This is a genomic window from Shewanella psychromarinicola (genome assembly GCF_003855155.1).
Taxonomy (GTDB): domain Bacteria; phylum Pseudomonadota; class Gammaproteobacteria; order Enterobacterales; family Shewanellaceae; genus Shewanella; species Shewanella psychromarinicola.
Window position 1 is genome coordinate 4,210,018 of the sequence record NZ_CP034073.1, and the last position, 461,373, is coordinate 4,671,390.

Here is a 461,373-nt window from a genome sequence, read left to right on the forward strand (position 1 = left end):
AAATGCCCTAAAAGTGGCAAACTGGTTGGCCTCTCGCCCAGAAGTGGATCACGTGCGTCACCCTGCGTTTGATACTTGTCCTGGCCACGCGTTTTTTAAGCGCGACTTTAGTGGTGGCAATGGCCTATTCTCATTTGTGCTAAAACAAGGCGACTTAGCGTCAGTGACTGCTTTTGTTGAAAATATGGACCATTTTAAAATGGGCTTTTCATGGGGCGGTTTCGAAAGCTTAATTTTAGGCATATTCGGCATTAACAAGATTCGCACCGCCACCCAATGGGATAGTAGCAAACCCTTGATAAGACTGCATATTGGGCTAGAAGATGCCGACGACTTGATTGCCGATTTAGACGCTGCATTTGACCGCTATAATGCAGTAATTAATCTGTAGCTTAAGTTTCGAGATAATAGTTTTGGGATGATAGCGTCGAGATAATAGCGTCGAGATAATAAGCGCTTATCAAACAGTCTATTATCCTGCTAACCTACTGTATTGATAGTGTATTGATAGTGTATAAATAACGACAACAATATCTTATGGAATGTGGGTGTTAAAGGAATTAAATGAATTTTATCAAATTAGTACTATTTAGTCTGTGTATTAGCATTGGCTACTATGCGTTGACTATATTGGCAATAGGCCAGTCCGCTGCCGGCAACTTATTATGGTGGTTAAATAGCAGTCAATATCCTACCGCAATGCACTTAGCGCAAAACTTTGTTGGCATTGGCCTAGCCGCGTTAATTCCAACCTTTGTGGTGCGCAGCTATGAGCCTGCAAGACAATGGATTGCCATCACAATTATGATTGTAGCCACGATGTTTTTGCACGGCAATAGCCATTACATGCCATGGGATCCTATGGGCATTGTAAGATTTGTTAACAACACACTGTTTTATGGTGATATCGGCGCCAAAGCATTGTTTTTCTATATCTTACTGCTGCCTATATTGTGGTTGTTATTGCTTAAGCGTATGGCGCGGATCTAGCCTCTGCCGAGTCAATACACAGTAACTAGCTGTAGCCGGTAAGTATGATCATTACTCTAGAGCCCTGAGTCGTTGCGATTCTGGGCTTTTTTATTGTCGGTTATCGATTGTTGATTGTTGATTGTCTGTATCGGGCTAAAAAAAACAGAATGACAATGTTTGCGCGCAATCGCTATAATTAGGTGTCAAAAACCTCTCACCCAATCACAGAACCAATCTCTGAACCCAATGTATAAGCAATAGCGACTCAACAGAACATGGTCATCATCAAGTGAAATATAATCCCCTCAGCTCGGTCTATTAAGCACCCAATAGTCATTTAGCCGAAGTGAATCAGTATGTGCAGTTCACCCAAAACCAATCTAGCTGCTGCTACGCCAAAAGTGCCCTTTCGCAGCTTTATGGCCAGCATGACATTAGCGCAGAGACAACATTTTGCACAAGTCGCTAACCGCGCCGATGACCGACGTCAAATAAGAGAAGATAGACTAAAAGGTCAACACAATATGCCAGAGGCTAAACCTGTAAACGTGACCGGACATAACAACAACTCATTCATCAATAAGTTGATTCACTTTTGTCAGCAACACTTAGTGGTGTGACGGCAAGCTTGCCGAGCTTTTTTTTGATGAAGATAGGATAAAAAAGATAAAGGAAGGGTGAAAATAAAGTTTTACTACATTACTCCTCTAATACTGAAATAAATATCCGCTCAGCATTCCACAGCTCGATTATTTTGCGCGTCTTCTTGGCATTCCAAAAACATTTACCAAATACAATAATCCCAGCGCCTTCCAGTTGCCTTGGTTCGGATATGTTAAAGTGGGATAATATTGTTGATTTATATTTAGACAAAGGTATGCCTACATCGTTGCAATCAGATGGGTTTAACCAATCAAGCTCTTTGTCTAGATGGGAAATGGTGCCCCAGTACATTTTAGGTTTAGCCTGTTTTACGCTGTCACTGGGTTCGGCATCGGCAAAGTTAACAAACAAATTTTTGGCTTTGAATGTATAACCAACATCAAGCTCAATCAAGGTACTAGACTGGGCTAAATCGCTACCCCGCATTAGGCTGTTGAGTATTTTCTCTAAGCCTAACCTCTTGATATTACTTTTCGGTTTTTCTTCAGCGTCTATTCGACTGCTAATGTCAGGCTTAGGATTTACTTTAGGATTAAGTACTGAGGCAGTGGTTTGCTCAGCGGTGCTTTTATTATAGGTGCTTAGCTTGTCTTTAGCTTTTTTGATCGACTTTGATAATAGGAAATCAATACTAATTACATCAGCGCCCGCAATAATTTGATTCACTTCAAGACTATGGCTAACTTCCCGCTCCCGCTGCGTTGATGGCGAGCCTTCATCGCATCCTACAATATGATATCGAGAACCAAAACACGCCGCTTTACCGTCTGAGCTTCTCTTACGATAATACGCTTTGCCTTTGCACTCAGGGCATTCTAAAAATTGCCTAAATTGTTCAATGTCAGTTTCAGGTAACGCCTGAAATTTCAAAATTGAGAAAGTGTGCCTTTCACCACCATAAGTACAAACTGCATCAATCATTTAATATCCACATTTCCTGTAATAAACTATCTATAAAAACTAGCTATAAAAAAACCTTTAAGCCCAACTGAACCATACCAAGTTATGAATAAAATGACTACTTTGCAATAGCGCTAACCGCTGTCGACAGACATGATCAATTAAATCACTTTTAAACGCGTTTTTTTGGAAATAAACGAGTTTAAACTAACCTTTTAACGTGATGATTTGTATTGGGAAAGCATGCCAATCTGATATGTACTAACCCTGTCAGTAACAGCAGATGAAATGTCATTACTTTTGTCAGTTTTGGGAAAAAGAGAGGCCTTTATGACTATCAGATTAAGGGCTGGAAATAAAGTCTACCCTGACCCTGAGGGATCCCCACGAATTTAACAGCATGTTTGTGGATCCTTGATTAAATCTTATAGCATCTTGATCCCTGTTAGCCAGTGAGACTTCAGCAGCTTCAAATGCCTATCTCTGTAGGCTCTTATTCCTATAAATTAGTTTGATAAAACATTACGATGTTTGATCGAATTCGCTTGGTATTACCTATGCTTATCAGCCGCTTTGACTGCCAATCCTAGCAAATACAACATAAATTGAAATAGACAGGCGATGAGTAGTAGAACGCTTAGTTTATGCATAATCCTTGAGCCACTCTCATTCATTTTTAGTGGGTGGCAGACTGCCAGCATGTGGGCAAAGACTTACCAGCGCTACAATATCTATCGCGCTAACTTTATCGCGGCGTACTTCCCGACAAAAAACATCATTAGTAATGTCGATGGACAAGTCAGCTTTGAGTATCAAGACATCAAACTAAGTCTACAAAAATACGCACGTTACCTACCACTGACTTTCTATGGTTAGTGCTCCAACCTACTTTACCTAAGGGATTACGACGAGTGCGGGACTATTGTTACAAACAGTGGATGGTTCAGAGGTATCGCCAAGAAGCTCAGGTTACAGATACAGCTTATGTTGGCGATTGCTGGTGCGACATTTCCAATATTGACCGAGGTAAAGCGCAGATTAGCGACACGCAGTTGTCCATGTTGCCATCAATCTATGCGCTTTATGGGCATACAAAACGACCAACACAGTTAATACCCATCACCTAACACTGAAAATGATGGCTTAGGAAATGACTTAACGGATACTAAGGATAAATTAGCTCAATACACTGATCTTTATATTCTTTAAATGATTAGCAATAGTGCTAAGGGGACGTGCTGGCTCAAGAAAAAAAGCCCAATAACTGTCACTTCAAACAGAACGTAATCTCGATCTGTTATTTACTTAATAAAGAGTAACATCGCAAGTGTTCGGGCTTGTTCAACACTTGCGATAAGGACACGGCTTCGCGCGGCCTATCCTTATTTGTATGAATCATTAATATAGTGGATAACTACATAAGATTGGCCACTTAACTACACGCCTCAAATTTACAGTGTAATATTGCTATAAAAGTGTAACTTTTTATTCAATTATACCTCTAGCCTTGAGTAAGGCCGTTTTGAAGTCATCCACCTGATCTTTTGCTAGCCCTGGAATCATTTCATCTTTTGGGCTGTTGCGCATTTTTAAGTGATAGATGAGAACATCATCCGTTAGTTTTTCGATAGCATCTTTATATCCAGCTTCTTTGGATAGTTTAATAATGAATTGCATTAAGCTCAGATCCGAATCTTTTTGCCATTCAGGATGCATTAACTCGATAAGTTCATCAACACGGTGACACTTCATAAGACTCTCCGTTTTTAATTCATTATCTAAAGTATCAAATTTCGAGAAAAACACCTAGGAAAGGTTTTGTAATAAATAACGACAGCCTATTAACAATTATGTTCTTGCTATTTATTGTTTAATAGCTTGTTCTGCAAGGATTAATAGACCAATAAGTAAATACATAGCCATATATGGCCATGTTTCAAATAGGAAACCAACGGCTGTTCCCTCTTGGAACTCCCAGCCGCACCGCAACATTTTCAAACAGCGAAAACGTCGCCACGGGGATTTATTAGCTTTTGACTTCATCTGTAACCGTCTTCGGCCTTATTCGAAAATGCTAACACTTCCGATGGTACATCCTGTACCGCGAAAGCTAGCGGGCATCTGATAGACGGGATGTCTGAATGCCTTGAAGCACATGGATGTGCGGGAAAGGCCATGGCCAGCTCACGCTATTTTCTTCAACGGCCTCAAGTTCAGAGTTGAGTTTCACCATTTTCAAGTAAGGCTAACTCGTTGTTGGACGTGCGACCTGAGGTCGTATGAAGCGCTGTTCACCGCGATAAGAGTGAACCATCTGTATCACCAGGTGCCCCTAAGACTCTGAATAAAGCAGCGAGTCTGACAATGTAACGATATTCGGCTTTTGCCGAATGGGAACAGAATCGTGAGAGGATGTTCTTCCTGATAACCACAAATCGGGTAAGTGCTAGGGTGTCAGTATGATGAACGTAAGTGAATCCATGTAAGGTGCGTTATACGAGAAACAGCGGAAGTGGTTTATACGCTGTGGCCAAAATGGCAATGAGAGTTGGAAAGAAATTGTCCAGTATTCTTTCGTGATCGATACGCTCTCCGCACTATAGTGGGCATCTAACCTGACGTTGCGTGACATACGGAACAGGGTAAGCCTGTATTGCTCCCTTTGGGAAAGTGGTCTGCGAAGACTGCCGATAGTAATGCAGGTAAAGGAGGCTAGAAAAAGCAAATGCCGCATTGTAATGATATGGATACAGGTTGTTATCTGGCGCGAAAGCGAGCTGACTTCTAGCTGGTCTCCCGTTGCAAGATGATTTGAAGAACTTTATTCAAGGAGAAACGCAAATGATGGCTTCAAACGAAGTTAGTGCCTCTTCTGACAGCACTCAATGGCAATCCATTAACTGGAAGGCTGTTAAGCAACATGTATTAAAGCTTCAAATGCGCATTGCAAAAGCAACCCGAGAAGGTAAACACGGTAAGTCGAAAGCATTGCAGTGGATACTCACCCACTCTACATCAGCAAAATTGCTTGCTGTTAAAAGAGTTTCTCAAAATAAAGGCAGCAAAACACCAGGAATTGACGGCATCATTTGGAACACTGATGCTCGTTGTATGACTGCGGTGAATCAACTGAGTCGAAAAGGCTATCATGCCAAACCGCTCAGGCGTATCTACATCCCCAAGAAAAACGGCAAACTCAGACCTTTAGGCATACCCTGCATGATAGATAGAGCGCAGCAAGCGCTTCATCTTCTCGCTTTGGAGCCTATTTCGGAAACGGTAGCCGACCTCAATAGCTATGGCTTTCGACCTAATCGAAGCGCAGCAGATGCAATTGCACAGTGCTTCAAATGTTTATGTATGAAGCGCTCTAGCCAATGGGTTCTTGAGGGTGACATCAAAGCCTGTTTCGATAAGATTGGTCATCAATGGCTTATCGACAACATTCAATTAGATAAACGAATGCTGAAACAATGGCTTGGATGTGGTTATATTGATAAAGGATTGTTCTATAAAACAGCTGAAGGAACACCACAAGGTGGGATAATCTCCCCAACGCTGATGTTGCTCACGCTGGCTGGGTTAGAACAGTTGGTTAAGTCTATTGCCTGTAAAACAGGGAATAGAGTCAACTTTATCGGATACGCAGACGATTTTGTCATCACAGGTTCTTCGCAAGAAGTCCTAGTTAATGAAATCAAGCCGCAACTCATTGGCTTTCTACAGGAAAGGGGCTTAACACTCTCTGATGAGAAAACACACATTACTCATATCAATGATGGTTTTGACTTTCTGGGATTCAATATCAGGAAGTACAAAGGCAAACTGCTCATTAAACCGAGCAAGAGCAACGTTCTATTATTTTTGAGCAATCTACGTGAATTCATCAGAAAACATCCCACAATACCTGTTAATGATTTAATCAAAATATTGAATCCGAAACTGAGAGGATGGGCGAACTATTATCGCCACAGTGTTGCAAAGCAAGTTTTCGGTTATGTAGGCCATCAACTTTTCTGGCTTTTATGGCGATGGGCGGTAAGGCGTCACCCCACGAAAAGCAAAGACTGGGTACGTCGAAAATACTACATGAATCGCATAGGTGGGTGGCAATTCCACGGCTGGCAGAAGATTGCCAACATGGACTGCCATTTTAATCTGGTTCAGATAGCTCAAACGCCGATAAAAAGACATGTGAAAATCAGGAGTGCAGCGACGCCTTACGACCCAGAATATGAAGTTTACTTAGGTAAGCGCAAGCGGGTAAAGGAAAGCAGAAACTCTTGGTTTGATCCTGTCTTGGCTGCTATATAGGGTGCTGGGTAACAGAACACGCCTTAGTGGAGGCTTGAGCCGTATGCAGTGAAAGTTGCATGTACGGTTCTTAGGAGGGCGGTACTTGGTAACAAGTGCCGCCTATCCGACAAAAGCTTCTTAGAGTTAATGTTCAAAACTCTATCGTTCACATTACGGTAAGTATGGCTAAGTTGCAAAATACCAGGAAGACAGTTGTGGTTAGCCTCTAATTAAGTAGCCAGCTTAACTAGACCACTTGTATGTTGAATCTTTGGATGATTTAACAAATTAGCACTCGATGGCCAATCCATCAGTAATATGGTCGATTTAAAAGAGCAGAAAAGCTTGATATCAATCAAGTGGAAGATGGTTTTGTGGGATTAAGTAATTGTTGCTTAGGCACACAACCAGCGTTGGCAGTTGGCTACGCCTTGTCGTCGTTTTCGGTCTAAATGTTCGCAATATTCTGTTAATGCAGGCAAAGCCCCTACCGCACCTTTGAATAATACCCCAAACTCTGTGGTGATTTTTAACCAGTTTTCAGCAGGAATATTCAGTCTATTAAGAATAGCTTGGCTACTTGCACAAATGGCACCCCGTTTATCCTCTCGAATAATTCGCCCGGTATCTTCCACCAACACAATATAGTCTTTAACACTGAACATCAGGCCTTTAGGCATGTTTAAACGCTCATTCCCCACAAAAGGCAATAACTCTGCTGGTTGTTCACCTTTTATTGCTGAGTTAATTCGGCGTTGAATGCTGGTGTAGTTTGAGGCTTCTGGTGTGGTGGCCATTTTGGCTCTAATAGGGTTTAAATCAACATAAGCCATACAGCTCAGAACGGCTGCTTCGCCGAGTAACGCCTGGGATTTAAAGCGCCCTTCCCAGAAGCGACCTGTACACTTATCTTCTTTATTGGCCATTCTAGCAATTGGCTCACTTAAAGAACGCATAAACCAACTGATATCAATTAAGCGTTTACGGTATTCAGTAATGCATTCATTAACCGTTTGAAGTTCAAATGAGTTAAGGTCTTCTTCTTTTAAGTATTTGTGCGTGAGTAACGTACCTTTAAAGCCTTTGTGCCATTGAGTGAGCACGTCTTTATCTGACCACTGTTTTACTTTGTCAGCATCGATTTTCAACACTACATGCAAATGGTTACTCATCACGACATAAGCACAGATATCAATAGCAAAGATGGTCGCTAACTCAAGAATGCGTGAATCAACCCACTCACGCCGATGCTCAAAGTTCTCACCAGTGGATTTATCAAAACCACATAAAAATGCCTTACGCACCACACGCGAACAACAGTGATAGTAAGGCGTATCTTCTAAACTCACGAGGGTTTGTCTTGGTCTGGCCATCTTCAAGTACCGTTTTTAAAAAGGTAAATAAAGCCTAGCTCACTGTTGAATATTTCGCCAATTAGAGTGGGTGGCCATATTTAACCACTGCCTAAATGGTCGCGCAGTACGTGCTGGAACGGTGATTGATTACCTAAGCTGCCCACATGGGCTTTCATCTTAATGGTGTGGTCACCAATGTAGGTTTTATCTACCGTACTGCTTAAGGTCACTTCACGCTCAAAACTGCCCACATAATACGTGGTCGATACCACACTACCACTTTGCTGTTTAACCTGTTTATAGCGGTTACCATTCGCATCGTAACTGAATGTACTTTTTACATTATTGCGGTCAACCGTTAACGGCTTGTTTTGGTCGTTATAGGTTAACGTTACGCCATCACCCGTGAGCCGGTTACCGTTATTGTCATAGGTAAAGGTTTTTGTACCACCACGGATAAACTGCCTAATGGCGTTAGGGCCTGCATTACCGCCAGCACCTTTGCCTACAATACCGTAAAGATACTGACTGCCGTAATCGCCTTTAACAAGGATATTACCTGCGGCGTCATAATCATAATTAACCGCAGCATAGGAGATACCTTTGTACGTTTTAGTTGAGTCATCAACCCGCATGAGCTCGTCATAGTTGTAGCTTTCTTTGAACTGGGTAATCACATTGTGTTGAAAGGCTAAGTTACCCATCCCATCATAATCATAATTTAAGTATTGCACCCCGATAGAGTCAACAATCTTGGGTGTCTTAATTATTATTTTATAATTTAAGTATTGCACCCCGATAGAGTCAACAATCTTGGGTGTCTTAATTATTATTTTGCACCTTTGGAGTGCTTAAAGGCGTTTGTGGTCCTTGCTACCCCTACCGGAAAGGATTGCAAAATAAAATAAGCAAAAACCTGCAACAATGACACTCATAGCACCTTTAGGAATTACTTCAGTTATTAGGAGAAGCAAAGGTGCTGTCGCGCCCAAATAACACAGCAGATAATAAGACTTTTTACCCTTGAATTTGGGTAGTATAAACCTAAGAGCTACTGCGGCAATAATCATCATTAGAAGTATCATATTTTCTCCTTTAGTTTTGCTTGAGCTTCATAAGCGTATCGGCCACTGTCGCCGTTGCTGTTGCAGCTTCCACAGTTAAGGCTGTAGTGGTTGCCTGTCTAAATGATGCCTCAGTCAGGGTTGGGTCTTTTCTCATTAGATGCCTCATGGGTTGCCCTAGCTCGTGAATCTTTGGTGCTGCCCTCATCAGCCCAACAGCCGACGTACCTATATCCAAACCGGCATTGATTAACGTGCCAGTGGTTTTACTTCCTGTAGCTCTTTGAAGTAGATTTTCTGATACAGACTGCTTGCCTGATAGCCCTGAGTATATATTGTCCCCACCTTTTGCTGCTATTACAGCACCCCCTGCACAAGCCAACCCTCCGCTTACATAGCAAATAGCACCGCCAAGAAAAACCTGACCTGCTCCACCTACGGTTTGACCTGTCCTCAATAAAACATTACCCCCCTCATCAGCGATGAAGTTAATTAACATTTCATTATCTTTGTATAAATCTGATGACTTAATCGTTTCGGTAGCTGAATTTAAGAAGCTGTTGAAACCATCTTCCGCTGAGGAGATGAGGGATTGATTTACATTGGTACTACTATTTCCTTTATGCAGGTTAACTGCCCCAGACACCTTACCAACTTGCGCGGTACCGCCACCATTACCGTCGAATGATATGGAAAAGTTCTTCTCGCCATTTGAAACTGAAGTTAATTTATAAGTTTCCCCATCAGCTGTCACATAGAGATTCCCACTTTCATCTTTCTCAAGCTTCTCAAACGCCTTACCTGATATAACCTCGTCTAATTCTTCAGATCTATACCCAGTCGGGTCAACCCCGCTCATCGGGTTATTCAAAATATACGAATACGGGTTAGCGCTTTGACTATTCTCTGGGAACTGCAAAAACGGGTCAACACTTAAAAAACGACCGATGTTAAAATCGTAAATCCGCCCGTTCATGTGAATGAGCTCTTGGTCAATCAAATGCTCATGGTCTGTGTAGCCCTTAGTGACACCTTGCCAATTAGTACCAGATAGTAACGCATTACCTGATGCAATGTCTCTTGGACGACCAAATACATCATAACCACGGTGCTGTAATACTGCTCCGGTTTTAGCATCCATCAAGGTATCAACACTGCCTAAATGGTCGCGCAGTACATGCTGGAACGGTGATTGATTACCTAAGCTGCCCACATGGGCTTTCATCTTAATGGTGTGGTCACCAATGTAGGTTTTATCTACCGTACTGCTTAGGGTCACTTCACGCTCAAAACTGCCCACATAATACGTGGTCGATACCACACTACCGCTTTGCTGTTTAACCTGTTTATAGCGATTACCATTCGCATCGTAACTGAATGTGCTTTTTACATTATTGCGGTCAACCGTTAACGGCTTGTTTTGGTCGTTATAGGTTAACGTTACGCCATCACCCGTGAGCCTGTTACCGTTATTGTCATAGGTAAAGGTTTTTGTACCACCACGGATAAACTGCCTAATGGCGTTAGGGCCTGCATTACCGCCAGCACCTTTGCCTACAATACCGTAAAGATACTGACTGCCGTAATCGCCTTTAACAAGGATATTACCTGCGGCGTCATAATCATAATTAACCGCAGCATAGGAGATACCTTTGTACGTTTTAGTTGAGTCATCAACCCGCATGAGCTCGTCATAGTTGTAGCTTTCTTTGAACTGGGTAATCACATTATGTTGAAAGGCTAAATTACCCATTCCATCATAATCATAATTTAAGTATTGCACCCCGATAGTACTGCACCCAGCAGAAGAACTGGTACAGATACTCGTCGGTGAACCGGCCAAATTACGGCTAAACTGTTGAACATAATGGTTACTGAACGTTTGTTGATTAATACTACCAAAGGCGCTGTACTCATCGATTATGCGCAGTGATTGCTCGGAACCATCAGTAAAACGTTGGTAGTCTTCGATTAAATAACCATTGTCGTCAAAACGATAAGCTACATGCTCGCCGCTAGGATACTGCATGGCTTTGATACGGCCAAATTGCGAGTCATAGGCATATTTTTCAGTGAAGCTTAAGCTACCAATAGCCGTAAGTGTTTGCTTAATGCGCCCAGCGGTATCATAGCTATGGGTTTGAATATGCCCATCGACTTTTGCTTGGTATAACTTACCGCTACCCACAACGTTATCATATACCCAACTTCTGGCTTGTTGCCCAGCCTGACTCGTTTGACGACCGGCTTTGTCATAGCTAAATGTGGTGGTGATATTGCGCGCATCTTTTTGGGTTATAAGCTCGCCATATTGATTATAAGTAAAGCTCCATATTCCCATGTTCGGGTCGTTAAACCATGCCTTGCTGCCTAAATCATCATAGCGGGCGGTTATTTGACTGCCCAGCACATCTTGGATTAATACAGGCAAACCTGCGGCATTATAGGCAAAATAGCTTTTATTACCTTTTGCATCTGTAGTGCTTAATAACTGGCCGAGGCTGTTATAGCTGCGACTCATCGACGCATTCAACCCACCTGTGACACGAATGTTTGTCGTTATACCGTCTAGGTAGTCATATTCTGACTGGTAGCTGACCATGCCGTCATTGTAAATCTTACGTGCGGGCCGCCCTAACGCATCATAACCTTGAAATTGTGTCGTATTTTGGGTGCCGTAATCCTCTGTTGGCTTAGTTTCACTAACAATATTCCCTCTTGCGTCATACGCGGTTTCGCTAGTGATTTCGCCTTCAAAACCATCTGATACCTGCTTTACAGGACGACCAAGGCTGTCTAAATAGGTAACGGCTTGTGGTTGACCATCAGCTTGCATGGTTTGCTTATAGGCATAGTTACCCGTTTCCCATTGTAGAGAAAGATAACTTGTGGGTTGAATAACAATATTGCCTTTGGTGACAGATGAGCTTTGCGGTACGCCAATAAAGTTAACTTGATTAGCTGTAGTCACCCCATTCATATCGACAGATGTCAGCATCTGACCGGTTAGTGGGTCATAGGTATTGGTTGTCACGGCAACGCCCGGCCATTGGGCATTAAAGGTTTTATAGACAAAATAACCATCATTAGTCATGGCGACTTGATTGTATCTATCACCCACACTCACTTTGCTTGCATTACCGTACTGGTCATAGTCGCTAAAAGTCGTAGTGGTGGCAACCCCTTTTAAAGTACCGGTGCCTTCAATTATGCTGCTGATCAACTCTTGTGTATTATCGTTATAAATGTGCGTCGTTTTTTGGCTTGTCGCTGTATTAGCAGGGTTTAAAATTACACTTTCATGAGCTACTGTATAGGCAACCGACTGGTTGGTTTCTGAGGCTGTAGGCATAGACCAACCCGCTAAATCGGTATAATCCTGTGTACTGCTTTTGTTATGTTCTATGGTGCTATCAACCGTTGTAGTTGACGATAACGTCGTTTGACAAAAACGGTTTTTTTCTTGCGAGTTTTTCACCGTCGTCACAATGGTGTTTGGGTCAATAGATTTCGTTACGCTCGTTGTATTTTTAGGATAGAAACACCAACTTTTGCCACCATTTTTATTAACAATTCCATTGAGATATTCCAATTCACTAGGGACAAGTTCAAATTTGTCATCACGTTTGTCAACTTGATATTCACTTAGTATATTTTGTTGACCGTCCTTAACGGTTTTTTTCAACACAGTCCCTGACCAAGGGAAGGTTTGTGAGAACATGGTTTCAGTCGTTAATGTATGCAGATTTTGAGCATCAGTATTGGTTTCAATAATGTCACTAAAACCCTGAAAACCTCGACCAGCTAAATGGAAGCGAGCATTTTTATAACTGTATTCCGTTTTGTTAACCCCATTTAAACCATTATCTTCTTTTAATGTAACAACAACTCGCATGGTATTAGTGAAATTTACGTAAGGATATTCGGTCGTCTCAGGCTGAGGGTAAATATTTTTAAGTTGCGTATAATCAAGCTGTAATTTTTCACCCATTCCCGTTTTGATACTCTTCACTACCGTGTCTTGAGTATTCACATGCGCAAACAGGGCAAATCCGACGGGATAAGAGCTAGGTTTACCGCCTTGTTTGGAGCCGTAAAACCAGGTGCGTTTTGTGGCGTCTGACTCAAATCCCATTCCTGAGATAAAATCAACTCTGCCGTCACCCGTTAAATCGATAGGGGACAGCGTAGCCAACGCACCATAAATAGGTAACTGGACATCAGTAAAAGATTTGCCATCAGGATTGGTGAGCAACACATTCCAATACCAGACATCATGGTCATAGAATTTAGGTGCATTTCCCCCATCAACGGCTCCACATGATTCATTAGAAGTCCAATTCCAACACTCATAGAGGTATTTTTTGCGAGAGTAATCAGGGTATAAAATATCTTGGCGACCATCGCCATTATAATCAATAAATTGAATGAAATTTTCGTGTACATAACCAGCAGAACCACCATAAGTTGGGTCCTTAGCAAAACTGCCGTTGCCGCCACTAAATGCAAGCTCTTTTATACCTGTATTTAGAGGTGCTTCAAATAAACCATTGCCTTTATTGAAAATGATATAGCGGGTGTAAAAGCTGTCGGTGCTGTTCACCTTATGCAACGTCAAGATATCGCTGAGTCCATCACCGTTTAAGTCCACCCACCGACTCGGTCTTGTGCGATGAACGATATCAACGTTGACGTTAAAAGTGATATTTTTCTCAATAAATGAGACCGTATTTGAGTCTGGGTTAAACCCAACCTTGTACCATTTTAATGACTTGTGAAATTGGCTTGGCGCCAAATCAACAACACCATCGCCATCCACATCCATCGGAATAAGCGGTTCTTTGGCCTCGGCAGTGAAAGTGCCTTTTTCGACAAAATCTGAACCTGAATCGCTGCGTAAATAGGCTTTGTAGGTGATAATATTATTACCTGAGCCAGTTTGCTTGTTGGTCGCCAGTAAAATATCTTTACGCCCATCGCCATTAATGTCGACGGCATGGCTTGTACAATATTTATCCCCAATGTCACGATAAATCGTGGCATAACAAGTCGCACTAACCCCTGATGTATACGAGCTTTTAAGGCTGCCATCAGCGTTAAAACTGCTAAAAACAAGCTTAGATGCACTATTGGTATAAACAAAATCGTCTGCACCATCTAAATCATAATCGATAGTGCCGCTTATGACATTTATGCTTTCTTCATTTGAACTAGGTAAATCATCACCATTCAAATCACCTGCCCATTGGCGGCTGCTAATGTCAGGCAAATCTTGATAAGTAATCTTATTTCCTGTGCGAGATAGATATATACCGTCTAATGGGACCGATAAATCGGTCACGCCGTCACCATCATAGTCAGCATCCTGCTTTACTTTTAATCCGATTGTATAATTATCTATAATATTGGCTAATGCATGATTAGTTTGTAAATTATGCTTATATTGACGGTAAAACCAACCAAACTCGGTTGTTAAACAATCGTTATTGCCTGTATCGCAATACTGTAAATTATCTAATATCGCTGCATCATTTAAAGAGGTAGTCGGGGTTTGATAATTCAATCTCCAAGTTGCTTTCTCTTGCCCTTCAATGTTCATTGAAATGCTCATCAACTGCCTGTCATTAACACTATAACCTCCCCATTGATAACTTTTAGAGCTAGGTATTTTTTTGTAATCAAAGTGAATATTTCGAGTCCCTAAAACACCTTCATAACCAGTGTAGAAAATATCAAGAAGATAGCGATTACCTGCAGAGGCTTCATCGTATTGATAACTAATTTCATTGCTGTGAGTATCGCGGGTGGTATCTTGCAGCCAAGTAGAAGCAAGGTTTAATCCTACGGGGACAATACGACTGTTACTTGATTGACCCAATAAATGTTGAGTACCATTCACTTCAGAAGCAACAAAGTAAACACTGCTGCTATTTAGTCCGCCACCTAATTGTTGCACAATAACAGAACCATCGCGCTCGGTTTGATAATAGGTGCCAGAGGTGCCGTATTGCCCAACAGAACCGCCATTAGTCGGAGATACTGCCACTAAGCGACTACCGTTGTAACAAATTTTATCGTCTACACTAAAAGTGCTATTAATCGTTGAGTCATCTAGATCATAAATATTAGAACAGCGGGAAATGCTAGAATTGGCTGATAAACTCCAGCCCATGCCGGCAATTCCTTCACCAGATTGACTGTTGTAGTTTAGCGATAAGCTAGGTTGAACGCCCTTACGACCTGGAGCAATAGTCAAAGGCACTGAATAAGAAAATGCACCGCCATCAACGCCGGCATTACCTTTTATTTCACCCACTAAGTCGCTTTGCTCTGGTGATACGGGACTGTTCGCTGCATCAGATATCTCATTAATATCAACTAACGCTACAGAAAGGACATTGAATGACGCTGTGCTTATCGATGAATATTGATTGGTTGAACTCTTAGCTCTAACGTTGACCTGATGTATTCCAATTGCCTGCATTCCAAAATCATAGTTGTAGGGTGAGCTTGTGTCGGGATACCAAGCGGAGTTATCTATTGAAAACTCTACTGCACTAATATCGCTATCATTATCAGATGCACTTGCCGTTACAAATAAAGATTGTGATTCATATAAGTCAGGAATTGGCGTTAAGCTGACAATAGGAAGATCATCGACGGCATTGACTGTCACAACGAATGCAACAGTACTGCTTAAACTGCCATCGGATACGGTAATACTAATAGTCGATTTTCCAGCTTGGTTCGCCACGGGTGTCACACTCACCGTACGGTTGGCACCACTGCCGCCCAATATCACATTGGCGGTCGGAACGAGTGCCGTATTGCTTGAACTGCGACTCACTGACAACGAACCTGCGGCCGTTTCAGCATCACCTATGGTAAAGGCAATAATGCCCGTATTGCTGTCTTCATTGATACTGCGGTTGCTGATATTGCTAATGGTGGGGGCGTCATTCACCGCATTGACTGTCACAACAAATGTGCGGGTGTAACTTAAACTGCCATCGGATACGGTAATAGTGATCGTTGCGCTACCGGATTGGTTCGCCGCGGGTATCACATTCACCGTTCGGTTGGCACCACTGCCGCCCGACCTATATGGATATTGGTAATGTCATTATGATGTCGGGAAAATCATTGACCATGTGCTTCAAGGCATCCTACCTATCAGAGTCAGGCTAGCTTCCGCGGTACAGATTGTTCATTAGCATCTGACCCATATGGATATGGGAAATATCATTATGATGTAAGGAACAGCGTTGACCATGCCGCCACAACGTTAGTGGCCGTAGGCCATAGCGTTAAACAACCCGTGGACTCGGTTAACACGATGACCGAATAAACGCTAAGCGGCAATCTATCGGCAACAAAAAGCTCACAAGGTGTTAAATCAAACTCTAAACAGCCCTTTTTTGGATTTAATCATTGTTTTCTCACCTGAATGAGCATTAGATATACAGAGGTTGTATTTGAAGGAAGAAATCATTGAATGAAAAATATTATTTGCGACATTGATGGTGTATTACTGCACGACAACAAGCTCATTCCCGGAAGTGACAAGTTTATTCACCGTGTGCTTGAACAAGGCAACCCGCTGGTCATCCTCACCAATTATCCGGTCCAAACCGGTAAAGACTTACAAAACCGTCTCGGCGCGGCAGGCATTAATGTGCCAGAAAGTTGCTTTTACACTTCAGCTATGGCCACTGCCGACTTTCTTAAACACCAAACCGGCAATAAAGCCTTTGTGATTGGCGAAGGTGCACTTACCCATGAGTTGTACAACGCAGGTTTCACCATAACCGATATTAACCCAGATTTTGTTATTGTCGGTGAAACCCGCGCTTACAACTGGGACATGATCCATAAAGCATCTCGCTTTGTTGCTGGCGGCGCACGCTTTATTGCCACCAATCCAGATACTCATGGCGCAGACTTTAGCCCTGCATGTGGCGCGTTATGCGCAGCGATTGAACGTATCACAGGTAAAATGCCATTTTATGTGGGTAAACCAAGCTCGTGGATTATTCGCTCAGCCTTGAATCATATTCAGGGGCACTCTGAAAACACCGTAATTATTGGCGACAACATGCAAACCGATATTCTCGCAGGCTTTCAAGCAGGACTTGAAACCATTTTGGTCACCAGTGGCGTGAGCCAAATGATTGATATTGACAAAGAACCTTTTAGACCTAATCACGTGTTTGCATGCGCGGCCGATATTGATGTCGTTTAATCGATATCTTTACTGAGTGACAGTTTGATTGTCTCGCCATTAAATTAATGCTCGATACTGATACGCGATACACTATTTTATCGCAAGGTAAACCCTTTAATATAGAATAGTACTCATATGATTGCGGGAGTAAAACGTCCAATATCGCTTAAGCACTATTGATTCACGTCAACAAGATCAAATAGTTAATAAGATAAGTGTCAACGACACAATTTACATTAGGTAACACAATTCCAAGCCAGCGACCTTGTTTTCAGGCACTGGCTTGCCCCATTATGCTTGTCTGAAATAACAATAAATAATAATAACAGGACATAGCATGAAACGATTGTTGCCTTTTTGCGCCATTGCCTTGCTGACAGCATGCAATAGTGACGATGCTAAACACGCTTCGACCGAACAAATTGCCCCAGCTAAAGTCACTGCTGTGACGTTTAATGAACAACGCTTTAGAACCGACATCGAAACATTATCGTCTGATAAGTTTGAAGGTCGGGCGCCCACCACCCAAGGTGAAAAACTTACCCTAGAATATTTATCCGCTGCCTTCACTCAAATGGGGCTTAAAGGCGCCTATAACGGCAGTTTTCTGCAACCAGTTCCAATGGTAAGCTACACCGCCAGCGAGCAACAACGAATTAATTTAGCTGGCATGGACATGCAGTATCGCCAAGATATTGTGCTAGGCAGTCGTCATGATAACCACCAAGTCAGTATTAAAGATGCGCCATTAGTGTTCGTCGGTTACGGTATTAATGCACCAGAATACGGCTGGAATGATTACCAAGACCTCGACATGAAAGGCAAAATTGCCATCATTTTAGTTAATGATCCAGGCTTTGCTCATCCTCAAGGGGCGAAGTTTAATGGTAAGGCGATGACTTACTATGGCCGTTGGACTTATAAGTTTGAAGAAGCCAGTCGCCAAGGAGCATTGGGCGCTATCATTATCCATGAGACTGAACCCGCTTCCTATCCCTGGTCGGTAGTCGAAAATAGCTGGATTGGAGCTCAACAAGACTTAGTCCTTAGCCAAGCAGAACAAGATCAACGGGTTCAAGTTGAAGGATGGTTAACCCTAGACAGTGCAACTGCCTTGTTTGACAAAGCCGGTCTATCATTAACATCGTTAATGGATCGCGCGGCCAACAGTTCACTCAATGTCAATTTAGCCCAAACTGCCAGCATTGAATTTGCTAACAAAACAGAGTATGCCGACAGTTATAATGTGGTTGCGACGTTAGCCGGCAGCACTCAGGCCAATCAGCATATTCTATTCACGGCCCACTGGGATCATCTCGGTAAAGATGACACCAAAGACGGTGACCAAATTTATAATGGCGCATTAGATAATTCCTCTGGCACTGCGGGTATTTTAGAAATTGCCCGCCAGTTTGCGCAGCAAGCCGAACAAGGTCATGGCTTAGCCCGCTCATTAACCTTTATTGCCACTACGGGTGAAGAACAAGGCTTATTAGGCTCTCGTTACTATGCTGCTAATCCTATTTATCCCATTGATAAAACGGTCGCTGTTTTTAACCTAGACAGCACCAATGTGTATGGCAAAACCAAAGACTACACCATAGTTGGCAAAGGTCAGTCTGAGTTAGAAAACTATTTAGACCGCGCTGCAGCTAAACAGGATCGGATTAGCAAGGGCGAACTTAACCCAGCATCAGGCGGATTTTTCCGTTCAGACCACTTCAGTTTTGCCAAATTAGGTGTACCGGCAGTATTTGCCGGTGGGGGTAACGAACCGCTTGATGAAGCAACAGCACAATACAAAACTGCAATGCTGGTGAAAATGAAAGGCTGCTATCATAACGTCTGCGACGATTATCGTCCTGAATGGGACTTATCCGGATCATTACAAGATTTAGGCGTGTATTACCAAGCCGCAGCTGAGCTAGGTAATAATCAAGATTGGCCAGGATACTTTGCCGGTTCTGAATTTAATCAATTACGTCCTGCAGATTAATACAACACCACCCTATTCCGTCCCCCAAAACAAGGATTGGCCCATCATGTATTTGATGGGCTTTTTTTATTGGTATTTGGTGCTATTAGCATTTATGTCATTAGTCTTTGAGTTAATCCTCTGGATAAACGGTACTCACACTTTACTCAATTCATTTAGCGCTTCGATGGCTAAAGCCGCCTTTTCTGTTTGCACAAAAATATGGTCATGATAATACGCGGCAATAACATTAGCGCTAATGCCTTTTTCGGTGAGTTTATTGGCCACTGCAGCCGTTAAACCGACGGCATCAAGGCTAGAGTGTACCGTTAAGGTAATGCCTTTAAATACTGATTCAAATGACAAACCGCCCTCAATAGCAGCCGCTTTGGTTAATACTAATGTCAGCCCTTCAGATTCGCGAAACGTCGCCAGTGGCGATAAAGTTTGGTAATCACCATATTGCCCCTGCACTGAGCAAAAAACATATTCGTCATCTAATAATACCGGTGATATCGATGCGAGTAGTGCCGTTAAATTTGTTTCACCTACCATTCTTTTTTCCTTAAATATTTTTCCGTTATAAAGCGATTTTATGAATCAAGGTATTCTTTTGCAAATAAAAAGGGGCTGCCTGACTAAAATGTCGCCTAACTTAAATGCAGCTTATGCCACCCAGCTACAACATAAGTGACCAAGGTAACCCTATCCAGTCTTAATATACTTAACAAGTTAAGCCTTGCTTGGTTGGCTATCACCGAGTGAACTGGAGCCCCAATATCGCGCATAAATAATCCTATTAAGCTTGGATATGGCTAACCAACAGCACAAAACGACTATTCAACCTTCTTTTTGCTCAAATAACGATCAGACGCACTGCCTTAGTGCAATTATCGTTTTAGTTGTATTTGATTATGAAATATCAAAATAAATCATCATAATCGCAGTAAAAATAAAGATATCTCATAAAAATAGAGGTTATTATTGATAATATTTAAATAAAAAGATATTTCGAAGAGATAAAATCATTAAAACAACCAATTTTATGATGTTATCTTAAAAAACAAACTTGGCAGTTAACCAAAATGCTGGCAAAGTAGTGGCAGAAAAAGATTAGCCAACGCTGCTGGAGCCGTATTATGTGTTCAATATTTTCGATTTTAGATATCAAAACTGATGCAAGCCAACTTCGTCATGTGGCCTTAGAAATGTCAAAATTACTGCGTCACCGCGGTCCAGATTGGTCTGGTATTTATGCTGATGAACATGCCATTTTAGCTCATGAACGTTTATCCATTGTTGACGTTGACCACGGAGCGCAACCGCTTATCAGCACTGATGGCAACTTAGTCTTAGCCGTAAACGGTGAAATTTATAACCACAAGCAATTAAAAGCTCAGCTTGGTGACAAATACCAATATAAAACTAACTCAGATTGTGAAGTGATTTTGTCACTTTACCAAGAATACGGTTGTGACTTTTTAGACAAACTGAACGGCATCTTTGCATTTGTACTGTACGACAAAGCCAAAGGCACTTACTTAATCGGCCGCGATCATATGGGTATAATCCCACTTTACACTGGCTTCGATGCATCGGGTAACTTCTATGTTGCCTCTGAAATGAAAGCATTAATGCCGGTATGTAAAACCGTTGCTGAGTTTTACCCTGGACAGTATTTATATTCTGCCGACGGTAAACCAACCCAGTATTATCAACGTGATTGGCGCGATTTTGATGCGGTTAAAGACAACCCAGCAAGCATTGAAGAGTTGCGTGAAGCATTAGAAGCCGCAGTAAAACGCCAATTAATGTCAGATGTACCTTACGGGGTATTATTGTCTGGTGGGTTAGATTCATCCGTGATCTCTGCCATTACCCAAACTTACGCCAAACATCGTATTGAAAACGACGGCGAAACTGGCGCATGGTGGCCACAGCTGCATTCATTTGCCGTAGGGTTAGCGGAATCTCCTGACTTAGTTGCCGCACAAAAAGTGGCTGACGCCATTGGCACCATTCATCATCCTATTGTCTATACCTTCCAAGAAGGCTTAGATGCGATTAAAGAAGTGATTTATCATCTCGAAACTTACGATGTCACCACTATTCGAGCAGCAACGCCAATGTATTTAATGGCGCGTAAAATTAAAGCCATGGGCATTAAAATGGTGCTGTCTGGCGAAGGTGCTGACGAGTTATTCGGTGGTTATCTGTATTTCCACAAAGCGCCTAACGCGCAAGCATTTCATGAAGAGTTAGTTCGTAAGCTAGATAAACTGCACTTATTTGACTGCTTGCGTGCCAACAAATCCATGGCGGCATGGGGACTTGAAGCTCGGGTGCCTTTCTTAGATAAAGAATTTATCGACGTGGCAATGCGCATTAATCCAGAAGCCAAAATGTCTAAAGATGGCCGCATCGAGAAGCATATTTTACGTCAGGCATTTGAGGATAAATTGCCAAAAGAAGTAGTATGGCGTCAAAAAGAGCAGTTCAGTGATGGCGTAGGTTACTCTTGGATTGATGGTCTAAAAGCACACGCAGCAGAAAACGTCGGCGACGTGCAATATGCTAACGCAAAGTTCCGTTTCCCATACAACACGCCAGAGTCAAAAGAAGCCTATTTTTACCGCAGCTTCTTTGAAGAGTTTTTCCCATTAGCCAGCGCAGCTGAAACAGTGCCCGGAGGAAAAACAGTGGCTTGTTCAACCCCTGAAGCACTATTGTGGGATGCAAGTTTGCAAGGACTTAACGACCCATCAGGCCGCGCAGTTAAAAACGTTCACGCTAGCGCATATTAATTTTTCCTCGATAGCTAAACACCACCCTATTGGGTGGTGTTTTTGTTTGCCTCCATCTTGTAAGATAATGACAACAGCGTCCAGAGGCATAATGCTTAGCGTATTAATTGAGCAACAATAAGGTTTCCCATGACAGATATCAGTATTTTCAATCTTGAAATGACCGACCCTAGTCAATTAAAGCCTAAAAATGATCCCAACGGATTAACCCTGGTTGAGGTAAAAATAAAACAATATCAATTTAATCGGTTTCTATATCAATTTGTCGGTGCAGGGTGGCAATGGACAGATAAACTGACCTTGACCGATAGCCAGTGGCAAGAATATAGCGAAGCGGACAATTTACATTTGTTTGTGGCCTATAAAGATGGCGCACCAGCGGGTTACGTTGAATTGCAGCAGCAAGAAGAAGCGACTGTAGAGATTATGTATTTTGGCTTAGGCGAACGCTTTATCGGTAAAGGATTTGGCGGCTATTTACTGACCCAAGCCATTGAGCAAGCTTGGTTGTTACCCAACACCCGCCGAGTTTGGGTACATACTTGCTCGTTAGATCACCCCAGCGCATTACAAAACTATCAAGCACGCGGATTCAGTTTATTTAGAACTGATACCGAACCAAGAATGAACCCAAACTCTGCGTAGCGAAAAAAGGTCATGGATAACTGTCGTACTAACGGTTTTTACACGCGATACTGCGTTGTTGTAATATTTCAAGTAACGCGCTTTTTTGTTGCTCGTTCATTGAGTGCCAAGCCAGAATTTCGTCGAGCGAGCGATGACACCCTAAACAGACATCCTGTGCATCTAAACAACATTGCCTCACGCAAGGTGAGGCAATTTGATTAACGTTACTCTGACCATACGCCATATTCATTACCATTGGTGTCAGAAAAATGAAAACGTCTACCCCCAGGAAAACTGAATACGGCTTTGGTTATCTGTCCACCAGCCTGAATAATTTGGGCTGCGGTCGCGCCTAAATCTTGGCTATAGAGCACAATTAACGGGCTGCCTTTAGCTAAGGTAAATTGACACTCAGCTCGATAAAAACCACCATCAATTCCGACCTTCAAAAAGCAGCTGTATTCAGGACCATAGTCTTGAAACTGCCAACCAAAAACCTGAGTAAAAAAGGCTTTGGTTGCAATGATGTCTTTCACGGGTATTTCTAAATAATTAATACTATGATGTTGACTCATGCTCACCTCTATTACTCAGGGCTAAAACTAAGAACTAATGCTAAGAACTAAGACTAATAACTATTACTAGGTACAATCACTCAGTACTCATATTAATACTATCACTCATATCCAGTACTCATACGATAGCGCAATACTATGGCTTACGGCATTAATATGATGATTGATTCGATAGCTAGATTATAGCTGTCGCCCTATTGTTGCACCAATGCCGCAACGGCACCAATAACACCGCCAAACACACCACCCCATACAACTAACCAACCTAAATGGGTTTTAATCATATCTTGGATGATTTGTTTAACTAATTCAGGCGTAAGTTCGTTTAAACGCTGTTCGACAATATTGGCCACCTTCGCTTGCATATCAGCGATGATATTTGGCTTTTCAAGTTCATTGACTAAAATCGCATTAAACTCTTCACTTTGAGCCAGTTCAACTAAAGACAGTTTCATTTTTTCAATAAAAGGCTCTTTTAGTGGGATCAACGCCTCTGTGCCACCAAACATTGCTATCATGGCACCAAATGATGACTTTTCGATGGTCGACACCAATGCATCGAATGACGGCGCCAAATCAATTTGTTCAATCACAGGTGTTAAATCAATACTGCTGGCACTGCTGGTTGTCAAAAAGCGATCGATATTCTCTTGGGTAAAAAATTGTTTCATCATTAAATGTTTAATGCCCAATTTAAACTCTTCGAAACGCGATGGAACCACTCCAGAGCCATACAAACCGGGGACCTTTTCAAACAACATATGGATCGCCAACCAATTTGTTAACGCACCCGATAATGCAAATAATCCTATCGTCAGCACAATCTGTTGTTCTAACACATACCCGACCAGCATAAGAATGGCCGCAATAAGGTTGGTTAATACACTCTTATTCAATCTCTGTTCCTTAACATCTACGATGAAAAAATAATAAAAAAACCTCAGTTATTTTACCAGAAAAATAACTGAGGTCTAAAATAACTAACGCTTATATTTTGATAGTTTGAGCCAGCAAGGTCAAACAGCCGTCAATCGAGTTCACATTGGTGATTTATGCTAAGAACCAACTGATTCCGACTCAACAATGCCCTCTATATCGTGGCGATTAATTAATAATACCCCGGTACTTTGCGCCAATGCTTGTGCTTTTTGATACATCTGACTGATAATATCAAGCTGCTGATCCTGTGGTGAGACAAACACATCCTCTAAATACCACACAGGCGCCAGTCGTAATGAAGAAAACGACGGATACAGTTGAATAAAACCCATCATTTTATCTTCTTTGAACGACACAAAAATCATCGAATCATTTTCAGCCAAGCGATGTTTCAAAAAAGCATGGCAGGCACGATAGTCTGAGGCTTGGTGTAATTGCTGCCGATATTGATCAAATAGCAGGCTCAGCGGTTCTAAATCTATGCTCGAAGCAAGACGAATTTGCATTTGTCATCCTTGAAAATTGAGGTTAAATCCGCGCATGGATACTGCAGATATTATGCTAAATAAATGATGCCATCACGCCATAAGGGCCAAGGATAACATCCCGCTATAACGACTTAACACTCCTAGTTAAAGTCAGATACGAAAATAAGTTAACAATAAGATAAAATAAAACCTATTAATTACATAAACTTAAATATAACGCTACCATCAATAAACCTAAATGTAAATTAATCAGTTTTGCGGCCAAAATAATGATTTGCAAAGATAGTTTTTTTGCTAAAATAGGTACCTGTTACCATTGTTTTTATCAAGACTACTTCATATGACCCCGTTTTTAGCTCAGTTGCGCTCAGCGGTTAAACCGCGCTCTCGTATTCAAAAATTAACCCTTTATGGATTAACAATTTACCTATTGTCTTGCGCTGTACTCGGTGGATTAATTCCGTATATTGCCAAACAACAAGCACCAGAGATATTAGCCGAGCAATTAGGTAGAGACGTTAGTCTACAAGACATTAGTATCAATCCTTTTACGCTAGAACTAACGGTATCGGGTTTGGTTATCAATGAAGCTAATAGTCAGCAAACCTTTGCATCACTAGCCACGCTGTATGGCAACATTCAATTGTGGCAATCCATCACATCTTGGACATTAGTGATTGAAGATATCCGTCTAGCACAACCCACTATCCGAGTGTCGCTTACTCAAACCGATGATCAACAGGTTGTATTTAACTTTAGTGATATTATCAAGCGCCTAGGTAAAGACACTCAATCAACACCAGCCAATACTGCACCGACAAGTCTACCGGCGATAAACATCGGTAAAATTGAGCTGCTACAAGGTGTGTTCACCTTAGATGACAACGTCACCGATACTCATATCAACTACCCAAATATCAATCTGTCATTGACACAATTTAGCAGCTTGAGTACCGCGTTAGAGGATAAACAAGACCAGGTTAATCGCTATAATCTGAGCATAGAAGATCAATTTAACGGCTCGGTGGCACTGCAAGGACAATTTCAATTATCGCCATTAGCAATACAAGGTGATCTCGACGCTGCTGGCGTTGATTTATCTCGTTATTGGACTTTTGTTGATCAACTGTTTGCGATTAACTTATCTGAAGGCATGCTCAGCGTAAACGGCCAGTACACTGTGACGTTACAAGATAAAAACTTAGCCCCAATAAGCCACATTAATGTCACCAAAGCGCAGATAGTGATTAACCGTTTTAAAGCGCTACATCAGCAAGATGAAAAAATCGCCATTGATGTGTTAGCGTTAAAAAATATCAATGTAGATAGCCAGAAAAAACTTGTTAGCATTGATGAGTTTCATACTGAAAATGGTAAAATCAAACTCAACATCACCCCTAAAGGAGCTGATTTAGTCGCGTTACTGTTACCTCAAAATACTCAACTTCTCGACGATGCTGCTTCGAGCCAAACTGATACTAATGACACCACAGATACCACAGAGGTTGCAAATGTCTCAAATATCACTGACGCCAGCATAGAGGCAGAGTCTGACATAACCACTGAACAAGTCACCCAAACACCTGACGCTATTGTGACCCAAGCACCGCAAACAAACGCAGGTTCACCCCGCCCGTCACAAACTGAAATGACAAGCCAAAATGTTGATCCTAATACTGCTGATAAGGTTGATTCTCCATGGTTAGTCAATTTACATAAAATCACTGTGGCACAGTACCAAGTAGACCTTGGGGAAGGCATTGCCAGTGATAACATCATCCTTTGGCAACTCGGTCCCATTGATGTCTCAACCGGCTTGGTAAAATCTGATTTATCCACCCCTATTGATTACCAATTCTCGACTGGCATCAATGCGCAAAGCCTATTAACGTCGACAGGGCAAGTCGATGCATTAGCACAAACGATTAATGCTGATATCGATTTTAGTAATATGTTGCTGTCACGCTTGCAACCCTATATCGCACCATACATTAATATCACAGTAGAAGACGGGGTATTTTCCACTAAAGGTAATTTACATGCCGATGCTAAAGATACCCTCACCTACACAGGCAGCGCTAACATCAACCAGCTGCACATTAACGATAATGTGCTAAATAAACCATTGCTGACATGGGAAACCATGGACATCAACCAGTTATCGTTTGATCGCCAACAAGCTATCATTGACATCGATGAAATAAACTTCGATAAACTCTTTAGTCGCATCATTATTTCACCCGATCGCGGCACTAATATCAGCCAGCTGATCCACACAAAAAAAGCCACAACCGATCCCGTGGAGATAAAGCAAGCTGTTGATAGCGTTGATCCGAGCAAATTGATAGTCGATCAGCGCAAAGCTGATGCCTCAACACTGAATTCATCAGCAGGCAGTGAACCGCCAATGACAGATTCACCGCAAATGCAATTCAACATTAATAAAATAGGCATTAAAGACAGCTCAGCTTTTTTTGCGGATAACTCATTAACACCTAATTTTGCTTCAGGCATAGAAATGCTCAATGGCCAAATTAGCCATCTTTCATCGAAACCACAGACCACGGCATCGGTTGATTTGGTGGGTAAAATCGATAGATATGCTCCGGTGACGTTAAAAGGTGAGATAAATCCGTTACTCGACCAACCGTATCTTGATCTTAACTTGAATTTTGACAACGTAGAGTTAACCTCGGTCAATCCCTATTCAAGTACTTATGCTGGCTATTACATAGATAAAGGCCAATTGTCATTAGACCTAAACTACCAACTTAAAAACACTGCATTAGTTGGCAGTAATCACGTCGTCATTGATCAACTTAAACTGGGCAAACCCAGCAATAGCAGTTTAGCAACCAGTCTACCGGTGACGTTGGCGGTGGCATTATTGCAAGATCGCCACGGTGTGATTGATTTGGGCGTTGATGTCTCAGGGGACCTTGATTCTCCCAACTTCAGCTTTGGAAGCATAATCGTGAATGCTTTGGGTAATATTATTACCAAAGCCGTGACCTCACCCTTTTCATTCTTAGCAGGCCTTGTGGATGGTGATGAGGAAATGGATAAAATCAGTTTTGATTACGGACTCAGCAGTCTTTCACTTAAACAAAAAAATACCCTCGACAAACTGGCTAAAGCATTAATAGACAGACCGCTGCTGAATCTCAATATTAAAGGCAGTATTGACTTAATTAACGATAAACAAGCGTTAGCTGAAATCAAACTGCATAAACAACTGGCTATAACAGCAGGGATAAAATTTAACGCGTTACCAAAAAGTTTATCTGCCAGCCAGTTCCCTGCAACAGGGCCATCAGCTGATGCACTGTATCAATTAGTTGAGCAAGAATTGTCGCAGCCACCATTAGCGATAAAACAATCTTTACAACAAGAAACTCCAGAGCTGACAGAAGTAGAGCTCGTTACTCGCTGGCACATTGGCTTATACAATATGCTTAAAAACCACCAGCAGATCACTACAGATGAATTTGGCCAATTAGCACAACAGCGGGCCAGCGCAGTTAAAGCGTATTTAATTGATCAAGCAGGCATTGATGCGGGAAAAGTTTTTGTACTAGAAAGCCGCATCAACACCGTAGAAGATGCCGCTGAAGCATTGCTTGAACTACAAGTAAATTAACCCGTCATAGCTATTAACGGCTCTCGACATCGGGTAGACTGCGCATACATTGTAAACGAGGAATAACAGGCGTTTGCAATCATGCCGTATCATTAATATTGTTAAGATTGAGGTTTTATATGTTTATCGTTCGCTGGATTTTAGGTCGAATTATTTTGTTGTTAAATTTTGTGTTTGCTCCTAAAAAGCGCCAACGTCCGCAAGATCAACAAGTCATTGTCGATCAACAGACTCAATCGCTGGCATTGTATCAATACGCCGCCTGCCCTTTTTGTGTCAAAGTTCGTCGTGAAATGCGTCGTCAAAACTTAACCATTAACTTAGTTGATGCCAAACAAGATGAGCACAAAAGCGTGCTAACCGAGCAAGGTGGCAAACTCAAAGTCCCTTGTCTACGTATCGAGCAAGATGGCAAAACCCAATGGCTATATGAATCAAAAGCCATTATGAGCTACCTCAACGAGCGTTTTGCGTAAACCACAATTCGTATTATTTCGCCACAGTTTAGCTTAATGCTGTGGCTAACAGATTGCTGTATATATTCTTTTGTTTTTTAGACCATTGTTGTATCAATAAATGGTTGATAATTATCTTCTGCAGCTTTTTCCAGATATCATTTAGGATAAAAAACTGATGAGGTTATGTGTGTCAAAAATCGGCTTAATCATTTGTAGCGCCATACTTCTAAGCGCCTGTAGCACCAGCGAACCAGACCCAATGGACTATGTTGGCCAGTTTCGCGACGCATTCAGCACGCAAATTAAAGGTAAAGGGATTAAGTTATTTGTCTATAAAGCCAAATTAGCTACCGCCCTTGATCGTAGCATTCCCGGTGATGCTCCTCGAGATAGAGTCATTCGCCGCAGTAAACAAGATGCCCAAAGCTATCAAATAGAACTACGTAAAGCTGAAAATCGCCTAGAACTGTGGCATCAACAAATCGATCTTGGCCTTAAAAAAACCATCGAAATGAACGGTTATTGTAAAGCCGGATTTATCGAATTAAGTCGTTATGTTGAAACTGAACGCGGTGAAATTCGTGGCGAATGTAACGATGGTGCTACCGCTGAAGATATCAAAAAATTCGGGGTTTAATGAGTAAACCCCGTTCGGGATACTAAACGGTTGTTAATCAGGTAAAATATTCTGATATTTACCGCTTTATCTCATCTTTTAACCCGAGTTGAGGTAATTTAGCTGATGATGTTTTACCTGACTTGAAAGACTAATACTGTCGCTGACGGATAAAACACTATATCCAGCTAAGCAATTAAGCTAAAATAGCATCCAAATTTTCTCGTGATGTTGCCGTTGGCTCTAAGACCAGTGTCATCACGCTTTGATAAGCTGTTTATCATCAAAAATGATATCAATAGCTTGTCGTTTACAAAGTAAGAAATCAGATGAATAGAAAGCAAGAGATGATCAAAAAGCTGGCTAAACGTGCCAAGGCTCGCCAAAACAAAGTGGTGCCGTCTAACCCTAGCAGCAAGGCTGTTGAGCGTTATATCTCTAAAGCTGAACGCGAAAAAATTGCGGTAACAGAAGCCGCAGAACAAGCCGCAGCAACAGAGACCAGCAACACTGAAACTGATAAAGACTAACGCCGCCTCACAAGGGTGTTAGTGACAAAAAGCCCCTATTATGTTGGCCTTAGCCAATATAATAGGGGCTTTTTATTGCCTGTTAAATAGGTATTCATGATGTGTTAAATGCTGATTAGATCAATTAGTTTTATCGGCGCTCGTTTTGTCAGTATTGGTTTCGTCAGCAATAGTGTCATCGGCATTATCTTGTTGCGCAAATTGCTTACAAAAGGGCTCTTCATCCAATTGGGCCATCTGAGTGCGTCCTGGCATAGGTGATGGTGCTGCAACCATATCAATGTTTATCGCATCGTCTTCTAACAGTTGTTGGTTGGCACCAGCCGGCAACAAACCTTGGCGACTAATTTTGTCGACTAATCGGTATGCACAGAAAATACCTATCACACCGAAGATAATCGCTCCAATAACCTGGCCAATTAATACCCCAAACACGCCGCCCCACTGCGCGCCAAAATAGACAAAGGGTATGGTGCCGACGGTTGCTTTACCGACGTTAAAAAAGGTGGAATATTTGGCCTTACCTAAATTATTAAATGAGGCGTTGGCAATAAACAGAATTCCCGAAAAGATAAAGAACACGGCAATGTACTGACAGAAAAATAAAATAAGCTCTGCCGCATCACCTTTCATAGCAAAGCTGCTAATAATGACATTGCGTAATAGATACAGTCCAAGTGACATCACCAGCACATAAACCACACAAAATTGAATCGCTTTGGTCAAACTCAATCTAACTCGCTCAATTTCATTGGCACCAAAGTTTTGCCCCACAATCGGTCCAACGGCCCCCGACAGTGCAAAAATCATCCCAAACGATACGGGGATCAAACGACCTAATACAGCCCAACCAGCCACATAGCTATCACCAAAATCGGCGATAGCTCGCGTTACCACCGCATTACCAATGGGGGTTGCCACATTGGTCAGCATTGCCGGTGCGGCAATTGAAAAAATAGTCCCGAGGTCTTGTTTAAACTCATCAAGCGAAAACCGACCTAACAGTTTATGTTTTATCACTACGCCGCGGGCGGAGATAATAAACACAACAATACGAGCCAATACCGAAGCCGCGGCCGCGCCTTCTATCCCCATTGATAAGGAAAAAATGAAGATAGGATCTAATATGGCATTTACACCACCACCGGCGAGCGTCGACATCATCGACAATTTGGCATCGCCCACCGCGCGTAATGCACCGCCAAGTGCCATTGCTAAGCAAATAAACGGTAATGATGGCACCAGAATATATAAATAGCTTTGCGCTAATTCCGCCGTGCGCCCTGTTGCACCCACCAAGGCTAACAGTTCTGGAATAAACGCAATCACTACCGCAGCCACCAGCACACTGGTGATTAACGTCACGATGGCACTGTTTAAAAACAATCGTTTAGCTAACTTAATATTTTTAGCACCCACTGCTTTTGACACTAATGCACCCAGAGCAATAGATAAGCCGATGCCTATTGATGTGGTAAAAAAAGAAATCGTGCTGGCATAACCTGCCGCAGCGGCAAGTTCAACTTCGCCGAGCAGACTTAAAAAGAAAATATCGAGTAAGTCGACCACAAACAGTGCCGAAATCCCTACTGCAGCAGTAGAGCTCATCACTAGGATATGGCGTAAAATCGAACCCTCAACAAATTTAGCAGTGGTCATTAGTATCCTTGAGTGTAAATATATATAAGCAAACCCAAGCTCGCTTTATGGCCGATAACCCTAGAGTTTTTCCAGTTCGCTACCACAATGATTACAATATTCAGCATCGTTATCGTGGCCTTTCTTGCCACAATTACTGCATTTACGTAAATCACGGGTTCTGACCATTTCATGTGTAATTTCAGCGGTTAAAATGCCTGTTGGAATGGCAATAATCGAATAACCAATGAGCATAGTCAGTGCCGCAATCGCCTGACCTAATGGTGTTTGTGGCGTAATGTCTCCATAACCAACCGTGGTAATGGTCACCACGGTCCAATACATGGACTGAGGTATTGAAGTAAAGCCATTATTTGGGCCTTCGACTACATACATAATCACACTTAATACCATGATAATCAGGCTTACTGCGAAAAAAAACATAAACACTTTTCGACTCGACTGCATCATGGCTTTGAGTAATATATGACCATCTCTTAAATATCGAAGTAACTTTAATACCCTAAACACACGAAATAAACGCAGTACCCTTAGCGCTAACGCCACATTGGCACCTGGGAAAATCAAGTCTAAATAACTGGGTAAAATGGACACTAAATCCACTACACCAAAAAAGCTGCGTGCATAGTGTAACCGATTAAGCGAACAATAGATCCTTAATATGTACTCAACGGTAAAGATTACCGTAAAGGTCCATTCAGCAATTTGAATATAGTCACCGTACGGCGAATTAACTCGTTCTATCGTATCGATAAAAATTAATAACACACTCAGTACAATACAGACCATAAGGGCAATATCGAAGCGTTTTCCTGCTAAGGTTTCGGTACCAAAAATCACACTTCTAAGGTATTGTTTCAGTGGGCTGTCGGGTTTTTCTTCGGTATTCATCTTAATATTCACTGTCTTGGGCAATAAATTGCAAATAAACTTGGTTAACTAATATCAATTAACCCTTGTAGTCGTTAAAATCTAACATTGACTGTCGGATGTTAACATTCGAAATAAGGTCATTTTACAATAAAAATTAAAAAGGTCATTGGTTTACGGAGTTTTCATGCGCGCGTTGTACATATTATTTATAGCCTTAATTTTCTGCCCGTTATTAGCGCTTGCTTCGACAAGCCAAACAACAGCAAAAGTGGATTTAGTTGTGGTCAATAAATCCGAATCTCGTTTATCTGTGATGCGTGACGGAAAAGTGGTTAAAAGTTACCTCATTGCCATGGGCGATGTGCCCAGTGGTCATAAGCTTAAAGAAGGTGATCAACGCACTCCACAAGGCCGTTACGTTTTAGATTATAAAAAATCTGATAGTGCATTTTATAAATCGATTCATATTTCGTATCCCAATGAAGAAGATAAATTAAGGGCTGACGCATTAGGGATCCGAGCCGGTGGCATGATCATGATCCACGGTGAAAACCCTCGTTCAACGTTGCCGCCAAAAGAAGCACAAAAGTACAACTGGACCAATGGTTGCATTGCCGTCACCAACAAAGAAATGGATGAATTATGGCAAATGATTGATGCCGGTACACCGATTGAAATATGGCCATAGGCTGATTTAATCTCAACCATACCATTTTTGCTTTGTTTTTTGGGTCACAAAATGAATTACCAACACCTACAACATACTTGGGTCGACTTTGGTCAGCGCATTACGGCATTTATTGATCAGTTAGGCCTAGAGAACTTATCACTATACTGCGATCATGCCGCCTTACGAGTGAACGACAACCACATGGCGCAGTTATTAGCTGATGAATTTAGCCAACATGGCAAAATAATCTCCAATAATATCATTAACGGTCGGCCTATTTTAATCATTAAATTAACCGAGCCATTAGTTATTGGCGCAATGCACATTCAATGTGTTGAACTGCCCTTCCCATCCGACAAAGCTTATCCAGTTGAAGGCTGGGAACATGTCGAGTTAGTGTTTCCGTCACAGGCACAAACCTGTGATGAACTAGTCGCAGAGCTTATCGAAAAAGTGCCACAACTGGCTGATATTATTGCGAGTAATGATTCAGAAAACAGTGACATTAAGGTAAAGCAAAGTTCGCCAAAAGGCGATAAAGAGCGCTTAGCCAACCCAACCATAGCGTTTAAGGCCAATGGCATTTGCGTTAAAGTACACCCGCACGATATTCAAAAGATTGTTGAAAGTGAACAAGCCTGCTAAGCATAGTACTAATAACGCTTTATCTGGAAACGGCAGCACTTCCGTTGATACGATCCGTCAATATATTCAAGAGCAAGGTTAGTTTATCGATTCATCCCCGCGACTTCGCTTCGCTCTGATCACGAGGTTTTCTCTACAGATTAGATAAAACAAGCCAAACATCGATATGCCAATGCCATAACTGAGTTTGGCTTGTTTAGATCAATGACAAGAAAATAAGTAAGCAACGAACAACAGCCAACGGTGTTGTTCGTTTGATCAACTTGATACATGCTTATTTCTTAGCCGTTAATAAAAATACCGCAAACTCTCCTTGTGACTTGTGCACTACACTAGCATCAACGACTTCAACCTCTCGAAAACAAGCTTGCTTTGCTGCAAGAGCAATCGCATCTCGGTCAAAACCGAAATGGTAGACACTAGTATCTTCTGTATGGAAACTTCCATCTTCCTTGTCAAGATCAGATATAGCGATTATTCCGCCATCATTTAGCAGAGAATAGAACTTAACGAACATTGCCCCAATATCTTTCACATGATGCATTGTCATTGAAGATATAATGCCATCAAATTTATCTGTGATATCTGTAGATTCTAAATCAATGGCCAATATATCAATTTCACAACTAAGACTGACTCGCTTCTTTTCAAGCTGATCATTCATCGATTTTGAAATGTCAATAGCAGTAATTTTTCGTACAGACGGCGCAATGCGCTCAAGTAGCAATCCGGTACCTGAGCCAAAATCCATTAAGTGCATTTGTCGATCAAGGCTTACATTTTTAATGACAGCATTGGCAATGTTTTCGACATTTGAAACTCTATTATCATCGCTATCGAAAATAACTGCTTTATGCTCGAAAAAATCTCTACTCATCTTTGCTTCCTACTTCGGTAAAACGTTGAGCTCAGCCGCGATGTTGGCTACTGGATTGTTGAGGTTATCTAGACTTGTTATCGCCAATGAAGAGCGAATATATTCGTGTGATATTGAATGTCTCAGAATGATTTCGAATGTCTATAAACTAATAACATCTTTTGAATCGTTTACAGGCTCGCATTAGCATGATGTCATTGCGTTTAAAGATAACTCGCTAGTCTTTTTACTAACGAGTTTACGTAATGACGCTATGGCGCAGCAAATCCTTTTGATGCCGCCAACAATCTTGGCCATGTTTTGAGTACTACATTGGTTCACAGCCCTACGTTCAAGCTCGTTTAGGTCTTCACCTTTTACTGAGCACTGCTTACCAAATACAAACATTTATCATGGCGTTGTCGGTTTAGGCTTTAATGGCATCAGCGACTAACTTCATAGTTGACTGAAGTGAACCTGTTGCACAGATAAATAAGCCATGATGACAGAATACGCCATCTGGGATCTGTGCCACTTTTGAAAACGCTTCATCACTCAAACCAGCCCATGATGTTGGAAAATCTTTACGGTTAGAGAATTCTCCAGGAGCTGATGGAACGGTGCGGGCGTACCATTTTTCACCATTTGGAAATATTGCATAAAGTATCGTTTCATTTCCATTGCTGTTAAACAGGTGTTCTATCCACTTACAATCTTCAGGCACAATGATATATGAACGTTTTTCATTGTGAGCCACGTTAAGAGCAAGTTCCACCCCTTCCCGACTATCAATCCAGTGCTTGGCTTGTGCGATGGCAGTCTGAAGCATTAAACGAGCGCGCACTACTTCGCCCTCAAAAACGTCGTCTGTTTTAGAGTGGTCCTGAGGGTTCATCATAGAAATTGACCCCGATAGTGAGATTTCGCGCACATCAGAAAAGTCTTCAATATGATGTGTTAATGTCACTCCATTATCAATTGCATCAAACTGTCTAATCAAACGTCGACTAATCCTATCGGCAATATCAGGACAGCCACAAATCTCAGTACCATAATGAGACCAAATAAGGCCGATAGATGACATTTTTAAACCATCATCGTATGTCGGACCGTTCTTAAAATGGTGGTCATATACCTTTTCATCGTGATTGTAGTAACCACCAACATCAACGAGGTAATCGCATTTTGCCCATACTTTGGGGTCACGTGAGCGATGTATTTCATACTCCGGATGCAACATCGACAACGCCGCAATGGCAAAAACATCATCGGCATGAAATGCCCCGCTGTGTGTTCCAAATATCTTCATCAAAATAATATATCCATTTACGTTATCACCAAAGCGCGCATTATTTATACGATACTTCAGTTAAGTGTTCGAAATTATAACGTTTCACTCATCAACAAGAAAACCCATTTCTGTAAAGAAAAAGTTTGTGCCGTATAGAAAGAGTAAAATCTATTTACGAAAAAATACTGCTTTGAACACAATCATTCATTCTGCTTCGTATACATCGCTTTTTTTATATCGGCTTTTACCAGATTGGCAGCAACAATCTAGCGTTGATACTATGGCTCCTTTGATGCAAGGGCATTTAAAAAGATAGTTTATTATCCATCAATCAAGCCCCGTTGTGGCGGTGTGCTATCTTCAGGTAAAAGCGACTTAGAAACCTACCATGCTAACATGCACATAAACAAAAATGACAAAGCCGCCTATCCTACAAAGGCAATAGAGTAAAAAGGAAATAGGTTCATTTGGCTATTTGGACTTGGAAACATAGCTAAATGTGAATAGCATAATAGTCATCCGCATTTCCCTTTGTTGACAAACCATCAAAAAAGTCAATTGTGTGAATTTTTTAGGGAGCTTATATAATACATGATCCGCGAATATTTACGTTTTATAAGCCACAGCTGGCCAATTCTCATTTTTGGCGTGATGACCGTTTTCATGGGCAACTTCGGTCAGTCGTTTTTCATTAGCTGGTTCGGAGACAGCTTTAAAGAAAGTCTTGGTCTATCAGCCACAAGCTATGGAACCGCCTACTCTATGGCAACACTTGCCAGTGGCCTACTTATCATGTGGATTGGTGGGAGTATTGACAAAGTCTCGTTAGAAAAGTTTATCCTATTCTGCACAATTGGACTTTCTCTGGCAGCGCTTACGCTCTGGCAGACCAATAACCTAACAACGCTTGTTGTCGGACTTTTTCTCCTGCGTTTTTTTGGTCAGGGACTTTTTCCACACACCGCCATAACCACAATGATGAAAAGGTTTTCTTTGAATCGTGGCAAAGGTGTAAGTGTAGCAACCACAGGGGTTCCCTTAGGTGAAATCATACTGCCTTCCATTGCAGTATTTTTTATTGCACAATTCGGGTGGCAACAAAGTTGGTTGATCATAGCAGTATCAGTCCCCTTACTTTATCTTCCTCTGGCACTTTTTCTTATTAAACGTGCGAGAAATCAAAAATATGCCGAACATGATCCAACTTTAGACTGTGAACCTTCTAAACCACTCAAAGAGGATGGATCGAGAAGAACATTACTTGCCGATTATCGTTTTTGGTTGGTACTACCCACAGTCCTTGCCGCACCATTCATCGTGACAGGAATATTTATTCATCAGGGATTTTTTCTTCCTCAGATGGGCTGGACACCCATGCTTTTTGCCAATTGCTTCGTCTTTTATGGGATTGCCCATTGGCTTTCATCAATGTATACGGGCGCATTGGTTGACAGATTCAGCGGGAGACAATTGTTAAAATATTACCCAATCCCAATGCTCATGGCTTTGTTGTTGGCCTCGCAACTAACAGGCAACTGGGTTGCTTACGCGCTACTTATTTTACTCGGCATCGCCATGGGCTCCGGTAGCCCAATCATTAATGCGCTTTGGGCTGAAGTCTATGGCACCAAGTATCTTGGGAGAATACGCGCACTCATGGTCTCTCTTGGTGTGATATCGACCTCGATTTCTCCGATTTTATTTGGTTATCTCATTGATAATGGGATCACAGGCTCTCAGCTTTTTTTCTGGCTCGCCGTGTACATATTACTGGCAATGTTTTTCGCTTTTTTTTCATACTCTCACGAGAAGAAACTGAAAATTTAATTATGTAACCAACAAATAGACACCAAAAACAGTAATCACAGCCCTACAATTGCCTAATGGAAACATGCTCTTTATGAAGAAAAAATGGCCACTACCTTAAAATTATTTTCACCCTAGTTCTATCTCGCGTTGTGCCACTTTGCGTATATGGACTCCACGAGTGTTAAACATAATGAATTAATGGCCATAGGGACTTATTCACTGCAAAATTCTATTAAGTGCGTGAACCATCCCACCTCGGATCAGCATTCCAATGTCAGTCCCTCCTGAGACATCATCTGTTGGATAGAGTCGCGTTGAAGCATGGCTTGCATGTGGCGGCGTAGGTTTGGCCAGTCTTGCGCTCGACTGCCATAGCGGCTGCTCCAGTAGGCCACCATAAACAAATGAAAGTCGGCGCCGCTTAGTCTGTCACCTAGAAGCCATGGGCCTTTATTGCCCAGATCATCGTTGAGGATGCTCCAGCAGCGGCTCAGGTCCTGGGTTGCTTTATCCACCACAGAGGGCAAATCGGTATCGCCAGTGACGTAGTGCTCCGGGTGGGCCCAGCGGTTAGCCGCTTCCTGCAAGGTGTTCGACATCCAAGTGAGGTATTGGTAATAATGCCCTCGTTGCGGCGAATGCAGTGCGGGGGCCAAACCGGCATTCGGGTGCTGGTCAAGCAGGTACATCAGAATCGCCGCCGATTCATAAATGATTTCGCCCCGGTGCTGTAATGTGGGCACCTTGCCGTTCGGGTTGATCGCCAGGTACTCCGGTGTACGTTGCATTCGTTTAGCCAAATCGATCTCGATCAACTCGTAGGCCACGCCCAACTCTTCCAGTACGGCGTGAGTGGCCATGTTGGCCCCACCGCGATCCCAATACAGTGTGTAAATAATATGTCTCCTGTTGTGCAACGAAATTAACCAACTATACCACTGGGAGGCGGTTTTTATACTTCACCTTGCCGTTGGCCACCGATAATCCTCTGCCTACATCGACAGTGACTGCATCTGAGAATAAAAAACGAAGACGCTTAATGCCCCGGGGCGCCTTAAAATAGCCTCTTTTGTTGGCCTTTACTTAACGACGCGCCAAAGCACCAATTGAGACAAGTATTGACGTCAAGCAATAGCCGATGGCTAGTGGGTTTAATGGAGGGCTGCATTCCCTTTTACCTAAAAAACATAAGCCACTAATTTTTATATTATTTTTTTATTATTTTTTGTCTAAAAAATTGACTTAATGTCGCTATGGTACAGCAGATCATTGCGATGCCAGCAACACTCTTAAGTCATCATTGTTGTGTCATTTCCATCTCAAATGTAATGGCTCTGACTTAAGCTAACCGTTACCCGTTTTTAAAATGGTGACCTTCAATTTAGCTTTTAGCTAAATTCTTATCAGCCCCAACCTATTTCCCATTAAGTAATGTTTCATTGCCGGTGAGCCGCGGCACATTTTCCCAAATGAATTCGATCTTTTTTTGTAGGTTTCGATCCATTTGTCTAGATAGGTTTCTTGCAACGCAGTTAATAATATGGCGGGAGATGCATTTAATTTGATGATTTAATCGCTTATTAAAAAGACGAGCAAACGGTAGGTCCATTCCATTATTGGTGCATATTCTTATGAGTTAAGGCTAACGAGTGCAATCCATACTCAAGGTAAATTGAGCGATACAATGCTTAAGCATAAGAGATCAGTGGTGGCATTGGACAAGCCAGAACATCGGCAAAAGCCCGTAATAATTCAACCTCAACCGGATCTATCTTTTGATCGCGCATGATGCAAACGGCACAGGCGTGCAATAACATCGGTTTGGCCATAGGAGTTAACTTTTCCAGTTTTTGTAGCGCTGTGTCCAGATCTGATAGCTTGACTGCATTTTCGTTAACTAATTTGAGCTCGCTCATTCCCAATGCTTCTACCGCGGTGATAAAAACGTCCTCTCTGACAACCTGTTCTTGCTGACCGGCATAGGTCAACACGGATAGCAGCAATGCAATTTCGGGCTTAAGTTGCTCGCTATCTACGCTAGCCAGTAGGCTGCGCGGATGTTTGAAGAAGTGAGCATCCAGATGAATGAACAGAATTTTACGTAAGGTCCACTCCTTTAAGACAAGTTTAAAATCCATGTCAATCAGAGCATCCATATTGACTCTGAAAATCTGGTACTGAGACAGTGATAACTGTTTGAGAGCTGGGATGGCAATATCAATTAATGGAAGCCGAGAGCCAGCCTCTAACCTATCTATTTCAGACAGCAGTTTACGGGTAAAAACGGCAACATTTGCGTCGGCATATTGGTGTAAATAAGCTAATTGTTTAAGCCGAATTTGCTGATCCTTATCCAATAGCAGGGCATAAACAACGGCCCGAGCCCCATAGGGTTCGCGAGCAGCATCCTTGATGACAGTGGGTAACTGCGCAATTAACGCCCGAACATAATCGACCGTTTCCCGCGTAGGATTGCCTATTTGACTAATACTATTGGCAAGATCAACTATGGACGCCCCGGCAGCAATTGTGCTCATTTTTTTCGCCAATTCTGGCTGAGCCTTGGATACTTTTCCATCGCCAGATTGCACACTTTGGTCTATTTCGAGCTTGTCGACAGTGGCAAATTTGCCATCCCAATGGGGATCAATGTGCAAGATACGCTTTGCCAGTGGTGGATGGGTAGCGGACAACGTTTGCATCAAACCTGAAACGCCTTGAGCAAAAAAAGCATGGCTGATTTCAGCTGCCCCGGGATCCTCTATCAAAGATCCAAACTCTAGCCCGCCGATGCGTTTCAATGCACCCGCAATGCCTTCTGGGTTACGGGTAAACTGAACCGCTGAGGCATCTGCTAGGTATTCTCTTTGTCGACTCACGGCCGCTTTTATTAAGCCGCCAAAAAAAGTCCCGGCAAAGCCGATGACAATGAGCCCAATCGCCAGTGCTAATATTCCTGCGGCCCCTTTACCATTGTCCCGTCCACGCCGAGAACGAGAAGTGGAATACAGTAAGTGGTAACCAATAATACCGAGGATCAGTATCCCGTTAAGAACACCGATCAAGCGGATATTTAGGCGCATATCACCGTTAAAAATATGGCTAAACTCATGAGCGATGACACCTTGAAGTTGATCGCGACTGAGGTGATCAATCGCTCCTTGAGTCACGCCAATAACGGCATCTTTGGGGGAGAAACCGGCGGCGAATGCATTGATACCGTTCTCGTCAGCCAACAAATATACCGGTGGTGCTGGCGTACCAGAAGCGATAGCCATTTCCTCTACCACATTTAATAATTTTCGTTGATTCAGAACCGTGGTATTTTGTGCGATTAATTGCCCTCCTAGCCCTTCGGCAACAACCTTGCCACCAGCCGACAAAGCCATGATTTTATAAAGACTGCCTCCCAAGACCACCAGAACGACTGCCGAACTGATAGTGGCAAAAGTGCGCCAATCCATTTGCTGCCAAAAAGACTGACCCGCTGACATTTGCTCGTTGTCGATAAAACCAAACGCCAACATAACCAGCAGATTAACCATCACGATCAGGATGATCACCGCCAAGCTAAACAGCAAAATCAGCTGAAAAGTGTTTTTACGTGCTCGGTCCTGGGATTCAAAAAAATTCATGTTGCATACCTAGGAAAATGACTAAAATGAGACTTTGGGTGCCGCCTGGATGGCCACAGTATCTTCAAACTCCAACAATGTTGCATCTTGCCCATGACCAAATCGCGCCGCAAAAAACACCTGAGGAAAAGTTTGTTTATAAGTATTATAAGCCATCACCTGATCGTTAAAGGCCTGCCTGGAAAAAGAGACCTTATTTTCCGTGGAGATAAGTTCCTCACTTAACTGCAGCATATTCTGATTGGCCTTAAGATCCGGATAGGCCTCCATCACCATGTTAAAGTTCATCATGGCCTCCCCCAGTTTACTTTCAGCGCCACTCAGTCCTTTTATGGCATCAGTGTTACTGGGATCGGCCGCCGCCTTTGACAACATATTCTGCGCCGTATTACGTGCCTCTACCACGGCTTCCAAGGTTTGCCGTTCATGTTTGATATAACCCTTGGCGGTCTCGACAAGATTAGGTATCAAGTCATATCGACGTTTTAATTGCACCTCGATCTGTGCGAAGGCATTTTTGTAGCGATTTTTCAGCGTAACCAGTTTATTAAATACCCCGGTCACATAAAAAAACACCAGTGCCACCAGAACCAGAATAACTATCAATGTGATTGACATATTTTTCACCTTTATCCAAATATTTACGCATCCTTTCGATGCTATTAGTGTTATGTACGCGTTGTAATTGAATTCATAAACACCAGGCTCATCTAAAAGCTTGTGCCAAATGGGCTATCACTAAAACCGAAATGAAAGACTCGAGTAACATTCAGACAATAGCCAAACCCATACATTAAGCACCTAATTACTAACATAAATCATCCAGTCTCAACAGTCGATAGGCATAGGCTGTCATTGTACAGCGACCTTTTCTAGCCTTGCTAGCCACTAACCCAAGCCATTCTTATAATCAATAACATAGCCTCTTTCAGCATTCATTACGATAGCCTTTAATTATACCAGTGCATAAATTAAGTACATTGCTCAGAAGAGTGAGCCCTAAGTAGTGAAAGGTATATGAAAATGAAGAAATTGGCTGATTTCAACAAGCAAAACATGCGTGATACCAATCAAGCTGAAAATGACTTGCAAGTAATTGCAAAGGTTAGGCTTTAACCACAATACCAACATTGGCGGTTTGCGGCATCTGACACCATTTTAGAAATATCTACAGTATTCGGTTTATGTGGGTAACGAACCGACAGCACCTTTGGGTAAATGACCAAAGCTGTTGGTAATGTTAAGTCCGTTCTTCGTAGGGATGTTGAGTCTGTCTTGAATGTGTTGGCTGCTTAAGCCAATCGAACCACTTTTTCTCCACGGATAATTCGGTCAGTACCTTCTACCAGCACACTCTAGTCTTTAACGCTGAAATAAGACCGTCCACGGGATAACTCACAACGTCGACTCACCGTGGCTTTGTTGGCAGCATCATAGTACCACTAGCTTAATGATGAATAAAACATACTGTAAATGCGTCCAAATATTCGGCCTTTCTGTAAAAAAAAATCGGCTCTTTGGCCATAATGAGAACGGCGCCTCTACGACTTAATCATCGATTGGAACTGGACTGATCCCAAAACCTTAACAAGCTGATCATTTATTACCTAAGCGAGGTGTCGTTCGCCGGACTGATACCTATGTCATACTCCAATATATATGTACTGACCTATAATTTCGAGTAAAAAACCTATTTTTCAATAATTTACATAGTTAACCCTGATAGAAAGACATTGAGAAAGTATGAGTTAACGTAACAGTAAGTATGAATGATTATCTCAAACTTCATACTTTAATTCATATTGTGTTAATCAGTATTATGGCTAACATTATTGCAACACTTTCATCTGTACCTATCTCAGGTAATCGATGTAAAAGTAATCTGTAATCTAATGTAATGGGGACATTAATATGAATGTAAATGGGAGGAATATGCTTTTTTTTGTAAAATATACAACCGCATTCCTCGTTTTACACTTCTCTTACAGCCTAACAACTACACAGGCCAACGAATCACTGACTCTGGCACTTTCAGGTGTTATTGAAGATAGGTGTGTAATAGCAATACCCACCAGCTCCACTTTCGATTTTAGCCAGCAGTTAGTCCACTCCACAACGATAGCAATTGACTGCAATCAAGCGATGTTGGTTGCCCTACGCTCAGAGAATGGTGGGCTTAAGCTAAGCCAAGCGGAGGCTGAAAATGATGTGGTTGCGGCCTATGATATTGAGCTAAAAATAGAATCTATTCAGTTTAGATTAACGGCTAATAGTATTGATATTCAACAAGAACGGCGATTTAGTGCTGGCGAGGATATTCCGTTTGCGACTTCAGCAAGCTTAGATATTACACTGCCTGAGGCACTGGTACATGCCGGAAAATACAGCGATACCCTGCATATTGAGGTTTATCCCAATTTTACTCAGCAGGGTATTTAATGAGATTTTCTCCCCAATGGAGAAAAGTTGCCGACCAGTTGGCAAGAACTGGTCGGCTAGTAAAAAACCAATCTGAAATATTACAAGGAGTTTTACCATGAGAAAGATTACTTTAGTTGCAGCATCTTTAACAGCACTTTTCGCAAGTACAGCAAATGCCGGTGATGTTCAGTTAGTCGGTTATGTGCCCGCGGTTTGTGAGGTTTCAGGTCTAAATACCCAATTAAGAGATTTTGGTAACGTCTCGGGATCTGCCAATGCAGCAAATATTGGATTAACTGTTGAATGTAATGATGCTGACGGTGCAACGATACAAATGATCAGTGCTGAAGGTGGCCTTGAGTCAGATGATGCAGAGGATCAATCGCTTCCATATACCGCCACTTTGGCAATTGGTGCTTATCCAGATTTAGTTCTTAATGCGCCAGGCGGTGTTGGAACTAATGGTGCCAACGTCGATGCTTCATATTCAGCTACTGGATTGCTCGGTGGCGCTGCTGGTGTATTGTCGTTTATGACACCTGGTGGGGCAACTTGGTCTGGTGGTTATTCAGATACCTTAACAGTACAAATTGATGCGGCAAACTAATTTAGGTTAAGTAAATAAAACATGAGGGAGTATTACTCTCTCATGTTTCATTATCTTTTTGGGAAGTGACAGATGATAAAAAATAATAAAAAAATATCATGCCTATTAGCGCTGGCATGCCTTATTGGTGCCCTTGGTGTAACTAAGGTATATGCCTATAAAGTTCAGCCTATGGTGGCCGAAATGGAGCCTGTTGGCAGAAATGCCCAATTAACCTTGCGGGTTGAAAATAACGACAGCGAACCACTTACACTTGAAATGGTACCGCTTAAGGTGCTAATTAACAGTTCAGGCAATATTGAATATATTCCAGCTGATGATGATTTATTAATTATTCCGGTTACAACAGTATTGCAAGCTGGGCGTTCACAAGCTGTGATGGTGCGTTATTTAGGCGAACCTGATATTTCCCAGTCGCAAGCGTACAGCATAGGTTTTCGACAATTGCCCGTTACCGTGTCAGGGCAGAGTGCCACAAAATTGAGTCTAGCGGTCAATTTTAATACTTTGGTCAATGTAGTGCCGGCCAATGCTAAAGCCATTCTGGCCGTCGAAAATATCAGTTTTAAAGATAATAATTGGCAGGTAACGATTAATAATTCAGGTAACCGTTATGTGCGTCTTAGTAATACTCAATGGCGTGTCAGCGATGGTGTAAAGTCACTGCAGTTAACTAAAGAACAGCTTTCCGAATTAGTCTCCGGCAGTTTGATTTTACCGAACTCCTCTCGTACCTTAACCATGCAGCCAATTGAAACCTTGAGTATGGACAAACTTAATATTGAAATTGAAATGGTGAAATAGCGATTTTGATTTTATGGGATATCTATTATTGTAGTGGTGATGCTTAACGCTTGTTTAGACAATAGAATAACCTTAGCGTTACAGGGAGTTGTATGCACAGAAATTCACTAGGCTTGCATGCCGTGGTTGGTTGTTGCTTTATATTTACGCTTACACTGTCAATGGCAAAGGCTGTATATGGGATGGAAATATCTCCCATGGTTACCGCGCTTTCTATTGATAGCCGGCCTAATTATCAGCAAATTTTAATTAAAAATAATTCTAATGTTACATTGCCGGTTGAAATCGATGTTAATCGGATCCAGTTTAATCCGTTCGCCGTTGGTTCCAGTTATACCGTTGTACCTGAAACAACCCCTGATTTATTAGTATTCCCTCCCGCCATCGTGTTGGCCCCCGGGGCGGTGCAGTCGGTTCGCGTACAGTGGTTAGGACAAAAATCCCTGCCTGAGTCCCAAAGTTATTTTATTCGTTTTAGCCAACCTCAGTTGTCAGACGACAATACCAACAAGAGTGGGGTTAAGATCTTCGTCCATTTTAACGCGGCAGTACATGTGTCAGCCATTGGTATGAAGCCTCTGCTAGTGATAAAGCGCAATTCGATAACCCAGCAAGCTGCCAACGGCGAAAAGGAAAATCCCTCTCAAGATAAACAGGCAAAGGCCTCGGCTTTATTGCAATTCAGCATTGACAACCAAGGAGGAAAGTACGCCGATCTAAATGACTATCGCTTGATTATTACCCGGGTCGACGGTACCGAACTTACTATACAAGGGGAGGCGTTGGTCGCCGAGCAAACTAATACATTTTTCCCACCCAATTCGAAGCGCAATCTGTCTATTCACCTTGATAGGCCTTTATCCGTAGGATTTAGTTTAGCTCTAACCCCCATAGAGCGAGAACCCTAATGGCCAGGTTATGTAAACTATTGCTATTACTGAGCTTGTTGCCGCTTTCAGGTTTGGCGAACGAGGAGATAAAGTTAAACCCCACTGGGCGAGACATTCGTTTGCAGTGCCTATTGCGATTGCAAGATAGTGCGATTGGTGACGTCGAATTAATTATCACCGCAGATCAAAATATTGAACTCCCTGCAAAATCAACCTTGGCCTTACTTGCGGATACTATAGTGCCGGAAGTCCTCGAGGCATTAGCTGGGTACCAACATGATGATGTATTAAACCAAGCCGATTTTTCTCAGGTGGGGCTTAATTTGACTTTTGATATGTCGAGTTTAGAGCTGATCATGCAAGCTCCCATTGAGGCGCTTAAAGTAAGCGGTTTATCGTTTGCAGCTAAAAAAAATACCCGGCGTTATATCGACGCTTCAACGTTAAGCGGATATACCAACCTTTACTTATCGTCATCAAATACGGAAAATATAAGTGAAGAAAGTCAAGGTTTCACCGATTTCAACCATCTTATTGAGGCGGGGCTTAATTACCGCCATGCCTTATTAGAGTATGAAGCTGTCTATAATAAATTAGATGGTAAGTCAGGGGTGTATTCTCGCCAAGGTACTCGGCTTAATATTGACTTCCCCAACCAAGGTACTCGTATGGTGTTGGGGGATTTTTATAGCCGTCCCAGCGGTTTTCAAAATGGGGTCGATTTTCTTGGATTCGGAGTTTCTCGTGACTTTTCGCTTATTCCAACCCGTAATGTGAGGCCAACCGCTGCACGTCAATTTACCTTAGAGCGTACTTCCGAAGTCGATGTCCTGATTGATGGCGTGGTGGTCAAAAGACTAAGTTTAGGGGCGGGCTCCTATAATCTCGAGGATATTCCATTAGCAGAGGGGGTAAGTGATGTCGAGTTGCTGATAACCGATCGCAATGGTCGCCAAGAGCGAATTAACTTTAGTATCGCTACGGGTATGGACTTATTAAAACCCGGTGAATTTGAATATGCATTTAGCTCGGGAGTGAGTAGCGAATTAGTTGCAGATAAACTCAAATATGATAACGATGCATTTATTGTCGGTGGTATGTTTGAGTATGGCGTGTCGCCATCTCTGACCCTCGGCGTTAACCTGCAGGCGGCACAAGAGTTATATCAGCTAGGGCAGCGCAGTTTATTTGCTACGCCATTAGGTATTTTTGATTTAAATGTCGCTTATAGCCATCAAGATGTTGTCGGTGAAGGCGTGGCTGCCAGCCTAGGTTTCGATGTTGATTTTGCTGATGATCCTAATAACACTCAGCTCAGTTTCTTTCATGAGTATTTTTCGCAGTCATTTAGTCGAGTTGATGATTTCTTTTCGCAACAAAATATTTCTGCAATTAATCCAATAAACTTAATGCCTACGCTCAATATTAACAGGAACTTCTTTACCGGGCGTTATAGTCAATCGATCACCCAGGCTTTGCGTGTCAGTCTGACCGTTAACTATGTTGATTCATATCAGGAACAAGGTGACTATTGGACAATCAGCCCTGCACTCTCCGGCGATTTATTTGATACTCCTGCCAGTTGGAGTATTAGATTAACCCACAAAGATCGCCAGGATGATGCTAATGAATTTAATGCATTATTTACCTTAAGTTGGCCATTTGGGGGATATTCTCGCGTAATCAGCAGCTATAGTAGTGATATGGAAGATTTGCAAACTGAATATAGTTACCTTAAAGGCATAGGTAAAACGGGTGGCGTCAATATGTTTATTGGTGGTCAGCGCACGAGTGATACCGATGCCAACCTTGAAGCCGGTATAGATTACTCTGCAAATCGATATAATCTTAACCTACAGCATACTAGTCGCGTTAATGATTTAAGTAATAATGAGAGCAGCCATTTCAGCCGCGCAGAACTGGCTTCAGCATTGGTATTTTCTGGTGCAAACGTTGCGATTAGTCGTCCGGTTGGCGATAGCTTTGCCATTATACAACCCTACTCTAATCTGGCTAATAATCGCATTGATGTAGATATTTCAGATGAAGGTTCAAGGGTTTATACCGATGGGTTAGGCGCCATGGTTGTGCCAGATCTACCGGCTTATAGTGAGCAACTTATTTCCTATGAGGTGACTGATTTACCCCCTGGCTACGATTTAGGTGATGGGGTATTTGCGCTTAACCCAGGTTATAAACAAGGTTATTCGCTTAAGGTAGGGTCTGATGCCATTATCACAGCTATGGGCTCCTTATTTGATAAACAAACCGGTGAGCCTATTAGTTTATTAGCCGGACAAGCAATATCGCAAACGGATGAAAATTTTGAGGCTTTAGATTTTTTCACTAACCGCAGCGGTCGCTTTGCCATTAGTGGCCTTAAGCCTGGTAGTTACTTACTTAAGTTAAATAGCAAAAACGTACGAACATATCAGCTAGTCATAAGCGATGATAGCAAGGCTTTATTACGCTTAGGTAATCTTTATGTTGATTAACGCAGGGTGTATAGAGCACCAATATATCTGGAGTCCATATGACACTAACTAACCTTATCGAAGTGATCATGCCAAGGCTGAAACTGGCTTGCTGCGTGACGGCCATGTTTCTTGCTTCCTGTATTTATTCTGCTAGTGCTTTTGCGGCTTGTGAAGCAAGGGTACAAAGTGTCAGTTTAATGAGTTCAGGCGCACAAAATCAATATGATGTCTTTACCACAAGTCCATTTGGGTTAATGCAATACTACGAGGTGAAAGTGAGTTTTAGTGATCCTAACGAAGATTGTGCCTTAAGTTTAATGATTTCGACTATCGAGCAAGGCTATCAACTCTCGGGGCAAAGCGGAAATTCATTGACATTTTCCCCCTATCTTCAAACGTCAGGCAGTTTTATTCAAAATAGACACTGGTTTGCCGAGGTATCACCACAACAGTCCATTTTTCGATTTCAATTACGTTTCCCTGCGCAGCAATTTGGTTCAGAAGGAGACTATACCAATCAATTACTCGTGCAGCTTATTCCAAATCCTGAACAGTCTACAACTGTATTAGATGAACGTAATCAATTGATCTCTGCACGCATTCCTCCTGTTGCAAGCATCAGTTTCTATGGATTATCGCAACGACTTTATCCATTAGACCTTGGTCGCCTGACAACAGGAAAAAGGCTGAATATCGATCCTAATTTATTTATTCGAAGTACTGCTGGCTATGAAATTAGTTTCCGTTCAGATAATCAAGGTAAGCTTAGGCATCAAAGTAAACAAGAGCGTTGGGATATCGATTACATATTTAGTGTGGCTGACAGTGTCATTGATTTTACGGTAACGGGCAATCAGCTGGTTGTTAATGCGCCACAGAACCATAATGGGCAGAGGATACCTATGACTATCCAAATTGGTGAAACAGAAAATCGACCAGGGGGAATCTATGAAGATGAAATTCATATTGATATCAGTGCATCTGGTCTGGGAAGTTTTTAGTTTTGGTCGCTGTTAATGTTAGTTTAACCTAGTTTTTTATTTAAAATAAAAAATGCGACCATGATCAGTAAAAAGATCCCAGCTTAACACTTCAGTGAGGTTATTTATTGTCGTATCTTTGCAATTTTTTAAATGCAGATGGGTTATCCTTTGCCCAATTCGCTGCCTGGGTACGATTTTTAACTTCCGTTTTCTTAAATACTTTATAAAGATGTGATTTGACCGTGTGCTCACTCACAAATAGTGCATTGGCAATATCAATGTTGGATTTACATTCAGTCACTAATCTAAGTACATCGCACTCACGGCGAGTGAGGGAGACCATAGGTTGTTCAGGATGTATATCTTCTTTTCGGTAGTGTTGCAGTAACTGGCACATCATAGTTCTTGGTAACCAATATTCACCGGCGAGAATTTTTCGCATCCCCTGTAGCAATAAAACCAGTGAAGATGATTGTGGAAAAATACCGCAACAATTTGGCCAATCGAGTAAGTCTTGTTTATCGAATTTTTTAGAAGTATTGAGTAAAACGATATGCACTTGAGAAAGATTCGTATCAAACTGGATTTGCCAACAACGATCGTCAATATTGGGTAGGTTAGCCACATCAACAAGTAATAATGGATTTAATGCTCTATCGAGGTTCTCCAGTTCCATTTCATTACTAATAAATCGGGTCTCACAATCTAGACTCGTCTTTAAAAGATCAGCAAAGGCTCTACTCTGAATGGTCAACTTCGTGACTAAAACCAATGTAAGTTTAAGCATAATGAATAATTTCCTTATAACACAGTTGTGGTGCACACATCGCAGTATTTTACTGTTAGCACATACACTGGACTTTAAGCATTTAAATATTCCAGAACTGACCACAAACCATTGTTTATATTATTATTTAACACTCAACCTCGACAGATATTTGCCGTGATAAATGTTATCCCTCCATAAACCTTCTGTTGATTAATTTCCTAGTAGCGATTTAATAGCCACTCAAACCAAGATTGCATTACTTTGGCCATTTATAGCTGGGATAATTGCATTTTAAACCGCCGCTGAGCGACACGGTCGATATCACGCTTTATCGGCAAACTCAGCAGGCTCTCCCAGATCAACCCCTCGACTAAAAGTGGCTGACGCGTAACAACTTTTTTCGGTATCCTATCACTTTTAAATTCATTGAATAACAGTTCAATTTGCCAGCGACTAGGGTAAAGCTTGATCACTTCTTGGCGACTAAACTTATTGTGCGGAAGTTAGTCATCCACCATAGATAACACTTTTATTTCTTAAGCAAAAATAATTCCATGCGACGTTGGTATCATCGCCAGTTAACATCAATCTCCGGACGCTGTGTTAGCGTTCCACAGCGTGGGTATATTCAACCGATTATCATCAATAAATTGTCTTGGCTGTTGTCTTGCAATGATAATTCCCATGACTATTGTGCTTGTAATTAGTTTCACCCCCGCTAAATCTACTTATTCCAATAGTTTTTTATCCTAGCGCTAGAGATCGTGTCTATGTACGCTAGCAAAAAAATGACACGTTTCTAGAAAAGAATAGCACATTCCCTAAGATTGAGCCTTTTTAGTAAATCATCCTTAGAATCCAATAAAAACCATCGCACTTTGTATGAGACTTGCCAGCACTTAACATGTTAAATGAAAATGAGGAATATCATCACCTCACATTATCGAGCAACTCTACTCCTTGCTGACCAAGCTTAACAAATTAGCCAAGCTATTACTTTAATCAATAACATAGCCTCTTTCAGCATTTATTGCGATACATTTTAGGACTATTCAGGTACTCAATTGGGGGGCTTTTTCAATAGCGTGAGCTCTAGATAATTAACATTACATAATGAATTCTGAGCAATGTTTCAGGTTTACATCAGAAAAGCGGCCTGCTTACTCACGGTTATTACCATAAGGAGTCTCGTCTAGCTCACTATCATGTGTCTTGGTCTAGCCATGATTCATTACCGCCAAGCAAGTAAGGGTGACCAAAGACTAGGCGGCCAGTGATCAGGTCTTTATTAGACTCTTGAGAGGACACTACCTTGAACGTGTCATTTTGACACGTGGGTGTTATTAAGACACCTTTTAGAGTTGTTAATATGACAACGACTAAACTTTAATTTAAATAATTACCCAATTAATCAGTTACTTAACTAGTTGGCATGCAGTCTGCATTAAAATATTTAACTTTATGAATTTGTAACTTTTCAATTTAATACAGGTGTAAATATGACAATTCACATTAAAAATAATATCGACTGGGTTGGCCAACGTGATTGGGAAATATTGGATTTTCATGGCACTGAATATAAAACAACCAAAGGGACGAGTTATAACAGTTACCTTATCCGTGAGCAAAAAAATGTCTTAATCGATACCGTTGATCATCGCTTCAGCCTGCAGTTTATTCAAAATCTTGAGATGGAAATTGACCTAGATAAGATTGATTACATTGTTATTAATCATGCTGAAGAAGATCATTCAGGCGCGTTAGCGGCTCTGATGGCTAAAATCCCTAATACCCCGATTTACTGTACCGAAAATGCTATCGATTCCATTACTGGCTTACATCATCATCCAGAGTGGCATTTCAATATTGTCAAAACCGGCGACACGCTAGATATCGGTAACGGCAAGCAGTTGGTGTTTATTGAAACGCCTATGCTGCATTGGCCAGACAGTATGATGACCTATCTAACCGAGGATGCCGTATTGTTTAGTAACGATGCATTCGGTCAACATTACTGCGATGAGCATCTGTTTAACGATGAGGTTGATCAGATTGAATTGATGGACCAATGTTTACGTTATTACTCCAATATTTTAACTCCGTTTAGCTCACTGGTTACCGCTAAAATTAACGAGGTGCTGAGCTTTAATCTGCCAGTTGATATTATTGCCACCGCCCATGGCGTAGTGTGGCGCGATGACCCTACCCAGATTATTCATCAATATCTGCAATGGGCAGATAATTATCAGGAAGACAGGATCACTATTTTTTATGATTCAATGTCTAATAATACCCGCATGATGGCTGATGCCATTGCTCAGGGGATCCACGATGTTGATCCTGGGGTGTCAGTTAAAGTCTTTAATGTGGCCCGCCATGATAAAAATGACATCTTAGCCAATGTGTTCCGCTCTAAAGGCATATTAGTGGGTTCATCTACCATGAATAATGTGATGATGCCGAAAGTCGCTGGGATGCTAGAAGAGATCACCGGCCTGCGTTTTAAAGATAAAAAAGCCGGTGCCTTTGGCAGCTACGGTTGGAACGGCGGTGCGGTCGATCGTATTCACACCCGTCTTACCGATGCCGGATTTGATACGATTGTGGGCCTAAAAGCAAAATGGCGACCTGATGGTAAAGCCATGCGCGAATGCCGCGACCATGGGCGACAGATTGCCAAAAACTGGGCATGGCATGATCTTAGTAATGTTAAATCCATTTCACCAGCATCCCTAGCCAAAAACAATCAAGCCACTGCCACCGCTAAGCCAGCAACTAAGTCTCGGGAAAGTAAACCTGAATGCGGGGCTGCTTCGGCAATTGATGATTCACAAAATATGTTATGCACTGTGTGTAACTGGGTTTATGAGCCAGTATTGGGCGAACCTAATCAAGATGTTGAACCAGGAACACCGTGGAGCGAAGTACCAGATGTCTTTCTCTGTCCAGATTGCGGCCTTGGCAAAGAGGTATTTATCCCTATTGAAGCAAGGAAAGTATCATGAGTGCACCCATCATCATTATTGGTAGCGGCTTTGGCTCATATCAGTTAATCAAAACCATTAGGCGCACAGATCAGCACATACCTATAACTGTTTTTACCCTCGATGAGGGCCACGATTATAATAAGCCTGATTTGAGCCATGTATTTAGTAATCAACAAAGCAGTGCGGATTTAATTCGCCTCAGTGCGCAGGAATTTGCCTCTGAGAATAATATTACTCTGCATGCTTTTACTCAGGTTGACTGCATTGATAGCGATCAACAGGCGGTATTTGTTAAAGGTGTCGCCTACCCTTACACAAAATTGGTGCTGGCAACGGGGGCAAAAACATTTGTTCCACCGATGCTTGGTAATGCAACCGACAAGGTGATCACCTTAAATAGTTTGCGCGAGTTTGAAACTGCGCAGCTGCAGCTACAGAATGCGCAGCGGATTTTAGTGATTGGCGCCGGCATTATCGGTACTGAAATAGCAATGGATCTTAACCGTTGCGGTAAAAGCGTAGTAGTTGTAGATCCAAGCAACGGCCTTATGGCAACGATGCTGCCAGATATAGTCGCCAGTGTATTACAAAAGAAGATGACCGAAACAGGTGTTGAATTTGAGTTTGGCCGCACCATTAGCTCCTTAAACCAAACCGGATCAGGAATTTGTGCCACACTCAGCTCGGGTAAAACACATATTGTTGATTGTGTCATTTCAGCGGCGGGGTTAAAGGCTAATGTGGGTTTAGCTCAAAAGTCGGGATTCAAGGTCAACAACGGCTTGGTGGTTAATCAGCAGCTGCAAACCTCAGTTAATAATGTGTATGCCTTGGGAGACTGCGCCGAGATAAACGGCAAGGTGATGTCCTACCTGCAGCCGATTATGTTAAGCGCCAATGCGTTAGCGAAAACCTTATTAGGCCAACCGACAGATTTGAAACTGCCTGCTATGCTGGTCAAAGTTAAAACGCCGCAAATGCCTATCCAATTAGGCGGTAATACCGTCATAGATGTTGCATCCTGGCAGGTTGATATTGATGCTTTAGGTTGCTCAGTAAAAGCGTATAACGAGCAAAAAGAGATCATCGGCTTTGTGGTAACAGAAGGACACATGAAAAACACCTTTCCACTGCTGAGAGCCTTGCCAGCTAATCTTTAGTATTTAGTATTTAGTATTTAGTATTTAAACCAGTAGGCTCAACTAAGCCTGCTAATGTATCAATTTAGGAGAGAATGATGTCTCATCAACGTATTCCAGCAAACTGGACCATTCAACGCTCTACCCCATTTTTCACCACTAAAAATGTGCCTGATGCGCTACTTAACCACCACAATACCGCTGAAGGTGTCTTCGGCCAATTATGTGTGATGGAAGGTGTAGTCACGTATTTTGGTTTTGCAGACAGCGAAGCGACTGAGCCAGAAGTGAAAGTAGTGATTAATGCTGGCCAGTTTGCCACCAGCCCGCCAGAGTACTGGCACCGCATTGAATTAAGCCCTGATGCACAATTCAATATTAATTTTTGGTCCGATAAGGATAAAACTGGTCAAGCTATGTTTAATAAGAAGTAATAAGATAAATTACCCCGCGACTTCGCTTCGCTCTGATCACGGGGTTTTCTCTACAGATTAGATAAAGCAGTGACACAACACTTTTTTACTCGAAAAACGACTTAAAGATAAGATTCAGATGTACCAAAATGAAGAGAATAGCAGGGAGAGCATAATGTAATATTATGCTCTTACCGTGATAACGTGAGCAAAAAATGACACACCATGGGTAAACTTTGTAGGCGTTCCCTATTGAGATTTAAACGTGAACGATTTAAAACGCTGTGTTTTCTACATTCGAATTTTTAATTTTACTTAATTTTTATTAATACGTTAATAATTTAACCATAGTGAGCACTGTTCGCAAAAAAACCAAAAAACCAAAAAACCAAAATCACCATAAGCTATGTGGTTTAACTTTCGCCTAATCTAAACTGTGCCAACAAAGGATGATGATCCGATGTTTGGGTGGTGATCACCCTTGCAGACTCTAACGTCAGTCCCCGGAAATAAAGGTGGTCAATGGGGTAGCCCATCACAGTTGTTCGGGTGTCTTCTGCTGGTGTTACCTCTTTCAACCCTAATGCCTTTGTCGTCTGAGCTAGCATGGACAATCTAGCGGAGCGCCATGTATTTAAATCACCACCGAAAATGATTGGGCCTTTGTGGGCTCTCAATGCCGGTAACAGCTGCTGTAACTGCTCAGTGTAACTATCTAGAGCGTATTCAAAGTTAATACTGTGTAGATTTGCCACTAGCAAGGTTTCACCATTGGACAAGGGGAAGTAACTTAACAGACTCGACTTGGGAAATTGAATTAGGGGTTCGGCCGTCAAATATCCACAACTTTGACTCGCTGCAACTTCAGACATATTCATTACACCAAGCGGTATATCACCTTGACGAAAGGCTTGTACCATCGCCAATTGCTGCTGGTTTTGTTGGCGCCACTGTTGAAAATTGTCAGATAACTTAACCTCTTGCAGCAACAATAATTGATTCTGCTTGGCCAGTTGGCTTAACAGCGTTTGCCAGCCTGCATTTTGCTGTTTATAGATATTCCAGCTCGCGACAGCCAGTTGACCATCCATATCCAAATTGGCTTTAGGTATGGCATCAACACATTGAGCAGCAAACGACTCTTGCTCACTATTAATCACCTGAGGTTTAGTCGCAAACTGAATAAACAATGGCACAACCACTACTGTCGTCATTATTAATATGACGATAACAAGACTCCCCCATCGAGCAAGCCCTAGCAGCTTGTGCTTTGGTTGCAATCTTGGTATTGATGTTGGCTTTGAGCGAAAAATGCCGATTGACGATACCTCTATTCATTTTACGGGTGATGTTTGAACGTTATGCTTGAGCTTGGTTAACACCCGTTTGATTAAGACTAGCACCTTTATAATAAAACAAACTGTTTGATATACCCAGCCGTACAGATGGTAGATGGTAGATGGTAGATCAAATAGTTTGAAACCTGATATGATAAATATATCTTTTTCTGCATGATTGATCCACTGGCTTGCTATGGTTGAGCTTTACAAAGTATTAACGTTAATCAGCGTGTTAGCCTATTGGCTGATCATTGCCGGGATCACCACTCGTATTGTCTATAAACGGCGCTCTGTGGGCGTATCCTTAGCTTGGATGATGCTAATCTATGTGGTCCCCATCATAGGCATTGTGCTTTATTTTCTCGTTGGCGAGCTGAACCTTGGTAAGAAGCGCGCAGCCAGAGCCAAAGAAATGTATATCCCCTATCGGAAATGGCTTAGCCGGCTTTTCACTACCCAGCAATATCGTCCGCAAAATTTAAATGATTACACCATTACCATAAGCCAATTATGCGAAAAACGCCTCGGGATCCCGACATTATCCAATAATCAACTCACGCTTAAATCATCACCCGACACAATTTTAACTACCCTGATCCAAGATATCCAACAAGCACAGACGTCGGTTCATGTAGAGTTCTATATTTGGCATCCCGGCGGACTTGCTGACCAAGTTGCCCAAGTCCTTATCCAAGCCGCTCAACGTGATGTGGCAGTAAAAATCTTATTAGATGCAGCAGGAAGCCGAACATTTTTTAACAGCAAGTGGCCAAAATTGATGCGCGATGCAGGCATAATTATTATTTCGGCGCTATCCGTTTCTCTTGTACGTATGTTATTCCGCCGGCTCGACATCCGACTTCACCGTAAAATAGTCGTGATAGACAACCAAATCGGTTATACCGGTTCAATGAATCTCATTGATCCCAAGTTTTTTAATCAAAGTGCCGGAGTGGGTGAGTGGATAGATGTTATGGTCAGGATCACCGGCTCCAATGTGCCAGTGCTTAATTGTATTTTCGCGTGGGATTGGGAAACCGAAACCGACCAAAGAATGTTACCTGAGCCTCCAAAATGTTATCCCCATGAAGATAAAGCATCCGACATGGTTCAAGTCATCCCTTCTGGACCTGGCATGCCTGAGGACATGATCCAGCAGGTTTTATTGCTGAGTATCTATCAAGCGAAACACAGCATCACCATCACCAGCCCTTATTTTGTGCCCAGTGAAAACCTACTCTTTGCGTTGACTGCTGCATCCTTGCGTGGTGTGCAGGTTAATTTAATCATACCCGACAAAAACGACTCACTGATGGTGGAATGGGCAAGCAGGCCTTTCTTTGGTGAATTACTTAATGCGGGCGTAAATATTCATCGTTTTGCTGGCGGCTTACTGCACACAAAATCAGTCGTAATTGATCTGCACCATAGTCTAATCGGTACTGTTAACCTTGATATGCGCAGCCTGTGGCTTAACTTCGAAGTCACTCTTTCTGTAGACAATGTAGAATTTACTCAGTCCCTCAGTCAAGTCCAACATCAATATATGGCTAACTCGATAAAAATGGATGCTCGTCAGTGGCGCAAAAGACCTTTGATCAAACGATTAGTGGAACAGTTTTTTTACTTATTCAGCCCACTGCTTTAACGATAAAACAAGCAATGCGGCTTACTCGAGGCCGCATTGCCAGTTCTAGCTTTCAACAATAGTAACTTAACAAATATCACCCGTATCAATCACAGGTTTAACGACTGCTGCACCGATAATGAGCAATATTAAAAAGGGCACTGCATGGCACAAAATCATCGGGTACTTGGCAACTAAAGCCCTTGTTGGGATGAAAAAGTAAGGGTCCACTTTACCTAATAACTTATAGGCAGGCATCAATATTGGCTTAAACCAAGTTTGAAAATAATAGCCACTAACAGCCACTATCTGTACTTCAATAAGTAATAACAATAAATCAAGCCCAACAGCATCAACAAGCACAGCTAAAGACACTAACTCTGGGTTAAGTAACAAGACACAGATAACCGATATTGTGAATATCTTCCAAATCCAATTTTTGATGTTCATAAATCTTCCATGATTAAGCAAATTAAAACTTAAAATGTAAAATGTAAATCAATACTTTAAATGCAAATCAATATTTTAAATGTAGTCTACCACCCCTAAAATTACCGGCTGACTCGCTAGCTAAACATAAGTGCAAATTATTGTATTGATTTAATTTTATGCTATTTGAATCGCTGATTAACAAGTTGCTACATTGCACTGAATACTATGTCACCATAATAAGATTCGGCTTGTTTGCCGCTATTATCGGTATCGGTCATAATCGCGATAATGTCTATGTATTTATACGCTTTCTGGTTCGCTTGCTCACTGCCTTTATCACCAAAAATATCAATCAAGTCTTGGTATACATTGCGTTTTTCTTGATACCACTGACCCTTTTGCGCTTCTTTTCCTCGAACAGACATCATTTTGACACTTGAGCCAGCAAACGCATTATCCCAAACCAAGTCTTTATCTTGATTACTCGACCAAACATAGTTTAATGATTTGGTTTTCCACACCATAAAACCACCATCGATAACCACGTAAATTCGAGCGACAAAGTCATCGCCTTTTTTACTGCGCTCATCTAACTGCAGCAGCGTTTTTTCGACTAACCAACTCCAGTTTAGGTAAGGCGTTGCAGTAAGATCAATTTGCTGTTCTAACACTAACCCTGATGCGGCATTATGACTGAGTGCTTTTAGCGCCAAGCGCCCTTTATATTCATCTATGGTGTAAATTGATTCACCTGAGAATTCTTTGGGTTCCCAGCTATCAATCCCCTTGTCACTCAATGAGGTCAGGTTAGTAGCAGCGGTCACATTCAAGCAAACGATTATGCTAAAAAGTAAAATAGTCCATCGAAGCATGTGGTCCTCCTATCACTACACTAAGTGGTATAACGCCGAACACTGATACATTTATCAGTGAGTTTGATCTAAGTCATAATGATAACTAAAGACGACCAAGTCACATTTATAATCAATAACATAGTCTCTTTCAGCATCCATTGCGATAGTCTTTGTTTATTCAGGCACATACATAGAGCTCATTTCTCAGTAAATTGAGCCCTAGATAATTAACCATGACCACTATGGCTGAAGTAAACCAACAAAAGAGGCCGATTTACTCATACACATATTCATATTCAGAACAATACTCATAAGGCGTGTTGTCATGGTTATGCTATAGCAGTTTGCGTTTTTGAGTACTTATACCCAAGCCACTTCAACATGCTCTTTTCAGCGCTCCCGAAGGATAACTGGACAAGACAGTGATTGAAGAGACTGTATCGCAAGAGCCTAGATCGCTACGCTGCTAGGACGCTGCGCGGCGAGATCCTATAAAATCTTAGCAGCGAAGCTGTCGCTAGCCCTGATATGACAAGCCAAGGGCCTAGGTGCCAGACCGCTCTATCCGTGAGCGCAGCGACCCTAGAACCTAGCAGACCGAAGGCTGCCCTATTCCTAGCACCTTGAACTCGGTCTCTTCTGGACATACACAACCCTGCATTTCGAGGTCGTTTGGGTATATGTTAGCTTGCTATAGCTTTTTAATAAGGCCAACAACAAATAACAAGATGACAGCACCCGCCGTTGCGGTAATAATTGAACCCAGTAGCCCTCCCATAGAAATGCCTAGTAAACTAAATACAAACCCCCCGACCACTGCCCCTACAATACCGACTACGATATTACCGAGTAGACCAAAGCCCATCCCTTTCATTAACGTCCCAGCCAACCAGCCGGCTAATGCGCCAATGGCTAACGTAATCAATAAGCCTGTTATATCCATAATTCACTCCTGTTAATAACCCATGTTGATATTTTTTTACAATCTAACACTTCCAACACAGAGGCAGCGTTACTGAGTCCCTGAGTTAACTTATTGACCACCTCTTTTACCTGAAGTCGCAGGCTATGGCGGCAACGTCAGTTTTGAAGGCTTATTCCTTGGCATAGGTGCTCCATCACACCATCAGCCGAATGGATAAATGACGTTTAAAAATTTATCCTCTATTGTCCAGCGATCAAATACTATGATCCACTCTCAGCTACGACCTTCACGCCCCCCTTATATTGGAAAAGCAAAGAGGAAGAATTTTTCTCGCTTTGTGTCATTTTTACGCTTAACCAAGTCACCCATTTTCATTTTATAAAAAAGCTTACTGAACAAGACCAAAGTGACACATTTCTATTGAGTATTGTAGATACCCCTCCATCATCGCATCAACTTTAGCAGTATCAATTAGCATTTAACAGTCCCCAAAAACTTGCTATGTGGCTGGTGATGAACAAAGTCATAGGATCATCAAGCCTGTTCCCCTGGTGGTTAATTGTTAGAGTATCAGAATAACTGGGGCAACAGCCTGGAATAGGCTTTTCTAGGGAGATATTTGATCAAAAAAACCAAGCTAAACAACTCTGATTACAAGCAGTGTCATGTCCCTGTGTCGATTATGTCTAATAATTCCAGTGAATAATTCAGTGTGCACTACACTTAGTTGACCTTTTAGCTAATCTTTGACCAAAAGTTAAAGTAAGTAAGTATAAGGGATAGCAATATGTCAGACACTTTTACGAAAGGTATGGCTCGAAATATATACTATGGCGGCAGTGTGTTTTTTCTACTATTGTTTGCCGGCCTCGCTATGCATACCACCAGAGAAATGCCCAAATCTGATCATCGAGAGAACCTCACCCAAGCCGTTGTAAACGGTAAAGCCGTATGGGAAGACAACAACTGTATTGGTTGCCATACACTCATTGGTGAAGGCGCTTATTATGCGCCAGAGTTGGGAAATGTTTTTTATCGCCGCGGTGGCGGTGATCTCGATGCATTTAAAGGCTTTATGCAAGGTTGGATGAAAATTCAACCTCTCGGTATCCCTGGACGTCGACAAATGCCTCAATTTAACTTAACGGAACAACAGGTTAACGATTTGGCAGAGTTCTTGAAATTCACCGCTGAAATAGATGTTAACAGCTGGCCACCGAACATTGAGGGTTAAGCAATGAGCACTTTAAAATTTCAATCTCAATCAGTTGCGACACCTTACTTTATATTTGCGCTTATTTTGTTTACCGGACAAATTCTATTTGGCTTGGTGATGGGCTTGCAATATGTCGTAGGAGATTTTCTCGCGGGGATCATTCCCTTTAACGTTGCTCGAATGGTGCATACTAACTTACTCATCGTTTGGCTATTATTTGGCTTTATGGGTGCCGCTTATTTCCTTGTTCCCGAAGAGTCTGAAACCGAATTGTATAGCCCTAAACTCGCTATCCTGCTTTTCTGGGTATTTGCAGTTGCTGCCACACTCACAGTGTTGGGTTATTTGTTGGTGCCCTATTCAAGATTGGCTGAGATCACGGGAAATGAGTATTTCCCGACGATGGGGCGGGAGTTCTTAGAGCAGCCCACAATTACTAAAATTGGCATTGTTATCGTCTGTCTCGGTTTTCTGTTCAATATCGGCATGACCATGTTGCGCGGCCGAAAAACGGTGATAAACATGGTACTGCTCACCGGGCTAATTGGTCTGGCTGTCTTTTTCCTGTTTTCTTTCTACAATCCGTCCAACATTGCTATGGATAAATTCTATTGGTGGTTTGTGGTCCACCTCTGGGTGGAAGGCGTGTGGGAATTAATTATGGGTGCGATCCTCGCCTTTATACTGATCAAGATCACTGGTGTTGACCGGGAAATTATTGAGAAATGGCTGTATGTAATTGTGGCGATGGCATTGATCTCCGGACTACTGGGAACTGGGCATCACTTTTTTTGGTTAGCCACCCCAGAATACTGGCAATGGGTGGGTTCGGTATTCTCCGCGTTAGAACCTTTACCTTTCTTTGCCATGGTGCTGTATGCATTCAACATGGTCAATAACCGCCGCCGAGAACATCCAAACAAAGCCGCCACGCTGTGGGCGTTAGGAACGGCAGTGATGGCATTTCTGGGCGCTGGTGTGTGGGGATTTTTACATACATTGGCACCGGTTAATTTCTACACTCACGGTACCCAAATCACTGCGGCACATGCCCATATGGCGTTTTACGGTGCCTATGCAATGATAGTACTCACCATTATTTCCTATGCTATGCCGAAGTTACGCGGTATCGGCGAAGCATCGAGTAAAAAAGCGCAAGTACTTGAAATGTGGGGATTCTGGCTAATGACGGTTGCCATGGTCTTCATTACGCTGTTCTTAACTGGAGCTGGGGTATTGCAGGTCTGGTTACAACGTCTACCTGAAGGCGGCGAAGCACTCAGCTTTATGGAAACCCAAGATAAATTATCAATTTTCTATTGGGCACGAGAAGCGACGGGGGTCATATTTTTGATCGGCTTAATAACCTATATGTGTAACTTTATTGTCGATAGAAAGGTCGCTAAATAGCGAACTGAACAATGGACTGCTTTAATCGAATAGAGTTATCGCGGAGTCGTTATTGCCGCTAGTTCCCCCCTATTTTTATCACCATGGAGGCACATAAACTAAAATGGAAGAATGGGTGGGAAGTATTTGGCATAAGTTCATTGTGCAAAAGAGCAACACTGAATTTGATCATGCCCGAGTTCAATTTGATGATATCAAGAAATCCGTTGGGGTGATTTTTCGCGCACTAGGAGGCTCACCGACAAAACGCGTCGAAGCCGCAGTGCCGCGTGATTATTATGCTCATAGAAATTTTATCGATAAAATTTCTGGCGCCAAACAACAAGTCAGCCTTGCTTGGCAAGACGAAACCAGCCTTCGTCTGCCGCAATCCATCGCTATTTTTGATACACCACAACTCAATAAAGAACTCTACCTCTGGCTTGCTGCCCTTGCCCCGCATTACCCAGAGCAGTTCACCCACTGGGCCAGAGACAATCAAGCTGTCGTAGCCAAAGTACTCAATAAATGCCCCGCTCTAAGGCCTCGTTATCAACGACTGGTGACAGCAATACTCAAGCAACGAGTTCCTGTTGAAGCATTGCCTAAATCCTTACAACCGCTCGAACGGGCAGTGATCCAAGCAATAACCCACCCTGGATCTATTATTGAATTTCCGGTTGCACACTATGCACCTCAAGCCATTTATATCTGGTTGTACCCCAATGAGAACGTCAAAGATAACCCCTTTAGCGCGGCAGATATTGATTGCCAAGAAGAGCAAGGTTCATCCGCGGCAACTAAGCAGCAAAGCGTACAGGCTAGAAAAAAATCACAGCGAATAGAAGAAGATGACACCAAAGACAGTCTGATGGTTTTTCGCTTAGAAAACTTGTTCTCGTGGAGCGAGTTTTCTAGGGTGAATCGCGCAGAGGACGACACCGAAGACGATGATGCCCAAAGAGTGGCTGAAGACCTTGATATTATTACGGTGGCAAAGGGCTCAAAGCAAAAAACCGCCAAGCTTAAAATAGATCTCGACTTACCTTCTGCAATTGAGGATGACTTGCCCTTAGGGAAAGGCATTACGCTGCCAGAGTGGAATTACAAATCGAATCAACTGGTGGCTGAGCGTTGTCTATTACAACCTATGTTGCCCCGCGACAGTAAGCCGCAGCCATTGCCGCGGTCATTAGACTCAGCTGCCAAAAAGATCCGCCAACAATTCCAGCAACTGCAAAGTATTAAAAACTGGCAAAAATCTCAGCCGAGCGGAGATGAAATTGATTTAACCGCTTGGTTGGATTTCCATATTGAAAGTCAGACCTCTATGGCGCAAGAAACTGGACTCTACGTTAGGTTTCAGAACTGCCAGCGTGACATAAGCTGCTTGTTACTCTCGGATCTGTCTATGTCGACAGATGCCTACATCAATAACCAACTTAGGGTCATTGATGTCATCAAGGACAGCATGCTGCTATTCAGTGAAGCTTTGGCGGCTGTGGGCGATCCATTTGCGCTGTATGGTTTCTCATCGGTAAAGCGCCATCACGTTAGGTTTACACTATTAAAGAACTTTGCCGAACCCTACAATGATCATATACGTGGCAGGATCCTAAGTTTGCGGCCAGGCTTTTATACCCGAATGGGTGCCGCCATCCGCCAAGCGAGCAATATTTTGGCGGAACAAACACACCACCGAAAGTTGCTGCTTATTTTGACTGATGGCAAGCCGAATGATATCGATAATTACGAAGGTCGATATGGCATTGAAGATACCAAGCAAGCGATTATCGCTGCCCGCCGCCTTGGACTCATTCCATTTTGTATCACCATAGATCAAAAGGCTGACCAATACCTGCCTTATATTTTTGGCCATAATGGCTTCAGCGTTATCTTTGACCCAAGCCAGTTACCGACAAAATTGCCACACTTATATCATCAGCTCACCCAATCTTCTTACTAGACTTTATTAAGCAAAGGAGACCTAAATGATTGAAAAAGTTCCCTGTTTGTATTGCCAGACTGAAAATACACTTGATAGTAAAACGGCGAGGTATTTGACCGACCCCGTTCCTGTCTGTTGCCACTGTGGTATGGCTTTACCAAAAGCGCACCCTAGTAGCCGTGTCTATAAAACCAGAGTTTTTTTATGGGCCTTTGTATTCATTGCGTTATTTTGCTTACTGATGATCATTTATTTACCCAGATAACCGCAGGCAGGTATGTAAACATGAAACTAAATAAATACGATCAAAAACAAATAAAACAAGCGTCTGCAATCGCCTTGTGGTCTCTGCTCAATCTCACCTTTTTACCCCTGCTATCGTTTATCGTGCTGCTTAGCAAAATCAATCAATTTGCTTCCGACTCGTTTTCCGCTTATCACCTCAATTTTGCCATCAAGCTTAATTTAGCCGCTGCAACGGCATTAATACTGGTAAGTGCACTGATGATTTTATTTGGAGGCTTCAATTCGGGCATGACTTGGGTATTTGTGATTACCTATTTTATTTCTGTGCATGCCTTCTTTATTTTGATTGCGGTATGGATGTTAGTGCGGGCGTGGGCGGGTAATAAAATGGGCTACAAACAAGTTTAGTTGTTCATGTTATGGCGAAAAGACATCAATAAGTAATGCAAATATTATTAAATAACTTATTAAAAACTCATTAATCATATGGTTAATTATATTAATATGAGATTCAAGAGTGAACCACTGGGCACTCAAAATAAATAGTAAATCAATCCAATACCTATCGGGAGCAAGGTAACATAAGCCCGTAATAAGTTGCGCCACAATGCTGGCGCCGGTTTCAATTCCATATAGACATCAACAATCAGTAGTCCCTTTATCAAGGTCACCAGCAGAATGCTAGCTAACACAATATCTTCTACACCTTGCAACCAGGCATTACTTGCGCCCAGCGCAACACTGCCCACATAAGCAGAAGCGGCAGTCAGGATAATCAGATAGAGATATACCCGAAGAATGAGACCTTGATGATTGTTCATATTTTGCAGCCTCACATTAGCCTAGTTATGATTAGTTATGATTAATTAATGACGTACAACAGCGGGAAAATAATGATCCACACGAGGTCTACCATATGCCAATAGCAAGCTCCTGACTCAAAACCCGAAAGGCTCTTACCCTGATAGGCTCCTCTTGTTGTTTTGTATGCCATGGAGCCCAAGATAATCATTCCGAGAATGACGTGCATAAAGTGGAATGCTGTGATAAAAAAATACAAGGTAAAATAGGTATTGGTCGACAAACCAAATCCTTGTTGGATCAGCTCGTTATACTCCCATGACTTCACCGCTAAATAGACTCCCGCCGTGAGTAACGCACCGCCCAATAGCGCCGCAGCATAATCTTGGCGTGAATGCTTTACCGCATTTAAGCTGAGGGCGACCAAACAACTACTGGAAATTAACGCAATGGTGTTAATCCCACCGGCGACGGGATGCAGGTAGGTTTGTCCCTGTTGAAACATATCGGGATACAGCTGCCGTGTTACTGCAAAACCAATAATAAAAATAGCGAATACCGTTAGCTCTGCCAAAATGAAAAACCACATTGCCAAATCACCCGGCAAATGTGGCCGCTGGCTTGATGTCACACCCGCGACATCACCGGTTGGTACCTGATTGGATCCGGTATTGACCATATTATGACTTTTCATCTGCAAGGGCATTAACAATCAAAATACAGTCGAGCGACATCCATGAGCGCTTCAACGGTACTGAGATCATCAGACAATGGCTCCGCAAGGCAACTGCGACACGCGGCCAGTGGCGACATACCACTGGATATCATTCGCGCCGCATAAATTAATAAGCGCGTAGAAGCCACTTCATCTAAGTCACAGTCCAGTCTGCGCAGTGACCCGGCCAATTCAATCAACTTACCCGCTAAATCTTGATCTATTTGACATTCCGTCATCAGTATTTGGATCTCGAGCTGAGGATTTGGATAGCCAAGCCGCAATGCGACAAAGCGCTGCCGAGTACTCGCCTTCATTCCTTTAAGAATATTTTGATAACCAGGGTTATAGGACACCACCAGCATAAAACCTTGTGCTGCAGCGAGTTCTTCTCCGGTTCGTTCGATCGGTAATATGCGACGATCATCGGCAAGTGGGTGCAATACCACTGTGGTATCTTTACGTGCCTCGACGATTTCATCGAGATAACAAATACCGCCTTCTCTCACCGCCCTCGTTAACGGTCCGTCTTGCCAATAGGTACCCTTTGGACCAATCAAATGACGTCCCACTAAATCCGCGGCAGTTAAGTCATCATGACATGCCACAGTGTATAAAGGTCTGCCTAGTTTCTCCGCCATATAAGCCACAAAGCGCGTTTTACCACAGCCCGTAGGCCCTTTAATTAACAATGGCAGTTGATGAGAAAACGCGTACTCGAACAGTTGTATTTCGTTGTCTTGCTGCTGATAAAATATCTGTTCATTAATAGCAATTGCAGTGGTAGTTGATAAGGTCATATGGGTCCCTAGTATTCGACACTACTCGAAAAGAAAGCTATTTAAATATAGCATTTATTAACATTTTGGCTGAAAAACTCCCATCGCTGTTGGTTAATAACAAAGTTGATTCATAATAAAGTCGTCACCATAATCAAGGATGGGAAGAAAATAAGATAAGCTCGCATCAATAATCGCAAGTATCGATGGGCATGACGCAATTCCATAAAATGATCGATGATCATTAATCCCTTACACATCACGGTCAATGCAACCAAGATGCTAACCAGCGCTGAAGAGTTAAATTTTTCACCCAAAAACGTATTAAATAGCGTTATTCCAATCAACGCCCACCAGCAATACTCCATTTTTCCAAAAGATTTCATCATGGCCTACCTTAGAACATACAAGAGTGGAAAAATAAGGATCCACATCAAATCAATCATGTGCCAGTACATGGCTAATGCTTCTAGACCTGAATGTTGTTTCGCTGAATAGGCTCCTCTACGCACACGAAAAATCACCCATAAAACCGCGCATGCAGCCCAACCCACATGGAGGAAATGATTAAAAGTCATATAGTAATAAACAGTAAAAAACTCACTGCTACTGGTTCGAAAACCCTGCTGATGATTCCAATAGAATTCGCCGGATTTCACCAATAGGTACAAGCAACCACAAGCCAGAGTGAGCCACAGATAGACTTCACACTTGGCTCGATTGTCTAACCGAATATTGATCATGGCTTTTGCAATGAAGTAACTGCTTGAAAGTAATATCAATGTGTTTGTTACCCCCGCGAGGGTACTTACACTTTGGGGGCCTTGAGAAAAAGCTTCTGGGTAATGGTATTTGGCAATAAAATAAGCGACGAAAAAAATACCAAATTCAGTGAGTTCAGATAGGATCCCCACCCATATCGGAATATTACCGGGGATTCGACCAGCCCGCAGCTCACTCCAGGAACTAGGGAAAATGCCCAAAGGTGCTTTGGGGGGCTCACTATTCATCGGGTAATGATCATCATAAGCCCTTTTGGCCAATGGTTGTCGGTTTACCTAAGTTTAGTTCAATAATACACAACAGGCGTGAAATCCCTTTTCTTGACAGGGCTTACCCAAGACATAAATATAATCTAGCCATATAGCATGTTGTTAATGACAGGACAACGATTGGGGCAGTTAAACGACATCCTGATAGTGACGAAAATAAAGGCCTAAAAATGGTCGCTTAATTAACCAATCGGCGCAATAAATGTTAAAAACACCCTTTAACCTGTCCAGTAGCGATGATGAGCTTTCGCCAATCGCAGCCTGAATGGCATATGACATCGATAGATAATTTCATTTTAGAGCTAAATCACGTAAACTATGCGCTGTTTTTTAAGTCTCTTTTTTAGGTAAATCATGATCCGTTTAAACCAAGTACAATTGCCTCTCGACCATAATGAAGATGCGCTGCAAGATGTGGTATTGCAAAAGCTATCTATCTCCGCGGAGCAGCTGGTTGACATACATGTGTTTAAACGTGGCTACGATGCCCGTAAAAAGAATTTAATTTGGTTAATTTATACATTGGATGTGACATTAACCAATGTAGACGAAGTGGCGTTATTGGCGTCGCTTGTTGATGATCACAACATCCGTGTTTCACCAGATACCGATTATAAGTATGTTGCTTGTGCTCCAGAAGGGTTAACGGAGCGCCCATTGGTGATAGGTATGGGACCATGTGGCTTGTTTGTCGGACTTATATTGGCGCAAATGGGTTTTAAGCCCATTATTTTAGAGCGCGGTAAATCAGTGCACGAACGCGCTAAAGATACCTTCCGTTTTTGGCGTACCAGTGAGCTAAACACCGAATCCAATGTGCAATTTGGTGAAGGTGGTGCGGGCACATTCTCTGATGGTAAGTTATACAGTCAAGTCAAAGACCCTGGTTTTAAAGGCTTAAAAGTAAAACAAGAATTTGTTGCCGCGGGCGCACCGGCTGAAATCATTTATGTCAGCAAACCACACATTGGTACCTTTAAACTGGTGACTATGGTGGAGAAAATGCGTAGTGAGATCATCCGATTAGGCGGTGAAGTTCGCTTTGAAACCCGTGTCGATGAAATCAATATTAGCGACCGTCAGGTGACGGGTGTCACACTTAGAAATGGCGAAGTCCTGCATTCTACACATGTCATTGCTGCGATTGGCCACAGTGCCCGTGATACATTCCAAATGTTGCATGATAAAGGCGTGTATATGCAGGCGCAGTCATTTTCGATTGGTTTTCGTATTGAACACAAACAAGACATGATAGATAAAGACCGCTTTGGCAGTAACGCGGGCCACCCAATGTTAGGTGCTGCAGATTACAAGTTGGTCCATCATTGTAAAAGTGGTCGCAGTGTGTACAGCTTTTGTATGTGCCCTGGTGGTGTGGTTGTGGCGGCAACGTCAGAAGAGCATGCGGTAGTCACTAACGGTATGAGCCAATATTCGCGAAGTGAACGTAATGCTAACAGTGCCATTGTGGTGGGGATAGACCCAAGTGATTTTGATAACGATCCACTGCAAGGGATCGCGCTGCAACGTAAATTGGAACGCAATGCCTATGTTATGGGCGGCAGTAATTATGATGCACCTGCGCAAATGGTAGGCGACTTTTTAGCCGCGGGGGTGGGTAAACCGTTTGAAAATGTTGAGCCATCTTATAAACCCAATGTAAAAATGACTGATTTAAGCGATGCATTACCCCAATTCGCCATCGATGCGATCCGCGAAGCCATTCCCGCATTCGGTAAGAAAATTCGAGGTTTTGACAGTAAAGATGCCATGTTAACGGGCGTTGAAACGCGTACCTCTTCACCAGTGCAAATTAAACGTGGCGCAGATTATCAAAGTCTTAATACCAAAGGTTTGTACCCTGCAGGTGAAGGTGCCGGTTATGCAGGCGGCATTTTATCGGCGGGTATCGACGGCATCAGTATTGCCGAAGCCGTTGCATTAGACATGCTAAAACAGATAGCCAACCGTTAATGTCGTCTTAAATTAACAGCGCAACAACGCCACATATGGATAATCGCTTAATTGCCACTGCCGCAAGTGCTGAAATGTCCGCGCAGATTTAATGTTAATATCACTGGAAAACTCCCGCGTTTTGGCCCCGCCCCGCGAGTGATTTTCCTGTTGATGTTCCAGTTGATGTTATGTTTGTTTATGGCTGCCATCACACATTGGCTGAGTTCTTGTTGATTTACAGCCACAAAAGAACACTTTATCAGACTCTTTGGCAGTAAATTTTACTGGTGTAAATTCAGAACCTTTATGAGAACCATCACAAAAAGGCTGTTTTTTGCTTTCCCCACATGAACACCAAAAATAATTTTTACCCGCTTCTACCTCGACTGCATAGGGGGTATCTGAAGCACGTATTGGTTTACTCATAATATATTCTCCATAACTAGCTAATAAACATAACAGCGAAACTAACAACTAAACTATAGAACGAAACTAAGCCACCCATTCTTATAATCAACAACATAGCTGCTTTCATCATTCATTGCGATAGCCTTTGATTATTCCAGCACATAAATTAGCAACATTGCTAATAAGATTGAGCCGTATGACCTGGTCAACTGTAATCGAAATAATCCCGATAACCTCAATGTAGATCCATGCTTAAACATCTTCAGTTGTAGTCTTATTCTCATTATATTGACCATAAACCTTAACCGTCCCATTTCACTCTTCTGACAACACCAGCGACCTAGTGGCTCAGTCTCTTTGTGTTCTTACTATATGCATGACATTGCGATCGGCACCCTGACTTGACTGAGCTTTGTACGTCGGCAGCTATTGGCTGGGAAAACGTCTCATGCGAACAAATGAATGTGACACCCACGATTACTGTTAGTCAAATTTTACTTGTTGTTAAGCAGTCCGATCGATTGGGTGATTGACACCATCGCCGGTGACCACGTTACCTAAATCAAATGGATTGACGCCGTCTAAACAGCCAATGTTAAAGCCATATTCGCTCGGGTTTGAGCGTCGTTGATGATGAGTATAGATACCACAGTGAGAACAGAAGAAGTGTTTCGCGGTGTTGGTATTAAATTGATATAGCTTAAGCACATCTTGGCCTTTTACCACTCGAATTCCATCGAGTTTAACCGAAGCAACAATGGCACCTTTTCTACGACAAATTGAACAATCACAGCGTCTCGGGTTTTCGATGCCGTTTGGTAAAGTGAGTTCAAGTTCAACCGCACCACAATGACATATCGCTTTGTGTTTCAGTTCAATGTTGGTATTGCCAACTCGTTTGATCATGCCAAGACCCTTTGTGCTTTATAATGTAACCATTGACTCGTGCTATCTATGTCGTTAACTCGAGGTAACATTAAAATATCACCAGAGTGGTTCATTTAAACCGAAAATCGCGCCCGCTATAGTTCAAAAAATGTAAACATAAACAAACTCTTCCAACTTAATCGCATTACCGGAACGATAAAATATAAGCTAAAAACTATTTTGCCGCTTTCTCCGCTGCCAACACACTGGCCATTGACGGCACTATTGACACTGGATCTAGGCGCATTTGGAACCAATTTAAGCGCCAATCTAAATGCGGACCTGTAACGCGACCGGTTGCACCAATTTCAGCAACTTTATCGCCCTGCACAACTTTGTCACCGACGGTTAAATACAATTTACTTAAGTGCAAAAATGTTGAATTAATCCCATAACCGTGATCGATAATCACAGTGCCACCAGAATAGAACATATCAGGCTCGGCTAAGGTAATAACGCCGTCTGCTGGCGCGACGACGACCGTGCCTGTTGGACGTGCAACATCAACACCAAAATGTGGGTTACCGGGAACGTCGTTATATACCCGTTGGCTGCCATAAACGCCTGAAATTCTGCCCGTAACTGGCCAAATAAAGGGCTGCATAAATGCCTGTTGCTGACTGAATAAGCCTCTGGCGGCGCGAGTCTGTTTGGCATCTTTAGCCGCCCTTTTTTGGGCGACAGGATCGGGTTTCATTATTTTTTGGCTAATGCCAGTGACCCGATCAATTTTGTACTGCCTCGCGGCAATTTTTAGCGGTTTAATTTCGGTTAATCCGTCTGGGTAAATGACTTTAAACACTTGCTCTGCTTTCGCGTCTCTATCAAACCCAATGGCAAATTGACCATTTGGGGTGATTTTTACCGGTTGGCCATTAAGTAAAATTTTACTGCCTGCTGGCACGGCGCCACGCACTAGTGCACCTTGTTCAAACTGACCTTGAAACGTCACCGCTGCAGCAGCGTTAGTACTGAGTCCGCATAGACTGATCACCAGCATTGCGGCCGTTGAAATCGATTGTAAAAGTGTCTTTTTTAATAACATAATCGAAATGTATTCCTTGTTAATTGCGACAAAAAACATAAAAAAAGGGCTACCGTATGGCAGCCCATTAATAATACTTGATTAACCTCTTACTGCAATGGCTCCTTTGCCAATACCTTCGAAAGCGATGACTTTAAAATGACTTTCGGGCTCTTTACTCGACAATGTTTTAGCCATGTATTCAGCCAATAACTCGACGGTGGTGTCATGGGGAATTAAGTCACAACAATGCTTAGGTATCGCTAATTGAAAATCACCTTGAGGGGCAACATAGTGAAAACCAAAATGCGTTTCGTCGCTGACTTTCGTTTGCTTAGACAAATGAAGTGTTTTGATAGACACTAAGTCTTCTTCGGTGCCAAGGTAAATATCTTGCCAACGTTCAGCCCAATAGTGGTCCCATTTAGGTGTCGCGATGCCATTTTCAAATACCGTTACCGGGCTCCGATGACCATGAGCAATACGCTGACAATTACCGTCATGTTTACGTAGACCATGACTGTAATGATAAAACGGTGTATCAAGTGCTTCGTGGCGTAATGTCAGGCTGATACCTTGGACATTTTCAGGCAACACTTCACGTAAGGCTTTTTTCAAAAAGTCATTAACACTTTCATAGTCGATAACTTCGGTTGGGATCAGTGCAAAAGCTTGTGATGGACACGCCAGGTGGATATCACCTTTTTGGCTGCTAAAGTCCATCCATACTCGGTCGCCCTTTTGCTGCCAGCGCACTTCGCTGCAAGCAGTAGGGATTAACAAACGATGATCGGCAACATCATCGATGGTGTTTTTGATGGTACGCTTGACTTTGGCAAAGTCGAGCACCATATTTTGCTCATCTAAGCCGCCATCTAATAGCACATCGACAATCCAGCTTTCACCTACCATGCCGCGAATGGGGCAAAGATAAGAAAAATCAATAACAGTTAAATCTTTTACAAACAGTTGCATTAATGCTCCTAGGCAGAAAAACAGTCCACCTCAGTATAAATGTATTCCAAATAGCACATGCCAGTGGAAGCACTATCTTACCTGATCCACCTTGGTCCGACTATCAACTCTTAGTCTACAACCAATTGCGCTAATACCAATAGTTAAATACCGATAGTTAAATACCGATGCTCTACTGCCGATCGTCTAAATCAATGTCTCGTCAGTGTGTTCGATGTCAAAATGAGACCCAAATGAGATCAAAATGAGACCGCATTGATACCACATTGATACCGCGAATTATTTCAATGCCATGTCAAACAAAAGCGAAGCGATGAGCGAGCAAATATCCTTGTAGATATAATAAATAAAAGTAAGTCGACTCAATAATATTTAATAACCAGATGACTACCGAAGAAGCGGAAAGTGGAGCGTTAATGATCTCAGTTAAGCATTTGCTAAACCGAGATAACTGATGAATAAGGCGTTGTAGCGCACAGATAGTACCAAGTGATGATAGCTCTTAACGGACCAACATAAATAGCACCAGTAAACTAAGCGTCATAAGTGAAGGCATACCACTGTTGCTTGTCAAAGCCCACCGCTATGGGCATGGCGGATAGAGATGTTCGAAAAAACGGGGCAGATTGAGGGCGTTTTATGTCGACAATACCAGGCCGTTTATCAATAAGGTGAGCAGCTAACAAGCTATATTCATCATAGCCAAACGGACTTACCACACGCTCTGCATGCCTCGAGCCAGCCACATGCGCTGGTATTATTTACCAGCTCATTCCACCTTATAGCCTACCCCATAAATTGAATGTAATAGTTCTTTTTGTTGACTAGCTTGGGCCAACTTATGTCGTAGATTTTTGACATGACTATCTATGGTACGCGAGCTGACAATACGATCGTCAACATAGCAAACTTGCATTAGGCTGTCGCGAGAGTGCACTACACCGGGTCTTTTTAGCAAAGTGTGCAGTAATCTAAATTCAACCGGTGTTAATTCAATCTCTTGTTGGTCGACCTGACATTTAAAACGTTCGATGTTGATCTGCAGATATTTATAACGAATAATCTGTTCACTTTGACTGCCATGGGTATTTTCAACTCGTCTTAAAATCGTTTTGACCCGAGCGACGACTTCCCTAGCCGAAAATGGTTTACACACATAATCGTCTGCTCCAATATCTAAGCCCATTAAGCGGTCAATTTCATCTACCCGCGCCGTTAACATTAATACTGGCAGCATTGAAAATTGCCTCAACTCACGGCAAATGGTTAAACCGTCTTTATAGGGCAACATCAGATCTAAAATCATAAAGTCAATTTGTTGAGACTTAACCGTTTCAATCACTTCACGACCATCGTGTTGTACCAAGGTGTTAAAACCTTCAAGGGCTAAAAAGTCAACTAAAATCTGCGCTATTTTAGGCTCGTCCTCCACCACTAATATGGTTAATGGTTGTTGATGAACATGTCCACTCATAATGATTCCCTGTGCATAGGTAATAGTACTTCAATACAAAGTCCACCCTGTGGTGATGGGATGGCCTTAATGGTGCCATCATGCGCTTCGACAATATTCTTACAGATGGTTAAACCAAGACCTGCACCACTACCACGGCGTGTGCGGGCACTGTCTTGGCGATATAATGGCTCAAACAGGTGTTCACACTCTTCAATGCTGGCACTGGGCTTGGTGTCATTAATAGTTAATCTCATCGTTTTATTTTGTTGTGATAATCGCACATCAATTACCCCTGGACTGTCTGTGTAAGCCATAGAATTCATTAATAAATTAATAAATAGCTGTTCAAGACGAAGCATATCGGCAGATAAATACACCTCAGGCTGGAGCTTACTTTGTAGCGTTAGGCCTTTATCTTGTAGGCTGGTAGCCATACTATTAAGCGTGCTGTGTAGTGATTCACTGACGTTCACCCGCTGGAAATGATAACGTAATCCACCAACATCAGATAAAGATAGTTCATACAAATCATCGACTAAGTGCTTCATACGCAGCACTTCTTGTTCAAGTGAGATTAACTGAATGTGATTAAATGTTCTGATCCCCGCTTTAATCGCATCAATTTCACCGCATAAAATACTCAAAGGGGTACGCAATTCGTGCGAAATGTCCGCTAACCAACGATTTTTGGCACTACGATTTTTAGATAATGTCAGCGCCAGATGATCAATATTGGCCATTAGTTGGCCTAATTCATCGGTGCGCTGAGGCGATAAACGTTGATCATAATTACCCTGAGATAAATATGACACGCCCAGCATAACTTGCTTTACCGGAATAAGCAGAAAACGAGATAACCACCAAGCAATCGCACTCGCAAGCAGTAAACACAATAAACCAATTCCCATACTGGTCCAGCGTTGTTGCTGAGAAAATGCCGTAGCCGAAGAAGATTCAATGTCTCTAATAGGGCTGCTGTATAAATAACCGACGACCTGATCATCAAATATTAGCGGTAAGCTAATGAGAACGTCCGCATGGTCAATGTCGGCGCCGACGATAAATTGTTGCGCTGCTGAATATAACCCTGTCGGTGGACCAGAAGGTGGTGAAGCAAACGGAGGCCGTCGTCTAGGAGGACCTAATTGTGATCCCGGTCCCAGAGGAGGATTATCACCAATCGGTTTTGGGGGGGGCATTGCGCTGCCGTCTGGACGATATTTTTGTGGACGTGGCGCATGAAGCGCAATGGCTTGTGTTAATGCTTTTTGATTAATAGACTTCCACACTCGTGTAGATTGTTGCTCTGTCATTACTGATGGATCAGTTTGTGATACCGGATTAGCCGCATAAAGTGCCAATAGTTCATTCGATAAATACTGTAAACGCTCTTGTTCTAATCCGTTGATGTAGTCTAAAAAACCTTGGTCAAAACTCCACCTCGCTAATGATAACGTGGCGATAAGTACAATACTGGTAAGGCCAACGAAGGCTAAGAAAAGCTTTTGAGATATTTTCATAAAAGACATTATAACCAGCTATATACGCACAAACTAGTCGCGATAAATAACTGATAAAAATCTCCTCCAATTCTGCACAATTACTCCACATTGTTAGGTTATATTGCCATGAGTTACCTAACCAAGGAGTGTCACCATGACTCTTAAGCCAATCAGTATTGGTCTACTTAGCTTTATGTTATTAGTATCTGTCGGTGCTAATGCTAACCCACATGATAGAAAACCACCTAAAGAAGCTGTTGAAGCGTGTGCTAACAGTGCTGAAAATGATCAGGTTAGTTTTGACACCCCCCGTGGCGACACCCTTGAAGCAAGCTGTCAAATTATCGATGGCGAGCTTGTCGCTGTACCCGCCAATGGTCCTGACGATATGAAACAACCGCCAAAACAACGCAAATAACACTCGTGTGGTTAAGGGGTATTCTTGCCTAAAATAATTAATAATCAATGCTTAAGGAGTAAATATGCAAGTGACTAGTGGTAACAATTCGATGCAAATGACATCGGCCGAGAACACCCAAAGACCTCCGCGTCCTGATGGTCCGCCACCACCAAAAGGCGGTGTACCGCCTGGGTTAGATACAGCGGTGTCGACCTTGTCTGATGATCAACAGCAATTAACAACTGACATGTTGTCATCATTGACCGACGAGCAACAAGAGTCGTTGAAGTCTATGTTGGATGAATTAAAACCACTTACAGAAGGCTTATCTGACGAGGACATCGGCAGTATTTTCTTTGAGGCGTTGAGCAGTATTTATAATGGTGATAACACCGAAACGGCTAACAGTAATTCAACCTCTGTGAACGTAGATATTTACGCTTAATACAGTACTAAAAAGTCGTAATGGTGATATAAAAGCAGCTTACATATTGTGTAAGCTGCTATTTTATTTACTTTAAGTTAATTTCAGTGGGCAGGTTAATGCTGTTACGGATCATAGGTAAAAACTCGTTAAGATCTTGTGGCAATTGCGGTTTGCTGTACAAATATCCTTGAGCAAAATCACAGCCATTGAGCCGCAGAAAATCTGCTTGATCGACGGTTTCGACTCCTTCAGCAATAATCTGCAAATTCAGTGCATGCCCAAGTGCAATAACAGCCTTTGCAATGACGGTGTTATTAGCATCATGAGGGATATCACGCACAAACGACTGATCGATTTTCAACGTATCAATCGGTAACTTTTTCAGATAATTGAGTGAAGAATAACCGGTACCAAAGTCATCGATGCTCAAGGCAATTCCCATAGCACCTAATAATTTCAAATCATGAATAATCGCATCGGGATCGATCATCATACAAGACTCGGTTACTTCTAATTCCAAATGTTTGGCAGGTAATCCGGTTTCTAATAAAATGGAGCGCACTTTATCGACAAAATCATTTCTTTGCAGCTGTAAGCTAGCCACATTAACTGAAATACGCTCAAACATTTTACCTTGAGTTAGCCATTCAACCCCTTGCAGGCAGGCTGCCTTTAATACCCATAAACCAATATCCCAAATCAAGCCAATCTTCTCAGCTAATGGAATAAACTCTGCCGGAGAAATATTGCCAAAGACAGGGTCATGCCAACGAATTAGCGCTTCAAAGCCACTGGGTGTCAGATCAGACAGTTTCAACTTCGGCTGATAAACTAAATAAAAATCTTCATTCACCAGCGCTTGGTGCAATGCTGTTTGCAGTTTTAATTGCGCCACAGCCTGTTTGGTCATTGACTCAGTATAAAAGGCATAATTGTTTCGCCCATCTAATTTTGCACGGTGCATTGCTGCATCAGCATTACGCAATAAGCTGTCATGATCATCACCATCACTTGGATATATCGCCACCCCCATACTGGCAGTAAGACGTACAGATTGGGAATTATCGAGAATAAATGGCTGTTCAAACACACTTCGAATACGGTCTACCGAAGAAGTAACAGAATCAGTGCCCGTGATGCTAGGCAACATAACCACAAACTCATCGCCACTTAAGCGTGCTAATGCGTCAAAATCAGATAATGCATAAGATAAACGATTGGCCAATTCAACTAAAACTTCATCGCCAATAACATGACCTAAACTGTCATTAATGTGCTTAAAAAAATCGATATCTAAAAACACAATAGCCAACTGTTTTTTGGCCCTGTGAGAGTGATTAACCTCTTGCTCTAGCAGTGACATAAATTGCATCCGATTAGGCAATTGTGTCAGGGGGTCAAAATAAGCTAAGTTTTTGAGTTTTTCTTCATTTTGTTTCTGTGCTGAAATATCGGCAAACACTGCAACGTAATACTGAATGATATTTTGTTTATCAAATACCGCACTGATGGTAATAGCTTGCGGAAAAATAGCCCCATATTTACGACGATTCCAAATTTCACCATGCCATTTACCTTGAACAAGCAAGGTATTCCACAAACGTTCAAAGAAGCTTTTTGGGTGACGTCCCGAACTGAGTATTCTAGGGTTTTGACCTATTACCTCTTCACGGCTATAACCGGTGATATCAGTAAACGCTTGGTTAATTTCAGTAATATTACCATCACGGTCAGTTATAACGACTCCCTCGACCGCATTTTGAAACACGTTTGCAGCTAACGTTAACTGTTCTTCTGCCTCTTTATGTTTGGCTATATTACGAGTCATGCCGATGACACCGACCAAATGGCCTTGGGCATTAAGGATCGGAGCCTTGATGGTTTCGAGCCACACTTTGTTAAAATTAATGTCGAATTCTTCGCATTCAGAAACCACTACCGTTGCGCCGTTATTAATGGCTAATTTATCGCCCTCAATAAATTCTTCGGCGGTGCGTTGGTCAAAAAGATCAACGTCAGTTTTACCGACAATTTGTTCTTTAGATTTTCGCCAAGCTCGTTCAACACTTTTATTACAGGCAACATATTGCCCGCTAGCATCCTTAACCCAAACATGTTCATCAAAAGCATCAATAAAAGACTGTAAATCAACACCTGGGGACACTGACTCTGTGATATTTAAATCAACGGTTAAGGAGCTTATATAATAGCGAATGGCATTAGTTAACATATCCGCTATGCGCGCTTGCATCGCAGATAAAGGTTGAAATAAAGTCGCCTGAGTCGGTTCGATGTTATTGGCACTAAAGCTGATCACACCGATGATATGACCTTGAGGTGAACGAATAAGCTGATGATAAACACTAGTGTGTTGGCCTACTTCTTTTACGCTATTAGGGGGTGTTGCTTTAAGATGTTGTAACACGCTAGCGTTATGTTGTCGCTGAGTCATTTCATCAATATTTTGACTTGTACAAATAGCTTCAATACTGTTATCAGAATTGACATGGTAAAACATGATTGTAAGACGAAACTCGGCAGAAATATCATTTATTTCTAGCTGCCATTCTCTTAATTGCGCTGGAGAAATAGCTTTTTTCAGCATACCACCTTCCTGAATAGTGCTTATTGAGTAAGCTTTGATAAGCCAAATCTTATGGGTACTATTATGAGTATTCTTATTAGCATTAGTGCCAAGTCAGATTATATCAGAATCGGCCTTATTAGCTGTAATTAAACAACCAATGCAATCGATTCGAGCGATTAATACTATAAGGACACTATAATTACCTGATTAACAACTCAGATTCAATCATAATATTACACAAAAACAAAAAAGGAGCCAAAAGACTCCTTTGTGGGATTCGTTACCGTCAGTGCGACGGTAAACTCCTGAATGCTAGCTATTTTTTAAAGCAGCAATGCGCTTTTCTAATGGCGGATGGCTCATCAATAACTCAGCCATTGAACGTTTGCCATTGATACCAAAGGCTGACATTTGTGCTGGCATAGCGCCAGATTCAGGCCCTTGACGTAAACGTTCTAATGCGGCAATCATTTTATTTTTGCCTGCTAAACGCGCGGCGCCTTCATCAGCCTTAAACTCACGAATACGTGAAAAGTAAGCTACGATAATCGATGCCAAAATACCGAATAGCATATCAAGTACAAATACTACAGCCATGTAGGCGAACATACCTAGGCCTTGACCTTCTTCGTCATTACTGGAAACAAAATTATTAATAATGCCAGCAACGACACGTGCTGCAAAAATAACAAAAGTATTCACCACACCTTGAATTAAGGTTAAGGTCACCATGTCACCGTTGGCCACGTGGCTCACTTCATGAGCGAGAACGCCTTCAATTTCGTCTTGGGTCATGCCATAAAGCAAACCAGAACTCACAGCAACTAAGGCGTTATTTTTACTTGGACCCGTTGCAAATGCGTTCATCTCTGGTGACTGGTAAATTGCCACTTCAGGCATCTTAATTCCAGATTTTTCAGCTTGGCGTGCAACCGTTTCAACTAACCAACGTTCCATACTGTCACGTGGTTGAGTAATAACTTCACAACCCATGGTTTTCTTCGCCATCCATTTTGAAATAGCTAAACTGATAAACGCACCACCAAAACCAAAAATGGCAGCAAATACTAACAGTCCACCCATCGTTGAGGTATTAACACCAAGAATAGACATTACAATTGAGGCAACCAGTAAGATGGCAAAGTTGGTTGCGATCAACAAAAATATACGCTTCATTTAAGCTCCTGTATGGCGAAAGTGCCGATTTTCAGTTGTTACTAAAGACATAATATGTCAATAAATCTAAAATTCAAGCTTAGTTATATTAAAAAATATTTATCCTTCTTATATAGGCGGATTAATCATACTCTTGAATCTCTAGCGAGCAGATTTTAGGCAGATATTATTAAACCAAACTGAATAAAAACGACAAAAACCAACTAATTGTCGGTAATGATTAATTTTTGATAAACTATCAAAAACAAAATACCAAAGGACATTTTATGACCATTAATGCACTAATGTTGAGTGCTTCACGTGTCGGTGATTCAGCTTATTTAACCCATACTCTCGAACTCATCCGCCCATTAACTCAACCTGGGCAGCAATGGCTGTTTATTCCCTATGCTGGCGTCAGTGTAAGTTACGATGACTATTTAATTAAAGTACAAACTGCGCTTGAACCACTGCCCATTATCATTACTAGCATTCATCAATTTTCCGATCCCAAACAAGCGATTAAAAATGCAGCGGGTATTTTGGTTGGTGGCGGAAATACATTCCAATTGCTCAACGAACTGTATCGTTATGACTTGGTGCATTTAATCCGTGAACAAGTAGAAAATGGCATGCCGTATGTTGGTTGGAGCGCAGGTTCAAACATTACCGGTGCTAGCATTCGTACCACTAATGATATGCCAATTACTGAGCCTCCCTCTTTTACAGCCTTAGGCATTCTTCCGTTTCAATTAAATCCGCATTACACCAATTACCAAATGCCGGGGCACAATGGTGAAACACGCGCACAACGGCTATTAGAGTTTACGATGGTAGACCCATTAACGTCGGTGATAGCTATTCAGGAAGGCAGTGCATTGTGGCGTAGAGGGGAGACATTGCAACTGATTGGCGATGAAGTAGCTTACTTATTCCATGGCAAGCAACAAGAAGTTGAGATAGCCGTTAACAGTGACTTATCACACTTCCTTTAATCAGCGTATTGTTAATAAGAATATCGGATTTTAGCTTGTTGCAATCGGCTTTAACCTAAATTATTGGGCTTACTCTAATAAGCCCAATGGTGCAGTATATCGGCTACTCACTATCGTACTGATTTCGCTCACTGGGTATATCCGTTGAGTATTCAACAAATTCTACTTCAAATCCATTCGGATCAATAAAGTAACGGCTTTTGTAAAAAGGGTCATGTCCACCCATAATGGCTACTTCAAAACCCACCAGTGCTAATCTTGCCACTAACGCATCAATGTTATCCACTGCATAAGCAAAATGAGCTAAGCCCAATGCATTGCTTTTAAGGTCGCGCACCTCACCCGTACCAGAATCATTAAATGATAAATAATGAAAATCATCGCCAAAGTGAAGCCATTTCCGTGGTGTGCCATGCCAAATCGACTCTCCGCCACCACGAACCCGCCAATGGGGAAATGCCGCCTGATAAAATACTAATGTTTCATCTAAGTCATGCACCACTAAATTTAAATGTTCTAATCTCATCACTTATCTCCTTATTATTGATACAGCACAGCTTAATACCTCAAGTTAACTTGAGGTAAAGGATTAGATTTGCCAAAATGATAAAAAATTTGGAGTGCTAATGTCAGTAGAAACAGAATTAAGTGTGGGCCAAGTTGCAAAACGCTGCGGGATCAACATCTCGGCGATTCATTTTTACGAGCAAAAAGGTCTTATCAGCAGTTGGCGAAACCAAGGTAATCAACGCCGTTATGCACGAGAAGTTATCAGGCGGATTTCGCTCATCAAAGCTGCGCAGCAATTAGGGATCTCGTTAGATGAAATACACCTCGCCTTTACCAGTCTCCCTAATGGTAGAACCGCCACTAAAGAAGATTGGGCCGATTTATCAAATGCCTGGAAAAAGACGCTAACTCAGCGGATTGCTAAGATGCAAAAGTTGAAAGACTCATTAGAAGCTTGTATCGGCTGCGGTTGTTTATCGATGAAACACTGTCCACTGTATAACCCAGAAGATATTCTAGTCGAGCAAGGTCCAGGTCCGGTGCTGTTAAATAAAAATTAAGCACAAAAAAGCCTAGTTTAAAAACTAGGCGTAAGCAAAAACGCTAAATAGGGGGGGGGAGATAAACTACAAGGTTAACAATGTAGGTTAAGTGGCAGTTAACACTTAGCCCACCAATCATATCAGCCTAACAATATTGGCCTAACCAAGGGAGTTGGTTGAAACAATATCAATTTTACGTGGTTTCATTGCTTCTGGAATCTCACGAACTAAATCAATATTTAACAAACCATGTTCTAATTCCGCACCCACTACGCGAACATGATCAGCTAATTGGAAGCTGCGCTCAAAGCCTCGCTCAGCGATACCTTGATGCAAATATTTGCGATCATCACTTTTGGCTGTCTTATTGCCTTTTACTATCAGTTTTTCGCCTTCACTCATGATATCTAATTCTGGCATCGAAAAACCTGCAACGGCCATGGTAATTCGGTAACTATTTTCACCTAAAAGCTCAATATTATAAGGAGGATAACCACAGTTGGCATTATTCGCTGCAGCGTGTTCAGCAAGTTGTGCTAAACGGTCAAAGCCAATCGCACTTCGGTAAAGAGGAGTTAAATCTGGAGAAAGATTAAAATTACGCATGTTCATACCCTTGTCTAAAGCAATATGTAAAAAATAACCACTGTCTATGTCAGTGGCGTACAGTTTTCACAGCCCTTACGGCACTGTGCTAGCAAGTTTACTGAAACCTCTATCGAGCATTTCGTTAATCATTCCTGCTACAGAGTTAGATATATGGACCGCCTGTATGATATCAAGTGCTTCAAGTAAATAAATCACTTATTAATAGCGATTACTTATAAATACTAATTAGAATCAGTAACTCATATAGAGTTAAATTAATGAGATAAACAATTCCGTGATATTAATTCCACAGTGATGACTTTTGTTACTGGTAATTTTGGCCTAAGTTGTCACAATAATGGGCAACGAATAAAAACAAATAAGGACATTTTATGAACCCAGCAACAATGGCATTACTGATCCCAATCTTGGCTATTTTAGGCAGCTTTATTGTTAGTATAATGAAACTTAGAGAACGCCAAGTACGTGCGACAACAGAACAAGCAACTAATAATAAAGCATTGCATGATGAAATAAGCTCCCTACGCCAACGCATTGAAGTACTTGAAAGGGTTGTTACCGAAGATGCATACGACTTAAAACAAAAAATTAATAACGCATAAGGTGATTGAGTACTGTTAAGTACAACTAATATTCAAAGCATAAAGCCACCGCAGTGGATGGCTTTACTGTCTTGAGCACGGGGAAAGTCAAACCAGTTCCAAAATCCTTTATCTCAGCGAAAATCGGTGGTTATAGCGACCAATGGCCACTTGGTCAAAATCTCAGATACACTGCGATCATATTTTGCTGAGTCAGCGCACGTTAACAGCAGATATATCATTAACATCTCAAATCGCAGACGTAAAAAAGCCCACTATGTAATAGCGGGCTGTTTCACTACTCTTTCGAGTAAATTAGGCGCCTGGAAATGACCTACTCTTTTATCCCCGAAGGGGACGCATGGGCATATTCGACAAACTGCTGTCATGTTTTGCCAATAACAAACTCTAAACCATAAATTGCAGCGAAGCTGTTAAATTGCAGACGTAAAAAAGCCCGCTATATAATAGCGGGCTGTTTCACTACTCTTTCGAGTAAATTAGGCGCCTGGAAATGACCTACTCTTTTATCCCCGAAGGGGACGCATGGGCATATTCGACAAACTGCTGTCATGTTTTGCCAATAACAAACTCTAAACCATAAATTGCAGCGAAGCTGTTAAAATGCAGACGTAAAAAAGCCCGCTATATAATAGCGGGCTGTTTCACTACTCTTTCGAGTAAATTAGGCGCCTGGAAATGACCTACTCTCGCATGGGGAGACCCCAAACTACCATCGGCGCGATTGCGTTTCACTTCTGAGTTCGGAATGGGATCAGGTGGTGCCACAATGCTATGGTTTCCAGACAAATTTGCATATCTACCGCCTTTAAGGCCGTAAATAATAATTCGGAAAGCTGATTTTTTTGAGTCTACAAAACACTGTTTAAGCGCTCTATTCTAACACTAAGGTCAGTAAAACCCATCTGGGTTGTATGGTTAAGCCTCACGGGTCATTAGTACAAGTTAGCTCAACGCCTCACAACGCTTACACACCTTGCCTATCAACGTAGTAGTCTCCTACGGCCCTTTAGAGAGCTTAAAGCTCTAGGGATGACTCATCTTAGGGCTCGCTTCCCGCTTAGATGCTTTCAGCGGTTATCGATCCCGAACGTAGCTACCGGGCAATGCCATTGGCATGACAACCCGAACACCAGCGGTTCGTCCACTCCGGTCCTCTCGTACTAGGAGCAGCTCCCTTCAATCATCCAACGCCCACGGCAGATAGGGACCGAACTGTCTCACGACGTTCTGAACCCAGCTCGCGTACCACTTTAAATGGCGAACAGCCATACCCTTGGGACCGACTTCAGCCCCAGGATGTGATGAGCCGACATCGAGGTGCCAAACACCGCCGTCGATATGAACTCTTGGGCGGTATCAGCCTGTTATCCCCGGAGTACCTTTTATCCGTTGAGCGATGGCCCTTCCATTCAGAACCACCGGATCACTATGACCTACTTTCGTACCTGCTCGACGTGTATGTCTCGCAGTTAAGCTGGCTTATGCCATTGCACTAACCGTACGATGTCCGACCGTACTTAGCCAACCTTCGTGCTCCTCCGTTACTCTTTGGGAGGAGACCGCCCCAGTCAAACTACCCACCAGGCACTGTCCCGAACCCCGATTAGGGGCCGCGGTTAGAACATCAAAACTACAAGGGTGGTATTTCAAGATTGACTCCACTCAGACTAGCGTCCAAGCTTCAAAGTCTCCCACCTATCCTACACATGTAGGTTCAATGTTCAGTGCCAAGCTATAGTAAAGGTTCACGGGGTCTTTCCGTCTAGCCGCGGGTATACGGCATCTTCACCGCAATTTCAACTTCACTGAGTCTCGGCTGGAGACAGCGTGGCCATCATTACGCCATTCGTGCAGGTCGGAACTTACCCGACAAGGAATTTCGCTACCTTAGGACCGTTATAGTTACGGCCGCCGTTTACCGGGGCTTCGATCATGAGCTTCTCCGAAGATAACCCAATCAATTAACCTTCCGGCACCGGGCAGGCGTCATACCGTATACGTCATCTTGCGATTTTGCACAGTACTGTGTTTTTGATAAACAGTTGCAGCCACCTGGTATCTGCGACTGCCAACAGCTTAAGGAGCAAGTCCTATCACCGTCGGCAGCGTACCTTCTCCCGAAGTTACGGTACCATTTTGCCTAGTTCCTTCAGCCGAGTTCTCTCAAGCGCCTTGGTATTCTCTACCCGACCACCTGTGTCGGTTTGGGGTACGATCCCCACTAACCTGAAGCTTAGAAGATTTTCCTGGAAGTATGGCATCAACTACTTCATCACCTTAGTGACTCGTCATCAGTCCTCAGTCTTGCAATTAAATGCGTATTCCCGGATTTGCCTAAGAATACAACCTACCACCTTAAACGCGGACTACCAACGCCGCGCTAGCCTAGCCTTCTCCGTCTCTCCATCGCAGTTAGTGAAGGTACAGAAATATTAATCTGTTTCCCATCGATTACGCCTTTCGGCCTCACCTTAGGGGTCGACTCACCCTGCCCCGATTAACGTTGGACAGGAACCCTTGGTCTTTCGGCGAGGGAGTTTTTCACTCCCTTTATCGTTACTCATGTCAGCATTCGCACTTCTGATACGTCCAGTGTGGGTTACCCCTTCACCTTCAACCGCTTACAGAACGCTCCTCTACCGCGCACTTCTAATGAAATGCACCCGTAGCTTCGGTGGTATGTTTAGCCCCGTTAAATCTTCCGCGCAGGCCGACTCGACTAGTGAGCTATTACGCTTTCTTTAAATGATGGCTGCTTCTAAGCCAACATCCTAGCTGTCTGAGCCTTCCCACATCGTTTCCCACTTAACATACACTTTGGGACCTTAGCTGACGGTCTGGGTTGTTTCCCTTTTGACAACGGACGTTAGCACCCGCTGTCTGTCTCCCGAGTAGTACTCATTGGTATTCGGAGTTTGCAAAGGGTTGGTAAGTCGGGATGACCCCCTAGCCTTAACAGTGCTCTACCCCCAATGGTATTCGCTCGAGGCGCTACCTAAATAGCTTTCGAGGAGAACCAGATATCTCCGAGTTTGATTGGCCTTTCACCCCCAGCCACAAGTCATCCGCTCATTTTTCAACATAAGTCGGTTCGGTCCTCCAGTTGATGTTACTCAACCTTCAACCTGCCCATGGCTAGATCACTCGGTTTCGGGTCTACACCTTGCAACTAAACGCGCAGTTAACACTCGGTTTCCCTACGGCTCCGCTATTCGCTTAACCTCGCTACAAAATGTAAGTCGCTGACCCATTATACAAAAGGTACGCAGTCACGGTCTCAAGAACCGCTCCCACTGCTTGTACGTACACGGTTTCAGGTTCTATTTCACTCCCCTCACAGGGGTTCTTTTCGCCTTTCCCTCACGGTACTGGTTCACTATCGGTCAGTCAGGAGTATTTAGCCTTGGAGGATGGTCCCCCCATATTCAAACAGGATGTCACGTGTCCCGCCTTACTCGTTTTCATCTACGGTTAGTTTTCATGTACGGGGCTATCACCCTGTGCCGCTGTGCTTTCCAACACATTCCACTAACACCCCATAGACTTAAGGGCTAATCCCCGTTCGCTCGCCGCTACTAGGGGAATCTCGGTTGATTTCTTTTCCTCTGGGTACTTAGATGTTTCAGTTCCCCAGGTTCGCCTCATAACGCTATGTATTCACGTTATGATGACCACTTATGTGGCCGGGTTTCCCCATTCGGATATCGTTAGCTCAAATGCTTATTACTAGCTCGCCAACGCTTTTCGCAAGTTATTACGTCCTTCATCGCCTCTGACTGCCAAGGCATCCACCGTATACGCTTGGTCACTTAACCATACAACCCAAATGAGTTTCACTTGCGTGAACCTCTGAGTCATATCATGACCAGCTGGTTTTTACTTGTCTCACCTCCGGGTAGGAAGTGGACTCGCCTTAGTTTTTTAGAATATTCAAGACACTTAAACAGTGTGTTGAGAACTCAAGATACTAATGCTTTCGCATCAGTATTATTTTTCGCACTAACGTAATCACACAAACGACAACGAATCATCATCTATGCGCCTTTAGTTAGTACTATCAGCTTTCCAAATTGTTAAAGAGCGGGCTTAAAAAAGCCAAAGATAAAGTTTCATTTATCTTTGGCATCTCTAACCTATGCATATGTTTATCATCATGATAAGTGTAAATGGTGGAGCTATGCGGGATCGAACCGCAGACCTCCTGCGTGCAAGGCAGGCGCTCTCCCAGCTGAGCTATAGCCCCATTTACATGCAGTTGAGATAAATACCAAGTATCCAATCATAAGATTGGCGAAGCCAAATCGAATTTTAGCAAGTTAATTCAATGCGACGTTTAGTTCACTAAACGAGTATTTAATTAGCGCAGATAAAATGAAGATTTGGTGGGTCAGAGTGGACTTGAACCACCGACCTCACCCTTATCAGGGGTGCGCTCTAACCAGCTGAGCTACAGACCCATTCTTTTTGGTCTTTTAATCCTTACTCAGCGTTACTTTCTTCGTTTCTCAGTCATGTGCTAAAAGCACACTCCCTGCAAAACTCATCAAGTGCCTTGATTAAGAATCAAAATCCTCAAAAATACCTTTCGATATCTTTCTCTTTCTTTCTATCAAGTAATCTGTGTGAACACTCACATGCATTGCTGCACTTTTAGGTATTGAGTTAGTCGTATAGGTAAGGAGGTGATCCAGCCCCAGGTTCCCCTAGGGCTACCTTGTTACGACTTCACCCCAGTCATGAACCACAAAGTGGTGAGCGTTCTCCCGAAGGTTAAACTACCCACTTCTTTTGCAGCCCACTCCCATGGTGTGACGGGCGGTGTGTACAAGGCCCGGGAACGTATTCACCGTGGCATTCTGATCCACGATTACTAGCGATTCCGACTTCACGGAGTCGAGTTGCAGACTCCGATCCGGACTACGACAAGCTTTGTGAGATTAGCTCCACCTCGCGGCTTTGCAACCCTCTGTACTTGCCATTGTAGCACGTGTGTAGCCCTACTCGTAAGGGCCATGATGACTTGACGTCGTCCCCACCTTCCTCCGGTTTATCACCGGCAGTCTCCCTAGAGTTCCCGCCATTACGCGCTGGCAAATAAGGATAGGGGTTGCGCTCGTTGCGGGACTTAACCCAACATTTCACAACACGAGCTGACGACAGCCATGCAGCACCTGTCTCACAGTTCCCGAAGGCACAAGTCCATCTCTGGTCTCTTCTGTGGATGTCAAGAGTAGGTAAGGTTCTTCGCGTTGCATCGAATTAAACCACATGCTCCACCGCTTGTGCGGGCCCCCGTCAATTCATTTGAGTTTTAACCTTGCGGCCGTACTCCCCAGGCGGTCTACTTAATGCGTTAGCTTGGGAGCCCAGTGACTAAGTCACCAAACTCCGAGTAGACATCGTTTACGGCGTGGACTACCAGGGTATCTAATCCTGTTTGCTCCCCACGCTTTCGTGCATGAGCGTCAGTCTTTGTCCAGGGGGCCGCCTTCGCCACCGGTATTCCTCCAGATATCTACGCATTTCACCGCTACACCTGGAATTCTACCCCCCTCTACAAGACTCTAGTTCGCCAGTTCCAAATGCAATTCCCAGGTTGAGCCCGGGGATTTCACATCTGGCTTAACAAACCGCCTGCGCACGCTTTACGCCCAGTAATTCCGATTAACGCTCGGACCCTCCGTATTACCGCGGCTGCTGGCACGGAGTTAGCCGGTCCTTCTTCTGTAGGTAACGTCACAGTAACGGGCTATTAACACGCTACCTTTCCTCCCTACTGAAAGTGCTTTACAACCCGAAGGCCTTCTTCACACACGCGGCATGGCTGCATCAGGGTTTCCCCCATTGTGCAATATTCCCCACTGCTGCCTCCCGTAGGAGTCTGGGCCGTGTCTCAGTCCCAGTGTGGCTGATCATCCTCTCAGAACAGCTAGGGATCGTCGCCTTGGTGAGCCATTACCTCACCAACTAGCTAATCCCACCTAGGTTCATCCTGTCGCGGAAGGCCCGAAGGTCCCCTCCTTTCCCCCGTAGGGCGTATGCGGTATTAGCAGTCGTTTCCAACTGTTATCCCCCTCGACTGGGCAGATCCCTAGGCATTACTCACCCGTCCGCCGCTCGTCACCTCAGAAGCAAGCTCCCTTGTGTTACCGCTCGACTTGCATGTGTTAGGCCTGCCGCCAGCGTTCAATCTGAGCCATGATCAAACTCTTCAATTAAAGTTTTTTGAAAACCCCACTCTTACAAGTAAGAACGAAGCTTTCGGCTCAATGAATTCTGATTGCTTAACCAACCGAAGTTGCTTAAGTCTTTGTACATATTACTATGAACATTCATCGTTGCATTGAGTTGAAATTTTTTGATTATCAAAAACAGTAAACTGTTTTAAATAATTTCGAATAACTCAATACCTGTGAATGTCCACACAGATTACTTGATAAATTGTTAAAGAGCGGACCTGGTAACTAGCGTAAGACGCTGCGTTCCGTGTCAGTGGGGTGTATTATAGGGAAAACTTTTTATAGCGCAAGGGCTTTCTACGGTTTTTATGACTATTACGACCCAACTGCACACTATTTAAACTTAAAGTCATATTTATTGATGTTTTTGCTGACTTTATAACCAAAAAAGCCTCGCTACAGCGAACATTAAATTTATTTTTCTTACCTATATAAGGCTTATTATGCGGCTTATGGTGGTTTAAGTGGGTAATTTAGCTTGTTTAGAGCAAAAAATTACTGAAACGACGTTAATTTGATGTTAACTCCGTAGCGACTTTTAGTAGTACCAACGATTTCGCGTTAATGGATGACATACCTTTATTTGGCTTAGGGGTTTGTTAGCAACAAAAATAAGCTGACTAGTATATAAAGGAAGATAAAGTCTAAAACGAAGTAAATGGTTACACTGAAAATCTCTGTTCATATATAAGTGGGTGAAAGCTTATATATGAACAGTTGAAATGATAGCTTTGAATTCGCGATTCTATTATTTTGCGAGTAATTGACTTAGCAGACTCGGAACGTCAGCGATACTGTCAACCACGGCACTGGCAAGTTCAACTCCGGCTTCGTCTACTACTTTACCTGAACGAACCAAAATGGCAGTCTTAATGCCAGCCGCTCTTGCGGCCCGAATGTCATCGGCTTTATCACCTACCATGACAGACTGGCTTAAATCTATTTTTAAAAACTGCGCTGCATCTACCAGCATACCCGGCTTAGGTTTTCGGCAATCACAATCTTGCTTATATTCGCCTAGGCCTTTTTCTGGATGATGCGGGCAATAATAGATACCATCAAGTTCGACACCTTTATCGGCAAAGTTCCAATCCATCCATTCAGTTAAATCATGGAAATCGTCTTCACTGTACATGCCACGAGCAATACCAGATTGGTTAGTGACGACTACTAATAGGTAACCCATTTGCTTTAACGCTAAGCATGCCTCAAACACACCATCGATATATTCAAAATCATCCACAATATGAACATAACCATTGTCTTTATTGATCACGCCATCGCGATCGAGAAATACTGCTTTATTCAACCTAACACTCCTTAAACTCTATACTGTTGTGATTATCCCATTGAGATGAATTGGGTGCTAGTCAATCTGCATATTTTTGTAAATTTGTTTATTTAGCGACTTTTATAGCCTTGATTTTCATAATTGCAGAGGTTTAACTTTATAAAACGGCGCCTAAGCGTTACTCTTGCTCGAAGAATTTAGTGATAAACTATTAGAGTACATGAGCAATATAACTCCTATTATTCATAAAACCCGCACGCAACTTGTTGTTGAAGTGCTCAGAGAACGGATCCTTTCTGGTGATATACAAGGAGGGGAACCCCTTAGGCAGTCTGCGATTGCAGATCAATTAAACGTAAGTCGCATTCCTGTACGAGAAGCGTTAGTACAATTAGAAGCTGAAGGCCTGATCAATTTCGAACCGCATAAAGGAGCCACAGCAACTCTTTTATCTGTTGAACAAGTCACTGAATTATTTGAATTACGCGCTATGATCGAATCAGATTTATTGGCTAAGGCCATTCCTAACTTAACTGACGATGATCTTGGTGAAGCTGAAGTCGTTCTCGCTCAACTTGAATTAGCATTTAAACTCAAAGAGTCAGTGGCCAGTTGGAGTGAGCTTAATACTCGGTTCCATACTCGTTTATATCAAGCCGCTAATCGCCCTCATACAATGGAAGTGGTTAACGGGTTAAACACCAATTGTGATCGCTATATTCGTTTACAGTTGTTGTTTACTGGCGGGATCCCTATTGCAGAAAGAGAGCATAGAGTGTTACTCGAATTGTGTAAGGATCGAGACATAGAGAAGGCAACTATTTTATTGCGTGAGCATATCTTGCATGCCTCAGCGTTGATAACGAAACTGGTAGAACAAAAAATTAAGTCATAAAAATAATAATAAATCTTAGCCATGAGCATTTAGCATCACAACTTAGTATCAAAAAATTAATATCAAGCTATTGATATTGTAAATAATTTTAATTAACTATTGAAACGTATTGAGAGAATTTCTTATGCATTATGCACACATTACCGGTTGGGGTAAGTCTGTTCCACCCGCAACATTAACCAATGAAGATTTAGCCACGTTCATGGACACAACGGATGAATGGATTAAAACACGCACTGGGATCAGTAAGCGTAACATTAGTCACGTTAATACTTCTGAAATGGCATCTGTTGCGGCTAAGCATGCTCTTGCTGCTGCTGGGATTGATGGCAGTGAATTAGATTTAATTATTTTAGCTACCGCCAGCCCTGATACCTTGATCCCCAATATTGCATCAACGGTACAGGCCGATATTGGCGCTACATGTGGTGCATTTGACATTAACGCTGCTTGCAGTGGTTTTTTGTATGGCGTTGGGTTAGCCAGTTCAATGATCAAAAGCGGTCAAAGTAAAAAAATTCTTATTATTGGCGCTGAACGTTTATCTTTTTACCTAGATTGGTCTCGTCGTGAAACAGCGGTGCTCTTTGGTGACGGTGCTGGTGCTGTGGTACTTGAAGCCAGTGATCAACCCGGTGGTGTATTAGGTTATGAGTTAAATAACGATCCTGAAGGTCGCGACATTTTAAAATCCAGTTTTGGCACCCAAATGGACAGATTTGATAATGACTCATTAGACTTTTATATCCACATTAACGGTCAAGAGGTGTTTAAACGAGCTATTCATGGCATGGGTAATCTCAGTAATAAAGTCTTGGAAAAATGTGGTATTGATATCAATGATGTTGATTTTGTCATACCACACCAAGCCAATGAACGAATCATTGATACCTTAGTGAGCCGGATGAAAATCCCTAAAGAAAAAGCTTTCATCAACATTGCTGATTACGGTAATACTTCAGCAGCTACAATCCCGATTGCCATCTGTGATGCGTTGTCTCAAGGGAGAATTGAAGCCAATCAAACAATTTTGTCATGTGCGTTTGGGGCCGGATTAACCTCGGCAGCTATGCTACTAAAGTGGGGAGAAAGAACAACCCCTATTACAATTAGCGATGCTAAACTACCTGACTGTGATAAAACCGCATTGGAACTAATCCAACCTGCTGTGGATTATTTTTTCACAAAAGCTGAAAAGTAACCTTATCGCATAGCTTAAAAAAACCAGCTTATTAGCTGGTTTTTTTATTGATGCTATTTCACTATCACCGGGCAATCTCGATGATTTCACTTATCGATAAACGTTGTACATCCCCCATAGCCGCAACTTGTGCCAACAATAATTCCGCACACGATAATGCATCGATTAATGCATTATGAGCAGCATAGACGGGTAACCCATAGCGCGCTCTGCTGGCACCTAAACGCAATGATCCTTCTTTGAGTACTTGGTGATGCATTAAACAACGTTTTCGCTCGATAGCTAAGGTATCGATATACACCATGGGTATCGATTGCCCAAAACAACGTTGTAATTTATTTTGAATAAAATGAATATCTAACGGGGCGTGATGAGCGACTAAAATATGCCCCTGAGTCTGGGCAAGAAACCAGTTCAACGCCTCTTCAATTGATAATGCCATGTGTAATTGATTGTCGACGATCCCATGCACCGTTGCACTTGCCCCCACGCTGCCATCAATGGCAATCATAATATGCTGGGCGCGATTAAGCGGAATTTGGCCATCAACGATGGGCACTAAACCGATGCTGATCACTTGGTCGATCTCAGGATCAAGCCCTGTCATTTCAAGATCAATCGCCATCAAAGGAGCATCTCGATATAATTGCGACAATGCCGGAGTAATCTCATCGATATAGGTCTTCAATTGTAGCGGTAATGTGGTCAATTTTTTGCGCCAAAGTATGGCTTTTATCCACCACAAATTGGCCATTAAAAACTCCTCATAAATTTAAGCTTTAACCCCGTTTGAGCATCATGGACCACCTTAAAGGCATCTCGAAGCTGATGGCGCATTAATGAAGAAAGATGTTGTGGTTTTAAAAAATTATTCACCTGCAAATTGTGAGTCACCTGGTAACCTTGATTTGCTAAGCGCATGTGGGCGATAAACTCATGGGCATCCGCCAAGTTAAGTGCATCTTTACGATTAATAATATTAGCGTCCATTAACGCTCTAATACGTTTAGCAGTATTAACCTCCTTGATGCCGGCACTTAAAGCATACACTCTGGCAATGTCATTAATTAACGCACTGCCTTTATGTTTTAAATCCATGCCTTTCACTTCACTGCCATCACGTTCAAGGACAAATTTCCTAAAAAAGCCTAATGGTGGCGATTCTGCCAGCGAATTACCCGCCATCCCTGCCAAAAAAATATCGTTATCTTGAGTTGAAGCAAGCACCGAATCTTGTAATTCGCTAAACAAGGTTATAGGACCAAATACTGGGCGCATATCGAAAAAGATGCTCGCGTGCATTAAGGCTTTTGGCTCTGGCGTATTAACCCATTGCGAAAAAAGCCCTTTCCATTTTACCAATGACAATCGCCATTTAGGGTTTTGCGCCATAATGTCACCTGGGCAATAAATATAACCACATTGATCTAAGCCTTTACACACAGCTTTTGTTAAAGCTTCAAAATAGGCAGCTGCAAACTCATCGGGTTCGTGTGCCAACAATAAGCCATTATCTTGATCAGAACAGGCAACCTGGTCTTGGCGGCCTTGTGAACCAAAAGCCAACCAGCAAAAAGCCATCGGAGCCTGACCTAGAAGTAGTTGATTTAGTTCGATGATCCGGCGAGTTAATGCATCGGTTACCGAGGTGAGCACCCGACCAATTTCTTCAGCTCTGGCATCGGCACTAATTAAATTTTGTAATAGTAGCGGGATCTGCTTACTGACTTGAATAAGATTTTCTATGCTGCCTTGTCGCCCTATCTCGCCGATCAAAAGCAGAGGCTGTGAGCTTTGCGAACGCAATATATCTGTGCTGGTGATAATGCCTACTGCAAGGCTGCCATCAACTACCGGTAAGTGATGAATATTATGCTCACTCATCGCGAGCATGGCCTCAAACACTAATGCATTGGCATGGGTTGTCACCGGGTTGACTGTCATGGCTTGACTCACCAGCGTATTCACATCTAACCCTTCTGCAATAATCCGATTACGTAAATCTCTGTCGGTCAAAATACCGGTTAATTTTTGATTATCGATAACTAACACTGATGACACTCGATGTTCTCGCATCAGTTTGGCAGCATCGATCACACTCGCATGAGCGTCAATGATGATGGGCTTAGATGACATGATGGAAGTAATACGACTAGTTGTGGTTAAGTCTTTGGTGGTAAATTTAGCTTCATTGCGTAAACGTTTAGCAAAAGCGCGGGTAAAAAATTGATCAAATCCTCTATGTTGAGCTCGTAGTTGGCCAAACACAGTTTGCGGTACATGGTAGACTAAACCGTCTTCAAGGATCGCGACTTTATTGACTACCTTCTCACCCGATAATAAGGTGGAAAAACCAAAGCACTCCCCTTCACCTATTCGATCGACCAACACACCTTCGGGATCGCGCACTTCAAAAGCACCGCTACGAACAAGGTATAATTTGGGATTGTCTTTATCGAACTCAACAAATGCTGATGCCTTAGTGTAATACCCAATGGTAATCATTTTAGCGCAGTATTGGATGATCTCTTTTGGAAGAGTATCAAAAGGAGAATGGAGCGCTAAAAACTGTTCGACGGGTTGTAATTCACTGGCATCCATTAATCATTTCCCTATTGTGCATGGGTCAACAGTCTCACTATAGCAAAGCATTTCACTTAACGGCTATAGGACTTAAGACCAACAAAAAGAGCGCCTAAGCGCTCTTTGTAAACTGTGATAATTAAAGCTGATTAGTGATTTTGCGCTTCACCAGACCCTTTAGGGAAACGGATTGACTCCACCATCGCCACTATCTCGTCAGGAATTTTAGCGGTTACTTTACAGACCGCAAAGGCTATCGAAAAGTTAACAATCATTCCGACCATACCAATACCTTCTGGCGAGATACCAAATAACCAGTTTTCGGACGAATTGGCTGCCGGATTAATAAACTTGAAGTAAGCAATATAACTCGCAGTAAATAATAACCCGATCACCATACCCGAAATAGCCCCTTCTTTATTCATGGTTTTGGAGAAAATACCCATGATAATGGCTGGGAATAACGACGCAGCGGCGAGACCAAATGCAATAGCTACTACAGCCGCAACAAAACCTGGTGGGTTTATGCCAAAGTAGCCCGCCATAACAACCCCTAAGGCAGCGGCTATTCGCGCATACATTAACTCTTTCTTATCCGAAATATCCGGCATTAGATTTTTCTTGAGTAAATCGTGCGAAACAGACGTTGAAATCACCAGTAGTAAACCCGCTGATGTTGACAATGCTGCCGCTAAACCACCCGCGGCAACTAATGCGATAACCCATGCAGGAAGATTAGCGATTTCAGGCGTTGCCAGAACCATAATATCTCGGTCAATGGTCATCTCATTTTTTTCACCATTGGTGTAGAAAATGTTGCCATCGTTGTTCTTATCGTCCCACGTGATTAAACCGGTTTTTTCCCAGTTCTTAATCCACTCAGGTGCTGTTTCATAAGGTACACCGGTAGATTCTGGTCCATTAATGGTTTCAATCATATTAACGCGTGAGAATGCCGATAATGCCGGAATAGTAGTATACATAATCGCGATAAACACGAGTGCCCAACCCGCTGAGATACGTGCATCTTTTACTCTAGGAACCGTAAAGAAACGTACAATCACATGCGGCAAGCCTGCTGTACCAAACATCAATGCTCCAGTAATAAAGAACACATCGATCATGGATTTAGAACCTTCGGTATATTGAGAGAAGCCCAGTTCAGCAGACAGTCCATCAAGTTTATCGAGTAAATATACCCCAGTACCATTACCTGCAGCGTCCACTAACTCGGCCCCAAAACCAATCTGCGGAAAAATATGACCTGTCATCATTACCGAGATAAAAATAGCGGGCACCATGAAGGCAAAAATAAGCACACAATATTGCGCTACCTGAGTGTAAGTAATCCCTTTCATGCCGCCAAGTACAGCATAAAAGAATACGACCGCCATCCCGATATACACACCGGTTTCTACCTCTACTTCCAAGAAGCGAGAGAACACTACGCCTACCCCCCGCATTTGACCTGCAATGTAGGTAAAGCAAATGAAAATGGCACAAATAACCGCAACAGTTCGAGCTGTTTGAGAGTAATAACGATCACCGATGAAGTCTGGAACGGTAAATTTACCAAACTTGCGTAAATAAGGTGCCATACACAAGGCTAATAGAACGTAACCCCCCGTCCAGCCCATTAGATATACTGAACCATCATAACCCGTAAAAGACACAATACCGGCCAATGAAATAAACGATGCAGCTGACATCCAGTCCGCTGCGGTTGCCATACCGTTCATAACAGGGTGAACACCACCACCTGCAACATAAAACTCTTTGGTTGAACCCGCTCGGGACATAATAGCTATCCCGATGTACAGCGTAAAAGTCGCGCCGACAATAATATATGTTAGTGTTTGAACATCCATTTTTAGTGCCCCTTAGTCTTCGTGAACATTGTATTTTTTGTCTAACGCATTAGCTTTCGCTACGTAAACAAAAATCAGCGCCACGAATACATACATTGCACCCTGCTGCGCAAACCAGAAACCCAGTTTGAATCCCATGAAGGTAATTTCGTTAAGTACATCTACTAATATGATACCGCAGCCAAATGATACTGCAGCCCAGATGGCAAGCAAGCTAAGTACCAAGCGTAAATTCTCACGCCAGTAACCCGCTGCCTTTTCGTTATTTTCAAAACTCATTGCGACTCCCCTATGTTATTTTTTGTAAAGCCATTGTTAATTTAGCAACTTAGGGGGGGTCTACAATCAAGACCTTAGTCGTATCTCACGAACAAGCTACTGTTGCAAGCTATTAAATCACTTACTAATCATAGTTATACAGTAAAAAAACAAATAAAAGCCTCGATTGCCCATTCCATCGAGTTAGACCAAGGTCGAACAAAATTACCGCACAAAGAGACTTAAATGACGATCAATTAAAACAAAACGAGGCATTTACTAATAAAAAAGTCATCGTTTTCGTTGAAATATATTCGATTTCTTGAGATAAGTACTCGTATATCAACGAATCTTTTGATAATAAGAATAATAAGGATATTTTTTTGACGTTACCACGCATTAACCAACAGCACCTTTTATTCGCGATTATCTTGGGAGTAGTCGGACTGCTGATCAATTGTTTCCCAATTCAATTTTTTGCCAATGTGCAATTTGTACTAGGTAATACGATGACAGTCATTGCTGCCGTTTTATTAGGACCTTGGTACGCATTTGTAACAGCAATGATGGCATCAACAGGATTAATGCTGGTATGGGATAGTCCCCATGTGTATTTATTTTTTGGATTAGAAGCACTATTTTTAGGCTATGCGAGACGCCGTGATATCTATGCTTTATATGCCGACGCCGCTTATTGGTTATTAATTGGCGCACCAATGGTGTATTTATATGCGGTTTTGTTGATGGATATTCCACCATCTCACTTAGGCTTTATCATTTCAAAGCAAGGGATCAACGGACTCATTTATACCAGTCTTGCATCACTGCTGATTTTAGCTATTCCAAAGCTATGGTTTTTAAAAGATAAAGTAAAAGACCGCCATCGCAGACAATTAAGCGCGCAACTGACCTATTTTTTCACGTTGATGGTCACGTTAACATTACTGTTTTCGGCGTTAATCTTTAATTTTTATTCTTTAGAGCGTCAACAAGTCATGTTAAAACAAAATATGACAGAAGCGGTTGTGCATATCTCTACCGCGGCACAGAATCATATCGAAAACCATAAGGCCGTGATCCAAAATACCGCCAATCAATTAAATTTAATGGCCGATACGCCTGAGCAATGGCAAGCTATTTTATCGAGTTTGCATCAAAGCTACCCAAGCTTTATTAGCATGCTAATTGCCGATCCTGCCGCTAACATTGTCAACGCTAGCCCATTGTCAAGACTGCTCTCAATCCAAAAACAACAACAAAGCATCAATATTAAAGACCGCGAATATTTTATTGAATCGTTTTACAATCACCGCTTTTTTGTATCATCCGCCTTTCTGGGTCGCGGCTTTGGCAATGATGCCATTATTGCCATGAGTGCACCGTTTTATCTCGATGAGCAACACACAAAAATAGCAGGGATTATAGAAGGCTCGCTTGATTTGAGCCACTTTTCATATATTGATCAAGTCAATAAATACAGCACTGATGAATCTGTAGTGATGGTTGATGAGCAAAATCAAATTATTTACGCTTCAGAAAAGCTTGCTTTTAAACCACTATCACAATTTAATTTTGTCATAAACAAAGGTGTGTATCGCGCCAACCTTGACCTTATCAATATTCACAATACGACCTCAATTGTGCCTGAGTATATTTATACTCACCATGAATTGAATAATGGTTGGACTGTTTATATTTTAAAAGAGTTCTCACCATTACTAAAGTTGGCCGAAGAACAAATGTTTAGTAGTTTTATTCTGTTGCTGATTTCATTAGTGTGTACGTTTTATATATCAACAAAGCTGAGTACGTTATTGACCGTGCCATTAGAAGCAGTAGCCAATCAATTTAGTCAGCCCGATACAGGAAAAGCATCAACTATTGACGAAAATTCACCTAAAGAAGTGTTCAGCTTGTATCAACGCTTAGTGACCAGTAAACAACAACTGGTTGCTCATCAATTGGAGTTAGAACAGACCGTTGCTAACCGTACTGCAGAATTAGAAAAAGCCAACATAAAGCTAACTGAACTGGTTGATCGTGATCCTTTAACAGGCTTATATAATCGCCGTTATGCTGAACGTAAATTTGGTGAGCTATTGGATTTTTGTTTACGCAGTGAACAAGCTATTACCGTTGTCTTGCTTGACTTGGATTTATTCAAAAGAGTTAATGATAACTATGGGCATTTGGCTGGAGATGAGTGCTTACGAAACGTATCTCAATTAATGCAGACATATTTTAAACGTGACATTGATATTGTGGCCCGCTATGGCGGAGAAGAATTTCTACTGATTTTGCCTTTGTCCAACGCCTTACATATTGAACAACATCTCAATGGCTTTAGAGAAGCATTGTCACAATTAAATATCACCTCACCCGAAGATAAACAATCATTCAAAGTGACAGTTAGTATTGGCGCGATTACAGCAAATGCGGACTATAACGTGCAACTCGATAAGTGGATTAAAGTTGCAGATGATAATCTCTATCAAGCAAAACAGCAGGGACGAAACCGGACAATAATTAATATCATTTCTGACTAAACTTTAGCGGTTTATTATCCAATGATGACTCAGATTGATGTCCTTGAGTAAACGCATCAATTCGAGTCATCATATAAGGATAAAATGGATTCCATTTCTGACGTAACATGTCGTCGGCTGTCATACTAAAAATGCCCCGTTCACCTTGATAAATTGCTCTGCCTATTTGGATTTTATCAGGATTATTGCCAGATTGAGGCCCATAAAGCGTATCTTCAATCGGAAAGTTTAACGCCACATGAGATAATGAAAACACATCTTTAGGCCAAGTTAAATTTAACGCTAATACATCATTAGTTATCGATTTATCGGCTAACTCCCTTACCTGAACATGATGATCACGTTGCGGGTCATTTTCAAGCAAACTTAGGCGATAGGGTAACGGCTTAGACAGCCAAAAAGGGGCAAAAGATGCCAGTGGGTCTTGGAAAAGTAATTGGTTGTTGCTCCGAGTACGGTTGACGTCAAATAACACCAATTGATGGTTTTTGTTTGCCGGTAACCTTTGATATAACAAATCAACCACAGCAAGCGAAGATACCGTATCATCGACAACTGACTGAAACGTTAACATCGCCGGAATAGCATCTAACTGCTGCACCGATAATGACTCTAATAAGGTCTGATTACGCTGGGTTAACTGATACACAACATCACCAGCATTAACGGCAAACGATTGATATTTGAACGGATCATATTCTGTTTGAATGCTGTTCCAATACAGTTTATCTTGCCCAAGTAATTTCCCCAGTTTTGCTTGCCAGTAAGCACCTGCAGCAATAGGTGTAAGACCAATTGCTGGCGATAACATGATCATGCCATCAAAGCTCGTAGACTTATCCAAGCTGATATTCTCAAGTTCATGGTTTAACGCCAATGCAGCCCCAGTTGAAAAACCCACCACATAAATGGGTTTACCCGGCAGTTGTGTAGATAAGTGTGCCACGGCAAGTGACACCGCCCCAGCAAGATCAGGCCAGGTAATGTCGGTTAACCCAGACGGAATGGTACCGTGGCCGGGCAAACGCAATCCTAAAACATATGCCTGTTGCTTATAATGCTGTGCTAAATGCGACATCATATAGGGTGAATCAGACATGCCATGTAACAATAATAGGCCAAACTCTGCTTGTGGGTTTTTCCATTCAAATGAGCGATTCCAATTTTGCTGCCATAACCTAGGATCAGACAGACTATGGCGCTCATAACGATTAATAGGAGACGCTATTTCAGGCTGATACTGACGATAAACTTGCTGTTCTACTTCAGCAAATAGTTTATCTTCTAATAGTAAATATTGATTAAAATCAGTTAAGCCTGACTGCTGATGATATTCAGAGGTTAGGTGTGTAGTGTGCCACAATGATAAATTAGGCCGAGCATTAAGCATCCAAACGGCTGCGATAATTAACGCTAAAGCAATCCCCAAAGCAGCATAAAATGCGGCAAACAAAAAATGTTTAGTCGACCCAATTACAATAGCGCGCATAGTAAACCTTATTGAAAATAAATATCAAATGAACAACAATATAGCTTAACATTTACCGTCAAACCGCCAAACAATAGCCATCCTTAACTATAGTGGAAATGATATGTCATCAGCTTTATTTAGCCATATATGGGGGCCCATGAATCCCGATATCATTTTTTATTTACCTACGCCTCCAGCCTTACCGGAACATTGGCAAGCCACTCACGTTGATGCAGTAACACAACTCGTCGCATTGAATGGAAATCACTGGCGAAAAATTGTCACCATTATGGCTAAAATTTGCTGTTTAGAGCACGATATCAATGCTAACAAAGGGGCTTGTTGGAAGTTGATCCGCGACAATCTGTTTAGTGAATCTGCTGAACGGCATCAACCAAAAACCGACAAGAACATCAACAGTGACATTAAAACATCACGCTTACGTTGCCAATTACGTATTGTTAAAGCAGATGTTCATTATAGCGACGACTTAAAGCTGCCTTCTGTATGTTGGCATATTATATGTGGTAAAGAAGCCCAGCTACGAATGGGGATAACGGATCCTCGGCAATATTCATCACTGGATGACCAGCAAAAAATACAGCGCCAGCCCCCAGTGTTAATGACACCATATTTAGATTATCGACAATATTCTAATGCGCTCATTGAACTGACACGACAACACATCGCCGCTACAAAACATTAGCGATTAGTCGTAAATAGTCGCAATAGGCTCACGCTTATGTTGGGTACGTTTATAGATACTAACGAGTTTATCTTCAACTGATTGGGCAACGTCTTTACCTTCTAAGAAGTCATCAATTTGATCATAAGTCAGTCCTAAAGCGGCTTCATCCTCAAGTTGAGGTTTATTGTCTTCTAGATCAGCCGTAGCGGCTTTGTTAACTAATAGATCAGGTGCACCCAAATAAGCCGCTAACTGGCGTACCTGACGTTTATTTAGCCCAAACAACGGGGCTAAATCGCACGCGCCATCTCCCCACTTAGTATAAAAACCGGTAATATTTTCAGCACTGTGATCGGTGCCAACAACTAAACCACCTACTAACCCTGCAATATCATACTGGACTATCATGCGCATTCTAGCTTTGACATTACCTTTAAGAAAATCAATTTTGGCAGCATCTGTTGATGCTAAACCCGCCGCGGTGAGACCGGCTAGTGTGGCATTATGGATGCCAACAACCCCATCATGGACATTCACTGTCACCAGTTGTGAAGGCTGAATAAACTGACAGGCTTGTTGGGCTTCAGCTTCATCTTTTTGCACATGGTAAGGCAAGCGAACGCCAATGAACTGGTACTCGTCACTGACCTTTTCTTGATTAAGGCTATCCACTGCCAGCTGGCACAAACGCCCTGCAAGGGATGAGTCAACACCGCCGCTAATACCCAAAACTAAAGTACGACTGTTAGCTTCTATTAATTTTGCCTTGATAAAAGCAATTCTACGCTGGGTCTCAAACTCTGGCTCAATAGCCTTAAGTACATGCATCTCTTTTAAGATTTGTCCTTTCACGTGGCGCTCCTAATTGCTTATTAATAAACTAGATGTCGATATCTATTCTATAAAAATTAACACAAAAAAAAACGATAATGATGCATCATTATCGTTTTTTTTATCGACGACAGATCATCGTTCCCAATAAGACTCTTCTAGACTGTCTTCTCGCTCAGGCAAACCATGGGACAAACGTGGACTATGCTGAGCTAACACCTCGTATGCAACACGATTAGCGTATTTACACACTTGTGAAAATGATGAATAACATATGCCGTCTCGTTTATGTTTACTCGAGCCAGGTATATTGGTTTTATGGAAAGTATTGGCTGATAAATCATGAAGCAGCGCAGACAACGCACCATCGCCAGCACCATTGGTATTGCGAATTAATTCCGGCCCACCCATATAAGGTGCAATATGTGCGTATACTTTTATCGGCGTGTCACAATCTGCTTGTAATTTCGGTCGCGAAAACTCATAACGATTGAACTCGGGAATGGCTCCAGGTAATAAGGTATGACTGGTTTCGCGTTTTTCATTATCCTCAGTATAACCTGCGGTATAAAGTCCTATCTCCCCCGCCGTGGTTAACACCATGTCACACCATTCAAGAGCGGCTTCGCTGGCAAGTAATGGGTCTTTAAAACCGGTTAACGCTTCGCCTTCGTCTTCATTCATGGCTAAAATAGTGACATGTTCATTAATAAAATTTTGCCACCACTTTGGCTCTTCTTGAATTAAAAACCGCGTGCCTAAGGTTAACACGACTGGCACATCTGCCTCTTTGGCGTAATTAATCGCCGTCATTGCGGCATCAGTAATACCGTCACCGTCACTGGCACGCATTAAATATGCCGTGATGACTAATGCTGAACTGCCCTGCACCACCTCTTTATCGATATACTCTGGTGTTAGCTTATCCATGCATCCTTTACTAATCGCAAACGTGCGCTCACCACTGTCGGAAATCAGCGTAAAACAACGACCAATAGGACCGTCGACAGGTTGTAAGAAGTTGAGGTCGACCTTTGATGAGGTATGACATAAATAGCGATAAGCGTAGCTACCTACCATAATATGTTGGCTCATAACCCCAAAAAGCACTGAGCGGTCATCGGCTAAAATAGAATAATTGTGTACTGTGTTACCAATGGTGCCACCAGCAAACTCATCACTGATGATCTCATTGGACTTAAGTTCATTATACAAATGATGGGCTTGCTCATCGTTAATGAGCGTTGAGTTGCCTTTAGGTAAACCGTAACGCTGAAGTAATTCATCATCAACTTTGGCTTCGATATCCACCAGCGTCTGGTCAATCCCACAAATATAAGTAGAAAAAGGTTGAGGCTGCTGCGTAAGTTGAGCTAATAAAGGATCACGACTGTTTACAGGGAAATAGTGCTTGGACTTACGTTGACCAGGGAACTTCATATTGGACTCTCATAGCTTGGCATCCATGCAAGTGTGAAATTAATGATTACTGACACCCATTGAATTTTTAATGAGTTGTCATCCGCGAAAATGGCGGCAAATTTTATCATAGGTAAGCGTTAATTCTATATCACTTTTATCATTTTCACGGCCTAAATAACCTTAACTCGGGATAAGAGATGGATAGAGAGCTAAAATGCACAGTGTTTTGAGCGATTTTATTTAAAACGTGCCTTTTTTTACTAGCAAGGGCAATCTGCGCGTCAATAGCAGGCCTATTGTAAGTCAATGCAGCGTCGGTATTGCCAGGACAAAGAGCTGTTTGATAACCGTTTCCCACCCCGTTCAGAGGTAAACAGAAAGACGTAGATGTCCAATATCTGTCTATCATTACGTTTTCGAGTAATTAGCTTGTCCATTAAGCAATAAAAAAGCCTGCAATGCAGGCTTTTTATTGAGGCGTTAATTAGCGATTATTTTAGAATATTGGCCAATTGCTCACTAACTTTAGCAACAGATTGAGTACCGTCAAACTTGTTGTACTGAGTTTTACCTTCTGCTGCCACTTTGCCATAGTAATCGACTAATGGTTTAGTTTGCTCATGGTAAATACCTAAGCGTTTGCGTACGGTGCTTTCTTCATCATCTGGACGGATAGATAAATCTTCGCCAGTGACATCATCTTTACCTGCCACTTTAGGTGGATTGAATACCATGTGGTAAACGCGACCAGAACCAGAATGGACACGACGTCCGCTCATACGCTTAACGATTTCTTCGTCTGGCACATCAATCTCAATCACATGATCGATTTCAATTCCGTTTTCAGCCATTGCATCGGCTTGTGGGATCGTACGAGGAAAACCGTCTAATAAAAAACCTTTTTCACAGTCATCTTGGGTAATACGCTCTTTCACTAAACCAATGATAAGATCGTCAGAAACTAATTGACCTGCATCCATTACTTTCTTAGCTTCTAAACCTAATGCCGTGCCAGCTTTTACTGCTGCACGCAACATATCACCGGTTGAGATTTGTGGGATACCGTACTGCTCCATAATGAACTGAGCTTGGGTACCTTTACCAGCACCTGGGGCACCCAATAAAATAATGCGCATCTCAAAAGTCCTCTTTTAAGTTTGTGTTCTTTTTAGGGCGGCGATTTTCGCACATTTACCACACTATTAATAGCGCTTTTGTTATAACATTAGACCTAAATCTAATAAGGATTGTAACAAAATGGCTGCAATTGTTTAATACAATAAAGTATACAATTTACGCCGATATAAATTGGCTAACGCATTGCCTTGGCCAATCGCAGTTAAAATGTCCATGAAGACTTGTTTAACGTTACCCTCTGCAGCGCTCATGTCTTTTTGTAAAATAGCGAACAATAATTCGAGTGCTTCTTCATTACGATGGGCAACATTTAATGCTTTGGCTAAGATTAACACCGCATCAATATTGTCAGGTTGGTCGGCAACATTCTGTTGCAGTTGACGAATTTCAGGCGTATCTGCCGCATCTTCCGCTAACGCTAATTTGGCGACTAAATTGTGATAGTAACTATCTTGATCAGCTAAACCTATACGGGCTAGCAACACTTTTGCTTCCGCTAATAAACCTTGCTGTAACGCCACATCTATCATCACCAATGCAACTTCAGCTGGCTGATGCGCATCGTTATAAATGATTGTTAATTGGTCTGCTATTTTGCCCAAGTCTTGCGACGATAACTCGCCTTGGGCTAATTTTTGCTTAACCTCATCAAACGCTTGTATCCACATCGGCGGTAAATGTTTGTCGAGTATGTCGCAAATTTGTTGTTGGCTTTGTTGCCCAGCAAAACCATCAATCGGTCTGCCTTTATCTAAAATTAATGTGGTCGGTACATCTTGAATTTGGAAATAGTTAGCAATTTCTAACTCTGTTTCACAATCCACTTTGGCTAAAATAAATCGTCCAGCTTGTGCCGTTACCAGTTGTTCCAGCGTTTGTAACATCTGTACACTTTCGGGCTGTTGTTGAGTCCAAAATGCCAATACCACCATTTTTTGCATTGAGGTATCAACAACTTGCTGAATATTATCTTTAGTAAGATCGATGAGGTAGTCCATATTGCCTCCGCGGTATGACAAAAACAAAAGCGGACTTATTGTCCGCTTTTACTGCTTAAATCGAAGTTATTTTACACTCGCCAATAACATTTGATTGGTCAGTTTAATAAACGCTGATGGATCGGCCAGACTGCCTTTTTCTGATAACAACGCTTGTTGTAATAACAAGTTAGCCCAATCAGCAAACAGTTTTTCGTCAGCTTCGTTACTAAGATGTTCAACCAAAGGATGGGTTGGATTAATCTCAAATGTTGGCTTAGAATCTGGCACTGGCTGACCTGCAGCTTGCATCAGTTTAATCATCTGAGTCGACATTTCACCTTCACCGGCTACCACACATGCTGGCGTGTCAGTTAGGCGTGATGTAACACGAACTGCCGATACGCGGTCAGCAAGTGCAGCTTTAACTCGTTCAACAAGTGCTTTTGATTCTTCAGCAACTTTGTCATGAGCTTCTTTATCGGCCGCATCTTCAAGCTCGCCTAATTCTAAATCACCTTGGGTGACAGAATGTAACTTCTTCTCTTTGAATTCAGTTAGGTGGTTCACTAACCATTCATCGATACGCTCTGACATTAATAATACTTCAATGCCTTTTTTGCGCAGTAATTCAAGATGAGGACTATTTGCTGCGGCTTCATGGCTGTCGGCAACAATATAGTAAATCTTGTCTTGGCCTTCCTTCATGCGCTCAATATAAGCAGCTAATGACACCGTTGTGGCGGCCGAATTATCATCAGTAGAAGCAAAACGCAATAGTCCTGCAATGCGCTCTTTGTTAGCAAAGTCTTCTGCTGGGCCTTCTTTTAATACTTGACCAAACTCAGCCCAAAAAGACTGGTATTGTTCAGGCTCATCTTTAGCCAGTTTTTCAAGCATACCTAACACACGTTTGGTGATCCCCACTCGCATTGCTGTAGTTACTTGATTATCTTGTAAAATTTCTCGAGATACGTTTAGCGGCAAGTCATTTGAATCGATTAACCCGCGAACGAAACGTAAGTAAGAAGGCAAAAACTGCTCGGCTTCATCCATAATAAACACACGCTGAACAAACAGCTTCAAGCCATGTTTATGGTCACGATTCCACATATCCCACGGCGCTTTGGCTGGGATATACAACAAGCTGGTGTATTCTTGTTTGCCTTCGACACGATTGTGAGACCATTTTAATGCCTCGCTGTAATCGTGAGAAATATGTTTATAAAATTCTTGGTATTCTTCTTCTGTGATATCTGACTTATTACGAGTCCAAAGCGCGGTGGCTTTGTTCATCACTTTCCACTCACCTTCGGTTGCCGCTACTTTCTCGCCATCAGGGCCATCAGACTCTGGTGTACCTTCATTCCACATTTGTACCGGAACAGAGATATGATCAGAATACTTAGTGATAATTGATCGTAGACGATAATCGTCAGCAAACTCGGTTTCTTCATCACGTAAATGCAGGACAATTTCAGTACCACGTTCATTTTTAGTAATACTGTCTACACTAAATGAACCTTCACCTTCTGACTCCCACAATACGCCTTCATTAGCCGCATGACCGGCAGCACGAGTTCGCACAGTGACTTTTTTGGACACGATGAAAGCAGAATAGAAGCCCACACCAAACTGACCAATTAATTGTGTGTCTTTTGACGCTTCGCCAGAAAGGTTACTGAAAAACTCTTTAGTGCCCGATTTGGCGATAGTGCCTAAGTGTTCAATGACGCTATCACGGGTCATACCAATACCATTATCGGTAATGGTTACTGTGCCTTTTTCTTTATTGGCACTAACACGGACGCGTAAATCACCGTTACCTTCATATAAGGCATCATCGGTTAAGGCTAAATAGCGGAGTTTATCTGCTGCATCGGCCGCATTTGAGACTAGCTCACGTAAGAAAATCTCTTTATTTGAATACAGAGAGTGGATCATCAATTGCAGAAGTTGTTTTACTTCGGTTTGAAAGCCATGAGTTTCTTGTTGTGACATGAATATTTCCCTTGGTGTTACGTTGAAACAATCACGAGTCGATTAATCTACTCGCCTTAAAAATCGGTGTTAACCAAGAGATGGGGGAACGTTACAATATTTTCAAGGGGCAACACCGCCTTGTTGAATAATAAATCATCCGATAGGCTCAAATCAGGCCAATATGGCGAATAATGTCCGCCCCTATTACCCCATTAATCACCCTTGATGGATGAAATAATGCCAGCAAACCTGATTAATGATCCGCTGGCACAGTGGTTTTCAATGAGTAAGCCGCTTTTTTACAGCGGAATACGACCATTAAATGACAAGGCTAAGGTGGTGCTATCAACATATTCAAGCTCACCACCGACAGGAACGCCATGAGCGATACGGCTAATCACCACATTGTGTCTCCTAGCCATATCCGCAATAAAGTGTGCGGTAGCATCTCCCTCAACGGTAGGGTTTGTGGCAAGAATAAGCTCGCTCACTTCATCAGAGATTAAATGGCGCTCAAGTAAGGCCAGACCCAGTTCTTCAGGACCAACACCGTCTAATGGCGACAAGTGCCCTAACAATACAAAATAGCGACCATTGAAATGTCCACCCGCCTCAATGGCAAGCACATCGGCAGGGGTTTCGACCACGCAAATAATCCCTGCATTAATACGCCGATGGCTACTGCATATGGGGCATAAATCTTGTTCGGTAAATGTACGGCAACTTTGACAGTGGCCGACTTCAGACATGGCTTTTTGTAACGAATCGGCAAGCTTAAGGCCCACTTTACGTTCACGCTCAAGCAATTGAAACGCCATACGCTGTGCCGACTTAGGTCCGACGCCTGGCAAAGCGCGTAAAGATTGAATTAATTCATCGACCAAAGGACTAAATTTCATAAATTGCCAATACCTTAATAACTAAACTCATTGTGATGTTATTGGTGAAACCCTTTTTGTGATCAGCCAAGCCAATCTGCGATAGCACCAATGCAGTGCGATTATTATCTGTGCTGCGCTCGAATGCAAAGATTAATGCTTTTTAGAATAAATGAAGCCAACAATCGAGCCATTACAAAGTGTTTTTATTTAATGCTTTAACCAAATGCCCAGAGTCATCGTTACATCGAAGATATGTAAAGAGCTCAATTAATACTTCTTCTACTAGGCTTGTTAATAATGATGAACACCGAAGCGGTTTCAAACAACCTCTGTTTATACTGCAGTAAAAATCTAAGTAACCGACCGAATTACAACAATATTCATTCATTTCATTAACGGGCTCACATAATCAGAAAAGAAGTTAATCTATTTTTGAGAGCTATCACTTTTCTGTTTAAACCATCTGATATTCTATCATCGTATCCCCGATATGTTCTGTGGTTCCAAGGACGATATTCACGACGATATTGAAAACATCTCAAGGTGAAGCGTTTTCAAATTGAAGTGACTCCAGAGTAAGGACTCAAAATGTACGATATTTTACCCGTATTAGGTAGCGGACTGGTTATTTGCGGAGCGCTATTACTGGCAATGGCCATCGGACCAGTATGGACGCTATTTCGCCAGCTACCAATAGGTGGATTACGCTATAGTTGGGGGTTTCTGATTCTGCTGATCCTGTTTTTTATCGCAGGTTATGTCGTATACGCAAAATTTAGCTTAGTTAAATCTTATCAACCACTCGATCTCGTCGTGCCGATTATATTTTTTTGCGGAGCTATTTTTGTATTTGTTGTTTGTAGCCTGTCACTCAAAACGACCAGCGACATCATGCAGTTGTATGCCCTCAAGCAGGAAAACATCACCGACTCACTAATGGGGATCTTCAACCGTCGTTACTTAGACCGTCGCCTTAAAGAGGAGACACAAAGGGCCCAAAGTTACTCTAAGCCTCTGTCTATCTTTATGATCGATATCGATCATTTCAAAATCATTAATGATAACTATGGTCATCAGATTGGAGACTTAGTACTGAAAAATATCGCCCAAAATATCAAAGAGTCATTAAGAGAGTCGGATGTACTTGCCCGATATGGTGGTGAAGAGTTTGTGGTCATTCTTCCTCGAACTCAAATTTCTACATCCTATAAACTGGCTGAACGACTCAGGCAGGTTGTGGAGAACACTCAGTTGCCACTGCCTGAAGAGCCTGGCATAGATATGCTTTCAATTGGGGTTACTGTGAGTGTTGGTGTCGCAGGACTAACGTCTGAGTGTAAAGACTACCTGTGTCTGATTAAAAATGCAGATAGAGCACTCTATCAGGCAAAACAAAATGGCCGCAACCAAGTAGTAATGGGGTAAAAATAGAAGCAGAGCAGCAATAAACTATACCCTAAACTATGACCTAAACTATGCCCTGTTGCCGATAAAACCCTATCGTGAGGTCTAATGATAGCGCTCAACTAAAAACAGACACTTTTTAAGCTAGTTTACTTTCAAAAATTGATTGGTGATATATAACCTAAAATGAACGACTTGGTTCACTGATGTAATAACTGACATAAACCCAAGTCGCACATTGCACTAGGTTTTTTGGCTAACGTTAATATTGATACATGCATTCTGAGGTTAACGCTCTAAAGACACGCTTGGTCAGTTAACTAACGCTCAGCATTCTAACCGTTTGCTTTTTGATTCATGTGTATTCGGCTTTTTTAATAACCTTATCCTCGAAATAGTTTTCAGCAATGCATCATGACACTGGGGGTGACTATCAAGTACAAGGTTATGTCATTATTGAATAATAAGCTCTGGCGAATGCAGTTTATGGCTAACAATAAAAATGCGCAGATTAAATCGGCATTTCAATTTCGTCTGGCAAATGGTTGATTGTATATTACTAGCATTAACATACTATTTTATTTAATCTTTTAACCTCTTTCTATTTTTAGGGTTATTTTATGTCATAAAAATTAATCCTAAAATTTCCAATATAGTTCCTAAATAGTTCCTAACTAACTTTGTCTATAGAGTGCACCGAATTTTCTAATAAAAAAATCGTAGTTTATAACCCAGCATACAAATTCAAAATCCGAACTTAAATGAACAGAAAATCAATGTTAAATAGCGGCCAGAATTGACGTCATAAAATGCAGCTGCGTTAACGACGAGTCATGCTTTAAAACAGTCTACATTTAAGCGTTAACTTTATTTCACCTGAAAAACGTTGATACCAAAACAGACGTTATAAGATTTTAGTATAAGGACTGTTCATTTAGATTATAAGAAGTAAGCGTCATTAAATACTAATGTCATCGGCCTAATTCAACGTGACTAAAAATATCGCCACGCTAATGCTAAGGACGGAAATATTCTAAGCAATAGGAATAAGTTCATCTATACTTCAACACGAGCTTTAGTGTTTTTCATTCTAAAATTCATTAAAGGTCTTAATTATCATACTGCTAATATTAATATCCGACTAATGAGAGACGTTAATTCCACTTCTTGAAAATGGAGAGCCTCAACCTCCATGGAAATATAGCAACAGTCATGATAGATGAGTTAACAAATAGCAAAGGAGATACAATAATGAAAAAACTATTCATTGCACTAATTGGATTGTTAGTTATCACTGGCACATTTATTCAAACAGCGATGGCGACCGAGCAAGAGGTCAAAAAGACTATCATGGACGATAATGCTTATGTAAAAAAGAATCTCAAGGGGCTTGAAGGCACCTATTCGAACGAAGGCGCTATAGAGTTCTGGTCTAGTGGCGGACTGATCCAAACAATCAAAGCCGATGGACGGCTAGAAGAATATGACGCGTTCAATATCGATGTTAAACATATTCAAGTTACCATTTTGGTACCAGATAAAATTGCATTGGCCCATTATTATTCGGAGGGTTCTATGACTCCAAAAGGAAGTCCTGCTGTGGCAAATTATAGAACCCGAGTTAGCCAAGTATATACTAAGGAGGCTGGAAAATGGAAAGTACGGTCGTCACATTGGTCACCCATTATTGGTGGCTCTGGTACGAGTCAGACCGCACTAGTTGAATAAACCAACCTTTTTAAAAAATACGAAACCCCAAATTTTTCTTATAAACAATAAAAGAACCGTGATGGGATCCTTAATAAAGGACAGCAGGTATTCCATTACGTACTTCAGCATAATAGTCAGTTTATTATTAAATTATTGACGTTAAATAACTTTGGACATGGTTTCTTGGTCGCATAAATCATGCTCAACGGCTAAGAATGTTATAGTTCGTTGCTGGAAAAAACCTGTAAAAATTGCATCAATATTGCATCAAGAATTGGGTATGACTAGCTACATTTCTGTAGCAACTGTCCTGAACAACACCGTTATTCAGACCATGTTATTACACCAAACGAAAAAAGGGGATGTATCAACTACATCCCCATATGGCAAATTTACTACGCTTTATTTGGATTAATGAGGTATTTTTCACCGGTTTTTTTGGCGGTGTACTGCAAAATAATCGCCGGAGTCATGGCTTGTTCAAAACTTAATTCATCAGTAAATGCACTGGCAAAGGTGGTTTTGATTTCATTGGCCACTTGTTTTTGCAGCTGACCGATTTGCTGAGGTTGCAGCTTACCCAAGAATCTCATCAATAACCACCCTCCTATGCTCCATGTCATCCCGTATGCGCGGTTCAAGATGGTAGGAGAAAAGTCCAGACCACCGTATATATAAACTTGTTTATTAGATTCAGAGCCATAGGTATTAAAACCTACTGCGTCTTTACTGCCCGATTGTTCCATGGCGGTCAGTATATCGCTCACTACGTCGCCCCCACCTATGGCATCAAAGGCTAAGGTAGCACCGGTTTCATCTATGGCTTTATATAAGTCAGCCTTGAAAGTGTCACTGGACGAATCACAAATATACTTGGCACCAATCGCCTTGAGTATGTCCACCTGTTGCTGCTTTCTAACAATATTGACTAAAGGGACGTCTTGAGCCAGACAAATTTTATTTAGCATCTGTCCTAAACTCGATGCAGCGGCGGTGTGCACTAATGCCGTATGGCCTTCCATACGCATGGTTTCTACCATACCCAAGGCGGTAAGTGGGTTTACAAAAGAGGAAGCGGCATCATTGGCTGAGGTGCCCTCGTTGTGCACAATACAAGCTTGGGCTGGCACACAACAATATTGCGCATAAGCACCACCCGATAAAATGGCTACGGTTTTGCCCATTAACGCTTGTGCTGCTTCACTATTACCTGCAGCCACTACGGTTCCGGCTCCTTCATTACCAATGGGGAGAACCTGATCTAAGCGAGATTTAATACGGGGTAACATGCCAGGATAAAGAGGTGCATTAAGAGTTGATTTATCACCACTGAGCTGTGCAGCGGCTAAATTTGAAGGGCCAAACATAGGCCACATATCGGAAGGGTTAATAGGTGCCGCCTCTATACGCACTATTACTTCATGTGGTTTAGGGGCCGGCACATCAACATCCTTTAAGGACATTTCAAGTTGTCCATCTGAGGAGATAAGGGTAAATAGTTGTTTTGATGTTGTCATTATCGATTGCTCTCTTTCTGGTGTAAAAAGGTAAGTTCAAGTCTAGCCGTATGGTGTAAATATATTGAAATTTTGCTTTAAATATCAAAAAATCGCTATTACATCGATGGTTAAAACGGTACAGACGATTGGTTTTGCAGCATAGTCGTCTTGATGAAGTGTATACTCAGGGTCGATTAGTGGCTCATTCACTAACCCCCCCTAGGGTATTAGGCCGAAGAGTAAGTATTACTGAGCTTAATATAAGAAATCGTTCAGATTACGTATAACAGGTTATTGATACCGAGGGGATATATACCAATCCACTTCTTTATCTGAATTGGTATGACTTTTTTTATTAAGATGATATGAATATTACAATGGCTTCATCTAGTAAATATTTAGATATGAAACGTTATTAGTGAGGGCTTATTTAGCAGCCGCTTTTTGCAAAATGCCGATAAATTCTGGGAAGGACTCTTCAGCTTGAGTATCGACTATTTTTGAAATCGGTTCGTTGCTCATAGTGTTCCACCACGCTTGTAGTTTTGGTGTTTTTTCCATAAAGTCTACTTCAAAGATTTTTTTCCCTACCATTACACCTGTCTTAAGACTGTATCGAACGACAAGATCTGTTTGCGTACACTTTTCACCCATCAAATAAGGGCCAAAGGCGGCCATGCTCTCTAGGCATGCAAAGGCCTTTATCAGTATGGGTAACATAACAGCACGGTTTGATTCTGATTTTGGCGCACCCATGAGTAATTCGGGTAAAAACCGTCTTGCGGATAGCTCCACATACAATTCGGCAATGCGCATCAATTCAAAGCCTTTTGCCCTTTGGAATGCATCGCTGGGCAGGATTGGCTTGTCTGGGTAATGATGCTCAATATACTCAAGGATGGCCGCAGTTTCTGATAGAAAACCGTGTTCAGTGCCAATACACGGCACTTTGCCCATAGGGCTTTTTTCCAAATATGAGGGATGGCCTGGATAAGTGCGCTCTTCATTAAAATCAATGCCTTTTAATAACAAGGCATGTTTTATCAAACCGTAATAGTTACTTGCGGGAAAGCCATATAAAGTGAGCATATTGTCATATTCCATAATTAAAGTGTCGATTAGCTTCTCATAAGGAATGTTAGAAATATAGGGTGTTAGTGAAATGGGCCGAGTTGACAATGTCCTAAGCAAAAAAGCCAGTTGGGGTCAGGTTGACATTAAATACCAATGATCACCTTTGGTGGCATAACCTTTACGTTTTTCAAGGCTGTGACAGCATGGATGTTGCACCCGTTATAAGTTGGTTTAGTGCGGATCAGCCATCTGATAATGCCTTTAAACATCAACGCGTAAAGACTTACATGCTTTCAGTTATGGTGAAACGCATCACCTAAAATATAAAAACAAATAAGTTGAGCGAAGACGAGTATTGCTAAGTCGTGAAATAAACCATATACGCGACCTGAGTTAAATACTGTCCCAAAAAATGGCTAGTACTGTTCCTACTTGGCTTGCGGATCAGATGGGGCATAGTGATAGGGAGGACTCAACAATCTATGGCAAATGGATCGCGGGTGAACGACCTGACCATAAAACTAAGAAAACTGAGAAAACTGAGAAAACTAAGAAGGCTAAGAAGGCTAAGAATGAAGACCCCAAATTCCTTTATAATTCCTAATGTAATTCCCAAGAAATGATAACAAGGGAATTACACGAGGAAAAGTCAGCATCTTAGCTTCTAGAAAGGCATTTTCATCCCTGGTGGTAATTGCATACCGCCAGTCACTTCGGCCATTTTAGTCTTTTGATTTTCTTCAATGCGACGAGCTGCATCGTTACACGCTGCAGCGATAAGATCTTCTAGCATCTCTTTATCGTCTTCCATCAAGCTTGGATCAATTTCAACTGTACGCACATTGTGGTTACCTGTCATGGTTACTTTAACCAAGCCAGCACCCGCTTCACCTGTCATTTCTGTGCGAGCAATTTCTTCCTGCATTTGAGCCATTTTGTCTTGCATCATTTGGGCTTGTTTCATTAAATTGCCCATACCGCCTTTTCCACCAAACATAGTCGTATCTCTCTCTAATTAAGGTTGTTAGCAAGTCGTCATAGTGACGCTAATCTTACTGAAATAAAATCGATTGGCAATCTAGCAAATACACTTTTGAGATGAAGATATATTCATTTTAAGCTAAATCACCGTATTTGTTCATTTATAAAGCGTTAATTTGTGTAATATCCTGCGCAATTTGTCCTAGCTGTTCCAACGGATATTCAATACTGTCACTGTCTAATTGAGCCGATAAGCGTTGAACCATCCACTGAACGTTATCATCAAGCAAAATAGACTGTTGAGCCTGTGCGATAAGTTCACGATGAAAACGTTTACGTAACTCAAGGGGCGTTTCTCGTTTAGGCACAATCCCAATCTGGATCTGTACTTGAGTCGGTTGCCCAAGGTATTGAGATAACGCGTCTTGCAGTTGATCAATAGCTGTCTGGGCAGACAAATGTTTTTGATCGGGTTTCAACACCAATATCATAGGATTTGACAATGCCGAACACACAGAGTTCACCCCTAATTGCCGAACCCTACCGCCAACAGACACATTAGTCATCACTTTATACCAATGTAAATCAATCTCGTTTCCTTGAATACTGTGTGGCTCAAATTGGGCTTTTACATCTATGGGCGTCGCATCAGTAGGACCTCGAACGACAGACTCTGCGCTAATGTTGAGCGATTGGGCTGTCAATGAGCTCGTTTTATGTGCGTGATTATGTGCGTGAGCAGCTTGCTGATGACTGGCCGTGTCTGTCGGTTGAATAGTGGCTTCAGTGACGGGCTTAATCGCATCATGAACATCTGCAAATGCATTGATTGGCTCACCCTCTTCGGGCGCGACCCAAGGAGCCCTATCATAATCTGCCACTACTGGAGAATTGATTGTTTCGGCAGTAGATAACGCTTCAAAAGCTTTAGGATCAGTTTCAGTCACTGCAGGCGACTCATTGGCGCTGACAACCGATGTCACTGCAGGTTTGTTCACTCTTGAAGTGGTTATTTTTGTCGATTCTTTTTTTGCCAGTTCATCTTTATGTTGTAACACCCCGACATCGGCAATAAGTGAATCACGACTGGCTAACACTTCGTCAAGAAAATCGTCTACATTATCCTCAGAATCAGTGAGGTTTGGGCGAGTATTATCACTGACATGATTAGCCGTTTTCGGTTCAGACCTTGAGTCAGTAACATCATCAACATTGTTAGCTTCAGTTGTTCCATTTAAAGCCGAAAAAGCCCCCTCTTCGTCATGATCAAATGGTTGATATTCCATGGACATATCATCAGACACGTCATAATCCATAAAAGCATACGCGTTGAGCGGAATATCATCCGCATTACCACTCAATTGACTATTTTCTACAACATTGCTGTCTGCAGTACTCTGCGCTAATTGATGTTTTTCAACCCGCTCTTCAGACGCAGCAATATCCCTTTTCAGCGGTGCTGTTGTGATTTGAGTCGTCGTTTCAGCATCAGCACGAATATCGCCATTGTCTGATGCCGCAGTATGAATAATATCGGCAGCAGTCTTATCAGCTGTCATATGGCTAACGTCACGCTTGACGACGTGGTTGGTAACATTACCAATCGGCATATCGCTTTTGGGTGGCAATGGATTAAACCCCAAACTTTGCGCTTGGTCCAACAACAAAGCTTGCTCAGCCACCAGTGAAGATGCGACTGGCTCATCGTCGATAGCATCAGCAACGTCCACCTCCGTGGTCGCTGCAGTTTCATCCTGAATAGATAATGCTGTTGTCGGTAAAACAATGTCTTTTTGCGGCTGAAGATCAGACTTTGGGCCTGTTTCAATGACCTCTTGCGTTGGAGATGATGAACCGTCAATAACGCTTAAATCAATGTTAGCCGGCGTCGTTGTTAGCCAGCGTTTTACTTGTTTTTCGGGGGTAAACGCTACTGCGCGAAGTAACGCCATTTCCAAGCCCGATTTAGGATCGGGGGCAAAGGCTAAATCTTTACGACCGTTAAGCAACATTTGGTAATAAAGCTGTACTTGTTCAGGCGCTAATTGCTGTGAGAATGCTAGAATTTGTTCACTAAACAGCGATTGTTGCGCTGCAGCGGGGGCAAACTGAGTTAAGGTGATTTGATGCAATAACTCTAATAAACTGCGCAATACTTCTTCAGCATCGGCACCGAATGCCAACACTTTTGCTACCGTTTGCATTAATGGCCCAACATCGGCATCACACAAGGCTTTTAATAAGGCCAGCACATGTTGTTCATCAATACTGCCCAACATGGTTTGCACTTGTGTCAGCATCACTTGGCCACTGCCAAACGCTATCGCTTGGTCAGTTAAACTGAGCGCATCACGCATACTGCCATTGGCCGCTTTGGCTAATAAGCTCAGCGCTTGTGGCTCAAAAGGTAATTGTTCTTGGGTGATCACATACTCGAGTTGCTTGCTAATTTCGTCTTGCGACAAACTTTTTAGATTAAACTGTAAGCAACGAGATAATACAGTAACAGGCAGTTTATGCGGATCGGTAGTCGCTAGCAAAAACTTAACGTGCTCAGGAGGCTCTTCTAACGTCTTTAGCAATGCATTAAAACTGCTACGCGACAGCATGTGTACTTCATCGATTAAGTACACTTTAAAACGCCCACGGGAAGGACGGTATTGCACATTATCAAGGAGTTCACGAGTATCATCGACTTTAGTACGCGATGCCGCATCGACTTCAATTAAATCAACAAATCGACCTTGAGCAATTTCAATGCAGCTAGAACATTCACCACAAGGATTAGCAGTAACGCCGGTTTCACAATTGAGACCTTTAGCAAATAAACGCGCCAAACTGGTTTTACCCACACCGCGTGTTCCGGTAAAGAGGTAAGCGTGATGTAAACGTTGCTGGCTCAATGCATTAGTTAATGCCATTAATACATGGGATTGACCAACCATTTGTTCAAATTTAGCAGGACGCCATTTGCGGGCGAGTACTTGGTAAGACATGAAATTCCCCACACAGAGCTATCGGGACTCAATCCCTTTAAAGGGATTAACAATAACATGCCAAGGGCTGGCATGCTATTGTTGAGCAAGTATTTGATAGAGCACAATGCAGTTAACTGCCTAATAAAAAAGCAGTTTATATTGCTTTGATTACTCGCCGTCAAACTCGCATAAACTTAATACTTTAATTCCCATACCTTGTAAGCGTTTCTCGCCACCAATTTCTGGTAATGAGATAACAAAGGCAGCATGGCTCACTTCTCCGCCTAATTGACGAATAAGTTTTACTGTAGCTTCAATCGTGCCACCGGTTGCTAACAAATCATCGATAACCAATACTTTGTCATTGGCATTAATGGCATCGGTGTGAATTTCTAAGGTATCTTTACCATATTCTAATTCATAGGTTTGGCTAATGGTTTCGCGAGGTAATTTACCTGGCTTACGTACCGGCACAAAACCAACACCTAGCTCTAATGCCAACGGCGCACCAAATAAGAAGCCACGCGCTTCGGTGCCGACAACTTTAGTAAAGCCTTTTGATTGGTAATGAGCAACTAAAATCGCAATAGTGGCTTTATAGGCGTCTGCGTTTTCTAATAAACTAGTCACATCGCGGAACATAATGCCTGGTGTAGGGTAATCAGGAATGGTTTTAATGCTCTGCTTAATAAGCGCTAAACTGTCTTGGTTCATCATAATTAGTTAACTCTGTATAAAAGTGATTACGCAATAAAAAAGTCCACGTAAATGGTGGACTCTGATAAAAATACTAAGCAGATTTTATGCCCGTTTAATCTCAGTTGCAACAGGCTTATATTAACTGGCTATTTATTATTCTAACTCTGGGATCCGCCACAAGAAAAATAATAAAACAAGCATCATGCACAACAACATAATCTTCACCCATACTATCGGCACAATAATAATACTAATCATAAAACTTAGGCCGCTCATTAGCATGGCTTTTCGCTTTAGTGATCGACTTAATGCCCGCTTTGATTGCCACTGATGAATACCTTCAGCAAACCAAGGATGAGTAATTAGCCAATAATGAAGACGCTCACTGGAACGCGCAAAACAAAACGCAGCCAGTAAAATAAATGGCACCGTAGGCAACAAAGGCAGCGCAATACCAATGATGCCTAACACTAGACTGCACAAACCAATAATAAGAAAAAATCCGCGTTTAACCGCCATAAGCGTCCTCATACAAGCAAAAAACCACTCTAACAGAGTGGTTTAATAAGACAATATCATCGCAGGTTAACCTGAAGTAAACGTTAAATTAATCCTGTTACAGTCAACCATGAAAGACTTGCGGGTAATATAGGAATTAACAAAACTAAAATAAAACCAATAAGATAAAAGATGTTAAACGGGTCTTTGAACGGCTGACTCATGATTATTCCTACATTGAAGATGTTGTTACTGCAATTACTGGCATCTTTCACTCGTTATGTTAAGTCAACATTTAGGTTAACTTTGCGGACAACGGATGTGATGCAAGTCGCAAAAAGTGGCCTATCTTAGACCTATCCTCACAAAATAAAAACCTTAAATATACTAAGTCTATTATGCCTCAATTGATGAAATAACAATGCCCTTTTGTGCCAATTGTTGCAATAGAGGTAAACAGCCAGATAACAGAGTTTCACTGGGCATTTGTGGGTAATGTTCGTTTAACCAACTAATAATGGCATCTACCGTTACACCTTGTTGAGAAAGGCTCATTTGTTCAATGTAAGCCAGCACTTGAGCGCTTAACGGTGTCAGTTGCAAAAAAGCGACTTCATCACCTGCATCTCTAAATACACAAAAAAACTGCGCTTGCGGTGTCGGTTCAATGGGTTGGTAGTCAAGGCTAATATGTTGAACATCAAAGGCATATTGCGCCACCTTGGCACAGGCCGCTAGGCACAAGCTATGCTGGCTTAGTTCGCCGGTATTGATCAATTGAGACGTGGGCGTATCAGGCGCTACAGCTACACACAACTCTAGCCATTCATAATGTGCTAACGGCAACATAAAAACAGGATCATCTTCTGTTATATGATATTCGTGTTGTAAAAAGGATAAAAACTCGCCCGCAATTTCAACAAATATTGGCGTTTGACAATCATGCTTCACAAAAAATTGCTGCACTAATGTCTGCCATTGCTCATCCTGATACAAACTTTTAAGCACCGGAAAAGCACTCGACACGAAACCGACAATGTTATTAAAAAATAGCTCTCGGTAAACTTGCATTCGCCGCAGCTCTATTCCTTCCGGTAAGGGTAAACTGGGATTACGGATATAATCCATAAATTGCTGTTGGATCGCGATAAAACTCATTATACCTTCCTCACGAATGACTGCTGAGCTAAAGCATCTTGTTGGTATTGATGGATCTGATTGATCTCGTTCAGCAAAACTTTGGTTTTAGGAATATTAAAATCGCGTTCGAGTAATGTTGGATGCACACCGTGTAATTGATAGCATTGCTGTAATAATGCCCATACAGGATCAATAATATCCGCACCATGGGTATCGATCATTAAATCGATGTCTTGTTGGTAATGTCCTGCTATATGTAAATATTCAATACGCTCGGTCGGCATGGCAGCCAAAAAGGCATGGGCATCATATTGATGGTTAATTGAGTTAACATAAATGTTATTAACATCGAGTAGCAGTTTACAGTCCGCTTCTTGTAAGACTGCATTCACAAAATCGACCTCACTCATTTGTGCACCAGGTGCCGCATAAAAAGAAACATTCTCTAAAATAAACGGACGCTCGAGTATGTCTTCGACTTGCTTTATCCGCTTAGCGGTATGGATGACTGCATCATCAGTAAATGGGATCGGCATCAAATCATACATATGGCCAGTACCAGAGCAATAACTTAAATGCTCTGAATACACTTCAATATTATGCTCATCCAAAAAGCGTTTTATATTGTGTACAAATTGACTATCTAGCGCTTCAGGACTACCAATTGATAACGAAAGTCCATGGCAGAAAAAAGCATATTGTTCAGTTAATTGCTTAAACTGACGTCCAAACTTGCCACCGAGCGTCATCCAGTTTTCAGGTGCGACTTCAAAAAACTCGATTGCAGTTGGCACATGCCGACAAAACTCATCCAGCATTTCGCGACGAAGCCCTAACCCGACATTGGCTAAGCCATCAGCATGATTTGTCGACATAATGCGTGTCCTTGAATTAATGAGTAATGCTAAAAATGAGTTAAAAAACAGATAAAACTAAGGCCTGAAATTCAGGCCTTAGTCTCTCAGATAAGTACAGGCTTTATCAAATAAACACAGCTAATTATTTCTGACCGCCGCACTTACCTTCTACGGTTTTTGCTGCAGAGTTCATCTTGTCGCCGCCACATTTGCCTTCAACGGCTTTTTCCGCTGACATTTTCATGTCACCGCCGCACTTGCCTTCGCCACATTTGCCTTCAGCAGCTTTTTCAGCTGACTTTTTCATATCACCGCCGCACTTGCCTTCACCGCATTTGCCTTCTCCGCCATCAAGCTGATAACCAGAAGTTAATTGTTGAAAACCAAATGGGTTAGCTTCTACTTGAGCGCTAAAGCCAGCCGTTATCACAACAGTACCAAGTGCAACCGCTAAAGTCGTTTGTTTGATTGAATTCATAATACTTATCTTCCTTATTTCTTATTTGTATAGGGTGACCAACATCATTGCCGGCTTGCTTAAAGAGACCTGCAGTGAGTAAAGTTTATTGCAAAAAAACTAAAAAATGTGGAAAACATCCATTTATTTACCACAAATAATTGCTAGGCGACCTAAAAATAGACTTCCAAAAAAGTTAACATAAACACTACAACAGTGCTATCAATCTGATTCTTAATAATAATTTATTCAATACCTCGACAAAAATATGCGTATAGTCATTTAGTGCTGCTATCAGATAATAAACACGTTAAAATAGCGGACTTTTGACTTCAGCAAGGTGTACTGTGCGCGTTATTTTAGCTCCAATGGAAGGTGTGGTTGATGACCATATGCGTGAAATTTTATCTGCCATCAATCCATTTGACCTGGTTGTGACTGAATTTGTCAGGGTAGTAAACATACTATTGCCTGAAAAAGTCTTCTATAAATTGTGTCCTGAATTACATCATCAAGGCTTAACGGCATCTGGCACGCCAGTACGTGTTCAGTTGTTAGGACAAGAACCTGAGTGGATGGCACAAAATGCCATCAGAGCCATAGAGCTAGGGTCAAATGGCGTCGATGCAAACTTTGGTTGTCCAGCCAAAACCGTTAATAAAAGTAAAGGCGGCGCCGTTTTATTGCAATATCCAGAAAACATTTACAATATCGTCAAAGCCATGCGCGACGCTGTACCGTCTGAACACCCTGTTACCGCTAAAATCCGTTTAGGTTATGAAGACAAGTCGTTATTTATGGAGAATGCTTTAGCCGTATATGAAGCTGGCGCAACAGAGCTAGCGATCCACGCTCGCAGTAAAACCGACGGCTATAGGCCACCAGCTTATTGGGAGTACATTACTGAAGTCAGAAAACGCTTACCCATTCCCGTTATTGCTAACGGAGAGATCTGGAACGCAGCAGATGCACAACGCTGTATGGATGTCACTGGTTGTGACAGTGTGATGATTGGCCGCGGCGCAATATCCCTACCTAACCTCGGGGATACCATTAAAACCGGTGCAAGCCCTTTTAGCTGGCAACAAACATTAAGCTTGTTAATGGCATATACCGACAAGGAGCTGAGTGGCCGCAAATCAGATTACTATCCCTCACGAATTAAACAGTGGTTTAGTTACTTAAACCGCCAATATCCCGAAGCGGATGCCTTATTTAGAGAACTGCGGGTGTTTAAAACTACGGAAGAGATTGTTAAGGTTTTACAGCATGCTCATCGGACACTTATTTAATCCTCCCTCTTTGTGAATATTACTAACCTAAACTCCTATTGATCTTTATCAAATGAGTCATCAATAGTTTTAGTTACATAGAGGTTGCCTTGAAGCGTATTCAACAAAGCATGGCAAGTATTGAACAGCAAAGAGCTAACAGATCTAAGTTAATCGCTGACGAATAAGCATTGGTATTGTCTTACCGCTATGCGTGGATGATCAATATGTCAATTCGGCATACCTAATCTGGATTGTCTAAACCAAAAACAACACGTGCAATGTCACAAAATGAATCAATAGTAAATTATTATTCATGTCTTTATCGCAAAAATCTAATCGAGAATTGATCTTAGTCATAACGTCTGAAATTTTTGTGCATAGAATAGAATTTATACATTGGCATAGTCAATTAAGGTTATCTCAGTTGCACAACATTCAGGACATACAGCAAAGACTACAACAACTCGAAAATATTTTGAGGCGTGAGTTAATGCTACATATAAAGGATTTATCAAAAACAACTGAAGTAGCCCATATATCAATGGATACCTCCCTTGGGCAAGTTATTGATTACCTGTCAAAAGTAAAACTCGTTGACACAGAAATATTCACCAAGCTAATGAAGCTTGATGCCGCACATTGCCAGCTTGAGCTTGGTCTTTATGGACTCTGCTCTGATTGTGAAATGGACATAGAACCACCACGCTTAATCGCCGATCCAACGGAACAGCGTTGTACTCATTGTGAACAAAGATACCGTCGCGAACATCGACATGAGTTACGCTTAAATCACTAGCAATCTTTAACTAACCACCACAAAATTGTTTAATCTTAACAATATCTAGCGATAACAATATCCAGTATTAAAATATCCAGCATATAACAATATCTAGCATTAAATGGGTGCCATAAAAAAGACCTACACCTCTGTGTAGGTCTTTTCGCTATAGAAAATAAAAATCAATCACACTTTCTAATGTCTAACAGCACCGTTATCTTAGAACTTAACCGTTACACCGCCGTAGTATTGACGACCGATAGTGTCATACACTTCTGGTACCGTACCACCATCACTTCCATTAGATACGCCTGAAGGCTCTTCGTCAGTGATGTTTTTCACACCCGCACTGAAGGTAATCATGTCCGTAACATAATAAGTACCCGCTACGTTGTGGTACAAAATCGCATCCACTTTTTCACCAGTCCCTAAGTCGTCCATTTCACCGATATAACGGTTGAAATAGTTAACACTCCAGCTGTCTTGACCCGCTTGAATACTGAAGTTGTTACGAACTTCAGCATACGCACCAAAGTTACCGTCAATCTTGTTGGTGTAATCATTGTCTTCTTGTTCGAAGTTCAATAAGTAGGTGGTGTCATTACTGATCTTCCAATCTAAAGTTAAGCCTTCAAAATGATACGCTAAGTTGAAGTCTACACCGCTAGTATCTTGGCTACCTACGTTTGTTAACGAGTTAGTTACGTTAGACAGATCACCGTTTTCACCGATGTTAAAGGTTTCACAGGCAGCTGCAGAGGCGTTAGCAAAACACTCATTTAAGCCAGCTTGAACGTCTAAACGAGTGATCGCGTCGGTCACTTTAAAGCGCCAGTAATCAAGGGTTAATGATAGACCGTCAACATAGCTTGGTGAGTAAACTAAACCAGCTGTATAAGAATCTGACTCTTCAGCCTTTAGCTCATCATCGGAAGTGTAACGAACCAAGATCTGTGGATCTTGAGCGTTTTCCCATGGGTCATCTAAGTAATCGAAAGAACCTGTGTCACCACCGAATAGTTCACTGATACTAGGCGCACGGAAACCTGTTGCCGCGACACCTCGGAGCATTAAATCATCAGTGGCTTCATAGGTTAAGCCTACTTTCCACGTTGACGCTTTACCAAATGTTGAGTAATCGTCATAACGCAGGGCAAATTCACCGGTTAATTTTTCAGTGAAAGGCACGCTGACTTCTTCAAACACAGACATGACATTGTAATTACCATCTGTCGCATCTTGTTGTGCAGCAGTGCTGTCACCCGCAACAGTCACTGGATCTGGATTGTAAAAGCCGCTTTCATAATGGTATTCAGCACCAATAGCAAATGCGACAGCACCAGCACTTAGGTCAAATAATTCACCATTTAAGCCAGCAGAAACAACGTGTTGTTCGTTACCGCCATCAGAATTTTCGGTAAAACTAATGTCATTAACAATTGCACCTGTTAATGGATCACCACTGAACCATGCATCTTGGTTAGCATAAACCGATTGCTTAAGATTGGTGGCATTGATTAAGTTTTCAACTTGAGAATCCGCTTTATTTTTACCATAGGTGTAAGCGATATCCCAGTTCATACCCGTATTGATATCAAAGTCACCGGCAAGGCCTGCAGAAAGGCGAAATGTGTCAGTGTCTTGAGAATAAATACGAGGACCTGCATCAGTTGTACGACGACGATAGTTAACTCGTCCAGTATCATCAGCTTCGATGCCACCATCAGTCATGGCTTGATCAAGGGGAATACATGCCGCACCAGCAGTCACACCTGGAGCATCACAAACGTTTAGCATAACATCGGCAGGTTGTGCCGCCATTTGTTGGTTAGACTGACGCTTAGTGTAAAGAACATCGCCTGTTAGGACTAAATTATTGTCGAGTTCTTGAACCATGTTAGCAAATAAACTGTAACGCTCGTTTGGTGTTTGGAAATAGCTGCTTGTGGAGTAGTCATAACCAGTTGAACGATCAACCCAGTTCCCTGCATCATCACGTACTTTACCGCCTAATGAACCCGTTGGTAAAAATGAGCTATAACCAGGGGTTGTCCAATCACGATCGGATTGAATTATGCTTTCACGCTTTGAATACGCAGCACCAATAGTGTAGTTACCATCGTCAGTGTTAAAGCCATATAAACCACTGATCTCGCCAGTCTCACCATCGCTTTCGCTAGTCGTGCTTCCATTAACATCTAATTGAAAACCTTCAAAATCTTTTTTGGTGATGATGTTAACGACACCGGCAATCGCATCAGAGCCGTATACCGCTGAAGCACCATCTTTTAAGATTTCAACACGAGAGATCATCGCCACAGGGATAGAGTTCAAATCGACAGAGCTGTCCGCGCCAGAACCAGAGTTCACCATGCGACGGCCATTTAATAACACTAACGTACGTTGTGAACCCATACCGCGTAAGTCAACTTGTGCCACACCGTCGGCGCCATTGTTGGTGCTAGAACCAACTGCTGCACCCGCCATTGATGTTTGAGCTTGAAGTAGTTGGTCAACTGAAGTGAAACCTTCGGCGCGAATGGCTTCGGCTGAAATGATGGTTACTGGAGAAGCCGTTTCCATATCTTGACGTTGAATACGAGAACCCGTTACTTCGATTCTTTCCACTTTCTGTTCATCGGCTGCCAATGCGACTGAAGAAAATAAGCCTGTAGTGGCGACACTTGTTGCGGCCACAGCTAATAAACTGCGGCGAATAGCCTTAGCCGTTAATGTTATTGAACTCATGAATAAACTCCCTATAACTTGAATATAACTTGGAATAAAATAAAACAAGTCATTATATTTTTAATTATGAATAATTGGTCATTCCCAATCATTGAAAAACATTATTAATGAATAAAAATCCTTTAGTCAATATGGACAACATGTGAACAACATCACATTTAACATCTGGATTGATAATTAATTTGACTTAAACTTATTCGCTCAATAATCAATGACTTAAAAAATTTAACTATCTTTACTAAGATTATTAATATTTTAAAACGTAAAAAGAAAACAAATAAAATACGCAAAAAAAACAACCAAACACACAGAATAAAACACAACGCAAACTTAATTAACAACTACCACACAATTACCCATAAAATGCATCAACAATTAAATGGTAATATTTAAAAAATAAATTACTGATTGTCGTAAAAATAATCAGAATGACATTTCAAAATTACTGAGTATTTATTCAAAAAAATAACTCATTCGTCTTTTTTAGCCGATCTTTATTCAAATAACGATAATGCTTGCCTTGTAATGACTGTCATTTAGGCCTACACAACAACCGATTCGCTTACGTTATGTACAGAGGAGATCACACTTGAGAGGAACACAAAACCGATACACGAAGCTCATCAGTACTCAACATCTGAGTACAAATGTTAACTAAATGTTATCTTGTTAGCTGCCATTATTCACCTACACTATATTGTGAATTGGGCCACATTGAACATTAAATAACAGGATTGACTAACCATTCAGCAACGTAAATAGCTAAGCTATCAAAGCACAAAAAACAAGCAAGGAGATAATGCTCCTTTTTGATTAACTGACAGCACAATTAAGAGTGCACACTTTATCTGCGCTGAAGCAGTAAGCAATTTCAAATGCTGCTGATTCAACTGCATCAGAACCGTGAACGGCGTTAACGTCGATACTTGCAGCATATTTCCACGTAATGTGCCACGTAAAGTGCCACGAGCAGCCTCAGCGGGATGAGTTGCCCCTATGATTTCACGATTAGCTAGAGCAGCGTTTTCGCCGGCTAACACTTGAACCATTTCCGGACCCAAAATCATCAATAAAATTAAGACGCAGAGGTGCTTTTTAGTAACTTGAGATAAATATTTATCAGCTTTGTTCTGATTGTGATATGAACATAGAACCACCAAACTTAATTGCCGGCCCAATAGAACAATGTTGTACTGATTAATCTTAAGCAAAAATACCTTCTCAAACATCGACATGAGTTACACCTAAACCATTAGAGCCGTGTCTTAGCCATTCCATTTACTTATGTCTTATTCAATGCAAAACAAAAAGCCGGCTAATAATTAGCCGGCTTTTTACATTAACAATAAATGTTAAATTAGAACTTCACGCTTGCACGAACGAAGAAGTAACGACCTAATACGTCATAAGTATATGGATCGGTATTTGAATCTAAGTTACCGGTGTAATAAGGAGGCTCTTTATCAAAGAGGTTGTTCACACCACCAGATAAACGAACCGTACTGGTTAGATCATAAGAACCTGAAAGGTCATGATAAACAATGCTATCTACAGAAGGTGCATAACAAGCAGAGGTATCATCTTTACAAGCAAATGAATCCATACCATCAATATAACGAATTTCGTATGTCGCACTCCAATCATCACCACTTGCCGTTAGATCAAGGTTGGTTTTGATTTTAGCAAAGCCACCTGCGTTACCCGTTACAAAGCCACGGTAATCGACTGCATTACCATCTGGGTCAAATTCTTCATAGGTTTCTAAAATCGACGTATCTAGGTTTGCTTTCCAGCTTAACCCTACTGCCTCGAAGGCATACGCTACGTTGATATCATAACCAGACGTGTTGGTTGCACCAACGTTTTGTAAACCGTTATCAAACTTAATACGACCTGTCGCGTCGATTTCAATATTTGAAGCTTGGCATAATGCAGTATCGGTATTAATGGTTACTCCACTTGCGTCTAAACATTGATTAGCCACATAATTAGAATCAACTGCGGTAATCGTGTTCGTGATAGCAATATCGTAATAATCAAACGTTAACGATAGCCCATCGACAAAGCTAGGTGAATACACCAAACCAGCAGTGGTAATATCTGCTTCTTCTGGCGTTAACAACTCATTACCCCCCACAGTCACTTCTGCTTGGCTTTGCTCTGAAGCAGGGTGAACTATTTGATTAAATGATGGCGATTTACCACCAAATAACTCATCTACAGTAGGAGCGCGGAACGCAGTTGAACGGCCACCACGGAACATTAAATCATCTGTCATGCGCCATGTTAAGCCTAACTTCCAAGTAGTGTCATCACCAAAAGTATTGTAATCGAAATAACGCATTGCAGCGCTCAAATCAACTTGTTGTGCAAAAGGTAAATCGCTTAACAATGGAATCGCCAATTCTGCATATACTTCGTTTACACTAAAATCACCCGCTGTAGCTTCAACGCGAGGGTCATTAGCAAGACCTTGCGCCGTTAATGAATCAGGGGTGAAATGAGCGGACTCTTTACGGTTCTCATAACCAGCAGCAAACCCTAGAATACCAGCAGGTAAATCAACGATATCACCGGTAAGTGTTGCCGCAATAATATCTAATTCACTACCACCACTGTTAACTTCAGTATAGACGAACGGTTCAATGCTCTCACCTTTCCAAGATGACTCTAAAAACGGATCAAAAGTGCCCGCTAATACAGCATCGTTAATAGAACCTATGTTATGCAGATTTGCAAGGGTATCGACTGAATCGTTTTTACCTTTGTTGTATGAAGCATCCCAAGTCCAACCGTTGTCGAACATGCCTTCTAAACCGATAACGACACGAACCGTATCAACTACTTGACTAAAGTCACGGGTACCAGATTCAACCATACGACGGCCATAACTCAGTTCTTCACCATCTTGAACCCAAGGAAGTAAGTCATCAGTCATGAAACCACCAGCAGACTTAGGCTTGTATGCCCATGCAGCGCTGTTCCAAATAGGTTGTGGTGCCATTTGCTGTTCTGACCAACGCTTAGAATACATAGCTTCAGAGAAGAACGTAATATTGTCAGACAAATCATATGAGCCAGCAAAACTTAAGTTAATGCGTTCCATTGGCGTAGACAAATAGCTGTCTTTGGCATAGTTATATTTGTCATCACTAGTAAAATCATGGAAAGCGCCATCACGACCACTTACATCAGCTTCAGATTTACCATCAAAATACTCAAACTCTGGCTCACCCTTGTCATCAGCTACATACTGACCGTAATATCCTGAGTCACCAACAGCATAAGCATCGTCTGCGCCTGAAGGAGTGATGTTAAAGTTCTGATCACCCCAAACATGACCTCCTTGACTATATGAGCTACCACCACAATATAATGTTTTGCTACCTGCCGCGCCGGTTTCAGAGATTGGGCAATCTGAAAAATCACGGTCTGCTTGGCTTGCATCACCACGTTTAGTGTACTGCGCGTTAATAACCACATTACCTTTATCAAACGTGTTACCAAGAGTAAAATCTATGCTCGTTTCGTCTGCGTCGCCTTGACCACTCATACCGGTTTGAGCATTCATTTCAAAACCGTCGAAATCACGTTTTAAAATAATGTTTACTACGCCAGCAATGGCATCGGTACCGTAAACAGCTGAAGCGCCATCTTTTAATACTTCAACACGTTGGATCATTGATACTGGAATAGTATTCAAATCCACTGTGGACGCGGGCCCCGTTCCAGAAGCAATCATACGGCGGCCGTTGACTAATACGAGTGTACGACTCGTTCCTAAACCACGAAGGTTAATACTAGAGTTACCTTGAGAGCCATTGTTCACGGCAGCGTTAGTCATCGCGCCACCGGTAGAGGTCATTTGTTGTAAAACATCATCAATAGATGTTGCGCCAGAAGACACAATTGATGACGCATCAATGACACTAACCGGACTCGCAGTTTCCATATCGGCACGCTTAATACGTGACCCCGTTACTGCAATTCTTTCCACTTTCTGAACTTGTTCTTCTGCTGAAACCACAGCTGAAGAGAATAAACTTGTTGTAACGACACTGGTTGTTGCAACAGCCAGTAGACTACGACGAATAGCCTTAGCAGTTAATGTTACTGAACTCATGAATAACTTCCCTATAACTTATATAAAATGAATACAAGTAATTTATAATTTTTATATTTATATTAAACAATTGATTGAATTTAACAAAACCAATTATCGAGAAGCATTATTAATGAATTAAAAACCTTTAGTCAACACGGGCAACAAGTGAACAACATTAAGTTTAACAATTGGCCCAATCAATAGTTTGACTTTTGCTTTAATGATAATAACCAGTAAGTTAACTTGTAATATATGTTTATTAATATTATAAATATTAATAAACATATGACAACTAACAAGATGAAGTCAAGAACAAAACAAATTGTAAAACCAAATTAAACATAACCCACCCATATTTAACCGTATTGCAACGCAAAATAGGAAGATGTATTAATAAAATAAATTTTAATATTTAAAAAAACCTTATTGATTGCCGTAAAAACAACCAGAATGACATTTCGAAATTATTGATTATTTATTCAAAAAATAACTCAATAGCAATCATTTAAGGGTTTTTATTCAAGAAAGTGATAATACTAGGCTAACAACATAGGGTGACATGCGTAAATAACAATCAATTTAATGAACGGTATTGGATTTAGCTCACGGGGTATTTAGACTGAGAACTGCATCATATTTAATAGATTTTAATACCACACTTTGCAACATAAATGTTAATAAAAAGTGTTTTCACTTATAACTATTCATCAATAACACGAGAAAAATATTGCCCCATTCTGTTAATAATACCCTTGACCAATCATAAGGAATATTAACAGCATGTTTACACTATATCTCACACACCCTAGCGTTCTGCTACTTTGATCTAAATAGGAATAATGCCAGTTTTACGGTGTGATGATCAAAAAGAACAAAACTCTGCACTGATAATATAGTGAAAAAATTGGTATAAATTAGATATAGGAATTAATAAAGATAAAAATAGATATTAGCGAAGCGAACACAAAAAAGGAGCCTAAGCTCCTTTTATGATCAACTTACAGCAACAATTAACGAGTGCGTGGGCACACTTCATCTGCGCTGAAGAAGTAAGCAATTTCACGAGCTGCTGATTCAACAGCATCTGAACCGTGAACAGCATTTTCGTCGATGCTGGCAGCGTAATCACCACGTAATGTGCCACGAGCAGCTTCAGCTGGGTTAGTTGCGCCCATGATTTCACGGTTAGCTAGAACAGCGTTTTCGCCTTCTAACACTTGAACCATTACAGGACCAGAAGTCATGAAAGAAACTAAAGCGCCAAAGAAAGGACGTGCGCTGTGTTCAGCGTAGAAACCTTCAGCTTGTTCTTTAGATAGGTGTACCATTTTAGACGCGATGATCTTAAGACCAGCCGTTTCAAAACGGTTATAAATTGCGCCAATGTGGTTGTTAGCAACTGCATCTGGCTTGATAATAGAAAATGTGCGTTCGATCGCCATAACGAGCTTCCTTAATGTGAGCAAGTATAAAAAATTTTGCAAATTATACGTAATTTAAGAGTATATTCCTAGCCTTATCCGCTTTCTCAGTGATATTTCATCACTCGATTGGGTCATTTATATTAACATGGCGCAATTTATGCTCATAGGTGAACATTAATCTTAATCTGCAAGTTTTTAGACAGTATTACGATGTCCACAGAGTGCTCAACAAAGTGCTCAAAAATAAGCATTTCGCATATATACGCTAAGTTTATGTAAAATGAATATCGGCAATAACCACCGATAAAAAAAGAGCCAATCTTAGTAGATTGACTCTTTTTTTGTGATCAATTACCCGCTATAAATAGGGCTGTTGATGGGTTAACACTCCGGCAAAGACTACCCTTCGCTGACCATATTGACCGTGTATTTCGGGATATCAATAATCATATCGCAATCCACAACTTTAGCTTGGCAAGATAAACGACTTTCAGGTTCTAATCCCCATGCTTTATCAAGCATGTCATCTTCTAACTCATCACTTTCGTCAAGCTGGTCAAAGCCATCGCGAACAATGACATGGCATGTAGTACAAGCACATGATTTTTCGCACGCATGTTCAATATGAATACCGTTACGTAAGGCTACGTTTAAAATGGTCTCACCGACTTCGGCTTCAAGTACTGCGCCGTCTGGACAAAGTTCTTGATGGGGTAAAAATACTAACTGTGGCATCATTTCACCTATATGTTGTCGACCGACTGCCCTTTTAGCGCCGCTCTAATAGAATTATCCATACGTCTTGACGCAAAATCTTGGGTTTTGTCATCGAGATTTGCAATCGCTTTTTCAATGGCATCAATATCGTCTTGTTGTGCTACTGTATCAAGTTGTGCCATCGCAACCACTAACTGTTCGCGTTCTTGCTCATCTAGTAAAGCAGCATCTTTAGCCAAAGCAGCATTAAGTGATTCAATCACCCGCGCCGCTTCCACTTTTTGCTCTGCCAGCATACGACGAGTAATGTCTTCTTTAGCATACTTCATCGAATCTTTAAGCATGGTCGCTATTTCAGTATCCGATAAACCAAATGATGGTTTCACTTGGATAGAAGTATTAACTCCGGTGGATTTCTCCATCGCGGTCACGCTGAGCAAGCCATCAGCATCCACTTGGTATGTCACTCGGATATGCGCAGCACCTGCCGCTAATGGCGGAATACCGTGTAGGGTAAAGCGCGCCAAAGAACGGCAGTCATCAACAAGCTCGCGTTCGCCCTGCACCACATGGAATACCATTGCCGTTTGGCCATCTTTAAAGGTGGTAAACTCCTGCGCACGTGCAACGGGGATGGTGGTATTACGAGTGACCACTTTTTCAACCAAGCCGCCCATGGTTTCAACGCCCAGCGATAATGGGATCACATCTAACAGTAACAAGTCTGATTCGGGCTTATTACCAACAAGAATATCAGCCTGAATAGCTGCACCTATGGCAACAACACGATCAGGATCAATTGAGGTCAATGGTGTTTTTTTAAAGAAAGCTTCAACTTGTTCACGCACTAAAGGCACGCGAGTTGAACCACCCACCATGACGGTTTCAATGACTTCATCCACACTCACGTCAGCATCGCGCAAAGTACGGCGGCAGCTACCTATGGTTTTTTTCACCAACGTGCCAATTAACGTGTTAAATAAGCTTTTATCCACAATGCAGGTTAATGTTTTTTCGCCAATAGTGACCAAGGCTTCAACGCTTTCACTGTCGGTCAACGCTTCTTTAACTCGGCGAGCTTCAATGAGTAATTGACGCGCTAATTGACTGCCTGGCTCGGTTATTTGCCACTCTTGTTGTAAATGACTCACTAATAAATGATCAAAATCATCACCACCTAGAGCTGAATCACCGCCAGTGGCTAACACTTCAAATACACCACGACTTAAACGAAGAACAGAGATATCAAAAGTGCCTCCGCCTAAATCGTAAATGGCAATCACGCCTTCTTGCTTTGAATCTAGCCCATAAGCAATGGCAGCGGCTGTCGGTTCATTCAGTAAACGTAATACTTTAACACCCAACAACTCTACCGCATCTTTGGTACCTTGGCGCTGTGCATCATCAAAATATGCCGGCACGGTAATGACCAAGCCTTCTAATTCGCCACCTAATGTCGTTTCTGCTCGCGCAATAAGCGGTTTTAAAATTTCGGCAGACACTTGGATCGGATTAACATGCCCCATAGGAGTAGAAAACACCGGTAAGCCGTTTTCACTTGCGTGTAATGCGTAAGGTAATCGATGTACACCAGACTGAATATCAGTAAGGCTACGTCCCATAAAACGCTTAATAGAAATGATAGTATTTTGTGGATCTAAAGCCGATTGTTCTTGAGCCTCATAGCCCACTAACACACGGGTATCAGCATAATGCACCACAGAAGGCAACGAATGACGTCCTTGCTCATCAGGCAAGGTCAATGCTTGAGCACTTCTTACCGCAGCAACAAGTGAGTTGGTGGTACCTAGATCAATCCCAACCGCAAGACGATGCTGGTGCGGTGCGGCGCTTTGGCCAGGTTCTGCAATTTGCAACAGTGCCATAGTGTTCCAACTTGTTATGTTATCGATTAGTCGAGCTAATCATAAATAAGGTTTAGAATTTTGGGGAATTCAGTCGAGCAAGCCATCTTCAATCCGGGCTAACTCATCATGTAATTTTGCCATAAACTTTAGCTTACGAATTTGATCTGCCGCTAATAATGCATCTGCATTATCATCACTGACCAATAACGTCGCTAATTTAGCAGAGAGGACAGACTCAAACTCACCAAACGATTCATACAGTTCATCAATTGATGGCTGCGGGTCACTGTTATGCGCGATGTCTTCAAGCGCTTCACGCCACTCCATTTGCTGCATCAAAAATGCACCATCTTTCAATGTGGTGGTTTCGTGACTTAATTCAATTCCGCGTAAGCTCAACATGTGTTCAGCACGGCGTAAGGGATTTTTTAACGTTTGATAACCATCATTAACTTGTGCTGTACGCTGAACTGACAAGCGCTTTTGTTGCTCGGTATCATTAGCGAATTTATCGGGATGGACCGCCCGTTGCAGTTCGCGGTAGCGCTCTGCAAGTAAGGCGGTATCGATATCAAAGGCAGGTACAACATTAAACAGATCGAAATAATTCATGGGCAGATATCATGCTTACTGTTTGATATAAACGGCTTAATAGGTAAATAATCGTTAAACGGTGAAACTTTCACCACAACCACATTCACCCTTTGCGTTAGGATTATTGAACTGAAAACCTTCATTTAGGCCTTCTTTGACAAAATCAAGTTCAATACCTTGCAAATAAATAAAGCTTTTAGCATCGATGATGATATTCACACCCTCGATATTATAAAGTTCATCATCGTCATTGAGTTCGTCAACGAACTCAATGACGTATGCCATACCTGAACAACCTGATGTTCTCAACCCAAGGCGCAAGCCAAGGCCTTCCCCGCGATTAGCAAGAAACGATCTAACTCGATCAGCAGCAGCGGGGGTCATTGAAATTGCCATCTTAACTCCAGGTATTACTTAGCTTGTTTGCTTTTATACTCTTCAATTGCTGCTTTAATGGCATCTTCTGCCAAAATTGAGCAATGAATTTTAACCGGCGGCAATGCTAACTCTTCAGCGATGTCGGCATTTTTAATGGTCGCGGCTTCATCAACACTTTTACCTTTAACCCATTCTGTTACTAATGAGCTAGATGCAATTGCGCTGCCGCACCCATATGTTTTGAATTTTGCATCTTCAATAATGCCGTCTGCATTAATTTTAAGTTGCAACTTCATTACATCACCACAGGCTGGCGCACCAACCATACCCGTTACTATTGATGGATCGTTCTTATCAAATGAACCTACGTTACGTGGGTTTTCATAATGATCGATTACTTTTTCGCTATAAGCCATGATAGTACTCCAAAATCTGTGTCGTTATTAGTTTACGATTAATGGTATTACGCTCATTTAATGAGATTAAATTAGTGTTGTGCCCATTGAACTTGGTCCAAATCGATACCATCTTTGAACATCTCCCATAACGGAGACATTTCGCGTAACTTATCAATAGATTCATTTATCGTTTTAATAGAGTGGTCAATTTCTTCATCGGTAGTAAAGCGACCAATAGAGAAACGAATTGAGCTATGTGCCATTTCATCATTTAAACCCAATGCACGTAATACGTAGCTTGGCTCTAAACTTGCTGAAGTACAGGCTGAACCTGAAGAAACCGCTAAGTCTTTTAAGGCCATCATTAACGACTCGCCTTCAACAAAGTTGAAACTTACGTTAAAAATACCACTGTAGCGTTGTTCCATATCACCGTTGATATAGGTTTCTTCGATATGTTTAATACCGTTCCACAACTTGTCACGAAGATGGGTAATACGTGCGCTATCAGCGGCCATGTCTTGTTTAGCAACAGCGGCTGCCTCACCTAAGCCTACGATTTGATGCGTTGCTAATGTGCCACTACGCATACCGCGTTCGTGTCCACCACCGTGCATTTGCGATTCAAGACGAATACGTGGCTTACGGCGAACATAAAGTGCACCGATACCTTTTGGTCCATACATTTTATGGCCAGAAATCGAAATTAAATCTACTTTGGTCGTTTGCACGTCAATCGGAAGTTTACCCGCACTTTGCGCAGCATCCATGTGGAAAAAGATACCTTTTGAACGGCATAATTCACCAATGGCATCGATATCATGTATGACACCAATTTCGTTGTTAACATGCATAATACTGACTAAAATTGTGTCATCGCGCATCGCCGCTGCTAAACGTTCCATTGGGATAATGCCGTTAGCATCGGGAACAAGATAACTGACTTCATAACCTTCACGTTCTAACTGTCTGCAAGTATCTAAGGTTGCTTTATGTTCAGTTTTACTAGTGATGATGTGCTTGCCCTTTTTATGATAAAAGTGGGCAATACCTTTAATCGCAAGGTTACTCGATTCTGTCGCACCTGAGGTAAACACAATTTCACGATGATCAGCATTGATTAAATCAGCAATTTGATTACGGGCGACATCAACCGCCTCTTCAGCTTGCCAACCATAACGATGTGAACGCGATGCTGGATTACCAAACACACCGTCCATTGTCATGTGTTGCATCATTTTTTCTGCGACACGCGGATCGACAGGGGTTGTGGCGGCATAATCTAAATAGATAGGAAGCTTCATAATACACTCCGTACTCAGCAGTCTCAGATGAGGCTACATACAACGTACAAATAATAATGATTTATCAATCAACATAGGGAGTTACAAACTCAATCTATGTTCCTTTTGTATTTCGTCTTGCTTTAACGAGATAAATTGAACGTCTCGTTTTTGCATTAAACCCGCAAGCGAAATACTGTCTAAAAACTCTGAAATTTGTTTACTTAAGTCACCCCATAAAGAATGGGTTAGGCAACGAGTACCACTTTGGCAGTTACCTTTTCCTTGACAACGAGTGGCGTCTACAGATTCATCAACAGCATGCACGACCATACCAATTGAGATATCGTTGGCTTCTAGACCTAGACGATAACCACCACCGGGCCCACGAAAACTCGACACCAAACCATGTTTACGTAACTTTGCGAAGAGTTGTTCAAGATAAGACAAAGAGATACCTTGTCTTTCAGAAATATCGGCTAAAGGCACGGGGCCAGTAGCAGAGTGAATCGCAACATCCAGCATAGCTGTCACTGCATAGCGACCTTTTGATGTAAGTTTCATAACTTGTACTGCTCCCAAAAAGTATGCAGTAATTTGAACATACCCGAGTAATTTAGTCAAGTATTAATCCTACTAAAACACTCGGGTATTAATATGACTAACGCACTCGGATATCATGGCATTTCTTATCACAAAAAGTTCCATATTTTCGCAGAAGGTATTTAACCTTTTTATCTTGGAAGATTCAATGCCGATAAGGCAATTAATCGCATTATCGGCCAATTGTTTGACATGAATCTACAATGACTTAATGATTTTTAAATACTCGGGTCGAACTTATCAATATCTTGTTTACGATTTGTGGCAGCTTCTCGAGAAACGTCATCGAACGCATCAACGTTTAATTCTGGCAACTTTTTAGTACACACTTCACCACCCATAAGTTGAATGGCATTACACAGTTCTTCTACTTTAGAGTCCATTAAATGCATGTGGTCAAGCATTTGCCCTATGGCATTAGCCACTGGGTCGGGGTTATCGGGTGATACTGCGTACGCATCAAAGCCGTACTTTTTAGCTATTTCGGTGCGACGTTCAGTTTTTTCTGTTGACTGGTTGGTCGGTGAAGACACCACTCGCCCGGGTATGCCCACAACAGTATGATCACTGGCGACATCCTTAACAACGACAGAATTTGAACCAACACGAGCACCATCATGCATAGTGATAGGTCCAAGGACTTTGGCCCCTGCACCAATAACCACATTATTGCCTAAGGTGGGATGACGTTTACCTGGCTGCCAGGTGGTCCCTCCCAAAGTAACGCTATGATAAAGCGTACAATCATCACCAATTTCAGCTGTTTCACCGATAACGACACCCATGCCATGGTCAATAAAGAAACGGCGACCAATCGTCGCTCCTGGATGAATTTCAACACCCGTTAACCAACGGGAAAATGTCGATAAACACCTAGCGGTAAAGCGCCAGTTGGCGATCCACAGTTTATGACTAATACGGTGGATCCAAATAGCATGCATACCGGGATAATTAAATATTATCTCTAAGGTACTGTTTGCGGCAGGATCTCGATGATAAATCGATTCAATATCTTCTTTTAGCCTAGCGATGACGACCATGATGTGTTCCTTTACTGCTTAATCTTATTTATCCACTTTCTTATCAATAGAAGTCAAAATACCCCGTAGAATATTCATCTCTGGTGCTTCAATACGCGCACGAGTGTATAAACGACGTAGTTTAGTCATAACTTGTCCAGGATGATTTTTAATCACAAAACCAGTTTTAGACAACGTTGACTCTAAATGGACGAAGAAACGTTCCAGATCAGAGGTTAATGGATATTCATCCGTCACTGCTGGAGTTTCAGTTTGCGCTAGGTGCGCGACTCGGGTTTCATAACAAATAATTTGTACTGCTTGCGCTAAGTTTAACGAGCTATATTCTGGGTTTGCTGGAATAGCCACGTGATAAGTACATTTTTGTAACTCTTCATTACTTAAGCCATGATTTTCACGGCCAAATACAATGGCAACAGGGCCATTTAAGCTTTCTTGATTCAGTTTTAAACCGGCTTCACGAGGATCAAGCATCGGCCAATCAAGGGTACGACTGCGCGCGCTAGTGGCAATCACTAAGCTACAATCGGCTATTGCTTCTTCTAACGAATCAACTCGAGTCAGGTTTTTAAGAATATCTGACGCACCTGCAGCCAGCGCTATCGATTGTCCATCAGGCTCAGCTCTCGGCTCTGCAAGATATAAATTTGATAAGCCCATGGTTTTCATTGCTCTAGCAGTAGAGCCAATATTACCAGGGTGCGAGGTACCAACTAAAACAACACGAATATTACTGAGCATGTAGCACTTTCTTTTAGCTAAAAATATTATCCACATATTAACACAATCGTTAAAAATTACGTTATATGAAAATCTGCATTTGATATAACTGTCAAATTAAGTATAATGCGGGCGCTATTTTACTCGTTCTTTAACATCCAGGGGATTGCAATGCATCCGATGCTGACTATTGCCACGCGCGCCGCACGCGCCGCAGGCCAAACTATTATGCGCGCCTATACTGAGCTTGATCGTGTTGAGGTAAGCAGTAAAGGTATTAATGATTTTGTGACTAGTGTGGACAAGGAAGCAGAAGCAACTATTACTTATCAAATTCGTAAATCTTATCCAGACCACACCGTCATTGGTGAGGAAAACGGTGAAAACCGTGGTGAAAACAAAGACTATGTTTGGATAGTTGATCCTTTGGATGGCACTAACAACTTCGTTCGTGGTATTCCTCACTTTGCGGTATCTATCGCAGTTCAATATAAAGGCAAAATTGAAGTTGCCGTTATTTACGATCCTGTCCGTGAAGAATTATTTTCAGCGGTTCGCGGCAAAGGCGCTAAGCTCAATGATTTCCGTATGCGTGTAACCAATGTCAATGATTTAAGCAATACGATGATCGGCACCGGTTTTCCATTTAAAGCACGCCAACACACAGAAAGCTATATGGCTATTCTGAGTGAAGTGTTCCCATTGTGTGCAGATATTCGTCGTGGCGGTTCAGCTGCGTTAGATTTAGCCTACGTTGCTGCAGGCCGTTTAGACGGTTTCTTTGAAATTGGCTTAAAGCCATGGGATATCGCTGCAGGCGACTTAATTTGTCGTGAAGCAGGCGGTACCGTTACCGACTTCATGGGTGCGCATAACTACATGATTTCAGGCAATATTGTTGCTGGTAGCCCGAAAGTGACGACTCAACTGGTTAAAACCATGCGTCCTTTACTAAATGAAGGCTTAAAACGTTAATCGTTAGCCATATATTATTGTATAGATCCTTAGCAATAATCGATTTAAACCGCTAAAGCACAGCTATAGCGGTTTTTTTATGTCTGTCATATAGAGCCCCTGCAATACTTGTAACACTTCTTGTTTTATCCCAGTCAATCTTAAAATGAGTCATACCAATCATATGGTGTACTTGATCAGTTCAGTACGGCTAACGTTTTTTAAGACAGAACTTATTAAAAAGCCATGATATATCTTGCAAAATAGAGCAACAATGCTGGGAAATCATCCCAAATTCGTCAATAATAGTATCTTGATTTTGTTAATGTAGAAGATTATGCGACAACTGCGAAACTTAGGCCTAAAATCCTTAAAAAGTATCGAATATTTAGTGTTATTTATTATTGCACTGGCGACCGTATTTGCCATTGGTGAAGAAATTCTTCATATGTTTGACATTAGAACCGTGGAACTAGCTGACTTACTCCTACTATTCATATATCTTGAAGTATTAGCTATGGTGGTCAATTATATCGAATCAGGTAAATTACCTATCCGTATGCCGCTTTATATTGCGATTGTCGCCTTGGCTCGGTATTTAATTTTAGACATGAAGGGCATGGAAGATTGGCGTATTTTAGCGATTTCGCTTTCGACCATTTTACTGGCGAGCACCGTTATCGTGATCCGCTGGGGCCAATTGAAAATGCCTTACCCTAAAAACCAAGACTACGATAATTAATCATCTTAACGGTTCAGCCAAATAAAGCCGAGTATCGATTACTCGGCATGTTGACCAAAGTTTGGTTTTGCTTAACAAAGTAACTATGCTAAAAGTTAACAGTAGAACGTTAAAAGCTGAAATTATAGAATAAAACCAGAAAATTGTTAGATTAATAGATATTAAGTATTGTTGGTAATGAACCGTCACAAAGCAACAGATATAGATGCTGACAGATTAACCATTTCAAGGAGATACATAATGGGGCAAGAGCCAACAGGGTTCGAAGAAAAACGCAGTTCTTTACGTTTAGATATGGAAGCTGAGCGGATCCGTCTAGATTGGATTAATGCACAAGGCGAATCATGTATAGACCATGGTATCTGTATTGACCTCGCCCGCAAAGGAGTCTTATTTGACTTCAAAGCCAGTTTTAAAGTCGGTGATTTGATCGCATTAACGTTCAATGAAAATACCAATAAACAAAATACGATTAAAGGCCAAGTCTGTCGCTGTACCGAATGCTCGCCTTACAGTTACCATATTGCTTTACAGCTTATTTAATTGATTATTTTATGCAGTACCCTATGGCGGCTCTGTACTCAAAATAAAATACCAATCAATATTTTCGGTGCAACAAGGCGCCTAGCATCAAGGATCACAACATGATATTGCTCGTCGGCGGAGAAAAAGGTGGCAGTGGAAAAAGCTGTTTAGCACAAAATATTGCCGTACACATTAGTCAAAAATACGATGCCAATGTGCTAATGGTTGACTGCGACCCGCAACGAACCACATCAGACTGGATCCAAGCTCGCAATAATGACCCCAGCCTAAAAGCCATCAATTGTATTCAGCTTTATGGCAAAATCCGTAATGATCTGCTGAGTTTAAATGAACGGTTTGACTATGTCATTGTTGATTGTGGCGGCCAAGATAACCTTGCAATGCGAGCGGCCATGTCTGTAGCAACCTATGTTGTGATCCCGCTTCGTCCAAAGCGTCGCGATCTTAAAACCTTACCTCATATGGAAGACATGCTCAGTACCTGTAAGATGGTCAATCCCAAAATGATTGCAGCCATTGTGATAACGCAATGCCCTGCACTGCCATCTCAAGGTAAACGTATTTTAGAAGCGAAGGAAGTCGTGGAGTCTTTTGGTTTACGTGCACTCAACTCAGTGACGTTTAGTCGTAATATCTATGATGATAGTGAAGAAAGTGGCTCTTCTGTCCTAGAAATCGATCCTAGCGGTAAAGCTGCTGATGAAATTAGAGCCATTGCCGATGAACTGTTTGCCATTCCGCCAGAAAATAGCTATGAGTTTAACTGATCTTAAGCGCAAGAAAACTAAAGATACCCGAGTCAAGGTATCTGTTGACGACTTTATTGAAGATGCTAATAATTATGCGTTGGGTTTAGGGGCGTCTCATGACCAGCCCGTTATCACCTCAACGACTCAAGACTTTCTAAAAGGGCTCGATAAAAAAAGTACTAAAATTTATCGTCATGCCACTTTTACATTAACCGAAAAAAGTATTTCACAATTAGATGAGATAGCCAAAAGCAACAAAGTGGCTAAATCAAAAATACTCAGAATACTCATTGATGATTTTTATCAGCAAAGTAACACCAAGCAATCTGATTTATTAAGAAAAACATCACGCTAACGATAGGACTTTTCGATGAGTATTATCAACAGATATGTTGGCAAGCACGATGTCCAATGATGTGATCAAATACCCATAACATTGACCTTTAATGGTTTCAACGTGTGGGCGCAGATATACTTGATTAGCACAGACAATTCATCATTGAAGACGAGTCATTATTAGAGATCGGACCCGATAATAAGCTGCGCACAGAGATACGTTATCTCTAATCTCTATTCGGTCATAGCCTTGAGTTGATAATCAATTACTGCTGATGCCTTTTAATATCATGCTAAAATTAAAGTAGTATTATTTATATTGCACTCATATTTGTGGCAACGAGACGCCACTAGCGACCCCCAGCTAACCAGTAATGGCTCTCTTATCAGAGCAAAAAAATAATATATTTAGCCACCAAAATCTGACTGCCTTTAATGAATCCATAAGAGAAAATATGCCGTTAATATTACTGCTAACACAACAGATGTGTGTTTATTTAGTTCTCGTTTACTTAGTCAGTAAAACGCCGTTATTTAAATTTTTTGCAGAAACATCAAAACGCTTACCTCATAAAATCTTTATCTACCTTGTGTTCTCCAGCTTTTGCATTATGGCAACTTACTTTGGTGAGCAAACATCAGGAGCCATTGCCAATACTCGGGCGATGGGGGCTGTATTAGGCGGATTGCTAGGTGGTCCAGTCACTGGTTTGTTGGTTGGGCTAACGGGTGGATTACACCGTTATTCTATGGGGGGATTTACCGATATTGCCTGCGCGATATCGACCACCTTAGAAGGCTTATCTGCTGGGATGATCAGCTATTATTTAAAAAAAGCCGGTAAACCTGAATTGGCTTATCAGCCTATTATCGTATTTGGGGTGACGTTTATGGCTGAAATAATGCAGATGTCAATTATTTTACTGGTCGCAAAACCCTTTGACCAAGCTTGGGAATTGGTCAAGCTAATCGCTCCACCTATGCTACTGATTAACTCCCTAGGCGCGGCGATGTTTATGAGTATTGTTCGCGACCAAAAAGCCATGTTTGATAAACTCTCATCCAGTTTTTCGACCAACGCGCTCAAAATAGCTGAACGCAGTGTCGGATTATTGTCCAAGGGCTTTGATTTGGAGTCGAGTAAAAAGGTTGCCCAAATCGTCATAGAAGAAACCCAAGTCGGGGCTGTCGCCATTACAGACAGACATAAATTACTCGCCTTTATTGGTATTGGGGCTGATCATCATATTCCTAATACGCCAATTTCATCCCAAATCACCCTTGATGCCATTGCACACAATCGGGTGATGTTTGCCGATGGTGTCGACACTAGCTATGCTTGCTCCATAGCCGCTAATTGCAGTTTAGGTTCAAGTCTAGTCATACCACTGCTCAGTAACGATGAGGTCATTGGCACCATTAAGTTATACGAACCTAAAAATAAGCTCTTTTTAAACATTAATCGCACCTTAGGCGAAGGGATTGCAAGGTTACTGTCAAACCAAATTCTCTACGGGCGATTTGAACAACAGAAAAGTTTATTGATGCAAGCAGAAATTAAATTGTTACAAGCGCAAGTTAATCCGCACTTTTTATTTAATGCGCTCAATACTATCAGCGCCATTATTAAACGTGACCCACAAATGTCGAAGCAATTATTACAGCAATTATCCCAGTTTTTGCGCATCAACTTAACTCGCACCACCGGGCTGGTGACCATGGCTGATGAACTTGAGCATATTGATGCTTACCTCTCCATAGAGCGGGCTCGTTTTATTGATAAACTGCAGGTTACCATTGATATTCCGGCAATTTACCATCATCTAAAAATGCCCGCGTTTACCTTACAACCTTTGATTGAGAATGCGGTTAAACATGGAACATCGCGCTTACTTGATGCGGGCATTATTAATGTAAAAGCCACACCCGATGGCGAAGACTTATTACTCAGCGTGACCGACAATGCAGGTTTATACCAACCATCCACTAACACTGAGGGTTTAGGGATGAATTTAGTCCACAAACGGATCCAAAATTTATTTGGTGACCAATACGGGATTGAGGTCGAGTGTAAAACCGATCTATTCACTTGCATCAGTGTGCGTTTACCTCTGGAGGAGATAGACCAATGATCTCCTGTTTAATCATTGATGATGAACCTTTTGCTCGTCAAGAAATCGCCGATTTATTGGCACTACAAGCAGATATTCAGGTGTTGGGGCAATGCAGCAATGCGATTGAAGCACTGCAACAAATCAACCAATTAAAACCCGCATTAATTTTTGTCGACATTCAAATGCCGCGTATTAACGGCATGGAACTGATTGCCATGCTTAGCCCAGAAAATATGCCTAGAGTCGTCTTTGTCACTGCTTATGATGAATATGCCGTTAAAGCATTTGACAACAATGCCTTTGATTATTTACTCAAACCCATTGATGAAAAACGCTTTAACCAAACACTCAATCGAGTCAGAGCCGATCTGTCACCACAAATGATGCACCCTATGATCCCAACTCAGTTAGCCCATTTACCCTGTTACAGCGGTAATAAACTCAAAGTAGTCGCAACGGCTGATGTTGAATATATTTTTAGTGATGTCGGTGGGATCCATGTGTGCTCAAATAAAAATTATTGTCACACCCAATTAACCTTGAAAGTGTTGCAAGAAAAAACCCCGTTAATCCGCTGCCATAAACAATATTTATTATCTCCCAACGCTATTTCTGAAATAGAACTCATTGATTCAGGTGCAGAAGTCACTACCCGTAGTGGTGCAAAAGTGCCCGTTTCACGCCGTTATTTAAAAGAGCTTAAATTATTACTGGGCTACCAATAACCAACTCATCTCGCCGCTTAGTCTGCCTATTTACCGCTTAGGCACCCGATCCGACCACTTAATTAACTGTCACCCTTTTTTGATAAAAACTGCTTTACAGTGATATCACTTAAAAATGGGGAGATAACAAAATGACGTGGTTTTTACTCTGTGTGGGCCTGCTAATCGGCGGCTACTTTATTTATGGGGCCTTTGTCGAAAAAGTATTCGGCATCAATACCCAGCGACAAACACCTGCTTTCACCCAAACAGACGGCGTCGACTTCGTGCCAATGTCCAAAGGTAAAGTGTATTTAATTCAACTGCTAAATATTGCCGGTGTGGGGCCAATTTTTGGTCCTATTTTAGGCGCATTATATGGCCCAGCCGCTATGTTGTGGATTGTATTTGGTTGTATTTTTGCCGGTGCGGTTCACGATTACTTCTCGGGAATGCTATCGGTACGCAATAACGGTCAGTCAGTACCCAGCTTAGCAGGTAAATACCTAGGTAAAAACGCCAAGCACTTTATGAACTTGTTTGCCATTATCTTATTATTGTTAGTCGGCGTGGTATTCATCTCTGCACCTGCTGGCTTACTGAGCAAACTGACTGGTTTAGATGTTACCCTCTTTGTTGGTATTATTTTTGTCTATTATTTAATTGCCACCATCGTTCCTATCGACAAGATCATTGGTCGCTTATACCCATTCTTTGGCGCATTACTGGTATTTATGTCAGTGGGACTTATCATAGCGTTAGCCATGTCAAGCGAACACACCATGTTAGCGGGTTTTGAAATGGGTGACTTCGTTACTAATTTAAACCCTAACGACATGCCATTATGGCCTGCCTTGTTCATCACCATTGCTTGTGGTGCCGTATCTGGTTTCCATGCTACACAATCACCATTAATGGCACGTTGTGTTGAAAATGAGTCAAATGGCCGCTTTGTGTTTTTTGGTGCCATGATTGGCGAAGGTATTATTGCGCTAATTTGGTGTGCCATTGCATTATCATTCTTTGGTGGTGTAGAAGGATTAAATGCCGGTATGGCAGGCAACCCAGCTAACGTAGTGTACGAAGCCTCTAACGGATTATTGGGCACATTTGGTGGCTTCTTAGCTATCTTGGGTGTCATTGTATTACCTATCACCTCTGGCGATACTGCATTTCGTTCAGCTCGCTTAATCTTGGCTGAATTCTTTAACATTAAACAAATCGAGTTACCTAAGCGCCTTATGCTTGCAGTGCCCCTTTTTGTTGTAGGTGCGGTGCTAACTCAAGTCGATTTCGGGGTGATTTGGCGCTACTTTGGTGTCGCAAACCAAACTACCGCAGTGATGATGTTATGGACTGCAGCAGCTTATTTACTGCGCCATAATAAATTTCATTGGATTTGTACTGTACCGGCGATGTTTATGACTTGTGTGGTGATTAGTTTCATACTCAACTCATCAACATTAGGCGCAGGTTTACCGATGACAGTGTCAACGATTGCAGGTTTAGTCTCCACAGCAATAATCACTGCGATGGTGATCATAAAAACCAAAGGCAAAGGCGATGTTGATACGGACAATGATATTGACGATGATGATAAAGTTGAACTAGCCAACGAGCTATAACATTCAGTATGGTTAAATAAATGGCAGCCTTGGCTGCCATTTTTACGTTGATATCACTTTGGCGACAATGTGGGTATAATATTGCAAACTTAATTAGCTCGCACAATCCATGACCCAAGCAAACAATCCGCTTCACGGCATTAAACTAGAAACTATCGTTACTGAACTCGTTGAAAAGTACGGGTGGGAAGAATTAGGATCTAGGATAAATATTCAGTGTTTCAAAGATAATCCGAGTGTAAAATCAAGCTTGAAGTTTCTGCGTAAAACGCCTTGGGCGCGTGATAAAGTTGAATACTTATATCTTAAGGCCAACAAACTGCCCTTGCCGCCACCTAAAGACGATAACCGCGGTTCTTTTGCGGCTAAAACGCGGCCTGCGAAGGTAAAAACACCGTCAGCTAAACCCGTCTCAAATAAAACGGTTGCCGCTAAAGCTAAAGCTGACTCTGACTCTGACACAGCAAGTACAGAATCAACAACACCAGTCAATGCCGATATTTGGGGAGCAAGCTCAAATTAGCTTATCAATGGCTAAACTCTGCCAGGGCTTATAGCGGAAATTCGAAAATTAATCGCCAAACTTTAAGCCCGCCACCCACTTGATAACTGAACCCAAAATGTTCGATTTTTACGCTGTCTAAGCCTATCGCACTGAAGCTGATGGGTTTTGAAAAGGCTAATGTCGTGCCGATTTCATAAGTGTATGAGGTTAAAACATCATTACCAACTGGGGTGACGAATTTTAGTTTGTCAAAATACCAATGTGCGGCAATAAAAAATCTCGGCGCCACAAGGGTATCTTGCCACTGCCAATCATAATTAACCCCAAAGTCGATACCGGTTTTAAATACCGAATAGCCTTCTGTGCTGTCATTTTGATTACTTTGATAGCCGGCATAATACACTCGGTTTACCCATACAGGGGTGAATAAAGGCGCATCAAGTTTATAGAGGGCCGATATGCCTGTGGAAAAAATCCCGACATGGCTGTAAGTCGAAAAATTATGCCCATAGCCTAAATCAACATAACTCTCCAATGTTAGCTGATCATCCACCAGCCAATGATATTCAAGCCCTGGCGTTAAAGTAATAGTGCCCACATTGTTAGGAAAACTGCCTTGAGGTAAGTCATTAAATGAATAATCAAAAAAACCAAACGATGCCGTAAAACGTAACTTCAACACGTAATCATCTGCTGAATCAAGTTCGAATCCCATCGGGATATTGGCAACAGCAGCACTTTGGCCAGAGGTACGATAAATACCACTGCCTAAGTAATTGGCAAATGCATAATGAGAAGCATCTGGTTCAGAGATCAATTCAGGCGATGTAGCGGGAGATAATTCAGATGCTTGGCTAATATTACTGCCAAGAATGAGTAATACCGTCACGGATATGACGCGAGAAAAAGGATACAAAAAACGCGTATAACTAAACGATGATGAACCAATGAGTGGTATGATCTGCCTTTGTTTCATCATCATCTAAACTTTATGTTGTCAGGCTATTCATCGTGGAAGTAGTGCTCCGACATCATATGACCCATTTCAGTTGACTTGGTCTTTAAATATGATTCGTTGTAACGATTTTTACCTACTTGTAATGGGATACGTTCGACCACTTCAATGCCAACATTTTGCATTGCCATGACTTTACGCGGATTATTGGTCATCAACTTCACTTTAGTGACCCCAATTTTCTCTAGCATAGGCAAAATCATGTCGTACTTGCGCATATCCGCTTCAAAACCTAAACGCAAATTAGCTTCTACCGTATTGGCGCCAGCATCTTGCAGCTCATAAGCACGAATTTTATTGAGCAAACCAATCCCACGTCCTTCTTGACGTAAGTACAACAAAAAGCCTTGGCCTTTCTCAGCAATGCTTTGCATTGCTGCTTGTAATTGAAATCCACAATCACAACGTAAACTAAATAATGCATCACCGGTCAAACATTCTGAATGAATACGACCTAGCATAGGTTGAGTGGGATCCAGTTGACCGAATGTCAACGCAACGTGTTCTTTACCCGTGGCGGTCTCTTCAAAACCGTGCATAGCAAAAACCCCCCAAGGAGTGGGTAACTTAGATGTTGCGATATACTTTATCGACATGAATTAACCTTACGACAACTAACTGTAAAAGAAAATATTAGAACTTAGCAGGAGCAAAACCTGTTACATCTTTAATGCCCATTTCACGGCCTAATGCCGTTAAAGGATGCACAACCACTAAGCCTTTAACTGATTTATTTAACTTGCCCATATCAGCTTGTTCTGCTTTGGTTAGCGTGCGCTTAAAGCCTAGCGCTTTCAACGCTGTACCTTCTTGGCTAAACTGACGTGTTTGTTGGCCTTTAATATTTGCGATTCGCTTAGTAACGGTTGCCACTTCTTTCTTAAACTGCAGGACAATCGCGGCATCACCACGTGCTTCAGCCGCGGCTAATTTGCGACGAAACTTGTCTAATTTATCATTCCAAGTCTGCAGCTCTTGCTTTAAATTCATTTGATTACCTTCAATGCTTTACTGTGTTAATGATTCATTTTCGCTTATGCGTTTATCACAACACCGTTTCGGAGGCAGATTATATACCCAAAACCCCCTAAGATGCGAATAGCAAACGCTTGATATATGAATGTACCAGCAAACTTTTTCACCCCATACAAATAATCAAGATATTATTACATTACAACAAACAATCAACACTATTGGACTGTGCACATTTTGCATGACTTACGTAATGTGTTTTATGCCATCGTATATACCTAATCGCCCCATGGTTTATGCCCTTCGCTGCCAAGTTAGTGATCCGCATTTCTCACTCATATTGATTAATTGATCCGCAACCAAATCACCTATATCCCCTTTTTACGACATTTGAGATAAATCACTATTGCAATACTTATGATAATCATTATCATTCGCACTATTGTAAATAAAGGTGCCTGTTATGACGTTACTCCGTTTATCTCTCCTTGCCATTGCCTGTCAAGGTGTACTGTTTCCCGTTTATGCTCTCGCACAAACTCCCATTAGCCAGCCTAAAGCAGGAACACAGGCATCAACTGATAAGGCCAATACATCATCCCCAACTGATTATGAACGTATTACTGTTTACGGCAGACAAAACCACGTGGTGATGAACTCAGGACTGGCGACCAAATCGAATATGTCACTGATGGAAACCCCCGCAGCGGTGGTTATTGTTGATGAGGCATTAATTGACTCGCAAGGCATCACTAATATGCAAGAGTTGGTGCGTAACATCAGCGGAGTGACTCAAGCGGGCAATAATTATGGTATTGGCGACAACTTAGTGGTGCGCGGATTAGGTGCCAACTATACCTATGATGGTATGTATGGCGGCGCAGGTTTAGGTAACACCTTTAACCCAACACGTTCGCTGACCAACGTCAGCTCAGTCGAGGTGCTCAAAGGGCCTGCAACAGGACTTTATGGCATGGGCAGCGCAGGCGGCGTCATTAATCTTATTGAGAAAAAGCCAGCATTTGACGGTAAACAGTTGTTTGAAGCAGAAGTGGGTCAATGGGACACTTATTCATTGATGGCCGACAGCACAGGCGCAATAACCGACGATATGGCTTATCGAGTGGTGGCTAAAAGTGCCCGCAGTGATGGCTATCGCGATTTGGGTACCGACAGAGATGAAGTTTATGGCTCACTAAAGTTTGTATTAGACGACAACCAAAATCTGATGCTATCTGCTGCTTACATTAACGATGCCATTCCGGTTGACTCGATTGGCCATCCTATCCGTATTTATAATGCCGCTTCTGTCGATGGTAAAACTGCAGCTGACGTTAGCTGGCAAGATCTGGTTAACGACCCAAGCAGCAAAGGTTTACAACTTAGCGATGAGCAGCGCCAACAACTGGCTGACTCGTTAAGTGCCAGTGACGGACAAACGCCATATGAGTTTGGTCCCAATGGGCTTATTTCACCGATGGCGAAAGACAACCAAGGTGAAGAGTTGCGCTTTAAACTCACCCATAATATTTACCTCACCGATAACTTATTCTTAAACCAACAGCTGCAATATCGTAATTACGAAACGGCTTTTGCTCGTCAAACGGGTGCTTATAACTATGTATATTGGCAACGAAATGGAGTGATTAACCAAAATCCTCGTGCGCCGCTTGTTGAAAATGATGTGTTATATCCCTACGCAGCACGTCGTCAGGAATACCGCAAAGTGTCCGCAGACGAAAAGTCATGGCAGTATTTTGCCGACTTACGTTATGACTTTGACATTGGCAACATTAGTAACGAATTACTGGTCAATGTTAACGTTGAAGACCGCGATATCCGCTTTAAGCAGTATTCGATTTACGACGCCGACTATACCTTGAAAGACCCCAACGGCAATCAATCCTATCAAGGCTCTCTACCTTTTATTTATGATATCCGTAACCCAAATTGGGGTGAAGGAGAATTTGAAGATTACGACCCATTATTAACCAGTAACTACAATAAATCTGTCACTGCATGGGGTTTGGGCGTACAACATGTGGGTTACTTAGGGGGCGGCTTTACCAGCCGTATTGGCGTTGCCTTTAATGAGATTAAACAAAGCTATGAACACTTAGGTGTTGATGCCCGCTACAGCAGTAGCCTAGCCGATCCTCAGCCAGAAGCCGACACCACAGATAACGGTGTAACCTACAATTTAGGCTTAACCTTTATGCCTACTGCCGATATCTCTATATTTGTTAATCACTCTAAAGGCCGAACAGCATACCGTGTGTTAGGCGACGTAAAAGGTAATGAAGCTGACCGCGAAGATTCGCAATCAATCAGTAATGATTTGGGTATTCGCGCCAAAGCATTTGATGACCAATTATTGGCATCATTAGTATTGTTTAAAACCTCACGCACCAATCTGGCTTATACCAACCCAAATTACGACAGTAGCGCGGTCACGCCTGATATTGACCCATACTTTTATGATGGCAGCGAAGATACCAAAGGGGTAGAACTGGATCTGAATGCTTATTTAAGTGACCAGTGGAAAGTGAACCTTAACGCGGTTTACCAAGATGCCAGAGACAATCAAAATCCCAATAGTAGTGATTATGGCCAACGCCAAAAAGGTGTGCCTTATGTAACCGCGGGGGCTTGGGTAACTTATGCAGCAGAATTGGGCTTATCAGCGCCACTATCATTAAGCCTAGGAGCCAAATATGTGGATGAGCGTAGTACACACTCAAGTTCGTTTGGCATACCTGACGGCTACGTACCAAGTTACACCGTAATCGATTCAGCCATTAGTTATGATGTTGAGCGTTATAAAGTTCAATTGAACATTAATAACATCTTTAATGAAACTTATTACGATAAAGCCATGTTCTTAGGCGGATTGCCCGGCGAAGAGCGCAACGCGAAGTTAACGGTAACCTATCGAATTTAATGCAATAGTGGTTTGGGTTCGGTTTGATCAAAATCGAATGACAACATGGTGTAAAGCACTGCCTTTTGCAGTGCTTTTTTATCCCTGTTTGATAAGGATAATTGACTATCTAGGCTACATGTAGGATAACCGAGACATTAATTCAAGCGGTTACCTTAGGATATTATTTGATGGCTAATACCATTTTTACCCCATACACCTTGACCAATGGCGCAATTATTCCTAATCGGTTGGTCAAAGCCGCCATGGAAGAAAATCTTGCTAATGCCCTGCAACAACCTGATCACGCATTGTTCAGCTTATATGATGCTTGGGCAAAAGGCGGCGTTGGATTAATGATCACCGGCAACGTCATGATTGATCCCTTAGCCATGACCGGCCCTGGCGGCGTGGTATTAACCTCTAGCAGCGCACTTGCCCCCTTCACTCAATGGGCCAAAACGGCTAAACAACATAGTGCCAGAGTATGGATGCAGATCAATCATCCCGGCAGACAGGTGTTTAAAACCATGGGCGGTAAGAATATTGCCCCATCAGCTATCGCACTCGATCTAGGTAAACATTCATCAATGTTTTCTGAGCCTAAAGCCATGACTACTGCAGATATTGACGACGTTATCCAACGTTTTGTTACCACAGCCAGCATGGCTCAACAAGCGGGGTTTGATGGCGTACAAATTCATGCCGCACACGGATATTTACTGGCACAATTTTTATCGCCATTAACCAACAGGCGCAATGATGAATGGGGCGGAAGTCTTCATAATCGTGCCAAACTATTAATGGAAGTGGTCAAGCAAGTTAGGCTGAGATGTGGTGCCGGTTTTGACATTGCGGTAAAACTCAATTCAGCCGATTTTCAACGGGGTGGCTTTGATATCGACGATGCCGAAAAAGTCATTACTATGCTGGCGCAGCATCAAGTAGAAATGGTGGAATTATCAGGCGGCAGCTATGAAGCACCCGCTATGCAAGGTCGCAGTGCCGATGAACGCACCTTAGCTCGAGAAGCTTACTTTTTAAGTTTAACCGCGCAGTTGGTCCAGCGCAGCCCTATACCTTTAATGTTAACAGGGGGGATTTATCGCCTGCCAGTGGCACAACAAGTCATTGATACCGGCTTTGCCTTATGCGGTATTGCCAGCGCCCTCGCCTTTTATCCCAACTTAGCCAATAAGTGGCGAACACAGCCCGAGTTTATCCCGTCTATTCCAATGGTTAATTGGCAAAGTAAGCCCTTAGCTGGGCTGGCAACTATGGCTATCATTAAACGCCAACTTCGCCGCATAAGCCAAGGGAAACCACCACAAACCAATGATTCCCCCTTGTGGAGTTTAGTGGTCGATCAATTTAGAACGAAACAACGCACTAAGAGTTATCGACATGCTTTAGGCATCACGAACGCTTAAAACACTCATGCTTAACACCGTCTAGATTCAAACACTATCTGTTAAAACGATAAACCTGTTGATTGCTGCTACCGCGCCACAATAGCGCGGGATCAGCTTTATCTTGTTCAAACTTACCGTCAATCATTACATCCACCAAGTTCACCACGGTTTGTTGCTGCTCACTTAGATCAGCAAGTTGGTAACCGGTCCATAACCAAATATCTTTCTCGGGACATTCATCCTTTACCCGCATCACCAATTTCAATATCGCTTCAAGGTTAGCGGGATGCAGCGGATCACCACCGCTTAACGATAAGCCGCGACGGAAAATACGACTGTCGGTTAAATCATTAAGAATCTGATCTTCTAACGCTTGGCTAAATACATGCCCAGCATCGACACGCCAAGTGCTTTGGTTATAGCATCCCTTACAAGCATGCTCGCAACCGCTGACAAATAACGTGCAGCGATTGCCCTCGCCGTTGATCACATCAATACTATGATAAGCACTATAATACATTATAAATGCTTCACTCTGCGCTTCACTTCTTCTTGCTTACCAAAGTTAAACGGCCGTGAATCTGGGCTGCCCAAATAGCCACAAACTCGTCGAATCACAGACACTCGACTAGGTTCGTGATTACCGCATTTGGGGCAAACAAAGCCCTTGCTGGTACAATTGAACTCACCGATATAGCCACAATCGTAACACTCATCAATCGGAGTGTTGGTGCCGTAATATGGCACCCGACTGTAGCTGTAATCCCAAACATTTTCGAGCGCTTCAATATTGTGCTGCATGTTAGGGTATTCGCCGTAGCAAATAAATCCACCATTGGCGATAGCCGGATAAGGTTGTTCAAAATCAATCTTATCGTATGGATTCACTTGCTTTTCAACATCTAAATGGAAACTATTCGTGTAATAGCCTTTATCTGTCACCCCTGCCACCACACCGAACTGAGTCGTATCAAGCTGGCAAAAACGGCTACATAAATTTTCACTAGGAGTACTGTACAAACTAAAACCATAACCCGTTTCTTGCTTCCAAGATTCAGTGGCTTGCTTCAAATGATTAATGATCGCAACAGCTTTCTCACGTAATTGAGCGTTATCAAACACATGTTCAGCATTGCCATACAAGGCATTAATGGTTTCGTGTAGGCCAATAAAGCCTAACGAAATTGACGCACGACCATTTTTAAAGATCTCGCTAACATCATCATCGGCATTTAAGCGCACGCCACACGCCCCTTCCATATAAAGAATTGGTGCCACTCGCGCTTTAACCCCGGTTAACCGAGCAATGCGAGTATCTAACGCTTTGCGTGCAATCAGTAGTCGCTGGTCGAGTAATTGATAAAAACGCTGTTCATCTTGACCTGCTTCCAACGCAATACGCGGTAAGTTAAGGCTAACAACACCTAAATTATTGCGTCCTTCATGTACCAATTGGCCATCTTCTTCATAAGTGCCCAAAAATGAACGACAACCCATCGGAGTTTTAAATGAACCAGTGACTTTCACCACTTGATCATAATTTAAAATATCAGGGTACATGCGCATAGTTGAACAGGTTAATGCCATCTTTTTAATGTCGTAATTGACGTCAGCCGCTTTATGATTCACGCCATCTTTAATCGCAAACACCAATTTAGGGAATACTGCCGTTTTACGGTTTTTACCTAAGCCAGCCATGCGCACAGTTAACATAGATTGCTGAATTAAACGAGATTCCCACGATATCCCCAATCCAAAGCCAAAGGTAACAAAGGGCGTTTGTCCATTGGCGGTATGTAAGGTGTTGACTTCATATTCAAGCGATTGAAACGCGTCATGACACTCTTTTTCGGTTTGAGTCATCGCATAATCTTCCACGTCGGCCACTTGCCATTTTTTAGCGACGCTAAGGTGCTTTTGATAACTAATTTGTACAAACTCAGCTAACACTTCATCAATACGGTTAATCGTTGTGCCACCATAAATATGGCTCGCCACCTGTGCAATAATTTGCGCCGTCACAGCCGTTGCGGTCGAAATCGATTTAGGCGGTTCTATTTCAGCATTGCCCATTTTAAAGCCATGAGTCAGCATGCCGGCTAAATCGATTAACATGCAGTTAAACATCGGGAAAAATGGTGCGTAGTCTAAGTCGTGATAGTGGATTTCGCCCTTTTCATGTGCTTCGACAACATCTTTAGGTAATAAGTGAGTTTTGGCGTAATGCTTGGCAACAATCCCGGCAAGTAAGTCACGTTGAGTGGGGATCACTTTGGCATCTTTATTGGCGTTTTCGTTTAAAATGGCACTGTCTGATTGCTCAACCAAGCCGCGAATAGCACAATTTAATTTACTTTGAGTTTCACGATGGGTATCGCGATCATGGCGATACTCAATGTAATGACGTGCCACCGATTTATACGGCCCAGACATTAATAAGTTTTCGACTGCATGTTGTAGTTCGTGAATATCAACTTCGGTTTTCGCAGCCATTTGCTGTTCAACCGTTTGCGCTAACTGCTGCGCATATTGATGATCTGCTTGACCTGCAGACTCCATTGCTGCTACTACAGCCTCTTTGATCCGACATCCATCAAAGGCGGTTCGACATCCATCTCTTTTCACGACTACAAGCATACGACCATCCTTACAAGCACTATATATAGAACTTTAATTTACAAAAAACACAATATAGAGTGTATTAGACACATTAACGCTGAGCGTTACTTTGATCCAGATCATAATTCTCAGCACTACTTAATATTGAAAAACATCTTGCTTTCAGCAAAAGATATTGTAGGAATGTTCACTGATCCGTCGGATAAAAATACAAGGGGAGAGATGGTAAATTGTTTCACAATATGGAGTGTTTTCGTAAATCAATATTGCCATATTCAAACACCGCTAGCGCGGTACTCAACAAGCTAACATAACGCTTAAGCGCGCTACGCTGTCATCGAACACCATTCTAGTCGTCATATCAACAAACTAAGTGACTTGCCAATGACTCTTTATTAAAGGAGCATTGAACATAATGATGACAACAACCCAACTTGGACAATACCGTTATTGCATAAACATTAATCGAGCGGTATCGAACTCGTGCATCCGTAATGGGCACATGACTCATATTCGACACCGCATAAGTGTTAATTTAAGGTCGCTTCAATTAAATGTTGAATATCTTTTACTGCCTGCTCACCCGCTTTAATGGCTTCTTTTGCACGATGAAATTCCATTGTGCCAATGTCATTAACATAAGGCACAATACAAATATCTGGTGGCTCGCCCATTAAACGCGAGCGTTTATGGCGTTGTTCTAAAATATCCATTGATTGTGACATAACGGCCAACATACCTGGATGGGATTTTGAACTGCCTATAGCAAGCTTGTCAGTTAAGACACTCATGTAGTCTTTGCCTTTGCCCCATAAATCCATAAAACCTGATTCAAGCTCTGCCTTTTCATCAATCGTCTCTGACTTACTCGCTTTTCGGCTTTTTACTTGCTCTGGGGCCTTATGAAGTTGATCACGGCGATGACCGTTTAAATCCACTGCAATAACCACATCAACCCCCATCGAACGGGCTAATGACACAGGTACCGGATTGACCACGGCGCCGTCAACAACCCAGCGATGACCTTGCTGTACTGGGGGTAAAAAGCCGGGCATAGAACATGAGGCGCGAACCGCATGGCGTAAGTCACCTTCTTTAAACCAAATCTCTTGTCCAGAATATAAATCGGTAGCCACTGCAGCAAAAGGACGTTTTAACTGTTCAATGTTGATATCGCCAATGCGATTAGCTAAGACATCAAATACTTTCTCGCCGCTAATTAAGCCGCCTTTACGCCAGCCTAAGTCCATTAATCCGAGTACGTCCCAACTCGAAAAACCACTCACCCAGGTTTCAAGTTCACCCAAATGATTATTCGCATAGGCCGCGCCCACTAATGCACCCACTGAACAACCCGCAACTTTGTCAGGGTAAATATCTAACTTGGCTAAACCATTCAATACCCCAATATGTGCCCAACCTTTCGCGGCTCCACTGCCTAGGGCTAATCCCACGGTGAGCTTTGTCATCTTTTTTCCTTCCATGCTCAGCATATTAATCTTTACGAAAAGGTTCGGCAGAATCGACCAATAGCGATGCCGAACGAGGGCAATAATATAAAGCTAAAAAATAGCATAACTAAAGCGACTCTTGTTGGCTATAGCAAGGTGAAACAGCTATAATCACCGGCTTACATTTTTTAGGGGATTTACCTTTGCAATTTACCGATTTTTCGTTGGACAAGCGCCTGCTTGACAGTTTAAAGCACCTTGGCATTTCTACGCCTACCGATGTTCAAGCGCAAGCACTTCCCATTGCCTTATCAGGTAAAGATTTAATGGCATCGTCTAAAACGGGCTCAGGTAAAACCTTAGCGTTTTTACTGCCAGCAATGCAACGGGTAATCTCTTCAAGAGCATTGTCGAAAAAAGATCCTCGGGTACTCATCTTATTACCGACACGTGAATTAGCCCAGCAAGTTTATGGCCAATTACGCTTATTAGTCGCCAATACTCAATATAAGGCCATTAGCGTACTCGGTGGTGAGAACTTTAATGACCAAGCCAAAGCCTTGTCGAGAGATCCTCACTTTATTGTCGCCACGCCTGGACGTATTGCGGACCACTTACAACAGCGTCACTTGTATTTAAATGGCCTAGAATTGTTGGTTCTTGACGAGGCTGACCGTATGCTCGATTTAGGTTTTGCTCCGCAGTTAAAAGCGATTAATGATGCAGCCGATCATAAACGTCGCCAAACCTTGATGTTTTCAGCTACGTTAGATCATGACAGCATTAATGACATTGCCGCAACGCTACTCAAAACACCGAGTCATGTATCGATTGGTGAGTCTTACACAGAACATAAAGACATTGAGCAGCGTATTATTTTGGTGGATCATTTAGACCATAAGCAAGCCTTGCTGCAGCACATTTTAACTCAAGAGCAACACAAGCAAGTAATTGTATTTACGGCAACACGTTCAGACACAGACCGTATAGCCACTTTATTAGCATCACAAGGCTTTACCACCTCTGCGCTCAGTGGTGATTTAAAGCAATCGGCTCGTAACCAGATTATGGATCAATTTGCTCGAGGCCAATCACAGATATTAGTGACCACAGATGTAGCATCACGCGGCCTTGATTTAATCAACGTATCGTTAGTGATTAACTTTGATATGCCAAAGTTTGCTGAAGAATACGTCCATCGTATTGGTCGTACTGGCCGAGCGGGCGCTAAAGGCGATGCGGTCTCATTTGTGGGTCCTAAAGATTGGGACAGCTTTAAAAAAGTACAACTGTTTTTACGTAAAAACTTTGAGCCCACTGTGATTGAAGGCTTAAAAGCTAAGTTTACCGGCCTAAAAGATAAGCCTCAAGCAGGTAAAGCAGCGGTTAGTACCAAAGGTGTTGAAGTCAGTAAAAGAGCCAGCGCCACTAAAAAACCTAAAGCGGCACCCAAGAGTGATAAACGCTTTATTACTGGCGTCGATGTCGGTGATGCGCCAGTACGCCGTAAAGTAAAACCGATTCAAGTTATTGAAGACGACGGCACAACAGAAGACTAAATCGCTCTCAAACTGCGATAACAAATGATGGATGTAGGGTAATCGTTACCCTACACAAATGAACGATAACGACAATGCCAACGGCACTCTCGTATGAATAAACCAGTAAGGATTAACATGAAAATTTGTGGTGTTGAATTAAAAGGCGGCGAAGCCATTATCTGTTTACTGACCTATGAAGGCGAAACGTTTAACGTGCCAGCATGTCGTAAAGTCTCATTCAGTATTTCACAATCGGCAAGCACTGAATCAATTCGTGAATTCAACTTTGCGTTTCAAAAATTAATCGCCGATTATAAAGTCGATGAGATAGCCATTATTGAACGTGAACAAAAAGGTAAATTTGCAGGCAGTGCCACCAGCTTTAAACTGGAAGCAGCCATTCAATTAAGTGATATCCCTGTTACGCTTATTTCTCCTTTGATCGTTAAAGAGCAATTAAAGCGTAACCCACCACAAGTTGACTTTGAATCATTAGATCTAAAACGCGTCCAGCTTAATGCATTTGACGTTGCTTATGTTCAGCATAACCGACTCATCTTCGGTAAAGTGTAATCCACTGCTGCCACCGTTCTATATTGGCGTTACCGATACCGACACAGATAGCGGTAACGTCAAAAACAATCAGTTGACCTATGTCAGACAATAAAGCGCCCAAAGCCCCACCTAAAATGCCCGTCAAATCGGCAAGCCAAGCATTAAAACCCAAAACCGATATAAGCCTGTTGATCACTAGCGCCGACATTAAAAAACAGCAAAATGAGCAAAGTGCGTTACGGTATTTAAACGGTTACCAGCCTGACGTGGTTGATAAAATTCGCCAATTGGTTGATGCAAACGCATTAGGCACCCACTTTTTAACCCGTTACCCGAAAGTACACGACGTTCGCACAGACAAAGCCTTGTATGATATGGCAATAGCATTAAAAAATACGTATATGCGTCAATCAGATCCATTAGCCAAAGTCATTTTTGATGACAAGATTAGCTTAAGCCATCACGCGCTAGGTTTGCATTCATTTGTTAATCGCCGTCAAGGTAATAAAGTCAAAGCCAAAAATGAAATTCGAATTACCTCGCGCTTAAAGCACATTCCGTTTGAGCTATTGCAAATGGTGGTAGTGCACGAATTGGCTCACCTGCGGGAGAAAGAGCACAACAAAGCGTTTTATCAACTGTGCACCTTCATGCTCGCGGATTACCATCAGTTAGAATTTGATATGCGAGTCTGGTTAGTAGCCGAAGAAGTGGGCCAATCGCCTTACGCGAAATAATCGATGAGCTTTTAGCTCAACTTTTTGCTTTTAAAAAGTTGCCCAGAAATTGAGCTCAGACATCATCCAATTAGATTGTGTTGTAACTCATTTCTGGACGAAAATAAGTTACTGCATAGATACAACTGTTTTCACTTCGCATGAGTAAAAGTATTAGATTTTGCGCCCTCTTGTTTAGGCGCTTATTAGCTACACATTTACTGGAATACTGATTTGTTATTTGAGTAAAAGCGATAATAAGCAGAGTGCAAAGGTGTTTCTTGTGTTTCACACCAGTACACCTCTATTAAAGAACTCATTGTTTTTAAGTCACTTACTTGTCCATAAAAATTTACGTAGGGCGTTTTTACTTTTTTTTCAACGAATAACTCAATTGCTTGCTGTGCTCTCTTCTGAGCATGTGAGTGTAAAACTAATTTAGCTTCACGTCCTACAGACGTAGCATCTCCACAAGTAATAACTTCTGAACTATATGCAATACCAGAACAGAATAAAGCAAATAAAATTGAAATATACTTCATCGTTTTCCTGTATCGCTAACACGCAATAAACGGCGAGAAACAGTTTGCTAAAATGGAGCGGAATGAGCCAACTGTTAAGAGTCCGACTTAAAAACCCTTGTTATCATTCGTCTTGCGAGCTGCTCTCTTGGGACTAAAGAACCCACAAGCCTCCCGAGTAGCAGTCGTTGGTTGATCCCAAGAGCCACATAAATCTTTTTGATTTTCTGGCGTTCTTGTAAACTGTCTACATTGCCCACATCGATGCATTGGTAGCTCCACTAAATAAAAATAACTTTATGCAAATCAAAATAATTCACCTTTTATTGGCTCCTAACAACTTATTGAACGGCTCGTCAAATAAAGTCTGCCGCTTAAGTTATTGATTAATAGCATCCTACAATTGTTATATCTTTGATGTAAAGCGACAAATTATTCGCCAAATACATCGCCACCCGTTTTTGAAGAAAAGGTTAGTGGCCATGTTATCTGGCAGTTTTTTGATTTATCTATGGGAAATGACAAAAGGCTAGACATCCAACCCTTTGTTAGCCAAATAAATTAATAAGTGAATATCCCACCATTTTAACGAAAGAGAACACTGTAATGACTGATATCGTGATATTTTTCAGTTTACAGTTATTGATGGATAACCGCCCTCTTCGTTCACGTTATTCCCATTCGCCTAATATTTTATTGAGTAACACATTTAATGCTGTTTTTTCATTTTTAGATAAAAAAGCCATTTTTTCTTGCTCTTGTTGATGTAATTCAACAATTACTTTGCCAATTAAAGATTTACCCTTCTCGGTTAGTTGAACTAACTTTCCACGTTTATCTTGTGGGTTATCTACACGCTCGATAAAACCTGCATTAGTGATCCGATTTAACAATTTAGTCAAACCTCCGGAGCTAAACAACATAGAATGAGATAATGCTGTGGCTGATAAACAGTGCGGTGGTGGTTCTTTTCTCAATGTTTCTAATGCACTAAAATCAGCCGATTGGAGGCCATAACGTTCAACTACTTTAGTTAAATTCTGCTGTAAATGTTGGTGAATTCGATGAATTTTTAATATTTCAGGTGAAATATTTTGATTGGATTCCGGCCAATTCTCTGCTGTTTTTGTCAGTATGCTAGTAATTGATTTTTGTTTGCTCATAATCTCATTCCTTGTTAATGAAGACAATATAACTTGCTAGAAAGCTAAAATACAACTACTATCTTCCTTTCTGGAAAGCAAGTTAGGCTGTTATGAGTAAGTTTATTTCTACACCATTATTATTTTTATTGGCGGGTATCTCCGCATTAACACCTTTTGCAACAGACGGGTATTTATCCGCTCTTCCGGTCATGGCTGAAGATCTCAATACGGATATATCATTGATAGCGGTGACGGTTAGTTTGTATATCTTTGGCCTCGCTATTGGTCAATTGATTGGCGGACCATTATCAGACAGATTCGGTCGCAAGCCTGTCATTATCACAGGTTTGGCCATATTTTCCATTGCGAGTTTTTTTATTCCCTATGGCCATTCAATAGAAATGCTTTGGGGATTGCGTATGATCCAAGCTATCGGCGGTGGTATTGCCGTTGTCGGTGTTCCTGCCATTATAAGAGACAACACGTCAGGAAAAGATTCTGCTCGGTTATTTTCATTAATTATGTTGATTACTATGCTGGCTCCTTCAATTGCGCCTTCCGTGGGAACTGTCATTTTAAAGACCCTGGACTGGGGCTGGATTTTTACTTCATTAGCATTGCTCGGTCTTATAGTGACCATATCGGTCATCGTCATCATGCCCAAAGAAACTAAAACTAAACAAAGGGTTAAAAATCGTGGTTACCTTAGTGTGTTTAGAGAACGTCGTGCATTAGGTTATTTATTAGCTCAAGGTTTTGGCTTCTCTGTCTTAATTACTTTTTTGACTAATGCTCCTTTTGCCTACATGGAGCAATTCCATGTTGATGAGGCGTTTTTCTCTGGATTATTGATCCTTAATGTTGCTGGGGTTGCTGTTATAAATCGTCTTAACCATTTTTTATTACAGCGGATTGAGCCGAATCAATTATTGAAAATATTTTTAAGTATTCAGATGCTTGGTGTGTTGATATTGGTGGTTGCAACCGCCTTTTTCCCTAACATTTTGTGGCTAACTGTATTTGGTTTTGTTGCGACAACAGCAACAATAGGAGGAATAATGCCCAATTCAAGTGCCTGTTTTATGAATTATTTTGGTAAAAATGCAGGGATTGCAGCGGCAACCTTAGGTGCGACTCAATATCTTGTTGGGGCAGCAGTGAGCGCTCTAGCAGCAATATTGAGTGATGATTCCCTATGGCCGATTGTGCTTATAATGACGACCGCCACGATCATTGCACTTTGTGGTGCGCTCTACCGACCACAAGCTCAGGCTGAAGATAACGTTCAAAACCTCAGCCATGCTGGTTAAGTTATTTTTTCTGAGTGAAATACATTGAAATACATTGAAATACATAGCTGAAATACATAGCGGCCCATTTTTTGAAATAACAAATAACCCCTTTCTATTTGAGTTGCGATCACCTTGTATAATTTTATCATCGAGCAAATTCAACAGGATGGTTTAACAAATTAGCACTCGATGGCCAATTCATCAGTAATATGGTCGATTTAACACAGCAGGATAGCTTGATATCAATCAAGCCTAAAGTGATGTTATGGGATTAAAAAGTTAGCGTTTAGGCACACGACCAGCGCTGGTAGTTTGCTGCGCCTTGGCGTCATTTTCGGTCTAAATGTACATATACAACACTTAACTTGAGGCCGTTGAAGACTCTTTACAAAAGACTGCGTGAGCCTGAAGGCCTTTCTCGCACATCCATGTGCTTCAAGGCATCCTGCCTATCAGATCCCCATAGGAAGCTATAGCATTTTCACTCTTTACTGCAAGATGAGCCGAAGCAGGCTTCAAATGAAGTTAAAAACTGGATCAATCCCCATAGCGACCTTTTCGCAGCGGTTATTTAATCTATTGGAAAAATGTTGCGGGGCGGCTGGGCGGCTGGGCCAATTATTTTATAAAGAATAAAGAGACAATAGCCGTTGGTTTCCTCTTGGTCTGATGTGGCGAAGCGCCACGATGTTAGTGGCCGCAGGCCATAAATAATAGATCAAAAAAACTGACTCGCAACCATGACTAGGAGAATGAAAAACTAAAATACCAACACAACATGGATACCCGCAAGCCATAAAAAATGCAGCCCTTAGGCTGCATTTTTTATGGCTATCACAACTACACTCGGTGTAATAAGCCTCAGCTAATTAACCCAAATCCATCATCATGCTTCGGCTACGTACCAAAGCTTGAAAGGCGTGTAATTGCTTTTTAGGTAAGACTTTAGCTTCTGCGATGTCGGCTTTCATTGCGTCTACCGGACGACCATTCACAATATACTCATAATGTAAGTGTGGACCCGTTGACGCACCCGTATTACCTGATAATGCAATCACCTGCCCTCGTTTTACACGTTGGCCTCGTTTAACTAAAAATTTCGACAGATGCAGGTAACGAGTACGCACTTTATTGTTATGTTCAATCACAATATAGTTACCCGCGAAAGCATGCTTCTTAACCAGCGTCACCACACCATCACCCGGAGCCACCACTTGAGTACCAATAGGGGTAGCAAAGTCGGTACCATTATGTGGCCGAATCCGACCCGTAATCGGGTGTTTGCGGTTGGGGTTGAACCGAGAACTTAACCGCACAGTTCTATTTAATGGGATACGTTGGAAAGCAGGCGTTAAACTTTGACCTTTAATATCGTAATAGTTGCCATCAGCATTTTGAAACGCGGTAATGTCCCGACGCCCGGTATTAATACGAATGCCTTCAATCGATGTGATACCTGTTGGTTCACCTTCAACAAATTGATCGTTGACTAAAACCGAAAATGTATCACCTGCACGTAACTCACGTGAAAAGTTTAATTTTGACTTTAACAGTGATTCGACTTTCTGAATCTCGGCAGCACTTAGGCCTGCATTTTTAGCCGATACATAAAAAGAGCCGTTAATTTCACCGCCCACAATGCGGTTTTGCCATATGCCATCGATATTAATGTCATTTACGGCGTAAGTTCCGTCTTTAAAACGAGTAAATACCACTTGATGAGCAGGGTTAAAATACAGCTCTAATTTATCAAGTTCACCATCGGCATTATCCCAAAATTGGATGCGGTTACCCGGTAACAGGGTATCTAAAGCTAAAACTTCTAAATCAGCCTCAAGCACTTTATACATGGTTCGTTGGTCAATACCGGCTAATTCAAACAAACGACTTAAGGTATCACCACTTTCAATCACCCGATTTAAAATAGGTGTTGCAGGCTTAACGATCGTCAAAGCTGTATCTTGCTGAGCTATGTGTGGCAATAATGAATCAATATCAATGGCCACAGGAATACGTTGTGATGAAAACTCTTGTTGTGTTGGCCATAAAAGCGCAGCGCCTACAGCAAATACACTTACTAACAAGACTTTCTTGTGCAGGTTTGTCACGTTTGGTAAGTTCAATTGACTTGCGGCTAGCCGCTGGAAGTCCATAACTTTACTTATTAGCAATATCTAATCCACCCTAAAAGACGACTCTTTATATTTATTTTATTTTACTGCACATTGTTATTGCGACACAGAGGCTAACGTCAGTTAACGCTATGTCATTATCTCATTTTTATAATGAAAATAACCCTACACTTGATACTACGCCATCCGGTAAAAACGGTTTAACATACCGACTTTTGCACTCAAATTACATTCCAACACTCTTTTATATCAAAAAACAATCATATTACAAATATAAAATATTATTTATTTAACCTTTAATTTGAACTCGATTGCAGTAATCACTGGAGTTTGAGGCAGATCACCCTGCATTAATCGCAAATTCATTCTGTAATTTGCTAATACCAAGACCGTTCATTTTATTCACTTTTATCTGTACATCGATCCGCTCTTTCATGGCTTCAATATGGCTAATGACGCCTATCATTTTGCCCGATGCATTTAAATTATCTAATGCATCTAATGCAGTATCTAATGTCTGGCTGTCCAAGGTACCAAAGCCCTCATCTAAAAAGAGTGAGTCAATGCTCGTTTTATGACTTACTAGATCAGATAACGCCAACGCAAGGGCTAAGCTAACTAAAAAGCTCTCACCACCAGACAGTGTACGGGTATCGCGCACTGTGTCACCTTGCCAGGTATCGAGCACTTGTAATTCTAATGCATCTGACTCTTTGCGTTCGAGTAAGTAACGGCCTTGTAAGCGTTCAAGCTGTCGATTCGCTAATGCGACTAAATGATCTAATGTAAGCCCTTGGGCAAATTTACGGAACTTATCGCCTTTTTGTGAGCCTATTAGTGCATGCAAATAAGCGAGGTCGTCGTAAACTTGCTGCTGTTGTGCCTGCTCTTTTAGCAATTGTTGCTGCCCTTCGCGCTTACTTGCATCTAGCTCTAGCTCATGGGTTAACCGCCAAAGCGTCTGCGTTAATTGTTGATGCTCAGAATCGAGGGCTTGATGCCGTTGGAGCATGACGGCTTGTTGGGTTAAATCATAGTTATGTTGTTGACCAAGCAGAGCAAGCTCCGCTTGCAACGCAATGGCTTGCTCAACTAAGGTATTTGCCTTAACAATGTCATTGTCTAACTGTTGTTTAAGCTGTTGCAACCTGTGACGCTCATCAGCACAGAGTAATGCTTGCTCGAAAGCTTGTTGGTCGGAAAATGGGCTCGCTTGTAGAGCACTATTCCATTGGCTTTGTAATTGCTGCCATTCTTGATTAACTTGTGTTGCCTGAACTTGCATGGATTGCTGCTGTGCACTTAAGCTGGCAAGGTGCTTATCTGCTATTTGTAATTGCTGCTGTACTAACTCAAATTGTTGTTGTGCTTGATCTAACACCGTTTGACTGCGTTGTTTTTCATCCTCAATGACTTTATCAGCAAAGACCTCGTTACGTTGACCTAACACAGTACTGAGCTGCGTCTGTACCTTATCAACTTGTTCACTGATCGCGGTTAACTTGGCGGTCTGCTCGTCCGCTTGCTGATGATTGGCCATGAGCTTTTCAGCTGTGATACTCAATTGCTGCTGATTGTCGACAGCCTGCTGCTGCGCTTGAGTCCAACACTCGAGTTGTTGTTGTAACTCGTTGAGCCATATAACGGCATTCACTATTGTTGGCGGCGTTAACCCTGAAGCAGTAATTTGTGTTTCAAGCGCATTGATTAATGCAGTTTGCTGCGCAGTGACGGCCTCAATGTGCTGTTGATGGTTGAGTAAACCTTGCTGCAAGTTATCAAGCTGTTGTTGTAATAACCCTTGCTGATTGATCTGCTTAACGAGCGCTTGCTGTGCTTGAATCACATACTGTTGGTGTTGATGTAACGTTTTTTGACATTGGCTAAGCTCAGTAATGGTGACAGCCAATTGCTGTTGTTTGGTTTCGGTTTGGGCAATGTAATCGGTTAATGCTTGTTCTTGCTGCAAATCCAACTCAAGAGAGATTGATAATGTCTCAGTTTGCTGCCGCCACTGCTGCGCAATGGTTTGAATATCTGTGTGAATTTGACTTAGCTGTTGTTGTAAATTGTCATCGTTAACTTGTAACGCCGTTTGCTGATGGTTAAGTTGCTCACCTTGCTGTTTAATCACATCAAGTTCAGCTTGTAACTGTTGCGCCCTTTGCTCGGTAACCGACACATTCAGCGCTTCATAGCGCTCAACTAGCGGATGATCGGTCGAGCCGCACAAGGCGCAAGGCTCACCCGCTTTTAGTTTGGCGCGCTCGATGGTTAAATTGGCAATTTGTTGCTCTTGCTGTAGCAACATTTGAACATCTTTAACTTGCTGATTTTTATCACTCCACTGAGTTCTCACCACAGTAAGAGACTGTAGCAGTGCCTGCAACTCAGTCTTAAATTGCGCCGATTGACGGGTTAACTGCTGACATTGCTGTTGCTGGCGTGCAAACTGGCTAAACAACTGGGTTAATTGATAACGCCCAGATTGCTGCTGAACAACTTGCTGATAATCATCATTAATTTTCGTTTCGTCTTGTCCAGCCAACAGCGTAATTAATGCTTTTTGGCTGTCATCTTGCTGCGCTGTCGCCTGAGTTAGCTCCGCTTGAGCCTGTTGTATTTGCGGCGCGAGCGCAGTGAGTGTGTCTTGAGTTTGTTTTATGCCGGCTTGTTGCTGAGTACATTGGTTATGAATTTGGCTACGTTGGTCACTTAGTTGCACAACTTGTGTGTATTGGGTTTGCCAAGCGGCAAACTTTTTAGCCACTTCTTGACCTTGAGGCAAACTATCAAGTTGATGATCAATTTGCTGCTTCGCCGCTGTCAGCGCCTGTTGCTGGGTCAATAACAGTTGTTGTTGCTCGCGGCCCTTTTGTTGCTGTTCATATGTTTGTTGATGGGTTAATTTGACCTGAGATAACTGATAACTGTGCTGATTAATTTGTTGATCCAGCGGCAGTACTTGCTCATCGATCAACGACAGCAGTGTTTTATGCGCCTGATTAACTTGCTTAACCTGTTGCTGGCCCTGTGTGTGCTGGTGTTTATGGGTTTGCAGTGCCGTTTCAGCTTGCTCGGTTTGTTGGCTTAATTGACGGATCTGTGCGGTTAACTCTTGGACTTTTTTGTGCGCTTTTTGCTGTTGCTCAAATAATGGCAAAATGTGTTGTGCCGGCTCGCTATGCTGCAATTGTATTAACGCTTCACTATGTTGCTGCTGGCACGTTAGCGCGTCTTGCTGTTCGCCCTGAACCTTTACCAATGCCTGCTGTGCTTGCTCAGAATTAGTGGCCCAAGTGATAAATTGGCTTAACTGAGTCAGTTGTAATTGTTGCTGCACCAATGTTTGTTTAAATTGTTCAATTTGTTTATTTTGTTGATCGACTTGTTGTTCATCAAACAACTCGACACTGCCCAGTTTGGCCTCGAGTAATTTCACATTAGTCTTGGCTTCACTAAAGTGCTGATGAACCCGCTCAGAAATAAGCCCGTAAATTTCAGTACCGGTGAGCTCTTCAAGTAATTCCGCTCGGTCATTGGCATCGGCATTCAAAAAAGCGGCAAACTGCCCTTGAGATAACATCATCGATTTAGTGAAGCGAGCAAAGTCGAGCCCGGTGATCTGTTCAATGAGTTCCGTTTTGCGCTTTATTTGACTGGCAAGAATTTTACCGTCACTCAGTTGTGCCAGTTCCACTTGAGCATCTTGCAAGTTACCGTCGGCTTTGTCGCGCGAGCGACGTTGGCTCCAAAAGGCGCGGTAGGCAATGCCTTTCACTTCAAATTCGACTTCGGCTAAACACTCTGCGGTGCCGCGAGTCATTAACTCGTTAGTGGTTTTAGAGATATTATTTAACCGCGGCGTTCGGTGGTAAAGCGCTAAGCAAATGGCATCGAGTATCGTGGTTTTGCCTGAACCCGTTGGGCCTGTGATGGCAAATAGTCCGTTTTCAGCAAAAGGCGATTGGGTAAAGTCGATTTTCCACTCGTTTTTAAGCGAGTTAATATTTTTAAAACGAAGGCTTAAAATTTTCATGACTGTTCACCGTCTGTAGCACTTTTTGTTGCAACCTCTGTTTTACCATGATGGGTCATCGTTTCTTGCAGAACATGGCTCGCGGCGGTTTCTTGGGTGTTTCGCTCTGACTCCACCTCGGCAACTATTTGGCTAAAGCGCTGCTTAATTCGGCCTAATTGTGCCTGTTGGGGATCGCTGTCAAATTGCTCTTGGGCTAAACGGCGCGCAAACACTTCCTCGACACTCAACTCGGATAAGGTTTCATTATCAAGCTTTTTAATGTGTTGCTGTCGTTGACTACGGGCACGCTTTAATTGCAATACCTCAACCGCCTTGTCTTGAGTCATGTCAGCAATACGAGACTGTAGATCAGACAAATAGTCTTGCTGCGATACTTCAATGCTTAACCAAGTGGTTTTTGTCGCGGCTGTTTGAGAAGAAAATGCATTTATCTGCTGCTCAATGCTATCTAAATCACCTTTTAGCACCTGCATGGGCTGAAAAATAGGCACCATTAATGGCGTGACGAGGGATAATTGAGCATCAGTAAATTCAACCAAAAACACTGATTTATTACTGGTGTTATTGGTCGATAGTTCATCAAAACTTAATGCTATCGGTGAGCCGCTGTAACGAATATGCGCAGATTTCGCCACCACTTGTGGGCGATGAATATGGCCTAATGCAATGTAGTCTGCCGCGGGGAAATGTGCCGCATTAAAGGCATCTAAACTGCCAATATAGATATCACGTACTGATTCTGAAGTGCTGGCTCCTACCGTGGTTAAATGACCTGTCGCCACAATGGGTACCTGCGTGGTAAATGTGCTATTGAGCTGCTTAGCTTGCTCAAAACAACGCTGATATAACGCACTAATGGCATCACCCAGTTTGCGTTGCTTATCCATTGAAGACTCACCAGATTCACTTAACACTACATCACGTGGGCGTAAAAAAGGTAACCCACATAAAATAGCCCCAATTTCACCTTGGCGGGTTTTAAGTGCAAATACATGCTCTTCAAAATGTTCTAATGCACCAGGGATCACGATAGTATTAAGGCAAGCCAGTAGATGTTTAGATTCATTCAAGGTCGAAACAGAATCGTGATTACCGCCCAGTAAAATCAGCTGGCAACCCGTTTGTTGAATTTGAACAATAAATTGATTGTACAGTGCTCTGGCATAACTTGGCGGAGTGCCAGTATCGAAAATATCGCCAGCAACAATAATGGCATCAACTTGATGGAGGCTTATTTGCTCAAGTAACCATGTCATAAAGGCTTGGTGCTCGGCTGCGCGGCTTTTGCCATAAAAATATTGGCCAAGATGCCAATCTGATGTGTGAATGATGCGCATAACATCCCTTTAAATATAAACAAACATGAACGTCAAATAATGATGGCGTGAATAAGCCCAAATTATCGATACTATGACCACATGTAGATCACATGTATTGCGACCACAATAATTTCCCGCTCATACCTAATGACATCACCACCACCAAAGGTTTAATAATTTTAACCCCTTTAGTGACCACTAAACGTGAGCCTAACGTTGCGCCAACCGCTTGGCCAACGAGCATAATTAATCCCAGCACGACCGCCACTTGCCCCCCGATAAGAAAGAAAATTAGCGAGGCGATGTTAGTCGCAAAGTTTAATAATTTAGCATGAGCAGTTGCTTTGGCTAAACCAAACCCAGCCAATGAGACAAACGCTAACGCAAAGAAACTCCCAGTACCGGGACCGAAAAAACCATCATAAAACCCAACGACTAATGCCGCAGTGAAGGCAAAAACACTCGGAGTAAGAATTTGCTGGCGATCTTGCTCGCTAATTTTTTTAGAGAATAAAAAATAACAGCCAATCGCTAAAATCAAAAATGGTAGCACCACTTCCAGTAGTTTTGCATCGATCATTTGTACTAATATTGTGCCGATAGAGGCACCGATAAATGCGCATAACAATGACAGTTTTATGCTAGGCAAATCAACCATTCCTTTGCGCACAAAATATAAACTCGCAAAAAAACTACCACCACATGCTTGCAGTTTATTGGTACCCAATGCGGCCGCAGGCGGCAATCCCGCCCACATTAATGCCGGTATAGTCAGTAACCCTCCGCCACCGGCAATCGCGTCAATAAAACCCGCAACCAAAGCAACAAAAAATAAAATAACCGCGAGCTGGAGCGTGAGTTCAAACATTACGTTTCTCGTTATTAGCAACAAGGGTGAAGTCGGTAAGACATAAGACGAGGCGTTATTAGACAATCTTTATCGTCAAAATACAAAGCGTTCCGAGATATTTATTCAATTTTACTTAACTAATAGCGACTCTGGAAAATAAATGATTATTAAATAGCTCAATGTTTGACTATTCACCTTCCATTGATAGTCGTTGATGCAACACAAGCACTTTGCGGTTCACTTATGCATTGGTATAGTAGCCAACCTAATGTAAATTTGGCTGAAGGTTTTATTATGATTGTTATTACGGGCGCGAGCAGCGGCTTAGGCGCTGCACTGACTCAACAATATGCAGCAGAAGATCATACCCTGTTGATCACTGGTCGCAGTGAGCAAAAATTAGCGGATGTAATGGCCAGCTTGACTCCTCTTGAGCAAGTTAAGGTGCAGACTCACGCAGCAGACTTATGTGTGGCAGAAGAGGTCAGTGATTTATTTTCGCGTTTATCAACGCCACCAAGCAGCGTGATCCATTGTGCTGGTAGTGGTTATTTTGGCCCAATTGAACAGCAAACGCCGCAAGCTATTAATCAGTTGATCAACAACAACCTAACTTCAAGCATTCTGGTATTACGAGAGTTGGTAAGTCGTTATCGCGATCACAAGGTCACGGTTATCGTGGTGATGTCGACCGCAGCGCAAGCAGGTAAAGCCAATGAGTCAACCTATTGTGCAGTAAAATGGGCGGTTAAAGGCTTAGTTGAATCGTTGCGATTAGAATTAAAAGATAGCCCGATGAAATTAATTGCGGTATATCCAGGAGGAATGGCAACAGACTTTTGGCAAACTAGTGGCAAAGACATTAATACCTCAAGCTTTATGACCGCAACAGAAGCCGCCGCCATGCTCAAACAAGCCTTAATAGCGACAGAACATGGTTATGTCTCTGACATCACCATTAACCGAGGTTAATATTCCGTTAATTAGTTAACCTAAAGTAGAACGAACGGTTTATTATCCCAAGTTAACTGCTAGTGATGTTTTTGAGTTTGGGTTTATTTGGGTAAAAATGGTTTGGTTGACCAATACCAGCAATATATCCACCCTGCGGGCGCAAAAATAACGTTTAACACTATGGCGTAAAAACCAACTAACGGTAAATTAGGGGTTTTACCTTTGGCAAACTTTAAGGTAAAGAACACCACAACCAAGGTTAAAACGAAAATAATTTGACCAATCAATGTGGCATTTAAATTCATGATGTTACCCTTTTAACCATCAAGCCCGTTATGCTGAAATAGCAACGACGTTGCTGATGATACCTCATATTAGATTATTGATAAGGCTACTACAATGTGTAAAAAAGTCGTCGTAATACTGCTGTCGATAAGCCTTGTTCTGGGCTTGTCAGCTTGCGCTGAATTAAAACACACTGGCAAAGAAATTGGTCACACCACCAAAAAAGTGACCACTGCAATCGGTCACGGGACCCGCGATACCGTCAAGGCCATTGGTCACGGAACCAAAGAAGTCATTAATGACATAAAAGAAGATGACTAAACCCTGTCGCTTTATATCATCAAAAAGCCGTTAATGCTGGGCATTAACGGCTTTTTGATTCATTGAATGATTCATTGAATGATTCATTCAATAAATCAATCTTTAGTGATGGCGATGTTAGTGCTTGCAATGCTCGCTGTGCACATGGTCATCATCAGTAAATTCACTATCGCTAGCTTGGTTTTGCATTACGCCCCAACCATCAGAAATACCGTCAAACTCTTGCGCAAAGCTATTTAACTCAGTTTCTTTGGCAACAAGTGCTGCGTAATCAGGTACCATTTGCAGGCAAACAATCACTTCCCACTTAGTGCTTTCTTCATCAAAGTTAACCTCAAGCTCACCTTGCATGTCGGTTTGACTTAATGCTTCTAACGCCGATTCGGCATCACGTTGGTCATCAAACACTAAGAAGAAATCTACTTCTATTGATTGAGTAAGGTCAATACCGGCATCAGCCATTGCAGCCAACATTTGGCCATTATCATCGTCTGGGAATTGCATTTATCAATCCTTAGTCTGCAGGAACAATTTCAATTGTCGCGTCATTGAACGAAATTATATCGCCAACAACACACTTTTTACGTTTACGAGTATCAACGTCACCATTGACGGTAACTTGACCTTCAGTAATGACATGCTTTGCTTCGCCACCGCCGTTCACTAAACCGAGTACTTTTAGTACTTTGTACAGTTCTACGAATTCATCACCTTGAAGTAATGCAAACGCTTGAGTTTGAGTCGTCACAATAATCGCCTTTTAATCAAAATATGCTGGCTATTATAGCCTATGCCAGTTTAGCAAGCATCAAGCATTTTGAATGGGCTACTAAACGCATATTGAAACCCTAATTGATGACTGATTAATTGACCGTCGATAATTTTGCTTGGCTGTTGCTGCTGATTAAACTGCGGGGCAATTAATCCAAGATGCTCGGCGGCGGCAGCATAAAACGCTCCACGAGTAGGATGTTCATTTGCTGTGAGATTATAAATCGGTAACGTATCCGTACGAGAAAGGATCAAGCTAACGGCTGCAATACAGTCATCTAAATGCACTAGGTTAACCGCTACATTAGCGCCGCTAACATCGGTTTTACCCGCAAAAAAACGTCCCGGATGACGCTTAGGTCCAACTAAGCCTGAAAATCGCACAACACAGCTATTTGCCATTGCTGAAAATATGGCTTCAGCTTGCAATAAGGTGTGACTGGTATCATTAAATGCGCCAGCATCTTGTTCGGTTACCGTTTGATTTAGCGACGGATAGACCCCAGTGGAACTGATAAAAATAACTTTTTGATATTGGCGTTCACCCATCAAATTTTTCAACTGGGTTAAATAGCCAAGATAGTCAGTTTCACCTCGTCGCAGTCCTGGCGGTAAGTTAATCACAATGGCGTCAGCATCGAATAAAGTCGCCTTTTTTACCTGGGTAGTCACATTCGCCAAATCTAATTGATAAGCCTCAATACCAGCTTGCTGTAATTGAGCTAAATCATCAGGATGACGTTTTGACGCTTTAACCTGAAAACCTTGTTTCATTAATTGTGTGGCGAGCGGAAAACCAAACCAACCGCATCCGATAAGGGTAATTGTGTTCATCTATCCTCAATATTACTTCGTTAAGTCTTAATGATTGAAGTTATTGAAGTAAAAGCTGATTGGACTATTAACTTGCAATGTTTTCATTGCCCCATCAGATAAGTCATCTAACTTTACAACTTCTTTCACTTGGACATCTTCATTAATTAAAAATCGAAAGCTAGGCTCTGCACCGCTGACATTACAAGACCACACATGTGGCTGCTTGACATCGGCGGTAGTCATCATCACCTTCGCGATGCTGTCGTCAGTTAAGCGCACTATAGTGCCAGGTGGATAGATACCTAAAATTTTGACTAACACCGAAATCAAATTATCACTGTGTTTACTACTGTGAGTTTTAAATAAAATACCCAGTGCAATTTGCGGAGTCTGGTATTGGTGTAATAAGGTTTCATAGTCATTGGCTAATGACACTATTTGGGTGGTGAGTAAAATGTTGGCTTCAGTCAAATGATGAGGATAACCACTGCCATCAATAAACTCGTGATGATGCAACACAATGTCTAACATAGCGTCAGGAAATAACCCCGTCCGCTTAAGCATCTCATGGCCAAAATTAGGGTGCATTTTTAAAAAATTACTTTCATGATCGCTTAACTCACCACGCTTACGCCTGATAACATCAGGCACTTTGAGTTTACCGATATCGTGAAACAAGCTGCCTAATGCAACGTCACGGACATCTTTTTTAGGCAGTGATAATGTGTGGCCAATCATCATAGAAATAACCGCGACTGAAATACCATGTTGAGTCACACTCACATCCGTCTCACCACTGCTCACTAAGGTTAAGTGAGGGGTTTCGCTTTCATACAAATGTTCAACTAAATCTTCGACTAACGTAGCAGTTTCACGATAAGCGCCTTCGGGATCACTCACTATTTTACCAAATCCCGTTCTGATATCATTAACTGATTTCAAAAATCGCTGTTGACTGACTCGGATACTTTTTTTAGCCAATGGTCGATAATCAATGTCTTGATTAACGACTTTTTCGGGCTGTTCAATTTCAACAGGAACATCAATTTTAGGCAGTAAGTCATGCCCATCAACCAGGTACACAAATGACACATCGAGACCTTTGATCATCTCGATTTGAATTTGTTGTTCAATCTTAACTTTACTGCGAAAAAAAGGATGGCTTGTCCATGACAAAGGCAGCTTAACGGTTAACCCGATAACCATTTGCGATACAGGTATTTGTGTTAATTCGACTTTAGCCAAAGTATTGATCCTTTTCACATTCGCCACGTTATAGCTAAGATGATAATGTCATTCTTACACTAACATTTTCAGTAATAGAGTTATGTGTATCAAGGCCTTACATCTTTACCTTTTGGATCACAGTTAATATAGAGCATTTATACCAAGCCGTACATTGTTTAGTATGTTACTTGATCTCGTCATCAGATGAGGTTTCAACTTTTACTGCGGTATCATCTGCTGTCCAGTCGGCAAAGTAGTAATATAACCTCTTTGATTTAAACACATAAATGACTGACCAAAATAGAAAAAGTGCATCAATCGAATAGCTAATTTTAAACAAATAGTCATCGTGCACCATCCGCTGAAATAAAAATAGTCCATCAACAATGAGTAATCCCCATAACAACCAACCACTATATCGAAATAAAGGCATTAATATCGGCCAACTGCGTTTACGCTCGGCAATAATAAGTCCATAAATCAACACCGCACCGACACCGGTAATTAAGGCCAATATAAAATCGCTTTTTTCAGGATAAAACAACCGAACTAAACCTGATCGATCATTAAACTGGGTCAAGGATGCAATAAAAATACACCAGCCACGGGCTAAGAAAACCAAGATCAAATATAAAAACAAGGGTGGTTTTATGTGGCCGCGATCATCAAGCCAAGTAATATTACTAAAATTCACAATAAACTCTTATCGGCGGCCACAAGTATAAATTAAGCATCAATATCATCAGCATTAGTTGGATGCATTCAGTAAATCCAGCAAACCTTGTTCATCTATCACAGTAACACCCAACGCCTCTGCTTTTGCGAGCTTAGAGCCAGCAGCCTCACCCGCGACAACACAATCGGTATTTTTAGATACACTGCCGGCTACTTTTGCCCCTAATGCCTGTAAGCGTGCTTTGGCGTCATTGCGATTAAGTTGCGTCAATGTACCGGTTAACACCCAAGTTTGACCTTTTAGGCTCAATTGCGACTCATCAGCTTTTTCTATTACAGGCCAAGTAATTCCGGCGTTAAGCAGCTGCTCAATCACTTCAATGTTATGGGACTGAGCAAAAAATTGACGGATATGTTTTGCCACAATTTCACCCACATCTGCCACTTCAAGTAATTGCTCGACACTGGCATCGCAGATCAGCTCAAAATCGGCAAAGTGTTGTGCTAAGTTGGCAGCAGTAGCCTCGCCAACTTCACGAATGCCTAAACTATATAAAAAACGCGCCAACGTGGTCGTTTTAGCCTCTTTAATAGCAGCGACAATATTAGTCGCTGACTTCATTGCCATGCGATCTAACATAGTGACAGTCGAAGGCGTTAGCTTAAATAAGTCTGCAGGGGTTTTAACCAATTCTTTATCGATCAGTTGTTCGACAATTTTGTCACCCATGCCGTCAATATTTAATGCTTTACGGGAGGCAAAATGTTTAATGGCCTCTTTACGCTGAGCTTCACAAAATAATCCTCCACTGCAACGCGCTGTGGCTTCGCCCTCTAAACGCTCAACAGTACTTTGGCAAACAGGGCAGTGATCGGGAAAGATTATATCTTGAGCCTCATCGAGACGTTTTTCTGGAACAATCGCGACAATTTGCGGGATCACATCACCGGCGCGACGAATAATCACGGTGTCGCCAATCTTAACGCCTAAACGGGCAATTTCATCAGCATTGTGCAAGGTGGCATTAGACACAGTTACGCCACCGACAAATACAGGTTTGAGACGGGCAACCGGAGTGACAGCGCCCGTTCTACCTACCTGAAAATCAACCGACTCTAACAGGGTCATTTCTTCTTGTGCTGGGAATTTGTATGCGATGGCCCATCGAGGTGCTTTGGCTACAAAGCCCAGAGTCAGCTGCTTAGCAATGTCATTGACCTTAATCACCACACCATCAATTTCATAGGCAAGCGCACTGCGCCTGGCCATAATATCAGCATAATACGCGTATACTTTATCGACTGAATCAGCCACTTTTACTTCACTGCTGACCGGGACGCCCCATTGTTTTAATTGAGACAACTGGCCAAAATGGCTTGTTTGCATCGGTTGTGATTCACCTTCCACCACGCCTAATGCATAAGCATAAAATCCTAGTGCGCGTGCAGCGGTAATTTTACTGTCTAATTGGCGTAAACTGCCTGCCGCGGCGTTACGCGGATTAACAAATACTTTGTCGCCTTTACCGATTTGACGCTGGTTTAACGCCTCAAATGCCGCTTTGGGCATAAACACTTCACCACGAACTTCAACTAAATCCGGAAATCCTTCACCACGTAATTTAAGTGGGATGGATCTAATTGTGCGCACATTTTCAGTAATATCTTCACCCACACTACCATCACCTCGTGTTGCTGCGCGTTCAAGAACGCCCAAACGATAGGTAATACTCACCGCGAGACCATCGAGTTTAGGTTCGCAAACATACTCAGTGCTATCGACTTTATCGATAATACGCTTGTTAAATGCCGCAAAATCAACTTGCTCAAACGCATTGTCGAGGCTTAACATCGGTTTAAGGTGGGTAATTTGGGAAAATTTTTGTAAGGCCATCCCACCGACTCGTTGGGTCGGTGAATCTATGGCTTTACATTGCGGATAGTCACGCTCTAACTCAGTTAAGCGTTTAATTAATCTATCGTATTCAGCATCGGGTATCGACGGAGCATCATCAACGTAATAGCGAATATTATGTTGATTAATAGTGTGAGTCAGTTGATCCATTTCAGTTTGAATAGCGTGCATTGTGGTATCCGTCATACGAGTTGTAACCGTGATATTCTTGATAAAGAGTAAAGGCATAAAACAATTAAGGCCGCTGCTGCGGCCTTAATAAAAATATCTACCTACGCCGCATTCAGTCGTCGTAGATAATCTTTTTTGGTCTCATCTGACCAAGGTTGACGTTGTCCGTCTAATAATTGGGCACCGAGATCATCGGCAATTTGATAGGCCGAGTTCAGCATTATGGTAAAGTTCATTAACGGATCACCATAACAAGGTAATGTCATAAATAACACCACGCCTTGAGTGACAAACTGCTCCATTTGATCTGGGTCAAAGATGCCAGGTTTTAACATGTTAGCGAGTGAAAACAGCACCTTGCCCGTGCCGGCATTATCAATGTGGCGATGAAAAATATCCATCTCACCGAATTTAAAATTAAGCGATAACAAGCTTGGCAGTAATTCTGCTCCCTGAATTTGCTCACCTTCTTTAGCAACAATATGCAGCACTAATACATCGGTAGGCTCAGCAAGTTCATTAACAGGCGCATCCGCAGGCGGATTAATGTTAACGCTAGGGTCAACTTCAGTATCAACTTCAGCATCAACTTTAGGCACTGCAGCTTGCCCCGTTGGCTTAATCGGATCCGGTTTGGTTACAGTAGGCTTACCTGTGTAGCTTTCTAACTTGGCCGTACTGGTTGAAGGATTAAATATCTTTTTAGGGGTGTTCATTGACACGTTTGCAGTGGGTTCGGGTTGAACCTCATCGTCAACAAATAACGCTTGTTGAGTGGGGTGCGCCGCTTTAGGTTCAACATGGGCAGGCTTAGACTTTTTAGGATCAGGCTGACGCAACGAGTCACGTAGTGGAGTGTCCGATAACCTAGCCTCGCTCGGATTGGATTTTTGGCTTAACTGGGTCTTAAGTATCGGCTTAACAACGGGTTCTTCAATGTCATCTGATTTGCGCACGCGCACTTTACCAATACCATCTGCGTCAAAACCTTCAGAGTCTGTACGTTCAGCTTGGTCTTTATAAAATCCAGCCATCGGACTTTGCTTCATTGATTTAGGTTGTTGTTTACGAATCGACCAAAAACCGTGCACTAACACCGCAATAATTGCGATTGCGCCTAATACGAACAACACAAGTTGTAAATCTTTCATTAGATTCCCTGTCTTCCTAATTTATACCGCGTCAGCCATGGCGACGGCGGCTTCAATGTCCACTGCGACTATCCTTGAAACGCCAGGTTCATGCATAGTAACGCCAATAAGTTGATCAGCCATTTCCATTGTTATTTTATTATGACTGATATAAATAAATTGCACACTTTGTGACATTTCTTTCAGTAAGCGACAAAAACGTTCGACGTTGGCGTCATCCAAAGGTGCATCGACTTCATCGAGCATACAAAAAGGTGCTGGATTCAGTCTAAAAATAGCAAAGACTAATGATAATGCGGTTAACGCTTTTTCTCCACCACTTAGTAAATGTATGGTGCTATTCTTCTTACCTGGCGGCTGTGCCATGATAGTAACACCCGTTTCGAGCAGGTCATCACCGGTTAATGCCAAATAAGCCTTTCCCCCGCCAAATACCTTTGGAAATAGTAGCCCTAAGTCATGGTTTACCGTTTCGAATGTGGCCTTAAAACGGCTTCGGGTTTCTTTGTCTATCTTACGGATAGCGTCTTCTAAGATCGCTAACCCTTTATTTAAGTCGTCGTCTTGACTGTCTAAATAGGCTTTTCGTTCTCGTTGCGATTCAAATTCTTCAATGGCGGCAAGGTTGATGGCACCTAAACGTAAAATGTTTTGTTTTACTTTTTCAAGCTGTTGCGCCCAAACATCAACAGATGCATGTTCAGGGATTTCGACAATGACTTGTTGTAGCTGAATTTGCTGTTCTTGCAGCAATTGCAGCTGCGCATTCGCCTGCCCTTTTAAGCCCTCACGACGTAACTTTAACGTGCTTATCGCTTGAGTCAAGTCTTGTAACACTACAAGCTGTTGTTTTTGCATCAATACTAAACTGTCTAAGCTAGTTTGAAGCTCTGCTTGTTGGGAACGATTTTGTTGTAATTGTCGCTGCAGGGCTTGCTGTTGCTCAAGAGCTTGTGCCAGTTGTGTTGATAATTGGCTTAAATGATGTTGACCTCGTTGTTGCTGATTGTCGAGCAGCATTTGTTGTAGCTGAGATAATTGGCTTGCTAATTCTGTCTGTTTTTCATGTTGTTGCTTTAATTTCTGCTCGCTTAATGCATGTTGGGTGGCATGTTGTTGCACTTGTGTTTGCTGCTGCTTAACACGATTAGCAGCATCACCGCGAATGGCTTTGGTTTCACGTAACTGAGCTTGACTCGTTTGCCAAGCTTGCTGGGCAACGTCGTGTTGATTCATCGCCAGTAACAATGCATCTTCTTGGGTCGAGACGTGTTCTTCAAAGACCTCTACTTGCATTTTTTTATCGCATATTTGCTGTTCGAGCTTGGCGATTGATTGACTGCATTGTTGTTGTTTATCGCGTTTTTCAACCATTTGCTGAGTTAAACTGGTCACTAACGAGTGCAGTTTTGTTTGTTGGATCTGTAACTGATGACAGCTTTGTTGGCATTGACTCAGTGCCACCTGAGTTGACGTGGCGATATGGGTTAACGATGTTAACGCTTGTTGAGACGATGACAGCTGCTGTTCAAGCACGGCTGATTGCTGGCTTAAGCTTAATCGTTCTTGGCTTAGGACAATCGCCGATTGCCCAGACTGAGTAGGGTTAAGTACAAAACCATGGCCAATCAACAAGCCTTCTTGGGTGGCAATATATTGATCAGGTTGCAATGTCGGCAATATCGTTTTTGCTTCACGGACACTCGACGCCCACACCACTTTTTGTAACCACGGCGCTAAATTTACCGGGGTCGTTAATGCGGGATAAACCACTTGATGTTGCTGTTCAAAACCTACTAATGGTTCTGTAACACTTAACAAGGATGTTTGGTCCAGCGCTAAAACAGGTAATTGACTTAATCCTTGTAAGACGTTGTCGACGGCTTTTTCCCAACCTGGCACCACCTCAATCACTTGCCATAATTGTTGGCCATCATCTTGGGTATGATCCGCAAGCAGCTCATCAATAAATTGCAATCGTGAATGATGATGAGTCACCGATTGCTTTAGTGTTTGATAAGTATCGCTAGCTTGAGTCACGCCCTGCTGCTGCTCGATTAATGAGAGTTCAAGCTGACTGTGTTGCAGCTGTTTATCATTGAGTTGTTGTTCAATACTGGCTAATTCTGTGGCACTGCTTTGCAACTGTTGTTGCCCATCTTGTTGGGTTAACGCCGCCAGTTCAAGCTGTGATTGTGATAAATGCTGCTGGTCTTGAAGTAAACTTTGCTGCTGGTGACTGAGGGTTGATTGGCTCAGGGCTAACTGCATTTTATTGGCGGCTAAGGTTTCGGCATACTGGGTTAACTGACGTTGCTGAGCATCAAACGTCTCTTCAATAGCAAAGACTTGCTCATCGATCTGCTCAAGCGCCTGACTCGCCTGTTCATAAGCGGGTTGATGAGTATTAACTTGCTCAACCAATCGCTGATGAACATGGTTCATATCGACAATCTTATCGTCAGCTTGTTGGATCTGCTGCTGTAATAGTTGAATTTGTTGCTGCAACTGGGTGTCTTGTTGCTGCTGATGTGCAAGCTGTTGCTCAAGTTTGCTCATGGTATTACCGGTTTGGTAATACTGTTCCACCAGTTTATGTTCGCCGTCACTGAGTTCTGCCAATTGCTGTTTCAGCTCGATAACACTGGTATCTGCTTGCTGCGCGGTCTTTGCTAACGCTTCAGCCTTGAGCTCACGTTCAGCGGTTTCGGCATCGAGTCTGTCGGTTTGCAGCGACAGTTGTTGGTATCGCATAACCAATAGTTGGCTATGTAACTGGCGTTCACTATTTTTTAATTCTCGATACTGCAGAGCCGCTGTTGCTTGTTGCGATAATTTGTCTAACTGGGTACCGAGCTCAACCCGGATATCATTTAAACGTTCGAGGTTTTCACGGGTATGACGAATACGGTTTTCGGTTTCACGACGGCGCTCTTTATAACGAGAAATGCCCGCAGCCTCTTCAATAAACACTCTTAACTCTTGAGGTTTAGATTCGATTAAGCGTGAAATGGTACCTTGCTCGATAATGGCATAGCTACGCGGCCCAAGGCCAGTGCCCATAAATAAGTCGGTAATGTCTTTTCGACGACATTTTTGGCCATTTAAAAAATAATTTGATTCACTATCACGATTAACTTGTCGTTTAACCGAAATTTCTTGATAACTGGCGTACTGGCCAGTGAGCCTTCCCTGAATGTTCTCGAACACCAGTTCGACACCCGCAACAGAAATAGGCTTACGTGCCGATGAGCCGTTAAAAATCACATCGGTCATAGAATCGCCACGTAGTTGCTTTGCCGAACTTTCACCCAGCACCCAGCGCACGGCATCAATCACATTGGATTTTCCGCAGCCATTAGGGCCGATAATTGCCGACAAGGCATTATCAAATGGGATTTTAGTTGGGTCTATAAACGACTTAAATCCAGCAAGTTTTATGTGTTTTAATTTCATGTTGCCAGTTCAGGTACGCTATAAATGGAAAAAGCAGTTCACTTTAGCAATTGAGATCCATTTTGTAACGATTTTTATCCTTTAGACACCGTTTATCACTTGTTTTATTGCGCTAGGCTGGTCAAAATCAATTATATAAGTCACAAAATAGGCAGTCTTAATGGTCAGCAATTCGAAAATCGGTAACAAGAGTGGTGTAAATTATTTTATCCAAGGGTTTCAACTAATTAAACAACCGGGATTACGCTCATTTGTTTTTATTCCACTGATGATCAATTTAGTCTTATTTGCCTCCGCGATGTATTTTGCGCTAGGACAATTAACAGAGCTATTTACATGGATGGATAATCAACTTCCAGAATATCTAAGCTGGTTGAATTTTCTGTTGTGGCCATTAGCGGTATTAACGATGTTAGTGGTGATGTCATTTCTATTTAGCTCAGTGATGAACTGGATTGCGGCACCTTTTAATGGCTTATTGGCCGAAAAGGTAGAACAACATCTCACAGGAAAAAGCTTAAATACCGGTAACTCCGTCGATATGATTAAAGATTTACCGCGTATTTTTGGCCGAGAATGGATAAAACTTAAATACTACTTGCCACGAGCATTATTGTTTTTAGTCTTATTTTGGTTACCTATTGTCGGTCAAACCGCAGCACCCATATTATGGTTTATATTTACAGCATGGATGATGGCGATTCAATATTGCGACTTTCCATTTGATAATCATAAAGTCAGTTTTGATGACATGAAATTTGCTCTGAGAAATACCAAGGGGTCTAGTTTTAGCTTCGGTGCTACTGTGACACTGTTTTCAATGATCCCCATTGTTAACTTTGTCGTCATGCCCGTCGCCATTTGTGGTGCAACCGCAATGTGGGTCGATAAATATCGAGAGGCTTATAAAAATAACGCTATCGCCCCAGACTAATCCATAGAGGGCGAATCTATAAAAAAATAGCCCAAAGCGTCATCACCTAGATTGCACAGCCTAAGCCCAATGCCTAGCATCGGGCTTTTTCATTATATCCCCCGCACTAATTTAACATTCCGAGACAATTTTACGATACTTTAATACCCGTTGGACCTAGGTGTTAATGTCTTTTCTACGCCACTTTTTGCGATAACTGTCTGCAATAATAAGGGCAATAATAAAAATGAAAAAGAGTTGCCAACAATAATAGTGATCAACGATTTAATTCCAGCTAACGACTTACTCCAGATAAACGACCTTACACTGGCTTTAGTATTGAGCCGTTTTCCTCTTTACCGCGTTGCCAGCTTCTAACCAGCCGTTTTATTTCACATACTCACCATCGATGAAGACATTGAATTTGATGGTGACGTTAATGGATCCGTATGGCAGCAAGCCTTAAATAACCTCAATGGTGGATAATAAAGGTTATCAAACAACGCTTTGTTCAATAATCGTTATTGTCTCGACGGACCGTATGCCAACTATTGATCCGTCAATTGGCCTTGTTAGCAAAACACGGGGCAAGTTTGATATTGCAGACTTGAAATAAACTCGTTGTTAACGATTTATCTCATCTTTTATCAGACTTGAAGCTAAATACAAAAAGGCCGTTGATGCTTAAGCATCAACGGCCTTTTTGTGTTTCTCTGATTAAAAATAGCTTATTGAGAAACAACTGTCATGTTTAGCTTTAGACAAATATTCATCCGCGCGCTGTTATTCATCCGCTCATCCGCGCGAAGCAATGTGCGTGCAAATGTTTCATTACTCATGATAGACACGCCACAGTTAAATGAAATAAACACATCTCCAGCACAATTCCCCATGGGATTGTTGCCACATTGCGGTCTACATTTATTGACCTATGTGCTTGCTTTAATGGTCTCTAAACCTTTAAAAACAATAACTATGCCTTATTGATTATTCCTAACACTACCAAAACACTCGACATATCAGGTGATATCCACATAGAATCCAAAATCCTCAACAAGCATATGCGTTAATATTTTGGTTATAGTGGTGCTATCGTCTTCAATCAACACTCACAATATATTCAGCTTTATTATCTAGAACTCGAGTCAATTAACACTTCTCAAGTACAATACTACCTATAGAGTAGCCTGCACCAAATGAGCACAACAAGCCCAGATCACCCGTTTTAAAATCTTGATTGAATTTATGAAAAGCAATAACCGATCCCGCAGAAGCGGTGTTGGCATACTCGTCCAATATGATAGGCGCTTGAGTGGGCTCAACATTATCACCAAGAAGCTTCTTCACCACAAATAAATTCATGTTTATATTGGCCTGATGAAGCCATAGACGCTTAAATTCTTCAGGTTTTATTTGCTCGTCGCTAAATTGGGCATCTAAATGTTGGTAAATCATCGGCAATAATTCTTTAAATACTTTGCGGCCTTGTTGATGAAACAATTTATCAGCTGTGGTCGCATTTTCAGGATCGCAGCGATTAACAAAACCAAAATTACTGCGGATATTGCTGGAATAATCCGTTGCACAACGGGTAGACAATACGCTAAAGGCATGAGTAGATGTCGATAATTCATCGCGTTCAACCACCACCGCGGTGGCAACATCACCGAAAATAAAATGACTGTCACGATCACGGAAATTGATTTGCGGTGATGTTAATTCAGGATTGATTACCAGTACCCGATTAGCGGTTCCGCCTCGAATTGCATCAACGGCATTCACAATCGCAAAAGTAGCAGATGAACAAGCCACTAACATATCGTAAGCAAACCCTTTGGTGCCCATGGCTTGCTGGATCTCAATCGCAATGGCCGGATAGGCTCGCTGAGTATAAGCACAGGCAACAATCACTAAGTCGATATCTTCAGCCGTTAAGTTTGCTTGTTGTAATGCTTGTTTCGCGGCTTCAATGCCCATTTCTGCTTGCATAGACAAGGATTCAGAAGGCTTATCAGCAATTAACGGCATCATGATGTTGGTATCGAGAATACCTTCTTTTACCATGACATAACGGCTTTTGATCCCAGAGGCCTTTTCGATAAACTGACTTGAAGAATACGCCAAGGCTAGCACTTTTCCAGCCTCAATATCTGCGGCATGCTGTTGATTAAACTGGTCAACATAACTGTTGTAACTGTTAACTAATTCGTCGTTAGATACACTGTAAGGTGGTGTATATAAACCACTTCCTGAAATCACAACTTTATTCATTTTACTCTACCATTTTTAGTGAATGAGTTAGCGAAAGCTCATCTGCGCCAGACACATCGACATCAATAAATCGATCTGTTTTATTGAAGGTTTGACAAGCACTTATCAATATCATGACTCGTCAATTGGGTGGCACGACATAGAAACATTTTGCTGATTAACGCCATTCTAGTATTTTATAATTTATTCTTGGCATACTAAATTAAATTTCTCTAATGGTCAGACCATTAAAGGAGGCTAATTCGACTCAAAAGGCTATTAAAGCGCCGCAAACAGGATATTTAGAATAAATAGGCTACCATTAATAACTAAAAAGAATAAGGCAGAACAAACTTTCACTTCTAAATCCTGCTGAGCAGATTATGATTAGATAATGCAAACATAGGAGCAAATAATCCATGAGCAAAATTTTCGAAGATAATTCATATACTGTGGGCAACACACCGCTGGTTCGTTTAAATCGCGTCAGCAATGGCAGGGTGTTAGCCAAAGTAGAAGCTCGTAATCCAAGCTTCAGCGTTAAATGCCGTATTGGCGCTAACATGATTTGGGATGCAGAAAAAAAAGGTCTATTAACCAAAGATATTGAGTTAGTTGAACCTACATCGGGTAACACAGGTATTGCACTTGCTTATGTTGCTGCTGCACGTGGTTACAAATTAACCTTAACCATGCCAAATACCATGAGCTTAGAACGTCGTAAACTGCTTAAAGCTTTAGGTGCAAACTTAATCTTGACTGATGGCGCCAAAGGTATGAAAGGTGCCATTAATAAGGCTGAAGAAATTCGCCAATCGGCACCTGAAAAATACTTGGTTCTTGGTCAATTTGATAATCCTGCTAACCCTGAAATCCACGAAAAAACCACAGGTCCAGAAATCTGGAATGATACCGATGGTGAAGTGGATGTATTTGTCGCCGGTGTCGGTACTGGTGGAACATTAACCGGTGTAAGCCGTTATTTAAAAGCACAAGGCAAGACTATTACGTCTGTGGCGGTTGAACCGGTTGACTCACCTGTAATTGCTCAAGCATTAGCTGGACAACCTATCCAACCTGGTCCTCATAAAATCCAAGGTATTGGTGCAGGCTTTATTCCAGGCAACTTAGACCTATCCATTATTGACCGCGTTGAAGCCGTCACTAATGATGAGTCAATTGAGATGGCTCGTCGGTTAATGAAAGAAGAAGGCATCTTAGTCGGTATCTCTTCTGGTGCCGCTGTTGTTGCCGCGAACCGTATCGCTGCATTACCCGAGTTTGCAGACAAAACTATTGTGGTTATATTGCCTTCTGCTGCAGAACGTTATTTATCGACTGTATTATTTGCTGGTGAATTTAACGACAGTGAAAACGTGCAGTAATGTCAGTTGTTTGAATAATCGTTGCTTAACGGATCAATCTAATAACAATGATTATTGATTCTTTACATTATTAGTATTTAGTCGATGCCAGCATATTGCTGGCATTTTTATTTCAGCAATTCACGTTATAAACCGAGTGTGTTGCGAAAAGTGGAATAAATCAAACGATTTATTCCGTTAAGTCAAGAGTCTCCGGGTTATATAAAAAATCACAAAAAACATATAAATATTCACACTGTAAAGAGAAATTCACGGCCAATAAAATTAAAACTTATTGTTTGTAACATAATGCTAATATTCTCCAATTACACATAAATAGATTTTAAATAGGTTAAAACGGTGATTTACTTCAAAAAAAATCATAGATTAAATTTTTTCATCTAAAAATTAAAAATAATTTACAAACAAATTATTAACAATTTCATTTTTACCTACTTAAATACAAATCAAAAAACCTACAATCCTAAAACAAAGTCGCACCAATAATGAGCACGCCATTAACAACTTGGAAGATTACCTTTTAATTTCACACACATGTTGCCGCTTGTTATTCTTATTGTTAATAATGTGACTATTAATTGTAACCACCAACTCGATACTCACTCGGCTAAACCAATATTGTTTTTTTATTTAGGTATGGTTATATCAATAGTGGTGTAACTTTGTTTCATTTTTATATTAAAAATGATCTGAATGATTACCTCATAATAAAAACATTTCTGGGAGTGATAAAATGCAAGTTAATTCACATTTAGCCAAAGCAATTCGCTTTGCGCTAATCAGTGGCGTTGCTGTTTCAGCAGCGACCACATTCAATACCTATGCTGAAGACGTTGCTAATACAGCGTCGCCTGTAGAAAGGATTTCAGTAACCGGTTCACGTATTATTCGCGAAGGCGCTGTTGCACCAACACCGGTAACCGTCATTACCGGCGACGAATTATTATCAACGGGTGTGACCAATATTGGCGAAGCCTTAAACCAGTTACCTGCGCTAGGTAATACTTATTCGCTCGCCAATTCTGGCCGCTTTATCGGTACTTCTGGGCTTAACTTGCTCGATTTAAGGAGCATGGGTACCGCCAGAACACTTGTGCTGGTGAACGGTAAGCGTCATGTATCAAGTTCTGCGGGTACTTCATCTGTCGACATCAATACCATCCCAAGTGTATGGATCGATAAAGTTGAAGTGATTACCGGTGGTGCATCAGCCATTTATGGTGCCGATGCGGTAACGGGTGTGGTTAACTTTATTTTAAAGAAAAATGTTAATGGCTTAGACGTATCCGCCACCAAAGGTTGGGCGGATGATAGTGGCCATAACAAAGATCGTTTTTCATTATCTTATGGTACTAATTTTGCCCAAAACGATGGTAATGTTGCCTTTGCCGTTGAATACAGTGCCCAAGAGCAATTGAGAGCGTTTGACCGTGATCAGACGTCGACTGCTTTTACGAGCCTAGCAAATTCAGATCGTATTACCGATAACAATGACCCTAGCGATCCAGACAAGATCTGGACACCTAATGCGGGACACTACACCATTAGTAATGCGGGTAACGTTAATTTAGATGGTTGGAAGAGCTTTAATCCAGATGGTTCTCTAACAAATGTTTATTCAGGTCAAAATGTTGATGGCATTCGTTGTGCTGATTGTGATTTCACTAATTTAAACCAATTTGTTGAATTACAGCCAGAATTTGAACGTTATAACATTAACTTTAAAACTAACTATCAGTTAAATGATAACCATAACGTCTATTTTGAAGCTAAATACGTTAACAGCCAATCCACCGATGAAGGTCAACCTGCATTCTTCTTCGGTAACCCGGTTAACGATGTCCAAATTGATAATGCTTTTATCAATCCGGAACTGGTTGCGTTAATGAAAGCAAACAAAGATAGCGATGGTAATGCTGCCCCATTAGACTCGATTAATGTTCGCCGCTTTATGACTGATTTAGGTGTGCGTATTGAAGATGACACCCGTGAAACTCAACGCTATGTATTCGGCCTTGAAGGCTTAGTCTTTGATGATTGGGATTACGATGTTTATGCCATTTATGGTCAAACCGATCTAGAACGAGTTAATAAAAACAACCTAGTCTATGACAACTACAGCAACGCCCTTGATTCCGTGCTCGAAAACGGTGTTGCGGTATGTCGAGATCAAACGGCTAGAGATGAAGGCTGTGTCCCAGTCAACATCTTTGGTTTTGGCGCGCCAAGTCAAGATGCTATCGATTATATTAATACCACGTCAACAGGTACATCGATTATTAAGCAAACCGTATTAGGTGGGACATTAACAAACTCATACTTATTTGAACTACCAGCGGGTTATGTTGGTTTATCTACTGGTGTTGAATACCGTAAAGAAGAAAGTGAAGTCTTTGAACCTGACAATGCCGAAGGTACTTTCTTTAATGCATTAGGCGAAGATAAAGGTGATTTTGATGTCAACGAAATCTTTGCTGAAGTCACGCTTCCTTTGCTCGCCGATTTACCTATGGTTCGCCAGTTAGACCTAGATCTTGCAGTGCGCTATGCTGATTACAGCACCATTGGTAATGCGACAACGTGGAAAACAGGTTTAAGCTGGGAAGTCGATGATCAACTCAGACTTCGTACCACATACTCAGAAGCCATTCGCGCCCCCAACATCAGTGAGCTTTATGGCTCAGCAAGCCAAAATTTCTTCAACGTGAATGATTCTTGCCGTGCTAAAAACTTAAATGACCTAGCCGATCCAACCCTACGCCAAGCCAATTGTACAGCATTGGGGATCCCAGCTGGTTTTGATGCTGACTACGACGATAAAACCCTTGAAGGGTTAAGTGGTGGTAACCGCGAGCTAAAGGCCGAAGAGTCAAAAAGTTATACTTTAGGGGTTGTTTATCAACCTGATTATATCGATGGGTTATCAATCACCACTGATTATTGGAATATCGAGATCGAAAACGCCATCAGCGCCGTTGGTGCTCAGGATATTATCGATCGATGCGTTGATTCGCCATCAGGTGTGGATAACGAATACTGTAGTTTGATTACTCGTGACGCAACCAGTCACGAAATTACTCAAATTAGACAATTCTCGTTAAATATTGCCTCGCTTGAAGCGGCTGGTATCGACTTTGATATTGGCTATATCTTTGAAGCCTTTAATGGTGATGTTCGCACGAACCTGATTGCGACTCGTCTCCTAAAACGTAAAGATTTCTCATTCCAAGATGAGCCTGATACATTTGAGGAACTTGCAGGCACGGCAGGCTATGCTGAATGGCAAGCAAACTGGAGTCTAGGTTACTCAATTAATAGCTGGGATGTTAACTGGAGAACGCGCTATGTTGAAGGTGTGAGCCTTTATACCGATAAAGAATTAGCATTAAACGCCAATCCTAACAGCAACATGGAATTTAGCGATTACTTTATCAGTGATGTCGCAGTTACCTATAACTTTGACTCGGGTATCAAGTTGAAATTTGGTATCGACAACCTGTTTAACCGTGACTTACCTTACGGCTATACTGGTACAGATACTACCAGCTCAGCTTACGATAACGTCGGCCGTTTCTTCCATACGACCGCGACCTATAAGTTCTAAGCGGTAGGTTGATTGGTTGGTTAAAAACGGCATCTTAAGATGCCGTTTTTTATCTACTCATTATCTCAATAGTATGCGCAAAAAAGAAACCGCAAAGTGGCCAACACACCTGGCATCAGTATTGGCATTGATAACGGCTGAAATAACGACTAACACAATCATCAGTCACACAATTGATATTAGCGATTCAAATTTATCCGCTCAATTTACGATGATAATTATTTATACCCAAGTTTGGATAATACACTGCCATCAAGCAATCCTTTGTCTTACTAAGCTCCTTGTATTGACTTGCCATAGTGCCACTATGAACACGGCTATTAACACGGCTATTAACACGGCTATTAACACGGCTATTAACACATTAATACGCCTTATTAACAAAACAAATGCTACTCTTTTACCTCTTTATCTCATCCCTTAATCCGAGCTGAGGTTACATAATTTAATTAATACCTAATATTGTTAATAATCCTAAGCACAATGAGTTTTTTTTCGACCAATAACACAGTATTCTTGTATCAAGCCCACAAATTATGAAGCAGTACCTATACCTGCAATCAAAAATAGCAGATCATACTCATATTGTTTTATATATTGTTTTTCCACAGATAAGGTATTTCATGCATTATACGCTTAAGCAAATAGCCGTTTTCGATGCCGTCGCAAGTTTAGAGAGTGTCAGCGCTGCGGCCAAAAAACTGTCAATGAGCCAATCAGCGGTTAGCATGTCGTTAAGCCAGCTCGAACACTTATTAGACCGGCCATTATTTATTCGCCAAGGTAATCGACTTATTTTGAGTCATTGGGGCCGATGGTTACGCCCTAAAGCTCAAAAACTACTGCAAGATGCCCATCGAATTGAATCTGGACTTCATGAACAGCACATCATCAGCGGTACAGTAAAATTATGCTCTAGCCAAACGGCCGCGGAGCATTTACTCCCCGCTCTTATTAGTAAAATTGATAATGATTTTCCCGAACTTAGAATCGAAATTGCAGTCGAAAATAGCGATAAAGTGGCTCAAGAGGTCCTCGACTATCAATTTGATTTAGGCGTGATTGAAGGCCGCAATGACGATAGTCGATTACATCAAGAACCTTGGATTGATGATCACCTTGTGGTTATCGCCTCACCGAATCATCCGTTCGCGCAAAACGAACGCACTAGTATTGCCCAATTAGAACAAGCCAAATGGGTGCTAAGAGAGCCAGGGGCTGGCACGCGACGTATTTTTGATGCAGCAATCCACGGCTTAATCGTTAAATTAAATGTCTGGAAAGAATATGAGCATGTCGGGCTATTAAAGGCTTTAGTCAAGAATGGGGTTTATTTAAGCTGCTTGCCCTATTTAGATGTAGAAAAAGACGTGGCCAAAGGAGAATTAGTCATGCTGACCACGCCAGAGTTAAACTTAAACCGCCATTTATCGTTTATTTGGCGTCAAGATACCGGTGAAAACCCACTACGAGATTGTCTCATTGCAGAAGCAAAGCGTGTCTCTCACAGTTAACGACCCATCGATACATCTACGTGTCGATCAATAGACTTCAGCAATCGAGTTACTAACCGCTAGATTGCTTTTTTCCTCAGTTGCCAAATCAAACTTCGACACCGCAAAGTTGTTCATTTTATTGGATGATTTATGCTGATATTGGGGTGTTAGCCTAACGATTCCTCAACCGCTATTAAATCATTTTCACCTGTTATTGCTAAGGACTGAGCCGCAGCGGATTGAGCTGCCGATAGAGCTCTGCATGACTCAAGCCGCACTTATTACCAGCAAATGAACGCGCTGTTAAATCAAGCTTATGTTTGTGTTTACAAACACAGTAAATGCCGCTACTTAATGTGTGACTTGGTACTGGGTAATATTTGTTACCATCCCCATTAGATTATTATTAACCATAGGGCCATAAAACGCCTGTATCCCTTTGACATTCAAATTATCAAACACCACGATATCACTGGCCTTAGCCATAGTTAGATACTTGGTTGGCGATCCCTAAGCGTTGTGGAAGATTTCCCCGTAAAGAGGATGGAGACGGTCTTTAGTTTTGTACTCGCGGTTTGAACCCTTCTTTTTGCGGCTCAACTGGACTTAAATTTGGTTACTTTTTTTGACGACGTCTTTAGCAACTTAGCATTGATAACCAATACAGAATTTTAGCCGACAACAATATTAACGATTAATGCCGTAGCAACAACCGGAGACAGTCGTTATTTTGCCGTCTTACATTCAGCTTCTTGCACCAATGAAACATGCCATTTATCGTGGCTCAATGGCACCGTTATCGTCTTAATGCCATTCTTTAGATTGCGGTGCTGGTTTATCAATACGTTGCCCTCTTAGGGAATACTGATTTACCTATTCTCAATACAATTACAATTACAATGAGAATTAGAATGGCAACATCTGCAGTTAACATAAATTGCGGTTGCAGCCATGGCGCCTTTTGCACTGAAATGTTCTATATTTATAATCATGATCAAGATGGTGACGCCTGCAAATACCTTTTTTTTAGGCGACCTCAGGATACCGCCATCAACAATTAAGTAGAATTGAACCAGACTGATACTATGTATCAATATTATTGATTTGGATTGATATTTTAAAGGCTGTCTTGCTGGAATAGCTGACTATTATGCCAATTTTCCGTTCTAACTTTGCCATCAACTTGTTAACCAGCTCTCACTTCCAGCAAACAAAACAGTAACTTTCTTGAAACCTGAGTGATGCAACCTCATCGCTATGCTAAAATCACTAAGGTAAATTGGTATGACCAAAGCAAGGCCGAAATAAGGACGTCACTGTAATGCCTCGCGACAAAGGTATTGCAGCTGAACAAAGTGATATGAGCCAATTTAGGCTCGCTGGCAAGCTGCTCTCATAGACATCGCCGTCACTTCAAAGGAACACACTCAAACTTCATCATTTGATGGACTAACCTGTTCTTTTCGGAGAATGAGAAATTATGTCAGAAACTGTCAGCAATTCAGAAAAAAAAGCTCAAGAAGCTAGCTATAGCGAGCTTCATCGCCCCGCGAGCGAATTTGAAAGTCGCGATGCCTATTTAGAAAACGAACTCAAAATAATGAAGCCAAGACGCTGGAGACTCAATCTTCCTGGGCGTGATTTTCGCTTTGAATGGGAAGACTTAGTTCCAGCCATTGCAGGAACAATTGGGATTACTGTGATGTATTCCGCAGTAATGGCTGCTTGGGCTGCAGGCCTAAGTGATAAATGGGACCACGTGAGTCTTGGGGCTGAATTTGCTATCCAAATAGTCCGTGTAGAAATGCTAATACCAGCACTACTATTTTGTATCATTAGCTCTGGTTTTATTAATCCAAGAGCCAATCTCGGTGGCAACCATGGGCCGATGATCCCGTTAATTGGTACCATCGCACTCGCCGGTGCTCATCCCTTAGCATTGGCAATCCTCATTGGCATATTTGGCTTATTATTAAGTTATTTCAAAGGTGGCTCTAAACTGGTTAACCTCACCAGTAGCGGCGTGGCTGGCGGCTTATTAGTGTTCCTAGGGTTTATGGGTGCAAAAAGTCAGATAGGCTCGTTATTTACTTGGGCAGGAGGACTTCAAGCCAAGCATGGCCTTGACTACTCACTCGGTTATGTCGCATTTGCCATATTATTAGTTAACGTGATTATCTATGCCGCACTAGCTAAATACGGTAAACGTTGGTTAGCCATTCCTTTGTGTTCTATTGCGGCTGTCGCATTGTCATTTGGTCTCGGCGCGGGTTTAGATCTGCAATTTACCACAGCTCCTGGCATTCCCAATCTCAATCCTGTTTATTGGTGGGGCTCAACTGATCAAGGTTGGCAGTTAGGTTTACCTAATATGGCGCATTTTATTGCATCATTACCGTTCGCCATTCTTGCTGTTGCCATGTGGTCGCCTGATTTCCTTGGTCATCGTATTTTCCAAGAATTAAATTATCCAAAAGGGGCTGAAAAGGTACTGATGGATGTCGATGACACCATGGCTACTTGTTCAGTAAGACAGATCGTTGGCACCGCAGTCGGAGGCGGTAACATTACCTCTTCTTGGGGAACTTACATGATCCCTGCCGCCATTGCCAAACGCCCTATTCCTGCTGGAGCAATCTTACTCGGTATCATGTGTATTGTTGTTGCTATCTTGGGTTACCCAATGGATATAACCGTATGGCGCCCTGTAATGGCGATTGCACTGCTAGTGGGTGTATTCCTACCGTTACTTGAAGCAGGCTTGCAGATGGTTAAAGACACCACGAGTAGCCAAGCTGCAGGTATCTGTATTTTTGCTTCATTTGTGGCCAATCCAGTATTAGCGTGGGCATTGACTATGCTGCTTGATAATAATGGCTTAATTGGTGATAAAGAGCGTCCTAAAACCTTATCATTTGCCGACCGTATCGTCATCCCGAGTCTTGCATTTGTTATTTGTTTAGCGGCCATGTTAGCAGTAGGCATGATCGAAGGGATACCTGGGTTCTTATAATCCCGTCATGCTCAGCAATACCAAAATATAAAGGCGAGATTGACAAGGGTTTCGCCTTTCTATTTGCTGACAATTCTATGTTCAACTCTTAATTCTAGATAGATTTGTTAGACAGCTAACACTTTTAGAATTTAAATATCAATTTTACCGATATGGTCAATCAGCTGTGCTATTATTAACCCATGGATAAATGGTCTTACCAATTATACATTAGCTGAAACAATATCGATTAGCGTCATTACAAAAGTCAGGCAGAACATTTCTGACACCAATGTCGCAGAACATGTTAACGGCTCAATCTAGCGAATGCGCCTAGACGACAGAATGTAAACACTTACGGATAACATCACCTTGTACTATTTGAGATGATGCCCGTAGAAAATCAACCAGAGGGTTAAATAAATGACAGATAAAACCGAACTATTTGCCAACGCGTGGGAAGGTTTCGTAGCTGGCGATTGGAAAACAGAAGTTAACGTACGTGACTTTATTCAACAAAATTACACACCATATGAGGGTGACGAATCATTCTTAGCTGGTGCAACTGCTGCAACATTAACTTTGTGGGACAAAGTAATGGAAGGCATCAAAATTGAGAACCAAACTCATGCTCCTGTCGATTTCGATACAGAGGTGGTCTCGACTATCACGTCTCATGATGCTGGTTATATCAATAAAGATCTAGAAACCATCGTTGGTTTACAAACAGAAAAGCCGCTAAAACGTTCGATGTTGCCTAATGGCGGTATTCGCATGGTTGAAGGTTCATGTAAAGCTTATGGCCGTGAACTCAACAAAGATGTTAATTACGTTTATTCTGAATTACGTAAAACCCATAACCAAGGTGTGTTTGATGTTTATACCAAAGAAATTATGGCTTGTCGTAAATCAGGCGTATTAACCGGTTTACCTGATGCTTATGGTCGTGGTCGTATTATCGGAGATTACCGCCGCATTGCTTTGTACGGTATTGATTACCTAATGCAAGATAAGTTTGCCCAATTCAGTTCACTGCAAGCGCAGTTTGAAGCCGGCGAAGATTTATCAAGTGTGATCCAATTACGTGAAGAAATTGCTGAGCAACATCGTGCTTTAGGCCAAATGAAAGTTATGGCGGCCAAATACGGTTGTGATATTTCTGTACCGGCTCAAAATGCCAAAGAAGCGATCCAATGGACTTACTTTGGTTACCTTGCTGCAGTAAAAAGTCAAAATGGCGCAGCAATGTCACTCGGTCGTACCTCAACTTTCATTGATGCCTACATTGAGCGTGACATTAAAAATGGTGTCCTTAATGAGCAGCAAGCCCAGGAAATGGTTGACCATTTCGTAATGAAATTGCGTATGGTTCGTTTCTTACGTACACCTGAATACGATGAATTATTCTCTGGTGATCCAATTTGGGCCACAGAATCTATCGCAGGTATGGGTCTTGATGGTCGCACACTGGTCACCAAATCTAGTTTCCGCTTCTTACATACCTTGTACAACATGGGCGCAAGCCCTGAGCCAAACATTACCGTGTTATGGTCAACGCAATTACCACAAGGTTTTAAAAGTTACTGCGCCAAAGTGTCTATTGATACCAGTTCAATTCAATATGAAAACGATGATTTAATGCGCCCAGACTTTGAGTCAGACGATTACGCCATCGCCTGTTGTGTTAGCCCAATGATTTTGGGTAAGCATATGCAGTTCTTCGGTGCTCGCGCTAACTTAGCCAAAACCATGTTATATGCTATTAACGGTGGTGTTGACGAAAAACTTAAAACTCAAATCGCGCCAAAATCTGACAAAATCACTGCCGAAGTACTTGATTTTGATGATGTAATGTCACGCTTTGACATCTCAATGGACTGGCTTGCAACACAATATGTGTCTGCACTTAACGCGATTCACTATATGCATGACAAATACTCTTATGAGTCAGCGTTGATGGCATTACATGACCGTGATGTGCGCCGCACAATGGCCTGTGGTATTGCTGGTTTATCGATTGCCGCCGATTCATTGTCAGCGATTAAGTACGCTCAAGTTAAGCCTATCCGCGACGAAGATGGTATTGCTGTTGATTTTGATATTCAAGGTGATTATCCAAAATTTGGTAATAATGATCCTCGTGTTGATGATATAGCTTGCGATTTAGTTGAACGTTTTATGGCGAAAATTCGCACTAAAACAATGTATCGTAATGCGATCCCAACACAATCAATCTTAACCATCACCTCAAACGTGGTTTATGGTAAGAAAACCGGTAACACTCCTGACGGTCGTCGTGCTGGTGCGCCATTTGCTCCAGGCGCAAACCCAATGCATGGCCGTGATGAAAATGGTGCGATTGCTTCATTAACATCGGTTGCTAAACTGCCATTTGCCCACGCACAAGATGGTGTTTCTTATACTTTCTCTATCGTGCCAAATGCATTAGGTAAAGATGATACGGGTCGTCGTACTAACTTAGCGTCACTGATGGATGGCTACTTCTTAAGCAAGCCAAATCGTGAAGGTGGTCAACACTTAAACGTTAACGTGATGAACCGTGAAATGTTAGAAGATGCTATTGTTAATCCGGATAAATATCCACAATTAACCATACGTGTATCGGGTTATGCTGTTCGCTTTAATGCGCTCACCCCAGAGCAGCAGCAAGATGTTATCACTCGTACATTTACAAAAAGTATGTAGTCTCTGCTAAAATTGGCTGTATCGATGGGTGATTTCTTATCGATACAGCCTTTTTTATAGACATTTAAGGAACAACAATGACGTTAGGTCGCATACATTCAGTTGAATCATTCGGAACCGTTGACGGTCCTGGGATCCGCTATATCGCTTTTATGCAGGGGTGCCTTATGCGCTGCCAATATTGCCATAATCGTGATACGTGGGATTTGGACGGCGGCAAAGAAACTTCTGTTGCTGAAATAATGGACCAAGTCATTGCTTATAAACCATTTTTAGAAGCCAGTGGTGGTGGTATTACTGCTAGTGGTGGTGAGGCTATTTTACAAGCTCAATTTGTGAGTGAATTATTTAAAGCCTGTAAAGCTGAAGGGGTACACACCTGTTTAGACACCAACGGTTTTGTGCGTAAATATGAACCTGTGATTGATGAGTTGCTCGACAATACAGACTTAGTATTACTTGATATCAAACAAATGGACGATACCAAGCACATCGAGCTGACAAAAGTCAGTAACCATCGAACACTACAATTTGCCCAATACCTTGCTAAACGAAATATCAAAACCTGGATCCGTTACGTGGTCGTCGCCGGATTTACTGAAGACGTTGAGTCAGCCATTGCATTAGCTGAGTTCATTAAACCAATGAATAACGTTGAAAAAGTTGAGTTATTGCCGTATCACCCTTTAGGGCAGCATAAATGGCAAGCCTTTGGCGAAACATACACCATGGCAGATGTTTCACCGCCGAGTACCGAAACAATGCAGAAAATTCAGCAGGTATTTTTAGATCGAGACATTAACGCGACATTTTAGTCACAATAAAAAAATAGACTTAAATTAGCAGAGACTTATAAAAAAGAGCGATTACAGTTCATCCCAATAACTTTGATCTAAGCGTTCAAAAGCCAATTTCAAAATGGCAGCCATATCTGAATAACAGGCTGTCGAGCCTAATGGTTGGCAATAGATACCCATCTCAGACAATGTTGAACTGAGTTGATTGCTCCAATCGAATAACGATAAAGGCAATGGATGGCGTGCTCGCCACCCTAACCATAATAAGCCTTGTAATGGCAGGCTGATAAAAAACAGTAACATCGTTAATGCTTGCGGTAAATAATCCCAGCCCAATACATAGAGTTGGCTGGCCGCAACCACCAATGCCAATATCGGCATTGCGATAATAGCTAATTGAGTCGCTTTGACGACACGGTACTCTGGGAAATAAAACCCAAGTTGCCTAACCATTGGCCAGGTCTTCATATAACGTTGACCGTCACCAAGTAATTTAACCAAATTCATGTTCAATATACGGCTACCTTTACAGCTTAGGACATGAGTATAACGATAACATAATACAGTGTCATGCCCAAAATGCACTGGCCGATTTGCCACTATAATGATTTAACTTACAGTCGCAAATCACAACAAGAACAGCGAAGTATGGCGTTTATGAATGATCATAAACCTTAATCAAAATGGAATTTTCCTTTTTCATTTAGTTTCATTGACTTAAAAGGCGTTAACATGTCAGACAAATTAGTACTCGTGCTCAACTGCGGTAGCTCATCATTAAAATTTGCCATCATTGATGCTCAATCAGGCGATGATAAAATTTCTGGTCTAGCAGAATGTTTTGGTTTAGAAGATTCACGCATTAAGTGGAAATTTAATGGCAACAAACATGAAGCCAGTTTAGGTGCCTTTACGGCACATCGCGAAGCGGTAGAATTTATCGTTAATAACATCTTGGCAGAACACCCAGAACTTGCGGCTAAAATTAAAGCCGTTGGCCACCGTATCGTCCATGGTGGTGAAAAGTTTACCCGCTCTGTTATTGTTACCCCTGAAGTCATTCAAGGTATTGAAGATTGTGCGTCGTTAGCTCCACTGCATAATCCGGCGCATTTAATTGGTATTCGTGCTGCAATAGCGTCTTTTCCTAACTTGCCACAAGTGACTGTATTTGATACCGCATTTCACCAAACCATGCCCGAAAAAGCTTATATTTATGCCCTACCTTACAAATTGTATCGTGAACATAGTATTCGCCGTTATGGCATGCACGGTACGAGTAATTTATATGTCTGTCGCGAGGCGGCCAAAGTATTAGGCAAAGACACAAAAGACATCAACGTTATTTGTGCACATTTAGGCAATGGCGCATCGGTAACAGCCATTAAAGGCGGCATAAGTGTTGACACGTCTATGGGCTTAACCCCACTAGAAGGGTTAGTCATGGGCACACGTTGTGGTGATTTAGATCCATCGATTATTTTTCATCTCGTTAATCAACTTAATTATACCATTGATGAAGTTAATAACCTGCTGAATAAGCAAAGTGGTTTGCTCGGTATTTCAGAATTGACCAATGATTGTCGTGGTATTGAAGAAGGTTATCATGACAACCATAAAGGGGCCACGTTAGCCCTAGATATTTTCTGTTACCGTTTAGCTAAATATATCGCCTCTTACACTGTGCCACTAGGCCGTTTAGACGCCATTATCTTTACCGGTGGCATTGGCGAGAACTCAAAACTTATTCGCGAAAGAGTTCTTAATTTATTAGAAATATTTAACTTCAAAGTCGACGACGACTTGAATACAGCGGCTCGTTTTGGCCAACAAGGTATCATTACCAAAGAAGGCAGCCCTATTGCCATGGTCATACCGACAAATGAAGAGTGGGTCATTGCTGAAGATGCAATCAAGTTGGTCACAGCTAAATAAGCCCCTATTCGGTCTTATACTCGGTTAATTAACATGAACAATACGCACACAAGAGGTCGTTATGTCTCGTAATATTTTACTTATTCCAATCGGTATTGGAGTAGGATTAACATCACTTAGCTTAGGTATGGTTCGCGCCCTAGAACGTAAAGGCGTTAAAGTACAATTCTTTAAACCTATTGCACAGATCCGCTCGGGTGATACAGGTCCTGAACGTTCAACCACCATTTTAAGTACCTCACCAACGGTCAATCCGTTAGAGCCATTTTCAATGGAACACGCTGAAGCCTTAATCCGCACAGAGCAAGTTGATGTCTTAATGGAACAAATTATTGCCCGCACTGCAGAATGCGCCAGCAATACTGAAATCTTAGTCGTTGAAGGCTTGGTGCCGACACGTAGCCACCCTTTTGCTGATGACATTAACTACGAAATAGCTAAAGCACTAGATGCTGATGTTATTTTCATCGCAACACCAGGGGTTGATACGCCTAATGGGTTAATGAATCGATTAGAAATCACCTATAACTCTTGGGGCGGACAAAAAAACAAGCGCATAATTGGCGCCATCATTAATAAAATTGGTGCGCCAGTTGATAATGAAGGTCGTACTCGTCCTGATTTATCTGAAGTGTTTGTTAATAAGCAAATTAACGCCACTGATAGCGCGGACATGTTCCAACTACCCAGTAAAAGTCCACTGCGCATTTTAGGTAGAGTGCCATACAATTTAGAGTTAATTGCACCGCGCGCATCTGATTTAGCAAAACACTTAAATGCTAAAATCATTAATGCCGGTGAAATGAATACTCGCCGTATGCGCCGGGTTACATTTTGTGCTCGCAGTCTTCCAAACTTGGTTACTCACATCAAAACCAATTCACTTTTAGTGACTTCAGGTGATCGCTCTGACGTCATCGCATCAGCTTGTTTAGCGGCGATGAACGGCGTTAAAATTGGCGCACTATTGCTTACTGGTGGCTACCAGCCTGAGCCAGAAATTATGAAGTTGTGTGAGCAAGCATTTGAAACCGGCTTGCCAGTGTTCTTAATTGAATCAAACACATGGGAAACGTCACTCAATATCCAACGTTTTGACCATGAAGTGCCTGTGGATGATGCGGTTCGCGTTGACAAAGTACAAGAATACGTTGCAGGCCATATCGACCAAACTTGGATTGAAAGCATCACTCAAGACTCTCCTCGAGAACACCGCTTATCACCGCCAGCATTCCGTTATAAGTTAACCGAACTGGCCCGTGCAGCACGTAAAACCATCGTGCTACCCGAAGGTGAAGAACCGAGAACCGTTAAAGCGGCAGCTATTTGTGCAGAACGTGGTATTGCTCGTTGCGTATTATTAGGTAACCGTGAAGAGATCTTGCGTGTCGCATTACAACAAGATGTCATTTTAGGTGAAGGCATCGAGATCATTGAGCCTGTTAGTGTGCGTGACAAATATGTTGAACCTATGCTCGAATTACGTCGCAGCAAAGGATTAACAGAAGTGGTAGCCCGAGAGCAACTAGAAGACAACATGGTGCTTGGAACCATGATGCTGGCACAAGATGAAGTTGATGGTATTGTGTCTGGTGCGGTTCATACTACTGCACAAACTATTCGCCCACCACTGCAATTAATTAAAACCGCACCAGGTTCTAGCTTGGTATCGTCGATTTTCTTTATGCTGATGCCAGATCAAGTACTCGTGTATGGTGATTGTGCCATTAATCCAGATCCAAATCCTGAGCAGTTAGCCGAAATCGCGATTCAGTCAGCGGAATCAGCTAAAGCCTTTGGGATTGAACCTCGTGTCGCGATGATCTGTTACTCAACAGGTACCTCTGGCACCGGGTTGGGTGTTGATAAAGTGCGTGAAGCCACTCGAATTGCCAAAGAAAAACGTCCCGATTTAATCATCGATGGTCCGTTGCAATACGATGCAGCCGTTATGCCTAACGTCGCTCAATCTAAAGCGCCTAACAGCCCAGTTGCGGGTAAAGCGACCGTATTTGTATTCCCAGACTTAAATACGGGTAACACAACATACAAAGCAGTACAGCGTAGTGCTGATTTAATCAGTATCGGTCCGATGCTTCAAGGTATGCGTAAACCGGTTAACGATTTATCACGTGGCGCATTAGTCGATGATATTGTTTACACTATTGCATTAACCGCCATTCAAGCAGCACAAAACAGTGCCAAATAAATTGCGGTATATCGGCTTAACACCGAGGTAATTCGCAATAATTTACCACTAAAAAAGCACTGATAATTATCAGTGCTTTTTTGTGTCTGATTATCTTTAATTCGTTTGTTCGTTTGTCATAGTCTACATAAATATGCCCACGAACCTATTCGCTATAGAAACAATAATAAATCCATTTGTTGCACAAACAAAAACGCTACCCAATCGGGTAGCGTTAATGAATAGAGTGATGAAGCAACTAAAGCTAAAGGTTATTTCTTAGCTTTTTTCTTAGCTGATTCACTGACCCATTTACCGTTTATAAATTTAGAAGACCAGCCGGTCGCTTTGCCATCAACTTCAGTAGCAACATGCTGCTCCTTCGTCTTACGGCTAAATTTAACCGAGGCTTTGTTACCTTCATCATCTTCCACTGGTGCGTCAGCAAGATACTGATATTTAGGCCATAACAAATCACGATACTGAACTAACTCTTCCACTAGAGGCGCACGTGTTTCACGGGATTTAGGGAAAGTACTCGCCGCTAAAAATATTCCAGCAGCACCATCACGAAGCACAAAATGGGCATCGGATTTAGTACATTTTAATTCAGGTAGAAAAATTGGGTCTTCTTTTGGTGGCGCCGCTTCGCCGCTTCTCAGCAACTTACGGGTGTTCTTACACTCCGTATTGGTACAACCAAAATACTTACCAAATCGACCGTTTTTAAGTTCCATATTATTGCTGCAGCGATCGCATTCAATGATCGGACCTTCATAACCTTTAATCTTAAATTGTCCGGCTTCCACTTCGTAGCCATCACATGACGGGTTATTACCACAGACATGTAATTTACGGGTCTCGTCAATGAGATAACTGTCCATCGCTGTGCCACACTTCCCACAACGATGTTTAGCTCGTAGCGCTTCAGTTTCAGCATCTTCATTGTCACTAACCGCTTCTTCACCTGGGGTTAAGTTAAGCGTAGTCTTACAACGTTCTTTCGGCGGTAACTCATAACCAGAACAACCTAGGAAGACCCCTGTTGAACCCGTTCTGATCCCCATTGCACGGCCACAGGTTGGACACTTAATGTCGTCTGTCAGTACCATTTCATTGGGGCGCATGCCGCCTTCATCTGGATCTAACTCGGCCAACAATAATTGCTTGGTAAAGTCGCCATAAAACCCATCGAGTACTTTTTTCCAGTCCAGTTTACCTTGAGCAACATCATCTAATGTCTGCTCCATACTGGCGGTAAAATCGTAACTCATTAACTCTTTGAAACTGCCCACTAAGCGTTCGCTAACAATCTCACCCATTTTTTCAGCAAAGAAACGGCGATTATCAACTTTGACATAACCACGATCCTGAATGGTTGAAATAATCGTCGCATACGTCGATGGACGACCAATACCTCGTTTTTCAAGCTCTTTAACTAAAGAGGCTTCGCTATATCGAGGCGCTGGCTTAGTAAAATGCTGTTTTGGCGACAGGGTTTCAAGCACTAACTTGTCACCTTTTTCAACCACTGGCAGCGTTTTGTCTTCTTCGTTTTTCTTACCCATCTGCGGTTGAACCCGAGTCCAACCATCAAAGCGTAAGGTACGGCCACTGGCTTTTAATTCGTAATCACCCGCGGTTACCGTTAAACGTGTCGCATCATATTGTGCCGGTGTCATTTGACAAGACACGAATTGACGCCAAATAAGCTCATACAAACGCTGAGCGTCTCTTTCCATATCGGTTAAAGATGCTGACTGCACAGCCACGTTTGACGGTCTAATAGCCTCATGCGCCTCTTGAGCGCCCTCTTTACTACCATAACGAATAGGTTCTGCAGGTAAATACTTGTCACCAAACTCAGAACCAATCATTTCACGTAAGTTTTCAACCGCTTCTTTACTCAAATTAGTTGAATCGGTACGCATATAGGTAATATGACCCGCTTCATACAAGCGCTGAGCCATCATCATGGTTTTCTTCACACCAAAACTAAGACGAGTACTGGCAGCTTGCTGCAATGTAGAGGTGATATAAGGTGCTGAAGGCTTGCTTGAAGTGGCTTTATCTTCACGGGCAGTAACAACAAACGTTGCATCACCTAGTGCATCAACCGCCACTTGCGCTTGCGCTTTACTAATCGGCTCAAATGCAGCAGATTGATATTTCATCACCTGCATTTTTAAGCTAGCTGCGGTAGGGGTATTTAACTCAGCATGGATATCCCAAAACTCTTCTGGAACAAACGCTTTAATTTCACCTTCTCGCTCGACTACAAGGCGAACAGCAACCGATTGCACCCGTCCCGCAGATAAACCACGAGCGACTTTTTTCCATAATAATGGTGACACCATAAAGCCGACAACACGGTCTAAAAAGCGACGCGCTTGCTGGGCATTGACCATATTGGTATCAAGCACAGTCGGTTTACTAAACGCATCTTGAATCGCAGTTTTAGTAATTTCGTTAAACACAACCCGCTGATACCGTGAAGCGTCACCACCAATAATTTCCTGTAAATGCCAGGCAATGGCTTCACCCTCACGGTCCAAATCCGTTGCGAGATAGATTTTATCAGCAGTTTCTGCTAACGCTTTTAGGTCTTTCACGACTTTTTCTTTGCCAGGCAATATTTGATATTTGGCTGCCCAGCCTTTATCGGGATTCACACCCATTCGCGCCACAAGCGCTTGTTTGTCTCTGATCAGCTTATATTGAGCTTTTTCTTCAGGAGGTAATTTTCTAACTTCTGCAGCGGTTTTAGTCGCAGTTGTACCGTCAGAAGTAGACGAAGTTGGTAAGTCACGGATATGACCTACACTCGACTTCACGATGAAGTCTTTACCAAGATATTTATTAATTGTCTTGGCTTTAGCCGGCGATTCGACAATAACTAGCGATTTACCCATAGTTTTATTTGCGCCAAAAAGTCTCGAGAAAAAGAAAATTGATTCCATATATAGAGGGTTGAGACAAGATTTTCAAGTTAATCCCTCTTTTACACGGCTAGTAAGTCATTTTTTAATCAAAAATAAAAAATGTAAAAATAATATGCGTTTTTTAAACGTAATTTGTCACTTAATGATACTTACGAGCACCTTCAGTGCATTTTTAGTCATTCATACACATTTGTACAAATTAACCACACCTTGTTAACCCTTATAGCTCCAGTATACTGGCTTCAATTAGCGTTAACTGACATGAACAATCACGTTCCTTTTTTATAAGTAACACAAATATGCGCAACTACAATAATAATTATTCACTAAAATTTTCAAGGATCACGAATGAAGCATTTTGAAGCGAACTTTGATGGCTTGGTAGGACCAACCCATAACTATGCCGGATTATCGTTTGGTAATGTGGCCTCATTTAGTAATGCGGCCCAAACCTCAAATCCTAAAGCGGCAGCTAAACAAGGTTTGCAAAAAGCTAAGTCATTAGCAGATTTAGGTATGGTGCAAGGCGTATTAGCCCCACAAGAGCGCCCAGACCTTTACACATTGCGTCGAATTGGTTTTTCTGGGTCTGACGCTGAGGTTTTACAAAAAGCTGCTCAGCAAGCACCTGCGCTACTTAATGCTTGCTGCAGTGCTTCGAGCATGTGGACCGCTAATGCCGCGACAGTGTCACCCAGTGCAGACACTCGTGATGGAAAAGTACATTTTACACCGGCTAACTTGGTCGATAAATTACACCGTAGCATTGAACCTATCACCACAGGGCACATTCTACAGGCAACATTCAATAATGATCGCCATTTCAAACATCATCAGCATTTACCCGAACACGCAAGTTTTGGTGATGAAGGCGCTGCAAATCATACCCGTTTGTGTTCTGAATACGGTCATAGCGGAGTAGAACTTTTTGTTTACGGCCAGTCAGCCACTCACACTAACGCTCCAAAACCTACAAAATATCCTGCTCGACAGACATTAGAGGCTTCTCAGGCAGTAGCACGTTTACACCAACTTGAAGATGAAAGCTGCGTATTTATGCAGCAAAACCCTGATGTGATTGACCAAGGCGTGTTCCACAATGACGTCATTTCAGTGGGTAACAAAAATGTGCTTTTCTACCACGAACAAGCGTTTTTAAATACCGAAGTAAAGTTCGATGAAATTCGCCGAAAAATGAACTCTGACATGCATTTTGTCAAAGTCACCACAGAGCAAGTATCAATTGATGATGCCGTTCGTAGTTACTTATTTAATACCCAAATCATCACCCTACCTTCAGGTGAAATGGCCATTATTGCACCCACAAATTGCCAAGAAAACCCTGCAGTATTTGCTTATTTAAATGAACTCGTGACCTTAGGTACGCCGATCAAACAAGTGCGCTATTTTGATGTAAAACAAAGCATGCAAAACGGGGGGGGGCCAGCCTGTTTACGTTTACGAGTGGCGATGAACGAACAAGAAGTCGCCGCGGTTAACCAAAACACATTAATGAATGACGGTTTATTTACTCGCTTAAATACATGGGTTGATAGACATTATCGTGATCAACTGACCGTTAGCGATCTAGCCGATCCGCAATTGATTATGGAATCGCGCACCGCATTAGATCAACTCACACAAATCTTGAAGTTAGGCAGTGTTTATCAGTTCCAACGATAAAACACCTCCTCATTAAAAACAAAAAAGAGCCATAAATTTGGCTCTTTTTATCGTCATCTATATCGATTGTTAATGAACCTATTACTCGGCGCAGTATGAAAAGTAACTGCATAAAGCTGCTAACACTTGCCGTAATCTGTTGAGTCTCTATTCAGCAGACTTTAGCAACCGGTGTACAACCCAGGGTGATTAATGATGATGCCTCGGTTCAAAGTATTGCTGCCAAACAGGCCTATTTTATGTCGCTGTTAGCTCTTGCCTGAGATAAAAGCGCAGATCATTACCGTCGCGATAAAATGCAAGTCGCCATGATCAACCTACCCCAGCGCCGCGCATTTAAAATGTGAGCCGATAATAATATATGCTCGATGGAGTGTGAAGTATGAACAGCAAGAGCGGGAAGACCTACTGCAAGTTGCCTATATACTTGTCTTAAAGGCGATTAGTTGGTATCGAATTGGTATTATTCGTCACGCAATCAACACCAATTTAATCCGCTAACAACACGAGAAAGCATGACAACATCATTATTGTTCAAGGTTTAGACTGATCAGGCACGAGCATTTTACATCGCTATCGCTTTAACCATACCCTGTAACTGATCGCAGCTTAATCACCATGCTACTGAATGATCGATTTAACGATGACCCGGTTTTATTGATAAATCTTGGCGCAATTCCCTCGCGACGATAAGACGATATGACGATAAGTCGGTATTTGAAAAAACATTCTGCTCAACTGCTTAGCGCCTATCTATTAAGCATACATAAGGTCATTTAAATAAGCTTAACGTGTCACAGAGTCAAATACACAGCAAGAATAGCTTGCTCACTAAGCTGCTTAGCGGAATTTACATCCTCTTGCAAAATAGCCTAGCGCAATAGTTTATAATCCACTCCATCACTGTCCTTAATTAATGCGAATGGCAATGACATCATGCTACAATCGGCCATCATTACGGTGGCAACATAACACCAACATTATGCAATAGTATTTTCCTAGCCTGAGATTTTTTATGAAACAACTGTTAGATTTTTTACCACTGGTCATTTTTTTTGCAGTCTACAAGTTGTATGACATCTATGCCGCAACGGCTGTACTGATTGCGGCAAGCGCGATCCAACTCGTCATCACTTACCTATTGTATAAACACATCGAAAAAATGCTTCTAGCTACCTTTGCCATGATCACTGTGTTTGGTTCACTTACGCTATTTTTTCACGATGATGCCTTTATTAAATGGAAAGTAACCATTGTTTATGCTTTGTTTGCTATAGGATTAATTGCCTCTCAAATGATGGGCAAACCTGCGCTAAAGAGCATGTTAGGCAAAGAAATGAAAGTTGACGATAAAATATGGACACAAATAACATGGTATTGGGTCAGTTTTTTTGTAGTATGTGGCATCGCCAATATCTATGTTGCGTTTAGCCTACCGCTAGAAATGTGGGTAAACTTCAAAGTATTTGGCCTAACCGCCCTCACCTTAATTAACACGGTTGTCACGGTATTGTACTTATATAAACATATGCAAGAAGACACCACTCAACCCAATGATGACCAATAACTTATTTTATAACAACGATTAAAGGAAGTAGTGATATGTGGTATATGATTTCATCTCAAGACGTGGAAAATAGTTTAGAAAAGCGTTTATCCGTCCGCACCGAACATTTAGCCCGCTTACAAGCGCTCGCCGATGAAGGCCGTTTATTAACCGCCGGCCCCCATCCTGCCATTGATAATGAAAATCCGGGGGAAGCCGGTTTCACAGGATCATTAGTTGTTGCTGATTTCCCTTCATTGGAAGATGCACAAGCTTGGGCTGATGTGGATCCTTATATTGGTGCTGGCGTGTACAAAAGCGTTATCGTTAAGCCATTTAAGCGAGTGCTTCCTTAATGAAAATAGTGTCTTTTAATATCAATGGTATACGTGCGCGCTTGCATCAATTGCAAGCCCTAATCGACAGTCATTCTCCTGATATTATTGGCTTACAAGAAACCAAAGTTCATGACGAAGCGTTTCCTGTCGCTGATGTAGAAGCCATGGGGTATCAGGTGCATTTTCACGGCGGTAAAGCCCATTATGGTGTGGCCATGCTATCAAAAGCCGAACCTATTGAAATCATTAAGGGTTTTGAAACTGATGCTGAAGATGCTCAACGCCGATTGATTATTGGTAAATTTACCCAAGCTAACGGTCGTATATTAACGGTCTTCAATGGATACTTCCCACAAGGTGAAAGTATCCATCACGAAACTAAATATCCAGCTAAGCGTAAGTTTTATCAAGACTTGATGTTACATTTAGAAAAACATCATAACCCAAGTGAAGACATCGCGATTATTGGCGACATTAATATCTCGCCAACCGATTTAGACATCGGCATCGGAGAAGTGAACGCCAAGCGTTGGTTAAAAACCGGTAAATGCAGTTTTCAACCTGAAGAGCGTGAATGGTTAGCACGTCTACAGCAATGGGGCTTTATTGACAGCTTCCGTCAATTACACCCAAGTCGCACGGAACGTTACTCGTGGTTCGATTACCGCAGTAAAGGCTTTGTTGATAATCGTGGCCTTCGGATCGACGTCATATTAGTGACCGAATCATTAGTACCACGCTTAATTGAATCTGATGTTGATTATGATTTACGGGCTATCGAAAAACCGTCAGATCATGCTCCTATTTGGAGTGATTTTAACTAAAAGCGGATAGGTAAAAACAAATAGCCTACCAACTAAATCGCTTCGCTACTCGAAACGATAAAAGCTATGAGCGTGTCTCGCTTATAGCTACTTTTTACCAGTACTGCTCCCCTCAGAACCGACTCACCTCAACAGGCTAATGCTAACCCTTGGTAACGAGCCGCCTTCACGGGTCTAGCATATTGGTACTATATTTTTCACTTATTCACTTATTCACAATAAGTTTCGACTCGACACTTGCATTTACACTTAACAGAATCAATAATTTAGATAGGATATCCTCTAAAAGGTCAATTTGAATCGATAAGATTGTACTCAAATTGAATAAACCCTAGCCAACTAAGTGAGTATTGATAAGCAAACGTGAATAATTTGCCTTCTTGGTTATCATCACCACCAAGTCTTGTGTCATTGTCGGTAACCAAAAATCCTCAACAGGTAAATTATAATGTGCTGCGAATAATCTTTACTGAGTAAGATATCGCTCGATTGAAAATCCTTTTCCACCACAGATAGCCATCCGTGGTGTTCATTAAGCGGGTTGCTTAGATAAATTGACGGGGTAAACTGACACCATGAGGCAAATGCCAGTTTGCTTCAACATGACTAATACAAGTCAACAAACTCAAAAACCACCACTCAAAAACTATTACTTAAACACTAGGGGCTGTTGATCTTTGTTTGAATTTTGTGCGAAGAAGGTAATCTCGTATAATTCACTTCGCCAAAAACAAATACAACGAGATTACCATGCCCCGATTAATGCTCACTGATGAGATGTGGTCGAAGCTAAAAGCTATTCTGCTTGATGATAGAGTTTATAACAAGCAAGAGCATCGATTTACGATGGAAGGTATCCTTTACCGATTGCGTGTTGGCTGCCCTTGGCGAGATTTACCTGAATATTTTGGCTTATGGAATACCATTTACCGTCGATTTTTACTGTGGTCAAGAAAAGGTATTTTACTTAGGCTGTTCAAAACATTATCGACTAATAGTGATACTGAATGGGAATTTATTGATGGAAGTTATGTAAAAGCCCATCAACACAGTTCAGGTGCATCATCTGATGAAAATCAAGCAATTGGGTTAAGTCGTGGTGGTAATACAAGCAAAATCCATCTCGCGGTAGATAGCTATGGTTTACCGATAGAATTCATTGTTACAGGTGGAGAAGTTCATGATAGCAAAGCAGCTAATGCCCTTATTGAACTATTGCCACAAAGTCATTTTATTATTGCAGACAAAGGCTACGACAGTGAAGCGATTAGAGATAAAGTGCGTGAATGTGGTTCAAAGCCAGTGATCCCTAGAAGACAAAATTCGAAGCAAGGAAATGGCGATATCGATTGGTGTTTATACAAATATCGGCATTTAGTTGAAAATGCTTTTGCTCGGCTCAAGCATTTTAGAGCGATAGCTACCCGCTATGATAAATTGAAAATTAATTTTGAAAGCCTGCTGGCTCTAGCTTGCTCTATAATTTGGCTGCCAATGTGAAAGATCAACAGCCCCTAATACTAAAAAATCATACTCAAAAACTAGTACTTAAAAACCACCACTCAAAAACTGGGTAAGATAACAAATACCTAGGTGTTTTATGTCAGCTAATCAAAAAATATCCATGATCTTGGATTTGATAAACAGTCCGTCAAAACTAGATTTTATATTGACTTAAAATCGACGCTAATCCCTTAGACGATTGATTCAAATCGTTAGCTAATGCGCCTGCTTTTTTGGAAGTACTGCGAATAGTGTCCGATTGCTGCCGAATTTGATTGAGCTGTGAGCCAATATCTCCGGCAGACACACTTTGTTGTTCGGCAGATGCCGCTATTTGGCTGCTCATATCAAACACAGCATTGATAGACTGTGCCATATGAGTAATATCATCACCGACGGCTTTAATACTCGTACTACCTTGATCTGCTTCTTCAACAATCACATTAGTAATACTGGTCAGTTTTTTAGAGCCTTGTTGTAAGTCTTCAATCATGTTTTGAATTTCAACGGTCGCTTTTTGGGTCCGTCCTGCGAGGGTACGCACTTCATCCGCGACTACCGCAAAACCGCGACCTTGTTCACCTGCACGCGCCGCTTCAATGGCTGCATTTAATGCCAATAAATTGGTTTGCTTTGAAATACTTTCAATAGTGGTAACGGCAGCATTAATTTGGGTCGCATCGCGGGAGAGTTGATCTACCGATGAAAATGCTTCGGCAATACGCTCAGACAAATAACTAATACGTTTAACCGCATCATTAATCTTACTTTGGCTTTGATCCATTTGTTTAGCATTTTGCTTGGTATTTAATGACGTATCACTTGCGTGATGTGACACATCTGCAATGGCTGCTGTCATTTGATCCATGGCGTGTGCCACCGAGTCTAAGAAGTGATGCTGCTGATCAATTAACTCATCATTGGTGCTGGCTTGGTGAGTAAACTCATTGGCAGCAACCGCCAATGTTTCAGCATTACTGCGGATCGCCCGCACCATTTCACTCATGTTATCAGCACAGCGATCAATTTCGGTGGCGATTAAGCTAAAGTCATCAGTGCCAAAAAAGTGTAATCTCAACGTTAAATCACCATCGGCTAGACGTTTTATTGCCATGTACATGTCCCATAAGCCTCCGCCTAATGAGGTTGAGATCCAGTAACTCAATTGGAATAAGGGCAATAAACCAACCAGTGCCATTATCAACATAAAACTCGTTTGGCTTAACGGCTCTTGTTCCCACTGTTGAACATTTTGACTCGCGGTTAAAAACTGATTACCAACGCTCGCAGATGCCGTCACTAGATCACCGCGACGAAAAGTATTGTCGCCACCAGATAGCTGTAATTGATTATCTTGTGCAAATTGCTCAAGGGCATCATTGTCTAAGTCTTGGTTATTGGCTACAGAGGCATAACTGGCAACACTTGCTTTAACGCGCTGTAACGATGTTTGCTCTATTAAGTCCTGAGTTTGTTGGTAATTCATTAGTGCGACAACACTGGTGATCAATGCAACCAGTGAGCAAACAACCCAAAATTTTCCATTAAGGCTAAATTTAATCAAAATTGCATCTATTTTTCTAAACTGGATTTGCTTCATATATAAGCTTCCTAAGGCAATTTACCACTATCTCAACAAACGAGAATAAGATTAAAAACGAAAATTACATTACACAAAAGTAAATTAATCAATAATATAGACGAGCCTAGTTAATCCGAGTTGAGGTTGGTCATTCACATTCACTCGCTATTCAACTTAACCTAATATCAACTATTGTTGCCCCAACATAATAATAATGCCCAAGTGCGAACATACTTGGGCATAGGCTAATATATTATCGGCTTAAGATGGGTAAACTTAAATACCATAGCTCAGGTAAATGGCTACACCGATAAATGTTTATTAAGCGGTAAATCGCGATATCTTACTCCCGTGGCAGCAAAAATGGCATTGGTTAAACTCGGTGCCACTGGCGGCACCCCTGGTTCGCCAACACCAGCAGGTTTTGCCGTAGACTCGATTATATAAGTCTCAATATCTGGACATTGCGGTAAACGTAATAACGGATAGTCATGAAAATTAGATTGTTCAACTTTGCCATCTTTAAAGGTTATTTCGCCCATGGTCGCTAAGCTTAATCCAAAAATGATAGCGCCTTCTAGTTGTGATTTCACCCGATCTGGATTTATCACTCTACCGGCATCAATCACCGCTATGGAGTTCAATACTTTAAGCTGTTTATCCACCACTTCAACTAAAGTTGCGACCGCAACATAACTGACAAAACTGCGATGAACAGCCATACCCCAACCTTGATTTTTAGCCGCTTTCGGCGCATCAGCCATTACCGCTTCTAACTTATCCAACACAGTATGATAACGACCCACGTCCACCGGGTGATCAGCTAACTCTTCACCGTAATTTCCATAGGTGAAATTTTGATTTTCAAACGCTTCTAGCCTAGCGTCACCCAATAAATCACGCCACATTTGCACACAGGGTTTATTGGCATTTACCGCTATTTCGTCGACAAAACTACCAATACCAAAAGCATGTTGAATATTGCAGACTGATCGCATCCAACCAATTCGTGTGTGCGCCGGTGCTTTAACCGCTTCAAGTTGAATATGTTTAAGGGCTAGCGGCACATCACTAAAGCCTAAATCCAGTTCGCCAGCTGAAGGATATTCAACCCCTTCAGCAAATGTTGAGCTGATTGACGGAAAGCCAGTACGCGCTAACAATGCGGTTGGCATCTTATTGCTGTCGAGTGAGACTTGGTACATTTGCGCACTGATCGCATGGTAATAGCCATTTTGAATTTCGTCTTCACGGCTCCAACATACTTTGACTGGTTTATTGAGCTTTTGCGATAAAATTGCCGCTTCAACACTAAAATCAGGCTTAGATTTACGCCCAAAGCCACCGCCCAATAACGTCACGTTAACAGTAACTTGATCTTCTTTAAGCCCGAGTGCGCCGGCTACATGTTGCTGAGTACTTTGTGGTGTTTGACTCGAGGCCCACAACTCGCAACCATCAGCAGTCACACTCGCCGTTGCCACTGGCGGCTCCATCATTGCATGGGCTAAATACGGTACGGTGTAAACGGCCTTAACCGTTGATGCTTGTGGCCAATCAGTGACTGACTCACCTAATTGGCGCATCACTTTACCCGGCAGGTTAACGCGCTCAACCAAACCTTGCAGGTAGGTGTCTGAATTATGGCTATCATTAATCGATTTAGACCAGGTGATGACTAATGCTTTACGCGCTTCAATCGCACTCCAGCTGTTAGTTGCAATCACAGCAACACCGCCTAAAGCCTGAAATAATGGCGCCCCTTTAGGTACAGGCAAGGTAATAATATCGACTACACCGGCTATCTTACGGGCTTTAGTCTCATCAACGCTAACCACATCACTGCCCAACACTGGCGGACGAGTGATACTGGCATATAACATTCCATCGAGTTTAATGTCATAACCGTATATTGCTTTGCCTGTTAGCATCGCATCCATGTCGACAATGGTGTGCGATTGACCAATATGGGTAAATTCACTTTCAGGCTTGAGCACCACCGAATCTAATTCTGGCATCGGTAATGTCGACGCCGTGATCGCTAACTCGCCGTAATTAAGGCTTTTGTTACTGCCCCTATGATGGACTTTATGCGCCTTAGCGTACACCTCGGTCACCGGAACTTGCCACACTTGAGCCGCGGCTTGTTCGAGCATGGTTCTAGCCGTTGCGCCCATTTGGCGCATACGATGATAGTGCTTACGAATACTGCGGCTACCATCAGTGTTTTGGCTGCCATAGCGTTTATCTGCTAAGCCTTGAACCACGACAACATTGTCCCAATCAGCCTCCAATTCGTCGGCTAAAATTTGCGGTATGCCAGTTCGGATCCCTTGTCCCATCTCAGAGCGATGACAAGTCAAGTACACCTTATTGTCTTCACCAATGGCGACAAACAAGTTCATCAGCGCTTGCTTATCTTGAGCTAAGGCCATTGGACTCCAGCCTAAACCCGTGGCCCCTAATGCGAGTCCGCCACCGACCGCGCCAAATAACTTTAATACGTTACGGCGGCTAATATTTTCAATCGCTTTGAATGTGGTCATGATCACGCCTCCGAAGCCGATTGAATCGCAGCTTTTATCCGTGGATAAGTGCCACAACGACAGATATTGCCCGACATCGCATCAGCAATTTGGGTTTCAGTGGGTTTAGGCGTGGTGGTTAATAATGCTGCGGCAGACATTAATTGTCCCGCCTGACAATAGCCACATTGCGGTACATTATGTTCTAACCAAGCTTGCTTTAGCTTTTCAGCCTCAAGACCTTCAATAGTGGTCACCTGCTTGCCTTGTACTTGCTTTAAGCTGGTTAAACAGCCGCGCATCGGGCTGCCGTCAACATGAATAGTGCATGCACCACATAGCCCAGCTCCACAACCAAATTTTGTCCCAGTCAGGCCAAGGATGTCACGCAATGCCCATAGCACAGGCATATTAGGGTCGGCATCAAGGGTAAAATCCTTTCCATTTACCATCAATTTTTGTGTTGGGGTTGTCATAATCACTCCTTAATTAGGGTCTATTGATCTTTTGTGGTTAACGTTTGTTCGACACAAACAGGCTAGCTCTTTTTGTGAATGTATGATGCGCCCAATGCTTAGAGACAAAGTCTCTAAGCTGGCTAATACCTTGCAACAAAGACCCATGTTTACATAACATGTTTACAAATCGTGTTTACAAAATAAGTGCAGCCGTTTAGCCGGATCTTTCAGGGTACATTGGTTGCTTATTTCTACTTCGTAATCGTTTGTGCAGCTAAAATAACGACCCGCTATTCGCTCTGACTTGGATAACATCGCCACAAACGGCTACAAGATTCATCTTAAAAGATCAGCCGGCACTGTCCAACCAACGTGCTAAGTCAGCCGGTGTATCAATATCAAATTGGGCTTGTTCCATATGAATAATATTCAAGCTATTATTTTTATCATGCTGTTTTAAAATACTTTTTGCACCTTTATCGCCATCAATCGACAACAGAGCATTAATATCCTTAGCTAAAAAGATAGCTGGAACGCCGACACTGTGCCGGTAAAAAGCACTGCTGGTTAAGTTATTGTGCCTATATGCTTGGATCAATTGCAGATAATCATCGCCTTGCAGTGCGACTTGGTCGGCTAACACAATTAACAACGCATCCGCCTGTTGGCTTTGAGCATAGCGCGCGGCGAGTTTCACCGAACTGGACAAACCTAATTGCCAATCATGGTTGATAAGTCGATGATGCTTGGCGGTAATAGCTAACACTTCATCTGTTTGATGCGCACCTAACATCACCACCGCTGGGGCAATGCCCGCTGTTTGGGTGACGTGATCGAGTGTTTGCAGGCAATATGCGAGTAAGCTTTGTTCACCTTGCACTTTGGCGACAATTTTAGCGCCGTTAAAACGACTACTTGCACCCGCGGCTAAGATCACCGTAATAATTTTTGGCATTATCAATGGCGCATTCTCTAGGTTGTTATTACAGCATTACCGTATCAAGACTGGTTAACTTACTTTGATAAAGCACGCCATGGCATTGGGATAAGATACTCAGTCCAACCGAACCAGACAGCTCGCCACCTAGCGCTAACCCTGCTGGCGCCGAAAAATAGCCACTAAAGTCGTCAACCGTTAACTCAGCCATGTTCAACACTTTGTCACGACGATGAGTTGGACCTAATAACGAAATATAAGCCAACGGTATGGTTTGGAGTACCTGTAATGTTTTAGCATCGATTTGTAAATTATGACTCATCACAAAAGCGGCATCTAAACTGGCCAAAAGTGTTTTTGACACTGCTGCCGTCGGTTTTTTAATAATCTGACATCCTGGGAAATCATAAGTACGCGCATAGGCGGTACGTTCATCAAACACACTGACTTTCCAGCCTAGTGTTTGCGCCATTTGTGTAATCGGTTGTGCATCTAAACCGCCACCAAAAATACCAATATGTACTGGCGGTCTAAGCGGAATATGCAACACAGAGCTAGCTTGATCGATCACGGTGCGGGTTTTACTATTGAGAGTGATCGACGCAGGTCGCTCAGCATCTTGCTCAACAAAGTGACCTGCCAATTGTTGGGCCGGCGTACCATCCGCCACGATATCAAGTTGATATTCACCTGCATCACCACGCATTAAAGCGTCATGAACACGAACTAAACCAAGATAATTGTTCGATTTATTTAACGACACCATCATAATATTAACGATACCACCACAACCCAGCTGATAACTGGTATCAGACTCATCGGTTGCGTCATAGGTTAACTGAATAACTTGCTGGGTTTGAATTGCACGCTGGGCGTGACGACGTAGATCCGCTTCAAGGCATCCACCACTTAACATCCCCAAGCTTTTACCCATTGGATGAAATAGCATTATGGCGCCAGGTTTACGGTAAGAAGAGCCTTGCACTTGAGTAAGAACGGCGACTACCCAGTCTTCTTGATAAGAAGGTAACCAGGTATCGAGTAAATCAACGAGGTGTTGAACCATTTGAACTGTCCATCATAGGTAAACGCAGTCTATTAAGCTAACAGACTCGCTATACAATGCAAAGAATCAATGGTTTCAACTTATTAATAAATAACCTCAATGATCTGATTACATAACAAATTATTAATCAAATAACTGATCGGCAACAAAAGGGTTATGTTGTCGTTCATCGGCAAACGTCGACATGGGTCCATGGCCAGGAATAAAACTCACATTATCCCCTAATGGCCACAATTTGGTGGTAATAGAGTGAAGTAAGTCCTGATGGTTAGATTGCGGAAAATCAGTACGACCAATAGAGCCTCGAAAAAGCACATCCCCCACCCATGCTAAGTTAGCGGTCTTGTTATAAAAAATGATGTGTCCAGGGGTATGCCCGGGGCAATGCAATACTTGTAAATGCTGCTCACCGACACTCACGTCATCATTTTCATTAAGATATTGGGTGGGTTTAAAGGCTTCAACACGCGGAAAACCAAAGTTCTGACTTTGTTTCACTAAATTTTCTAACCAAAATTTATCGTCAATGTGCGGACCTACGATCGGGATCGCTAATCTTTCTGCTAATGCCGCTGCGCCGCCAACATGATCAATATGACCATGGGTTAATAATATTTTTTCAACACTCAAGCCTAACTTGTCCACTTCAGCTAAAATTCGTTCAATGTTGCCACCCGGATCGACCACGGCAGCTTTCAAGGTTTTTTCGCACCATATGACACTACAATTTTGCTGAAAAGGCGTTACAGGGATGATTTGATATTTCATCGACAACCTCGTCCTTAATAATTATTAAGATAATTATCGGTTAATTTTATCTAGGCAGATTGGGTCTAGATAGCTATTAAACTTAATCTCCATCAAGTTACTGATTGTTAATATACAAGATGACTCATAAAATATGTGTGATTCGCATCGACATAAGCGTCTTTAATACCATACTAATTAGCTCACATTTACGGTGCGATTGTCGTCAATGACAAATCAAGATTGGATAGTATTAGTATCGCCATTAATCACCACTGAATAGGCATTTTATGCACATCGACCTTACTTTATCAGACATTATTGCCCGTAAGCACTTTTTCTCGGTGCCGTTAGACTACCAACAAAGTCCCAGTAAACAGATTACTGTTTTTGCCCGTGAAATTGTCAGTGTTGAAAATCAACATAAACAGCTGCCTTATTTGGTGTTTTTTCAAGGTGGACCGGGGTTTGGCGCCGTAAGACCGATTAGCAACAACGGCTGGATAAAACGAGCCTTAACTGAATATAGAGTGCTATTACTTGACCAGCGAGGCACAGGATTATCAAGCCCAGTCAATGCCACCAGCTTAAGTTATATGAGTGCCACAGACCAAGCTGACTATCTAAGCCATTTTCGCGCCGATAACATCATCCGCGATGCAGAATATATTCGAGCCAAACTATCACCAGACGAACCTTGGAGTATTTTAGGCCAAAGCTTTGGTGGTTTTTGTGTCCTGCATTATGTGTCTGCCGCGCCAGAAGGCCTAAAAGAGGCTTACATTACTGGCGGTATTCCTTCGCTAACCCGCCCTGCTGATGACGTTTACAAAGCGACATATCAGCGTGTTATTACCAAAAATAATGACTTTTTTAATCGTTTTAGTGACGCTCGAATGCTGGTCGATAACTTAGCAAAGCACCTATATGAAAACAAAGTGTACTTAGCTACAGGTGAGCAGTTGACGGTAGAAATGCTTCAGCTACTAGGCGTTAATATAGGCATGGAACAAGGGCCCGAAGCCGTTTACTACTTGCTTGAACAAGCTTTAATTGACACGCCTCACGGTATTGATCTCAACCCGCTATTTTTACATCAATTTAGCCAATTCCTTAGTTACAATACCAATCCTATTTTTGCCTTAATGCACGAATCTATTTATTGTCAAAATAATGCTTCATCGTGGGCAGCTCATAGAGTACGGGCCCAGTTTAATCAATTCAATTACCGTCCAGATAAACCCTTGCTGTTTACTGGTGAAATGATCTACCCCTGGATGTTTGCCCAACTCGAAGCATTGATACCATTACAAGCTGCTGCAGACTTAATCGCCGCAAAAAAAGACTGGCCAGCATTATATGATCTTGAAAAATTGGCCAATAATAAAGTCCCGGTTGCGGCCGCTATTTACAGCAACGACATGTATGTTGAAATGCAATACAGCTTAGAAACAGCCAAACAAGTCAATAACCTCAAATATTGGCTTACTTCAGAATACGAACACAACGGCATCCGCATGGATGGCGAACGCATTTTAGATAAGCTAATGAGTCTTAATCGTGGTCATTGCTTACGCTAAAAGTGCTGGCGTTAAACGTGGCTTTTCTAAAAAAATTGAAAAAAAAAGCTTAAACATTAGATGTTTAAGCCGTTTTATATTATTTTATACAAATGAATACTTGCAGCAAAACAATCAATTACAATACTTGTAATACTTGCTCTGCTGCTAAACGAGACTTAGGCAACTTGGCATTATAGTCTTCATCTGAATGGTGATAACCAAACGCTAATGCTACATCACATACATAACCGTCAAGTTCTTTGGCAAATATTTGGCCAATCATCTCACTGTCAACGCCTTCCATCGGAGTAGAGTCGATGCCAAGACGTGCTAAAGAATGCATAGTGTTACCTAAGGCTAAATAGGTTTGTGACTTAGTCCAAGCCGCATTGTTACCCGCTTCATCAGTATTTAAGTCAACAAATGCATATCCACCAAACGCAGCTTCACGATCTTCAGCCTTAGTACGACCATCTACAATGCCTTGGTCAACCACTTTGGCATAGTCTTCACGAGTATACTTAGGGTTGTAAGCAAACAATACAATATGAGATGCCGCGTTAATGTGTGGTTGATTGAACTGAAATTTATTGGCAAAGGTGTCATGCATACGTTGCTTAGCTTGATCGCTTTCAATCACGATAAATTTCCATGGTTGAGAGTTTATCGATGAAGGCGACAGTCTCATTGCCTCATAAATCACCGCTAAATCTTCTTTTGGTACGCGCTTAGTCGCATCATAGCGTTTGGCTGTATAACGTTTTTCTAAATCAGTAATAATAGCGTTGGTCATGTCAGACTCCATATGGATTTGAAACAATCATTAAAAAGGTTGGCGATTAACAACACATAAAATGGTTATTAATTAACCTGCCAAGTTAATCACAATAAAATAGTGTGATTAACAAAATAAATTTAACTTGAAAATAAATAACAAATACAATTAATTAACAATAATATTTGCGTAGAAATATTAATATCTTGTTATTGTGCTAATAAATAATTTTTCAAGGTTATGAGTTAAATAAAATCATTATCGCCATTTAATTGAGCAGCCCATACTGGCCGTTTGTTGCTTAGGCCCTTTACCAATAGCGGCAATCAGTTGCATAGCATTAAGTAGTTCGGGCTCTCGATTAGGATCATTGTGCAAACGCGCATCGTCTAAGCGGCCACGATATTGCAATTCACCAAGGTGATTAAACCCAAAAAAGTCAGGGGTGCACACTGCGCCATACTGCTTACCGACTTGTTGATCTTCATCAACTAAATACGGAAATTTAAATCCATACTGCTCAGCAAAGCGCAACATGTTCTGCGGCGAATCTGCTTCAACATGCTGATAATCATTAGACATTACCGCTAATACATTAATACCTTCGGCCATAAGCTGCTCTGTGTCCTCGGCTAAACGAGTTGCAATGGCTTTAACATAGGGACAATGATTACAAATAAACATAATCAACAAGCCCTTTTTACCTAAGTTTTCACTCATGGAAAAAACGTCACCGTTAGCATTTTTAAGCTTAAAATCAGGTGCTTGCCAGCCAAAATCACAAATGGGTGTATCGAGTAACATCGTTAACCTCATCTCGGAATAATAAACGGTTATCAAATAGTAATATTGATTAGCAATGTTGTTGAACCGCGTTAATATCGCCATCATATACGATACTTTAGCTGCCATATACAGCATAATAATTGAAACATTATCAATTATTATTTGACAATTAAACGAGAAAATAAAAACAGCCAACAATTGTCAGCTGATTAACGTTAACCTCTTAGCCATAAAGCATTAAGCTTCAGTCACCACTGTACGATAACCACCTTGGTGTTTATCGACGATAAACTCAATAAAGTGCTTAATACTATCGAGGCTATCCTCTTGATAATGTGACACATACAACAATTGACTTAAATGCCCTTTCGCAATGAGTTCAAGGGCGTTTTTAATCAATCTACGCCCCAGATAATCTAAGCCTTGATAAGGCTCGTCGAGGATCAATAAGGTGGGTTGTTTCACAATGGCGCGGGCAATGAGTAATAACCGTTGCTGGCCATACTCTAATTGTCGAAAAGCGGATTTACTCAAATGGCTCATGTGTAAAATCGCCAACCATTCTGTTGCGATGGCCACTTGTTGTTTCGACGGTTGTTGATACAAACCAATGGAGTCATAAAAGCCCGATACAATCACATCAAGTGCACTGCAATTAACCCGATACTGTAAATGTAAGGCAGATGACACCATACCGATGTGTTTTTTTATCTCCCAGATGCTCTCGCCGGAACCTCTTTTTTTACCAAAAATATCAATGTCGTTGCTGTAGCATTGAGGATGGTCGCCGAAAATAAGCCCCAGCAGAGTACTTTTACCGCAGCCATTAGGGCCTTTTACTTGCCAATGCACGCCATTATCGATACGCCAGTTAACACCCGAAAAAATCACTTTGTCGCTGTAAGCAACTCGTCCATTGTTTAACTGAAAAACCGGGTTCGCAAATAATGGCTTATGTCTGTGGCGACGAATAAGCGCCAACATATCATCGCTTTGTTGGCCCGCTTGCGCGGTTAATTGGGCGATAACAGGATGATTATCCCACTCTGACTGAGTCATTACGCTGTCTAATGTGCCATGACTAAACAGGGCAACATGCTCAATCCATTTAGGCATATCTTCTTCACGCGACACAATCACCAGCATTTGTATCGTTTGTGATAATTGCTGTAAATATTCAGTAAGAGTCTGTCTGTGCGCAACATCAAGCCCTGCATAAGGTTCGTCGAGCACTAAAAATGGCACTTGGGTTGCGACAGCACGGGCAAGCATAACTCTACGACCTTCACCCGTAGACAATTGAGTAAAAGGACTTAAGCTTAAATGAGTCAAATCTAATTGCTGCAGCAATTGATGGGTTAAACCATTGTCATGGCATTGACTAAAAATAACCCCAAATACGGTCGTTTTAGGATCGGTGTATCCCAGTGACTCACTGTCATCTTGCTCTAAAATATCTTCAAGCAATGATTGCTGTTCAAGCAATGACACTAATGCCACACAAGATGGCGCGACACCGGTAATATCGCCACTATATGTTAAGATCGGCGCATCAATTTGCCGAGTTAATAACTGGCCAAGCAACGCGCCGACATCACCTTCGGTGCTAAATACACCCCAAGATTGTTGTGGTTCAATCACCCATTGATCAATGTCGACAGTGACACTCGATGAACGGCACTGCAACTGCGTAAATCTGATTTCCATCTTGCCACTTATCCTAATCTTTAAAGCGATTCATCACTTGAGTGTCTCATAAGATGCTAAAAAAAATCGACAAAAAAGCAGAACATTCTATGTTCTGCTTTAGGATGCCACTCAATTGAATGGCCAACTCGAATACAACTAGCCGATAACGGTCATTTCATTCAAAATAAATTCATCGACAGCATCCTGGGTTGCAGCCACAAAATCGGCTAAATGCTGATTTTCCATATGCACACGCCATAATTCACGGGTCTGCCAAGTCTCATAAAACATAAAGTGGGCTGAGTTTTCATTGTCTCGGTGTAAGTCATAATTAATACACCCTTCTTCAGCGCGTGTGACTTCAATCAGCTTCAGTAATTCAGTTTTTACTAACTCAATTTTGTCCGCTTTTGCTTTAATGTTGGCTACAATCGTTAAATGTGACATGTTTATTCCTGTTCGATAATATAAGTACTTAACATTATTAAATAATACAATTAAAGGTATTAATTAAAACCCTTCTAAAACAATTTTACCAATGGCACGGCCTGCTTCTAACGCCTCATGTGCAGCACGAAGATTTGCAGCATTTATTGCGCCCATGTGCTGGCCTAACGTAGTTTGAATATAACCTTGGTCGACAAGATCGGCTACTCGGTTAAGTAAACGTCCCTGCTCATCCATATCTACTGCGTTAAACATCGAGCGAGCAAACATAAACTCCCAATGTAATGACAAACTCTTGAGTTTTAACTTAGTGATATCTAACCCTTCTGGATCATCAATCATGGCAATTTTACCAAAGGGTGCTAGCAACTGAGTGTAAGCCTCAAAATAGGCATCTGTGCTGTTTAAACTGGCCACATGGGTGACAGACCCTATGTTTAATCCATCAATTTGAGCGGGTAACGGTTTGGTGTGATCAACCACATGATCAGCGCCTAACTTTTTCACCCATTCGCTTGAACTTTCACGCGATGCTGTGGCGATAATGGTTGCACCTGTCAAGGTTTTTGCTAACTGAATAAAGATAGAACCCACACCACCCGCAGCGCCTACGACCAAAATGACTTCGTTTGATTTTTCAGTTGAATGGGGTGCTTGTTGCTTAATACATAAATGTTCAAACAGTAATTCCCAAGCCGTGATCGCCGTTAACGGTAATGCTGCGGCTTCGGCATCGGATAAACTTTTAGGTTTAATGCCCACTAAACGCTCATCCACTAATTGGTATTCAGCATTGCTACCCTGACGCGTAATATCGCCAGCATAATAAACCTGATCGCCAGGATTAAATGGGCTCACACTTTCACCTGTCGCAATCACTTCACCAACGGCGTCCCAACCGATCACTTTTACTTCACCCGCAACAGGCGCCATGTTCAAGCGGACTTTATAGTCTGCTGGGTTAACGGCGATGGCTTTTACTTTGATTAATAAATCACGGCCTATTGCGATAGGTTGAGGTAACTCGACATCAATTAACGACTCAGGGTGAGTAACGGCTAATGATTGTGTGTATCCGATGGCTTTCATAATCTGCTTCCTATAGTAAACGGTATCAATGGGATTACTTTTCAATGAAGCTATATTAGCCCTTGTTTTACTCCGCATAAACAGCATAATAATTGAAACATTATCAAATATTATTAGACAATATGTTATTAGAAGATCTGCAGGTTATTTTGAAAGTGGCTGAGTTTCGCAGCATTACCGCCGCAGCAACCAATCTTGATATGCGCACAGCAACCGCCAGCGCCGCAGTTAAACGAGTCGAAAGTTCGCTAGGTGTTGAGTTGTTCATTCGCACTACAAGGCAGCTAAGGTTATCCAATGCTGGGGAAAAATACATTCCTCAATGTGAGCAAGCACTATTAATGCTCGAACAAGCCAAACAAAATATGAAAGGCGAATTAGACATCATCGACGGGGATTTACGAATTGCATTGTCATCGGATTTGGGCCGCAATCTGGTTATGCCATGGATAGATGAGTTTATGGCCACTCACTCAAAAGTCAGTTTACGCGCCAATATTAATGACAGTAACTTGGACTTTTACCGCGACTCCGTCGATTTAGCCTTGCGCTATGGTTCGCCAAATGACGCTAATCTTTACGGGTTTAAAATCTGTAATGTCCCCAGATTATTGTGTGCATCTAAAGCTTACCTAGCAAAACATGGCATGCCAAAACACCCACAAGACCTCGCCTCCCACAATGGACTGTTATATCAACTCAATAATATTACTTACGATGTGTGGGAGTTTTATCGCGGTGATGAACAGTATAAAATCAAAATGAAAGGCAACCGAGTGTCTAACGATGGTGAACTGGTTCATCGATGGTGCGTATCGGGTAAAGGCATTGGGCTTAAATCTTGCCTTGATATATCAAGCGATTTACTCGCCGAAAACGTGGTACATATTTTACCCGAATACCAAACCAAAGCGACCGAACTCTGGCTGATATTCCCCAGTAGACAGTCTATTACTCCCGCAGCCCGATTACTGCGTGACACCTTAAAACAAAAGACCCGCAATATTTTACTGCAACTGATTGAGAAAGGCATAGTAGATAAAAGCGTGTTGAATTGATAAGCCTATCGGGGATAACAAGCGGTAACAGCAGGAAGTGCGATGAAATGCGGTGGTAAGAGATAACGAGCGATATCGAGCGATTCAGGATATTGGCCGATTCCGTCTTTTCTCAGTTATATCTCAATGAAATAAGACACATTCTTTGTCATCATCTAACAACGATATATATTTAATACCTTAAACTCACTTTTGGACAAAAGTGTATTTAAGGTATTGATTAACTCAGCTTACTTGGTATTAGTTTAGCTTGATTTATAACGTAGCTTTATTTGAACTTATTGCCTGCAGCATGCTGATGTGCAGATGATTAAGCGAGACGCCGGCTCTTGATTTTAAATCAGCATCCCTGTGGGCTTATCCAAAACATCCCTGTTTTGGATACTCGCTGACTCATCTACACCTTTAATTTAACTCTCTTCGATTTAGCCGCATTGTAATGATCAAGTTTTTTCTGTAGCGATTTTCATCGCTTGCTACCCTCTTAGCTTATGACGTTGTTTGTATAGCCTCTAGCCGCGAAGCGACCTAGCGCCTAGACTTTTGACTTAACAAAAAAGCGCAGCGTTCGCTTGTCACCGTTAGTTATCGCTTTTCACCACTTGTTACCCTCTTAGCTTTTCGCTTTAGCTTTCTTTTTATAAGGCTTTTTAAAACTGCGTTTCGGTGTGGTACTGGCGACACCTTGTAATGCTGATGGTAACTGGCTGGATGCTTGGGTTATTAAACCATCTAACTGGCTGAGTAATGGCTGCATAAACGCATCGTACTTCAGTCGTTTTTGGCTGATGGCATCAAGGCTGTTTTCCCATAATGCGGTCATGTCAGGTGTAGTTGCTGATTCTGGTAAGCTGCGGATCAAGCCAGTGCCAACCTGAGTGGCCAATATCGATTTACCTTGACGAATAAGGTATCCACGCTTAAATAATAATTCAATAATCCCAGCACGAGTTGCTTCGGTGCCTAGGCCGTCGGTTTCTTTGAGGATTTTCTTAATTTCACTATCAGTAACATAACGACTAATTCCGGTCATGGCGCCTAATAATGTGGCATCGGTAAAATGCTTCGGCGCTTGAGTCGTTTTCTCCAATAATTCACCACGCAGACAATGCAACACCTGCCCGTTAACCAATGGCGGTAGCGACTGAACGGCATCGTCGTTATCGTCTTCACTGTGAGTTGAACCAGTATTCGCTTGACTGTTATTAGCTTGATTTGCTGTGGCTGCCCGTTTAAAGAGCTGTTTCCAGCCTAAGCTTTTGTCTTGACGCGCTTTAGTGGTAAACAAGCCACCAGCAATCGTCACTTCAACTGCGGTTTCTGCATAAATATAAGCGGGATAAAACTGGGCTAAATATTGCCGCGCAACATGTTGGTACAACTTTGCCTCATTACCTGATAATGCAGCTAAGTTAGCCACTTTCTCGGTAGGCACAATGGCATGGTGAGCATCCACTTTACTGTCATCCCACGCTTTAGATTTAAGCTTGGCATTAGGTGAGTCGCAACCATCAACCAAGGCAGAAACGCCTTTGAGCACAGCATCCAATACTTTCGGTGCCAAAGTATGCTGCTCTTTAGGTAAATAGCGACTGTCTGAGCGCGGATAAGTAATCAATTTATGTTTTTCATACAAACTTTGGCAGGTATCAAGCACCTCTTTCGCCGATAGCCCAAAGCGTTTTGCGGCATCGATTTGCAGTGCTGATAAACTATAAGGTAATGGCGGGTTTTGGCGCTTATCTTTGGCTTCAAGTTTTGTCACTTCAGCGGGTTTACCATTAATGCGGGCAACCACATTTTCGGCTAAGCCTTTAGCTAATACCCGTCCATCTTCGTCCATATAGGGCTGGCAAGCCTCACTAGGCTTCCATTTAGCACTAAAACCTTGTTGCTGATCGGTCAGCAAATGCGCTAACACTTCATAAAAAGGTTTTGGGGTAAATGCAGTAATTTCTTCGTCGCGGCGTACGACTAACCCAAGCAAAGGCGTTTGTACTCGGCCAACTGATAATACCCCCTGATAACCGACCTTACGCCCTTGAATGGTATATGCGCGGGTCATGTTCATGCCATACAGCCAATCAGCACGGCTGCGGGCTAATGCAGAAGTCGATAAAGGAATAAACTCACGATTGCTGCGTAACTGCCCTAGCGCACGTTTGACCGCTTGGGGGTTTAAGTCGCTGATTAACAGCCGCTGTACCTGGTTAAGCTTGTCACCCTTTACGCCCAAATAAGAAATCACTTCATCGACCAGCAACTGCCCTTCTCTATCTGGATCGCCAGCATTAATTATCGATGATGCTTGCTTTACCAGTTTACGCAACACCGTAAGTTGACTGCGCGTTTTGGGTTTGGGCTGCAACTTCCACGTTTGCGGGACAATTGGCAAATGCTCGAGTTTCCACGACTTAAATGCATCATCGTACGCATCAGGCTCGGCTTGCTCTAATAAATGGCCAATACACCATGACACGCAATCACCATTGGCGGCAGTGATATAGCCATCACCTTTTTTATGTGGCTTTGGCAACACATCGGCAATCGCACGACCTAGACTGGGTTTTTCAGCAATATATAAAATCATAATCCACTGTTGGGGCGTTAGCGTTCAATATGACAAACCGAACTGCGCCACTTAACTGTATAAATTTACAGTATAGATTAGCGTTAAATACGCCAAGCTGCAAATATGAAATAATTAACCCCTTATCGGCGTAAATCATTACAATAAAAGCATAACAGCGAAAAGCCTAGAAGCTAGAGCGGACTGCGTCCTGCTAGATCGCTTCGCTGCTATAAAAGCATAACAGCGAAGAACCTAAACCCTAGAACGGACTGCGTCCTGCTAGTTCGCTTCGCGGCTATAAAAGCATAACAGCGAAGAACCTAGATCCTAGAACGGACTCCGTCCTGCTAGATCGCTTCGCTGCTATAACAGCATAACAGCGAAGAACCTAGACCCTAGAACGGACTGCGTCCTGCTAGATCGCTTCGCTGCTATAACAGCATAAAAGCGAAGAACCTAGACCCTAGAACGGACTGCGTCCTGCTAGTTCGCTTCGCGGCTATCAAAGCATAATAGCGAAGAACCTAGACCCAAGAGCGGACTGCGTCCTGCTAGATCGCTTCGCTGCTATAAAAGCATAACAGCAAAAAGCCTAGACCCTAGAACGGACTGCGTCCTGCTAGTTCGCTTGATATCGATCTTTATCGCTCGTCATCGCTTGTTATCGCTCTTATAGCCTCTAGCAGCGAAGCGTCCTAGTATCTAGGCATCTAGGCGCAGCGTTCGCTTGTTATCACTCTTATAGCCTCTAGCCGCGAAGCGTCCTAGCCTCTAGGCCTTAAAGCAAAAAAAACCAGCATCAATATGCTGGTTTTTTATCACTAACAAACAGTGGTTAACTTATGGATGACACTCATTGTGCATTTCTAAATTAGTGCCTATGTCCTTTGAGCGATTTGCTTTGGCATCATCGTTACGTAGTTGGGTTAAATGATCCAAGTAAGCTTGATCAACGTCATTGGTAATATAATGACCGTCGAACACTGATGTTTCAAAACGCTTAATCTCTGGATTTTCCATTCTTACTGCTTCAATTAAGTCGCTCAAGTCTTGGAAAATAATGCCATCGGCACCAATGATTTTGGCAATTTCGTCAGCATCACGACCATGAGCAATCAACTCATTAGAGGTCGGCATATCAATTCCGTACACGTTAGGAAAACGGATTTCAGGGGCTGCTGAAGCAAAATACACTTTCTTTGCCCCGGCTTCACGCGCCATTTCAATGATCTGCTCAGACGTGGTGCCACGAACGATTGAATCATCAACCAGTAATACGTTTTTACCTTTGAACTCAGTATTAATTGCGTTCAATTTACGACGTACTGATTTTTTACGTTCTTGCTGACCTGGCATGATAAACGTACGACCAATATAACGGTTTTTAACAAAACCTTGACGGTACGGTAAATCCATACAACGAGCAATTTCTAATGCGATATCGCACGATGTCTCTGGAATAGGAATAACGACATCAATGTCATGGTCTTCCCATTCTTTCTTAATTTTTTCGCCTAACTTAGCGCCCATGTTTACGCGACTGGCATACACAGAGATTTTGTCGATGCTCGAATCTGGACGAGCAAAATAAACGAATTCAAAAATACACGGAGCATAGCTTGGGTCTACAGCACATTGACGGGTAAATAACTGGCCATCAAGTGAAATATAAACAGCCTCACCAGGTGCTACGTCACGCATCACTTCAAAACCGACGGCATCCAAAGCAACACTTTCTGAAGCAACCATATACTCAGTACCAGTTGCTGTTTCATGCTTACCCAGTACCAAAGGACGAATACCAAATGGATCGCGGAACGCTACTAGGCCTTGGCCGATGATCATTGCCACTACCGCATAAGCACCACGGGTTTGCGCATGCACTTTGGCAACCGCATCAAACACTTCATCGGCACTTAAGGTTAAACTGCGCGTCTCTTGTAACTCATCGGCTAACAGGTTTAACAAGATTTCGGAGTCAGAGGTGGTGTTAACATGACGACGTTTTCTGACGAGGCTTTCCGCCAGATCAAGCGTATTGGTCAAGTTACCGTTATGCGCTAACGAAATACCAAATGGCGAGTTAACATAAAACGGTTGCGCCTCTGATGCACTCGAGCTGCCCGCGGTTGGATAACGAACATGTCCAATACCGGCATTACCTTGTAAACGCTGCATATGTTTAGGTTCAAACACATCTTTGACTAAGCCGTTTGCTTTACGTAAACGAAACGCATTCATGTCAACAGTCACAATACCTGCTGCGTCTTGACCACGATGTTGAAGCACAGTCAGCGCATCATAAATGGTCTGATTAACTGTTGATTTTCCTACTATTCCGACGATACCACACATGGGTAAGGTTCCTCACTGTAAAGTGTTTTATGATTATATTTTGGGTACAAAGCTTGAGGTATTTTCGACATAGTCAAAAAACCACTGAATAACCACGCCAAATTCAGGTACAAGTACAGAATCCTGCCACCATTTCGTGTCAGGGAATGCCGTAAAAGCATCCATAAAAAACAGTAATGCGCTAACAATTAACGCGCCACGAATGGCACCAAAACACAGGCCTAAAACACGGTCTGTGCCCGATAAGCCTGTTTTGGCCACTAACTGGCCTAACAAATAATTAACGAGTGCCCCTAGGATCAGGGTAATGATAAAAAGAATGGCAATCGCGACACCGTTTCTGACTAACTCGTCCTGCATTTGGGTTAAATGAGCAGCAAGATCAAGATAAAACTGGCTAGCAATAAAGAAAGCGGCAAACCAAACCACAAGAGACATGGCTTCTTTGGCAAATCCGCGGATCAAACTAATAATAGTTGATAACCCGATGACAATAATAATTGCGTAATCAATCCAAACCATGGAGATGGGGATCCGGTATAGGGTTCAAGACGGCGAGATTCTAACAGAGACAGAGATGTTTCTCACCTCTGATTGCACAAATTATTCTTGCGTGATTAAGAACAATCAAATTGTAAATATTAATCACCCAAGCATAATACCGTCTGAATAGGTTATTGTTCCTGTGGATTATAGGCTACGATTTTGCCTTTTAATCCGGTTAATTTGAATATAGGTTGCTGACGAGCTTTAAGTTTTTCTTCTGACACTTCAGGGCCTACAAATACTCGGGTTAATTTTCCTTCAACAGGTACTTTAGGCAGTGTATAAGCATTAAATCCTGCCTTACGTAGTTGAATAATTAAGGCTTTTACATTGGTAATATTATTAAAACCGCCTAATTGCAACGTAAAACCAGCCGTAACGGGTGATTTAGTTTTATTAGCAACGGGTGTTTCAGGCTTTTTTACTGCCGCAGTGGTTGCCGCTGACGGTTTAACCACTTGATTCACTTTTTTAGTTGGTTCTGCTTCACCTAATTCAACAATATCGTTACTGAGATCTTGAGGTTCAGCAATCGTTAACACTTGGAATTCTTCCGCGGGTTCGGCGATGTTGGCAGAACTGGCTCGATTTGAAGCACTTGATTGAACGGGACGTAAAGGAATTTCAGTGAACTCCTCAACCACCTGAGGTTTTTTACCGTCTAATAAATCGGGTAAAAAAATCACACCTAAGGCCACTAAGACGATGGTACCCACTAAACGATTTTGAAATTGACGATTCAAAGCTAATTCCCTTTTTTAACAAAACGACGTTAATGATGGCTTCTAAAACCGACGTCTAACATAAATAGTGTTTATAAAGATTTAAACCCTGCAACAGTATAAAAAGAGCCAAATATAATGACCACATCATCAGCCTCTACCGTCGCTTGTATAGCTTGCCATGCGCTGGCGATGTCAGTAAATTCACTGGCATGCTGACGACAACGCTCATTGGGCAATGCTTGACGCAGTGCTTGCGCTGTTGCGCCCCGTGGATTATCTAAACCAACAAAATACCAATGACGGATTTGTTCAGCCAATGTCGCCAATACCGACTTGATGTCTTTATCTTTAAGCATGCCACATAAGGCTACAATACGACGACCTTGGTACGCCTGCAATTGCTGTGCTAAATATCGTGCAGCATGGGGATTATGCGCTACATCTACTAGTACTAATGGTTGCTCACTCACCTGCTCTAATCGTCCAGCTAGTTGAGCTTGTTGTAATCCTTGGTTGATGTGTTGCTGGCTTATTTGCGGCCAAATATAACTTAGCAGCGCCACAACACTAGCAGCATTAGCTAGCGGTAACCTTGGCACAGCCAAACCAATATAAGATTGCTGCGCGGATTCAAAATGCCATAATGTAGGTGGGTTCTGGTCTTTATGGTAATGAAACTCATAACCAACACGATAAAGTGTTGTTCCAATCTGCTGAGCATAATCGGTCACGCTCAATGGTAAATCGGGTTCACCACAAATGGCGAGACAACCTGAGCGGAACACGCCGGCTTTTTCTCTGCCAACCAGTTCTCGGGTATCGCCTAAATATTCTTGGTGATCAAGATCGATAGAGGTCAAGATAGTGGCTGTGGAATCGATAATATTAGTGGCATCTAGACGGCCACCTAAGCCCACTTCAAGAATAATCACATCAAGCTTAGCAGCTTTGAATAAGTATAAACCCGCTAACGTCGCATATTCAAAAAAGGTTAATGAAATATCACCTCGTGCCATCTCTATGGCACTAAAAGCTCCAATAAGAGAGGCATCACTGGCATCTTGTTGATTGATCTGCACCCGTTCATTGTAATGCAGCAAATGCGGTGAACTGTAGACGCCAACTGATAAGTTTGCTTGACGTAATATTGAGGCGAGCATCGCACAGGTCGTGCCTTTACCATTGGTACCGGCGACTGTAATCACTTTAGCTGGAGCTAAATCAATCACATTGAGTCGCTCGGCGACAGCACTGACTCGCGTTAAGCCCATGTCGATTTCGCTAGGATGAATTGCCAGCAAATAATCCAGCCATTGATTTAAGCTTGATTGTTGATTGGGTACAGTAATTTCAGACGCAATTGACATAATTCAATACCATTTAATTTATGCAAACCTTACCAGACGTGGCGAAAACATAACATTAGTTTTACATCCCAATAAATATGACTGAAAAACACTTTAATCGAGCATAAACAATGGACCGAGTGCTAACCTAGGCAATTGATGCTGCTCAGGGTAAGTCACATCGACCAAATACAATCCGTTGGGCTTAGCTGTCGCTGCCGCCTGAGTGCGATTTTTCAATGCCAAGAGTTCTGTTATCCACTCGATAGATTGATTACCTAAACCGATTTGAAGTAATGAACCGACAATATTACGCACCATATGATGTAAAAATGCATTGGCTTGAATATCCACCAACACATACATGCCTTGACGAGTCACATTAACTTGATGCACATCTCGACAGGGTGTTTTAGCTTGACAATGCAACGCTCTAAAACTGGTAAAATCGTGTTTGCCTACGAGAAGCTGTGCGGCTTGATGCATCAAGGTTTCATCTATATCGCCGTGATAATGGCTCACACCAGAAGCTAAAATACCAGGGCGCAATTGATGATTATAAATAACATAGCGATAACGTCTGGCCGTGGCACTATAACGGGCATGAAAACTGTCATCCACTTCTTTCATCCATCGCACGGCTATACTGTCGGGTAAATTAGCATTCACGCCTAGTGTCCACGCCGTCATTGGACGTTGAACATTGGTGTCAAAATGAACCACCTGTCCAGTAGCATGCACGCCAGTATCAGTTCGCCCGGCACACAATACTTTAATGGGCTCATTTGCCACGTAACTTAAGGCTTTTTCAAGCTGGGCTTGCACTGAATCGACATCGAGTTGGCGCTGCCACCCACAAAAACCACTACCATCATATTCAATACCTAACGCGACCCGCATGCCTATATCCTCTACTCAATAATGGCGCGCAGTTTACCACAAAAAAACGGCGCATGTATCTGCGCCGTTTGCATTTATATGGTTAACATAGGGCTATTTATTTTACCTATACCACATGAATTGACCGAGTTAATTATCCGAGTTAATTAAAGCTTTTAATTAAATTTTTGGCTTCTAATTGTTGACGTTCATTGCCATCCATTTGCACTTCTTTTAATAATGCTCGGGCACTGTCTTGATCTTCAATTTCAATATATGCTCTGGCTAAATCAAGTTTGGCATTAACGGAGTTTTCTTCATCATCAACATCAACCATGTCTGCATTGCTTATTAACGAATTGACTGAACCCATATTAACATTAACGTCTTTATACTGATCGGTTTTATCGTCATCTTCATCAGCATCGTTTAACAATTTATCGATGTCGATATAGCTATTTTCACGCTCAAAACGCGTTACCTCATCATTACTGGCTTTATATTCAGCTGATTGGCTACGTTCTTTTTGATCAAGTGCCGCCAACGCTTCATCTACCGTTAAATTGTCATCGCTAAGGATATATTCGTCTTCAGAGGTATAGTCGTCAACGTTGTCATCCTCTTTTAATGACTGTGAAAATGCGGCCAGTAAATCATCATCACTGACCTCAGATTCATCGACTTCTTTCTCGTCAGCGGCAGACTCGGCAGCTTTAAGTAAATCACTTTCCCAATCTAATAATTCAGGCTTAGGTTTGTTGGATTTTAGGTCATTAAAGAAGCCGGAATCTTTATTGGTTTTATTTTGCGCAGTAGACGAAGAAGTGTCTTTATCATCTATTTCGGCTAACAAAGCATCAAGGGCCTCTTCCGCTTCAGTTTCTGGAGTAGGAGAAGATGCTGCTGTGGATCCTTGCTCTGACTTAACATCATGACGACTAGTTAATGCTAGCGCGGCTTCAAGTTGAGCATCAAATAAGGTGTTATCTTGGTCTTTACTATCGGCTTGTGTATCAACGTCAGACAGAGCATCTTTGTCCGCATCAATATCGTCTGCATTATCTGTTTTAGCTAAATCGACATCACTAAGATATTCATCAAACTCATCAAACAACTCAGTATCATCAATCTTGTCATTGATAGATTGTTCGCTGTTTGTATCAGTTGATGGTGTATCGCCGGCTTTTGTATCTTCTTTAAAGCTTGCCAATAAAGCATTAATATCATCATCGAGTGACTCATCATCGTCCAATATTAATGCTTCACTGGACGTATCGTCATCTAACTCCGCGGCAATCTGAGCTTGTACCGCTGCGTTTTCGTGATCATATGTCTCTGACTCAACCACAGGTTCGTTAAGACTGGCTAACAATGCATCGATGTCTTCGTCACTTGTTTCATTATCATCAGTAGAATCGGCGACATCTTCATCACTTAATTCAGCTGCAATTTGGGCTGCTAAATCATCACTTTCCGAGTTTCCCTGCTCATCTATTGGTAATTCATCGCTATTTTCGGCCATTGCGGATTCAATAACAGGCTCATTCAAGCTAGCCAATAATGCATCAACATCCTCATTATTAGGCTCTTCATTTTGGCCAATTTCATTCACATCATCTTCGCCGCTTGAGTCTGCCGATGTCTCTGGAGCTTTGACAGCCGCAGCAACATCATCTGACTCTGCCGGCATATCAAACTCGGCGAGTAATGAATCGATATCATCTTCAGTTGAGTCTGCTGATGAGCCGGCTGATGTCTCTGGCGCTTTGACAGCCGCAGCAACATCATCTGACTCTGCCGGCATATCAAACTCGGCGAGTAATGAATCGATATCATCTTCAGTTGACTCTTCAGTTGAGCCTACTGATGTCTCTGGCGCGTTGACAGCCGCGGCAACATCGTCTGACTCTGCCGGCATATCAAAATCGGCGAGTAATGAATCGATATCATCTTCAGTTGAATTTTCAGTTGACTCTTCAGTTGAATCTGCTGATGTCTCTGTCGCGTTAACATCCGCAGCAACATCATCTGACTCTGCCGGCATATCAAACTCAGCTAGTAATGAATCGATGTCATCTTCAGTTGAATTTTCAGTTGAGCCGGCTGATGTCTCTGGCGCTTTGACAGCCGCGGCAACATCATCTGACTCTGCCGGCATATCAAACTCGGCTAGTAATGAATCGATATCATCTTCAGTTGAATTTTCAGTTGAGCCGGCTGATGTCTCTGGCGCTTTGACAGCCGCAGCAACATCATCTGACTCTGCCGGCATATCAAACTCGGCTAGTAATGAATCGATATCATCTTCAGTTGACTCTTCAGTTGAGCTGGCTGATGTCTCTGGCGCTTTGACAACCGCGGCAACATCATCTGACTCTGGCGGCATATCAAACTCGGCTAATAATGAATCGATATCATCTTCAGTTGACTCTTCAGTTGAGCTGGCTGATGTCTCTGGCGCTTTGACAACCGCGGCAACATCATCTGACTCTGGCGGCATATCAAACTCGGCTAATAATGAATCTATATCATCTTCTGCAGAATTTTCAGTTGAATCGGCTGATGTCTCTGGGGTTTTGACAGCCGCAGCAGCAACATCATCTGACTCTGGCGGCATATCAAACTCGGCTAATAATGAATCTATATCATCTTCTGCAGATGCATCTAGATCATCAGTTTTATCTTTCGCCGCTCCTTCTGTATCTAAACCCACCAATAGATTGTTGAGATCATCGTCATCTTCAAGAGGTTCTAGATCAGAATCTTGATCCTCCATGGCCTCAGCCCATAAATCATCTAATGAAGTCCCATCTTCATCTTCTAATTCTTTTTCGCTAATGAACATATCAGATGCCATATCCATCTCGATATCACCGCTCATTTGGATTTCTGGCTGTAAATCAACACTGTCTGAATCCAATAAATCATCAATTGACTCTTCATCATTTGAATCTAAATGGATCACCATATCGTCAGAGTCATCATTGGCTATTGCGGTAGTTGACTCTTTTCCTGGCTGGGTTTCAGTTTTTATTTCAGCCTGTTGAGTTTTTTTATTACGGCGACTGAGAAGCCAAAAAATAATGCAAAATATCGCTATAAGAGGTATCGATGCTGCAAGGATCAACAAAATAGTGTTGTCCATTAAGCTGCGCCAAAAGTCAGCGGGTTCTTCTACTGCGGGTTCAATATTTTCAGTTTGGTCTACAAGTTTTTTATTTTCTAGCGTTAGACCTTCATATTTATCGCGTAATAGCTGTAAATCTTCTTCAAGCGAAGCAATATTTAATGACATTTGTTCAATTTTGTTTTTCAACACTTGATTGTCATTGTTGCTGATCATTAATTCATCTTGTGAGCGCGCCAACTCATCTGTAAGCATTAACGTTTTTGCATTGGCTTTATCTAGCGTGCTATTGAGATCCTTGACCACAACGGCATTAGCCTCAGTAATCGCTTTGGTTTGTAGCGTTACAGCTGGTGTTTGTTTGGCTATTTGCAACGATTTTGCTGCAGAGGGCTGATTAATAACAGTACGAGGCTGAGTTTGTTTGCTAACACGGCGATCATCTTGCTCAGCACGGCGTTTAGCAACCTCATTGGGAATGGCGGCTATCACATCTGCAGAAGGGACCAGTAATATCATCCCTCGCTCTAATGTATTGTAATTATTACCGCTAAAAGCGTGTGGATTAGCGTCAAATAACGCGGCCATCACCTGATAAACACTGACATTATTACTAGGCCTGACTTTTTGCGCAATACTCCAAAACGTATCTCTTGATGTCGTCGGACCATATTGCCGTTTAGCTTGTTGTTTAACCTCGCCATTGGGCCCAGTAATTTTGAGTGTTTCTGCCTGTGCAGATCCAATAAGTTGTACACTGGTTAAGCCAACGGCTGTGCAGGCAATCAAACCCACAATATATGAAGTACGCAAAGTCATCCAATCCTTCCCTTTTAGCGCTATTGAGTTACCGGTTTGGCAACAGGCTTGAGGCAATTTTTATCGTTAGTATTATGGTCGTTAACTATATCTGATCACATCCATGATGAGCCAATTTTGCAGGCGATTTCAATGCTATTGATGTTAAAAATGATATGTTTACGACTATAAACTAGATTTACCGGACCTGCTACTATTGGGGTCAGTTAAACGAAAAAAGCCTGCTCATTGCAGGCTTTTTAAACTAAATCGCGTTGTTGATAAAAACATTACTCATTATTAAAGTGTAATTAGTAATAATCTCTAATCAAAATCTCGGCAATTTGCACACTGTTTAACGCTGCACCTTTACGAATGTTATCGGCAGTAACCCATAAATTTATACCGTGAGAGTGCGAAATATCTTTACGAACACGACCAACATAAACAGCATCATTACCTGCTGCATCAGTAACAACGGTTGGATATTCATCATCATTTTCAAATAACACAATACCTGGAGCATCACGTAAAACGGCTTTAACATCTTCAGCATCAACAGGTTGACGCGTTTCAATATGTATAGCCTCTGAATGACCATAAAAAACAGGCACACGAACCGCAGTAGGGTTAACGACAATTTCATCGTCGCCAAAAATCTTTTGCGTTTCCCACACCATTTTCATTTCTTCTTTGGTGTAGCCATTGTCCATAAACATATCAATTTGTGGTAAAACATTAAATGCTATCTGCTTTGGATAAACCGACGGCTCTGAAGGTAAACCTTGGAGTAATTTTGCACATTGATCCGCTAACTCTTCAATCGCTTTTTTACCTGTTCCTGACACAGACTGATATGTCGCCACGTTAATACGTGAAATACCAAAAGCATCATAAATTGGCTTAAGTGCAACTAACATCTGAATAGTTGAACAATTAGGATTGGCAATAATATTGCGATTGCGGAAATCCGCAATGGCTTCAGGGTTAACTTCAGGCACCACGAGCGGCACATCAACATCATTGCGAAAATGTGAGGTGTTGTCGATAACGACACAACCCGCTTCACCCGCAATAGGCGCCCATTTTGCAGACACATCGCCACCAGCAGAAAAGAAACCTATTTGTGCTTGCGTCCAATCAAACGTTTCTACATCAAGAATTTCAACTTGTTTACCGTGAAAACTGACCGTTTCGCCAGCACTGCGACTGCTCGCTAATGGAAACAACTTAGCAACCGGGAAATTACGCTGCTCGAGGATCTCAATCATAGTTTGACCCACTGCGCCCGATGCACCTAAAACGACTACATTAAATTCCTGAGACATAATTAACGCCCGACTCCTATTATTCAGTTTGAATGATCAATTTACCTTAGTTTGCTTATGCTTTACTAGGGTTAATCTGCTAAAAAGCCTACTTTGAAGTGATTATTTCTCAACTGGCTAGAAATACTGTTTTTTGCCCTCAATATGTTCCTCTATAGGTCATATCGGTCCTAGGTCATTAATTAAAGCCTAAAGCGCTGAGCATCGATTGATTAATCCCATCATCAGATAAAGTTTGCGTAGATTGAGTTAACGAGATGGCGCTATATTCTCGACGGTAAGTATGATTTTTACGCATTAAATCAAATCCGGCCGTCGTTGCAAAACAACCTCTAAAGGTTACATCATCATCACGTAAGTCATAGACTAAACGTGATAATTTCAGCAATTGGCTTTCGGTTAAATCACCTTGACTCACAATTTGATTAAATTGAAAGGTCGGTAGCAAACTCGCCAAGGATTTGTCCACCGGTAAACCGAGTAATTCACACCACTTTTGATACAATATAAAGGTGCCTCGAGCTTTGCCTTCAAGGCTATAACCGGCAATATGCGGCGTAGCAAACTCTGCCAAGGCGACTAATTCGGCCATAGGGTTAGGTTCGCCTTCCCATACGTCGAGCACAAGTTTGATATCGTCACGTTGTTGTTTAAATTTGATCAACGCTCGGTTATCAATGACCTCGCCTCGACAGCAATTTAATAACCATGTATTGGGTTTCAACTGATTGAGTCGAGTGTCATCAAATAAATACCAGGTTTTATGCTCACCCTGTTTGGTAATAGGCACATGCAAACTAATAATATCTGCATGTTCAATCAGAGTGTCTAGTGACACAAATTCACGTGTATCACCTTGTTCGGCCTTAATAGGGTCGCACAACAACACTTTTAAACCATAAGCTTGCAAACAGTTCGCGGCTGCAGTGCCGGTATTTCCTGCACCCACAATGCCCACAACTTTACCTGCTAATGACCCACCGAGACGCTGAGCCAACTCCAGCATCGCAATAAAGGCATACTCACCTACTGCCTTCGCATTACATCCTGGCGCATTAGTAAAAAAGATATTGCGCTCTACAAGATAATCAACATCTACATGATCAGTGCCAATCGTCGCACTACCCACAAATTTAAGCTTATGCGCTTGTTCAATTAACGCTGCATTCACTTTGGTCACCGAACGCACCAGCAACACATCGGCATCCTGCACTTGAACAGCGCTTAACGTTCGGCCATTTACGTATTCAATTTCCCCTAAGTCACCAAACAAGGCATCGACATAAGGCATGTTTTCATCGGCAATTATTTTCATTTTGTTATCTTATTTACTGCGAATTTAACGACATCACATTACGATTTTTTATGGAAGTATCTTATACCAAATGCCCCCACCTCGTCATTCCTAAGATTTTTTATTGGGGATCCAGCTTTTGATTTTGCTTGTAAGCCTAGGTACTAGAGCGGACTGCGTCCTGCTAGTTCGCTTCGCGGCTATAAAAGCGAAGCCAATACCTGATGCGTCTTTACGCTGCCCTTTCCGTAAGCACAGCGTCCGCTTATTATCGCTTATCATCGCTCTTCAGCTTTGCTTGTATAGCCTCTCGCCGCGAAGCGAACTAGCATCTAGGCATTTAGCCCTTTAAGCGCAGCGTTAGCCTGTTATTTTTCGTCGCTTGTCATCGCTCTTCAGCTTTGCTTGTATAGCCTCTAGCCGCGAAGCGAACTAGCATCTAGGCATTTAGTTTAAAAGGCAAAAACAAAAAAACCAGCACTGTTTCCAATGCTGGCTTTCATATCATTCACAAGTTAGCCCACAAATAACGTTTTACGCTTTATATTTACGCATCACTAATGTTGCGTTAGTGCCACCAAAACCAAAGCTGTTACTCATCATGGTGTTCAATTCCGCTTGGCGCATTTCACGCACCACTGGCATGCCAGCAGCATTCTCATCAAGGTTGTCGATGTTAATGCTTGGCGCAATAAAGCCGTCTTCCATCATAATTAAGCTGTAAATCGCTTCATGAACACCAGCCGCACCTAAAGCATGACCTGTCAGTGATTTAGTTGACGCGATTGGAGGCATATTATCGCCAAACACTTCACGTAATGCTTCAAGTTCGCGCATGTCACCTACTGGTGTAGAAGTGCCATGAGTGTTGATGTAATCAATTGGTGTATCCACATCAGCTAACGCCATCTGCATACAACGCACTGCACCTTCACCAGATGGGGCAACCATGTCATAGCCATCTGAAGATGCGCCATAACCCACAATTTCTGCGTAAATTTTAGCACCACGCGCTAGCGCATGCTCTAATTCTTCAACAACAACAATCCCGCCGCCGCCAGAAATAACAAAACCATCACGGTCTGCATCATAGGTACGTGACGCTTTTTCAGGCGTGTCATTGTACTTAGTCGATAATGCACCCATAGCATCAAAGCCCATGGTTAATGTCCAATCAACTTCTTCAGCACCACCAGCAAACACCATATCTTGCTTACCCATCTGGATAAGTTCAACGGCATGGCCAATACAATGGGCCGAAGTGGCACACGCGGAACTGATAGAATAACTCATGCCTTTAATTTTAAATGGTGTTGCTAAACAAGCGCTTGCGGTGCTAGACATAATGCGTGGCACAATATAAGGACCCACGCGCTTAACGCCTTTTTCACGCAATGTATCAGCAGCCTGAACTTGGTTTTTTGATGACGCACCACCCGTACCAGCAATCAAACCGACACGAAAATTAGAATATTGTTCTTCTGTCAAATTAGCATCAGCAATTGCTTCCTGCATAGCAATGTAAGCATATGCTGCAGCATCGCCCATAAAGCGAAGAGCTTTACGATCAATATAATCAGCGGGGTTCATTTTGATGTCGCCCCAAACTTTACTGCGTAATTGCATTTCTTCAAACTGCGCCGAGTGGGTAATACCGCTGCGACCCGCTTTCAATGACTCAGTCACTTCTTGCTTGTTATTACCGATACTTGAAACGACACCCATTCCGGTGATCACGACTCTTTTCATTTTTTTGCTATCCATTTGGTACATGTCGGTACTTAATTGCGGCAATCATAGCTGCTTTAAAGTAATTAAGTGGTCAGCTTTCCATAAATACAGGTAAAATAATGCCAAGTTATCGGCCCTGAGTAAAATATTTTGTATAAAACATCTTTATTATCTGTATCCCCAAATTTACACAACTTTTACATTTGTGATTTATTGGGCGATAAAGTCAATCAAAATAGCCGATATCCCCAACTCGCTAAACAGTATATAGACACAGTATTGCAAAGCGGTGACGGTAATAGAGCCGCCACGAATACTCAACCACGTTTATTAACGCTAGGCCAACTCGGTTTTGGAGATGGCCATGAAATAATACTCTTATTAGCAGCATTACAAGCGACTAACCTGCAAAATCCTTTGAAAAAGCATCAAACTCGAGTTCATATCAGTGTGTTTGAACATTGTCCAATAAACCGAAAGCAACTTGAACTCCAGTGGCAACAGCAAGGACTACTTCATTCGGATCATCATTTATTCGATTTTGCTCAAGCGTTACTTAATTGTGAAATAGCGGCCATCGAAGGTTGCCAACGACTGAGTCTACTCCAAAACACATTCATTATTGACCTATATCAAGGTTCGCCTATAGCACAAGCCAAAACCATTGCTACGCCGAATCAACAAAGGATAGCACATTGGTTTGCCCTTCCCCATACGAGCCAGGTCAGCTATTCGGATCATTATTTCAGTCAGCATTTGCTGTGGCAATATGGCCGGATCAGTGCTGATAATGCAACATTTTTAGCCGCTAGCTCAAATGATGACGATGTCACCCCTACCATCAAAAAGCAATTAGCACTTTGTGGATTTTTACATACTACTTCATCTCAATCAACTGATGACATCGCTATCGCGGAACGTAACGCACTAAGACAACAAATACGCCAACAGTTTGCTTATAACCCAATGCCATCTCTAGATTCTAACGACCAAACCCCTATAGCTATTATAGGTGGAGGTATTGCTTCTGCAAGTCTTGCCTTGTCGTTGGCTGAACGCGGAAAAGATGTAGTAATTTATTGTAAAGATGACACATTAGGGCAAGGTGCGTCAGGCAACAAACAAGGTGCCATTTATCCTTTACTGACTCCCGAAAATGACTCGCTAAGTCAATTTTTTCAACAAGCATTTCTATACAGTCGACGTCGTATCCAAGCATTAATTGATGATGGATATTATATTGGACATGACTGGTGTGGCGTATTACACACGGGTTTTGATCTACGCAGCCAAACAAGATTAGATAAAATTATTCATGGTCAAGCGTGGCCAAGTGAGATTGCTTTTGCCGTAAATCCAATCCAAGCTACACAGCTTGCTAAAGTAGATATCAATAAATCTGGTTTTTATTATCCATTAGGTGGCTGGGCTTGCCCGTTTGAATTAGCACAAGCCAGCATTGCCAAAGCACAAACATTAACCAAGGTTCGCATTCTCTATAATAGCGACATTCACTCACTTGAATCACACTCATCTGGCTGGCAACTGTTTAGTGCCGAAAACAAACACATCGCAACACACGATCAGGTAATCATCGCCTCAGGAGAGCAACTGACTCGCTACAAACAGACAAAAAACCTTCAGATTACCGGTTTTAGAGGTCAAGTGAGTCATGTCCCATCTCAAGGTGAACTGGCGCAGCTTAATACTGTAATCTGCGCTAATGGCTATTTGACGCCACAACATAATCAACTGCATTGCGTCGGCGCGAGTTATGTAAAAAACCCACAGCATCTTGATTTTTGCCCATTAGAGCAGCATGAAAACAGCCTTAAAATGCAACAGAGCTTTCCTAATTCGAACTGGCCTCACGATATTAATGTTTCAAACAATGATGCCAGGATCGGCGTAAGGATGGTCAGTCGCGACCACTTTCCCGTGATGGGATGTGCACCTGATGTTGAAGAATTGTTTGCGCGGTATGCCGTCCAGAAGCTATCCAAAGATAAACCCAGTCAATGGCAACGATACTGGCAAACTACACCTGCACCGATTTATGATGGCTTATATGTACTCGGCGGACTAGGCTCTCGCGGCCTAAGCTCAGGCCCACTTGTTGCCGAGTGCCTCGCTGCAAACTTATGTGGAGAACTGTCTCCCTTAAGTTCAGATTTGCAGGCACGACTTAGTCCAAATAGAATATGGCTGCGTAAGCTGCTTAAAGGCAAAGCGTTGATGTAAAGGAGAAAGTCAAAACTAAGAATGGCTCCCTAATACAAGCATTTGAGGATGATGGCAATAAGCGGAAGATTGAACGGTAAACAAAATAGAATAAGCTAACGCTTATGTTAGGGTAAAAGCAACCAAATTCGCCATTGCGATAATGCTTTTCAGCCGAAAGTAAACATATTTGACAGTTAAGTAACAATGAAGCAGATGAGTCTTGCGGCAGGCTATACTTATTAATTTGATTTACGTTTTGAGTACAAAACACCATTAAATAAAAGTTTCAGGATCTGACTGTTTTTCACAAAAATGTTATGAAACAGATAAGAGATAAAGAAAACACCGATTATCATTAGTATGTACTCCTGAATGGGTTCAAAAGCTAACCGTTCAAAAACAAAAACATATAACAAAATAATTAGAGGTTGATGAAGTATGTAGACGGTATAACTTGAATCAGAAAAGTTCCTTATAACTTTGGAACGCCTAGAACCAACAACATATAATATTGACAGAATAGACAACATTAGACTTCCAGAAGACAGGCGATCTAAGACTTTATTAATAACCTCCCCAGCGAATATATTGAAATACGATATCAAAAAGAAAGCAGTAAATATCAAAAAAGATAATAAAAAATATTTAACACATAAAAAAGATGAAAACAACGCCTTGTTGATAAAACAAAAACACCCAATAACAAAATAACTGTAATAATAGAAAAGATTATGAAATGTAATAAACAAAACCGTTCCATCAAATGTTAACTTAGCCACAGCCAAACCAGTAATAGCAACAGAAGGAATACCCAAGTAAATCATAAACAGTAAAAAAACTGGGGACATTTCTTTACTAGAAAGAATGAATTTACATAAAGGAAGCGAAATAATAAAGTAAACGATTAAATTACCTAAGAACCAAAGATGGCCTAACCATTGGCCCTTTAACAAGTAATCAATGCTATCCCAATCGTATGACTTATTATAGCTGTAATAATTCATGATAGGGTTTAATAACAACCCACAAAACAACAGCGGCAACAGCGCTCTTAAAACTCTATCTTTGGCGAAACCATCCCTGCCTTTACTAAAAATTAACATATAAAAGAACCCAGATATTAGATAAAAAGCCTCCATTCTAAAAATTTGAATAAAATCTGAGATATATTTAATAAACCAAGATGTTTCATTAGAGAGAACCCTCCAATCCTGATCAATGCCATAAATAAGTCCTACATGATAAAAAAGCCCCAGTACCATCAATACCGCTCTACAAAAGTCAAGCCCATGTAGCCGATGAAGATTTCCATTCATATTACACTCACTGAAAACGATTTAATAAAATAATTTTACTTATAGAAAATAAAAAGAGTGAAAACAAGCGAAAGCCCCAGGTAGAAACCTATGAGGATGATGACAAAACATGAAGACTGAGCTGACACTATCCGGACCGAGCCTAGTTTTATCGATACTCTTCTAATAAATCAGCAAGTTCTTTCTTAAAATCGCTGCCCAATTTAGGATCACGCAAACCATATTCAACAAAAGCTTTCATATAACCCAGTTTGTCGCCACAGTCATGTGACTTACCTGTCATATTAAAAGCTTCAACGGTATCAGACTCAATCAGCATATCAATGGCATCGGTTAGCTGGATTTCATCACCCGCACCAGGAAGTGTTTTCGCGAGTAAGGCCCAAATCTTTTCCGACAACACATAACGGCCAACAACGGCCAAATTAGACGGCGCGGTGCCTAACTCAGGCTTTTCTACCATGTTGAATATTTTAGTCGAGTCACCAGGGTTAATAGTTTCGCCGCCGCAATCGGCAATTCCATACTTATGGACTTGATCATCAGGAACAGGTGCGACCATAATTTGACTAGCAAGAGATTCGCGATAACGAATTAGCATCGACGCTAAATTTTCAGTGCGTTGATCTGCTGAGTACGAATCTAAAATTACGTCAGGTAACACAACGGCGAATGGATTATCACCAATACACGGCTTAGCACATAAAATGGCATGCCCAAGACCTTTAGCTTCGCCTTGGCGTACATGCATAATAGTGACATTTTTAGGACAAATAGCTTGTACTTCATGCAACAACTGACGCTTAACGCGTTTTTCTAACGTTGATTCAAGTTCATAAGATTTATCAAAGTGGTTTTCGATAGCATTTTTACTGGCATGAGTCACCAGTACGATTTCTTTAATACCGGCGCTAACACATTCATCAACGATATATTGAATCAATGGTTTATCCACCAAAGGTAGCATTTCTTTTGGGATGGCTTTGGTGGCTGGCAGCATACGCGTACCTAAACCGGCAACAGGAATAACAACTTTCATAAATATCCTTATTTAGCTAACATTAAGACTAAAATGGTTAACATTTAAATAGTAAAACTAAAATGGATCCGGCGTCGGATGAGAACGTATCTTGTAAGAAGGCAAATAACGCACCAACCAGCATAAGGTTAGGATGGTTAAAAACAATAAGGTATTCGAGGGAGATTGCAGGCTAAAATCGACAGAAATATGCAGTAGCATATGCACAATGGCCATAGCACATCCAAAGGCTACCCCCTTATACAGTTTGTTGTTACGAAGGTACATGGTCCGGCATGCTAACCAAAACGAATACAAGATCCAAAAACCTAAAATGGCTGTCATTACAACCCCGTACTCAATCACAAACTGAACATATTCATTATGAGCGTGGTCATAAAAACCAGAATAAAACTGCGGTTGCTGTTGGGGGAATACGGTATAGAAACTGCCGCCACCCGTACCGGTAAATAAGTGCTGTTTAATAATCGGTAGACTATCAATTACCACTTCATCTCGGGTTTCGGCACTAAACGAGGTTTCGTTTAAACGTTGTTTTACCTTATCGACACCAAAAATTGAGCCTACAATCAATAAATCTAAAATAAAAAGACTAACAACTAAAGGTTTAAATAACGTTGGCGGACGACGGTAAATAAACAAAGACAACAACGACACCACAGCCAAAGCGGTAAAAAATCCGGCGTTGCCCATACGCGAACGGCTTAAGATTAAGCCAATCACCATGATCACGATCGCCAAGCGTAAAATAAGTTTCCGACTAAATAGTGTTGATAGTAAATCTATTAACATTCCGCGCAAATCGAACTCTGTCTTGCTGGTTTTTAGCTCTGATAACAGCCAACCAAACGCAATAGAAAGGCATAACGCTAAATAATTAGCAAAATGGTTTTGGTATACAAACGATCCCTTGGCCCTGTCACCGTCATGATAGCCAAAAATTGGTGATACATCTAACTGCAATAAATTCAGTAAGGTGCCATAAAAAGCCTGTATACAACCAGAAACAATAATCGCAATGAGTAACCAACGCAACGCCTGTGCCTGCTGACAATACTGACTTAGTAATAAAATGAATAGGGTAAAGCAAAAGGTTTTTAGTAGTTGCTGGGTGGTTTGATAGGCATCTACCGTATCAATAGCAGGTATCCAATTAAGCAGTTGCAAACACAAATACGCCAACATTAATCCTGTTGGAATTAAAAGATGTTTTTGCCAACGATAGCGTAGCAATAAGTCATTATGTATAAAGCAATAAACTATATGAGCGATTGCGAATAACACAATACCAAACTCTAATATTGCTAATGACCAAATTCGATTGCTGCCTAGCGGGATCGGCATCCATATAATTAATCCGCATAACCCTAACAATATCACACGCTGAAATGGCCCAAAAGACGCTGTTACTTTATTTTCCTGAATATTCATTAAGACATATATCCTGTTTAATCCATTGTTCATCATTGGCGCTAAAAGCAGGAATTGAATATTTAAAATAGGTACATATTAATGGGGTTAATTGATATTGCTTAGTCAATTTTTTTAAATCATTACGCATTAACCAATTTGCACTTGCGGCATTTTTAGCGGTAGTAAACACTAACTTTTTTTGGTTCACTGTTAAGTTAGGCCAATATGCAAAGCCGATTGCCAACACTTGATGCATGACTTCTGGAGTATAAGGCCCATAATGTAAGGCTTGTTCTAAATACGGCCAAGCTTGAACAATATCATCCTGTATAAAAGCCAAATTGTAAGCATAGTCGCTATATGCATTTGGCCAATTGGGTCGCTGCACAATCGCATCTAAATATAGTTGATTAAATACCGAATTATTCGATTGCGCTAGCTTCGAAAAGATACCCCACTCCATGACCTTGGCTAAGGTTAGTAGATAATGGGGATTTTTGCTGTCAAGACTAAATGCGTAATTTGCTGCCAATAAGGCATTAGTATATTGTATTAATGTTGGTTTGCTGCTTTGTTGCCATTGGTCAATATAATACCGAGACTTAAAGTGATATGCGTTAGCGAATCCTTTTTGTAGCAGTATAGGTAATAACCCTAGTAACGCAACAATAATAAGTGAGTATATTATACGTCTTGTAGACAAGGTTATTTTATTCATCAATTATCTCGGCGCATTAAATAACGAGCAGGAAATACTGTGTGGTATCAATGTCGTCATTGAATAAGCATAATCTTCATCAACTAACGCACTTATTACATCATAGGCTAACGCCAGCTTAGGAGGCCGACGTTTTAATGAATGACAATCGGACGCAACGATAGAATATATTCGTTGCTGCATAAAATATTCGCTCAATTGCTGTGGGGCTGGTCCCATATCCCCCAATAACGATGCTGCGGTTAATTGAAATAAGCAACCAGCTTGCACAAAAGGAGTGATCCGCTCAGGATGGGTTTGTAACTCGCGGTTACGCTCTGGGTGAGCAATCATGGGTAATACATTTTTTGCTAATAGCCAACTAATCAGCTTGTCTGTACCCGGTGGAATATGGCTGCTAGGCAGTTCTAGCAGCAACACATCTTTTTGCTGATAACAGCCTAAAAAAGGTAATTGCTGTTGCTCAATAAACAGCATAATTTCTGGCGAAATTCTTACTTCTGCGGCGGCGCGAACTTGTATTTCTAAATTTGTTAACGCCAACGCATCACACAATACACCATAGGCTGCGTTAATTGATTGTAGATTATTATCATAAATACCTAAATGAATATGAGGGGTCGCCACCATACGCGAGATCCCTTGCTCCACTGCTAGCGTAACTAAACCAATGGCTTCATCAATTGATTTAGCCCCATCATCAATATTGGGTAATATATGGCAATGCATATCAATCATGCCTTAGTGTTTTCCTTATGGTTGGCAGCAGGCTGTTTAATTGAAGAGTCTGCACCATAGGCTTGGTAGTAACCATAATCACCCTGATACCGTTGGGCATTTTTGGTATCAAAATAATTTAATACCACGCCAAACACTTTGCTCCGGGCTTGATTTAACTTTGCTAAGGTTAACTTAATGATTTCACTGCGAGTATGACCGGTTTTAACCACTAAGACCGTCGCATCGCATAATGAGGTAATAATCAGCGCATCACTCACCGCATGAACCGGCGGTGTATCAATAATAATTTTACCGTATTGTGTCTTTAACACAGTCAACAATTCAGCAAACTGACTAGAGGTTAATAACTCTTGAGGATTTAACGGCACCGCGCCTGCGGGCATTACATCTACGTTGGGTTTGACCTCTTTGACGATACAGTTATGTATACTATCGGTACCCGATAACACATTGGCAAGCCCTGGCTGATAAGTGGCTAAACCAAAGCGCATTCCTAAGCTAGCTTTACGCAAGTCGGCATCAATAATTAACACTTTTTCCATGGTTGCGTAGGCAAATGCTATATTCATTGACGTAGAAGTTTTCCCCTCATTAGGCGTCGAGGATGTCACTTCTATGGTCGACAATTCACTGCCCATAGCCATAAGCGACATCGAAGTTCTGATGGTCCTCACGGCTTCTGCATGCAAGCGTAACTTAGGATTGTAGAAAGCAAAGTTAATATCGTCATAACTGGTGCCTCTTTTGGCTTTAGGCACATAACCTAATGCCCGTTGCGATAATAACTTTTCAACATCATCACTGGTTTTTATGGTGTCGTTTAATGTATCCAGCAACAACACCAACACCATGGAGAAACCCAAGCTGGCAATAAATGCCAAAATAATGATCATTTTCTTTTTAGGTTTTTCAGGTATTAACGGCACAACCGCGCGATCAGTAAAACGTGCTACCGGTGAGTCAAAGTCGCTGGTCACTTCGGTTTCTTTTTGGCGAGCTAAAAAGCTGTCAAATAACTGTCTATTGGTATCTACTTCACGTAGTAAGCGCTGATAATCAGTGTCTTTGGTACTTAAGTTTTGATAAGCGCCTTTGGCTTGGCTAAATTGTGCTTCTAATGCTCTCAAGTTTTGCACCGCGGTTTGGGCTTCGTCTTCAATCCCTTGTACTAAACGGCTTACTTGCTTAAGTAGGTTTTGTTGCACCGCAGTTAATTCAGCCTGTGCGGCAATCATTTTGGGGTGCTTGGGGCCATAAACTTGCTGTAGTTCAGACACTTTTCGCTCAACTAACACCACCTCGCGCTTTACGTTTTGTACCGACTGATGCGACGTCACCTCAGGTAAGCTTTCTAGGCGGCTAATGTCAGTGGCACCATAACGTCTCACTACTGCCATAAAGCTGTCAGCTTCGGCTTTACGCGATCTCGCTACGGTAATTTCATCACTTAAACGCTCTAGCTCTTTGGCATCTAATGCCGTAACCCCTTCTACGTCAATTAGGCCATTTTCAACCTTAAATAGCTCTAATTTATATTCAGACTTATCCAGATTTAGGCGTAAATCTTCTAAACGGCCACCTAACCACACATTGGCCTTTTGGGTCATGCCCATTTTGGCTTCTAACTGGCTTATAATGTAAGTATCACCCACAGCATTTGCTACCTGTGCGGCAAGCTGCGGATCTGAGTTTTCATAACTAATTTTTACTATTTGCGTTTTACGCACCGGGGAAATACTAATATTTTGGGCGAAGGTATTAATTAATAAATGTTTGGCAATATCTTGGTTAATTTGGCTATCAACTATAGCGAATTCTTGAGGGATAAAATTTAACTTTGATATAAGCTGTGACTTAAGCTCAGCAAACCAACTTGGCGGCTGGTTAAAAACCGGGTGGTTTATTAAATCCAGATGGTTAAATACCCGCTCGGCAATACTGCGCGATTTAATAATCTCAAACTGAGTTAAATAATATTCTTGCTGACCAGAATTAATACCATACACTTCATCGATTTTAATCGCTTTAGCTTGCTCAGATTCAATCAGTAACATCGATGAAGCCTTGTAAATCGGCGTCATGCTATACACCACAAACACGGTTAATGCAGTCACTAATAACGCAAATGTAAAAATGCGCCACTTAAAAAGCAATATAGGTAGAAGCAGTTTTTTAACATCGATAAGTTGATCAATTTGCATTGCTGCAGGGCTAATTACATTGCCAGGGGAAGCACTTTGGCGTCTTTCTTGGAAGATCATTAAAAAAATCTCTGTTCAATAGTAATGGTGTCGCCGGCTAGAATCGGACTATTAATATTGCCGCGTTCAGACTCGACTTTGCTTCCCTCACGGGATATGGCAATTTTATCTTCCGAGGCTCTTTCGGTTAAACCACCTGCTAAGGCAATTGCTTGGTTAACCGTCATCCCAGGTTGATAAGGGTAACCACCAGGCTGTTTAACTTCACCATGGATATAAAATGGTCGGTATTCGACCATGCCGACAAACACACTTGGCTCAACAAAATAATCGCCTTTTAACCCCTTGTACACCAACTGCTCAACCTGTTTAATCGTGAAGCCATTTAATTTCAAAGCGCCCAAAAAAGGGTAATTAATGGTGCCACTATTGGTTATTTTGGTTTCTAGGGTTAAGGCGTCTTCACCATAAACTTTAATCACAATGGTATCCCCTGCACCTAAACGGTAATTTTGGGTTTCAGCACTGGCCAACATAGGTTTTATCAGCAGAAACAGTGCCATAACACAGAGACATAAATGAGCTACATACTTCATGGGATTCCTATAGGGTCATTTCTGCATTAATGAAATAGACGTTGCGATCAAACGTATATTGTCGATCAGTAGAATCAACTTGAGCAATATTGACACCAGTTTCTAAAGTTAACCAACGGTTAACACTATAATTAACGGCAAATTGGTAAACTTTACTTTTGTCTTCGCGTTCAATACCAGTGTAATTATCGTTGACATGGCTAAAGCCAATTTTCGATCTGAATAACTCACTCCATTCATGATTCCACTTCACGCCATAGCTGGTTACCCTTACATAATCTCCTAAACCATTTGGATCGCGACTTTCGCGTCCCGTGGTGAAGTCAAATGCCGAATAAGTAAGAGGTTTCCAGGTAACTTTAGCATCCCAAGATAAGCCGCTAAAATCTTCCCGGTTTTCATTATCAAAACTTTTTTGCTGATAACCTACTTTTATACTGCCCTCTGTCGCAGCGGTAGCCTCCCACTCGACTCCCAGTCTTGCTGTATTCGTTTTACTGTCACGGTCACCTGTTGGATCAATCAAATCGTAGGTAGTGTCAACACTTTGCAAATCAATAAAAATACTGGTTGCTGAATGGGTATCATAATAAAGTGTAGTCCCTAAAGTAGTGTTTTCATAATTACGATATTGGGTAACTGTTTCAAAATTACTGTATTCCTTGCTAAAGTATTTAGCATTAACTCTTACCCTTGCTGGAGTCGTCTTTGCTCCATATTCATAATAGCCACCCGCACTGAGCACATCATAAGTATTAGGTTCATCTTGGCTGTTACCGCTATTACCCTCAAAAATACCTGTACCACGGTCTTCATGACCAGCAATGTACATTGCTTCAAGATTAAAACGATTTGATTGGTTTAGCTCAACCTCAGAACGCGCCCGAAGTAACACATCTAAATAATTGTCATCACTACTATCGAAATAATCAGCATATTCAATCCCAGCCTCTAAGGTATGGATATTGTTACCATCCAATAGCTGGGCTTGCACTGCTGGGGTAACCGTTAAAATCCAGCTGTCTTGAGTATCAGTTGTAGCACTACTGATATTATCATCATATTTCAGGCCGCTATTTAATCCTGGGATAAAATCAATTCCCGATTCAGTTTGAATCATGCCAGCGTTTTCATCTACGGCAAAAGCTGGGTTAACAAGTACTATTGAAGTAACAACCGTGGCAATGCAACTTAATTTAAATGGTATTTTCATAACTTATATCCTTATAAAATAAATAGATGATTAACAGGGGAAAATGAAAAGGCTCTCATCTAGCCTGTCGATTTCAGTTTTAAACTTCTAACTAAATTGTTAATCTTTCGGCGCTCTTCTAATGGATAATCGAAAGATACCATCTAAGAACTTAGATGCTGGCTCAGATGCATTATGCAATGGCATATGATGTAGTCATCTCCGTATGCTTGTATCGGAGATCCAGCGTTTAATTTAACGTCTTATACAAGCAACAAATTACAGCTTTAAAGAGTTAGCGGAATGACGAAAATAGTAGACTTATAGAGTCATTAATAAACGTTTTTACCAACAAAGCCCGTAAAGAAGGTCAAAAAGACAATTCTTACATCCCACCACAATGACCAATTACGGATATAGGCAAGATCAAATTCAACTCGTTTCTCCATCTTTTCTAAAGTATCGGTTTCACCACGCCAGCCATTAACTTGCGCCCAACCGGTAATCCCAGGCAATACCTTATGACGTAACATGTAGTAACTCACTAACTTACGATATTCTTCATTGTGTGAAACAGCATGTGGCCTAGGACCCACTACCGACATTTCGCCTCTTAATACATTAAAGAACTGAGGTAATTCATCTAAAGACGTTTTACGAATAAATGCACCAACACGGGTAATGCGTACATCGCCTTTACGTGCTTGAGTCACTGTTTCATCATTTTCAGTCACTGTCATCGATCGAAACTTCCACACTTTAATTTTTCGACCATCTAAACCATATCGATCTTGCTTAAATAGAATCGTTCCAGGAGAGGACATATATACTGCAATTGCGACGGCAATTAACACCGGTGATATAACAATGATGGCGCATATACTGAATACAAGATCAAAACTACGTTTATAAAAACGTTTCATACCATGAACAGGTGACTCAAATACACTAATAGTATCGACCTCACCGACACTGCCAATATGAGCATGCATTAGATTTTTCAATAAGAAATCGGGCGTAATCAGTACATCTACAGTGCTGTCACCTAAGGTAAGAATAATCCCCGCAATGCGTTTTTCGGCTAACATAGGCAAGCAAACATATAACTTTTGTATTTCCCCAGTGCGAGCAAGTTCGACAGCATCGTTTATAGAACCGGTAAGTAAAGATGCATCTAAATTTTCAATTCTGCTTGGTTCTCGATCATCGAAGAAACCAACACATTCAAAACCTAATTCATCATGTTTGATGATTTCGTCATATAAATTTTTACCGGTTTCAGTTAATCCCACAATGGCGATTTTCTGGACGCTATAACCTTTTAAACGACGGACACGCTTAACCTCACGAACACAATAACGCCAACTGACTAATGCAAATACCGACAACAGATACCAAGCGGCCATGGTGAAGCGAGAATAAACTTCACTGTATTTAAATAAAAATAAGACTAAGGTCATTAATAAGAATGCTATGGTAACGTTAAAAAAAATCAACCAACACATGGTTGAAAAACGACCCAAGCGCCAAGATCTATATAGCCCAAGTGACTCCCCGATATAACTATAAAAAAACAGTACACCACTTAACACCAACAAATAATCTTTATTAAATGTAATGCTATAACCGTGCATAATAATTAATAATGCACAATAAATAATGCAAATATCGATGATCCGTAACAAAAAATTATAACGGGCACCGACGAACTGAAATTTTGAAGACCGATCCATTTCATTCACCTAATTAGCTGTAAAAATTAATTATTGATAGCTGTGTTAATACTTTGTTAACTAATTTTTTGGCCTCAATTATTGAAACACTCTCGGCATAACATCTAAACTCAGGAGCATTTCCGGACGGACGTAAATGTATAATATTGCCATTAACAAAGATAAAGCGGAGTCCATCAATAACATTGACGCTCGACAATTCATCCCCCAAAAGGCCCAGTTGCCCTAACAGCACTTGCGAATTTTCTTGACCTATTGCAATGATTTTCTTACTGCGCTCTGTAGCAAACTCCGTCAAACGATCACTATGAGTATAACGTTGAGGTAAATCTGTCACTAAAGCGGCAACCGAACGAGAGCTTGATATTGCATGATATAACACCATCAACACAGGTAAAATCGCATCTCTCGTGGGTAGAGCTGCCAATGTGTTGCCCTCAACTTCAATCGTGGACCCCAATAAAAATCCGCCATTTGCTTCAAAACCCGCGACACACTTATAAAAATGGTTAAGTTCCTCAAAAGCCGCAATAACATAAGGTGAACCAATTTGAGTCCGAATAACGAACTGGAAAAAACCACTTTGTTCAATTGCAGTATTGCAGCTCACAGGCACTGCTAACGCTTCAATATTTAATGCTTTAGCACACAGTAATCCTAATATGTCACCACGCAACCAATGACCATTTTCATCAGCTAACATTGGTCGATCACCGTCACCGTCAGTCGAAAACAATGCATCTAGCTGATATCGCTGTGTCCATTCAATCGCTTTTTGGCAATCGGCTTCGGATACAGCTTCAGTATCGATTGCAACAAAAGTATCACTGCGACCAATTAAAATGATTTCAGCACCTAACTGTTGGAATAACTGCGGATATAAATCTCTCCCTGCGCTGGAATGTTGATAAATACCAATACGTTTACCTGATAACCAAGGTCTGCTAAATAAGCTGCTATAACGAGTAATATAGTCATTACTAGCAGTATCATCGACACTAAGCTTTTGAAGCTGCTGGATCGGTTCATAGGTAAATTCGCCATTAATAATAGCTATTTCGTCTGATTTATTGATTTCTCCGTCGGGGCGATAAAACTTAAGTCCGTTTCGATCAAAAGGAATATGACTGCCCGTTACCATAATACAAGGAATACCTTGTGCCATCGCAGAACTCGCTAACGCAGGAGTAGGAACCACGCCATAGAAAACAACATCTACATCACATTGCGCTGCTGCAGTTGCACATGCCTGAGCCATAGCCAAACTACTAGGTCGATTATCAATAGCAATCGCTATCATAGAGAAACTAAAAGAAGCTTTCATTACATGAATAAAAGACACCGTAAAAGCGCCGCACACATTGGAGGTAAAATCGCTGACTAATCCCCTTGCACCACTGGTGCCAAAACCAATATTGCTTATGGCGATAATGTTTCTTGAATCAAGCATTGGTTATGCCTTTGGTATCAACGCGTCCATAACGATCATCAAAACGAACAATATCGTCTTCACCTAAATAAGAACCCGACTGCACTTCAATCAGTTCTAATGGCACTTTCCCGGGATTCTCTAAAGCATGGATTGCACCTACTGGAATATAAGTAGATTGATTTTCTGTTAACAGTAATTCATTTTCGCCATTAGTCACTTTGGCAGTACCTGTAACGACGATCCAATGTTCTGCACGATGATGATGCATTTGAACCGATAATTTAGCGCCAGGCTTAACAGTAATTCGCTTAACTTGAAAACGACCTCCGTGGTCAATAGAATCGTATTTTCCCCATGGTCTATAAACTTCGCGGTGATGTTGCCATTCGTTTCGGTTCTCAGATTTTAACTGCTCGACCACTTGCTTAACTTGTTGAACTTCTGACTGCTTAGCAATCAAAATGGCATCTTTTGTTTCAACCACCACCACATCGTCTAAGCCGATAACGGTCACTAGTTTTTCAGTTGCGTTAACATAAGTATTTTGAGTATTGATACCAATCACATCTCCTTTAAAGACATTGCCATACTCATCTTTATCTTCAATTTCCCAGAGCGCAGTCCAACTACCTACATCACTCCAACCACAATCCATGGGTACAACAACCGCATGCCTAGTTTTCTCCATTACAGCATAGTCGATAGAATCATCTGGACATGCTTCAAAAGCTGAATTATCGATTCGAATAAAATCAGCATCATGAGTGGTATTAGTCATCGCTGCTTCACAAGCGGAAAAAATATCAGGACTATGCAAAGCAAGCTCTTGTAAATAAGCACTTGCTTTGAATAAGAACATGCCGCTATTCCAATAATATTGCCCTGTGGCAATATAATCTTGTGCGGTTGACAAATTTGGTTTTTCAACGAAATGAGCTACATTAAAACCGAATTCATTGGCTAATATGTCACCACGCTGAATATAACCATATCCGGTTTCGGGAGACGTTGGCACTATTCCAAAGGTAACTAACTTGTTCTGCTCAGCTAAAGAAACAGCTTGCTTAACTGTTTCACAAAAAGCCGACTCATTTTTAATGACATGATCCGCAGCAAGCACTAACAATATTGGGTCATCACCGTCTTGAACCGCTAACATCGCAGCAAGCGCAATGGCAGGCGCAGTGTTACGTCCTACAGGTTCTAAAATTATACCGCTATTGTTTATATTTTTTAAACGAAACTGTTCAGCTACAGAAAAGCGGTGTTCTTCATTACAGATCACTAATGCGGGGGAGTGAGCAATACCTTGTAAACGATTTGCCGTCGTTTGCAACATTGAATGATTACCCAATAACGTTAGGAACTGTTTGGGAAATTGTTGTCGAGATAAAGGCCACAAACGAGATCCCGAACCTCCAGCCATAATTATTGGTAAAATCATATTAAAAACCTTTAATTAAATTTAAGACATAATAATTTATAATAATCTACAAATTACGATAACTTATTTTATTTAACAAACTAGTCTGTCAAATAAAGATAAGATTAAATCAAACTGTCATCATCTAATAGACACTAAGAGTAGAGATACCGTTTTAACATTAAGATAGAGAAAACATACCCTAAAGAACGCATTAGACAGATAATTATCACTAATAAGATTGCGTTCATAAATAAGTAAGGACTACTATAAAACAGAAACAACACCAATAAAACAGTAAAAAATAACACCAACAAGATACGATTTAAAACCCTAATAATTCTAATAAAATCATGTGACGAAGTGAATATCACTTATGTAAAAAAAAACCTAACAATAATGCAAAGTTAACATAGCTACACAAAATCCAACAAAATTACATTAGATTATCAAATCATCTATGTATCAAGTACAACTCAGAAGCTAATTTTTATTTTTTATATAGCTTACAAAAATTGGAAATATTTTTACGCCGTCAATAATATAACGTTTAAACAATCTTTTCGGAGACTGGGATAACCTATAAAGCCACTCTAAAGATAAGTTTTGCAGAAAAACAGGTGCTCGTTTTTCTTCACCACTTAAAAACAAAAAAGATGCACCAACACATAAAGCCACACCAGTAGCACCTGATTCTTTTAATTTAGTAGATAATATTTCTTGTCTAGGGGACCCTACACAAATAAAAATTAATTTTGCCGGATTATCTAAAACAAAATTAACACATATATCAACTTCGTCGTCATTATCAATAAAACCCATAGGTGGATTATAATGATTCACTGAAGCCAATCTATACTTGTCAGTAACAAATCTGATTGTTGCATCGGAACAACCAATAACCGTTATGGGATATTCTTTACTTGATATACTTTCTACTATTCTTTTAGTTAGATCACTCCCTGGTATCACATTACCAATATCAACACGTGCAACTTTAGATAACAAATTTAGAACTCTGCTATCATTTACCGTTATATCAGCCTGTTCATATACTTTTTTAAAATCAGAATTTGAATTTAACCTGACTACATGGTCAACATTAGGAGTGACTACTGTAACGTATTTTTCATTGACGTTTAAAATAAGAGCAGTCAAACTTTCAATAGAAAACCTATTAAAATTAACACCTAAAAAACTTACCTTAGTTAAAGTTTCCATTTAACTTTTCCCAACGAAAAAATCAGACATTTTTATTTTCCCAAATAATAAGAAAACAAAACCAACTAAAACTTTTCTTAATGTAATTAAAAATAACGAAACCGAACGTAAACAATGATTTTTCAGAACACCGAAGGAACCTTTGTAATATCTATACTTAAACTCAGCGACAGGATCTCTATGCCCAATTGCATCAGAGTTACTAAATAAAATATTTTTAGATAAAAGCATCGCTCTTATAGCGAAATCAGTATCTTCCCCACCATTATTAATACTGCCAACACCGAAACTCTCATTAAATAACTTCAGTTTCATCACAATATCACTTTTATATATAGTCGTGTTTGAAGAAGCATTTTTAACTAACTTATAGGTACTATGGCTCTCTGTTGAATTTGGAATATCTACAGGATCTGAGCAAAACTTTGTATAAAACAACTGTACATCATCATTCTTTATTAACTTATCGAACCAGCCCCAAAACTCGGTTGGGTACCAACAGTCGTCATCAGGAAAAGAAATATAATCATAATCATCTAACTCATTATAAAATTGGTTTATCAAAAAATTCCTGGCCTTTGATAATGAAATTATTTTTTTGCTATAATAGTACTTAGATAAATAATTGCTTGAACTATTAAGAATCAACTTATTCTCTAGGTGGAAATTCTGAAATAGAACTGCGTGGACGAAGGTCACTTCATTATTTTGCGAAAACAAACTATTAGTTAATCTCAGAAAATCTGAATAATTATCTTCATTGTATATACATGTAGTTAATAGCAAAATTCTCATAAATTAATTCCTAAATAAAAAGCTGGAGAGTCAAAAACAAAATCCATAAACTGACCATAGTAAGAATAAGACGTATAAGTAAGTTTTAGATTAAAATACAAAAATGATAGGGCGAAAGAAACAATAAAAATAAAAAAATCTGAATATCGATAAGCTGACAGCTTTGAACTAATAAAATTAAGAAAAATAAAATAAACCAACCATTTAAAAGAGTCGTAAAACGTCAAGAACCTTAATGGTAGAAATAAACTCGCGTGCGAAAAAAGTAAGGCGACAAAGAATAACAATAAGAACCTGTATATATTCCTATGTCTAGAATCATAAAGAAAAACAACTATTGCACTCAAAGTAAAAAGGGAAAAGTCAATTAACTTAACTATAGCCCCTCGAGACTGGTCTTCTAATTCCTCATAATTACCACTTAGGCTAAAATATGCTAATACATAAATAAATGATAAAATACTGGTAAACAAAAAAACTAATTTGTATGAAATATAATTTAGATTATATAGACAAAACAAAAATATTATGGCGACAATCAATACCGTTGAATTATGAGTTAACACTGAAACGACTGCAAATAAGAAACAAAGCTTTGGTTTTTTTATATACATAAAATAAAATGATAAAACCACTAACGAACTAGCTACTTGCTGCCGAATTAAATTATATGCATTACCAAAGTCATAAAAAACTAACATTTGAAATAAAACTAATGAAAAACAAATCAAAACCGAAACTCGTTCAATTTTGCAAATTTGTATAATGACAAAAGTGGGTATTAGGTAAATAAAGCAATGGACCCAAAAAATATAAAATGGATAATAACCATTAGTAAGTTTACTCGATATATAGACCAATAAATGATAGAAGGGTTCGGTAGGTTTTAGAGAAATATTTGCTAGATCATCCTCAAAAGCACTAGTAAATCCTAATTGATAATCAGCAAAGTTTTTAAAGTAAGAGTAATACCAGGCTAAATCGTTACCAATATGAAAAAAATCTCTGTTGAAATTTATAACAATAAAAAATAAAGTGAGAGAAATGGGAATTGTTTTTAAAAATTTATAGTCATTTGTATAAACAACTAAAAAAGTACAACATATAAAAGATAAAAAGGGTGTGACAAAAGAGAATAAAAATATAAATATATAAAAAAGATACAAATTCAAATCACTAATATCATCATTAAAATTAGCGAGTTCAAAATCATTATTATTTGATAAATTGCTCACTTAACTTTTACCCTTTAACCTATAAGCCACTCTTTTTATAATAAAAGGTAAGCCATCAATAGTTCTTAAGGCATAAAGAAATGATTTAAAAGTAACGAATAGACTACTCTCATCTTTGTTAATCGAGTAAAACAAACGTTTAGTGCCTATAAACCTTTTTATAAAAGTATTTAACCTTGGCATCACAATATAATAAAAACATAATAAGCTCTTCCTATCTGTAATAATACTTTTCAACCTAGCGTAGTCATCTCTTTCTAATTCAAGATTTTCGAGTAATTGATATTCATATTCAAATCTAAGCTTAACGGTCTGATAAGAACAAGTTTTATTAGAAATCCTGTATTCATCGTGATCTACGTGTATGAACGTAGGTTTGTTAAAATAAAATACATTTAAGTCATTTAAGTGTATTTTTAGTATTAGCACATGATCTTGATATTTTTTACAATTATCAAATCCGCCTATAAGCAACAAAGCTTCTTTTCTTGCCATGACCATCGGCGTGTAACAATTTCCATCTTCAAGTAAATCATATGATGTCACGCCTCTAAATTGACAGAAGTCTAACTGATAATTTTTACCATTAAATTTAGAGAACATATCGCTACAACAGACGTCACATTCAGTCTGCTGAGTAAAAAAATCAAGCTTATCTAAAGTTTCTTCAATTAAAAGCATATCATCGTCATCAAGAAAAGTAACAACTGATGTATTAGCAATTTCAATCCCTTTATTACGAGCTATACAAGCACCTGAGTTTATCTCTAATGCGTAATAAAGTAAGTTATTTGAAAATTCAGAAGAAATACTATCAATTAATTTCTTGGTTACAATTTGGTTAGTAGTATTTAGACCATTATCATCAATAACGACAATAAATATTCTTGGATGCATACAAGAGTATATTGATTGTAAAATCTTATCAGCTCTTCCATATGTGGGTATTACAACTGTTAATTTGTTCAAAAAACCACCTTGAAATAAAATTTACTTTCCCAATACAAAATATTTAACGTGAGTATTACTACTAAATATTTTATCAGTCACAATCGGACCTAAAACACCTAACACAAGTCCAATAAGGAATATTATTTCCATATCAAAAAAACCTATTTTATTTAAAATAATACGTGATGAAGCTGTAAAGAAAACATGAAAAAGATAAATAGAAAAAGAATACAAACCAATATATGCAAGTATTCTAACTCTTAACTTTAGTAAAAAAAGAAAAATACATGACATAAAACCTACAATAATTGTCTCAGCTCTACCATCGAAATCAATAAAGATTTTAAATATAAATACAAATGAAACAACCAATAATAACAAATACAATTTATGACTAAAAGATTGATATCGTGTAGTCATCATTCCATACAAAAAAAATGGCAATAAATAAACAAAACCTGAAAGTGAGAAGTAATTAACCTCAACGCCATACAAGTAAATTGATATGCAAATTAAGATTAAAAAACATGATATAAAGAAGTTATCAAAAGCCTTATAATACTCCAATAAAACTACAAAACAAAAAACTAAGAATATTGCTTCTAAGAACCAATAATGGCCTACTGGAATGATATGAATAAATTTTAAATCAATATCACCACCGTTTGTCCCTGGAATGTAATACTGTAAAAGCGCAAATAGCGTTCCAACTGTCAAAAGAGGATAAAGCAGTCTGCTGGTTTTCTTTTTTATAAAAACAAAATAATCAGACCTTATTGGCCGAAAGCCATATAAAACCCCAGATATAAAAGCAAACAAAGGCATTCGAATATAAACAAATAAATCATTAATTTCTCTGAGTAAACCTGTACTTATTTTCATTCCTTGCATCGGTGTTGAACCAATAACATGATAGCTGACTAATAATATACATGCGATACCTCTTAGTGTATCTATTTGCATTTTTCTATTATCTATCACAAACTAACCTTAATTTAATTAAAAATATAAACCACCCTATAAACTAAATTAAGCTTTAAACATTAATGATATTATTTACGCTCATTAAAAAAGCTCAAGTTAGTCGCCACTTTCTGATAGAATAAAGACATCACCTAGCAAATAATTAACAATTAAAAACTTATAACTTCAATGACAACCATTCACAAAATACAGGTTAGCACTTGCAGTTATTCTAATTAATTACTTATTTTAATATTTAAAATACTATGAGTATGGATGAAAGTTATTAATAACAATTTAAGGATAATAAATAAAAATTCTACTTAACAACCATAAAAAACATTAAAGCAACACCTATGAGTGTGGTCAATATTCTTTTTAAAGTGTGCCAAGCTCCTGATGGCAGCAAATATTTACCCATAATATAATAACATTGTATATAATTTACGAATGAACTAAATACGATTGCCCAGCTTAGCAATTCTAAATCGTTCATCAAAACACCAATGACTATCCCAGTTACATTTGTACAAAAAGCAAATAACCCACATTTAAGCATCAAATCAGTTCTACCTGCTGCTTGATAGAAACCGCCACTTGTACTCATAACTATTTGAATTGGAATTGATACGGATAATATTTCTAATAACGGAGTTACTCCATACCACTGCTCACCAAGCAAAATATAAACTATTTCTTCAGATAAAAAACAAATAACAACACCGACGAACAAACCTATTATTGAAATAACAATTATGAATTTATTGTGAAGCGTTTCAAATTTATAAAGATCATTTTTCAACTCCATCATAACAGGCTGTATTGCAGGTGACATAGCAAATGTGAGCAACAACAAAGGATAACGCATTAATTGATAAGCTTTATCATAAATACCTAAGCTAACTGTTCCTAAATACTTACCAACAAGAATATTATCTAAATTTCTTGAAAAATAATTTAAGAAATTAAATCCCGCCTGATGTTTTGAAAAAGCTAGTATTTTGTATGTATGCGATAACTCTTTACCAAACCACGGCATACCTATTTCTGTATTTTTTGAACCTAGAACAACTAAGATGTACTTTATAAATGCTACTGTTAAAGGTTTTAATGATAATGCCCATATAGGCTCTAAATAATACAGTGATACCAATACGACAACAATTGAAATCACTTCAGCTATAGCTTCACATCTAGCTATAGATATAAATTTTTTATCACGATTGAATGATGCTAAAGGAACAATAATAGCTGTATTAAAGATAATACTTATTGCGACAGGAATAACTAAATATTGATATATTTCATTATTATAAAACCATGAAATCAATGGTGATGCCGCAAAAAACAATATCGACACAAAAACACCTAAAATCCAAGTAAAGCTGTATATACCATCACGCATTTCTTTTGGGATTTTAGCTTCATTAACCAATGCAGGCCCAAAACCCATCTCACTGACTAAAGCAAAAAATACTGAAAACACTTGAATAATAGCAAATATACCAAACGTTTCAGGGCTGAACATTCTAGCTAATATCATCATCGATAATAACTGTACAGCATAAACTAAATATCTCCCCGTCATACTATGTAATATTGATTTTATTAACTTTTTATCTATCGTAACCTCAGGCATTTATTACTCTTTTATTATTTTTAAGAACAAAATTCAAATAATAAGTAGCTAACAATCTCAATTAAATAGCGAGTTGACAACATAATATACTTGCAGATTAAAATTAAAAATTTATTAGTTCGATATTCAGTTCAATTCTGTGTTGTATAATTACTTGCTAATTGACCAAGTGAAAACATGTGTTTTTTATAGCTTACAGCAATAACCCATTAATATTTTTATTTGTAAATTACGTTCGTTAGCTATAAGGGCATGTTGAGTTCACTTTTGTATACCGCATTAACCATGCTGTCATACTTGCTTAACTTGAATTATTGTCAATTCTGTTAATATGATTGAGGTATTTAAACGGCTCGACATTCTACTCATTGCTTTCATAACATATTGTGAAGACTAATATTGACTTTCCTGTAAGTGAAAAAATAACCTTAGACTATAAAAAGCGCTATTTCAAAAGTAGCCAAAATATTCTCTCGTATCGATGGCTAATGACGGCATCTGGTGACTATTTCATTGTGATAAACAGCGGTAAATTTTGCCTATTTGGAAATTACCTATTGATATAGCCTATAAATCCACTGATCACCATCAGCTGTTAGATAACAGCTCTAGCCTCCAATCATGTTTAATCGCGAAAGATTTGGACGATATGTTGTCCTGGCAGCTTGTTTATTTTAGCCTTTGCAATACGATCTGTATTATAGGGCTGTACTGCCAGAATAACTTACCGTATTCACATTATAAATATAACAGTAAGACTATTTGACTTTAGTAAAAAACCTCTTTCTCGGCAATTGGATGACGCCAAACATCTATAATGAGTATCGCAGTTATGTTACTCATTATTGAGTGAACATTTGCTAAAATATTGATTTTATTTATTTTAATAGCACTTAGAACTTAGAACTTAGAACTTAGAACTTAAATGAATTATACAATGTACGTAGCACCTGTATTTTTGAAAGTTTGTATCTAACTTTAGAAAATAAGTAACTTTTATTTTTAAACCGACTCAAACCTCCAGGGGATATCATAATATTCTCGTCCACACAAAAAACAAACTTATTAGAACGATTTGCAATTTCAATTGCTTGATTGATATCGCTCTCTACAAAAAGAGAAGAATCACTGTTTTTATAGAAATTAGCTTTATGCGAATAATAATCCGATTGAGCTAGTCGGTCTGCTTTTCCAGGCAAATCTAACATAATCAATTTATTAAATTTAACACCATTTTTAGATAACCAAACCTCTGTTTGTGTACGATACTTTTCTAATCTATTAGTTACTAGATAATCAATTTTCTCAGTAGGAATAAATCGTGGCTTTGCATTACATAAAAATTGCACATATTTATCACCATCATCATTTTCTTCATTTGATGGGTCATAACAAAGTACACCATCAATATCAAAACACGAATTAGAAACTACTGGATGGTGATAAATATTCCATTCAAAAACACGAGGTGGCTCAACCTCAGTAAGAACAATATCTACATTTTCATGGTTTTTATGGCTAGAATATACCGCGGCAGTAGTTATCAACCCTTGAAATTTCGTTGGAATTTGTTTTAAAGAATTCAACATTGAATTTCCAGACAAAATACTATCATCAATAAGTAAAATATTTTTTGCATCATGTGAATTTACGATGTCCGTCCCTACATCACGAGTTATACCCTTGCAAAGCTTTTCATTTCTAATAAATGCAGGTAGATCTATACAATTAACATTAAGTAGCAATGAAACCATATAAGATGGAACCATTCCACTCCTTGGGATACCAACAATCAAATCAAAATTCTGAGTGTTGATCTTGTAAATATTATCACTAATATCTCTACTTAAATCACTATATGATTTATATTTCATTAATCCCTCAACAATCAAAACAAAGTCAAATTTTATTTAATTAAGCTAAATACTTATCGATCAATATATTATTTTGACTTTACAAGATAATTTAAAATCCGAGTAGAACCTATTGATTTACAAAGCTGATATTAACACTGCACGTGCCAATTAATCATATATTTATCCGATATAATTTCAATCATTCCCAAACAGGTCTCTGGTATACACTTTATCGGCTACATCACTTAACTCATCTGCAGCTCTATTAGATACAATCACATCCGCATCTGCTTTAAACTGTTCGAGATCACGATAGACTGTCGAATGATAGAATTCATCTTGCACTAATACGGGTTCGTAAATTATAACTTCAACACCTTTGGCTTTAATGCGCTTCATTACCCCTTGAATACTTGAAGCCCTGAAGTTGTCTGATCCTGACTTCATTATTAAACGATAAATACCCACTTTTTTAGGATTACGCTTTAAAATTGACTCGGCAATAAAATCTTTACGGGTAGTATTGGCGTCGACGATTGCGCCAATAAGATTGTTGGGGACATCTGAATAATTTGCTCTAAGTTGCTTGGTGTCTTTAGGTAAGCAATAGCCACCATAACCAAAAGAAGGGTTGTTATAGTGATTACCAATCCGTGGGTCTAAGCACACACCATCGATAATTTGTTTACTGTCCAGGCAACGTGACTCCGCATAAGTGTCTAACTCATTAAAGTATGCAACACGCAATGCGAGATAAGTATTAGAAAAAAGTTTCACCGCTTCGGCTTCACTTGAGTGAGTAAATAAAACTTGAATATCTTTTTTAATTGCACCTTGCAACAGTAAGTTAGCAAAAATTCGCGCGCGCTCGCTTTGCTCACCCACAATGATACGTGATGGATACAAATTGTCGTGTAGTGCCTTACCCTCTCTTAGGAACTCAGGCGAGAACATAATGTTATTGGATGCAAACTCTTGCTTAATCCGTTCGGTATAACCTACAGGAACAGTAGATTTGATCACCATTATGGCATTCGGGTTAATGCTAATGATATCTTTAATCACAGATTCAACTGACGATGTATTAAAATAGTTCGCCACAGGGTCGTAATCAGTAGGTGTGGCAATGATGACAAAATCTGCTTGTTGATAAGCAGTGACTTTGTCTTGCGTTGCCGTAAAGTTAAGCTTTTTGTTAGCTAAAAAGTCTTCTATTTCTGTGTCGACAATCGGTGATATTTTATCATTAAGTTGGTTAATTTTTTCTTTAACGATATCGACAGCTACTACCTCATTATGTTGCGCCAGAAGCATGGCATTTGATAAGCCTACGTAACCAGTACCTGCGATTGCAATTTTCATATAGACAAACATCCTGTTGATCTTAAATATCTTTTTTATTCGAAACATCCAGAGCATATTGTTAAGTACATGCACTTATGAATCTCGTTAATAGTCAAAGGCAAACATTTAGAGCTGAGGTCGCCAACATAAATATTTAAAGATGACAGCGAAGAGTAAAACCGGCTCCTGCTATTTCATCAATCCATTGGAGCTTCTAATTTGTTGTTCCGGTAATATTGTTAATCCTGAATCGCCCTTTGAATAAAATGACAACAAAGTCTTCAACGAAAAACATGTGAAGATGACGGCGTAAGATTTTAACGGATAGTAAAAAAAGACACGCTACCGCCACTAGATTGCAGCTTCCAGATTGCTGTGACACCTTTCAAGTTTTTGATTATGTGACTTTTATCTTTAATAATGAAAAAGTAAAATGAATCCTTTTTATGTCCTGTATACACAATATAGTTGATGGTGAGTTTTAGGCATTATCGATACCTAAATAAAATCAGCCACCAACAATCATTTTCAAGTGAATTAACAACACGTATGACACCTAAAGTGATGTAGTGGGATGCAGCGAAACAATAATGATATGAGATCACATCGGTAAACTAATGAAACAAATCATCTGATGATTGGCTTCAACACAGTTATCATTTGCGTCATGCCTTGTTTAAAATTTCCCTTTCTACTTTCTGTTTTACGTAAATATTGTTTCGTTCAGTATTAACTATAGTTTATACGTTAACTTAATGACTTTTTTTTGACGGTTTTTAACATTTAGCTGTTATTTTGACACTTTTTTGTTACATTTAAAATCAAACGCCATCAACTTACTACTTTTGTTCTAGTAATTCTGGAAGACATTTGCTAAAAAGACTCAGTTTATTGGCTTTTACATTGCACAATCAGATTACAGTTTGCATTCACATTTCCAGTGTGGTTTTGCACCCGTATGTAGCTTAACTAAATAAGATGCTTTGTTTTTGTGCATCATAAAAAATCTTATTCTAGCCATTTAGCTTAATGGTTAGTTAATTGATAGCAAAGTAGTAACAATACCGAATAAAAATAAACCCTTGTTTTAATTGATAAAAAATTATTCTAGAGCGTTGATAATTTAACATTTCCGTCTGATCTGCTATCCCTTTCAATTAATAGTTTAGCTGAGAATACTAGCCACACTCATGTGCTAACCTAAAAAGCTCATCATTTACATTTTTATAACAATAAGCGTGCCATTATATTGACACTATCAAAATTCAATCCTTTTAATGAGTAGATTAGGTCGTTATTTTGAACGGCGTTTTTTGTCGTACTTTCGAAGTATGCCTGCTGTTAATGTTGTGTCTTTATGCTCTCGTTTTGAAATTTCATCATCATTGCATTGTCGTTTAAGCAAAAACTGACTTATGATATTTCTGATTTACAACATTTTGCTAACATCATTACCCTGTAATCACTAACCATAACTGCAGTGGGATTTGCGTATTAAATTCGTGTTGTGTTGCATCGATAGATACCGCCATTGGCTTCTAATCTCAGTGGTATCTTCGGCTGTCTGCATTGCCACAATAACGGATGATTTATTTACTGAGGATTTTTTTAAACTTATCGAGCTGCGCTATAGTTCGGACAGCGTTGAGGACTTTAGTGACTGGCGTGACACTATTAATAAAGGCACTACGTTAGGTGATTATGAGCGCTTGCATTTAGCCAACCAGTTTGCTAATCGGCGGATCCGTTTTGTGAGTGACAGTGACCATTGGCATAAAAGTGATTATTGGGCTACCCCGCTTGAATCATTAGGGACTAAAGGTGGTGATTGTGAAGACTTTGCTATTTTTAAATATTTTACCTTAAAGGCCATGGGTGTGGATGAAAATAAAATGCGCTTGAGGTATGTAAGAGCACTGTTGATTAACGAACCCCATATGGTGCTGATTTATTTTGAAAACCCTAAGGCGATGCCTTTGGTGCTAGATAATTTAAAAACTACCATTTTACCTGCCGACCAACGCCGAGATTTAAAACCTGTATATTCATTTAATGGCCAAGGATTATGGTTAGCAAAGGCGCAAGGTCTTAGTACAGCCAAGCCCAACAGCGGCGGGACAAAAAATTGGACTGATTTAGTCAATCGAATTGAAAACGGCGAATAAACTGAACAAAAGGAACCGGAGTGAGCCATGTTTAAACAAGGGATGTCTTTAAGGTTACAGCTATATTTACTCATAGGCTGTTTGTCTATATTTAGTTTTAGCACAGCGATATATCACAATGTGTCGAATATGCGCAGTTATTTAAACGAGCAACTGAGTTCCCATGCGCAAGGGGCTGCACACAGCTTAGGGTTATCTATGTCACCTTATATGGATGAAGAAGGCTTGGTGATGGCTCAAACCATGACCAACGCCATTTTTGATTCAGGTTATTATCAACATATTTCTTTTACTGATATTGATGGGGTAAAACAGTTTGAGCGGGTCAACCCTGAAAGTAACTTCGCTGTACCTGATTGGTTTATTAGCGGGTTTACCCTGCATCCTCCAGTGATGACCAGTGAAGTCAGTGATGGTTGGCGCATTGCTGGCATACTAGAAGTACAGTCACATGCGGGAACATCGTATTATGCACTTTGGGATCATGCGGTTAGCACATTTAACGTGACACTAGTGCAACTGTTAGTTGCATTTTTGTTGGTATATTTTATTTTAAAAGCAGTGTTAACCCCCTTGAGCAGTATTGTTCAACAAGCCGAGTCGGTTATTCAAAAACGTTTTAGCTTAAATACTGTACGCCCTTTTACCTCTGAATTACGTACTGTTGTTAATGCAATTAACCGCATGGTTGAAAACATTCAACGATCATTTAACGAGCAAACTCAATTGGCTGAAACCTTGTCTAAAGAAGTGTATATCGACCCACACACAGGCTTACCTAATCGCCGAGCATTATTGAAAAAGTTTGAGTCTATTCAGGCTGAGTATGAACGGCATGGGGATCGTTTTTATTTAGGTTTGGTGTCGATGACATCATTACAAGTCATTAATGACAAAGAAGGCTACGGCTGTGGCGATGCATACATTTTACAAGGTGCTACTGTACTAAGTAAGCAAATTGAACAAATGCATGAATCGCAGTTGTATCGTATCTCTGGATCTGAATTTGCCTTTATATCATTGTTAACTGAAGAATCGGTGAAGGTAATCGACACCCAATTTGCTAACTCATTAACTATTGAGAATGGAGAATATTTTAAAAATGGCTTTGCTAAGCACGCTCTCACCCGAGTTAATCACCATGAGTCGTTTACGGATGCAGTTAAGCGATTAGATAATCAATTGGTGCATAATCAGTATTCAGAAGCAGTAAACGGGTTAGTAGACCCTGAGTCGATATATAAAAATCACTCCCGAGAAGAATGGGTGTCTATTTTAACGCGGTTCACTGAATACTTTAAAAACGAAATTAGTCACTGTGATCCAAAAGACTTTTCCATTAAATGTATTCCGTTTGATAAGATTTTTGACTTAATGCTACAACCTGTGGTGGATAATAAACAGACGATATTGTATGTTGAATCGTTTGTTCGCTTCAAAATAAAAGGTGAAACCCTATCGACGTTAGATGTCTTTGCGATGGCAGAACGGCTGGGGGTGATACAAGAGCTTGAGCAAGCTGTCATTTGTTTCATTTTTTACAAATTACAACATATAGAGCATACCCAAGTGGCGATCAATATTAGTAAGCGTGCAATGCATAACCCAGTATTTACCGACTGGTTATTTGATTTATACCAGAAATTGCATAAAACCCTTCCACCACTTTTGTATGAATTTAATGAATCTGCAGCAATGCTTTCTTTAGCCTCAACAGAATTGTTTATTCGCCGAGCAAAACAATCAAATATTGATATTGTTATCGAACGGTTTGGCTCAAATTTAAGTTCATTTTGTTACATCCGTAACTTAGACATTGATTTTGTTAAGATTGATGCTAGCTACGTTCACGATATTGCCGAAGCTGACACACGTTTTTTTGTACAAACCTTGACCCAAATTTGTCATGGTATTGGCATAAAAATCATTGCACCACAGGTTGAATCAGCCACTATAGGTGCTTATTTTACCCTGATGAACATCGATGGCCTACAAGGCAATGGATTGTATGCTGTACAAAATTTGAGTACAATCATTCCTGCTAATACACCCCAGAGTTGGACGTGCACTTTGCATCTAAACGACTTTAGCAATTCACTAGACAACGAGGCAGAATAATGAATAAGAATAAATTACCCATTTTATTAATGTCAGCATTATTGACGACAGGTATATCTGCAGGTGCAATCGCTAAAGACACCTTGTCTGCAAGTGCAATAGCTGATGAGACGTTGATGGCAGGTGAAAAGGCTGAAGAGACTTTAACTGCTAGCAATCAAAATGCACCCATATCAGCGCAAGCACAGCAATTAGCGACTGCAATTCAAGCCGCTAACGGCGATGTAGAACTCATCAAAAAAGCATTAAAAGCGGCTGTAGCAGCGGGCATGAATCCAGATGAGATTTTAGCCATTGCACTTGCCAACGGTGTTGACCCTGCCATTGTGTCTGAAGCAGTTGAAGATACTCAAACTGCAGGTGGTGGTGGATTTGGTGCTGCACCTGCGCCAGCGGGTCCAGGCTTTGGTGGTGGTTCAGGCGGCGGTGCTGGAACAATCTCTAGTAACTAATATTTAGTCTTCTTACCGTTAAATGAACAATAAAAACTCGTGACTGTAAGCTCAAAAAAACAGTGCTAAACGCACTGTTTTTTTATGTCTATAATTCGTCATCCACAAGAGCTGAAGTCCCAGCTCAAAAACGTTACCAGGACGGATCCCGCTGTTATAGCAGCGCAGCGATCTAGCAGGACGAAGTCCGCCCTAGTCTCTAGGCTTTAATCGCTTGCGATCGTTCTTCAAAGATCTTCAGCTATGACTGCCCGTCTTCACTCTAATGCTTGTTCAATATCTGCAATCAGGTCTTGAACATTCTCTAGGCCAACTGAGATGCGCAGTAAGTTGTCGGTGATGCCTGCGGCGAGTCTGGCTTCTGGGCTGTAAGGTGAGTGGGTCATTGAAGCGGGATGTTGAATAAGTGATTCGGCATCACCAAGACTTACAGCGATAGTGAACAGCTTGAGACGATTAACGAAGTTCATCGCATCTTGCTTATCCCCTTTTAGCTCAAATGCAATGACCCCACCAGCACGCTTCATTTGATTGCCGATGAAACGATGGCCTTGGTGGTGTTCTAAACCTGGGTAAAACACTTGGCTAAATTTTGGATGTTTATCTAAATATTCAGCTAACACTTCGGCATTGTCGCAGTGGCGTGCTAAGCGGACATCTAAGGTTTTTAAGCCGCGTAAAATAAGCCAAGCATCATGTGGGGATATAACCCCACCAAAATCTTTCAATATTTCATATTTTAATCTGTGCATGTGCTCTGCATTGCCGCACACAATACCTGCAATCACGTCGCCGTGGCCATTAAGATACTTGGTGGCACTGTGGATCACCATATCGATACCCATTGCCAGCGGTTGCTGCAATAAGGGCGTCATAAAGGTGTTATCGACGATTGAAACTAGCTTATGAGCCTTAGCGACTTTTGCTATGGCTGCTATGTCGAATACTTGTAGATGTGGATTGACTGGGGTTTCGCAAAATATCACTTTGGTATTGGGCTTAATAGCAGCTTCGATTGCAGCAATATCGGTAAAATCGACCAATGTGGTGGTAACGCCTAAACGGGTTAATTGGGTGGTCATTAACGCAAAAGTGCAACCATATACCGCTTTTGATGCCACTAAGTGATCGCCTGCATGTAAATGGGTTAACAATGCACTGGATACGGCTGCCATGCCAGATGCCGTGGCGGCAGCATCTTCAGCGCCTTCGAGTAGCGCCATTTTACGCTCTAACTCTGCAGTGGTCGGGTTTCCTAAACGAGTATAAATATAGCCAGGCTCTTCTCCGGCAAAACGCGCTCCGCCCTGTTCTACGTTATCAAATACAAAGGTGGCGGTTTGATATAGTGGTGTGGTGAGTGAGCCAAAGGCTTCACGCTGATGGCCGCCATGAATGGCTAAGGTCGCTAAATTCCATGTGATGTGCTTGTTATCTTGCATTGCTTCTCCCTGCACCACTTTGTTATGAGTTGTTACCCTCTGTGGGGTGATTTTATGGTGGTCGGGATTTAAGATACAGCGGAATAAAATTTAACCAAGTGATTGTTAAAAAATAACTAAAGTAATTGATGTAAAAACAATGTTACAAACAATTGTTTACATCATTTTTTTAGAGACAGTAGTGAAGACAAATTTTGTGTTATCTACTCGTGTGACTAAGTTAAGTCATTAACTTAGGTCGTTAATATTAGCCATTAGCAAAGACAGTTAATAAAAGCGGTTAAAGTCTATTGCTAACTTAAGTCGCTACCTTAAGTCGCTATCTTAAACCCTAATCGTTAACGGCTAACTTGAATAACTAATGCAAACCGCTAGCTTAAACAGCTAATCAGCACAATTAGCGTGAAAGCGATAACTTCAGCTTTTGCATACCTTGTTCGATACTCATAAGCGGTTGATAGCCTAAGTCTTGTTGAGCTGCGCTAATATCAAAGTAATGACTGGTCGATAATTGCCTTGCTACAAAGCGAGTCATGATGGGTTCTTGCTGTATATTGAGCCAGCCGTAAAGTGTTTCAAGTACCACGCCTGCGGCATAAGCAACACCTGCGGGTACTCGCTTAGTCACTGGCGGTAAGTCTGCACAGGCTAAGATTTTATTGAGCATAGCGGCCATCGTTATAGGCTTATCATTACTTAAAAAATAGGCTTTACCTGCGCACTTAGCCGCGGCCACTAAATCCACTGCAGCCAAAATATGGGCGTAGGCAGCATTGTCGATATATATGGTATCGACCAGTTTATCTTGATATCCCACCAGCTTTAGGCGCCCTGCTTTGGCACGCTCTACCACTCTAGGGACAAGGTGTGGGTCGTTTGGCCCCCAAATTAAATGCGGCCTTAAGGCTGTGGTTCGAAGCGAAGCAGTATTAGCTGCAAGGATATTTTTTTCGGCAATGGCTTTAGACTCACCATAATAATTAAGGTATTGACTGGCGTAAGGGGCTGATTCGTTAATGCCATTTTCATCTGCACCGGCAAACGTCACACTTGGGGTGCTGGTATAAATAAGGTTATGAATATCAAGCGCTTTACAAGCGTTAACAATATTAGTCGCGCCATCAACATTGGGAGAATAAAAACTTTGTTTGCTGCCCCACACGCCGGCTTTTGATGCGACATGGAACACCAGATCACATCCAGTCATAGCCTGCTTGACGCTGTCATAGTCACTAATGTCGCCTTGACGCATATCGACGCCCAGTTCGACAAGCTTGGGATAATGACTTCTGGCAAAGCCAACGACCTCAATACCGGCTGCCAATAAACGCTGACAAATAGCACAACCTAAAAAGCCACCTGCGCCGGTAACAAATACTTTACTAACCGATAGCGCTAATTGCTTCAGTGCGGTTTGCTCTAGGGGGTGTAAATCTGTCAGCGTCATTATTATTGCCTTATAATTACCTTAGTCTCACTTAAGAACGACTTTATTCTTGCCATTGCTTTTGGGCCCATACAGCGAGTTTTTCTCTGAAAATTTTAGCATTATGGCGCACATCGACCGGGAAATCGGGATGAATTAAAAAGCGCCCGATACCTTGAGTATGTGGGTGCTGTTCAGCTAATTGGGTTAACTCTTGAAATAGCGCTTTAGAGGTTGAGCAAACAATACCTTTATGTAATTCGATACACATAACCGGCACTATATCACCGCCCACATCCACGCCAACAATGGCAGAACGTTTAACTTGCAGATGGGTATTAAATACTCGCTCGCACGGCAGTGTATAAAAGCGTTTTAGCCGTTGCTTACCGCGAGTGGCATCAACAATATGACCTTTACGACCGCACATCCACAGTAAGCCATTATCATCAAGATACCCCACATCACCCATGCGATGTTTAACGTGATCACCGTGGTGAATTTTAACGAGTTGGGTGGCTTGCTCACGCTGATAATAAGCCTGGCTGACCATAGGACCGCTCACCACAATTTCGCCAATCTCATTAGCGCCAAGCTTATTCACATCAGCCCATTGTGGTTTTGCCACGTCAGTAACGGCAATAATATCCACACTCACCGACGATATCGGCTTACCAACACAAATACCTTTACCTTGATCGGTTAAGTCACTGGTAGCAAACAACGCATGGCTGCCAATCATACTAATAGGCAATGATTCAGTCGCACCGTAAGAATTGAGCACTTCAACTTGTGAATTGAGCATCTGACTAAAACATTTAATTGAGCTGATGGTCGCCGGCGCGCCAGCTGATATAACTCGCTTAACGCTAGTGAGTTTATGTTGGGTTTGTTCGCCTGCTTGGCCTAAACGTTCCAACAAGGCGGGATTAACAAACATATTAGTGCATTGATATTGCTCGATAGCAGCAAACAAATTAGCCGGATTGGCGCTGATGGGTTTACTGGCATCCATGTCGGGTACAATTGATGCCATGCCAAGTGCCGGGCCAAACAAGGAAAACAGCGGGAATGTGGCTAAGTCACGTTCGCCTGGAATAATACCATAATCGTGTTTTAGCGCACTAATTTGCGCTTCAAACATCCCATGGCTGTATACCACGCCTTTTGGGGTACCTGTGCTACCACTGGTAAATAAAATGGCTGCCATATCATCATGGTGAAGCAATGCCATATCAAGAGGTTGAGCCACATTACGGCCAAATTCAATAATCGTTTCAAGGCTCGTGGCATTGGCTAACCAACGCTGTAAACCTGAGCCGCCCACATTAATAACGTGTTTGACACTGCCTTTACCCCAACCAAGAATGCGCCTTGCGATGTGGGCCTTAGGTATACCGATAAAGGCGTCAGGTTGTGATTCTTCGAAACATTGCTTAAGGTTTTTTACGCCCATACCTGGGTCGACTAAAATCGGAATAATACCGGCTTTAAATAAACCAAAGGTTAATGAGAAAAATTCGATACTTGGCGTCACCATCAACACGGCTTTCATGCCACGCGTAATGCCGTACTGAATTAGCCCTTTAGCAATCATATCAGATTGCTGATGCAAGCTAGCAAAATCGATTTCTTGGTAATCAAATTGGCCTTGCTTTGCCTGCTGAACGGCCACGGCAAGAGAATCTGGAGTATGCTGAGCAGCATATTGTAAGTGCTGGCAAATATTGGCGTTAGCGTGCTTGTCTTTGAAGTTCGTCATGATTAACCATTATTGGCTCAGGTTGAAATGAACAAAAAGGCTCAAAAGAGCCTTTTATTTACTTTTATTAAACCTAGCACATTAGCTTAATTTGTCGCGATGAAATCTTTAATTAAGCCAATCACTTCGTCGCTGGCATCTTCAAGAATGTAATGACCACAATCGGCAAACTCGTGCACTGTGGCATGAGGCATTCGCAGTCGCCATTCCTCTAAAAAATACTTATCAAATACAAAATCTTGTAAACCAAAGCAAATAAGCGTTGGCACGTTAGCAAACTGGCTTAAGCTATCGCCAATGCTAGTGATTAAGTCGTAATTACGATCGCCAGGCTTAAGTGGAATATCTTGCACGAAGCGCAATGTCGAAATACGGTTTTTCCAAGAATTAAATGGCGCAACATAGGCTTCGCGGACATCTTTAGCCATCGGCTTACGTTTAACGCCAACATACGACGCCGCAGATGAAAATGCATTCAAACCGCGCACTAACAAGGTGCCAAGTAAAGTGTCGCGGCAAACCCATAATGCCCAAGGAAACGGTTTGGTTTTAGGTAAATGAAACGCTGCAGTGTTTAAACACACAATGCGCTTGATGCGCTCAGGGTGGCGCGCCGCAAAGCCCATACCAATCATGCCGCCCCAGTCGTGAACCACTAGCGTAATATTTTGTTTTACATCAAGGCTGTCGAGCAAGGCTTCTAAATCATCAATACGGTTAACTAAGGTGTAATCGTATAGTGGATCATCCGGTTTATCTGATAAGCCACAACCAATATGGTCTGGCACAATACATTGGTGCTGACCGCTCAGTGCGCTGACTAAATTACGGTAGTAGTAACTCCAACTAGGATTACCGTGCACCATCACCACGGGCTCGCCTTGGCCTTCGTTTATGTAGTGCAATTTATTGCCGTTACGATCTAAAAAGTGACTTTTAAATGGCAGCAAGTTGTCTAGCATGATGCATCCTGTTAATGATTTTTATAATGAAATTCAAAAAACTTAGCGCAGCCAATGGCTTACCACTTAATTCCTAGCATCATGCAGTTTAAACCACTGCCAATCCCTAAAAAGCTGACTTGGTCGCCAACACGTAAAAAACCTTCATCATGTGCAATGGCAGCCGTAACAGGCAATGATACCGAGCCCATGTTGCCCAATGTTTGATAGGTGGGATATTCTTTTATGTGGGGGATATTTAATGCATTTAGCACTTGCCGACGGTTAGAGGCACCCACTTGGTGACAAATGACTTTATCGACCCGTTCGACGACCCAATCTCGTTGTTCTAAAAAATGCTCCCAAGTGTGCTTGGCAAGCTCTACTCCTTCTTTGAGTAAAGTCACGGCATCGGTACGCATAAACTCGCGATACAATAAGTGCCCAGCTTCTTGTAAGCCCCATTGACACAATTGGTGATGTTCTGGTGCAGACAAATGACTTGCACCCAACAGCTGATGTTGACGAGTGGTTTTAAGCGGCAAAGTCCCATCGGTTAAAATCACCGCTACAGCGCCTGAACCACCGGTTAATGTGGCCAATGACTGAGCAAAATTTTGCATGGTCGGCTCGGCTAGCATGTGGTCAATGGTTGCATCCACAATGTCTCGAGCCGATTCGCACGACACAACCATACCCGCTTTGATTTGACCAAGCTCGATTCGGTTGGCTATATCTAAAATACCCGACAACACCCCTAAACAGGCATTACTGATGTCATAAATTGCCGTGTCTTTTGACACGCCAAGTTCAGCAGCAATACGGCAAGCGGTCGCAGGTTCGTGTTGATCGCGGCACACCCCCGTGTAAACCACGGCACCTAAGTCGCTGACATCAATACCGGTTTCATTTAAGGCTTTTTGCGCAGCGGCAATGGCACCGTCAGATAAACGATGACCTTTTGGCCACCAGCGACGCTCGGTAATCCCGGTTAATGCGGCAAGTTGCCCCATAGGAATACGAAACTTTTGATATAGCGGTGCCAAACGAGATTCTAAATCGCTACTCGACACTACTTGCGGTGCTAGCTCATAAGCCAGACTATTGATAAAGACGCGTGAATATTTCATTAAACCGTATAATTCGCTTCGCTCTAGCAAGCCAAAAAGGCACTAGAATAGTTGATATTCGTTATTAACCCGCCATTTGAACAAGAATGGCTTAATTATTCAATCAAAAACAGCAAGCCAATGCGGTAATTTGGATGATTTTTTATGGTTAACTCTATTGTTTAATTAACCAGTTTGTTAATTCTTACAGTTTTAATAAAAATAAACCAGTGTAAACAATGGCTTAATTTGTAAATCTGTGACCAAGACTACTATTCGATTATTTTAATTGCTTGGATCAAGGCATTTCGTGGCGTAACACTGTTTGCACAAAATTCAGTCAGCGCAACTTGATATCCCTGCTCTTGTAAAAAACAGACACGATCGAGCAATAGCCAATGCTCTATCGTGCGGCGAAATAAATGTGCCACTAAAGCGATCCGCTTGGTGAGACGTTGTCGCTCAATCCCAAGGTGAAAATAATGGCTCAAATTAATAGCATTAGGTAGTAATAATTTCTTTTGATTTGCAGCCCATTGGCAAAAGTCGCTAAAACTGCCGCTAAGCTGACTTTGTTTAATGGTCGGCACCGGCAAATAAGCATCTATGCCCCGAATATCACGCTGCAGGCTGTCAAAACCCAAACGCCATGCCACTTCTTGATGGCGCGATACTTGTTGCTTGGTGCTGGCAATCACACTTTGCTGTGACGGTAGTTGTAAATTATGACGCGACAAGCGTAACTCACTGACCTTTGCTAAGGCCGATAGCGGTTGATAATGTGAATGCTCAATTAAATGATAACAACAGGGTGAAATAGAAATCACCCGCGTACCTGCCGATGCTGCTAGTTTGAGTAAACGAATGTGTAAATCACCACAAGCGTGCAATGCAATGGCATGTTGATCAATTAACAATAGCGGTTTACTCGGGTCGATTGGCGCAAAAGCATCGGCACAAATAAAGGTTTGTGGTAATTGCCATTGTTTGGCAATAAATTGGCCTTGTCTGCATAAACTCGCTTGCCACTCAAGACTTGTCACCTCAATGTGTTGCTGCTTAGCCACCAAGCGGCCCAAATGTCCTTTACCTGCGCACCACTCTAAGATAGGTAACCTAGGTAACTTGGAGTGATGCTGTGGATCAACTTGATTCGCAAACATGATGATTTGTTGCCACTTTCGGCCTTTAATATGGGCACTGAAATGGGCTAAATCATTATTCTGGCCTTTGCTATGTGGCTGTTCACCGCTAGGCAAAGATTGAGAGTTTATTGGGTCAATAGCACTTGTAGGCGAAGTGATGACTAACAAGCTTAATTGACTAATTAATTCATCAACCTGTGGAAGTTTGCTCTGTTTAATGTCGCTAATCAAGCTTGGCAATAACATTTCGACAAGCTGTTGCTGATCCATATCAAGGATATCTATTTCAGTATCATCAAGCTGCCACACCTTTTGAGCTAAATGTGGATATTCCTGCTGCCAAGGTAAGTGGTTACACTCAAATGCAACGAGCTGCCACAAGGGTTTTAGGGCATTCAAAAGTGAGTCGACTGCGTTAAAGGTGTGTTGATAATCGATTGCTGACATATCGTTGCTTATTGTTAACCTTCACTCATTGAAATGATAGAATGCGGGTCTTTAGATACTCGTATTGGAATTGTAAACTATGCACTCACCTTGTGTCGCCCGCTGCGGCTTAAATGATGACAATTATTGTATGGGCTGTTTTCGCCACGTCGATGAGATTGTGATTTGGTCACAAGCAAGTGATGCGCAGAAAAAGCAGATTGGGGATAGCCTAGCCGCCAGAAAACAACAGTTTTTGGGTGACAGCAACAAGCAAACTTTATCACGGGCTAAATGGTTGGAAGCTGAAAAGCGCTTAAATGAAAACGTTGAGATAAAGCACGGTGACTAGCGGTGACAGGCGATTACGAGCGATACAAGCCTAGATGCTAGGATGGACTGCGTCCAGCTAGTGCGCTTCGCTTCTATAACAGCGTTAAAGCGACCAGCTGATCCCTGCTCAGAAGTATTACCACAACGGAACCAGCCTCTAGCCTTCTGTCTTTTGAATTTGATTGTATAGCATCTCGCCGCGAAGTGTCCTAGCGTCTAGGCGGTTGCAAGTGATGGCGAGCGGTGACAGGCGATTACGAGCGATACAAGCCTAGATGCTAGGATGGACTGCGTCCAGCTAGTGCGCTTCGCTTCTATAACAGCGGTAAAGCCTCAAGCAGATTTCTGCTCAAAAGTATTACCATGATAGAACAAAACCCCTAAGCTTCTATCTTTTGAATTTGATTGTATAGCATCTCGCAGCGAAGCGTCCTAGCATCTAGGCGGTTGCAAGTAATAGCGAGCGGTAACAGGCGATTACGAGCGATAACAAGCCTAGAGTCTAGGATGGACTGCGTCCAGCTAGTGCGCTTCGCTTCTATAACAGCGTTAAAGCGACCAGCTGATCCCTGCTCAGAAGTATTACCACGGCGGAATCAGCCTCTAGCCTTCTGTCTTTCGAATTTATAGTATCTCGCAGCAAAGCGTCCTAGCTTTTGACTTTGCCTGTATAGCATCTCGCCGCAAAGCGGACTAGCTTCTAGGCTGTTTCTCGCCCGTTATCGATTTTCATCAATCTATCCAGCTTTTGACTTTGCCTGTATAGCATCTCGCCGCGTAGCGAACTCGCTCCTAGGCTGTTTATCGCCCGTTATCGATTTTCATCAATCTAGCCAGCTTTTGACTTTGCTTGTATAGCCTCTCGCAGCGCAGCGTCCTAGCTCCTAGGCGGTTTCTCGCTTGTCATCGCTTGTTACCGCTTGTCATCGTTCTTACCGCTTCTACCGTCTCAGCTCTACTTCTTCATCATTGCTTTTAAATCTGCAAATGGATTGAACGTAGCAGCGTCTTGTTTGGATTCTTTAGTACTGCCGTAACGGATCAGCTCTTCAAAACGCGAATGTTCATTGTCGTGACAATACAGGCACAATAACTCCCAGTTCGTCCCATCTGATGGATTATTATCGTGGTTGTGATCGCGATGATGAACCGTTAACTCAGATAAATTTTTATGGGTGAATTCGCGAGTGCAGCGACCGCATACCCAAGGGTATAACTTAAGCGCTTGTTCTCGATACCCTTTCTCACGAGAGGCTTTATAATCCCTAGCTTCAGCTAATACTTTATCTAATTTACTTTCGTTGGCCGACATTGATTTATCACTCATATAAAGAATTACCTCAAGGATAATCACTGTTATCGCTTTGGGCAATTGTTTGGTCGATCTTATTTTACGATTATTCTGCTAATGGTACAGATTAACAATAGCAACGCTTAAACCTAGCTGCCAGTTCGCTCTCGCACCGAGTCTTTCATCGCTTTTTTTCCGTAGGCGCAGCATTCGCTGTTATCGACTGTTGTCAGCTTTTATCGCAACTACCGGCGGTTACCCGCTTTACCTAGTTCTTGGCAACATTACTGTTGGTTATGCCGGCGGTTAAATTAAAGCGCATGGCATCTTCGAAGGACCAATCAACGATAATTAAGTCTTGGCGTTTAACTAAACTGGTCACGCCTGCCACTTGGTAACTTAATTGAAATAATACTGGCACCCAATCACCTTCAGGTAACGCATCAGCAAGTGGCTGTGGTACCGATTCGCTCATGATAAACCCGACGACAAAGCCGCCGTTAGCTTGTTTGACTAATACAGTTTTTTGAGTTTTCGGCTGACCGTCACGATTCATCAAACTCGCGATGTCGCGAATACTACCGTAGACAGATTTAAACAGTGGAAACTTCATCAGTTGGCTTTCAATCCAACCATACACCCACGCAATGGGGCTAACTGAAAATAGCAGTCCGGCAATAAACACTAAACTTGCGACCAAACAAAAACCGGCACCAACAAAAACAGATTCTACCCCCACAATATTGAGCAATAATTTACCTAAGCCATCGAGTGAGATGAACAATGACCAAAATAGCCAAATGGACAGCACCATAGGCAATAAATTAGTTAAACCACGAGCAAGGGTGTTTTTCATAAAAAGATTCTTCAACAATAGAGCAAATTAGCTAGCCAGCAAAGATAACAAATATCCATCAAAACCCCTAAACAAAAACGCCCTAATTTGGGCTGTTTATTAAATAAACAGTACAAATTAGGGCGTTTTAAAAGCCGTTATCTTTTATAGTTCTTTTTCCATTTCTTCATAAGAAATATGACGAACGTCTTTGCCTTTAACATAGTAAATCACGTATTCACAAATATTCTTACAACGGTCACCTACACGCTCAACCGCACGCGCAGCCCATAATACGTCTAACACATCAGGGATTGAGCGAGGGTCTTCCATCATATAAGTCATTAATTGACGGATGATACCTTCATACTCTTTGTCTATTTTCGCATCTTGTTTATGCAACTCAAACGCTTCATCGGCATCCATACGTGCTAATGCATCTAAGGTTGAGTGCAACATGCGGGTGGCGTGACGGCCCATGTTTTCAATACTGACCAATAGGGGTTGTTGACTGTTAGCGCGCTTTTCTACCGCCGCTTTGGCGATACGTACACAAGCATCACCTATACGTTCCAGATCAGTAATGGTTTTCGAAATGGCAATGATTAAACGCAAATCACTGGCGGCTGGTTGGCGTTTTGCAATAATACGAGTGCACTCTTCATCAATAGCGACTTCCATACCATTGACTTTGTGATCGCCTTCGATCACCTGTTGAGCTAATTCTGAGTCAAGCGTTGCTAACGCATCCAATGCTTGTTCAAGCTGGCGTTCAACTAAACCGCCCATAGCCAATACCCGATTCCGAATGTCATCAAGTTCGGCATTAAACTGGCCTGATATATGTTTACTTAAATTCATTTTTTCCATGATACCCACCTAATTTATATCTGTTAATTAAAAGCTTTTTTAACAAAGATCAACCGTAACGGCCGGTAATATAATCTTCAGTTTTACGCTTTTTGGGGGTCGTGAAAATGGTATTAGTATTAGCATATTCAACCAATTCGCCCATGTACATAAAGGCCGTTTGATCTGACACCCGTGCTGCTTGTTGCATGTTATGTGTCACAATAACAACGGTATATTTTTCCTTTAATTCTGTAATCAACTCTTCAATAATTAAGGTTGACATTGGATCCAGCGCCGACGTTGGCTCATCGAGTAATAAGACTTCTGGCTCAATGGCTATGGCACGTGCAATCACTAGACGTTGTTGCTGACCACCCGATAATCCGAATGCATTGTCGTGTAGACGGTCTTTCACTTCGTCCCAAATAGCTGCGCCACGCAATGAACGTTCAGCCGCTTCATCTAATTCACGACGGTTACTCAATCCTTGTAAACGTAAGCCATAGACCACGTTTTCATAGATTGACTTAGGAAACGGATTAGGACGCTGAAAGACCATACCTACGTTACGACGTAATGCTGCTACATCGACTTTCTTATCATAAATATTTTGACCATAAAGCAAGATTTCACCGTCAATTTTGCAACTATCAACCAAATCATTCATACGGTTAATACAACGCAAAAGAGTTGATTTACCACAGCCACTTGGGCCAATAAATGCGGTAACTTGTTTTTTAGGGATCTTCATCGAGACATCAAATAATGCTTGTTTATCACCGTAACGTAAATCAAGATTACGGATCTCAAGGGCGGTATCCTGTGCCGGTAAGTTAACTAAATCAACGGCTTCTGTTTGCATTGCTGAACTATCAATTGAAATCATTTTTATCTTTCCTCAGGATATCGCTAATTAATGTTCTAGCGAACGGAATTTTTCACGTAAATGGTTGCGCACGCTAATAGCGGTTAAATTAAGGGCAACAATTACAGATACTAATAAGAACGAAGTTGCATACACTAAGGGACGTGCAGCCTCAACGTTAGGGCTTTGGAAGCCTACATCGTAAATATGGAAACCTAAGTGCATAAACTTACGTTCTAAATGCACAAACGGGAAATTCATATCAATCGGTAATGTTGGCGCTAATTTTACCACACCAACCAACATTAACGGCGCCACTTCACCGGCAGCACGTGCTACAGCTAAAATCAAACCAGTCATAATCGCTGGGCTCGCCATTGGGATGACAATACGCCATAAGGTTTCGGCTTTGGTGGCACCTAAAGCCAAACTGCCTTGACGAACCGCACTTGGAATCCGGCTTAAGCCTTCTTCAGTTGATACAATCACCACTGGCAAGGTTAAAATAGCTAAGGTCAATGCAGACCAAAGTACCCCTGGAGAGCCAAATGTTGGTGAAGGCAATGCTTCTGGAAAAAATAATTGGTCAATTGAGCCACCCATCATGTAGACAAAGAAGCCTAAACCAAAGACACCGTAAACAATTGACGGTACACCGGCCAAATTGATAACCGCAATGCGGATCAGCTTGGTAATAGGGCCTTTCTTAGCATATTCATGAAGGTAAATCGCGGCAATGACTCCAAATGGCGTTACAATAACCGCCATTAGCATCACCATAAAAACGGTACCAAAAATAGCGGGGAACACCCCACCCTCAGTATTGGCTTCGCGGGGATCGTCACTGACAAAGCGGCCAATACCAACAAACCAGTGGCCAACTTTACTGAGCAAGCTCATGTGATTGACATAGCTGACGTCTAAAATAGAGTCCAGTTGCAAGGTGACTTCAACGCCACGCATATCTTTGACGACAACAGAATCACGGGCGGCTTTAGCGCGTAAGGCAAACAAGTCTTTTTCAAGGACTAAGTAGTTTTGGTGAAGCTGTTCAACTTGCGCTTCCACCTCAGCTTTAAGCTCATCAGTTAATTCACCCTCTAGCTCATAACCACGCTCTTTTAAACGTAGACGCTCCATTTGATAATTAATTGAGCCAATGTCACTTTTTTGCAACGCTAATGCTTCATCAGCAATTGCAACCGCACGATCTATATGACCCATCAATGACGTTTCAATCGCAGCTTCATCATTGAGCGCTAAACGCTTACCGTCTTCAATAACCGCAACGGGGTAACCGTAAAAATTACCATTTTGTGTGCGCTCAAGCTTAGCAACATCTGCAGGCATTGAACGGCTAACGATATCTGTTGCTAAAATCCAACGAAAATCTAATCCCACAAACTCACGGTTACCTGTTTTAACCAAGTAACGCGTCACAAACTCACCAGGGTGCTTGGTAAATTTATGACCTGCTGAAATTAACCGTTCCGTAGGCACTTCTTCGCGGTTATAAATTTCACCAATAAGGGTGCTTTTAACGCCATTATTGTTTTCAAGTTGCCATTGGTAAACATCAGCAGGCCAGAAGTAACTCAAGCCACGCCACGCAATTAACAGTAATAAGCCTAGAACGGCAATTAAACTGATACTAACGGCACCACCGGTCATCCAAATCCACGGTGAACCTGATTTAAACCACTTACCCATTACACAAACCTCTCAAGGCGATTGGCGAAATAATCATTAATTGAGTCATCATCTTTCCTTACAGTGAGCTATAACGTTCGCGTAAACGTTGGCGAACAACTTCTGCAATGGTATTAAAGAAGAAGGTGAACACGAACAATACAAAGGCGGCTAAGAACAATACACGGTAATGCGTACTGCCAATGGCCGACTCCGGCATTTCTACGGCAATGTTTGCCGCTAAGGTACGCATACCCTCAAACACACTCCACTCAAGGATTGCGGTATTACCGGTTGCCATTAACACAATCATGGTTTCACCCACTGCACGGCCTAAGCCCATCATGATGGCCGAGAAAATACCCGGACTGGCGGTAAGCAATACCACCTTGGTCAGGGTTTGCCAGTTTGTTGCACCCAATGCCAAACTGCCGTTTGACAAATGACGTGGTACGGAGAAAATAGCATCTTCAGCAATCGAAAATATTGTTGGAATAACCGCAAAACCCATGGCAATCCCCACAACAAGCGCATTACGTTGGTCAAAGGTAATGCCTAAATCGTTGGTAATAAACTGGCGAGTATTACCGTCAAATAATGCCACTTCAATGACAGGGCTAATCGTAAATGAGAACCAACCGACAAATATAATCACTGGCAATAACATCAGTTCTTGATATGTTTCTGGTAGGCGATGCTTCCACGTTTGTGGCAATTTACTCCAAGCAAATGCTGTGATGAGTATTGATATGGGCATTGACAACAACAACACCACTATGCCGGGTAAGTTATCTTCAATCAGTGGCGCTAGCCATAATCCTGCCAAGAAACCCAAAATAACCGTGGGTAATGCCTCCATAATTTCAATGGTAGGCTTTACCACGTTGCGGACTTTTGGCGTCATAAAGTAAGCGGTATAAATGGCACCGGCAATCGCTAATGGCGCCGCAAACAACATGGCGTAAAAAGCGGCTTTCATGGTACCAAATGCTAACGGCATTAAACTCAACTTAGCTTCAAAGTCGTCAGAACCAGACGTCGATTGCCATACATATTGTGGTTCAGGGTAACTTTCGTACCACACTTTCTCCCACAGCGCGCTCCATGATATTTCTGGGTGGCTGTTTTCAACAGAGAAAAGGTTAAGTTTGTTATCGGCTTCAATCACCAAGGCATTTGAACGCGGGCTAAAGCTCATTTCCCCAGGGTTAGTTAACTGAAACTTCTCGTCGAATAACTCTCGTTCACTGGTAGTATAAAGCAGGGTTAACTCACCTTCAGGGCTTAAGACTGCAAAGCTTTTACGATAAAACTCTGTCGCCATAACACTCACTGGAGCAATATCATCAAACTCACGAATTTGCTCATATAAACGCCCTTTTTCGCTATTTACTTGGAAGTACTGACTCACAATGCCACTGTCATAACTGACTAAAATCGAGCTGGCACCCGCAAGCAAATTCACTTGCTTAACATCAGCATTAACTTTTTTTACATCAACGACTTGAAGCAACTCTACAGAGTGTGCATTACGAGTGTTGTAAATAAATAGTTTGTTATTCGCGCTCAAAATAAGCTGACGATGATCTGGAGTCATTAATACTGATACGACATCGTTTGGCGCATCTTCAATAAAGACTTCAACCGATGACCATTCAACTTCTTCAGTCATCATGTTTTCTTCGCCTTCTTGGCGATTTAGCTTCCAAGCACCATTTTTGTCTTGATAAGCAAAGCTCATGCGACTATCGCTATAATCAAACACCAGATTATACACAGCACCATCGCGATTAATGGTTAATGGCGCTTCCCCCATTGGATAACGTAAAGAAGGGGTAATCAGACGTTGATTGTCTGGGTAGGTCAAACCAAACTCAATCCCGACAACAATCACTTGACCGTTGCTTAGCCCTAATGCGAAGCGTTGCTCGCTTGGACTTGATTTGGTACTGCTAGTTACCGTTGCACCTTGAGGAAGTTTAGGAGTAAAAGACGAAATTAATTCACCGCTCGCGGCTGAATAAAAATCAACAGTACCCAATTTGGTCACCCGATATAGCACTTCGTTTTGTTCATCACTGCCGACCATTAAGGTTTTAGCATCAGCATGTTGATAGCTGACACTCGTAACAGGTTCTATATCTGCACCATCAAAAATGGGCTTGATGACATACAGCAAATAGAAAAATATTAATAACAAAGTGACAAACACTAAGGTGCCACCGATGGTTACCCCAATCTCAGCTGCTTTATCCTTAAATGCTCTGCGGGTTGCATGTCTATCAACGAGTAGACTTTTTTCAGCAGAACCAGGTTGATTGACCTGACTTTCCATTAAGAACCTCTAATAATTAATCGATGCCATAATTAGCGCTTTGATTGTGCAGTCTACTATGCTAACAATAAATATTTATGACTAAATAACTGTCTATTAGTTATCCATTAGTCTCTAAATAAATTGTAGTAACACAACAGTAAACCTGTTGTAAGACAGCAATAAAAACATAACACAACCTTAAGTGGCTGAGATTATATGACGTAAAGATGACAGTTGTGTTACAGACATTATTTATAGGAGAAATATCGAATGATGCGTTATATTATTACTCTTCAAGCACCTGATAGAAAAGGCTTAGTAGAACAAATAGCCAATGTAGTAAGCCGACATAATGGCAACTGGCTAGACTCGGAAATGCGCCATATAGACGGCGTTTTTGCCGCGATATTACAATTAGAAGTCCCAGCACTAAAATGGGATGCATTAGTTGACGCCTTAGAATGCATTGACGGCTTAGCCTTAACCTTTGCTAAAACCACCTTAAGCACGAAACCGATTAAGCATCTGTATTACAACTTAATCGCATACGATCGCCCCGGGATTGTGTTGCACATCTCTAATAAAATGAATGCGTTAGGCGTAAACATTGAACAGTTTAGTAGCCAATACGAAACGGCCAGCCACACAGGCATTGCGTTATTTAGAGCGACAATGGCATTTGGCTTAACCGACCCCGCTCAAGAGGAGCAAATCACGGCATCACTTTATGAAATGGGTGATGATGTTGTATTAGATAAGCTCAGTAAATTAGCATAAGTTGAATTTAACGTTTAAGGCAAAAACAAACGAGGCAAATTAAGGCTAAAATCCGTTTTCATCATCTGCTAAACTGCCACATAATAATGACGATAAATGGATTAACCATGTTTGGAACGCTATCAAAACTAAAAACCCACCTCAATGATGATCATGAGGTGGAGTATCATTTACCTGTCGGAGAAGCGCGTTTAGCGCTTAACCCGCTTATTGGTAAGTCATTAACCATGACTCATACGGGTAATATTTTTTGCAGCAACTGCGGTAAAAAAACCAAGAAAAGTTATTCTCAGGGCCATTGTTATGTATGCATGACAAAACTGGCCAGTTGCGACCTGTGTATAATGAAACCAGAAACATGCCACTTTGATCAAGGCACTTGCCGCGAACCAGAATGGGGCATGTCAAATTGCTTTGTGCCACATTATGTCTATTTGTCTAATACTTCAGGCATTAAAGTAGGTATTACCCGCCATACTCAAATCCCAACCCGTTGGATAGATCAAGGCGCGACTCAAGGCTTACCTATTTTTAAAGTGTCTACCCGTAAAATGTCGGGCTTAATTGAAGTTGAACTGGCAAAATTCATTAATGATAAAACCCATTGGCAAGCGATGCTAAAAGGTCATAATGATGATGTCGATTTGGTAGAGCAAGCTGCGCAGCTTATCCCGTTAATTGAAGATAAACTGCAAGCCCTCGCGGCCGAACATCAAGATATTGTCATTGAACGCCTAGACGCTAATATTCAGGCCATAAGTTATCCGATCACGCAATTCCCAGTTAAAGTAAAGTCGCATAATTTCGATAAAATTGCTGAAGTTAGCGGTATTTTACAAGGCATTAAAGGCCAATATCTTATTTTTGATACAGGGGTGATTAATATCCGTAAATTTTCATCTTACGAAGTAGATGTCAGTTATTAACCTACCTGGTTATTATCGAAATGCTCAAGTAACGAGCTCAGAGAGAAACTCTGGCCTTGTTGCTTGATAGTAACGATCTACGATTACACTGAGTCACTAATAATTTACTTAACTTATAACAACAGCTTAATGAATAAATAGCCGTTGTGTTAATATTAAAACGATATATTTAAGCAAGCGTTAAAAAAATCATTATGGTGAATCATTCATTTCCCCTAGAATTCGACTTATCAAAATAGCTTATTAATCCACTACAGAGACCCTTTCATGGAGTTAGTATTCGCCATTGCGTTATTTGCTTTTTCTGCCGGCATTACTCCTGGCCCGAACAACATTATGTTAATGACCTCTGGAGTGAACTTTGGTATTAAGCGAAGTATTCCTCACTTAATGGGTATAAGCTTAGGTTTTCCGACCATGATATTGGCCGTCGGGCTTGGATTAAGCGCAATATTTAAAGCTTATCCCTTCATCCATATTGTGATTAAAGTGATTGGTATCAGCTACCTACTTTACCTATCATGGCTCATTGCCAATAGCAGCAGTAAAATGGAAGGCAAACCGGTGAGTAAACCGTTTAGTTTTTTGCAAGCGGCTGCGTTTCAATGGGTGAATCCAAAAGGTTGGATCATGGCTGTCGGCGCCATTGCAACATTTACCTCAGTGCAGCAAGAGCTCAATGGCCAAGTGATTACCATTGCCAGCGTATTTTTGTGTGTGGCATTTCCCTGTGCAATTGTCTGGCTTGGATTTGGGGTGGCGCTAAAACGGCTACTTAAAAATGAGCGCCAACAACGTATTTTTAATGTCACAATGGCTTTATTATTAGTAGCATCGATTATCCCAATGATGTTGCCACCCACAACTCACTGAACCATTAAATAGGGTTAAAAGGTTACGTAATGGAACCACATGAATGCCTCACTCACACTGAAAAATGGGTGAAAGATGTCATTATGAAATACAACATTTGCCCGTTTGCCCGTCGAGAGGTGGAACGTGCCAGCATTCGTTATGTTGCCATTGAAGAAACTAAAGTAGCAAAAGTGCTTAATGCGTTAATACAAGAATGCCAATACTTGGACAATCATCCTCAAACTGAAACCACACTGTTTATTCTGCCTCGTGGGTTTGAAGGTTTCTACCCTTATTTAGACATAGTCGATTATGCAAATGATGAATTGATTGAGCAAGGTTATGAAGGCATTTACCAACTCGCCAGTTTTCACCCAGACTATTGCTTTGAAGGTGAACCCCAAGACAGTCCGGCTAATTTTACCAATCGTTCTCCCTACCCTTGCCTGCATATTATCCGTGAAGCCAGTATGGAAATAGCGTTAGCAAGTTATACCGACCCCGAATCCATTCCTGAGCGGAATATTGCTTTTGCAGAGCGTAAAGGCAGCGATTTTTTTGTGGCCTTATTGCAAAACTGCACCAAGTAGCCTTGGTACTCAGGTAAGAGCGATGCTGGGGTGACAAGCAATTAAAGCCTAGAGGCTAGAGCGGACTTCGTCCTGCTAGATCGCTGCGCTACTATACAAGCAAGTAACAGCTAGATGAAACGATCTAGCATCTAGGTCCATTCAATCTTTCCGCTTTTCTAGCCTCTAGCAGCGAAGCGTTCTAGCCTCTAGTAGCGAAGCTATTTAACATCTAGGTTCTTATCGTTCTTTCCCATTGTTGTCGTTATTGAGACAAAATTCACTGATCAATTTTGGCCATTCATTGACATCATCTATCGAGTGAGCAATGTGTAACGTCGAATGTGGTAATATTTTATGCAACTCAATGGCGGTCTCAATGGGGTGAGCCTTATCACCCTCCCAGGCTAAAATCAGGGTTGGCATAGTCAATGTGGCAATGTGTTGTTTATTTGGCAGATCATTGAGGGCGGCTGCGCGAAACAGTCGGTCAAGCGTTTGACGTGTCATCAATTTTAATCCGTCTAACGTGCCCAGCACACTGTGTTCGTGGCCATTAATCAGCCAACTTGGTAGCATTTTTCCCCAATGTTTGGCGTTTATCCTGGCTAACCCTTTACCGCCAAAAATACGCGCTGCTTTGGCCATTTTAGGGTAAATATCCACTTGTGCCGCCCGTGCATCCCATGCTGTGGGCGGGTTCATCAGGATCAATCCTTTTACTTTTTCTGGATACTTCAATGCAGCATATAAGCTCGTGACACTGCCCATTGATTGACCGCCTAAAATAAGCTCTGATGGCGCGCTTAAATGCGTGGCGATGCTTATCATGTCATTCGCCAGTTCTGGCCATAAATAGTCTTCAACGCACTTACCGGCTGAAGACAAGCCATGACCAACGGCGTCATAACGAATAAGCTGTAACTTTTTGGGAAATCGATGCCAGGCATATAAACCAATCGCATCTTCACTTTGAATGCTGCCGGTTGAGCCATGGGCCCAAATAAGGGTCTGTCCCATACCGCTAATGGAACAATTAAACTGATTAATATTAAATTGCTCTGTCATGGCCTATCGCGCTCCTAATGAGTCAACTTATCCTTTTACAATTTCAATCAGTCTATTGATAAATAGAATAACTGCATCTGTGGTATCAAACCGAAATGCTAGACCATAGTGAATTTCATTTAAGCCTTTGTTTCGACGGGTTGGAAATCGGGTCATTTGCGCATTATGGTAATAATCATATTTTGCGTGTACGCCATCTATGGTCGCCAATTCTGTCGAAAAAATTTCAAATGCCGGACGGATAATCAGTAATGGCGTTTGTCCTTCCACATGCAAATAAACCGGTTCTTTTAACTCAGGGAGCATGTATTCGGTAACATTCTTAATATTAAAATTAGTACGACATTTGAGTTCATTCAAGGTTGATGCGGCTTGTTCGAGGGTGATGCTCATAAAATAGATGCCTGTGCTGGGTAATACCATTGATTTATAACACTAGAGTATATGACTTAGGCAGGTAAATAAAAACAAAAAGCCCCGAACATTTGTTCAGGGCTAATGATGTTAATTCGTTAGTATTGGCTATAAACGATACTGGCTATAAAACCACAATTAAGCGTCGATACCTTTACTCGCCAATAACTCGTCGTAAGTGCCTTTGAAATCATTAATACCCTTGTCGGTGATTTCAATAATACGTGTGGCCAATGATGATACAAATGCACGGTCATGGGAGACGAAAATCAATGTGCCTTCGTACTTTTCAAGCGCATTATTTAATGACTCGATTGATTCCATATCCATGTGGTTGGTTGGTTCATCGAGTAACAAAATATTGGCTTTTTGCATGATAAGTTTACCGAAATACATACGGCCTTTTTCACCACCGGACAACACTTTAACGGATTTTTTAATGTCATCTGCGCCAAACAACATACGGCCTAAAATACCGCGAACAGATTGATCGTCATCGTTTTCTTTACGCCATTGACTCATCCATTCAAATAAAGTCATGTCATTAGTAAAATCAGCTTCATGATCCTGGGCGTAGTAACCAAGATTGGCATTTTCAGACCAATTAATAGTCCCTTCGTCTTGTGGAATATCGTGCACTAAAGTACGTAGTAAGGTGGTTTTACCAATACCGTTCTGACCCAAAATAGCAATACGTTCACCCACTTCAACCATTAAGTTCAGTTTGCTAAATAAGGGTTTGTCGTAACCTTTAGTTAAATTTTCGACGACCAGTGCATTTCGAAACAATTTCTTGTCTTGCTCGAAACGAATAAAGGGGTTGACGCGACTTGATGCTTTAATGTCATCAAGTTTAATTTTATCAATTTGCTTAGCGCGTGATGTGGCTTGTTTCGCTTTCGATGCGTTAGCCGAGAAGCGTGCTACGAAGGTTTGTAATTCAGCAATTTGCGCTTTTTTCTTCGCGTTGTCATTCATTAAACGTTCACGTGATTGCTGTGCAGCCATCATGTATTCGTCGTAGTTACCAGGGAACACTCGCAGTTCACCGTAATCTAAGTCAGCCATGTGGGTACACACTGAGTTTAAAAAGTAACGGTCATGGGAAATAATAATCATGGTGCTGTTACGTTGGTTCAACATGTCTTGTAACCAGCGAATAGTATCGATGTCCAAGTTGTTGGTCGGTTCGTCAAGTAACAATAAATCTGGATTTGAGAATAATGCTTGCGCCAATAACACCCGCAATTTGAAACCAGGAGCGATTTCGCTCATTAACCCAAAATGTTGCTCAGTGGCAATACCCACACCAAGCAATAAATCGCCTGCACGAGCGTCCGAGGTATACCCATCCATCTCAGCAAATTCCATCTCAAGCTCAGACACTTTGATACCGTCTTCTTCACTCATTTCAGGTAAAGAATAAATACGGTCACGCTCTTGCTTCACTTTCCACAACTCTCTGTGGCCCATGATCACAGTATCAATGACTGAAAAACTTTCGTAAGCAAACTGGTCTTGGTTTAATTTACCCATGCGCTCGTTAACATCTATCGAGACGTTACCGCTTGAAGGCTCTAAATCACCGGCAAGGATTTTCATAAAGGTGGATTTACCACAACCATTCGCGCCAATTAAACCGTAGCGATTACCGCCACCAAATTTAACTGATAGGTTTTCAAACAGTGGCTTTGCGCCAAACTGCATCGTGATGTTAGCTGTTGTAATCAAAATGAAATTCCAAATCGTGTTGTGTGTTAAAGCCCATATCAAATTATCGTGTAATCGTTTGAGTTGACGTCTAGACGACCCAAGCAAGCAAAAAATGATATTGAAACTGGCATACGGCAAAGCCGAGGTAAATACGAAGCGCAATATTGTAAGGATTTTCGGGCTATTTATCAACCTAAAATGGACCGATATCGATAACAACACAAAAGCAAACACTAACCCGGCGTTGACGGTAAAAGCTTCAACAGCCTAGAGGCTATAAAATCTATAGCAAGAGCCTAGAGCGCTGCACTGCTAGGACGCTGCGCGGCTAGATGCTATAAAAGCAAACAGCACAGCGAAACGACTCTAGCAGGAAGAAGTCCGCCCTAATCTCTAGGCACTGCCAGCTTGTCATCGATTGTCATCGCCGGCTATCGCTTGTCATCCCGCTCTTCTCCGCTTTTATAGCAGCGCAGCGATCTAGCAGGACGCAGTCCGCCCTAGTCTCTAGGCTTTGACCGCTTGTCATCGCTTGTCATCGCTTGCCATCGTTTTTAAAGCTTCAAATAACCAACAATATAATCCAATCCACCAATGATGGCAGCGACTTGAGCGTCGTTACATTCTTGAACGGTGACAAGTGGGCTATCGGGATAGACTTCGGTGGTGGTGTTAAAGTGATTGACTGTAATGCCGGCGCATAAACTGAGTTTTTTAACCGGATAGTTAACCACCCCAAATTGTTCAATCGGCACTTCGATAAGTTGGTTTTTATCATCTGCTGGAGCAATATGAGTCACTTTTAAGACCGAGTCGATAACCGCTTTTTGAAATGCGGGTGTTGGGTTGTCACTGTCACCGACAAGGTAGAAACCGTCAGGAATAATACCTTTGTCGTATTCAACACCATCGCGAGCAGATAATACCGGTCTGAACTCCAGCTCGTCAGTATCGGTAGTTTCATGTAGGTCAATATGCGCATAAATATCGCCCAGTGTTGCGACAAATGCCATCAGTGCAGCAGACTCTTCTGCTGGGCTATTAGGATAAAAAGAACGATTAGGGTCGATGGCTTTAGGATTCCAACGATTAATAGTTTCATAACCCCAAGGACTGATGCAAGGCGCTACGACTACATTGAAATATTGAGCATAGTGTTGTGCTTTCGTGGCTAAGAATTGAATCGCACCTTGTACACCGCTGGTTTCATATCCATGCACACCACCCGTCACGAGAATGGTTTTTTTATTGCTATCCCACTGCTGAGATTTAAACGCAAACAGTGGGTATTTGTCGGCATCATAAGATAACGCGCCGTATTGTACTTGTTCAAACTGAGCGGCCAGCGGGGTTAATTTACTCACCACTTCATCTTGATATGAACGTTTTATCGTCACTTGTGCTAACCATTGGCTTTTGTCAGCATCGGTCCACTTTTGCCCTGGAGTACCAATAGGATACGCTGTTGAATTGCTCATATAACCTCGTTAATCGTTTGTTTTATTGAGTTAATCTATTAAATTTTGATTTGTTTTGGCTTAGCTAAAATGACTAATGCTATGCCTAAAAAAATGATGCAGGCTGAGATACTAAGATGAATACTGATCGTTTCACCTAAAAACAACACGCCACCTAAGGCTGCAATGACGGGAACGGTCAGCTGTAATACCGCGGCATGGGTTGATGTTAACCCACGTAATGCTTGATACCATAATGCATACCCGACACCGGATGCCGCCCCGCCTGACAAGATGGCCAGTAGGATCCCTAATGGTGATAATATGAAGTGGCTCATTGGTTCGGTAACGGCAAACACGGACAGCAACCATACTGCGCCTATCATCACCATAACCAACGGCAAGGTCCGAATAAAATTATATCCAGTGTCGAATAGCGGTTGGCGAGACTGTTTACCCAATAAAGTGTAGCCCCCCCATGCACAGCCACTGATGGCCATTAACACTAAGCCGGTGAGTGAGGGAGCACTAACCCCAGGTAACACTAAATAGCCAAAGCCAGCAAAAGCCAATAATGCCCCAATGAACTCGAGTAACGTCAGTCGTTGACCTTGAATATGGCTGATGACCATCATGCTAATTTGCACTGCGGCAAACAAAATCAACGCACCAGTAGCGGTGTCGAGCAGTACATAAGCGTATGAAAACGCCACAGCATAGATAAACAGTAATCCCGCAGCAAACAAGCTACCTCGGCGAGTGGAGTTATTAGTGTCGGTTTTACTTGGTCGCAATAACATTAATAACCACAACACCAAGGCACCTGTGGTCAAACGAATGGCCGTAAAACTGCTTGGGTCAATTAATGGCGTTGTTTGCTGGGTCGATGATAACGCCATGCGGCACAATACTGAGTTAGCCGCAAATGCAACCAAGGCTATCATGGTATACAGGGGAATAGAAAACCGCGATAAAAACGCTGATAGAGCAGACATAAACGGGGCTACTTAGCGTTGTTTTTAAAGGTGAATTTATTGACAAACCATTGTATTACAGCCACTTGCTGCACATGTGTTAAACCAAAGTAGACGCAAATCCAAGGTGAGATAAGTAAAAACCACGGTAAAGCAGCCGTTGAACGATCGGAAAAGAATAAATACAAAAAACCGCCATAGATGATTATCACCCCTAGCACTCCAACAATTAACATGATTTTTTTGATCAGAAATTCTAATTTGGCCACGTAATAGCATCCCTAAAGAGTGAAAAAATAACGCCAAGCTAATACGAATAGTATTAGCTTGGCGTGACAGCATCATAACAAACTTAAAGCAGATATCATCGCTTATAAACGAATACCACCATCAATTTCGAACACTCGGCCATTCACATAATCATTTTCAATGATAAAACGCACCGTTGAAGCAATTTCTTCTGGCTGACCTAAACGGCCAACTGGAACCATTTTTTCAAGGCGTTCTAACGCTTCTGGTTTCATGGCGGCGGTCATTTCAGTAGCAATAACACCTGGGGCAACGGCGGCACTGCGAATGTTATAGCGCGCGAGTTCTTTGGCCCAGCCTACGGACATGGCTGCTACGCCAGCTTTAGACGCCGAATAATTAGACTGCCCCATATTACCGGATTTAGCTAAGCTAGAAATATTAATGATCACCCCAGCTTGGCCCGTTTCAATCATGGCTGCAGCCGCTTCGCGACCACACAAAAAAGTGCCGGTTAAGTTTACGTTGATCACCGATTGAAATTGCTGATACGACATGCGGTCGATCACTTTGCCTTCTTTGGCTTTGACCATTAACCCGTCACGTAAAATACCGGCGTTGTTAATTAACACATTCACTTGACCAAAATCTTCAACAATATATTTAAAGCCAGCGACGACATCTTCTTCATCAGTAATGTCTAAGGCGTAGCCTTGTACTTCAGTTGTTGAACCTAAATCAGCACAGGCTTCTTCAAGCTTGGTTTGATCAACATCGATAAGCGCCAATTTAGCCCCTCGAGCAGCTAAATCGTGCGCCATTGCCAGACCTAGTCCACCTGCTCCGCCAGTAATGACGACAACCTTATCTTTTAATTCCATCAACTGAATCCTTTATTTTTTCTTTGAAAATTGTTCAAAAATACTCGAAAAATCGCGACGACCATGGCCTTGACGAGCATGATTAACATATAAGCTACGAGCCAGAGAACTCATTGGTGTGCTTGAATTAGAGGCGACTGCCGCTTCTTGCGACAAGCCTAAATCTTTGACCATCAAGTCAACCATAAAGCCACCTTGATAATCGTTAGACGACGGTACGTTTTCCATCACATCAGGGCATGGATTATACTTTTCTAAGGTCCAGTTACCGCCACTGCTGACTTTCATGATATCAGATAGCACTTTAGGATCTAAGCCATTATCCAAACCTAATTGTAATGACTCACTGGTACCGACCATTAACACAGACAACAGCATGTTATTACAAATTTTGGCAATTTGACCTGCCCCTACCGCGCCAGCATGGAAAATATTGCCGCCCATAACCGTCAACACCGTTTGCGCTTGTTGATAAGCTTGGTCAGTCCCGCCACAGATAAAGGTTAAGGTGCCTGCTGCAGCGCCTGCCGTGCCGCCAGAGACTGGTGCATCCATAAACTCAATCCCTTTCTCGGCGGCTTTAGCACCCACTAAACGGGCACTATCGGCATCGATGGTAGAGCAATCAATTAATAATGCCTGTTTTGACACCACCTCTAGTAGGCCTTTATTGTTGTCATCACCTAAATACAAACTGCGCACATGCTTACCTGCAGGTAGCATGGTAATCACAAAATCGGCCGATGCCGCTGCACCACACGCCGTTTTGGCGCTTAATGCACCTTGTGCAGTTAAGGCTTCTACTGCCGCCGGATTTAAGTCAAACACCTTAACGGTTAAGCCGGCTTTAACTAAGTTGGCCGCCATTGGGCCGCCCATGTTACCTAAACCAATAAATGCTACTGTTGCCATATTGCTCATCCTTTTTAATTAAAGCTTGCTAATGGGTGTTTATCTGCAGCCCAAGGCGATGCAACTAACTGGGCAATCTTGTTTGCTTCCACAGCCTCTACATCAGTAAACAACCATTGTGGGCTTCGGTCTTTATCTATCAATAATGCTCGAATGCCTTCGCAAAAATCACCCATGGAGCAACAATTAACGCTCACGCCTAACTCCCATTTAAAGCATTCTGCCAAGCTAAGATCGGTACCCAATGCTGCCTGAGCAAAAATTAAATGCCAACTAATCGGGCTGCCAGCTAATGCGGTTTTTTGTGCTCGTTTAAGCCAATCAAGTTCAGTATTTAGGGTTGATAATTGGTGATGTACATCAAGAATGTCACCGGCCATTAATAAATCGATTTGGCTTTGAAATTGTTGCAAAGCACTGGTTGGCAGCGATGCTAAATGCGGCTGAGTCATGCCAGTGAGCAAGTCACTCAATAAGTGATGATTCTGCTCACTATCTTGACTCCAAGCCAGTTCAGCCATGGCATCGAAAAATGGCTCTTTTTCATCGCTATTAAGATAATGATTACCCAAGCCAACATACAGCGCATCTGCTGCCCCCATGTTGTAAGCCGTTAAGCCCAAAAACAGCCCAGTTTTACCCGGCATACGATTTAAAAAGTAGCTAGCGCCTACATCAGGGTATAGCCCAATGGTGACTTCTGGCATCGCAATACGGCTGCGTTCAGTGACAACTCGATGACTTCCACCCGCCATTAATCCTAACCCGCCGCCCATCACAATACCGTCGCCCCACACCAATACGGGTTTACCGAATTGATGCAGTAAATAATCAAGCTGATATTCTTGGGTAAAAAAATCACCGGCTTCTGCGGTCAAGTTATTCGGGTTTGCCACTGCAGCATGATAAATCGCTCGCACATCCCCCCCCGCGCAGAAGGCTTTGTCGCCTGCACCATCCATTACCACACAAGCAATACTATCGTCCTGCTGCCACTGAGTTAGCTGCGCTTGCATGGCTTGCAACATGTCGAGATTCAATGCATTAAGCGCTTTTTCGATATTGAGCGTGACCACACCAATTGATTGGCCTGATAGCGTCCCTAATGTTTGAAATATTACATCTTGAGTCATTAGCCGTTCTTCCATTTTGGGGTGCGTTTTTGAAAAAAGGCATTCACACCTTCAGTTTGATCTTCAGTATCAAATAAACCAATAAACCGCTCACGCTCAAGCGGCAGCGCTTGTGTACGCGCCATTGTGCGCCCAGCTTGAATAAGAGGTTTACATACGTTAACACTGCAAGGTGACTGTCTAGCTACTTTAGCTGCCAGAGCAACAGCGGCATTCAATGCTTGACCTTTTTCGACCATTTCTTCAACTAAACCGATTTTCTCTGCTTTAGTGGCATCAATAAGTTCACCACACAAAATCATCCGCTTAGCCCAACCTTCGCCAACTAATGCGGTTAAGTTTTGGGTTCCACCGGCGCAAGGCGATAATCCTACTGATGCTTCAGGCAATGCCATTTTCGCTTGCGCTTCAGCGATACGTAAGTCGCAAGCTAACGCCACTTCTAATCCACCGCTAATGGCAAAACCATTAATGGCAGCAATCGACACACCGCGAAACGCACTTAAGGCTTCAAACGCTTCACCAAAATGTTCCGCCATGGAAGCTGCATTGACTTTATCGCCGTCGGCAAACAAATTTAAATCTGCACCTGCTGAAAAAAAATTTATCCCCTTGACCTGTGATCACCAAAGCATAAATAGTTTTGTTTTAGTTTAGCTTAAGCACTGTGTGTTTCAGCGCTTGTAAACTGTCAGCGGTCCAAGTATTGGCTGGCGGATTATTCAGGGTCAAAATAGCCGTGTGGCCTATAATATGTTCAAGAATATCGGGTTGTGTAGTCATAACCTTATGTCCTTATGCTAGAAAATCAGTTGTGGATCATTCAGTTGTAGAATAGTCAGTAGTGAACCTGTTTGTTACAGGATAGGATGAGCATCGCTGGCTAACAAACGACGGGCAATAATTAAGCGCATTATCTCATTGGTGCCCTCTAAAATTTGGTGCACGCGTACATCGCGGAAATGACGTTCTAATGGATATTCGCGGATGTAACCGTAACCACCATGAATTTGCAACGCACTGTCACATACTTGAAAACCGACATCGGTGGCAAAGCGTTTTGCCATGGCACAATAGGCGCTGGCTTCAGGGTCTTGGGTATCTAATTTAAATGCCGCTAAACGCACCATTTGACGCGCAGCAACCAGTTCAGTCGCCATATCTGCAAGTTTAAACTGCAATGCTTGAAAAGCCGCTAATGGCTTACCAAACTGTTTACGCTCATTCATGTATTGGGTGGCGTGGGTTAATGCCGCTTGAGCGGTACCAATTGAACAGGTGGCAATGTTAATCCGTCCGCCGTCTAAGCCTTTCATCGCAAACGTAAAGCCTTGGCCTTCTTCACCGAGTAAATTGGCCGCTGGCACACGTACGTTTTCAAAACTTATCATTTTTGTTGGCTGAGCGTTCCAGCCCATTTTATCTTCTGCTTTACCATAGGTTACTCCAGCGGCATCAGCTGGTACCGCAATGGCTGAAATGCCTTTAGGGCCTGGCTCACCAGTGCGGCACATCACCACCAAAAGCTCGGTTTCTCCGGCGCCTGAAATAAACATTTTCGATCCTGTGATCAGGTAATCATCACCGTCACGCACGGCTTTAGTTTGCAGTGATGCAGCATCACTGCCAGCGCCAGACTCAGTTAAACAGTATGAAGCCAATAATTGTCCGGTAGTTAAGCCTTCAGACCACTGTTGACGTAGGGTTTCAGTGCCCCAAGTAGTGACCATCCAAGTGGCCATATTATGAATGGTTAACATCGCCGTAGTGGTGGTACAGCCATGGGCTAATTCTTCAAAAATAATCGAGGCGTCTAAGCGAGATAAGCCCATGCCACCTTCAGATTCAGGCGAATACAATGAACAAAACCCTAGCTCGCCGGCTTTTTGAATCACGTCTTTAGGAAAATGATGCTCTTCGTCCCACTTGGCGGCGAATGGCGCGAGTTGTTCTGCGGCAAATTGACGGGCTAAATCAGCAAACTGACGCTGATCTTCATTTAAATTAAAATCCATGCTGGACTCCTGTTATTGTCTTGGATGACTCTTGGGTCATTTGATCTTTTGCCCGCCTGCAGCTTAAGCTGCTTAACCATTATAGTGTCTGGTCTTGCTACACCATCATAAAATGGCGCGAGTCAACATTGTCTTGTTGTGTTGGCAGATAAATGTTGCCGCGATAAATCAATAAACTATCGCGACAAATGGATACTAACCCCAGTGGAGCTTATTTGAGATCAATGCTCATGTTAGGGCCGCTAACGGCTTCTGCATCAAACCAGCGCGAGGTAATGGTTTTAGTTTCGGTGCAAAAACGCACAGCTTGTTTGCCATAAGCGTGTTGATCACCATAGAAACTGCCTTTCCAACCGGTAAATGAAAAGAAGGGTAATGGCACTGGAATTGGCACGTTAATGCCCACTTGGCCAACTTCAATTTCGTGTTGATATTTACGGGCCGCGCCGCCCGAGGCGGTAAAGATTGAGGTACCATTGCCATAAGGGCTATTGTTCACCAGCTCGATAGCATCGTCTAAATTTTCGGCTTCCATACAACACAGGACGGGGCCAAATATTTCTTCTTTGTAAATGCTCATGTCGGTGGTGACATTGGTAAACATGGTTGGGCCAACCCAGTTACCTGACTCATACCCTGCAACCGTAAAGTCACTACCATCGAGTAAACATTCAGCGCCTTCGGCTTTACCTTGGGCAATTAATTTCAGCACCCGTACTTTAGCTGCTGGGCTAATGACAGGGCCATAGGCTGCGTCTTTGTCATCCCATAAACCCGGACGGACCTTGGCTAACGCTTGTTTTAATTCTGGGATCCACTCTTTGGCTTTACCGACAAAAATCGCTACTGAAATCGCCATACAACGCTGACCAGCTGCGCCAACAGAGGCGCCAACCATGTTATTGATCACTTGCTGCTTGTTCGCATCAGGCATGATCACGCAGTGGTTTTTAGCCCCCGCGAAGGCTTGCACGCGTTTTAGGTTGTCAGTACCGGTTTTATAAATATATTGGCCAACCCCCACTGAGCCCACAAACGAAATCGCTTTAATGACTGGGTCTCTTAGCAAAATGTCGACTGCTGTCTTGTCGCCATGGATAAGTTGTAATACGCCTTTTGGCGCACCAGCTTCAACAAACAATTCCACTAAACGTTGTGGCGTCATAGGATCTTGTTCAGATGGTTTTAAAATAAAGGTATTACCACAAGCAATCGATAACGGGAACATCCATAACGGGATCATTGCGGGAAAGTTAAACGGGGTAATACCGGCGCATACACCCAAGGGTTGAGTGTAGCTATAGGTATCGATATTACGGGCGACGTTTTCAACGGTTTCGCCCATCATTAATGTTGCAACACCACAAGCATGTTCGGCCACTTCAATACCGCGCCATACATCACCTTTAGCATCTTCAAAGGTTTTACCTGTCTCTTGAGCCAAAATCGTCGCCAATTCGTCGTGATGTTCTTTAAGTAAATGTTGGTAACGCAACATGACCCGCGCACGTTCAGACACGGGGACTTCTTTCCAGGTTTTAAACGCTTCTTTGGCACTGTGAATGGCCTGCTCTACTTCGGCAGTAGTAGCGCAGTTAATTTTTGCGATAACCGTATTGTTGGCTGGGTTGGTGACGTCAATATTGCGATCGCCGCAACCATGAGTGAATTCGCCATCAATATAATGCTTAACTTGTGTGATCATGTTGCTTTCCTCGATCCTTGAATATCTTGTGAGTGAATAACATCACTCGTATTGAGTTACTGCACAGGTAATGCGGATTATTATGGTTGTCAGTATCACATTTAATGTGGCTGCGTTTGCTTCTACCTGTGCGGTAGTGTTGTTGAACTAATGCCTTGTTGAGCTTAGCTAATGTTGATTTTTACACTTCTATAGCCATGGCGGTGGCTTCACCGCCACCAATGCATAACGATGCCACACCACGTTTTAAGCCACGAGCTTTTAAGGCATAAATCAGTGTGACTAATAAACGCGCACCAGAACAACCAATAGGATGGCCTAACGCACAGGCACCGCCATTAACGTTGACTTTGTTGGCATCTAAGCCTAGTTCTGAAATCGCTAACATGCTCACCATGGCAAAAGCTTCGTTGATTTCATATAAATCGACATCGCCTTTATTCCACTGCACTTTTTCGAACAATTTTTGCATCGCGCCTACAGGTGCGGTGGTAAACATTGATGGTTCTTGTGAATGAGTGGTGTGGCCTTTGATGGTGGCTAATACGTTTAAGCCAAGTTGTTGTGCTTTGTCTCGGGTCATCAACATTAATGCTGCTGCGCCATCTGATATTGAACTTGAATTGGCTGCGGTGATGGTGCCGTCTTTGGTAAAAGCGGCACGCAGTGTTGGGATTTTTTCTGGCCGCGCGTTACCGGGCTGCTCGTCAGTATCAACGGTGACATCGCCGCGGCGAGTGCTGATATGAACGGGTACCACTTCGTCTTTAAATGCGCCTGACTGAATCGCACGATTGGCTTTTTCTAGTGAAGCCAAGGCAAACGCGTCCATTTGTTGGCGAGTTAAGCCAAAGTCGTCGGCCGTTTTTTGCGCAAACGTGCCCATAGCGCCGCCAGTGTAAGCATCTTCAAGACCGTCTAAAAACATGTGGTCGATGACTTTACCGTGGCCCATACGCATCCCACTGCGCGCTTTGTCGAGTAAGTATGGTGCCTGGCTCATGTTTTCCATGCCTCCCGCAATAACCACATTATTGCTACCCGCTTTAATTAAATCGTGGGCTAACATGACCGCTTTCATGCCTGAACCACAGACTTTATTGACCGTAGTTGCGCCTACGCTAAAAGGTAAACCAGCCCCCAGAGTGGCTTGGCGAGCGGGCGCCTGTCCAAGACCTGCTGGTAATACACAACCCATTAATACTTCGTCGACGCTATTGTCACTCACACCCGTTTGGGCTAATAAGCCTTTAATCGCGGTAGCAGCTAATACCGGAGATGCCACTTCAGATAACGCCCCTTGAAACCCACCCATTGGTGTACGCTTCGCAGCAACAATAACGATATCTTGACCTGTTTGCTCTGTACTCATAACCACTCCAATTTACTGCGCGTAAAAATTAACATCAATAATATGAATATCACTCTGACGTTGACGCGAACGTAAAGCAAGTAAAAAATGGTCTAAACTGTGATGTTAATCTCACTGAGTTGTCATTGAAGATTTACACTTGATAAAAACAGATCGGAATTGATAACTAATTAACTGTTTGTAATAGCGTTATTAGCTATAGGTGTTACTGAGGATAACTGAATTAAACTTTAGTCTATGAGGTATATCTATAAGGTAAGTCTACCGGAAGAAATGGAGCTCGGTAGGCTTTTAGTCATCGAACTTCAGCCAAAATCGACATTCACTCGAGTCACAATTATCTGAATGTCAGAGAAACAAAAGGCTACTACACGTTATCGCGTAATAGCCCCAATGTAAGTAACCCCATCTTCAAACCCGAGTTAAGGTTAAGTAAATTGGTTAGTTAGTTGATCAATATATCACTAGGTTATTTTTTATTTTCCCATGGCGTTTTGGCATTCATGTCTGATAAATCATAAGGCGTTAACTGATAAACGTAATAGTTAAGCCAATTACTGACTAATAAACTGCCATGGCTATGCCAACGGACAATAGGATCTTGATTGGGATCATCTTGACGGTAATAATTTTTGGGAATATCAGGGTTAAGTCCCTGGCCCACATCGCGGACATATTCTTCGTTTAACGTGTCTTTTTGATACTCAGGATGGCCCATAACAAACACATTATGGTTATCGCGACTGAGCACAATATAGGCCCCAGCTTCATCAGATTCTGCCAACACTTCTAAATCAGGATGTTGGCGAACTTGTTCGATGTCCATTTCAGCAAATCGTGAATGCGGCGCAAAAAATTCATCATCAAAACCACGTAATAATGGATGCGGGTCGCTGGTTCGGCGATGATTAAATACCCCTGTACGTTTGTTCGCTAATAACCGACGGTGCAAATCATATAGATGATAAAAACCAGCATGAGCAGCCCAACACAGAAATAATACTGATGTCACATGTTGTTGAGACCAATCAATAATCTCGCGAATATGGTCCCAATATTCAACATCTTTAAAATCAATTTGCCCTAGCGGCGCGCCCGTAATAATCAAGCCATCGTAATTGTTATGTCTGATGTCTTCAAAATCACGATAAAAAGTATTCATGTGGTCCACTGAAGTGTGCTTCGATTCTTTATCATGAATGCGTAATAAATCAACCCCAACCTGCAATGGTGTGTTACCCAGTAAACGTAATAGTTGGGTTTCTGTTTCGATTTTATTAGGCATTAAATTCAAGATTAATACCCGCATTGGACGAATGTCCTGATTGGCTGCACGGGTTTCTGACATCACAAAGATATTTTCTGACTCTAAAATACTTGCCGCTGGCAGGTTATCTGGAATTCGAACCGGCATACTTGTTACCTTTTGTGTGGATTAAACAAATTATCTTGCGTTTGTAACCATAAGCATCTTACTTAACAATGAGCTTGTCGTAACGATCATATCGTCGCTTAACCGACTTACATAGAATGTGCAGACATAATTAACGTATTTAACCCTGCATTTATTACCGATTGAGATCACAAAACCGATATAAATTTTTGCCTAAAAAACCGCCCAAACATCTGCATTATCATCGTCACATTATGTTAAAAAAATAATGATCTACCTGTCTATAAGGCTTGTAGCATGCTCGACTACCCTATCATGGCCGTGAGTACCAAGCGCTCACGGTTAACAGCTTTTATCATACACAAGGATGTCTAGAAGTCTACACGTCTTAGTCGAAAAATTTTCCTGCTTGTTATCAATAACTGATATTCCTATTATAAGGCACCATATTACGATGATGTTTACTATGTTGACAACGACGTCTACCGCGACAGCAATGATTATTGGTGCCAGTTCGCAATTAAGCCAAGCGCTTGCACGGCAGCTATCTGAACAAAACGTATCCCTAGTACTTTTTGTACCAGAAGCTGATCAGCTAACTGAATTTTGCCAAACCTTACCTGGGGAAGTGACTGTATACCCTTTAAGTATTGGCCAACCTGAACGGTTAATTGAGCAGCTCACCACGGCATGGGAGCAACACAATGGCGCTCATCTAGTGATAGTGAATACGGGTGTGAATCACTACGATGCCACGCTACCTTGGCCGATTGAACAACATATTATTGATGTGAATGTCAGAGGATTTGCCGCCATCAGTAACTGTATTTTTAAATTAATGTGCCAACAAGGTTATGGTCAACTCGCCGCTATTAACTCTATTGCCGGCCAGCGCGGTGGACCAAATGTGGCTTACCATGCATCTAAAGCGTTTGCGGTTAATTATCTACAAGGTTTGTGCATGCATGCGCAACGATTGAAATTGCCCATTACCATCAGCGATATTCAATTAGGGTTATTTGACAAGGCTATGTTACTCAACACTGCATTTTTATTGTCGCCGATAGACAAGGTTGCCAAACAAATATTAACCGCCCTTAAAAAAGGTAAACGGCGAGTATATGTCACTAAACGTTGGCGTGTTGTTGCGTGGATGAATCGATTATTACCTGAATATATTTATAATACCCGTCATTGGAAACCGCGTAAAAAAACCAAGTAATTCATACCAATAAAAACAGGAACATATTAGTTCCTGTTTTTTTATACTCTTACTTTAGCTTCACTTAACTTACTTTAGCTACACTTATTTTGCTTTATTTTTGCTTATTCTTGCTTATTTATTACTGTCGCTTAATAAGTATAACCCACACTTATCATATAAACCCATGGATCAATATCGGTCTCCACTACCACATGATCCGCGCCTAAATCAAAGCTCACGTCGGTTGAGATTTGTGCATACCACACGGACGCATTAACTAACCATCTTTTGTCAATTTGATAATCAAGTCCAACTTGACCTGCCAAGCCCCAAGAGTTAGATAAACTTAAATTATTTAAACCAAGATCTTTCGCTTCTTGAGTAAATTCATTGTCATAGAAATTAGTAAAGTTAACCCCTAAACCAATATAAGGACGCAAAGCCGATTGTGGATCACCAAAGTAATATTGTGCTACCAGTGTCGGAGGCAATTGCTTAGAGTCAGCTATTTTACCTAATTCGCCCAGTGACACATCGTGGCTAAAAGGCGATGCGGCCAATAATTCAATACCAACATTATCAGTTAACATATAACCAAAATTTAGCCCTAACTGCACATCACTATCAACGCCAAATTCAGCAATATTGGCCACTACAGGGCTCGACTCATTAGGGGCTACCATCGCCACACCAGCCCGAACAATAATGTCACCGGCTTGATGGGCTGCGGCGCCAAATGATAAACCAGCAGTTAATAAAGAAACGGCAACTAAACTTAGGGTAATTTTCTTATTCATTTTTTAACACTCCTTGGTAATGACAACCGGATGCAAATCAATTGCATCCTCAACATTCGCAGTCAACCTACCTAAGTCATTGATGAATAACATTGATCTAGATCAGTTAAAACAGAATACCTCTAAAGTGGTAGTGCTTTGTTCAAATATACTTGATTTGGATCACAAGTTTCACAAAGTGGATCTGCATCTGAATCTCATATTAAGGAAAAGTGCGAGGCAAGAACGGGGTGTTGAGTGATAAATAGCCGTGACTGAAGATAACTTAATCGTTAAGCTCAGATCGTGATATTAAATGGTCTCTAACAGCTATTTCCCCTCGTTGAGCTTCGTTAACTTAGGGTATTGGGTTAGCCAGTTTTTTTGAACTAGTCTGGATTCAAAAACACTAATATCACGCTTGGGGTTGGCACATAACGTGAGAGCAAAAAGACCTTCTAATCCAAAAACAGCATCCACGCTTATCTCATGCTCATTGATTGAAATAGAAGGCGAGCTTAGGGTTAACGCTGTGGAGTTATCGACATTAACATTGACTAACTTAACACCCACAGCAGTTTGTTTTTCAGGCCAATAAGACATGGCGTCAAGGCACGAGGAATAAGCAGGATCGCCATGTTTAACATGCATTCTGGCTTGATTTTTAACTGACCAGGGTAAATCTGCTCGCTGCCTAAGTTCGGCTTCAATGGCGCGGTCTCGCTCCACTGACACATTGATATCACACCAATATATAACATCAATATCATTTAACGGCTGCGGCTTAAACTTGTGTAATTTATCCCATACCAAATTACGCACAAAGCCTGCAGCGATATACCAATCTGTAATATAAAGTGGTTGTAACACCGCACGGCAAATGTGCAAGGCATGCAGACGCTGAGCATCATCTTGCAACCATGTCGATAACTGCCCAGCTAAGTCATCTGGCTTCAATGGATGTAACGTTCGCTGACTAGCTGGCATCATGCTGTTGCTCTGGTGCTGCATCAGCAAAGGCCGCTAATTGTTGGCACTCATCCCAAATGCTGACAATATTTGGATATGCTGCAAGGTCAAGATTAAAGCGCTTGGCATTATATACTTGTGGGATCAGACAAATATCGGCCAGTGAAGGCTTATCACCAAAACAGAAACGTCCGCAGTGGTGACTTAGTTGTACTTCTAACGCAGTAAAACCAAGGTGGATCCAATGATGATACCAGCGCATTTTATCGGCTTCTGACACACCCATTTCATTGACTAAATATTGTAATACTCGCAAGTTATCTAAAGGGTGAATTTCACATGCAATCGCTTGGGCCATACTGCGCACAATGGCACGATCTTCAATATTGGTTGGAAGCAAGTTATGTTGCGGATACTTGTCTTCAAGAAACTCGATAATGGCCAGTGATTGTGACAATGTCAGTTCACCTTGCTCACCGTTATCAACCAATACCGGCACTAAATGCTGCGGATTGAGTTGATGATATATTGCAGAGTTTTGTTCACCGCCATTATTCACTAAATGCACCGAAATATGCTCTGCCGTTAACTGTTTTAAATTTAACGCAATCCGCACCCGATAAGCCGCACTTGAACGCCAATAGCCGTAGAGTTTCATGTCAATATCCCTGTTGTTTTATGATTAAAAAAGGCAATAACGATTTATCGCTATTGCCTTTTTATGTCGATTTATATCACTGCAATAATCTTAGGCTTTGTACTCAACCACTTTTTGATCAATAGAGCCAAAAATACTCACACCGTTGTCATCAAACATTTCAATACGAACGCTGTCGCCAAAGTGCATAAAGGATGTTGATGCTTTACCATCGGCAATAATTTCAAGCATACGCTTTTCCGCCAAACAGCTTGAACCCGCACTGCGATCATAATTTGAAATGGTGCCAGAACCAATAATAGCCCCGCTACCTAATGGACGCGTTTTAGCCACGTGTTCCACTAACTGACTAAAGTTAAAGGTCATATCAACACCCGCATTGGGGCGGCCAAACAATTCACCATTTAAGTGGGTGACCAATGGTAAATGTACTTTACTGTCTTGCCATTTATCAGCTAATTCATCTGGGGTAATAGCAATAGGCGAAAATGCACTTGATGGCTTAGATTGGAAAAAACCAAACCCTTTACCTAACTCGCCGGGGATCAAGTTGCGCAGTGATACGTCGTTGACTAACATCAATAATTTGATGTGTTTAGTGGCATTTTCGCTGCTAACACCCATGGCAACATCATCGGTAATGATGGCGATTTCTGATTCAAAATCAATTCCATACTCTTCACTTGTCACTTCGATATTGGCTTTAGGGGCAATGAAACAGTCTGAACCGCCCTGATAGACTAAAGGATCCGTCCAAAATGATGCTGGCATTTCAGCGCCACGTGCTTTACGCACCAGTTCAACGTGATTCACATAGGCACTACCATCGGCCCACTGGTATGCACGAGGTAACGGAGATAAACAACGTGCTTCATCAAAATCGGCTGCATTGTCCATTTGGCCATCGTTAAGCGCTTCATAAAGTTCATTTAATTGTGGATACAATAAATCCCAAGCATCAAGTAATTGCTGCATTGTATGGGCAATAGCAGGTACAGCGACCGCTTTGGTTAAATCTCTACTGACTAACATCAATTGGCCGTCGCGACGTCCGTTGTGATAACTTGCAAGTTTCATTATGGCTCCTAAATACTGGATGAACGTGGCGGATAATCCACACTACACGCTCAATTTGATCATACAAATAACCCATCACAGCAAAAAAGCCTATAGCGTATGCTAAATCACATTTTGCTGGCATTAATGGATATTTGTAAATTATTGGTTACTTTAATATAAAATAATCGAAAACACTGATTTACAGCGTTAAGGTGACTAAAATGCCATCAAAATAGTTGGCATTAAATCGTTACATTACTTTTTTTTACTAATACTGTAATCGCGTAATTTATTGGCAATGGCGGTATGCGATACCCCAAGTTTTTTTGCTAATTGGCGTGTACTTGGGTACGCAGGGTATAACCGACGCAATAAACCTGCTTCGTATTCTTTCATGGCTTGGTCTAGGGTGCCTTCAAATTCCTCATCGAAGTAACCAAAGCCTTCAGCATAGGATGGTAATTTAAGCTGCTCGACCGTCAATTCAGTTGAACCGTCCCACATCGACACCGCTCTAAAAATCGCATTTTTCAATTGACGTACATTACCCGGCCACGCATAGGTAAACAGGTAATCACGACAGCTTGCCGAAATACGCCTTAAGGGACTCGATAACTGCTGACTATAATGTTCTAGAAACATTTCAGTTAACGGGATCACATCCACACGGCGCTCACGCAGTGATGGCATGTGATAACTGAGTACATGAATACGATAATATAAATCTTCTCGAAATTCGCCGGTTTGGCAAAGTTCAGCTAAATGTTTTTGGGTTGAACAGATAATCCGCACATCAGCGCGCACTTCTTCATCACCGCCAATCCGCCTAAAGGTTCCGTCTTGCAATAAACGCAGTAATTTGACTTGCGCCGCTTTGGACATCTCAGCAATTTCATCAAGAAACACAGTCCCGCCTTTGGCTTCTTCAAATAGACCGCGTTTAACGACAGTGCCATTACTGACAAAGCCAAATAATTCTTCTTCTGCAACGCTATCAGGCAGCGCGGCACAATTAATGGCAATGAAAGGATGTTCACGGCGCATGCTAGCATCATGACTAGCACGAGCCATTAGCTCTTTACCTGTGCCGGTTTCACCGGTGATCAGCAAGGGGGCATCTAGTTGCGCCATCCGTTTTGCTTGCTTGAGTATCTCTTTCATTTTGTCACTAACGGCTAATACGTTATCAAACCCAGTAGTCTGATTTTGCAGTGCATTAAACTGTTTACCCACTCGGGCTGGCGATTTCAGCGAGATAACCGCACCGGCTAAAATCGTTTTGTCATTATCATCAGGCAAGAAAATTGGCAGCATTTCGGCTAGATATTCACTGCCATTAATTTGCACCCGAGTCGCCTGAGCCAATACCGGCGTTTCGCTCATCCAACGGGCAACGTTAAACCCTTGTACCCAATGATTAAGTGACTCACCCACTACCTCATGTTCACCCATACCGAGCGTCAATAACGCTGACTCATTAGCAATGCGGATCCGACCTTTAGCATCGGTTGAAAAGACTGAATCAGGTAAGGTTTTAAGTAAGGTTTTTAGAGCGTAATGCTCTTGCTCTGATGGCATAAATGACACAGTACGAACATCATTTACACTTTCAACCTTGCGGATTTGCGGCATTAACTCGCGCAGTGTTTCAAAACTAATCTCAGCAAATTGCAGAAATAAGAAACCCCGATTACTGGCATCAATAGCCATTAAGTTAATGCCGTGATTTTCAAGCACGACGAGGATGTCTTTCGCTAAACCCACGCGATCAATACAGCTGACTTCCAAACGCATAATGTAACGATTCCCTATTTATTTAAGGTTTGTTTCGGAAATTTGGCATAACGTTAGAGGGATATGGCTTCGGTGGCAAGTGAAGTTTACAGCAGAATTGTAACAGAGCAATTATTTCAGCATATTACGTTAACGTAATATACTGAAATCGATGGTGATCGTCATTAATCTACAGCAACTGGTCGCTCTTGGCTGCCATAATAAAATCATTCTTATGGAGCCCTTTAATGGAATGTGACCACCAGGTCACCGTCACTTTACCCCATTCAGTTAAGATCCCAGGGTGGTGAAATTCAGCCTCAGCTAAATCGGCCAATTTATTGGTAAAAGCCATGGCCAATTTAAAGTTTTTGAATTTATATACCCGCTCCAGCTGCATAATACCGTCACGAACTTCCACGCCCCAATCGGGGATCATACCGATAAGCTCAGCTAATTCAGCATCGGTCACTTTAGGTGCATCCGCTTGGCATGCTTCACATTTCATCTCAGTTAATGCGTTCATTTACACTCCTTGACTTAATTAAATGGTTATCTTGCTTGCAGGCTGACGAGTCAAATGATGCTTACCTCAGCTGCAGTTAATCATTAGCTTGCTTTCACTTTAGGGGCAAACTTAGGCTCAAACATGCCTAATTGACGCGCTTTGGTTACCATTGCCATAATATCCATACGCGCAACTTCATCAAGGTAGTCAATATTTTCAATCACGTAATAAATAGGCTGCATAATATCTATACGATAGGGTGTGCGTAATACATCCAGTAGATCAAAAGGTTTACGTTCTGGTGCATCACTTAGCGCATACAGGGTTTCTCCTGGTGAACTTAAAATACCGCCACCATAGATGGCTAAAGGCTCATTTTTCGCTTGAACCAAACCAAACTCAATAGTGAACCAATATAATCGTGCTAAAAAGACCCTTTCTTCTTTTGACGCAGCAAGCCCTAATTGACCATACATATGCGAGAAATGAGCAAATGATGGGTTGGTTAATAATGGGCAATGACCAAATATCTCATGAAAAATATCGGGTTCTTGTAAATAATCAAACTCTTCTTTGCTACGAATAAACGTTGCTACCGGAAATTCTTTATTGGCCAATAATTCAAAGAAACGTCCAAATGGAATTAATGCGGGCACGGCTGCCGTTTTCCAGCCTGTGGCGTCTATTAACACTTTATCAATTTCAGGTAACTGTGGAATACGATCAATAGACATGCCTAATGCATCTAACCCTTGTAGGTAAGCATGACAGGCTTTGCCCGGCATATTGGCCACTTGGCGTTGATACAATTGTTGCCATAATTGATTCTCATGTTCTGAATAATCTATGTAACCCTGGGCATCAGGTTGATGTGCAATATACTTTGTTGCTGTACTCATAAGCTCCACTTTACGTCAACTTCAGTTATTACATAGTGTGCCATGGTTAACGTTTTGTTAACTCCCTCACCATTTTTTGTCGCTGGGATATGTTGCTTGAAATGTAAACAAATGGGTACAGGCACGATTAAAGGGTGTTTTATATGACGATTGCTTAATTATCCAACACTGATAGGAACAAGCTGTCATGCGGTTTATAAGCCGACCCGTAATGATTTCAACATGACGGCTATAATTTAAATGGCTATTGAACTGTGATAATTTACAATAACCATTGAACTTGACTCATTTATTCACAGGACGATTTATCTATGGCAATTTTAGTAACCGGTGGCGCTGGCTATATTGGTACTCACACAGTAGTAGAGCTATTAAATGCCGGACAGGAAGTAATTATTGTTGATAATTTATCAAATTCAAGTGTTGAAGCCTTAGCCCGTGTTCATACTATTACGGGTAAAGATGTCACTTTTTATCAAGGTGATATTTTAAACAAAGCCTTACTGCAAAAAGTTTTTACTGACCACAGTATTGAGTCTGTCATTCATTTTGCGGGATTAAAAGCCGTCGGTGAGTCAGTAGAAAAACCGTTGAAGTATTACGAAAATAACGTTACTGGCACCATCATCTTATGCCAAGTGATGGCAGAAAATAACGTTAAGAACTTAGTCTTTAGCTCATCGGCCACGGTTTACGGCGACCCTGCTAGCCTGCCCATAAAAGAAGACTTCCCAACAGGCGCAACCAACCCTTACGGCCAATCTAAATTAATGGTTGAGTATATTTTAGCTGACTTACACAACTCGGATAACAGTTGGAATATCGCCCGTTTACGTTACTTCAATCCTGTTGGCGCTCACGAAAGTGGCCTGATTGGTGAAGATCCTAACGATATTCCTAACAACTTAATGCCCTTTATTGCCCAGGTTGCTGTTGGTAAACGTGAAAAATTAAGCGTCTTTGGCGATGACTACAATACTCCAGATGGCACAGGCGTGCGTGATTATATTCATGTTGTTGATTTAGCCATGGGTCACTTACAAGCATTGAAAAAGCTGCAAACCAAACCTGGATTAGTGACTTATAATCTCGGTACAGGCATAGGCTACAGTGTATTAGACATGGTCAAGGCGTTTGAGAAAGCCTGTGGTAAAACCATTGCTTATCAAATCAGTCCTCGCCGTCCAGGTGATATTGCAGCCTGCTATGCAGACCCTAGTTTTGCCGCGACAGAGCTTAACTGGCGTGCAAGCCACTCAGTAGAGGACATGGCCAATAGCAGTTGGAAGTGGCAATCAACTAATCCTGATGGTTATAAATTGCCAAGCACTTAACAATTTTTTGCTGCAGCTAATGCTAATATTGGCTGCAGCAAGTCCGTTTCGGTCTAATTGGGATAATAATGAGTCAAAGCATCGATCAAAGTCGTCGGAATCTATTTAGTCGCAGAAAAACTAATGTTATCCGTCCGCCTTGGATAAAAACAGACCAACTGTTTACCGACAATTGTACCCGCTGCGATAAATGCATTACCGCATGCGAAACAAGTATTATCAAACAAGGCGATGGTGGCTTTCCTGAAATAGATTTTAGCCTTGGTGAATGCACGTTTTGCCAGAAATGTGTTGATGCATGTCCAGAACCAGTGTTTGAACGCGCTCAATCCTTACCTTGGTCAATTACCGCCAGCATAAAAGAGAATTGCTTAACCTATGAAGGCGTCTGGTGCCAGAGCTGTAAAGATGCCTGCGATCCGCGCGCAATTAGCTTTATCATGGCGGTAGGACAAGTGCCTAAACCCGTTATAGATACTGACGCCTGTAACGGTTGCGGTGCTTGCGTGTCCCCTTGCCCTGCGGATGCGATAATTATCGGCCACCCAAGCTAATTTTTCTCCCAAAGCGTAGAAAGATATTAAGTATTCGGTCAGCGATTTTGGTTTTGTTCATTAGCCTTTAGCGCTATATTACCCTCTCAACGTAGACATAAGAGCACTAAGATGTTTGGTCAAAAAAAACCTGCTAACTCACTAAGCTTTATCGCGCAAGAATGCCATTTAACCGGTAAACTCATTTTCAGCGGTGATGTGCTCATTGCGGGCCATGTCAGTGGCGATATCAAAGCACAAGGCAATGTGACCATTGAACCGAGCGGCACCGTCGATGGTGATGTCTTATGTCGCGAGTTGATGATTGCTGGGCAATTAACTGGCAAGGCACGCTGTAAAAAAATAACGCTTCATGATCAAGGTATTTTTGAAGGTGATGCATATTGTGAAAACATTGAAATTTTAGATGTTGGTCAGTTTTTAGGTTATCGTCACCGCGATCCTCTCACAACCGCCTAACGAGTGGCTTCGGCAGGCATTTTACTTGCAGCTTTAACTTGCACAATAATAGGGCCAACGGTTATCAATATTATGTCAGCTAACTTGCGATGGTTTGTCTAAAGAGGCCATCGATAATGTGGTGAATTACCAATAGTTAAGGAGGCTGCCTGTTAATGAGCTGGCACAATATTAACCACATCCACGATAAACTTCGTTTGATGAAGTGAGCTTAGTCAGTTGCCCTTGTAACCCAATAACATATTTTCGATAAAAATCCGTCCAGTTCATCACTTAACGCCCAAACCAATGCCTATTGATCATCACTGGTTTGAGCTTGTTGTTGCCATTGACGCAACAACGCCACAAATTCTTTAGGGTCTCGGTCTAAACTATCAATCGATAAATACACATGGTAACCCAACTGTTCATTCAACGTTTGACAACGATGGCCAAACATAGCCAGTACCCCACGATAACGTTCACCGTTAACCACTAACGGAGTGAACTCAGCACCTAAATAGCCTTCTAAACTTTGTAAGTCTTCATCCTGGGTGGCCGCTGTCATTAATAGTGGCCGCTGCTCGGTCAGTAATCCGGTGGCCAAGCGCAGTGAAATACAATCTAAAACGGGATTAATGTGTTTAAGCTTGACGCCAATATAAGGCAGTTCAATTAACTCCATGTTTTGATTTACTCGCACATTATCAAGTCGTTGAATATTGTGCCATTCAATAAACACTTGTCCGCGGCGATGAAAAAATGCTACGCCTGCTGTGGTTAGCTTAAAACTGACGGCTGGCTGGTACACTTTGGAGACACCTAAAACCAGCGCAACTGAACCCAAGGCAAAGCACAGCATACCGGGCACAAAAAAGCCTTTAAACCCGATAAAAATAATTAAGCTAGTTACTAAACTCACCGCCCCAACAACGGTGAGTGTAATGCCATTACGTTTAATAAAAGGGCTGATTAATAACTCGTCAGTGACCACGATTTCTCCTTTAAACTAATTGTGATAGAAGTCTATTTTATGGCTAATAGGTTTGTGCCTAATAGTTTTTAATTATGTGAATTAGCTTATCTCTTTGATCTGCAACCACAACATGCCGACATATTCATGGATAGCTTTTTGAGATGCTAATAACTGATCTGCACCTAAGCGCCACCGATAACTTTGCCTAGCAATAAAGTCACTGGGCGCAGGCTGTGGTTGCATATCCAGTGAGGTAAATATTTGCATAGATCTAGGCATATGCGTAGCCGACGTCACTAACCTAAACGGTCTATAGCCAACAATATTCTTAAGTGCATAAGCTTCTTCAATGGTATCTTTAGGTTGATTAAATACGACTATATTGGCTGTTGGGATCCCTAATTCTTCTGCGGCTTGTGCCATAATCGTCGCATGGGCTGTGGGCTGGTTTCCACCACTCCAACCACTGACAACTAAGGTACAATGTTGACCGAGACCAAACTGACGAATGCCTTCGGTTAATCGAGCCAGTGCCGTCGACGATAGTTGCTGTACTGCGGTATGGCCATATTGCTCACGATTACCCGATCCCAATACCATCACAACACAAGTGCCAGTAATCGGTTGATGATTAACTTGATACTGTGATTCTAATGAATCCGCTAAAAAATAACTCACTTGAGATTGGCTTGTTAATGCTAGCACCAATATAGAGGTGATCAAGGTGACTCGGCCAAATCGCAGTAGCGTGGCCCGTTGGGTTCGCCACAAGATGGCAGCAATAACAAGTAACATTATGCTAAAGGGGATCGGCATCACTAATTGCGATAAGATTTTTTTAAGCCAAAACATCGGTATATCACTTGATCAATTAACACTGCGGCTAGTTTATCGTTATCAGCTTCGAATACAAACCATATAGAGTAAACAAAAACGGCACTTGTTAAGTGCCGTTTGGTATAAGGAGCAGATTAACGCTCAATGATATGAATTAAGACTCGTTCTCACAGAAATGAACTGAAGCTACGTCTGGTCTTTGCCCCACAGCCATGCTGCACCGCGAACGCCTGAAGAAGCACCAAATTTATTCTTAACGACTTGGGTTCCGCATTCACGGCCAACAACATATTTCGGTAACACTTTAGGTAGTTCGGTATAAATGGCATCGATATTAGAGACGCCGCCACCGAGTACAATCATGTCTGGGTCCATCATATTAATCACATGCGCGAGAGAACGCGCCAAGCGATCGATATAACGCTCAAATGCAGCTGTTGCCAATGGATCACCCTGTTGCATTATTTCAGCAATTTGAATGCCACTGGTTGCTTCACCGCCTACGGCGCGAAAATCACGCACAAAGCCAGTACCCGAAATAAAGGTTTCAATACAGTCACGATTACCACAAAAACAGCTGGTGGTATTAAACTCATCGGCCGTCATCCAAGGTAGAGGATTATGTCCCCATTCGCCGCCAATGCCATTACCACCGCCATGTACACGGCCGTTAATGGCAATGCCTGCACCACAACCTGTACCGATAATGCCACCAAAAACAACACCTTTACCGGCGGCAGCGCCGTCAACCGCTTCTGATACCGCAAAACAGTTTGCATCATTGGCAACACGCACTTCGCGGTGCAGCACTTCACTTAAGTCTTTGTCTAAAGGATGACCGTTAATCCAGGTTGAATTTGAGTTTTTTACCAAGCCGGTAAACGGTGACACGACCCCTGGGATCCCAACACCTACAGAACCTATTTGTCCTGTGGCCGATTCAGCATCGGCAACTAAACTCACAATGGCTTCAATAGTTCCAGGGTAGTTTTTGGGAGTAGAAATGCGCTTCCTGAAAATTTCAGCACCATCTTCGGCTAACGCCACTATTTCAATTTTGGTACCACCGAGATCGACGCCCATGCGCATCATAACTTGTCACTCCATTTGCTGATTATTAATTGGGACTCCATATTTGACCAACAAAGGCTGAAAACGATTCCAGCTACTTGCGGGCAAACCATGCCGATGATGCGGCAATAAAATACGGATTTAAAATATTTTCTTTCTGGTTATATTGCAGTGGTGTTAGTGCCGGATATTCAACAACCCGTCCACCCGCACTTTCCAATACCGCTTGCGCTGCTGCAGTATCCCATTCACTGGTTAGGCCTAGTCTCGGATAAACATCGGCTTGGCCTTCGGCCACCATACAAAACTTCAATGAGCTACCAACACTCAGCATCTGATGCTCACCAATATGTTGTAAATAGGCTGCAACATCTGGGCTAACATGGGAACGACTGCCGACTACAATTGGCGGCGATTGCACTGCTCGGTCATGAATATCTAATATCGATAACTGCCCGTTATGCTCAAGCCAAGCACCTTGGCCAACAATGCCGCTATAACATTTACCTAATACTGGCGCATAAACTACGCCGGCTATCGCTTGTCCTTGGTGGATCAGCGCAATATTGACAGTAAATTCACCATTGCGTTTAATAAACTCTTTAGTGCCATCCAGTGGATCAATCAACCAATAGGTTTGCCAGGTTTGTCGTTCTGCCCAACTAATATCAGCATCTTCTTCACTCATCACAGCAATATCTGCAAAATGCTGTTTAAGGCCGGCAACAATCACATTGTGGCTAGCGATGTCAGCCGCGGTAACCGGGCTATCATCTTGTTTAACTTCAATCTGTAAATCAGTTTGAGCATAAACTTGCATAATGACTTCGCCAGCTTGTTTGGCGAGAGTTACTATTTGCTGTAAGTCTGTTTTTGAAAATACAATGTTAGACAAATCAATTCCTTATCAAATTCATATCACGTTAGAGATCAACACACTATCGATACGACATTATGCCATTATTAACATCATAGATTGATAACCATTTGATTGCACTTCAATCAAAAATAACTAAGCACCGGTTTTCAACAACTAAGTATGATTGTTGAGTAACTGTATATTGACTCCGCTTGATACTAAGCCAAGCGTCGTCACACTCAAGCAATACAGTCCATTTTTGCATTTCTATTCAACCGCTAGATATCGCTATGTCATCGTCTCGCATTCGCCAGTCAATATTAAAGCGCTATTATCACCTTTATTCTAATTATGATTAGCTAGGCTTATCAGTAATAAAATACCCATAACACATTAATAATAAATACTTTACTGGCATTGAATGGTATTGCCGCCTTGCTTGGCTTGGATGACAACATCGCTAAAGCTCAATTCAACTTTCGCTTCCGTGGCCAGATAAAAAGGCGACACAAGTTTAGCAAAATCCATTGGCTCACCAGCGAAGCAATTGAGCGATACACTGATGGCTTGCCATTCGCCTAATTTAGCATTGACCAGCTTGGCAATATCCACTTGTTGACGGCAATCACCTTCACACGCCAACCCTAACCACAACGGCTTTTGTACTGGTTGCAGCACTTTAATGCTCAGTGATAACGCTGAATCACCTTTGCTGTAGGCTCTAAAGTCGCGCGGAAAATTACTGATTAAACCAACAGTCCCTTGTTCACTACCATTAAAAGACACTAAGCGTGCATCTTCTTGCACTACGCGATCCATAGTACGGATATTCAGTGCACTATTGTTTGCCACGCTGCTTGATAAGCCCTGTCGCTCATTATTGGTTGCTATGTACATTGACCAAGGAGATTTCACTGCTCGTTCAAATAAAGCTAAGTCTTCAAGTGTTTGAGTTGCTGAAAAATTATCTTCTGATAACTGATCTAAGGTTACCGCATCGGTTGACGCTGACTGATAGGTTAACCCATAGCCGTAAGGAATAAGCGGTTGATAGTCAGCTTGGGCTTGGGCGCTGTTATCTTGCGCTAATGGCACGTTAACTTGAGTTTGCTGTGGCGAAGATGGCCATGAGAATGACAATTTACCGACAAAATCATAAGCAACACTACCATCTGGCTTAGTGAACAACACGTCTGCTATGCCTTGGCCTTCAGATCCTGGAAGCCACGCGGCAACAAACGCATCTGACTGGTTAAATTCAGAGTTAACCCACATTGGGCGACCGCTGATAAATACTGATACAACCGGGATCCCCTGTGCTTTGAGCTTTTTCAATAACGCCAAATCACGCTTATCGCCACGTTGATATTCTAGATTATCAATATCGCCGTTACCTTCTGCATAGGGCTCTTCTCCAAACACCACTATTGCAACATCAGGTTTTTGCTGCGGGTCAAATTCACCGGCAACACTCAATGTGGCTTTACCACCAGCTTGAGTTACCAATTTATCAATGCCTGCGTAAATTGATGTAGCACCAGGAAAGTCACTATTTTGGTTATCAGTGCCCTGCCACGTAATGGTCCAGCCACCGGATTGTTTACCGATATTATCAGCAGCATCACCTGCCACCAACACCTTAACGTTCGGCTTTAGCGGCAATAATGATTGATTATTTTTAAGCAGCACTAATGATTCTCGTACCGCTTGGCGAGCTACTTCACGGTGACTTGCTTGACCAATTAATTCTGTTTTACCCGATAACGGACGATTGACAGGGCTAGGTTTTTCAAACAAACCCGCACGAAACTTGACTCGCAAAATACGGCTTACCGCATCGTCTATCCGCGCTTGACTAATCTCGCCGCGGTTAACTTGGGCGATAGTATTTTCATATAATGGTTTCCAAGCTGCAGTTGGCACCATAAAGATGTCTAACCCAGCATTGACGGCTTGCGCACAAGACTCATTAGTACAGCCTGCAACTTGTCCGTGACCGTTCCAATCACCTACCACAAAACCATCGAAATTTAATTTATCTTTAAGTACATCTGTTAATAGATATTTATTGCCATGATTTTTAACCCCATGCCAGCTATTAAATGATGCCATAACACTTTGTGATCCAGCATTGAGTCCACCCACATAGCCTTGTGCATGTATGTCATATAAGTCTTGTTCACTGGCCAGGTTTTCGCCCTGGTCTATGCCTTTTTCAGTTCCTCCATCACCTAAAAAGTGTTTTACCGTTGAAATAACATGTTGATCAGATAAAAAATCGCCTTTCACTGAGCCTTGTAGGCCTTCGACAATGGCATAAGCATAGGTTTTTACAATCTGTGGGTCCTCAGAATAACCTTCGTAAGTCCGGCCCCAGCAATCGTCACGCACCACCGCAACGGTGGGAGCAAATACCCAATCAATCCCCGTTACCATGACTTCTTTGGCTGTAATCGCAGCAATTTTTTCAATTAATTTAGGGTTATTGGCGGCGCCCAAACCAATATTATGCGGAAATAAGGTCGCGCCAATAACATTGTTATGACCGTGTACGGCATCGGTGCCCCACATGGTTGGAATATTAATGCCGTCGACGCTGTCATCAATTGATGCTTGATAAAATGATTCAGCTAACGCAATCCAATCTGCTGGAGTCGCGTGCTTGTCATTATTAGGATAAGCACCGCCACCATTAAGATATGATCCAAAACCATATTTACGCATATCTTCAACGGTAATATCACGGATCTCTGGCTGGATCATCTGGGCCACTTTTTGTTCAAGCGTCATCTTGGCCACTAATGCATCAATATTGGCTTCTAATGCTGGATCTTTTGCTATGGCTGGGGTTAATTGAGGCCAAATAGCTAATGACTTTGATGCGGTGTTCTCAGCGGTAACATTAATAACAGCGGCTTCTGTAGCAAGCTTATTTGTGGGTTGACTGTCGTTGCACCCGCTGAGGCTAAACAAAATACCTAAGGCAATCAAGCTGGTTTTTGTCGACGTTATGGCTATCGAGACACGCTGTAATTGAGTCTGTTTCATTGTATTTCCCTTACGCCATTTCTGTTGACACGGGGCGTTTTGCATCACACCCTATCAACCCGTAATAACCAATAAAGCCGTAACATAAAAGAGGCACAATAAACGCTAATTGAATGCCAATACTGTCCGCTAACATACCTTGAAATAACGGCAATACCGCGCCACCCACAATGGCTAAGCATAAAATGCCCGAACCTTGGCTAGTGTGTTGTTTTAAATCATGTAACGCTAAGCTGAAAATAGTGGGGAACATAATTGAGTTGCATAATCCGACTAGCAATAACGCCCACATGGCAACGGTGCCAGCACTTAACATGGCTGCAGCAACCAAAATACAAGCACATACCGCGTTAAACGCTAGCACCTTACCCGCTTTAATTTTTTGCATCACAGCAGCGCCAATAAAGCGCCCTACCATCGCACCACCAAAGTAGTAAGCAATATAATGTGCTGCCTGCGATTCAGACACCCCGCCAATATGATCTTGAGTTAAAAAACTGATCAAAAAACTGCCAATACCGACCTCAGCACCAACATAAACAAAAATACCTACCGCACCCAATACCAGATGTGGATATTGCCATGCGCTGCCTTTGACTGCTGCACTAGACTGAGTGTCTCGTTTACCCAGTAAAGGCAGTTTTAGCAAAATAAAAATGAATGCCAATACAAACAACGCACCCGCTAAAATAAGATAAGGCGTTTGTACTGCACTGGCTTGTTGCTGAACAGATAGCTGGCCAATCACTTCGCCAACTTCTGTGATTTTATCGTCGTGCTCCACCGTCGACAAAATTAACCAACTACCGAAAAATGGCGCAACGGTAGTGCCTAATGAATTAAATGCTTGGGTTAACGTTAACCGAGATGATGCCGTTTCAGCAGGGCCTAACGCACTGACATAAGGATTGGCTGACACTTGCAAAATAGTAATACCTGATGCTAATACAAAAAAAGCAAACAAGAACATATTGTAAGAGCCATAACTAGCCGATGGGTAAAACAGTAAACAGCCAATACAGGCAATAATTAATCCGGTAATAATACCTTTCTGATAACCAATCTTACCCACTAGCGCACCCGCCGGGATCGACACAATAAAGTAGGCCCCAAAAAAGCAAAACTGCACCAGCATCGCTTGGGTGTAATTAAGGTCAAACATATTTTTTAAGTAAGGGATTAAAATGTCATTGAGGCAGGTTAGAAAGCCCCACATAAAAAATAACGATGTTAACGCCACTAACGCAAAGCGAAAGTTCCCCTGCTGATGGGTTGAATTAATCTGAGTTAATTCTGATTGAAGCTGCGAAGTCGCCATGACATTCCCTTATTGTTGTTAATCGTTATGTTGGGTTGCAGTACCTTACGTCAGTGACAATATCACCAAAAATAATCTCCATATCGTCAGGTCAACACCGACAATGTTGCATTTGGTTCATTGATAATAATTAGCCGAATCAATTATTGACCTTTGGATAATTAATCACTAATCTCAATGTAAGCGCTTTCATTTTTAACATATCGATAACTGATGTCAACGATTTTTAAACGCTAGAGCATAATTTTTACTGTGTAGTTAACACGTCACAATGGCTTTTCTCGGGGTGTTTCAATCTAATACGTTATTAATAAAAATAGACAAAATTAATCAATACTAAGTGAATAAATATATGAAAATTATGTTACCAGCCGATTCCAAAATGCATTCAAAAGCGTTCACCTTTGGTGTGGCGACTGCTTCTTTTCAAATTGAAGGCGCAGTGGCATCACGCCTCCCTTGTATATGGGATACATTTTGTGCCACTAAAGGTAAAATTCGTGATAACTCTAACGGTGAGCAAGCTTGCGAGCACGTTAAATTATGGCGTGAAGACATTGATTTAATTGAATCATTAGGGGTTGATGCCTACCGTTTATCAATTTCCTGGCCTCGGGTTATGCACCAAGATGGCAGCCTTAACCCACAAGGTGTTCAGTTTTATACCGACTTACTTGATGAATTAATCCGTCGCGGTATTAAACCTTTTGTCACCTTATATCACTGGGATTTACCGCAACATATTGAAGATAATGGTGGTTGGTTAAATCGTCAAACGGCCTATCAGTTTGCGGACTACGCCGACAAAATCACTCAAGCGTTCGGTGACAGAGTGTATTCCTATGCCACCTTTAACGAACCTTTTTGCAGCTCTTACTTAGGCTATGAAATTGGCGTTCATGCACCTGGATTAGCGAAAAAGGCTTATGGTCGCCAATCGGCGCATCATTTATTACTGGCACATGGCCTAGCCATGAAGGTACTGCAAAAAAACAGCCCAACTAGCCAAAATGGTATTGTGCTTAACTTTACCCCTTGTTATAGCGCAACCGACAGCGTTGCAGACGTACAAGCCGCCGACAAAGCCGACCAATACTTTAATCAATGGTACATAAAACCGTTATTTGACCGGTGCTACCCAGACATCATCAATGATTTTGCCGCAGAAGATGTACCCATTATTGAAGACGGTGATTTTGATATTATCGCCCAACCCATCGATTTTTTAGGGATTAACTTCTATACCCGCGCGGTTTATAAAGCCGATGCGGAAAATGGCTTTAGCCAAGTAGACATGGTTGGCAAACCTAAAACCGATATGGGCTGGGAAATTTATCCGCAAGCCTTTACTGATTTGCTAACCTCATTACATGCGCTTTATCCATTACCACCGATATACATTACTGAAAATGGTGCGGCAATGAACGATAAACTGCTAGATGGCAAGGTAGATGATGTTGACAGAGTCAAATATTATGACGCCCACTTAAATGCAGTAAACAAGGCCATTGAACAAGGTGTTAATGTTGTGGGCTACTTTGCTTGGAGTTTGATGGATAATTTTGAGTGGGCAGAAGGTTATTTAAAACGCTTCGGTATTGTCTATGTCGATTATGCTAACCAACAGCGCACCTTAAAAACCAGTGCACACGCATATCGAGACTTTATTAGCGCAAGAAAATAACTAAACATAAAATGGAGATTAAGTCGTTATCTAAATGACTTAATCTTATTCAAACAGTTGCATCATTTTAAAATATAAAATAATAATTGAGGCATGTATGATCAGTATAAGAGAAAAAGTAGCCTACGGACTTGGGGACACCGCCAGTAACATTGTATTCCAAACGGTAATGCTATTTTTAACCTTTTTCTACACCGATATTTTCGGTATTTCACCTGCATTTGTTGGCACCATGTTTTTAGCCGTTCGCTTAATTGATGCCATTACCGATCCATTAATGGGTGCATTAACTGACCGAACCCATACTCGTTGGGGAAAATTTAGACCCTACCTATTATGGTTTGCCCTGCCCTTTGGAATAATCAGCGTACTTGCCTTTACCACCCCAGATTTGTCTGAAGATGGCAAAATAATTTATGCCTTCGTAACCTACACGGCATTAATGATGGTTTATACCGCCATTAACATTCCTTACTGTGCCTTAGGCGGGGTATTGACTGCCGACCCTAAAGAACGGGTATCAGTGCAATCATATCGTTTTGTGTTTGCGATGCTGGGCGGATTATTGGTGTCTGGCCTAACCTTGCCATTGGTGGAGTTTTTAGGTAAAGGCGATCAAGCAAAAGGCTACCAACTGACCATAGCTGCCATGAGTATTTTGGGGGTAGCGATGTTTTTGGTCTGCTTTTGGGGCACCAAAGAACGCCTACATCCGCCCGTTGATCAGCAATCAAGCTTTAAAAAAGACTTTACTGACATGCTCCAGAATGACCAATGGCGTGTGTTAGCCATAGCGGCAGTATGCTTATTATCAGGAATGGTATTGCGCACCAGTTTAGCGATTTACTACGTTAAATATTTCTTAAATATGCCAGATTCCATCACACTGTTTATTACCCTTGGAATGGTCGGTAACATTTTTGGCTGCATTTTGGCTGAGCCGTTAGCGAAGCGTTTTTGTAAAGTAAAAGCCTACATCACCTTGCAGCTGATCGCGGCAGCAATGTGTGTCATCAGCTACTTTGTTGCAAGTGACCAAGTGGTGTTAGCTTTTGCGATGTTTATTGTGTGGGGGTTTACCTTCAACATGGCTACCCCGTTACTCTGGGCCAAAATGGCTGATGTAGTCGATTACGGTCAATATAAAAACGGCGTGCGTATTACTGGGATGATTTATTCATCGGTGATTTTCTTTATCAAACTTGGGGTCGCTATTGGTGGCGCTGCCGCGGGTTGGTTACTGGCTGGTTATGGTTATCAGGCTGATGTTATCCAAACAGAGCATACCCAACAAGGGATATTATTATCATTCACCATTTACCCTGCTATTGGTTCATTACTGGTGGCTTTTGTCATGCGTTGGTACACCTTAGATAATCAAAAAGTGGACCAAATTCACTTAGAATTAAATAGAGAAGCGAAATAAAAGCATGTTAGTCTTGGAACCATGTGATCCAAGCTGGCTGGATACCAATCGTATTAAATATTTGCTCATTAGCGGAAACTCAAAGCGCTGTCAGCAAGGAGAACGATTGACGTCATACTCGCGCTCTGGCGAAAGCGTTCAGCGCAGCATAAAGCACGCTAAAACCCGCCCTACGGGAGGCACTTAAGTATTCCATTTCTGTGTTGCATTGATGTAAAACGGCATAACCATTTTTATATCAATGTGCCTTGAATTTAAATGCTTGAGCGGCTCTGATCTGACTAAATATTTAATTTGATTGGTATAAATACAATAATATGGCAACAATTTACGATGTATCCGTGATGGCAGGTGTGTCTCTGGCGACAGTGTCCAGAGTGATGAACGACAACACCAAAGTCAGTGATAAAACGAAGCAAAAAGTACTCGATGCAATGGCGGCGCTGGGCTATCGCCCAAACACTATTGCCCAATCATTAGCCTCAAACTGTTCCAATAGTGTCGGAGTGTTAGTGTCACAACTTGATGGCCCTTATTATGGCCCAATGATGACAGAAATCGAAACAGCCCTTCGCACTGCCAATAAACATGTCATTATTGCCGCCGGTCACAGTGATGAAAAACAAGAAAAAGAAGCGGTTGAGTTTTTATTAAGTCGCGGCTGTGATGCGTTGATTTTAGACATTGAAGCCGTATCTGATGAGTACCTGATTAAGCTAAGCAAAGCATCAACGCCAGTGGTCTTTATTAACCGCTATATTGAATCAATTAAAGAGCGTTGTGTTTATTTAGAAAATGAACTTGGTGGTTATATGGCGACTCAATATATCCTGTCGCTTGGGCATAAAGATGTCGCCTATATTTCTGGGCCATTATACAAACTCGATGCCAGAGATCGTCTTAAAGGGCATAAACGAGCCCTGCAAGAATACCAAGTACCATTCGACCCAGAATTGTGCTTTGAAGGTAACTTCCGCGAATTTGGCGGTAGTGATGCAATGGAATATTTACTGTCACGCAATAAACCCATCACTGCGGTGGTATGTGCTAGCGATCAAATGGCCTCTGGGGCAATATCGGTGTGTTTAGAGCGAGGTTTGCGCGTACCGGACGATATTTCATTTATCGGCTACGATAATATTCCATTTCCACAATACATCTCACCTAAGCTATCGACCGTTAATAACCCAATCCATGAAATGGGTAAAATGGCTGCTCGTTGGGTATTACAGCAAGTGTATAACGATAAAGACGTCACGGTTGAGAGCTCGTTTCAACCTGAGTTATTTATCCGTGATTCGGCTAAAGCGATTTCAACAAACCACGATAATTAACTTTCATTTTCAAGAGCTGTCGACAATATGCGCTGCTATCAAGGGTTGTAATGCCCTTAATGTCAATGTTGCTGATACCTTTTCAAGTTGATCCGCCATCTTACCAATCGTATTTACTATCTGCTCATGTAGCGACTCAAGCGTTCTTCTTTTGCGTTGCATTAATGCGCCATAAATTGAAAAACTTGAGCCACTCTAAGCTATTCTGATAATGAAACAGATTGATATCATAAGCTCAATCTGTTTCAAGCATGATTAACCACCACCCCTGTGCCAGCATCCCTTCGATAGAATGTAGTTTACAAAATGTGCTGCTGATCTTGTGATTTATCAGATAACTTATTACTAATTTCATTCACAAATCGCTTAACAAAAGAAAGCGCTTACATTTTTGCGTGCGTATTTTAATAAAAATTAAACTGTTTACAAACAACAATTAAAAATAATATTAATAAAAAACCTTACACAGAAGTTAACGAAATGTAATAATTAAAACTTGTTTTTGTTGACGGCGGTCACGTTTTGCACTAGTTTTATGTAAGCGCTTACATTAGCAGTTTTATAACACAACTATTTATAAATAATGATTACCGCGTGGATAGAGAATTAAAAAAACGACTTGCGCCTAACCCGCAATATTGAGAGAAGTAGAATCTAGTCAATGGGGATTTCCTAGATGAAAACAACAACATTTACCAAAACCAAGCTTGCTACCAGTTTATCGCTAGTGCTTGGTGTTAGCAGTATGCTACCGGCCTATGCTGCTGATGAAGCCAGTGAAGAAAACATAGAAGTGTTACAGGTCACAGGTATTCGTGGCAGTTTAATTAAATCAATGGATGTCAAACGTTCTTCAAATGGAGTCGTAGACTCTATTTCTGCAGAAGATATTGGTAAGTTTCCTGACACCAACTTAGCTGAATCGTTACAGCGTATCACTGGGGTGTCGATTGATCGTGAAAACGGTGAAGGCAGTAAAGTCACGGTGCGTGGTTTTGGCCCTGACTATAATTTGATCACCCTCAATGGTCGTCAAATGCCTGTTACCACTGGCTCGCGTTCATTTGACTTTGCTAACATTGCATCAGAAAGTATCAGCGGTGTTGAAGTTTATAAAACCAGCTTAGCGTCAAACTCAACCGGTGGTATTGGTTCAACTATCAATATTTTAACCCACAAGCCATTTAGTTCGCCGGGGTTAAAAGCCTCATTTGGTGTAAAAGCGGTTGATGATCAATCAACAGATAATGGCTCAGTTACTCCTGAGTTATCAGGTTTATACTCAAACACGTTTGCTGATGATAAATTTGGTATTTCGCTATCGGCCAGTTATCAAGAACGTGAAAGTGGTAACCAGCAAGCGCAAGTCGGTACAGGCTGGCGCAGCTTTCCCGGTACGACAGACAACAGTGAATGGGGCGGCGTTGCAAAAGACGACACCCAAGTTAATCGCCCTGGTGATGACGACATTTACTCAGTACCACAAACCACCATTTATCGTTTTGAAGAACAGCAACGTACTCGAACTAATGGCCAGTTAGTCTTACAGTACAGCCCCATTGATACCATCGTCGCGAGTTTAGATTACACCTACATGCGTAACGATATCGACACCCAATCTAACGACGTATCAGCTTGGTTTAACTTTGTACCATCTGAAAACGTGTGGAGTGATGGCCCGATTGCATCACCACTCATTTATTCTGAAACTTATGACGCACCTGCTGACTTATCAATGGCAGCAGGCGATTATGGCGTACGTAACGAAAGTGGATCATTAGGTTTTAACATTGAGTGGCAAGCGACAGATAGCTTAAAACTGACATTCGATGCGCACAACTCAACGGCTGAAAATAAACCTAATAATCTTTACGGTTCAAGTAACAGCTTAAGTACCGCAGCTTTTGTGCGTACGAGTGCAGCTACTGACTTTAGTGGTGATTTACCTATCCTGGCAGTTGGTGGTGGTAATGCCGTCACCCCTGCAGATATGCTTCTTACCGGTTCTGTGTTCACTAACGAGCGTAATAAGTCTGAAATTGATCAATATCAGTTTGACGGTGAATATATCTTTGACGACGTGGGTAGCATTGACTTTGGTATTGAGTTGACCAATGTCAATAATCACTCTAAATCCGTTAACGTGCAACGTAACGATTGGGGGGGCGTGGGATCGGCGGGTGACTTTGAAGACGCTTGGTTCCCAGCAGATACGATTCAAGACAAATTTGATGCCACAGGCGGTGATTTCTCGCTTACTGATGGTAACTTCGATATTTTAAATACCATTTTCATGTGGGACTTTCATTCTGTTCGTGACTTCGCGGCAGCAAATTATGCCTCTTCGGTAAGTGGTGACTGTGGAAATGGCTTCTGTCCATCAACTAATTATGCGGCTGAAACTGACCGTTTTACGGAAGAAGAATCACAAGCCGTTTACCTACAGTACAACTACGATAACGAAATTGCCGGCATGCCGTATGACGTGCATTTTGGCTTACGTTATGAGCAAACTGACGTTACCTCAACAGCTGCAGTAGCGGGCTATGATGGCGCAGATTGGATTGCCGAAACTGAAATTGCATTAACACCTACTGGTGAGCAAGTATTTGAAACTAAATCAGGTGATTACGACTACATTCTGCCAAGTTTCAACTTCAATATTGAAGTGGTAGAAGATGTGATGCTACGTGCGGCTTACAGCGAAACGATTGGTCGCCCTAATTACACTGACATTCAAGGTGGTACTGTATTAGCCACGCTCGCTAACCGTACTAATGGTGGTGCTTCAGCGGGTAATCCAACATTACTGCCGTTAGAGTCGCAAAATATCGACTTCTCAGCAGAGTGGTATTACGCCCCATCAAGCTATGTGTCTGTGGGTTATTTCCGCAAAGATACTGAAAACTTCATCAGCAATGGCATCGTTAAAAGCACTAACGGCATTTATAACCCTGCATCAGGTGATTTATATAAAGCAGCAGTAGCAGCAACGGGTACAACCGAAGCAGGCGAAGTTCGTGACTATATTTTCAATAACTTTGCTGATAATGCCGCCGTAGATGTTGCCAATCAAACCATCAGTGGCAGTGCGGCTAATAATGATGAATTATTAAGCTTTAACGTCGACACCCCATCCAACAGCTCACGTAAGTCAGTGATTGATGGTTGGGAATTAGCAGTACAGCACTTCTTTGGTGAAACTGGTTTTGGTGTAATTGCTAACTATACCTTGGTTGATAGTGACGAGGCATACAACAATTACTCATTAGCAGATCAATCTGCAATCATCGGCATCAGTGATACCGCTAACGCCGTACTAGTGTACGAAAACTATGGTTTCCAAGCACGTGTGGCGTACAACTGGCGTGACGAGTTCTTAAACTCGCGTAGTCAAGATACGGGGGCTAACCCTAAGTACACTGAAGCCTACTCACAAATCGATTTGTCTGTTAGCTACGACATCGAATCTGTAGAAGGCTTAACCGTGTTCTTCGAGGGACTTAACATTACTGAAGAGTACACCCGTGTTCACGGACGTGCTGGCGAGCAAGTGTTAAACCTAACCGAAACCGGCGCACGTTATAGCTTAGGCGCTCGTTATACTTTCTAAGCCCATAACGTTAGTAACATTGAGCTTAGTGATATTGCGCTAAGTCGTATTTAGCTAAGGGACATTTAGCTAAAGAGCATCGCGCTAAAAGACATTCCGCCTAATACCCTTGGCGTTAGGCGGAAAATGTTAAAACGTTTTATTTTTAGGTCATTGAGGTGCACAGACTTTGTCACCTCTTTTTATTGCAACACCTTAAGTAACAAGGACGTTACTATTTTTATTTCAGCCTAAGCTCTCAACAAGCTTTTGAGCAGAGATTGAAAAACCAATACTTGAAAGTGGTTACATTTTATTGAATTCTACTTATGATATGACTTGAACATCATAAAATCTGCAACACAAATAACGATAATAATAACAACAATATTAATAACGATAGTGCCAAAGGCGTAGGTAGAGATTATGCAAAACGCAATCACCGAAATAGTCATTGTTGGAGGCGGTACAGCCGGTTGGATAACCGCTGGATTACTGGCTGCTGAGCATAATGTTGATAATGGTGTCCTAGCCCACTCGCCCAAGCTCAACATTACCTTAATAGAATCTCCCGACGTCGCCACAATCGGTGTTGGTGAAGGCACTTGGCCTTCGATGCGTTCAACCTTGAGTAAAATTGGCATCGATGAAAACGAGTTTATTCGTCGTTGCGACGCCAGCTTTAAACAAGGTTCACGATTTATTCATTGGCGCCGTGATCCTGCTAGCCATAACGCCCAAGTAGGTAATCCAGCTCAATCAGACAGTTACTTGCATCCCTTTAGCTTACCCCACGGCCATCAAGAGCTCGACTTATGTCCATTTTGGTTGTCCCATGCAGACCAAGTCAGCTTTGCCGAAGCCGTCAGTAGTCAAGAGGTTCTAACTCAACTGGGGTTAGCGCCAAAATCCATTTCATCGGCGCAGTATCATTTTCAAAATAATTATGGCTACCATCTTAATGCCGGAAAATTCAGCCAACTGTTGACCGAACATTGCACCCAAAAACTTGGGATAAGCCATATTCGCGATCATGTCAGTCATATTGTTAACCATGATAATGGTGATATCGCCAAACTGGTCACCCTAGAAAATGGCGAGATTAGTGGTCAATTATTTATCGACTGCAGTGGCACTAAGTCACTGTTGTTGGGTGAGCATTTACACGTGCCGTTTTTATGCCAAAAAGCGGTATTATTTAATGACACCGCCCTTGCGGTACAAGTACCTTATTCAGGAGATGGCAGTCCTATAGCGTCTTGTACTCATTCAACCGCGCAACAAAACGGTTGGATTTGGGACATAGGCCTACCTACACGCAAAGGCGTGGGGTATGTGTATTCATCAAGCCATACCAATGACGCTGACGCCGAGAGAACACTGTTTACCTATTTGGGGGACGCAGCCACTATCGATAAACTTCAACCGCGTAAATTATCCTTCAATCCCGGTTATCGAGCCAAGTGTTGGCAAAACAATTGTATTGCCATTGGCATGGCAGCAGGGTTTATTGAACCATTAGAAGCCTCAGCATTGGCGTTAATTGAATGGACAGCCTCAACCTTAGCGCAGCAATTACCCCCCAACCGTCAAGTGATGGATACCATCGCAGCAAGGGTGAACGATCGCTACCAATTACACTGGCAACAAATCATCGACTTTTTGAAACTGCATTATGTAATAAGCCAACGTGAAGTTGATGGCTATTGGCGCGACCATCGCGATAACCAATCGATACCCGACAGTTTACAAGCCAAACTTGAATTATGGCGCTACCAAGTACCAAGCCAGTATGATATTAGTTATAAAGAAGCTTTATTTCCGGCCGCCAGTTTTCAATATGTCTTGTATGGCATGGGTTTTCAAACTCAGTTACCCACTCATGTTAAACCGTCAATGCAACAACTGGCACAGCAACTTTTTAACGACAACCAGCAACGCACTCAAGCATTAAGTAAAAGCTTACCCAGCAATCGCGCTTTACTGGAAAAAGTGGCCCAATACGGGTTTCCTAAACTGTAATACACTTTAGCTGAGCAAGCTGGGCTGCTAGTATTAAAGCGGTTAGCATTGAAAACCACTAGAACTATAGATCACCTACAATAATCATAACAACACAATGTATTTGAACGAATAAGATAGGACATCAATATGAGCCAACATGTATTACTTAACAGTATCGATCATAAAGATCTAAAGGTTATCACCAACCGCTCTGCCGCATTAGGCGACAACCTTTGGTACAGCGTGACCTTTCCACAAGAATTTCGCAGCGTTCAAGCTCATTATCCTATTTTTTTCCATAAGGACGCGGCAACTGGCCAGTTTTACTCTGTGGCATTGTTTGGTTTTCAGCAGGATGAGAATCTGTTTTTATCTGACGCTGGTTGGAATGCATCGTATATCCCCCTTAGCGTTCGCCGCCAGCCGTTTTTGATTGGCCAACAAACCGTACAAGAAGATGGCATTGAACGTCAGCAACGCGTTATTCACCTCGATGTAGAGCACCCAAGAGTTGGCCGAACCGAAGGTGAAGCGTTGTTTTTACCCTATGGCGGTAACACACCACTATTAGATGAAATGGGTGAAATGCTTGAAGCTATTCACCACGGGATCATCGACAGTAATCGCTTTATCGATATCTTAATTCAACATGAGTTGCTCGAATCTTTCACCTTAGACATCGAATTAGATAATGGCCAAAAACATCAAATGATTGGCTTTTATACCATTAATGAAAATACCCTAGCCGGATTATCAGCTGAAACACTGGGCACATTACACCAGCAAGGTTACTTGCAAGCCATTTACATGACATTAGCTTCACACAGTAAAGTTCGCGAGCTTCTTAACCTTAAAAACGCCCAAGGTTAATTGATTATGGTGATGCCCAACGCTGATCCAACTCGATCTGAGCCAGCGCTACCGGATCTTAAACAAACTGACTCGATACAAACTGTCGACAGCGTTAGCGATTGGACCTTAGATAACGTACTGGCTCATATTGAACATGCAGATACACCTATGGTGTTTAAAGGCTTATGCCGTCACTGGCCTTTAGTGCAAGCAGGTCTTGAGTCTGCTGATAAAGCGATGGATTATCTGCGTCAATTTTATCAGGGATCAGCCGTTACCGCGTATTATTTACCCCAAGATCAACATGGGCGAGTGTTTTATAATCAGCAAGTTAATGGCTTTAATTACCAAGCGGGCCGCCTTGATTTCAACCAATTATTAAGTCGCATACAACAAGAGAATGCGAGTAAAGCACCTGCTGGAATTTACATGGGCTCAACTGACATTCACCAATGTTTGCCTGGGCTTGGTGAACAAAACAGTTTAGATTTATCGCCCACACAAGCATTAACCAGTATTTGGCTTGGCAACCAAACCAAAGTTGCCGCGCATTTTGACTTCCCCCTCAACCTGGCTTGTAACGCTGTCGGAAAACGCACCTTTACCTTATTTCCGCCCGAGCAAATCAGTAATTTATATGTTGGGCCAATGGAGTTCGCCCCTGGCGGACAAGACATCAGCATGGTCGATTTTGCCGCCCCTGACTTTGCGCGTTTCCCAAAATTTAAGCAGGCACTTGCGGCATCCTTTACCGCTGAACTGAGTCCTGGTGATGTGCTGTTTATCCCCAGTATGTGGTGGCACCATGTCCGTGGCGTTGAAGACTTTAACGTACTCATTACCCATTGGTGGCGCGACACACCGGGCCATTTAGGGCGACCGAACAATGCCCTGCTCCACAGCATGTTAAGCCTGCGCTCATTACCGAAAGCACAACGCCAAGCATGGAAAGCACTGTTTGAGCATTACATTTTCGATCATGACGATGTTGATGACAGCCACATTCCAGACAATGCTAAAGGCATGTTAACCAAGCCATTAGATGAACTAAACGCCCGTAAATTACGCGCAGACTTAATTAACAAATTAAAACGATAATGCTAAATGCAAGAGACTAAGACATTAAACAGGATGCCCAAGATGAATAAATCAGTTAAAAAAGTGGTCATAGCCGGTGGTGGTACAGCAGGTTGGATGGCCGCGGCCGCCTTTAGCAAACTATTGGGCAAAAACCTTGATATTGTCTTAGTCGAATCCGATGAAATTGGCACTGTCGGTGTGGGCGAAGCCACCATTCCCACTCTGCACGTGTTTCATCGCTTACTGGGATTAAAAGAGCAAGATGTGATGGCCGCCACCAACGCCACCTTTAAACTCGGGATTCAATTTGAAAACTGGCATGACGTCAATAAAGACTATTTGCACTCATTTGGTTTTTTAGGCAAAGACTGCTGGGCCTGTGGTTTTCAACACTTTTGGCTTAAAGGTCAACAAAAAAACATCGTCAGCGAGATTGGTGACTATTGCACTGAACATTTAGCCGCTCGTGAGGGCCGTTTTGCGGTGCTACCAAACCAAGATTACAACCATGCCTACCATATGGATGCGAGCCTTTACGCTAAGTTTCTGCGAAAATTTGCAGAGCATCATGGCATGACCCGTATTGAAGGCAAAATTGCCGATGTGTTGCAGCATGAAGACAGCGGTAATATTCGCGCATTACAACTTGAAAATGGCGAGCTCATCGAAGGTGATTTATTTATCGATTGCACCGGTTTTAAAGCCTTATTAATCGAGCAAACCTTAAATACTGGCTTTGAAGATTGGAGCCATTGGCTCCCGTGCGACAGTGCGATTGCAGTCCAAACAGAGGCGGTGCAAAAACCGATCCCTTACACACGTTCCATTGCCCGAGAGTCTGGCTGGCAGTGGCGCATTCCGTTGCAAACTCGTACCGGTAATGGCTTAGTATTTTGCAGCAAATATATCTCTGACGCCGATGCCACCGAATTGTTACTCAACAATATTGAAGGTAAGCCTATCAATCAACCTCGGGTGATTAAATTCAAAACCGGCACTCGTCGTCAGCATTGGAATAAAAACTGTATTGCAGTTGGCTTATCAGCCGGATTTTTAGAGCCGTTAGAATCCACCAGCATTCATATGATCCAACGCAGCATAGTGCGCTTATTGCAGCTGTTTCCGTCTCATGGGGTTATTCAAGCTGACGTAGATGAATTTAACCAACAAACCAAGATTGAAATCGACAACATTCGCGACTTTATTATTCTGCACTATAAAGTGACCGACCGTGAAGACAGCCGTTTTTGGCGTTATTGCAAAAACATGCCGATCCCAGCCTCATTACAACATCGTATCGACATGTTTAGCCAGTCTGGTAAAGTCTACAAATACGGTAACGAACTCTTTGGTGAGAGCTCGTGGATCCAAGTGATGATGGGCCAAGGTTTACAGCCTAAAGAATATCATCCGATTGTCGACATGATGGAAGACGCGGAATTGGCTAGCTTTTTAAACAGCATCAAAGCCACGGTGAAACGTAAAGTCGATACCTTACCTGCCCATCATGACTTTGTGCAGCATTACTGTAAATCGACGGCGATGCAAGGCTAGAGCGGATGTCAGCATCTGAAGCCTCAAAGCCGATCGTTGAGGTCAATAATATTGCACCACAAGTGCATTTTATTGGCCAACAACAAACGCCGGTGATAGTGATTGATAACTTTGCAGGAGACATCTCCAAGCTGGTTGATATTGCTATCAACGATAGCCAATTTAATCAAGATCAAGGCTCGTATTATCCAGGGCAACGCACATCGTTGCCAAGGCAATATGTCATCGACGTTATCAATGCGGTGTTTCAGTTGATTTATGATGTTTATCACATTCCAACTCAGTTACGTTTAAAGCCGCAACAGTGCGTCTATTCACTCATCGATACACAGCCACAAACCCTAGCACCGCTGCAATGCTTGCCCCATTTTGACACCCCAAGCCCGCATTACTTCGCCATTTTACATTATCTTAATGATGGCCCACATGGCGACACGGGGTTTTTTAAGCATAATTTGACCGATTATGAGCGGATCACCGCGGAAAACATCGACCATTATTTTACCAAAGCGCAACCTTTTCTAGATGCTAAAACACAAACAACACCCAGTTACTTTGTTGCCAGCGATGAGCATTACCGCTTGTATCATCAAATAGAATATCGCCCTAATCGCTTAGTTATTTACCCCGGCAATTTGCTTCATTCAACCTTGGTTAATCCACTCACCGACATAGATGCTAACCCCAGTTCAGGGCGACTCACCGCCAATATTTTTATTCAGTTTGCATAACCTCAGCGCAGAATAATATTTGGAATAATGTCCTGTTATCAAACAGTTCTTTATCCCGCTGGCGGCGTAGTATTGACTTGCTGTGACTCATTTTATGGTGTTTTGTGGAGCGGTTAACGCATCATCTCGCAAAATAATTTCATTTAAATGAGCGTGATATAAATCGCCATCACCATTTTGGACGTTGAAAGCTGGATGTTGAAAGCTGGATGTTGAAAGCTAAATATTGAAAGCCGGATTTTGGACGCTGGAACATAAAGTGGCAAACGGCGCGGTTACATTGTTGGCTGAGCGGCGGGATCGACTCAAGTTGATTTTTGACTCTGAGTTGCATTTGCGAAGGCGATAATGGCTAACTCTGGGCAAAGGCGATTAATGCGAGTTAACCGTTAGCGCCAACAGGACTAAATATACCCAGCGCCGTTTTTATTGTTAGTGAGCGTTTTTATTATGTAGAAGTTAAACGGCACTCAATATTGCGAAGATTTACCACTGAATTTTATTTGCCATTGATTTAGGGGTTGCTCGTGCCATTAGGGATTAGCGCCAATAAATGTCATCAATAACTGACTAAGCTGATGTGCTTCAGTTAGGTTTTTCGACTCAGTCAGTATATGTATGACACATTCAGCAGTACATAATCCGCCTTCAATTTGATTGCGTCTTAACGGATATATCGACTTGGACGTGCCCACCAAGGACACTTTAGCGAGTGCTTTTAAATAAGGGCTTTGATTAAACATCTTGCGCGCTTCTTGCCATGTTGCATCAATGATGACTAAATACTCATATGACGGTTGATGTAACGGCTGATCTACCCGCGAAGGTACCTCAACATTAGCCAATGTGTCAGCACTTGGAAACACTAAGCCCACTTTACCGGCTTCTATCGCACTCAATAATGCAGCATCTGGCTGTTTACGATGCCACTCAACCACACGAACACGTTCGCCCAGCACTTTTGTTACCAACTGCCCAGTATTATTGGCTCGCAACACTTCTCGAGGATGGGTCAACAAAATGATATTCACAACAATACTTAATCCACACAATGATCTAAGCCAGAAATGTAACACACTCATGCAAAAACGATAACGATAACGATACCCAAACGACCTCGAAAGGCAGTATTGAGCATGTCGACAGGATAGATCCCTAGGAATAGAGCGCCTATAGCGGCTAGAGCGACCTTCGGTTTGCTAGGTTCTAGTGACAGCTTCGCTGCTAAGATTTTATAGCCTCTAGCCGCGCAGCGTCCTAGCATCTAGGCCTTTTGCTTCGCTTTTAGCCTATATCTTAACGTTAGATGTATACCGTCAGCACAAGGTTCCATTGTGACCTTAGCTTTAGTACCTTAAAAGCAACAATTTAGGATATAATCCCATCCCTTAACCCAAGTTGAAGTGAGTTAATGATATTCCAGCAAGTTATCGGGCTATTTTTCACCATGCTCATTTTAGCGATGGTCCCCGGTCCGGCGGTTTTTGCGGTGGTGTCGCGCTCATTCTCAAATGGGTTTACACATGGGGCTGCGATGACCTTTGGGGTGCTGCTCGGAGATTTTCTGTATATCCTGTTAGCACTGTTTGGTTTATCGGCGATTGCTCACGCTATGGGGCCAGCGTTCGAGCTGATAAAATACGCCAGTGCGCTGTATTTATGCTGGCTTGGGGTCAGCATGTTGCGCACTACAGCAAACGGCGTGCAATTAGCCGCCGCGCCGAAAGTCAATCTGGCCAAAAATTTATTAACCAGTATTATAATCGCCTTAGGCAACCCTAAAGCATTGATATTTTATGTCAGTTTTTTCCCTGCTTTTGTGCCGATGAACCAAGTAGACTTTACCGATGTCATTATCATACTAACCATTGCAGCCCTCTCTTTTGGTTCAGTTAATCTCACTTATGCTTATTTGGCATCAAGTGCAAAACAGGTATTTACCTCCCCTAAGGCGGCAACGATAATGAATCGTACTGCAGGCAGTATTATGTTGATTGCTGGCATATTGATAGCCATAAATATATAGGATGTTGCAATGACCGCGCTACGCTTTGCCCCATTGACGTTAATCAATGGATTAACCTTAAAAAACCGTGTTGTGGTGCCACCAATGGCATCGCAAACCGCAGACAATAATGGCTTGGCCACCGAGCAAACCCTAACTCATTATCAAAACCTAGCCCAATCGGGTGCTGGGCTGGTGATGGTTGAATACAGCCACGTCAATCTTGCTGGTCGCAGTGAATCGAATCAATTAGGCGCTCATGATGATGCCTGCATTGCGGGACTTAGCATCATCGCTAGCGCGTTACACCATGCAGGCGCGACAACAGGTCTACAAATTACCCATTGTGGCGGTAAAGACAGTGCAGGAATTAGCTCAGATGTGATGGGCCCTTCAGGCATTACAGTGCCAGCCTATGACCGCGTATTGCCGACACCAAGAGCAATGACACTCGATGACATAGCACAATGGCAGCAAGACTTTGTGAGTGCCGCTATTCGTGCCGATAAAGCGGGTTTTGATTTAGTCGAAATTCATTGTGCCCATGGCTACGGCATTAATCAGTGGTTATCGCCATTGACCAATCAACGTGATGATCAATATGGTGGTAGCCTTGAAAACCGAACTCGAATTTTGCTAGAAATTGTCCGCGCAATAAAACAAGCCACGCCAAGATTGGCTGTGATGACGCGGATCCCTGGTCAAGATGGCTATCCAGGTGGATTATCCCATACGGATATGGGTCAAGTCGCTCAGTGGTTAGTGGGTGCTGGGGTTGAAATTTTGAATGTATCATCGGGAATTGGTGGTTGGAATCGGCCTAAAGATAAACGTGGCGAAGGTTTTTTAGTTGACGATGCCGCGCCGCTTAAAGGCAAAACCTCAGCTGCCGTCATTGGCGTAGGCGGTATTGAAACGGTTGATTATATTGAGACCATACTCGCCACAAAACAAGTTGATCTTGTTGCCGTTGGTCGCGCTATTTTGGCCGGACCCGGTGAATTTGCCGCGCGGGTGATGGTGACCGAATTAGCCTTGAGTTAACGCGAAAGACGATTAATCTTTAATGAGATCAGCATCGACATTACTGCCGGCGACACTGTCGGCGACACTGTCGGCATTAATTTTAATAATCCCCTTAAAAATCAGCGGGTAGCGTCTTACTCGCAGCGCAATATTATCATCACTCATCACTTGGCGATACAAGAGTTCGATGTCGTTATCGTCTTCAAACACCAACAATAAACGATCAATTGCCGTGTGCAGACCTTTTTTCAGATATGGCTGTGCTTGAAACTGAGCAATATTGTACCTAACAATGGCTATCTTTTCAGGGTGACGCCGAAGCTCGGCAAACACTTGCTCAAAATACGTCATATGCTGAGCAGGTGTTGTGTGATTTGAGCGCCGTTGTCTTGGCGCTGATGAGCCTCGCTTAAAGTATACTGGCGGCAATAGCGTTACCTCATCAAGCCTTAAACTTATACAATTAGCATAGACTCAATAGCAGCAAACTAGCTTAATAGAGCCATTAAATCGTCGGCATTACCTTGCCATGGACCTTGAGTGCCATCGGATAAAATACTGTCAGCTAAACCTTGTTTGTGCTGCTGCATTTCCTGGATTTTTTCTTCCACTGTGCCTTGGGCAATCAGTTTATAAACAAACACCGGATTTACCTGACCAATACGATGAGCGCGATCGGTGGCTTGTCTTTCAGCAGCGGGGTTCCACCAAGGATCGAAGTGGATCACGGTATCGGCAGCGGTTAAATTCAACCCGGTTCCGCCGGCTTTTAAACTGATTAAAAACACCGTGTTATCACCCTCTTGAAACGCATCAATTTGGGTTTGGCGATCACGAGTTTGGCCGGTCAATTTGCTATAACTAATGGACAATCGTTTTAACTCATCTTCAATGAGCGCTAACATGCCGGTAAATTGACTGAAGATAAGAATTTTACGACCCTCTTCAATCATTTCTGGTAGGGTTTGTATTAACCACGTCATTTTAGCGTTATCTTTGACTTGTTGCGCTTGTTCAAGTTTAACTAAACGGGGATCGCAGCAGGCCTGACGTAACTTCAGCAAAGCATCTAAAAACTCAATATGACTGCTTGATACGCCTTTTTTGGCAAACAACTCACGCAGCTTTTTCTCCATCACTAAGCGGATAGACTCGTACAAATTACGTTGGTCTTTTTCCAGTTCCAAGGTTTGAATTATCACGGTTTTTTCGGGTAATTCTGATACCACTTCTTTTTTTGTACGGCGCAGCATAAACGGCGCAATACGTTTACTCAGAAGCACTGATTTCTCAACATCGGCTTGCTTTTCAATCGGGCCACGGAACTGTTTATTAAAGTAGGTGTGCTGCCCTAATAAGCCTGGCAGACAAAAATCCATCAATGACTTCAATTCGCCTAAATGGTTTTCAAGCGGCGTGCCTGACAAACATAAACGGAAGCGGCCTCTAAGGGTTTTAATGACTTGGCTGACTTTGGCTTGAGCATTTTTAATCTGTTGTGCTTCGTCCAAAATAATATGGTCGAACACATATTCACTGTAAATGGATTCATCACGCAGCATTAATGGATACGTAGTTACCACCACATCAAACTCGCTAATGTGATCTAATAATGGCTGGCGTTTGTTACCGTGGATCACCACCACATTCAACGACGGAGCAAATTTATTGGCTTCTTTTAACCAGTTGCCGACTAAGCTAGTGGGACAAACAATTAAACTGGTGCGATGCTCGGTGGCCTCTTGCTTAGCTTTAAGTAAAAAAGCCAAAGCTTGAACCGTTTTGCCTAAGCCCATGTCATCGGCCAAAATACCACCTAATTGATATTCTTTAAGAAAACACAACCAATCATAACCCTGCTTTTGATAATCACGTAACGTCGCATTTAAGCCATCGGGTAACGCAATCGGGATCACCCCTTTAAACTCTGCCAGTTTAGTGGCTAAATTGCGCACTCGCTCGCCATTAAGTAACCGTACATCGCTGGCCGATAAATCATTCAAAATATGGGCACGGTTACGTGGTATCGCGATAACATCGCCAGAATTACGATGAAATAGTTCTTGGATAATGCTGATCAGTGGCTTAATGGTTTTGGCTTTAATTTTAATAAATCCGCCATTCGGGCCGGGTAAAATTAATTCATCATCATCGGCTGGCTCACCATTTTGTTGCAACCAACGAGCCACTAAGGCCAATAACGGCACACTTTGACCATCGATATCGGCGCTGAGTGATAATGAAAACCACCCTGACTCATCATCGTCGACTAAGTCGACATCTAACTGCGCATCGGTGATTTGTAAGTCAAAGTCATCATCAAACTGAATCTCCATGCCTAATGCACTTAATGCATCAAAACCATCACTGGTTAACTCAGACCATTCGAAGATTGACTCAGGTAGTAAGCCAACACTGACATAATAGGGTTGCTGTGAACTGGCCAGCACAGGATCAGGTTCAAGGGTAATCAAGCCGATATCAGTTAATGACTGCAGCGCGGTTAACTCTTGATCTACATGCCGATGCACTTGATATTGCACCTGATTTTTTTTAACTAGACTAATACGTTCAGGTTTAGTTGAGGCATTAAAGATTATGTCACCGTAACAATGATCAACCCGAATAACCGGTTGCATAATCTGACTACTGCTAAAAAACTCACGAGTAAAGGTTAAGCGAGTATTCAGAGGTTCAGTAATCTCACAAAAATCAATTTCACTTGGCACTGGTACCGTTTTAGGTGAAAAGTGCTGTAGCATTTTATGGCTAATGGCATCCACTTGAGCAAGAGGAACTGGCGGCATATGTTGCAGCAAACTCAACTTTTTAATCGGTAAATCAGTGTCTATTTTGCCTAAGCGCAGATAGTCTAATTCAACATACAATGGTGGCTCGGTAGCAATAAATTCCCAGTTATCCAACCCAGGCATGCGCATTTGCATTTGGGTGTGTTTTTTATCAAGTTCGCACCAAATAAACTCTGGCGTAATGGATTTAGCCCACGTCAATGGAGTACGATTTTCTTCCCAAAAACACACTTCGGCAGCGAGCATTTTCGTGACCGCTAAAAATGAAATTTCGCCTTCGATGTAAATTTTAGAACCATGGTTATTTGACGACAACAACAAGCTAATAATTTGTTTATCTTCAGGATCAATCCACCACGGAATACTATAACGGATATCGGTCAGAGCCAGCTTACCGCCTTTATTATATTGACCTTTTTTATTTAATTTACTGCGTTTAAATTCAACAAAAATACCGTGAGGATCACTGGACAGCACATAGATAATGCGGTCTTTGTCTTCTTGATCGTCATCATCAAACTCAGCAACTGTTTTTTGCTCGTCAAGTTGGCGCAGCCATTGGTTAATACGTTGCTCTTCAACCGGTTTTTTATCAACCAGTGCCAGCATCGCCGCGGCAACATGTTTACAGTTGGTTCTGACAGGACAAGTACAATGAGATCGCATCACAATCTTGTGATTAACATTCACAAGGGTAATTTCTTGCCGATACGGTTCTGCAGCAGATCCTTCAACATAAGCTTCAATGTCATGGTTATCACTGCTAGCAGTCACTTCGAGCACTCGGCCTTGGATCAAATAGTTTTGAGCTTTTTGAATTTGCGTGGCCGAAAACAGTTTCGCAATCATCTCTAATGAAAGCTTAATGGGGAGATTAAACAGTTTCGCCGACATCAATATACCTAATAAAACCGCAGCAAAATAAACCGTGGCTGCTGATAAAAAAGTTAACTTGTCATTCTATGGGAGAAAGCGCGCAATATCTAGGGTTTGCTGAACTATTGAACATAAATCTTGCTCAAATTGATTATATTATTGCAATTGCGCAGCTAAGGCTTCGCCAAAGCACAACAAAGGTTGAAAAGTGCTTTTGATACGAGATTAAACAGAAAAAAGTTTACCCTTATCAGATGAGTGTCATCCATAGGTGACTATGGTCATCACTATCATTAATAGAAAAGGCGAGAGTACAAACAAAATTTTTGAGCGAGATAATTGTTGTCTTAACTGCTCCAAAGCGGGATCTTGCAGCAACAACACGTTACCGGAATGAAAAGACTCCATCAGCTGAATTTGAGTGTCCTTGTGCACTGGGTCCATTTTGCTGCTCATTTGATCACAATGTGCATACTCTTCAGGATAGTGATGTTGAATATATTGGCAAATATTTTGGGTAATAACATTCAATTTATATACAAAAAAACTCATTATTATCAATGATAAAATAACCCAAGTAATCACAATCATTATGACGCCTCTGTTTGTACATCGTAATACGTTCAACAATCTCATTGGATCAATCACGCTAAAATAGTAGCTCCCGTTTGAAGGTGGCTATAAAAAATTCATGCCTCCTAAAAGCGTTCAACGGACCATTGTATGGCCATAATGCCGATCGCAACCGATCCAAGCTGCATGCCCCAGTTTCTATACCAGAGTGAATGGCGAACAAATATTAACAAGGGCAGCACCAAAGCCAAAATGGCCAACTGACCTATTTCTACGCCGACATTAAAGGCTAAAATAGCCAATAGTTTTTGATTTTCAGGCAGCCCAAGTTCACCTAATACTCCAGCAAACCCCATGCCGTGCAATAAGCCAAAAACAAACGTTATCCACCCTAAGCGCAATACTATTGGCCAAACATTATTTAGTGCCGCAAATAGCACTGATAATGCAATGCCAAGTTCAACCCAATGGCTACTAAAATTCAATATACCCAGTGCAGTTGCCGTCAATGTGACCGAATGGGCTAAGGTAAAGGCAGTGATAATCCATGCGGTGTCTTTAAATATTTGCTTTGGATTATCAATAGAATGCCATTCTCGCTGTTCACGGACCAATACGCAAGTTAACAATAACGCCAGTAAAAATAAAACATGATCCGTGCCTTTCCAGATATGAATAACGCCTTGATAAACATATTCAGCAAAGGTATCACTGGCCTGACTTTCGCCTAAGTTAATCAATATTATCGGGTTATCCTTGCTGATCACTCGAGCGTATTGATGATCGGGCGCCCCAATGGTGGTGATAACGTTATGATCGGTATCTATGTTAAAAAAAGCTTGATAATTAATGGTTAACACACCAAGGCTATCGCACTCAGCCTGAAATGATCCCAGCAGATAGTCTTCGCTAGCGTGCTGAACAATTTGTTCCATTGGGTCAAAGCTAAGCGGGCAATCTTGTTGTCGACTGATCGCTAAAGATGATTGTAAATAATCAATTATCGCCACCTGATGAGCTTGTAACTCTGCCAAAGTAAGTTCACCATCTTGATTATCATCAATAGGGACAACTTGGTTAATGTCAAACAAACGTACTTGCCAAGCACCCTTAATTTGCCCTTGCTTATCCAAGTCGACAGACAAATAACTGGTGCTCATTTGATGGGCTAAACAGCCATGACTGAGCAGCAACAATAACAATAATAAACAGCCTTTAAACATAGAAAAAAATCGGGTGAATACCTTCACTACTTTATCCTTAACTTGCTACATTGTTGACAGAGAGATTGCGACTGACTGGAACTCACTTTTTAGCATTTTTAGTGCGACTCAACAATGCCTTAGCCTGCTCTAAACGTATTCTCTTATTGACTTGACGTGCTACCTGCCAGTTTATTTTGGCCAAGTAAAGTAATTTTTTGGGCTGTACATCAACCTTTAGATACTATGTTGTCTGCTCAAATGCCAGGTGTTTTGTGCTATCACTAGGCGCAGCAACTAGCACATTGGAGCCACTTAAACAAAGTGAACGACTCATACGCCACTGAGTGTCGAACAGCGGATGTTCTCGATGAATATGATAAAAAAACACCATTACATTGAAGTATAGTGTTTATCTCTATCGTACTGCAGGTAAAACCAATGAATAACTAACCTCAACTCGCTATAAGTGATGGGGTAAATCGACAACAATAAATTGATTCAAATCTGCAATATCAAACTTGCTATTTGTTTTGCTAACAAGGCGTATTCAGGTAGTGAGTCGCTGCATCAATAGCGGGTCTACTGTCAGTCAAGCAAGTCAATGCAACACAGTTAGCAGGACCGCTAGCAGGACCGCTAGCAGGACAAAGGATTGTTTGATAACCACTGATTATCCCAAGATGAGGTTAGCTATCCCTGTAGCAAATACTCTTCGGCTTTTTCGATACTGCGTGGTTTACCCACCAGCATTAAAATATCGTTACGCCTTATTATCCAATCCGGTGGTGGAGGATCGATCTCCTCCCCTTTACGCCGCACGGCACGAAGTTCAACATCCAAGGCTTGCCATGGAATGTCAGCAACGGTTTTACCGACCGCACTGGCTCCAGATGCCAGCGACACTGCATGGAGTAAATCCAAGGTGAAATCGGTTTCTGTGCCAGAAAAGAAACCGTGTAAATATTGATAATGGTTACGACGCTCAGATTCTAAGCGTTTAATTATTCGCGGTAATGGTACGCCACATTTGTACAGCACCTGTGAAACCAGCATCAAACTTCCTTCAAGTGACTCTGGGATAACTTGGGTTGCACCAGCTTCTTTAAGCTCATGTAAGTTTGCATCATCACGAGTGCGCACCAATATTTTTACATCGGGAGCAAGCTTACGCGCCACCGCTAAACACTCTTCAGACTGCCTTGGCTCACAAAATGTCACCACCACTAAACTGGCTTGTCGTATGCCTATTTTTTTCAATAGTGCCATTTTGCAGGCATCACCAAAATGAATATTTTCACCTGCCGCTCTGGCTTCAGAGACCCGGGTGGGATCTAAATCAAGCACCATGTAAGGCACAGCTTCAGTTTTCAAAAAGCGGGCAATCGTTTGTCCTACGCGGCCATAACCTAAAATCAGTACCACATCACTTTCATCAGAATGAGGCAATACAATCTCTATCGGATCTTGTTTAGATGGCTGCTTATTACCGCTGACCTTTTTGGCAATATCAACGCTATGGCGGATCAGCCAAGGTGCCATCGACATAGAAATCACCGCCACGGCCACTAACACAGTGCTCACTTCAGTGTCGAGCAATTGATAATTTACCGCCAATGCCAGTAACACAAAACTAAACTCACCCACTTGACCTAAACTAATGGCGGTACTAAGGGCAATTTTAACATTTTCACCCACTAGCCTTAGTAGTCCATAGATAATCAATATTTTGCTCAACACCACACCGACCAAAATCAATATTACTTGCCACCAATATTGCATCACCAGATTGAAATCCAGCAGCATGCCGATAGAGATAAAAAATAAACCCATTAATAAATCACGAAATGGCCTAATGTCGGCTTCTAACTGGCGTCGATATTGGCTTTCGCCAAGTAACATACCTGCAATAAACGCCCCTAATGCCATCGATAATCCAAGCCATTGCGTAAAAGCACCTGTCACCAAGGCCACAACTAAGGTTGATAACACAAATAACTCATTTGAACGTGAGCGTGCCACTTCGTCAAAAATTCGTGGCAATATCCATTTACCGAATGACATCAAGCCTAAAAAGGCCAAAATACCGGTGAGCAATCCCCATGCGATACTATTGAAGCTCATTTCGGTACCGCCATTGGCTAATAACGGCATTAAAATCAATAGAGGCACCACAGCTAAGTCTTGAAATAACAACACGCTGACCGACAGCTCGCCGTGCCTGCGCCTTAACCAGTTTTGTTCATTAAGCAACTTCAACACAATGGCCGTTGACGACAAGGCAATGGCAGAGCCAATGACTACCGCTGCCACTAAGTTTTGCCCAACTAACATGGCAATACCGCCCGCAACAAAAGCCGTTACCAGCATTTGGGTACTACCCAAACCAAAAACCGTTCGGCGCATCGCCCACAACCTAGGGACAGAAAACTCCAGTCCAAGAGTGAACATGAGTAGCACCACGCCTAACTCTGCTACGGACTGCATTTGTAACTGAGTAAACCAATGAAAACCACTGGGACCACTGACCACTCCCGTTAGCAAATAAGCTAAAATGGCGGGTAAACCCAGTCGACGTAACAATGCAATCGCCACAATCGCAATCACAAGCATCGACAAAATATGGATAAAAATGCTGTGTTCCATTCTGGCTTTGGCTCCTCGTCAAAAAACTGTCGAAAGGGGGTTGAACATTTTGTTAGCCCTACAATAAAACAACAACCAACTAATAACTATAGAAAAATTTTCATAGGCACGATTATTGCTAACAATACGGTAATTAGTTGTAACGTACTGGAAGAAATACAATGGATTTTTCAATAGCAACAGAATTATATCCTGATGATTACTGGTACCGTTCAGACGCTTACTTGAATATAGAGCCTGAGTTAGACCTTGTTCAAGTGATTCAACAACTACATGGAAGTTTAGATCCTCGGACAGTTTTTGCCTGTTTTGGCAAGATCCTAGGACAATATTTGCCGGTTAAAGGACTGCAGTTGATCCTAGATAAACAAAAATTTGTTTGGGGACGTCACTACGGTATTGAATTGAAACGGACTATCAACGATAACCAAGATACCTTTACTATAGCGTATCAATTGTCTGCGCCACTGAGTTCGTCGCAAAAGAAAACCTTGGGACAACTAGAGAGTATATTAATTCAACCGTTGAATAATGCGTTGAAGTATCAAAGCATGTCTAATCAAGCCATGTTTGACGCACTAACAGACCTAGGTAATCGTTATTATTATCGCCAAGCTATCGACATCGCATTAGCACGAGCTAATCGCCAACAAGGTAAAGTGTCATTAATTGTATTAGATTTAGATAAATTTAAACAACTTAACGATGCATATGGCCATAAAGTGGGTGACTACGTATTAGTGGGTTTTGCTGCGTTAATTAATCAAGCCATTCGTAATACTGACCAAGCCTTTAGAATTGGCGGTGACGAATTTGTAATTATTACCCAAGGGGATGTTAATGCGGCGGCAATAGTATGCCAACGTATTATTGATATGATGCCGAGACATTCTGAGCTCACCGAATATAACATTCAGTGCAGTTTAGGCATTGCGGAGTCGTTACCGCAGCAACATGCAGAAAATATATATGAGCGCGCCGATAAAGCAATGTATTGCGCAAAAGCCGCTGGCAGAAACTGCTTCCGAATTAGCGCTAATTAGCGCTACCTTATCCCCACGCCATACTGACAACTAATTGCCGAAAAAAAAGCCCTTCTTTAGGGGCTTCTTGGTTGATCACTTTATCTTAATTACATCCCTCGAAGCTGAATACGCCTTAAAAATTCCGTCATCACCCGATCGTAAACTAAATCACCTAAAAACAAATCCTCTACCCCATGATCAATACTGGGATTGTCGTTCACTTCAATCACATAAGCTTTACCGTCAATTTCTTTTAAATCGACGCCATACAATCCCGCACCAATTAAATTAGACGCTTTGACTGCGGCATCGACAATATTTTGCGGCACCATTTTTAAATCGATACAGTCAAAATCACCACTGCTGACACGGCCACTCTGGTGATGTTGATATATCTGCCAATGACCGCGGCTCATAAAATAACGACAGGCGTAAATAGGTTGACGATTTAACACCCCAATCCGCCAATCATAATCGGTTGGCATAAACGCTTGCGCTAAAATTAGCGCACTGTGCTCAAAGATTATCGCTGCTTGTTCAAGCAAGGTTTCACGGTCGTTAACTTTAACCACCCCGAGCGAAAATGCGCCATCGGGTACTTTAAGCACAATAGGCAATCCTATGGTGCTAATGACATTTTCTGCCCAGTTTTTATCTGATGCTTTAAAGATTAAACTTTTGGGTACAGGCACTTTATGTTTGTTTAATAGCTCAGTTAAAAACACCTTATTAGTACACTTCATAATGGATTCAGGATCGTCCATTACCACTAGCCCCAGCTGCTCTGCCGCCTTAGCAAACCGGTATGTAAAATTACTGATATTAGTGGTTGAACGGATAAATAAGCCATCAAACTCGCTTAGCCGAGCGAGATCATGAGAACTAATTTGGACTAAATCCATACCAATACGATTAGCCGACTTAGTAAAGAGTTTCAGTGCCGCTTTATCTGATGGCGGCATTTTCTCATGTTCATCCACCAACATGGCAATTTCATAACGATAGCGCTTTGACGGTTTCGGTAAACGCCACACTTTTTGTGAAAACACTTCGAGGTACTTAGCAAATAAATCTTGTTCTGGCTCGGTTAAATCTTGAAATGCAGCAGGCTCAATCGCATCCACTTGCCATTTACCCGCCATTTTTAATAAACGTACTTGTAATACGGGAACGGTAAAACGTTCAAAAATTTTACGGGCAAGCTTATCAAGTGACGGATTATCGCAATAACCAAAATACAGCTTCATGGTGATTTCGTTCAGCGTATCTGACAGTTTATCTAAACCGACTTGCGGTAAACTAAAAAAACGGTCCTGAGATAAATCATTAATGGTCATTACCCTAGGGATCACTCTGTGACCGCGAGCTTCAGCCATTAGCGAGCAGTAATAGCCCGTGCTTAAATAATCATAACTGCGGCACAAGTTAATCACTTGCATGGCACTCTTATCTGAAAATGCCCCCATTTCTAAATAATCATGAACCGTGACCATATTGTCACTGGGTAAATAGGGACGCCAATCATTAACATCGTCGGTGACAATTAAAAACTGAGCCATAAATATCTATTGCCTCTTGTGCGGTTTAGCGCGAAAATTAACCCACTATCATGTTTGCCAACTCGAGCCGACTCATGCTGCTTCGTCAAGCTATCCCCAGCGATTTACCCCAACTTAACCATATCGAACACAATGCTTTTAGCGGCGATAAAATCAGTTCTCGGCAGATGAAACGCTTTGTTAATTCGCCACTAGACAGCTTATTAGTGGCCGACATAGACGGCACACTTGCAGGCTATGCACTCGTGTTGTTTCATCGTGGCACGCGACTAGCTCGACTTTATTCTATTGCCGTTACTGCCGAGTTTAGAGGCCGCAACATTGCCTTTGAGCTGGTCACACAATGTGAACACACTGTCATCGAGCGAGGCTTCATTACATTACGCCTAGAAGTGCGAAACGACAATATAGCGGCCAAAAATCTTTATCTGAAAATGGGCTATAAGGTGCTAAAAACCTTAGTGCATTATTATGACGACTTAGCTGATGGTGTGCGCATGCACAAACGCTTAGACCCACCAGGGCCAAGCAAAGTTATCAAAATTCCTTTGTACGTACAAACCACGCCATTTACTTGTGGCGCGGCTTGTTTAATGATGGCCATGAGTGCCGTAAAGCCACAATATAATCCAAGTCGAGTTGATGAGCTGAGCATCTGGCGCGAAGCCACCACTATTTTTATGACCAGCGGTCATGGCGGTTGCAGTGTTCATGGTTTAGCCTTAGCGGCCATTAAACGCGGATTACAGATTGAGATGTACAGCCAATCAACGTCGGTGCCGTTTATTGATAGTGTTCGTGACAGTAATAAAAAAGCCGTTATCACCATTGTGCATGACGACTTTTGTCAGCAATTGTCAGAGCAAGACATTGAAATACATGACGCATCGCCGACACTGGCACAACTTCGCCACTGGATAGACAGCGGCTATGGGGTGTTATTAATGATAAGTACTTATCGATTCAATGGTGAAAAAGGCCCCCACTGGGTGGTATTGAGCGGCTATAACGAGCAGTTTATGTTTATCCATGACCCGTTTGTTGAAGCGCAAAAAGACGCCATTAATGCGGCTTATGTACCGATTAGTCAATCTGAGCTGGCGCAGGTGATGCAGTATGGCAAGCAGAAACAAGTGTCGTGTTTAGTGGTTAAGTCCGCATCCTAGCGCGGTGATTTATAGCCTGCGGCCACTAACGGCATGGCACTTCGCCCACACCAGACCAAGAGGAAACTAGCGCCTGTTCCCTCTTTACTCTTGATAAAAAAATTAGCCACGATAAGTCGCCCGGCTACATTTTTCAAAGCCATATTCACAATCATAGCGAAAAGGTCGCCATAGGGATTAATCCAGCATTTGACTGCAATTTAGACGGCTTCGGCTCATCTTATTATAAAGCCAGAAAGTCTTAGAGCATACGGGGTCATGAAATGTTATAAAATGACCGGTAAATACCATTTATCGAGATTATCCAAACCAACTAATCGTGAATGTATTGATAATATTTAAGATAGCTTTGACTTGCCACAACAGATAAAACGCAAATACATTAAAAATAATACAATTAAATCAATAACATATTTTGTTAATGACGATATTAACAATAACTTAAGGGGTCGACTTTATCGGGCTTAGTTCAATAATCTGATAAACTAAGCCGTGGCGTATAGCCAAAAGAAGCTTCGATAGAATTTACCCCTCATTGGATCCGCTCGACTCAAAGATGTATGATAGGGAGATATGATGAAAAGGAATTTCAATGAAAAACCTACCCACTACTCGATATCTATTGATCCAAATCTGTTCTGTAGCCCAGATCCAGCATCAAAAAACGCCAGTTTCCCATTGCATAAGCCATAAAGCAGACCCATTAATTTAGACTAGGCGTCGGTCAAGTCCAACAAGCGATTTGTGCCTTGCAAACAGCACAAATACTACAACGTTATACCTAAGGATAATTTGTGAATAATAATCAATTTTCTGACAGTTGTTACCTTTGTCATTCGGATTCAAATTACATGAAAACGGACCATGAAAACAAACGGCATTATTTATGCTCAAATGAAAACTGTGGTGAGTATGAAATCTCGTTAAGTGCGATGGAGAACTTAATTGATAATAATGATTTTAAATCTCAATTATTACCATTAGCTAAAAGGTGTAAAGGTACAGACCGTTTATTAGAAATCACCGTACGTGGTTCAGCTATAGAAGCAAAAACCAAATCGAGAGCTGAGGATGTCATATAGGGGGAGTTATTATTCAGGATAAGTGGGGGCTGATCAGTGGGGGCAGTGTAAACTGTATTTTTCGCCCTTCATCTGACAGCAAAAAAACCTCATTTTCGCCATATTGACAGAAAATAACGACATTTCCCCTGCTGTTACTGACCGCGTTAGTAACGACCAGATTGGCATGCTTTGGCTAATGCAAATCGTCATTTAAAGCGCTTTAGAGCTAACACCTTGGAGTCCAAAGACAAGAGATAAAATGCGCTAAATTTATTGTCCTATAGCATCATTAACTGACGCTTTGGACTGTTCAAATAATAGATTTAATGGCTCAAAAAAGGAGGCTTTCGCCTCCTCTTTTTATCAAATAATATTGCGACTATTTACCGTCTTGAGCGCGACGTTTTTTAAAGTCTGACTCTTCGAGCCATTTTGGCCAGTCATTGTTATTGGCTAGCTGTGCAATAATATCACTTATTAAGGCTAAGTCTTGCTCAACCCCACCCAGATCCCAATTGGCATCATAGTCGTCTGCAGCTTGATGGTATTTATGGGCAATATAATCTGGATCGGTATCGCCTAAACTCATAAACATCAACCCAGGCACACCTTGCTGAGCTAAGGCGAAGTGATCTGAACGGAACATCAAGCCATTTTGCGGCCGAGGATCGGCTTTAACCGTGCGACCTTGTGCTTTGGCAGCATTATCTAGATAGGTTTCTAACTGCGATACGCCTTGGCCATAACGCAAAATATAATCCACGCCTTTACCGACATTCATGCCATCAATGTTTAAAAACGCCACTAATTGCTTAGTTGGCACCGGCGGATTGGCAGCAAAGTATTGCGCGCCAATAAGACCGGTTTCTTCGGCGGTAAACGCAGCAAATAAAATAGATCGTTTTGGCGCTTTGCTTTGCTCTTTAAAATGACGAGCAAGTTGTAACACGCCTGCGACACCAGAGGCATTGTCGACCGCACCGTTATAAATGCGAGTCTGGCCATCTTGAACTGTTTTACCCAAGTGATCCCAATGCGCATGCATCACCAACCATTCATCGGCTTGGCTGGTGCCAGGTAATAGCCCCGCTACGTTATAGGATGTGGCTAATTCGATAGTATTTTTTACCGCTAAATTAGCGTTAAGCTTGAGCGGAATAGACTTAAATCCAGCGTTGGCTGCAGTCAGTTTTAGCTTATCAAAATCAAGCCCCGCAGCGTTAAACACTTTTTGGGCGACATTATGTTGAACCCAACCCATCACGCCAATATGTGATTGATTTTTATTATTATCGACTAATGTGAACTTGGTATTGGTATTGCTGTTTTCGACCACATTCCAACCGTAAGCGGCGGGTGCAGTTTCGTGGACAATAAATACCGCTTTAGCCCCCTGCCTTGCCGCTTCTTCGTATTTGTAAGTCCAACGACCATAATAGGTCATGGCATTACCTTTAAAAATGTCAGGATCTTGCGTAGCAAAACCAGGATCATTCACTAGCACAATGACGGTTTTGCCTTTTACATCAATGTTAGCGTAATCATTCCACTGATATTCAGGGGCATTAATGCCGTAACCAACAAACACCACGTCGCTATTATCTAACGCAACTTGAGGCAAAACTTGCTCAGTGCGCGCGGTGAAATCAGTGCCATTATTAAAAACCAAATCGCCAATGTTAAACTGCATGGTTTGGTCAGCAGTAATTTTTGCCATCGGCACAGCTTGACGGTAACTGTCACCAAAGCCCGGCTTAAGACCCATGGCCTTGTATGCATGCTCTACATACTCCACCGTCAACTTCTCACCATGTGACAAGGGCCCACGACCTTCAAATTTATCGCTGGCGAGGGTTTGCACATCTTGACGATAGGTTTTTTGATCAAATTGAAATGGCGCAGCATTCACGCTTGGCAACAAAAAAACACCAAACACGGCCAATAAACGAAAAGTATTCACGGACAACGTCCCCTGTTGAGTATTGAGAAAAATCATTGTAACAGCAATAAAGCACTCACTGCGTGATAAAAAAGCGAACACTTCGCGGCTAGGATCGCTTCGCTGCTAGAGCGGACTGCGTCCTGTATTGCGCGGTTCAGCCCCGTGGATACGGGAAACACACGCCCTTTTTTCTTTGATGCAGACAACAAACCGGTTCAGCCCCGTGGATACGGGGAACACTTCTATACCCGCCATTTTTACGTCTTTATGTCCGGTTCAGCCCCGTGGATACGGGGAACACATTTATCGATGGCGTTCTGGTTGCAGGTAATGCGGTTCAGCCCCGTGGATACGGGGAACACTGTTAATGATGAATGGGGCGTTAAGCGCACTACGGTTCAGCCCCGTGGATACGGGGAACACATTTCAGGTATGAACCCAATGCAAATGGTTGGCGGTTCAGCCCCGTGGATACGGGGAACACTTTAAAACTACGGGCTCAGAAATGTCGAGCGCCGGTTCAGCCCCGTGGATACGGGGAACACCTAAACTCATGCTGCCACCTCCATGAAACATTCGGTTCAGCCCCGTGGATACGGGGAACACTATTAAGTGGGTAGACTCAAACCCCGCAAGTGCGGTTCAGCCCCGTGGATACGGGGAACACCTCAATTAATAAGGTTTTAATTATGAAAGCTACGGTTCAGCCCCGTGGATACGGGGAACACATCAAAATCATTACCAAATTCGTGCACACAATCGGTTCAGCCCCGTGGATACGGGGAACACATCAAAATCATTACCAAATTCGTGCACACAATCGGTTCAGCCCCGTGGATACGGGGAACACCTCAGTTGGTACTGTTGTAATTGGCGTAGTTGCGGTTCAGCCCCGTGGATACGGGGAACACGTTTGTGTGCATCATTTTCTCAAATAAGTTGGCGGTTCAGCCCCGTGGATACGGGGAACACGCCTTACGTGAGATTTGCTCACCTTGCACAACCGGTTCAGCCCCGTGGATACGGGGAACACTGGGTATCGTTTTAAATGGCTTTCTGAATGTGCGGTTCAGCCCCGTGGATACGGGGAACACAACTAATTCTGATGGTTTTGCTCAAATGCAAACGGTTCAGCCCCGTGGATACGGGGAACACGACTTGTATGTCGTGAATTGACCTTCTGATAACGGTTCAGCCCCGTGGATACGGGGAACACACATACGTGCCGCCATATCTACCAGCAGACTGCGGTTCAGCCCCGTGGATACGGGGAACACCCGCGACTAATAGATAAGGCGCACGAATTAGGCGGTTCAGCCCCGTGGATACGGGGAACACTTAATTGTAGGTATATCAGTGAGTACACTTGGCGGTTCAGCCCCGTGGATACGGGGAACACATCTCAACCAATGTGATCAACATGTAAGTAATCGGTTCAGCCCCGTGGATACGGGGAACACAGATGTAAATCTTATTAGTAAAGATGTGTTTGCGGTTCAGCCCCGTGGATACGGGGAACACGTCTTGGCTGGCGTCGGTTGCGGTATCTAATGCGGTTCAGCCCCGTGGATACGGGGAACACTGTCCGGTCATACAAAAACAATGCGGTCACGGCGGTTCAGCCCCGTGGATACGGGGAACACCACAACATTGACGCCCATATCTTCTAAAAAGGCGGTTCAGCCCCGTGGATACGGGGAACACAATTGCGTTAAATGGCTATAAGGTTGTGCTTTCGGTTCAGCCCCGTGGATACGGGGAATACTGCGAATATAGCACCAACATTAAATACCTCCGCGGTTCAGCCCCGTGGATACGGGGAACACTTGCCGGTGCGTTGGCAAAATTCGTTATCAAACGGTTCAGCCCCGTGGATACGGGGAACACGGAAAAAACGCCCATTCCCTCGCTAGTCAAATCGGTTCAGCCCCGTGGATACGGGGAACACAAACGGGTTAATTCTACTCGCAACCGTTTCAACGGTTCAGCCCCGTGGATACGGGGAACACTTTGAGCCACCACTTATAGATTCAATTTTTTGCGGTTCAGCCCCGTGGATACGGGGAACACAGGAAACACTAGCCGAGATATTGAACAAAACGCGGTTCAGCCCCGTGGATACGGGGAACACCGACTCAACTAGGTTAACATGCCCTCCGTCGCCGGTTCAGCCCCGTGGATACGGGGAACACTACCTCTGAAACAATAGCGGCAGTTTTACGTCCGGTTCAGCCCCGTGGATACGGGGAACACTACCTCTGAAACAATAGCGGCAGTTTTACGTCCGGTTCAGCCCCGTGGATACGGGGAACACGCTAATGATGCAATATCATTAACGATAGCGAACGGTTCAGCCCCGTGGATACGGGGAACACTGCCACTGCCCTTTAATCGGGGACATTTCAGGCGGTTCAGCCCCGTGGATACGGGGAACACGTCTTCTGTCGACAAATCGTGTTCTGCACATGCGGTTCAGCCCCGTGGATACGGGGAACACTGACTTGTGTGCATCGACTAAGTCGCTCATATCGGTTCAGCCCCGTGGATACGGGGAACACTAGCGTTATTGTTCTTGATGCTATTTTTTGCACGGTTCAGCCCCGTGGATACGGGGAACACAATCATGAGTATTTATAAAGATATAAAGCAGGCGGTTCAGCCCCGTGGATACGGGGAACACATTTGAATAGGAGCAACACCGGTACGTTCAAACGGTTCAGCCCCGTGGATACGGGGAACACTTCAAATGGGTTTTTTCCGTTTATTAAAATTTCGGTTCAGCCCCGTGGATACGGGGAACACTCGCTTCGCTTGGTTGTTATCTCGCCCGTTTCCGGTTCAGCCTGTAATGGTCAAGTATTTCTGGAGAGATTTTAAGCCGCTTTTTTTAACTCATTATATTTCTGATGTGGCGTCTTATAATCTATTGCCGAATGTCTGCGTTTGTAATTGTAGAACTGAATATATTGCTCAACCACGCTCACTACTGCGCTGTGATTGGTAAAAGCTAAACGGTTTAATCTTTCAGTCTTTAAACTCCTAAAAAATCGTTCCATCACCGCATTATCCCAACAATTTCCTCTACGACTCATACTTTGTTCAATGCCTAAGTGCTTTAGCTTTTCTCTGAACACCTTAGCTGAGTACTGACAACCCTGGTCTGAGTGAAACATCAACTCCTGTGTATTTGGCCTCTGACGTTGTATCGCGTTATTTAATGCCGCTGTCGCTAACGCTGCATTGGGTTGGCTTGATAAGGCATACCCAACGATTTCTTTGGTCCCTAAATCAAGTACACAGGCTAAATAACTCCACCCCTGATGTGATTTTATATAGGTAATATCACCCACCCAATGGGTATTATAAGTCGTAGGGTTAAACTGTCGTCTAAGCAAATTAGGTGCGTAAACTTGCTCCTCACCTTGATTTGGATAGTAATGCTTTTTCTTTGGCTTAATCGCTATTAATCCCAATTTTTTCATTACGCTAGCTATGGCGTAAACCCCAACCTTACAATTTAAATCTAATAAATCAGCCTGTATTCGACGTTTGCCATACGTCGAGTGTGACTCAGAGAAAGCTTGCTCTATCAATTGTATCTGAGCCTGTTTTTCAACGCTTTTTGGGATCGGTTTGTAATAGAGACTACTACAACTGATCTCGAATACTCGGCATAATTCACTCATTTTAAAGCCTGGGTTTGCTTTCTTTACTTCGCGCATCATTTTAAGTTTTGATTGTCTCGAATGAAGAAAGCTGCAGCCTTTTTTAAGATATCATTATCCCTCATGGCTTGTTTTAGTTGGGCTTCTAGAAGCTGTATTCTTCGTTGTTCTTCAGTTAATGCTTTGACATTTTTCGGTGTTTTACCGGCTAATTCAGCCTGGTACTGCACTTTCCATCTAGACACCGCAGATTTACCTGCACCTGACATATCTTCAATTTGCTTGTTCGTGTAACCCTGTTCGACCATCAGCTTGGCATATTCTAATTTTTGAAGAGGGCTGACAGTGATTTTAGTTTTTCTAATCATAATAAATACCTTTAAGATTTTGCTTATTTTAAGCTATAAATCTCTACAGTTTCATTAGACCATTACAAACCCGTGGATACGGGGAACACTGGGTTGTCTCGGTGCCGATTGGGTATGGCGGCGGTTCAGCCCCGTGGATACGGGGAACACAATCGATGCCAAATCACGTAATACCTGCCATGCGGTTCAGCCCCGTGGATACGGGGAACACTCATCGGTATCACCATCTTCTAAATGTTCAGGCGGTTCAGCCCCGTGGATACGGGGAACACCCTACATCATCACAAGAACGATGACCATATGCCGGTTCAGCCCCGTGGATACGGGGAACACTAGCTGCTTTAGGTTTTGGTGTTGGCCGTTTGCGGTTCAGCCCCGTGGATACGGGGAACACGTGCGTAAGCCTTTCCGTGCTTTTTCTCAATCCGGTTCAGCCCCGTGGATACGGGGAACACACTATTACAAGCACGACGCTGCGATAAAATTGCGGTTCAGCCCCGTGGATACGGGGAACACAGATTCAAATCTTATTAGGGGCTGTTGATCTTTGTTTGAATTTTGTGCGAAGAAGGTAATCTCGTATAATTCACTTCGCCAAAAACAAATACAACGAGATTACCATGCCCCGATTAATGCTCACTGATGAGATGTGGTCGAAGCTAAAAGCTATTCTGCTTGATGATAGAGTTTATAACAAGCAAGAGCATCGATTTACGATGGAAGGTATCCTTTACCGATTGCGTGTTGGCTGCCCTTGGCGAGATTTACCTGAATATTTTGGCTTATGGAATACCATTTACCGTCGATTTTTACTGTGGTCAAGAAAAGGTATTTTACTTAGGCTGTTCAAAACATTATCGACTAATAGTGATACTGAATGGGAATTTATTGATGGAAGTTATGTAAAAGCCCATCAACACAGTTCAGGTGCATCATCTGATGAAAATCAAGCAATTGGGTTAAGTCGTGGTGGTAATACAAGCAAAATCCATCTCGCGGTAGATAGCTATGGTTTACCGATAGAATTCATTGTTACAGGTGGAGAAGTTCATGATAGCAAAGCAGCTAATGCCCTTATTGAACTATTGCCACAAAGTCATTTTATTATTGCAGACAAAGGCTACGACAGTGAAGCGATTAGAGATAAAGTGCGTGAATGTGGTTCAAAGCCAGTGATCCCTAGAAGACAAAATTCGAAGCAAGGAAATGGCGATATCGATTGGTGTTTATACAAATATCGGCATTTAGTTGAAAATGCTTTTGCTCGGCTCAAGCATTTTAGAGCGATAGCTACCCGCTATGATAAATTGAAAATTAATTTTGAAAGCCTGCTGGCTCTAGCTTGCTCTATAATTTGGCTGCCAATGTGAAAGATCAACAGCCCCTAGTAAAGATGTGTTTGCGGTTCAGCCCCGTGGATACGGGGAACACACAACGTGATAACCAACACCATCGCCTAGGGGCGGTTCAGCCCCGTGGATACGGGGAACACTTTGTTTCGATAACTAATAATATCAAGCCTAGCGGTTCAGCCCCGTGGATACGGGGAACACTCTTACGGGGGTTACTTCTACAATTACACTTACGGTTCAGCCCCGTGGATACGGGGAACACATTAGGGCGTGGCATAAATGAGTTTGAATAACCGGTTCAGCCCCGTGGATACGGGGAACACGCCTGTACGGTCTTCCCAATAGAATTCGATTTCGGTTCAGCCCCGTGGATACGGGGAACACTTTACAATTGACACAATTAACCCCCTGCCGAACGGTTCAGCCCCGTGGATACGGGGAACACTACCTCTTAGGCATTTGATACAATTTCGGGTGCGGTTCAGCCCCGTGGATACGGGGAACACCCAACTCCATACCTTTCTAGTACACACCACACCGGTTCAGCCCCGTGGATACGGGGAACACTCTAATAGCATATAATTGTTTTTATTGAATAAAAACACTCATACTAAATCTACCAAATTTTTAAAGAACTTAACACTTATTTTTCTGTACCATTTTCACTGCTAATTGGCGTGAATTTGACGAGCCTTATCCCATCTAAATCAATGGGCATACGTGCATTTTTCCCATAGGTAATAAAATCAAAACCTGATTCAGTGTTTGTCCCCCACGCCATGACCACATTCCCCTGTGCTGCAAGTTCGGTAACTTGGTGCCAAATCATCTCTCTAATTTTTCTGCCTACGTCGCCAACATAAACACCAGCACGAATTTCTAAAAGCCAGACAGCTAAACGACCTCTTAATCTCGGTGGTACAGCTTCAGTTACAACAACACATATACTCATCTTCAAACCTAACTTGTACGATGACCTGAATCACCAATAGATTCAGGTTCTGGCAAAGCGGGTGGCTGGGCATCTTCATAAGGTTTTGGCGGTGTGATCTCGCCGGCGCTTAAAATCTCTTCAATAAGCGGAATTAGTCGTTGTAAAGTTTTATCTTTTCGAAATGCTTCCCTACATGCAATACGCACTTCTCGGTCGGGCTGTTTAGGGTGATTACTTGCCACCTTAAATGCCGCAGGCACAACGGTATCAAACTTAATGATGTCAGCTATATCATATACAAACGAAAGAGGTTTACCTGAATGTAAAAAACCAATAGCTGGAGCATAACCCGCAGCTAAAATTGCAGCTTCTGTTACGCCATATAAACACGATGTTGCAGAACTTATACATTGATTAATTACATCTCCTGCCTGCCAATCTTTTGGGTTATAACGTCTTCCGCGCCATTCAATATTATACATGCCTATGCACTTGGCTCAGTAAGAATGTATTGGCGTGTGAATTATTGCCAAATTTAACAATCTGTTAGGTATTTCTCTTTCCATTTTTCTACGATTGAACCGATAACAGAACTCACTCAGGTATTCTTGCAGGTACTTTCCTGAAACACCATGAAATGTCCCAAGTAAAAATGCCTTTAAGTTACCAATGGCAATATGAACCCAAGGCAGCCATTCATCAACAAGCTCACTGGGGGTAACCCTCGCTTCATGTTGTTGAGTCTTATCTATAATGTTCAACGCAGGTAAGCCGTCTGTATGCACTTTTTGCTGTCTCGTTAAGTGTTTGGCAACGAACTTTTCAACACTATCATGGCAAACGCTATTCACAGCCTGCATAGCAATAAATCCAGCTCTTTTTCCTTTGCTTTCAACGGCAACTAAAACAGGTGTTTTACCTTCTGCTCCACGTCCACGCTTGCCCTTCCTTCTGCCACCCACTAACGCATCATCAATTTCAATGACCCCTGACAGTCTATATAAGCTGTCTCTATGGCCCATAGCTGTTCTCAGCTTACTTAATATCAAACGTGCCGTTCGCCAATTAACTTCAATGTGCTTACTCAGTCTTAATGCTGAAATACTGCCCTTATCTGAGCCTAAAAAGTAGATAGCCCAAAACCACTTAGTGATAGGAATACGGCTACCGTGGAATAATGTGTCTGCTGTGACCGATGTTTGTTTATGACATTGACTGCATTCATATACATTGCGGGTTGTAAGCTCATAGGCATGCTCACAAGAGCATCTAGGGCAAACAAAACCATTAGGCCATCTCATTTTCTTAATGTGATTTAAGCAATCAGTTTCAGAGCTGAATTCACGTTGCCATTCAAAAAACTCGTTTCAGGCATTTTCATAGCAGATCTCACTTCTAGTCTTGATTTATACTATAAGAATAGGCCAAAACTGAGTCAGATGCATAGGCATGATATTATATTGCTTAGCGAGTAGCTCATAGGTTTTACGAACACGAGCCCCTTCAATCCCTCGAAGCTGATCAACACTTCTTCGTTCTGGTGCAGCTTCGCCAAAACGCAGCTCAAACATTTTACGAACCACTTTTAAGCGAAGTGCTTCATCGAGGGCTAGCTTGGCTTGATATAATAACTTGTCTGACCGAGCGCCTCCGGGCTGACCAACAGAATAAAGTCTTACCCCAGCCTCTTCGACCCAAATTAGCAGCGTACCGGTTGTTGCTGCGAGTTTTACTGCTGCGTGGCTTATCCGTGTGCCGGGCTCAAGTAAAATACACACTACAGAGCCTACAGGTATATGCATACGCTCGCCGTTCACCTCATCAATGACAACAAATGCACCATCACGAACATCTATCCGGCCCATGGCTACAAAAATCATCGAGTTTCGGTCTTTGATTGGGATAGGTTTTAACGGAAGAAAAGCCATTATCTCAAGTCGCTTTGATGAAAAATATAAATATCTGTGTCTATTGAAGCTTCGCTTACGACCATAACAGTTCCTTTGTTTTTTTGTGAAATAGTGTCAATTTAGTTAGCTTTATAAAGTACATACTCTCCTTTAACTAACGCTTTAAATAATGGTAAATCATGTTGATACTTGCGTTGAACTGATTTAAAAACAGCTTTTGCTTCGCTATTTAGCGCGGTTGCCGCATCCTTTCTTAGTTGAGCAGCTTCTTTTCGATCGACATCTAACAGAATTTGCTGGATGATTTGCTGAGCATTTGAGGTAAATCGTTGCATTGCTTGTTCTTTGATCCCACCAACAAAGTTTTTATCGTAACCCACACCAAACATTTTATTAAATGATTGAGATAGCTTGTCTTTTTGCTCGAGACCAACATCTATAACTTGTGAAATCCGTCTATTGTTTTTCGATAATGAGGCAGGCATTGAATATAAATCATAGACACGCCCAGTTATTGAACCTTGATCTGCGATATTACCTCCAATTAGAATATTTGCTTTCCCTTGCGCTAATTCATTTTGAAATTGATTAAAAACAAAAGCTGGTTTAACTGTCGCTTTATCTGTTTCTTTACCAACTATATAAGACGTTAGCTCCTGCCAAGATTGCCAATTTTGATCTCTTGCGCAAACAGCATATGTACCATCTTCTTTTTCTGTTCTTGGTGTATAAGGATGTAACCACCAACCGGCTCCATTATCGCGGCCATTTTTAGTTGAACCATATGCACCAGTAAACTTTACCCGTTGAAAGACTCTAACTACTTGCTCTGTTTTATTACCACAAATATGACAATAGCCCGCGCTATCCTCCATCTGAAAATTGACATGGTAAGCAAGTGCAAACAATCCTCTTTCAAGCCCAATGTTTTGTGCTTGATAAATTGCGCCTGTGGGAGGTAAATCCCACATATAGCGAGTTTCTGCTGTGTCATTAAGTACAGTGCATTTATGATAAAAATCAGAAGCGATAGCATTTAATAGTAAAGTTTCTTTAAGTGTTGCCCCTGCTATTAATGTTGTTATTGAACCTCCACCTCTTATCCCTGTCGCACCTGTTGGCCCAAAACATTCACCTTTAATATTCATGTGTAAATTATAATTAAGGACATGAGTGCAATCAGAACAAGACTGACTTACATCTTCTGAGTCAGAAAAGAGTCCCAAAGCATTTGCTGAACTTCCACATTCAATTCCAGAAACTAACTTAGTAATAGGTCCATCAGCGATTTTAGATTTAGCCGGAAAAGGTGCACGCATAAAGCTTGTATCTTCAAACCACTTCGTTTCAATATTAGCTAACGCTTGCTGATATTGTTCTGTAGTCACACCATTCGCTAAGTAGTCTTTCAACTGGGCGATTGTAGGCTTTAATACCACTGTTGTAAGTGATGCCAACATTTGCAGCATTGCTAGCTGAGTTTCATCAAAAAAATACTGTAATTGATAATCTTTTTCTGAGGTTAAAATCTCTTGTAATGAGACTTTACCGTCAGTTGTTGAGATAAAAGGATCTTTAAGCAAGTTCATCAGCGATCTCCTCTGAGTTTTGGATCATCTGTCCACTCACATAAACCGTTCGTATAGCGTATTTTCTAAAAACAGGGGTTAATTTATCCCTAACTTGTAATGTCGCGACATGATTTTCACCTTGTACGTCACTGAATATTTGTCCTCTTTCAGCTCGTTTTTTTAACGCCTCTACAGGGTTATTATGATCCACCAGTACTTCAAACAGAGGCCTAGTCAATGGGCATGATTTACGCCCCTGAAATAAGGTAAATTTTGGCGATTTAACAGCAATACATAATCGTTTTACTAATTCATCACTAGCAGTAATGGCAAATGTATGTTCACTGTCGCACCAGTATTCACGATATGTGGGTTTAACTCCTTTTTGAATTTTCCCCATTGGGCTGCGAAAATTTTGTACAGTGTGATAGTCCATTATTTTTTCACCGGCATTATTTACTTGAACGGCAATCTGCACATTTTCTGATAACTCAAAAAGCGTACTTTGTTCTTTACGTGTAATACCAAGCGCCGCAGCAAGCAAGCCGATAACAGCTGAGCGAGTTGGAAAGTGATTTGCCCTGCGATGAATATCAAAAGTTTGCAAGCCATAAGCTGAAAAACCTTCGGTTTTTAAGATTAACGTTTTCATACTAAACACCTTTTATAATTGATATATAAATAAATTAATAAAAGTTTTTAAAATGATAAATCACTAATTCTGCTTACTTTCTCAATCTTTTTGCTATTAACAGTATTAGTTAAATCAAATGCTTTAGCTTTTGATTGTAATTCGTAACCATCTACTAAATTTTCATAATGAGTGACTAAGCTTTGTATTGAAGCTTCCATTACTTCACCAGTATTAGGGATCGGTTTTCTGAAGGCATTAGCTAGCGACAACGGCTGATTTGAGCTAGTGCATAAAACAAAATCCGCTTTATTATGGGCTGCAAATGTTTTTTGCTTTGCCGATGGAGATACTTGCGCAAAACAATTGATAATGGTGTTGATTATATGAGTCGTTTCTGCGATAGATTTTTGTATATTTTTAGCCAATAAATCTACATCAATTGATGCATAACGGTAAAAAACTCCAGAGCTAAATTCATTTGTTCCAATATGTCCTGATCCTTGCTCAGCTAAATCATCACAAGCTGTAAACCAATCAACTTCAATATCTGCGTTATGTGTTGTTAAACTATGTGCAACACTCATTGCTGCCTCTACATTACGTCCTGGACAACTAGCATCCATCCGTCCAGATAATGCAACATCGATAGTTGGTAACTGCACTATTTTTTTCAAATCTTTTAATTCAGTTCCGGCTTGTACCATATTGATGGCTTCACGGATAGCACCGAGCGAATATGGCTGTACAGCATCAAAGTAACGATGTTTTTGCTTGGTTTCTTTATCTATTTCTGTTTTAATTTTAGAGCCCATGTTTTCTAAAACATCTTCAATTACTTTAGCATCAAATTCAGGTAGGTTCTCAATACATAATGTTAATAGTTCATCAAATCGATTCGTTCTAATTGATAATTCTTCAACATTAGCTTTATATAAATCGCTTTGGCGAATAGCACGTTTTAAACACTGACTTGAAATACGACTGCGTGTAGTACCACCAAATACAGCCGTTTTTTGTAAGCCTGAATCATCGCGATTCATCATAGAAGATGGATGAGAAATTAATGCATGAATATTGATAAAAGTAGTCATTGTGTTGCCCTTAAATTGAAAGTTAGTTACTTATTTGAATAAATGAATCCTATTTTTCTTGCTCACTTAAGATGAATTCTTTTAACAGGTCACGTCGTGCTTGTTCACCCCAATATTGAGCTAGTTTCCCTAGGCTAGATAAACTTACATTTTTACAACGAATGAGCTGCCTCTTTAAGTATTCAATGGCATTGTCACCGCTACGTGTAATTTGAATAATTTGGGTTTCTTTAACACCGGCATTTAAAAGTGCAACGGCTACAGAATCAGATTCCGCCTCATCTGTAATAGCAATAGAGACTAGCAAGAATAAGATACGCTGGGTTTGTGAATTATCTTTCGTCCCTGAAAATTTCAGAACACGAAAATATGCGGGACTATCAGCCAATTTCCTTAAGTTGCACCTTTTAAGATCAGCTTGATCACCCTTGGATAGATTCATATATGCGGTGTAGATTCTCTTGTACATAAGTAATCCCTTAAGTTAACTCGCTTTAGCCAAAGACAAGAGCCCTGCACCAGCATGTTTCTGACGACCAATCCCCATCACCAAGGCTTGATATATTTGTTCTGCATTTGTGATTTGTAAAATGCCTTCAAAACACACATAACGGCTACTAAAACATTTTCTACTTTTAACTAATATATTATCCATCGACGTTACATTGACATTGGCGCCTTTTAACTTTCGTTGTAGCCATGCAACTTGATCATCTTTATCATGAATTTCAATCACTCGTTTACCTTGGCTAATGCATTTTGTTGGATATACTAGTATTTTAAACTTATAGAAATCTTCATTTTCTAACTGAGGATTAAATGATTTTGTTTGCAATACCTCAGCATTTTGGCTGCTATTAGGCTGCGTGCTTGACTGCAACAACACTGTGACCTTACCTGTATCCGATTGATTTTCTACACGAAACAAATGATCTCGTTTTCGCTCAAGTGAACTTGGAAATAAACTCCAAATTGCCTGATGTTGTAGATAACTATCATTGGTATTCAATGCCACCATTGAGATATACATATAGTTTCCTTTTAACTTAGTTTTTACTATTAAAACTAGGTAATACGACACCTAATTCACCATAATCGATATCTTTATTAACAACAGATTTAATACAATAGAAATCAGTATCTTGTTTTCCCTTGACATGCTTTTTAGCTAGAGCAACAGTGCTGCGTTCTCTATCTTGCTGCTCTTTATAATCCCCACCATGAAACAGCCCTCCTAGTTCATTCATAAGCACAACTGTTGCGGTCATTTCACCTTCGCGCGTTAATAGCGCACAACGAGGATCAACATCGCTCAAAGGTTTAGAGTCAAGTACGCTGTACATTTTCGCGGTGTAAGCCGAACCATCTTGCTCCATTTGATATTTATCGTATAAATCATTTAATTCTGAGTTTTCGTCTGGGTAGGGTTCCTCAGCATGAACGTATTCAATGGCATGACGATAGCAGTCTGGAAAAGTTAATTTTTCTCTTTGTAGCAAATATTGCTCAGTGCGATAAAGTACACGAACATTACGATATACGTAGCCACTTCCCTGATAATGATGACTCCAATTACTAACCGATTGACTTGGTAGTAACGTTATAAATAGAGGATGTTTAATTCTGTCACTGCGTGAGTAAAGCGAGGTATTAATGCGATCATGCCGCCATAGTCGACCCATTCGTTGCATCAGGAATTCGATAGGCGCTATTTGGCTAACCATGATGTCAAAATCCAAATCCAAAGACTGTTCAACAACTTGAGTTGCTACTAATATTCGCCCTTTACGAGGTGCATTCTTTCCATAGATTTGTAGTACTTCGTTTTCAATCCTCTCTCTATCTGCATAAGAATAGCGAGCGTGAAATAGATCAACGTTAGTATCTTGTTCGGTTTGCAAATGTTTTAGCTGAACAAACAAATTTTGTGCATCTGCGACGGTATTGCAAATAATACCCACCACAGCACCCGCTTTTGCATGCTCTAATAAAATGGCTTGCTGATCTGGGGTTGGCAATAAATCATTCGACAACCAATTTTTAAGAGTGACCACTTTATTTTTAGCCGGCATTTCAACTGAATACTCTTGCGTATTACCTTCTAAATCAACATGAGTAACTAGTGGGTACGCTGTGCGCTTGGCTTTACCGGAATAGTGTTTAAGTAATTTGTTTTTCAATGAAATTGATAACGTAGCAGATAATAAAATAACGTTAGAATACGCTTGATGCTGCCCCTTAATTACTTGTTCTATTAGTGCATACATATACGCATCGAAACTATGAATCTCATCCAGTATCAATACTGATTTTCTTGTGCCAAATGAGCGAATAAATTGATGTTTAATCCCAAGAACGCCCATTAAAACTTGGTCTACAGTTGCTACCGACATTGACCCGAGAAATGCCCGCTTATTTGATTGATGTAAAAAGCCATTTTCATCTGGAAATAGATATTTCGATTTCCCATGGGCAAGCGTTATTGCACTATCAGGAAAAAGCTTAGTCGCCGCGTCCCCTATACGATTAAATAACCCATTGGCAGTTGCTTGTGTTGGAAGACCAAAAACAATGCCATCAGCAAGATCTTTTTCTATCAACATAGATGCATAAGCCAAGGCAAACTCAGTTTTCCCCGACCCAGTGTCTGATTCAACTATTGTTAAGCCTGTTTTTAACGGAAGTGTAGGTAATAAAGTTTGAATACCACGAGGTAAATAAGGCTGAAATAGAAAATCAAAGCCTGAACCATTCAGTTTATTCAACATACCTGAATCAAGTAAGGCTGCTTTTGCCCTAGGTAATGTTTGCTGGTAGTACATATTTAAATCAGCTGTTGGTTCTGTAGTAAAATTGGTGATTGAGGAACCAATCCAGTCTGCCACACTGCATAATCCTGCAAGCATCGGAATCTCACCAACATCAGGAATAGAAGTTAAACCTGTAAATTCTAGGCTAAATTCAATCCACTTTTTACGAGCTAATTTATCTAAATTAATAAGTTCTTTATCAGCATCTGGTTCTAATAAGTTTCGATCTATCGATGTATCGCAATAACCATGATGTCCAGCAACGGCTTTCATTGCTTTATCATGACCATAGGTTTGAATAAAATGCAGATAACCATGCGAGCCATGCGAATACTTCTCAGATTCGACTTCATATTCATTGCCTTGAAGTGTAATACGTACTTCTTCTACAAAGTTCTGAAAGCGCGCATCAAACTTACCTAGATCATGTAATAACACATAAAATAAAACTATTGATCGCGCTTCAGTTTCATCTAACTTTAACTGCATAGATATTTGTTTAAGTAATACTTTCGATTCTGAAAGCCAAACCTCAACTACTGCCGCCACATCTAGGCAATGATATGGTAATAGATGATATTTCTCTACAGGGTTTGATTTGTCACACTTACCCCAATATTTAAAGTATGTATCATCTACCATATTCACCTCTTTTTGCTAAGTCCATGCACTGTATACCTTTATTATTAGATCATCTACACTGGTTATTTACACAGGTAAAGTCAGTTAACCATTGATTATCACTCTATTGTTGTTTTACTTCTGTTTTAGACGTGGGTATTAAAACAGCCATGGTTTAATGTCATCTCGATTTACGAGTACCAGTTGTTGTACTTCTGGGGTGCCATCGAGCATTTTGGTATTGACTTGTAATTCATGCAGCAAGTATTGAGCTAAAGCAGCTCGAGTAGACATGACTAATTGGCCACCTTCCATTTGGTAGTCATTAGCCAGGACGGCTTGTTTTGCTGGGCTTAATCGGGGATCGGGTTGAAGGATCAAATTGACCTGTGTATGCCAGGCAAGATCTTGTTGTGGATCTATGGTTGAAGCATCTATTAACTCTGCTTCACCTCTAAAGCGACTTAATACTAGGTCTCTAAAGTTTTGTGATTTTTCGCAATAACCTCTTATGTGCCAACGAGAACCGGTATTCACGAAAGTATGAGGGTGAAATATTCTGCCGTCATTTTCAGGATTTGCAAGTGAAACATAATCAACTTCTATACGTTGTTTATGTCGTATAGCAGATATCAATACTCGGATTATGTTATGTGAGACTTTTCTTGGCGGCAGGACTAAGCAAGATACATTATCGGCAAATGAGCTGTGAGTTGTAATATCTTTGGTGGCAAACCAATGTAAATAAATATTGATGTTAGGGGTGATGTAATAAGCAATAAAGGTATCGGCAGAGTAATAGGTGCCACTGATCTTGGTGGTGTTATTTGGGTAATGGCTTGTGTAAGTTTTTAAGTCAGTATTGGCTTGTTGTCGAGTAATTGAAAACTGCTGCTCAAGCGTTTTACAATTAATACAACCTTCCCACCATAAGATGAGTTCTATAAAATATTGCCTAACGTGTGACAAGTCCTTTGCCATGATCGATCCTATATAATTTACAGTACAGCATGCAATTGTTAATTCATTGCACTTATAAGATCAACTTAAATTTTGCAAATATATGATCTAAGTAGATAATATTTAAGTTTCTACCGTTACCCCAGCATTCACTTTTATAGCATACTCGCTCTTAGGCCTTGCCGTGAGCGAAGCGTTCGCTTGTTATCGTTCTTTATCGCTCTTTATCATTTTTTAGCGCTTTAATCGCTTGTCATCGTGATCTACCGTTCTTCCAGCTTTTATAGCATCTAGCCGCGGAGCGTACTCGCTCTTAGGCCTTGCCGTGAGCGAAGCGTTCGCTTTCACCTCTTGTTATCGCTTGTTATCGTTTTTTAGCGCTTTAATCGCTTGTCATCGTGATCTACCGTTCTTCCCAGCTTTTATAGTATCTAGCCGCGGAGCATACTCGCTCTTAGGCCTTGCCGTGAGCGAAGCGTTCGCTTTCACCTCTTGTTATCGCTTGTTATCGTTTTTTATCGCTCTTTATCGCTCTTTATCGCTCTTTATCATTTTTTAGCGCTTTGTATCAAAAAACTAATCCCTTGTTCACCGGTTTGCGCTACATAACGTTTATCTATCCATAAGCCGATGGCGGCGACTAAGACTTCATCATAAAAAATTAGTGGGATTTGTTGGCGACGCCAAGGTGGAATATGGCATTCTTGCCATAGCTTTTTTAACTCACGCGGTTTTTGACGTTGTGACGAGGCAAATTGCGGCTGGCACTTAATAGAGCCGACGCCGCCGTAGCGAAGGGTCACTTTGCTATTAGCTGGCGGTAAAACTAATAAAGGCTTATCAACCCTTGTTTGTTGGTTTAAATGATATCGATGCTGGCCTACATCCATCAGCATATCGGCCACATCGCCATTTAATAGGCTATTAAAATCAGCGCTGAGTTGGGTGGACGCTAATGGTTCAAGCTCACTATTGTTAAGCGCGTATGCCACGCCTGCAAACCGTTTAACTTGATAGTCGCCCCATTGAATCGACATATTGGCATCATCTTTTGCCGCTAGCAGTTGTGACAGTATCTGTTGTAATTGCGCTTGCGAAGGTAAACTGACGCCACAATGGATGAGATAACCGCGAAACAGTAATGCTTGCCATGCGCCACTTAATTGACCAAACCCAGTGAGCTTAAACCCAGTTGATTCGGTCATTAGTGCATTTGTATCGCTTGGCACTATTAGCCAGTCGGGTAAGCGATGACTCACTTCATCATCTATAACATCTTGCTGCTCAGCACATAATGCCGCACTTCTGGCTGCAGTAGCTGCAATACTGGGCCAGCGCTGCTTTAAGCGTGGAATAATATCGAGTCGTAAAAAGTTACGATCATAGCTGTCGTCTTGATTACTTTCATCTTCGATATGGATTAAACGGTATTGAAGTGCAAATTGCTCTATTTGATCACGGCTGATCTCTAATAACGGTCTGACTAACCAAGCTTGTTGGTATGCTTGTATCGCGCCCATTGCCGCCAACCCTTTTGGCCCTTGGCCGCGTTTTAACGCCAATAATAGGGTTTCGAGTTGATCGTCTTGGTGATGGGCGGTCAGTAAAATATCACCCGGATTGAGGTAGCGGTCAAAAGCGTGGTAACGGGCCTCGCGTGCTTGTGCTTCTAAGCTTTGTCTTGGGCCTTTATCAACCTTGACTCGCTCAATTTGCAGCGGTAATTGGTAATGCCCTGCTCGCGTTATACAGTGTTGTACCCAAGTGTCTGCATTGGCGCTGAGTCCATGATGCACATGAATAAGTAAGCAGGCTATGTGCGGGTATTTTTGCGCAAACGCACTGAGTCCATACGCTAATACTTCAGAATCAACCCCACCACTGTAAGCCAACACGACCTTAGGCGTATGTTCATGTTGCGATGCTGTCACCTGAACAAGCGGCATTACCGCTTGTTCAAGTAAATGGAGCAATTGTTCTACCGTCATTTGTTCTGAGGCCGAGAGTTTTACGGTCATGGTATGCGCCTAGTTAAATACGATTTTAACATTAGTCGAGCCGAGCATACTTTCAAGCGCTAATATCAACTCGTCACTGGGATTGACTCGCCAATCATCACCTAAGGTAATTTTACCGCTGGCTTGGGGTTGCGCATAATCAATAGTCACAGGCACCACGCCATTTCGCCAAGGGGTTAAGGTTTGCTCAAAGGTTTCTAGCCATTCAGATGTCACTTGCGATGCGTCAACCTTGATTTCAACAGCTTTAGCAAAATGACTGCGTGCTTCGCCGATTTCGATAATGTTACGGGCATTCATGCGATTGCCACCAGAGAAGTCATCGAAACTGACATCGCCTTCACAAATTAAAATACGATCTTTTTCAATCAGCTGGCCAAATTTTTCAAACGGTTCGGTAAATAACATCACTTCTAAGCGGGCACTTTTATCATCTAAGGTGACCAGACCCATTTTAGACCCCCGCTTAGTGAGCAACACCCGCGTAGCGACCACTAACCCTGCCACTTTAACGGTTTTACCGCGCTCTGTTGGGTGAATATCTTTTAAGCGGCCGCTGGTGTATTGCTTAAGCTCTTTTAAATATTGATTTATCGGGTGACCCGTTAGGTATAAGCCTAATGTTTCGCGCTCACCATCAAGCCAAATTTTATCAGGCCAAGGCGTGCACTCAACAAAGTTTTGTTTGCTGTCTTCAGGTTCGCTATTCAATAAACCGAACATGTCATTCTGGCCAATGGCTTCGGCTTTGGCATGTTGCGCCGCGGCGCTGATGGCTTGTGGCAAGGTCGCCATCATTGATGCGCGATGTGGGCCAAGGTGGTCTAATGCCCCCGCAAAGATCAGTTTTTCAATCACTCGCTTATTGAGTTTTTTTAAATCAATTCGAGCACAGAAATCAAAAAGATCGCTGAACGGTCCATTTTTACGGGCGTCTAAAATAGAGTCTACTGGGCCTTCACCGACCCCTTTAATCGCGCCAATACCGTAAACAATATTCAGATCATCATCGACGGTAAACTTAAATAAGCCTTTGTTCACATCGGGTGGAATTAACGGCAAGCCCATGCGCTCACATTCATCCACTAAGGTCACAATTTTGTCGGTGTTGTCCATGTCGGCAGACATTACCGCTGCCATAAATTGAGCTGGATAATGGGTTTTAAGCCACAAGGTTTGGTAGGAGACTAACGCATAAGCGGCAGAGTGAGATTTGTTAAAACCGTAGCCCGCAAATTTTTCGACCAAGTCGAAGATTTTCATCGACAGGTCGCCGTCTATCCCGTTATTAATGGCCCCTTCTTTAAACGTGCCACGTTGCTTGGCCATTTCTTCAGGTTTTTTCTTACCCATTGCACGACGCAGCATATCCGCGCCGCCTAAGGTATAACCCGACAATACCTGAGCAATCTGCATCACCTGCTCTTGGTACAAAATAATGCCATAAGTCGGTGCTAGCAGCTCTTTTAAAGACTCATGCTGATAATCAGCATCTGGGTATGAGACTTCCTCACGTCCATGCTTACGTTCGATAAAATTATCTACCATGCCTGACTGCAGAGGACCTGGGCGGAACAAAGCCACCAGTGCGATCATGTCCTCAAAACAGTCGGGTTTCAGACGCTTAATCAAGTCTTTCATGCCGCGAGATTCCAGCTGGAATACGGCCGTTGTTTCGTAACGCTGTAACAGTTTAAAACAGGCAGGATCATCCAATGGGATCGCGTCGATACGGATATTATCGAGGCCTTTTTGCTTTTGCACTCGGTTAACCATTTTGAGTGCCCAGTCGATAATCGTTAGGGTACGCAGCCCCAAGAAATCGAACTTAACCAGACCAGCCGTTTCTACATCGTTTTTATCAAATTGAGTCACCGGGTTTAAGCCTTCGGCATCGCAATATAATGGTGCGAAATCAGTAATTCGAGTGGGGGCAATAACCACCCCGCCCGCATGCTTACCGGCGTTACGAGTCACCCCTTCTAAGCGACGACACATGTCGATAAGCTCTTTTACATCTTCATCACCATCATAGGCTTCAGGAAGCGATGGCTCGACTTCAAAGGCTTTAGCCAGTGTCATTCCAGGTTCTGCAGGGATCATTTTGGTTAGACGTTCAACAAAACCGTATGGATGACCTAACACGCGGCCAACATCTCGAACAACCGCTTTGGCCGCCATAGTACCAAAGGTAATAATCTGCGATACCGCTTCTCGACCATATAACTCGGCAACGTGGTCAATGACCTCGTCACGACGATCCATACAAAAGTCGACATCAAAATCGGGCATCGAGACTCGTTCAGGGTTCAAAAAACGCTCGAACAGTAAGTCGTATTCCAGTGGATCTAAGTCAGTAATCTTTAGTGCATAAGCCACTAACGATCCGGCTCCAGAACCACGACCAGGTCCAACCGGAATGTCATTGTCTTTGCCCCATTGAATAAACTCCATCACAATAAGGAAGTAACCTGGAAAACCCATTTGGTTAATCACTTTCAGCTCAATTTCGAGACGTTCATCATACCCGCCACGGTTTTCGGCGCGAACGAGTGGATCGGCAAATAGAAATTCGAGACGTTCTTCTAGGCCTTTTTGTGACACATTAACCAAGAAATCTTCAATGGATAAGTCACCCGTAGGGAAATTGGGCAGAAAATATTCGTTTAATAGAATGGTGACATTGCAGCGTTTGGCAATTTCAACGCTATTTTGGATCGCCGACGGAATATCGGCAAACAGCGCGATCATCTCATCTTCGGTGCGCAGGTATTGTTGATCGCTATAGGTTTTGGGACGGCGTGGATCGACTAAGGTAAAACCATCATGAATAGCCACCCGAATTTCATGGGCCTCAAAATCGTCTTGCTTTAAAAAAACCACTTGGTTAGTGGCGACAACAGGCAAGCCTTTTGATGATGCTAACCCAACCGCCATGTGTAAATAGCGTTCTTCATCTGCACGGCCTGTGCGGATAAGCTCGATATAATAACGGTCTTCAAAATGCTGCTGATAAAATTCAATTAATGAGTCAACTTGGTTTTGATTGCCTTTTAATAATGCCTTACCCACGTCGCCATCTCTGGCACCGGAGATAATAATCAAGCCAGTGTTAAATTTAATCAGCCAGTCTTGGTCTATCACCACTCGATTTTGGACATGACCGCGAAGATAGGCCTCACTGATCAATTGCGTCAGATTTTGGTAGCCTTCATTGTTCATCGCGATAATGGTTAAGGCACAAAATTCTTTTTCAAAACCTGGGGTTTGCACCCAAAAGTCGGCACCAATAATAGGTTTAACACCGGCGCCATGACAAGCACTGTAGAACTTTACCAAACCACAAAAGTTGTTTTGATCGGTTAACGCTATCGCTGCCATACCCTGATTTTCAGCAGCAGCAATAATCGGTTTCACTTTGGCAACGCCATCTGACATTGAATAATCACTGTGGACGCGCAAATGAACAAAACGAGGATCGGACATAGATTATTTTTTCTTCGAAAAAGATGAATGTAATAACACGAAAAAGCGGGATTTAGACTACCAAACTAAGCGACTTTCTCCAACGATTTAGTCGGTTAATCTGGGTATTATCAAAATGTATCCTGAAGCAAAATGCGCTGGGCGACAGGTTTAAAACTCTTACGATGTTCCGCTAACACGCCATACAAGGCTAATGCTTCAAAGTGCGCTTTGGTCGGATAACCTTTATGCTTAGCAAAACCATACTGTGGGTGCTGACTGTCTAAGGTGTCCATCTCTGCATCACGAGTGACTTTGGCAATAATGGATGCTGCACTGATGGCGGCCACTAATCCGTCACCTTTTATGATTGCATGACTGGCTATACCAAAATCGGGCACCCGATTACCATCGACTAATACTCGTTCTGGTTGAAGGCTTAAGCCAGCAACGGCGCGCTGCATTGCCAGCATGGTGGCATGTAAAATATTCAGCTGATCAATTTCAACAGGGCTTGCACGGCCGACACTGACACATAATGCGTTTTCCATAATCACTTGATATAAAGCATTACGGCGTTTCTCACTCAGTTTTTTTGAATCATTGAGTCCAACAATGGGGTTACTTGGATCTAAGATCACAGCAGCCGTTACCACATCGCCAACCAATGGACCACGTCCTACCTCGTCAACACCGGCAACCAGCCCTTGTGAAATGATGGCCACTTGCTCAGGGGTAATATTTTTTATCACAACCGGTAATGTCAACATGTTAGCTTATCCTAGTCAGGTTACTGCGTTTGCAATAATGCCACCACGGCATCGGCAGCTCGCTCGCTGGCGTTACACTTAAGTAATTGATGCAACTGTTCGAACTTTGTATTAAGTGGCGTAAAATCTTGGTTGAGTTGCTTGATCACCTCATCTGCAATCAACTGCGGCTGGCAATTAGCTTGCATACATTCTGGTACTATCGTTTCGTTTGCCAATAAGTTGGGCAGCGAATAGTTGGTGATACTCATCATACGGATGCCAATCGCGTAGGTAATGGGGCTAACACGATAAGCCACCACCATTGGGCGTTTAACCAACATAGCCTCTAGAGTCGCAGTGCCAGAAGCCAATAAAATACAATCAGCGGCAGCCATCACCTCACGAGATTGACCTTCGATAATGGTGACTTCTAAATCGGGAGCAAACTGCGCAAGCGCAGCAATAAATTGTTGCCGACGAGCATCATTAACCACTGGAGTGACAAATTTGATGTCTGGATAGGCTTGTTTTACGAGCTGAGCGGCTTTGACAAACGGTTCAGCTAATTGCTTTAGCTCACCGCCTCTGGAACCCGGCAGCACAGCTAGGTATTCAGCATTGGGATCTAATCCTAATAGCTGCCGTGCGGCCAGCTTATCACTGTGCATCGGAATATCGTCCGCAAGTGTATGGCCAACAAAGGTACAAGGCACTTGATGCTTGTCATAAAAGGCCTTTTCAAACGGCAATAACGACAACACCATATGCGTGGCTTTGGCGATTTTAAATATCCGTTTTGGTCGCCAAGCCCACACTGATGGACTGACGTAATGCACGGTTTTAATCCCTTTGGCTTTTAATTTAAGCTCTAGGCCAATATTAAAATCGGGCGCATCAATGCCAATAAAGCAGTCTGGGGCTAATTCAGTAATGTGTTTCACGAGACTTGAGCGAATATGAAGCAGTCGAGGTAAATGTGATAACACTTCGACTAAGCCCATGATCGACAGTTCTTCCATTGGGAATAGACTTTCAAACCCAAGAGCTTGCATACGAGGGCCACCAATGCCAATAAAACGCGCATCAGGATAGCGTTGCTTGAGTGAATGAACTAAACCGGCACCTAAAATATCGCCGGAGAGTTCTCCGGCGACAATGGCAAATACTTTTGGGGAAGAGTTGGTCATCGTTTCCGTCTATCGAATGATGCCGCGAGCGGAGTGATTTACAAAATCCACGAACGCTTTTACATTTACGTCCTTTTCAGCAGACTCAGCCAATTCGGCATTGGCTTCTTCAATGGTTAAGCTCTTACGAAATACTGCTTTATACGCATTAAAGATTGCCCGCTGGCTTTCTTTGGTAAAACCACGGCGTTTTAGGCCTTCTAAATTTAATCCACGAGGTACAGCAGGAGAACCTGCTGCCATCACAAATGGCGGTACGTCTTGTAAAATAAGTGACGCTCCAGCGGTAAAAGCATGGTCACCGATATGTACAAACTGGTGCACACCGGTCATGCCACCCAAAATAACCCAATCGCCAACGTGCACATGACCCGCAATTGACGCATTATTAGCCATAATAACGTTATCACCAACAACACAGTCATGGGCAATATGTACATACGCCATTAACAGGTTATTAGACCCTATGCGGGTTTCACCCTTATCTTGGGTGGTACCACGGTGAATAGTGACCGACTCACGAATAATGTTATTGTCACCGATAATTAAGCGCGTTTGTTCGCCGGCATACTTTTTGTCTTGACACTCTTCGCCAACCGAAGCGAATTGAAAAATACGATTACCTTTACCGATAACCGTTGGCCCCTTAACCACAACATGCGAATTTATCCATGTGTCGTCGCCGATTTCAACATTCTCACCAATATAGGTCCAAGGACCAATAGTGACATTGTTACCAATTTTGGCTGTTGGGTGAACAAATGCTAATTTATCTATCACTTCTTAATCTCTCTGCGTGCGCACATAATTTCAGCTGAACAAACCAGTTCACCATCAACCAAGGCTTGACCAATAAACACACCAATACCACGACGCTCTTTAATCATTTTAACGTGAAAATGTATTTGATCGCCCGGCTCAACAACACGTTTAAAACGTGCTTTATCAATACCGGCAAAATAATACAATACTTCTGGCGACGGCTCAGTGCTCATGGTTTTAAAAGCAAGTAAACCCGTTGCTTGTGCCATGGCTTCTAAAATAAGCACACCTGGCATAACGGGTTGTATAGGGAAATGTCCCTGAAAAAATGGCTCATTAATCGTGACATTCTTAATCGCATGTAATTGCTCACCCACGGTAAAATCCAATACACGATCAATCAACAAAAATGGATATCTATGAGGTAGATATTTAAGTATCTCTTTAATATCCATGGTGTTTAATTGATTTGACACACTACATTCCTTTAATAAGGCCGAATTACAATTATTCTGTGCCCTTAGCACTTTTCTCGAGGGTTTTCACGCGGTTAAATAGTTCATCTAATTGACGAAAGCGCACCGTGTTCCGACGCCACAGTTTGTTTTCCATTGCGACAGTCGCGGACGAATACACACCTTTATCGCGAATGATGCTAGTCACATTGGTTCCTCCGCTAACATGTACACCGTCAGCGATACTGAGATGTCCAGCAACAGCACTACCACCACCAATAATGCAGTATTTACCTATGGTAGAACTCCCTGCAATTATAGACCCACCTGCAATTGCGGTGTTTTGCCCAATGATGACATTATGGGCAATTTGAATTTGATTGTCGATGATCACACCATCGTGTATCTCGGTGTGCGACAGCGCGCCACGATCAACACTGGTGCATGCACCTATTTCGACATAATTACCTATGCGCACGCCACCTGTTTGGGGGATTTTAATCCAATTACCGCGCTCATTTGCATACCCAAATCCATCCGAACCAATAACAGAACCGGAATGAATGATGCAATTGTGGCCAATATGTACATTATGATAAACGGTAACATTCGCCCAAAGGCGTGAATCTGAACCAATAATACTGGCTTCACCTACGACGCAACCTGGACCAATCTGAACATTTTCACCCAAAATAACCTTGGCGCCAATCACCGCATTTGCACCGATAGCCACACCGTCACCTAAATTGGCTGATGCATCTATTTGGGCCGAAGGATGAATACCAGGCGTTTCTTTTGGGGTGGTATCAAGTAATTGCGCTACTCGAGCAAACCCCACGTAAGGATCGCTAACAATCAGGGCGTTACCATGATAACCACTTGCTTCTTTTTCGCTTAGCAATACCGCACTAGCTTGAGTTGCCTCAAGCTGAGCACGGTATTTACTATTGGCTAAAAAAGAGAGTTGACCTTGGATTGCATGTTCAAGGGTGGCTACACTAGTAATTTCCAGTGATCCATCACCTTTAACCGTTGCGCCCAATAATTGGCTAAGCTCTTTTAAAGTCACTTTCTGCATACTTATTATTTGCCTTTGCTTAAGGCTTCTACCACTTTGCTGCTAATGTCAGCTTCTGGCTTAACAAAAATAACTGCGCCACGTTGCAGCACCATGTCGTATTTTTCTTTATCAGCAATGGTATTAATGGCTTTTTGAACTAGAACTAATAGCTTGTTTTGCTCTTCACCTTGACGACGACGCATGTCTTCGTCTAATGCTTTGCCTTTTAATTGGAATTCAGATTTTAATGATTCCATTTTACGGACTAAATCAGTCTTTTGTGTGTCGCTCATTAAGGCGCCGTCACGTTGTTGCTTTTCGACCAAAGAACGCATTTCCTCCTGCATTTTTTGGACTTCAGCAACACGATCACCAAACTCAGCTTTTAATGATTTAGAAATTTGTTCGCGCTGTGGCAGCTGTTCAAACACCTCACCCATATCAACCACCGCGAGTTTTTCCGCTTGGGCTAGCATAGGGGTAGCAAATAATGCCAATGTAATTAATGCGCGATTTACCATCTTTTTCAAAGTAGACTCCTTGTTAAAATTGTCGTTATCAGCTAAACATGCCGAGTGTATTTGTTTTAGAACGTTTTGCCAATATTGAATGAGAAAATCTCTGTCTCATCATCTTCATACTCTTTGAGTGGCCAAGCTAAACTGAATACCATAGGACCCATTGGCGATAACCACTGTACGCTCATACCCCACGAGGCACGTATGCGCTCAGGATCACTATAATCTTCTAACTTAATAAACTGATCCGCTGGCAGAGTGCGATACGAATCATAATCGAACTCGGTATCCCATACGTTACCGGCATCGACGAAGAAACTGGTCCGCACTGAGTTAGTGTATGCTTCATCGAGGAACGGCGTCGGCACGATCATTTCAAAGCTGGCTGTCGCAATCGCATTACCACCAATCGAGCGACCTTGGCTCACCTGAATCGTATTAGGATCACCCGGCAAACTACAACCATCACCAGAAACGTCCGGAGCACATTGTTCACTACCACGATATAAATAGAACGAACGTGGACCGACTGAGTTCGACTTAAAGCCACGTAACGAGCTGCTACCACCAGAGTAATAGTTTTCCCAGAACGGTAAGATTTGATCGTTGTCGTTAAATTGACCATAACCGTTTGAATAACCTAAACGGGCGCGAGCCAAAAATACAAACCCATGTTGAGGTGTCAGCGGGAAGTAGAAATTGGTGTCAAAATCCGTTTTAAAGTACTGCAAATCAGAACCCGGCACGGTCATTTTACCGCTTAAACGTTGCGATGAACCGTCTGTCGGGAACGTACCACGGTTAAGTGTGCTGCGATACCAACCGGCATTCAATTCAAAGTTATCAAAGCTTAAGTCTGAGTTTGCATCATCCGTTTCACGATACACATTATAGAAACGCAATGCTTGTTCATAAGCCGATATTTCTGAAATAGTATTATGACGATAACCAATACCACCGTTTAAACGGTTGGATTCATTAATCGGAAATCCTGAGTTTAATGCAACACCATAAGATTGATTCTTATAGCGCTCAAGGTTAGCCTCGTTGGCATCAAATTCGTTCCAATACACACTGCCGCCTAAACTCACACCATCTTTAGTAAAGTATGGATTGGTGAAAGACAAGTTAGCACTGCGCGAGTATTTATTAGTATTGATACTAATACCCGCTTGGTTACCTGTACCAAGGAAGTTATTTTGTTCAACCCCAAACTGCAAGCTCACACCTGATTCAGTACCATAACCCACACCGGCGTTAAACGAACCTGATGGCTGCTCTTTTACTGCGATGGCCACATCGACTAAATCGTCACTGCCTGGCACTTGAATTGTTTCGGCATCAACGGTTTCAAAATAACCTAAACGGTTAAGGCGAAGTTTAGACTGCTCAATCTGAGCAGAATTCAACCACGCCCCTTCCATTTGACGTAATTCGCGACGCAGTACTTCGTCTTTGGTTACCGTGTTACCGGTAAAGTTAATTGAGCGAACATAAACACGCTTACCTGGCTTGATATTGATGTTGAGTACCACTTCTTTGGATTCATCATCAATTTCAGGATAGGTTTTCACTTCAGGATAAGCATAACCAAAACGGCCAAGATATTTACTGTACATTTCTTCGGTGAATGTTACATCGGCACCGTTGTACATATTGCCTGCTTTGATTGGTAAAATACCTTTCATTAACGCTTCGCGGCCCATAAGGTCACCAATTAAGTTAACTTCTTTTACCTTGTACGTTTCGCCTTCATCCACATTAATAGTGATGTACAAACCTTTACGGTCCGGTGTCATCGCCACTTGTGTTGAGGTGACTTCAAAACGAATATAGCCTTGATTATGGTAATAGGTTTTGATTGTTTCTAAGTCAGCTTGTAGCTTTTGCTTTTGGTAGCGACGCTCACCAAATAAATCCCACCATGCCACATAGTCTTTAAGCTCAATCATGCTGATGAGCTCAGAGTCAGAAAACACTGTGTTACCTACCACGTTAATTTGGCGAATTTCAGCCGCTAAACCTTCGGTAAACTTAAATTTAAGCTCAACACGGTTACGAGGTAAGTTGATGATTTGCGCTTCAACTTTGGCGCCGTATTTGCCCACACCGTAATAGAAATCTTGCAAGCCTTTTTCAATGCCTGACAACATGGTTCTATCAAGTGATTCGCCCGCTTTAACACCAGAACCGTCAAGACTTTCTTGTAACTGTTCGTCTTTGATATCTTTATTACCTTCAAACGAGATAATACTGATAGTAGGACGCTCTTTAACCGTGACAAAAAGTATACCGTCTTCATGACTGACACTGATGTTTTCAAAATTGGTTGAACCGTAAAGGCTCTTAATCGCTTGCTGTAATTTAACTTCATCTACCGTGTCACCTACTTTCACAGGTAAACTCAATAGTGCTGCACCGAGAGCAACTCGTTGCAGACCTTCTACTTGGATGTCGGTCACTTCAAAAGGTTGGAAAGACTCTGCCCAACCATTCCCTGAAAAAGACGCGCCGACGAATAACATCGAGGCAAAAATTTTATTAAATCTCATAGAGCACTTCTAATTATTAGTCTGTCCTTGCTCAGAGTCGGGCAAAATCGTTGAATAAGGCTACACCCATCAACATTAGCAGCAAAGCTGCGCCAAACCTGAAACCTATTTCCTGCACCTTTTCGGGTACAGGCTTACCAGTAATCACTTCTATAAAGTAATACAGCAAGTGTCCACCATCGAGCACTGGCAGAGGCATTAAGTTAATAATGCCTAAGTTAACGCTGATGAGCGCAATAAAACCTAGAAAGTACACTAAGCCGTAACTTGCACTGGCGCCTGCGCCTTGTGCAATCGAAATAGGACCACTAAGATTTTTCACCGATACATCGCCGGTAAATAATTTCCCGATCATCTTAAAGCTGACGACAACGAGTTGCCACGTTTTGTCAGCTGCAGCAATAACCGAATCTACTATGCCATACTCAAGCTCAAAGCGCATATTATCAGGCCATTGGTCTTGGGTTGGGCTAATTCCAACAATCCCGATAGTCTCACCGTCAGGATTTTGTTGTGCTTTTGGCACAACATTAACATTGATGAGTTCACCTTGACGTATCAATGTCATATTAATATTTTTGTTAGCAGAGCTTTGTACCACATCAACAAACGTATTCCAATCGCTGTATGGCGTGTCATTAATGTTGACTAATTTATCGCCAACTTTAATACCTGCTTGCTCTGCCGCACTGTTTTTACTGACTGCGGCAATGGTTGGATCGATCCCAGGGCGAAAAATACCCAAACCTAATGAGGTTATAGGAGATTCTTTTTCGGGATCAAATGCCCACTGGCGGGTATCAAGTTTTACGGTGCGAGCCGGCATATCCATGCCTGATAATTCAGATAGTGGCGCCAAGGTTAACTCAATACTGTCGTCACCAATATGACCGACTAAGGCTAAGTTAACCTCTTGCCAAGTGCGTACCTTGCGTCCTGATACTGCCATAATCTGTTGCGGCTCAACCAAGCGAATAACACTGGCAGGGCTATCTAACTTGGTACTGTCAATGACCGGTTTTATCGACGGAGTACCAATAAGGTACATGACATATAGGGCCAAAATAGCAAAAATAAAGTTAGCAATGGGGCCTGCTGACACAATCGCAATACGCTGCCACACTGTTTTACGGTTAAACGCTTGATCAAGTAGATGTTCAGGCACCTCTTCAACGCGCTCATCGAGCATTTTGACATAGCCACCGAGTGGGATCATGGCGACAACATATTCAGTGCCATCTTTACCCACTTTGCGCCAAATCGCTTTGCCAAAACCAATAGAGAAGCGCTCGACTTTAACACCACAGCGACGGGCAACCCAAAAGTGGCCATATTCGTGTGCGGTAATCAAAATACCTAAAGCGACAATAAAAGAACCTAAGCTCCAAAAAAAATCTATCATTATTCCTCTGAACTAATTAAGTGCTTTAATGGCAGACATTGCTGTCGTGCGTGTTTGTGCATCTAACTGTAAAATATCGTCAATACTGGCTAAGCGAGTTTGTTGTACCTGGTCTAAACAACGTGCGTTTATAGTTGCAATATCAGTAAAACGGATCTGACCCTTTAAGAAAGCATCAACGGCAACTTCGTTAGCAGCATTTAATACTGTGGTGGCTTCTTGCCCTTGTTCACAGGCTTGCATGGCTAAACGCAAACAGGGAAAACGACTGAAGTCAGGTTCACAAAAGCTTAATTGTCCGACTTTGAAAAAGTCTAAAGGTTCAACGCCAGCGTCAATTCTTTGCGGATAGCTCATAGAATGAGCAATGGGTGTACGCATATCGGGGTTACCCATTTGCGCAATAACAGAGCCATCTCGGTACTGCACCATTGAATGAATCACGCTTTGCGGGTGAATGACCACTTTGAGTTGTTCAGCCTGCGTGTTAAATAGCCAGCGGGCTTCGATAAACTCTAAACCTTTATTCATCATAGTGGCTGAATCAACAGAGATTTTAGGTCCCATAGACCAATTAGGGTGATTACACGCCTGAGCAGGCGTCATCGCACTCAGGGTGGTTAAATCAGTGTTTAAAAACGGCCCACCAGAACCGGTTAATAAAATATGTGAGATGCCATTGGCAGTCAGATCGCAATAGCCTAACTGGGCTTGTACATTAGTCGGTAAACATTGAAAAATCGCATTATGCTCGCTGTCGACAGGTAAAACGGTTGCTCCCGATGCTCTAGCCGTGTGCATAAATAACTCACCCGACATCACTAATGCTTCTTTGTTGGCTAACAACACCCGTTTACCCGCTTTAACGGCATCAAATGTCGGCACTAAACCAGCAGCACCAACAATGGCCGCCATAACGGTATCAGTGCGACTGTCTGTCACTAACGCGTTCAGAGCCTCAGCCCCTGTCGTCACTTGAGTAATGCAGTTTTTAGGTAATAATGCTTTCAGCTGCATAGCAGCGCTCTCGGCCACCATATGAGCATATTCAGGCTGATGGGTGATGCACAAGGCCAGCATTTTATTAACACTGGCATTGGCCACTAATCCATGGACATGAAAATCGGTAGGGTTATTTACAATCACGCTTAAAGTGCTTGCACCTATTGAGCCTGTTGCCCCTAAAATCACTATATTCTGCATTGGTATTACATCCACAGGGTGATATAGATAAAGGTAAATACTGGCAGTGCTGCGGTTAAACTGTCGATACGATCCAAAACACCACCGTGACCAGGTAAAATAGAGCCTGAATCTTTAATGTTAGCAGCACGTTTAAACATGCTTTCAGACAAATCGCCAAAAGCAGATGCCAGCGCAGTGACTAACGTGACCACAATGAGCAAGCCTAACTCTTGTTCTGGCGCGACATACATAATACCCGCAACCACAACCATAGTGGTAATTAAGCCACCCACTAAGCCCTCAAGTGTTTTAGCTGGGCTCACACTCGGCATCAATTTATGCTTACCTAACTTACGGCCAGCAAAATAAGCCCCCGTATCCGTAGCCCAAACCACTAGCATGACAAGAAACACTAATGCACCACCATAATAGGGGTGAACGTTGCTGCTTAATGATTTAAGCGCGATCAAAGAGGCAAAACACGGTATGAGTGTTAACTGGCCAAACATGGATTTCAACATTGGGCTGTCTTTCCATATTTTGGCACTTTTAGGAAAACTAAACACCAATACGCTGCTGACTATCCACCAAAATACACCGATAGTGATAATGGCAAGGTACATAGGGTGTAATTGCCCTTTAAACCACAACACATCAATGGGTACAGCTAAATTAAGCGCTATGAGTAAAAGACCGAGTGTCGCGGTAAAAGACCACTGGGTGACATTACAGCTTGGGTCAATAAAACTGCCCCACTCTTTTGCTGCAATTAAAAACACTGGCACTAACACCCAAGCAAACACATTTGCTGATAGTAAAAATATAGCCCCGAGTACAATTGGGATTAACCACAATGCTGTTATTATTCGTTGTTTTAGCAAGAAACTAATCCTCTTAAGATTTATATTGCGCGTATCTCTTCAATTTGACTCCCGGTCAAACCAAAACGGCGCTGCCGACGGGCAAAAATGGCAATGGCATTTCGAAATGCTTGCTCATCAAAGTCAGGCCATAGAGTGTCAGTAAACACAAACTCGGCATAGGCGGCCTGCCATAATACAAAATTACTAATGCGGTAGTCACCGCCAGTTCGGATCATTAAATCAACTTCGCTCTGACTTTGCATGCACAAATGTTCATTTAATGCTTCTTCAGTCATCTGACTGCTGCTGATTTCACCACTTTCAACTTTTTCGGCTAATTTTTGTGCTGCTTGCAAGATATCCCAACGTCCGCCATAGTTCGCCGCCACATTTAATATCAAACCGGTATTGGCAGCCGTTTTGTCTTGAGCCGACGCAATTTGCTTTTGCAAGCGAGGCGAAAAGCGACTGATATCACCAATAATATTGAGCTTAACTTGGTTTTTGTCGAGTAATTTTAATTCACGTTGTAACACTGTAAAAAACAGTTCCATTAGCAAACTGACTTCTTTATCTGGTCGGCGCCAATTTTCACTGGAAAATGCAAACAAGGTTAATGATTCAATACCAAGTTGACTTGCAGTACTTACCGCACGACGCACCGCTTTAACACCCGCTTTATGACCAAAAACCCGCGCTTTACCCTGCAGTTGTGCCCAGCGGCCATTGCCGTCCATAATAATCGCAACATGCTTAGGCAGAGATTGTTTTACCGCATCAGATAATTGTCCTGGCAGCAATTGCGAAGTCATTAACTCCGAATCGGCTTTAGGGTCTGATTCAAACTCAACTGTAGAAGACATCTACGACAATCCTTTATAAAAACAAACGCCGTGTAGTATACCCTTACACGGCGTGTTAACTCTAGCGTCTAAATTGACAGATTATACTTCCATCAACTCTTTTTCTTTCGTTGCTAGAATTTGATCAATATTTTTGATAGATGAATCAGTGTGCTTTTGCACTTCATCTTCACTACGACGAACATCATCTTCAGTACAGTCTTTGGCTTTTTCAAGCTTCTTGACTTCACTGATCGCATCACGACGCACGTTACGAATAGCAATACGGCCGTTTTCTGCTTCGTTACGGACCACTTTGATGAAGTCTTTACGACGTTCTTCAGTTAACGAAGGTAACGGAATACGTAGCGTTGCACCGGCAGTCATCGGGTTTAAGCCCAAATCAGAGCTCATGATTGCTTTTTCTACCGATTGAACTATCGATCTATCGAACACGTTTACAGTTAATGTACGAGAGTCTTCTACACCCACGTTAGCCACTTGATTAAGGGGTGACGTAGAGCCATAGCAAGAAACCTGAATAGAATCTAATAAACTTGGGTGTGCACGACCGGTGCGAACTTTCGCCATTTGGTTTTTAGTAGACTCAACGCATTTACTCATACGCTCACGCGCATCTAACATAATAGTATCAATCACAATAATTTCCTTTTTGTCACAAATTCATCTGTGTCTGAGCATTAGCCTAAGAATGACACATGCAATAAAACGGCTCAAACATTTAAATTATATAATGTAATATTTTTTGTGTCTGTGATTAAGCAGGTTTTTTACTGCTAATAATCGTACCTTCTTGTTCACCCATAATCACCCGGCGAAGTGCACCTGGCTTATTCATATTGAAGACAAGAATAGGCATATTATGATCACGCGCCATAGTAAATGCAGCAAGATCCATTACTTTTAATTCTGATTCAAGGACTTCCGCAAAAGTAAGCGTTTCATATTTAACCGCTTCAGGGTTTTTCATCGGGTCTGCAGAGTATACACCATCTACTTTAGTACCTTTTAGTACCACTTCAGCTTCAATCTCAATACCACGTAGACATGCTGCAGAATCCGTTGTACAAAATGGATTACCGGTACCCGCGGCAAAAATCACCACTCGACCAGACTTTAATAAACTAATTGCTTCTGTCCAGGTGTAGTCATCGCATACACCTTTGAGCGGGATAGCAGACATAAGGCGGGCATTAACATATGCACGGTGCAAGGCATCACGCATGGCTAAGCCATTCATTACGGTTGCTAACATACCCATGTGATCGCCCACTACGCGGTTCATGCCTGCTTTTGCTAAGCCTTCGCCACGAAATAGATTACCACCACCAATAACCACACCAACTTGAATTCCAAGTTCAACAAGCTCTTTCACTTCTTGTGCCATACGATCAAGTACTTTTGGGTCAATGCCGAAGCCTTCTTCACCCATTAATGCTTCACCGCTTAATTTAAGCAGAATGCGTCTAAACGCCGGTTTTGGATTGGTGCTCATAATTTTCATCCTGATCATAACAAAACCGCAGCGGTTGCTGCGGTCTTAGGGTATTTAGATAAAAGCGATTACGCTTTTTTAGTCGCTGCAATTTGTGCAGCTACTTCAGCAGCAAAATCTTCTGCTTTTTTCTCGATACCTTCACCCACTTCTAAACGAACGAAATTGGTTATTTTAGCGCCTTTCGATTTAAGAATTTCGCCAACCGTTTTCTTAGGTTCCATGATGAAAGCTTGACCAGTAAGAGATATCTCACCAGTGAACTTCTTCATACGACCGAAAACCATCTTCTCAGCGATTTCAGCAGGCTTGCCTTCATTCATCGCGATTTCGATTTGAAGCGCTTGCTCTTTTGCTACAAGTTCAGCAGGAACATCTTCAGGGTTAACGAAATCTGGCTTAGAAGCAGCAACGTGCATTGCGATGTGCTTTAGCGTTTCTTCATCAGCTTCGCCGGCTACAACAACACCAATACGATCACCGTGACGGTAAGATGCTAGGTTTGCACCTTCGATATACTCAACGCGACGAACGTTGATGTTTTCACCGATTTTAGTTACTAGCGCAACACGCGTTTCTTCAAACTGTGTTTTTAAGTCTTCGATAGTAACTTTAGATGCAGCAGCAACGTCTAACACTGAGTTAGCGAATGCTAGGAAGTTTGAATCTTTTGCAACGAAATCAGTTTGGCAGTTAACTTCTAATAGTGCAGCGAAACCGTCGCCATTCTTGATTAGAATTGTACCGTCAGCAGCGATGTTACCTGATTTTTTAGCAGCCTTCGCGGCGCCGCTTTTACGCATGTTATCAATTGCTAGTTCGATGTCACCGTCAGTTTCAGTCAGTGCATTCTTACAGTCCATCATGCCAGCGCCAGTGCGGTCACGAAGTTCTTTAACTTGGGCAGCAGTAATTGCCATTGTTAAATCCTCTAATTTAATTCGACTAATATTGCATTTATAAAACAGGGGCCGATTGGCCCCTGCTCACCAATTATCTTATTGGCAAATAAGGGGGATGGAAACCATCACGCCTTATTAAACAGCTTCTACGAAACCGTCTTGCTCTGCTTGTACCGCTAAATCTTGACCACGGCCAGCATTAGCAGCTTCAGCAACAGTAGAAGTGTACAAACGGATAGCACGCATCGCATCGTCGTTACCTGGAACGACATAGTTAACACCATCTGGTGCAGAGTTAGTATCAACAACTGCAACAACTGGGATACCTAGGTTGTTTGCTTCTTTAATAGCGATATGCTCATGGTCAGCACCGATAACGAATAATACGTCAGGTAAACCGCCCATGTTCTTGATTCCGCCTAAAGACTTTTCTAACTTGTCTAATTCGCGAGTACGCATTAGCGCTTCTTTCTTAGTTAACTTGTCGAAAGTACCGTCTACAGACTGACTTTCTAGCTCTTTAAGACGCTTGATTGACTGACGAACAGTTTTCCAGTTAGTTAGCATGCCGCCTAACCAACGGTGATCAACATAGTACTGATCACAAGAAAGTGCAGATGCTTTGATAGCTTCGCCAGCAGCGCGCTTAGTACCTACGAATAATACTTTACCTTTCTTAGAAGCAATGTTGCTAATGAAAGCTAAAGCTTCGTTGAACATTGGCACGGTATGCTCAAGGTTGATGATGTGTACACCATTACGAGCGCCGAAGATGAAAGGCTTCATCTTAGGATTCCAGTAACGAGTTTGGTGACCGAAGTGAACACCAGCTTGTAGCATGTCGCGCATTGAAACAGTAGTCATTGTATATACCTTAATGTAAGGGGTTAGACCTCCACGCATCCCATGTCTCGACTTTCTAACTTCCGTTAAGAATGAGAAAGCACCCCGAAAAATGTGTCGATACGTGTGTGATTTAGTATTTAAGTTAATTGCCATGTATAATGACCGCAATATTTTACGATTTGCCGAACAAGATGTATATCTAGCTTAAAAAAGCCGCGATTGACATCATATTAACTCGAACCGTACAACAACGATTTTACACATAACGGCGCGCTTTATACCATAAACGGCATGTAAATACAACTTTTTGCCGTAAAACCTTGGATAAAACATGCCTATTTTGACCGTCAAAGGATAGAGAGTTTTCATGAGTATTGTGATCAAAAATGCAGACGAAATAATAAAGATGCGTGCAGCGGGTAAATTAGCGGCGCAAGTATTAGAAATAGTGGCCCCACATGTTAAGGCAGGAGTGACCACAAATGAATTAAATGAGATTTGTGCTCAATATACCGAAGAACAAGGGGCTATTTCTGCGCCATTGAATTACCACGGATTTCCGAAGTCTATTTGTACCTCGGTTAACGAAGTCGTCTGCCACGGTATCCCTTGTGAATACGTCTTAAAAGATGGCGATATGATCAACCTTGATATTACTGTCATCAAAGACGGTTATCATGGTGATAGCTCAAAAATGTTTTTAATCGGCGAAGTGTCAGCAAAAGACAAACGTTTGAGTCGCATTGCCCAAGAAAGCTTGTATTTAGCCATTCGTAAAGTACGACCTGGTTTAAAATTAGGTGAAATTGGCACAACCATCGAAAAATTCATTAAGACAAGCAAAACAGGGCTTGATAAGTACTCCATCGTACAAGATTATTGTGGTCACGGTATTGGCACAGGGTTCCACGAAGAACCTCAAGTTGTTCATTATAAGAATAATGATAAAATCGTGCTAAGACCGGGTATGTGCTTTACGATCGAGCCAATGATCAATGCTGGTCGTCATACTACAGTATTGGATAAAAATGATAATTGGACGGTCACGACCTCTGATGGTAAGAATTCAGCACAGTGGGAACATACACTGTTAGTGACCCAAACCGGTGTAGAAGTGTTAACTTTGCGTGAAGAAGAAGACTTCCCACGGATCATTAACCACTAAAGACTTAAATTAGTAAGGACATCAATGAATACTGCGCTGGCCGCCAAAAACGCATTAATTGACTTAAACCAGCGCTTAGTTGAGCAATACACAGCAAAACATCCTATTGTTGATATTGTTAAACACCGTTGTCAATTTGTTGATGCTTTACTAATGCAAGCTTGGCAAGATTTCTCATTAAATAATGGTCATCTTGCCCTCGTTGCCGTTGGCGGCTATGGCCGTGGTGAGCTGCATCCACATTCAGACATTGACTTACTGTTTTTAGTTGACGATGAACAACTATCGCCAGAGATTGAAAACCAGCTGAGTCAACTTATTACTTATCTTTGGGATACTGGGCTTGAGATAGGCCACAGTGTTCGCACTATCTCGCAAACCATTGAGCAAGGCAAAGCAGACATCACCATTGCGACCAATCTGATCGAAGCCAGATTACTCACCGGCAGTGAATTCCTATTTGACGTGTTATATGACGCCGTCCGTCAACAAGACTTTTGGCCCTCTTATGACTTTTATAACGCCAAGAAAGATGAACAAACCGCGCGCCACAGTAAAGCCAGTGCCTTTGATTTAGAACCTAACATTAAAACCTGCCCTGGCGGATTACGCGATATTCAGACCATAGCATGGGTCGCGATGCGCCATTTTGATGCTGCTAAATTAGAAGATTTAGTCGAGCACGATTTTCTAGCGCCAGCCGAATTAGCTGAATTACTGGAATGCCAAAATTTTCTGTGGGAAATCCGTTTTGCACTCCACATCACCGCTAATCGTAACGAAAACCGTTTATTGTTCGATTTACAACGACAAATCGCCAGTTTATTAGGTTACGAAGATGCAACCCAATTAGCCGTCGAGCAGATGATGAAACGCTACTATCGCACGGTGCGCCGCGTGATGGAGCTTAATCAGATGCTGCTGCAATTGTTTAAGCGCGCCACATTAGGTCACACTCAAGCGTTAGAAATACAGCCCATTAGTGAGGTTTATCAACGTCGAGGTCGTTATATCGAAGTGTTGGATGACGATTTGTTTAGCTGTCATAACGAAGAAATATTACGTTTATTTCTACTGGTGGCTAAAAATTCCAATATCCAAGAAATCTATGCGCCCACGTTAAGATTATTGCGTAATACTCGTAGATCACTAACATCACCCTTACAGGAAAACCCCGCGTGTCGAAAAGTGTTTATGGAGATCCTAAAACATCCACGAGGTATTGCTGCATTTTCATTAATGCACCAACACGGTATTTTATCGTCTTACTTACCGGCTTGGCGCAAGATTGAAGGCCAGATGCAATTTGATTTATTTCATGCCTATACCGTTGATGAACACACCCATAGATTACTGCTCAATATTGACCGATTTTCACACGTTGAACAAAAAGATGAATTCCCACTGGGCGCCATCTTAATTAATCAATTACCGAAAAGAGGTTTATTGGTACTCGGGGCAATTTTTCATGATATTGCCAAAGGCCGTGGCGGCGATCACAGCAAATTAGGCTCAAAAGATGCCATCGATTTCTGTAAATTACATGGCATGAATGACCATGACGGACGTTTAGTGGCATGGTTAGTTGAAAATCACCTCGTGATGTCGATCACAGCTCAACGCAGAGATATTTCCGATCCAGAAGTGGTTGCACTGTTTGCTGAAAAAGTCCGCGACGCAGCGCATTTAAGTTATTTATATTGCCTCACTGTCGCCGACATCTGTGCCACCAATGAGAAAACGTGGAATAATTGGAAAGGATCATTGCTGCGCGATTTGTATTTTTCAACCCAAAGAGTATTAGCTCGGGGTAAAGAAAAACCAGTCGATGTTAAAGCGCGAGTTAAAGAGATCCAAGCCAAAGCTAAAAAAGAACTTATTCGTCGTGGCCTAAAAGAAAAAGACATGGATGCACTCTGGACACGTTTCAAAGCAGAATACTTTTTACGCCATCAACCGACTCAAGTGGCTTGGCACGCAGAAGCCATTTTAAAACATCATCACGACGAGCCATTAGTGTTAATGTCAAAGCATACCACTCGAGGTGGTACAGAACTCTTTGTCTACAGCAAAGATAAACCCAAACTTTTTGCCACCGTGATGACGGTTTTAGACAATAAAAATATCAATGTTCATGACGCTAACATCATGACATCAAAAGATGATTATGCACTCGACACCTTTGTGATTTTAGAACAAGATGGCGAACCGATTATCCAATTATCGCGCATTCAAAGTATCCGTAAAGCACTCGAAAAAGCCTTGGCTACTGAAAACCCAAAACTGCCGAAGTTTAGAAAATTAGCCCGGATCATGAAACCTTTTAATGTTGCCACTCATGTGAGTTTCTTACCCAGTGCTCGCCATGGTACAAGTATGATGGAATTAATCACCTTAGACACGCCTGGCCTATTGGCCAAAGTCGGTGACATTCTCTATCGTTGTAATGTGACACTATTGGCGGCTAAAATTACCACTATTGGTGAACGTGCAGAAGACTTTTTTATTTTACAAAACCAAAGTGCTTCAGCCCTAGATGAGCAACAACAACAGCAATTGTCTGCTGCGCTAACACTTGCACTAAAATCATCTAACTAATTTTTAACCTTACTATTATGCTACTAATCATTTAATACCGGGAGAAAACAATGGAGGCTTTACGCCAACGCATTGAAACAGCATTCGAAACACGTCAAAACATCTCACCATCTAACGTAGAACCAAGTGTTCGCGCCGATGTTGAAACCGTGATCAATATGCTCGATAAAGGCCAAGTTCGTGTTGCAGAAAAAATTGCTGGTGAATGGCATGTCCACCAATGGCTCAAAAAAGCCGTACTACTGTCTTTTCGCATCTTTGATAACAGCGTGATTGACGGTGGTGACACCAAGTATTTCGACAAAGTCCCGCAGAAATTTGCCGATTATGACGAAGCTCGTTTTAAAGCAGAAGGGATCCGTGTTGTGCCACCCGCAACCGTTCGTAAAGGCTCATTTATCGGTAAAAATACTGTATTAATGCCATCTTACGTTAACTTAGGCGCTTATGTTGATGAAGGCACTATGGTTGATACATGGGCAACGGTTGGTTCCTGCGCACAGATTGGTAAAAACGTTCACTTATCTGGTGGGGTTGGGATCGGTGGTGTATTAGAGCCGTTACAAGCTGGCCCAACCATCATTGAAGACAACTGCTTTATTGGCGCTCGCAGCGAAATCGTTGAGGGTGTGGTGGTTGAAGAAGGTAGCGTGATTTCAATGGGCGTTTACATTGGTCAAAGCACCCGAATTTTTGATCGCGAAACCGGCCAAGTGCATTATGGTCGCATTCCAGCAGGATCGGTTGTGGTATCAGGTAACTTGCCATCGGCTTGTGGCACTTACAGCTTATATGCGGCGATTATTGTTAAAAAGGTCGATGCGAAAACCCGTGGTAAAGTCGGGATCAATGAACTATTACGGATCGTTGATTAATTGATCTTTGATGAAATAATAAGGCTCAATGAATTATTGAGCCTTTTCATACAATTAGCTTTTATTCACTAGAAAAAACATGATAATAAAAAATAAGCCCTTTTCTTTCAACTAGTTATGTGGCGACACTCTGAATGCGACACGATTTGTTACTCCCAGTTACATTTTGTCGAACTGAGGGGGGTTTGTTACACAAAGTGACACCAATTACACTTCATTTCTAGGTGAAAATGGCCTTTACTTTAAAGGTTAGGTAAAGGAGTCACTATGAAAACTATTATCGTACTTACAGCCTTATCCTTATCACTTTGGTCAATGAACAGCCAAGCTGCTATGGATCCCAATGTAGAAAACACCTTAATTGCCGTCTGTAAAGCTGGCGCTAGCAATAAGGTATTCCAATTTAATGACACAATGAAAAGCTATCGTATCAATAAGGCTAGGATCTTTCCTCGCCTCGTTTGTAACGGCGAAAGTTTTCATCAATTTACCCTTAGTCGCAATGCCGATAAAACAGCCCGTTTAATTGCGCCCTATGCCGAAGCTCATGTCAGCATTCGTGACTTAGCTTATCTAGGTGAGACCCAGCCTTTATATGATGTTCGCTATTAACAATAATACTTGTAATAACCCTTAACCACCTAACAATGAAGACAATCCGTATTAACCCATATACACCTAAGCCAATATTTACCCCTATAAATCACCAAGCTAAATTCATAATCTATAGCGCCGCAGGGATGCGGCTCTAGGCGCTAAAATGCATCTAAAAATGAGTCTATCAACATTAATAAGCGTTAAATGACCATTAATAAGAGAGTTGCAATGCCTCCCCCCTGAAGCCTAGTCAAACATCGAGTACCGTCATTGCAACGCAATGAATTTTTAGTCTATTTTTAAATACTAATCCTAAAAAGCGATTGTTTGAGTCGGTAAATCATCTTGGTTAAAAATGTTATTGCTGCAATGCTATGATTTAGATGCTGTGCTTTAAAACACTTTATTTTAAAATACTACGGTCTTATTACCGTACACCACAACTTGCTCGTTGAGAACTAATTGCAATGCTTTGCTTAATACACTTTTTTCAACATCACGGCCATTATGAGCTAACTCTTCAGCGCTAAAGCTGTGGTCAACCGAAATCACATCTTGTTTAATAATAGGCCCTTCATCAAGATTGTTATTCACGAAATGAGCGGTGGCACCGATGATTTTAACACCGCGATCCCAGGCTTGTTTGTAAGGTGATGCACCAATAAAAGCCGGCAGAAACGAATGATGAATATTAATAATTTTATCTGGAAATGCTGACACAAACTCAGGCGTTAGCACTCGCATATATTTAGCTAACACTAAAAAGTCGGTATCATAAGGTTTAATCACCGCTAACATCGCCTGCTCATGTTCCTGGCGATTTAAGCCTTCATGGCTAACATAATGAAATGGAATATTAAACTTTTCAGTTAATTGTTGCAGCACATCATAATTACCCACTACAGCAGCAATCTCAACATCTAAGCCGCCGTAATAAGACTTCATTAAAATATCACCTAAACAATGCGCTTCTTTGGTCACCATGATAACAATGCGCTTTTTACCCGTATCGACTAGCCTCATGCGATTTTGAGCAGGCAAGACATCACGTAATTCAGTTAATAGGCGCTCATCATCAAACAGGCCTTCAAGCTCTGCGCGCATAAAAAAGCGACCTTGAGTATGGTCAACGAATTCGGTGTTTTTAATAATATTTAATTGATGAGCGAAACAAACGTTGGTGATTTTGGCAATTAACCCCTGAGCATCAGCACAATCGGTTATCAACACTTTTCGCTGTAATTTGGCTGGATTAATAATGGTTTTATCTTGATGGCTCACGCGTACAACTCCTGTTAAATGACGGCCTAACAGTGTGCCATTGAAATACAAATTTGGGGGATGTTTTTAATGGGAATGACTCATAAAAGATAAAAAAGGTTTGTTTAAAAACAAAAACCTCAAAAATGCACTACAAGTGAATCAAAAATGCTACAACCATCCGAGCTAACGTCGAGAGTCTAGATATTTTTGCAGTAATTTACGCAGTGTTTCAGCCTTGGTGCCATAGACCACTTGTACGCCTTTGCCCATGACCACCACGCCTTTGGCCCCTAAACGCATTAATCTCGCTTTATCGATTAAATCAGCTTGATTAACACTAATACGTAAGCGGGTTAAACACGCATTAATCTCAACAATATTCTCGCGACCACCTAAGGCTGAAATCATCGCGCGTAAACTCTCTTTTGGCTCTGCAGGGTGATGACTTGGCTCTATTCGTCCTGGTGTTTTTAAATTAAAGGCTAAAATACTGGCCCTGAAGATAGCGTAATAGATTAATGCTGTCAGCGGCCCAAGCAACCAGATCCAATGGGTATTGGCAGAGCGAGAAAACAATAAACTAAAATCGACTAAGCCATGGGAAAACACAATGCTGTGATGTACTTCGAGTAAAATACACACGCTATAAGCAATACCGGTCAGTAATGCATGCACAATAAAGAGAATGGGCGCGACAAACATAAAGGCAAATTCTATTGGCTCGGTCACTCCAGTCAACCAACTTGCCGTAGCCGCAGATAACATAATCCCTGCAACCCGATTGCGCTGAGGTTTATCTGCGCAACGCCAAATAGCTAGCGCTGCAGCAGGTAAGCCCCACATTTTAATTAAGTAACCTCCGGCGAGATTTCCCGCCAACGGATCACCGGCTAAATAACGAGCCACCTCACCTTTTACCACGGTGCCTTGGTTAATGTACTGTCCTACTTCAAGATAAAATGGCGCATTCCAAATATGATGTAATCCGAGTGGAATTAATAAACGTTCAACGGTGCCATAAACACCAAACGCAATGGCGGGATCTTGGTATACAGACCAATCAGAAAGATTTTCAATAACATGCGACAAAGGCGGCCAGACATGGACCAGCAAATAGGCCAGCACCATAGACAGAGGAATAACAATTATGGGTGCACTACGACGGCCTTCAAAAAATGAAAAAATAGCCGGTAATTTAACATGTTGACTGATTCTAACCGCTAGGCAAGTGATTGCCCCAACTAACATTCCACCCGCAATACCGGTATCAATAGTTTGCATGCCCCACAGTGGCCGTGAGACTAAACCATATATGTCGGTCAGGGCACCCATGGTGGATAAAAACACCCCAAAACCAAACACGGCAGAAAATGCGGCAATGCCTTGATCTCGACAAAATCCGATGGCCACCGCGACACTAAATAATAAAGGCATCATAGTAAATACCAGATTACCTACTGCAAACAACACAGTATTTAATTCTGGCGGAATAAATGACAATGGATTGACAGTTAAGCCTAGCATTACCCCTGCTGCAGGCAAGATCGCAATCGGGATCAATAGCGCCTGGCTTAGGCGCTGGGCAAACTTAAACCACTGCTGGGTAATAAAATTTACACTACGTTTTCCGATGTGACGGCGTTGTGCCAACTGGCTATCCATTTTTTAGCTTCTGTTTCTGGTTCCATCGTTTCACAGGCATCAATCTCTAATCGTTCAGTAAGCGGTGTGGCTCCTAGCTCTGTTAACAATTGATCAAATTGCTTAATAGCCCCGCAAAAAGTGTCATAACTTGAATCACCTAATCCTATTAGGCTGTATTGCAATAATGGTAAATACGGTGCACTGGATTTAAGCTCGTTAAACCAAGGAAAAATATCTTCAGGTACCTCCCCTTCGCCAGTGGTTGAAGACACGATAATCAATAGCTCATCTTGAGGAGGTACAAAACCAGATAATTCATTAGGTTGCCAAAGTTTAGTGGTAAAACCTAACGTTGCAATTGCCTTAGTCACTGTTTCAGCTGTAAATTGTGCACTACCATAAACGGTACCAAAAACAACGTTGACCTTTTTCATGGTATACTTTCCCCTTAAATGAAATGCGATATAAAATACCTTGAGTCTTAATAACTTACCTTACTGTATTCTTTTGGTCTCTCGCAAGTGTCTTTTATAGTATGTTGTTTAATTGGACCGCCCAACGCAGGTTGGTTTAATATAAAGCAACGCAGTAACGGAACCAAGACGATGCGACAACTGAGCAGAAAGCGAAAATTAAAACTCCAACACAAATTCGCCCACATTCGCCGCAACTATTATTTCCACATGGAGCAAAAGCAACACGAGAGCTTACCGCCCATCGCGGAATTTGAAAAACTCAAAGCCTTGCTGGCTGATCGAATGAATTAGCTTAATAAGATACTTGGTATCGATGATAATTGATCATCACCCCAGCCAAACTCGCTGAAAATATCTAACCACTCAGACTCTAGTTCCGTCTCTATGTGCATTGCTTGCTGCGTTACAGGATGCACAAACTGTAAGCTTTTGGCTATGAGCCATAGGCGATTAACATGGAAGTGCTCACGAAAAAACTTATTTTGCTTGCCATCGCCATGGGTGGTATCACCGACTATTGGATGACGTAAGTGCGCCATATGGCGACGTAACTGATGCTTTCGCCCTGTGTGGGGACTGAGTCTTACCAATCCGTAACGACTAGTTGGATAGCGACCTGAACTAAAAGGTATTTCGGTATTCAATAATGGTTGATAATCCGTCACCGCTTCTTGTGCCGCTTTATTGGGATCAACATGCTTATCGCCCAAATCATCAAACTCTTGTTTAAGGGCATAATCTAAGATACCAGACTCATGCATGTTGCCACGAACGATGGCTAAGTATTGCTTCTTAATACTGTGATCGGCAAATTGTTCACACAACAGCCGGGCCACCTCACTGGATTTAGCAAACAGCAACACTCCAGATGTAGGTCGATCAAGGCGGTGCACCGGAAAAACATGGCACCCCACCAAATCACGGGTCATCTGCATCGCAAAAAAGCGCTCTCTACGGGCTAAATAACTGCGATGAACTAATAAACCCGCCGGTTTATGTATCGCTACAATATGCTCGTCTTCAAATAATATATCGATATGAGGAGGCGGTAAGTCGTCATCGTGTTCGGTGTCTGCAGCAGAGGCATCATCAATGTCGTCTGAGCTTCTTTGATCACATAAGTCATCATTATCCAATGAGTATTCAACATCGTTATCTTTTGAGATCATGTTTATCACTTTCTTATTTTGTATTGGCCAAATGTGATGACGTTTATGGGTAGTTCGCTTAACGCTGACTTAGCAAGGCGTCAAATTGTTGTAGCTGGGTAATCATAACACTACCATGGGGCTTACTTTGCCACACATGTTCAGCCATTGGAGCCAAGGCCATATTGGTTGGCAAAGGTTGTCGCAGCACAATAAGCTCAGTCATTTTGGGAATGAAAATAAACTGCAGCCATTGCTCAAATGCCATTACATCGCAGCAAAATGGCGCCGTGCTGGTCATAGCAGATACAGATGGTGAAATATCAGACCAAAGCTGAAAATCCTTAAGCAATTGTTCTAATTTAATTAAATGATTTTTACTGGTTAAATAAAGCATAAAAGTGAACAACAACATCAAGGCTAAGTCGGAATATGATATCATTTAGTCAATTGAATACCCATCCAACTTCTTTGATTTAGTGACAACACCATGACCGAAATAACCACCTTAAGCCAGTTTCTAACGACCGCAAATACTCAATTCCAAATATATGATTTAGGTCGCCGGGTGCAACATATCGATATGGTCGCCTTTCAGCAAATTGACTCTTTACTGGCGCCATATCCTTATCCCATTCAAGGTCATGCGCAGTTTGCTATCGTATTTTGGCAACAACAGCAATTACCTTATATTTGGTTTGTAAAATTACCGTTAGATGAGCAAGGCCTATTATCACCGGCGCCGCGGACTCAGTTTATTAAGATGATCTTAGAAGCGCTAGGGCGTAATCCAACCCAAGAATTAACGGATGAGCAGCAAGAGCAATTAGCCAATCATCCTTTTAGCTTTAAGCCTAATCAGCACAAATTGGCATTATTTAATGCATTAGTCAGGCTTCAACTTGGCCAAGCTGCATCGAGCCAATATGAATTTGCCGCACAATATTTGTCTGGTCAAGCAGCACAAGACACTTGGCCACAACTGGGTTTACAAGGTTTAGCCGATATTTGCGTTCGCGCACATCAATTTAACCATCTTAATGACATGATTAACGCACTTGATCATGCTCCAATGGAAGTGCAAGCCGCACTTTGCCAATGCTTAGAACACATTAATATTGGTAAACGCCTTGCAGAGCATTTATTTAACCAATTAGAACAAGCTGAAGATCATATAAAAGTTATGTATTTAGCGGCATTGGCGTCTGATGTTCAATACAGTATGACAGCGATTAATCAGTTAAATGACCAACGAGGGTTAGACAACAACACGCTAATAACCATTGCGGCACGTAATTGGTTAGCCTTAAAAGATGATGCCATTCGTAAACACTATTTGGAAGCGCTAGCAAAACAGCCACAGCCCTTCTTTAATCAAGTTTTTGCTGATATCGTGGCAATACCTAGCTTGCGTCAAGGATTATTAGCCGACTTAAGGCATCCAGACAGAAGCGTTCAATTAGCAACCGCTATTGGCGGATTATTTAGAGCAACCAGCCTATGATGAGTGATTTTTTATTAATTGTTGCTTTAGTCGTGGTAGCGGCTTTTTTTTGGCAGCTAAGACAAATGGCAGAGTTAAGCAGGACCCTTACAGAACAAGCCTGTAAAAAACAAAATGTACAATTGCTCGCTATTGCAATGGTGTCAGCCCGTCCAAGCATCGGTGGCAGTACCGGTATCTGTTGGAAAGCAACATTTATGTTCGAATTTAGTACCGATGGCCTCAACCAATATCAAGGCCATATTTTAATGCATGGTAATCGTGTAAAAAAAATCGAATGGCCCATTTTTCCAGAACCAGAATGGATGGATGCCCCTATGGCCAGTGGTAAATTTGGCGGATGCGGCAGCAGTAAAAGTTGCGGTTCAGGCAAATGCAACTAGTGAGTCAAATGAGTAAGGTTCATTTAAGCATTATAAGGGCACGTCAAGCCGCTTTTACCGAGTAAGCTCACCTCTTCCCGAGTTGAGGTTCATTTATCGCTATTTTGCCATTCATGAGCAAAATAGCGTTTTTATTGTCGACCCGATTTACCGACAAAGGAAATGCATTATCGATCTCGCCATTAGGCTTTAGGCTTATCAATCACTTTATAATCGAGATAAGTCACCGTTTGGATGCTATCAAGAGATTTAAAAATTGCCGCAGTACCGTTAATGATGGTTGATGTATGTTCAGGCATCACTAAACCTTCAAAAACACCAAATACCAACTCTAATTCAAATTTAGTCAGCGTGACGGTAAATGCCGGATTCAACTCATCGGTATTGCTGATCAAAATTTTTCTTAACTGCTTAGACGCTTTATCTAAATAAAGCACGCCAGTTAGGGCTTCATTATCGAGTTCTTCAATATTGGGTACAAATTTAAACACTAGGTTGGAGTCATCATCACCAACAAATACAAGTGTGGTTACATCAATAAGATCAGAAAATGCCACTTCATGACTGTTTTCATCTTTGTCTTGATTAAGATCTTGTTGATGTTGTTGATATTTGTCTACACGTTTTTTATCCGGTGTTTCACCATTTTCAGACACTAACGTCCATCGTTGTGTTTCAGGCTGTGAAGCATCAAATTGCTCTATCCGTGTTAAGTCAGGCATCACCGTATGCTGTGCGTATTGCCAACGTACATTTGAGTCATCGGTATTATGATTAATATCGCTTAATGCCTGCTCAACCCATTGTTGCTCCTCTGGAGTCACCTCGGCATTAGCGCTATAGCAAATAAAACCAAGACTCATCGCCATCACTAATTTAAACAGCTTCATGTTTTCTCCTTAGTCAAACCCAATATCAACCTAACGTCATGCTTAAGTTCAAACATCATAGTGTTTACAATTTGACAACATAACAACGATAAGTTCCAGTCATCACGGAAAAAAAGCAAAAGAAAGGCCGCGACAGTAACTGCCGCGGCCTCTTGATCTCTTGTTAAGCTTTCCAGCTATAAATGTGCTCCCTGCACCATCCATACGTATCGCTTGCTTCCTGCTCTATCCTTGTTCAATCCTTGATGTTCCATGTACAATAAAGTACTTTCCCTCTTACTCGATTATCCTTTTACCGAGCCTGCTCCATCCTAAGCGTGTCCTTATATCATCCATGAAATTCTTACTCTATCCTGTCGCAAATCATTTGCGTACAATCTGGCATCCATTGCACACTATCATCCTGATAATGTTATAAAACCCGCTTAATCCGCTATTGCGTCCATTGAGCAAGCCTAACGTTTCATCCTGAAACTTAATACCGTCCATTATATCCATATACTCATGGTCTTCCACGACCGCTTTACTACCTTGTAATGTCCCTTCCCTAGGAACGAGATAAATAATAATTCATTTACCTAGACGTAAACAGGTACCTGTAAATGATTAAAATATTTCACAGACAACATAAATTAAAATAATGAACAAAATCAATAAATTAAATTTTCAGCAGACATATAAGCTATCAATTAGGTGGTTCGGCTCACACACTTTGTGAGATATATCTCACAAGGCGGCAGGCAAAAAAGGTAAACATCTAGTTAACGATTACTATTAACTAAACATCCTAAACCAGCAAACAGCTCAAACCCTGGCTTAAATCCGCTATTTTGCTTAACCTTAATCCATATAACCGAAGGAGAGTTGGTATTGATGAGTGCGGCAAACCAGCAAATCACGAGAGCAACCGTAATACGCTAATAACGGGTATACCCAAGCCACTTCAAGATGCTCGTTTCAAAGCTGTCGTAGGGTAACGGATCAAGGCAGTGATTGAAGATGATGGTGACTCCCTTTTAATATCACGATTCCTAGATCTTAAGTCCTAGATCCTAGAATCGAAGCGTCCTCGAAGGACAGCGTCCGCCCTAGAATCTAACACAAGGATAATTTCGCGGGCCTATTTTCGACAAGTCATGCTTGGACAAAAATAAATTAAACGAAGATCCTCACTCGAGAAATGTTGCTGAGAAAAATATGCTTAACGCTGCAAATCATCGACAGCTAAAAGCGGTGTGGCTGCAGTGAAAGCCGCACCGTTTTTTTAATCATCCGAGTGAATTTGCTTTGTTAGGTTCTAACTTGCCTTTCCCGCTTCTGTTGCTTCAGGAACCTCAACAAGACTCCCCGTTTTACAATCATAAATATAACCATAAATAGGGATATCACTTGGCACCATTGAATTATTTCTAATTCTTTCTACATCAGATAACACGCTTTTAGCTTGATCACTAATAGTCAGCCACTCAATAAACTTGCCGTCTGTAGTGCCACCACCAGCATGACTATCATGCCAGCCTGATCCGTCAACACTTGATGTTTTTAGACTTGCAGACAACAAATCAGCCATTATCTCATTATTAAATGTTTCCATTCCGCAATCTGTATGATGAATAACAAACCATTCTTTTGTGCCAAGTAATTTGTAAGAAATGACTAATGAACGGATAGCATCATCACTTGCTCTGCCGCCTGCGTTACGAATTACATGGGCATCACCTTCGGCAAGACCTGCATATTTAGCAGGATCTAAACGTGCGTCCATACATGTCAGGATGGCAAACTGCCTGCCAGGAGGCATTGGCAAATTGCCTTTATCCCCAAAACCAGCTACATAATCAGCATTTGCTGATGTTATTTCTTGTACTATTTTACTCACCTTTGTTCTCCTTTGTGGTGAAGCGTATTTTATTGTGCGTCCACTACATCGCAATTATGAATGTCGCGGTTATTATCTCAATTCTGGGGTAATTACACAGAATCTGTTACAGACTGATATAAGCAATGACATAAACTAACCAACTATCAATCGACCCCATAGGTGTTTGACTAACATCAATCAGATTAATGTGTCGCTTTATCTCCCCAAATGTCTGTTAACCTTTGGTCTCGACCACAATTCCAGCGATAAGCATGATACCGAATGGGACTGTTCTTATAGTAATCCTGATGGTAACTTTCATCGCCCTTAATTGGGTAAAAAATAGAAGCATTTAAGATTGGCGTAATAACGTTATTATTGGGAAATTGCTTTTCAATGTCCCTTTTAGACTGTTGGGCAATTTCCCTTTCTTTATCGTTTGCCACGAAAATCGCGCTTAAATAGCTTGTACCTTTATCACAAAATTGCCCCTTTGCATCAAAGGGATCTATGTTAACCCAGTAATAATCTAACAACTCTTTGTAACTCACCTTGCTAGGATCATAGGTTATTTGAACCGCTTCAAAATGACCGTCATGGTTGCCATTGTATGTGGGGTCTTTTAAGATTCCGCCTGTGAATCCTGAGATCACATCGGTTACGCCATCAAGTTTTTCAAAGTCTGATTCCATACACCAGAAACATCCTCCGGCCAAAATGGTTTTATCTGCAGTGGCATTAGCAGCATAAAACAATAAACTTGCTGCTAATATTATTAACACTAGTGTGTTTTTCATAATACCCTCCATTATTTTTCCGAGTTTATTGATGTGTTTGTATCTAAGATATTTACATTACGAAGTTAATGATTTAGAGGTTCACTATGCCCGAGAGTCGTGATGATTACCTCGGATTTGTTGTCTATTTTTACATAATAGATAGTTTTACTGCTAAATCAGCGTTGTTAACGCAATAGGTTAATCATTGAATTATTATTTAGGTAAGGGTCACGCGCGTCAGAATGCTCAAGATGACGAATTCAGGGTATCAATATAGAAATAGGCATACTCACTGTATGAATTAGGTCATAGGGCAAACATAAGACTCCACAAGGATAGATAAATATTCATCGTAATGAGTGCGCTATTAAGCTGCATGCCTATATGATGACATCCTAAATCAGTTTACACTTTGGGACTTATTATGAATCTTAGATTTGTTATTTACACAACCTTATTCACAGGATCCAAATGCCATAAACTTTTCGCCAAAAAGCAAAAAGGCACAACCTTAAGTTATAAGGTTGTGCCCATTAAACGCTTTTGTCAGCAATCCGGCTGAAAGTTTGCTCCCTGCACCATCCATGTAATTATGCTTCCTGCAGTCCTTTTCCCTGTTCTCATTTCCTTGTCTATTTGTGTATAACAAAAGACTCATGAGTGTCATTCCATTGAACAGCCGGTCCATTGGCTGAGCGTTAAATCCATATCAATCCGTTGAATCATCCATACTGCTTCCTGCAGTCCTGTCCCTTTACCCTTGTGTCGACTTTTTACTGTCTACACTCTTCCTTGATCCGGCTATCCATCTGCCGAGTTTATGCCCTAATCCGTGAGCATGTCCTTCCTAGTCTCATCCTTGAAATTCTTAAGCATCATTCGTTTTATTTCTCATCCTAAGAAAAGCAACTCATGACTCGCTTTCGATAACAATATTCTAACCACATAAAACGCCATGAAAAAGACACACGACATTTAACAAACAAATTAGCAACATCTAAAAAAGCATAAAAAGTTATAAGAAGCTGATTTTGTAGGATTAAAAATAATTGATGACGTTAAACACTGACAACTTAAAATAGGATCCCCTACAGACTTGTAGGATATGGCTTACAGAAGTGTGAGCAAGTTATTACTATCGGATTTTTTTACGCCATAAACGCATTAACATTTGACCAAACATGACCCAATCACCCCACAAGCTGTATAACGGGTAAGTGAATGTAGCTGGCCGATTTTTTTCAAACATAAAATGCCCTAACCATGCAAAACCATACCCAACTACAGGCACCCACAACAGCTGCCACCAATGCTGGTTAATCAAGGTATTAACAACAATCACCAAAATAATGCTACTGCCAATGTAATGCAGTCTTCGACAAACAGGATCTTGATGTTGCGACAGATAAAATGGGTAAAACTCTGCAAATGAAGAATAACGTTTAGGTTGCATTACTCACTCCTTTTTAATCACCAGCTAATCATATGCTCTGTTAATATTAGATTATGTAGTCTTGAGTTATACCTTGTTGTAAAATAATATTTCACCCTCGACATTGCCAACGTTAACGGTGGCAATACTAGTAAACCCTTGTTGTACTAATGCTTTATGATGTGAAGGATTACTGACAAATACCCCGACCCCATCGAGCCTACGTTGTTCATCACACCAACTCAATACCGCTTGAATGAGTTTGGCACCATAACCTTTATGCTGCTCATTAGGTGATAAGGCAATAAATTGTAAAATTCCGCATTTTTGAGAAGGAAGATGTTCTAAAATACAGGTTTCTTTTTGCATTAATCCCTGAGTTGATTTCCAGCCAGTCCCTAACATCATTTTGAAACGCCAATGCCAATAACGTCCCTCGCCCAGCGGCACTTGTTGAGTAATAACACACGCAACACCGATTAAACGGTCACCGTCAAATAGGCCAATCAAAGGTTGTTCTTGTTGCCATAATTCATTTAACTCTTCACGAATAGCGGCACGAAGTTTTTGTTCATATTGTTGAGTATCTTGTTGGCCGAGTACCTCGATAAAATAAGGGTCATCATGATAAGCATTATAGAGAATGGAAGCTGCAACCCGTATGTCTTCAGCGGTTAAATACACTGCACGTAGGGTTTCCAAGGTGTTATTGTCCATTATTATTCCTTGTTGATTAACTCTCTGAACTTAATTTAACAAGTTTGAAACAATCTACAAGTTTTGTTTATGCGTTTGACCTACAAAACGGTTATATACGACAGTTGTTTGCATTTTTTGTCATCAAGATTGATACTGAATTTATCGACTTAACCATTACAAGGAATGCATCAAATGGACACAACATTAAATGATCTAAGTCACTTATTTAAGCAATTAGGTTTGCCTCATCATCAAGAGGGGATCGATGACTTTGTTATCCAAAATAAACTTGATAAGCACACATTAATCACTGATGCTAATTGCTGGAACCCAGCTCAAAAAGCATTTTTAAAAGAGGCATTATTAGAAGACGCCCAATGGTCAGAAGTGATTGACCAATTGGACGTGATGATGCGAGCTGAAGCGTAATTGATTGTTAATGTCAGATGACGTGACTCAATGACTAAATTTGTTTATAGGCGGCGTCACCCCAGCCCACTAAAACGTCGTCTCGGAACACAATTGGCGTGCATTCGTCTTTAGTTGTTTTACCATCACCTTCAGCCCATTGGGTGCGATAGAACAACACTTTGATAGACTGCTCGGCGCGGTCCTGAGTCGGCTTAGCATAAGCTTCGCTGAAATCTGCTATGCCCATCAGGGTTGTCACTTGATCACTGCTCATTCCCATAGACAATTTGGTAATTAGTTGACGATTTTCATCCTGTTGCTCTTGCCAATAGTCAGCACTTTTACCCGATTCATGACCACCAACACTGATCACACAACCACTTAACATCAGTGATGTTGCGCCAATTAATCCTGCTGCGATAAGTTTTAATTTCATGTTGCGTCCTTTTTGTTAAAATATAATCCGAATTGTATTTACATAGTCTTTAAGCCAAAATCGTGCCACAATTAATATATTGATTTATATGGGTTTATTTTTAATATCACATGCGTTAGTTAATCTCACTATAAAACATTAAGGAATTTCACCAACAATGAGTCCAATTGAACAGGTGCTTGCAGCAGCTAAATCGATTGCCAACAATGGACATACTCCCAGTTTAGCGCTGATAAAAAGTCGCTTAGGTAATCGAATTTCAATGCCAATCCTGATCCAAGGTTTACAGCAATTTAAAGCGTTACCTAAATCTGAATGGCAGCACATAGCAGAATTAACGGACATGCAATCAATGGCAGATGTGCCAACTGATGAGCAACCCGATCCTATCGCTCAAGTCACCCAACAGGTTATCGCCATGCAACAACAGATTAATCAGCTGAGCCAACGAGTCGCTGAGCTAGAACGCCAATTAGCAAACCAGGTCGTCCAAAGCAATATAATTAATAATAAGGTCGACCAATAAATGTTTGTCTTCGAACTGCGTTTTGAATGTTTTGCCGACACCACCATTGAGGCGGCAGAAAAAGCCATTAATGCGTTTCTTGAAGCTCTTCGGGCTAATGGACAAATTCTTGGACGTGAATTTGCGGTCGCCTTTAATGACGGCGAATTTAGGGCTCGTTTGTTATTACCCGAAAAAACCAGTCTGGCTAATCGCTATAATAGCCCTTGGGTAAAAGTGACATTAGCAGGCTTGACGGCAGCCAAACTATTGGCGCCTAGAGAAAAATTCATCGGCCAAGACATCAACTCTGAAGCCAGTAATACCGACGCCCCGTCATGGCAGGTGTTGTATACCAGTTATGTGCATATGTGTTCACCGCTTCGCAATGGCGATAATCTGCTGCCAATACCTTTATATCAACTGCCAGCAACTTTTAATGGCGATCATAAACGCATCATAAAATGGCAAACAGAATGGCAAGCGTGTGATGAACTGCAAATGGCAGCAGCTACAAAAGCTGAGTTTGCAGCATTAGATGAAATAACTCGGACAGACAGTGACCTATTTAGACGCGGTTGGGATTTACGTGGCAGGATAGAATATTTAACTAACATCCCCACCTATTATTACTTATACCGTGTGGGTGGCGAGTCATTAGAAAGCGAAATGAACAGGGAGTGTCCACGTTGTGGCTCACAGGCTTGGAAGCTGGAACAACCGCTTTTAGATCTATTCCATTTTCGCTGTGAACCCTGCCGCATAGTGTCGAATTTATCTTGGGATCATCAATAAGCAGATTAAAACACTCAGTAACCACATCATTCAAAGACTGAACGATGTGTTTTGCTGCCATTTCAAAGTGTATATATTATTGTTTACCGCGTAACGATTGCCACATGGTTTTGATCCGCTGCAAGATACCCGGATGATCGGCAACAATCTCAGTTTCTTCAATCGGTTTAACCGGCGGTTTTATCAGTGGAGATAGTTGCTGCAGAAATTCAGTTAATGACGGCGCAATTTGAGTGCTTTGTTTCTGGCCTGGTATTTCGATCCATACACTGCCATCATCGTTGTTTACCGTTAGCATTTGATCATCATCACCTGTTACACCAATAAACCAAGTAGATGGTTGTTTAAGCTTTTGTTTCATGATCAAATGGCCAATTACATTTTGTTGCAAATTCTCAAAGTCGGCTTGATTCCACGCTTGAATTAATTCACCGTCGCCAAACGAGGCCGTAAACGGTAATGGTGCTGAAAAATATTGGCCATAAAATGCATGAATATCTTGGTGTAACTGAATATTTAATGCATGCTCCACATTGCTAAAATCAGCTGCATTATCCCGTTTAACAGGCTGCCAGAACACTATTTCATCGCGATTTGCATCAAACGTTCCTTGAATACATATTGAGTCTTCGCCCAAAGGATAATAGCGCGGAAATTCAGATAAAGTATCTTGATAAGATTTAAGATAGTTTTTTATAAAGCAATCTAATGCAGATGAACAAGACACTTAAGCCACTCGTAGTTTATAATAAAACCATATTTTGACACGGAATCCGATTAGATGACACACAATCACGACCCTTATAGTGATGCAGCAGCATTAAAAGGCTTAACATTAGGCCAAGCAACTGCTTATCAAGCTGAGTATGACGCGTCACTGCTGCAAGGGGTTCCACGTAAACTTAACCGAGATGCTATTGAATTAAGTGGTCAACTCCCTTTTCACGGTACCGATATTTGGACCGGATATGAATTGTCTTGGCTTAATGCTAAAGGCAAGCCTGTTGTTGCCATTTTGGAAGTTCAGTTAGATATCAACAGTGTCAATTTGATTGAATCTAAATCTTTTAAACTGTACTTAAATAGTTTTAACCAAACTAAGTTTGACAGTGTCGAAGCCGTACAAGAAACCTTAAGCCGCGATTTAGCCGCTTGTGCCCAAGGTGATATGACCGTAAAAGTCATCGAACCTAAGCATTTTAATCTTGAACGTATTATTGATTTACCGGGTACTTGTATTGATGACTTGGATATTGAAGTCGACGAATACGCATTTAATCCAGATCATTTAATCGGTGGTACAGATCCTGACAAAAACGTGGCGGAAACACTAAATTCAAATTTATTGAAGTCTAATTGTTTAATCACCTCACAGCCTGACTGGGGCAGTGTGATGATCCGTTATCAAGGCCCTAAAATTGATCGTGAAAAACTGCTGCGCTATTTAATCTCTTTCCGCCAGCACAATGAATTTCACGAGCAATGCGTTGAGCGTATCTTTGTCGACTTAAAAAAATACTGCCAGTGCACTAAGTTAACCGTTTATGCGCGTTATACCCGTCGCGGTGGCTTAGACATCAACCCATATCGCAGTGACTTTGAAAACCCACCAGAATCAAACCGCCTTGCGAGACAATAATCGCCGTAGCGGTTATCAGTATTCGCTAAAAACCAATCTCACTGAGGTTGGTTTTTTTGTAAGTGATGAGTGAATGATAATAGAGTTAAGCGTTTTTAGCTTTATGGCAATATATCAGCGAGGCTTAATTGATAACATAATGGTGTATCAAAAATCGCAAGCGGGTTGGGTGTAGTTGTCGCCATCAATTGATTCGCCAAACCTAAGGTAACGGCAAAACGGTATGTTTGATCAAGTCGTCCCATCACCGTCTGCCAAGTTATCTTTGTCGCAACATCTTGAGGATTAGTAAAATGCAGCTTAACGGCTTGGCATAATGCTATTAATTGACTCTGATTATCAAGCATTTGTTTATCAACTGAGAGTAAATCAATACTGCGCGGTGTTGCCTGACTAAAATCAACCGCAAACGATTTAAGCGACAATGCCAGCCCCAAGCCGCGTGCTTTTATGTAAGACTCTTTCACCGCCCATAAATCAAAAAAACGTTGCCGCTGTAATGATGGTGGTAATTGCAACAAAGCATCAGTTTCAGCTTGGGTGAAATAATGATTTAAAATAGGCACAATATCTGTACTGCCTCGTTCACGTTCAATATCAACCCCAAAACTCACATCGGAGTCGGCTTTAAACGCTTGTCCACCTGTAACCACGCCAATCATCAACCACTCGCCGCTGTGGCTTATATTAAAATGTAGCCCAGTTTGAGCCAATAAATCATCGCTAAGCGCTGGTTTACCTTTGTCACCATAACGAAAACGCCACTCGTGGGGTTTTCGCTCACTATGCAGTGATAATACCGCCCTAAGCGCGATACGAACTTGCAACGCATTATGACGCGCCGACACGCTTTTATAGCGGCCAACCTTGGCGACTTCATCAGCACTTAACCAACCTAAGGCTAAACCTGCATCATAATCTGCAGTTGAAAACCCACCATCAAGTCGCACAAAGTAAATATGCGGCTTAGCAAGCGAGTCTAATTGGGATATCGAAAAAGTGGCAGGCATTAAAGCAAACAAAACTCAGTTAAATGGCGATACGGCTAAATTACCTTAATAAGCCCTCTTCAGCGAGGAATTTGTCAATAATCGCGATGATTCTCAATTGACGCGAAAAATAGTATTAGCATTAACATAATGCTAATTTCCATGGGTAACCCCCAGACTTCACGCCTAAGGTGAATGCTAATAATCTCATACGAAGATTATGTGCTTACCCACATTCTAAGCAGTCTGTCCTCCGAGTAAAATCATTGTTAGTAGAGGATAACTACTAGACGATAGCTAATAATTCATTACGAATAAATTATTGATCTACTTTACAATATACCAATAAACCTAATCAATTTTATGAGCAAATAAAGGGTGATATTAATCCATCCGTTATAATACAAAAAGTCAGCGTTGAGTTAGCATGTTAAACCACAATAGAACATTGAACCACCAACAAGCGATTCGATTAATAATCATATATAACAGTAGCATAAGCATGGACGATATTGTTTTACCTACATAATGGATAATAGAATATCACAAGACACCCGTTTCAAATTACGAGCTTTGTATCTATAAAGAGGGCTTTTAAGCGACACGTTACGTGTTTTTAGTCTCGGGTGATTGTATCGGAGTGAAACCTCAGGTAATCTGCTTTGTGCTAAAAAAAGCATAAATGGATATTTAGACTAATTTTTATCTTCTTTAAGTATGACTTAAGTAAGTATGGGTAAGTTTAAATGCGCTAAAGTCTCAATAGATTATTTGGAATCCCTGTCTAGATGACAAAAAAGATAACTACACATCCAGAGTCGAGTCTATTTGAGGGTAAGCCTGGTAAAAAAACGGTTAATCACCGTAACGCGACGACAACGCCGGAGATGCGTCAATTTATTCAGCAATCCGATTACAGCGTCAGCCAATTATCAAAAATCCTCAATATCAGCGAAGCCACCGTGCGTAAGTGGCGTAAACGTGACTCAATTGATAACACCCCAAACACCCCGCACAAACTCAACACGACACTATCCCCAATGGAAGAGTACGTGATGCTGGGCCTGCGTTATCAATTAAAGATGCCCTTAGACAGGTTATTAAAAGTCACCCAACAATTTATCAACCCCAATGTCTCTCGCTCCGGCCTTGCCCGCTGCTTAAAACGCTTTGGGGTGTCAAAACTCGACGAATTTGATAGCCCTTTTGTGCCAGAAAAATTCTTCAATCAGCTGCCGATCACTCAGGGCGCAAATATTCAAACCTATACCGTTAACCCGCAGACTTTAGCTGACACCTTGGCCCTACCGAGTCCAGATCCGGACAACGTAGTACAAGTGGTGTCGTTAAGTATTCCGCCTCAACTAACAGAACAACATGCCTATTCCGTTCTGCTTGGGGTCGATTTTAAGTCTGACTGGGTTTACCTCGATATTTACCAAGACAGCCATACCCAGGCGAGTAATCGCTATATTACGCATGTCTTAAAGCACGGACCGTTTCATTTACGTAAGTTATTGGTTCGCAACTATCACACTTTTCTTGCTCGATTTCCTGGAGCAGGTCAGCCAGCCGCAGTATCCACTAGCACCACTCATGCAGCTGGATCCCAACACCAGATAACTGAACCTCAGTTATCAAACGGAGACTCATATGAGCCAATCCAGTAATATAGATAAGCGTTTAAACAAACGCTTAAAAGACATGCCTGTCGCCATTGTCGGCATGGCCAGTATTTTTGCAAACTCACGCTATTTAAACAAATTTTGGGATTTAATCAGCGAAAAAATTGATGCCATTATCGACGTTCCAGAAACCCATTGGAATGCTGAAGATTACTACAATGCCGATAAATCAATGGCCGATAAAACTTACTGTAAACGCGGTGGTTTTTTACCTGAAGTCGATTTCAATCCAATGGAATTTGGCCTGCCACCTAACATCCTCGAACTAACAGACACCTCGCAACTATTATCGTTAGTGGTTGCCAAAGAAGTGCTAGCGGATGCTGGTATTGATGCACAGTACGATACCGATCGCATCGGTATTACACTGGGCGTCGGCGGTGGTCAAAAGCTCAATCATAGCCTAAGTGGTCGTTTGCAATACCCTATACTCAAAAAAGTATTTAAAAATAGCGGTCTAAGCGACGAAGACACCGATATGTTGATCAAAAAGTTTCAGGATCAATATATTCACTGGGAAGAGAACTCATTTCCAGGATCCCTCGGCAATGTGATTGCTGGTCGTATCGCTAACCGCTTTGATTTAGGCGGCATGAATTGTGTTGTTGACGCCGCTTGTGCGGGATCGTTGGCGGCTATGCGTATGGCCATCACTGAGTTAGTTGAAGGTCGCAGTGACATGATGCTCACCGGTGGCGTGTGTACCGACAACTCTCCATCAATGTACATGAGCTTTTCAAAAACACCGGCATTTACCACTAATGACACCATTCAACCTTTCGATATTGATTCAAAAGGCATGATGATTGGTGAAGGTATTGGCATGATGGCGCTTAAACGCCTTGATGATGCTGAACGCGATGGTGACCGCATTTATGCTGTTATCAAAGGCGTTGGCTCGTCATCTGATGGTAAATTTAAAAGTATTTATGCACCTCGCCCAGAAGGCCAAGCTAAAGCATTAAGACGTGCTTATGATGATGCCGGTTTTGCACCGAACACTGTTGGCTTAATTGAAGCCCACGGTACCGGTACTGCAGCTGGCGATGTGGCAGAATTTAATGGCCTGAAATCGGTGTTTACTGAAGATAATGATACCCAACAGCACATTGCCCTTGGGTCGGTTAAATCACAAGTAGGTCACACTAAATCGACAGCAGGAACCGCTGGGGTCATTAAAGTCGCGCTGGCGCTGCATCATAAAGTATTGCCTCCGACCATTAACGTCAGTAAGCCGAATCCAAAATTAAACATTCAGGACTCGCCATTTTATTTAAACACTGAAACCCGTCCATGGTTGCCAAGAGCAGACAATACCCCGCGTCGCGCCGGTATTAGTGCCTTTGGTTTTGGCGGCACTAACTTCCACATTGTGTTGGAAGAGTATCGTCAAGAACATGTTCGAGGTGATAAGTATCGTCAACGTTCAGTGCCACAAACGCTGTTAATCCATGGGCAAAACAAAGCCGCATTACAGGCTCAATTAACGGCACTTCAAGCTGAAGTTAATGGCGTTGATACCACACAGCAAAATCGTCAAGAAATTGTGTTAGCCGACTTAGGCAAACGATTTGCCTTAAATACCATCGCCCCAAATGCGGCACGCATAGGCTTAGTCGTTGCTTCATTAGCAGACTTAACCGTTCAGCTAACGCAAGCGCAAGCGCAGTTAAGCTCAAATACTGCAGACAGCTGGCAATTACCTTCAGGCACAAGTTATCGCGCGCAAGCATTGATCCATCCTGAATCGGCAAGCCATAAAGTGGCGGCATTATTTGCCGGACAAGGGGCACAGTATCTAAACATGGGTGCAGATTTAGCCTGTTTGTATCCAGAAATGCGTCAACAACTGATGCAGGCCGATAAGGTATTTGCCCAACATAAGCAAACACAATTGTCACAAGTTATGTACCCAAATCCTGCTTTTGAAGCCGACGATATTGCCGCACAACACGCAGCATTAACCAATACAGCTAATGCCCAAAGTGCTATTGGTGCGGTGAGCATGGGCCAATATGCATTATTGACTCAAGCAGGTTTTACCGCCGACATGGTTGCTGGTCATAGTTTTGGTGAATTGTCAGCATTATGTGCTGCAGGCGTTATTAGCCAAGCTGATTATTATCAATTGGCCTTTGCTCGTGGCCAAGCAATGGCTGCCACGCCTAAAGATCAAGACGCTGGGGTCATGTACGCGATTATTGTTCCGGCTCAATCGGTTGAGCAAGGCACAGAACAAGTTGAAAAGTGCATCAGTGCATTCGAAGGCGTCAAGGTGGCTAATTACAATGCACCGACCCAACTTGTTATTGCAGGGCCAACAGCATCATGCACCTTAGCGGCACAAGCTATCACCACCGAGCTGGGCTTTAAAGCGATTGCCCTGCCCGTTTCTGGCGCGTTCCACACCCCATTGGTGGCACATGCTCAGCAACCCTTTGCAGCCGCAATCGGCAAGGTCAAATTTGCCAAGCCCAAATTGAGTCTTTATGCCAACGGCACCGGCAAAGCATATCCTAATGATCCCAAAGCAATCAAGGCGGCATTGACTGATCATATGCTGCAATCGGTTCGTTTTAGCGAGCAATTAACAGCTATGTACGACGCTGGCGCACGGGTATTTGTTGAGTTTGGTCCGAAAAACATTCTCCAAAAACTGGTTGAGGCAACATTAGGCAATAAAGCTGAGCCTGTGAGTGTGGTTAGCTTAAATCCCAATCCAAAGGGCAGCAGTGATACCCAACTGCGTCAAGCTGCTTGCCAGCTTGCAGTGTTAGGTATGACGTTAACTGAGGTTGACCCATATCAAGCGCCTATCGCTGAGCTTGCAAAAGTCTCACCGATGAACGTCAAGTTAACTGCCAGCAATTATATTAGTCCCAACACCCAAGCCAAAATGAACAAGTCACTTCAAACTGGCACAGTTACCAGCCAGACAGTGGAAGTGCCAGTCGAGAAAGTAGTGGAAAAAATTGTGGAAAAAGAAGTCATTAAAACTGAATATATTGAAGTGCCAGCAACATCCGCACCAGCATCTGCAGTAGCTGCACCTTTAGCTGCAGCAGCTCCTATAGCTAAAGCTCAACCGGTTCGCTCAAATGTGTCAGCGTCTGCCGATAGTATCGGTGCATTTTTTGCTGCGCAGCAACAAACAGCTGAATTACATCAGCAGTTTTTAGCTATCCCACAGCAATATGGTGATACCTTTGTTCACCTGATGACAGCCCAAGCACAAATGGCGTCATCGGGATTAGCCATTCCAGAAAGCTTGCAACGTTCGATGGAGATGTTCCACCAGCATCAAGCACAAACATTGCAAAGTCATACGCAATTCTTAACACTGCAAGCACAAGCAAGCCAAGCTGCATTAGCCATGTTGCAAGGGCAAACGCCAGCGGCTATGCCTGCATCAGTATCTGCTGCATCAGTACAACCTGCTTTTGTGCAGTCAAACCACATAGCTCAAGCAGCAATACCTTCGCCAGTGGTAGCACCTGTTGCTCCAGCTTCAGCTCAGGTTCAAACAGCTCAAGCGGCTCAAGCGGTTCAATCTCAACCGACAGCCAGTATACCTGTTCAAGCTCCTGTGGCTCAGCAAGTTAGCTCAGCAGCGGTTTCTGTACCAACAGCCGGACTAACACAGCAACAAGTGTTAGACACTATGCTCAATGTGGTCGCCGACAAAACCGGTTACCCAACTGAAATGCTCGAGCTTGGTATGGATATGGAAGCCGATTTAGGTATCGACTCCATTAAGCGCGTTGAAATTTTAGGCACAGTGCAAGAAGAGCTTCCAGGCTTACCGGAACTGAGCCCAGAAGATTTAGCCGAATGTCGCACCTTGGGTGAAATCGTTAGCTACATGCAAACCAAATTGCCTGCTGCTAACGCGGTTGCTGTCGCGTCAACGGGATCAACCTCGGTAGAAACTGCTGCACCGGCATCAACTGACTTAACAGCTGAAAACGTCCAGCGTACTATGCTCAATGTGGTTGCCGACAAAACTGGTTACCCAACCGAAATGCTTGAACTTGGCATGGACATGGAAGCCGATTTAGGTATCGACTCCATTAAGCGCGTCGAAATTTTAGGCACAGTACAAGATGAACTTCCAGGTTTACCAGAACTGAGCCCAGAAGATTTAGCCGAGTGCCGCACCTTGGGCGAAATCGTTAGCTACATGCAAACTAAATTGCCAGCTGCCAGCACAGTAGCTCCAGCATCAATTGCATCTGCGCCAGCAGCAGGTTTAAACGCAGAAAGCGTTCAGCGCACCATGTTAGCTGTGGTTGCCGACAAAACCGGTTACCCAACTGAAATGCTTGAACTTGGCATGGACATGGAAGCAGACCTTGGTATCGACTCGATTAAGCGCGTCGAAATTCTAGGCACAGTACAAGATGAGCTACCAGGCTTACCTGAGCTGAACCCAGAAGATTTAGCCGAGTGTCGCACCTTGGGCGAAATCGTCAGCTATATGCAAACCAAACTGCCTGCGGCCAGCACAGTCGCTCCAGTAGCAACGGTATCTTCATCAGCACCTGCAACAACGGGCTTGAGTGCTGATACTGTATTAAGCACCATGATGTCAGTGGTAGCCGACAAAACCGGTTACCCAGCTGAAATGCTTGAACTGAGCATGGATATGGAAGCCGACCTCGGCATCGATTCCATCAAGCGGGTTGAAATTCTAGGTACAGTGCAAGACGAACTACCCGGTTTACCAGAACTGAACCCAGAAGATTTAGCCGAGTGTCGCACCTTAGGTGAAATTGTCAGCTACATGCAGACTAAACTGCCTGCAGCCAACACGGTTACTGCAGCATCAACAGGATCAACATCGGTAACAGCAGGGTCTATCACTGCTGCACCTGAATCAACCAGCTTAAGCGCAGAAAACGTCCAGCGTACGATGTTAAGCGTGGTCGCCGACAAAACCGGTTACCCTGCTGAAATGCTTGAACTGAGTATGGACATGGAAGCCGATTTAGGTATCGACTCCATTAAGCGCGTCGAGATTTTAGGCACAGTGCAAGATGAGCTGCCAGGCTTACCAGAACTGAACCCTGAAGATTTAGCCGAGTGTCGCACCTTAGGTGAAATTGTCAGCTACATGCAGACCAAGCTGCCTGCTGCTGGCATAGTTGCCGAAGTAGTAACCCCAGCATTAAGCGCAAACAAGCTTGAATTAGACACCACAACATTACCTCCACATAGCGAGGTAGCGCTAAAAAAGTTACCAGCGACGGATAAACTCCTAGATTGTTTTTCAACAGCAACTTGTATTGTCATCACAGACGATGGCCACAACGCAGGTTTACTGGCTGAAAAGCTCAATGCAAAGGGATTAACCGTCGCCGTTATTCGTCACCCACAAACCATCAGTGTGGCGCATTCGCCATTAAGCAGTGATATTAAAAGCTACACCTTGAATAGCATTGATGATGCACAAATTGCCAAGGTCATTGCCGATATTAAGGCCGACATTGGTGCTGAACAGGCCATTGCGGGCTTTGTTCATTTGCAGCCGCAAGCCACAGCCAACAGCAGCGAATTAATGTCGTGCACGGTTGCCGCTAAAGCTGCGGTCGACAATGCATTTTTATGGGCCAAGCATCTGCACCCAGAATTCGCTAAGCCAACATCTTCACGCTTATGCTACTTTACTGTGAGTCGTTTAGACGGTGGGTTTGGCTACTTAGATAATAGCCAATTAGCGACAGCAGAACTTAATCAAGCAGCCTTGTCTGGGCTTAGCAAAACCTTAAGCCATGAGTGGCCACAGGTGTTTTGCCGCGCCTTAGACATTGCTAATAACCTTGATGCAAGCGCCTTTGCTGATGCTATCGTAGCAGAGTTGTTTGATATCGATGGTGCCAATGCAAGCGAAGATCGCATTAACGAAGTGGGGATCAGTCAGCAAGGCCGAGTGACATTAGTTGCAGCCAATGCCAGCGAGCAATTTGCGCCAGCAACACTTGATAGTAATGACACTATTTTGGTCACCGGCGGCGCAAAAGGCGTAACGTTTGAATGCGCCCTCACCTTAGCCAAACAGTGCCAATCACATTTTGTGTTAGCAGGTCGCAGCCAACATTTTGCTAGCGACTTACCGGTTTGGGCTCAAGGCAAGCAAGCCTCTGAGTTAAAAGCCGCTGCCATTGCTTATATTCAATCGCAAGGTAATAAACCCACGCCAAAACAGATAGATGCGCTAGTGTGGCCGATAAGCAGCAGCCTAGAAATCGATCGTGCGTTAGCCGCTTTTGGCAAGGTCGGTGCCAGTGCCCAATATGTATCGATGGATGTCAGCGATGCCACAGCGGTAGCTGCTAGCCTTAAAAACCTGACTAATGCTAAGGGCGACTCATTAACCATTAATGGCATTATCCACGGTGCCGGTGTGTTAGCCGACAAGCATATACAAGACAAAACCTTGGATGAGCTTAACCGCGTCTACCACACCAAAGTGACTGGGCTTGCGAGCATCCTTAACGCACTCGACCCACAACAGATTAAGCTTATTGCACTGTTTTCATCGGCTGCCGCTTTTTACGGTAATAGCGGTCAGAGTGATTATGCTATGTCCAATGAAATCCTCAATAAAACCGCCCTGAAACTGGCGCACACTTTACCGCAAGCTAAAGTGATGAGTTTTAACTGGGGCCCTTGGGATGGCGGTATGGTCAGTTCAGCATTAAAGAAAATGTTTGTTGAACGTGGCGTTTACGTTATTCCGCTACAAACGGGTGCCGAGTTATTTGCCCACAGTTTATTAAGCCAACAAGGGGCGCAACTGCTCATTGGCTCTGATATGCAAGGCTCGTCAGAACAGGATAATGCTGCAAAAAAGCCTAATGCGGACGCTTTGCTTATCGCCAAGGGTTCGCTGAAATTTGCTACTAAAGCATTTACGACTAAGACATCTGAGACTAAGACACCGGCTACTGATATTATCAGTCAGACGGTGACTCGAGTCTTAACTCCGGCTGAAATGCCTTTTGTTAGCGACCATTGTATTGCGGGCAATCCGGTATTGCCGACAGTATGCGCCATGCAATGGATGCGTGATGCGGCAGAAATTTTATGTCATGTGCCAGTCAGTATTGCTGAATACAAATTGCTTAAAGGGGTTATTTTTGACACCAATGAGCCACATTTGTTGCAACTTGAGCTAAGCCAAACGGAGGCTGAGATCAGCGCGCAGATCTCCTCTCGTCTGCTCAATGAGCCAAGTGCAGCCATGAAACCGCAATACCAAGCGACATTGGTGATCAATAGTGCCATTTTGGCAACTGAGATCACCAAGCCAGCGATTGATACAGCGAGTCTGACAAAGTGGTCGCACATGGTGCCATTGAACTCAGGGGCTGAACTGTATCAAAACGGAACCTTGTTTCATGGCCCGCGTTTGCAAGGGATAAATCAGGTGCTAGCATTTGATGATGCTCAGCTACTGTGCCGAGTGCAATTGCCGCAGATTAATGCCGCAGACTGCCAAGGTTTTATCCCGTCATCGGCATTAGGTGGCAGCCAAATTTTCGCTGAAGATTTGCTGCTACAAGCCATGCTGGTATGGGCGAGACTGAAATACGGTGCCGCAAGTTTACCTTCATCAACCGGTGAATGTGTCACCGCTTGGCCATTTGCTAATGGTGATAAAGGTTATATTCAACTGAATGTGGTTAAACACAGTGGCAGAATGCTAATCGCTAACGTGAGTTTATATCATCAAGATGGCCGCCTGAGTTGCCAAATGCTTAACGCTAAAGTGACCATTAGCAAAAGTTTGAATGGGGCATTTATTGCACATCAAGCTGCTGGTGCTGAACTTTCTCACCACAGCAAGGAAACAGTGTGACGGCATCAAGCAACATAACGCAAAGCAGTATTAGTGAGCGTATTGCGGAGCAACAAACCAAGCCAATGCGCTTGGCATTGTTGCTAAGCAAGCCTGATGTTGACTCGGTAAATGAGCACTTCATTGCCATTGACACTCAACGTGTCGATGGCTTTGAATTGGCGTTATTACACAGCGTTGAGACACTATCATCCACCCGCAATGACATGGTCAATATTGGCGATCGATTGTGGATAATGCCGGGGCTGATTGCCGCTAAACACGGCGTGCATGCTCATGCTTATATCAACGGCATTGCAGTTGGCGACAATCAAGTTGAAGCGGTAACACTCGCCCTTGCCCATGCAAAACGTCTGCATGCTCAGCCGCAGATTGTCGCGCTAGATGGCAGTTTAGATGTTAGTGCTAATGTTAGTACTACTTCCAGTGCTGATGCTAATGCTGGTACTCATGCCAGCACTCATGCACAAACAACGCTGACGGCAATGGTAACCCTGGTCGAGTCTATCGCCAGTCGCTGTATACCATCCAAAGACAACAGCAACAGTCAATATTGGTTTAGCACACTGCACCAAAGTCGGGTGGCGGCCTTATGTTATCCAGCGGCCGCCGGTGTTCAGGCAATGATCCTAACCCAAGGACGTGCGCTAATCGCCGCCAAGGCATTGATCAATACTCAGCGTTTATGGTTGCCACTCTGCGCAGCTTCATTAACGCAATTACGCACTAAGCTGATGGACTTTTCTACGCAGTTAAACTCAACTGCTGACGACCTTAGCCTACTCAAGCTTATCAACACCACATTGGTAGATTATCAAACGGATGCGCCCCTAGCCTTGGTATTAATGGCAGCGGACCGCAGTGGATTGGTGCAAGAAGTCAACGCGATGATGTCAAAGATGTCGGCTAATGGCGATCTTGCCCAAAGCTCAAATGCAGCCATAGAATATAAAACCCCTGCCGGCAGTTGCTTTTACTCAGCGCCCCTTGGTCATCATGGCTTAAGTTTTGTTTATCCCGGCGTAGGCACCGTCTATCCAAACATGCTTAGTCAATTGGGACTGGTTTTCCCGGATTTATATGCCGAACTTGAAAACCAAGGTGACATGCAATCGATGTTACAAACTGAATATCTCTATGGCGCAGATAACAGCCGTGCAGCACAGATGAGTCTGAGTCAATTGGCGATTGCCGGCGTTGGAGCCAGTTATGTATTAACTAAACTGTTGCAGCAAGAGTTTGCCATTGAGCCCCGCTTTGCTTTGGGTTACTCCATGGGTGAAGCGGCCATGTGGGCCAGTTTAAACGTATGGCAGGCACCGCATCGCATGATTGCCGCGACGCAAAACAGCAGTATTTTTAGCCAAGATATTTCTGGCGAGCTCCGCTGTGTTCGCCAGCAATGGCAATTAGCCGATGACGAAACCATTGTGTGGAACAGCTTTGTCACTCGTGCGAGCATCGATGAACTCACGCCCCATTTAGCGGATCATCCGCGGGCTTATATTGCCATTATCCAAGGTGATACCTGCGTTATCGCTGGCTGTGAATCCAGTTGTAAAGCCTTGTTAAAACAAGCGGGTAAACGCGGCATTGCGGCTAATCGCGTCACCGCTATGCACACACCTGCGGCACTGAATATTACCACGTCTGTTAGCCAGTTTTATCAGCAACCGCTTGTGGAGAATTTACCCCACCAATTACAGTTTATCTCAGCCGCCGAGGCAGATCCGGTTGCGTTAACCTCACACGCCATTGCCCAATCGATAGCCGATACCTTTTGTCATCAATTGGACTTTACTCAATTGATCCATAAAGCTCGCCACCATGGCTGTCGTTTGTTTGTTGAAGTCGGTGCAGATCGTCAAATAACCACTTTAATTGATAAAATCAATGCTCAGAGTAGCGATTCGTCTCCAGCGAAGGTCCATGCAAAAGTCAATGCGATGGCTGTTAATGCAAAAGGCGGCGACGATATTAGCAGTTTACTTAAATGTCTGGGGCAATTAATCACTCATCGAGTGCCGATGTCATTAAGCCCCTTTATCCGCAGCCTTAACGATACGATTAACACATTATCCCAGCAGGCGGCGTTAGCCGACGGCTCATCTCTCATTCGTAATAGTGAAACATCATTAGAAGGAGAACCTCATTGAGTTCTCAAGCGATCCCTAAAATAGCCATTGTTGGCTTAGCCAATCAGTATCCAGATGCGGATACCCCTGCATCGTTTTGGCAAAATTTATTAGACAAAAAAGACTCACGCAGCCAAATCAGTGCCAACAAACTCAATGCTTCACCGAGTGACTACTTGGGCGTTCAAGGCGAGTCAGACCGGTTTTATTGCGATAAAGGCGGTTATATCCAAGGATTTAGCTTTAATCCAAACGGATATCGTATTGCGAGTGACGCCTTTGATGGTTTAGATGAAAGCTTTTTGTGGGCAACCGACACTGCGCGTAATGCTTTAACGGATGCGGGTATTGATCTAGACAATAGCTTGCTCAAACGCACAGGTATTGTCATGGGAACCTTATCATTTCCTACGGCAAAATCTAACGAGCTATTTGTGCCGCTTTATCATAGTGCGGTAGAAAAAGCCCTACAAACCAAACTACAACAGCCAAACTTCAGCCTGCATTCTTTTAATGAGCGTTATGATAAGCACTTTGATCAGCAATCTGTTGACCAGCAGCCACAAACTAATGCACATGCGACAGCTCAGACCGTTAATTTGCGTAATGGTGCCATTGCCCATAACGCCTCAAAAATCGTTGCCGATGCTCTGGGGTTAGGTGGTACGCAGCTCAGTTTAGATGCGGCATGTGCCAGCTCGGTTTACGCCTTAAAACTGGCGTGCGATTACTTGCATACTGGCAAAGCAGACATGATGCTTGCCGGCGCAGTGTCAGGTGCCGATCCCTTCTTTATCAATATGGGATTTTCGATATTTCACGCCTATCCCGACCACGGCATTTCAGCTCCGTTTGATCAAAACAGTAAAGGCTTGTTCGCTGGCGAAGGTGCTGGGGTATTAGTGCTTAAACGTCTTGAAGATGCTGAGCGTGATGGCGACCATATTTACGCTTTAGTCAGTGGGATCGGCTTATCAAACGACGGTAAAGGCCAGTTTGTGTTAAGCCCAAACAGTAAAGGCCAAGTACAAGCATTTGAACGTGCTTATCGCGATGCAGCGGCAATAGACCCAAGTATTACCCCCGCCAGTATTGAAGTGATTGAATGTCACGCAACCGGTACGCCATTAGGTGACAAAGTTGAACTCACCTCAATGGAGCGGTTTTTTGAAGATAAGCTTCAAGGCAGCGCGACACCACTGATTGGTTCAGCAAAATCCAATTTAGGCCATTTACTCACCGCCGCAGGCATGCCCGGGATCATGAAAATGATTTTTGCGATGCGCCAAGGCGTGTTGCCACCCAGTATTAATATTAGTGCGCCTATCGCCTCGCCTAATGGATTATTTGGTCAAGCAACCTTACCAAACGTGGTGTTGCCTTGGCCCGATAAAGCAGGCAATAAAGCCCGCCATGCGGGGGTATCGGTATTTGGTTTTGGTGGCTGTAATGCCCATTTACTGATTGAGTCATATCAAGCTCCGGCTCAAGCCGTCGCTACCAAGGCTTTGCTCAATAATAGCCAATCTAATAACAGTGCATTAGTCAATGCAGAAACGCCGATGCACATTACCGGTATGGCCGCGCATTTTGGCCAATGCAGCAGTATCGATGCACTGGCTGATAACATCATCGCCAAGCAAGCACTGTTTATCCCATTGCCAAAAAAGCGCTGGAAAGGCTTAGACAAACACCCAGAGTTATTGGCCCAATATGGCATTAATCAAGTACCACAAGGCGCGTATATTGATCAATTCGATTTTGATTTCTTACGTTTTAAAGTGCCGCCTAATGAAGATGACCGGCTGATCTCTCAACAGCTGCTGTTAATCAAAATAGCCAATGAAGCCATTGTCGATGCCAAGCTAACACCAGGCAGCAAAGTCGCCGTGTTAGTCGCCATGGAAACCGAACTTGAGTTACACCAATTTCGCGGACGAGTTAACTTACACAGCCAAATAGCTCAAAGCCTTAATGCCCAAGGGATCCAGTTATCCAGTGCGGAATATAACAGCTTAGAAGCGATTGCAATGGACAGTGTGTTAGATGCAGCCAAGCTTAACCAGTACACCAGCTTTATTGGCAATATTATGGCGTCGCGGATCGCCTCATTGTGGGATTTCAATGGTCCAGCGTTTACCATTTCAGCGGGCGAGCAGTCAGTTAATCGCTGTATTGATGTGGCACAAAACTTGTTTGCCCTTGGCTCGTTACAAGAGCCTTTAGATGCAATCGTTATTGCCGCCGTGGATCTGTCTGGCAGTATTGAAAACATGTTGTTCAATACCGCTAAACTTAATGCCAAAGGCTTGGGTTCAACTGATTGGCTAGTAGGCGAAGGGGCTGGCGCGCTAGTGCTGCAACAAACCAATGCCGAACACACTACCCTTCACAGCTATGCCAGTATCGACAGCATTGATTTTGATCCATTGTCGCAAGAGCCCGCCACCATTGCGGCAGACCTTATCGAGTTAAACCAAGCGCCGGAATGCTTATTCTCAGAGCAAGGCCAGCAGTTTGCCCAAGGGATAGCGGATGCATCGACAGCCGCTAATTCAGCGACGCTAATCTGTAAAGCCCATGACATTCTCGGTCATACATTTGCCGCCTCTGGCATGGCCAGTGTGCTGCACGCTTTAGTGCAAACACGTCACATCAATAAAACCGCTATCAATGCCAGTGTCTTCACCAATAGTGAAAAACAATACTCGCAAGTGAATTTGTCGGTTTCGGCGGCGCAACAACAAGCATTGCACGCTCGACTGAGCAATAATTTAACTCAACAATTAGCCACGGGCAGTAAGGTAAGTTTAATTAAGCAAGTCAGTTTAGGCGGTCGCGATATTTACCAACACATTATCGACAGCCCACTTGATGCGCTCGACAGTATTATCAATCAATGTGCTGATATCGCCCCAACGGTGTTCAACACCATTGAAAGTAAGCAACCAACTATTCGTGATAATAGCCTTCTTAGCGTCAATAATAGCGAGAATATCGCCGAGCCTCTTATGTCAGAAAATATGCCCGATAAAACGATTCCAAAGCAACCAAGGGTTGCCTGTATGACAAATCATACGATTCCACCTGCACATTTAACGGCATTTCAACAAAATCAGTGGTTAGCACAACAAGCGCATTTAGCTTATTTAGCCAGCCGAGATGCAGGCTTGAAAGTGGCCGACAGTTTATTACGATCTCAATTGGCCGGTTTTACCGCCCAGCCAGCGCCTCTGGCTTCAGTTGCTTCACAGCCTGTTGTAAATATTGACGTTAACGCCTCAACAGCTATGCCTGCGCAGTTAATCCAGCCCAATCATGCCTTCGTACCTGCTTACACCGCGCCGACGCCGGCAGACAAACCATGTATTTGGAACTACGCTGATTTAGTCGAGTATGCTGAAGGTGATATTGCCAAGGTATTTGGTCCAGATTACGCCATTATCGACAGTTATTCTCGCCGAGTAAGACTGCCAACCACCGACTATTTATTGGTGTCGCGCGTCACTAAACTTGATGCGACCATAAATCAATACCAACCCTGTTCAATGACCACAGAATACGACATCCCGGTTGATGCGCCCTACTTAGTCGATGGTCAAATCCCTTGGGCTGTAGCCGTTGAATCAGGTCAGTGCGATTTAATGTTGATCAGTTATTTAGGCATCGATTTTGAAAACAAGGGTGAGCGGGTTTATCGATTACTTGATTGCACCCTGACCTTCTTAGCTGATTTACCTCGCGGCGGCGATACCCTGCGTTACGACATTAAAATCAACAACTTTGCCAGCAATGGCGACACGCTATTATTCTTCTTCTCGTACGAATGCTTTGTTGGCGACAAGATGATCCTCAAAATGGATGGCGGCTGCGCAGGCTTCTTTACCGACCAAGAACTGGCCGATGGGAAAGGGGTGATCCATACCGAAGAGGAAATCAAACTTCGTCAACAAGTACTTAATAATCCGAATAAACCAACCTTTACACCATTACTGCATTGTAACCAAACGGCGTTTGACTATGGCCAAATTCATCATTTATTAACCGCTGATATTGGCAGCTGTTTTGGCGGTGAACATGTTGGTCACCAACTGCAAAATGGGCTGCAAAAATCGCTTTGTTTTGCCTCAGAAAAGTTCTTAATGATTGAGCGTGTTAGCCAGCTTCAAGTGCACGGTGGCGCGTGGGGCTTAGGCTTACTTGAAGGTCATAAACACATTGCGCCAGATCACTGGTATTTCCCGTGTCATTTCCAAGGCGACCAAGTCATGGCTGGCTCGTTAATGGCAGAAGGTTGTGGTCAATTACTGCAATTCTTTATGGTCCACATTGGGATGCACACTCTGGTTGACAATGGTCGCTTCCAGCCACTGGAAAATGCCTCACAAAAAGTGCGTTGTCGTGGCCAAGTGTTACCACAAACCGCTGAGCTGACTTATCGCATGGAGGTCACCGAAATAGGTGTTCATCCTCGTCCCTACGCCAAAGCTAATATTGATATTTTGCTCAATGGCAAGGTGGTGGTTGATTTCCAAAATCTTGGGGTGATGATTAAAGAAGAAGCTGAATGCACTCGTTACCCGCTTCTGTCGTTAGATACAGCAGGCACTAGCCCTGCTGTAAATTCAAACGCTAGCAGCAAACATATTGCCAACAAAGCCCCATTAATGGCGCAAGTTCCAGATTTAAATGCCCCAAGTAACAAGGGCGTTATTCCACTTAAACACGTTGAGGCGCCACAAGTAAGCGCCGATTCAAAGTATGCCAACCGCGTACCCGATACCGTGCCATTTACGCCATACCATATGTTCGAATTTGCCACTGGCGATATCGAAAAATGCTTCGGGCCTGACTTTAGTATCTACCGCGGACTGATCCCACCGCGCACGCCTTGTGGCGATTTACAGTTAACCACTCGCGTGGTTGACATTAACGGTAAGCGCGGCGAACTGAAAAAGCCATCGTCTTGTATCGCTGAATACGAAGTGCCGGCAGATGCCTGGTACTTTGCTAACAACAGCCACCAGACGGTAATGCCTTATTCGGTATTAATGGAGATTTCATTACAACCTAATGGCTTTATTTCCGGCTACATGGGCACCACTCTTGGTTTTCCTGGGCAAGAACTGTTTTTCCGCAACTTAGATGGTCACGGCACCCTGCTGCGCGAAGTCGATTTACGCGGCAAAACTATCGTCAATGACTCACGTTTGCTGTCTACTGTCATCGCTGGCAGTAATATTATTCAAAGCTTCACGTTTGAGCTAAGCGTCGATAACGAGCCGTTTTACACCGGCAGCGCAGTATTTGGCTACTTTAAAGGTGACGCACTTAAAAATCAGCTCGGCATAGATAATGGCAAAATAACCCAGCCATGGCACCTCGACAATAATGTGGCTGCAGATGTCAGCGTCAACTTACTGGATAAGCAGTCGCGATTATTCAATGCTCCTGCCCACCAGCCACATTATCGTTTAGCCGGTGGCCAACTTAACTTTATCGACACGGCTGAAATGGTGCTTAAAGGCGGTAAATATGGTAACGGTTATTTGTCGGCATCTCGCACGATTGATCCAAGTGATTGGTTCTTCCAATTCCATTTCCATCAAGATCCGGTAATGCCAGGTTCATTAGGCGTTGAAGCTATCATCGAGTTAATGCAAACTTACGCCATCAGTACAGACTTAGGTAAAGGTTTCACTAACCCGAAATTTGGGCAGATATTATCTGATATAAAATGGAAATATCGCGGTCAGATTAATCCATTAAACAAACAAATGTCGCTCGATGTTCATATCAGTGCCATTAAAGATGAACACGGTAAACGCATCATTATTGGTGATGCCAATTTAAGTAAAGATGGCCTGCGTATTTACGAAGTCAAAGATATCGCAATTTGTATTGAAGAAGCTTAGCCGCTCGCTTTTCAAGGAAATAAAAATAATGTCAACTCAATTACAACACGAAAAGCTTTCACCTTGGCCATGGCAAGTTAGCTTGCAAAACAGCTGTTTTGATCACGCTGGGATGAACAAAAAGCTCAAAGATTTATCGCAACCATGTTATGTGGTTAACGATACACAGCAAGGCTTAGGTGTGGCGCAACAGGCTCAAGTGGTAACCGATGCCGTAGCAGCCCATGCGCTACCTGTCAGCGCCTTTGCACCAGCCCTTGGCACCCAAAGTTTAGGCGACAGTAATTTCCGCCGCGTGCATGGGGTAAAATACGCCTATTATGCTGGCGCCATGGCGAATGGTATTTCCTCTGAAGAGCTGGTTATCGCATTAGGCCAAGCCGGTATTTTATGCTCATTTGGCGCTGCGGGGTTAATTCCATCACGAGTTGAACAAGCCATTAAGCGCATTCAAACGGCGCTGCCTAATGGCCCTTATGCGTTTAATTTAATTCACAGCCCGAGTGAGCCCGCACTAGAGCGTGGCAGTGTCGAGCTATTTTTGAAGCATAAAGTACGTACCGTCGAAGCATCTGCATTTTTGGGGTTAACCCCTCAAATTGTCTATTACCGCGCAGCAGGCTTAAGCCGTGACGTTCACGGTGATATTCAAATCGACAATAAAGTGATCGCTAAAATCAGCCGTACTGAAGTAGCGATTAAGTTTATGCAACCCGCGCCAGTAAAAATGCTCCAACAACTGGTTGATGACGGTTTGATTACACCTGAACAAATGGCATTAGCGCAATTAGTGCCAATGGCAGATGATATTACCGCAGAAGCCGACTCTGGTGGCCATACCGACAATCGTCCATTAGTCACCTTACTGCCGACTATTTTGGCACTAAAAGATCAAGTGCAAGCGCAGTACAATTACAAAACGCCTCTTCGCGTCGGTGCCGGTGGTGGTGTGGGCACCCCTGATGCTGCATTGGCGACATTTCATATGGGCGCAGCTTATATTGTTACCGGCTCCATCAACCAAGCCTGCGTGGAAGCCGGCGCCAGCGAACATACGCGTAAATTACTGGCCACCACAGAAATGGCCGATGTGACGATGGCGCCAGCCGCCGATATGTTCGAAATGGGCGTTAAGTTACAAGTGGTCAAACGCGGCACATTATTTCCCATGCGCGCCAACAAACTATACGAAATTTATACTCGCTATGACTCAATCGAAGCCATACCAAGCGACGAGCGTGAAAAACTTGAAAAACAAGTATTTCGCTCAAGCCTTGATGATATTTGGGCCGGCACTGTGGCACATTTTAATGAACGAGATCCCAAACAGATTGAACGCGCTAAAGACAATCCAAAACGTAAAATGGCATTGATTTTCCGTTGGTATTTAGGCTTATCAAGTCGCTGGTCAAACACGGGTGAAGTGGGTCGCGAGATGGATTATCAAATTTGGGCCGGTCCTTCGCTTGGAGCATTCAATGCGTGGGCTAAAGGCAGCTATTTAGATGATTACACTCAACGTCACGCCGTCGATTTGGCCAAGCATTTAATGCACGGTGCAGCCTATTTAGCTCGAGTGAATTTATTAACGGCACAAGGTGTTAGCCTTCCCGTAGCATTACAGCGCTGGCGCCCAGTAGACCAAATTAAATAATAGGCTTATCACGCTTCACCGCGAGATAAGTGATAAAGATAGGAACTAACATGAGCGATATCCAAAAACTCGATTTTTCGGCGGTTAACGACCCGACACTTGTGTCGTTTAACCAGCAAAAAAACCTGATTAAGCGCATGCTAAAAGGCAATAGTGCGACTTGCACCGACTGCAATAAACCGCTAACACTTCTATTGCCGCCTAATACCAAAAAGGCACCAAAAAATAATAAAGCCCCAGGGATTTATTGCGCTAAAGGCTGCACGGACATCGAGCTAGACATGGAAGCTGTGGCGCTAATGAAATAGCGTTGATGACATAGCGTTAATGACATAATGCTACCGAAATGGCCCAAACCCTCTTTAACTAAAGAGGGTTTGGGCCATTTTTTATCTGTAAGTCAATTACTTGCCAGTTTGCGCCGCAATGTAATACAAGCCAGAGTGATGACCGGTCGTTGTTCTACATGAGTAAGCGATAACAAAAAAAAGAAATCACAAACGCAGTCAGCGTAAAAAGCCCTGTTTAATCTCTGCTCGGGATAATAAACGGTTATGAAATAGACTCAATATTCTGCTTTTGACTAACGTATCCCACCCCTAAACCAAGTTGGGGTTATTTAGCTTGCCAGCGCGCCACAATATCAGCGGCGCCAGAGGATTGCGCAATGGTGTTGTCTCCGACTAAAGCGGTTTTAAAATCACTAAATGGCATATTAGCCCACATGCTAAGCTCAAATTGGCTATTGGCTGCCACCTCACCTACACCTTTAGGTGTTCCTGTCATCACAATGTCACCATCGTTTAAGGTCATAAATTCACGAATGGCGTTAACAATAGCTTGTGGTTGATACATCATTAATTGCTGATGCCCCAATTGAGTCACAACGTTATCAATCGTTAACTGAAAACACCCATTATGCATACCTTGAGTAATTGGAATAAAGTCACTAAACAGGGCCGAACCATCAAAGGCTTTAGCTCGCTCCCAGGGTAGGCCTTGTTTTTTTAACTTAGCTTGCAGTTGCCGCTTAGTCATATCAAGCCCAACTCCAACGGCACTAAACTGGCCATTACTTACCATAAAACACAACTCGGCTTCATAATGTAAAGGCTCATCCAAATGGCTCCGTAACGTGGTGGTAATAGCTGAATTAGGCTTAAGAAACACCACCATATCATCAGGTATTTCGTTGCCTAGTTCGTGAATATGTTCTGCATAATTACGCCCAATACAAATAATTTTTGATGGGATGATATGTAAAACTTGGCCATTAACTTGTGTTAGCGTTACTGATTGTCGATCCACATTAACCTCGAATGATTAGACATATTGAGAACAATTAACCGCTTTAGCAACAAAAGCATCACGACGTTAACACATCAAGCCTAGTATGATCGCTTGTCTATTAATATGTCACTTCAATTAAGGATAATAGACGGTTATCAACAAACGGTTATCAACCAGCCCATTGTTCCGCTATCGAAGTGGTATCGAAGTGCTATCGACTGACAATAGGCCCGCGATTGACGCTTCAATACGCCTTAATAGCAAAAAACCGTGGCAGGTTTGATAATATGACTAACTTTAAATAAACCCCTGTTTACGCCAATACAGGTAAAGGCTGATATTACAGGCCTGAAATACCCCCCCAGTTTAACGATTTAGTCACTCTCTTATTGCGAGTTGAAGTTATGTAAATAACCTCTCTATATTAGCGCCTCTATTTCAATCAACGAGCACCAAATTTTGGTAAGCCCCTTGATCACAATAGTAAATATCACTATAAAAACAATGATATATTTATATAATTGTATTTACATTTTTTTAACAACGAACTAGTCTAGGTCTGTTGTACACAGACAATAAACCTGTTTCATTAACGATTAATACAGTAAGAATGACTGTCAGAAAAATAATAATAAGAGAGACTAAATGACAATGTTCGAATTGACAATTAAACAAAAAATAGCGTTAGGATTTGCCTCTATTGGCTTATTACTGCTTGTTGGAAGTAGTTTTTTTTATCATTCTCTCGATCAAATTCAAACAGCAAATACTAATATTGAAACCTTAGCGGTACCCGTTCAAAATAAATCAAATGCATTGCAAATTACCTTATTAAAAATGGCAAAAACAGATAGCTTAGCTTATTCACAAACCGGTAATGACAGTATCAATCTCAGCTTCAAACAATTTAATCTATTACAGCAAGAATTCAATAACGTATTAACGACACTATTAGTCAAAGTAGCGGATCATCCCACTATGCACCAGTCGTTAATTCAAGCAAAAAGCTCCTATCAGCAGTACGTAAAACAATCGCGCACCATGTTCAGCACTAAACTCGAAATAGAGCAAACCCGCACTCACTTCACTACCTTAAAGCAAGATTTTGATAATGCGCGTATAAACGCCAGTAACAATATGATTGATTTGGAACTTATCGAAGCGCCAGTTGATGAAGCACCGTTATTAGCAGAAGTCATTGGCGGCGGAGTGCGTATCGACGACATGTTGTTCGCACTTGGCAATACCATAACGGAACTCGGTCGATTAACTTCTGCCGATACGATTAATATTCATAAACAAGATGTTTCGATGTTATTAGTTAATATTACGGTTAATGGCAACTACTTAACCCAACAAGCTGACCCCTTGGGTGCAACGTCGCTATTTGCCGATTTTGACACCAACTTACGAGCCATTAAACAGTTCACAGATGAACCGGGCACCTTGTATCTCGCGCAACACAATGTCGTCAATAAGCAACGCTTAGCAGAGCAAAGTCATCTACAAGCCAACATTTTTTTTGATGCTACGAATCATCAGTTAGATCAATTAGTGACACTCGCGAACGAAAGATTCAACCAGTTACAAATGGTGGCCATAGATGAAGTGAATACAGCACAAACATTGGCTATTTCAATGGCGGTGATATTTGTATTAATGGCGATCTTTATCTATTACTTCACGTCAAAAGCCATGTTAGGCCCTCTGCAAGTCATTAACCGAGCATTATCACGGATCGCCAGCGGTGATTTATCGGGGCGATTAACCAAGACAAATAATGATGAATTTGGAGCCTTGATGGATAACATCAATAAACTTTCTGACGACCTGACTCATTTATTACAAGCCATTAGTCGTGATGCGCATTTGCTCGATGAATCCGCTATTCGCTCACAAGAGCAAAGCGAAAAAATATCCCATTCAGCCTCAGGACAAATTAATAATATTAGCCAGGCAAAGCTGCTCGCCGAACAAATACATCACAGTTCTACTCAGGTCAGTGAGCAAGCCGCGGAATCTGAACAACATGTCAAATTAGCCTCTTTGCAAGGGGTACAAATAAAAAGTATTGCTAATAATAATCGCCTCCGCATTGAGACCTTATCAACCAGCTTGCATGACTCAGTTAAGATCATGACAAAACTTAATCAACACAGCGATAATATTGGTGGAATTTTAACGACCATCAGTGCTATTGCCGATCAAACTAATTTGTTAGCCTTAAATGCGGCTATTGAGGCGGCAAGAGCGGGTGAACATGGGCGTGGCTTTGCCGTCGTTGCCGACGAGGTACGATCATTAGCGTCTAGAACGCAATTATCAACCGCCAAAATTCAAACCATGATTAACGCTCTACAACAAGAAACAACGAATGCCGTCAATGCCATCTCACAAGGACAAATGCAAGCCAGTGAATGTGTTGAACAAAGTCAGTCGTTACACGATGCTATTAAACAAATAGAAACAGCATTGAGTACCATTAATGGCATGAGCCAAAGTATTACTCATTCGGCCAATGAACAAGTAAACCATAGCCAATTAATAGAACAAACAATGACTCAAACGGCAGATTCAGCCCAACAAAATGCACAAGAATCAACATCAATGACCAATCGAAGCCAACAATTAAATCAATTAGCCCGCTCGCTTACCACCTCCGTTGAACGTTTTAAGCTATAACCATAACGATGATCATTGATGGAATGATTATTGGGTCATTTATGCGGGGTCAGCAATATCAATAATGTGCTGATTAATATTCTCTGCCAGCGTACTGCGCTACTAGGACGCTGCGCTACTAGGACGCTGCGCTGCTAGATGCTATAAAATCATAGCAGCGAAGCGATACTAGCAGGACGTAGTCCGCCCTAGCAGCGAAGCGATACTAGCAGGACGTAGTCCGCCCTAGCAGCGAAGCGATACTAGCAGGACGTAGTCCGCCCTAGCAGCGAAGCGATACTAGCAGGACGTAGTCCGCCCTAGCAGCGAAGCGATACTAGCAGGACGTAGTCCGCCCTAGCAGCGAAGCGATACTAGCAGGACGTAGTCCGCCCTAGCAGCGAAGCGATACTAGCAGGACGCAGTCCGCCCTAGCAGCGAAGCGATACTAGCAGGACGCAGTCCGCCCTAGCAGCGAAGCGACCCTAGCAAGACGCAGTCCACCCTGCTGTTTATTAGGCATATTCTTGCATAAAATCGTCAAGATTATCGTTGATGATTTCTATTTCATCGCTGCTAAATTGCGCGATATGAAACAAGGCTTCGCCTTCATTCGTAACTGGAATATTACTGTTGCCCACAATAATGCCGTCTGTTGGCGCCAGCAGTTGCGATGGCGATCCTCCAAATGGATTAACGATAGTGGCTAGTACCTGGCCTTTAGCCACACGTTCACCTAACTTCAGTTTGATATTCACCAATCCATCAGATTCACTGCGCACCCAATAACTGCGGCTTGCATTGACACTGGTGATTTTGGTTTTGGTTTTAATTTTACCTTTGGTCATGTTTAAATATCGGATCACATTGATAACACCATTGAGACCAGACTTAATCGACATATCACTGAAACGTAGCGCTTCACCCGCCTCATATAAAATACAAGGAATGTTCAAGCTATTAGCATAAGCACGCATTGAGCCTTCACGCGCTTTTGAGGACATAATGACTGGCGCCCCAAAAGCATTTGCCATATCGAGCATCACTTCATCGTCTGTGTCACAGCGGATCTGTGGCAAATTCTCTCGATAGATAGCACCAGTATGCAAATCAATAATATGGGTCGCTCTTTCAACCAAAGAATGAGCAAACAAATACGCTAAACGACTCGCCAACGCACCTTTAGCAGAGCCCGGAAAACAGCGATTTAAATCGCGGCGATCCGGTAGATAACGAGATTGTTGAATAAAACCAAATACGTTAACTATGGGCACAATTAACAAGGTTCCGGTTAAGGTTTTAGCATTAACACGACCGAGCAAACGTCGACATATTTCAATACCATTTAACTCATCACCATGGATCGCTGCGCAAACCAATAAAACAGGTCCCGCTTTAGTGCCGTGAATAACTTCAACGTGCAGATCCATCGGGGTATCGTTATACAGTTTTGCTGCGGGCAATTTGACACTTTTTTGAGTGCCTGCCAGTACGCTAACATCACCAATAACAAATGGTTCGTGCTTTCTTGGCATTAACCAGCTCCTTTCGTTTTCGGGCTAGTCGATTTAACGTTTTTCTCAATAAACTGAATTATTTTTTCCGCAACATCAATCCCGGTGGCTTTCTCAATACCTTCAAGACCCGGTGATGAGTTAACTTCCATCACTAATGGACCGTGTTTAGAACGTAAAATGTCGACACCCGCTACATTGAGTCCCATTGTTTTAGCCGCACGCAATGCCGTTGAACGTTCTTCAGGGGTTAATTTGACAATGCTAGCAGAACCACCACGGTGTAAATTAGACCTAAACTCACCCGCTAATGCTTGGCGTTTCATCGCGGCAATCACTTTGTCACCAATCACGAAACAACGAATATCTGCGCCACCCGCTTCGGCAATATATTCTTGCACCATGATGTTGGCTTTTAAGCCCATGAATGCTTCAATAACCGATTCGGCCGCTTTACGGGTTTCAGCCAAAACAACCCCAATGCCTTGAGTACCTTCAAGTAGCTTGATCACACAAGGGGCACCACCGACCATATCCAATAAATCAGGAATGTCGGCAGGTTTGCTGGCAAAGCCTGTCACGGGTAAACCGATGTTCTTACGTGACAATAGTTGTAATGAGCGTAATTTATCCCGTGAACGAGTAATGGCAACTGACTCGTTTAGTGGATGCGTTCCCATCATCTCAAACTGGCGCAATACCGCTGTGCCATAAAAGGTGACCGATGCGCCAATGCGCGGAATCACCACATCAAATTTTGGCAACTCTTCACCACGGACATGAATACTGGGTGCGTTCATGTTGATATTCATATAACACTTTAATGGGTCAACAATGTTTATGACATGACCACGAGCTTCTGCAGCTTCTTTTAACCGACGGGTTGAGTATAAATTTTTGTTTCTGGACATAATAGCAATATGCATTTGTTATTCTCCTGCTAGAAATGACTCTGCTGAATTAACCAAAAAGCGCCCTTGTAATGCTCGGCGTCCCAATAACATTCTAAATTTCATGTGATCTCTATTGGTTAAGGTCAGTTCGATATCAAAAAGTTGTTCTCCGATAATAATCGGTGTTTTTATCACGTAGCGTTTTGTTACATGACCACCGGAGTCACTGACATCTCGGCGATCAAATACAGTAAATTCACAGATAATTTCACGATCTGAATCTTGATCTGGATGAAGCCAGACTCGAACCCATTTTTGGTTGTTTTTTTGAAACGGTTTTATTTTGAACGCATGTAAACAAGATGTTTTTGCGCCAGTATCCACTTTGATTTTGACTCTTTCGTTGCCAATATCAGGAAAAGTACCCCATTCACGCCAACCCACAATACCGAGGGAATGTTCAGTCATGGTCTATCCTTGCTTGTAGAGGAATATTCATTCCAAATGTATAATCTTTCAATAGAATCGATACGTAGCGCGTCTACAACTCGCCTGTTTATTGCACGCTTTAATTTTTAACACCACGCAAACCCGCTAAGTTATTTGCAAAACAACCCTACTTTAGCCAATTTTAACACCAAGGCTTTATTTATATCAAACTAACATTAACCAAATAAGCAAAAAAAATCTCTATGTCAGTAAGTTACAACAATATCCCGCCCACTTCCAAACCACTAAAAAAGCACATCAACTCTAGCTTTAAACATGAAAAATACAATTGAAAAATAAATTTGTTCGAATAACACTCACAATATTAATGAGTTAAAAATGCGATGGCTATTTAACTCTACATAAACATTGATTAACATGTAGGCAAATTATCACATCATTATCAGCATCGCTATTGTTAAAAGGTTATGCCATGTTTACTCAACTCAGTTTCAACTTTTTAAACCAACTCAGCACTAACAACGATAGAGAATGGTTTAAAACCAATCAACAGCAATATGAAGATCAAGTCAGAACACCTGCATTACAATTTATTGAAGCGATGCAAGGACCCATTTTGACCATATCACCACGATTTACCGCAGTAGCCAAAAAAGTCGGCGGCAGTTTAATGCGTCCGCAACGCGATAGTCGTTTTAGTAAAAATAAAACCCCTTATAAAACCAATGTAGGCATTCAGTTTAGACACTTTCAGGCAAAAGATGTGCATGCCCCAGGTTTTTATGTCCATATCGCCAATGATGAATGCTTTATTGCCGCTGGGATTTGGCATCCAGAATCAAAAGTACTCAATGCTATTCGTCATTGTATTGATGAAAACCCCAACGGCTATCAAAAAGCATTAGCACAATTATCTCGAGCAGGATTTGAATTATCAGGCGACAGTTTAATACGCCCGCCGCGAGGATTTGCTAAAGACCACGCCATGATCGAAGAGCTAAAACGCAAAGATTTTATTGCCATTAAATCGGTAAGTATAGAACAAGTTTGTCGCAATGATTTTGTCGATTATTGTGCGCAACAATATCAGCATACACTGGCATTGATGGCCTATTTATGTTTTGCATTAGATCTCGACTTTTGATCCCAAAGAAACATTACGACGCTATCATGATGGTGACGTCACTAGGGCGTGTTGATCTTGGAAGATGAATGGTAACCACCAAAGAAGACGGCTCCGATTAACACGGCTAATTAACACGGCTAATGAACAACGCTTTTCAATACGACACTCATGGCATCACCCCACTAAAGTCGGGTTGCGTGATAAATAGTGGCTCACATGTTAGCTGTTTTATTTCATCATTAGAGTTTTAAGTCATCATTTAGATGAGCCGTGTTAAACTAGCAAAAAATAATTTAGTACAGCAAGTTGTTATTTGCTGTCCGGAAACATCAGGTCAATTCATGAGCCATAATATTCCCGCCATGTCTAACGCAACAACATCTGGCGAGACACATGCGCAAGAAATCGCGGCGACAACATCAGCCCAAAAACGTGCCCTAAGCTACTCGACAACCATTGAGAAACTTTTTAATCAGGTCATGAGTACCAAGATGCCTGCAGATAGAATTATCGGCCAATATTTTCGTGATCATAAAAAGCATGGTTCCAAAGATAGACGCGTGATCCGTGAAACTTTATTTGGTCTCTTTCGATGGTGGGGCTGGTTAAGCCAATTAGATTCAAGTCAAAAGCACACGACTTGGTTTCAACAACTAAGTACTTGTGCGATGTTAGAACAGCATAAGTGGAATGACATCACTCAAGCTTGGAATGATTTTGCTGATTGGCCTCAAGCCCGCGCCGATAAGACTCTGCTGGAAAATAATGCATCATTAAATGGTAAATTAACTGCCTTTATTGCATTAAGTGGCATCGAAACCAGTCAAATAAGCCAATTATTACCACAATGGTTTTGGCAACGTTGTCCTATAGATGCGACTGAACAATATGCGGTTGTAAACGCCATGAGCAGCCGACCGCCTATCTGGGCTCGAGCGCAAACATTATCAACAGAAAAGGTGATTGAGTCTCTTCGCCAAACGGGTGTTGAAGCAAAAGCGAGCGGTTACTTTTCTGATGCCATAAGTTTGGGCCATAAGAGTATTAACCTAAATGAAATGGATGCTTATAAACAAGGTTATATTGAAATTCAGGATTTAGCCTCCCAAGTCATTGGCCAAATTTGTCAGCCAAACAACCATGAACTGTGGTGGGATGCTTGCAGTGGCGCTGGCGGTAAAAGCCTGCAGTTATATTCATTAATGTCGCAGCAAAGCTCAGCCTTTACGGGCAGTATTACCGCATCAGATATTCGCCATAAACCGTTGGAAGAGCTGCGTAAACGTGCCAAACGAGCAGGCTTTGATCATATTAATGTCGCACCTTGGAAGGGTGACATATTACCGGTCGACGCCAATGCTTTTGACGGTGTGTTAGTCGATGCCCCATGTAGCTGCACGGGGACTTGGCGTCGAAATCCAGATATGCGATGGCTTGATGATGTTAGCGCTATCACAGACAAACCAAAACTACAGTTAGCGATTTTACGTCGCAGCGCTGCGGCAGTAAAAGCAGGTGGCAAGTTGGTTTATGCAACGTGCTCCTTATCACCGAGCGAAAATGAACAAATTGTAAAAGACTTCTTATCTGCAACATCAGAATTTGAACTTGAACCGGTCACACATCCTTTTACTGGACAGCTATGTGATATGTTAACCATTTGGCCTCAGCAAGCTGACAGTGATGGTATGTTTGTCGCCAAGATGCGTCGACGTAACGCTTAAGCCACTAAAAAGAATGATCCACTAAAAAGCCATCATATCGATGGCTTTTATATTATTGCGGCACAGACGAACACTGTTGGGCTATTTTCTGTGTAGACGAAGTATTAATTCAGCTTCTGCTTTAGGTAATTCGCACTCTTGCATTAGCTCTTCAATTCCCGCACCTAGACCGACCATTTTGACAGCTCGTGAATATAATTTGGTTTGAGGATCTTGTTGACTCGCTTCTTCGATCATATCAAACTGCTTAGCGAGTTTTTGTTCTAACTCGACCACACGCCTACCCACACCAATAGTGCCACTGCGTAACTCATGTAATTCCCTTTTAACGGCTTCACGCTGACGATCACTTTCTTTAACTAATACGGTAAGTGCGGCGACTTTAGATTTTAATTTACTCGACTGCTTAAATAAATAAAGAAGCAGACCAAGACATGCAATCACGTACACTAAAGCTGCAATTAGAAATTCATCACCCATTAATATACCTATGCTGCTGTTACTCAAAAGCAAAGAGCCAACAGTGACTCGGTTGGCTTTCTTAATAAGACCGCGACTAGATTTGTGTTAACTCTACCCACTCTTCATCAGACAATAACTTATCCAAATCAACTAAAATCAATAGCTCATTCTCGCGATTACTCACGCCTTGAATAAATTTAGCACTTTCTTCGGTGCCCACATTAGGTGCGTTGTCAATTTCAGAACGACGTAAATAAACCACTTCTGCAACGCTATCAACCAAAATACCAATGACTTGTTTTTCAGCCTCAATAATCACAATACGAGTTGAATCGTCGATTTCAGCAGACTGCAAACCAAAACGTGAACGAGTATCAATAACCGTTACTACGTTACCGCGTAGGTTGATAATCCCCAATACATAATAAGGTGCGCCTGGCACAGGAGCAATTTCGGTATAGCGTAATACTTCTTGAACTTGCATTACGTTAATACCGTAGGTTTCATTATCTAGCTTAAATGTTACCCATTGTAATACTGCATCGTCTTTACTTGCAGCAACCGCTGCTACACTTCTAGAATCGCTCATTGTTAACCTCGGTCAATCGAATCCTGACAACCTAAACCTGCATCAAGCATTTTAATTAATGCTTGAACATTTAAAATGCCACACATTTGTTGTTTTACTACCCCAGCAAGCCACGGACGCTTACCCGGTTTTTCACGCCAATTGACGTGTGATTTATCTATTTTAACAGCGTTAACTAGCGACTCGCACGTTAACCCCCATTGACTATCTTCAAGCATCACAAGAAATTGATAATCGACTGTTTGTGCTAATTCTTGCGAATATTTGTCAGGCATAACCCAAGCACACGTATCAACCACATTTACGTTGCTGTCACGATGGGTTTGCACCCCCATAAACCAAGATGGCCGACCAATAAGATGATTTATCTTATCAATTTTAATAATCCCACCTAAGCTAACAAGTGGAACCGCCAGCGTTAATCCTGCTATCTTAAAGAATAACACTTGAAATTCATCATCAAGTACTTCTTGTAAATCATGGGTAATACTAGGCGGTTGATCCCCGACCTGAGTTTGTGGCCCTGTATGATCTTGCGCCGCAGAATGCTCTACCCACTGATCTTGCTTAATGATAACGTCTTTTATATCAGCATGTGAACTTTCGTTATTGTTTATATCGACTAACGACTTGATTTCTTTATCCGTTAGTTCTGTTTGTTGTGTTTCTGTATTATTCACAACCGTTTTAGGCTCAATATGAGTAATGGCCTGTCGAACACGCTCTGTACTGGCTTTAATCTGTTGCGATAAATCGGTTTCTGCTCTAGGTTTAGATACTGCAGATAATAATTTTTCAAGCGCGAGCTTATCGACACTGGTAGTCGGCTCTGCATATTGCCGTTGGTTAGCAATAACAGATGAAGCCTTAGACAATATTTGTTGTGAATAATGAGCAGATATAGGTGCGGCTGGTGTGACTGTTCCAGTCGGCTTTTCCTCGGTAATATTTGACACGTTATGGCCAATGTCATTAACTGGATCCACAGCAATACGTGGTTTTACCTCAAGGCTTTGTGCAGGAATCGATTTAGGCTGTTCCTGTAATAAAAGACTGAAATAATCAAAAACAGTTTCATCAACCGATTTTGACATGGGTAAACTCCTGAGAAAATAAAAAATCCAGCAGGCGATTATATGCTTTTACACCTCGGCTACTGGCTGAATAATGCGAACCGGGTAAATGAGCCAAGCTTGCGTCTCTAAATTTAGTATCAACCGGTATCACGTCATTAGGCCAAAGTGTTGGACCATATTTATCCTGCAAAAATTGTAATGCTATAGGGGAAGCTTTAGTGCGCTTGTCATACATAGTCGGTAATACGGTAAAGCTATAACGGGTTTTCTTAGAGCGGCCCATAATTTCCATGGTTTTCACCATACGCTCGAGTCCTTTTATAGCCAAAAACTCAGTCTGGACAGGAATAATAATGTGATGACTCGCGGCTAATGCATTCACCATTAACACCCCTAACACTGGCGGACAATCGATAATAGCCACATCATATGTATCTTCAAGCAATGCCAATAAGTTGCGCAGCACTAACCCCATGCCTTCTTGATGGCCTAATGACCGATCAAGTGTTGCTAACGCCATATTAGCCGGAATAATATCGAGGCCCTGTATTTGAGTAGGAATCACATTTTGTAAAATAAACTCTTTAGTCAGTTTCTGATGATTCAAAAAAACATCATAAAGCGAACAAGGCACTTCGTCTGAATCAATACCTAAGTAATAGCCCAATGAAGCGTGAGGATCAGTGTCAATCATCAGCACTCGTTGGCCACGCTTAACCAGTGCTCCGGCTAAACTGGCTACAGTGGTGGTTTTACCTACGCCACCTTTTTGGTTAGCTACCGTCCATATTTTCAAAAAAGCCTCTCAGGTCATTATAATGATGCTGTTATGGAATACTGACTAGTGTTTGTCTTGTTTATCATCGCGGGTTGTTACACGGATCCCACCGTTAGGTAAACGGATAACCTTAACCCCTTGATCATTTTCTGACATAACGACCTCTTGATCCTTCCATTTAGCAGGAGTATCAATATCGTACTTAACCTGATCAACTTCAATCAGCTGACCACCATCTAAAGCACCCGGCCCAAACAACGCACTTTGCGCGAGTTCCTTGCCAGCCGACGCTATAATTGCTTGAGTTTGTTCAGGATGCATAGTTAGCCAATCAGCAATATTCGCTGCTTGATCTTCTGGTACCATCAACAACACTTGAGATGCGGTTAAACGGGCGACATCTTGTTGTAATGAAGCCACTTTTTGATGGGCATCAACATATAAACCTGCTAATACGAAGATCATTATGAAGGATAAAAACAACCCTAGCATTTGCTTAGTCTTTAACGAGTACTCAGGCTTAGCCACGACTAGACTCTTTTAAAATGGCTTCAGCCATATTGTCTAATGAAATAGAGTGAGTCGCGATACCTGTTGAGAACACCGCTTGAGGCATACCGTATACCACACAGCTTGCTTCATCTTGTGCCCAAATAGTGGCACCAATAGACTTTAACATTCTGGCCCCTTCTCTACCGTCAGCCCCCATACCCGTTAACACAACAGCCAAAACATCACCGCCAAAAGCTTTAGATGCTGAAGCAAAAGTAATATCAACGGACGGTTTATAATTCATTTCATGGGTTCCAGAGACGATTTTCAACCTGCCAGTCGAACCATTTCGCTCAATCATCAGTTGCATGCCTCCGGGTGCTAAATAAGCACAGCCAGGACGCATAACATCGCCATTTGCGGCTTCTTTCACATCAATTTTGCACAAGGTATTTAAGCGTGCCGCAAAGGCTGGGGTAAACGCCGCAGGCATGTGCTGGATCAACACAATAGGATGAGGATAATTGGCTGGAAATGCCGTTAACACCTTCTGTAATGCGACCGGCCCACCGGTTGATGTCCCAATCAATAATGCTCTATATTGCTTACCGCTGGCTCGAATAGACGATACTGAAGACGTTGTTGGATTGGCGGTTTGGCGATCAGCGGGTGCACTCGGTGCACTCGATAGACTGGAACGGGCTGCAACTGGTGCGGCATGTGGGGGCAAACGACTACTTAATGGTCGATGAGAGGTATGGGTATCTGCGGCAGTCGTCGTTGCTCTTCGAGGTTGCGGTAATGATGTAGTCGATAACGAGCTGGAACGATACATCCTGCGTCGACCTAATGCTTTAATTCGTTGTTGTAACAACAGTATCGCATCGTCTTTATTCGTCGCAATATCCTCAAAGCGTTTTGGCAGAAAATCCAATGCCCCAGCGTCTAACGCATCCAGTGTCGCTTTAGCGCCATCATGAGTTAATGATGAAAACATCAAAATAGGGGTAGGATTATTCGCCATGATTTCACGAACAGCCGTTATCCCATCCATCACAGGCATCTCAATGTCCATCGTAATGACTTGAGGCTTTAATTTTGCAGCCATCTCAACAGCTTCTTTACCATTAACAGCAACGGCAACAACTTCGAGATCAGGATCTTGATTGACAATCTCACTGACTCGACGTCGAAAAAAGCTAGAATCATCTACAACTAGTACTTTTATGGCCATTTAATTCCTTAAATAATGGAACTTTTATTATTACTTTTTACTTTTAGCGTAGTGTTTTAGCAGCCCTGGCACATCTAAAATAAGTGCAATGCCACCATCAGATGTAATTGTCGCACCCGCCATTCCAGGCGTACCTTGTAACATACTGCCAAGTGGCTTAATAACAACTTCTTCTTGTCCAATCAATGCATCAACAACGAAGCCAATCTGCATGGTACCAAGCTGAACAATCACAACATGACCATGCTTCTTATCACCATGCTTAAAGGTTGATTTTTTGCTGTGTAACCATTTTTCTAGATAAAATAATGGCACGGCCTTATTACGGAAAATAACCGTCAATTGACCATCAACAATATTGGTTTTTGTTATATCTAAATTAAAGATTTCATTCACACTCGTTAACGGCAGTGCAAAGACTTGATTGGACACTTCAATCATCAATGTCGGCATAATCGCCAAGGTTAATGGCACTTTGATTTCAAGTATGGTGCCCTTACCTTTCATCGAATCAATATAAACCGTACCGTTAAGTTGGTTGATGCGGGTTTTCACCACATCCATACCCACTCCACGGCCTGAAATATCTGAAACTTCAACTTTGGTTGAAAAGCCTGGAGCAAAAATCAGGTTATAAGCTTCGTTATCGGTCATTCTCGCGGCGGCATCTTCATCTAACACACCACGACTTATCGCAATCTGTTTTAGCTTCTCAGGGTCCATTCCCGCGCCATCATCCTCAATTTTAAGTAGGATGTGGTCACCTTCTTGGCTAGCCGATAAGGTAATCGTGCCCGTTCGAGATTTGCCACTTGCTTCACGAGTAATCGGCATTTCGATACCGTGATCGACTGAGTTTCGCACCAAGTGGACCAAAGGATCGGCTAACGCCTCAACTAAATTTTTATCAAGATCGGTATCTTCACCAATCATGACTAAATTAATTTCTTTATTTAAGGTGCGGGCCATATCTCGAACAACACGAGGGAATCGGCCAAACACTTTCTTGATAGGCTGCATGCGGGTCTTCATCACTGCGCCTTGCAAATCAGCAGTGACTAAATCAAGGTTAGCAAGAGCCTTAGACATTTCCTCATCTTCACGATTAATGCCTAAACTAACCAGTCGGTTACGAACTAAGACCAACTCACCAACCATATTCATGATGTCGTCTAATCGAGCGGTATCAACACGAACGGTTGTCTCACCTTGCGGAACAGAAGGCGCTTTAGGAGCAACTGCCGGGGCAGATGCCGCTACCGGTTTAACAACTGGCGTTGCCGTCGATTTTACCACTGGGGGAGCGACCACTTTATTAGACTCTACAGCGGTAGTTGATTGTGGTTTAACTACCGGCGCGGTACCTTTACCGTGTAATTCATCTAAAAGACGTTCAAATTCATCGTCAGTGAATTCATCAGAATCAACAAGAGGTTCAGCAACAGGCGGGGTAGCTGGCTTAGCTGAAACTACCGCTTCTGATTTAGCTTTAAACGAGCCTGAACCATGTAATTCATCTAACAATGCTTCAAATTCATCATCAGTAATGTCGTCACTACTATTGGTTACCGCAGACGTTGAATCGATATTGGCTTTTTTACTATCAGAAGCTTTAGATGAAGCAGGGCTTTTGCCTGTACCATGTAAAGCATCAAGTAAAGCTTCAAATTCAGACTCATCAATTTCATCAATACTGCCTGAGCCGGATATTTGCGCTGAGGGCGTACTCATTTCTTCGATGGATTCAGGCTGGTTAAACTCAACAACATTTTCAATTGGTTCTGGCTCTCCTGCCGTCATTTCTGAAGGTAATGGCGCACCTGAACTTAATAATTTGAGTTTAGCGAGTAACGCAGGATCAGCGGAGTCTTGTTGCTGTCCCTGCTGAGTTTGAGCAAACATGGTATTAATCGCATCAACCGCTTGCAAAATAATATCCATTAACTCTGAATTTACGCCGCGTTTGCGGGTGCGTAAAAGGTCGAAGGTATTTTCAGCTTCATGACAAACATCAACCATTGGACCCAGACTTAAAAAACCAGCCCCACCTTTAACGGTGTGAAATCCACGGAAAATAGCATTAAGTAAATCACTGTCATCAGGATTATTTTCAAGAGTAACGAGCTGCTCCTGTAGAAGCTCTAAAATCTCACCAGCTTCAATTAAAAAGTCCTGGAGTATCTCTTCATCAACATCAAAAGACATTAAATTGACTCCTAATTAGAAACCCAGACTTGAAAGCAGATCATCTACTTCATCTTGACCAGTTACCACATCTTCACGCCGTTCAGCATGCATAATGGGACCTTCTGCTTCTATTTTATTATCGTTTATAGTAGGCAATAATTCGCTAGCATTATCACCAAACACCGTTAGCATTGAAACCAAATTAGTTTCTACTTCACGAACTAAATCAATCACTCGACGGATCATTTGGCCTGTCAAATCTTGAAAGTCTTGTGCCATTAAAATTTGATTTAACAGCTCGCGAAGGCGATTAGAGTCATGCTCGCTATGCGACATAAACTGTTGAACATCATGACAAAGTGACTTAAATTCACCTAATTCTATATCACGACGCATCAATTTATCCCACATGGGCGTCACTGATTGTATATTGCTAATGATGGTATCGGCCAAAGGAAGACATTCTTCAACTGCATCCATGGTTTTATTTGCAGCTTGTTCTGTCATATCGATAACATAGTTCAACCTTTCTCTAGCATCCGGTATTTCGGTATTCGCTAATTCAGATAAACGGTTATCAACTTGGAAATCTTTTAGTGCACTGTGGAGTTGTCGAGTTAACTTACCGACTTCTTCAAAAAGCTCACGCTGTAATGGCGTTGCAAGCTCTCTGATGTAATCATCAGCTTCTGCTTGATTACCCGAGGTAAGCAATTCAACAAGTTCTTGGGCTTGTTCAAGAGTGACCAAGCCAGATATTGATGCCTGCATGACTTATCCTTGCTTATGCGAGTCGTTCAAAGATTTTATCTAACTTTTCTTTTAACGTAGCGGCGGTGAAAGGTTTTACTACATAACCATTTACACCTGCTTGCGCTGCAGCAATAATTTGTTCACGCTTAGCTTCAGCGGTTACCATCAATACAGGTAAATGCTTTAACGAATCATCAGCACGAATGGCTCTAAGTAAATCAATACCTTGCATTCCAGGCATGTTCCAGTCTGTTACTACAAAATCAAAATCGCCTTTTTGTAACATTGGTAGGGCTGTTGAGCCATCATCTGCTTCTTGAGTATTATTATATCCCAAGTCTCGCAACAAGTTCTTAATGATACGCCTCATTGTTGAAAAATCGTCAACAATAAGAATCTTCATATTCTTGTCCAAGGTTTCCTCCGGTGAGCTGACTCTCGTTCGCTCTATATAAGTTATTATTCTTGTGTCCAATGCTTGAGTTTGGCTTTTAACCTGAGCATTGCCTGACTTAATATCTGGCTTACTCGCGATTCGCTAACGTCAAGGATTGCACCAATTTCTTTTAAATTTAATGCTTCGTCATAATATAACGACAGCACTAACGCATCTCTTTCTGACAATGTCTTAATTGCTTCAACCAAAGCAGATTGAAATTGAATTTCAGCAAGCGAGTCAAAGGTTTCATCTGGCGATTCGTTGTCTGTGATTAACACATCTTGCGCAACACCAAGATCTTCTATACCGATGATTTTACCAACAGAAACATCATTTAAGATGTGATGGTATTCATCAAGCGACATATCAAGTTTTTCAGCAATTTCAGTATCGTGAGCATCACGTCCAAGTTTCTGCCCTAATTCATCAACCACTTGTGCAACCCGGCGATTATTACGATGAACTGAGCGTGGAACCCAGTCACCTCGGCGAATTTCATCTATCATTGCACCACGAATTCGGATACCAGCAAAGGTTTCAAATTTGGCCCCTTTACTATCATCAAATTTTGATGAGGCCTCAAGCAACCCCATCATCCCAGCTTGTAATAAGTCATCAAGTTGCACCGATGCTGGTAATCTTGCCAGCATATGATGAGCAATTTTTTTTACCAGCGGTGCATACTGTTCAACAATAGATGTTTTGTTATCGAACTGAGTATACGCTGCGGCTTTATTCACCCGTTCTTCCTTCTTGTATCGGTTTACGTTGTACAAGACGTTCAACAAAGAATTCTAAATGGCCGCCGGGCTGTTGTGGCACCGGCCAAGTCATAATTTTATTGGCTAATCCATGGTAAGCAATAGCTGAAGGAGATTTAGGATACGCTTCAACAACTAACTTTTGCTTACGAACCGCTTTACGTAAATTCTCATCAAAGGGTATTGATGCAACCAACTCTAAAGCAACATCTAAAAATCTATCGGTCACTTTACTCAGTTTTGCAAATAATTCCATACCTTCTCGCAAACTACGCACCATATTTGCCACAATTTTGAAGTGGAACACACCATGTTCACGACTTAAAATTTTAATCAGCGCATAAGCATCGGTAATCGATGTCGGCTCGTCGCAAACAACAATTAATACATCCTGTGATGCACGAGAAAAACTCAGCACCATATCTGATATTCCGGCTGCAGTATCAACAATTAAAATATCGAACTGAGTACGCATTTCACTAAATGCACGGATAAGTCCAGCATGTTGTGCTTGCGTCAATTCTACCATCGCTTGAGAACCTGACGTAGCAGGAACAATACCGATCCCTTTAGGTCCGCGCACAATGATGTCATCTAATTCGGCATCACCGGACAAAACATGAGATAAATTTTTCTCAGCCCGTATCCCCAGCATGACATCGACGTTGGCTAACCCTAAATCGGCATCAAGTACTAATACGCGTTTGCCTTTTTCAGCTAATGCAACGGCGGTATTAATTGACACACTGGTTTTGCCCACTCCGCCTTTACCACCGGATACGGCAATTACTTTAACTTTATCGTTATTTGGTTGATTCATCATACGTAAACCACTTGCTTGATCCCGTGTCATAACTTTACTCAAATGCATAGGCGTTGTCATTAGACCACGCTGTGTCTTGTGACGATTGTTGTTCTGTTTCATTTAATGCCGCCAGAGCCTGCTTAGCCAACTCTAGGGTATCAGCCACTTTCATGTCCTCAGGAACACGTTGGCCGTCAGTAACATAGCTCAATGGTAACTCATTTTGAATCAATACGCTCAAAGCACCTGCAATTGATATTGATTCATCTAACTTGGTTAAAATCGCACCCGCTAATGGGATCCGTTTAAAATGCTCAACCGCATCTTGCAATACGCGACGTTGACCGGTCGCCGACAAGACTAAGTAGCTCCTAATTGGAATTCTACTATTGGCTGTTAAATTATCTAATTGCTGATATAAACGCATATCTCGCTGCCCCATACCCGCCGTATCAATTAACACTAACTTACGATTTCTAAACTGATAAAGAATTTGTTCTAATTCAGTTAAATCATGAGCTTGTTTAACCGGACAGCCCATTATTTTGCCATAAGTGGCTAATTGCTCATAGGCGCCAATACGGTAATGATCTGTGGTAATCAATGCTACCTGCTCTGGTCCATGATGGGCGGCAAATCGGGCGGCAATTTTAGCTAAAGAAGTCGTTTTACCAACACCCGTAGGACCCACAAATGCCACAACACCACCCCGTTTGACAATATCATCGCCTTGGTTGTCGAGTAAGTTGGCTAAACTTTGCGGTAATGCGCGCACTAAATCTGCTGGGGTGTAATGTTGGCTTAATCCCGCTAGTTTAGCAGCTACTGCCGGAGAAAACTCTGCGGCAATCAATTTACTTTCAAGCATTGCTCCCACAGGATCGGTGCGCTTTTTTTGGTCTTTCATTAACGATGAAACTTGATGAGTTAATAAGCTACGTAATGAAGCCATTTCTTCACGCAGATCATCCATATCGCCTGAGTGGTTTTTATTATTTTTTGTTGGTTTGTCAGAGACGGATTGCGGTGGCAAGTTCGACGCGGGTTTAGCCGACTTTGCACCTTGTAATTGGCGAGCCCATTCAGGTAACTCTGGCTCGTCTTGTTGCACGGACATTTGTTGTGTCATGCGATTGTGTTGTTTTTCAAGTAATGCCTGTAACGAATCTGCTGCCGCAGGAGGATTGACCTTCGATTGGGCTTTTATGGCAGGTTTAGCGCCTAAAGACACCTTGTCTTCGCTCACATCCATAAAACCCGTGGTCGGCGCTTGTGAAGCGATAGCGGCTTTAGGTTCGTCATAATCTACAGCAGCGACAATCTCGATTCCGCCAGTGACTTTTTTATTCGACATAATGACAGCGTCAGAACCCAACATTTCTTTTACTTGAGCCAATGCCGCGCGCATATCTTTGGCAAAAAATCGTTTAATTTTCACTTATGCACCTCTATAAACTGACGTTATCACTATTGGCCTACAGCAGAAACAATTCTAATTTGTTTCTCGTCCGGTATTTC

The 461,373-nt window shown here is 42.1% G+C and carries 362 protein-coding genes, 2 tRNA genes, 3 rRNA genes, 5 pseudogenes and 3 CRISPR repeat arrays (2 of these 375 cut by a window edge); of the genes and pseudogenes, 124 read left to right on the plus strand and 248 right to left on the minus strand.

Going from position 1 to position 461,373, the window contains the following annotated elements; genetic code table 11:
• The 3 genes from EGC80_RS18410 to EGC80_RS18420 all read left to right on the plus strand — a co-directional run.
• Window positions 1–391, plus strand: partial view of a cystathionine beta-lyase gene (locus tag EGC80_RS18410; protein WP_124011695.1) — the 3' end only. The gene continues 800 nt to the left of window position 1, outside the view; the window shows 391 of its 1,191 coding nt (coding positions 801–1,191); its start codon lies beyond the left edge, outside the window; the stop codon is at window positions 389–391.
• A 173-nt stretch (window positions 392–564) separates the two neighbouring features.
• Window positions 565–990 carry a hypothetical protein gene (locus EGC80_RS18415; RefSeq protein WP_101031983.1) on the plus strand — a complete coding sequence of 142 codons (426 nt, stop codon included), beginning with the start codon at window positions 565–567 and terminating at the stop codon, window positions 988–990.
• 338 nt (window positions 991–1,328) lie between these two features.
• Window positions 1,329–1,592, plus strand: a complete 264-nt coding sequence (locus EGC80_RS18420; RefSeq protein WP_124011696.1) for a hypothetical protein — start codon at window positions 1,329–1,331, stop codon at window positions 1,590–1,592.
• Between the two features lie 79 nt (window positions 1,593–1,671).
• Here EGC80_RS18420 and EGC80_RS18425 read toward each other — a convergent pair whose 3' ends face one another.
• Both EGC80_RS18425 and EGC80_RS18430 read right to left on the minus strand, forming a co-directional pair.
• On the minus strand, window positions 1,672–2,556 hold the full coding sequence (locus tag EGC80_RS18425; RefSeq protein ID WP_124011697.1) for a hypothetical protein: 885 nt from the start codon (window positions 2,554–2,556) through the stop codon (window positions 1,672–1,674).
• Between the two features lie 404 nt (window positions 2,557–2,960).
• Window positions 2,961–3,215, minus strand: a pseudogene (locus EGC80_RS18430) (IS4 family transposase); the annotation flags it as partial.
• Between EGC80_RS18430 and EGC80_RS18435 the strand changes: the two are divergent.
• A pseudogene (locus EGC80_RS18435) lies at window positions 3,216–3,648 on the plus strand (transposase); the annotation flags it as partial. It abuts the pseudogene before it with no gap.
• 372 nt (window positions 3,649–4,020) lie between these two features.
• On the opposite strand, the gene EGC80_RS18440 reads toward EGC80_RS18435, so the two are convergent.
• On the minus strand, window positions 4,021–4,287 hold the full coding sequence (locus EGC80_RS18440) for a YihD family protein (protein ID WP_124011698.1): 267 nt from the start codon (window positions 4,285–4,287) through the stop codon (window positions 4,021–4,023).
• A 1,089-nt stretch (window positions 4,288–5,376) separates the two neighbouring features.
• Here EGC80_RS18440 and ltrA point away from each other — a divergent pair.
• Window positions 5,377–6,849: a group II intron reverse transcriptase/maturase gene (gene ltrA, locus EGC80_RS18445; protein WP_124693505.1), complete on the plus strand. Its 1,473-nt coding sequence runs from the start codon at window positions 5,377–5,379 to the stop codon at window positions 6,847–6,849.
• Between the two features lie 377 nt (window positions 6,850–7,226).
• Here the strand turns inward: ltrA and EGC80_RS18450 are convergent, their stop codons facing one another.
• From EGC80_RS18450 to EGC80_RS18460, 3 genes are all read right to left on the minus strand, one after another.
• Window positions 7,227–8,204 carry a transposase gene (locus EGC80_RS18450; protein WP_124011700.1) on the minus strand — a complete coding sequence of 326 codons (978 nt, stop codon included), beginning with the start codon at window positions 8,202–8,204 and terminating at the stop codon, window positions 7,227–7,229.
• A gap of 80 nt (window positions 8,205–8,284) precedes the next feature.
• Complete coding sequence (locus EGC80_RS18455) at window positions 8,285–8,890, minus strand: hypothetical protein (RefSeq protein WP_124011701.1); 606 nt, start codon at window positions 8,888–8,890, stop codon at window positions 8,285–8,287.
• 391 nt (window positions 8,891–9,281) lie between these two features.
• Complete coding sequence (locus tag EGC80_RS18460) at window positions 9,282–16,322, minus strand: SpvB/TcaC N-terminal domain-containing protein (RefSeq protein WP_124693506.1); 7,041 nt, start codon at window positions 16,320–16,322, stop codon at window positions 9,282–9,284.
• 423 nt (window positions 16,323–16,745) lie between these two features.
• Here EGC80_RS18460 and EGC80_RS18465 point away from each other — a divergent pair, with 423 nt between their 5' ends.
• Window positions 16,746–17,492: an HAD-IIA family hydrolase gene (locus tag EGC80_RS18465; protein WP_101031997.1), complete on the plus strand. Its 747-nt coding sequence runs from the start codon at window positions 16,746–16,748 to the stop codon at window positions 17,490–17,492.
• 319 nt (window positions 17,493–17,811) lie between these two features.
• Window positions 17,812–19,470: a M28 family metallopeptidase gene (locus tag EGC80_RS18470; RefSeq protein ID WP_124011703.1), complete on the plus strand. Its 1,659-nt coding sequence runs from the start codon at window positions 17,812–17,814 to the stop codon at window positions 19,468–19,470.
• Window positions 19,471–19,605: 135 nt separating this feature from the next.
• Here the strand turns inward: EGC80_RS18470 and EGC80_RS18475 are convergent, their stop codons facing one another.
• Window positions 19,606–20,004: an ACT domain-containing protein gene (locus tag EGC80_RS18475; protein WP_124011704.1), complete on the minus strand. Its 399-nt coding sequence runs from the start codon at window positions 20,002–20,004 to the stop codon at window positions 19,606–19,608.
• Between the two features lie 584 nt (window positions 20,005–20,588).
• Here EGC80_RS18475 and asnB point away from each other — a divergent pair.
• Window positions 20,589–22,253, plus strand: a complete 1,665-nt coding sequence (gene asnB / locus EGC80_RS18480) for an asparagine synthase B (protein WP_101032000.1) — start codon at window positions 20,589–20,591, stop codon at window positions 22,251–22,253.
• Window positions 22,254–22,382: 129 nt separating this feature from the next.
• Complete coding sequence (locus EGC80_RS18485; RefSeq protein WP_124011705.1) at window positions 22,383–22,898, plus strand: GNAT family N-acetyltransferase; 516 nt, start codon at window positions 22,383–22,385, stop codon at window positions 22,896–22,898.
• A 28-nt stretch (window positions 22,899–22,926) separates the two neighbouring features.
• Here the strand turns inward: EGC80_RS18485 and EGC80_RS18490 are convergent, their stop codons facing one another.
• The 4 genes from EGC80_RS18490 to EGC80_RS18505 all read right to left on the minus strand — a co-directional run bounded on the left by EGC80_RS18490 (window position 22,927) and on the right by EGC80_RS18505 (window position 24,900).
• The gene (locus tag EGC80_RS18490) at window positions 22,927–23,130 is read right to left on the minus strand and encodes a DUF1289 domain-containing protein (RefSeq protein WP_164839495.1); all 204 of its coding nucleotides are present in this window, start codon (window positions 23,128–23,130) and stop codon (window positions 22,927–22,929) included.
• Window positions 23,105–23,455 carry a VOC family protein gene (locus EGC80_RS18495; protein WP_124011706.1) on the minus strand — a complete coding sequence of 117 codons (351 nt, stop codon included), beginning with the start codon at window positions 23,453–23,455 and terminating at the stop codon, window positions 23,105–23,107. The genes EGC80_RS18490 and EGC80_RS18495 overlap by 26 nt, the downstream gene beginning before the upstream one ends.
• 194 nt (window positions 23,456–23,649) lie before the next feature.
• The gene (locus tag EGC80_RS18500) at window positions 23,650–24,351 is read right to left on the minus strand and encodes a DUF445 domain-containing protein (RefSeq protein ID WP_101032004.1); all 702 of its coding nucleotides are present in this window, start codon (window positions 24,349–24,351) and stop codon (window positions 23,650–23,652) included.
• 159 nt (window positions 24,352–24,510) lie between these two features.
• On the minus strand, window positions 24,511–24,900 hold the full coding sequence (locus EGC80_RS18505; protein WP_124011707.1) for a GNAT family N-acetyltransferase: 390 nt from the start codon (window positions 24,898–24,900) through the stop codon (window positions 24,511–24,513).
• 322 nt (window positions 24,901–25,222) lie between these two features.
• On the opposite strand from EGC80_RS18505, the gene EGC80_RS18510 reads away from it, so the two are divergent.
• From EGC80_RS18510 to EGC80_RS18525, 4 genes are all read left to right on the plus strand, one after another.
• Window positions 25,223–28,522: a DUF748 domain-containing protein gene (locus tag EGC80_RS18510; RefSeq protein ID WP_124011708.1), complete on the plus strand. Its 3,300-nt coding sequence runs from the start codon at window positions 25,223–25,225 to the stop codon at window positions 28,520–28,522.
• A gap of 119 nt (window positions 28,523–28,641) precedes the next feature.
• The gene (locus tag EGC80_RS18515) at window positions 28,642–28,998 is read left to right on the plus strand and encodes a glutaredoxin family protein (protein WP_124011709.1); all 357 of its coding nucleotides are present in this window, start codon (window positions 28,642–28,644) and stop codon (window positions 28,996–28,998) included.
• 169 nt (window positions 28,999–29,167) lie between these two features.
• A complete protein-coding gene (locus EGC80_RS18520; protein WP_124011710.1) occupies window positions 29,168–29,617 on the plus strand; it encodes a hypothetical protein in 450 nt (149 codons plus the stop codon).
• 308 nt (window positions 29,618–29,925) lie between these two features.
• Complete coding sequence (locus tag EGC80_RS18525) at window positions 29,926–30,126, plus strand: DUF2986 domain-containing protein (protein ID WP_101032009.1); 201 nt, start codon at window positions 29,926–29,928, stop codon at window positions 30,124–30,126.
• 120 nt (window positions 30,127–30,246) lie between these two features.
• On the opposite strand, the gene EGC80_RS18530 is transcribed toward EGC80_RS18525, so the two are convergent.
• Window positions 30,247–31,785: an MATE family efflux transporter gene (locus EGC80_RS18530; protein ID WP_124011711.1), complete on the minus strand. Its 1,539-nt coding sequence runs from the start codon at window positions 31,783–31,785 to the stop codon at window positions 30,247–30,249.
• A 60-nt stretch (window positions 31,786–31,845) separates the two neighbouring features.
• Entirely contained in the window at window positions 31,846–32,676 is an 831-nt protein-coding gene (locus tag EGC80_RS18535) for an ion transporter (protein ID WP_101032011.1), read from the minus strand.
• Between the two features lie 166 nt (window positions 32,677–32,842).
• On the opposite strand from EGC80_RS18535, the gene EGC80_RS18540 reads away from it, so the two are divergent.
• The gene (locus EGC80_RS18540; protein WP_101032012.1) at window positions 32,843–33,346 is read left to right on the plus strand and encodes a L,D-transpeptidase family protein; all 504 of its coding nucleotides are present in this window, start codon (window positions 32,843–32,845) and stop codon (window positions 33,344–33,346) included.
• Window positions 33,347–33,397: 51 nt separating this feature from the next.
• Window positions 33,398–33,973, plus strand: coding sequence for a VOC family protein (locus tag EGC80_RS18545; protein WP_124011712.1), 576 nt, complete (start codon window positions 33,398–33,400; stop codon window positions 33,971–33,973).
• A gap of 274 nt (window positions 33,974–34,247) precedes the next feature.
• Here the strand turns inward: EGC80_RS18545 and EGC80_RS18550 are convergent, their stop codons facing one another.
• Window positions 34,248–34,850 (minus strand): class I SAM-dependent DNA methyltransferase, encoded by a 603-nt coding sequence (locus EGC80_RS18550; RefSeq protein WP_124011713.1) that lies wholly within the window; start codon window positions 34,848–34,850, stop codon window positions 34,248–34,250.
• 406 nt (window positions 34,851–35,256) lie between these two features.
• On the minus strand, window positions 35,257–36,138 hold the full coding sequence (locus EGC80_RS18555; protein WP_233768666.1) for an MYG1 family protein: 882 nt from the start codon (window positions 36,136–36,138) through the stop codon (window positions 35,257–35,259).
• A gap of 573 nt (window positions 36,139–36,711) precedes the next feature.
• Between EGC80_RS18555 and EGC80_RS18560 the strand changes: the two genes are divergently transcribed.
• The gene (locus EGC80_RS18560) at window positions 36,712–37,947 is read left to right on the plus strand and encodes an MFS transporter (RefSeq protein ID WP_124011715.1); all 1,236 of its coding nucleotides are present in this window, start codon (window positions 36,712–36,714) and stop codon (window positions 37,945–37,947) included.
• Window positions 37,948–38,189: 242 nt separating this feature from the next.
• On the opposite strand, the gene EGC80_RS18565 is transcribed toward EGC80_RS18560, so the two are convergent.
• From EGC80_RS18565 to EGC80_RS18575, 3 genes are all read right to left on the minus strand, one after another.
• Entirely contained in the window at window positions 38,190–38,846 is a 657-nt protein-coding gene (locus EGC80_RS18565; RefSeq protein WP_267898626.1) for a glutathione S-transferase family protein, read from the minus strand.
• Window positions 38,847–39,617: 771 nt separating this feature from the next.
• Entirely contained in the window at window positions 39,618–41,564 is a 1,947-nt protein-coding gene (locus EGC80_RS18570) for a M48 family metallopeptidase (protein WP_124011717.1), read from the minus strand.
• 21 nt (window positions 41,565–41,585) lie between these two features.
• A complete protein-coding gene (locus tag EGC80_RS18575; RefSeq protein WP_124011718.1) occupies window positions 41,586–42,182 on the minus strand; it encodes a LemA family protein in 597 nt (198 codons plus the stop codon).
• A 1,314-nt stretch (window positions 42,183–43,496) separates the two neighbouring features.
• Between EGC80_RS18575 and EGC80_RS18580 the strand changes: the two genes are divergently transcribed.
• From EGC80_RS18580 to EGC80_RS18605, 6 genes are all read left to right on the plus strand, one after another.
• Window positions 43,497–44,003, plus strand: a complete 507-nt coding sequence (locus EGC80_RS18580; RefSeq protein ID WP_124011719.1) for a hypothetical protein — start codon at window positions 43,497–43,499, stop codon at window positions 44,001–44,003.
• Between the two features lie 97 nt (window positions 44,004–44,100).
• Window positions 44,101–44,592 (plus strand): hypothetical protein, encoded by a 492-nt coding sequence (locus EGC80_RS18585; protein ID WP_124011720.1) that lies wholly within the window; start codon window positions 44,101–44,103, stop codon window positions 44,590–44,592.
• Window positions 44,593–44,664: 72 nt separating this feature from the next.
• Complete coding sequence (locus tag EGC80_RS18590; protein ID WP_124011721.1) at window positions 44,665–45,396, plus strand: fimbrial biogenesis chaperone; 732 nt, start codon at window positions 44,665–44,667, stop codon at window positions 45,394–45,396.
• A gap of 92 nt (window positions 45,397–45,488) precedes the next feature.
• The gene (locus EGC80_RS18595) at window positions 45,489–46,304 is read left to right on the plus strand and encodes a fimbrial biogenesis chaperone (RefSeq protein ID WP_124011722.1); all 816 of its coding nucleotides are present in this window, start codon (window positions 45,489–45,491) and stop codon (window positions 46,302–46,304) included.
• A complete protein-coding gene (locus EGC80_RS18600; RefSeq protein ID WP_124011723.1) occupies window positions 46,304–48,781 on the plus strand; it encodes a fimbria/pilus outer membrane usher protein in 2,478 nt (825 codons plus the stop codon). Before EGC80_RS18595 ends, EGC80_RS18600 begins: the two co-directional genes overlap by 1 nt.
• 38 nt (window positions 48,782–48,819) lie before the next feature.
• Complete coding sequence (locus EGC80_RS18605) at window positions 48,820–49,764, plus strand: hypothetical protein (RefSeq protein WP_124011724.1); 945 nt, start codon at window positions 48,820–48,822, stop codon at window positions 49,762–49,764.
• A gap of 100 nt (window positions 49,765–49,864) precedes the next feature.
• Here EGC80_RS18605 and EGC80_RS18610 read toward each other — a convergent pair whose 3' ends face one another.
• Window positions 49,865–50,533, minus strand: a complete 669-nt coding sequence (locus EGC80_RS18610; RefSeq protein WP_124011725.1) for a LuxR C-terminal-related transcriptional regulator — start codon at window positions 50,531–50,533, stop codon at window positions 49,865–49,867.
• A gap of 1,481 nt (window positions 50,534–52,014) precedes the next feature.
• On the opposite strand from EGC80_RS18610, the gene norV reads away from it, so the two are divergent.
• From norV to EGC80_RS18625, 3 genes are all read left to right on the plus strand, one after another.
• On the plus strand, window positions 52,015–53,520 hold the full coding sequence (gene norV / locus EGC80_RS18615; RefSeq protein WP_124011726.1) for an anaerobic nitric oxide reductase flavorubredoxin: 1,506 nt from the start codon (window positions 52,015–52,017) through the stop codon (window positions 53,518–53,520).
• The gene (gene norW, locus EGC80_RS18620) at window positions 53,517–54,662 is read left to right on the plus strand and encodes an NADH:flavorubredoxin reductase NorW (RefSeq protein ID WP_124011727.1); all 1,146 of its coding nucleotides are present in this window, start codon (window positions 53,517–53,519) and stop codon (window positions 54,660–54,662) included. The genes norV and norW overlap by 4 nt, the downstream gene beginning before the upstream one ends.
• Window positions 54,663–54,739: 77 nt before the next feature.
• Window positions 54,740–55,075, plus strand: a complete 336-nt coding sequence (locus EGC80_RS18625) for a DUF1971 domain-containing protein (RefSeq protein WP_101032020.1) — start codon at window positions 54,740–54,742, stop codon at window positions 55,073–55,075.
• Window positions 55,076–55,467: 392 nt separating this feature from the next.
• Here the strand turns inward: EGC80_RS18625 and EGC80_RS18630 are convergent, their stop codons facing one another.
• A complete protein-coding gene (locus tag EGC80_RS18630; RefSeq protein ID WP_267898627.1) occupies window positions 55,468–56,334 on the minus strand; it encodes an endonuclease/exonuclease/phosphatase family protein in 867 nt (288 codons plus the stop codon).
• Between the two features lie 253 nt (window positions 56,335–56,587).
• Here EGC80_RS18630 and cls point away from each other — a divergent pair, with 253 nt between their 5' ends.
• Window positions 56,588–58,042: a cardiolipin synthase gene (cls, locus tag EGC80_RS18635; RefSeq protein ID WP_124011729.1), complete on the plus strand. Its 1,455-nt coding sequence runs from the start codon at window positions 56,588–56,590 to the stop codon at window positions 58,040–58,042.
• 66 nt (window positions 58,043–58,108) lie between these two features.
• Here cls and EGC80_RS18640 read toward each other — a convergent pair whose 3' ends face one another.
• The 3 genes from EGC80_RS18640 to EGC80_RS18650 all read right to left on the minus strand — a co-directional run bounded on the left by EGC80_RS18640 (window position 58,109) and on the right by EGC80_RS18650 (window position 60,250).
• The gene (locus tag EGC80_RS18640; protein ID WP_124011730.1) at window positions 58,109–58,471 is read right to left on the minus strand and encodes a hypothetical protein; all 363 of its coding nucleotides are present in this window, start codon (window positions 58,469–58,471) and stop codon (window positions 58,109–58,111) included.
• 188 nt (window positions 58,472–58,659) lie between these two features.
• Entirely contained in the window at window positions 58,660–59,325 is a 666-nt protein-coding gene (locus EGC80_RS18645; protein ID WP_124011731.1) for a DUF3047 domain-containing protein, read from the minus strand.
• 673 nt (window positions 59,326–59,998) lie between these two features.
• The gene (locus EGC80_RS18650; protein ID WP_101032025.1) at window positions 59,999–60,250 is read right to left on the minus strand and encodes a GlsB/YeaQ/YmgE family stress response membrane protein; all 252 of its coding nucleotides are present in this window, start codon (window positions 60,248–60,250) and stop codon (window positions 59,999–60,001) included.
• A 769-nt stretch (window positions 60,251–61,019) separates the two neighbouring features.
• Here EGC80_RS18650 and EGC80_RS18655 point away from each other — a divergent pair.
• From EGC80_RS18655 to EGC80_RS18675, 4 genes are all read left to right on the plus strand, one after another.
• A complete protein-coding gene (locus EGC80_RS18655) occupies window positions 61,020–61,466 on the plus strand; it encodes a c-type cytochrome (protein ID WP_124011732.1) in 447 nt (148 codons plus the stop codon).
• Window positions 61,467–61,469: 3 nt separating this feature from the next.
• Window positions 61,470–62,858, plus strand: a complete 1,389-nt coding sequence (locus tag EGC80_RS18660) for a cbb3-type cytochrome c oxidase subunit I (protein WP_124011733.1) — start codon at window positions 61,470–61,472, stop codon at window positions 62,856–62,858.
• Window positions 62,859–62,961: 103 nt separating this feature from the next.
• Window positions 62,962–64,803, plus strand: a complete 1,842-nt coding sequence (locus EGC80_RS18665) for a nitric oxide reductase activation protein NorD (protein ID WP_124011734.1) — start codon at window positions 62,962–62,964, stop codon at window positions 64,801–64,803.
• Window positions 64,804–65,070: 267 nt separating this feature from the next.
• Window positions 65,071–65,439, plus strand: a complete 369-nt coding sequence (locus EGC80_RS18675; RefSeq protein ID WP_101032030.1) for a hypothetical protein — start codon at window positions 65,071–65,073, stop codon at window positions 65,437–65,439.
• Between the two features lie 125 nt (window positions 65,440–65,564).
• On the opposite strand, the gene EGC80_RS18680 is transcribed toward EGC80_RS18675, so the two are convergent.
• The 5 genes from EGC80_RS18680 to EGC80_RS18700 form a co-directional block, all read right to left on the minus strand.
• Window positions 65,565–65,852 carry a cytochrome C oxidase subunit IV family protein gene (locus EGC80_RS18680; RefSeq protein WP_101032031.1) on the minus strand — a complete coding sequence of 96 codons (288 nt, stop codon included), beginning with the start codon at window positions 65,850–65,852 and terminating at the stop codon, window positions 65,565–65,567.
• 41 nt (window positions 65,853–65,893) lie between these two features.
• Window positions 65,894–66,526: a cytochrome c oxidase subunit 3 family protein gene (locus EGC80_RS18685; RefSeq protein ID WP_233768544.1), complete on the minus strand. Its 633-nt coding sequence runs from the start codon at window positions 66,524–66,526 to the stop codon at window positions 65,894–65,896.
• 11 nt (window positions 66,527–66,537) lie between these two features.
• On the minus strand, window positions 66,538–67,347 hold the full coding sequence (locus EGC80_RS18690) for a CbbQ/NirQ/NorQ/GpvN family protein (protein WP_101032032.1): 810 nt from the start codon (window positions 67,345–67,347) through the stop codon (window positions 66,538–66,540).
• 110 nt (window positions 67,348–67,457) lie between these two features.
• Window positions 67,458–67,715: a cytochrome C oxidase subunit IV family protein gene (locus tag EGC80_RS18695; RefSeq protein WP_233768545.1), complete on the minus strand. Its 258-nt coding sequence runs from the start codon at window positions 67,713–67,715 to the stop codon at window positions 67,458–67,460.
• A gap of 3 nt (window positions 67,716–67,718) precedes the next feature.
• A complete protein-coding gene (locus tag EGC80_RS18700; protein ID WP_124011735.1) occupies window positions 67,719–68,336 on the minus strand; it encodes a cytochrome c oxidase subunit 3 family protein in 618 nt (205 codons plus the stop codon).
• 396 nt (window positions 68,337–68,732) lie between these two features.
• On the opposite strand from EGC80_RS18700, the gene EGC80_RS18705 reads away from it, so the two are divergent.
• Window positions 68,733–70,352: an NAD(P)/FAD-dependent oxidoreductase gene (locus EGC80_RS18705; protein ID WP_101032035.1), complete on the plus strand. Its 1,620-nt coding sequence runs from the start codon at window positions 68,733–68,735 to the stop codon at window positions 70,350–70,352.
• 168 nt (window positions 70,353–70,520) lie between these two features.
• Here EGC80_RS18705 and EGC80_RS18710 read toward each other — a convergent pair whose 3' ends face one another.
• The 6 genes from EGC80_RS18710 to EGC80_RS18735 form a co-directional block, all read right to left on the minus strand.
• Entirely contained in the window at window positions 70,521–70,760 is a 240-nt protein-coding gene (locus EGC80_RS18710; RefSeq protein ID WP_124011736.1) for a CDGSH iron-sulfur domain-containing protein, read from the minus strand.
• A 486-nt stretch (window positions 70,761–71,246) separates the two neighbouring features.
• Window positions 71,247–71,648 (minus strand): GFA family protein, encoded by a 402-nt coding sequence (locus EGC80_RS18715; RefSeq protein WP_124011737.1) that lies wholly within the window; start codon window positions 71,646–71,648, stop codon window positions 71,247–71,249.
• 196 nt (window positions 71,649–71,844) lie between these two features.
• Complete coding sequence (locus EGC80_RS18720; RefSeq protein WP_164839573.1) at window positions 71,845–72,669, minus strand: M23 family metallopeptidase; 825 nt, start codon at window positions 72,667–72,669, stop codon at window positions 71,845–71,847.
• A gap of 126 nt (window positions 72,670–72,795) precedes the next feature.
• Complete coding sequence (locus EGC80_RS18725) at window positions 72,796–73,668, minus strand: 6-carboxytetrahydropterin synthase (protein ID WP_124011739.1); 873 nt, start codon at window positions 73,666–73,668, stop codon at window positions 72,796–72,798.
• Window positions 73,669–74,437: 769 nt separating this feature from the next.
• A complete protein-coding gene (locus EGC80_RS18730) occupies window positions 74,438–75,142 on the minus strand; it encodes a response regulator (protein WP_124011740.1) in 705 nt (234 codons plus the stop codon).
• Window positions 75,139–76,644 (minus strand): ATP-binding protein, encoded by a 1,506-nt coding sequence (locus EGC80_RS18735; protein WP_164839496.1) that lies wholly within the window; start codon window positions 76,642–76,644, stop codon window positions 75,139–75,141. The genes EGC80_RS18730 and EGC80_RS18735 overlap by 4 nt, the downstream gene beginning before the upstream one ends.
• A 136-nt stretch (window positions 76,645–76,780) precedes the next feature.
• Here EGC80_RS18735 and EGC80_RS18740 point away from each other — a divergent pair, with 136 nt between their 5' ends.
• Both EGC80_RS18740 and EGC80_RS18745 read left to right on the plus strand, forming a co-directional pair.
• Window positions 76,781–77,044, plus strand: a complete 264-nt coding sequence (locus EGC80_RS18740) for a hypothetical protein (RefSeq protein WP_101032043.1) — start codon at window positions 76,781–76,783, stop codon at window positions 77,042–77,044.
• Between the two features lie 64 nt (window positions 77,045–77,108).
• Window positions 77,109–77,471: a hypothetical protein gene (locus EGC80_RS18745; RefSeq protein ID WP_233768546.1), complete on the plus strand. Its 363-nt coding sequence runs from the start codon at window positions 77,109–77,111 to the stop codon at window positions 77,469–77,471.
• 67 nt (window positions 77,472–77,538) lie between these two features.
• Here EGC80_RS18745 and EGC80_RS18750 read toward each other — a convergent pair whose 3' ends face one another.
• Both EGC80_RS18750 and htpX read right to left on the minus strand, forming a co-directional pair.
• Window positions 77,539–80,058 carry a sensor domain-containing protein gene (locus tag EGC80_RS18750; protein WP_124011742.1) on the minus strand — a complete coding sequence of 840 codons (2,520 nt, stop codon included), beginning with the start codon at window positions 80,056–80,058 and terminating at the stop codon, window positions 77,539–77,541.
• Window positions 80,059–80,352: 294 nt separating this feature from the next.
• On the minus strand, window positions 80,353–81,216 hold the full coding sequence (gene htpX / locus EGC80_RS18755) for a protease HtpX (RefSeq protein WP_101032046.1): 864 nt from the start codon (window positions 81,214–81,216) through the stop codon (window positions 80,353–80,355).
• Between the two features lie 266 nt (window positions 81,217–81,482).
• On the opposite strand from htpX, the gene pepE reads away from it, so the two are divergent.
• Window positions 81,483–82,190: a dipeptidase PepE gene (gene pepE, locus EGC80_RS18760; RefSeq protein WP_124011743.1), complete on the plus strand. Its 708-nt coding sequence runs from the start codon at window positions 81,483–81,485 to the stop codon at window positions 82,188–82,190.
• A 103-nt stretch (window positions 82,191–82,293) separates the two neighbouring features.
• Here pepE and EGC80_RS18765 read toward each other — a convergent pair whose 3' ends face one another.
• A complete protein-coding gene (locus EGC80_RS18765) occupies window positions 82,294–82,719 on the minus strand; it encodes a VOC family protein (RefSeq protein WP_164839497.1) in 426 nt (141 codons plus the stop codon).
• Window positions 82,720–82,816: 97 nt separating this feature from the next.
• Here EGC80_RS18765 and soxR point away from each other — a divergent pair, with 97 nt between their 5' ends.
• Window positions 82,817–83,260, plus strand: coding sequence for a redox-sensitive transcriptional activator SoxR (gene soxR / locus EGC80_RS18770; RefSeq protein ID WP_101032049.1), 444 nt, complete (start codon window positions 82,817–82,819; stop codon window positions 83,258–83,260).
• A 141-nt stretch (window positions 83,261–83,401) separates the two neighbouring features.
• Here the strand turns inward: soxR and EGC80_RS18775 are convergent, their stop codons facing one another.
• A complete protein-coding gene (locus tag EGC80_RS18775; RefSeq protein ID WP_124011744.1) occupies window positions 83,402–83,848 on the minus strand; it encodes an Hsp20 family protein in 447 nt (148 codons plus the stop codon).
• A 374-nt stretch (window positions 83,849–84,222) separates the two neighbouring features.
• Here EGC80_RS18775 and EGC80_RS18780 point away from each other — a divergent pair, with 374 nt between their 5' ends.
• On the plus strand, window positions 84,223–84,453 hold the full coding sequence (locus EGC80_RS18780; protein WP_101032051.1) for a hypothetical protein: 231 nt from the start codon (window positions 84,223–84,225) through the stop codon (window positions 84,451–84,453).
• 670 nt (window positions 84,454–85,123) lie between these two features.
• On the opposite strand, the gene rrf is transcribed toward EGC80_RS18780, so the two are convergent.
• From rrf to gmhB, 6 genes are all read right to left on the minus strand, one after another.
• Window positions 85,124–85,239, minus strand: a 5S ribosomal RNA gene (gene rrf, locus EGC80_RS18785).
• A 128-nt stretch (window positions 85,240–85,367) separates the two neighbouring features.
• Window positions 85,368–88,271, minus strand: a 23S ribosomal RNA gene (locus EGC80_RS18790).
• A 352-nt stretch (window positions 88,272–88,623) separates the two neighbouring features.
• Window positions 88,624–88,699 (minus strand) — tRNA-Ala (locus tag EGC80_RS18795).
• A gap of 137 nt (window positions 88,700–88,836) precedes the next feature.
• A tRNA-Ile gene (locus EGC80_RS18800) sits at window positions 88,837–88,913 on the minus strand.
• Window positions 88,914–89,131: 218 nt separating this feature from the next.
• Window positions 89,132–90,674: ribosomal RNA gene (locus EGC80_RS18805) — 16S ribosomal RNA — on the minus strand.
• Together the 16S, 23S and 5S rRNA genes with 2 tRNA genes alongside form the textbook arrangement of a ribosomal RNA operon.
• A 769-nt stretch (window positions 90,675–91,443) precedes the next feature.
• Window positions 91,444–92,004 carry a D-glycero-beta-D-manno-heptose 1,7-bisphosphate 7-phosphatase gene (gmhB, locus tag EGC80_RS18810; RefSeq protein WP_124011745.1) on the minus strand — a complete coding sequence of 187 codons (561 nt, stop codon included), beginning with the start codon at window positions 92,002–92,004 and terminating at the stop codon, window positions 91,444–91,446.
• A gap of 202 nt (window positions 92,005–92,206) precedes the next feature.
• Between gmhB and EGC80_RS18815 the strand changes: the two genes are divergently transcribed.
• Together EGC80_RS18815 and EGC80_RS18820 are read left to right on the plus strand one after the other, a co-directional pair.
• Window positions 92,207–92,881 (plus strand): GntR family transcriptional regulator, encoded by a 675-nt coding sequence (locus tag EGC80_RS18815; RefSeq protein ID WP_101034690.1) that lies wholly within the window; start codon window positions 92,207–92,209, stop codon window positions 92,879–92,881.
• Between the two features lie 124 nt (window positions 92,882–93,005).
• A complete protein-coding gene (locus tag EGC80_RS18820; RefSeq protein ID WP_101032071.1) occupies window positions 93,006–94,082 on the plus strand; it encodes a ketoacyl-ACP synthase III in 1,077 nt (358 codons plus the stop codon).
• Between the two features lie 64 nt (window positions 94,083–94,146).
• On the opposite strand, the gene EGC80_RS18825 is transcribed toward EGC80_RS18820, so the two are convergent.
• The 4 genes from EGC80_RS18825 to EGC80_RS18840 all read right to left on the minus strand — a co-directional run bounded on the left by EGC80_RS18825 (window position 94,147) and on the right by EGC80_RS18840 (window position 98,812).
• Entirely contained in the window at window positions 94,147–94,836 is a 690-nt protein-coding gene (locus EGC80_RS18825) for an exonuclease domain-containing protein (RefSeq protein WP_124011746.1), read from the minus strand.
• Entirely contained in the window at window positions 94,836–96,683 is a 1,848-nt protein-coding gene (locus tag EGC80_RS18830) for a DUF294 nucleotidyltransferase-like domain-containing protein (protein ID WP_101032073.1), read from the minus strand. The genes EGC80_RS18825 and EGC80_RS18830 overlap by 1 nt, the downstream gene beginning before the upstream one ends.
• A gap of 131 nt (window positions 96,684–96,814) precedes the next feature.
• On the minus strand, window positions 96,815–98,533 hold the full coding sequence (locus tag EGC80_RS18835) for a sodium:solute symporter family protein (RefSeq protein WP_101032074.1): 1,719 nt from the start codon (window positions 98,531–98,533) through the stop codon (window positions 96,815–96,817).
• Window positions 98,534–98,545: 12 nt separating this feature from the next.
• A complete protein-coding gene (locus tag EGC80_RS18840) occupies window positions 98,546–98,812 on the minus strand; it encodes a DUF4212 domain-containing protein (protein ID WP_101032075.1) in 267 nt (88 codons plus the stop codon).
• 362 nt (window positions 98,813–99,174) lie between these two features.
• Between EGC80_RS18840 and EGC80_RS18845 the strand changes: the two genes are divergently transcribed.
• Entirely contained in the window at window positions 99,175–101,337 is a 2,163-nt protein-coding gene (locus EGC80_RS18845; protein ID WP_233768547.1) for a diguanylate cyclase, read from the plus strand.
• On the opposite strand, the gene EGC80_RS18850 is transcribed toward EGC80_RS18845, so the two are convergent.
• Complete coding sequence (locus tag EGC80_RS18850; protein ID WP_124011747.1) at window positions 101,324–102,826, minus strand: alpha/beta hydrolase; 1,503 nt, start codon at window positions 102,824–102,826, stop codon at window positions 101,324–101,326. The two genes, EGC80_RS18845 and EGC80_RS18850, sit on opposite strands and share 14 nt — an antisense overlap.
• Before the next feature lie 103 nt (window positions 102,827–102,929).
• Between EGC80_RS18850 and EGC80_RS18855 the strand changes: the two genes are divergently transcribed.
• Entirely contained in the window at window positions 102,930–103,514 is a 585-nt protein-coding gene (locus tag EGC80_RS18855) for a DUF6942 family protein (protein ID WP_233768548.1), read from the plus strand.
• A 3-nt stretch (window positions 103,515–103,517) separates the two neighbouring features.
• On the opposite strand, the gene nadE is transcribed toward EGC80_RS18855, so the two are convergent.
• The 6 genes from nadE to recR all read right to left on the minus strand — a co-directional run bounded on the left by nadE (window position 103,518) and on the right by recR (window position 110,745).
• On the minus strand, window positions 103,518–104,348 hold the full coding sequence (gene nadE / locus EGC80_RS18860) for an ammonia-dependent NAD(+) synthetase (RefSeq protein ID WP_124011748.1): 831 nt from the start codon (window positions 104,346–104,348) through the stop codon (window positions 103,518–103,520).
• Between the two features lie 114 nt (window positions 104,349–104,462).
• Window positions 104,463–105,767, minus strand: coding sequence for an inosine/guanosine kinase (locus EGC80_RS18865; RefSeq protein ID WP_124011749.1), 1,305 nt, complete (start codon window positions 105,765–105,767; stop codon window positions 104,463–104,465).
• 473 nt (window positions 105,768–106,240) lie between these two features.
• Complete coding sequence (gene adk / locus EGC80_RS18870) at window positions 106,241–106,885, minus strand: adenylate kinase (protein WP_101032079.1); 645 nt, start codon at window positions 106,883–106,885, stop codon at window positions 106,241–106,243.
• Between the two features lie 135 nt (window positions 106,886–107,020).
• Entirely contained in the window at window positions 107,021–107,884 is an 864-nt protein-coding gene (locus EGC80_RS18875; protein WP_124011750.1) for a tetratricopeptide repeat protein, read from the minus strand.
• A 66-nt stretch (window positions 107,885–107,950) separates the two neighbouring features.
• Complete coding sequence (gene htpG / locus EGC80_RS18880) at window positions 107,951–109,864, minus strand: molecular chaperone HtpG (RefSeq protein ID WP_124011751.1); 1,914 nt, start codon at window positions 109,862–109,864, stop codon at window positions 107,951–107,953.
• A gap of 281 nt (window positions 109,865–110,145) precedes the next feature.
• Window positions 110,146–110,745 (minus strand): recombination mediator RecR, encoded by a 600-nt coding sequence (recR, locus tag EGC80_RS18885; RefSeq protein WP_101032082.1) that lies wholly within the window; start codon window positions 110,743–110,745, stop codon window positions 110,146–110,148.
• 570 nt (window positions 110,746–111,315) lie between these two features.
• Here recR and EGC80_RS18890 point away from each other — a divergent pair.
• Window positions 111,316–112,152: a GGDEF domain-containing protein gene (locus EGC80_RS18890; protein WP_124011752.1), complete on the plus strand. Its 837-nt coding sequence runs from the start codon at window positions 111,316–111,318 to the stop codon at window positions 112,150–112,152.
• 1,230 nt (window positions 112,153–113,382) lie between these two features.
• Entirely contained in the window at window positions 113,383–113,859 is a 477-nt protein-coding gene (locus tag EGC80_RS18895) for a Cif family virulence factor (protein ID WP_124011753.1), read from the plus strand.
• 377 nt (window positions 113,860–114,236) lie between these two features.
• Here the strand turns inward: EGC80_RS18895 and EGC80_RS18900 are convergent, their stop codons facing one another.
• The 9 genes from EGC80_RS18900 to EGC80_RS18945 form a co-directional block, all read right to left on the minus strand.
• Window positions 114,237–115,358, minus strand: coding sequence for a zinc-binding dehydrogenase (locus EGC80_RS18900; protein WP_124011754.1), 1,122 nt, complete (start codon window positions 115,356–115,358; stop codon window positions 114,237–114,239).
• Between the two features lie 408 nt (window positions 115,359–115,766).
• Window positions 115,767–116,444: a glutathione S-transferase family protein gene (locus tag EGC80_RS18905; RefSeq protein ID WP_124011755.1), complete on the minus strand. Its 678-nt coding sequence runs from the start codon at window positions 116,442–116,444 to the stop codon at window positions 115,767–115,769.
• Between the two features lie 634 nt (window positions 116,445–117,078).
• Window positions 117,079–117,411, minus strand: coding sequence for a YbaB/EbfC family nucleoid-associated protein (locus tag EGC80_RS18910; RefSeq protein ID WP_101032086.1), 333 nt, complete (start codon window positions 117,409–117,411; stop codon window positions 117,079–117,081).
• A gap of 145 nt (window positions 117,412–117,556) precedes the next feature.
• Window positions 117,557–120,391 (minus strand): DNA polymerase III subunit gamma/tau, encoded by a 2,835-nt coding sequence (gene dnaX / locus EGC80_RS18915; protein WP_124011756.1) that lies wholly within the window; start codon window positions 120,389–120,391, stop codon window positions 117,557–117,559.
• Window positions 120,392–120,541: 150 nt separating this feature from the next.
• A complete protein-coding gene (gene apt / locus EGC80_RS18920; protein WP_101032088.1) occupies window positions 120,542–121,093 on the minus strand; it encodes an adenine phosphoribosyltransferase in 552 nt (183 codons plus the stop codon).
• A 132-nt stretch (window positions 121,094–121,225) separates the two neighbouring features.
• Window positions 121,226–121,591, minus strand: a complete 366-nt coding sequence (locus EGC80_RS18925; RefSeq protein ID WP_124011757.1) for a YbaN family protein — start codon at window positions 121,589–121,591, stop codon at window positions 121,226–121,228.
• Window positions 121,592–121,966: 375 nt separating this feature from the next.
• The gene (locus EGC80_RS18935; RefSeq protein ID WP_124011758.1) at window positions 121,967–122,728 is read right to left on the minus strand and encodes an HvfC family RiPP maturation protein; all 762 of its coding nucleotides are present in this window, start codon (window positions 122,726–122,728) and stop codon (window positions 121,967–121,969) included.
• Window positions 122,728–123,585 (minus strand): HvfB family MNIO-type RiPP peptide maturase, encoded by an 858-nt coding sequence (locus tag EGC80_RS18940; RefSeq protein ID WP_124011759.1) that lies wholly within the window; start codon window positions 123,583–123,585, stop codon window positions 122,728–122,730. Before EGC80_RS18940 ends, EGC80_RS18935 begins: the two co-directional genes overlap by 1 nt.
• A 124-nt stretch (window positions 123,586–123,709) precedes the next feature.
• Complete coding sequence (locus tag EGC80_RS18945) at window positions 123,710–124,045, minus strand: HvfA family oxazolone/thioamide-modified RiPP metallophore (RefSeq protein ID WP_124011760.1); 336 nt, start codon at window positions 124,043–124,045, stop codon at window positions 123,710–123,712.
• A gap of 326 nt (window positions 124,046–124,371) precedes the next feature.
• On the opposite strand from EGC80_RS18945, the gene dusC reads away from it, so the two are divergent.
• Window positions 124,372–125,316, plus strand: coding sequence for a tRNA dihydrouridine(16) synthase DusC (gene dusC, locus EGC80_RS18950; RefSeq protein ID WP_124011761.1), 945 nt, complete (start codon window positions 124,372–124,374; stop codon window positions 125,314–125,316).
• 472 nt (window positions 125,317–125,788) lie between these two features.
• The gene (locus EGC80_RS18955) at window positions 125,789–126,094 is read left to right on the plus strand and encodes a TraR/DksA C4-type zinc finger protein (RefSeq protein ID WP_232772055.1); all 306 of its coding nucleotides are present in this window, start codon (window positions 125,789–125,791) and stop codon (window positions 126,092–126,094) included.
• 201 nt (window positions 126,095–126,295) lie between these two features.
• Here EGC80_RS18955 and EGC80_RS18960 read toward each other — a convergent pair whose 3' ends face one another.
• From EGC80_RS18960 to trmJ, 13 genes and pseudogenes are all read right to left on the minus strand, one after another.
• Window positions 126,296–128,824 carry a TonB-dependent receptor plug domain-containing protein gene (locus EGC80_RS18960; RefSeq protein WP_124011762.1) on the minus strand — a complete coding sequence of 843 codons (2,529 nt, stop codon included), beginning with the start codon at window positions 128,822–128,824 and terminating at the stop codon, window positions 126,296–126,298.
• Between the two features lie 813 nt (window positions 128,825–129,637).
• Window positions 129,638–129,903, minus strand: a pseudogene (locus EGC80_RS23065) (nucleoside-diphosphate kinase); the annotation flags it as partial.
• A 278-nt stretch (window positions 129,904–130,181) separates the two neighbouring features.
• Window positions 130,182–132,947 (minus strand): TonB-dependent receptor, encoded by a 2,766-nt coding sequence (locus EGC80_RS18970; RefSeq protein ID WP_124011763.1) that lies wholly within the window; start codon window positions 132,945–132,947, stop codon window positions 130,182–130,184.
• A 992-nt stretch (window positions 132,948–133,939) separates the two neighbouring features.
• Window positions 133,940–134,371, minus strand: coding sequence for a nucleoside-diphosphate kinase (gene ndk, locus EGC80_RS18975; protein WP_124011764.1), 432 nt, complete (start codon window positions 134,369–134,371; stop codon window positions 133,940–133,942).
• A gap of 381 nt (window positions 134,372–134,752) precedes the next feature.
• Complete coding sequence (gene fdx, locus EGC80_RS18980) at window positions 134,753–135,088, minus strand: ISC system 2Fe-2S type ferredoxin (protein ID WP_101032097.1); 336 nt, start codon at window positions 135,086–135,088, stop codon at window positions 134,753–134,755.
• A gap of 8 nt (window positions 135,089–135,096) precedes the next feature.
• The gene (gene hscA, locus EGC80_RS18985; RefSeq protein ID WP_124011765.1) at window positions 135,097–136,956 is read right to left on the minus strand and encodes a Fe-S protein assembly chaperone HscA; all 1,860 of its coding nucleotides are present in this window, start codon (window positions 136,954–136,956) and stop codon (window positions 135,097–135,099) included.
• Between the two features lie 69 nt (window positions 136,957–137,025).
• The gene (gene hscB / locus EGC80_RS18990; protein WP_124011766.1) at window positions 137,026–137,550 is read right to left on the minus strand and encodes a co-chaperone HscB; all 525 of its coding nucleotides are present in this window, start codon (window positions 137,548–137,550) and stop codon (window positions 137,026–137,028) included.
• A 54-nt stretch (window positions 137,551–137,604) separates the two neighbouring features.
• Window positions 137,605–137,928: an iron-sulfur cluster assembly protein IscA gene (gene iscA / locus EGC80_RS18995; protein WP_101032100.1), complete on the minus strand. Its 324-nt coding sequence runs from the start codon at window positions 137,926–137,928 to the stop codon at window positions 137,605–137,607.
• Window positions 137,929–137,942: 14 nt separating this feature from the next.
• Window positions 137,943–138,326, minus strand: a complete 384-nt coding sequence (gene iscU / locus EGC80_RS19000; RefSeq protein ID WP_101032101.1) for a Fe-S cluster assembly scaffold IscU — start codon at window positions 138,324–138,326, stop codon at window positions 137,943–137,945.
• 71 nt (window positions 138,327–138,397) lie between these two features.
• Complete coding sequence (locus EGC80_RS19005) at window positions 138,398–139,612, minus strand: IscS subfamily cysteine desulfurase (protein ID WP_124011767.1); 1,215 nt, start codon at window positions 139,610–139,612, stop codon at window positions 138,398–138,400.
• Window positions 139,613–139,693: 81 nt separating this feature from the next.
• A complete protein-coding gene (gene iscR, locus EGC80_RS19010; protein WP_124011768.1) occupies window positions 139,694–140,155 on the minus strand; it encodes a Fe-S cluster assembly transcriptional regulator IscR in 462 nt (153 codons plus the stop codon).
• Between the two features lie 257 nt (window positions 140,156–140,412).
• Complete coding sequence (cysE, locus tag EGC80_RS19015) at window positions 140,413–141,234, minus strand: serine O-acetyltransferase (RefSeq protein ID WP_101032104.1); 822 nt, start codon at window positions 141,232–141,234, stop codon at window positions 140,413–140,415.
• Window positions 141,235–141,258: 24 nt separating this feature from the next.
• A complete protein-coding gene (gene trmJ, locus EGC80_RS19020; RefSeq protein WP_101032105.1) occupies window positions 141,259–141,975 on the minus strand; it encodes a tRNA (cytosine(32)/uridine(32)-2'-O)-methyltransferase TrmJ in 717 nt (238 codons plus the stop codon).
• Between the two features lie 150 nt (window positions 141,976–142,125).
• On the opposite strand from trmJ, the gene suhB reads away from it, so the two are divergent.
• The 9 genes from suhB (at window position 142,126) to EGC80_RS19065 (ending at window position 150,247) form a co-directional block, all read left to right on the plus strand.
• On the plus strand, window positions 142,126–142,929 hold the full coding sequence (gene suhB / locus EGC80_RS19025; protein WP_101032106.1) for an inositol-1-monophosphatase: 804 nt from the start codon (window positions 142,126–142,128) through the stop codon (window positions 142,927–142,929).
• Window positions 142,930–143,245: 316 nt separating this feature from the next.
• Complete coding sequence (locus EGC80_RS19030) at window positions 143,246–143,650, plus strand: phosphate-starvation-inducible protein PsiE (RefSeq protein WP_101032107.1); 405 nt, start codon at window positions 143,246–143,248, stop codon at window positions 143,648–143,650.
• Window positions 143,651–143,890: 240 nt separating this feature from the next.
• Window positions 143,891–144,193, plus strand: a complete 303-nt coding sequence (locus tag EGC80_RS19035; RefSeq protein WP_101032108.1) for a PilZ domain-containing protein — start codon at window positions 143,891–143,893, stop codon at window positions 144,191–144,193.
• Between the two features lie 101 nt (window positions 144,194–144,294).
• Window positions 144,295–144,963, plus strand: a complete 669-nt coding sequence (locus EGC80_RS19040; protein ID WP_101032109.1) for an AAA family ATPase — start codon at window positions 144,295–144,297, stop codon at window positions 144,961–144,963.
• Window positions 144,950–145,300: a replication protein RepA gene (locus EGC80_RS19045; protein ID WP_101032110.1), complete on the plus strand. Its 351-nt coding sequence runs from the start codon at window positions 144,950–144,952 to the stop codon at window positions 145,298–145,300. Before EGC80_RS19040 ends, EGC80_RS19045 begins: the two co-directional genes overlap by 14 nt.
• Before the next feature lie 436 nt (window positions 145,301–145,736).
• Window positions 145,737–147,413, plus strand: a complete 1,677-nt coding sequence (locus EGC80_RS19050; protein ID WP_124011769.1) for a sensor histidine kinase — start codon at window positions 145,737–145,739, stop codon at window positions 147,411–147,413.
• On the plus strand, window positions 147,410–148,120 hold the full coding sequence (gene btsR, locus EGC80_RS19055) for a two-component system response regulator BtsR (protein ID WP_124011770.1): 711 nt from the start codon (window positions 147,410–147,412) through the stop codon (window positions 148,118–148,120). Before EGC80_RS19050 ends, btsR begins: the two co-directional genes overlap by 4 nt.
• Window positions 148,121–148,251: 131 nt before the next feature.
• Complete coding sequence (locus EGC80_RS19060; protein ID WP_101032113.1) at window positions 148,252–149,724, plus strand: carbon starvation CstA family protein; 1,473 nt, start codon at window positions 148,252–148,254, stop codon at window positions 149,722–149,724.
• Window positions 149,725–149,833: 109 nt separating this feature from the next.
• Window positions 149,834–150,247 (plus strand): VF530 family protein, encoded by a 414-nt coding sequence (locus EGC80_RS19065; protein ID WP_124011771.1) that lies wholly within the window; start codon window positions 149,834–149,836, stop codon window positions 150,245–150,247.
• Window positions 150,248–150,275: 28 nt separating this feature from the next.
• On the opposite strand, the gene EGC80_RS19070 is transcribed toward EGC80_RS19065, so the two are convergent.
• The 3 genes from EGC80_RS19070 to EGC80_RS19080 are packed head-to-tail and all read right to left on the minus strand — an operon-like array spanning window position 150,276 to window position 152,234.
• Window positions 150,276–151,211 carry a hypothetical protein gene (locus EGC80_RS19070; RefSeq protein ID WP_124011772.1) on the minus strand — a complete coding sequence of 312 codons (936 nt, stop codon included), beginning with the start codon at window positions 151,209–151,211 and terminating at the stop codon, window positions 150,276–150,278.
• A 20-nt stretch (window positions 151,212–151,231) separates the two neighbouring features.
• Entirely contained in the window at window positions 151,232–151,840 is a 609-nt protein-coding gene (gene ribA, locus EGC80_RS19075) for a GTP cyclohydrolase II (RefSeq protein ID WP_101032116.1), read from the minus strand.
• 37 nt (window positions 151,841–151,877) lie between these two features.
• Window positions 151,878–152,234: a YibL family ribosome-associated protein gene (locus tag EGC80_RS19080; RefSeq protein ID WP_101032117.1), complete on the minus strand. Its 357-nt coding sequence runs from the start codon at window positions 152,232–152,234 to the stop codon at window positions 151,878–151,880.
• Between the two features lie 445 nt (window positions 152,235–152,679).
• Between EGC80_RS19080 and EGC80_RS19085 the strand changes: the two genes are divergently transcribed.
• Window positions 152,680–155,157 carry a TonB-dependent receptor gene (locus EGC80_RS19085; protein WP_124011773.1) on the plus strand — a complete coding sequence of 826 codons (2,478 nt, stop codon included), beginning with the start codon at window positions 152,680–152,682 and terminating at the stop codon, window positions 155,155–155,157.
• A 170-nt stretch (window positions 155,158–155,327) separates the two neighbouring features.
• Window positions 155,328–156,566: an NADH:flavin oxidoreductase/NADH oxidase family protein gene (locus EGC80_RS19090; RefSeq protein ID WP_124011774.1), complete on the plus strand. Its 1,239-nt coding sequence runs from the start codon at window positions 155,328–155,330 to the stop codon at window positions 156,564–156,566.
• A gap of 34 nt (window positions 156,567–156,600) precedes the next feature.
• Here the strand turns inward: EGC80_RS19090 and nrdG are convergent, their stop codons facing one another.
• The 3 genes from nrdG to rssA form a co-directional block, all read right to left on the minus strand.
• The gene (nrdG, locus tag EGC80_RS19095) at window positions 156,601–157,068 is read right to left on the minus strand and encodes an anaerobic ribonucleoside-triphosphate reductase-activating protein (protein WP_124011775.1); all 468 of its coding nucleotides are present in this window, start codon (window positions 157,066–157,068) and stop codon (window positions 156,601–156,603) included.
• Complete coding sequence (gene nrdD / locus EGC80_RS19100; protein WP_124011776.1) at window positions 157,068–159,185, minus strand: anaerobic ribonucleoside-triphosphate reductase; 2,118 nt, start codon at window positions 159,183–159,185, stop codon at window positions 157,068–157,070. The genes nrdG and nrdD overlap by 1 nt, the downstream gene beginning before the upstream one ends.
• 512 nt (window positions 159,186–159,697) lie before the next feature.
• Window positions 159,698–160,636, minus strand: a complete 939-nt coding sequence (gene rssA / locus EGC80_RS19105; RefSeq protein WP_124011777.1) for a patatin-like phospholipase RssA — start codon at window positions 160,634–160,636, stop codon at window positions 159,698–159,700.
• A gap of 185 nt (window positions 160,637–160,821) precedes the next feature.
• Here rssA and EGC80_RS19110 point away from each other — a divergent pair, with 185 nt between their 5' ends.
• From EGC80_RS19110 to EGC80_RS19120, 3 genes are all read left to right on the plus strand, one after another.
• The gene (locus EGC80_RS19110; RefSeq protein ID WP_101032123.1) at window positions 160,822–162,177 is read left to right on the plus strand and encodes a DEAD/DEAH box helicase; all 1,356 of its coding nucleotides are present in this window, start codon (window positions 160,822–160,824) and stop codon (window positions 162,175–162,177) included.
• Between the two features lie 117 nt (window positions 162,178–162,294).
• Window positions 162,295–162,732: a DUF3010 family protein gene (locus tag EGC80_RS19115; protein ID WP_101032124.1), complete on the plus strand. Its 438-nt coding sequence runs from the start codon at window positions 162,295–162,297 to the stop codon at window positions 162,730–162,732.
• 116 nt (window positions 162,733–162,848) lie between these two features.
• Window positions 162,849–163,451, plus strand: coding sequence for a YgjP-like metallopeptidase domain-containing protein (locus tag EGC80_RS19120; RefSeq protein ID WP_101034695.1), 603 nt, complete (start codon window positions 162,849–162,851; stop codon window positions 163,449–163,451).
• Window positions 163,452–163,648: 197 nt separating this feature from the next.
• Here the strand turns inward: EGC80_RS19120 and EGC80_RS19125 are convergent, their stop codons facing one another.
• Entirely contained in the window at window positions 163,649–163,972 is a 324-nt protein-coding gene (locus EGC80_RS19125; RefSeq protein WP_124011778.1) for a hypothetical protein, read from the minus strand.
• A gap of 650 nt (window positions 163,973–164,622) precedes the next feature.
• A complete protein-coding gene (locus tag EGC80_RS19130; RefSeq protein ID WP_124011779.1) occupies window positions 164,623–165,114 on the minus strand; it encodes a MarR family winged helix-turn-helix transcriptional regulator in 492 nt (163 codons plus the stop codon).
• A 92-nt stretch (window positions 165,115–165,206) separates the two neighbouring features.
• Between EGC80_RS19130 and EGC80_RS19135 the strand changes: the two genes are divergently transcribed.
• Entirely contained in the window at window positions 165,207–166,406 is a 1,200-nt protein-coding gene (locus tag EGC80_RS19135) for a multidrug effflux MFS transporter (protein ID WP_124011780.1), read from the plus strand.
• An 851-nt stretch (window positions 166,407–167,257) separates the two neighbouring features.
• Here EGC80_RS19135 and EGC80_RS19140 read toward each other — a convergent pair.
• The 4 genes from EGC80_RS19140 to EGC80_RS19155 form a co-directional block, all read right to left on the minus strand.
• On the minus strand, window positions 167,258–168,541 hold the full coding sequence (locus tag EGC80_RS19140) for a peptidoglycan DD-metalloendopeptidase family protein (protein WP_164839576.1): 1,284 nt from the start codon (window positions 168,539–168,541) through the stop codon (window positions 167,258–167,260).
• A 319-nt stretch (window positions 168,542–168,860) separates the two neighbouring features.
• Complete coding sequence (locus EGC80_RS19145; protein WP_124011781.1) at window positions 168,861–172,559, minus strand: AAA family ATPase; 3,699 nt, start codon at window positions 172,557–172,559, stop codon at window positions 168,861–168,863.
• Entirely contained in the window at window positions 172,556–173,899 is a 1,344-nt protein-coding gene (gene sbcD / locus EGC80_RS19150; RefSeq protein WP_124011782.1) for an exonuclease subunit SbcD, read from the minus strand. The genes EGC80_RS19145 and sbcD overlap by 4 nt, the downstream gene beginning before the upstream one ends.
• An 88-nt stretch (window positions 173,900–173,987) precedes the next feature.
• A complete protein-coding gene (locus EGC80_RS19155; protein ID WP_101032129.1) occupies window positions 173,988–174,749 on the minus strand; it encodes a TSUP family transporter in 762 nt (253 codons plus the stop codon).
• Between the two features lie 276 nt (window positions 174,750–175,025).
• Here EGC80_RS19155 and EGC80_RS19160 point away from each other — a divergent pair, with 276 nt between their 5' ends.
• Window positions 175,026–175,703 carry an SDR family NAD(P)-dependent oxidoreductase gene (locus tag EGC80_RS19160; protein ID WP_124011783.1) on the plus strand — a complete coding sequence of 226 codons (678 nt, stop codon included), beginning with the start codon at window positions 175,026–175,028 and terminating at the stop codon, window positions 175,701–175,703.
• An 83-nt stretch (window positions 175,704–175,786) separates the two neighbouring features.
• On the opposite strand, the gene EGC80_RS19165 is transcribed toward EGC80_RS19160, so the two are convergent.
• The gene (locus EGC80_RS19165; RefSeq protein WP_101032130.1) at window positions 175,787–175,990 is read right to left on the minus strand and encodes a hypothetical protein; all 204 of its coding nucleotides are present in this window, start codon (window positions 175,988–175,990) and stop codon (window positions 175,787–175,789) included.
• Window positions 175,991–176,084: 94 nt separating this feature from the next.
• Between EGC80_RS19165 and EGC80_RS19170 the strand changes: the two genes are divergently transcribed.
• Window positions 176,085–176,291 carry a hypothetical protein gene (locus EGC80_RS19170; RefSeq protein WP_101032131.1) on the plus strand — a complete coding sequence of 69 codons (207 nt, stop codon included), beginning with the start codon at window positions 176,085–176,087 and terminating at the stop codon, window positions 176,289–176,291.
• 117 nt (window positions 176,292–176,408) lie between these two features.
• Here EGC80_RS19170 and EGC80_RS19175 read toward each other — a convergent pair whose 3' ends face one another.
• From EGC80_RS19175 to smc, 8 genes are all read right to left on the minus strand, one after another.
• Window positions 176,409–176,795 (minus strand): ribonuclease E inhibitor RraB, encoded by a 387-nt coding sequence (locus tag EGC80_RS19175; protein WP_124011784.1) that lies wholly within the window; start codon window positions 176,793–176,795, stop codon window positions 176,409–176,411.
• 10 nt (window positions 176,796–176,805) lie between these two features.
• Window positions 176,806–177,039, minus strand: a complete 234-nt coding sequence (locus tag EGC80_RS19180) for an RNA-binding S4 domain-containing protein (protein ID WP_101032133.1) — start codon at window positions 177,037–177,039, stop codon at window positions 176,806–176,808.
• A gap of 50 nt (window positions 177,040–177,089) precedes the next feature.
• Window positions 177,090–177,896 carry an SDR family oxidoreductase gene (locus EGC80_RS19185; protein ID WP_124011785.1) on the minus strand — a complete coding sequence of 269 codons (807 nt, stop codon included), beginning with the start codon at window positions 177,894–177,896 and terminating at the stop codon, window positions 177,090–177,092.
• A gap of 27 nt (window positions 177,897–177,923) precedes the next feature.
• Complete coding sequence (locus EGC80_RS19190) at window positions 177,924–179,123, minus strand: HD-GYP domain-containing protein (RefSeq protein ID WP_124011786.1); 1,200 nt, start codon at window positions 179,121–179,123, stop codon at window positions 177,924–177,926.
• A 166-nt stretch (window positions 179,124–179,289) separates the two neighbouring features.
• A complete protein-coding gene (locus EGC80_RS19195; RefSeq protein WP_101032136.1) occupies window positions 179,290–179,799 on the minus strand; it encodes a DUF2919 domain-containing protein in 510 nt (169 codons plus the stop codon).
• A 54-nt stretch (window positions 179,800–179,853) separates the two neighbouring features.
• Complete coding sequence (ligA, locus tag EGC80_RS19200; RefSeq protein WP_124011787.1) at window positions 179,854–181,866, minus strand: NAD-dependent DNA ligase LigA; 2,013 nt, start codon at window positions 181,864–181,866, stop codon at window positions 179,854–179,856.
• A 101-nt stretch (window positions 181,867–181,967) separates the two neighbouring features.
• Window positions 181,968–183,017: a cell division protein ZipA gene (gene zipA, locus EGC80_RS19205; RefSeq protein ID WP_101032138.1), complete on the minus strand. Its 1,050-nt coding sequence runs from the start codon at window positions 183,015–183,017 to the stop codon at window positions 181,968–181,970.
• Window positions 183,018–183,038: 21 nt separating this feature from the next.
• Window positions 183,039–186,473: a chromosome segregation protein SMC gene (gene smc, locus EGC80_RS19210; RefSeq protein WP_124011788.1), complete on the minus strand. Its 3,435-nt coding sequence runs from the start codon at window positions 186,471–186,473 to the stop codon at window positions 183,039–183,041.
• 160 nt (window positions 186,474–186,633) lie between these two features.
• Between smc and cysZ the strand changes: the two genes are divergently transcribed.
• A complete protein-coding gene (gene cysZ, locus EGC80_RS19215; RefSeq protein WP_124011789.1) occupies window positions 186,634–187,407 on the plus strand; it encodes a sulfate transporter CysZ in 774 nt (257 codons plus the stop codon).
• Between the two features lie 1,128 nt (window positions 187,408–188,535).
• On the opposite strand, the gene EGC80_RS19220 is transcribed toward cysZ, so the two are convergent.
• The gene (locus tag EGC80_RS19220) at window positions 188,536–189,657 is read right to left on the minus strand and encodes a beta-ketoacyl-ACP synthase III (protein WP_101032141.1); all 1,122 of its coding nucleotides are present in this window, start codon (window positions 189,655–189,657) and stop codon (window positions 188,536–188,538) included.
• A gap of 398 nt (window positions 189,658–190,055) precedes the next feature.
• Between EGC80_RS19220 and cysK the strand changes: the two genes are divergently transcribed.
• The 6 genes from cysK to pflA all read left to right on the plus strand — a co-directional run bounded on the left by cysK (window position 190,056) and on the right by pflA (window position 202,634).
• Window positions 190,056–191,021, plus strand: a complete 966-nt coding sequence (gene cysK, locus EGC80_RS19225; RefSeq protein WP_101032142.1) for a cysteine synthase A — start codon at window positions 190,056–190,058, stop codon at window positions 191,019–191,021.
• Between the two features lie 733 nt (window positions 191,022–191,754).
• Window positions 191,755–194,625 (plus strand): TonB-dependent receptor domain-containing protein, encoded by a 2,871-nt coding sequence (locus tag EGC80_RS19230; protein ID WP_124011790.1) that lies wholly within the window; start codon window positions 191,755–191,757, stop codon window positions 194,623–194,625.
• A gap of 623 nt (window positions 194,626–195,248) precedes the next feature.
• Window positions 195,249–196,139 (plus strand): LysR substrate-binding domain-containing protein, encoded by an 891-nt coding sequence (locus tag EGC80_RS19235; protein ID WP_124011791.1) that lies wholly within the window; start codon window positions 195,249–195,251, stop codon window positions 196,137–196,139.
• A 1,462-nt stretch (window positions 196,140–197,601) separates the two neighbouring features.
• The gene (locus EGC80_RS19240) at window positions 197,602–199,134 is read left to right on the plus strand and encodes a DUF3360 family protein (protein ID WP_101032145.1); all 1,533 of its coding nucleotides are present in this window, start codon (window positions 197,602–197,604) and stop codon (window positions 199,132–199,134) included.
• Window positions 199,135–199,536: 402 nt separating this feature from the next.
• Complete coding sequence (gene pflB / locus EGC80_RS19245; RefSeq protein ID WP_124011792.1) at window positions 199,537–201,819, plus strand: formate C-acetyltransferase; 2,283 nt, start codon at window positions 199,537–199,539, stop codon at window positions 201,817–201,819.
• Between the two features lie 77 nt (window positions 201,820–201,896).
• Window positions 201,897–202,634: a pyruvate formate lyase 1-activating protein gene (gene pflA, locus EGC80_RS19250; RefSeq protein WP_124011793.1), complete on the plus strand. Its 738-nt coding sequence runs from the start codon at window positions 201,897–201,899 to the stop codon at window positions 202,632–202,634.
• Between the two features lie 51 nt (window positions 202,635–202,685).
• Here pflA and yfbV read toward each other — a convergent pair whose 3' ends face one another.
• Window positions 202,686–203,123, minus strand: coding sequence for a terminus macrodomain insulation protein YfbV (gene yfbV / locus EGC80_RS19255; RefSeq protein ID WP_206191814.1), 438 nt, complete (start codon window positions 203,121–203,123; stop codon window positions 202,686–202,688).
• Window positions 203,124–203,348: 225 nt separating this feature from the next.
• Between yfbV and ackA the strand changes: the two genes are divergently transcribed.
• Together ackA and pta are read left to right on the plus strand one after the other, a co-directional pair.
• Window positions 203,349–204,551, plus strand: coding sequence for an acetate kinase (gene ackA, locus EGC80_RS19260; protein WP_101032149.1), 1,203 nt, complete (start codon window positions 203,349–203,351; stop codon window positions 204,549–204,551).
• A gap of 61 nt (window positions 204,552–204,612) precedes the next feature.
• Window positions 204,613–206,760 carry a phosphate acetyltransferase gene (gene pta, locus EGC80_RS19265; RefSeq protein WP_124693507.1) on the plus strand — a complete coding sequence of 716 codons (2,148 nt, stop codon included), beginning with the start codon at window positions 204,613–204,615 and terminating at the stop codon, window positions 206,758–206,760.
• A gap of 251 nt (window positions 206,761–207,011) precedes the next feature.
• On the opposite strand, the gene topA is transcribed toward pta, so the two are convergent.
• A complete protein-coding gene (gene topA / locus EGC80_RS19270; RefSeq protein ID WP_124011795.1) occupies window positions 207,012–209,651 on the minus strand; it encodes a type I DNA topoisomerase in 2,640 nt (879 codons plus the stop codon).
• Between the two features lie 378 nt (window positions 209,652–210,029).
• Here topA and astB point away from each other — a divergent pair, with 378 nt between their 5' ends.
• The 5 genes from astB to EGC80_RS19295 all read left to right on the plus strand — a co-directional run bounded on the left by astB (window position 210,030) and on the right by EGC80_RS19295 (window position 215,572).
• On the plus strand, window positions 210,030–211,364 hold the full coding sequence (astB, locus tag EGC80_RS19275; RefSeq protein WP_124011796.1) for an N-succinylarginine dihydrolase: 1,335 nt from the start codon (window positions 210,030–210,032) through the stop codon (window positions 211,362–211,364).
• Between the two features lie 1,015 nt (window positions 211,365–212,379).
• A complete protein-coding gene (locus tag EGC80_RS19280) occupies window positions 212,380–212,931 on the plus strand; it encodes a septation protein A (protein ID WP_101032153.1) in 552 nt (183 codons plus the stop codon).
• 35 nt (window positions 212,932–212,966) lie between these two features.
• Window positions 212,967–213,266: a YciI family protein gene (locus tag EGC80_RS19285; RefSeq protein ID WP_101032154.1), complete on the plus strand. Its 300-nt coding sequence runs from the start codon at window positions 212,967–212,969 to the stop codon at window positions 213,264–213,266.
• Window positions 213,266–214,072, plus strand: a complete 807-nt coding sequence (gene xthA, locus EGC80_RS19290) for an exodeoxyribonuclease III (protein ID WP_124011797.1) — start codon at window positions 213,266–213,268, stop codon at window positions 214,070–214,072. The genes EGC80_RS19285 and xthA overlap by 1 nt, the downstream gene beginning before the upstream one ends.
• A gap of 750 nt (window positions 214,073–214,822) precedes the next feature.
• On the plus strand, window positions 214,823–215,572 hold the full coding sequence (locus EGC80_RS19295; RefSeq protein WP_124011573.1) for an IS5 family transposase: 750 nt from the start codon (window positions 214,823–214,825) through the stop codon (window positions 215,570–215,572).
• Between the two features lie 157 nt (window positions 215,573–215,729).
• Here the strand turns inward: EGC80_RS19295 and EGC80_RS19300 are convergent, their stop codons facing one another.
• The 6 genes from EGC80_RS19300 to EGC80_RS19325 all read right to left on the minus strand — a co-directional run bounded on the left by EGC80_RS19300 (window position 215,730) and on the right by EGC80_RS19325 (window position 222,911).
• Window positions 215,730–217,175 carry a methyl-accepting chemotaxis protein gene (locus EGC80_RS19300; protein WP_124011798.1) on the minus strand — a complete coding sequence of 482 codons (1,446 nt, stop codon included), beginning with the start codon at window positions 217,173–217,175 and terminating at the stop codon, window positions 215,730–215,732.
• A gap of 284 nt (window positions 217,176–217,459) precedes the next feature.
• On the minus strand, window positions 217,460–219,703 hold the full coding sequence (locus EGC80_RS19305) for a xanthine dehydrogenase family protein molybdopterin-binding subunit (RefSeq protein ID WP_124011799.1): 2,244 nt from the start codon (window positions 219,701–219,703) through the stop codon (window positions 217,460–217,462).
• A gap of 2 nt (window positions 219,704–219,705) precedes the next feature.
• Window positions 219,706–220,158, minus strand: a complete 453-nt coding sequence (locus EGC80_RS19310; RefSeq protein WP_101032158.1) for a (2Fe-2S)-binding protein — start codon at window positions 220,156–220,158, stop codon at window positions 219,706–219,708.
• Between the two features lie 331 nt (window positions 220,159–220,489).
• The gene (locus EGC80_RS19315; RefSeq protein WP_124011800.1) at window positions 220,490–221,095 is read right to left on the minus strand and encodes a nucleotidyltransferase family protein; all 606 of its coding nucleotides are present in this window, start codon (window positions 221,093–221,095) and stop codon (window positions 220,490–220,492) included.
• A 28-nt stretch (window positions 221,096–221,123) separates the two neighbouring features.
• Window positions 221,124–222,143, minus strand: a complete 1,020-nt coding sequence (locus EGC80_RS19320; RefSeq protein WP_124011801.1) for an XdhC family protein — start codon at window positions 222,141–222,143, stop codon at window positions 221,124–221,126.
• Window positions 222,144–222,266: 123 nt separating this feature from the next.
• Window positions 222,267–222,911 (minus strand): MBL fold metallo-hydrolase, encoded by a 645-nt coding sequence (locus EGC80_RS19325; RefSeq protein WP_124011802.1) that lies wholly within the window; start codon window positions 222,909–222,911, stop codon window positions 222,267–222,269.
• Between the two features lie 269 nt (window positions 222,912–223,180).
• Here EGC80_RS19325 and EGC80_RS19330 point away from each other — a divergent pair, with 269 nt between their 5' ends.
• Window positions 223,181–224,470, plus strand: coding sequence for an alpha/beta fold hydrolase (locus tag EGC80_RS19330; RefSeq protein ID WP_124011803.1), 1,290 nt, complete (start codon window positions 223,181–223,183; stop codon window positions 224,468–224,470).
• Between the two features lie 118 nt (window positions 224,471–224,588).
• On the opposite strand, the gene EGC80_RS19335 is transcribed toward EGC80_RS19330, so the two are convergent.
• The 5 genes from EGC80_RS19335 to EGC80_RS19355 form a co-directional block, all read right to left on the minus strand.
• Window positions 224,589–225,245 (minus strand): nitroreductase family protein, encoded by a 657-nt coding sequence (locus EGC80_RS19335; protein ID WP_101032163.1) that lies wholly within the window; start codon window positions 225,243–225,245, stop codon window positions 224,589–224,591.
• A gap of 240 nt (window positions 225,246–225,485) precedes the next feature.
• Window positions 225,486–226,118 carry a thioredoxin family protein gene (locus tag EGC80_RS19340; RefSeq protein ID WP_233768549.1) on the minus strand — a complete coding sequence of 211 codons (633 nt, stop codon included), beginning with the start codon at window positions 226,116–226,118 and terminating at the stop codon, window positions 225,486–225,488.
• Between the two features lie 132 nt (window positions 226,119–226,250).
• The gene (locus EGC80_RS19345) at window positions 226,251–227,720 is read right to left on the minus strand and encodes an ATP-binding cassette domain-containing protein (RefSeq protein ID WP_124011805.1); all 1,470 of its coding nucleotides are present in this window, start codon (window positions 227,718–227,720) and stop codon (window positions 226,251–226,253) included.
• Between the two features lie 138 nt (window positions 227,721–227,858).
• Window positions 227,859–228,149, minus strand: a complete 291-nt coding sequence (locus EGC80_RS19350) for a putative quinol monooxygenase (RefSeq protein WP_124011806.1) — start codon at window positions 228,147–228,149, stop codon at window positions 227,859–227,861.
• 63 nt (window positions 228,150–228,212) lie between these two features.
• The gene (locus EGC80_RS19355; protein WP_124011807.1) at window positions 228,213–229,238 is read right to left on the minus strand and encodes a zinc-binding alcohol dehydrogenase family protein; all 1,026 of its coding nucleotides are present in this window, start codon (window positions 229,236–229,238) and stop codon (window positions 228,213–228,215) included.
• A 122-nt stretch (window positions 229,239–229,360) separates the two neighbouring features.
• Between EGC80_RS19355 and EGC80_RS19360 the strand changes: the two genes are divergently transcribed.
• Window positions 229,361–230,296, plus strand: a complete 936-nt coding sequence (locus EGC80_RS19360; protein ID WP_124012129.1) for a LysR family transcriptional regulator — start codon at window positions 229,361–229,363, stop codon at window positions 230,294–230,296.
• A 613-nt stretch (window positions 230,297–230,909) separates the two neighbouring features.
• Here EGC80_RS19360 and EGC80_RS19365 read toward each other — a convergent pair.
• From EGC80_RS19365 to fabB, 10 genes are all read right to left on the minus strand, one after another.
• The gene (locus EGC80_RS19365; RefSeq protein WP_124011808.1) at window positions 230,910–232,886 is read right to left on the minus strand and encodes a DNA topoisomerase III; all 1,977 of its coding nucleotides are present in this window, start codon (window positions 232,884–232,886) and stop codon (window positions 230,910–230,912) included.
• Window positions 232,887–233,708: 822 nt separating this feature from the next.
• A complete protein-coding gene (gene purF, locus EGC80_RS19370; protein ID WP_101032172.1) occupies window positions 233,709–235,223 on the minus strand; it encodes an amidophosphoribosyltransferase in 1,515 nt (504 codons plus the stop codon).
• Between the two features lie 33 nt (window positions 235,224–235,256).
• Window positions 235,257–235,745 (minus strand): CvpA family protein, encoded by a 489-nt coding sequence (locus EGC80_RS19375; protein ID WP_101032173.1) that lies wholly within the window; start codon window positions 235,743–235,745, stop codon window positions 235,257–235,259.
• 152 nt (window positions 235,746–235,897) lie between these two features.
• Window positions 235,898–236,512: an SPOR domain-containing protein gene (locus EGC80_RS19380; RefSeq protein WP_101032174.1), complete on the minus strand. Its 615-nt coding sequence runs from the start codon at window positions 236,510–236,512 to the stop codon at window positions 235,898–235,900.
• Window positions 236,513–236,583: 71 nt separating this feature from the next.
• A complete protein-coding gene (folC, locus tag EGC80_RS19385) occupies window positions 236,584–237,861 on the minus strand; it encodes a bifunctional tetrahydrofolate synthase/dihydrofolate synthase (protein WP_124011809.1) in 1,278 nt (425 codons plus the stop codon).
• Window positions 237,862–237,954: 93 nt separating this feature from the next.
• Window positions 237,955–238,740, minus strand: coding sequence for a tRNA pseudouridine(38-40) synthase TruA (gene truA, locus EGC80_RS19390; protein WP_101032176.1), 786 nt, complete (start codon window positions 238,738–238,740; stop codon window positions 237,955–237,957).
• Between the two features lie 142 nt (window positions 238,741–238,882).
• Window positions 238,883–242,665 carry a FimV/HubP family polar landmark protein gene (locus EGC80_RS19395; protein WP_124011810.1) on the minus strand — a complete coding sequence of 1,261 codons (3,783 nt, stop codon included), beginning with the start codon at window positions 242,663–242,665 and terminating at the stop codon, window positions 238,883–238,885.
• A 290-nt stretch (window positions 242,666–242,955) separates the two neighbouring features.
• Window positions 242,956–243,972 (minus strand): aspartate-semialdehyde dehydrogenase, encoded by a 1,017-nt coding sequence (locus EGC80_RS19400; RefSeq protein WP_124011811.1) that lies wholly within the window; start codon window positions 243,970–243,972, stop codon window positions 242,956–242,958.
• Window positions 243,973–244,150: 178 nt separating this feature from the next.
• Window positions 244,151–245,287 (minus strand): 4-phosphoerythronate dehydrogenase, encoded by a 1,137-nt coding sequence (locus tag EGC80_RS19405; protein ID WP_124011812.1) that lies wholly within the window; start codon window positions 245,285–245,287, stop codon window positions 244,151–244,153.
• Window positions 245,288–245,800: 513 nt separating this feature from the next.
• Window positions 245,801–247,015, minus strand: coding sequence for a beta-ketoacyl-ACP synthase I (fabB, locus tag EGC80_RS19410; protein WP_164839498.1), 1,215 nt, complete (start codon window positions 247,013–247,015; stop codon window positions 245,801–245,803).
• Window positions 247,016–247,147: 132 nt separating this feature from the next.
• Between fabB and mnmC the strand changes: the two genes are divergently transcribed.
• On the plus strand, window positions 247,148–249,238 hold the full coding sequence (gene mnmC / locus EGC80_RS19415; RefSeq protein ID WP_233768550.1) for an FAD-dependent 5-carboxymethylaminomethyl-2-thiouridine(34) oxidoreductase MnmC: 2,091 nt from the start codon (window positions 247,148–247,150) through the stop codon (window positions 249,236–249,238).
• 221 nt (window positions 249,239–249,459) lie between these two features.
• Here the strand turns inward: mnmC and EGC80_RS19420 are convergent, their stop codons facing one another.
• The 19 genes from EGC80_RS19420 to EGC80_RS19510 all read right to left on the minus strand — a co-directional run bounded on the left by EGC80_RS19420 (window position 249,460) and on the right by EGC80_RS19510 (window position 273,046).
• The gene (locus EGC80_RS19420) at window positions 249,460–250,536 is read right to left on the minus strand and encodes an acyltransferase family protein (RefSeq protein WP_124011813.1); all 1,077 of its coding nucleotides are present in this window, start codon (window positions 250,534–250,536) and stop codon (window positions 249,460–249,462) included.
• Window positions 250,537–250,684: 148 nt separating this feature from the next.
• On the minus strand, window positions 250,685–251,575 hold the full coding sequence (gene galU, locus EGC80_RS19425) for a UTP--glucose-1-phosphate uridylyltransferase GalU (RefSeq protein WP_101032183.1): 891 nt from the start codon (window positions 251,573–251,575) through the stop codon (window positions 250,685–250,687).
• Window positions 251,576–251,632: 57 nt separating this feature from the next.
• Window positions 251,633–253,006, minus strand: a complete 1,374-nt coding sequence (locus EGC80_RS19430) for an O-antigen ligase family protein (protein ID WP_124011814.1) — start codon at window positions 253,004–253,006, stop codon at window positions 251,633–251,635.
• Entirely contained in the window at window positions 252,987–253,706 is a 720-nt protein-coding gene (locus EGC80_RS19435; protein WP_124011815.1) for a hypothetical protein, read from the minus strand. The genes EGC80_RS19430 and EGC80_RS19435 overlap by 20 nt, the downstream gene beginning before the upstream one ends.
• Window positions 253,707–253,709: 3 nt before the next feature.
• Entirely contained in the window at window positions 253,710–254,444 is a 735-nt protein-coding gene (locus tag EGC80_RS19440; protein ID WP_124011816.1) for a tyrosine-protein phosphatase, read from the minus strand.
• Window positions 254,441–256,708, minus strand: a complete 2,268-nt coding sequence (locus tag EGC80_RS19445) for a GumC family protein (protein WP_124011817.1) — start codon at window positions 256,706–256,708, stop codon at window positions 254,441–254,443. Before EGC80_RS19445 ends, EGC80_RS19440 begins: the two co-directional genes overlap by 4 nt.
• Window positions 256,708–257,244, minus strand: a complete 537-nt coding sequence (locus EGC80_RS19450; protein WP_206191815.1) for a polysaccharide biosynthesis/export family protein — start codon at window positions 257,242–257,244, stop codon at window positions 256,708–256,710. The genes EGC80_RS19445 and EGC80_RS19450 overlap by 1 nt, the downstream gene beginning before the upstream one ends.
• A gap of 7 nt (window positions 257,245–257,251) precedes the next feature.
• Window positions 257,252–258,457 (minus strand): outer membrane beta-barrel protein, encoded by a 1,206-nt coding sequence (locus tag EGC80_RS19455; RefSeq protein WP_124011818.1) that lies wholly within the window; start codon window positions 258,455–258,457, stop codon window positions 257,252–257,254.
• Window positions 258,458–258,768: 311 nt separating this feature from the next.
• Window positions 258,769–260,169, minus strand: coding sequence for an undecaprenyl-phosphate glucose phosphotransferase (locus EGC80_RS19460; protein ID WP_124011819.1), 1,401 nt, complete (start codon window positions 260,167–260,169; stop codon window positions 258,769–258,771).
• 13 nt (window positions 260,170–260,182) lie between these two features.
• Entirely contained in the window at window positions 260,183–261,619 is a 1,437-nt protein-coding gene (locus EGC80_RS19465) for a phosphomannomutase (protein WP_124011820.1), read from the minus strand.
• On the minus strand, window positions 261,612–263,045 hold the full coding sequence (locus tag EGC80_RS19470) for a mannose-1-phosphate guanylyltransferase/mannose-6-phosphate isomerase (protein ID WP_124011821.1): 1,434 nt from the start codon (window positions 263,043–263,045) through the stop codon (window positions 261,612–261,614). The genes EGC80_RS19465 and EGC80_RS19470 overlap by 8 nt, the downstream gene beginning before the upstream one ends.
• 462 nt (window positions 263,046–263,507) lie before the next feature.
• The gene (locus EGC80_RS19475) at window positions 263,508–264,245 is read right to left on the minus strand and encodes a WecB/TagA/CpsF family glycosyltransferase (RefSeq protein ID WP_124011822.1); all 738 of its coding nucleotides are present in this window, start codon (window positions 264,243–264,245) and stop codon (window positions 263,508–263,510) included.
• Complete coding sequence (locus EGC80_RS19480) at window positions 264,246–264,809, minus strand: hypothetical protein (protein ID WP_124011823.1); 564 nt, start codon at window positions 264,807–264,809, stop codon at window positions 264,246–264,248.
• A gap of 227 nt (window positions 264,810–265,036) precedes the next feature.
• Window positions 265,037–266,275, minus strand: a complete 1,239-nt coding sequence (locus tag EGC80_RS23070) for an EpsG family protein (protein WP_124011824.1) — start codon at window positions 266,273–266,275, stop codon at window positions 265,037–265,039.
• The gene (locus EGC80_RS19490) at window positions 266,276–267,244 is read right to left on the minus strand and encodes a glycosyltransferase family 2 protein (protein WP_164839499.1); all 969 of its coding nucleotides are present in this window, start codon (window positions 267,242–267,244) and stop codon (window positions 266,276–266,278) included.
• A gap of 21 nt (window positions 267,245–267,265) precedes the next feature.
• Entirely contained in the window at window positions 267,266–268,207 is a 942-nt protein-coding gene (locus EGC80_RS19495; RefSeq protein WP_124011826.1) for an acyltransferase family protein, read from the minus strand.
• A gap of 301 nt (window positions 268,208–268,508) precedes the next feature.
• Entirely contained in the window at window positions 268,509–269,828 is a 1,320-nt protein-coding gene (locus EGC80_RS19500) for a lipopolysaccharide biosynthesis protein (protein WP_101032196.1), read from the minus strand.
• A 914-nt stretch (window positions 269,829–270,742) separates the two neighbouring features.
• Window positions 270,743–271,702 (minus strand): phosphoribosyltransferase family protein, encoded by a 960-nt coding sequence (locus EGC80_RS19505; protein WP_124011827.1) that lies wholly within the window; start codon window positions 271,700–271,702, stop codon window positions 270,743–270,745.
• A 177-nt stretch (window positions 271,703–271,879) separates the two neighbouring features.
• A complete protein-coding gene (locus EGC80_RS19510; RefSeq protein WP_124011828.1) occupies window positions 271,880–273,046 on the minus strand; it encodes a nucleotide sugar dehydrogenase in 1,167 nt (388 codons plus the stop codon).
• A gap of 1,529 nt (window positions 273,047–274,575) precedes the next feature.
• On the opposite strand from EGC80_RS19510, the gene EGC80_RS19515 reads away from it, so the two are divergent.
• Genes EGC80_RS19515 through EGC80_RS22500 form a run of 3 tightly spaced genes read left to right on the plus strand, consistent with a single transcriptional unit; the run spans window position 274,576 to window position 277,763 of the window.
• Complete coding sequence (locus EGC80_RS19515) at window positions 274,576–275,193, plus strand: transglutaminase-like cysteine peptidase (protein ID WP_124011829.1); 618 nt, start codon at window positions 274,576–274,578, stop codon at window positions 275,191–275,193.
• Between the two features lie 42 nt (window positions 275,194–275,235).
• Complete coding sequence (locus EGC80_RS19520) at window positions 275,236–277,311, plus strand: bifunctional diguanylate cyclase/phosphodiesterase (RefSeq protein ID WP_267898646.1); 2,076 nt, start codon at window positions 275,236–275,238, stop codon at window positions 277,309–277,311.
• Window positions 277,311–277,763 (plus strand): hypothetical protein, encoded by a 453-nt coding sequence (locus EGC80_RS22500; RefSeq protein WP_164839501.1) that lies wholly within the window; start codon window positions 277,311–277,313, stop codon window positions 277,761–277,763. Before EGC80_RS19520 ends, EGC80_RS22500 begins: the two co-directional genes overlap by 1 nt.
• A 257-nt stretch (window positions 277,764–278,020) precedes the next feature.
• Here EGC80_RS22500 and megL read toward each other — a convergent pair whose 3' ends face one another.
• From megL to EGC80_RS19555, 6 genes are all read right to left on the minus strand, one after another.
• The gene (gene megL, locus EGC80_RS19530) at window positions 278,021–279,205 is read right to left on the minus strand and encodes a methionine gamma-lyase (RefSeq protein ID WP_124011831.1); all 1,185 of its coding nucleotides are present in this window, start codon (window positions 279,203–279,205) and stop codon (window positions 278,021–278,023) included.
• 397 nt (window positions 279,206–279,602) lie between these two features.
• Window positions 279,603–280,652: a 2-alkyl-3-oxoalkanoate reductase gene (gene oleD / locus EGC80_RS19535; protein ID WP_124011832.1), complete on the minus strand. Its 1,050-nt coding sequence runs from the start codon at window positions 280,650–280,652 to the stop codon at window positions 279,603–279,605.
• Between the two features lie 43 nt (window positions 280,653–280,695).
• Window positions 280,696–282,393 carry an olefin beta-lactone synthetase gene (gene oleC, locus EGC80_RS19540; protein ID WP_124011833.1) on the minus strand — a complete coding sequence of 566 codons (1,698 nt, stop codon included), beginning with the start codon at window positions 282,391–282,393 and terminating at the stop codon, window positions 280,696–280,698.
• 86 nt (window positions 282,394–282,479) lie between these two features.
• Window positions 282,480–283,355: an alpha/beta fold hydrolase gene (locus EGC80_RS19545; protein ID WP_101032204.1), complete on the minus strand. Its 876-nt coding sequence runs from the start codon at window positions 283,353–283,355 to the stop codon at window positions 282,480–282,482.
• Between the two features lie 59 nt (window positions 283,356–283,414).
• Window positions 283,415–284,464, minus strand: coding sequence for a 3-oxoacyl-ACP synthase III (locus EGC80_RS19550; protein ID WP_101032205.1), 1,050 nt, complete (start codon window positions 284,462–284,464; stop codon window positions 283,415–283,417).
• A 251-nt stretch (window positions 284,465–284,715) separates the two neighbouring features.
• The gene (locus tag EGC80_RS19555; protein ID WP_124011834.1) at window positions 284,716–286,035 is read right to left on the minus strand and encodes a methyltransferase; all 1,320 of its coding nucleotides are present in this window, start codon (window positions 286,033–286,035) and stop codon (window positions 284,716–284,718) included.
• 79 nt (window positions 286,036–286,114) lie between these two features.
• On the opposite strand from EGC80_RS19555, the gene EGC80_RS19560 reads away from it, so the two are divergent.
• Complete coding sequence (locus EGC80_RS19560) at window positions 286,115–286,366, plus strand: DUF1289 domain-containing protein (protein ID WP_124011835.1); 252 nt, start codon at window positions 286,115–286,117, stop codon at window positions 286,364–286,366.
• A gap of 936 nt (window positions 286,367–287,302) precedes the next feature.
• Here the strand turns inward: EGC80_RS19560 and EGC80_RS19565 are convergent.
• The 6 genes from EGC80_RS19565 to EGC80_RS19590 all read right to left on the minus strand — a co-directional run bounded on the left by EGC80_RS19565 (window position 287,303) and on the right by EGC80_RS19590 (window position 294,214).
• Window positions 287,303–287,659 carry a YajD family HNH nuclease gene (locus EGC80_RS19565; protein ID WP_101034699.1) on the minus strand — a complete coding sequence of 119 codons (357 nt, stop codon included), beginning with the start codon at window positions 287,657–287,659 and terminating at the stop codon, window positions 287,303–287,305.
• 247 nt (window positions 287,660–287,906) lie between these two features.
• Complete coding sequence (locus EGC80_RS19570) at window positions 287,907–288,494, minus strand: DUF502 domain-containing protein (protein ID WP_124011836.1); 588 nt, start codon at window positions 288,492–288,494, stop codon at window positions 287,907–287,909.
• Between the two features lie 144 nt (window positions 288,495–288,638).
• Window positions 288,639–289,343: a phosphate signaling complex protein PhoU gene (gene phoU, locus EGC80_RS19575; RefSeq protein WP_101032209.1), complete on the minus strand. Its 705-nt coding sequence runs from the start codon at window positions 289,341–289,343 to the stop codon at window positions 288,639–288,641.
• A 49-nt stretch (window positions 289,344–289,392) separates the two neighbouring features.
• Window positions 289,393–290,211, minus strand: coding sequence for a phosphate ABC transporter ATP-binding protein PstB (gene pstB / locus EGC80_RS19580; RefSeq protein WP_101032210.1), 819 nt, complete (start codon window positions 290,209–290,211; stop codon window positions 289,393–289,395).
• 27 nt (window positions 290,212–290,238) lie between these two features.
• On the minus strand, window positions 290,239–291,900 hold the full coding sequence (gene pstA / locus EGC80_RS19585; protein ID WP_124011837.1) for a phosphate ABC transporter permease PstA: 1,662 nt from the start codon (window positions 291,898–291,900) through the stop codon (window positions 290,239–290,241).
• A gap of 58 nt (window positions 291,901–291,958) precedes the next feature.
• Window positions 291,959–294,214 carry an ABC transporter permease subunit gene (locus EGC80_RS19590; RefSeq protein WP_124011838.1) on the minus strand — a complete coding sequence of 752 codons (2,256 nt, stop codon included), beginning with the start codon at window positions 294,212–294,214 and terminating at the stop codon, window positions 291,959–291,961.
• A gap of 252 nt (window positions 294,215–294,466) precedes the next feature.
• On the opposite strand from EGC80_RS19590, the gene EGC80_RS19595 reads away from it, so the two are divergent.
• From EGC80_RS19595 to EGC80_RS19610, 4 genes are all read left to right on the plus strand, one after another.
• Window positions 294,467–294,973, plus strand: a complete 507-nt coding sequence (locus EGC80_RS19595; protein ID WP_124011839.1) for a glycine cleavage system protein R — start codon at window positions 294,467–294,469, stop codon at window positions 294,971–294,973.
• A 107-nt stretch (window positions 294,974–295,080) separates the two neighbouring features.
• On the plus strand, window positions 295,081–295,899 hold the full coding sequence (locus EGC80_RS19600; RefSeq protein ID WP_101032214.1) for a DUF2797 domain-containing protein: 819 nt from the start codon (window positions 295,081–295,083) through the stop codon (window positions 295,897–295,899).
• Window positions 295,900–296,166: 267 nt separating this feature from the next.
• Complete coding sequence (locus tag EGC80_RS19605; RefSeq protein ID WP_101032215.1) at window positions 296,167–296,772, plus strand: LysE family translocator; 606 nt, start codon at window positions 296,167–296,169, stop codon at window positions 296,770–296,772.
• Window positions 296,773–296,801: 29 nt separating this feature from the next.
• Window positions 296,802–297,344, plus strand: coding sequence for a DUF1415 domain-containing protein (locus EGC80_RS19610; RefSeq protein WP_124011840.1), 543 nt, complete (start codon window positions 296,802–296,804; stop codon window positions 297,342–297,344).
• A gap of 219 nt (window positions 297,345–297,563) precedes the next feature.
• Here the strand turns inward: EGC80_RS19610 and EGC80_RS19615 are convergent, their stop codons facing one another.
• The 14 genes and pseudogenes from EGC80_RS19615 to metA form a co-directional block, all read right to left on the minus strand.
• On the minus strand, window positions 297,564–298,391 hold the full coding sequence (locus EGC80_RS19615) for an alpha/beta fold hydrolase (protein ID WP_124011841.1): 828 nt from the start codon (window positions 298,389–298,391) through the stop codon (window positions 297,564–297,566).
• Window positions 298,392–298,418: 27 nt separating this feature from the next.
• Window positions 298,419–298,784, minus strand: coding sequence for a hypothetical protein (locus EGC80_RS19620; protein ID WP_164839502.1), 366 nt, complete (start codon window positions 298,782–298,784; stop codon window positions 298,419–298,421).
• Between the two features lie 159 nt (window positions 298,785–298,943).
• The gene (locus tag EGC80_RS19625; RefSeq protein WP_101032219.1) at window positions 298,944–300,536 is read right to left on the minus strand and encodes an ABC-F family ATPase; all 1,593 of its coding nucleotides are present in this window, start codon (window positions 300,534–300,536) and stop codon (window positions 298,944–298,946) included.
• Between the two features lie 536 nt (window positions 300,537–301,072).
• Entirely contained in the window at window positions 301,073–301,996 is a 924-nt protein-coding gene (locus EGC80_RS19630) for a M14 family metallopeptidase (RefSeq protein WP_124011842.1), read from the minus strand.
• A gap of 38 nt (window positions 301,997–302,034) precedes the next feature.
• Complete coding sequence (locus EGC80_RS19635) at window positions 302,035–302,970, minus strand: DMT family transporter (protein ID WP_206191816.1); 936 nt, start codon at window positions 302,968–302,970, stop codon at window positions 302,035–302,037.
• A gap of 8 nt (window positions 302,971–302,978) precedes the next feature.
• Complete coding sequence (locus tag EGC80_RS19640; RefSeq protein WP_101034701.1) at window positions 302,979–303,185, minus strand: hypothetical protein; 207 nt, start codon at window positions 303,183–303,185, stop codon at window positions 302,979–302,981.
• 135 nt (window positions 303,186–303,320) lie between these two features.
• Window positions 303,321–304,079: an SDR family oxidoreductase gene (locus EGC80_RS19645; protein WP_101032221.1), complete on the minus strand. Its 759-nt coding sequence runs from the start codon at window positions 304,077–304,079 to the stop codon at window positions 303,321–303,323.
• A gap of 12 nt (window positions 304,080–304,091) precedes the next feature.
• Window positions 304,092–304,991 carry a 3-hydroxyisobutyrate dehydrogenase gene (gene mmsB, locus EGC80_RS19650; RefSeq protein WP_101032222.1) on the minus strand — a complete coding sequence of 300 codons (900 nt, stop codon included), beginning with the start codon at window positions 304,989–304,991 and terminating at the stop codon, window positions 304,092–304,094.
• A gap of 14 nt (window positions 304,992–305,005) precedes the next feature.
• Complete coding sequence (locus EGC80_RS19655; protein ID WP_124011843.1) at window positions 305,006–306,124, minus strand: enoyl-CoA hydratase/isomerase family protein; 1,119 nt, start codon at window positions 306,122–306,124, stop codon at window positions 305,006–305,008.
• A pseudogene (locus tag EGC80_RS19660) lies at window positions 306,124–306,907 on the minus strand (enoyl-CoA hydratase). The gene EGC80_RS19655 and the pseudogene EGC80_RS19660 overlap by 1 nt, the downstream one beginning before the upstream one ends.
• A 74-nt stretch (window positions 306,908–306,981) precedes the next feature.
• Entirely contained in the window at window positions 306,982–308,139 is a 1,158-nt protein-coding gene (locus EGC80_RS19665) for an acyl-CoA dehydrogenase family protein (RefSeq protein WP_124011844.1), read from the minus strand.
• Between the two features lie 211 nt (window positions 308,140–308,350).
• Window positions 308,351–309,844, minus strand: coding sequence for a CoA-acylating methylmalonate-semialdehyde dehydrogenase (locus EGC80_RS19670; RefSeq protein WP_124011845.1), 1,494 nt, complete (start codon window positions 309,842–309,844; stop codon window positions 308,351–308,353).
• 181 nt (window positions 309,845–310,025) lie between these two features.
• The gene (locus EGC80_RS19675; protein ID WP_124011846.1) at window positions 310,026–311,216 is read right to left on the minus strand and encodes a thiolase family protein; all 1,191 of its coding nucleotides are present in this window, start codon (window positions 311,214–311,216) and stop codon (window positions 310,026–310,028) included.
• Window positions 311,217–311,685: 469 nt separating this feature from the next.
• Entirely contained in the window at window positions 311,686–312,630 is a 945-nt protein-coding gene (metA, locus tag EGC80_RS19680) for a homoserine O-acetyltransferase MetA (protein ID WP_101032228.1), read from the minus strand.
• Between the two features lie 445 nt (window positions 312,631–313,075).
• Between metA and EGC80_RS19685 the strand changes: the two genes are divergently transcribed.
• On the plus strand, window positions 313,076–313,831 hold the full coding sequence (locus tag EGC80_RS19685; protein WP_101034702.1) for an SDR family NAD(P)-dependent oxidoreductase: 756 nt from the start codon (window positions 313,076–313,078) through the stop codon (window positions 313,829–313,831).
• A 131-nt stretch (window positions 313,832–313,962) separates the two neighbouring features.
• Here the strand turns inward: EGC80_RS19685 and ompW are convergent, their stop codons facing one another.
• The 7 genes from ompW to phhA form a co-directional block, all read right to left on the minus strand.
• On the minus strand, window positions 313,963–314,610 hold the full coding sequence (gene ompW, locus EGC80_RS19690; protein ID WP_101032229.1) for an outer membrane protein OmpW: 648 nt from the start codon (window positions 314,608–314,610) through the stop codon (window positions 313,963–313,965).
• Window positions 314,611–314,919: 309 nt separating this feature from the next.
• Window positions 314,920–315,579, minus strand: coding sequence for a nucleotidyltransferase family protein (locus EGC80_RS19695; protein WP_124011847.1), 660 nt, complete (start codon window positions 315,577–315,579; stop codon window positions 314,920–314,922).
• Complete coding sequence (maiA, locus tag EGC80_RS19700; RefSeq protein ID WP_124011848.1) at window positions 315,566–316,216, minus strand: maleylacetoacetate isomerase; 651 nt, start codon at window positions 316,214–316,216, stop codon at window positions 315,566–315,568. The genes EGC80_RS19695 and maiA overlap by 14 nt, the downstream gene beginning before the upstream one ends.
• 90 nt (window positions 316,217–316,306) lie before the next feature.
• Window positions 316,307–317,293: a fumarylacetoacetate hydrolase family protein gene (locus EGC80_RS19705; protein ID WP_124011849.1), complete on the minus strand. Its 987-nt coding sequence runs from the start codon at window positions 317,291–317,293 to the stop codon at window positions 316,307–316,309.
• A 237-nt stretch (window positions 317,294–317,530) separates the two neighbouring features.
• Complete coding sequence (gene tyrR, locus EGC80_RS19710) at window positions 317,531–319,069, minus strand: transcriptional regulator TyrR (protein ID WP_101032233.1); 1,539 nt, start codon at window positions 319,067–319,069, stop codon at window positions 317,531–317,533.
• 169 nt (window positions 319,070–319,238) lie between these two features.
• Complete coding sequence (locus EGC80_RS19715) at window positions 319,239–319,574, minus strand: 4a-hydroxytetrahydrobiopterin dehydratase (protein WP_124011850.1); 336 nt, start codon at window positions 319,572–319,574, stop codon at window positions 319,239–319,241.
• 83 nt (window positions 319,575–319,657) lie between these two features.
• Entirely contained in the window at window positions 319,658–320,455 is a 798-nt protein-coding gene (gene phhA, locus EGC80_RS19720) for a phenylalanine 4-monooxygenase (RefSeq protein WP_124011851.1), read from the minus strand.
• Window positions 320,456–320,766: 311 nt separating this feature from the next.
• Between phhA and galE the strand changes: the two genes are divergently transcribed.
• The 3 genes from galE (at window position 320,767) to EGC80_RS19735 (ending at window position 322,802) form a co-directional block, all read left to right on the plus strand.
• Window positions 320,767–321,789 carry a UDP-glucose 4-epimerase GalE gene (gene galE, locus EGC80_RS19725; protein WP_124011852.1) on the plus strand — a complete coding sequence of 341 codons (1,023 nt, stop codon included), beginning with the start codon at window positions 320,767–320,769 and terminating at the stop codon, window positions 321,787–321,789.
• A 68-nt stretch (window positions 321,790–321,857) separates the two neighbouring features.
• Window positions 321,858–322,343 carry a ferredoxin-type protein NapF gene (gene napF / locus EGC80_RS19730; protein WP_101032237.1) on the plus strand — a complete coding sequence of 162 codons (486 nt, stop codon included), beginning with the start codon at window positions 321,858–321,860 and terminating at the stop codon, window positions 322,341–322,343.
• Window positions 322,344–322,454: 111 nt separating this feature from the next.
• A complete protein-coding gene (locus EGC80_RS19735) occupies window positions 322,455–322,802 on the plus strand; it encodes a bactofilin family protein (protein WP_101032238.1) in 348 nt (115 codons plus the stop codon).
• Between the two features lie 292 nt (window positions 322,803–323,094).
• Here EGC80_RS19735 and EGC80_RS19740 read toward each other — a convergent pair whose 3' ends face one another.
• From EGC80_RS19740 to EGC80_RS19765, 6 genes are all read right to left on the minus strand, one after another.
• The gene (locus EGC80_RS19740) at window positions 323,095–323,775 is read right to left on the minus strand and encodes a DUF2982 domain-containing protein (protein WP_124011853.1); all 681 of its coding nucleotides are present in this window, start codon (window positions 323,773–323,775) and stop codon (window positions 323,095–323,097) included.
• A gap of 81 nt (window positions 323,776–323,856) precedes the next feature.
• Window positions 323,857–324,609 (minus strand): ElyC/SanA/YdcF family protein, encoded by a 753-nt coding sequence (locus EGC80_RS19745; RefSeq protein ID WP_124011854.1) that lies wholly within the window; start codon window positions 324,607–324,609, stop codon window positions 323,857–323,859.
• A gap of 171 nt (window positions 324,610–324,780) precedes the next feature.
• On the minus strand, window positions 324,781–325,686 hold the full coding sequence (gene mak, locus EGC80_RS19750; protein ID WP_124011855.1) for a fructokinase: 906 nt from the start codon (window positions 325,684–325,686) through the stop codon (window positions 324,781–324,783).
• Window positions 325,687–325,759: 73 nt separating this feature from the next.
• Window positions 325,760–326,560: a 3'(2'),5'-bisphosphate nucleotidase CysQ gene (gene cysQ, locus EGC80_RS19755; RefSeq protein WP_124011856.1), complete on the minus strand. Its 801-nt coding sequence runs from the start codon at window positions 326,558–326,560 to the stop codon at window positions 325,760–325,762.
• A 372-nt stretch (window positions 326,561–326,932) separates the two neighbouring features.
• Complete coding sequence (locus EGC80_RS19760; RefSeq protein ID WP_124011857.1) at window positions 326,933–329,572, minus strand: glycoside hydrolase family 3 protein; 2,640 nt, start codon at window positions 329,570–329,572, stop codon at window positions 326,933–326,935.
• 10 nt (window positions 329,573–329,582) lie between these two features.
• A complete protein-coding gene (locus EGC80_RS19765) occupies window positions 329,583–330,890 on the minus strand; it encodes a sugar MFS transporter (RefSeq protein WP_124011858.1) in 1,308 nt (435 codons plus the stop codon).
• Between the two features lie 352 nt (window positions 330,891–331,242).
• Between EGC80_RS19765 and EGC80_RS19770 the strand changes: the two genes are divergently transcribed.
• The 3 genes from EGC80_RS19770 (at window position 331,243) to EGC80_RS19780 (ending at window position 335,334) form a co-directional block, all read left to right on the plus strand.
• Window positions 331,243–332,574: a GH1 family beta-glucosidase gene (locus EGC80_RS19770; RefSeq protein WP_124011859.1), complete on the plus strand. Its 1,332-nt coding sequence runs from the start codon at window positions 331,243–331,245 to the stop codon at window positions 332,572–332,574.
• A gap of 97 nt (window positions 332,575–332,671) precedes the next feature.
• Window positions 332,672–334,000 carry a glycoside-pentoside-hexuronide (GPH):cation symporter gene (locus EGC80_RS19775; RefSeq protein WP_124011860.1) on the plus strand — a complete coding sequence of 443 codons (1,329 nt, stop codon included), beginning with the start codon at window positions 332,672–332,674 and terminating at the stop codon, window positions 333,998–334,000.
• A gap of 317 nt (window positions 334,001–334,317) precedes the next feature.
• On the plus strand, window positions 334,318–335,334 hold the full coding sequence (locus EGC80_RS19780; RefSeq protein ID WP_124011861.1) for a LacI family DNA-binding transcriptional regulator: 1,017 nt from the start codon (window positions 334,318–334,320) through the stop codon (window positions 335,332–335,334).
• A 9-nt stretch (window positions 335,335–335,343) separates the two neighbouring features.
• On the opposite strand, the gene EGC80_RS22505 is transcribed toward EGC80_RS19780, so the two are convergent.
• Entirely contained in the window at window positions 335,344–335,496 is a 153-nt protein-coding gene (locus EGC80_RS22505) for a hypothetical protein (protein WP_164839503.1), read from the minus strand.
• A 514-nt stretch (window positions 335,497–336,010) separates the two neighbouring features.
• On the opposite strand from EGC80_RS22505, the gene EGC80_RS19785 reads away from it, so the two are divergent.
• The 6 genes from EGC80_RS19785 to EGC80_RS19810 all read left to right on the plus strand — a co-directional run bounded on the left by EGC80_RS19785 (window position 336,011) and on the right by EGC80_RS19810 (window position 345,147).
• Entirely contained in the window at window positions 336,011–338,947 is a 2,937-nt protein-coding gene (locus EGC80_RS19785) for a TonB-dependent receptor (RefSeq protein WP_124011862.1), read from the plus strand.
• Window positions 338,948–339,352: 405 nt separating this feature from the next.
• Window positions 339,353–340,948 carry a tryptophan halogenase family protein gene (locus EGC80_RS19790; RefSeq protein WP_124011863.1) on the plus strand — a complete coding sequence of 532 codons (1,596 nt, stop codon included), beginning with the start codon at window positions 339,353–339,355 and terminating at the stop codon, window positions 340,946–340,948.
• Between the two features lie 129 nt (window positions 340,949–341,077).
• Window positions 341,078–341,800: a SapC family protein gene (locus EGC80_RS19795; protein WP_124011864.1), complete on the plus strand. Its 723-nt coding sequence runs from the start codon at window positions 341,078–341,080 to the stop codon at window positions 341,798–341,800.
• A 6-nt stretch (window positions 341,801–341,806) separates the two neighbouring features.
• Complete coding sequence (locus EGC80_RS19800) at window positions 341,807–342,880, plus strand: cupin-like domain-containing protein (RefSeq protein ID WP_233768551.1); 1,074 nt, start codon at window positions 341,807–341,809, stop codon at window positions 342,878–342,880.
• Window positions 342,881–342,922: 42 nt separating this feature from the next.
• Window positions 342,923–344,416 (plus strand): tryptophan halogenase family protein, encoded by a 1,494-nt coding sequence (locus EGC80_RS19805; protein WP_124011865.1) that lies wholly within the window; start codon window positions 342,923–342,925, stop codon window positions 344,414–344,416.
• 5 nt (window positions 344,417–344,421) lie between these two features.
• Window positions 344,422–345,147: a DUF6445 family protein gene (locus EGC80_RS19810; RefSeq protein ID WP_124011866.1), complete on the plus strand. Its 726-nt coding sequence runs from the start codon at window positions 344,422–344,424 to the stop codon at window positions 345,145–345,147.
• 533 nt (window positions 345,148–345,680) lie between these two features.
• Here EGC80_RS19810 and EGC80_RS19815 read toward each other — a convergent pair.
• Window positions 345,681–346,178 (minus strand): tRNA-uridine aminocarboxypropyltransferase, encoded by a 498-nt coding sequence (locus EGC80_RS19815; RefSeq protein WP_164839504.1) that lies wholly within the window; start codon window positions 346,176–346,178, stop codon window positions 345,681–345,683.
• Window positions 346,179–346,558: 380 nt separating this feature from the next.
• On the opposite strand from EGC80_RS19815, the gene EGC80_RS19820 reads away from it, so the two are divergent.
• On the plus strand, window positions 346,559–347,173 hold the full coding sequence (locus tag EGC80_RS19820) for a LysE family translocator (protein WP_124011868.1): 615 nt from the start codon (window positions 346,559–346,561) through the stop codon (window positions 347,171–347,173).
• 9 nt (window positions 347,174–347,182) lie between these two features.
• Window positions 347,183–348,196, plus strand: a complete 1,014-nt coding sequence (locus EGC80_RS19825; RefSeq protein WP_124011869.1) for an oxidoreductase — start codon at window positions 347,183–347,185, stop codon at window positions 348,194–348,196.
• 12 nt (window positions 348,197–348,208) lie between these two features.
• Here the strand turns inward: EGC80_RS19825 and EGC80_RS19830 are convergent, their stop codons facing one another.
• The 5 genes from EGC80_RS19830 to EGC80_RS19850 all read right to left on the minus strand — a co-directional run bounded on the left by EGC80_RS19830 (window position 348,209) and on the right by EGC80_RS19850 (window position 356,285).
• Window positions 348,209–348,607 carry a hypothetical protein gene (locus EGC80_RS19830; RefSeq protein ID WP_124011870.1) on the minus strand — a complete coding sequence of 133 codons (399 nt, stop codon included), beginning with the start codon at window positions 348,605–348,607 and terminating at the stop codon, window positions 348,209–348,211.
• Between the two features lie 59 nt (window positions 348,608–348,666).
• The gene (locus EGC80_RS19835) at window positions 348,667–351,882 is read right to left on the minus strand and encodes a DEAD/DEAH box helicase (RefSeq protein ID WP_124011871.1); all 3,216 of its coding nucleotides are present in this window, start codon (window positions 351,880–351,882) and stop codon (window positions 348,667–348,669) included.
• 243 nt (window positions 351,883–352,125) lie between these two features.
• Window positions 352,126–352,416: a hypothetical protein gene (locus tag EGC80_RS19840; RefSeq protein WP_124011872.1), complete on the minus strand. Its 291-nt coding sequence runs from the start codon at window positions 352,414–352,416 to the stop codon at window positions 352,126–352,128.
• A 146-nt stretch (window positions 352,417–352,562) separates the two neighbouring features.
• Window positions 352,563–353,687: a HupE/UreJ family protein gene (locus EGC80_RS19845; RefSeq protein WP_124011873.1), complete on the minus strand. Its 1,125-nt coding sequence runs from the start codon at window positions 353,685–353,687 to the stop codon at window positions 352,563–352,565.
• Window positions 353,688–354,332: 645 nt separating this feature from the next.
• Entirely contained in the window at window positions 354,333–356,285 is a 1,953-nt protein-coding gene (locus EGC80_RS19850; protein ID WP_124011874.1) for a monovalent cation:proton antiporter family protein, read from the minus strand.
• Between the two features lie 161 nt (window positions 356,286–356,446).
• On the opposite strand from EGC80_RS19850, the gene dgcS reads away from it, so the two are divergent.
• Window positions 356,447–357,328 (plus strand): diguanylate cyclase DgcS, encoded by an 882-nt coding sequence (gene dgcS, locus EGC80_RS19855; protein WP_124011875.1) that lies wholly within the window; start codon window positions 356,447–356,449, stop codon window positions 357,326–357,328.
• An 89-nt stretch (window positions 357,329–357,417) separates the two neighbouring features.
• Here dgcS and EGC80_RS19860 read toward each other — a convergent pair whose 3' ends face one another.
• Window positions 357,418–358,869 (minus strand): RimK family protein, encoded by a 1,452-nt coding sequence (locus tag EGC80_RS19860; RefSeq protein WP_124011876.1) that lies wholly within the window; start codon window positions 358,867–358,869, stop codon window positions 357,418–357,420.
• Between the two features lie 74 nt (window positions 358,870–358,943).
• On the opposite strand from EGC80_RS19860, the gene EGC80_RS19865 reads away from it, so the two are divergent.
• Window positions 358,944–360,035: a GNAT family N-acetyltransferase/peptidase C39 family protein gene (locus EGC80_RS19865; RefSeq protein WP_124011877.1), complete on the plus strand. Its 1,092-nt coding sequence runs from the start codon at window positions 358,944–358,946 to the stop codon at window positions 360,033–360,035.
• Between the two features lie 794 nt (window positions 360,036–360,829).
• Window positions 360,830–361,117, plus strand: a complete 288-nt coding sequence (locus EGC80_RS19870) for a hypothetical protein (protein WP_101032264.1) — start codon at window positions 360,830–360,832, stop codon at window positions 361,115–361,117.
• A 361-nt stretch (window positions 361,118–361,478) separates the two neighbouring features.
• On the opposite strand, the gene EGC80_RS19875 is transcribed toward EGC80_RS19870, so the two are convergent.
• Together EGC80_RS19875 and EGC80_RS19880 are read right to left on the minus strand one after the other, a co-directional pair.
• Window positions 361,479–363,095, minus strand: coding sequence for a M28 family metallopeptidase (locus tag EGC80_RS19875; RefSeq protein WP_124011878.1), 1,617 nt, complete (start codon window positions 363,093–363,095; stop codon window positions 361,479–361,481).
• A gap of 96 nt (window positions 363,096–363,191) precedes the next feature.
• A CRISPR array of direct repeats spans window positions 363,192–365,844; the repeat unit is 29 nt; unit sequence CGGTTCAGCCCCGTGGATACGGGGAACAC.
• A 70-nt stretch (window positions 365,845–365,914) separates the two neighbouring features.
• Window positions 365,915–367,074 (minus strand): IS3 family transposase gene (locus EGC80_RS19880; RefSeq protein ID WP_407695556.1). Its coding sequence is split into 2 segments (ribosomal slippage): window positions 365,915–366,801 and window positions 366,801–367,074, totalling 1,161 coding nucleotides; the frame shifts between segments, so codons are not numbered across the junction.
• Between the two features lie 60 nt (window positions 367,075–367,134).
• Window positions 367,135–367,591: direct repeats of the CRISPR family, unit length 29 nt; unit sequence CGGTTCAGCCCCGTGGATACGGGGAACAC.
• A gap of 103 nt (window positions 367,592–367,694) precedes the next feature.
• Between EGC80_RS19880 and EGC80_RS19885 the strand changes: the two genes are divergently transcribed.
• Window positions 367,695–368,444, plus strand: coding sequence for an IS5 family transposase (locus EGC80_RS19885; protein ID WP_124011573.1), 750 nt, complete (start codon window positions 367,695–367,697; stop codon window positions 368,442–368,444).
• Window positions 368,445–368,476: 32 nt separating this feature from the next.
• A CRISPR array of direct repeats spans window positions 368,477–368,993; the repeat unit is 29 nt; unit sequence CGGTTCAGCCCCGTGGATACGGGGAACAC.
• Window positions 368,994–369,069: 76 nt separating this feature from the next.
• Here the strand turns inward: EGC80_RS19885 and cas2e are convergent.
• The 28 genes and pseudogenes from cas2e to rpsB form a co-directional block, all read right to left on the minus strand.
• A complete protein-coding gene (gene cas2e / locus EGC80_RS19890) occupies window positions 369,070–369,378 on the minus strand; it encodes a type I-E CRISPR-associated endoribonuclease Cas2e (RefSeq protein WP_124011879.1) in 309 nt (102 codons plus the stop codon).
• Between the two features lie 8 nt (window positions 369,379–369,386).
• On the minus strand, window positions 369,387–369,842 hold the full coding sequence (gene cas1 / locus EGC80_RS19895; RefSeq protein WP_233768552.1) for a CRISPR-associated endonuclease Cas1: 456 nt from the start codon (window positions 369,840–369,842) through the stop codon (window positions 369,387–369,389).
• Between the two features lie 15 nt (window positions 369,843–369,857).
• Window positions 369,858–370,741: pseudogene (locus EGC80_RS19900) on the minus strand (IS1595 family transposase).
• 25 nt (window positions 370,742–370,766) lie between these two features.
• A complete protein-coding gene (gene cas1, locus EGC80_RS19905) occupies window positions 370,767–371,288 on the minus strand; it encodes a CRISPR-associated endonuclease Cas1 (protein WP_233768553.1) in 522 nt (173 codons plus the stop codon).
• A 101-nt stretch (window positions 371,289–371,389) separates the two neighbouring features.
• Window positions 371,390–372,859, minus strand: a complete 1,470-nt coding sequence (gene casA / locus EGC80_RS19910) for a type I-E CRISPR-associated protein Cse1/CasA (protein ID WP_124011880.1) — start codon at window positions 372,857–372,859, stop codon at window positions 371,390–371,392.
• Window positions 372,846–373,493 carry a type I-E CRISPR-associated protein Cas5/CasD gene (gene cas5e / locus EGC80_RS19915; RefSeq protein ID WP_124011881.1) on the minus strand — a complete coding sequence of 216 codons (648 nt, stop codon included), beginning with the start codon at window positions 373,491–373,493 and terminating at the stop codon, window positions 372,846–372,848. The genes casA and cas5e overlap by 14 nt, the downstream gene beginning before the upstream one ends.
• Window positions 373,494–373,540: 47 nt before the next feature.
• Entirely contained in the window at window positions 373,541–374,566 is a 1,026-nt protein-coding gene (gene cas7e / locus EGC80_RS19920; RefSeq protein ID WP_124011882.1) for a type I-E CRISPR-associated protein Cas7/Cse4/CasC, read from the minus strand.
• A 49-nt stretch (window positions 374,567–374,615) separates the two neighbouring features.
• Window positions 374,616–375,035 (minus strand): type I-E CRISPR-associated protein Cse2/CasB, encoded by a 420-nt coding sequence (locus EGC80_RS19925; RefSeq protein ID WP_124011883.1) that lies wholly within the window; start codon window positions 375,033–375,035, stop codon window positions 374,616–374,618.
• Between the two features lie 15 nt (window positions 375,036–375,050).
• A complete protein-coding gene (cas6e, locus tag EGC80_RS19930; RefSeq protein ID WP_124011884.1) occupies window positions 375,051–375,596 on the minus strand; it encodes a type I-E CRISPR-associated protein Cas6/Cse3/CasE in 546 nt (181 codons plus the stop codon).
• A 16-nt stretch (window positions 375,597–375,612) separates the two neighbouring features.
• Complete coding sequence (gene cas3 / locus EGC80_RS19935) at window positions 375,613–378,018, minus strand: CRISPR-associated helicase/endonuclease Cas3 (RefSeq protein WP_124011885.1); 2,406 nt, start codon at window positions 378,016–378,018, stop codon at window positions 375,613–375,615.
• Between the two features lie 138 nt (window positions 378,019–378,156).
• On the minus strand, window positions 378,157–378,978 hold the full coding sequence (locus EGC80_RS19940; protein ID WP_124011886.1) for a helix-turn-helix transcriptional regulator: 822 nt from the start codon (window positions 378,976–378,978) through the stop codon (window positions 378,157–378,159).
• A gap of 527 nt (window positions 378,979–379,505) precedes the next feature.
• Window positions 379,506–380,903, minus strand: a complete 1,398-nt coding sequence (tilS, locus tag EGC80_RS19945; RefSeq protein WP_456114911.1) for a tRNA lysidine(34) synthetase TilS — start codon at window positions 380,901–380,903, stop codon at window positions 379,506–379,508.
• Between the two features lie 81 nt (window positions 380,904–380,984).
• Window positions 380,985–384,461, minus strand: coding sequence for a DNA polymerase III subunit alpha (dnaE, locus tag EGC80_RS19950; RefSeq protein WP_124011888.1), 3,477 nt, complete (start codon window positions 384,459–384,461; stop codon window positions 380,985–380,987).
• Window positions 384,462–384,571: 110 nt separating this feature from the next.
• Complete coding sequence (gene rnhB, locus EGC80_RS19955; protein WP_164839506.1) at window positions 384,572–385,210, minus strand: ribonuclease HII; 639 nt, start codon at window positions 385,208–385,210, stop codon at window positions 384,572–384,574.
• Between the two features lie 20 nt (window positions 385,211–385,230).
• On the minus strand, window positions 385,231–386,379 hold the full coding sequence (gene lpxB, locus EGC80_RS19960) for a lipid-A-disaccharide synthase (RefSeq protein ID WP_124011889.1): 1,149 nt from the start codon (window positions 386,377–386,379) through the stop codon (window positions 385,231–385,233).
• Window positions 386,380–386,388: 9 nt separating this feature from the next.
• The gene (gene lpxA, locus EGC80_RS19965) at window positions 386,389–387,159 is read right to left on the minus strand and encodes an acyl-ACP--UDP-N-acetylglucosamine O-acyltransferase (RefSeq protein ID WP_101032269.1); all 771 of its coding nucleotides are present in this window, start codon (window positions 387,157–387,159) and stop codon (window positions 386,389–386,391) included.
• The gene (gene fabZ / locus EGC80_RS19970; protein ID WP_101032270.1) at window positions 387,156–387,617 is read right to left on the minus strand and encodes a 3-hydroxyacyl-ACP dehydratase FabZ; all 462 of its coding nucleotides are present in this window, start codon (window positions 387,615–387,617) and stop codon (window positions 387,156–387,158) included. Before fabZ ends, lpxA begins: the two co-directional genes overlap by 4 nt.
• 31 nt (window positions 387,618–387,648) lie before the next feature.
• Window positions 387,649–388,674 (minus strand): UDP-3-O-(3-hydroxymyristoyl)glucosamine N-acyltransferase, encoded by a 1,026-nt coding sequence (gene lpxD / locus EGC80_RS19975; protein WP_124011890.1) that lies wholly within the window; start codon window positions 388,672–388,674, stop codon window positions 387,649–387,651.
• A gap of 5 nt (window positions 388,675–388,679) precedes the next feature.
• Window positions 388,680–389,177, minus strand: coding sequence for an OmpH family outer membrane protein (locus EGC80_RS19980; protein WP_124012135.1), 498 nt, complete (start codon window positions 389,175–389,177; stop codon window positions 388,680–388,682).
• 65 nt (window positions 389,178–389,242) lie between these two features.
• Window positions 389,243–391,726 (minus strand): outer membrane protein assembly factor BamA, encoded by a 2,484-nt coding sequence (gene bamA, locus EGC80_RS19985; RefSeq protein WP_124011891.1) that lies wholly within the window; start codon window positions 391,724–391,726, stop codon window positions 389,243–389,245.
• A gap of 31 nt (window positions 391,727–391,757) precedes the next feature.
• Entirely contained in the window at window positions 391,758–393,128 is a 1,371-nt protein-coding gene (gene rseP / locus EGC80_RS19990) for a sigma E protease regulator RseP (RefSeq protein WP_124011892.1), read from the minus strand.
• 12 nt (window positions 393,129–393,140) lie between these two features.
• Window positions 393,141–394,331, minus strand: coding sequence for a 1-deoxy-D-xylulose-5-phosphate reductoisomerase (gene ispC, locus EGC80_RS19995; RefSeq protein ID WP_124011893.1), 1,191 nt, complete (start codon window positions 394,329–394,331; stop codon window positions 393,141–393,143).
• 5 nt (window positions 394,332–394,336) lie between these two features.
• A complete protein-coding gene (locus tag EGC80_RS20000; RefSeq protein WP_101032276.1) occupies window positions 394,337–395,194 on the minus strand; it encodes a phosphatidate cytidylyltransferase in 858 nt (285 codons plus the stop codon).
• 20 nt (window positions 395,195–395,214) lie between these two features.
• On the minus strand, window positions 395,215–396,039 hold the full coding sequence (gene uppS / locus EGC80_RS20005; protein WP_101032277.1) for a polyprenyl diphosphate synthase: 825 nt from the start codon (window positions 396,037–396,039) through the stop codon (window positions 395,215–395,217).
• Between the two features lie 81 nt (window positions 396,040–396,120).
• Entirely contained in the window at window positions 396,121–396,663 is a 543-nt protein-coding gene (gene frr / locus EGC80_RS20010) for a ribosome recycling factor (RefSeq protein ID WP_283107434.1), read from the minus strand.
• Between the two features lie 133 nt (window positions 396,664–396,796).
• Window positions 396,797–397,534, minus strand: a complete 738-nt coding sequence (gene pyrH, locus EGC80_RS20015) for a UMP kinase (protein ID WP_101032279.1) — start codon at window positions 397,532–397,534, stop codon at window positions 396,797–396,799.
• Window positions 397,535–397,602: 68 nt separating this feature from the next.
• Entirely contained in the window at window positions 397,603–398,454 is an 852-nt protein-coding gene (gene tsf / locus EGC80_RS20020; protein WP_101032280.1) for a translation elongation factor Ts, read from the minus strand.
• A gap of 117 nt (window positions 398,455–398,571) precedes the next feature.
• On the minus strand, window positions 398,572–399,300 hold the full coding sequence (gene rpsB, locus EGC80_RS20025; protein WP_101032281.1) for a 30S ribosomal protein S2: 729 nt from the start codon (window positions 399,298–399,300) through the stop codon (window positions 398,572–398,574).
• Window positions 399,301–399,649: 349 nt separating this feature from the next.
• Here rpsB and map point away from each other — a divergent pair, with 349 nt between their 5' ends.
• From map to EGC80_RS20045, 4 genes are all read left to right on the plus strand, one after another.
• On the plus strand, window positions 399,650–400,447 hold the full coding sequence (gene map / locus EGC80_RS20030; protein ID WP_124011894.1) for a type I methionyl aminopeptidase: 798 nt from the start codon (window positions 399,650–399,652) through the stop codon (window positions 400,445–400,447).
• 24 nt (window positions 400,448–400,471) lie between these two features.
• Window positions 400,472–403,045, plus strand: a complete 2,574-nt coding sequence (glnD, locus tag EGC80_RS20035) for a bifunctional uridylyltransferase/uridylyl-removing protein GlnD (RefSeq protein WP_124011895.1) — start codon at window positions 400,472–400,474, stop codon at window positions 403,043–403,045.
• A gap of 50 nt (window positions 403,046–403,095) precedes the next feature.
• Entirely contained in the window at window positions 403,096–403,920 is an 825-nt protein-coding gene (dapD, locus tag EGC80_RS20040) for a 2,3,4,5-tetrahydropyridine-2,6-dicarboxylate N-succinyltransferase (RefSeq protein WP_101032284.1), read from the plus strand.
• Between the two features lie 267 nt (window positions 403,921–404,187).
• Complete coding sequence (locus EGC80_RS20045) at window positions 404,188–404,532, plus strand: DUF3718 domain-containing protein (protein WP_124011896.1); 345 nt, start codon at window positions 404,188–404,190, stop codon at window positions 404,530–404,532.
• A gap of 393 nt (window positions 404,533–404,925) precedes the next feature.
• Here the strand turns inward: EGC80_RS20045 and purU are convergent, their stop codons facing one another.
• From purU to EGC80_RS20070, 5 genes are all read right to left on the minus strand, one after another.
• Window positions 404,926–405,798 (minus strand): formyltetrahydrofolate deformylase, encoded by an 873-nt coding sequence (gene purU / locus EGC80_RS20050; protein ID WP_124011897.1) that lies wholly within the window; start codon window positions 405,796–405,798, stop codon window positions 404,926–404,928.
• Window positions 405,799–405,963: 165 nt separating this feature from the next.
• On the minus strand, window positions 405,964–407,442 hold the full coding sequence (locus EGC80_RS20055; protein WP_124011898.1) for a PTS transporter subunit EIIC: 1,479 nt from the start codon (window positions 407,440–407,442) through the stop codon (window positions 405,964–405,966).
• Complete coding sequence (locus EGC80_RS20060; RefSeq protein WP_124011899.1) at window positions 407,394–407,858, minus strand: flavodoxin; 465 nt, start codon at window positions 407,856–407,858, stop codon at window positions 407,394–407,396. Before EGC80_RS20060 ends, EGC80_RS20055 begins: the two co-directional genes overlap by 49 nt.
• Window positions 407,859–408,187: 329 nt before the next feature.
• Window positions 408,188–409,069 carry a tRNA pseudouridine(65) synthase TruC gene (gene truC / locus EGC80_RS20065; RefSeq protein ID WP_124011900.1) on the minus strand — a complete coding sequence of 294 codons (882 nt, stop codon included), beginning with the start codon at window positions 409,067–409,069 and terminating at the stop codon, window positions 408,188–408,190.
• Between the two features lie 58 nt (window positions 409,070–409,127).
• A complete protein-coding gene (locus EGC80_RS20070) occupies window positions 409,128–409,490 on the minus strand; it encodes a YqcC family protein (protein ID WP_124011901.1) in 363 nt (120 codons plus the stop codon).
• A gap of 48 nt (window positions 409,491–409,538) precedes the next feature.
• On the opposite strand from EGC80_RS20070, the gene EGC80_RS20075 reads away from it, so the two are divergent.
• Together EGC80_RS20075 and EGC80_RS20080 are read left to right on the plus strand one after the other, a co-directional pair.
• Window positions 409,539–410,552 carry a DUF3549 family protein gene (locus EGC80_RS20075; RefSeq protein ID WP_101032290.1) on the plus strand — a complete coding sequence of 338 codons (1,014 nt, stop codon included), beginning with the start codon at window positions 409,539–409,541 and terminating at the stop codon, window positions 410,550–410,552.
• The gene (locus tag EGC80_RS20080; protein ID WP_101032291.1) at window positions 410,549–410,935 is read left to right on the plus strand and encodes a DUF3301 domain-containing protein; all 387 of its coding nucleotides are present in this window, start codon (window positions 410,549–410,551) and stop codon (window positions 410,933–410,935) included. The genes EGC80_RS20075 and EGC80_RS20080 overlap by 4 nt, the downstream gene beginning before the upstream one ends.
• A 182-nt stretch (window positions 410,936–411,117) precedes the next feature.
• Here the strand turns inward: EGC80_RS20080 and EGC80_RS20085 are convergent, their stop codons facing one another.
• From EGC80_RS20085 to EGC80_RS20105, 5 genes are all read right to left on the minus strand, one after another.
• Window positions 411,118–411,825 carry a hypothetical protein gene (locus EGC80_RS20085; RefSeq protein WP_124011902.1) on the minus strand — a complete coding sequence of 236 codons (708 nt, stop codon included), beginning with the start codon at window positions 411,823–411,825 and terminating at the stop codon, window positions 411,118–411,120.
• Window positions 411,826–413,122: 1,297 nt separating this feature from the next.
• Entirely contained in the window at window positions 413,123–413,704 is a 582-nt protein-coding gene (locus tag EGC80_RS20090; protein ID WP_124011903.1) for a beta-class carbonic anhydrase, read from the minus strand.
• A 185-nt stretch (window positions 413,705–413,889) separates the two neighbouring features.
• Complete coding sequence (msrA, locus tag EGC80_RS20095) at window positions 413,890–414,483, minus strand: peptide-methionine (S)-S-oxide reductase MsrA (protein ID WP_124011904.1); 594 nt, start codon at window positions 414,481–414,483, stop codon at window positions 413,890–413,892.
• Between the two features lie 1,117 nt (window positions 414,484–415,600).
• A complete protein-coding gene (locus EGC80_RS20100) occupies window positions 415,601–415,918 on the minus strand; it encodes a DUF962 domain-containing protein (RefSeq protein ID WP_124011905.1) in 318 nt (105 codons plus the stop codon).
• A gap of 66 nt (window positions 415,919–415,984) precedes the next feature.
• A complete protein-coding gene (locus tag EGC80_RS20105; protein WP_124011906.1) occupies window positions 415,985–416,614 on the minus strand; it encodes a GNAT family N-acetyltransferase in 630 nt (209 codons plus the stop codon).
• A 174-nt stretch (window positions 416,615–416,788) separates the two neighbouring features.
• Here EGC80_RS20105 and EGC80_RS20110 point away from each other — a divergent pair, with 174 nt between their 5' ends.
• The gene (locus EGC80_RS20110; RefSeq protein ID WP_124011907.1) at window positions 416,789–417,025 is read left to right on the plus strand and encodes a DUF2789 domain-containing protein; all 237 of its coding nucleotides are present in this window, start codon (window positions 416,789–416,791) and stop codon (window positions 417,023–417,025) included.
• Between the two features lie 34 nt (window positions 417,026–417,059).
• Here EGC80_RS20110 and EGC80_RS20115 read toward each other — a convergent pair whose 3' ends face one another.
• Window positions 417,060–417,443, minus strand: a complete 384-nt coding sequence (locus tag EGC80_RS20115; RefSeq protein ID WP_124011908.1) for a DUF3192 domain-containing protein — start codon at window positions 417,441–417,443, stop codon at window positions 417,060–417,062.
• Window positions 417,444–417,600: 157 nt separating this feature from the next.
• Between EGC80_RS20115 and EGC80_RS20120 the strand changes: the two genes are divergently transcribed.
• Both EGC80_RS20120 and EGC80_RS20125 read left to right on the plus strand, forming a co-directional pair.
• Window positions 417,601–417,969, plus strand: a complete 369-nt coding sequence (locus EGC80_RS20120; protein WP_124011909.1) for a hypothetical protein — start codon at window positions 417,601–417,603, stop codon at window positions 417,967–417,969.
• Entirely contained in the window at window positions 417,970–418,743 is a 774-nt protein-coding gene (locus EGC80_RS20125; RefSeq protein WP_101032300.1) for a Zn-ribbon-containing protein, read from the plus strand. It abuts the gene before it with no gap.
• Window positions 418,744–418,819: 76 nt separating this feature from the next.
• On the opposite strand, the gene syd is transcribed toward EGC80_RS20125, so the two are convergent.
• Window positions 418,820–419,470 carry a SecY-interacting protein gene (gene syd, locus EGC80_RS20130; protein ID WP_124011910.1) on the minus strand — a complete coding sequence of 217 codons (651 nt, stop codon included), beginning with the start codon at window positions 419,468–419,470 and terminating at the stop codon, window positions 418,820–418,822.
• Between the two features lie 54 nt (window positions 419,471–419,524).
• Between syd and queF the strand changes: the two genes are divergently transcribed.
• Entirely contained in the window at window positions 419,525–420,382 is an 858-nt protein-coding gene (queF, locus tag EGC80_RS20135) for an NADPH-dependent 7-cyano-7-deazaguanine reductase QueF (RefSeq protein WP_124011911.1), read from the plus strand.
• 101 nt (window positions 420,383–420,483) lie between these two features.
• Here the strand turns inward: queF and EGC80_RS22930 are convergent, their stop codons facing one another.
• Window positions 420,484–421,392 carry a 4'-phosphopantetheinyl transferase family protein gene (locus EGC80_RS22930; protein ID WP_124011912.1) on the minus strand — a complete coding sequence of 303 codons (909 nt, stop codon included), beginning with the start codon at window positions 421,390–421,392 and terminating at the stop codon, window positions 420,484–420,486.
• A gap of 767 nt (window positions 421,393–422,159) precedes the next feature.
• Here EGC80_RS22930 and EGC80_RS20145 point away from each other — a divergent pair.
• From EGC80_RS20145 to EGC80_RS20170, 6 genes are read left to right on the plus strand one after another with little or no spacing between them, the layout of a single operon-like run.
• Window positions 422,160–423,041: a COG3415 family protein gene (locus tag EGC80_RS20145; RefSeq protein WP_124011913.1), complete on the plus strand. Its 882-nt coding sequence runs from the start codon at window positions 422,160–422,162 to the stop codon at window positions 423,039–423,041.
• Window positions 423,025–430,917, plus strand: a complete 7,893-nt coding sequence (locus EGC80_RS20150; protein WP_124011914.1) for a type I polyketide synthase — start codon at window positions 423,025–423,027, stop codon at window positions 430,915–430,917. The genes EGC80_RS20145 and EGC80_RS20150 overlap by 17 nt, the downstream gene beginning before the upstream one ends.
• Window positions 430,914–433,073: a PfaB family protein gene (locus tag EGC80_RS20155; protein WP_124011915.1), complete on the plus strand. Its 2,160-nt coding sequence runs from the start codon at window positions 430,914–430,916 to the stop codon at window positions 433,071–433,073. The genes EGC80_RS20150 and EGC80_RS20155 overlap by 4 nt, the downstream gene beginning before the upstream one ends.
• Entirely contained in the window at window positions 433,070–438,967 is a 5,898-nt protein-coding gene (locus EGC80_RS20160; RefSeq protein ID WP_124011916.1) for a hotdog fold thioesterase, read from the plus strand. The genes EGC80_RS20155 and EGC80_RS20160 overlap by 4 nt, the downstream gene beginning before the upstream one ends.
• 28 nt (window positions 438,968–438,995) lie before the next feature.
• Complete coding sequence (gene pfaD / locus EGC80_RS20165; protein WP_124011917.1) at window positions 438,996–440,621, plus strand: eicosapentaenoate synthase subunit PfaD; 1,626 nt, start codon at window positions 438,996–438,998, stop codon at window positions 440,619–440,621.
• 50 nt (window positions 440,622–440,671) lie between these two features.
• Window positions 440,672–440,929, plus strand: a complete 258-nt coding sequence (locus tag EGC80_RS20170; protein ID WP_164839507.1) for a hypothetical protein — start codon at window positions 440,672–440,674, stop codon at window positions 440,927–440,929.
• A gap of 307 nt (window positions 440,930–441,236) precedes the next feature.
• Here EGC80_RS20170 and EGC80_RS20175 read toward each other — a convergent pair whose 3' ends face one another.
• On the minus strand, window positions 441,237–441,929 hold the full coding sequence (locus EGC80_RS20175) for a fumarylacetoacetate hydrolase family protein (protein WP_124011918.1): 693 nt from the start codon (window positions 441,927–441,929) through the stop codon (window positions 441,237–441,239).
• 627 nt (window positions 441,930–442,556) lie between these two features.
• On the opposite strand from EGC80_RS20175, the gene EGC80_RS20180 reads away from it, so the two are divergent.
• The gene (locus EGC80_RS20180) at window positions 442,557–444,593 is read left to right on the plus strand and encodes a methyl-accepting chemotaxis protein (protein WP_233768554.1); all 2,037 of its coding nucleotides are present in this window, start codon (window positions 442,557–442,559) and stop codon (window positions 444,591–444,593) included.
• Between the two features lie 494 nt (window positions 444,594–445,087).
• Here EGC80_RS20180 and EGC80_RS20185 read toward each other — a convergent pair whose 3' ends face one another.
• From EGC80_RS20185 to EGC80_RS20195, 3 genes are read right to left on the minus strand one after another with little or no spacing between them, the layout of a single operon-like run.
• Window positions 445,088–446,107 carry a succinylglutamate desuccinylase/aspartoacylase family protein gene (locus tag EGC80_RS20185; protein ID WP_101032309.1) on the minus strand — a complete coding sequence of 340 codons (1,020 nt, stop codon included), beginning with the start codon at window positions 446,105–446,107 and terminating at the stop codon, window positions 445,088–445,090.
• A complete protein-coding gene (gene rimK, locus EGC80_RS20190) occupies window positions 446,107–447,012 on the minus strand; it encodes a 30S ribosomal protein S6--L-glutamate ligase (protein ID WP_101032310.1) in 906 nt (301 codons plus the stop codon). The genes EGC80_RS20185 and rimK overlap by 1 nt, the downstream gene beginning before the upstream one ends.
• 3 nt (window positions 447,013–447,015) lie before the next feature.
• Window positions 447,016–447,447, minus strand: a complete 432-nt coding sequence (locus tag EGC80_RS20195) for an ATP-dependent zinc protease family protein (protein WP_101032311.1) — start codon at window positions 447,445–447,447, stop codon at window positions 447,016–447,018.
• A 454-nt stretch (window positions 447,448–447,901) separates the two neighbouring features.
• Here EGC80_RS20195 and EGC80_RS20200 point away from each other — a divergent pair, with 454 nt between their 5' ends.
• Both EGC80_RS20200 and EGC80_RS20205 read left to right on the plus strand, forming a co-directional pair.
• Window positions 447,902–448,573 (plus strand): DUF2461 domain-containing protein, encoded by a 672-nt coding sequence (locus tag EGC80_RS20200; protein ID WP_101032312.1) that lies wholly within the window; start codon window positions 447,902–447,904, stop codon window positions 448,571–448,573.
• A gap of 323 nt (window positions 448,574–448,896) precedes the next feature.
• Window positions 448,897–450,279: an RsmB/NOP family class I SAM-dependent RNA methyltransferase gene (locus EGC80_RS20205; RefSeq protein WP_101034709.1), complete on the plus strand. Its 1,383-nt coding sequence runs from the start codon at window positions 448,897–448,899 to the stop codon at window positions 450,277–450,279.
• A gap of 81 nt (window positions 450,280–450,360) precedes the next feature.
• Here EGC80_RS20205 and EGC80_RS20210 read toward each other — a convergent pair whose 3' ends face one another.
• The 13 genes from EGC80_RS20210 to flhA form a co-directional block, all read right to left on the minus strand.
• A complete protein-coding gene (locus EGC80_RS20210) occupies window positions 450,361–450,759 on the minus strand; it encodes a DUF2802 domain-containing protein (protein WP_101032313.1) in 399 nt (132 codons plus the stop codon).
• Between the two features lie 76 nt (window positions 450,760–450,835).
• Window positions 450,836–451,330, minus strand: coding sequence for a chemotaxis protein CheW (locus EGC80_RS20215; protein WP_101032314.1), 495 nt, complete (start codon window positions 451,328–451,330; stop codon window positions 450,836–450,838).
• 2 nt (window positions 451,331–451,332) lie between these two features.
• Window positions 451,333–452,424 carry a chemotaxis protein CheW gene (locus tag EGC80_RS20220; protein WP_101032315.1) on the minus strand — a complete coding sequence of 364 codons (1,092 nt, stop codon included), beginning with the start codon at window positions 452,422–452,424 and terminating at the stop codon, window positions 451,333–451,335.
• Window positions 452,408–453,202: a ParA family protein gene (locus EGC80_RS20225; RefSeq protein ID WP_101032316.1), complete on the minus strand. Its 795-nt coding sequence runs from the start codon at window positions 453,200–453,202 to the stop codon at window positions 452,408–452,410. Before EGC80_RS20225 ends, EGC80_RS20220 begins: the two co-directional genes overlap by 17 nt.
• 45 nt (window positions 453,203–453,247) lie before the next feature.
• A complete protein-coding gene (locus EGC80_RS20230; protein WP_101032317.1) occupies window positions 453,248–453,712 on the minus strand; it encodes a membrane anchored protein in chemotaxis locus in 465 nt (154 codons plus the stop codon).
• The gene (locus EGC80_RS20235; RefSeq protein WP_124011919.1) at window positions 453,705–454,910 is read right to left on the minus strand and encodes a protein-glutamate methylesterase/protein-glutamine glutaminase; all 1,206 of its coding nucleotides are present in this window, start codon (window positions 454,908–454,910) and stop codon (window positions 453,705–453,707) included. Before EGC80_RS20235 ends, EGC80_RS20230 begins: the two co-directional genes overlap by 8 nt.
• Before the next feature lie 30 nt (window positions 454,911–454,940).
• Window positions 454,941–457,115: a chemotaxis protein CheA gene (locus EGC80_RS20240; protein WP_124693509.1), complete on the minus strand. Its 2,175-nt coding sequence runs from the start codon at window positions 457,113–457,115 to the stop codon at window positions 454,941–454,943.
• A gap of 15 nt (window positions 457,116–457,130) precedes the next feature.
• Window positions 457,131–457,868 carry a protein phosphatase CheZ gene (locus tag EGC80_RS20245; protein ID WP_124011921.1) on the minus strand — a complete coding sequence of 246 codons (738 nt, stop codon included), beginning with the start codon at window positions 457,866–457,868 and terminating at the stop codon, window positions 457,131–457,133.
• Between the two features lie 13 nt (window positions 457,869–457,881).
• Window positions 457,882–458,265, minus strand: a complete 384-nt coding sequence (gene cheY / locus EGC80_RS20250) for a chemotaxis response regulator CheY (RefSeq protein WP_101032321.1) — start codon at window positions 458,263–458,265, stop codon at window positions 457,882–457,884.
• A 44-nt stretch (window positions 458,266–458,309) separates the two neighbouring features.
• On the minus strand, window positions 458,310–459,029 hold the full coding sequence (locus EGC80_RS20255; RefSeq protein WP_124693510.1) for an RNA polymerase sigma factor FliA: 720 nt from the start codon (window positions 459,027–459,029) through the stop codon (window positions 458,310–458,312).
• Window positions 459,022–459,903, minus strand: coding sequence for a MinD/ParA family protein (locus EGC80_RS20260; protein WP_124012138.1), 882 nt, complete (start codon window positions 459,901–459,903; stop codon window positions 459,022–459,024). Before EGC80_RS20260 ends, EGC80_RS20255 begins: the two co-directional genes overlap by 8 nt.
• 4 nt (window positions 459,904–459,907) lie before the next feature.
• Entirely contained in the window at window positions 459,908–461,293 is a 1,386-nt protein-coding gene (gene flhF, locus EGC80_RS20265; protein ID WP_101032323.1) for a flagellar biosynthesis protein FlhF, read from the minus strand.
• Window positions 461,294–461,322: 29 nt separating this feature from the next.
• Window positions 461,323–461,373: the 3' end of a flagellar biosynthesis protein FlhA gene (gene flhA / locus EGC80_RS20270; protein WP_124011923.1), read on the minus strand. It continues 2,049 nt past the right edge of the window; the window shows 51 of its 2,100 coding nt (coding positions 2,050–2,100); the start codon falls outside the window, past its right edge; its stop codon occupies window positions 461,323–461,325.

Coding starts and splice junctions, on each gene's coding strand:
- EGC80_RS18960 (WP_124011762.1), bottom strand. CDS start 128,824: ATGAGTTCAATAACATTAACGGCTAAGGCTATTCGCCGCAGTTTATTA.
- cas7e (WP_124011882.1), bottom strand. CDS start 374,566: ATGACTACTTTTATCAATATTCATGCATTAATTTCTCATCCATCTTCT.
- EGC80_RS19465 (WP_124011820.1), bottom strand. CDS start 261,619: ATGCTTGATTCAAGAAACATTATCGCCATAAGCAATATTGGTTTTGGC.
- dgcS (WP_124011875.1), top strand. CDS start 356,447: ATGGATTTTTCAATAGCAACAGAATTATATCCTGATGATTACTGGTAC.
- EGC80_RS18595 (WP_124011722.1), top strand. CDS start 45,489: ATGCACAGAAATTCACTAGGCTTGCATGCCGTGGTTGGTTGTTGCTTT.
- EGC80_RS18685 (WP_233768544.1), bottom strand. CDS start 66,526: ATGAAAAGTCATAATATGGTCAATACCGGATCCAATCAGGTACCAACC.
- EGC80_RS19570 (WP_124011836.1), bottom strand. CDS start 288,494: ATGAAAAACACCCTTGCTCGTGGTTTAACTAATTTATTGCCTATGGTG.
- fdx (WP_101032097.1), bottom strand. CDS start 135,088: ATGCCACAGTTAGTATTTTTACCCCATCAAGAACTTTGTCCAGACGGC.
- EGC80_RS20105 (WP_124011906.1), bottom strand. CDS start 416,614: ATGGACAATAACACCTTGGAAACCCTACGTGCAGTGTATTTAACCGCT.
- pta (WP_124693507.1), top strand. CDS start 204,613: ATGTCTCGTAATATTTTACTTATTCCAATCGGTATTGGAGTAGGATTA.
- EGC80_RS19885 (WP_124011573.1), top strand. CDS start 367,695: ATGCCCCGATTAATGCTCACTGATGAGATGTGGTCGAAGCTAAAAGCT.
- EGC80_RS18585 (WP_124011720.1), top strand. CDS start 44,101: ATGAGAAAGATTACTTTAGTTGCAGCATCTTTAACAGCACTTTTCGCA.
- EGC80_RS19980 (WP_124012135.1), bottom strand. CDS start 389,177: ATGGTAAATCGCGCATTAATTACATTGGCATTATTTGCTACCCCTATG.
- hscA (WP_124011765.1), bottom strand. CDS start 136,956: ATGGCACTGTTGCAAATTGCAGAACCTGGCCAAAGCGCCGCACCGCAC.
- tilS (WP_456114911.1), bottom strand. CDS start 380,903: ATGCCGCTTGTTCAGGTGACAGCATCGCAACATGAACATACGCCTAAG.
- EGC80_RS19235 (WP_124011791.1), top strand. CDS start 195,249: ATGCATTATACGCTTAAGCAAATAGCCGTTTTCGATGCCGTCGCAAGT.
- EGC80_RS18695 (WP_233768545.1), bottom strand. CDS start 67,715: ATGATGAAATCTTTTGGAAAAATGGAGTATTGCTGGTGGGCGTTGATT.
- EGC80_RS20205 (WP_101034709.1), top strand. CDS start 448,897: ATGAGCCATAATATTCCCGCCATGTCTAACGCAACAACATCTGGCGAG.
- uppS (WP_101032277.1), bottom strand. CDS start 396,039: ATGTCTTCTACAGTTGAGTTTGAATCAGACCCTAAAGCCGATTCGGAG.
- EGC80_RS19800 (WP_233768551.1), top strand. CDS start 341,807: ATGGTGATGCCCAACGCTGATCCAACTCGATCTGAGCCAGCGCTACCG.
- EGC80_RS19050 (WP_124011769.1), top strand. CDS start 145,737: ATGCCGTTAATATTACTGCTAACACAACAGATGTGTGTTTATTTAGTT.
- EGC80_RS18705 (WP_101032035.1), top strand. CDS start 68,733: ATGATCCGTTTAAACCAAGTACAATTGCCTCTCGACCATAATGAAGAT.
- EGC80_RS19500 (WP_101032196.1), bottom strand. CDS start 269,828: ATGCCTGAGGTTACGATAGATAAAAAGTTAATAAAATCAATATTACAT.
- EGC80_RS18740 (WP_101032043.1), top strand. CDS start 76,781: ATGACTCTTAAGCCAATCAGTATTGGTCTACTTAGCTTTATGTTATTA.
- EGC80_RS20115 (WP_124011908.1), bottom strand. CDS start 417,443: ATGAAATTAAAACTTATCGCAGCAGGATTAATTGGCGCAACATCACTG.
- EGC80_RS18580 (WP_124011719.1), top strand. CDS start 43,497: ATGCTTTTTTTTGTAAAATATACAACCGCATTCCTCGTTTTACACTTC.
- EGC80_RS18645 (WP_124011731.1), bottom strand. CDS start 59,325: ATGCTTCGATGGACTATTTTACTTTTTAGCATAATCGTTTGCTTGAAT.
- EGC80_RS18505 (WP_124011707.1), bottom strand. CDS start 24,900: ATGCAAATTCGTCTTGCTTCGAGCATAGATTTAGAACCGCTGAGCCTG.
- EGC80_RS19405 (WP_124011812.1), bottom strand. CDS start 245,287: ATGAAAATAATTGCCGATGAAAACATGCCTTATGTCGATGCCTTGTTT.
- sbcD (WP_124011782.1), bottom strand. CDS start 173,899: ATGCGCATCATTCACACATCAGATTGGCATCTTGGCCAATATTTTTAT.
- EGC80_RS19655 (WP_124011843.1), bottom strand. CDS start 306,124: ATGACTCAAGATGTAATATTTCAAACATTAGGGACGCTATCAGGCCAA.
- hscB (WP_124011766.1), bottom strand. CDS start 137,550: ATGAATTATTTCGATCTGTTTAATGTTGTACCTGCCTTTGATATCGAT.
- EGC80_RS18895 (WP_124011753.1), top strand. CDS start 113,383: ATGAAAAAACTATTCATTGCACTAATTGGATTGTTAGTTATCACTGGC.
- EGC80_RS18815 (WP_101034690.1), top strand. CDS start 92,207: ATGAGCAATATAACTCCTATTATTCATAAAACCCGCACGCAACTTGTT.
- EGC80_RS18750 (WP_124011742.1), bottom strand. CDS start 80,058: ATGCTGAAAAAAGCTATTTCTCCAGCGCAATTAAGAGAATGGCAGCTA.
- smc (WP_124011788.1), bottom strand. CDS start 186,473: ATGAAATTAAAACACATAAAACTTGCTGGATTTAAGTCGTTTATAGAC.
- EGC80_RS19115 (WP_101032124.1), top strand. CDS start 162,295: ATGAAAATTTGTGGTGTTGAATTAAAAGGCGGCGAAGCCATTATCTGT.
- asnB (WP_101032000.1), top strand. CDS start 20,589: ATGTGTTCAATATTTTCGATTTTAGATATCAAAACTGATGCAAGCCAA.
- EGC80_RS19875 (WP_124011878.1), bottom strand. CDS start 363,095: ATGATTTTTCTCAATACTCAACAGGGGACGTTGTCCGTGAATACTTTT.
- cysE (WP_101032104.1), bottom strand. CDS start 141,234: ATGGTCGTCATCGCTAGGCTAAAAGAAGATATTGAATCGATTTATCAT.
- EGC80_RS22930 (WP_124011912.1), bottom strand. CDS start 421,392: ATGCCTGCCACTTTTTCGATATCCCAATTAGACTCGCTTGCTAAGCCG.
- EGC80_RS20240 (WP_124693509.1), bottom strand. CDS start 457,115: ATGTCTTTTGATGTTGATGAAGAGATACTCCAGGACTTTTTAATTGAA.
- cysK (WP_101032142.1), top strand. CDS start 190,056: ATGAGCAAAATTTTCGAAGATAATTCATATACTGTGGGCAACACACCG.
- truA (WP_101032176.1), bottom strand. CDS start 238,740: ATGCGGGTCGCGTTAGGTATTGAATATGATGGTAGTGGTTTTTGTGGG.
- soxR (WP_101032049.1), top strand. CDS start 82,817: ATGTCAGTAGAAACAGAATTAAGTGTGGGCCAAGTTGCAAAACGCTGC.
- EGC80_RS18825 (WP_124011746.1), bottom strand. CDS start 94,836: ATGGCCAATTTGTGGTGGATAAAAGCCATACTTTGGCGCAAAAAATTG.
- EGC80_RS20185 (WP_101032309.1), bottom strand. CDS start 446,107: ATGCCAAGAAAGCACGAACCATTTGTTATTGGTGATGTTAGCGTACTG.
- metA (WP_101032228.1), bottom strand. CDS start 312,630: ATGCCGGTTCGAATTCCAGATAACCTGCCAGCGGCAAGTATTTTAGAG.
- EGC80_RS18835 (WP_101032074.1), bottom strand. CDS start 98,533: ATGGATGTTCAAACACTAACATATATTATTGTCGGCGCGACTTTTACG.
- trmJ (WP_101032105.1), bottom strand. CDS start 141,975: ATGCTCAGTAATATTCGTGTTGTTTTAGTTGGTACCTCGCACCCTGGT.
- EGC80_RS19475 (WP_124011822.1), bottom strand. CDS start 264,245: ATGGAAACTTTAACTAAGGTAAGTTTTTTAGGTGTTAATTTTAATAGG.
- pflA (WP_124011793.1), top strand. CDS start 201,897: ATGACGTTAGGTCGCATACATTCAGTTGAATCATTCGGAACCGTTGAC.
- EGC80_RS19790 (WP_124011863.1), top strand. CDS start 339,353: ATGCAAAACGCAATCACCGAAATAGTCATTGTTGGAGGCGGTACAGCC.
- htpX (WP_101032046.1), bottom strand. CDS start 81,216: ATGAAGCGTATATTTTTGTTGATCGCAACCAACTTTGCCATCTTACTG.
- EGC80_RS22500 (WP_164839501.1), top strand. CDS start 277,311: ATGAATAAGAATAAATTACCCATTTTATTAATGTCAGCATTATTGACG.
- xthA (WP_124011797.1), top strand. CDS start 213,266: ATGAAAATAGTGTCTTTTAATATCAATGGTATACGTGCGCGCTTGCAT.
- EGC80_RS18935 (WP_124011758.1), bottom strand. CDS start 122,728: ATGAGTTTTATCGCGATCCAACAGCAATTTATGGATTATATCCGTAAT.
- EGC80_RS19600 (WP_101032214.1), top strand. CDS start 295,081: ATGTTTGGAACGCTATCAAAACTAAAAACCCACCTCAATGATGATCAT.
- EGC80_RS18710 (WP_124011736.1), bottom strand. CDS start 70,760: ATGAGTAAACCAATACGTGCTTCAGATACCCCCTATGCAGTCGAGGTA.
- EGC80_RS19770 (WP_124011859.1), top strand. CDS start 331,243: ATGAAAATTATGTTACCAGCCGATTCCAAAATGCATTCAAAAGCGTTC.
- EGC80_RS20055 (WP_124011898.1), bottom strand. CDS start 407,442: ATGGATAGCCAGTTGGCACAACGCCGTCACATCGGAAAACGTAGTGTA.
- bamA (WP_124011891.1), bottom strand. CDS start 391,726: ATGAGATTTAATAAAATTTTTGCCTCGATGTTATTCGTCGGCGCGTCT.
- EGC80_RS19325 (WP_124011802.1), bottom strand. CDS start 222,911: ATGAAATATCAAATCATCCCTGTAACGCCTTTTCAGCAAAATTGTAGT.
- nrdG (WP_124011775.1), bottom strand. CDS start 157,068: ATGTATTATAGTGCTTATCATAGTATTGATGTGATCAACGGCGAGGGC.
- mak (WP_124011855.1), bottom strand. CDS start 325,686: ATGATGCGCATGGGCGTCGATCTCGGTGGTACCAAAATTGAAATAGTG.
- rssA (WP_124011777.1), bottom strand. CDS start 160,636: ATGACAAAGCTCACCGTGGGATTAGCCCTAGGCAGTGGAGCCGCGAAA.
- frr (WP_283107434.1), bottom strand. CDS start 396,663: ATGTTAGATGCGCGTGAGCGTATGAGTAAATGCGTTGAGTCTACTAAA.
- topA (WP_124011795.1), bottom strand. CDS start 209,651: ATGGGTAAATCGCTAGTTATTGTCGAATCGCCGGCTAAAGCCAAGACA.
- EGC80_RS18590 (WP_124011721.1), top strand. CDS start 44,665: ATGATAAAAAATAATAAAAAAATATCATGCCTATTAGCGCTGGCATGC.
- EGC80_RS19295 (WP_124011573.1), top strand. CDS start 214,823: ATGCCCCGATTAATGCTCACTGATGAGATGTGGTCGAAGCTAAAAGCT.
- EGC80_RS19320 (WP_124011801.1), bottom strand. CDS start 222,143: ATGGTTCAACACCTCGTTGATTTACTCGATACCTGGTTACCTTCTTAT.
- EGC80_RS19355 (WP_124011807.1), bottom strand. CDS start 229,238: ATGAAAGCCATCGGATACACACAATCATTAGCCGTTACTCACCCTGAG.
- EGC80_RS19305 (WP_124011799.1), bottom strand. CDS start 219,703: ATGACCACATTCAAAGCGATTGAAAATATTAGCCGCCGTAACGTATTA.
- pflB (WP_124011792.1), top strand. CDS start 199,537: ATGACAGATAAAACCGAACTATTTGCCAACGCGTGGGAAGGTTTCGTA.
- EGC80_RS18560 (WP_124011715.1), top strand. CDS start 36,712: ATGATCCGCGAATATTTACGTTTTATAAGCCACAGCTGGCCAATTCTC.
- EGC80_RS19330 (WP_124011803.1), top strand. CDS start 223,181: ATGCACATCGACCTTACTTTATCAGACATTATTGCCCGTAAGCACTTT.
- EGC80_RS18455 (WP_124011701.1), bottom strand. CDS start 8,890: ATGGGTAACTTAGCCTTTCAACACAATGTGATTACCCAGTTCAAAGAA.
- EGC80_RS19120 (WP_101034695.1), top strand. CDS start 162,849: ATGCCCGTCAAATCGGCAAGCCAAGCATTAAAACCCAAAACCGATATA.
- ligA (WP_124011787.1), bottom strand. CDS start 181,866: ATGCACGCTATTCAAACTGAAATGGATCAACTGACTCACACTATTAAT.
- EGC80_RS20110 (WP_124011907.1), top strand. CDS start 416,789: ATGGACACAACATTAAATGATCTAAGTCACTTATTTAAGCAATTAGGT.
- EGC80_RS19610 (WP_124011840.1), top strand. CDS start 296,802: ATGGAACCACATGAATGCCTCACTCACACTGAAAAATGGGTGAAAGAT.
- EGC80_RS19810 (WP_124011866.1), top strand. CDS start 344,422: ATGTCAGCATCTGAAGCCTCAAAGCCGATCGTTGAGGTCAATAATATT.
- EGC80_RS19350 (WP_124011806.1), bottom strand. CDS start 228,149: ATGTCACATTTAACGATTGTAGCCAACATTAAAGCAAAAGCGGACAAA.
- EGC80_RS18515 (WP_124011709.1), top strand. CDS start 28,642: ATGTTTATCGTTCGCTGGATTTTAGGTCGAATTATTTTGTTGTTAAAT.
- EGC80_RS19685 (WP_101034702.1), top strand. CDS start 313,076: ATGTTGACAACGACGTCTACCGCGACAGCAATGATTATTGGTGCCAGT.
- ltrA (WP_124693505.1), top strand. CDS start 5,377: ATGATGGCTTCAAACGAAGTTAGTGCCTCTTCTGACAGCACTCAATGG.
- tsf (WP_101032280.1), bottom strand. CDS start 398,454: ATGGCAATTACTGCTGCCCAAGTTAAAGAACTTCGTGACCGCACTGGC.
- EGC80_RS19040 (WP_101032109.1), top strand. CDS start 144,295: ATGATATTGCTCGTCGGCGGAGAAAAAGGTGGCAGTGGAAAAAGCTGT.
- EGC80_RS19285 (WP_101032154.1), top strand. CDS start 212,967: ATGTGGTATATGATTTCATCTCAAGACGTGGAAAATAGTTTAGAAAAG.
- EGC80_RS18440 (WP_124011698.1), bottom strand. CDS start 4,287: ATGAAGTGTCACCGTGTTGATGAACTTATCGAGTTAATGCATCCTGAA.
- EGC80_RS19565 (WP_101034699.1), bottom strand. CDS start 287,659: ATGTCGGCCAACGAAAGTAAATTAGATAAAGTATTAGCTGAAGCTAGG.
- pepE (WP_124011743.1), top strand. CDS start 81,483: ATGACCATTAATGCACTAATGTTGAGTGCTTCACGTGTCGGTGATTCA.
- cas5e (WP_124011881.1), bottom strand. CDS start 373,493: ATGAAAACGTTAATCTTAAAAACCGAAGGTTTTTCAGCTTATGGCTTG.
- EGC80_RS18720 (WP_164839573.1), bottom strand. CDS start 72,669: ATGCTGGTGATCAGTCTATGCGGACTCAGTACTAACGCTGCTGCAGCG.
- EGC80_RS20085 (WP_124011902.1), bottom strand. CDS start 411,825: ATGAAGCTGTTTAAATTAGTGATGGCGATGAGTCTTGGTTTTATTTGC.
- EGC80_RS20195 (WP_101032311.1), bottom strand. CDS start 447,447: ATGACTGAACATTCCCTCGGTATTGTGGGTTGGCGTGAATGGGGTACT.
- rimK (WP_101032310.1), bottom strand. CDS start 447,012: ATGCATATTGCTATTATGTCCAGAAACAAAAATTTATACTCAACCCGT.
- EGC80_RS19395 (WP_124011810.1), bottom strand. CDS start 242,665: ATGACTTTGCGTACTTCATATATTGTGGGTTTGATTGCCTGCACAGCC.
- EGC80_RS18465 (WP_101031997.1), top strand. CDS start 16,746: ATGAAAAATATTATTTGCGACATTGATGGTGTATTACTGCACGACAAC.
- EGC80_RS18840 (WP_101032075.1), bottom strand. CDS start 98,812: ATGAGTTTTGAAAATAACGAAAAGGCAGCGGGTTACTGGCGTGAGAAT.
- lpxB (WP_124011889.1), bottom strand. CDS start 386,379: ATGACCAACTCTTCCCCAAAAGTATTTGCCATTGTCGCCGGAGAACTC.
- EGC80_RS19435 (WP_124011815.1), bottom strand. CDS start 253,706: ATGAATAAAATAACCTTGTCTACAAGACGTATAATATACTCACTTATT.
- EGC80_RS20060 (WP_124011899.1), bottom strand. CDS start 407,858: ATGAAAAAGGTCAACGTTGTTTTTGGTACCGTTTATGGTAGTGCACAA.
- EGC80_RS18655 (WP_124011732.1), top strand. CDS start 61,020: ATGTCAGACACTTTTACGAAAGGTATGGCTCGAAATATATACTATGGC.
- EGC80_RS19510 (WP_124011828.1), bottom strand. CDS start 273,046: ATGAAAATTGCAATCGCAGGTACTGGTTACGTAGGCTTATCAAATGCC.
- EGC80_RS18850 (WP_124011747.1), bottom strand. CDS start 102,826: ATGCGCGCTATTGTAATTGGGTCGACTAAACATTTTTTGTTTGCCGCA.
- map (WP_124011894.1), top strand. CDS start 399,650: ATGAGTATTGTGATCAAAAATGCAGACGAAATAATAAAGATGCGTGCA.
- EGC80_RS19280 (WP_101032153.1), top strand. CDS start 212,380: ATGAAACAACTGTTAGATTTTTTACCACTGGTCATTTTTTTTGCAGTC.
- EGC80_RS19470 (WP_124011821.1), bottom strand. CDS start 263,045: ATGATTTTACCAATAATTATGGCTGGAGGTTCGGGATCTCGTTTGTGG.
- EGC80_RS19785 (WP_124011862.1), top strand. CDS start 336,011: ATGAAAACAACAACATTTACCAAAACCAAGCTTGCTACCAGTTTATCG.
- EGC80_RS18745 (WP_233768546.1), top strand. CDS start 77,109: ATGCAAGTGACTAGTGGTAACAATTCGATGCAAATGACATCGGCCGAG.
- EGC80_RS18865 (WP_124011749.1), bottom strand. CDS start 105,767: ATGAAGTTCCCTGGTCAACGTAAGTCCAAGCACTATTTCCCTGTAAAC.
- dnaE (WP_124011888.1), bottom strand. CDS start 384,461: ATGTCCGATCCTCGTTTTGTTCATTTGCGCGTCCACAGTGATTATTCA.
- EGC80_RS20080 (WP_101032291.1), top strand. CDS start 410,549: ATGATGAGTGATTTTTTATTAATTGTTGCTTTAGTCGTGGTAGCGGCT.
- tyrR (WP_101032233.1), bottom strand. CDS start 319,069: ATGCGTTTGGAAGTCAGCTGTATTGATCGCGTGGGTTTAGCGAAAGAC.
- glnD (WP_124011895.1), top strand. CDS start 400,472: ATGAATACTGCGCTGGCCGCCAAAAACGCATTAATTGACTTAAACCAG.
- adk (WP_101032079.1), bottom strand. CDS start 106,885: ATGCGCATTATTTTATTGGGTGCCCCAGGTGCTGGTAAAGGTACCCAA.
- EGC80_RS18660 (WP_124011733.1), top strand. CDS start 61,470: ATGAGCACTTTAAAATTTCAATCTCAATCAGTTGCGACACCTTACTTT.
- zipA (WP_101032138.1), bottom strand. CDS start 183,017: ATGAAAGATTTACAACTTGTGTTGTTCGTATTAGGCGCAATCGCAATT.
- EGC80_RS19315 (WP_124011800.1), bottom strand. CDS start 221,095: ATGCCAAAAATTATTACGGTGATCTTAGCCGCGGGTGCAAGTAGTCGT.
- EGC80_RS18605 (WP_124011724.1), top strand. CDS start 48,820: ATGACACTAACTAACCTTATCGAAGTGATCATGCCAAGGCTGAAACTG.
- EGC80_RS18690 (WP_101032032.1), bottom strand. CDS start 67,347: ATGACCTTATCAACTACCACTGCAATTGCTATTAATGAACAGATATTT.
- EGC80_RS20210 (WP_101032313.1), bottom strand. CDS start 450,759: ATGGGTGATGAATTTCTAATTGCAGCTTTAGTGTACGTGATTGCATGT.
- EGC80_RS18730 (WP_124011740.1), bottom strand. CDS start 75,142: ATGAGTGGACATGTTCATCAACAACCATTAACCATATTAGTGGTGGAG.
- EGC80_RS19865 (WP_124011877.1), top strand. CDS start 358,944: ATGCTGCTTCGTCAAGCTATCCCCAGCGATTTACCCCAACTTAACCAT.
- EGC80_RS19805 (WP_124011865.1), top strand. CDS start 342,923: ATGAATAAATCAGTTAAAAAAGTGGTCATAGCCGGTGGTGGTACAGCA.
- oleC (WP_124011833.1), bottom strand. CDS start 282,393: ATGACGAACTTCAAAGACAAGCACGCTAACGCCAATATTTGCCAGCAC.
- EGC80_RS18550 (WP_124011713.1), bottom strand. CDS start 34,850: ATGAGTAGAGATTTTTTCGAGCATAAAGCAGTTATTTTCGATAGCGAT.
- EGC80_RS19560 (WP_124011835.1), top strand. CDS start 286,115: ATGCACTCACCTTGTGTCGCCCGCTGCGGCTTAAATGATGACAATTAT.
- EGC80_RS19620 (WP_164839502.1), bottom strand. CDS start 298,784: ATGAGCATCACCCTCGAACAAGCCGCATCAACCTTGAATGAACTCAAA.
- EGC80_RS18735 (WP_164839496.1), bottom strand. CDS start 76,644: ATGAAAATATCTCAAAAGCTTTTCTTAGCCTTCGTTGGCCTTACCAGT.
- EGC80_RS18495 (WP_124011706.1), bottom strand. CDS start 23,455: ATGAGTCAACATCATAGTATTAATTATTTAGAAATACCCGTGAAAGAC.
- EGC80_RS19590 (WP_124011838.1), bottom strand. CDS start 294,214: ATGGAAAGTCAGGTCAATCAACCTGGTTCTGCTGAAAAAAGTCTACTC.
- EGC80_RS18900 (WP_124011754.1), bottom strand. CDS start 115,358: ATGACAACATCAAAACAACTATTTACCCTTATCTCCTCAGATGGACAA.
- EGC80_RS19140 (WP_164839576.1), bottom strand. CDS start 168,541: ATGGACTTCCAGCGGCTAGCCGCAAGTCAATTGAACTTACCAAACGTG.
- EGC80_RS18945 (WP_124011760.1), bottom strand. CDS start 124,045: ATGAATTCAATCAAACAAACGACTTTAGCGGTTGCACTTGGTACTGTT.
- EGC80_RS18875 (WP_124011750.1), bottom strand. CDS start 107,884: ATGGACTACCTCATCGATCTTACTAAAGATAATATTCAGCAAGTTGTT.
- EGC80_RS19615 (WP_124011841.1), bottom strand. CDS start 298,391: ATGACAGAGCAATTTAATATTAATCAGTTTAATTGTTCCATTAGCGGT.
- EGC80_RS18890 (WP_124011752.1), top strand. CDS start 111,316: ATGTACGATATTTTACCCGTATTAGGTAGCGGACTGGTTATTTGCGGA.
- pfaD (WP_124011917.1), top strand. CDS start 438,996: ATGTCAACTCAATTACAACACGAAAAGCTTTCACCTTGGCCATGGCAA.
- ribA (WP_101032116.1), bottom strand. CDS start 151,840: ATGTCGATAAAGTATATCGCAACATCTAAGTTACCCACTCCTTGGGGG.
- maiA (WP_124011848.1), bottom strand. CDS start 316,216: ATGAAACTCTACGGCTATTGGCGTTCAAGTGCGGCTTATCGGGTGCGG.
- htpG (WP_124011751.1), bottom strand. CDS start 109,864: ATGTCACAACAAGAAACTCATGGCTTTCAAACCGAAGTAAAACAACTT.
- oleD (WP_124011832.1), bottom strand. CDS start 280,652: ATGACGCTGACAGATTTACACCCCCTAGAGCAAACCGCACTGAAGCAA.
- EGC80_RS19375 (WP_101032173.1), bottom strand. CDS start 235,745: ATGGTTTGGATTGATTACGCAATTATTATTGTCATCGGGTTATCAACT.
- EGC80_RS19160 (WP_124011783.1), top strand. CDS start 175,026: ATGATTGTTATTACGGGCGCGAGCAGCGGCTTAGGCGCTGCACTGACT.
- EGC80_RS19360 (WP_124012129.1), top strand. CDS start 229,361: ATGTTATTAGAAGATCTGCAGGTTATTTTGAAAGTGGCTGAGTTTCGC.
- suhB (WP_101032106.1), top strand. CDS start 142,126: ATGCATCCGATGCTGACTATTGCCACGCGCGCCGCACGCGCCGCAGGC.
- EGC80_RS20045 (WP_124011896.1), top strand. CDS start 404,188: ATGAAAACTATTATCGTACTTACAGCCTTATCCTTATCACTTTGGTCA.
- EGC80_RS18485 (WP_124011705.1), top strand. CDS start 22,383: ATGACAGATATCAGTATTTTCAATCTTGAAATGACCGACCCTAGTCAA.
- EGC80_RS19175 (WP_124011784.1), bottom strand. CDS start 176,795: ATGCAATTCCCAGACGATGATAATGGCCAAATGTTGGCTGCAATGGCT.
- norV (WP_124011726.1), top strand. CDS start 52,015: ATGACAATTCACATTAAAAATAATATCGACTGGGTTGGCCAACGTGAT.
- EGC80_RS18715 (WP_124011737.1), bottom strand. CDS start 71,648: ATGATCAAACGAGTTGGCAATACCAACATTGAACTGAAACACAAAGCG.
- EGC80_RS18775 (WP_124011744.1), bottom strand. CDS start 83,848: ATGCGTAATTTTAATCTTTCTCCAGATTTAACTCCTCTTTACCGAAGT.
- EGC80_RS18925 (WP_124011757.1), bottom strand. CDS start 121,591: ATGGCGGTTAAACGCGGATTTTTTCTTATTATTGGTTTGTGCAGTCTA.
- EGC80_RS19550 (WP_101032205.1), bottom strand. CDS start 284,464: ATGAAATATTCACGCGTCTTTATCAATAGTCTGGCTTATGAGCTAGCA.
- EGC80_RS18780 (WP_101032051.1), top strand. CDS start 84,223: ATGAACCCAGCAACAATGGCATTACTGATCCCAATCTTGGCTATTTTA.
- purF (WP_101032172.1), bottom strand. CDS start 235,223: ATGTGTGGTATCGTCGGAATAGTAGGAAAATCAACAGTTAATCAGACC.
- EGC80_RS19230 (WP_124011790.1), top strand. CDS start 191,755: ATGCAAGTTAATTCACATTTAGCCAAAGCAATTCGCTTTGCGCTAATC.
- EGC80_RS18680 (WP_101032031.1), bottom strand. CDS start 65,852: ATGAACAATCATCAAGGTCTCATTCTTCGGGTATATCTCTATCTGATT.
- EGC80_RS19130 (WP_124011779.1), bottom strand. CDS start 165,114: ATGAGCAAACAAAAATCAATTACTAGCATACTGACAAAAACAGCAGAG.
- cls (WP_124011729.1), top strand. CDS start 56,588: ATGGTTGAGCTTTACAAAGTATTAACGTTAATCAGCGTGTTAGCCTAT.
- EGC80_RS19185 (WP_124011785.1), bottom strand. CDS start 177,896: ATGAACACAATTACCCTTATCGGATGCGGTTGGTTTGGTTTTCCGCTC.
- EGC80_RS19670 (WP_124011845.1), bottom strand. CDS start 309,844: ATGATCACACAAGTTAAGCATTATATTGATGGCGAATTCACTCATGGT.
- nrdD (WP_124011776.1), bottom strand. CDS start 159,185: ATGCTTGTAGTCGTGAAAAGAGATGGATGTCGAACCGCCTTTGATGGA.
- megL (WP_124011831.1), bottom strand. CDS start 279,205: ATGCAAGATAACAAGCACATCACATGGAATTTAGCGACCTTAGCCATT.
- EGC80_RS18700 (WP_124011735.1), bottom strand. CDS start 68,336: ATGAATAGTGAGCCCCCCAAAGCACCTTTGGGCATTTTCCCTAGTTCC.
- EGC80_RS18820 (WP_101032071.1), top strand. CDS start 93,006: ATGCATTATGCACACATTACCGGTTGGGGTAAGTCTGTTCCACCCGCA.
- EGC80_RS19835 (WP_124011871.1), bottom strand. CDS start 351,882: ATGTCGGCGAAACTGTTTAATCTCCCCATTAAGCTTTCATTAGAGATG.
- EGC80_RS19640 (WP_101034701.1), bottom strand. CDS start 303,185: ATGTTAATTGTTGGAGTGCTAGGGGTGATAATCATCTATGGCGGTTTT.
- EGC80_RS20200 (WP_101032312.1), top strand. CDS start 447,902: ATGTTTACTCAACTCAGTTTCAACTTTTTAAACCAACTCAGCACTAAC.
- napF (WP_101032237.1), top strand. CDS start 321,858: ATGAGTCAAAGCATCGATCAAAGTCGTCGGAATCTATTTAGTCGCAGA.
- EGC80_RS19765 (WP_124011858.1), bottom strand. CDS start 330,890: ATGGCGACTTCGCAGCTTCAATCAGAATTAACTCAGATTAATTCAACC.
- EGC80_RS19860 (WP_124011876.1), bottom strand. CDS start 358,869: ATGGCTCAGTTTTTAATTGTCACCGACGATGTTAATGATTGGCGTCCC.
- EGC80_RS19850 (WP_124011874.1), bottom strand. CDS start 356,285: ATGGAACACAGCATTTTTATCCATATTTTGTCGATGCTTGTGATTGCG.
- EGC80_RS20235 (WP_124011919.1), bottom strand. CDS start 454,910: ATGGCCATAAAAGTACTAGTTGTAGATGATTCTAGCTTTTTTCGACGT.
- EGC80_RS18940 (WP_124011759.1), bottom strand. CDS start 123,585: ATGTCGACAAATCATGCTGATGGCTTAGCCAATGTCGGGTTAGGGCTT.
- EGC80_RS19165 (WP_101032130.1), bottom strand. CDS start 175,990: ATGAATTTAAATGCCACATTGATTGGTCAAATTATTTTCGTTTTAACC.
- EGC80_RS18555 (WP_233768666.1), bottom strand. CDS start 36,138: ATGAAGATATTTGGAACACACAGCGGGGCATTTCATGCCGATGATGTT.
- EGC80_RS19455 (WP_124011818.1), bottom strand. CDS start 258,457: ATGAAAATACCATTTAAATTAAGTTGCATTGCCACGGTTGTTACTTCA.
- EGC80_RS19595 (WP_124011839.1), top strand. CDS start 294,467: ATGATGCGTTATATTATTACTCTTCAAGCACCTGATAGAAAAGGCTTA.
- EGC80_RS20170 (WP_164839507.1), top strand. CDS start 440,672: ATGAGCGATATCCAAAAACTCGATTTTTCGGCGGTTAACGACCCGACA.
- astB (WP_124011796.1), top strand. CDS start 210,030: ATGAAGCATTTTGAAGCGAACTTTGATGGCTTGGTAGGACCAACCCAT.
- EGC80_RS19925 (WP_124011883.1), bottom strand. CDS start 375,035: ATGTACAAGAGAATCTACACCGCATATATGAATCTATCCAAGGGTGAT.
- EGC80_RS19940 (WP_124011886.1), bottom strand. CDS start 378,978: ATGGCAAAGGACTTGTCACACGTTAGGCAATATTTTATAGAACTCATC.
- msrA (WP_124011904.1), bottom strand. CDS start 414,483: ATGAAAAACACACTAGTGTTAATAATATTAGCAGCAAGTTTATTGTTT.
- EGC80_RS18570 (WP_124011717.1), bottom strand. CDS start 41,564: ATGAATTTTTTTGAATCCCAGGACCGAGCACGTAAAAACACTTTTCAG.
- EGC80_RS19665 (WP_124011844.1), bottom strand. CDS start 308,139: ATGGATTTTAATTTAAATGAAGATCAGCGTCAGTTTGCTGATTTAGCC.
- EGC80_RS19090 (WP_124011774.1), top strand. CDS start 155,328: ATGGCTAATACCATTTTTACCCCATACACCTTGACCAATGGCGCAATT.
- EGC80_RS19705 (WP_124011849.1), bottom strand. CDS start 317,293: ATGAAACTTGCAAGTTATCACAACGGACGTCGCGACGGCCAATTGATG.
- EGC80_RS19445 (WP_124011817.1), bottom strand. CDS start 256,708: ATGATCTTCCAAGAAAGACGCCAAAGTGCTTCCCCTGGCAATGTAATT.
- iscR (WP_124011768.1), bottom strand. CDS start 140,155: ATGAAACTTACATCAAAAGGTCGCTATGCAGTGACAGCTATGCTGGAT.
- cas3 (WP_124011885.1), bottom strand. CDS start 378,018: ATGGTAGATGATACATACTTTAAATATTGGGGTAAGTGTGACAAATCA.
- galE (WP_124011852.1), top strand. CDS start 320,767: ATGGCAATTTTAGTAACCGGTGGCGCTGGCTATATTGGTACTCACACA.
- EGC80_RS18525 (WP_101032009.1), top strand. CDS start 29,926: ATGAATAGAAAGCAAGAGATGATCAAAAAGCTGGCTAAACGTGCCAAG.
- EGC80_RS19420 (WP_124011813.1), bottom strand. CDS start 250,536: ATGAATGGAAATCTTCATCGGCTACATGGGCTTGACTTTTGTAGAGCG.
- EGC80_RS20150 (WP_124011914.1), top strand. CDS start 423,025: ATGAGCCAATCCAGTAATATAGATAAGCGTTTAAACAAACGCTTAAAA.
- EGC80_RS19630 (WP_124011842.1), bottom strand. CDS start 301,996: ATGAGCAATTCAACAGCGTATCCTATTGGTACTCCAGGGCAAAAGTGG.
- queF (WP_124011911.1), top strand. CDS start 419,525: ATGACACACAATCACGACCCTTATAGTGATGCAGCAGCATTAAAAGGC.
- ompW (WP_101032229.1), bottom strand. CDS start 314,610: ATGAATAAGAAAATTACCCTAAGTTTAGTTGCCGTTTCTTTATTAACT.
- EGC80_RS19820 (WP_124011868.1), top strand. CDS start 346,559: ATGATATTCCAGCAAGTTATCGGGCTATTTTTCACCATGCTCATTTTA.
- EGC80_RS19365 (WP_124011808.1), bottom strand. CDS start 232,886: ATGATTTTATATATTGCTGAAAAACCCAGTCTAGGTCGTGCGATTGCC.
- EGC80_RS19675 (WP_124011846.1), bottom strand. CDS start 311,216: ATGAGTACAGAGCAAACAGGTCAAGATATCGTTATTGTTGCTGCGAAG.
- EGC80_RS20100 (WP_124011905.1), bottom strand. CDS start 415,918: ATGCAACCTAAACGTTATTCTTCATTTGCAGAGTTTTACCCATTTTAT.
- EGC80_RS19045 (WP_101032110.1), top strand. CDS start 144,950: ATGAGTTTAACTGATCTTAAGCGCAAGAAAACTAAAGATACCCGAGTC.
- EGC80_RS19520 (WP_267898646.1), top strand. CDS start 275,236: ATGTCTTTAAGGTTACAGCTATATTTACTCATAGGCTGTTTGTCTATA.
- EGC80_RS19240 (WP_101032145.1), top strand. CDS start 197,602: ATGTCAGAAACTGTCAGCAATTCAGAAAAAAAAGCTCAAGAAGCTAGC.
- EGC80_RS19775 (WP_124011860.1), top strand. CDS start 332,672: ATGATCAGTATAAGAGAAAAAGTAGCCTACGGACTTGGGGACACCGCC.
- EGC80_RS19695 (WP_124011847.1), bottom strand. CDS start 315,579: ATGATGCCAGCTAGTCAGCGAACGTTACATCCATTGAAGCCAGATGAC.
- cas2e (WP_124011879.1), bottom strand. CDS start 369,378: ATGAGTATATGTGTTGTTGTAACTGAAGCTGTACCACCGAGATTAAGA.
- EGC80_RS18475 (WP_124011704.1), bottom strand. CDS start 20,004: ATGGTAGGTGAAACAAATTTAACGGCACTACTCGCATCGATATCACCG.
- EGC80_RS19300 (WP_124011798.1), bottom strand. CDS start 217,175: ATGAAGCAAATCCAGTTTAGAAAAATAGATGCAATTTTGATTAAATTT.
- EGC80_RS20075 (WP_101032290.1), top strand. CDS start 409,539: ATGACCGAAATAACCACCTTAAGCCAGTTTCTAACGACCGCAAATACT.
- EGC80_RS18575 (WP_124011718.1), bottom strand. CDS start 42,182: ATGTCAATCACATTGATAGTTATTCTGGTTCTGGTGGCACTGGTGTTT.
- EGC80_RS18970 (WP_124011763.1), bottom strand. CDS start 132,947: ATGAGTTCAGTAACATTAACTGCTAAGGCTATTCGTCGTAGTCTACTG.
- EGC80_RS18510 (WP_124011708.1), top strand. CDS start 25,223: ATGACCCCGTTTTTAGCTCAGTTGCGCTCAGCGGTTAAACCGCGCTCT.
- EGC80_RS19070 (WP_124011772.1), bottom strand. CDS start 151,211: ATGATGATGAAACAAAGGCAGATCATACCACTCATTGGTTCATCATCG.
- phhA (WP_124011851.1), bottom strand. CDS start 320,455: ATGAGTACAGCAACAAAGTATATTGCACATCAACCTGATGCCCAGGGT.
- iscA (WP_101032100.1), bottom strand. CDS start 137,928: ATGGCAATTTCAATGACCCCCGCTGCTGCTGATCGAGTTAGATCGTTT.
- EGC80_RS18665 (WP_124011734.1), top strand. CDS start 62,962: ATGGAAGAATGGGTGGGAAGTATTTGGCATAAGTTCATTGTGCAAAAG.
- cas6e (WP_124011884.1), bottom strand. CDS start 375,596: ATGTATATCTCAATGGTGGCATTGAATACCAATGATAGTTATCTACAA.
- EGC80_RS19760 (WP_124011857.1), bottom strand. CDS start 329,572: ATGAAACAGACTCAATTACAGCGTGTCTCGATAGCCATAACGTCGACA.
- EGC80_RS18830 (WP_101032073.1), bottom strand. CDS start 96,683: ATGGATGCCAGTGAATTACAACCCGTCGAACAGTTTTTAGCGCTCCAT.
- EGC80_RS19430 (WP_124011814.1), bottom strand. CDS start 253,006: ATGAATATTCAGGAAAATAAAGTAACAGCGTCTTTTGGGCCATTTCAG.
- EGC80_RS18650 (WP_101032025.1), bottom strand. CDS start 60,250: ATGGATATAACAGGCTTATTGATTACGTTAGCCATTGGCGCATTAGCC.
- EGC80_RS19825 (WP_124011869.1), top strand. CDS start 347,183: ATGACCGCGCTACGCTTTGCCCCATTGACGTTAATCAATGGATTAACC.
- rseP (WP_124011892.1), bottom strand. CDS start 393,128: ATGATAGATTTTTTTTGGAGCTTAGGTTCTTTTATTGTCGCTTTAGGT.
- EGC80_RS18540 (WP_101032012.1), top strand. CDS start 32,843: ATGCGCGCGTTGTACATATTATTTATAGCCTTAATTTTCTGCCCGTTA.
- EGC80_RS20070 (WP_124011901.1), bottom strand. CDS start 409,490: ATGATATCATATTCCGACTTAGCCTTGATGTTGTTGTTCACTTTTATG.
- iscU (WP_101032101.1), bottom strand. CDS start 138,326: ATGGCTTATAGCGAAAAAGTAATCGATCATTATGAAAACCCACGTAAC.
- EGC80_RS18420 (WP_124011696.1), top strand. CDS start 1,329: ATGTGCAGTTCACCCAAAACCAATCTAGCTGCTGCTACGCCAAAAGTG.
- EGC80_RS19135 (WP_124011780.1), top strand. CDS start 165,207: ATGAGTAAGTTTATTTCTACACCATTATTATTTTTATTGGCGGGTATC.
- EGC80_RS19795 (WP_124011864.1), top strand. CDS start 341,078: ATGAGCCAACATGTATTACTTAACAGTATCGATCATAAAGATCTAAAG.
- EGC80_RS20125 (WP_101032300.1), top strand. CDS start 417,970: ATGTTTGTCTTCGAACTGCGTTTTGAATGTTTTGCCGACACCACCATT.
- EGC80_RS20245 (WP_124011921.1), bottom strand. CDS start 457,868: ATGCAGGCATCAATATCTGGCTTGGTCACTCTTGAACAAGCCCAAGAA.
- EGC80_RS19605 (WP_101032215.1), top strand. CDS start 296,167: ATGGAGTTAGTATTCGCCATTGCGTTATTTGCTTTTTCTGCCGGCATT.
- EGC80_RS19635 (WP_206191816.1), bottom strand. CDS start 302,970: ATGTCTGCTCTATCAGCGTTTTTATCGCGGTTTTCTATTCCCCTGTAT.
- EGC80_RS18910 (WP_101032086.1), bottom strand. CDS start 117,411: ATGTTTGGTGGAAAAGGCGGTATGGGCAATTTAATGAAACAAGCCCAA.
- EGC80_RS19170 (WP_101032131.1), top strand. CDS start 176,085: ATGTGTAAAAAAGTCGTCGTAATACTGCTGTCGATAAGCCTTGTTCTG.
- truC (WP_124011900.1), bottom strand. CDS start 409,069: ATGATCTCAAAAGATAACGATGTTGAATACTCATTGGATAATGATGAC.
- EGC80_RS19035 (WP_101032108.1), top strand. CDS start 143,891: ATGGGGCAAGAGCCAACAGGGTTCGAAGAAAAACGCAGTTCTTTACGT.
- EGC80_RS22505 (WP_164839503.1), bottom strand. CDS start 335,496: ATGCAACGCAAAAGAAGAACGCTTGAGTCGCTACATGAGCAGATAGTA.
- EGC80_RS19450 (WP_206191815.1), bottom strand. CDS start 257,244: ATGAAGTATGTAGCTCATTTATGTCTCTGTGTTATGGCACTGTTTCTG.
- EGC80_RS19310 (WP_101032158.1), bottom strand. CDS start 220,158: ATGACAACCCCAACACAAAAATTGATGGTAAATGGAAAGGATTTTACC.
- EGC80_RS18425 (WP_124011697.1), bottom strand. CDS start 2,556: ATGATTGATGCAGTTTGTACTTATGGTGGTGAAAGGCACACTTTCTCA.
- dapD (WP_101032284.1), top strand. CDS start 403,096: ATGGAGGCTTTACGCCAACGCATTGAAACAGCATTCGAAACACGTCAA.
- EGC80_RS19220 (WP_101032141.1), bottom strand. CDS start 189,657: ATGAATAAAGTTGTGATTTCAGGAAGTGGTTTATATACACCACCTTAC.
- EGC80_RS19505 (WP_124011827.1), bottom strand. CDS start 271,702: ATGAAATATAAATCATATAGTGATTTAAGTAGAGATATTAGTGATAAT.
- rnhB (WP_164839506.1), bottom strand. CDS start 385,210: ATGTTGACATTACCGGTTGTGATAAAAAATATTACCCCTGAGCAAGTG.
- EGC80_RS18855 (WP_233768548.1), top strand. CDS start 102,930: ATGTCATCAGCTTTATTTAGCCATATATGGGGGCCCATGAATCCCGAT.
- EGC80_RS18490 (WP_164839495.1), bottom strand. CDS start 23,130: ATGAATATGGCGTATGGTCAGAGTAACGTTAATCAAATTGCCTCACCT.
- lpxD (WP_124011890.1), bottom strand. CDS start 388,674: ATGCAGAAAGTGACTTTAAAAGAGCTTAGCCAATTATTGGGCGCAACG.
- norW (WP_124011727.1), top strand. CDS start 53,517: ATGAGTGCACCCATCATCATTATTGGTAGCGGCTTTGGCTCATATCAG.
- EGC80_RS18905 (WP_124011755.1), bottom strand. CDS start 116,444: ATGGAATATGACAATATGCTCACTTTATATGGCTTTCCCGCAAGTAAC.
- EGC80_RS19145 (WP_124011781.1), bottom strand. CDS start 172,559: ATGAAAATTTTAAGCCTTCGTTTTAAAAATATTAACTCGCTTAAAAAC.
- EGC80_RS19155 (WP_101032129.1), bottom strand. CDS start 174,749: ATGTTTGAACTCACGCTCCAGCTCGCGGTTATTTTATTTTTTGTTGCT.
- EGC80_RS19735 (WP_101032238.1), top strand. CDS start 322,455: ATGTTTGGTCAAAAAAAACCTGCTAACTCACTAAGCTTTATCGCGCAA.
- galU (WP_101032183.1), bottom strand. CDS start 251,575: ATGAAAGTTGTTATTCCTGTTGCCGGTTTAGGTACGCGTATGCTGCCA.
- EGC80_RS19080 (WP_101032117.1), bottom strand. CDS start 152,234: ATGAATTTAAAGCAAGAGCTGCAGACTTGGAATGATAAATTAGACAAG.
- EGC80_RS19745 (WP_124011854.1), bottom strand. CDS start 324,609: ATGTTTTGGCTTAAAAAAATCTTATCGCAATTAGTGATGCCGATCCCC.
- EGC80_RS19780 (WP_124011861.1), top strand. CDS start 334,318: ATGGCAACAATTTACGATGTATCCGTGATGGCAGGTGTGTCTCTGGCG.
- pstA (WP_124011837.1), bottom strand. CDS start 291,900: ATGGGTAAGTGGTTTAAATCAGGTTCACCGTGGATTTGGATGACCGGT.
- EGC80_RS18610 (WP_124011725.1), bottom strand. CDS start 50,533: ATGCTTAAACTTACATTGGTTTTAGTCACGAAGTTGACCATTCAGAGT.
- mmsB (WP_101032222.1), bottom strand. CDS start 304,991: ATGGCAACAGTAGCATTTATTGGTTTAGGTAACATGGGCGGCCCAATG.
- EGC80_RS19440 (WP_124011816.1), bottom strand. CDS start 254,444: ATGATTGATATGCATTGCCATATATTACCCAATATTGATGATGGGGCT.
- phoU (WP_101032209.1), bottom strand. CDS start 289,343: ATGGAAAAAATGAATTTAAGTAAACATATATCAGGCCAGTTTAATGCC.
- EGC80_RS19545 (WP_101032204.1), bottom strand. CDS start 283,355: ATGCTAGACAACTTGCTGCCATTTAAAAGTCACTTTTTAGATCGTAAC.
- cas1 (WP_233768553.1), bottom strand. CDS start 371,288: ATGGCTTTTCTTCCGTTAAAACCTATCCCAATCAAAGACCGAAACTCG.
- EGC80_RS19005 (WP_124011767.1), bottom strand. CDS start 139,612: ATGAAGCTTCCTATCTATTTAGATTATGCCGCCACAACCCCTGTCGAT.
- pyrH (WP_101032279.1), bottom strand. CDS start 397,534: ATGAGCACCAATCCAAAACCGGCGTTTAGACGCATTCTGCTTAAATTA.
- EGC80_RS18955 (WP_232772055.1), top strand. CDS start 125,789: ATGCTACATATAAAGGATTTATCAAAAACAACTGAAGTAGCCCATATA.
- EGC80_RS18530 (WP_124011711.1), bottom strand. CDS start 31,785: ATGACCACTGCTAAATTTGTTGAGGGTTCGATTTTACGCCATATCCTA.
- EGC80_RS19065 (WP_124011771.1), top strand. CDS start 149,834: ATGACCCAAGCAAACAATCCGCTTCACGGCATTAAACTAGAAACTATC.
- btsR (WP_124011770.1), top strand. CDS start 147,410: ATGATCTCCTGTTTAATCATTGATGATGAACCTTTTGCTCGTCAAGAA.
- ispC (WP_124011893.1), bottom strand. CDS start 394,331: ATGCAGAATATAGTGATTTTAGGGGCAACAGGCTCAATAGGTGCAAGC.
- EGC80_RS20120 (WP_124011909.1), top strand. CDS start 417,601: ATGAGTCCAATTGAACAGGTGCTTGCAGCAGCTAAATCGATTGCCAAC.
- EGC80_RS18625 (WP_101032020.1), top strand. CDS start 54,740: ATGTCTCATCAACGTATTCCAGCAAACTGGACCATTCAACGCTCTACC.
- ackA (WP_101032149.1), top strand. CDS start 203,349: ATGTCAGACAAATTAGTACTCGTGCTCAACTGCGGTAGCTCATCATTA.
- EGC80_RS19840 (WP_124011872.1), bottom strand. CDS start 352,416: ATGAGTTTTTTTGTATATAAATTGAATGTTATTACCCAAAATATTTGC.
- EGC80_RS19400 (WP_124011811.1), bottom strand. CDS start 243,972: ATGTCTCAGGAATTTAATGTAGTCGTTTTAGGTGCATCGGGCGCAGTG.
- fabB (WP_164839498.1), bottom strand. CDS start 247,015: ATGAAAAGAGTCGTGATCACCGGAATGGGTGTCGTTTCAAGTATCGGT.
- EGC80_RS20260 (WP_124012138.1), bottom strand. CDS start 459,903: ATGACACGGGATCAAGCAAGTGGTTTACGTATGATGAATCAACCAAAT.
- EGC80_RS19645 (WP_101032221.1), bottom strand. CDS start 304,079: ATGGAATTAAAAGATAAGGTTGTCGTCATTACTGGCGGAGCAGGTGGA.
- rpsB (WP_101032281.1), bottom strand. CDS start 399,300: ATGACTACTGTTTCAATGCGCGACATGCTACAAGCTGGTGTTCACTTC.
- EGC80_RS18545 (WP_124011712.1), top strand. CDS start 33,398: ATGAATTACCAACACCTACAACATACTTGGGTCGACTTTGGTCAGCGC.
- EGC80_RS20215 (WP_101032314.1), bottom strand. CDS start 451,330: ATGAGCGATTCTAGAAGTGTAGCAGCGGTTGCTGCAAGTAAAGACGAT.
- EGC80_RS18450 (WP_124011700.1), bottom strand. CDS start 8,204: ATGGCCAGACCAAGACAAACCCTCGTGAGTTTAGAAGATACGCCTTAC.
- cas1 (WP_233768552.1), bottom strand. CDS start 369,842: ATGTATAATATTGAATGGCGCGGAAGACGTTATAACCCAAAAGATTGG.
- EGC80_RS19340 (WP_233768549.1), bottom strand. CDS start 226,118: ATGATGGCGATATTAACGCGGTTCAACAACATTGCTAATCAATATTAC.
- EGC80_RS18415 (WP_101031983.1), top strand. CDS start 565: ATGAATTTTATCAAATTAGTACTATTTAGTCTGTGTATTAGCATTGGC.
- EGC80_RS18675 (WP_101032030.1), top strand. CDS start 65,071: ATGAAACTAAATAAATACGATCAAAAACAAATAAAACAAGCGTCTGCA.
- EGC80_RS18600 (WP_124011723.1), top strand. CDS start 46,304: ATGGCCAGGTTATGTAAACTATTGCTATTACTGAGCTTGTTGCCGCTT.
- ndk (WP_124011764.1), bottom strand. CDS start 134,371: ATGGCGATCGAACGCACATTTTCTATTATCAAGCCAGATGCAGTTGCT.
- EGC80_RS20145 (WP_124011913.1), top strand. CDS start 422,160: ATGACAAAAAAGATAACTACACATCCAGAGTCGAGTCTATTTGAGGGT.
- EGC80_RS18535 (WP_101032011.1), bottom strand. CDS start 32,676: ATGAATACCGAAGAAAAACCCGACAGCCCACTGAAACAATACCTTAGA.
- EGC80_RS19085 (WP_124011773.1), top strand. CDS start 152,680: ATGACGTTACTCCGTTTATCTCTCCTTGCCATTGCCTGTCAAGGTGTA.
- EGC80_RS19715 (WP_124011850.1), bottom strand. CDS start 319,574: ATGAACGCATTAACTGAGATGAAATGTGAAGCATGCCAAGCGGATGCA.
- cysZ (WP_124011789.1), top strand. CDS start 186,634: ATGGTCAGCAATTCGAAAATCGGTAACAAGAGTGGTGTAAATTATTTT.
- EGC80_RS18640 (WP_124011730.1), bottom strand. CDS start 58,471: ATGAACATCAAAAATTGGATTTGGAAGATATTCACAATATCGGTTATC.
- recR (WP_101032082.1), bottom strand. CDS start 110,745: ATGAAATTTAGTCCTTTGGTCGATGAATTAATTCAATCTTTACGCGCT.
- pstB (WP_101032210.1), bottom strand. CDS start 290,211: ATGATTTCAATTGATAGTTCAGCAATGCAAACAGAAGCCGTTGATTTA.
- EGC80_RS19125 (WP_124011778.1), bottom strand. CDS start 163,972: ATGAAGTATATTTCAATTTTATTTGCTTTATTCTGTTCTGGTATTGCA.
- EGC80_RS19555 (WP_124011834.1), bottom strand. CDS start 286,035: ATGTCAGCAATCGATTATCAACACACCTTTAACGCAGTCGACTCACTT.
- EGC80_RS19460 (WP_124011819.1), bottom strand. CDS start 260,169: ATGGATCGGTCTTCAAAATTTCAGTTCGTCGGTGCCCGTTATAATTTT.
- EGC80_RS19060 (WP_101032113.1), top strand. CDS start 148,252: ATGACGTGGTTTTTACTCTGTGTGGGCCTGCTAATCGGCGGCTACTTT.
- EGC80_RS19345 (WP_124011805.1), bottom strand. CDS start 227,720: ATGGAAATCAGATTTACGCAGTTGCAGTGCCGTTCATCGAGTGTCACT.
- dnaX (WP_124011756.1), bottom strand. CDS start 120,391: ATGTCTTACCAAGTACTCGCCCGCAAATGGCGTCCTGCTAAATTTGAA.
- EGC80_RS20180 (WP_233768554.1), top strand. CDS start 442,557: ATGACAATGTTCGAATTGACAATTAAACAAAAAATAGCGTTAGGATTT.
- EGC80_RS18725 (WP_124011739.1), bottom strand. CDS start 73,668: ATGCAACTGTTTGTAAAAGATTTAACTGTTATTGATTTTTCTTATCTT.
- casA (WP_124011880.1), bottom strand. CDS start 372,859: ATGAACTTGCTTAAAGATCCTTTTATCTCAACAACTGACGGTAAAGTC.
- yfbV (WP_206191814.1), bottom strand. CDS start 203,123: ATGAATTTGGTTAAATTACTTGGTGACGGTCAACGTTATATGAAGACC.
- EGC80_RS20220 (WP_101032315.1), bottom strand. CDS start 452,424: ATGTCAAAATCGGTTGATGAAACTGTTTTTGATTATTTCAGTCTTTTA.
- folC (WP_124011809.1), bottom strand. CDS start 237,861: ATGTCAATTGCGTCTGAAATTACTGTACCCAATCAACAATCAAGCTTA.
- EGC80_RS19335 (WP_101032163.1), bottom strand. CDS start 225,245: ATGACCAACGCTATTATTACTGATTTAGAAAAACGTTATACAGCCAAA.
- EGC80_RS19030 (WP_101032107.1), top strand. CDS start 143,246: ATGCGACAACTGCGAAACTTAGGCCTAAAATCCTTAAAAAGTATCGAA.
- EGC80_RS18470 (WP_124011703.1), top strand. CDS start 17,812: ATGAAACGATTGTTGCCTTTTTGCGCCATTGCCTTGCTGACAGCATGC.